General features: G+C 72.6%; 388 protein-coding genes, 3 tRNA genes, 2 rRNA genes, 1 other RNA gene, 5 pseudogenes and 2 riboswitches (2 of these 401 only partly in view). Of the genes and pseudogenes, 168 read left to right on the forward strand and 231 right to left on the reverse strand.

Annotated features, from left to right (window positions below; translation table 11 throughout):
- Together O7634_RS01105 and O7634_RS01110 are read left to right on the forward strand one after the other, a co-directional pair.
- A protein-coding gene (locus O7634_RS01105; RefSeq protein ID WP_278148313.1) for a DUF4397 domain-containing protein crosses the window boundary here: on the forward strand, positions 1-828 show its 3' portion. Its footprint begins 33 nt before the window's first position; only the last 828 of its 861 coding nucleotides appear in the window; the start codon falls outside the window, past its left edge; it ends in the stop codon at positions 826-828.
- Complete coding sequence (locus O7634_RS01110) at positions 825-1,529, forward strand: class F sortase (RefSeq protein ID WP_278148314.1); 705 nt, start codon at positions 825-827, stop codon at positions 1,527-1,529. Before O7634_RS01105 ends, O7634_RS01110 begins: the two co-directional genes overlap by 4 nt.
- A gap of 456 nt (positions 1,530-1,985) precedes the next feature.
- Here the strand turns inward: O7634_RS01110 and O7634_RS01115 are convergent, their stop codons facing one another.
- The 5 genes from O7634_RS01115 to O7634_RS01135 all read right to left on the reverse strand — a co-directional run bounded on the left by O7634_RS01115 (position 1,986) and on the right by O7634_RS01135 (position 5,565).
- Positions 1,986-2,336, reverse strand: a complete 351-nt coding sequence (locus O7634_RS01115; protein WP_278148315.1) for a DUF2203 domain-containing protein — start codon at positions 2,334-2,336, stop codon at positions 1,986-1,988.
- A 69-nt stretch (positions 2,337-2,405) separates the two neighbouring features.
- Positions 2,406-3,224, reverse strand: coding sequence for a pyrroline-5-carboxylate reductase (proC, locus tag O7634_RS01120; protein ID WP_278148316.1), 819 nt, complete (start codon positions 3,222-3,224; stop codon positions 2,406-2,408).
- 72 nt (positions 3,225-3,296) lie between these two features.
- On the reverse strand, positions 3,297-4,325 hold the full coding sequence (locus O7634_RS01125; RefSeq protein WP_278153822.1) for a 6-phosphofructokinase: 1,029 nt from the start codon (positions 4,323-4,325) through the stop codon (positions 3,297-3,299).
- Positions 4,326-4,486: 161 nt separating this feature from the next.
- Positions 4,487-4,990: a pyridoxamine 5'-phosphate oxidase family protein gene (locus tag O7634_RS01130; protein WP_278148317.1), complete on the reverse strand. Its 504-nt coding sequence runs from the start codon at positions 4,988-4,990 to the stop codon at positions 4,487-4,489.
- Between the two features lie 77 nt (positions 4,991-5,067).
- Positions 5,068-5,565 carry a polyadenylate-specific 3'-exoribonuclease AS gene (locus tag O7634_RS01135; protein ID WP_278153823.1) on the reverse strand — a complete coding sequence of 166 codons (498 nt, stop codon included), beginning with the start codon at positions 5,563-5,565 and terminating at the stop codon, positions 5,068-5,070.
- Between the two features lie 250 nt (positions 5,566-5,815).
- Here O7634_RS01135 and O7634_RS01140 point away from each other — a divergent pair, with 250 nt between their 5' ends.
- Entirely contained in the window at positions 5,816-6,508 is a 693-nt protein-coding gene (locus O7634_RS01140; protein WP_030337710.1) for a Crp/Fnr family transcriptional regulator, read from the forward strand.
- A gap of 250 nt (positions 6,509-6,758) precedes the next feature.
- Here O7634_RS01140 and O7634_RS01145 read toward each other — a convergent pair whose 3' ends face one another.
- Positions 6,759-6,905 (reverse strand): hypothetical protein, encoded by a 147-nt coding sequence (locus tag O7634_RS01145; protein ID WP_278148318.1) that lies wholly within the window; start codon positions 6,903-6,905, stop codon positions 6,759-6,761.
- 201 nt (positions 6,906-7,106) lie between these two features.
- Between O7634_RS01145 and O7634_RS01150 the strand changes: the two genes are divergently transcribed.
- Complete coding sequence (locus O7634_RS01150) at positions 7,107-8,327, forward strand: MFS transporter (RefSeq protein ID WP_278148319.1); 1,221 nt, start codon at positions 7,107-7,109, stop codon at positions 8,325-8,327.
- A gap of 60 nt (positions 8,328-8,387) precedes the next feature.
- Here O7634_RS01150 and O7634_RS01155 read toward each other — a convergent pair whose 3' ends face one another.
- Positions 8,388-8,645: a hypothetical protein gene (locus O7634_RS01155; RefSeq protein ID WP_278148320.1), complete on the reverse strand. Its 258-nt coding sequence runs from the start codon at positions 8,643-8,645 to the stop codon at positions 8,388-8,390.
- 137 nt (positions 8,646-8,782) lie between these two features.
- Between O7634_RS01155 and O7634_RS01160 the strand changes: the two genes are divergently transcribed.
- Positions 8,783-12,253: an adenylate/guanylate cyclase domain-containing protein gene (locus O7634_RS01160; protein WP_278153824.1), complete on the forward strand. Its 3,471-nt coding sequence runs from the start codon at positions 8,783-8,785 to the stop codon at positions 12,251-12,253.
- A 28-nt stretch (positions 12,254-12,281) separates the two neighbouring features.
- Here O7634_RS01160 and O7634_RS01165 read toward each other — a convergent pair whose 3' ends face one another.
- Positions 12,282-12,974, reverse strand: a complete 693-nt coding sequence (locus tag O7634_RS01165) for a lysophospholipid acyltransferase family protein (protein WP_278153825.1) — start codon at positions 12,972-12,974, stop codon at positions 12,282-12,284.
- A gap of 262 nt (positions 12,975-13,236) precedes the next feature.
- On the opposite strand from O7634_RS01165, the gene O7634_RS01170 reads away from it, so the two are divergent.
- Positions 13,237-14,085, forward strand: a complete 849-nt coding sequence (locus O7634_RS01170; protein ID WP_278148321.1) for a DUF308 domain-containing protein — start codon at positions 13,237-13,239, stop codon at positions 14,083-14,085.
- A 158-nt stretch (positions 14,086-14,243) separates the two neighbouring features.
- A complete protein-coding gene (locus tag O7634_RS01175) occupies positions 14,244-15,740 on the forward strand; it encodes a trehalose-6-phosphate synthase (RefSeq protein ID WP_278148322.1) in 1,497 nt (498 codons plus the stop codon).
- 18 nt (positions 15,741-15,758) lie between these two features.
- On the opposite strand, the gene O7634_RS01180 is transcribed toward O7634_RS01175, so the two are convergent.
- The 6 genes from O7634_RS01180 to O7634_RS01205 all read right to left on the reverse strand — a co-directional run bounded on the left by O7634_RS01180 (position 15,759) and on the right by O7634_RS01205 (position 21,010).
- Positions 15,759-16,580, reverse strand: a complete 822-nt coding sequence (locus O7634_RS01180; protein ID WP_278148323.1) for an alpha/beta fold hydrolase — start codon at positions 16,578-16,580, stop codon at positions 15,759-15,761.
- Positions 16,577-17,980 carry an NAD(P)-binding domain-containing protein gene (locus O7634_RS01185; protein WP_278148324.1) on the reverse strand — a complete coding sequence of 468 codons (1,404 nt, stop codon included), beginning with the start codon at positions 17,978-17,980 and terminating at the stop codon, positions 16,577-16,579. Before O7634_RS01185 ends, O7634_RS01180 begins: the two co-directional genes overlap by 4 nt.
- Before the next feature lie 113 nt (positions 17,981-18,093).
- Positions 18,094-18,780 carry an endonuclease/exonuclease/phosphatase family protein gene (locus tag O7634_RS01190; protein WP_278153826.1) on the reverse strand — a complete coding sequence of 229 codons (687 nt, stop codon included), beginning with the start codon at positions 18,778-18,780 and terminating at the stop codon, positions 18,094-18,096.
- Positions 18,781-18,796: 16 nt separating this feature from the next.
- The gene (locus O7634_RS01195) at positions 18,797-19,744 is read right to left on the reverse strand and encodes an ROK family glucokinase (RefSeq protein ID WP_278148325.1); all 948 of its coding nucleotides are present in this window, start codon (positions 19,742-19,744) and stop codon (positions 18,797-18,799) included.
- A gap of 76 nt (positions 19,745-19,820) precedes the next feature.
- The gene (locus O7634_RS01200; protein ID WP_278148326.1) at positions 19,821-20,522 is read right to left on the reverse strand and encodes a hypothetical protein; all 702 of its coding nucleotides are present in this window, start codon (positions 20,520-20,522) and stop codon (positions 19,821-19,823) included.
- Between the two features lie 32 nt (positions 20,523-20,554).
- Positions 20,555-21,010 carry an SRPBCC family protein gene (locus O7634_RS01205; protein ID WP_278148327.1) on the reverse strand — a complete coding sequence of 152 codons (456 nt, stop codon included), beginning with the start codon at positions 21,008-21,010 and terminating at the stop codon, positions 20,555-20,557.
- A 182-nt stretch (positions 21,011-21,192) separates the two neighbouring features.
- Between O7634_RS01205 and O7634_RS01210 the strand changes: the two genes are divergently transcribed.
- From O7634_RS01210 to O7634_RS01240, 7 genes are all read left to right on the forward strand, one after another.
- Entirely contained in the window at positions 21,193-23,007 is a 1,815-nt protein-coding gene (locus O7634_RS01210; protein WP_278148328.1) for a long-chain fatty acid--CoA ligase, read from the forward strand.
- Between the two features lie 14 nt (positions 23,008-23,021).
- Positions 23,022-24,713 (forward strand): GAF domain-containing sensor histidine kinase, encoded by a 1,692-nt coding sequence (locus O7634_RS01215; protein ID WP_278148329.1) that lies wholly within the window; start codon positions 23,022-23,024, stop codon positions 24,711-24,713.
- Between the two features lie 7 nt (positions 24,714-24,720).
- The gene (locus tag O7634_RS01220) at positions 24,721-25,389 is read left to right on the forward strand and encodes a response regulator transcription factor (protein ID WP_030337723.1); all 669 of its coding nucleotides are present in this window, start codon (positions 24,721-24,723) and stop codon (positions 25,387-25,389) included.
- 187 nt (positions 25,390-25,576) lie between these two features.
- Positions 25,577-26,386, forward strand: a complete 810-nt coding sequence (locus O7634_RS01225; RefSeq protein WP_278148330.1) for an SAM-dependent methyltransferase — start codon at positions 25,577-25,579, stop codon at positions 26,384-26,386.
- A gap of 82 nt (positions 26,387-26,468) precedes the next feature.
- On the forward strand, positions 26,469-28,127 hold the full coding sequence (locus O7634_RS01230; RefSeq protein WP_278153827.1) for a bifunctional diguanylate cyclase/phosphodiesterase: 1,659 nt from the start codon (positions 26,469-26,471) through the stop codon (positions 28,125-28,127).
- Positions 28,128-28,311: 184 nt separating this feature from the next.
- Positions 28,312-28,896 carry a TetR/AcrR family transcriptional regulator gene (locus O7634_RS01235; protein WP_278148331.1) on the forward strand — a complete coding sequence of 195 codons (585 nt, stop codon included), beginning with the start codon at positions 28,312-28,314 and terminating at the stop codon, positions 28,894-28,896.
- A gap of 22 nt (positions 28,897-28,918) precedes the next feature.
- On the forward strand, positions 28,919-29,581 hold the full coding sequence (locus tag O7634_RS01240; RefSeq protein ID WP_278148332.1) for a lysophospholipid acyltransferase family protein: 663 nt from the start codon (positions 28,919-28,921) through the stop codon (positions 29,579-29,581).
- 13 nt (positions 29,582-29,594) lie between these two features.
- On the opposite strand, the gene O7634_RS01245 is transcribed toward O7634_RS01240, so the two are convergent.
- The 5 genes from O7634_RS01245 to O7634_RS01265 all read right to left on the reverse strand — a co-directional run bounded on the left by O7634_RS01245 (position 29,595) and on the right by O7634_RS01265 (position 35,006).
- The gene (locus tag O7634_RS01245) at positions 29,595-30,719 is read right to left on the reverse strand and encodes a glycosyltransferase family 4 protein (RefSeq protein ID WP_278148333.1); all 1,125 of its coding nucleotides are present in this window, start codon (positions 30,717-30,719) and stop codon (positions 29,595-29,597) included.
- Positions 30,716-31,975, reverse strand: coding sequence for a M48 family metallopeptidase (locus O7634_RS01250; protein WP_278148334.1), 1,260 nt, complete (start codon positions 31,973-31,975; stop codon positions 30,716-30,718). Before O7634_RS01250 ends, O7634_RS01245 begins: the two co-directional genes overlap by 4 nt.
- A gap of 159 nt (positions 31,976-32,134) precedes the next feature.
- Positions 32,135-32,353: a hypothetical protein gene (locus O7634_RS01255; RefSeq protein WP_278148335.1), complete on the reverse strand. Its 219-nt coding sequence runs from the start codon at positions 32,351-32,353 to the stop codon at positions 32,135-32,137.
- Between the two features lie 263 nt (positions 32,354-32,616).
- Positions 32,617-33,336 (reverse strand): DinB family protein, encoded by a 720-nt coding sequence (locus tag O7634_RS01260; RefSeq protein WP_278148336.1) that lies wholly within the window; start codon positions 33,334-33,336, stop codon positions 32,617-32,619.
- 221 nt (positions 33,337-33,557) lie between these two features.
- A complete protein-coding gene (locus tag O7634_RS01265) occupies positions 33,558-35,006 on the reverse strand; it encodes an NYN domain-containing protein (protein ID WP_278148337.1) in 1,449 nt (482 codons plus the stop codon).
- A 128-nt stretch (positions 35,007-35,134) separates the two neighbouring features.
- On the opposite strand from O7634_RS01265, the gene O7634_RS01270 reads away from it, so the two are divergent.
- From O7634_RS01270 to O7634_RS01290, 5 genes are all read left to right on the forward strand, one after another.
- Positions 35,135-36,889, forward strand: a complete 1,755-nt coding sequence (locus O7634_RS01270; protein WP_278148338.1) for a DEDD exonuclease domain-containing protein — start codon at positions 35,135-35,137, stop codon at positions 36,887-36,889.
- Between the two features lie 127 nt (positions 36,890-37,016).
- A complete protein-coding gene (locus tag O7634_RS01275; protein WP_278153828.1) occupies positions 37,017-38,810 on the forward strand; it encodes an HD domain-containing protein in 1,794 nt (597 codons plus the stop codon).
- A gap of 52 nt (positions 38,811-38,862) precedes the next feature.
- Positions 38,863-39,405 carry an NUDIX domain-containing protein gene (locus O7634_RS01280; protein ID WP_278148339.1) on the forward strand — a complete coding sequence of 181 codons (543 nt, stop codon included), beginning with the start codon at positions 38,863-38,865 and terminating at the stop codon, positions 39,403-39,405.
- The gene (locus O7634_RS01285) at positions 39,402-40,271 is read left to right on the forward strand and encodes a sugar phosphate nucleotidyltransferase (RefSeq protein ID WP_278148340.1); all 870 of its coding nucleotides are present in this window, start codon (positions 39,402-39,404) and stop codon (positions 40,269-40,271) included. The genes O7634_RS01280 and O7634_RS01285 overlap by 4 nt, the downstream gene beginning before the upstream one ends.
- Before the next feature lie 79 nt (positions 40,272-40,350).
- On the forward strand, positions 40,351-40,638 hold the full coding sequence (locus tag O7634_RS01290) for an Lrp/AsnC ligand binding domain-containing protein (protein ID WP_278148341.1): 288 nt from the start codon (positions 40,351-40,353) through the stop codon (positions 40,636-40,638).
- A 64-nt stretch (positions 40,639-40,702) separates the two neighbouring features.
- On the opposite strand, the gene O7634_RS01295 is transcribed toward O7634_RS01290, so the two are convergent.
- From O7634_RS01295 to O7634_RS01315, 5 genes are all read right to left on the reverse strand, one after another.
- Positions 40,703-41,392 (reverse strand): DUF4142 domain-containing protein, encoded by a 690-nt coding sequence (locus tag O7634_RS01295; protein WP_278148342.1) that lies wholly within the window; start codon positions 41,390-41,392, stop codon positions 40,703-40,705.
- Positions 41,393-41,587: 195 nt separating this feature from the next.
- Positions 41,588-43,219 carry a ubiquinol-cytochrome c reductase cytochrome b subunit gene (locus O7634_RS01300; protein WP_278148343.1) on the reverse strand — a complete coding sequence of 544 codons (1,632 nt, stop codon included), beginning with the start codon at positions 43,217-43,219 and terminating at the stop codon, positions 41,588-41,590.
- On the reverse strand, positions 43,216-44,310 hold the full coding sequence (locus O7634_RS01305; protein WP_278148344.1) for a Rieske 2Fe-2S domain-containing protein: 1,095 nt from the start codon (positions 44,308-44,310) through the stop codon (positions 43,216-43,218). The genes O7634_RS01300 and O7634_RS01305 overlap by 4 nt, the downstream gene beginning before the upstream one ends.
- 64 nt (positions 44,311-44,374) lie before the next feature.
- The gene (locus O7634_RS01310) at positions 44,375-45,211 is read right to left on the reverse strand and encodes a cytochrome c (protein WP_091407516.1); all 837 of its coding nucleotides are present in this window, start codon (positions 45,209-45,211) and stop codon (positions 44,375-44,377) included.
- Positions 45,212-45,281: 70 nt separating this feature from the next.
- A complete protein-coding gene (locus O7634_RS01315; protein WP_278148345.1) occupies positions 45,282-45,881 on the reverse strand; it encodes a heme-copper oxidase subunit III in 600 nt (199 codons plus the stop codon).
- A gap of 99 nt (positions 45,882-45,980) precedes the next feature.
- Between O7634_RS01315 and O7634_RS01320 the strand changes: the two genes are divergently transcribed.
- From O7634_RS01320 to O7634_RS01335, 4 genes are all read left to right on the forward strand, one after another.
- Entirely contained in the window at positions 45,981-46,910 is a 930-nt protein-coding gene (locus O7634_RS01320; protein ID WP_278153829.1) for a cytochrome c oxidase assembly protein, read from the forward strand.
- Positions 46,911-47,016: 106 nt separating this feature from the next.
- A complete protein-coding gene (locus O7634_RS01325) occupies positions 47,017-47,412 on the forward strand; it encodes a hypothetical protein (RefSeq protein ID WP_278148346.1) in 396 nt (131 codons plus the stop codon).
- Between the two features lie 79 nt (positions 47,413-47,491).
- The gene (trpD, locus tag O7634_RS01330; protein WP_278148347.1) at positions 47,492-48,538 is read left to right on the forward strand and encodes an anthranilate phosphoribosyltransferase; all 1,047 of its coding nucleotides are present in this window, start codon (positions 47,492-47,494) and stop codon (positions 48,536-48,538) included.
- 271 nt (positions 48,539-48,809) lie between these two features.
- Complete coding sequence (locus tag O7634_RS01335; protein WP_278148348.1) at positions 48,810-49,013, forward strand: hypothetical protein; 204 nt, start codon at positions 48,810-48,812, stop codon at positions 49,011-49,013.
- A 148-nt stretch (positions 49,014-49,161) separates the two neighbouring features.
- On the opposite strand, the gene O7634_RS01340 is transcribed toward O7634_RS01335, so the two are convergent.
- On the reverse strand, positions 49,162-49,587 hold the full coding sequence (locus O7634_RS01340; protein WP_278148349.1) for a cytochrome c oxidase subunit 4: 426 nt from the start codon (positions 49,585-49,587) through the stop codon (positions 49,162-49,164).
- Positions 49,588-49,596: 9 nt separating this feature from the next.
- Positions 49,597-50,568: a cytochrome c oxidase subunit II gene (gene coxB / locus O7634_RS01345; protein WP_278148350.1), complete on the reverse strand. Its 972-nt coding sequence runs from the start codon at positions 50,566-50,568 to the stop codon at positions 49,597-49,599.
- A 171-nt stretch (positions 50,569-50,739) separates the two neighbouring features.
- Between coxB and O7634_RS01350 the strand changes: the two genes are divergently transcribed.
- A complete protein-coding gene (locus O7634_RS01350) occupies positions 50,740-51,891 on the forward strand; it encodes an aminotransferase class V-fold PLP-dependent enzyme (protein WP_278148351.1) in 1,152 nt (383 codons plus the stop codon).
- Complete coding sequence (locus O7634_RS01355; RefSeq protein WP_278148352.1) at positions 51,888-52,121, forward strand: sulfurtransferase TusA family protein; 234 nt, start codon at positions 51,888-51,890, stop codon at positions 52,119-52,121. Before O7634_RS01350 ends, O7634_RS01355 begins: the two co-directional genes overlap by 4 nt.
- A 237-nt stretch (positions 52,122-52,358) precedes the next feature.
- Here the strand turns inward: O7634_RS01355 and O7634_RS01360 are convergent, their stop codons facing one another.
- The 3 genes from O7634_RS01360 to O7634_RS01370 all read right to left on the reverse strand — a co-directional run bounded on the left by O7634_RS01360 (position 52,359) and on the right by O7634_RS01370 (position 55,205).
- On the reverse strand, positions 52,359-53,336 hold the full coding sequence (locus O7634_RS01360; RefSeq protein WP_278148353.1) for a carbohydrate kinase family protein: 978 nt from the start codon (positions 53,334-53,336) through the stop codon (positions 52,359-52,361).
- 181 nt (positions 53,337-53,517) lie between these two features.
- Positions 53,518-53,889 (reverse strand): iron-sulfur cluster insertion protein ErpA, encoded by a 372-nt coding sequence (gene erpA / locus O7634_RS01365; protein ID WP_278148354.1) that lies wholly within the window; start codon positions 53,887-53,889, stop codon positions 53,518-53,520.
- Positions 53,890-54,068: 179 nt separating this feature from the next.
- Positions 54,069-55,205, reverse strand: coding sequence for a glycerate kinase (locus O7634_RS01370; RefSeq protein ID WP_278148355.1), 1,137 nt, complete (start codon positions 55,203-55,205; stop codon positions 54,069-54,071).
- Between the two features lie 68 nt (positions 55,206-55,273).
- On the opposite strand from O7634_RS01370, the gene nadA reads away from it, so the two are divergent.
- The 6 genes from nadA (at position 55,274) to O7634_RS01400 (ending at position 65,421) form a co-directional block, all read left to right on the forward strand.
- A complete protein-coding gene (nadA, locus tag O7634_RS01375; protein WP_278148356.1) occupies positions 55,274-56,473 on the forward strand; it encodes a quinolinate synthase NadA in 1,200 nt (399 codons plus the stop codon).
- A 211-nt stretch (positions 56,474-56,684) separates the two neighbouring features.
- On the forward strand, positions 56,685-58,040 hold the full coding sequence (gene murA, locus O7634_RS01380) for a UDP-N-acetylglucosamine 1-carboxyvinyltransferase (protein WP_347404234.1): 1,356 nt from the start codon (positions 56,685-56,687) through the stop codon (positions 58,038-58,040).
- Positions 58,041-58,144: 104 nt separating this feature from the next.
- Positions 58,145-58,738 (forward strand): DUF3043 domain-containing protein, encoded by a 594-nt coding sequence (locus O7634_RS01385; protein WP_278148357.1) that lies wholly within the window; start codon positions 58,145-58,147, stop codon positions 58,736-58,738.
- 123 nt (positions 58,739-58,861) lie between these two features.
- Positions 58,862-59,422, forward strand: coding sequence for an XRE family transcriptional regulator (locus O7634_RS01390; protein ID WP_278148358.1), 561 nt, complete (start codon positions 58,862-58,864; stop codon positions 59,420-59,422).
- Between the two features lie 432 nt (positions 59,423-59,854).
- Positions 59,855-64,378 carry a WG repeat-containing protein gene (locus O7634_RS01395; RefSeq protein ID WP_278148359.1) on the forward strand — a complete coding sequence of 1,508 codons (4,524 nt, stop codon included), beginning with the start codon at positions 59,855-59,857 and terminating at the stop codon, positions 64,376-64,378.
- Positions 64,379-64,422: 44 nt separating this feature from the next.
- Positions 64,423-65,421 carry an aldo/keto reductase family protein gene (locus tag O7634_RS01400; protein WP_278148360.1) on the forward strand — a complete coding sequence of 333 codons (999 nt, stop codon included), beginning with the start codon at positions 64,423-64,425 and terminating at the stop codon, positions 65,419-65,421.
- A 48-nt stretch (positions 65,422-65,469) separates the two neighbouring features.
- Here the strand turns inward: O7634_RS01400 and O7634_RS01405 are convergent, their stop codons facing one another.
- Both O7634_RS01405 and O7634_RS01410 read right to left on the reverse strand, forming a co-directional pair.
- Positions 65,470-66,267, reverse strand: coding sequence for a site-2 protease family protein (locus tag O7634_RS01405; RefSeq protein ID WP_278148361.1), 798 nt, complete (start codon positions 66,265-66,267; stop codon positions 65,470-65,472).
- Positions 66,267-66,467 carry a hypothetical protein gene (locus O7634_RS01410; protein ID WP_278148362.1) on the reverse strand — a complete coding sequence of 67 codons (201 nt, stop codon included), beginning with the start codon at positions 66,465-66,467 and terminating at the stop codon, positions 66,267-66,269. The genes O7634_RS01405 and O7634_RS01410 overlap by 1 nt, the downstream gene beginning before the upstream one ends.
- A gap of 171 nt (positions 66,468-66,638) precedes the next feature.
- On the opposite strand from O7634_RS01410, the gene O7634_RS01415 reads away from it, so the two are divergent.
- The 3 genes from O7634_RS01415 to O7634_RS01425 all read left to right on the forward strand — a co-directional run bounded on the left by O7634_RS01415 (position 66,639) and on the right by O7634_RS01425 (position 70,717).
- Entirely contained in the window at positions 66,639-68,585 is a 1,947-nt protein-coding gene (locus tag O7634_RS01415) for a bifunctional adenosylcobinamide kinase/adenosylcobinamide-phosphate guanylyltransferase (RefSeq protein WP_278148363.1), read from the forward strand.
- The gene (locus tag O7634_RS01420; RefSeq protein WP_278148364.1) at positions 68,575-69,348 is read left to right on the forward strand and encodes an adenosylcobinamide-GDP ribazoletransferase; all 774 of its coding nucleotides are present in this window, start codon (positions 68,575-68,577) and stop codon (positions 69,346-69,348) included. The genes O7634_RS01415 and O7634_RS01420 overlap by 11 nt, the downstream gene beginning before the upstream one ends.
- Before the next feature lie 67 nt (positions 69,349-69,415).
- Positions 69,416-70,717 carry a DUF2314 domain-containing protein gene (locus O7634_RS01425; protein ID WP_278148365.1) on the forward strand — a complete coding sequence of 434 codons (1,302 nt, stop codon included), beginning with the start codon at positions 69,416-69,418 and terminating at the stop codon, positions 70,715-70,717.
- Between the two features lie 111 nt (positions 70,718-70,828).
- Here O7634_RS01425 and gcvT read toward each other — a convergent pair whose 3' ends face one another.
- Entirely contained in the window at positions 70,829-71,959 is a 1,131-nt protein-coding gene (gcvT, locus tag O7634_RS01430) for a glycine cleavage system aminomethyltransferase GcvT (RefSeq protein ID WP_278148366.1), read from the reverse strand.
- 162 nt (positions 71,960-72,121) lie between these two features.
- Here gcvT and O7634_RS01435 point away from each other — a divergent pair, with 162 nt between their 5' ends.
- The gene (locus O7634_RS01435; RefSeq protein ID WP_278148367.1) at positions 72,122-73,696 is read left to right on the forward strand and encodes a leucyl aminopeptidase; all 1,575 of its coding nucleotides are present in this window, start codon (positions 72,122-72,124) and stop codon (positions 73,694-73,696) included.
- A gap of 45 nt (positions 73,697-73,741) precedes the next feature.
- Here the strand turns inward: O7634_RS01435 and O7634_RS01440 are convergent, their stop codons facing one another.
- Positions 73,742-74,071: a hypothetical protein gene (locus tag O7634_RS01440; RefSeq protein WP_278148368.1), complete on the reverse strand. Its 330-nt coding sequence runs from the start codon at positions 74,069-74,071 to the stop codon at positions 73,742-73,744.
- 178 nt (positions 74,072-74,249) lie between these two features.
- Between O7634_RS01440 and lpdA the strand changes: the two genes are divergently transcribed.
- Both lpdA and sucB read left to right on the forward strand, forming a co-directional pair.
- Positions 74,250-75,641, forward strand: coding sequence for a dihydrolipoyl dehydrogenase (lpdA, locus tag O7634_RS01445; protein ID WP_278148369.1), 1,392 nt, complete (start codon positions 74,250-74,252; stop codon positions 75,639-75,641).
- Between the two features lie 66 nt (positions 75,642-75,707).
- Positions 75,708-77,549, forward strand: a complete 1,842-nt coding sequence (gene sucB, locus O7634_RS01450) for a 2-oxoglutarate dehydrogenase, E2 component, dihydrolipoamide succinyltransferase (RefSeq protein WP_278148370.1) — start codon at positions 75,708-75,710, stop codon at positions 77,547-77,549.
- A 92-nt stretch (positions 77,550-77,641) separates the two neighbouring features.
- Here sucB and O7634_RS01455 read toward each other — a convergent pair whose 3' ends face one another.
- On the reverse strand, positions 77,642-78,577 hold the full coding sequence (locus O7634_RS01455; RefSeq protein ID WP_278148371.1) for an SDR family NAD(P)-dependent oxidoreductase: 936 nt from the start codon (positions 78,575-78,577) through the stop codon (positions 77,642-77,644).
- A 140-nt stretch (positions 78,578-78,717) separates the two neighbouring features.
- On the opposite strand from O7634_RS01455, the gene O7634_RS01460 reads away from it, so the two are divergent.
- Together O7634_RS01460 and O7634_RS01465 are read left to right on the forward strand one after the other, a co-directional pair.
- Entirely contained in the window at positions 78,718-80,055 is a 1,338-nt protein-coding gene (locus O7634_RS01460; protein WP_278148372.1) for a low temperature requirement protein A, read from the forward strand.
- A gap of 129 nt (positions 80,056-80,184) precedes the next feature.
- Positions 80,185-80,682, forward strand: coding sequence for a hemerythrin domain-containing protein (locus tag O7634_RS01465; RefSeq protein ID WP_278148373.1), 498 nt, complete (start codon positions 80,185-80,187; stop codon positions 80,680-80,682).
- Positions 80,683-80,821: 139 nt separating this feature from the next.
- Here O7634_RS01465 and O7634_RS01470 read toward each other — a convergent pair whose 3' ends face one another.
- A complete protein-coding gene (locus tag O7634_RS01470) occupies positions 80,822-81,202 on the reverse strand; it encodes a MerR family transcriptional regulator (RefSeq protein ID WP_278148374.1) in 381 nt (126 codons plus the stop codon).
- A gap of 56 nt (positions 81,203-81,258) precedes the next feature.
- On the opposite strand from O7634_RS01470, the gene O7634_RS01475 reads away from it, so the two are divergent.
- Complete coding sequence (locus O7634_RS01475) at positions 81,259-82,248, forward strand: aldo/keto reductase (protein ID WP_278148375.1); 990 nt, start codon at positions 81,259-81,261, stop codon at positions 82,246-82,248.
- Positions 82,249-82,441: 193 nt separating this feature from the next.
- Positions 82,442-83,341 carry a TIGR01777 family oxidoreductase gene (locus O7634_RS01480; protein ID WP_278148376.1) on the forward strand — a complete coding sequence of 300 codons (900 nt, stop codon included), beginning with the start codon at positions 82,442-82,444 and terminating at the stop codon, positions 83,339-83,341.
- Positions 83,342-83,494: 153 nt separating this feature from the next.
- Here O7634_RS01480 and O7634_RS01485 read toward each other — a convergent pair whose 3' ends face one another.
- Positions 83,495-84,718: a PHB depolymerase family esterase gene (locus O7634_RS01485; protein ID WP_278148377.1), complete on the reverse strand. Its 1,224-nt coding sequence runs from the start codon at positions 84,716-84,718 to the stop codon at positions 83,495-83,497.
- Between the two features lie 210 nt (positions 84,719-84,928).
- On the opposite strand from O7634_RS01485, the gene O7634_RS01490 reads away from it, so the two are divergent.
- The 4 genes from O7634_RS01490 (at position 84,929) to O7634_RS01505 (ending at position 89,298) form a co-directional block, all read left to right on the forward strand.
- On the forward strand, positions 84,929-86,761 hold the full coding sequence (locus O7634_RS01490) for a DUF2079 domain-containing protein (RefSeq protein WP_278148378.1): 1,833 nt from the start codon (positions 84,929-84,931) through the stop codon (positions 86,759-86,761).
- 88 nt (positions 86,762-86,849) lie between these two features.
- Positions 86,850-88,142 carry a hypothetical protein gene (locus tag O7634_RS01495; RefSeq protein ID WP_278148379.1) on the forward strand — a complete coding sequence of 431 codons (1,293 nt, stop codon included), beginning with the start codon at positions 86,850-86,852 and terminating at the stop codon, positions 88,140-88,142.
- Between the two features lie 69 nt (positions 88,143-88,211).
- The gene (gene lipB, locus O7634_RS01500) at positions 88,212-88,853 is read left to right on the forward strand and encodes a lipoyl(octanoyl) transferase LipB (RefSeq protein ID WP_278148380.1); all 642 of its coding nucleotides are present in this window, start codon (positions 88,212-88,214) and stop codon (positions 88,851-88,853) included.
- Positions 88,854-88,905: 52 nt separating this feature from the next.
- On the forward strand, positions 88,906-89,298 hold the full coding sequence (locus tag O7634_RS01505; protein WP_278148381.1) for a VOC family protein: 393 nt from the start codon (positions 88,906-88,908) through the stop codon (positions 89,296-89,298).
- Between the two features lie 45 nt (positions 89,299-89,343).
- Here O7634_RS01505 and aspS read toward each other — a convergent pair whose 3' ends face one another.
- Positions 89,344-90,630: an aspartate--tRNA(Asn) ligase gene (aspS, locus tag O7634_RS01510; RefSeq protein WP_278148382.1), complete on the reverse strand. Its 1,287-nt coding sequence runs from the start codon at positions 90,628-90,630 to the stop codon at positions 89,344-89,346.
- A 442-nt stretch (positions 90,631-91,072) separates the two neighbouring features.
- Here aspS and lipA point away from each other — a divergent pair, with 442 nt between their 5' ends.
- A complete protein-coding gene (gene lipA / locus O7634_RS01515; protein WP_278148383.1) occupies positions 91,073-92,068 on the forward strand; it encodes a lipoyl synthase in 996 nt (331 codons plus the stop codon).
- Positions 92,069-92,124: 56 nt separating this feature from the next.
- Complete coding sequence (locus O7634_RS01520; protein WP_278148384.1) at positions 92,125-93,822, forward strand: hypothetical protein; 1,698 nt, start codon at positions 92,125-92,127, stop codon at positions 93,820-93,822.
- A 60-nt stretch (positions 93,823-93,882) separates the two neighbouring features.
- Here O7634_RS01520 and O7634_RS01525 read toward each other — a convergent pair whose 3' ends face one another.
- Positions 93,883-96,774, reverse strand: a complete 2,892-nt coding sequence (locus O7634_RS01525) for a helix-turn-helix transcriptional regulator (RefSeq protein WP_278148385.1) — start codon at positions 96,772-96,774, stop codon at positions 93,883-93,885.
- Positions 96,775-96,932: 158 nt separating this feature from the next.
- On the reverse strand, positions 96,933-97,103 hold the full coding sequence (locus tag O7634_RS01530) for a hypothetical protein (protein ID WP_278148386.1): 171 nt from the start codon (positions 97,101-97,103) through the stop codon (positions 96,933-96,935).
- A gap of 206 nt (positions 97,104-97,309) precedes the next feature.
- On the opposite strand from O7634_RS01530, the gene O7634_RS01535 reads away from it, so the two are divergent.
- Positions 97,310-97,996, forward strand: coding sequence for a DUF4191 domain-containing protein (locus O7634_RS01535; protein ID WP_278148387.1), 687 nt, complete (start codon positions 97,310-97,312; stop codon positions 97,994-97,996).
- A gap of 282 nt (positions 97,997-98,278) precedes the next feature.
- Here the strand turns inward: O7634_RS01535 and O7634_RS01540 are convergent, their stop codons facing one another.
- A complete protein-coding gene (locus O7634_RS01540; RefSeq protein WP_278148388.1) occupies positions 98,279-98,677 on the reverse strand; it encodes an RDD family protein in 399 nt (132 codons plus the stop codon).
- Positions 98,678-98,940: 263 nt separating this feature from the next.
- Between O7634_RS01540 and glnA (O7634_RS01545) the strand changes: the two genes are divergently transcribed.
- The 3 genes from glnA (O7634_RS01545) to O7634_RS01555 all read left to right on the forward strand — a co-directional run bounded on the left by glnA (O7634_RS01545) (position 98,941) and on the right by O7634_RS01555 (position 101,866).
- On the forward strand, positions 98,941-100,365 hold the full coding sequence (glnA, locus tag O7634_RS01545) for a type I glutamate--ammonia ligase (RefSeq protein WP_278148389.1): 1,425 nt from the start codon (positions 98,941-98,943) through the stop codon (positions 100,363-100,365).
- Between the two features lie 131 nt (positions 100,366-100,496).
- The gene (locus O7634_RS01550; RefSeq protein WP_278148390.1) at positions 100,497-100,862 is read left to right on the forward strand and encodes a PadR family transcriptional regulator; all 366 of its coding nucleotides are present in this window, start codon (positions 100,497-100,499) and stop codon (positions 100,860-100,862) included.
- On the forward strand, positions 100,859-101,866 hold the full coding sequence (locus tag O7634_RS01555) for a hypothetical protein (RefSeq protein ID WP_278148391.1): 1,008 nt from the start codon (positions 100,859-100,861) through the stop codon (positions 101,864-101,866). Before O7634_RS01550 ends, O7634_RS01555 begins: the two co-directional genes overlap by 4 nt.
- Before the next feature lie 53 nt (positions 101,867-101,919).
- Here O7634_RS01555 and mptB (O7634_RS01560) read toward each other — a convergent pair whose 3' ends face one another.
- Genes mptB (O7634_RS01560) through O7634_RS01580 form a run of 5 tightly spaced genes read right to left on the reverse strand, consistent with a single transcriptional unit; the run spans position 101,920 to position 110,190 of the window.
- Positions 101,920-103,323, reverse strand: coding sequence for a polyprenol phosphomannose-dependent alpha 1,6 mannosyltransferase MptB (mptB, locus tag O7634_RS01560; RefSeq protein ID WP_278148392.1), 1,404 nt, complete (start codon positions 103,321-103,323; stop codon positions 101,920-101,922).
- A gap of 19 nt (positions 103,324-103,342) precedes the next feature.
- On the reverse strand, positions 103,343-104,743 hold the full coding sequence (gene mptB, locus O7634_RS01565) for a polyprenol phosphomannose-dependent alpha 1,6 mannosyltransferase MptB (RefSeq protein WP_278148393.1): 1,401 nt from the start codon (positions 104,741-104,743) through the stop codon (positions 103,343-103,345).
- A gap of 47 nt (positions 104,744-104,790) precedes the next feature.
- A complete protein-coding gene (locus tag O7634_RS01570; RefSeq protein ID WP_278148394.1) occupies positions 104,791-106,392 on the reverse strand; it encodes a hypothetical protein in 1,602 nt (533 codons plus the stop codon).
- Positions 106,385-109,423 carry a bifunctional [glutamine synthetase] adenylyltransferase/[glutamine synthetase]-adenylyl-L-tyrosine phosphorylase gene (locus O7634_RS01575; RefSeq protein WP_278148395.1) on the reverse strand — a complete coding sequence of 1,013 codons (3,039 nt, stop codon included), beginning with the start codon at positions 109,421-109,423 and terminating at the stop codon, positions 106,385-106,387. Before O7634_RS01575 ends, O7634_RS01570 begins: the two co-directional genes overlap by 8 nt.
- Positions 109,423-110,190: a type 1 glutamine amidotransferase gene (locus tag O7634_RS01580; RefSeq protein WP_278148396.1), complete on the reverse strand. Its 768-nt coding sequence runs from the start codon at positions 110,188-110,190 to the stop codon at positions 109,423-109,425. The genes O7634_RS01575 and O7634_RS01580 overlap by 1 nt, the downstream gene beginning before the upstream one ends.
- Positions 110,191-110,291: 101 nt before the next feature.
- On the opposite strand from O7634_RS01580, the gene O7634_RS01585 reads away from it, so the two are divergent.
- Together O7634_RS01585 and O7634_RS01590 are read left to right on the forward strand one after the other, a co-directional pair.
- Entirely contained in the window at positions 110,292-111,227 is a 936-nt protein-coding gene (locus O7634_RS01585; protein ID WP_278148397.1) for an LD-carboxypeptidase, read from the forward strand.
- Between the two features lie 259 nt (positions 111,228-111,486).
- Entirely contained in the window at positions 111,487-112,452 is a 966-nt protein-coding gene (locus O7634_RS01590) for an IS30 family transposase (RefSeq protein WP_347404235.1), read from the forward strand.
- Positions 112,453-112,565: 113 nt separating this feature from the next.
- On the opposite strand, the gene O7634_RS01595 is transcribed toward O7634_RS01590, so the two are convergent.
- On the reverse strand, positions 112,566-113,450 hold the full coding sequence (locus O7634_RS01595) for a virginiamycin B lyase (protein ID WP_278148399.1): 885 nt from the start codon (positions 113,448-113,450) through the stop codon (positions 112,566-112,568).
- Positions 113,451-113,625: 175 nt separating this feature from the next.
- Here O7634_RS01595 and O7634_RS01600 point away from each other — a divergent pair, with 175 nt between their 5' ends.
- The gene (locus O7634_RS01600) at positions 113,626-114,087 is read left to right on the forward strand and encodes a hypothetical protein (RefSeq protein ID WP_278148400.1); all 462 of its coding nucleotides are present in this window, start codon (positions 113,626-113,628) and stop codon (positions 114,085-114,087) included.
- A 207-nt stretch (positions 114,088-114,294) separates the two neighbouring features.
- Here O7634_RS01600 and O7634_RS01605 read toward each other — a convergent pair whose 3' ends face one another.
- From O7634_RS01605 to glnA (O7634_RS01620), 4 genes are all read right to left on the reverse strand, one after another.
- Positions 114,295-114,672, reverse strand: coding sequence for a VOC family protein (locus O7634_RS01605; RefSeq protein ID WP_278148401.1), 378 nt, complete (start codon positions 114,670-114,672; stop codon positions 114,295-114,297).
- Positions 114,673-114,805: 133 nt separating this feature from the next.
- Positions 114,806-115,498, reverse strand: coding sequence for a WYL domain-containing protein (locus O7634_RS01610; RefSeq protein WP_278148402.1), 693 nt, complete (start codon positions 115,496-115,498; stop codon positions 114,806-114,808).
- Between the two features lie 71 nt (positions 115,499-115,569).
- Positions 115,570-115,995, reverse strand: a complete 426-nt coding sequence (locus O7634_RS01615) for a DUF350 domain-containing protein (protein WP_278148403.1) — start codon at positions 115,993-115,995, stop codon at positions 115,570-115,572.
- An 88-nt stretch (positions 115,996-116,083) separates the two neighbouring features.
- Positions 116,084-117,433, reverse strand: a complete 1,350-nt coding sequence (glnA, locus tag O7634_RS01620) for a type I glutamate--ammonia ligase (protein ID WP_278148404.1) — start codon at positions 117,431-117,433, stop codon at positions 116,084-116,086.
- Positions 117,434-117,666: 233 nt separating this feature from the next.
- Here glnA (O7634_RS01620) and O7634_RS01625 point away from each other — a divergent pair, with 233 nt between their 5' ends.
- Together O7634_RS01625 and panB are read left to right on the forward strand one after the other, a co-directional pair.
- Positions 117,667-119,424 carry an NAD+ synthase gene (locus tag O7634_RS01625; RefSeq protein ID WP_278148405.1) on the forward strand — a complete coding sequence of 586 codons (1,758 nt, stop codon included), beginning with the start codon at positions 117,667-117,669 and terminating at the stop codon, positions 119,422-119,424.
- Positions 119,425-119,612: 188 nt separating this feature from the next.
- Positions 119,613-120,458, forward strand: a complete 846-nt coding sequence (gene panB, locus O7634_RS01630; RefSeq protein ID WP_278148406.1) for a 3-methyl-2-oxobutanoate hydroxymethyltransferase — start codon at positions 119,613-119,615, stop codon at positions 120,456-120,458.
- A 61-nt stretch (positions 120,459-120,519) separates the two neighbouring features.
- Here the strand turns inward: panB and O7634_RS01635 are convergent, their stop codons facing one another.
- The 5 genes from O7634_RS01635 to O7634_RS01655 all read right to left on the reverse strand — a co-directional run bounded on the left by O7634_RS01635 (position 120,520) and on the right by O7634_RS01655 (position 124,585).
- Positions 120,520-120,762 carry a hypothetical protein gene (locus O7634_RS01635; RefSeq protein WP_278148407.1) on the reverse strand — a complete coding sequence of 81 codons (243 nt, stop codon included), beginning with the start codon at positions 120,760-120,762 and terminating at the stop codon, positions 120,520-120,522.
- Positions 120,763-120,816: 54 nt separating this feature from the next.
- On the reverse strand, positions 120,817-121,509 hold the full coding sequence (gene npdG, locus O7634_RS01640; RefSeq protein WP_278148408.1) for an NADPH-dependent F420 reductase: 693 nt from the start codon (positions 121,507-121,509) through the stop codon (positions 120,817-120,819).
- A gap of 397 nt (positions 121,510-121,906) precedes the next feature.
- Positions 121,907-123,337 carry an RNB domain-containing ribonuclease gene (locus O7634_RS01645; protein ID WP_278148409.1) on the reverse strand — a complete coding sequence of 477 codons (1,431 nt, stop codon included), beginning with the start codon at positions 123,335-123,337 and terminating at the stop codon, positions 121,907-121,909.
- 80 nt (positions 123,338-123,417) lie between these two features.
- Positions 123,418-124,299: a histone gene (locus O7634_RS01650; protein ID WP_278148410.1), complete on the reverse strand. Its 882-nt coding sequence runs from the start codon at positions 124,297-124,299 to the stop codon at positions 123,418-123,420.
- 82 nt (positions 124,300-124,381) lie between these two features.
- On the reverse strand, positions 124,382-124,585 hold the full coding sequence (locus O7634_RS01655; protein ID WP_130403226.1) for a hypothetical protein: 204 nt from the start codon (positions 124,583-124,585) through the stop codon (positions 124,382-124,384).
- A 198-nt stretch (positions 124,586-124,783) separates the two neighbouring features.
- Here O7634_RS01655 and O7634_RS01660 point away from each other — a divergent pair, with 198 nt between their 5' ends.
- Complete coding sequence (locus O7634_RS01660; RefSeq protein WP_278148411.1) at positions 124,784-126,058, forward strand: M48 family metallopeptidase; 1,275 nt, start codon at positions 124,784-124,786, stop codon at positions 126,056-126,058.
- Between the two features lie 47 nt (positions 126,059-126,105).
- Positions 126,106-126,603: an NUDIX domain-containing protein gene (locus O7634_RS01665; protein WP_278148412.1), complete on the forward strand. Its 498-nt coding sequence runs from the start codon at positions 126,106-126,108 to the stop codon at positions 126,601-126,603.
- A gap of 4 nt (positions 126,604-126,607) precedes the next feature.
- Here the strand turns inward: O7634_RS01665 and O7634_RS01670 are convergent, their stop codons facing one another.
- From O7634_RS01670 to O7634_RS01685, 4 genes are all read right to left on the reverse strand, one after another.
- Complete coding sequence (locus O7634_RS01670) at positions 126,608-127,474, reverse strand: AraC family transcriptional regulator (RefSeq protein ID WP_278148413.1); 867 nt, start codon at positions 127,472-127,474, stop codon at positions 126,608-126,610.
- Between the two features lie 98 nt (positions 127,475-127,572).
- Entirely contained in the window at positions 127,573-128,514 is a 942-nt protein-coding gene (locus O7634_RS01675) for a redoxin family protein (RefSeq protein ID WP_278148414.1), read from the reverse strand.
- Positions 128,515-129,741 carry an epoxide hydrolase family protein gene (locus O7634_RS01680; RefSeq protein ID WP_278148415.1) on the reverse strand — a complete coding sequence of 409 codons (1,227 nt, stop codon included), beginning with the start codon at positions 129,739-129,741 and terminating at the stop codon, positions 128,515-128,517.
- A 135-nt stretch (positions 129,742-129,876) separates the two neighbouring features.
- A complete protein-coding gene (locus O7634_RS01685; RefSeq protein WP_278148416.1) occupies positions 129,877-130,713 on the reverse strand; it encodes an SDR family oxidoreductase in 837 nt (278 codons plus the stop codon).
- A 118-nt stretch (positions 130,714-130,831) separates the two neighbouring features.
- Here O7634_RS01685 and O7634_RS01690 point away from each other — a divergent pair, with 118 nt between their 5' ends.
- The 3 genes from O7634_RS01690 (at position 130,832) to O7634_RS01700 (ending at position 132,920) form a co-directional block, all read left to right on the forward strand.
- The gene (locus O7634_RS01690; RefSeq protein ID WP_278148417.1) at positions 130,832-131,434 is read left to right on the forward strand and encodes a TetR/AcrR family transcriptional regulator; all 603 of its coding nucleotides are present in this window, start codon (positions 130,832-130,834) and stop codon (positions 131,432-131,434) included.
- Positions 131,435-131,489: 55 nt separating this feature from the next.
- Positions 131,490-132,389: an expansin EXLX1 family cellulose-binding protein gene (locus O7634_RS01695; RefSeq protein WP_278148418.1), complete on the forward strand. Its 900-nt coding sequence runs from the start codon at positions 131,490-131,492 to the stop codon at positions 132,387-132,389.
- Positions 132,390-132,563: 174 nt separating this feature from the next.
- Entirely contained in the window at positions 132,564-132,920 is a 357-nt protein-coding gene (locus O7634_RS01700) for a hypothetical protein (protein ID WP_278148419.1), read from the forward strand.
- A 29-nt stretch (positions 132,921-132,949) separates the two neighbouring features.
- Here O7634_RS01700 and O7634_RS01705 read toward each other — a convergent pair whose 3' ends face one another.
- From O7634_RS01705 to O7634_RS01715, 3 genes are all read right to left on the reverse strand, one after another.
- Positions 132,950-133,765, reverse strand: coding sequence for a hypothetical protein (locus O7634_RS01705; RefSeq protein ID WP_278148420.1), 816 nt, complete (start codon positions 133,763-133,765; stop codon positions 132,950-132,952).
- Positions 133,766-133,829: 64 nt separating this feature from the next.
- Positions 133,830-133,979 carry a hypothetical protein gene (locus O7634_RS01710; protein WP_278148421.1) on the reverse strand — a complete coding sequence of 50 codons (150 nt, stop codon included), beginning with the start codon at positions 133,977-133,979 and terminating at the stop codon, positions 133,830-133,832.
- Between the two features lie 31 nt (positions 133,980-134,010).
- Complete coding sequence (locus tag O7634_RS01715; protein ID WP_278153831.1) at positions 134,011-134,256, reverse strand: hypothetical protein; 246 nt, start codon at positions 134,254-134,256, stop codon at positions 134,011-134,013.
- 268 nt (positions 134,257-134,524) lie between these two features.
- Between O7634_RS01715 and O7634_RS01720 the strand changes: the two genes are divergently transcribed.
- The 4 genes from O7634_RS01720 to O7634_RS01735 all read left to right on the forward strand — a co-directional run bounded on the left by O7634_RS01720 (position 134,525) and on the right by O7634_RS01735 (position 137,215).
- Positions 134,525-135,331: a helix-turn-helix transcriptional regulator gene (locus tag O7634_RS01720; RefSeq protein ID WP_278148422.1), complete on the forward strand. Its 807-nt coding sequence runs from the start codon at positions 134,525-134,527 to the stop codon at positions 135,329-135,331.
- A complete protein-coding gene (locus O7634_RS01725) occupies positions 135,318-135,509 on the forward strand; it encodes a DUF397 domain-containing protein (protein ID WP_278148423.1) in 192 nt (63 codons plus the stop codon). The genes O7634_RS01720 and O7634_RS01725 overlap by 14 nt, the downstream gene beginning before the upstream one ends.
- 620 nt (positions 135,510-136,129) lie before the next feature.
- Complete coding sequence (locus O7634_RS01730; RefSeq protein ID WP_278148424.1) at positions 136,130-136,498, forward strand: hypothetical protein; 369 nt, start codon at positions 136,130-136,132, stop codon at positions 136,496-136,498.
- 150 nt (positions 136,499-136,648) lie between these two features.
- Positions 136,649-137,215, forward strand: coding sequence for a hypothetical protein (locus tag O7634_RS01735; protein ID WP_278148425.1), 567 nt, complete (start codon positions 136,649-136,651; stop codon positions 137,213-137,215).
- Between the two features lie 70 nt (positions 137,216-137,285).
- On the opposite strand, the gene rnpB is transcribed toward O7634_RS01735, so the two are convergent.
- Positions 137,286-137,703: RNase P RNA component class A (rnpB, locus tag O7634_RS01740), an RNA gene on the reverse strand.
- A 127-nt stretch (positions 137,704-137,830) separates the two neighbouring features.
- Here rnpB and O7634_RS01745 point away from each other — a divergent pair.
- Positions 137,831-138,592, forward strand: a complete 762-nt coding sequence (locus O7634_RS01745) for a sulfite exporter TauE/SafE family protein (RefSeq protein ID WP_278148426.1) — start codon at positions 137,831-137,833, stop codon at positions 138,590-138,592.
- Between the two features lie 137 nt (positions 138,593-138,729).
- On the opposite strand, the gene O7634_RS01750 is transcribed toward O7634_RS01745, so the two are convergent.
- On the reverse strand, positions 138,730-139,962 hold the full coding sequence (locus tag O7634_RS01750) for an MFS transporter (RefSeq protein WP_278148427.1): 1,233 nt from the start codon (positions 139,960-139,962) through the stop codon (positions 138,730-138,732).
- A gap of 54 nt (positions 139,963-140,016) precedes the next feature.
- Here O7634_RS01750 and O7634_RS01755 point away from each other — a divergent pair, with 54 nt between their 5' ends.
- The gene (locus tag O7634_RS01755; RefSeq protein ID WP_278148428.1) at positions 140,017-140,475 is read left to right on the forward strand and encodes a MarR family transcriptional regulator; all 459 of its coding nucleotides are present in this window, start codon (positions 140,017-140,019) and stop codon (positions 140,473-140,475) included.
- A 175-nt stretch (positions 140,476-140,650) separates the two neighbouring features.
- Here the strand turns inward: O7634_RS01755 and O7634_RS01760 are convergent, their stop codons facing one another.
- Entirely contained in the window at positions 140,651-141,541 is an 891-nt protein-coding gene (locus O7634_RS01760) for an NmrA/HSCARG family protein (RefSeq protein ID WP_278148429.1), read from the reverse strand.
- Between the two features lie 89 nt (positions 141,542-141,630).
- On the opposite strand from O7634_RS01760, the gene O7634_RS01765 reads away from it, so the two are divergent.
- Positions 141,631-142,212: a TetR/AcrR family transcriptional regulator gene (locus O7634_RS01765; RefSeq protein WP_278148430.1), complete on the forward strand. Its 582-nt coding sequence runs from the start codon at positions 141,631-141,633 to the stop codon at positions 142,210-142,212.
- A 157-nt stretch (positions 142,213-142,369) separates the two neighbouring features.
- Here the strand turns inward: O7634_RS01765 and O7634_RS01770 are convergent, their stop codons facing one another.
- From O7634_RS01770 to O7634_RS01800, 7 genes are all read right to left on the reverse strand, one after another.
- Positions 142,370-144,019 carry a sodium:solute symporter gene (locus tag O7634_RS01770; protein WP_278148431.1) on the reverse strand — a complete coding sequence of 550 codons (1,650 nt, stop codon included), beginning with the start codon at positions 144,017-144,019 and terminating at the stop codon, positions 142,370-142,372.
- A complete protein-coding gene (locus O7634_RS01775) occupies positions 144,019-144,261 on the reverse strand; it encodes a DUF3311 domain-containing protein (protein WP_278148432.1) in 243 nt (80 codons plus the stop codon). The genes O7634_RS01770 and O7634_RS01775 overlap by 1 nt, the downstream gene beginning before the upstream one ends.
- Positions 144,262-144,425: 164 nt before the next feature.
- Positions 144,426-145,568, reverse strand: a complete 1,143-nt coding sequence (locus O7634_RS01780) for a bifunctional RNase H/acid phosphatase (protein ID WP_278148433.1) — start codon at positions 145,566-145,568, stop codon at positions 144,426-144,428.
- Between the two features lie 3 nt (positions 145,569-145,571).
- A complete protein-coding gene (locus O7634_RS01785; RefSeq protein ID WP_278148434.1) occupies positions 145,572-146,309 on the reverse strand; it encodes a C4-type zinc ribbon domain-containing protein in 738 nt (245 codons plus the stop codon).
- Entirely contained in the window at positions 146,306-147,136 is an 831-nt protein-coding gene (locus O7634_RS01790) for a Nif3-like dinuclear metal center hexameric protein (protein WP_278153832.1), read from the reverse strand. The genes O7634_RS01785 and O7634_RS01790 overlap by 4 nt, the downstream gene beginning before the upstream one ends.
- A 172-nt stretch (positions 147,137-147,308) precedes the next feature.
- Positions 147,309-147,881, reverse strand: a complete 573-nt coding sequence (locus O7634_RS01795) for a flavoprotein (RefSeq protein ID WP_278148435.1) — start codon at positions 147,879-147,881, stop codon at positions 147,309-147,311.
- Positions 147,882-147,897: 16 nt separating this feature from the next.
- Entirely contained in the window at positions 147,898-149,127 is a 1,230-nt protein-coding gene (locus tag O7634_RS01800; protein WP_278148436.1) for a helix-turn-helix domain-containing protein, read from the reverse strand.
- A gap of 248 nt (positions 149,128-149,375) precedes the next feature.
- Between O7634_RS01800 and O7634_RS01805 the strand changes: the two genes are divergently transcribed.
- On the forward strand, positions 149,376-150,047 hold the full coding sequence (locus O7634_RS01805) for a bifunctional DNA primase/polymerase (protein ID WP_278148437.1): 672 nt from the start codon (positions 149,376-149,378) through the stop codon (positions 150,045-150,047).
- A 595-nt stretch (positions 150,048-150,642) separates the two neighbouring features.
- On the opposite strand, the gene O7634_RS01810 is transcribed toward O7634_RS01805, so the two are convergent.
- The 5 genes from O7634_RS01810 to O7634_RS01830 all read right to left on the reverse strand — a co-directional run bounded on the left by O7634_RS01810 (position 150,643) and on the right by O7634_RS01830 (position 157,068).
- A complete protein-coding gene (locus tag O7634_RS01810) occupies positions 150,643-151,365 on the reverse strand; it encodes an FAD:protein FMN transferase (protein ID WP_278153833.1) in 723 nt (240 codons plus the stop codon).
- Between the two features lie 211 nt (positions 151,366-151,576).
- A complete protein-coding gene (locus O7634_RS01815) occupies positions 151,577-152,179 on the reverse strand; it encodes an FMN-binding protein (RefSeq protein WP_278148438.1) in 603 nt (200 codons plus the stop codon).
- A gap of 13 nt (positions 152,180-152,192) precedes the next feature.
- Positions 152,193-153,611, reverse strand: coding sequence for a ferredoxin reductase family protein (locus O7634_RS01820; RefSeq protein WP_278148439.1), 1,419 nt, complete (start codon positions 153,609-153,611; stop codon positions 152,193-152,195).
- Entirely contained in the window at positions 153,608-154,990 is a 1,383-nt protein-coding gene (locus tag O7634_RS01825) for a DUF1501 domain-containing protein (RefSeq protein WP_278148440.1), read from the reverse strand. Before O7634_RS01825 ends, O7634_RS01820 begins: the two co-directional genes overlap by 4 nt.
- Positions 154,991-154,998: 8 nt before the next feature.
- A complete protein-coding gene (locus O7634_RS01830) occupies positions 154,999-157,068 on the reverse strand; it encodes a DUF1800 domain-containing protein (protein WP_278148441.1) in 2,070 nt (689 codons plus the stop codon).
- A gap of 433 nt (positions 157,069-157,501) precedes the next feature.
- Here O7634_RS01830 and O7634_RS01835 point away from each other — a divergent pair, with 433 nt between their 5' ends.
- The gene (locus O7634_RS01835) at positions 157,502-157,759 is read left to right on the forward strand and encodes a DUF3040 domain-containing protein (RefSeq protein ID WP_278148442.1); all 258 of its coding nucleotides are present in this window, start codon (positions 157,502-157,504) and stop codon (positions 157,757-157,759) included.
- An 18-nt stretch (positions 157,760-157,777) separates the two neighbouring features.
- Here the strand turns inward: O7634_RS01835 and O7634_RS01840 are convergent, their stop codons facing one another.
- The 3 genes from O7634_RS01840 to O7634_RS01850 all read right to left on the reverse strand — a co-directional run bounded on the left by O7634_RS01840 (position 157,778) and on the right by O7634_RS01850 (position 162,535).
- Positions 157,778-158,680 (reverse strand): SWIM zinc finger family protein, encoded by a 903-nt coding sequence (locus O7634_RS01840; protein ID WP_278148443.1) that lies wholly within the window; start codon positions 158,678-158,680, stop codon positions 157,778-157,780.
- Positions 158,677-161,880 (reverse strand): DEAD/DEAH box helicase, encoded by a 3,204-nt coding sequence (locus tag O7634_RS01845; RefSeq protein ID WP_278153834.1) that lies wholly within the window; start codon positions 161,878-161,880, stop codon positions 158,677-158,679. Before O7634_RS01845 ends, O7634_RS01840 begins: the two co-directional genes overlap by 4 nt.
- Positions 161,881-162,049: 169 nt before the next feature.
- The gene (locus tag O7634_RS01850; RefSeq protein ID WP_278153835.1) at positions 162,050-162,535 is read right to left on the reverse strand and encodes a DinB family protein; all 486 of its coding nucleotides are present in this window, start codon (positions 162,533-162,535) and stop codon (positions 162,050-162,052) included.
- 115 nt (positions 162,536-162,650) lie between these two features.
- Between O7634_RS01850 and O7634_RS01855 the strand changes: the two genes are divergently transcribed.
- Positions 162,651-162,857 carry a hypothetical protein gene (locus O7634_RS01855; RefSeq protein WP_278148444.1) on the forward strand — a complete coding sequence of 69 codons (207 nt, stop codon included), beginning with the start codon at positions 162,651-162,653 and terminating at the stop codon, positions 162,855-162,857.
- A gap of 72 nt (positions 162,858-162,929) precedes the next feature.
- Here O7634_RS01855 and O7634_RS01860 read toward each other — a convergent pair whose 3' ends face one another.
- The 3 genes from O7634_RS01860 to O7634_RS01870 form a co-directional block, all read right to left on the reverse strand.
- Positions 162,930-164,072 (reverse strand): polysaccharide pyruvyl transferase family protein, encoded by a 1,143-nt coding sequence (locus O7634_RS01860; RefSeq protein ID WP_278148445.1) that lies wholly within the window; start codon positions 164,070-164,072, stop codon positions 162,930-162,932.
- A gap of 79 nt (positions 164,073-164,151) precedes the next feature.
- Entirely contained in the window at positions 164,152-164,682 is a 531-nt protein-coding gene (locus O7634_RS01865; protein ID WP_278148446.1) for a GNAT family N-acetyltransferase, read from the reverse strand.
- Between the two features lie 17 nt (positions 164,683-164,699).
- Entirely contained in the window at positions 164,700-165,329 is a 630-nt protein-coding gene (locus O7634_RS01870) for an HAD-IA family hydrolase (protein WP_278153836.1), read from the reverse strand.
- A gap of 161 nt (positions 165,330-165,490) precedes the next feature.
- On the opposite strand from O7634_RS01870, the gene O7634_RS01875 reads away from it, so the two are divergent.
- Positions 165,491-166,234 (forward strand): SDR family oxidoreductase, encoded by a 744-nt coding sequence (locus O7634_RS01875; protein WP_278148447.1) that lies wholly within the window; start codon positions 165,491-165,493, stop codon positions 166,232-166,234.
- Between the two features lie 90 nt (positions 166,235-166,324).
- Positions 166,325-166,454 (forward strand): annotated as a pseudogene (locus O7634_RS01880) (sigma factor); the annotation flags it as partial.
- Here the strand turns inward: O7634_RS01880 and O7634_RS01885 are convergent.
- From O7634_RS01885 to O7634_RS01915, 7 genes are all read right to left on the reverse strand, one after another.
- Positions 166,448-166,996 carry a hypothetical protein gene (locus O7634_RS01885; RefSeq protein WP_278148448.1) on the reverse strand — a complete coding sequence of 183 codons (549 nt, stop codon included), beginning with the start codon at positions 166,994-166,996 and terminating at the stop codon, positions 166,448-166,450. The pseudogene O7634_RS01880 and the gene O7634_RS01885 sit on opposite strands and share 7 nt — an antisense overlap.
- A gap of 193 nt (positions 166,997-167,189) precedes the next feature.
- Positions 167,190-167,264: transfer RNA gene (locus O7634_RS01890), tRNA-Val, on the reverse strand.
- 77 nt (positions 167,265-167,341) lie between these two features.
- Positions 167,342-167,806, reverse strand: a complete 465-nt coding sequence (locus O7634_RS01895; RefSeq protein ID WP_278148449.1) for a peroxiredoxin — start codon at positions 167,804-167,806, stop codon at positions 167,342-167,344.
- A 103-nt stretch (positions 167,807-167,909) separates the two neighbouring features.
- The gene (locus O7634_RS01900) at positions 167,910-168,347 is read right to left on the reverse strand and encodes a DUF3052 domain-containing protein (protein ID WP_132237238.1); all 438 of its coding nucleotides are present in this window, start codon (positions 168,345-168,347) and stop codon (positions 167,910-167,912) included.
- Between the two features lie 112 nt (positions 168,348-168,459).
- Positions 168,460-170,952 carry a thiamine pyrophosphate-dependent enzyme gene (locus tag O7634_RS01905; protein ID WP_278153837.1) on the reverse strand — a complete coding sequence of 831 codons (2,493 nt, stop codon included), beginning with the start codon at positions 170,950-170,952 and terminating at the stop codon, positions 168,460-168,462.
- Between the two features lie 428 nt (positions 170,953-171,380).
- Positions 171,381-171,785: a secondary thiamine-phosphate synthase enzyme YjbQ gene (locus tag O7634_RS01910; RefSeq protein WP_278148450.1), complete on the reverse strand. Its 405-nt coding sequence runs from the start codon at positions 171,783-171,785 to the stop codon at positions 171,381-171,383.
- A 26-nt stretch (positions 171,786-171,811) separates the two neighbouring features.
- Positions 171,812-172,195, reverse strand: coding sequence for a hypothetical protein (locus tag O7634_RS01915; RefSeq protein WP_278148451.1), 384 nt, complete (start codon positions 172,193-172,195; stop codon positions 171,812-171,814).
- A 178-nt stretch (positions 172,196-172,373) separates the two neighbouring features.
- Between O7634_RS01915 and aceE the strand changes: the two genes are divergently transcribed.
- A complete protein-coding gene (gene aceE, locus O7634_RS01920; RefSeq protein ID WP_347404236.1) occupies positions 172,374-175,112 on the forward strand; it encodes a pyruvate dehydrogenase (acetyl-transferring), homodimeric type in 2,739 nt (912 codons plus the stop codon).
- A 282-nt stretch (positions 175,113-175,394) separates the two neighbouring features.
- Here aceE and O7634_RS01925 read toward each other — a convergent pair whose 3' ends face one another.
- Positions 175,395-175,841, reverse strand: a complete 447-nt coding sequence (locus O7634_RS01925) for an SRPBCC domain-containing protein (protein WP_278148452.1) — start codon at positions 175,839-175,841, stop codon at positions 175,395-175,397.
- Positions 175,842-176,029: 188 nt separating this feature from the next.
- On the opposite strand from O7634_RS01925, the gene O7634_RS01930 reads away from it, so the two are divergent.
- Genes O7634_RS01930 through gltX form a run of 3 tightly spaced genes read left to right on the forward strand, consistent with a single transcriptional unit; the run spans position 176,030 to position 180,102 of the window.
- Positions 176,030-177,379 (forward strand): GH1 family beta-glucosidase, encoded by a 1,350-nt coding sequence (locus O7634_RS01930; RefSeq protein WP_278148453.1) that lies wholly within the window; start codon positions 176,030-176,032, stop codon positions 177,377-177,379.
- Entirely contained in the window at positions 177,376-178,641 is a 1,266-nt protein-coding gene (locus tag O7634_RS01935) for an MFS transporter (RefSeq protein ID WP_278148454.1), read from the forward strand. Before O7634_RS01930 ends, O7634_RS01935 begins: the two co-directional genes overlap by 4 nt.
- Positions 178,642-178,692: 51 nt before the next feature.
- On the forward strand, positions 178,693-180,102 hold the full coding sequence (gene gltX / locus O7634_RS01940) for a glutamate--tRNA ligase (RefSeq protein ID WP_278148455.1): 1,410 nt from the start codon (positions 178,693-178,695) through the stop codon (positions 180,100-180,102).
- 214 nt (positions 180,103-180,316) lie between these two features.
- Here the strand turns inward: gltX and O7634_RS01945 are convergent, their stop codons facing one another.
- Positions 180,317-180,934 (reverse strand): copper resistance protein CopC, encoded by a 618-nt coding sequence (locus O7634_RS01945; protein WP_278148456.1) that lies wholly within the window; start codon positions 180,932-180,934, stop codon positions 180,317-180,319.
- Between the two features lie 243 nt (positions 180,935-181,177).
- Here O7634_RS01945 and O7634_RS01950 point away from each other — a divergent pair, with 243 nt between their 5' ends.
- Positions 181,178-181,828: a hypothetical protein gene (locus tag O7634_RS01950; protein ID WP_278148457.1), complete on the forward strand. Its 651-nt coding sequence runs from the start codon at positions 181,178-181,180 to the stop codon at positions 181,826-181,828.
- Positions 181,829-181,949: 121 nt separating this feature from the next.
- Here O7634_RS01950 and O7634_RS01955 read toward each other — a convergent pair whose 3' ends face one another.
- Positions 181,950-182,282 carry a hypothetical protein gene (locus O7634_RS01955; RefSeq protein ID WP_278148458.1) on the reverse strand — a complete coding sequence of 111 codons (333 nt, stop codon included), beginning with the start codon at positions 182,280-182,282 and terminating at the stop codon, positions 181,950-181,952.
- A gap of 296 nt (positions 182,283-182,578) precedes the next feature.
- Between O7634_RS01955 and O7634_RS01960 the strand changes: the two genes are divergently transcribed.
- The 7 genes and pseudogenes from O7634_RS01960 (at position 182,579) to fabF (ending at position 189,308) form a co-directional block, all read left to right on the forward strand.
- A complete protein-coding gene (locus tag O7634_RS01960; protein WP_278148460.1) occupies positions 182,579-183,775 on the forward strand; it encodes a histidine kinase in 1,197 nt (398 codons plus the stop codon).
- Complete coding sequence (locus O7634_RS01965; RefSeq protein WP_278148461.1) at positions 183,772-184,473, forward strand: response regulator transcription factor; 702 nt, start codon at positions 183,772-183,774, stop codon at positions 184,471-184,473. Before O7634_RS01960 ends, O7634_RS01965 begins: the two co-directional genes overlap by 4 nt.
- Positions 184,470-185,807, forward strand: a complete 1,338-nt coding sequence (locus O7634_RS01970; protein WP_278148462.1) for a helix-turn-helix domain-containing protein — start codon at positions 184,470-184,472, stop codon at positions 185,805-185,807. The genes O7634_RS01965 and O7634_RS01970 overlap by 4 nt, the downstream gene beginning before the upstream one ends.
- A gap of 78 nt (positions 185,808-185,885) precedes the next feature.
- Positions 185,886-186,794, forward strand: a pseudogene (locus O7634_RS01975) (ACP S-malonyltransferase); the annotation flags it as partial.
- Positions 186,795-186,808: 14 nt separating this feature from the next.
- A complete protein-coding gene (locus O7634_RS01980; protein WP_278148463.1) occupies positions 186,809-187,753 on the forward strand; it encodes a beta-ketoacyl-ACP synthase III in 945 nt (314 codons plus the stop codon).
- 86 nt (positions 187,754-187,839) lie between these two features.
- Positions 187,840-188,079, forward strand: coding sequence for an acyl carrier protein (locus tag O7634_RS01985; RefSeq protein ID WP_030330276.1), 240 nt, complete (start codon positions 187,840-187,842; stop codon positions 188,077-188,079).
- 2 nt (positions 188,080-188,081) lie between these two features.
- Positions 188,082-189,308, forward strand: a complete 1,227-nt coding sequence (gene fabF, locus O7634_RS01990; protein ID WP_278148464.1) for a beta-ketoacyl-ACP synthase II — start codon at positions 188,082-188,084, stop codon at positions 189,306-189,308.
- A gap of 89 nt (positions 189,309-189,397) precedes the next feature.
- On the opposite strand, the gene O7634_RS01995 is transcribed toward fabF, so the two are convergent.
- Entirely contained in the window at positions 189,398-191,122 is a 1,725-nt protein-coding gene (locus O7634_RS01995; protein ID WP_278148465.1) for a glycoside hydrolase family 3 N-terminal domain-containing protein, read from the reverse strand.
- 104 nt (positions 191,123-191,226) lie between these two features.
- On the reverse strand, positions 191,227-191,718 hold the full coding sequence (locus O7634_RS02000; protein WP_278148466.1) for a DUF3145 domain-containing protein: 492 nt from the start codon (positions 191,716-191,718) through the stop codon (positions 191,227-191,229).
- A gap of 312 nt (positions 191,719-192,030) precedes the next feature.
- Here O7634_RS02000 and O7634_RS02005 point away from each other — a divergent pair, with 312 nt between their 5' ends.
- Entirely contained in the window at positions 192,031-192,360 is a 330-nt protein-coding gene (locus O7634_RS02005; RefSeq protein ID WP_278148467.1) for a hypothetical protein, read from the forward strand.
- A gap of 75 nt (positions 192,361-192,435) precedes the next feature.
- Here the strand turns inward: O7634_RS02005 and O7634_RS02010 are convergent, their stop codons facing one another.
- Complete coding sequence (locus O7634_RS02010) at positions 192,436-193,083, reverse strand: carbonic anhydrase (protein ID WP_278148468.1); 648 nt, start codon at positions 193,081-193,083, stop codon at positions 192,436-192,438.
- Between the two features lie 149 nt (positions 193,084-193,232).
- On the opposite strand from O7634_RS02010, the gene O7634_RS02015 reads away from it, so the two are divergent.
- The 5 genes from O7634_RS02015 to O7634_RS02035 all read left to right on the forward strand — a co-directional run bounded on the left by O7634_RS02015 (position 193,233) and on the right by O7634_RS02035 (position 199,369).
- Complete coding sequence (locus O7634_RS02015; protein ID WP_278148469.1) at positions 193,233-194,180, forward strand: alpha/beta hydrolase; 948 nt, start codon at positions 193,233-193,235, stop codon at positions 194,178-194,180.
- A 108-nt stretch (positions 194,181-194,288) separates the two neighbouring features.
- Positions 194,289-196,406 carry an AAA family ATPase gene (locus tag O7634_RS02020; protein WP_278148470.1) on the forward strand — a complete coding sequence of 706 codons (2,118 nt, stop codon included), beginning with the start codon at positions 194,289-194,291 and terminating at the stop codon, positions 196,404-196,406.
- Positions 196,407-196,509: 103 nt separating this feature from the next.
- Entirely contained in the window at positions 196,510-197,427 is a 918-nt protein-coding gene (locus O7634_RS02025; protein WP_278148471.1) for a cation diffusion facilitator family transporter, read from the forward strand.
- 113 nt (positions 197,428-197,540) lie between these two features.
- Positions 197,541-197,672, forward strand: a riboswitch (cyclic di-AMP (ydaO/yuaA leader).
- Between the two features lie 56 nt (positions 197,673-197,728).
- The gene (locus tag O7634_RS02030) at positions 197,729-198,742 is read left to right on the forward strand and encodes a hypothetical protein (protein ID WP_278153839.1); all 1,014 of its coding nucleotides are present in this window, start codon (positions 197,729-197,731) and stop codon (positions 198,740-198,742) included.
- 129 nt (positions 198,743-198,871) lie between these two features.
- Positions 198,872-199,369, forward strand: coding sequence for a hypothetical protein (locus O7634_RS02035; protein ID WP_278148472.1), 498 nt, complete (start codon positions 198,872-198,874; stop codon positions 199,367-199,369).
- Between the two features lie 232 nt (positions 199,370-199,601).
- Here the strand turns inward: O7634_RS02035 and O7634_RS02040 are convergent, their stop codons facing one another.
- Both O7634_RS02040 and O7634_RS02045 read right to left on the reverse strand, forming a co-directional pair.
- The gene (locus O7634_RS02040; RefSeq protein ID WP_278148473.1) at positions 199,602-200,045 is read right to left on the reverse strand and encodes an SRPBCC family protein; all 444 of its coding nucleotides are present in this window, start codon (positions 200,043-200,045) and stop codon (positions 199,602-199,604) included.
- Positions 200,046-200,178: 133 nt separating this feature from the next.
- Positions 200,179-200,541 carry an STAS domain-containing protein gene (locus O7634_RS02045; protein WP_278148474.1) on the reverse strand — a complete coding sequence of 121 codons (363 nt, stop codon included), beginning with the start codon at positions 200,539-200,541 and terminating at the stop codon, positions 200,179-200,181.
- A gap of 416 nt (positions 200,542-200,957) precedes the next feature.
- Here O7634_RS02045 and O7634_RS02050 point away from each other — a divergent pair, with 416 nt between their 5' ends.
- The 5 genes from O7634_RS02050 to O7634_RS02070 all read left to right on the forward strand — a co-directional run bounded on the left by O7634_RS02050 (position 200,958) and on the right by O7634_RS02070 (position 204,033).
- A complete protein-coding gene (locus tag O7634_RS02050) occupies positions 200,958-201,101 on the forward strand; it encodes a hypothetical protein (RefSeq protein WP_278148475.1) in 144 nt (47 codons plus the stop codon).
- Between the two features lie 135 nt (positions 201,102-201,236).
- Positions 201,237-201,647: a hypothetical protein gene (locus tag O7634_RS02055; protein ID WP_278148476.1), complete on the forward strand. Its 411-nt coding sequence runs from the start codon at positions 201,237-201,239 to the stop codon at positions 201,645-201,647.
- Positions 201,648-202,211: 564 nt separating this feature from the next.
- Positions 202,212-202,898 carry a BON domain-containing protein gene (locus O7634_RS02060; RefSeq protein ID WP_278148477.1) on the forward strand — a complete coding sequence of 229 codons (687 nt, stop codon included), beginning with the start codon at positions 202,212-202,214 and terminating at the stop codon, positions 202,896-202,898.
- A 92-nt stretch (positions 202,899-202,990) separates the two neighbouring features.
- A complete protein-coding gene (locus O7634_RS02065) occupies positions 202,991-203,485 on the forward strand; it encodes a redoxin domain-containing protein (protein ID WP_278148478.1) in 495 nt (164 codons plus the stop codon).
- Complete coding sequence (locus tag O7634_RS02070) at positions 203,485-204,033, forward strand: thioredoxin domain-containing protein (protein ID WP_278148479.1); 549 nt, start codon at positions 203,485-203,487, stop codon at positions 204,031-204,033. Before O7634_RS02065 ends, O7634_RS02070 begins: the two co-directional genes overlap by 1 nt.
- Positions 204,034-204,047: 14 nt before the next feature.
- Here O7634_RS02070 and O7634_RS02075 read toward each other — a convergent pair whose 3' ends face one another.
- Positions 204,048-206,870, reverse strand: coding sequence for a LuxR C-terminal-related transcriptional regulator (locus tag O7634_RS02075; protein WP_278148480.1), 2,823 nt, complete (start codon positions 206,868-206,870; stop codon positions 204,048-204,050).
- A 136-nt stretch (positions 206,871-207,006) separates the two neighbouring features.
- On the opposite strand from O7634_RS02075, the gene O7634_RS02080 reads away from it, so the two are divergent.
- The 5 genes from O7634_RS02080 (at position 207,007) to serS (ending at position 212,316) form a co-directional block, all read left to right on the forward strand.
- Positions 207,007-207,444 carry a hypothetical protein gene (locus tag O7634_RS02080; protein WP_278153840.1) on the forward strand — a complete coding sequence of 146 codons (438 nt, stop codon included), beginning with the start codon at positions 207,007-207,009 and terminating at the stop codon, positions 207,442-207,444.
- A complete protein-coding gene (locus O7634_RS02085) occupies positions 207,441-208,577 on the forward strand; it encodes an alcohol dehydrogenase catalytic domain-containing protein (protein ID WP_278148481.1) in 1,137 nt (378 codons plus the stop codon). The genes O7634_RS02080 and O7634_RS02085 overlap by 4 nt, the downstream gene beginning before the upstream one ends.
- A 70-nt stretch (positions 208,578-208,647) precedes the next feature.
- Complete coding sequence (locus O7634_RS02090; protein ID WP_278148482.1) at positions 208,648-209,829, forward strand: saccharopine dehydrogenase NADP-binding domain-containing protein; 1,182 nt, start codon at positions 208,648-208,650, stop codon at positions 209,827-209,829.
- Between the two features lie 25 nt (positions 209,830-209,854).
- Complete coding sequence (locus O7634_RS02095; protein WP_278148483.1) at positions 209,855-210,937, forward strand: MerR family transcriptional regulator; 1,083 nt, start codon at positions 209,855-209,857, stop codon at positions 210,935-210,937.
- Between the two features lie 95 nt (positions 210,938-211,032).
- Positions 211,033-212,316 carry a serine--tRNA ligase gene (gene serS, locus O7634_RS02100; RefSeq protein ID WP_278153841.1) on the forward strand — a complete coding sequence of 428 codons (1,284 nt, stop codon included), beginning with the start codon at positions 211,033-211,035 and terminating at the stop codon, positions 212,314-212,316.
- Between the two features lie 103 nt (positions 212,317-212,419).
- Here serS and O7634_RS02105 read toward each other — a convergent pair whose 3' ends face one another.
- Genes O7634_RS02105 through O7634_RS02120 form a run of 4 tightly spaced genes read right to left on the reverse strand, consistent with a single transcriptional unit; the run spans position 212,420 to position 217,012 of the window.
- The gene (locus O7634_RS02105) at positions 212,420-213,295 is read right to left on the reverse strand and encodes a cytochrome c biogenesis protein CcdA (protein WP_278148484.1); all 876 of its coding nucleotides are present in this window, start codon (positions 213,293-213,295) and stop codon (positions 212,420-212,422) included.
- Positions 213,292-213,915 carry a redoxin family protein gene (locus O7634_RS02110; RefSeq protein ID WP_278148485.1) on the reverse strand — a complete coding sequence of 208 codons (624 nt, stop codon included), beginning with the start codon at positions 213,913-213,915 and terminating at the stop codon, positions 213,292-213,294. The genes O7634_RS02105 and O7634_RS02110 overlap by 4 nt, the downstream gene beginning before the upstream one ends.
- A gap of 20 nt (positions 213,916-213,935) precedes the next feature.
- Positions 213,936-215,399 carry an NADH-quinone oxidoreductase subunit NuoF family protein gene (locus O7634_RS02115; RefSeq protein ID WP_278148486.1) on the reverse strand — a complete coding sequence of 488 codons (1,464 nt, stop codon included), beginning with the start codon at positions 215,397-215,399 and terminating at the stop codon, positions 213,936-213,938.
- Positions 215,399-217,012: a ferric reductase-like transmembrane domain-containing protein gene (locus O7634_RS02120; protein ID WP_278148487.1), complete on the reverse strand. Its 1,614-nt coding sequence runs from the start codon at positions 217,010-217,012 to the stop codon at positions 215,399-215,401. The genes O7634_RS02115 and O7634_RS02120 overlap by 1 nt, the downstream gene beginning before the upstream one ends.
- A gap of 273 nt (positions 217,013-217,285) precedes the next feature.
- Here O7634_RS02120 and O7634_RS02125 point away from each other — a divergent pair, with 273 nt between their 5' ends.
- On the forward strand, positions 217,286-218,731 hold the full coding sequence (locus O7634_RS02125) for an alpha-amylase family protein (protein WP_278148488.1): 1,446 nt from the start codon (positions 217,286-217,288) through the stop codon (positions 218,729-218,731).
- Between the two features lie 76 nt (positions 218,732-218,807).
- A complete protein-coding gene (locus O7634_RS02130; protein ID WP_278148489.1) occupies positions 218,808-219,716 on the forward strand; it encodes a L,D-transpeptidase in 909 nt (302 codons plus the stop codon).
- A gap of 7 nt (positions 219,717-219,723) precedes the next feature.
- Here the strand turns inward: O7634_RS02130 and O7634_RS02135 are convergent, their stop codons facing one another.
- Genes O7634_RS02135 through O7634_RS02150 form a run of 4 tightly spaced genes read right to left on the reverse strand, consistent with a single transcriptional unit; the run spans position 219,724 to position 223,209 of the window.
- Entirely contained in the window at positions 219,724-220,350 is a 627-nt protein-coding gene (locus tag O7634_RS02135; protein WP_278148490.1) for a response regulator transcription factor, read from the reverse strand.
- Complete coding sequence (locus O7634_RS02140; RefSeq protein ID WP_278148491.1) at positions 220,347-221,477, reverse strand: histidine kinase; 1,131 nt, start codon at positions 221,475-221,477, stop codon at positions 220,347-220,349. Before O7634_RS02140 ends, O7634_RS02135 begins: the two co-directional genes overlap by 4 nt.
- Before the next feature lie 26 nt (positions 221,478-221,503).
- A complete protein-coding gene (locus tag O7634_RS02145; protein WP_278148492.1) occupies positions 221,504-222,298 on the reverse strand; it encodes an ABC transporter permease in 795 nt (264 codons plus the stop codon).
- Between the two features lie 5 nt (positions 222,299-222,303).
- Positions 222,304-223,209, reverse strand: coding sequence for an ABC transporter ATP-binding protein (locus O7634_RS02150; RefSeq protein WP_278148493.1), 906 nt, complete (start codon positions 223,207-223,209; stop codon positions 222,304-222,306).
- A 179-nt stretch (positions 223,210-223,388) separates the two neighbouring features.
- Between O7634_RS02150 and O7634_RS02155 the strand changes: the two genes are divergently transcribed.
- Together O7634_RS02155 and O7634_RS02160 are read left to right on the forward strand one after the other, a co-directional pair.
- Positions 223,389-224,243, forward strand: coding sequence for an alpha/beta hydrolase (locus tag O7634_RS02155; protein ID WP_278148494.1), 855 nt, complete (start codon positions 223,389-223,391; stop codon positions 224,241-224,243).
- A gap of 221 nt (positions 224,244-224,464) precedes the next feature.
- Complete coding sequence (locus tag O7634_RS02160) at positions 224,465-225,631, forward strand: site-2 protease family protein (RefSeq protein ID WP_278148495.1); 1,167 nt, start codon at positions 224,465-224,467, stop codon at positions 225,629-225,631.
- 201 nt (positions 225,632-225,832) lie between these two features.
- Here O7634_RS02160 and O7634_RS02165 read toward each other — a convergent pair whose 3' ends face one another.
- A complete protein-coding gene (locus tag O7634_RS02165; RefSeq protein ID WP_278148496.1) occupies positions 225,833-227,116 on the reverse strand; it encodes an FAD-binding protein in 1,284 nt (427 codons plus the stop codon).
- Positions 227,116-227,916 carry a hypothetical protein gene (locus O7634_RS02170; RefSeq protein ID WP_278148497.1) on the reverse strand — a complete coding sequence of 267 codons (801 nt, stop codon included), beginning with the start codon at positions 227,914-227,916 and terminating at the stop codon, positions 227,116-227,118. The genes O7634_RS02165 and O7634_RS02170 overlap by 1 nt, the downstream gene beginning before the upstream one ends.
- Before the next feature lie 68 nt (positions 227,917-227,984).
- Between O7634_RS02170 and O7634_RS02175 the strand changes: the two genes are divergently transcribed.
- Positions 227,985-228,413 carry a hypothetical protein gene (locus tag O7634_RS02175; protein WP_278148498.1) on the forward strand — a complete coding sequence of 143 codons (429 nt, stop codon included), beginning with the start codon at positions 227,985-227,987 and terminating at the stop codon, positions 228,411-228,413.
- Positions 228,414-228,508: 95 nt separating this feature from the next.
- Here O7634_RS02175 and O7634_RS02180 read toward each other — a convergent pair whose 3' ends face one another.
- Positions 228,509-229,438 (reverse strand): LLM class F420-dependent oxidoreductase, encoded by a 930-nt coding sequence (locus O7634_RS02180; protein WP_278148499.1) that lies wholly within the window; start codon positions 229,436-229,438, stop codon positions 228,509-228,511.
- A 101-nt stretch (positions 229,439-229,539) separates the two neighbouring features.
- Between O7634_RS02180 and O7634_RS02185 the strand changes: the two genes are divergently transcribed.
- Both O7634_RS02185 and O7634_RS02190 read left to right on the forward strand, forming a co-directional pair.
- Positions 229,540-229,851: a metalloregulator ArsR/SmtB family transcription factor gene (locus tag O7634_RS02185; protein ID WP_278148500.1), complete on the forward strand. Its 312-nt coding sequence runs from the start codon at positions 229,540-229,542 to the stop codon at positions 229,849-229,851.
- Between the two features lies 1 nt (position 229,852).
- On the forward strand, positions 229,853-230,371 hold the full coding sequence (locus O7634_RS02190; RefSeq protein ID WP_278148501.1) for an SRPBCC family protein: 519 nt from the start codon (positions 229,853-229,855) through the stop codon (positions 230,369-230,371).
- A gap of 45 nt (positions 230,372-230,416) precedes the next feature.
- Here O7634_RS02190 and O7634_RS02195 read toward each other — a convergent pair whose 3' ends face one another.
- From O7634_RS02195 to O7634_RS02210, 4 genes are all read right to left on the reverse strand, one after another.
- Complete coding sequence (locus O7634_RS02195) at positions 230,417-231,460, reverse strand: hypothetical protein (RefSeq protein WP_278148502.1); 1,044 nt, start codon at positions 231,458-231,460, stop codon at positions 230,417-230,419.
- The gene (locus O7634_RS02200) at positions 231,460-231,729 is read right to left on the reverse strand and encodes a hypothetical protein (RefSeq protein ID WP_278148503.1); all 270 of its coding nucleotides are present in this window, start codon (positions 231,727-231,729) and stop codon (positions 231,460-231,462) included. Before O7634_RS02200 ends, O7634_RS02195 begins: the two co-directional genes overlap by 1 nt.
- Before the next feature lie 471 nt (positions 231,730-232,200).
- Positions 232,201-232,755, reverse strand: a complete 555-nt coding sequence (locus O7634_RS02205; RefSeq protein WP_278148504.1) for a Uma2 family endonuclease — start codon at positions 232,753-232,755, stop codon at positions 232,201-232,203.
- A gap of 80 nt (positions 232,756-232,835) precedes the next feature.
- Complete coding sequence (locus O7634_RS02210) at positions 232,836-233,858, reverse strand: aldo/keto reductase (RefSeq protein ID WP_278148505.1); 1,023 nt, start codon at positions 233,856-233,858, stop codon at positions 232,836-232,838.
- Between the two features lie 144 nt (positions 233,859-234,002).
- On the opposite strand from O7634_RS02210, the gene O7634_RS02215 reads away from it, so the two are divergent.
- The 4 genes from O7634_RS02215 to O7634_RS02230 all read left to right on the forward strand — a co-directional run bounded on the left by O7634_RS02215 (position 234,003) and on the right by O7634_RS02230 (position 236,992).
- The gene (locus O7634_RS02215; RefSeq protein ID WP_278148506.1) at positions 234,003-234,605 is read left to right on the forward strand and encodes a TetR/AcrR family transcriptional regulator; all 603 of its coding nucleotides are present in this window, start codon (positions 234,003-234,005) and stop codon (positions 234,603-234,605) included.
- Between the two features lie 9 nt (positions 234,606-234,614).
- The gene (locus O7634_RS02220; protein WP_278148507.1) at positions 234,615-235,088 is read left to right on the forward strand and encodes a GNAT family N-acetyltransferase; all 474 of its coding nucleotides are present in this window, start codon (positions 234,615-234,617) and stop codon (positions 235,086-235,088) included.
- A 97-nt stretch (positions 235,089-235,185) separates the two neighbouring features.
- Positions 235,186-235,665: a hypothetical protein gene (locus O7634_RS02225; RefSeq protein ID WP_278148508.1), complete on the forward strand. Its 480-nt coding sequence runs from the start codon at positions 235,186-235,188 to the stop codon at positions 235,663-235,665.
- A 76-nt stretch (positions 235,666-235,741) separates the two neighbouring features.
- Positions 235,742-236,992, forward strand: coding sequence for an MFS transporter (locus tag O7634_RS02230; RefSeq protein ID WP_278148509.1), 1,251 nt, complete (start codon positions 235,742-235,744; stop codon positions 236,990-236,992).
- On the opposite strand, the pseudogene O7634_RS02235 reads toward O7634_RS02230, so the two are convergent.
- Positions 236,886-237,470 (reverse strand): annotated as a pseudogene (locus O7634_RS02235) (HD domain-containing protein); the annotation flags it as partial. The gene O7634_RS02230 and the pseudogene O7634_RS02235 sit on opposite strands and share 107 nt — an antisense overlap.
- Before the next feature lie 72 nt (positions 237,471-237,542).
- On the opposite strand from O7634_RS02235, the gene O7634_RS02240 reads away from it, so the two are divergent.
- From O7634_RS02240 to O7634_RS02275, 8 genes are all read left to right on the forward strand, one after another.
- The gene (locus O7634_RS02240) at positions 237,543-238,487 is read left to right on the forward strand and encodes an RNA polymerase sigma-70 factor (protein WP_278148510.1); all 945 of its coding nucleotides are present in this window, start codon (positions 237,543-237,545) and stop codon (positions 238,485-238,487) included.
- A gap of 81 nt (positions 238,488-238,568) precedes the next feature.
- Positions 238,569-239,756, forward strand: coding sequence for an FAD-dependent oxidoreductase (locus O7634_RS02245; protein WP_278148511.1), 1,188 nt, complete (start codon positions 238,569-238,571; stop codon positions 239,754-239,756).
- Positions 239,757-240,027: 271 nt separating this feature from the next.
- Positions 240,028-240,579: a sigma-70 family RNA polymerase sigma factor gene (locus O7634_RS02250; protein WP_278148512.1), complete on the forward strand. Its 552-nt coding sequence runs from the start codon at positions 240,028-240,030 to the stop codon at positions 240,577-240,579.
- A complete protein-coding gene (locus tag O7634_RS02255; RefSeq protein ID WP_278148513.1) occupies positions 240,576-241,382 on the forward strand; it encodes a zf-HC2 domain-containing protein in 807 nt (268 codons plus the stop codon). The genes O7634_RS02250 and O7634_RS02255 overlap by 4 nt, the downstream gene beginning before the upstream one ends.
- A gap of 11 nt (positions 241,383-241,393) precedes the next feature.
- Complete coding sequence (locus O7634_RS02260; RefSeq protein ID WP_278148514.1) at positions 241,394-242,194, forward strand: ATP-binding cassette domain-containing protein; 801 nt, start codon at positions 241,394-241,396, stop codon at positions 242,192-242,194.
- Positions 242,191-243,513, forward strand: a complete 1,323-nt coding sequence (locus tag O7634_RS02265; RefSeq protein ID WP_278148515.1) for a hypothetical protein — start codon at positions 242,191-242,193, stop codon at positions 243,511-243,513. The genes O7634_RS02260 and O7634_RS02265 overlap by 4 nt, the downstream gene beginning before the upstream one ends.
- A complete protein-coding gene (locus O7634_RS02270; protein ID WP_278148516.1) occupies positions 243,510-244,082 on the forward strand; it encodes a hypothetical protein in 573 nt (190 codons plus the stop codon). Before O7634_RS02265 ends, O7634_RS02270 begins: the two co-directional genes overlap by 4 nt.
- 68 nt (positions 244,083-244,150) lie before the next feature.
- Positions 244,151-244,864, forward strand: a complete 714-nt coding sequence (locus O7634_RS02275; protein WP_278148517.1) for a hypothetical protein — start codon at positions 244,151-244,153, stop codon at positions 244,862-244,864.
- Here O7634_RS02275 and O7634_RS02280 read toward each other — a convergent pair.
- Positions 244,854-248,426, reverse strand: a complete 3,573-nt coding sequence (locus O7634_RS02280; protein ID WP_278148518.1) for a protein kinase — start codon at positions 248,424-248,426, stop codon at positions 244,854-244,856. The genes O7634_RS02275 and O7634_RS02280 overlap by 11 nt on opposite strands.
- Positions 248,427-248,520: 94 nt before the next feature.
- Between O7634_RS02280 and O7634_RS02285 the strand changes: the two genes are divergently transcribed.
- Positions 248,521-249,213, forward strand: a complete 693-nt coding sequence (locus tag O7634_RS02285) for an SAVMC3_10250 family protein (protein ID WP_278148519.1) — start codon at positions 248,521-248,523, stop codon at positions 249,211-249,213.
- Between the two features lie 5 nt (positions 249,214-249,218).
- Positions 249,219-250,478 (forward strand): FHA domain-containing serine/threonine-protein kinase, encoded by a 1,260-nt coding sequence (locus tag O7634_RS02290; protein WP_278148520.1) that lies wholly within the window; start codon positions 249,219-249,221, stop codon positions 250,476-250,478.
- A 227-nt stretch (positions 250,479-250,705) separates the two neighbouring features.
- Here the strand turns inward: O7634_RS02290 and O7634_RS02295 are convergent, their stop codons facing one another.
- Genes O7634_RS02295 through O7634_RS02305 form a run of 3 tightly spaced genes read right to left on the reverse strand, consistent with a single transcriptional unit; the run spans position 250,706 to position 252,679 of the window.
- A complete protein-coding gene (locus tag O7634_RS02295; RefSeq protein ID WP_278148521.1) occupies positions 250,706-251,701 on the reverse strand; it encodes a DUF6461 domain-containing protein in 996 nt (331 codons plus the stop codon).
- Positions 251,702-251,759: 58 nt separating this feature from the next.
- Positions 251,760-252,290, reverse strand: a complete 531-nt coding sequence (locus tag O7634_RS02300; RefSeq protein WP_278148522.1) for a DUF6036 family nucleotidyltransferase — start codon at positions 252,288-252,290, stop codon at positions 251,760-251,762.
- The gene (locus O7634_RS02305; protein ID WP_278148523.1) at positions 252,287-252,679 is read right to left on the reverse strand and encodes a hypothetical protein; all 393 of its coding nucleotides are present in this window, start codon (positions 252,677-252,679) and stop codon (positions 252,287-252,289) included. Before O7634_RS02305 ends, O7634_RS02300 begins: the two co-directional genes overlap by 4 nt.
- A 113-nt stretch (positions 252,680-252,792) precedes the next feature.
- Between O7634_RS02305 and O7634_RS02310 the strand changes: the two genes are divergently transcribed.
- Positions 252,793-253,593: a hypothetical protein gene (locus O7634_RS02310; RefSeq protein ID WP_278148524.1), complete on the forward strand. Its 801-nt coding sequence runs from the start codon at positions 252,793-252,795 to the stop codon at positions 253,591-253,593.
- 269 nt (positions 253,594-253,862) lie between these two features.
- Here the strand turns inward: O7634_RS02310 and O7634_RS02315 are convergent, their stop codons facing one another.
- On the reverse strand, positions 253,863-254,537 hold the full coding sequence (locus tag O7634_RS02315) for an AAA family ATPase (protein WP_278153842.1): 675 nt from the start codon (positions 254,535-254,537) through the stop codon (positions 253,863-253,865).
- Positions 254,538-254,793: 256 nt separating this feature from the next.
- Here O7634_RS02315 and O7634_RS02320 point away from each other — a divergent pair, with 256 nt between their 5' ends.
- Positions 254,794-255,225 carry a hypothetical protein gene (locus O7634_RS02320; RefSeq protein WP_278148525.1) on the forward strand — a complete coding sequence of 144 codons (432 nt, stop codon included), beginning with the start codon at positions 254,794-254,796 and terminating at the stop codon, positions 255,223-255,225.
- 25 nt (positions 255,226-255,250) lie between these two features.
- Here the strand turns inward: O7634_RS02320 and O7634_RS02325 are convergent, their stop codons facing one another.
- The 3 genes from O7634_RS02325 to O7634_RS02335 all read right to left on the reverse strand — a co-directional run bounded on the left by O7634_RS02325 (position 255,251) and on the right by O7634_RS02335 (position 257,517).
- Positions 255,251-255,529, reverse strand: coding sequence for a hypothetical protein (locus tag O7634_RS02325; RefSeq protein WP_278148526.1), 279 nt, complete (start codon positions 255,527-255,529; stop codon positions 255,251-255,253).
- A 119-nt stretch (positions 255,530-255,648) separates the two neighbouring features.
- Positions 255,649-256,545, reverse strand: coding sequence for an NAD(P)-binding domain-containing protein (locus O7634_RS02330; protein ID WP_278148527.1), 897 nt, complete (start codon positions 256,543-256,545; stop codon positions 255,649-255,651).
- A gap of 87 nt (positions 256,546-256,632) precedes the next feature.
- Positions 256,633-257,517: an NAD(P)-binding domain-containing protein gene (locus O7634_RS02335; RefSeq protein ID WP_278148528.1), complete on the reverse strand. Its 885-nt coding sequence runs from the start codon at positions 257,515-257,517 to the stop codon at positions 256,633-256,635.
- A gap of 120 nt (positions 257,518-257,637) precedes the next feature.
- On the opposite strand from O7634_RS02335, the gene O7634_RS02340 reads away from it, so the two are divergent.
- Positions 257,638-258,057 carry a helix-turn-helix domain-containing protein gene (locus O7634_RS02340; RefSeq protein ID WP_278148529.1) on the forward strand — a complete coding sequence of 140 codons (420 nt, stop codon included), beginning with the start codon at positions 257,638-257,640 and terminating at the stop codon, positions 258,055-258,057.
- A 225-nt stretch (positions 258,058-258,282) separates the two neighbouring features.
- On the opposite strand, the gene O7634_RS02345 is transcribed toward O7634_RS02340, so the two are convergent.
- The 8 genes from O7634_RS02345 to O7634_RS02380 all read right to left on the reverse strand — a co-directional run bounded on the left by O7634_RS02345 (position 258,283) and on the right by O7634_RS02380 (position 265,545).
- Positions 258,283-258,570: a type II toxin-antitoxin system RelE/ParE family toxin gene (locus tag O7634_RS02345; RefSeq protein ID WP_278148530.1), complete on the reverse strand. Its 288-nt coding sequence runs from the start codon at positions 258,568-258,570 to the stop codon at positions 258,283-258,285.
- A complete protein-coding gene (locus O7634_RS02350; protein ID WP_091614758.1) occupies positions 258,567-258,851 on the reverse strand; it encodes a type II toxin-antitoxin system Phd/YefM family antitoxin in 285 nt (94 codons plus the stop codon). The genes O7634_RS02345 and O7634_RS02350 overlap by 4 nt, the downstream gene beginning before the upstream one ends.
- 113 nt (positions 258,852-258,964) lie before the next feature.
- Positions 258,965-259,038, reverse strand: a tRNA-Ile gene (locus O7634_RS02355).
- A gap of 67 nt (positions 259,039-259,105) precedes the next feature.
- Positions 259,106-260,791: an insulinase family protein gene (locus tag O7634_RS02360; protein WP_278148531.1), complete on the reverse strand. Its 1,686-nt coding sequence runs from the start codon at positions 260,789-260,791 to the stop codon at positions 259,106-259,108.
- On the reverse strand, positions 260,788-261,735 hold the full coding sequence (locus tag O7634_RS02365) for a hypothetical protein (protein ID WP_278148532.1): 948 nt from the start codon (positions 261,733-261,735) through the stop codon (positions 260,788-260,790). Before O7634_RS02365 ends, O7634_RS02360 begins: the two co-directional genes overlap by 4 nt.
- 65 nt (positions 261,736-261,800) lie before the next feature.
- The gene (locus O7634_RS02370) at positions 261,801-263,039 is read right to left on the reverse strand and encodes an NAD(P)/FAD-dependent oxidoreductase (RefSeq protein ID WP_278148533.1); all 1,239 of its coding nucleotides are present in this window, start codon (positions 263,037-263,039) and stop codon (positions 261,801-261,803) included.
- On the reverse strand, positions 263,029-265,146 hold the full coding sequence (locus tag O7634_RS02375; RefSeq protein WP_278148534.1) for an MMPL family transporter: 2,118 nt from the start codon (positions 265,144-265,146) through the stop codon (positions 263,029-263,031). The genes O7634_RS02370 and O7634_RS02375 overlap by 11 nt, the downstream gene beginning before the upstream one ends.
- Positions 265,147-265,472: 326 nt before the next feature.
- Positions 265,473-265,545: transfer RNA gene (locus tag O7634_RS02380), tRNA-Asn, on the reverse strand.
- A 293-nt stretch (positions 265,546-265,838) separates the two neighbouring features.
- Between O7634_RS02380 and O7634_RS02385 the strand changes: the two genes are divergently transcribed.
- On the forward strand, positions 265,839-266,243 hold the full coding sequence (locus O7634_RS02385; protein WP_278148535.1) for a hypothetical protein: 405 nt from the start codon (positions 265,839-265,841) through the stop codon (positions 266,241-266,243).
- A gap of 64 nt (positions 266,244-266,307) precedes the next feature.
- Here the strand turns inward: O7634_RS02385 and O7634_RS02390 are convergent, their stop codons facing one another.
- The 23 genes from O7634_RS02390 to O7634_RS02500 form a co-directional block, all read right to left on the reverse strand.
- Positions 266,308-267,315: a sugar phosphate isomerase/epimerase family protein gene (locus tag O7634_RS02390; protein WP_278148536.1), complete on the reverse strand. Its 1,008-nt coding sequence runs from the start codon at positions 267,313-267,315 to the stop codon at positions 266,308-266,310.
- Between the two features lie 209 nt (positions 267,316-267,524).
- Complete coding sequence (locus O7634_RS02395) at positions 267,525-268,016, reverse strand: ATP-binding protein (protein ID WP_278148537.1); 492 nt, start codon at positions 268,014-268,016, stop codon at positions 267,525-267,527.
- A gap of 278 nt (positions 268,017-268,294) precedes the next feature.
- A complete protein-coding gene (locus O7634_RS02400; protein ID WP_278148538.1) occupies positions 268,295-270,412 on the reverse strand; it encodes a ThuA domain-containing protein in 2,118 nt (705 codons plus the stop codon).
- 77 nt (positions 270,413-270,489) lie between these two features.
- Complete coding sequence (locus tag O7634_RS02405; RefSeq protein WP_278148539.1) at positions 270,490-273,351, reverse strand: PQQ-dependent sugar dehydrogenase; 2,862 nt, start codon at positions 273,349-273,351, stop codon at positions 270,490-270,492.
- A 221-nt stretch (positions 273,352-273,572) separates the two neighbouring features.
- Positions 273,573-274,640 (reverse strand): polyprenyl synthetase family protein, encoded by a 1,068-nt coding sequence (locus O7634_RS02410; protein WP_278148540.1) that lies wholly within the window; start codon positions 274,638-274,640, stop codon positions 273,573-273,575.
- Entirely contained in the window at positions 274,637-276,052 is a 1,416-nt protein-coding gene (locus O7634_RS02415; RefSeq protein WP_278148541.1) for a nucleotide pyrophosphatase/phosphodiesterase family protein, read from the reverse strand. Before O7634_RS02415 ends, O7634_RS02410 begins: the two co-directional genes overlap by 4 nt.
- Positions 276,049-277,248 (reverse strand): metabolite traffic protein EboE, encoded by a 1,200-nt coding sequence (eboE, locus tag O7634_RS02420; protein WP_278148542.1) that lies wholly within the window; start codon positions 277,246-277,248, stop codon positions 276,049-276,051. The genes O7634_RS02415 and eboE overlap by 4 nt, the downstream gene beginning before the upstream one ends.
- Positions 277,248-278,105, reverse strand: a complete 858-nt coding sequence (locus O7634_RS02425; protein ID WP_278148543.1) for a TatD family hydrolase — start codon at positions 278,103-278,105, stop codon at positions 277,248-277,250. Before O7634_RS02425 ends, eboE begins: the two co-directional genes overlap by 1 nt.
- Positions 278,106-278,714, reverse strand: a complete 609-nt coding sequence (locus O7634_RS02430) for an EboA domain-containing protein (RefSeq protein ID WP_278148544.1) — start codon at positions 278,712-278,714, stop codon at positions 278,106-278,108. It abuts the gene before it with no gap.
- A gap of 62 nt (positions 278,715-278,776) precedes the next feature.
- Positions 278,777-279,793, reverse strand: coding sequence for a sugar phosphate isomerase/epimerase family protein (locus O7634_RS02435; RefSeq protein WP_278148545.1), 1,017 nt, complete (start codon positions 279,791-279,793; stop codon positions 278,777-278,779).
- A complete protein-coding gene (locus tag O7634_RS02440; protein WP_278148546.1) occupies positions 279,790-280,734 on the reverse strand; it encodes an SCO3242 family prenyltransferase in 945 nt (314 codons plus the stop codon). Before O7634_RS02440 ends, O7634_RS02435 begins: the two co-directional genes overlap by 4 nt.
- Entirely contained in the window at positions 280,718-281,884 is a 1,167-nt protein-coding gene (locus O7634_RS02445; protein WP_278148547.1) for an inositol-3-phosphate synthase, read from the reverse strand. Before O7634_RS02445 ends, O7634_RS02440 begins: the two co-directional genes overlap by 17 nt.
- Positions 281,885-282,189: 305 nt before the next feature.
- The gene (locus O7634_RS02450) at positions 282,190-282,366 is read right to left on the reverse strand and encodes a hypothetical protein (protein ID WP_278148548.1); all 177 of its coding nucleotides are present in this window, start codon (positions 282,364-282,366) and stop codon (positions 282,190-282,192) included.
- 95 nt (positions 282,367-282,461) lie between these two features.
- Positions 282,462-283,670, reverse strand: coding sequence for a Gfo/Idh/MocA family oxidoreductase (locus tag O7634_RS02455; RefSeq protein WP_278148549.1), 1,209 nt, complete (start codon positions 283,668-283,670; stop codon positions 282,462-282,464).
- 21 nt (positions 283,671-283,691) lie between these two features.
- The gene (locus O7634_RS02460) at positions 283,692-284,744 is read right to left on the reverse strand and encodes a substrate-binding domain-containing protein (RefSeq protein WP_278148550.1); all 1,053 of its coding nucleotides are present in this window, start codon (positions 284,742-284,744) and stop codon (positions 283,692-283,694) included.
- A gap of 98 nt (positions 284,745-284,842) precedes the next feature.
- The gene (locus O7634_RS02465; RefSeq protein ID WP_278148551.1) at positions 284,843-285,967 is read right to left on the reverse strand and encodes an ABC transporter permease; all 1,125 of its coding nucleotides are present in this window, start codon (positions 285,965-285,967) and stop codon (positions 284,843-284,845) included.
- Positions 285,964-287,472 (reverse strand): sugar ABC transporter ATP-binding protein, encoded by a 1,509-nt coding sequence (locus tag O7634_RS02470; RefSeq protein WP_278153843.1) that lies wholly within the window; start codon positions 287,470-287,472, stop codon positions 285,964-285,966. Before O7634_RS02470 ends, O7634_RS02465 begins: the two co-directional genes overlap by 4 nt.
- A gap of 147 nt (positions 287,473-287,619) precedes the next feature.
- A complete protein-coding gene (locus O7634_RS02475) occupies positions 287,620-288,798 on the reverse strand; it encodes an ROK family protein (RefSeq protein WP_278148552.1) in 1,179 nt (392 codons plus the stop codon).
- A 265-nt stretch (positions 288,799-289,063) separates the two neighbouring features.
- On the reverse strand, positions 289,064-290,095 hold the full coding sequence (locus O7634_RS02480) for a YihY/virulence factor BrkB family protein (RefSeq protein ID WP_278148553.1): 1,032 nt from the start codon (positions 290,093-290,095) through the stop codon (positions 289,064-289,066).
- 64 nt (positions 290,096-290,159) lie between these two features.
- Positions 290,160-290,969: an ABC transporter permease gene (locus O7634_RS02485; RefSeq protein ID WP_278148554.1), complete on the reverse strand. Its 810-nt coding sequence runs from the start codon at positions 290,967-290,969 to the stop codon at positions 290,160-290,162.
- 8 nt (positions 290,970-290,977) lie between these two features.
- A complete protein-coding gene (locus O7634_RS02490) occupies positions 290,978-291,778 on the reverse strand; it encodes an ABC transporter permease (RefSeq protein WP_278153844.1) in 801 nt (266 codons plus the stop codon).
- 361 nt (positions 291,779-292,139) lie between these two features.
- Positions 292,140-292,331: a DUF397 domain-containing protein gene (locus O7634_RS02495; RefSeq protein ID WP_278148555.1), complete on the reverse strand. Its 192-nt coding sequence runs from the start codon at positions 292,329-292,331 to the stop codon at positions 292,140-292,142.
- Positions 292,322-293,110, reverse strand: a complete 789-nt coding sequence (locus O7634_RS02500; protein WP_278148556.1) for a helix-turn-helix transcriptional regulator — start codon at positions 293,108-293,110, stop codon at positions 292,322-292,324. Before O7634_RS02500 ends, O7634_RS02495 begins: the two co-directional genes overlap by 10 nt.
- A 248-nt stretch (positions 293,111-293,358) precedes the next feature.
- On the opposite strand from O7634_RS02500, the gene O7634_RS02505 reads away from it, so the two are divergent.
- Entirely contained in the window at positions 293,359-293,586 is a 228-nt protein-coding gene (locus O7634_RS02505) for a flavin reductase (protein ID WP_278148557.1), read from the forward strand.
- A 142-nt stretch (positions 293,587-293,728) separates the two neighbouring features.
- On the opposite strand, the gene O7634_RS02510 is transcribed toward O7634_RS02505, so the two are convergent.
- Positions 293,729-294,661, reverse strand: a complete 933-nt coding sequence (locus O7634_RS02510) for an ABC transporter ATP-binding protein (protein WP_278148558.1) — start codon at positions 294,659-294,661, stop codon at positions 293,729-293,731.
- A gap of 911 nt (positions 294,662-295,572) precedes the next feature.
- On the opposite strand from O7634_RS02510, the pseudogene O7634_RS02515 reads away from it, so the two are divergent.
- A pseudogene (locus O7634_RS02515) lies at positions 295,573-297,149 on the forward strand (TRAP transporter fused permease subunit).
- The gene (locus O7634_RS02520) at positions 297,146-298,165 is read left to right on the forward strand and encodes a TAXI family TRAP transporter solute-binding subunit (protein WP_278148559.1); all 1,020 of its coding nucleotides are present in this window, start codon (positions 297,146-297,148) and stop codon (positions 298,163-298,165) included. The pseudogene O7634_RS02515 and the gene O7634_RS02520 overlap by 4 nt, the downstream one beginning before the upstream one ends.
- 9 nt (positions 298,166-298,174) lie before the next feature.
- On the opposite strand, the gene O7634_RS02525 is transcribed toward O7634_RS02520, so the two are convergent.
- Together O7634_RS02525 and dnaG are read right to left on the reverse strand one after the other, a co-directional pair.
- Complete coding sequence (locus O7634_RS02525) at positions 298,175-298,711, reverse strand: hypothetical protein (RefSeq protein WP_278148560.1); 537 nt, start codon at positions 298,709-298,711, stop codon at positions 298,175-298,177.
- A pseudogene (dnaG, locus tag O7634_RS02530) lies at positions 298,712-300,614 on the reverse strand (DNA primase).
- A gap of 113 nt (positions 300,615-300,727) precedes the next feature.
- Here dnaG and O7634_RS02535 point away from each other — a divergent pair.
- Entirely contained in the window at positions 300,728-301,933 is a 1,206-nt protein-coding gene (locus O7634_RS02535; RefSeq protein WP_278148561.1) for a low temperature requirement protein A, read from the forward strand.
- A 7-nt stretch (positions 301,934-301,940) separates the two neighbouring features.
- On the opposite strand, the gene O7634_RS02540 is transcribed toward O7634_RS02535, so the two are convergent.
- From O7634_RS02540 to ppdK, 4 genes are all read right to left on the reverse strand, one after another.
- Positions 301,941-302,786 carry a siderophore-interacting protein gene (locus tag O7634_RS02540; RefSeq protein ID WP_278148562.1) on the reverse strand — a complete coding sequence of 282 codons (846 nt, stop codon included), beginning with the start codon at positions 302,784-302,786 and terminating at the stop codon, positions 301,941-301,943.
- A 15-nt stretch (positions 302,787-302,801) separates the two neighbouring features.
- Positions 302,802-304,058, reverse strand: coding sequence for a deoxyguanosinetriphosphate triphosphohydrolase (locus tag O7634_RS02545; RefSeq protein ID WP_278148563.1), 1,257 nt, complete (start codon positions 304,056-304,058; stop codon positions 302,802-302,804).
- Positions 304,059-304,160: 102 nt separating this feature from the next.
- Positions 304,161-304,520 (reverse strand): VOC family protein, encoded by a 360-nt coding sequence (locus O7634_RS02550; protein ID WP_278148564.1) that lies wholly within the window; start codon positions 304,518-304,520, stop codon positions 304,161-304,163.
- Positions 304,521-304,709: 189 nt separating this feature from the next.
- Positions 304,710-307,472: a pyruvate, phosphate dikinase gene (gene ppdK, locus O7634_RS02555; protein ID WP_278148565.1), complete on the reverse strand. Its 2,763-nt coding sequence runs from the start codon at positions 307,470-307,472 to the stop codon at positions 304,710-304,712.
- A gap of 313 nt (positions 307,473-307,785) precedes the next feature.
- On the opposite strand from ppdK, the gene O7634_RS02560 reads away from it, so the two are divergent.
- The gene (locus O7634_RS02560; RefSeq protein WP_278148566.1) at positions 307,786-309,546 is read left to right on the forward strand and encodes a beta-N-acetylhexosaminidase; all 1,761 of its coding nucleotides are present in this window, start codon (positions 307,786-307,788) and stop codon (positions 309,544-309,546) included.
- A 657-nt stretch (positions 309,547-310,203) separates the two neighbouring features.
- On the forward strand, positions 310,204-310,863 hold the full coding sequence (locus tag O7634_RS02565; RefSeq protein WP_278148567.1) for a C39 family peptidase: 660 nt from the start codon (positions 310,204-310,206) through the stop codon (positions 310,861-310,863).
- Positions 310,864-311,047: 184 nt separating this feature from the next.
- On the opposite strand, the gene dusB is transcribed toward O7634_RS02565, so the two are convergent.
- The 4 genes from dusB to O7634_RS02585 all read right to left on the reverse strand — a co-directional run bounded on the left by dusB (position 311,048) and on the right by O7634_RS02585 (position 314,624).
- Complete coding sequence (gene dusB, locus O7634_RS02570) at positions 311,048-312,220, reverse strand: tRNA dihydrouridine synthase DusB (protein ID WP_278148568.1); 1,173 nt, start codon at positions 312,218-312,220, stop codon at positions 311,048-311,050.
- A gap of 64 nt (positions 312,221-312,284) precedes the next feature.
- Positions 312,285-313,664, reverse strand: a complete 1,380-nt coding sequence (locus tag O7634_RS02575) for a glycine--tRNA ligase (RefSeq protein ID WP_278148569.1) — start codon at positions 313,662-313,664, stop codon at positions 312,285-312,287.
- Positions 313,665-313,778: 114 nt separating this feature from the next.
- Positions 313,779-314,258 carry a hypothetical protein gene (locus O7634_RS02580; protein ID WP_278148570.1) on the reverse strand — a complete coding sequence of 160 codons (480 nt, stop codon included), beginning with the start codon at positions 314,256-314,258 and terminating at the stop codon, positions 313,779-313,781.
- A gap of 24 nt (positions 314,259-314,282) precedes the next feature.
- Positions 314,283-314,624: an antibiotic biosynthesis monooxygenase gene (locus O7634_RS02585; protein ID WP_278148571.1), complete on the reverse strand. Its 342-nt coding sequence runs from the start codon at positions 314,622-314,624 to the stop codon at positions 314,283-314,285.
- 29 nt (positions 314,625-314,653) lie between these two features.
- Between O7634_RS02585 and O7634_RS02590 the strand changes: the two genes are divergently transcribed.
- From O7634_RS02590 to O7634_RS02625, 8 genes are all read left to right on the forward strand, one after another.
- On the forward strand, positions 314,654-314,911 hold the full coding sequence (locus O7634_RS02590) for a hypothetical protein (protein ID WP_278148572.1): 258 nt from the start codon (positions 314,654-314,656) through the stop codon (positions 314,909-314,911).
- 54 nt (positions 314,912-314,965) lie between these two features.
- A complete protein-coding gene (locus tag O7634_RS02595) occupies positions 314,966-315,910 on the forward strand; it encodes a metal ABC transporter substrate-binding protein (protein WP_278148573.1) in 945 nt (314 codons plus the stop codon).
- Positions 315,907-316,668 (forward strand): metal ABC transporter ATP-binding protein, encoded by a 762-nt coding sequence (locus tag O7634_RS02600; RefSeq protein ID WP_278148574.1) that lies wholly within the window; start codon positions 315,907-315,909, stop codon positions 316,666-316,668. Before O7634_RS02595 ends, O7634_RS02600 begins: the two co-directional genes overlap by 4 nt.
- A gap of 3 nt (positions 316,669-316,671) precedes the next feature.
- Complete coding sequence (locus O7634_RS02605; RefSeq protein WP_278148575.1) at positions 316,672-317,538, forward strand: metal ABC transporter permease; 867 nt, start codon at positions 316,672-316,674, stop codon at positions 317,536-317,538.
- A 43-nt stretch (positions 317,539-317,581) separates the two neighbouring features.
- Positions 317,582-317,881, forward strand: coding sequence for a metalloregulator ArsR/SmtB family transcription factor (locus O7634_RS02610; protein ID WP_278148576.1), 300 nt, complete (start codon positions 317,582-317,584; stop codon positions 317,879-317,881).
- Complete coding sequence (locus O7634_RS02615; protein WP_278148577.1) at positions 317,878-318,276, forward strand: Fur family transcriptional regulator; 399 nt, start codon at positions 317,878-317,880, stop codon at positions 318,274-318,276. The genes O7634_RS02610 and O7634_RS02615 overlap by 4 nt, the downstream gene beginning before the upstream one ends.
- A gap of 54 nt (positions 318,277-318,330) precedes the next feature.
- Positions 318,331-318,939 carry a hypothetical protein gene (locus O7634_RS02620; RefSeq protein WP_278148578.1) on the forward strand — a complete coding sequence of 203 codons (609 nt, stop codon included), beginning with the start codon at positions 318,331-318,333 and terminating at the stop codon, positions 318,937-318,939.
- 228 nt (positions 318,940-319,167) lie between these two features.
- Entirely contained in the window at positions 319,168-319,335 is a 168-nt protein-coding gene (locus O7634_RS02625; protein ID WP_278148579.1) for a hypothetical protein, read from the forward strand.
- A 76-nt stretch (positions 319,336-319,411) separates the two neighbouring features.
- Here O7634_RS02625 and O7634_RS02630 read toward each other — a convergent pair whose 3' ends face one another.
- The 4 genes from O7634_RS02630 to O7634_RS02645 all read right to left on the reverse strand — a co-directional run bounded on the left by O7634_RS02630 (position 319,412) and on the right by O7634_RS02645 (position 323,878).
- Entirely contained in the window at positions 319,412-321,334 is a 1,923-nt protein-coding gene (locus tag O7634_RS02630) for an acyl-CoA dehydrogenase family protein (RefSeq protein WP_278153845.1), read from the reverse strand.
- A gap of 182 nt (positions 321,335-321,516) precedes the next feature.
- A complete protein-coding gene (locus O7634_RS02635) occupies positions 321,517-322,020 on the reverse strand; it encodes a DUF6328 family protein (protein ID WP_278148580.1) in 504 nt (167 codons plus the stop codon).
- 150 nt (positions 322,021-322,170) lie between these two features.
- Positions 322,171-322,920: an SIS domain-containing protein gene (locus tag O7634_RS02640; RefSeq protein ID WP_278148581.1), complete on the reverse strand. Its 750-nt coding sequence runs from the start codon at positions 322,918-322,920 to the stop codon at positions 322,171-322,173.
- A gap of 127 nt (positions 322,921-323,047) precedes the next feature.
- A complete protein-coding gene (locus O7634_RS02645; protein ID WP_278148582.1) occupies positions 323,048-323,878 on the reverse strand; it encodes an alpha/beta fold hydrolase in 831 nt (276 codons plus the stop codon).
- 106 nt (positions 323,879-323,984) lie between these two features.
- Positions 323,985-324,089, forward strand: a riboswitch (TPP riboswitch).
- A 74-nt stretch (positions 324,090-324,163) separates the two neighbouring features.
- Between O7634_RS02645 and O7634_RS02650 the strand changes: the two genes are divergently transcribed.
- The 3 genes from O7634_RS02650 to O7634_RS02660 are packed head-to-tail and all read left to right on the forward strand — an operon-like array spanning position 324,164 to position 327,014.
- Complete coding sequence (locus O7634_RS02650; RefSeq protein ID WP_278148583.1) at positions 324,164-324,757, forward strand: ECF transporter S component; 594 nt, start codon at positions 324,164-324,166, stop codon at positions 324,755-324,757.
- Positions 324,758-324,789: 32 nt separating this feature from the next.
- Positions 324,790-326,217, forward strand: coding sequence for an ABC transporter ATP-binding protein (locus O7634_RS02655; RefSeq protein WP_278148584.1), 1,428 nt, complete (start codon positions 324,790-324,792; stop codon positions 326,215-326,217).
- Entirely contained in the window at positions 326,214-327,014 is an 801-nt protein-coding gene (locus O7634_RS02660) for an energy-coupling factor transporter transmembrane component T (protein WP_278148585.1), read from the forward strand. The genes O7634_RS02655 and O7634_RS02660 overlap by 4 nt, the downstream gene beginning before the upstream one ends.
- Positions 327,015-327,414: 400 nt before the next feature.
- On the opposite strand, the gene O7634_RS02665 is transcribed toward O7634_RS02660, so the two are convergent.
- Positions 327,415-327,711 carry a hypothetical protein gene (locus O7634_RS02665; RefSeq protein ID WP_278148586.1) on the reverse strand — a complete coding sequence of 99 codons (297 nt, stop codon included), beginning with the start codon at positions 327,709-327,711 and terminating at the stop codon, positions 327,415-327,417.
- Positions 327,712-328,000: 289 nt separating this feature from the next.
- Here O7634_RS02665 and O7634_RS02670 point away from each other — a divergent pair, with 289 nt between their 5' ends.
- The gene (locus O7634_RS02670; protein ID WP_278148587.1) at positions 328,001-328,297 is read left to right on the forward strand and encodes an MTH1187 family thiamine-binding protein; all 297 of its coding nucleotides are present in this window, start codon (positions 328,001-328,003) and stop codon (positions 328,295-328,297) included.
- A gap of 124 nt (positions 328,298-328,421) precedes the next feature.
- Positions 328,422-329,864, forward strand: a complete 1,443-nt coding sequence (gene gndA / locus O7634_RS02675; RefSeq protein WP_278148588.1) for an NADP-dependent phosphogluconate dehydrogenase — start codon at positions 328,422-328,424, stop codon at positions 329,862-329,864.
- Positions 329,865-330,143: 279 nt separating this feature from the next.
- Here the strand turns inward: gndA and O7634_RS02680 are convergent, their stop codons facing one another.
- From O7634_RS02680 to recO, 5 genes are all read right to left on the reverse strand, one after another.
- Positions 330,144-330,905, reverse strand: a complete 762-nt coding sequence (locus O7634_RS02680) for a pirin-like bicupin family protein (protein WP_278148589.1) — start codon at positions 330,903-330,905, stop codon at positions 330,144-330,146.
- The gene (locus O7634_RS02685; protein WP_278148590.1) at positions 330,902-331,159 is read right to left on the reverse strand and encodes a thioredoxin reductase; all 258 of its coding nucleotides are present in this window, start codon (positions 331,157-331,159) and stop codon (positions 330,902-330,904) included. The genes O7634_RS02680 and O7634_RS02685 overlap by 4 nt, the downstream gene beginning before the upstream one ends.
- Positions 331,160-331,419: 260 nt before the next feature.
- Positions 331,420-331,605: a hypothetical protein gene (locus O7634_RS02690; protein WP_278148591.1), complete on the reverse strand. Its 186-nt coding sequence runs from the start codon at positions 331,603-331,605 to the stop codon at positions 331,420-331,422.
- Positions 331,606-331,676: 71 nt separating this feature from the next.
- The gene (locus tag O7634_RS02695; RefSeq protein WP_278148592.1) at positions 331,677-332,489 is read right to left on the reverse strand and encodes an isoprenyl transferase; all 813 of its coding nucleotides are present in this window, start codon (positions 332,487-332,489) and stop codon (positions 331,677-331,679) included.
- A gap of 4 nt (positions 332,490-332,493) precedes the next feature.
- Positions 332,494-333,357 (reverse strand): DNA repair protein RecO, encoded by an 864-nt coding sequence (gene recO, locus O7634_RS02700; RefSeq protein ID WP_278148593.1) that lies wholly within the window; start codon positions 333,355-333,357, stop codon positions 332,494-332,496.
- A 102-nt stretch (positions 333,358-333,459) separates the two neighbouring features.
- Between recO and O7634_RS02705 the strand changes: the two genes are divergently transcribed.
- Positions 333,460-334,269, forward strand: a complete 810-nt coding sequence (locus O7634_RS02705) for a DUF4097 family beta strand repeat-containing protein (protein WP_278148594.1) — start codon at positions 333,460-333,462, stop codon at positions 334,267-334,269.
- On the opposite strand, the gene O7634_RS02710 is transcribed toward O7634_RS02705, so the two are convergent.
- From O7634_RS02710 to O7634_RS02745, 8 genes are all read right to left on the reverse strand, one after another.
- Positions 334,256-335,386, reverse strand: coding sequence for an acyltransferase (locus O7634_RS02710; RefSeq protein ID WP_278148595.1), 1,131 nt, complete (start codon positions 335,384-335,386; stop codon positions 334,256-334,258). The genes O7634_RS02705 and O7634_RS02710 overlap by 14 nt on opposite strands.
- Before the next feature lie 138 nt (positions 335,387-335,524).
- On the reverse strand, positions 335,525-336,430 hold the full coding sequence (era, locus tag O7634_RS02715) for a GTPase Era (protein WP_278148596.1): 906 nt from the start codon (positions 336,428-336,430) through the stop codon (positions 335,525-335,527).
- Positions 336,427-336,804: a cytidine deaminase gene (locus O7634_RS02720; protein ID WP_278148597.1), complete on the reverse strand. Its 378-nt coding sequence runs from the start codon at positions 336,802-336,804 to the stop codon at positions 336,427-336,429. The genes era and O7634_RS02720 overlap by 4 nt, the downstream gene beginning before the upstream one ends.
- Positions 336,797-338,221, reverse strand: a complete 1,425-nt coding sequence (locus tag O7634_RS02725) for a hemolysin family protein (RefSeq protein ID WP_278153846.1) — start codon at positions 338,219-338,221, stop codon at positions 336,797-336,799. The genes O7634_RS02720 and O7634_RS02725 overlap by 8 nt, the downstream gene beginning before the upstream one ends.
- The gene (gene ybeY / locus O7634_RS02730; RefSeq protein WP_278148598.1) at positions 338,197-338,670 is read right to left on the reverse strand and encodes an rRNA maturation RNase YbeY; all 474 of its coding nucleotides are present in this window, start codon (positions 338,668-338,670) and stop codon (positions 338,197-338,199) included. Before ybeY ends, O7634_RS02725 begins: the two co-directional genes overlap by 25 nt.
- Positions 338,671-338,685: 15 nt before the next feature.
- A complete protein-coding gene (locus tag O7634_RS02735) occupies positions 338,686-339,744 on the reverse strand; it encodes a PhoH family protein (protein ID WP_278148599.1) in 1,059 nt (352 codons plus the stop codon).
- A gap of 133 nt (positions 339,745-339,877) precedes the next feature.
- Positions 339,878-341,245 (reverse strand): serine hydrolase domain-containing protein, encoded by a 1,368-nt coding sequence (locus tag O7634_RS02740; RefSeq protein WP_278148600.1) that lies wholly within the window; start codon positions 341,243-341,245, stop codon positions 339,878-339,880.
- Positions 341,242-341,601 carry a histidine triad nucleotide-binding protein gene (locus O7634_RS02745; protein WP_124774517.1) on the reverse strand — a complete coding sequence of 120 codons (360 nt, stop codon included), beginning with the start codon at positions 341,599-341,601 and terminating at the stop codon, positions 341,242-341,244. The genes O7634_RS02740 and O7634_RS02745 overlap by 4 nt, the downstream gene beginning before the upstream one ends.
- A 46-nt stretch (positions 341,602-341,647) precedes the next feature.
- On the opposite strand from O7634_RS02745, the gene O7634_RS02750 reads away from it, so the two are divergent.
- Together O7634_RS02750 and ppk2 are read left to right on the forward strand one after the other, a co-directional pair.
- On the forward strand, positions 341,648-342,409 hold the full coding sequence (locus O7634_RS02750; RefSeq protein ID WP_278148601.1) for an SDR family NAD(P)-dependent oxidoreductase: 762 nt from the start codon (positions 341,648-341,650) through the stop codon (positions 342,407-342,409).
- 73 nt (positions 342,410-342,482) lie between these two features.
- Positions 342,483-343,394 carry a polyphosphate kinase 2 gene (gene ppk2, locus O7634_RS02755; protein ID WP_278148602.1) on the forward strand — a complete coding sequence of 304 codons (912 nt, stop codon included), beginning with the start codon at positions 342,483-342,485 and terminating at the stop codon, positions 343,392-343,394.
- A 16-nt stretch (positions 343,395-343,410) separates the two neighbouring features.
- Here the strand turns inward: ppk2 and O7634_RS02760 are convergent, their stop codons facing one another.
- The 3 genes from O7634_RS02760 to hrcA all read right to left on the reverse strand — a co-directional run bounded on the left by O7634_RS02760 (position 343,411) and on the right by hrcA (position 346,386).
- Positions 343,411-344,145, reverse strand: coding sequence for a 16S rRNA (uracil(1498)-N(3))-methyltransferase (locus O7634_RS02760; RefSeq protein ID WP_278148603.1), 735 nt, complete (start codon positions 344,143-344,145; stop codon positions 343,411-343,413).
- Positions 344,146-345,291 carry a molecular chaperone DnaJ gene (dnaJ, locus tag O7634_RS02765; RefSeq protein WP_278153847.1) on the reverse strand — a complete coding sequence of 382 codons (1,146 nt, stop codon included), beginning with the start codon at positions 345,289-345,291 and terminating at the stop codon, positions 344,146-344,148.
- 72 nt (positions 345,292-345,363) lie between these two features.
- On the reverse strand, positions 345,364-346,386 hold the full coding sequence (hrcA, locus tag O7634_RS02770; RefSeq protein WP_278148604.1) for a heat-inducible transcriptional repressor HrcA: 1,023 nt from the start codon (positions 346,384-346,386) through the stop codon (positions 345,364-345,366).
- A 176-nt stretch (positions 346,387-346,562) separates the two neighbouring features.
- Between hrcA and O7634_RS02775 the strand changes: the two genes are divergently transcribed.
- Positions 346,563-347,210, forward strand: coding sequence for a DUF4870 domain-containing protein (locus O7634_RS02775; RefSeq protein ID WP_278148605.1), 648 nt, complete (start codon positions 346,563-346,565; stop codon positions 347,208-347,210).
- A gap of 64 nt (positions 347,211-347,274) precedes the next feature.
- Here O7634_RS02775 and hemW read toward each other — a convergent pair whose 3' ends face one another.
- On the reverse strand, positions 347,275-348,498 hold the full coding sequence (gene hemW, locus O7634_RS02780) for a radical SAM family heme chaperone HemW (RefSeq protein ID WP_278153848.1): 1,224 nt from the start codon (positions 348,496-348,498) through the stop codon (positions 347,275-347,277).
- A gap of 19 nt (positions 348,499-348,517) precedes the next feature.
- Here hemW and O7634_RS02785 point away from each other — a divergent pair, with 19 nt between their 5' ends.
- Positions 348,518-349,327 (forward strand): enoyl-CoA hydratase-related protein, encoded by an 810-nt coding sequence (locus O7634_RS02785; RefSeq protein WP_278148606.1) that lies wholly within the window; start codon positions 348,518-348,520, stop codon positions 349,325-349,327.
- 104 nt (positions 349,328-349,431) lie between these two features.
- Here the strand turns inward: O7634_RS02785 and O7634_RS02790 are convergent, their stop codons facing one another.
- The gene (locus O7634_RS02790) at positions 349,432-350,196 is read right to left on the reverse strand and encodes an SDR family NAD(P)-dependent oxidoreductase (RefSeq protein ID WP_278148607.1); all 765 of its coding nucleotides are present in this window, start codon (positions 350,194-350,196) and stop codon (positions 349,432-349,434) included.
- A gap of 246 nt (positions 350,197-350,442) precedes the next feature.
- Between O7634_RS02790 and O7634_RS02795 the strand changes: the two genes are divergently transcribed.
- Positions 350,443-351,303, forward strand: a complete 861-nt coding sequence (locus tag O7634_RS02795; RefSeq protein WP_278148608.1) for a hypothetical protein — start codon at positions 350,443-350,445, stop codon at positions 351,301-351,303.
- Between the two features lie 221 nt (positions 351,304-351,524).
- Positions 351,525-352,427, forward strand: a complete 903-nt coding sequence (locus O7634_RS02800) for a phytanoyl-CoA dioxygenase family protein (protein WP_203149028.1) — start codon at positions 351,525-351,527, stop codon at positions 352,425-352,427.
- Positions 352,428-352,493: 66 nt separating this feature from the next.
- Here O7634_RS02800 and O7634_RS02805 read toward each other — a convergent pair whose 3' ends face one another.
- From O7634_RS02805 to O7634_RS02840, 8 genes are all read right to left on the reverse strand, one after another.
- Positions 352,494-353,135, reverse strand: coding sequence for an MOSC domain-containing protein (locus O7634_RS02805; protein WP_278148609.1), 642 nt, complete (start codon positions 353,133-353,135; stop codon positions 352,494-352,496).
- Positions 353,136-353,180: 45 nt separating this feature from the next.
- Positions 353,181-354,011 (reverse strand): carbohydrate ABC transporter permease, encoded by an 831-nt coding sequence (locus O7634_RS02810; protein ID WP_278148610.1) that lies wholly within the window; start codon positions 354,009-354,011, stop codon positions 353,181-353,183.
- Positions 354,008-354,994, reverse strand: a complete 987-nt coding sequence (locus O7634_RS02815; protein WP_278148611.1) for a sugar ABC transporter permease — start codon at positions 354,992-354,994, stop codon at positions 354,008-354,010. The genes O7634_RS02810 and O7634_RS02815 overlap by 4 nt, the downstream gene beginning before the upstream one ends.
- Positions 354,991-356,280, reverse strand: coding sequence for a sugar ABC transporter substrate-binding protein (locus tag O7634_RS02820; protein WP_278148612.1), 1,290 nt, complete (start codon positions 356,278-356,280; stop codon positions 354,991-354,993). Before O7634_RS02820 ends, O7634_RS02815 begins: the two co-directional genes overlap by 4 nt.
- A 248-nt stretch (positions 356,281-356,528) precedes the next feature.
- A complete protein-coding gene (locus O7634_RS02825; RefSeq protein WP_278148613.1) occupies positions 356,529-356,813 on the reverse strand; it encodes a GlsB/YeaQ/YmgE family stress response membrane protein in 285 nt (94 codons plus the stop codon).
- 525 nt (positions 356,814-357,338) lie between these two features.
- Positions 357,339-357,623: a GlsB/YeaQ/YmgE family stress response membrane protein gene (locus O7634_RS02830; RefSeq protein WP_278148614.1), complete on the reverse strand. Its 285-nt coding sequence runs from the start codon at positions 357,621-357,623 to the stop codon at positions 357,339-357,341.
- Between the two features lie 346 nt (positions 357,624-357,969).
- Positions 357,970-359,847 carry a translation elongation factor 4 gene (lepA, locus tag O7634_RS02835; protein ID WP_278148615.1) on the reverse strand — a complete coding sequence of 626 codons (1,878 nt, stop codon included), beginning with the start codon at positions 359,845-359,847 and terminating at the stop codon, positions 357,970-357,972.
- Between the two features lie 116 nt (positions 359,848-359,963).
- Complete coding sequence (locus tag O7634_RS02840) at positions 359,964-360,500, reverse strand: DUF4240 domain-containing protein (protein ID WP_278148616.1); 537 nt, start codon at positions 360,498-360,500, stop codon at positions 359,964-359,966.
- A 61-nt stretch (positions 360,501-360,561) separates the two neighbouring features.
- Here O7634_RS02840 and O7634_RS02845 point away from each other — a divergent pair, with 61 nt between their 5' ends.
- Together O7634_RS02845 and rpsT are read left to right on the forward strand one after the other, a co-directional pair.
- Positions 360,562-361,551, forward strand: coding sequence for a phosphotransferase (locus O7634_RS02845; RefSeq protein ID WP_278148617.1), 990 nt, complete (start codon positions 360,562-360,564; stop codon positions 361,549-361,551).
- Positions 361,552-362,135: 584 nt separating this feature from the next.
- A complete protein-coding gene (gene rpsT / locus O7634_RS02850) occupies positions 362,136-362,402 on the forward strand; it encodes a 30S ribosomal protein S20 (RefSeq protein ID WP_278148618.1) in 267 nt (88 codons plus the stop codon).
- Positions 362,403-362,623: 221 nt separating this feature from the next.
- Here rpsT and O7634_RS02855 read toward each other — a convergent pair whose 3' ends face one another.
- The 6 genes from O7634_RS02855 to O7634_RS02880 form a co-directional block, all read right to left on the reverse strand.
- Positions 362,624-363,046 carry a hypothetical protein gene (locus O7634_RS02855; protein ID WP_278148619.1) on the reverse strand — a complete coding sequence of 141 codons (423 nt, stop codon included), beginning with the start codon at positions 363,044-363,046 and terminating at the stop codon, positions 362,624-362,626.
- A complete protein-coding gene (gene holA / locus O7634_RS02860; RefSeq protein ID WP_278148620.1) occupies positions 363,043-364,023 on the reverse strand; it encodes a DNA polymerase III subunit delta in 981 nt (326 codons plus the stop codon). The genes O7634_RS02855 and holA overlap by 4 nt, the downstream gene beginning before the upstream one ends.
- Positions 364,024-364,360: 337 nt before the next feature.
- Positions 364,361-366,739: a ComEC/Rec2 family competence protein gene (locus O7634_RS02865; RefSeq protein WP_278148621.1), complete on the reverse strand. Its 2,379-nt coding sequence runs from the start codon at positions 366,737-366,739 to the stop codon at positions 364,361-364,363.
- 179 nt (positions 366,740-366,918) lie between these two features.
- Positions 366,919-367,683, reverse strand: coding sequence for a ComEA family DNA-binding protein (locus O7634_RS02870; RefSeq protein WP_278153849.1), 765 nt, complete (start codon positions 367,681-367,683; stop codon positions 366,919-366,921).
- A 525-nt stretch (positions 367,684-368,208) separates the two neighbouring features.
- A complete protein-coding gene (locus O7634_RS02875; protein ID WP_278148622.1) occupies positions 368,209-368,583 on the reverse strand; it encodes a VOC family protein in 375 nt (124 codons plus the stop codon).
- 226 nt (positions 368,584-368,809) lie between these two features.
- A complete protein-coding gene (locus O7634_RS02880; RefSeq protein ID WP_278148623.1) occupies positions 368,810-369,013 on the reverse strand; it encodes a hypothetical protein in 204 nt (67 codons plus the stop codon).
- 273 nt (positions 369,014-369,286) lie between these two features.
- Here O7634_RS02880 and O7634_RS02885 point away from each other — a divergent pair, with 273 nt between their 5' ends.
- Positions 369,287-369,478 carry a GntR family transcriptional regulator gene (locus tag O7634_RS02885; protein WP_278148624.1) on the forward strand — a complete coding sequence of 64 codons (192 nt, stop codon included), beginning with the start codon at positions 369,287-369,289 and terminating at the stop codon, positions 369,476-369,478.
- A gap of 68 nt (positions 369,479-369,546) precedes the next feature.
- Here O7634_RS02885 and O7634_RS02890 read toward each other — a convergent pair whose 3' ends face one another.
- From O7634_RS02890 to nadD, 5 genes are all read right to left on the reverse strand, one after another.
- On the reverse strand, positions 369,547-370,317 hold the full coding sequence (locus O7634_RS02890; protein WP_278148625.1) for an SDR family oxidoreductase: 771 nt from the start codon (positions 370,315-370,317) through the stop codon (positions 369,547-369,549).
- A gap of 3 nt (positions 370,318-370,320) precedes the next feature.
- Positions 370,321-371,175: a DegV family protein gene (locus tag O7634_RS02895; protein ID WP_278148626.1), complete on the reverse strand. Its 855-nt coding sequence runs from the start codon at positions 371,173-371,175 to the stop codon at positions 370,321-370,323.
- Between the two features lie 48 nt (positions 371,176-371,223).
- Positions 371,224-371,853 (reverse strand): histidine phosphatase family protein, encoded by a 630-nt coding sequence (locus tag O7634_RS02900; RefSeq protein ID WP_278148627.1) that lies wholly within the window; start codon positions 371,851-371,853, stop codon positions 371,224-371,226.
- Positions 371,850-372,260 carry a ribosome silencing factor gene (rsfS, locus tag O7634_RS02905; RefSeq protein WP_278148628.1) on the reverse strand — a complete coding sequence of 137 codons (411 nt, stop codon included), beginning with the start codon at positions 372,258-372,260 and terminating at the stop codon, positions 371,850-371,852. The genes O7634_RS02900 and rsfS overlap by 4 nt, the downstream gene beginning before the upstream one ends.
- 109 nt (positions 372,261-372,369) lie before the next feature.
- Positions 372,370-372,966 (reverse strand): nicotinate-nucleotide adenylyltransferase, encoded by a 597-nt coding sequence (nadD, locus tag O7634_RS02910; RefSeq protein WP_278148629.1) that lies wholly within the window; start codon positions 372,964-372,966, stop codon positions 372,370-372,372.
- Positions 372,967-373,069: 103 nt separating this feature from the next.
- Between nadD and O7634_RS02915 the strand changes: the two genes are divergently transcribed.
- Entirely contained in the window at positions 373,070-373,729 is a 660-nt protein-coding gene (locus tag O7634_RS02915; RefSeq protein ID WP_278148630.1) for a PadR family transcriptional regulator, read from the forward strand.
- A 158-nt stretch (positions 373,730-373,887) separates the two neighbouring features.
- The gene (locus O7634_RS02920) at positions 373,888-375,102 is read left to right on the forward strand and encodes an NAD(P)/FAD-dependent oxidoreductase (protein WP_278148631.1); all 1,215 of its coding nucleotides are present in this window, start codon (positions 373,888-373,890) and stop codon (positions 375,100-375,102) included.
- 47 nt (positions 375,103-375,149) lie between these two features.
- Here O7634_RS02920 and pepN read toward each other — a convergent pair whose 3' ends face one another.
- Positions 375,150-377,666 (reverse strand): aminopeptidase N, encoded by a 2,517-nt coding sequence (gene pepN / locus O7634_RS02925; protein ID WP_278148632.1) that lies wholly within the window; start codon positions 377,664-377,666, stop codon positions 375,150-375,152.
- 69 nt (positions 377,667-377,735) lie between these two features.
- Here pepN and O7634_RS02930 point away from each other — a divergent pair, with 69 nt between their 5' ends.
- Positions 377,736-377,954: a DUF397 domain-containing protein gene (locus O7634_RS02930; RefSeq protein ID WP_030336536.1), complete on the forward strand. Its 219-nt coding sequence runs from the start codon at positions 377,736-377,738 to the stop codon at positions 377,952-377,954.
- 84 nt (positions 377,955-378,038) lie between these two features.
- Here the strand turns inward: O7634_RS02930 and O7634_RS02935 are convergent, their stop codons facing one another.
- Positions 378,039-378,578, reverse strand: coding sequence for a hypothetical protein (locus O7634_RS02935; RefSeq protein ID WP_278148633.1), 540 nt, complete (start codon positions 378,576-378,578; stop codon positions 378,039-378,041).
- Between the two features lie 149 nt (positions 378,579-378,727).
- Here O7634_RS02935 and O7634_RS02940 point away from each other — a divergent pair, with 149 nt between their 5' ends.
- The gene (locus O7634_RS02940; protein WP_278148634.1) at positions 378,728-379,975 is read left to right on the forward strand and encodes a cytochrome P450; all 1,248 of its coding nucleotides are present in this window, start codon (positions 378,728-378,730) and stop codon (positions 379,973-379,975) included.
- 204 nt (positions 379,976-380,179) lie between these two features.
- Positions 380,180-381,310, forward strand: a complete 1,131-nt coding sequence (locus O7634_RS02945; RefSeq protein WP_278148635.1) for a glycosyltransferase — start codon at positions 380,180-380,182, stop codon at positions 381,308-381,310.
- A gap of 446 nt (positions 381,311-381,756) precedes the next feature.
- On the opposite strand, the gene O7634_RS02950 is transcribed toward O7634_RS02945, so the two are convergent.
- Genes O7634_RS02950 through O7634_RS02960 form a run of 3 tightly spaced genes read right to left on the reverse strand, consistent with a single transcriptional unit; the run spans position 381,757 to position 383,751 of the window.
- Complete coding sequence (locus O7634_RS02950; protein ID WP_278148636.1) at positions 381,757-382,407, reverse strand: DUF3618 domain-containing protein; 651 nt, start codon at positions 382,405-382,407, stop codon at positions 381,757-381,759.
- Positions 382,404-382,871, reverse strand: coding sequence for a phage holin family protein (locus O7634_RS02955; RefSeq protein ID WP_278148637.1), 468 nt, complete (start codon positions 382,869-382,871; stop codon positions 382,404-382,406). Before O7634_RS02955 ends, O7634_RS02950 begins: the two co-directional genes overlap by 4 nt.
- A 31-nt stretch (positions 382,872-382,902) precedes the next feature.
- The gene (locus tag O7634_RS02960) at positions 382,903-383,751 is read right to left on the reverse strand and encodes a hypothetical protein (protein WP_278148638.1); all 849 of its coding nucleotides are present in this window, start codon (positions 383,749-383,751) and stop codon (positions 382,903-382,905) included.
- Between the two features lie 231 nt (positions 383,752-383,982).
- Here O7634_RS02960 and O7634_RS02965 point away from each other — a divergent pair, with 231 nt between their 5' ends.
- Together O7634_RS02965 and O7634_RS02970 are read left to right on the forward strand one after the other, a co-directional pair.
- Entirely contained in the window at positions 383,983-384,474 is a 492-nt protein-coding gene (locus O7634_RS02965; RefSeq protein WP_278148639.1) for a DUF4383 domain-containing protein, read from the forward strand.
- 64 nt (positions 384,475-384,538) lie between these two features.
- Entirely contained in the window at positions 384,539-385,198 is a 660-nt protein-coding gene (locus O7634_RS02970; protein WP_278148640.1) for a DUF6766 family protein, read from the forward strand.
- A gap of 33 nt (positions 385,199-385,231) precedes the next feature.
- Here O7634_RS02970 and O7634_RS02975 read toward each other — a convergent pair whose 3' ends face one another.
- From O7634_RS02975 to O7634_RS03025, 11 genes are all read right to left on the reverse strand, one after another.
- Positions 385,232-385,681, reverse strand: coding sequence for a GNAT family N-acetyltransferase (locus O7634_RS02975; protein ID WP_278148641.1), 450 nt, complete (start codon positions 385,679-385,681; stop codon positions 385,232-385,234).
- Positions 385,682-385,751: 70 nt separating this feature from the next.
- Positions 385,752-387,212 (reverse strand): GTPase ObgE, encoded by a 1,461-nt coding sequence (obgE, locus tag O7634_RS02980; protein WP_278148642.1) that lies wholly within the window; start codon positions 387,210-387,212, stop codon positions 385,752-385,754.
- Positions 387,213-387,306: 94 nt separating this feature from the next.
- Positions 387,307-387,561: a 50S ribosomal protein L27 gene (gene rpmA, locus O7634_RS02985; protein WP_043966727.1), complete on the reverse strand. Its 255-nt coding sequence runs from the start codon at positions 387,559-387,561 to the stop codon at positions 387,307-387,309.
- Between the two features lie 11 nt (positions 387,562-387,572).
- Entirely contained in the window at positions 387,573-387,887 is a 315-nt protein-coding gene (gene rplU / locus O7634_RS02990) for a 50S ribosomal protein L21 (protein WP_088982529.1), read from the reverse strand.
- Positions 387,888-388,053: 166 nt separating this feature from the next.
- Positions 388,054-388,530, reverse strand: coding sequence for a hypothetical protein (locus O7634_RS02995; protein ID WP_278148643.1), 477 nt, complete (start codon positions 388,528-388,530; stop codon positions 388,054-388,056).
- 88 nt (positions 388,531-388,618) lie between these two features.
- Positions 388,619-391,792: an Rne/Rng family ribonuclease gene (locus O7634_RS03000; RefSeq protein WP_278148644.1), complete on the reverse strand. Its 3,174-nt coding sequence runs from the start codon at positions 391,790-391,792 to the stop codon at positions 388,619-388,621.
- Between the two features lie 131 nt (positions 391,793-391,923).
- The gene (locus O7634_RS03005) at positions 391,924-392,643 is read right to left on the reverse strand and encodes a TIGR03936 family radical SAM-associated protein (RefSeq protein WP_278153850.1); all 720 of its coding nucleotides are present in this window, start codon (positions 392,641-392,643) and stop codon (positions 391,924-391,926) included.
- 247 nt (positions 392,644-392,890) lie between these two features.
- Entirely contained in the window at positions 392,891-394,243 is a 1,353-nt protein-coding gene (gene mycP, locus O7634_RS03010; RefSeq protein ID WP_278148645.1) for a type VII secretion-associated serine protease mycosin, read from the reverse strand.
- Between the two features lie 10 nt (positions 394,244-394,253).
- Entirely contained in the window at positions 394,254-395,750 is a 1,497-nt protein-coding gene (locus O7634_RS03015; RefSeq protein WP_278148646.1) for a hypothetical protein, read from the reverse strand.
- A gap of 10 nt (positions 395,751-395,760) precedes the next feature.
- Positions 395,761-396,201 carry a hypothetical protein gene (locus tag O7634_RS03020; RefSeq protein WP_278148647.1) on the reverse strand — a complete coding sequence of 147 codons (441 nt, stop codon included), beginning with the start codon at positions 396,199-396,201 and terminating at the stop codon, positions 395,761-395,763.
- Positions 396,202-396,517: 316 nt separating this feature from the next.
- The gene (locus tag O7634_RS03025; protein ID WP_278148648.1) at positions 396,518-398,500 is read right to left on the reverse strand and encodes a TIGR03960 family B12-binding radical SAM protein; all 1,983 of its coding nucleotides are present in this window, start codon (positions 398,498-398,500) and stop codon (positions 396,518-396,520) included.
- 107 nt (positions 398,501-398,607) lie between these two features.
- On the opposite strand from O7634_RS03025, the gene O7634_RS03030 reads away from it, so the two are divergent.
- Entirely contained in the window at positions 398,608-399,765 is a 1,158-nt protein-coding gene (locus tag O7634_RS03030; RefSeq protein WP_278148649.1) for a hypothetical protein, read from the forward strand.
- Positions 399,766-399,931: 166 nt separating this feature from the next.
- Here O7634_RS03030 and O7634_RS03035 read toward each other — a convergent pair whose 3' ends face one another.
- Both O7634_RS03035 and ileS read right to left on the reverse strand, forming a co-directional pair.
- Positions 399,932-400,621, reverse strand: coding sequence for a lysophospholipid acyltransferase family protein (locus O7634_RS03035; protein WP_278148650.1), 690 nt, complete (start codon positions 400,619-400,621; stop codon positions 399,932-399,934).
- A gap of 96 nt (positions 400,622-400,717) precedes the next feature.
- Positions 400,718-403,864 (reverse strand): isoleucine--tRNA ligase, encoded by a 3,147-nt coding sequence (gene ileS / locus O7634_RS03040; protein WP_278148651.1) that lies wholly within the window; start codon positions 403,862-403,864, stop codon positions 400,718-400,720.
- Between the two features lie 339 nt (positions 403,865-404,203).
- On the opposite strand from ileS, the gene O7634_RS03045 reads away from it, so the two are divergent.
- The 3 genes from O7634_RS03045 (at position 404,204) to sigJ (ending at position 406,806) form a co-directional block, all read left to right on the forward strand.
- Positions 404,204-405,367, forward strand: a complete 1,164-nt coding sequence (locus O7634_RS03045; RefSeq protein ID WP_278148652.1) for an acyltransferase — start codon at positions 404,204-404,206, stop codon at positions 405,365-405,367.
- A gap of 126 nt (positions 405,368-405,493) precedes the next feature.
- The gene (locus tag O7634_RS03050) at positions 405,494-405,934 is read left to right on the forward strand and encodes a carboxymuconolactone decarboxylase family protein (protein WP_278148653.1); all 441 of its coding nucleotides are present in this window, start codon (positions 405,494-405,496) and stop codon (positions 405,932-405,934) included.
- Positions 405,931-406,806, forward strand: coding sequence for an RNA polymerase sigma factor SigJ (sigJ, locus tag O7634_RS03055; protein ID WP_278148654.1), 876 nt, complete (start codon positions 405,931-405,933; stop codon positions 406,804-406,806). Before O7634_RS03050 ends, sigJ begins: the two co-directional genes overlap by 4 nt.
- A gap of 24 nt (positions 406,807-406,830) precedes the next feature.
- On the opposite strand, the gene ndk is transcribed toward sigJ, so the two are convergent.
- A complete protein-coding gene (gene ndk / locus O7634_RS03060; protein WP_278148655.1) occupies positions 406,831-407,253 on the reverse strand; it encodes a nucleoside-diphosphate kinase in 423 nt (140 codons plus the stop codon).
- Between the two features lie 142 nt (positions 407,254-407,395).
- On the opposite strand from ndk, the gene O7634_RS03065 reads away from it, so the two are divergent.
- A complete protein-coding gene (locus O7634_RS03065; RefSeq protein ID WP_278148656.1) occupies positions 407,396-408,829 on the forward strand; it encodes a VOC family protein in 1,434 nt (477 codons plus the stop codon).
- A gap of 26 nt (positions 408,830-408,855) precedes the next feature.
- Here the strand turns inward: O7634_RS03065 and O7634_RS03070 are convergent, their stop codons facing one another.
- From O7634_RS03070 to O7634_RS03080, 3 genes are read right to left on the reverse strand one after another with little or no spacing between them, the layout of a single operon-like run.
- Positions 408,856-409,266, reverse strand: a complete 411-nt coding sequence (locus O7634_RS03070) for a DUF4233 domain-containing protein (protein WP_278148657.1) — start codon at positions 409,264-409,266, stop codon at positions 408,856-408,858.
- Positions 409,263-410,597 carry a folylpolyglutamate synthase/dihydrofolate synthase family protein gene (locus tag O7634_RS03075; protein ID WP_278148658.1) on the reverse strand — a complete coding sequence of 445 codons (1,335 nt, stop codon included), beginning with the start codon at positions 410,595-410,597 and terminating at the stop codon, positions 409,263-409,265. The genes O7634_RS03070 and O7634_RS03075 overlap by 4 nt, the downstream gene beginning before the upstream one ends.
- A complete protein-coding gene (locus O7634_RS03080) occupies positions 410,594-413,212 on the reverse strand; it encodes a valine--tRNA ligase (protein WP_278148659.1) in 2,619 nt (872 codons plus the stop codon). The genes O7634_RS03075 and O7634_RS03080 overlap by 4 nt, the downstream gene beginning before the upstream one ends.
- Positions 413,213-413,281: 69 nt before the next feature.
- Between O7634_RS03080 and O7634_RS03085 the strand changes: the two genes are divergently transcribed.
- The gene (locus O7634_RS03085; protein ID WP_278148660.1) at positions 413,282-413,968 is read left to right on the forward strand and encodes a hypothetical protein; all 687 of its coding nucleotides are present in this window, start codon (positions 413,282-413,284) and stop codon (positions 413,966-413,968) included.
- Between the two features lie 781 nt (positions 413,969-414,749).
- On the opposite strand, the gene rrf is transcribed toward O7634_RS03085, so the two are convergent.
- A 5S ribosomal RNA gene (gene rrf / locus O7634_RS03090) occupies positions 414,750-414,866 on the reverse strand.
- An 86-nt stretch (positions 414,867-414,952) separates the two neighbouring features.
- A 23S ribosomal RNA gene (locus O7634_RS03095) occupies positions 414,953-416,814 on the reverse strand (it continues 1,251 nt past the right edge of the window).

Here is a 416,814-nt window from a genome sequence, read left to right on the forward strand (position 1 = left end):
CTGGCCGGCGTCGGCACGCTCCTGCTCGGCGCCGCCCTCGGGGCCGCCGGCACGCCCGCGCCGGCCGGCGCCGCGGACACCGTCGGCTACGTCCGGCTCGCCCACCTCTCCCCCGACACCCCGGCGGTCGACGTCTACCTGGCCGCGCCGGGCAACGCGAAGCCGCAGGTCTTCCCAGGGGTCGGGTACGGCGTGGTCTCCGACTACCTCGAACTCGCGCCGGGCCGGTACGCGGTGGCCATGCGCGAGGCCGGCGCACCGGCCAGCGATCCGCCGGTGCTCACCACCGAGGTCGCGGTGACCAGCGGGGGCGCCTACACGGTGGCCGGCGTCGGCCGGTACGCCGACCTGGGGCTGCGGGTGCTCAACGACGATCTGAGCGCGCCCACCGACGGCCGCGCCAAGGTGCGGGTCGTGCAGGCGTCGGTGCGGACCCCGGTGCTGGACGTCGCGGCCGCCGACGGCCCGATGATCGCCGACGGGGTGCAGTTCGCCACCACCACCGAGTACCAGCAGGTCGAGCCGGGCAACTGGCGGCTGCGGCTGACCGGGGCCGGCGGTCCGAGCACCGACGCCGAGGTGCGGCTCACCGGTGGCGCGGTCTACTCGCTGCTGGTGCTCGACGCCAAGCGGGGCGGGCTCACCGCCGAGCTGCGCCGCGACGCCCAGGGCGGCACCGTCGTCCCGGCCGGCGGGGTGGACACCGGCGCCGGTGGCACCGCCGGAGGCGGGCTCGACGCGTACCCGATGATCGCCGGCGGGCTGGCCACGGCGGCCGCCGTGCTGGCGGTGCTGCTCTGGCGCCGACGGCGGCGCACGACCTGGTGAGCGCCGGGCCGGAGCTGTCCATCCGGCGGCACCGCGACCGCCGGGTGCCGCTGGCCGCGCTGGTCGCGGCCGGCACGGCGGTCTGCCTGGCCGCCGGCACCGGGGTCGGGCTGGCCACCACCGGTCCGCCCCCGCCGACGGCGAGCTGGCACCCCGGCGCCGGCCTCGGACTGGCCACCACCGCTCCGCCCCCGCCGACGGCGAGCTGGCACCCCGGCTGCGGCGACACCTGCCCGTCCGGGGCCGCCACGCCCGCCGCGTCGGAGCCACCCACACGGGTACGCGTGCCGCGCATCGACGTCGACACGGCCCTCACGGTGTTGGGCCTGGACCGCGCCGGAGCGCTGGTCCCGCCGCGCGACTTCGCCACCGCCGGCTGGTACGGCGGTGGCCCGGCACCTGGCGACACCGGCCCGGCGGTGCTCGCCGGTCACCTGGACTCACGACGCGGCCCGGCGGTCTTCGCCCGGCTCGGCGAGCTGCGGCCCGGCGACCGGGTGGAGGTGTGGCGCGGCGGACAGCTGTTGTCGTTCCGGGTCACCGGGTCGCTGCGGACCCGCAAGGACAGCTTCCCGACGGCGCTGGTGTACGGGCCGACGCCGGGCGCGGAGCTGCGCCTGGTCACCTGCGGGGGCGACTTCGACAGGCGGCGCGGGCACTACCGGGACAACGTGGTGGTGTTCGCGGTCCGCGACTCGTGATCCACTCGGCGTCCCAGGGTGTCGGGGCCACCAGCCACGTGATCCACTCGCCGTCCCGGGATGTCGGGGCCACCAGCCACGTGATCCACTCGCCGTCCCGGCATGTCGGGGCCACCAGCCACGTGATCCACTCGCCGTCCCGGCATGTCGGGGCCACCAGCCACGTGATCCACTCGCCGTCCCGGGATGTCGGGGCCACCAGCCATATGATCCACTCGACATACCGGCATTTCGGGGCCACCAGCCGCATGATCCACTCGGCATACCGGGATAGCGCGGCCTCCGGCCACCTTCGAAGGCGCGGTTTTGCGGGAAGTCGAGTGGATCAACGGTTTCTCCGGCGTCGCCGTCGGGGAGCGCGCGCCGGCCGGCGGACGGGACCGCGTCACGGCGGGCACCGTCAGAGAGGGCGGGCACCGTCAGAGAGGGCGGGCACCGTCAGAGAGGGCGTCGCCGTCAGAGAGGGCGTCGGCCGGCGAAGCCACACTCGGCGCGGTGGTACCAGCGCACGTCGGAGTCGCCCTCCAACCAGCACCACAGCACGGCGCGGCCGGCCCGCTCGCCCGGGAAGTCGAGCAGCACCGGCGCGATGCCCTTGATCTGGATGTCGTGCTGGTGCAGCTCGTCGACGACGGCGTGCAGGCGGGCCTCCAGACCCTTGACCTCGGCCAGCCCGCCGAGCGCGCTCACCCCGTGGTCGGCCAGGTCGGCGCGCAACTCGGCAAGGTCGGCCCGAACCCGGATCAGCTCGTCGACGCGCGGTCGCAGGGTGGCCACCAGGTGCCGGGCCTGGGCGAGTGTGAACACCGGGCCAGTATGCGCCACGCTCCGCCCGGCGGTGTGCCCGCGCACCCGGCGCGTGCCCGGCCTGGCGGGTCAGTCGGCCTGGGCGGCCAGCTCGCGGGCGCGGTCGCGGGCGGCCTCCAGCGCGGCCAGCAGCGCGGCACGTACACCGTGCCTCTCCAGCTCCCGGATCGCGGAGATGGTGGTGCCGGCCGGGGAGGTGACCGCCTCGCGCAGCTTGACCGGGTGCTCGCCGGAGTCGCGCAACATGACCGCCGAACCGATCGCCGTCTGCACGATCAACTCGTGCGCCACCTGGCGCGGCAGCCCGAGCAGGATCCCCGCGTCGATCATGGCCTCGACCAGCAGGTAGAAGTAGGCGGGACCGGAGCCGGAGAGCGCGGTGACCGCGTCCTGCTGGGACTCGGGGACCCGGATGGTCCGGCCGAGCGGCGTGAACATCTCCTCGGCCAGCGCGAGGTGCGCCCCGGTGGCGTACGCCCCGGCCGAGATCGCGCTCATCGCCTCGTCGACGAGCGCCGGGGTGTTGGTCATCACCCGGACCACCGGGGTGCCCTCCGGCAGCCGGCGGCTGAAGAAGGTGGTGGGCAGGCCGGCGCAGAGCGAGATGACGAGCTTGTCGGCCGGCACCTTGGGCCCGATCTCGTCGAGCAGCGCCCCGGCGTCCTGCGGCTTGACCGAGATCGCGAGCACCGCCGCCTCGTCGACGGCGGTCAGGTTGTCGACCACCCGGACGCCGTAGCGGGCCGTCAACTCCTCGGCGCGGGCGGGTCGACGGGCGGTGGCGAGCAGCCGGTCCACCGGCCATCCCGAGCGCAGCAGCCCGGAGAGCATCAGCTCCCCGATCTTGCCCGCGCCGATCACCGCGACGGTGTGCACGTCGGTGGACATGGCGGCCGTACCCCCTCGGGTCGGGTGGCGGCACGGTGCGCCCGCGAGCCCACCGTGCCGCCGACCGGTCGATCAGCTGCCGAAGAAGACCTCGGCCTCGGCGTACCGCTCCAGCGGCACGGTCTTCAGCTCGCGGGTGGCGTCGGCGAGGGGCACCCGGACGATGTCGGTGCTCTGCATCGCGACCATCTTGCCCCAGTCACCGTCGTTGACCGCGTCGATCGCCTGCAGGCCCAGCCGGGTGGCGAGGACCCGGTCGAAGGCCGTCGGGGTGCCACCGCGCTGGATGTGGCCGAGCACCACGGTGCGGGCCTCCTTGCCGGTCTTGGCCTCCAGCTGCTCGGCGAGCCACTGACCGATGCCACCCAGGCGGACGTGGCCGAACGCGTCCAGCTCCTGGTTGTGCAGCACCATCTGGCCGTCGAGCGGCTGGGCGCCCTCGGCGACGACGACGATCGGGGCGTACTGGTGCTGGAAGCGCTTCTCGACGTAACCGGCGACCTGCTCGACGTCGAACTGCCGCTCCGGCAGCAGGATCACGTTGGCGCCGCCGGCCAGGCCGGCGTGCAGGGCGATCCAGCCGGCGTGCCGGCCCATGACCTCGACGACCAGGGTGCGGTGGTGGCTCTCCGCGGTGGTGTGCAGGCGGTCGATGGCCTCCATCGCGATGTTCACAGCGGTGTCGAAGCCGAAGGTGTAGTCGGTGGCGCCGAGGTCGTTGTCGATCGTCTTCGGCACGCCGACCACCTGCACGCCCAGCTCGTAGAGCTTGGTCGCGACACCGAGGGTGTCCTCGCCGCCGATCGCGATCAGCGCGTCCACGCCCTGCTCGGCGAGGTTGTTCTTGATCCGCTCGACGCCGTTTTCGATCTTGAACGGGTTGGTCCGGGACGAGCCGAGGATGGTGCCGCCGCGAGGCAGGATGCCGCGCACGTCGGCGATGCCGAGCGGCCGGGTCAGACCCTCGAGCGGGCCCTTCCAACCATCCCGGAAGCCCACGAACTCGTGACCGTAGGTGGCGACGCCCTTGCGGACCACCGCCCGGATGACCGCGTTGAGACCCGGGCAGTCGCCGCCGCCGGTGAGCACGCCGATACGCATGATCCGCTCATCCTCCTGGAGCATCAGGTAAAGCCCGATTTGCCCCAGGGTATGTGTCAGGTCAGACCATCGGCGCCGTTGCCGGCCCGGGGCGGGCCGTCACTGCGCACTGTAGTCGCCCCGCCAGTACGGCGACAGCGCGCCCCGGTCGCCGATTCCGGTCAGTAGGAGACCTCGTGGTTCTCGCCGGGCTTCGGCGGCTGGCCGGTGAGCGCGGCCTTCGCGTAGCCGAACAGGTTGACGACGGTGCTGTTCGGCGAGTCCCAGTACTCGGCGGAGCTGCTGTGCACCTTGATCAGGGTGAGCCCGGGGGTGTCCACCCCGTCGGGGAACCACGCCTTGAGCATGGGGTTCCACAGCTGCTCGGCCCGGGCCCTGTCGAACCCCTCGGTGGCGGTGCCGGAGATCGACACCCACGCGTGGTGCTTCTGGTCGGAGAAGGCGACGTTGACCTCCGGGTTCACCCGGATCTGGCGGATCTTGGCGGAGTCGGCGTGGGCGAAGAACCACAGGTCCCCGTCGAACTCGGCCTCCTGGAGCCCCATCGGCCGGCTCACCTGCCGCCCGTCCACGGCGGTCGTGGTGAGCATGCAGATCCGCGCGGCCCGGGCCAACTCGGTGACCCGGGCGCGCGCCTCGGCGGCGGTGGACGGCTCGTTGTTCATGGCGACACTCCCTCGGCTCGGCTGACGAACCGTTGCCCGGGACAGAACCGGTCAAACCTCCGACTGTCCGACCACCCTCAGCGGGCCGTCATCGCCCGCCACCGGGCCAGATTGTGCCGGGCGTCGACGAGGGCGTCGTGCCGGGCCGCGTCCGCGTCCGGCAGGGTCGGCCGACCCCTGTCGTCCCAGAGCTGCCGCAGCTCTTTGGTGTATCGGGGGATCTCCCGCGGCAGCGCCGGCATGGCGCCCCAGAGCTGCGCGAGCACCACGTGGTCGTACGCGGCGTACCAGGCCCACAGCTCCAACTGCTCCCCCGGCCGGTCCCGGATCGGCTCGACCAGGAAGTCGTACAGGTCGTCACGGATGCGCGCCCGGGAGCGCCAGGCCCGGTCCGCCGGCGACGGCAGCTTGTCCAGCACGTTGCGGCGGACCCACGGCACGGCGCGGGAGTCGTCGAACTCGGTGGAGACCGCGTAAAACTCGCGGCCGTACTCGTCGACGACACCGATCGAGACGAGGTCGACGACGGTGCCGTCCTCGATGAACTCGCAGTCGTAGAAGTAGCGGTAGACCATTCCGGCCATCCTCGCCCACCGCGGCCGGGGAGCGTCCGGCGGGGGCCGGACCGGCACCCGGGGAAACGGGACGGCACCGTTCGTGACGGTCACGGAAGTGCTTCGAGGGGTGTACAGCAAGCGACCGGACCGTCATGATCTGATGTGTACCGCTACCGGACGCCGAATCGGTGTCAGTTCATCCTGTCGGGGCCCATCAGGTTCGCCCGGTGAGCGAGTTGTGGTCCATGACCGGGGGAGGGGTTGGGCCGTGGAGGTTCGCCTGCCAGAGCCGGGTGACGCGCTCACGGGTGTCGAGATGTTCGCTGGGCTGGAGCCCGAGGTCCGGCAGCGGGTCATCGCCGCCGCCGTTCCGCGTACCTATCGCAAGGGCCAACTGCTCTTCGTAGAGAACGACCCCGGCGAGTCACTGATCGTGCTGCGACGTGGCGCGGTGGCCGTCTTCCGCACCGCGCCCACCGGCGAACGGGCCGTGCTGTCGGTTATCCGTCCACCGGACGTGCTCGGCGAGGTCTCGCTGCTGGACGCGTCGACCCGGTCCGCGTCGGCGGAGGCCATCGAGGACTGCGCGGCCCTCGCGCTCTCCCGGGGCGCGTTCATGGAGCTGGTGCACTCCAACCCCCGCATCCTGGACGCGGTGATGCGCTCGCTCGGCGGGCTGATCCGCCGGCTCACCGAGCAGAACGCCGACCACGTCTTCCTCGACCTGCCCGGCCGGGTCGCCAAGACGCTGGTCCGACTGGCCGGCGAGAGCCAGGCGCCGATGATCACGATCGAGCTCAACCAGAGCCAGCTGGCCGAGATGGCCGGCGGGTCGCGGCAGAGCGTCAACCAGGCCATCGGCTCGTTCGCGAGCCGCGGTTGGCTGCGCACCGAGGGGCGCCGCATCGTGGTGACCGACGTGGCCGCGCTGCGCCGCCGCGCCGGCATGAACGACCGCTGACCGTCCGCCCCGACGGCATCGTCGGCTTGTACGACCGCTGACCGTCCGCCCCGACGGCATCGTCGGCATGTACGACCGCTGACCGTCCGCACCGACGGCATCGTCGGCGACCGCGGCCTCCGGGCGCGGACGCCCACCGCCCCTTCCCGCGGCACCCGTCAACCACCCGCTGCGGCGACCCGCACGCACGGCTGCGCCGGCTGCCACTGGCAGCCGGCGTCACCGTCTGTCGCGAATCGACGCGTCGGGTTCAGCGGGTCGGGCCCAGCCAGCGGGTCGCACCCGGCCAGCGGGTCGCGGACGCCTGGTAACCGGGGCCCGCCCAGAAACCCGGCCCGGCCCAGAAGCCCGGTCCGGCCCAGCCGGTCGCCGTCGTGGTGGTCGTGGTCGTCGCCATGTCGTCTCCTCGGTCGAAGCGAAGTGCCTGTCTGCCGAGAACGTTATGACGTGGAGCCGTGGAACAAAATAGGACAAATCGACACTAATCACTGGCTGAAGAGCGGTTGTCGGCTCCCCCTCCCCGTTGACAAGGTTGCCGCGCCCCACCTGTTCGAGGGCCCCCGGCCGACAAACCAGCAGCAGTGAGGAGCCACCGGTCATGTCACTACTCCGCGGCAATGTCGCCTTTGGTCGGTACTGGTCCGCGCGCCTGGTGTCGTACACCGGTGACCAGTTGGCCCGCACGGCCCTGCTGATCGCGGTCTACGACCGGCACGGCGGCGGCGCCGTCGCCCTGCTGCTTCTCGCGTCGACGCTCCCCCGGCTGCTCGGTCCGCTGCTCGGCGCCCTGGCCGACAGGTTCGACCAGCGCCGGCTGATGATCGGTTGCGACACCGCGCAGGCGCTGACGTACCTCGCCGTGGCGCTGCTCGCGCCACCTCTGCCCGTGCTGCTGGCGCTGATCACCGCGGCCACCACCGCCGCCACCGCGTTCACGCCCGCCGGACGCAGCCTGCTGCCCCGCCTGGTCGAGCGCGAGCACCTACCGGCGGCGAACGCGCAGCTCGCGACCGGTGTCAACGTTGGACTTGCGGCCGGTCCGGCGCTCGGCGGCCTGCTGCTGGCCACCATCGGCCTGACCGCCACGCTGCTCGTGGACGTGGCGACCTTCGTGCTCTCCGCGCTGCTGATCGGCGGTGTCCGTACGCTCTCGACGACCGGGGCCACCCGCCGTCAGGAGACCCTGCCCACAGTGCTGCGCGAAGGGCTACGGGTGGTCCGGGGACACCGCGTGGTCCGCGCGGTCTCGGTCGGGTTCCTGGTGATGGTGGCGTTCGCCGCGCTGGACAATCTCGCGATCGTCCCCCTCGGACGCGCCGAGCTGGGCGCCAGCGAGGTGCTGATCGGCCTGCTGGGAACCGCCTACGGCGTCGGGATGGTGCTCGGGCCGCTGTGCCTCGCCAGGACCGGCGTACCCGTTCGGATGGACCTGGTCCTCTACGGCGCGCTGCTCGCCCTCGGCATCGGCACGCTGGCCACCGGCCTCAGCCCGGTGATCGCGTTCGCCCTCGCCGGTCAGGCGGTGGCCGGTGTCGGCGCGGGCTGGCACAACGTCGCCGCGGACACCCTCATCCAGCAGAACGTGCCGGCCGACCGGCTCGGCGTGGTCTTCGGCACCGTCTACATGTTCCCGTACGCGGCGGAGGGGCTGGCCTACGCCGTCGGCGCGCCGCTGCTGGCGCTGGCGGGGCCACGCTGGGTGCTGGTCGTCTCGGGGTTGGGCGTCCTGGCCACCCTGGGGCTGATCGCTCCGCTGCTCACCCGGGCCCTGGGGCTACGGCTGCCGGCCCTGGGGAGGCTGGTGCCGAGCAACGGGTGAGGGAAACCCCTGAAGAGTGCGGCCGGCGGACCGTGGGTCCGCCGGCCGTCACCCGTCTGATCAGTCCCCCGTGCTGTCGGCCGGCGGCGCGCCCGGACCGGGGCCGATCTTCTTCGGATCGACCGGCTTAACGGGCGTGGGCGTGCTCGACGAGGTGGTCGTGGTCTCCCCCGACCCGCTCGACTGACCCTCAGGCTCTTCCACCATGCCCTGCTCCTCCAGTTCGGCGAGAGTCACCGCGTCGACGTCGACTGTGTCGCCCGCAGCCCACAGCTTGCCTCCCGAATCGGTCCACGAGGCGGACAATCGCACCTGCACGGCACTCTCCCTGACATGAAACTTCCTGGTACGGAACACTAACCCCGTCCGATCGACGCCGTTGCCCGCCCGCACGTCGGGTACCCGACTGGCAGGGTGGGACGAGATACTGACCTCTTTCGCCCACGGAGCTGACCATCGACCTCAAGTGTGGACACTGCGCACGGGCGGCCGGGCCGGACGACCGCTTCTGCGGCGGGTGCGGCCAACCGCTCGCGGTCACCTGTGCGCACTGCGGCCATGCCAACAGCACCGAGGCCAACTTCTGCACCGGCTGCGGGCAGCCGTTGCGGGACCACGTCGTCGTCGTGCAGGAGGACCGGCGCCAGGTCAGCGTGCTCTTCATCGACATCGTCGACTTCACCCGCTACGCGGAGCAGGCCGACCCGGAGCAGGCCCGCAGCCTCCAGCAGGGCTATTTCGCGACGGTGCGGCGGATCGTGCACCAGTACGGCGGTGTGGTCGAGAAATACATCGGCGACGCGGTGATGGCGCTGTTCGGCGCGCCGGTGGCCACCGACAACGACGCGTTGCGGTGCGTCCGCGCCGGCCTGGAGCTGCAACGGAGTCTTGCCCGCCAGCCCGCCGGCCCGCAGCCGCCGCTCGGTTTCCGGGTCGGCATCGCGACCGGTGAGGCGCTGGTCGACCTCTCCGCCACCCGCGACGGCGGGCAGGCGTTCGTCACCGGCGACGTGGTCAACACGGCGTCCCGGTTGCAGAGTTTCGCCCCGCCGGGCGGTGTCGTCGTCGACGAGAGCACCTGGTCGGCCACCCGCCACGAGATGGAGTACGACGACCAGCCTCCGGTGACCCTGCGTGGCCGGACCGCCGTGAGCCGGATCTGGTTGGCCGTCCAGGTACGACCGCACCGGGACCCGGCCGGCGCCGAGCTGACCCCGATGGTGGACCGGGAGCACGAGCGTGGCCTGCTGGTCAACGCGCTGCACCGGATGGTGACCGAACGGACCTCCCAGCTGGTGACGGTGTTCGGGCCCGCCGGGGTGGGCAAGAGCCGGCTGCTGCGCGAGCTGGCCCGGCACGCCGACAGCCTGCCCGGTCCGTCGATCACCTGGCTCGTCGGGCAGTGTCCGCCGTTCGGCGAGAACGTCACCTGGGCCGCGTTGTCGGACATCGTGAAGGCGTGGCTGGGTGTGCCGGAGGCGGACGACCCGACCACGCTGCGGGAACGGCTGCGGACCCGGCTGGGGCAGCTCGCCGACCCGCACGCGACCCGACTGGCCGAGGCGCTCGGGCCGCTGATCGGCGTACCCGGTGAACGACTCACCCCGGGCGAGACGGAGGCCGGCTGGCGGCGCTTCCTGCTCTGCGTCGCCGGCGCCGGACCCACGGTGCTGGTCTTCGAGGACATGCACTGGGCCGACCAGGCGATGCTCGCCTTCGTCGAGCAGTTGGGCGCGTCGGCCCGACAGGTTCCGCTGCTGGTCGTCGCGACCGCCCGTCCGGAGCTGCGGGAACGGCATCCGGCGTGGACCGGCACGATCAGCGGCGCGATGTCCATCTCGGTGCCGCCCATGCACGACACCGACATCGACACCCTCTACTCGCTGCTTCTCGGGCAGTCGACGCTGCCCACCAGCGCGCGTACCCCGCTGATCGAGTTCGCCGACGGCAACCCGCTCTACGCACAGGAGTACGCCCGGATGCTGCTCGACGGCGGCCTGCTCGACGCGGTCGGCTCGGCCGTCCACCTCGACCCGGGTGGCGGCGCGGAGATGCCCCGCACGGTGCAGGCCGTCATCGCCAACCGGCTGGACCTGCTCGACCCGGCGGACCGGGCGGTGCTCCAGGCCGCCGCGGTGGTCGGCATGCAGTTCTGGGCCGCCCCGGTGGCCACGGCGCTGGGCCGGCCGGTGGAGTGGGTGGAGCGCGCGCTGGACCGGCTGCAACGTCGCGACCTGGTATACGAGCAGAGCACCTCGACGATGCCCGGCCAGTCCGAGTACCGGTTCCGGCACATCCTGGTGCGGGACGTCTGCTACCAGCGGTTGCCCCGGGCCGAGCGGGTGGTACGCCACCAACGCACCGCCGACTGGATGGCGCAGCTCACCGACGGTCGGCAGCACGACCTGGCGGAGGTGCTGGCCAACCACCGCTGGGCGGCGCACGAGATCGCCCGCACCGTCGGTCTGGACACCGCTCCGTACGCCCCGGAGGCGCGGGCCGCGCTGCACCGTGCGGCCCGCCGGGCGTACGAGCTGCACGCGCTGGACACCGCGGCGGCGCTGGTGGGGCGGGCCCTGGCCCTGGACGTCGGACCGGACCCGGCGCTGGAGTTGTTCGACGCCGAGCTGGCGTTCTACCGCGACGGTGACGCCTTCCTGGTGGCCGGCGGCACGGACACCGTCAGCCGGTTGGCCGACCGGCTCACCGAGAGCGGCGACCGGACCGGCGCGGCGCGCGCCTGGACGCTGCTCGCGACCGCCGCGTGGAGTCGCGCCGACCGATCGGCGACCCTGCGCTGCCTGGACCAGGCGATCGGCATCTACAGCGAGCTGCCGGACAGCCAGGAGAAGGCGGGGGCGCTGCTGGAGCTGGCCCGGGTGCACATGCTGAACGCGGAGACCGATCCGGCGTGCGCCGCCGCCCGGGCTGCGGAGTCCCTCGCCGAGCGGCTCCAGCTACGGGAGGTCCAGGCCAACGCCCAGATCACCCTCGCCGTGGCGCGGTACCTGGCCGGGTCGGCCTCGGCGTACGCGGAGCTGGCCGAGGTCACCGAGCACTGCCGGGTGGAGCGGCTGACCAGCCGACGGCGGGCGGTGCAGAACCTGGCCTGGGCGTTGCAGGAGGAGGGTGACCTGGCCGGCTCGGCCCAGTTGGTCGACGAACAGCTCACCCTCGACCCGGGCGGCGAGCACAGCCTCGCCACCAGCTTCGCCGACCAGTGGGCCCGGGCGTACTACGCCGGTGACTGGACGGCCGCGCAGGCGATGGCGGCGGAGTCGACCCGGCGGCCCACCGCGGAGTGGGATCTGCACATCGTGGCGGTCTCCGGCTGGATGCGCGGGCTGGCCGGCGAGCGGGACGGGTCGGCGGACGCGGACGAGGCGGGCCCGGATCTGGTCGAGCGGGCGCTGGTCGCGGCGCGCCGCAGCGGGTTCCACCGGGTGCTGCGCTCCACCCTGGCGCACGCCGCCCTCTGCCGCGCGGTGCAGGGCCGCCGGGACGATGCGATGGCGCTGCTGACCGAGTTGGACGAGGACTGGCGGCGGACCCGGATGATTCCGTTCGCGGAGTGGGTGCCGGCCGTCGGGCACGTCGCCGGGGTGCTCGGCACGGACGCGGCCCGGCTGGTCCGGGAGATGCTCGACCGGGCGCCCCGGATGACCCCGTGGGCGCGCGCCGCCCGCCAGGTCGCCGACGCGACGCTGGCGCGGCACGCCGGGGACCTGCCGACCGCCACGGACCTGCTGGGCTCGGCGGCGGCGAGCTACGCCCGGATGGCCGACGTGACCGACGAGATCATCACGACGGCGCTGGCGATCGGCCCGTTGGGCGAGACCGACCCGCCGGCCGCCTCGGTGGCCCGCGCCCGGCTGCACGAGTTCGCCACCCGCCACCACGCCCCCACCCTGCTCCACCTGGCCTGACCACTGCCCGGGTCGACCCGGGCAGTGGTCAGGCGGCCAGCGGCGTCGCGGCGGGCTGCTTGAGCTTCTGGGCGTAGATGTCGACGTACTCCCGACCGGAGAGTTCCATCAACTCGTACATGATCTCGTCGGTGACCGCGCGCTCGACGAACCGGTCGCCGGCCAGGCCGGCGTAGCGGGAGAAGTCCAGGGGCGCCCCGAAGCGGATCCGGACCCGGTCGATCCTGGGGATGATCTTGCCCGGCGGCTGGATCTCGTCGGCGTTGAGCATCGCCACCGGCACCACCACCGCGCCGCTCTCCAGGGCGAGCCGGGCCACCCCGGTCTTGCCCCGGTAGAGCCGCCCGTCCGGGGAGCGGGTGCCCTCCGGGTAGATGCCGGCCACTCCCCCGGCGCGCAGCACCCGCAACTGGGTGTCCAGCGCGGCGCGGGCGGCCTGACCGCCGGAGCGGTCCACCGGGATGGTGCCGGTGCCGACGAAGAACATCTTCGTCAACCAGCCCTTGAGGCCCTTGCCGGTGAAGTACTCGGCCTTCGCCACGAAGGTGACCTTCCGGGGGATGATCAGCGGCGTGAAGATCGAGTCGGAGAAGGATAGGTGGTTGCTGGCCAGGATCACCGGACCGGTCGCCGGCACGTGGCGCAGGCCCTCCACCTGCGGACGGAAGATCAGCTTGAGTAGCGGACCGAGGAGGACGTACTTCAGCAGCCAGTAGAGCACCGGCATCCCTTCCGTGGGGGGCAACGACAGCGCGGGGCTGAGACATCGAACCATGCGACGATCGTCGAGATCGCACGTGTCGCGCAAGAACGGACAAAGGAGGCCCGCCACGACCTGCGGCGGCGGCCGTGACTTTGGAAGACGCGACACAACGCACTCCCGGAACCATGCCCTGACGTGTCACGATTCAGAGCACGGCGTACCGACCAGACGCCGGGGCAGGGTGCGCCGCGCCGGAAGGCGCGTTAAGGGGGATGTCCGGGTGTCAGCGGGTGGAGCCCGCCGGGGACGGCGGGACAACGGGCTCGACGCGAACGAGTACGCCGTCGTCGGCGACGTCGATCCGCGCGTCGGTGAGCACCTGCTCGACGTGCTGGCCGCCGGTGGGATCGCCGCCTACCTGCAACCCTCCGCCGACCTCAACCCGGTCACCCGCACCACGACAGTGCCGGCCCGACCGGTCGACCGGCTCTACGTCGACCGCTCGCACCTGAGCACCGCCCGCGACTACCTGACCCAGCTCGCCGACGAGTCCACCCCGGAGCAGTCGCCGGCCCGCGACGAGCCGGACATCGACGCCGAGTGGGCGCGGATCGTCGCCGGATTCCACACCACCTCCGCCGGTGAGCACCCGTGGCCCGCGGCCGAGGACGTCGACGAGCGCGACACCCGGGACGAACCGACCGCCGGTCCGATGGCCCGTTCCGCGGGCGACGAGCCGAGCCCGACCGCCACCGACGTGCGCCGGCTGCCGTCCGCGACAGACATCTCCGGCATCTCCGTCGGGCGTGGCACCCGGCCGGACGAGCCCTCGCTCCTGGACGGGCTGGACACCTTCGGCGCCGACCTGCCCGACGAGGACGACGACGAGACCTACCACCCGCCTCCGCCGCCGCCGCTGCCCCGGGTCAGCAAGTACGCGGTGATCGGCGTGCTCGGTGTGGTCGTCGGGTTCGTGCTCTTCCTCTTCCCCTGGCTGCTCCCGGTGGATCGTTCCGCGGTCACCCTGTTCGGCTTCACCGGCATCCTGGCCGGCTTCGTCACGTTGATCTGGCGGCTGCGCCCCGGCGACGAGGACGAGGACGACCCGGACAACGGCGCCGTGGTCTGAGCACCGGCCCGCATCCCGGGACGGCAGCGCCCTGCCGGTGGCGTAACAGTGGTGTAACTTACTGTCAGTAGGAATACCGCTGTACGTCACTTCCCCCGCTGACTGACCGGTTTTCCTTTATCGCGGCGGTCAGTCCTCTGCCGATCGGAATGCCCGAGATGCGACAGAGTTCCCTCGTTGTGGTGGCCAACCGCCTCCCCATCGACGACAGTCAGGCGCCCGACGGGGCCTGCGAGTGGCGCCGCAGCCCCGGTGGGCTGGTCAGCGCGCTGCACCCGCTCCTGCGGCACACCCCGGCGACCTGGGTCGGCTGGGCCGGCGGCACCGGAGCGGCCCCCTCCCTACCCGACGTGGACGGCGTCCGGATGCACACCGTCCCGCTCAGCCCCGAAGACCTGCGCGACCACTACGAGGGGTTCGCCAACGCGACCCTCTGGCCGCTCTACCACGACGCGGTGGAGCAGCCGCAGCACCACCGCCGGTGGTGGGAGGCGTACCAGCGGGTCAACCAGCGCTTCGCCGAGGCGACGGCCGAGGTGGCCGAGCCGGGTGGGATGGTCTGGGTGCAGGATTACCACCTGCAACTGGTCCCCGGTCAGCTCCGCGCGCTCCGGCCGGACCTGCGCATCGGCTTCTTCCTGCACGTGCCGTTCCCGCCACCGGAACTCTTCATGCAACTGCCCCGCCGGGCCGAGTTGCTGCGCGGCATGCTCGGCGCCGACCTGGTCGGCTTCCAACGCGTCCAGGCGGCGCACAACTTCGCCCAGTTGGTGACCCGGGTGCTGGATCTGCCCGCCACCGACCGGCGGATCGGCATCGACGACCGGGTCGTCCGCATCGGCGCGTTCCCGGTCTCCATCGACACCGCCGAGATGGCCGCGCTCGCCGCCCGCCCGGACGTGGCCGCCCGCGCCCGCCGGCTCCGTCTGGACCTGGGCGACCCCCGACAGGTCATCCTCAGCGTGGACCGGATGGACTACACCAAGGGCATCGAGCAGCGCCTCAAGGCGTACAGCGAGCTGCTCGCCGCCGGCGACGTCAAGGTCCGTGACACGGTGCTGGTGCAGGTCGCCATGCCGAGCCGGGAGCGCGTCGGCCAGTACCAGATCCTGCGGGAGCGGATCGAACGCGAGGTGGGCCGGATCAACGGCGAGTTCGGCCGGGTCGGCGAGCCGGCGATCCACTACCTCACCCAGCCCTTCGACCGGGCCGAGCTGGCCGCGCTCTACCGGGTCGCCGACGTGATGGCGGTGACCCCGCTGCGCGACGGGATGAACCTGGTCGCCAAGGAGTACGTGGCCGCCCGGGTCGATGACACCGGCGCGCTGCTGCTCAGCGAGTTCGCCGGCACCGCGGCCGAGCTGTCCCAGGCGTACCTGGTCAACCCGCACGACCTGGAGGGGCTCAAGCAGGGCCTGCGCGCGGCGTTGCGGGCCAGCCCGGCCGACACCACCGAGCGGATGCGGGCCATGCGGGCGTACCTGCACCAGCACGACATCCGGGCCTGGGCCCGCTCCTACCTGCGGGCGCTCGACGAGGGTGGCGTGCTGGTCAGTCGCCTGACCAGCACCGACGGCGGTCCGGACGGCGCCGTCCGGGTGCCCCGGCCCAGCACCGCGCCCAGCGGCCCCGCCGTTCACCAGGCCCGCGGCTGACCGCCGCGGGCCGGCCGTTCAGCGCGCCGCGGGCTCCTTCTCCAGCCAGTCGAGGATCGCGTCGATCGGCTCCGCCCACCGCGCGTCGAGCATCAGGTCGTGACCCATCTCGGGGAAGAGCAGCGGCGCCGAGCCGTACCGGCGGGCCACCCGGGTCAACGTCGACGCCGGCACCACCCGGTCGTCCGGGCTGCCCAGCACCAGCACCGGCGGCGCGCCCACGGCCGGCTCGGCCTCCCGCGCGCCCAGCAGGGCCCACTGCGCCCGCCGGCCCGCCCGCCCGAGCCGCCCGACGTACCGGCGGGCGTCCTCCTCCGGCAGCTCCGGGCTGAACAACTGCCCCCGGTTGAGCCGCAGCGGGCCCCCGAACACCGCCGGCAGCGTGCCGGAAGGATTGCGGCGCAGCGCCGCGCCCAGCAGCCCCCAACCGCCGAAGACCGGCGCCACCAGCACCGCGCCCCGCGCCGGGTAGCGGGCCAGGGCGTGCGACACCACCAGGGCCCCGGCGCCGTGCCCCACCAGCACCGCCTGTCGCGGCAGGCTCGCCGCCACCTGGACCACATCATGGGCGTACGCCCGCAGCGTCGCCTCCGGCGCCGGCTCACTGCCACCGTGCCCGCGCAGGCTCACCGCGTACGCCGGAAAGCCCCGCGCCGCCGTGTGCCCCAGCCAGTGCTCGGCGAACGCCCACGCGCCGTGCCCGAACCCGGGTACGAAGAGCAACGGCGGACGCCCCTGCTCCACGTCGGGAACCGCGCTGAGCACCTCCCGCCGGGCCGGTCGGACCGGACGGGACCACTCCCGGCCCCGCATGATCCGCAGGTCGCTCCCGGCGCTCATTTACCCTCCAGCTCCACGAGGGCGCGCTCGACGGCGCGCAGGTAGTCGGCGTGACCGACCTCGAACCAGTGCCGGCTGCTCTCCTTGACCTGCCCGGAGTACCGTTCGCCGGCCCGGTCGCGGACCCGCTGCGCGAACGCCGCGGCACGCTCCGGCCGGTCCCGGCGGGCCCGCAGCAGGCGGGCGAAGAGCACCATCTGCCAGTGCGACAGCGTGAACAGCCCGGAGTCCGGCTGCACCAGACCGGCGACCGCCAGCGTCGGATGCCCGGGGGTGAACGCGTTGAGCCACAGCGTGGGTCGACCCGCACCCGCGCTGTCGCCGAAGACCGACGCGTCGAGGAACTCGAAGCGCGGCAGGTAGCCGGTGGCGAAGACGACCACCTCGGGATCGATCTCGCGCCCGTCGGCCAGCTCCACGGCGTACGGGTGGAACCGGGCGAGGTCCGGCACCGGGCCGATGGCGCCGTGCCCCACGTAGTAGACGAGCTGACTGTTCGCGATGGGGTGCGTCTCGTACACCCGGTGGTCGGGTTTGGGCAGCCCGAAGCGGGTCAGGTCACCGACCGTCAGCCGCAGCGTCCAGTGGTAGAGCCACTGCCGCACGCGCAGCGGCACCCGCAGCGCCAGCAGGGTGTCGTTGACCTGGTCGGCGGGACGGCCGAGCACGTACTTCGGGGCGTACCAGTACCCGCGGCGGGTGGAGTGCCAGCAGCGGGACGCCTGCTGGGCGGCCTCGACGGCGATGTCGCAGCCGGTGTTGCCGGCGCCGACCACCAGCACCCGCTTGCCGCGTAGCTGCGCCGGGTCCTTGTAGGACGAGGCGTGCATGATCTCGCCCCGGAACTGCTCCAGGCCCTCGTAGCGGGGCAGCTTCGGCGACCAGTTGTGCCCGTTGGCGATCACCACGGCGGCGTACCGGGAGGTCCGCTCGGGGCCGTACCCGCCGGTGGAGCGGGTGGTGACGTCCCAGCGTTCGCCCTCGGCGGGCTCGACCCGGATCACCTCGGTGCCGAACCAGATGTGCGAGCGCAGGTCGAAGTGGTCGGCGTAGCGCTCGAAGTAGGACAGCAACTGGCTGTGGTGCGGGTAGTCCGGCCAGGAGTCCGGCATCGGGAAGTCCGGGAACTGGGTGAACGGCTTCGAGGAGATGAGGTGGGTGCTGGCGTACACGGGGCTGCGGTCGTGCCGCCAGTTCCAGGCGCCGCCGACGCCGGTCTCCCGTTCGTAGCAGTCCACGCCGAACCCGTGCTCGCGCAGGTTCTTGATGGCCGTCAGGCCGCTGGCCCCGGCCCCGATGACGCAGACGGTGTCGCCCCGGTCGGAGACCGGGCGGCCGCCGCCCGACGCGGGCGGGGCCGCCTCCGGGTCGGGCCGGCCGTGGTCGGTGGAGGTGGACACCGGAAACTCTCCTTTTGTACGGCACGGGTGCCGGTCGCCGCGAAATCCTCTCCACAACGGAGCCGGATGTCCAGCCCCGACGCGGGACACGTCGGCGCCGGGCCGGGATCGGGTCAGTCGGCGGTGGGCAGGAGCAGGTCGACGAGGACCGGGAAGTGGTCGCTGGCCCGGCGGGTCTGCGGGGTGTCCACCACGTCGTAGTCGACGACGGTGATCCGCGGGTCGACGAAGAGCGCGTCGATACGCCGGCGCGGGTCGGCGCAGGAGTAGGTGAGCCGCTCCGCCCGGTCGGCCGCCACGGCGGCGTCGGTCAGCCCGCGCGCCACCGTCGCCCAGGCCGGCCCGTCCGGCCCCTCGTTCAGGTCCGCCCCGGCGACCACCGGGCTGGTCGCCGCGTCCAGCTCCCGCTTGAGCTCGGCGGCCTGCGCCGGACGTTCGGCCGGGTCGGTGGACAGGTGCGAGCCGGCGAGGGTGAACCGGGCGTCGCCGACCCGGCAGTCGGCGTACGCCGCGCCGCGCAGGTGCCGGCCGGGGGTCAGCGGGAAGCGCTGGCAGCGGGTGGCGCGGACCTGGACCCGCAGGCTGGTCAGCAGCAGGTTGCCCAGCGCGGGCAGCCCACCCGCGGCCACCACCAGCCCGAACGACTCGGCCAGCGTGGCGGACTTCTGCCGCCACCGGAACCGGCGCGGCCCCTCCTGCACGATCACCACGTCCGGTCGCGCGGCCCGGACCACCGCCGCCAACGCGGCGGTGTCGTCGCGCTGGCTGTGGATGTTGTACGACACCACACGCAGCGGCACGCCCACGCCGGCCGCCTCAGATCCGACGGGCCAGGTCGGCGGCGCCGATGACACCGGCCCTGTTGCCCAGCTCGGCAGGGAGCACCTCGGCGACCGGCAGGCGACCACGCTGGGCGAGCGCGTCGGCGTACGACCGGCGGGTCGGACCGAGCAGCAGGTCACCGGCGTCGATCACGCCGCCGCCGACCACCAGCGCCTGCGGGTCGAGGATCTGCGCCATGTCGGCGAGGCTGGTGCCCAGCCAGCGACCGATCTGGGCGAACGCCTCGGCGGACACCGGGTCGCCGCCCTGCGCGGCGGCGGTCACCATCGGCCCGGTGATCGCCTCGGCCTCACCGCCGGCCAGGTCCAGCAGCGCGGCGGCACGGTGCGGCTCCTGGCGGGCGCCGGCCCGGGCGAAGCGCACCAGGGCGCTGCCGCTGGCGTACTGCTCGATGCAACCGAGCCGGCCGCAACCGCACTGGTGCCCGTCGGGCACGGCGAGCATGTGCCCCAGCTCGGCGGCGATGCCGTGCGCGCCGCGCATCAGGTCGCCGCCGAGGACGATGCCGCCACCGACGCCGGTGCCGATGGTGAACATGATCATCGAGTCGTCGGCGGCGCGGGCCGCGCCGTGGCGGAACTCGGCCCAGGCGGCGACGTTCCCGTCGTTCTCCACGATCACGGGCAGGCCGACGGCCTTGCTCACGTACTCGCGCAGCGGCTCGTCGCGCCAGGCGAGGTTCGGGGCGAAGAGCACCGTCGAGCGGCCGGCGTCGATCCACCCGGCCGCGCCGATGCCGACGGCCTCGATCGTCCGCCCGGCGGCCAGCTCGGCGACCAGCTCGATGATGACGTCACGGGTCTTGGCGACGTCATCGGCGGGAGTGTCCCGTCGGGCCTGCGCCAGGACCGTGCCGGTGTCGTCCACGACACCGCCGGCCACCTTGGTGCCACCGACGTCGACTCCGATGGTCAGCGTCACCGCTGCCGCCTCCCTCTGCTGTGCTGTCCGACCCGCGTCCCGGCCCGCTGCCGGTCCGGGTCGGAATGTCCCGCGCTCAGGCGCCGTCGCCCGATGCCTCCGCGCCGGTGTGCTCGGGCACCCGCGAGGCGGGCACCACGGGACGGGTGGTCGGTGCCGGTGCGGTCGCCGGCCCGGCCTCGTCGACGGGCGGTGCGGCGACCGGGGCGAGTGGGTCCGCCGTCCGGGTGGCGACCGACCAGACATCCCGCTCCGGCGCCGGTTGGGAATCATGCCCGGTGCGGGTGGCATCGCGCCACACGTGGTCGTCGCCGGCGGCCCCGGCGGGGTCGTCACCGGCGGGGCCGTCGGACGCGTCGTCGCCGGTGGGGGCGGGCGCGGGCGAGGGCGGGGAGGACGCCGTGGCGCCCGGCTCGGTGGGGCGCGCCGCGGGCTGCTCGGCCGGGGCGAACGCCCGCAGCAGGCTCGCGACGCCCGCGGCGAGGTCACCGGCGCCGGTGGCGAGGCGTTCGGCGAACTCCGGACTCGGGTCCCGCAACGCGGCGATCCCCCGACAGACCGGGCAGACGCAGCATTCCGCCGAACCGGTGGCGAAGCCGGCAGGGGCCGAGCGCCCGTCCGGGCCGGTGCTGTGACCGAGGACACCGGACAGCATCCCGCCCAACGGGCCGAACGCCCCGCCCGGCGAGCCGGCGGCGGCCAGGCGTGCCCCCGCGAGCAGGGTGGCGACCAGCCGCTCCGCCTCTTCCCGGGCCGAACCCGGATCCGTTGCGCCCATTCGTCGGCTCCTCTACCGTGCCACCGGACCGGTCACTGCGCCGCACCGGGTGCTTCTACCCGGCGCTTGAGCTGCTTCAACGCGGTGTCCATGATCATCTTCTCGGCCTTGCGCCGAAACATCCCGAGCATCCCGACCGACAGGTCGACCTCCAGCGTGTAGGTCACCGTCGTGCCGCCGTCCGGATTGCCCACCAGGTCGTACGAGCCGCGCTGGGACTTCTGCATCTTCGAGGGAGCGACCAGGTGCCACTCGATCCGGGACAGGTCCTCGGCGTACTCGTAGGCAAGCACGTACTCGTCGGCCATCACCCCGGCGTCGATGGTGAAACGCACCTGGCTGGCGTAGCCGTCCTCGTACTCCTCGACCACCTCGGCGCGACGCACCGCGTCGGTCCACTCCGGGTAGCTCGCGAAATCGCAGATGACCGCCGCGACCCGGTCCGGTGCGGCGCCGATGATGATCGACTGGGTGGAGGAGTCCGCCATGGGGGGAGGCTACCCGGCGGGCACCGCCGGTACGCCGCGCCGCCCCCGCGCGTGACCAGCGGCGGCACCTCGGACATCGCCAGGCGTTGACAGGGTGCTCCTGGTCACCGGGTAGGTTTCGACACAGCCGACGCCCACCGTCGGCCGCCCGGCCCAGGCAGTGCGAGCACGAAGGAGTGCAGGTGCGCGAGTTCTCCGTCCCGCCGATCGTCACCGTTGGCGATGCGGCCAACCTCACCGATCCGGTCTGGGACAACGCCGAGATCGCGCCCGACACGGTCCAGTTCGCGCGTCCCGTCCCGGGCGCCGACGGCTCGATCACCGCCTGGACCGACGTGACCTGCCTCCAGTTCCGCGACGAGGTCGCCGCCGTCGCCCGTGGGCTGATCGCCGCCGGCATCGAGCCGGGGGTCCGGGTCGGTCTGATGAGCCGCACCCGCTACGAGTGGACGCTGCTGGACTACGCCATCTGGGCGGCCGGCGCGGTCACCGTGCCCATCTACGAGACGTCCAGCGCCGAGCAGGCCGCCTGGATCCTGGAGGACTCCAACGCGGTGGCCGTCGTGGTGGAGACCGAGGCGCACGCCGACCTGGTCGCCGGCGTCCGGCACCGGCTGCCCGAGCTCTCCCACGTCTGGCAGATCGACCGGGGCGGGGTCGACGAGCTGGTCACGGCGGGCGCCGCCGTCGACCCGGCCGAGGTCGAGCGACGGCGTCGGGCGGTCCAGGCCGGCGACCTGGCGACGATCATCTACACCAGTGGCACCACCGGCCGACCCAAGGGCTGCGTGCTCACCCACCGCAACATGTACGCCGACATCGCGAACGCGGTGCCGGTGCTGCCGAACCTGTTCAACGCCGGCGCGACCACCCTGCTGTTCCTTCCGCTGGCGCACGCCTTCGCCCGGCTCATCCAGATCGGCGTCGTGCAGGCCCGGGCCACCATGGCGCACTGCGCCGACACCAAGAACCTGGTCGCCGAGTTGCAGACGTTCCGGCCGACCTTCGTGCTCTCCGTACCCCGGGTGTTCGAGAAGGTCTACAACGCCGCCAAGCAGAAGGCCGAGGCGGACGGCAAGGGCGGCGTCTTCGCCCGCGCGGAGCAGGTCGCCATCGCGTACAGCGAGGCGCTGGACTCCCCGGGCGGGCCCGGACTGGCGCTGCGGGCCCAGCACGTGGTCTTCGACCGGTTGGTCTACCGCAAGCTGCGCGCCGCGCTCGGCGGCCGGTGCCGGGACGCGATCTCCGGCGGCGCGCCGCTCGGCGCCCGGCTCGGCCACTTCTTCCGGGGCATCGGCGTGACGGTCCTGGAGGGCTACGGCCTGACCGAGACCTCCCCCGCCGCCGCGGTGAACCTGCCCGGCGGGACCCGGATCGGCAGCGTCGGCCGCCCGCTGCCCGGCGTGACCGTCCGGATCGAGGACGACGGGGAGATCCTGATCTCCGGTGAGCTGGTCTTCCAGGGCTACTGGCGCAACGAGGCGGCGACCGCCGAGGCGGTCGGCGCCGACGGGTGGTTCCGCACCGGCGACCTGGGGCAGCTCGACGCGGACGGCTACCTGAGCATCACCGGTCGCAAGAAGGAGCTGATCGTCACCGCCGGCGGCAAGAACGTCGCCCCGGCGGTGCTGGAGGACCTGGTCCGGGCGCACCCGCTGGTCAGCCAGTGCGTGGTGGTCGGTGACCGCGCGCCGTTCATCGCGGCGCTGGTCACCGTCGACGAGGAGGCGTTTCCGGCCTGGCTGGAGAAGGCCGGGATGCCCGCCGACACCACCGTCGAGCAGCTCCGCGAGCACGAGGGCCTGCGCACGGAGATCCAGGCCGCGATCGACACCGCCAACCAGGCCGTGTCCAAGGCCGAGGCGATCAAGGTGTTCCGGGTCCTGCCCCGTGACTTCACCGAGGCGACCGGTGAGCTGACCCCGTCGCTCAAGGTCAAGCGGCAGGTTGTCCAGAAGACGTACGCGGCGGAGATCGCCGACATCTACCGGGGCTGACTACCATCCGTCACGTGCCCGCATCCACAGCCACCGCACCGCACCCGCATCCCCTCGCCGCGGCAGCCCGCCTGGTGATGCTGGCGCTGGTCGCCATCCTGACCCTGTTCGCCACCCGGGACGTCGCCCAGCTGTCGTGGATCGCGCTGCTGGGGGTGGCCGGGCTGCCGTCGCTGCTGGCCCCCCAGCACCGGCTGGTCGGCCCGCTGAGCCGGGTGGCCGAGGTGGTGGTGCTGGGTCTGGCCGCGAGCCACCTCGCCGCCGTCGCGTCCATCGGCGGCACCGTCGACGGCCTGGGCGCGTCGGCGGTGCTGCCCTACCTGGCGGTGCCGGTGACCGTCACCGCGCTGCGTCGCCGTTTCGCCGAGGGCGCCGCCCTGCTCGCCGTCACCGCTGTCACCCTGCTGGTCAGCGGCGCGCTGACCACCGTCGGGGGCGAGCCGCAGCTCGGCCAGCCGGGCTACCTCGCGGTCTGCGCCCAGTGGCTGATCCTGGCGGCCCTCGGGCTCTACGCCGCCGGCACCCTGCACCGGGTCATGGCGGTGCGCGGTGAGGGCAAACCCCAGCCGTACGCCGAGGCCACCCGCCTGCTGACCCAGCTGCGCACGGTGGCCCGGCAGTTGCCCGGGGCCACCCTCGACCCGGGCGGCATCTCCGAACACCTGTTGGAGGAGTTGCGCACCGTGGCCCGGGCCGACCGGGGCGCGGTGCTGTCGGCCAGCGGCGGAGGTCGGCTGGTGGTGCTCGCCCAGGCCGGCGTCGACCGGGTGGACTGGGAGACGACGCTGGACGCGGACTCGGCGATCGCCGACGCGTGGGCCAGCCAGCAGGCCACCACCTCCGCCCGGTCGCAGTCGCGCTCCCACCGTGGCGGGGAGGTGTCCGCGCTGATCGTCCCGCTGGTCGCCGGGGTGCGTACGGTGGGGCTCGTGGTGCTGGAGGCCGATGCCGCGCACGCGTACCCGCCGCCCGTGGTGTCCCGGGTGACCGCGCTGACCCGTCCGGCCGCGCTGCGGCTGGAGGCGGCGCTGCTCTTCGACGAGGTGCGCTCGCTGGCCACCAACGAGGAGCGGCAGCGGTTGGCCCGGGAGATCCACGACGGGGTGGCGCAGGAGCTGGTGATGGTCGGCTACGGCATCGACAACGCCATGGCAACCGTCTTCGACGACGCCGACGAGACCGCCGAGGCCCTGCGTACGCTGCGCGCCGAGGTGACCCGGGTGATCCAGGAGCTACGGCTGAGCCTCTTCGAGCTGCGCAGCGAGGTGGACCGGCAGGGTGGGCTGGCCGCGGCGATCGCCGAGTACGCACGCACCGTGGGCGCGTCCGGTGGGCTGCGGGTGCACCTCTCCCTCGACGAGTCCACCGCCCGGCTGCCGGCCGCCACCGAGGCCGAGTTGCTGCGCATCGCCCAGGAGGCGGTGACCAACGCCCGCAAGCACGCCGGCGCCTCGAATCTGTGGGTCACGTGTGAGGTCGACCCCCCGTACGCGCAAATAGAAGTGTCGGATGACGGTCAGGGGATGGCTGACCAGCGCCCCGACGGGCGGTACGGTCTTGCGATCATGGCCGAGAGGGCGGAACGTATCCGGGGCCGGTTGGAGATCAGGCCGCGACAGCCCAGCGGCACGACCGTGGCGGTGGTTCTCGGCACCTCGTCCCGGCGCGATACCGTGCGCGGCAGCTCAGCACCAGAAGGGGAGTAACCCGAGGATGACCACAAGCCCGATACCGGCCACCCGCACCAAGGTCCTCCTTGTCGACGATCATGACCTGATTCGCAAGGGCCTGCGGCACGCCTTCGAGCGCGATCGCCAGTTCGAGGTCGTCGGCGAGGCGGCCACCGCGGCGGAGGGCGTACGCCAGGCCGGCGCCCTGCAGCCGGACGTGGTGATCATGGATCTGCGGCTGCCCGACGGCAGCGGCCTGGAGGCCACCCGCGCGCTGCGCAAGTCGAGCGCGTCGATGGGCATCGTGGTGCTGACCATGTACGCCGGCGACGACCAGCTCTTCGGCGCGCTGGAGGCCGGCGCGAGCGCCTTCGTGCCGAAGACCGCGCCGGCCGACGAGGTGGTGGCCGCCGCGCGGCACGCCGCCTCCTCCCCCAGCGCGTTCACCGCCGCCGACCTGGCCGAGGCGATGAAGCGGCGGCTCGCCCCGTCCGGCCCGCAGTTGTCGCCCCGGGAGGGCCAGGTGCTGCGGCTGCTCGCCGACGGCATGAGCGTGGCGGGCATCGCCAAGCAGCTGTTCGTCAGCGAGTCCACGGCGAAGACGCACATCTCGAAGCTCTACGAGAAGCTCGGCGCGGCCAACCGGGCCCAGGCCCTGATGACCGCGCTCCGGCTCGGCCTGCTCGAGGCACCGGACGCGCCGAAGTTCTGACCTGCCCCCACTCGTCGGGCAGGATTTCGCTACCGACGGTCCGCGCCGGCTTCCGCCGGCACGGACCGTCGCGCATCGACCGACGTCGGCGGGCAACCTCGGGCGCGCTATGGTCTGGCGTGCGTGGCGGGTGCACAATACCCGCGCGGGCGACGGCGCCCGCGTCGCGGACTCAAGGGGTGAACGCATGCAGCGGCCGGACTGGGCACCCGAGACGATCGACATCGAGCGCCCGAGCGTCGCGCGGATGTACGACTACTACCTCGGCGGCTCGCACAACTTCGCCGCCGACCGCGCCGCCGCGCAGGCGATGGTCGCGGCGGTGCCCGAGGCGCCGCTGATGGCCCAGGCCAACCGGGCGTTCCTGCGGCGGGCCGTGCACCACCTCGCCGGGGCCGGCATCCGGCAGTTCCTGGACATCGGCTCGGGCATCCCGACGGTCGGCAACGTGCACGAGATCGCCCAGCGGCTCGACCCACGGTCGCGAGTGGTCTATGTGGACGTCGACCCGGTCGCGGTGGCCCACAGCCGGGAGATCCTGGCCGACAACGAGCAGGCGGTGGTGGTGCAGGAGGACCTGCGCCGGCCGGAGGCGATCCTGGGCCACCCGGACGTGCGCAAGCTGCTCGACTTCAGCCAACCGATCGCCGTGATGGTCGTGGCCGTGCTGCACTTCGTCTCCGACGACGACCAGCCGGCGCGACTGCTGCGGACGCTGCGCGACGCCCTGGCCCCCGGCAGCTACCTGGTGCTGTCGCAGGCCAGCGACGACGGGCGCAGCAGGGACGAGCGCGCCGAGGCGGAACGGGTGTACCAACGCACCGACAGTCCGCTGTGGATTCGCAGCCGCACAGAGCTGACCGCGCTCTTCGACGGGTTCGAGCTGCTCGAACCGGGCGTGGTCTGGGTGCCCGAGTGGCGACCGGACACTCCGGAGAGCGCGGAGGACGCCGAGCGCGCGGTCTTCATGGGCGGCGTGGGGCGCCTCGGTGGCTGAGCTGCCCGCGCAGGCGACCCCCTGCCCGGGTACGTTCGCCCGGGCCTGGGCGAAGGCGGTGTCCGGCACCAGCTACCTACCGATGACCCAGGCCCAGTTGGAAGCCCTGCTGGACCGCCTCACCGGGGAGTTGGCCGGCGCGCTGCGCACCGAACCGTTCGACCTGCGCGCCGGGCACCGGGTGGGCGCCGAGTTGGTCGCCGCGCACATCGCCTCCGCGGAGGGTCTGGGTCGTACCGTCGAGGTCATCCAGCTCCGGTTGATCCGCGACCTGGGGTTGGTGGCCGAGGAGGTCGAGGACCGGATGGCCCGGCTGCTGGCGGCGGTGGCCACCGGCTACGCCCGCGCGCTGCGGGACCGGACGCTCGACGAGCAGGAGTCGATCCGCCGCGCCGCGATGCGGGCCCGCACGCAGGCCGAGCGGGCGTTGCGGGCCAGCGAGGCCCGGTTTCGTCACCAGGCCACCCATGACCCGCTCACCGGCCTGCCCAACCGGACGCTGTTCACCGAGCGGCTCGCCGCCGCGCTCAACGAGCCGGGTCGGGGCGCGCAACGCGTCGGCGTGTGCTTCCTGGACCTGGACCGCTTCAAGGTCGTCAACGACACCCTCGGGCACCAGATCGGTGACCTGCTGCTGGCGACGGTGGCCGAACGGTTGCGCAAGGCCATGGGCGAGCACCTGGTGGCCCGCCTCGGCGGCGACGAGTTCGTCATCCTGGTGGAGCGCACCGGCGGCACCGACGACATGGTCACCGTCGCCGAGACCGCGCTGGCCGCGGTCGGGGCGCCGGCGCTCGTCGACGGGCACGAGCTACAGATCTCGGCGAGCATCGGGATCGTCGAGCGCCAGGTGGCCGGCGCCAACCCGACCGACCTGATGCGGGCCGCCGACAGCACACTGCACTGGGCGAAGTCCGCCGGTGGGGCGCGGTGGGCGCTCTACGACGCCGAGCGCAACCAGCGGGAACTGGCCCGCTACGCCCTCTCCGCGGCCATCCCGGCCGCGTTGGACCGGGGCGAGTTCTACCTCGACTACCAGCCACTGACGTCGCTGCGCGACGGCAGCATCGTCGGCGTGGAGGCGCTGGTCCGTTGGCGTCACCCGGAGCTGGGGGTGCTGCGACCGGACAGCTTCATCGGGCTGGCCGAGGAGACCGGCCTGATCGTCCAGTTGGGCGGGTGGGTGCTGGCCGAGGCGTGCCGCGAGGCGGAGGCGTGGTCGACCGGGGCCGCCGCCGCGCCGTTCGTCAGCGTCAACCTGGCGGTCCGCCAGGTACGCCGGCCCGGACTCGTGCAGGAGGTCCGCGCGCTCCTCCGGCAGACCGGCCTACCGCCGGAACGACTCCAACTGGAGATCACCGAGAGCACGATGATGAGCACCGCCGAGGAGCCGGTTCGCGCCCTACGGGTGCTGGCCGACCTCGGGGTACGCATCGCCATCGACGATTTCGGCACCGGCTACAGCAACCTGGCGTACCTGCGCGACCTGCCCGTGACCGAGCTGAAGGTGGCCGGCGAGTTCGTGGCCGGCCTGCGCTCACCGTCGGTGGGCCGCACCGACGAACGCATCCTGGCCTCGCTGGTCTCGCTCGCGCACGCGCTGGACCTGACGGTGACCGCCGAGGGGGTGGAGACCGCCGGGCAGGCCGAGCGGCTCCGCGCGATCGGCTGCGACGCCGCGCAGGGCTGGCACTTCGGCCGGCCGGCCCCGGCCGACCGCATCCTCGCCCGCATCCGCTGAGCCGCGCCGCGCGCGCCTTCCCCCGCGCGCCGCGCGCGCAGGCCCGCAGCCTCATGCCGGGCGCGGGTTCACGGAAACCGGGCCATCCCGCTCGACGGAAGCCCTAATTCCAGGTAAATCCGCCACCGCCAAACCGCAGCCGGGCCGAGTAGACACCGTCTACGCCGGGTGGTAGACAGTGTCTATGAGCGCCGAGGAGAGGGGTCTGCGGGCCCGACTGGTGGCCGCCGGAGTGGACCTGGTGCTGCGCGAAGGCCAGTCGGCGGTGTCGCTGCGGGAGATCGCCCGCCGGGCCGGCGTCTCACACGGCGCGCCACGGCGCTACTTCCCCACCCACGTCGACCTGCTCTCCGCCATCGCCCGGGAGGGCTTCACCGACCTCACCGCCCGCGTCGAGGCCACCCTGCGCGATGTCGGGCCTGATCCCCGTACCCGACTGACCGCCCTGGCCCGGACGTACCTGGACTTCGCGGCGGCCCACCGCGGCATGTTCGAGCTGATGTTCCGACACGACCTGCTGAACAGCGGCCGGTTGCGGCTGCGCGAGACCAGCCTGCCGCTCTTCGCCGTCCTGACCGACCTGGTGGCGCAGGCGCGCCGGCCGACGGCCGCGCCCGCGCCGGTGGTCGCCGGGGCGCTCTGGGCCAACGTGCACGGCATCGCCCAGCTCTGGGCCTGGGGCAGCCTGCCGCTGGCGACCGGGGCCACCGACGACGACGCCCTGCTGCGCGCCACGCTCGACGCCCACCTCGGCCCGACACCCGGCTGAGACCCCGAGCCTCGGAGGACACGTGCCACTGCTCTACGACCTCACCAAGCTGACCGTCGGCGGCGCGCTGCGGTGGGGCTGGCGGCCCCGCGTGGAGGGCCTGGAACACCTGCCCCGACAGGGCGGCGCGATCCTCGCCGGCAACCACCTGTCGGTGGCCGACGAGATGTTCCTCGCCAGCGTGACGCCCCGGCACGTCACCTTCTGGGCGAAGGTCGAATATTTCACCGGACGTGGTCCGGGCGGCTGGCTCAGCCGGCGGATCGTCGCCGGCATGGGCGCCATCCCGGTCGACCGGGCCGGCGGCCGGGCCGCGGTGCGTGCTCTCGACGCCGCCATCCCGGTGCTGCGCGCCGGCGGCCTGGTGGCCATCTATCCCGAGGGCACCCGCTCCCCCGACGGGCGGCTCTACCGGGGTCGGACCGGGATGACCCGGCTGGCCCGCGACGCCGGTGTGCCGATCGTCCCGGTCGGCGTGCTCGGCACCGCCGAGGTGCTGCCGGTCGGCGCGCGGCTGCCCCGCCGACACCCTGTCACGCTGCGGTTCGGGCCGCCGATCCCGGTCGCCGACCGGATCACCGGGCCCCGGGACATCCGGACGGTCACCGACGAGGTGATGGCCGCGATCCAGAAACTCACCGACCAGGAGTACGTGCCGCACCACGCCCCGCCCCGGGGCAGCTGAACGGGGGCGCGGCTCAGCCCGCGAGGAGCCTCGCCATCCGCTCCGCCTGCGCCTCCCAGCGCCACTCCCGCTCGACCCACGCCCGGCCCGCCGCGCCCAGTTGACGGGCCAGGTCACGGTCGGTGAGCAGCCGGGCGACCCGGTCGGTCAACTGGGCGATGTCCCGCCCGCGCACGACGTACCCGGTCTCGCCCTCGCGGACCGCGTCCGGCGCGCCCCCGGAGTCACCGGCCACCACCGGCAGACCGGCCGCTGACGCCTCCAGATAGACGATGCCCAGCCCTTCGACGTCCAGGCCACGGTTGCGGGTGCGGCACGGCATCGCGTAGACGTCACCGGCCGCGTAGTGCGCCGGCAACTCGCCCGCCGGCACCGAGCCGGTGAACACCACGTCCCGTTCCACGCCGGACTGTCGGGCCAGCTTCTCCAGGCTCGCCCGGTACGGCCCGCCGCCGACGATCAGCAACGCCGCGTCGGGCACCCGGCGGCGAATCTCCGGCAGGGCCCGGATCAGCAGGTCCTGACCCTTGCGCGGCACCAGCCGGGACACACAGACCACCACCGGCCGGTCGGTCAGCCCGAGCCGGGCCCGGACCTGTTCGCCGTCCACGTCCGGGTGGTAGGTGTCCACGTCGACACCCGGCGCGAGCTGGCGCAACTCGGTCACCCCGTCCAGCACGCGGGCCAGCCGGCTGCGGGTGTACTCGCCGAGGTAGGTGGTGACGTCCACGCCCCGACCGATGCGCCGCAGCAACGGTCGGGCGGCCGGCACCGCGGCCCACCCGATCTCGTGCCCGTGGGTCTGCGCCACGACACGGCGGATGCCGGCCCGCCGGCGTAGACCGGCGGCCAGCAGCCCCAGCGGGGCCGCCGCGCCGAACCACACGGTGTCGCAGTCGTACGCCCGCGCCAGGCGGGCCGCCCTGCGGGCGATCAGCGGGGTGGGCAACAGCACCCGGGTCCGTTCCCGGACCACCTCGAACGGCTGGTCGGCGTCGAACTTCGCGGCCCCGTGCCAGCTCGACGCGTAGACGATCACCGAGCCGGCGGGTTGACGCAGCGCCAGGTTGTGGACGAAGGACTGGATGCCACCCGGACGGGGCGGGAAGTCGTTGGTGATCAGCAGGGTGCGGGTCATCGGCCGGCCTCCCGGGCGTACGCGCGGGCGGCGGCCATCCGCTCCACTGTGGATGGGTGCGTGGCCGAGTAGAGGTATTCCCAGCGGGGCGGGTCGGGGTCGCCGAGATTGACCGAGCCGAGTCGACGCTGCATCGACTCGAACGACGCGGGGTCGCCGGTGAGCGCGAGCGCGTGCGCGTCGGCCCGCGCCTCCACCCGCCGCGACATCAGCGCCTGCACCGGCGTGGCCACCAGGCCGGCCACCGCGACCAGGGCCACCAGCAGCGGGAACGCGCGCGGTTGGGCCACCGAGTCGACACCCGCCAACCGCAGCAGCGGCCCCCACGAGCCGAGCAGGTAGAGCGCCACCACGGCGGCTGCGGCGCCCAGCGCCCCGGTCAGCGTGCCGACCGCGACGTCGGAATCCTTCGCGTGCCCCAACTCGTGCGCCACCACGGCGGTCACCTCGGCGGGTGTCGCCTCCCGCAGCAGCGTGTCGTAGACCACCACCCGCCGCGTCGGCCCGAGCCCGGAGACGTACGCGTTGACCGCCCTGGTGCGCCGCGACGCGTCGGCGACCAGCACGTCGCGCACCGGCACACCGTCACGGGCGGCCATGCTCATCAGCTCGGTGCGCAGCGGACCCTGCTCCATCGGGGTGAACCTGTTGAACACCGGCTCCACCAGCACCGGCAGGACGAACGACAGCAGCACCACCAGCAGCGCGGCGCCGGCCGCACCCAACGCCCACCACCAGCGCGGCGCGAGCCGGATGACCGCGTAGAAGCCGAGCAGCGCCACCGCGCCGATCACCGCGCTGACCGCGTACGACTTGAGCAGGTCGACCGCCCAACCGCTCCAGCCGTTCGTGCTCAGCCCGTAGCGGGTGAGCACGCTCTGCCGCCAGGCGGCGAACGGAAGCGTCACCAGGTCGGCGACGAGCACCACGGCCAGCCCGCCGAGCACCGCCTGCGCGGCCCAGTGCCCGCCGAAGGGCCGGCCCACCAGCTCGACCAGGCGACCGCCCAGCGGGGTCAGCCCGAGCGCCAGGGCGATCAGCAGCCCGACGGCGAGCGCGGCGTAGCCGCCGGGACGCAGCGCGGCGCGGAACTCCCGGCCCCTGGCCACCTGCTCGGCCGGCAGGTCACGCAGCGCGGCGAGCTGGTCGGCCCGCGGCGCCGGCGGTCGGTGCCACGGGATGAGCAGCACGGCCACCAGGACCAGCGCGACGGTCAGCCCGGCCAGAGCCACCAGCGCCCAGCCGCGCGGAGTCACCGCGTCACCAGCCGGCCGGCCGGCTCGCCGCCACCGAACCCAGCGCCACCGGCGAGCCCGCCGCCATCCCGCCGCACCTCGCACATCGCGCCGCTCCTCCCGCCGTGACCGCTCATCCTATGGCCCGCGAGGAGCCCGCTTCCGGGCGCGGTGTGACGCTCAGGCGACCCGGCGGGTGGAACGGCGGCGGGCGACCTCCGGGCGTGCGGGCGCGGCCAGCACCTCCACGTCGAAGCCGGCCCGCGCGAACACCTCGATGGCCTCGACCTCGGCGGCGACCAGCCCGGCCGCCGGGGACGTCTCGTCGAACAGGGCGGTCAGCGGGCATCCGGAACAGCCGTCGGCCCGTTTCGCGCACCCGTCGCAGTCGATGAGCATCACGCCTCCTGATCGGCTCGCGGCGCTCGGCCGATGCCCGGTCGTCGCCGACCGAGCACCGTCGGTCACATCGACGCTAACCACCGGGTACGACAGAAACCCGTCCGACCGGGCGTTCGAGGGCTAGATCCACTCCGATTCCATGAAATCGGGCCAACCCGTCCGACCGGACACCCCGCCTCCAAGAAACCCGTGAGGATCTCGCCGACCGCCGGCCGCGCGCACCCCGGACGCCGGGCACCCGGCATCCCGGACGCGGGCGGTCAGGTCTGCGCGTCCAGGTCACGCAGTGCGAAGCGGAGGTGCTGCCACTCCTCGCCCAGGATCACCTGGAGGCAGTGCAGGACGGTCACCTCGTGGTCGGGCCACCAGGCGCTCGGCCGACGCTCGGCCAGCAGGTCCGGCGTGACGGTCGCGAGGAAGTCGCGCACCATGGCCTGCCGCTCGGCGCGAGCCTGGAGGACCTCCTCGAAGGTTGGCTGCTCCGTGGTGAAGACCGACATATCGAAGCCGTCGGTCTCGTACTCGACGTGCGACTGACCGAGCCTGTGGAACGGCTGCGGCAGGCGCAAGATCGCCTTGCCCAACCAGACGTCGGCCGCGAACACGAGGTGACGCACAGTCTGCGCGAACGACCACTCACCGTCGACCGACACGTCGACAGCGCCCTCGGGCATGGTTAGCACCCGGTCGACCGCCCCCGCCCAGGCCCGCTCGGCCGCCGCCCACGCCGCCCGGAGATCGTCGGGTTCGCTGGCGTGCCGGAGGGCCCGGCCGGGGAACCTCCGGTCGAGCTCGGCCTCGACAAGTGGCACCACGTCGACGCCGTTGACCAGGAACGTGCCCTCTGCCAGCCACGGCGCGTCGATGTCCAGAGCATCCACATCGACGCCGCGCATCACCGCACCGGCAAGCGTCGACCTGTTGAACCGGGCACCCCGCAGATCCCGATCGACGAAGTCCTTGACGTCGTCCTGTGCCATGGCGACCCCCTCCCGTCGGCGACAGCGGCAACGCTAGACCTCGCATACGACAGAGGTGCCGACCGACCGCTTGAGCGAGATCGACTCCGGTTCAATGAAGACGGGCCATCCCAAGCGGCCGGACACCCCAACTTCACGGAACTCGTGTCGATCACGGCGCTGGCGGCGGGCCGAAGCTGCCCACCGAGGTGCGGATGGGGAACCAGCGTGTCGTGTAGACGTCAGGAGCGGGCGAGCCGCCGCAGCAACGAGTCCGCGCCCAGCGGATAGGCCCCGTGCCGGCGTACCCCGTCGGCGACCTCGCGGTCCGACGAGACCACGACCACCGGACGGCCCGCCGGCTCGGCGCGGACCAGCCGTCGGATCAGCTCGTCGGCGGTCTCCCCCTTGCGGGAGAAGAGCACCCGTACGCCACGCGGCGCGGGCGGCAACCCGTGCATCCGCTCGGCCCCGTCGAAGACGACGGTGACCTCGTCGCCGGTCTGCGCGGCGATCCCGCCCAGCCCGGTGATCAGGCGTTTGCGCTGCTGTTCCAGGGACATCTCGCCGAAGCCGCGCTTGGTGACGTTGTAGCCGTCCACCACCAGGTGCGCCCGGGGCAGGGCGAGCAACTGGTCGAGTCGGGCCGGGTCGTCGCTGTCCCGGGCGCGGGCGGCGGGGCCGGCCGGGGTGGCGCCGGCCTGTTCGGCGAACGCGTCGGCGACGAAGTCGGCGGGGAGCTTGTCCACCGGGTCGAGCGCCAGCTCCCGGCGCAACCCGACGGCGGCCTGGCCGATGGTCTCCAGCAGCAGCCAGAGTCGGGCGTCGTCGACCGAACGCGCCTCCTTGGCGCTCGCCCGGGCCACCCCGGCGGCGGCCTCGGCCTCGGCCAGCCGGGCCCGGGCGCGGCGCAGCTCGGCGTCCACGTCGGCGCTGGCCCGCGCGGCCCGACCCCGCTCGGTGGCCAGCAGCTCGGTGGCCTTGCGTTCCCGGGCCTGGGTCTCCCGCAGGGTACGGGCCAGCTGCCGGGACTCCTCGCGGAGCTGGCCCAGCTCCTCCCGGACGCGGGCCAGCTCGTCACGGAGCTTCTCCGCCTCCACCCGGGCGACCGCGCGGTCGTGCTCGGCCCGGGTGGCCCGTTGTTCGGCCTCGCGGACCAGCTCGGCGACGACAGCGCTGTCCGCCTCGGCACGGACCGCGGCGCCGCTGGCGTCGATCAGCTCCCGCCAGCCGCGCGGCCGGGCCAGGTAGGCCAGCGCGGCGACCTCGACCGGGTCGGCGGCGGCGGGCGCGGTGCCCTCGACCACGGCGGCGCCGAGATCACCCGCGTCGGCCAGGACCCGGGCGGTGACCCGCTGCCGGAAGAGCGGGTCGGCGGTGAGCTGGGCGGCGATGGCCGGCGCGCCGAGCCGGGCGCGCCGGTTGGGGGCGAACTTGGCGACCCGGCGCAGCGGCACCGGCACCTCGTCGGCGGGCAGGGTGGGCAGCACGGCGGCGGTGAGCGCCACGATGCGCTGGCGGACCGGCTCGGGCAGGGTCGGCTCGGGCTCCGCACCCGTGCCGTCCCCGTTCGGGTCGTCTGCGTCGGTCGTGCCCGTGACTACGTTGTCGTCCGGGTTACCCTCGACACCGTCGCGCGCGACCGGGTCCTCCTGCGGGAGGTGGTCGTCGTGCGGCTCGGTGAGGGGCATGTGGCAAGTCTCCCACCGCGACCGGGCCCACCGCCCGGTGAGTGAGCCGATCTCTCATCCTAGCCCTCATGGTGGCGCGTGGGACGACTGCGACGGGAGTGTCGGACGGGGGCGCTAACGTGCCGCCGATGGCACAGGCGGAGTACGTCCAGGAGGCACTGGCCGGTCTCGACCCGGCGGTGGGCGGGGTGGACCCGGCGCTGCCGCTCTACGCGACCACCTTCGTGGTGGTCGACCTCGAGACCACCGGCGGCGCGCCGGACGGCGGCGGCATCACCGAGATCGGGGCGGTCAAGGTGCGCGGCGGCGAGCATCTGGGGGTGCTGGCGACCCTGGTCAACCCGGGGCAGCCGATCCCGCCGTTCATCACCGTGCTGACCGGCATCACCCAGGCCATGCTGGTGCCGGCGCCACCGATCGAGCAGGTGCTGCCGAGCTTCCTGGAGTTCATCGACGACGCGGTGCTGGTGGCGCACAACGCGCCGTACGACGTGGGCTTCCTCAAGGCCGCCTGCGCGAGGCACGGCTACCGCTGGCCCAACCCCCGGGTGCTGGACACCGCCGCGCTGGCCCGGCGGGTGCTGACCCGCGACGAGGTGCCCAACCGCAAGCTCGGCACCCTGGCCGCCTACTTCCGCACCGCCACCCAACCCACCCACCGGGCCCTCGACGACGCGAAGGCCACCGTCGACGTGCTGCACGGGCTGATCGGCCGGCTCGGCGGGCACCGGGTGGACACCGTCGGCGACGCGATCGAGTTCGCCCGCGCGGTCACCCCGACCCAGCGGCGCAAGCGGCACCTCGCCGAGGGCCTGCCCAAGGTCCCCGGGGTCTACATCTTCCGGGCCGCCGACGACCGGCCGCTCTACGTGGGCACCTCCGTCGACATCGCCACAAGGGTCCGCAGCTACTTCACCGCCGCGGAGAAACGGGCCCGGATCTCCGAGATGCTCGCCGCGGCCGAACGGGTCGAGGCGGTGGAGTGCGCGCACTCGCTGGAGGCGGAGGTCCGCGAGCTGCGGCTGATCGCCGCGCACGCCCCGCCGTACAACAGACGCTCCAAATACCCGGAGCGGATGCTCTGGCTCAAGCTGACCGACGGTCCGTACCCTCGCCTGTCGATCGTCCGCGACCTCTCCCCCACCGACACCGCATACCTGGGGCCGTTCACCTCACGGCGGGCCGCCGAGCTGGCCGCCGCCGGTTTCCACGACGCCGTGCCGCTGCGTCAGTGCACGCACCGGCTCTCGCTGCGCACCGTCACGCCGGCCTGCGCGCTGGCCGAGCTGGGCCGCTGCCCGGCACCCTGCGAACACCTGATCACCCCCGAGGAGTACGACCGCCGCGCCGCCGCGCCCTTCCGCACCGCCACCGCCGACGACCCCCAGTCGGTGGTGGACGCCCTGCTCACCCGGATCGACACGCTCGCCCGCGACCAGCGCTACGAGGAGGCGGCGGTGGTGCGGTCCCGGCTGGCCGCGGTGCTGCGCGCCGCCGTACGGATGCAGCGGTTGGCATCGCTGACCGGGATCGTCGAGCTGGCGGCGGCCCGACCGGCCGCGCGCGGTGGCTGGGAGTTGGCGCTGGTCCGGCACGGCCGGCTGGCCGGCGCGGGGGTGTCCCCACCGGGTGTGCACCCGCGCCCGACGCTGAACGCCATCCGGGCCACCGCCGAGACGGTGTCCGGCGGGCACGGCCCGGTGCCGGCGGCCACGGCCGAGGAGTCCGAGCGGATCCTGTCCTGGTTGGAGCGACCGGAGACCCGACTGGTCGAGATGTCCTCCGGCTGGTCCTCACCGGCGGGTGGCGCGGGGCGGTTCCGTGACCTGCTGGCGAAGGCCGAGAACGGCGCGTCCCACCAACTCTCGACCGAACGCTCATGACCAACTGACCGATCGGATGACGTCGACTCGCTTAGGCTGTTAGAGAAGTGCAGTCCTGCCCGTTTCGTGGGCCTGCTCCCGCCGCCGGCTTCCGGTGGTGCGGGGCCGGGGTGAGGAGGTGTCCCTCGTGGACGTCGACGCCGGACACGGCGCCGCCCTGGGGGGCGCCCTGCCGACACAGCCAGGTGAGCTGCCGCTCGCCCGCCGGTTACGGTCACTGCTCAGCTGGCCGACCACCGACTCCGACCCGGTCACCCACCTGGTGCGCACCCATCGCGGCATCCACGCCGGCACCGACCCCGCGGTGCTGCGTCGTGCCTACACGATCGCGGAGAACATGCACCGCGGGCAGTTCCGCAAGAGCGGGGAGCCGTACATCACCCATCCCCTGGCGGTGGCGCAGATCTGCGCCGAGCTGGGCATGGACACCACCACGCTGGTCGCGGCGCTGCTGCACGACACGGTGGAGGACACCCACTACACCCTGCAGGCGCTCGCCGAGGACTTCGGCGGCGAGGTGGCCCACCTGGTCGACGGTGTGACCAAGTTCGACAAGGCGTTCTACGGCAAGGCCGCCGAGGCGGAGACCATCCGCAAGATGATCGTCGCGGCCGCCAAGGACGTCCGGGTGCTCATCATCAAGCTGGCCGACCGGCTGCACAACATGCGCACCCTCGGGGTGCGCTCCGCGGCGTCGCGGGAACGGATCGCCCGCAAGACCCAGGAGGTGCTGGTTCCGCTCTGCGACCGGCTGGGCATCCAGACCCTCAAGCGCGAGTTGGACGACGTGGTGCTGCTGCACCTCGAACCCGACGAGCACGCCCGGCTGGCCCGGCACGTGCACGACCGCCCGGGTTGGGACAACTACCTCAACTCGGTGGTCAACAAGGCCCGGGTGGCCCTGCGGCGCGGCCGGGTCGACGCCGAGGTGAGCCCTCGTCCCCGGCACCTCTACTCGATCTGGAAGGACACCGTCGCCGGCGGCCACACCGCTCCATACGACTTGCCCCGCATCGTGGTGGTGGTCGACGGTCCGGCGACCGACTGTTACGCCGCGTTGGGCGCGATCCACGGCACCTGGCGACCGGTGCCGGGCCGTTTCAAGGACTTCATCGCCTCACCGAAGAACAACCTCTACCGCTCGCTGCACACCAGCGTCTGCGGCCCGTTGAACCGGACCGTCGAGGTGCTGATCCGCACCGAGGAGATGCACCGCTCGGCCGAGTACGGCATCGCCGCCGGCTTCCGCTTCCCCCGCTCGGGTGGCAACAGCGCGGCGGTCCGCGCCGAGCAGTTGGACTGGCTGCGTCGGGTGCTCGACTGGGAGCCGGCCGCCGCCGACCCGGCGCAGTTCCTCGAGTCGTTGCGGTGCGACCTCGCCGAGAGTCAGATCCAGGTCTTCGCCGACGGGCGACAGGTCGTGCTGCCGGCCGGGGCCACGCCTGTCGACCTGGCGTACGAGCTGGGCAGCGAGCGGGGTGACCACTGCCTCGCCGCGCGGATCAACGGCCGCCTGGCCCCGCTCAGCTCCGAGCTGGACGAGGGCGACGTGGTGGAGATCTTCACCGAGAGCGACGGCGACAACGGCTTCACGGCCAGCGAGGCGCCGCGCGGCCCGCGCCGGGAGTGGCTGAGCTTCGTCAAGTCACCGCACGCGCAGATGCAGATCAACAAGTGGTTCGCCGAGCACACCGAGCCGGGCATCACGATCAGCGACAAGGTCCGCCTCGGTCGGGCCACCATCGGGCTCGCCCTGCGCCAGCACAATCGAGGGCTCGCCAGCGACCTGCCGCTGCTGCGGCTCTCCGAGGAGCTGGGTTACCCGGACCTGGAGACACTGTTGGTGGCGGTCTTCGACCGGGTCATCGAGCCGGACACCGTCGTCCGCCAGCTCATCGACCTGGTCGACCATCGACAGTGAGCGGTCGGCACCAGCGCGTCCGAACGACTTTCGCGACCACTAGCCTGGAGTCATGATCCCCCGTTCCCGCGTCACCGGTCGGGCCGTTTTCTACCAGACCTTCTACCGACTGCCGCTACCGGTGCGCCGGCGTCTGGTCCGACTGGCCGTGCCCAAGTACATCGTCGGCGCGGTCACCCTGGTCCGCGACGCGGAGGCGACCGGCGCGGGGCGGCTGCTGATGCTGCGTCAGCCGCCGGGAAAGGGCTGGTCCCTCCCCGCCGGCCTGCTCAACCGGGGCGAGGCCCCGGTGGTGGGCGCGGCGCGGGAGCTGTTCGAGGAGTCCGGCATCCGGCTCCGCCCGTCGCGGCTGCGCCCGGCGGTGCCGAACGCGATAGTGCACGCCAAGGGTTGGGTGGACATGGTGTTCGAGACGGAGGTGCCGGCCTCCACCACCACGTTGACCGTGGACGGCGGCGAGGTCTTCGAGGCCGCCTGGCACCCCCTCGACGACCTGCCCAGGCTGACCTGGCCGACCGCCCGCCTGCTCGCCTACTACGACATCGGGCCGCTGGCCGGGCAGTTCCCGCCACCGGTGCCCGACGAGGCCCCGTGAGCGACGCGGCCGGCGCGGTGGCGGGGCTGTGCGCCGTGGTGCTGGCGGCCGGCGAGGGCACGCGGCTCCGTCCCCTCACCGAACGGGTGCCCAAGGCGCTCTGCCCGGTGGGCAACGTGCCCCTGCTGGACAGGGCGTTGGCCCGGCTGGCCGGGCTCGGCCTGACCGGCCCCGACCGGGTCGCGGTGAACGCCTGCTACCTCGGCGACCAGGTGGTCGCGCACGTCGGTGACCGCGCGCACCTGTCGGTCGAGCCGGGCGACCCGCTGGGCACCGCGGGCGGGGTGGCCAACCTGCGGGACTGGATCGACGGCCGACCGGTGCTGGTCGGCAACGCCGACGCGTACCTCGCCGACCCGGCGACTCCCCCGGGCCCGGACGTGGCCGCCCTGCTCGACGGCTGGGACGGGCACTCCGTACGCCTGCTCGGTCAGCCGGCCGCGGACCCGGCGGCTGCCGGCACCTTCTCCGGGCACTGCTTCACCGGCTTCTCGCTGCTGCCCTGGCGGCTGGTCCGTGACCTGCCGGTCGTCTTCTCCGACCTGGTCCGGGCCGTGTGGCGCCCGGCCGAGGCGGCGGGCGCGCTGGAGGTGGTCACCTACCCGGGCACCTTCATCGACACCGGCACCCCGGCCGACTACCTGGCGGCCAACCTGCACGCGGCCGGCGGCGGCAGTCTCGTGGACGGGTCCGCGACGGTGACCGGCCGGTGTGTGGAGTCGGTGGTCGGCGCGGGGGCGCGGGTGGACGGCGACGTGTGCCGCTGCGTGGTGTGGCCGGGCGCGGTCGTGGGTCCCGACGAGCGGCTGCGCGAGGCTGTCCGCGCCGGCGACGGCCACACCGTCCCGGCCGCCGCGCGCGGCTGAGCGCGGGCGACTCCCACCTCCGGCCCCGCGGAGAAACCTCTAGCATGAGCGACGACGCCGACGAACGGAGAAATGCCCCGTGATCACCGCGATCGTGCTGATCGACTGCGCCACCGACGCGATTCCCGAGGTGGCGGAGACCCTGGCCAACCTTCCCGGTGTCAGCGAGGTCTACTCGGTGGCCGGGCACGTCGACCTCATTGCCGTCGTCCGGGTCCGCGAGTTCGACCAGATCGCCCAGGTGATCGCGGGCAGCATCTCCAAGACGCCGGGGGTGCTCAACACCGAGTCGCACATCGCGTTCCGCGCGTACTCCCAGCACGACCTGGAGGAGGCGTTCGCGATCGGCCTCGCCGGCGCCGACTGACCGGCGCCGGGCGCAGGGCGGCCGGCCCACCACCCGGGTGGACCGGCCGTCTGCTGTCGCTACGTCAGCTCACGCCGGGAGCCGGCGTCTCGGTGGTGCCGCCGCCCGGAGCCGGCGACTCGGTGCCGGTGCCCGGAGCCGGCGACTCGGTGCCGGTGCCGCCGGGAGCCGGCGACTCGGTGCCGGTGCCGCCCGGGCTGGGCGTGCCGCTGGCGCTGGTCTGCGGGACCGGGATGCCCAGCTCGTTGGCGAGCTGCACCAGCTCGTCGTAGTGCGCCTGCAGCGTCGGCAGGGCGGTCTGCGCCAACTGGACCACCGACGGCTCGGAGCCCTGCGAGATCTCCGTCTGGGTGGCCTGGATGGCCTGGACGTGACCGGCCAGCTCACTCGTCACCCAGAGCCTGTCGAACTCCGCACCGCTGGCGTTGTTCAGCTGGTCGATGACCGCCTGCTGGTCGGCGCTGGGCTCGTTCGGCAGTTCCACACCGAGCTGGGACGCGGTCTGCTGCACCGTCTGGTCCAGCTGGGTGTGATCGGCCTTGAACATCGCGCCCAGGTCCTTCACCCCCTGGTTCTGGCCCTTCTGCTGGGCCAGGTCGCCGGCGGTGATCTCGAACAGGTTGACCTGGTGAACCGCCTGCAGGTACTGGGTGTCCTGGGTCGACGGCTGTGCCGCGGCCTGCGCGGCCGCGGCCGGCGCGACACCCACCAGCACCAGCGCGGCCAACAGGCCGAGGCGTTTGATACCCAACATGCTTCCCCCCCTTGAGACGTTGGACCGCACGGATACCCGGCTCACCGGGGTTATTCCTGCGATCACCCGCCGTGCGGGGGGTCGACCGGTCCCGCAGTGGCCGTCCACCTCATGGTCGGATGGGCGGCGGGTGCGGATACGACGTGGCGCCCGCCGGAAAACCGGCGGGCGCCACGTGACGGTGCGATCAGGCGGTCAGCGGCGGCTCTCGCCGCTGGTGACCTCCTCGCGCTCCGGTCGGGGCTCGACCGGCGGGTGGCCCGGCGAGACCGGCGCCTCGACCGGACGCTCGATCGGGTAGAAGAAGCCCCGGATGGCCGGACCGAGGGCCCCCAGGCGGTTCATCTTCTTCGGCACGACCCAGCCGACGTACTCCAGCTCACCGTGACCGTCCGCGTGCCCGTTGGACGCGCTGAGCGGCTGGTGCACCTCGACGAACCGACCGTCCGGCAGGCGTCGGATGATGCCGGTCTCCACGCCGTGCGCGAGCACCTCCCGGTCGTGTTGCTGCAGACCGAGGCAGAGCCGGTACGTGACGTAGTACGCCAGCGGCGGGAGCACCAGCAGGCCGACCCGACCCGCCCAGGTCATCGCGTTCAGGCTGATCTGGAACTTGTCGGCGATCACGTCGTTGGCCCCGGAGAGCGTCAGCACGACGTAGAACGCGACGGCCATGGCGCCGACGGCGGTACGGGCCGGCGCGTCCCGGGGACGCTGGAGCAGGTTGTGGCTCTTGCGGTCCTTGAGCTGCCGGGCCTCCAGGAACGGATACATCGTCGAGAGACCCACCAGGATGCCGGGCAGCACGACGGTCGGCCAGAACAGCGGCGGAATCACGTACCCGTCGCCGATCGGGATGTTGATCTCCCAGGCCGGCATGAGTCGGGTCGAGCCGTCGAGGAACATGACATACCAGTCGGGCTGGCTGGCGGCCGAGACCACCCACGCCTCGTACGGGCCGAACAGCCAGATCGGGTTGATCTGGAACAGACCGCCCATCAGCGCGATGACGCCGAAGACGACCATGAAGAAGCCGCCCTGCTTCAGCGCGTAGCGCGGGAACATCCGCTCGCCGACCACGTTGCCGTTGGTCCGGCCGGGGCCGGGCCACTGGGTGTGCTTCTGCTTGAAGACCAGGCCCAGGTGGACGCTGATCAGGGCGACCAGCAGACCCGGGATGAGCAGCACGTGGGCGATGAAGAACCGGCTGATGATGATCGTGCCGGGGAACTCGCCACCGAAGATCGACGAGGTGACCCAGGAGCCGATCACCGGGATGGACAGCATGATCGCCGAGGCGATCCGCAGGCCGGTGCCGGACAGGCCGTCGTCCGGCAGCGAGTAACCGGTGAAGCCGGCCAGGAAGCCAACCCAGAACAGCAGCGAACCGATGATCCAGTTGGCCTCACGCGGCTTGCGGAACGCGCCGGTGAAGAAGACCCGCAGCATGTGCACGACGATCGCGGCCATGAACAGCAGCGCCGCCCAGTGGTGCATCTGCCGCATCACCAGACCGCCCCGGACGTCGAACGAGATGTCCAGGCTGGAGGCGTACGCGGCGGACATCGGCGTGCCCTGCAACGGCGCGTAGCTGCCGTCGTAGACCACCTCGGTCATCGCCGGCTCGAAGAAGAAGGTGAGGAACACACCGGTCAGCAGCAGCACGACGAACGAGAACAGCGCGATCTCGCCGAGCAGGAAGGACCAGTGGTCCGGGAAGACCTTGTTCAGCAGCTTGCGCAGCGGGGTGGCCACTTGGAAGCGGTCGTCCACTTCCTCCGCGGCCTTGCCCGGCATCGCCGCAAGGTCAAGCTTTCGACGCTTCATGGCCGCTCCCAGAAGTCAGGCCCGACGGTCTCGGTGTAGTCGGACTTCGCCACGAAGAAGCCCTCGGAGTCCACCTCGATCGGCAGCTGCGGCAGCCGCCGGCTGGCGGGGCCGAAGACAGGCCGGGCGTTGTCGGTGATCAGGAACTGGGACTGGTGGCACGGGCAGAGCAGCCGGTTGGTCTGCTGCTCGTACAGGCTCGCCGGGCAACCGGCGTGCGTGCAGATCTTGGAGAACGCCGCGTAGTTGCCCCACATGTAGTCGCCGTGGCCGACGTCGGGGCGCGAGTTGGCCTCGCGGGACTTCTGGGCGTCCGAGTCGCGCAGGTGGATCAGCAGCGTCGGCGAGTCGGCGTGCAGGTTGCTCACGCCGTGGTCGATGCCCGGGAAGACAGTGAGCTGGCCACCGGCACTGATGTCCGCCGGGCGAACCGGACGGCCGTCCTCGCGGACCAGGCGGATCTTCTGCCCACCCTCGGCCGGGGCGAACCCGGTGGTGAACATCTGGTTGTTCTTGTGCGGCTGCGAGATCAGCCCACCGACCAGCGGGGCCGCGGCGACGGCGGCGACCGGCGCGAGACCGGCCAGCAGCGAGATGCCGAGCAGCGGGCGACGCTTCACGCCCAGCTCGTCCGCCATGTAGAGCATGGTCTGGCCGGTGATGGTGCGGCCGTCGGCATCCACCGCGCCCTCGTGCCGGTCCTGGATCGAGACCTCCTTGGGCAGCAACTTCTTGCCCCAGGTCAGGATGCCGAAGCCGACGGCGAGCAGCGCCACGCCGAGGGTGAGGCCGAGCAGCGGGGTGTAGAACTTGTCGCCGCCGCGACCCGCCTCGTACTTCCACGGCCACCAGATGTAGATGGCCAGGAAGGCGGTCGCGGCCAGGCCGGTGATCAGGAAGAAGCCGGCGACCACCCGGGTCAGCCGACGCTCCGCCTTGGTGCCCGGCAGCACCTGCGGCTCGTAGTGGACGATCTCGATGTCGTCCCGACGCGCGCCTTCCCGAACGATGTCGAACCGGGTCAGCCTGGGGTCGTTCACGTCGAGCGGCTCCTGGCCCTGCGGGGCCTGGTGCTCGGTGTGGGTGCTCATGCCGTCACCTCGCTACGGGTGGCGCCGAGCGGCACCACGGCACTGATTCGGATGCTCCGCTCGGTCACGACTTACCCGCAATCCACAGGCTAGCGAAGACGAGCGCCACAATGCCAACCAGGAAGATCGCCAGGCCCTCGGTGGAGGGGCCGTACCGACCCAGGTTGAAGCCGCCCGGGTCCTGGTCGTGCTTCAGCGTCTCCTGGATGTAGGCGATGATGTCGGCCTTCTGCTCCGGCCGGAGCTGGTTGTCGCCGAACACCGGCATGTTCTGCGGGCCGCTCAGCATCGCCGCGTAGATCTGACGGTCGGTCGCGGGGTGCAGGCTCGGGGCGAACTTGCCCGAGGAGAGCGCGCCGCCGCCACCGCCGAACGCGTGGCACTGCGAGCAGTTGATCCGGAACAGCTCGCCGCCGGCGGCGATGTTGCCATCCTCACGGAGGTCGTCGCCCTCGGGCACGACCGGACCGCCGCCAAGCTCCTGGATGTACTGGGCCAGCTGACGGGTCTGCTCGTCGGTGAAGACCGGCGGCTTGCGGTGGGCCTGGGCCTCCTGGCGGGCCAGCGGCATCCGCCCGGAGCTGACCTGGAACTCGACAGAGGCCGCGCCGACGCCGATCAGGCTCGGCCCGCGACCCTCGACGCCCTGGGCGTTGCGGCCGTGACAGGTCACACAGCTCACGTCGAACAGCGCCTTGCCCTCGGCGGCGGCACCGGTCAGCTGCGGATTGTCCTGCGCCTGGGCACCGGGGGCGAAGACGGTGTAAGCACCGCCGGCGAGCATCAGCGCGGCGATCAGCCGGACCGCGGCGCCCAGCCGGCGGCGGCCCCTGCTGCGCGCGGCGGGCCGCTCACGCAACCGCGCGAGCAGACCGCGTCGGCGGTCGTTGTCAGAAGTCATGAGCGGTGTCCTTAACCGGTTGGACCTGTCTCAGGGGACGGAGCAGCAGCGCGGGGTGTGACGCGCAAGATCACTGAAGCCAGTAGATCATGGCGTACAGCCCGATCCACACGACGTCGACGAAGTGCCAGTAGTACGACACGACGATCGCCGACGTCGCCTGCGCCGGGGTGAACCGGCCCATGGTCGTGCGGACCATGAAGATGATGAAGGCGATCAGACCGCCGGTCACGTGCAGACCGTGGAAGCCGGTGGTCAGGTAGAACACCGACCCGTAACCGTCTTCGTTGATCTTGATGCCGTCCTCGACCAGGTGCCGGTACTCGTTCAGCTGGCCGAGGACGAAGATCAGGCCCATCACGAAGGTGACGGTGAACCAGCGCCGCAGCGCGTGCACGTCACCCCGCTCCGCCGCGAAGACGCCGTACTGGCACGTGACCGAGGACAGCACCAGGATCACCGTGAAGGTGGTCGCGTACGGGATGTTCAGCGCCTCGGTGTGCTTCTCCCACTGCTCCGGCGCTGCCGCGCGGATCGAGAAGTACATCGCGAACAGCGCCGCGAAGAACATGAGTTCGCTGGAGAGCCACACGATCGTCCCGACGCTGACCATGTTGGGTCGGGTCAGGGAGTGGATCCGGCTCTTGTCAATGGCTGGGGCCGCAGTCACGCCGTCATTATTGCCCCTGACCGGGGCCGGCGATCAGCGGGGTGGCAAACCTGCGCCTTCCGTGGCCCGAGCGTCAGGGTCCGCTTCGCCTGGCCTAGCCTGAAAAGCGTGCTGCACGTCGATCCGATCCTCGCCGCCACCTCGGCGCCGCCACCGTTCACCGTCGGCGCGGTGCTCACCGAGACCCGGCTGGACAGCTGGCTGGCCCTCGGCCTGGTGCTCGCCGCCGGTGTCTACCTCTACGGGGTGCACCGGCTGCGGTTGCGCGGCGACCGCTGGCCGGTCCTGCGTACGGTGTTCTTCCTCGGCCCCGGGTTGGGCGGCATCGCGCTGGTCACGGTGAGCGGACTGCACGCGTACGACACCGCTCTGCTGTCCGTGCACATGATCCAGCACATGGTGCTCTCCATGGTCTCGCCGATCTTCCTGGCGCTGGGCGCGCCGATGACGCTGGCGCTGCGGGCGCTGCCGGTCTGGCCGCGCAAGCGCCTGCTGGCGATCGTGCACAGCCGCCTCGCCCGGATCTACACCTTCCCGCTGGTGGCGTTCGCCATCTTCGTGGTCAACCCGTTCGTGCTCTATTTCAGTGACCTGTACCGCTTCACCCTGGAGCACGCCTGGGCACACGAGTTGGTGCACGCGCACTTCATCATGACCGGCTGCGTGTTCTTCTGGCCGCTGCTCGGCCTCGACCCGCTGCCCGGACGCTGGCCGTACCCGGCGCGGGCGCTGCTGATGCTGCTCTCCGTGCCGTTCCACACCGTGCTCGGTCTCACCATCATGCAGAGCAGCACGCTCTTCGGCGGCGACTGGTACCCGTCGCTCAACCTCGGCTGGGTCGACCCGTGGGAGGACCAGGTGGTCGCCGGCGGCATCCTCTGGGCCGGCGGCGAGTTCGTCAGTGTGACGATGCTCGCGGTGCTGGTGGTGCAGTGGGTCCGGCAGTCCGAGCGGGAGGCCCGCCGGGTGGACCGCGAGCTGGACCGCCAGGAGGCCCGCCAGCGCGCCGCCGACGCCGCGCCCGCGTGAGCTGCGCGGACGTACGCCACGACGACCGCCGACGGGCGGGATGTCGGCTACGTCACGCCGACCGGTACGATCTGCGGGCAGCTACGAGGTGGAAGCGGAGTGCCGCATGAGTGAGCGTCTTTGCACCGTCCTGCTCTACAGCGACGACCCGCAGGTCCGTGACCGGATGCGGCTGGCCATCGGCACCCGTCCCGCGCCCGGCCTGCGGATCGAGTTCGTCGACGCGTCGACCTACGCGGAGACGATCCGGCTGGTCGACGACTACGAGATCGACCTGCTGCTGCTCGACGGCGAGGCGAGCCCGGGCGGCGGCATCGGCATCGCCCGGCAGATCAAGGACGACCGCGACGACGCTCCCCCGACCTGCGTGGTGATCGCCCGCGCCGCCGACCGGTGGCTCGCCGCGTACGCCGAGGTCGACGCGACGTTGGTGCACCCGCTCGACCCGGTGACCACCGGCAGCACGGTGGCCGAGCTGCTGCGGGCGCACGCGCCCGCCTGACGTCCCCGTCTCCGGCTCATCGACGCGCCGGACGGGTCGGCTCCAGTCCACCCCACCTCGCACGCTCGGGAGGCCCGCCATGGGCGATCGGACCTGGCCGCACCTGCTCACCGCGCTGCTGCGCGGCGAGGAGCTGACCACCGCCGACACCGCCTGGGCGATGGACGAGATCATGGCCGGCTCGGCGAGCGCGGCACAGATCGCGGCCTTCGCCGTGGCGCTGCGGGCCAAGGGCGAGACCCCGTCCGAGGTGGCCGGGCTGGTGCAGGCGATGCTGGGCCGGTCGGTCCCGGTGGTGCTCTCCGAGGAGCTGCGGAACACCGCGCTGGACGTGGTCGGCACGGGCGGTGACCTCGCCCACACCGTCAACATCTCCACCATGGCGGCGCTCGTGGTGGCCGGCGCCGGCGTCCGCGTCGTCAAGCACGGCAACCGGGCTGCCTCCTCGCTGTGCGGCACCGCCGACCTGCTGGAGTTCCTCGGCATCCCGCTGGACCTCGGCCCGGAGCAGGTGGCCCGCTGTGTCGAGAAGGCGGGCATCGGGTTCTGCTTCGCGGCCCGGTTCCACCCGGGCATGCGGCACGCCGGCCCGGTCCGGCGGGAGGTGGGGGTGCCCACCTTCTTCAACTTCCTCGGCCCGCTGACCAACCCCGCCCGCCCCCGGGCCGGAGCGGTCGGCTGCTTCGACGCCCGGATGGCGCCGGTGATGGCGAGCGTGTTCGCGGCCCGGGGCGACTCGGTGATCGTGATGCGCGGCGAGGACGGGCTGGACGAGTTCACCACGGCCGCGCCGACCCGGGTCTGGGTGGCGCAGTCCGGCACCGTACGGGAGGCCGTGCTGGACGCGACGGACCTGGGGGTACCCCGGTCCACCCTCGCGGACCTGCGCGGCGGTGACGCCGCGTACAACGCCGCTGTGGCCCGTCGCCTGCTGGCCGGCGAGAAGGGACCGGTCCGGGACGCGGTGCTGGTGAACGCGGCGGCGGCGCTGGCCACCCAGGGCCCGCTCGACGGTGACCTGACCGAGGCGCTGCGGGCGGGGCTGACCCGGGCCGCCGAGTCGATCGACTCCGGCGCGGCCGCCGCGACCCTCGACCGCTGGATCGAGACCGCCACCTCCGTCTGACCAGCCACACCTCCCCCGGCGTCACGGCGATTGATCGACGCGGGTTCCGTGAAGCCGCGGTGTCGGCAGGCTGGGACACCGCGTCATCAGGAAGGCCGGGTGGATCATCCGTCCTGAGCTGCGGTGTGGCCCGCTCGGCAACCGACGCGGGACCTCCGGGCGGAGATTTGTCGGACCCGCGTGGAAAACTACAGGCGAGTAGTTCTCCGCTCCCGTCCGTGCGGTGTTGTCGCGTCCGGGGGCGGTTCGCCTGAGGTGAGAGGGGACGACGGTGTCGCACCGCGAGCTCTACTGCGACGTCTGCGAGGGCGTGGCACTGTTCGAGGTGCCGCCCTGCGTCGACGGTCACGGCATCGACTGTCCCGAGCTGATCTGCACCGGCTGCGGCGCCGCCGTGGTGATCGCCACCTTCCCGATTCCGGTCCCCTGGTCGGCCGAGGGCCGACGCCACCGGCCCGCGCACCGCGCCGCCTGACCCGTTCACCGGTCCGTCGGCCGCACCTCGCCGATCCGGCGTCGATCATCCAGCGGGACGGCACGGCAGCGCCCGGCACGACGAAGGCCCGCTCCCTCGACGGGGGGCGGGCCTTCGTGGCGTCGGTGGGGCGACGGCGACCTGTCGATCAGTGCTCGGCGGTGCGCCGGGTGCCGCTGTAGTACTCGAACAGGAGCCCGCAGGCCGCGAAGACGACGGCGAGCAGGCCGGCGCCGATCAGCCAGTACTGCCAGAACACCATGCCGAGCGCGGCGATCGCGGCGGCCAGGGCCAGGCCGAACGGCCAGTAGCTGCCCGGGCTGAAGAAGCCGACCTCGCCGGCGCCGTCGGCGATCTCGGCGTCCGCGCGGTCCTCCGGGCGCAGGTCGATCCGGCGGGAGACGAACCAGAAGAAGCCACCGCACATCGAGCAGAGCAGGAACGACAGCAGCAGGGCGACGGTGCCGACCCACTCCACGCGGCCCGTCTCACCGTTCGTCCAGGCACCGTAGAGGATGGTGGCGCCGAAGAGGAAAACGGCGATGATCAGGAAGATACGCCACTCGGTCTTCATGCCGCTGCCTCAGCTTCCCGTGCGGGCCGGAACGTCGTCCGGGTTGAAGTTGTCCTGCGTCCGCCGGGTCTCGAACGGCTGCGTGGTCTCCGCGTACGGCTGCTCGCCGATCTCGGACAGCGCGTCCTGGGTCGACTTGCCGCTCTGCTTGGCCGCCAGGAACTGGTCGTACTTCTCCGGCGAGACCACCCGCAGCTCGAAGTTCATGAACGCGTGGTAGCTGCCGCACAGCTCGGCGCAGCGGCCGACGTAGGCGCCCTCGGCGTCCAGGCTGGAGACCTCGAACACGTTGCGGATGTTGCCCGGCATGACGTCCCGCTTGAACAGCAGCTCCGGCACCCAGAACGAGTGGATGACGTCGCGGCTGGTCTCCTCGAACCGGATGGACCGGTTGGTCGGCAGCACCAGCACCGGGATGACCTCACTGGTGCCCAGCGTCGAGGCGGTGGTGCGGGCGTCCGGGCCCTGACCGTCGCGGTAGTTGAACTGCCAGTTCCACTTGAAGGCGACGACCTCGACAGTGACGTCCGGGTTCTTCGACAGCTTGTCCACGTCGGTCTGCACGATCGCCGTGTAGTAGAAGAGCACGGAGACGATCAAGATCGGCGCGATGGTGTAGAGGAACTCCATCGGCAGGTTGTAGCGGGTCTGCACCGGCAGGGTGTTGCCACGCTTGCGGTAGCGCACGACACACCAGAAGATCAGGCCCCACACGAACACACCGACCGCGAGCGCGGCGACGCAGGAGGCGATCCACAGGTCGTACATCCGCTTGGACTCCGGCGTGATGCCACCCTGCGGCCAACCGAAGCCGTCAAAGGTCTGACCCACGTCACAGCCCGTGAGCAGGACCAGCAGCGCCACGCCACCGAGACCGAGCCCGGCCAAGCGACCAGCACCACGCCCCCGGCGTCCACCAACCCCCGGGGAAGCGCTGTGCCGTACGGCCGACGGCCGTACCTCCGAACTCCTTGCGACCACCTGGTCCTGCCTCCCTAGCGCGCCGCGGTGCGTCTTTCCTCAGCACCGACGGCAAAGGCGTCACCGACGGTCGCAGATTACTCGACCATGACGGACTCGGCCGTGGTGGGGTCACTGTCCGCCCCCCATCGGGGGGATCATCGGCATACCGCCGGGATAGCGTAGTGATCTGTGAGCGCATCCCCGGTCTACCTGGACGCGGCGACCGCCGCGCCGATGCATCCGGTCGCGCGGCAGGCGCTGCTGGCCGCGCTCGAGGACGGCTGGGCCGATCCGGGCAAGCTCTACAGCCAGGCCCGGCGCGCCCGGCAACTGCTCGACGCCGCCCGCGAGGCCACCGCGCTGACGCTCGGCGTCCGCGCCGACGAGGTGTCCTTCACCCCCAGTGGTACGACGGCAGCGCACGGCGCGGTCCTCGGCGGGCTGGCGGGGCGGCAACGGGTCGGGTCGACGCTCGTGCACTCGGCGATCGAGCACTCGGCCGTGTTGCACGCCGCCGAGCGGCACGTCGCCGGGGGTGGCACGGCCGTCGGCGTGCCGGTCGACCGGTCGGGCCGGTTGGATCTGGGCGCGTGGTCGAGCGCCGTTGGCGCGCCGGGAGTGGCGTTGGCCTCCCTGATCACGGCCAGTCACGAGGTGGGGACCGTGCAGCCGGTCGCCGAGGCTGCCGCGGCGTGCGCCGACGCGGGAGTGCCGCTGTATGTCGACGCCGCCCAGTCGGTCGGTCGGGTTCCGGTGCCGTCGGGCTGGGCGGTGCTCAGCGCCAGCGCCCACAAGTGGGGCGGGCCACCCGGGGTGGGGGTGCTGGCGGTCCGCAAGGGCACCCGCTGGGAGTCGCCCTGGCCGGCCGACGAGCGGGAGAACGGGCGTACCCCCGGGGTGGTCAACCTGCCCGCGGTGGTGGCGGCGGCGGCGAGCCTGCGCGCGGCGGCGGCCGACGCGGCGGCCGAGGCGACCCGGCTGGCCGCGCTCGTGGACCGGATCCGGGCGCGGGTGGCGGCGGAGGTGCCGGACGTGGAGGTGGTGGGCGACCCGGTGCTCCGGCTGCCCCACCTGGTGACCTTCTCCTGCCTGTACGTCGACGGCGAGACGCTGCTGCACGCGCTGGACCGGCGGGGCTTCGCCGTGTCGTCCGGCTCGTCCTGCACCTCGTCGACGCTGCGCCCGTCGCACGTGCTGGAGGCGATGGGGGTGCTCTCGCACGGCAACGTGCGGGTCAGCCTGCATCGGGACACGACGGAGGCGGACGTCGAGCGCTTCCTGGACGAGCTGCCCGGGATCGTCGCCGGGCTGCGCGCCGACGCCGGGGTGGTGGGGCTGTGACGATGCCGGACGAGGTGATCGACTGTCGGGGGCAACGCTGCCCACTGCCGGTGATCGCGGCGGCCCGACGGATGCCCGAGGTGCCGGTCGGCACCGTCGTCCGGGTGCTGGCCGACGACCCGGCGGCGGCGGTGGACATCCCCGCCTGGTGCCGGATGCGGGGCCAGGAGTTCCTCGGCTCGCTCAACGGCCCCGACGGCCCCGCCTACGACGTCCGCCGCACCCACTAACCCCGCCCCGTCACCCACCCCGCGCCCCCGCCCCCGCCCCGCCCCCGCGCCCCGCCCCCGCCCCGCCCCCGCACCCCCCGCCCTCGTCGATCTTGCGCTTTCTGCGTGGACAAAAGCGCACACAAGCCGCATAAGGGCGACAGAAAGTGCAAGATCGCGCGGGCAGGGGGCGCGGGCGCGGGGCGCGGGCAGGGGGCGCGGGCGCGGGGTGGGGGCGCGGGGTGGGGGTGGGGCGGGTTACGGGAGGAGGTGGGGGCGGATCTCGTCGGCTGTGGCGTCGCCGTAGGACTCGGCCAGGCGCTTGACGAACAGGTCGGGGCGGACCTCGTACTCCTGGGTGCCGACGGTCTCCAGGACCAGGGTGGCCAGCAGGGAGCCGACCTGGGCGGCCCGTTCGAGGTCGACGCCCCAGGAGAGCGCGGTGAAGAACCCGGCCCGGAAGCCGTCGCCGACACCGGTCGGGTCGACAGCCCGGATCTCCCGCGCGATCGGCACGTGGATCGGGTCGATGCCCCGCCCGACGATCTCCACACCGTGCTTGCCCAGCGTGGTGACCCGCACCTTGACCAGGTCCAGCAGTTGGTCGTCGGTCAGCTGCGCCTTGCTCTGCAGCAGCGACTTCTCGTAGTCGTTCGTCATCAGGTACTCGGCGCCCTCGATCAGCGCCACCACGTCCTCGCCGCCCATCCGGGCGAGCTGCTGCGACGGGTCGGCGGCGAAGGCGTACCCCCGGTCGCGGCACTCGGCCGAGTGGCGCAGCATCGCCTCGGGGTCGTTGGCGCCGACCAGCACCAGGTCCAGACCACCGACGCGGGCGGCGACCGGCGCCAGCTCGATGTTGCGGGCCTCGCTCATCGCGCCGGCGTAGAACGACGCGATCTGGCACATGTCGGTGTCGGTGGTGCAGACGAAGCGGGCGGTGTGCGCCACCTCGCTGACGTGCACCGAGTCGCAGTCCACGCCGTGCCGCTCCAGCCAGGAGCGGTAGTCGGCGAAGTCCGCCCCCACCGCGCCGAGCAGCACCGGGCGCAGCCCGAGCTGACCCATGCCGAAGGCGATGTTCGCCGCGACGCCGCCGCGACGGAGCACGAGGTCGTCGACCAGGAAGGAGAGGGACACCTTGTGCAGCTGATCGGCGATGAGCTGGTCGGCGAAGCGGCCGGGAAAGCTCATCAGGTGATCGGTGGCGATCGAGCCGGTCACGGCGATCTTCATGTCAACCCTCGGGGTCGGGAGCGGGGCGCGGTCAGCCTACCGGCACCGCAACCCCACGGTCACCCGTCGGTCGAACAACCGAAACCGGCCTGCCACGACCGCGCCTGGGAGCGCTTCCCGAGAGGTACGACAATGGGGCCGTCGGGGAGGACGGCCCCATTGTCGTCGGTGTCCGTGCGACTCAGTTGAACGAGTCGCCGCAGGCGCAGGAGTTGCCCGCGTTGGGGTTGTCGATGGTGAAGCCCTGGGCGTCGATCCGGTCGGCGAAGTCGATCGTCGCGCCGGCGAGGTAGGGGGCGCTCATCCGGTCGACGACGACCCCGACACCGTCGAAGTCGGTGACGACGTCACCGTCGAGCGAACGCTCGTCGAAGAAGAGCTGGTACCGCAGGCCGGAGCAGCCGCCCGGCTGCACGGCGACGCGGAGCCGCAGGTCGTCGCGGCCCTCCTGCTCGATCAGGGCCTTGACCTTCTGCGCCGCGACGTCGGTGAGGACGACGGAAGTAGGGGCCTTGGCCTCGGTCGACTCGGTCTGCTGCGCTGGCGTGGTCACGTGGAAGTCTCCCTGCGCGGTTTGGGTCCGGACGCACTGGCCAACGCCGCGCGCCGTCCAGTCATTCCCGGTGTGGTCCTGCACCGATCGTACGCCGCCCCGGCCGGGCACACCCGCGTGGCGTGACCGCCGCCGCAGGTCGGCCCGGCCCCGGGCGGCAGCCCGGCGGACCTGTCTGCTCAGCGGCTCCACTGCCGGGCCAGGCGCGCGCCCAGCTCGCGCAGCCCCTCCGCCGGCCGGTCCAGCGCGGCGTCGAGCCCGCCGTTCTCCTCGCCGCCGAAGTGCTCGACCAGGCTGTACGCGTCGGTGACCCCGGCCGAGGCGGCCTCCCGGCGGCCGGTGCTCACCTGCCCGGCCAGCACCACGCACGGCACTCCCCGGTCCCGGGCGGCGCCGGCCACCCCGGCCACGACCTTGCCGCGCAACGACTGGTGGTCGAACGACCCCTCCCCGGTGACCACCAGATCGGCGGTGTCCAGGGCGGCGTCGAGCCCGGTGGCCCGGGTGACGAGGCCGATCCCCGACTCGATGCCGCCGCCGAGGGCGAGCAGCGCCGCGCCGATGCCGCCGGCGGCGCCGCCCCCGGGCAGCGTGCCCAGCCCGGCCGGGCAGCCGGTCAGGTCCCGTTCCAGCACCGAGGCGAACCGTTCCAGCGCCGCGTCGAGCAGCAGCACGTCGGCGCGGTCGGCGCCCTTCTGCGGACCGAACACGTTGCTCGCGCCGTGCAGGCCGAGCAGAGGGTTGTCCACGTCGGTGGCGGCGACCAGCCGGACGTCCCGCAGCCGGGGCGCGCCGTCCAGCGCGTCGACGGCGGCCAGCGCGGCCCCGCCGTACGGGAGCGCGGCCCCGCTCGCGTCGAGCGCTGTCACGCCCAGCGCGGCGAGCATGCCGGCGCCGGCGTCGTTGGTGCCGGAGCCGCCGAGCCCGACGACGACCGTCCGGGCACCGCTCTCCACGGCGGCGGCGACCAGCAGGCCCAGCCCGTACGAGGTGGTGGTCTTCGGATCGCGTTCGGCCGCGGAGAGCAGGTGCAGGCCACACGCCTGCGCACTCTCCAGGTAGGCCACGCCGTCGGCGGTGAGCAGGATCTCACCGGCCGCCGGACGGCCCAGCGGGTCGACTGTCGTCACCGGCAGCCGCCGGCCGCCGAGGGCGTCGGCGAGGACCTCCACGAAGCCCGGACCGCCGTCGGCGAGCGGTCGGATCAGCAGGTCGTCGCCGTCGGTGACGGTGCGCCAACCGGCGGCCACCGCGGCGGCCACCTCCGGCGCGGACAGGGTGCCGGCGAACTTGTCCGGGCAGAGGAGCACGCGCATGCCGAGCAGTGTGGCAGCCCACACCGAGCGGAGCTGCGCCGCGCTCGCGCTGTGCGACCATGGGCTACGTGACTTCGACCTGGGTGGAACCCTCCAACACGGCGACGGCTCTGCTGCTGCTCGGCCGGGGCAGCGACCCCGACACCGAGCGCGGCGTCGAGTGTCCGGGCGACCTGCCGGCGCCGAGCGACCCGGATCTGGTGGCCCGTGCCACGGCCGCGAAGGCGGCGCTGGGGAGCAGGGTCTTCGTGCTGGGGCACCACTACCAGCGCGACGAGGTGATCCAGTTCGCCGACGTGACCGGCGACTCGTTCAAGCTGGCCCGGGAGGCCGCGGCCCGCCCGGACGCGGAGTACATCGTCTTCTGCGGCGTGCACTTCATGGCCGAGAGCGCCGACATCCTCACCACCGACTCCCAGCGGGTGATCCTCCCCGACCTGGCGGCGGGGTGCTCGATGGCGGACATGGCGGTCCTCGGCCAGGTCGAGGCCGCCTGGGACACGCTGACCGAGCTGGGCATCGCCGGTGACACCGTCCCGGTGACGTACATGAACTCCTCCGCCGACATCAAGGGCTTCGTCGGCCGCAACGGCGGCGTGGTCTGCACCTCGTCGAACGCCAAGCGGGCCCTGGACTGGGCTTTCGCGCAGGGCTCGAAGGTGCTCTTCCTGCCCGACCAGCACCTGGGCCGCAACACCGCGGTGCTGGAGATGGGCCTGTCGCTCGACGACTGTGTGCTCTACGACCCGCACAAGCCCGGCGGCGGTCTCACCCCGGAGCAGCTGCGCGACGCCAAGATGATCCTCTGGCGGGGGCACTGCTCGGTGCACGGCCGGTTCACGCTGGACAGCGTCAACGACGTCCGCGAGCGGGTTCCCGGGGTCAACGTCCTGGTCCACCCGGAGTGCCGGCACGAGGTGGTCACCGCCGCCGATTACGTCGGCTCCACCGAATACATCATCAAGACGATCGAGGCGGCGCCGGCCGGCTCGGCGTGGGCGGTCGGCACGGAGCTGAACCTGGTCCGCCGTCTCGCGCTGGCGCATCCGGACAAGCAGATCATGTTCCTGGACAAGGCGGTCTGCTACTGCTCCACGATGAACCGCATCGACCTGCCGCACCTGGTCTGGGCGCTCGAGGAGCTGGTCGCCGGCCGGGTGGCCAACCAGATCACGGTGGACCCCGACACCGCGCACCACGCCCGCGTCGCGCTGGACCAGATGCTCGCGCTGCCCGGCGCCGACACTCCTCCGCCGGCGGCCACCTGATCACGATGCGTAGCGCTCTTGGTACGCAAAAGTGCCGGATCACCGATTAATGCCACACACGCCGATCTGACCGAGTCCTTTTTCGTCACCGAGGGCTATGCTGCCGGAGCGACGACACACGCGGGCCGTTTCGAGATGGCCGCATCCGGGGTAGCGACACGTTCGGGCTCCCCACCAACAACACGGCAGCACCGACGCGCTGGAGGTTGCGTTGACCGACGACGTCCTGGTTGTGCACGGCGGCACTCCGCTCGAGGGGCGGATCCGCGTGCGCGGCGCGAAGAACCTGGTATCGAAGGCGATGGTCGCCGCGCTGCTCGGCGACAGCCCGAGCCGGCTGTTCGACGTGCCGAAGATCCGCGACGTCGAGGTGGTCCGGGGTCTGCTCGGCCTGCACGGCGTCAAGGTCACCGACGGCGCCGAGGACGGCGAGCTCGTCTTCGACCCGGCGAACGTGGAGAGCGCGAGCACCGACCAGATCAACGTGCACGCCGGCTCCAGCCGCATCCCGATCCTGTTCTGCGGTCCGCTGCTGCACCGGCTCGGGCACGCGTTCATTCCGGATCTGGGCGGCTGCCACATCGGCCCGCGCCCGATCGACTTCCACCTCCAGGCGCTGCGGGAGTTCGGCGCCACCGTCGACAAGCGGCCGGAGGGTCTGCACCTGTCCGCGCCGAACGGGTTGCACGGCACCAAGTTCGCCCTGCCGTACCCGAGCGTCGGCGCCACCGAGCAGGTGCTGCTGACGGCGGTCATGGCCGAGGGCGTCACCGAGCTGCGCAACGCGGCGGTGGAGCCGGAGATCATCGACCTGATCTGCATCCTGCAGAAGATGGGCGCGATCATCAAGGTCCACACCGACCGGGTGATCGAGATCCAGGGCGTCCCGAAGCTGCACGGCTACACCCACCGGCCGATCCCGGACCGGATCGAGGCGGCGAGCTGGGCGGCTGCCGCCCTGGCCACCCGTGGTCACGTCGAGGTGCTCGGCGCGCAGCAGGCCGACATGATGACCTTCCTGAACATCTTCCGCTCGGTCGGCGGCGAGTACGAGGTCACCGACGCCCGCGCGCCGAAGCTGGGCGACCCGGGCCAGGAGGGCGGCATCCGTTTCTGGCACCCGGGCGGCGAGCTGAACGCGGTGGCGCTGGAGACCGACGTGCACCCCGGCTTCATGACCGACTGGCAGCAGCCGCTGGTCGTGGCGCTCACCCAGGCCCGGGGCCTGTCGATCGTCCACGAGACGGTCTACGAGCAGCGGTTGGGCTACACCGACGCGCTCAACTCGATGGGCGCGAACATCCAGGTCTACCGGGACTGCCTCGGCGGCACCCCGTGCCGTTTCGGCCGGCGCAACTTCAAGCACTCCGCGGTGATCGCCGGGCCGAGCAAGCTGCACGCCGCCGACCTGGTCATCCCGGACCTGCGGGCAGGGTTCAGCCACCTGATCGCGGCGCTCGCGGCCGAGGGCACCTCCCGGGTGTACGGCGTCGACCTGATCAACCGGGGCTACGAGGACTTCGAGGCGAAGCTCGCCGACCTGGGCGCGCACGCCGAGCGCCCGTAACACCGACCCTTTCGTCCGCTGCGACGGCTCCAGCTCGACCTGGAGCCGTCGGCCCGGCGCACCGCGATGTGCGCCGGGCGCGGCCCGTTGGCTACCCTTGCCGCGTGCCGTCGCTCTTTCGCCGCAAGTCCACCGACCTCGTCGACGAGGCCGTCACCTCGGTGACCCCCGAGGAGACCACCGAACGACCCCGGGCCTACACCCCGGCGAAGGGGCGCGAGACGCCGAAGCGGCCGACAGTGGGTCGTCGCCCGGCCGGCCCCAGCCGCCCCCTCACCAAGGAGGAGGATCGGGAGCGTCGCCGCCGACTGCGCGCCGAGGCCGCTGCGGAGTTCCGCCGTGAGGGCGGCCCCCGCGACCGTGGCCCGGAGCGGCTGTTGGCCCGCAACGTGGTCGATTCCCGGCGTACCGTCGGCACCTGGTTCTTCGGCGGCGCGCTGATCGTGCTGATCGGGTCGAACGCGGCCATGCCGGCGCCGGTCCGGCTGATCTCCAACCTGCTCTGGGGCGCGCTGGCGCTGGGTGTGGTCGTCGACTCGGTGCTGATCTGCCGCAAGATCGGCAAGCTGGTCCGGGAGCGCTTCCCGAAGACCGACCAGCGGATGGGTTCGCTCTACCTCTACGCCGTCATGCGGTCGATCACCTTCCGGCGCATGCGCGCCCCGGCCCCCCAGGTCAAGCTCGGCGACAAGGTCTGACCCGGGCGGGCGCGGATCGCGCGAAGCGTCCAGGCGGGGACAGCCGTTCGTTGTAGCGTACGGGTGGTTCACCGCGCTGAACGACACCGTCGGCACGACCGCTCGATCCGCTGGAGCCGCCGCATGCCTCCGGAACCGGCCGCTCCGCTGGCCACCATCGCCGCCGCGCTGCGCCGGGAGCGGGAACGGGTCGGCATCTCGCTGGCCGAGCTGGCCCGCCGGGCCGGGGTGGCGAAGTCCACCCTCTCGCACCTGGAGTCGGGCACCGGCAACCCGAGTGTGGAGACGCTCTGGGCGTTGGGCGTCGCGCTCGGTGTGCCGTTCAGCCGGCTGGTGGAGCCCGTCGACAACGGCGTACGGGTGGTCCGCGCGGGGGACGGCTCCGCGGTCCGCTCCGAGGAGGCCGACTTCTCCGGGACACTGCTCAGCGCCGGCCCCGCGCACGTGCGCCGGGACGTCTACCTGATCAGGCTGGAACCGGGTGCGGTCCGGACCGGGGAGGGGCACGCGCCCCGCAGCGTCGAGCACGTGGTGGTCGCCGCCGGCCGACTGCGGGTGGGCCCCGAGACGGCGCCGGTCGAGCTGAACCCCGGTGACTACGCGATGTTTCCCGGCGACGCGCCGCACCACTACGAGGCGCTCGCTCGGGGCACCTTCGCCGTCCTCATCATGGAACATCCCTGACCGGGCGTGATCCCGCGCGGTCCGGACGATCGCGGGGTGCGGTAGGGTCCGAGGATCAGATTCGGTTATAGGACCAAATGTCCGAAACCAATGGGATAACGTTTGCGCCGGTGGGCGGCGCGACAGTGGCGGTGAGCGAGCCCACGCCGTTACCCTCCATCCGCAGCCACAGCCTGCCGGATCGACACTGTGACCGGCACGTGCGGCCCCCGCGCGACAATTTGCAACGAGGTGACAACGCGTGAGCGAGCGGACGCGAGCCGGCCACCGGGGCGTGGCAGGCGGCGACCGGACGCCCGGTGGTCACCCGCCGAGGGCCGCGAACGACACACCGCCGGCGACAGTCGGCCCAGCGGCCGGGTACGGCGACGGGCCCGGCCGATGAACGGCCGCTACGCCGACCCGTGGCCAGACCCAAACGAACCGTCCTGGATGGTCGAGCCGACCGGCGAGTGGCAGCCGCAGTTCCCCGGCCAGCGCTACCCGGGCGACATCGGCGTGCTCCACCAGCCGCCGCCCCGCGGCCGGGCGACGGTGACCGGTCGTGCCGAGGTCCCGCCGCTCGCGCCCACCCGTCCCGACGGCACCTACCTCGGCCGGTCCTGGGCCGACGAGCCGCCGACCGACGCCGGGTCGCAGGGCCGGTCCTGGGTGGACGACGAACAGGTCGGGGCGCCGACCTACGGCCGGCCCGACTCCGGCCACTACGACCACGAGCCGTACCGCCGGCCGCTACCCGAGCCGCCCCGCCGCGAGGACCGTCGTTCCCCCGAGTCGGACCGGCGTACCGCCTGGTCCGACCGTCGCTCCGCGGACGAGCGGGGGCCGGCGCGCGAGGCCGCCTGGCACCGGGACTCCGGCACCTCCGACCGGTACGACGGGCGTCGCGCACGGCAGGAGCCCAGCGAGCGGGACCGCGGTTACCGGAGCACGCCGCCGATCTCCCCCGCCCCCGCCGTTGAGCCCGGGTGGATGCCGGAACCGGACGACGGGCCACGGCGGCGCGGCCCGCAGGAGCGACCGGCCGCCGCTCACGAGCGGCACGACGGATACAACGGGCATGACGGACGACCCACGCGCGACCGCGATCCCCGGACCGTCGACGGGACCGACCGGTGGGCGGCCGGGGACGGCCGCCCACCGTACCGCGCCGACGGGTACCCGGAGCGGCCCGCCGACGACCTCCGCCGTCCGGAGCCGCGTTACCGGGCGGACGACGCCGCGGCACCGTCGCCGAACGGTGCACGACGCCGTCGTCCCGAACCGGGGTTGCCCGACCAACCCCGCCTCGACGACGAGCGGCGGCGACCCGACCCGGTTCCGCACCGGCAGCAGCCCCGCGAGGCGGCGGCCCGCGCCGAGACGTACCCGGATCGGCGGCCCCGCGAGCGGGGCCGACCGGACGCCTACCGGGACAGCGGGTACCGGGAGGACGCGCCGCGCGAGGACGGTCACCGTGAGCCCCGACCCGGCCAGCGGCCGGACGGCGCCCTGCCCTGGCCCCCGCCGGGTCCCGTGCGCCAGGACCGCACCCGGGAGCCGGGCCACCGCCCCGCCGACCCGCACCGCCCCGCCGACCCGCACCGCCCCGCCGAGCCGTACCGCCCCGCCGACCCGCACCGACCCGCCGAGCCGTACCGGGCCGCCGAGCCGTACCGCAGGGCCGAGCCGGAGCCCGCGCCGCGGCCGGCTGCCCGGCCGGACCGGCCCCCGGCCACCCCGTCGCGGCACGACGAGCGGCCGGCACGTCCGGCAGCGCCGGCACCGGCCGCGTCGAGCCGTACCGTGCCGGCTCGCCCGGAACGACCGGTGTCGCCCGCACCGGTGTCCCCCGCCGCGCCGATCTCCCCCGCCGCGCCCGGCCGGGACCGACCGGTGTCGGCCTCCCCGGTCTCACCCGCCGCCGATCCGCCGGTCTCCGGGCCACCCGCCGCTCGACTCCGGCTGGAGTACCTGCCCGCGCCGGTCGACCCACCACGCCCGGAGGAGCAGCCGGTCACCCCACCGCCTCGGTACGCCGGCCCGAACGCCGAGGACCGGGTGCCGACGGAGCAGCGGCGGGGCGAGACGCCGCGCCCCGACCCGCGTCGGGTCGGCGATCCACCGGCCGGGGACGTCGCCGCCAGCCGCCGTCCCGTCTCGCCGGACCACCAGGTCGTGCCGCCGCACCCGTACGCGCCGCAACGAGCGGTCCCGACAGCGGACGCCCGCCCGCCGGTCGCCCCGCCACCCACCTGGCAGGTACCGAACCCACCGGAGACCCGCCCCGCCCCGACGCCCGCGTCTCCTCCGGCTCCGGCTGCCCCGCCACCCTCGGTGCCGGCGGCCCCGGCACCGGACGCTGACCCCGCGCCGGCGCTGCCGCTGGCTCCCGGCACGCCACGTCGCTACATCCCTCCCCCGCCCTCGGACGAGCCGGTGGCACCCACCCGCGAGCCGGACGACGCCCCAAGCACCCGTGGTCCGGACGCGTGGTTCAGCCCCGCCCAGCCGGTCGGGCCCGCACCTGATGACCAGGCGACGGACCTGCCGCTCGACCGGGTCGACGAATCGACGGTCCACGACGACTCGGTAGCGGTTGCCGAACCGGGCCCACTGCCGTCGACACCACCAACGGACCTCCACCATGATGAGAGCCGGGCATCGACGCCGCTCGACGCCGCCGAGCCCGTCTCCGCGCCGCCGGCGAGCCCGGTCTCCGGCGTCCCGGGCGGGTGGACCGTCGACCCGACCGACGAGGTGGCGGCACCCGAGCCGCCGAGCACCACGGACGGCCTGACCCGCGAGCCACTGGATGATCCGCGCCCCGACGAGTGGTCGCTCGACGCCCCGTCGGCCGCCTCGCCGTCCGCCGAGGACGCCGACCCGCTCACCCCCACGGTCGCGGCGGACCCCGCGCCGGTATCGGCGCCACCCGCACCGCCGCCGCCCGTGGCCGTACCCGTCTCCGCGCCGCCCGCGTCCGCCACCGCACCACCGACCGCCGCCGCGCCCGAGCCAACGCCGCCAGCCGCGACACCCGCCTCCGCACCGCCGTTCGCCACCTCCGCGCCGCTCGACACCGTCCCGGAAGCGCCCGACGTCGCGCCGCTCGACACCGCCCCGGAAACGCCCGCCCTCGCCCCGCCCGACGCCGACCCGGAAACGCCCGCCCTCGCCCCGGAAGCGCCGGCGTCGCCATCCGCCGAGACACCGGTCTCCGCACCACCCGCGCCCACACCGCTGCCACCCGCCGCACCCGAGCCGCTCAACACCGCACCGGAAGCGCCGCTCCCGCCATCCCCCGAGACAGCGACCTCCGCGCCGGCGCACCCGGCCACGCCGGTGTCCGCGCCACCCGCGCCGACGCCACCCTCACCCGCCACGCCGGTGTCTACGCCACCCGCGCCGACGCCACCCTCACCCGCCACGCCGGTCTCCGCGCCACCCACAGCGGCACCGGCCGCCGCTGCCGCGCCCGTCTCCGCGCCGCCCGCACCCGTCTCCGCGCCGCCCGCGCCCGTCTCCGCGCCGCCGGCCGCTGCCGTTCCCGGGCCGAGGATCGGCGGGGACGAGCAGAACGCGCCGGTCTCCGCGCCGCCGGAGGACACCCCGCCGGAGGACACCCCGCCGGAGGACACTTCGCCGGAGGACACCCCGCCGGTGGCGACCCGGCCGTCGCTGGCCGACCCGGGTGATCCGGAGCAGGTTCTGGCCGCGTACCGCTGGCGGTTGGATCCGGTGGCCCTGCGTGAGGATCTGACCGAGCCGGACAACCTCCGGGCCATCCGACGCCGCCTGACCGAGAAGCTGGGCTCGGCGGTCGACAACCGTGCGCGCGCCCGGCTGCTGAGTCTGCGGGCGGTGACCTCCCGGATTCTCGGCGAGCTGGACGACGCGTTGGCCGACGGGCGGCTCGCGCTCACCTACGCCGAGGCGACCGGCGAGCTGCGCCGGACCGCGTTGGCCCAGGCACGGCTGGCGCACGTGCTGCGGTGGCGTGGCGACTTCGCCGAGGCGGACCTCCTCTTCGCCCAGGCCAACTCGCCGGAGTTGCCCGACCGGTTGCGGGCCGCGCTGCACGAGCACGCCGGGCGGTCGTGTTACGACCAGGGACGACTCATGGAGGCCTGCGCGCACTTCGAGAAGGCGCTCGACCTGCGTGGCGCCGGCGACGCCGACCTGCTCGACCGGGTGCGGGTGGCCCTCGACGCGGTGACCGCGCGGGCCTCGACGGGCGGCTTCGGACCGTACCCCCGTAGTCGGGACGAGATCCTCGACCGGGACCGGCCCCCGCTGCCGGAGCGGGACGGGACGCTGTGGGGTTACGCCAGCACGGACGGCGAGCTGGTCATTCCCGCCCGGTACGCCGAGGCGCAGCCGTTCCACGACGGGTTGGCCTGGGTCCGGCGGCCGGACACCGACCACTGGTCGCTGATCAATCTGCTCGGTACGACGGTGATCCCGCCGTCCTTCCCGACCGCGCAACCGTTCAGCGACGGCCTGGCCTGGGTGGTCGGCGAGGGCGGTTGGACGGCTATCGACGCGACCGGCGCGGTGCAGGTTCGGCCCAACTTCGCCGAGGTACGGCCGTTCCGTCGTGGGTTGGCGGCGGTGCGGCGGGAGGGGTGGGGTGCTGTCGATCGGACCGGCCGGATCGTGGTGCCCACCCGCTTCCACGCCTTCGTGACCGAGTTGGCCGACGGCAGGCAGGTCGACGGTTTCACCGACGAGGGCCTCGCCGTGGTGGACGTGGGCGGTCGACGCGGTGTGGTGGACCGCACCGGAGCGGTGCTGGTGCCACCGACGCATCCGGTGCTCGTCATCCACCCGGTGGCGTTCCTGATCGGCACCGGCGGCAGGTGGGGCGCGCTGGACCGCAAGGGCCTGCCGCTCATCGACCCGGTGCACCGCGACCGGGCAGAGGTGCTGGCGGAGATCGACCGGCTCCTCATCGACGCCAATCCCGTGCTCTGACACGCCGTTCTGCGGTGCTGATCTAGCGGAGTTAGGGTCGACGGATGGAATTCCGACACCTGGGCCGCTCCGGCCTGCTGGTCAGTGAGATCTCGTACGGCAACTGGATCACCCACGGTTCGCAGGTCGAGGAGGACGCCGCCTTCGCCTGCGTCCGGGCCGCGCTCGACGCGGGCATCACCACCTTCGACACCGCCGACGTGTACGCCGGCACCCGGGCCGAGGACGTGCTCGGCCGGGCGTTGCAGAACGAGCGCCGCGAGGGCCTGGAGATCTTCACGAAGGTCTACTGGCCGACCGGTCCCGGCCGCAACGACCGTGGCCTGTCCCGCAAGCACATCATGGAGTCGATCAACGGCTCGCTGCGCCGCCTACGGACCGACTACGTGGACCTCTACCAGGCCCACCGGTACGACTACAGCACCCCGCTGGAAGAGACGATGGAGGCGTTCGCCGACGTCGTGCACTCCGGCAAGGCGCACTACATCGGCGTTTCCGAGTGGACCGCCGACCAGCTCCGCGCCGCCCACCCGCTCGCCCGGGAGCTGCACATCCCGCTGGTCTCCAACCAGCCGCAGTACTCGCTGCTGTGGCGGGTCATCGAGGCCGAGGTCGTACCGGCCAGCGAGGAGCTGGGTATCGGGCAGATCGTCTGGTCGCCGATGGCCCAGGGCGTGCTCTCCGGCAAGTACCTGCCGGGTCAGCCGCCGCCGGCCGGTTCCCGCGCCACCGACGAGAAGTCCGGCGCGAACTTCATCGCCCGGTTCATGAACGACGACGTGCTCACCCGGGTGCAGCAGCTCAAGCCCCTCGCCGAGCAGGCCGGGCTGAGCATGGCCCAGCTCGCCGTGGCGTGGGTCCTGCAGAACCCGAACGTGTCGTCGGCCATCATCGGGGCGTCCCGCCCCGAGCAGGTGCACGACAACGTGAAGGCAGCCGGTGTGAAGCTCGACGCCGACCTGCTCAAGGCGATCGACGACGTCGTCGCCCCGGTGGTGGAGCGGGACCCGGCGAAGACCGAGTCCCCCGCGCAGCGTCCCTGACGCCACCTTCCCGGCCGGCGCGAGGAGTTCGCGCCGGCCGGGCTCGGCTCAGCCCTGCCAGAAGCGGATCAGGTCCAGGCCGGTGGCGTAGAGCCAGCTGGGCAGGCCGAGCAGGTCACCCACCCAGAAGACCGCGTCGAAGAACCATCCGCCGATGCGGGGGTTCCACAGCAGCGCGAAGAGCAGGATGAAGCCGTACGGGGCGAAGAGGTCGTACATCCTGCGCCACTGCGGGTTGAGCCACGGCTGGATCATGTTGCCGCCGTCCAGGCCCGGCACCGGCAGCAGGTTCAGCACACTGGCGGTGAGCTGGAGGAACGCGAGCAGCGCCACCCCCGCCCAGAACTCCACCGGGCCGCCCGACCCGGCGCCCAGGCGTACGGCGGCCACCAGCACCAGCGTGAACAGCACGTTCGTCGCCGGGCCGGCGAGGCTCACCAACGTGTGCCGCAGCCGACCCGGGATGGCGTGCCGGTCCACCCACACCGCGCCGCCGGGCAGGCCGATGCCGCCGAGCAGCACCACCACCACCGGCAGCACGATCGACAGCAGCGGGTGGGTGTACTTGAACGGGTTGAGCGTCAGGTAACCCCGGTGGGCGATGTCCCGGTCACCGGCCCGGTAGGCCACCACCGCGTGGGCGTACTCGTGCAGGCAGAGCGACACCAGCCAGCCGGACACCACGAACAGGAAGACGTTGAAGCGGGCGTTGCCGTACCCGTTCCAGGCCAACACCCCGCCGACCGCGAACAGGGCGACCAGGCCGAGGAAGACCGGGCTGGGCCGGAACGCCGCCCTCGGCACGCCGAGAACCAGCCCGTCGCCGCCCGGCCGTTCGTGGGTCATCACTCGGCCGTGGGCAGCAGGCTCATCCGATACTCCACCCGGTCGTCCTCGACGAGCGCGACCGAGGTGACGCCGGACGCCGCGAGCTCCCGCCAGGTCTGACCGATCCAGGATTCGGCGTCGGCCTGGCTGCCGAACGACTCCGCCGGTCCCTCGACCGCCTGGCCGTCCGTGCCCTCGTACCGCCAGCTCCACGCCATGCCGCGTCTCCCCTCGCCGCTGAAGTCCCGGTGGGACGAACCTCCGCCAGCGTAGTCGGCCCGGCGCGCGAACGGCCGCTCGCTCGCCTCCGCGGGAACCCACGGGTGGATCAGCCCGGTCGGCGCCGGCCCGGCAGGCACCGCGACCCCGGGCGGCCTTAAGGTACGGGCATGTCCGTAGACGGGTGGAACACGGTCCTGGTGCTCGGCGGGATCCGGTCCGGCAAGTCCGAGTTCGCCGAGTCCCTGGTCACCGACGCGCCGGTGGTCCGTTACGTCGCCACCGCGCCCGAGGGTGACCCGGAGGACACCGAGTGGGCCACCCGGCTGGGCGCGCACCGGGCCCGGCGTCCGGGCAGCTGGACGACCGAGGAGACCGCGGCGGAGCCGCGGCGGCTGGCCGACGTGCTGGCGTCCGCCGAGCCCAACGAGACGCTGCTCGTCGACGATCTGGGCGGCTGGGTGACGGTGCTGCTCGACCCGGAGCACCAACCCGCCGACGACGTGGCGACGATCGCCGAGCTGGCCGAGGCGATCAGCGGCTGCGCGGCGCGGGTGGTGCTGGTCAGCCCCGAGGTGGGGCTGTCGCTGGTGCCGACCACTCCGCTGGGGCGGGCGTTCACCGACGCGTTGGGCGCGGCCAACCGCGCGGTCGCCGACGCCTGTGACGCGGTGGTGCTCGTCGTCGCCGGCCAGCCGGTGTGGCTGAAGTCGACCGCCGCCGGGACCGAGCCGGCCGCCGCACCCGCCGCCAGCGCCAGCGCATCCGACGCCGCACCCGTGGCCGCCACCGCACCGCCCGCCACGGCCACCGCCCTCGCGCCCGTCGTCACGGCCCTGGGCGACAACGAGCCCACCCCCGAGGTGCAGCTTCCCGAGGTGCTGACCCACACGCCACCCCCCGCGCCCAGCCCTGATCAGGGCAACTCGTGGGCGGCCCCGACGATGGCGTTGCCGATGGTGGCGACCGGGCTGGTCATCCAGCCCGGCATGGAGCTGCCGATGCCGGACGAGTACGCGGGGCCGCAGGCGGTGGACCGGCTGGCCACACTGGACATCCCCGGCGCCGGGTTGGGTGTGCTCGACCGGGTGGTCGGTTTCGCCGCCGCGACCCAGGGCACCACGACCCCCGTCGCCTGGGGCTCGGTGCGGGTGCTGCTGCTGCACGGCGACCATGCCGGCGGAGCCGCCGCCGGCACCGTCGCCGGCGAGTCGGCGCGGCGCGCCGCGCAGGCCCGCGCCGGCCAGGGCGTGCTGGCGCGGCTGGCCGCCGAGAGCGGGGCCAGCCTCCAGGTGGTGGACACCCCGGCGTCCGCGCCGATCGAGGACGAGCCGGCGCTGGCGCCGGAGCAGGTGGAGTCGGCGCTGCGCTACGGCTGGCGGTTGGCCGAGCAGGCCGCCGACGCCGGCGTACGGCTGCTGGTGTTGGGCGCGTGCGGCGCTGGCACGGAGGCGGCGGCCGCGGCGGTGCTCGCGGCGACGGCGGGCGCGGAGCCGCCGTCGGTCCTGGGGCGCGTGATCACCGACTCCGGCGAGATCGACGACGCCGCGTGGATGATCCGCTGCGCCGCGGTCCGCGACGCGCTGCACCGCACCCGCCGCTCGTCGCGCGGCGCCAAGGACATCCTGGCCGAGCTGGGCGGCGGCGACGTGGCGGTGGCCACCGGCGTGCTGCTCGGCGCGACCGCCCGTCGGGTGCCGGTGCTGTTGGACGGGCCGGTCGGGGTGGCCGCCGGCATGGTGAGCCGGGACCTGGCCGGGCAGGCCCGGCACTGGTGCCTGCTGGCCGACCACGGCGGGCACCCGGCGGTGCGACTCGCCGCCGACGTGCTGGGCCTCACTCCGCTGCTCGACCTGCGGCTGGATCTCGGCGAGGGCGCGAACGCGCTCGTCGCGCTGCCGCTGCTGCGCTCGGTGTTGGCGCTCTCCGCCGCGCTGCCGGTGCACCCGTCGCTCGGCGGCGACGCGGAGCCCGACCCGGCCGCCGGCACCCCCGGGCCCACCGACCCGGGTGTCGACGAGCCGGAGCCGGACTTCGCCGAGCCGGAGCCGGCCGGTCCCGGCCCGGCCAGCACCGGGGCCGACGAGCAGCCGGCGTCCGGCTGGCGTGCCGGCTGAGTCGCGGCTCCTCGCGGGAGCCCGGCTGGCGGTCACCACGTTCACCACGCTGCCGGTGCTGGCCGGTCGGATCGACCGTCCGGTCGCGGGCGTCGCGATGGCGCTCGCCCCGGCGGTCGGCGCGCTGCTCGGCGCGCTGCTCGGCGGTGTGCTGCTGCTGACCGGGGCTGTCGCTCCCCCGCTGGTGGCGGCCGGCGTGACGGTGGCCGCCACCGCGCTGCTGACCCGGGGGCTGCACCTGGACGGGTTGGCCGACACCGTGGACGCGCTCGGCTCGTACCGGCGTGGCGCGGCCGCCCTGGAGATCATGAAGAAGCCGGACGTCGGCCCGTTCGGGGTGGTGGCCCTCGTGGTCGTCCTGCTGGTGCAGGCGGCGGCGCTGGCCGACCTGGCGGGGCGCTCCTGGCCGTCGTGTCTCGCGGCGGTGGTCGCCGCGACAGCGGCCGGGCGGCTCGGCGTCACCGTGGCCTGCCGGCGGGGAGTGCCGCCGGCCCGGCCGGACGGCCTGGGGGCGCTGGTGGCCGGCACTGTCAGCCCCGCGGCGGTGGCCGTCGGCGCCGTCGCCGTCGTGCTGCTGGCGGCACCCGCCGTGCCGGGCCGTCCGTGGCAGGGGCCGCTGGCCGTCGTCGCCGCCCTCGCCGTCGCGGTCCCGCTGCTCACCCACGTGGTACGACGCCTCGGCGGGATCACCGGCGACGTCCTCGGCGCTACCGTCGAGGTCGTCACCACGCTGGTCTACCTGGGTCTGGTGCTGTCCGGCTGAACCGGGCGTGCTGCGCCGGGTAGCGTTCGGCTCGACAACACCGGCGCGGCCACCGGGGGAACCCAGCATGCTCATCACGGACGACTTCCTGCCCGTACCGGTGCCGGAGTCGCTCAGCGCGACCTACCTGGTGCCGATGGCGGGCCTGCCCAAGGTCAGCGCGAAGACGGCGGTGGAGGCCCTGACCGGCCGGCTGGCCGAGCCGGTGTACGGGCTCGCCCGACAGATGCTCGACAGCCCGCTGATGAGCGTCGACACCCGGCCGATCGCCGAGTTTCCCGAGCTGCCGCCGGACCTGCTCACCGCGTTCGGCGCCACCGAGGAGCAGTTGGCCCGACTGGCGGCGGCGACGCACCTGGTGGTGGTCCAGGCCGAGTACCGTCCCGGCTGGCCGCCGGCGCACGAGTGGGCCGCCCGTGCGGTCGCCGCGGCGGTGGCCGAGTCCGTCTCCGGCGACGTGGTGGACGTCTTCGGCCTCCAGTTCCTGGACCCGGCGACCGCGCTGCGCTCGCTGCCCGACGAGCACGGCCGGATCCGGCTGGTCGACTGGGTGCTGGTGCCGTACTCCTCCGACACGGAGGGGCTGTGGTTCACCACCAAGGGGCTGCGCCGCTTCGGGCTGCTGGAGTTGCAGACCCAGGGCGTTCCGGACCACCTCACCCGGGCGTGGGGCGCGGTGATGACCGGCGCGGCACGCCGACTGCTGCGGGACTGGACCGACGGGCTCACCGGCGAGGAGGTGCCGGCGTTCGTGCAGCTACCGGTGTTGGCCACGGTCACCGGGCACGACATCGCGGTGGCGTACGGCAACCCGGAACAGCACGGCGCGACCGCCCCGGTGCTGCTGCGCCTGGAACTGGACCCGGCGACCGACCCGGAGGCCGACTCGTTCCTCAGCCTGCGCCCGCCGGCCGGGCACCCCGGCCCGGACGGCCGTTACTACGCGGCCGCCTGCGCGACGCTGTTCTCCGGCATCCAGCCGGACGTGCGGTACGCCCGCTCCGGTGACGCGATGAGTCGTGCCGTCGCCACCGCCCGCGCCGCCCTGGGTGACGCGCGGGCCCGGTTCGTCGCCGGCCGGTTCCCGGCCGAGTCGCAACTGGTGGTCAAGTATGGCCTGCCCGGCGACGACGGCCCGGAGTACGTCTGGGCGGGCGTCACCTCGTGGGAGACCCCGGAGCGGATCGTCGGCGTGAGCGCCAGCGACGCCGCCACCGACCCGAACGTACGGATCGGCGCCCCGGTCGTGGTGGAGGTAACCGACGTCGTCGACTGGGCCATCCTGGACGGCACCGGTGTCCTGGAGGGCGGCTGGACCCAGGCCGTCCTGGACTCCGGCGAACCCCCCGGCCCCCCCTTCTCCCGTTGATCATGAAGTTATTGCCAGGACACGCCGACGCGGGTGGCCATAACTTCATGATCAACCGGGCGCAACCGGGGGCGGCCGGGGGGCGCGTGGGGGTGGGGGTGGGGGTGGGGGTTAGCGGACGGAGGGGGTTACGAAGGGGGGTTTGGTTACCGTCAGGGGGGCTCGGCGGCCTCGGATGTCGATCTCCACCTCGGCGCCGTCCGGCAGGTCGGCGTCGGTGTCGAGCAGGGCAAGGGCGATGCCCTGCTTGCGGGTCGGCGAGAAGGTGCCACTGGTCACCGTGCCGACCTGGACGTCACCGACGTGCACAGTCATCCCGGGGCGCGGGATGGCCCGCTCCACGGCCACCAGACCGCGCAGCGTACGCCGGGGGCCGGCGGCCCTCTCGGCGAGCAGCGCGTCGCGGCCCCAGAACGCCGGCTTGTCCCAGCCGACCGCCCAGCCGGAGCGGGCCTGCACCGGGCTGATGTCCAGGGAGAGGTCCTGCCCGTGCAGCGGGTAGCCCATCTCGGTGCGCAGCGTGTCCCGGGCGGCCAGCCCGCAGGCGCGCAGCTCGAACGCCGCGCCGGCGGCGAGGAGCGCGTCCCACACGGCGACCGCGTGCTCCGCCGGCACCACCAGCTCGTAGCCCAGCTCACCCGTGTAGCCGGTCCGGCAGACGGTCAACTCCACCCCGGCCAGCCCGGCGGCGGAAAAGCTCATGTAGCCGTGCTCGGTGGGCAGGCCCAGGGCCGTCAGCAGCTCGGCCGAGCGCGGGCCCTGCACGGCCAGCACGGCGTACGCCTCGTGCTCGTCGGTGACTATCACCTCATCGGGCGCGGCGGCGCGCAACCGGCGCACCACCTCGGCGGTGTTCGCGGCGTTGGGGATCAGGAAGACGTGGTCGTCGGCGTACAGGTAGGCGATGATGTCGTCCACCACGCCGCCGGTGGCGTCGTCGCAGCAGAGCGTGTACTGCGCCCGGCCGGGGCCGATCCGGCCCAGGTCGTTGCTGAGGCAGGAGTTGACGAAGTCGGCGGCGCCCGGGCCGCTCACCCGCGCCTTGCCCAGGTGCGACACGTCGAAGACCCCGACCGCCGTCCGCACCGCGGCGTGCTCCTTGAGCACGCCGCCGCCGGCGTACTCCAGCGGCATCTCCCAGCCCCCGAAGGGGGCGAACTTGGCGCCGGCGGCGAGGTGCCGCTCGTGCAGCGGGGAACGACGCAGCCGGGTCTCGGCGGCGTCGTGGGTCACGTCGGTCATGGGTGGCAACTTACCGGGGGCAACGTCGCTGGTTAGCATCGGCGGGAGCCCGCTGGCGCCGTCGGCGGGACAGCCATGACGTTCGGCGGGTACGTTCCGCCGGAGACCTCCAACGCTGGTACGCGACGACGCGACCGGCCCGGCCCGCCCGGAGTAGCTTCAGTGACAGCACCCCGCACCACCAACCTGAGCCTGGTCGACACCGATCCGGCCGAGCTCGCCGTCGACGCGATCGTGATCGGCGTGCACAGCCAGACCGGAGAGCAGGGCGCCACGAGCGGCCTCGCCGGCGCCCTGCTCCTCGCCAGTGGCGCGGAGAGCATCGCCGCTGCCTTCGACGGCAGGCTGACCGAGACCCTGGCGCTGCTCGGCGCGACCGGCGGGCCGGGTGAGGTCATCAAGCTGGCGACGTTGGGCACCGTGACCGCGCCGCTGGTCGCCGCGGTCGGGCTCGGCCCGGAGCCGGCGGGCGCCGCCCCGGCCCCGGAGACCCTGCGTCGGGCCGCCGGTGCGGCGATCCGGGCCCTGGCCGGCGCGTCCACCGTCGCGCTGGCCCTGCCGCTGCCGGACGACGCCGACGCGACGGCGGAGCTGCGGGCGGTCGCCGAGGGCGCGCTGCTCGGTGGCTACCGCTTCGCCGGTTACAAGACCCGTCCCCAGCCGACCCGTCGCGAGCCGGTGGCCGAGGTGCTCGTCGCGGTGCCGGACGCCGGCGACGCGGGCGCCCAGGCCGAGGTCACCCGGGCCCTCGCGGTGACCAGCGCGGTCCGGATCAGCCGGGACTGGGTGAACACCCCGCCGAATGAGCTGCGCCCGCCGTCGTTCGCGGACGCGGTCGCGGACGCCGCCCGGGAGGCCGGGCTCGGCGTCGAGGTGCTGGACGAGGCGGCGCTGGCCGCCGGTGGGTACGGCGGCATCGTCGCCGTCGGGCAGGGCTCGGAGGCCCCGCCGCGCCTGGTGAAGCTGACCTACACCCCGCAGGGGAGCGGCAACGGCAAGCGGGTGGCGCTGGTCGGCAAGGGCATCACCTTCGACACCGGCGGCATCTCGATCAAGCCGGCGCAGGGCATGTGGGAGATGAAGTCCGACATGGGCGGCGCCGCCGCGGTGGCGGCGACCATGCTGGCGGTGGCCGCGCTGAAGCCGAGCGTGGCGGTGAGCGCGTACCTGCCGATGGCGGAGAACATGCCGTCGGGCAGCAGCTACCGACCGGGCGACGTGATCACCATGTTCAACGGCAAGCGGGTCGAGGTGCTCAACACCGACGCCGAGGGCCGGATGATCCTGGGCGACGCCATGGCCCGTGCCTGCGCCGACGGCACCGACTATCTGTTCGAGACCTCCACGCTGACCGGCGGCCAGGTCGTCGCGCTGGGCAAGCGGGTGGCCGGCGTGATGGGCACCCCGGAGCTGTGCGAGCGGGTCCGGACGGTCGGCGACGCGGTCGGCGAGCCGGCCTGGCCGATGCCGCTCCCCGACGACGTGCGCAAGGGCATGGAGTCGGACGTGGCGGACATCTCCCAGGTCAACGCCGGGATGGACCGGGCGGGTCACATGCTGCAGGGCGGGGTGTTCCTGCGCGAGTTCGTGACCGACGAGGTGGCGTGGGCGCACATCGACATCGCCGGCCCGAGCTACCACTCCGGCGAGCCGACCGGCTACTGGACCAAGGGCGGCACCGGCGTCCCGGTCCGTACCCTCGTCCAGCTCGTCGAGGACGTCGCTGCCAACGGCTGACGGGACGCGGAGCGTGCGGGCCCCCGGCGTCGGCCGGGGGCCCGCTCAGTATCGCTCCGGGCGACGCTTGCGGCGCTCGTTGAAGTCCCGCATCCGCTGCGGGTAGCCCATCAGCCGCACGTCGTAGACCGGGATGCCCATCCGGTACGCGAAGCGCCGGGCGCCGTCCGGCCCGTCGATGCGGCGGCGGGTCCACTCCCCGTCGTCGGCGATCAGGATGACAGTCGTCTCCGTCACCGTCGTGCGGGGCTCGATGTACGCCTCGACGCCGCGCCGACTGCGGATGAAGTTCTCCAGATGGTCCAGGTCGCCACGATCTGCCGCCCGGTCATGGCTCGGCACGGCCGTCGGTTTGCGGCGCCGGAACAACCCCACCGGTTCTCTCCCCCATGCTGCGTCATCGACATCGGTGCCAAGGGTACGTGTCGATGACGTGTCGTTGGGCACCTCACTACGCAGCCCGTGCCCGGTGGTGACAAGATGACCGAGGTGGGGTGTGTCCGTGTTACATCCCCGTGACCCCCGATGCAGCGACGCGACCTGGGAGTTGGACGTGAGCGAGCCGAACGAAGCGACCTTCGACATCGTCATTCTCGGAGGTGGCAGCGGCGGTTACGCGACCGCGCTGCGCGCCGTCCAGCTCGGCCTGACGGTCGCGCTGGTCGAGAAGGGCAAGCTCGGCGGCACCTGCCTGCACAACGGCTGCATCCCGACGAAGGCCCTGCTGCACGCCGCCGAGATCGCCGACCAGACCCGTGAGTCGGAGCAGTTCGGTGTCAAGGCCGAGCTGGTCGGCATCGACATGGCCGGGGTCAACTCGTACAAGGACGGCGTGATCGCCCGCCTGTACAAGGGCCTCCAGGGCATGCTGAAGAGCAACAAGTCGATCACCATCGTCGAGGGCCACGGCAGGCTGGTCGGCAAGAACGTGGTCGAGGTGGACGGCAAGCGCTACACCGGCCGCAACATCGTGCTGGCCTCCGGCTCGTACGCGAAGAGCCTGCCCGGCCTGGACGTCGACGGCGAGCGGATCATCACCAGCGACCACGCGCTCGTCATGGACCGGGTGCCGTCGTCGGTGATCGTGCTCGGTGGCGGCGTGATCGGCGTCGAGTTCGCCAGCGTGTGGAAGTCCTTCGGTGTGGACGTGACGATCGTCGAGGCGCTGCCCCGACTGGTCGCCGCCGAGGACGAGGAGTCGTCGAAGGCGCTGGAGCGGGCCTTCCGCAAGCGCAAGATCAACTTCAAGGTCGGCAAGCCGTTCGAGAAGGTCGAGAAGACCGACAGCGGCGTCAAGCTCACCATCCAGGGCGGCGAGACCATCGAGGCGGAGCTGCTTCTGGTCGCCGTCGGTCGCGGCCCGAACACCGCCGACCTCGGGTACGAGGAGCAGGGCGTCAAGATGGACCGCGGCTACGTGCTGACCGACGAGCGGCTGCGCACCAGCGTGCCGAACGTCTACGCGGTCGGCGACATCGTGCCCGGCCTCCAGCTCGCGCACCGGGGCTTCCAGCAGGGCATCTTCGTGGCCGAGGAGATCGCCGGGCAGACCCCCGCCGTGATCGACGAGGTCGGCATCCCGCGGGTCACCTACTGCGACCCGGAGCTGGCGTCGGTGGGCCTGACCGAGGCGAAGGCCAAGGAGCAGTACGGCGCCGACAAGGTCAAGACGTACAACTACAACCTGGGTGGCAACGGCAAGAGCCAGATCCTCAAGACCACCGGCTTCGTGAAGCTGGTCCGGGTGGACGACGGCCCGGTGGTCGGCGTCCACATGGTCGGCGCCCGGGTGGGCGAGCTGATCGGCGAGGCGCAGCTCATCTACAACTGGGAGGCGTACCCGGCCGAGGTCGCCCAGCTCGTGCACGCCCACCCGACCCAGAACGAGGCATTGGGCGAGGCGCACCTGGCCCTCGCCGGCAAGCCGCTGCACGCGCACGCCTGATCACCCAAACCGCGGCGTCCGGCGACGGGCGAAGATCCCCCAGGGGAATGAAGGAGTCTGGAGAACATGCCGGTATCGGTCACCATGCCCCGGCTCGGCGAGAGCGTCACCGAGGGCACCGTCACGCGCTGGCTCAAGCAGGAGGGCGACACTGTCGAGGTCGACGAGCCCCTGCTCGAGGTCTCGACCGACAAGGTCGACACCGAGATCCCGTCGCCCGCGGCGGGCGTGCTGAGCCGGATCGTGGTCGGCGAGGACGAGACCGCCGAGGTGGGCAGCGAGCTGGCCGTCATCGCCGGTGAGGGCGAGTCGACCGGCGGTGGCGAGGCCGCCGGGCAGGAGCAGGCCCCGGCCGAGTCGGTCGAGCCGGCCGCCGAGCCGACGGCCGCCGCCGAGGGCACCGCCGACGAGGTGGCCCAGGACGAGGCCCCGGCCGAGACGCCGGCTCCGGCCGCCGCCTCGTCGGGCGAGGGCACCGCGGTGAAGATGCCGGCCCTGGGCGAGAGCGTCACCGAGGGTACGGTGACCCGCTGGCTGAAGCAGGTCGGCGACACCGTCGAGGTGGACGAGGCGCTGCTGGAGGTCTCCACCGACAAGGTCGACACCGAGATCCCGTCGCCGGTCGCCGGCACGGTCCTCGAGATCAAGGTCGCCGAGGACGAGACCGCCGCGGTCGGCGCCGACCTGGCGATCATCGGTGCGGCCGGTGGCGCCCCCGCGCAGGCCGAGCCGGAGCCGCAGCCCGAGCCGAAGGCGGAGGCCGCCCCGACCCCGAAGGCCGAGCCGACGCCCGCGCCGAAGGTCGAGGAGCCGACGCCGGGCATGTCCTACAACGAGCCCGCCGCGGAGACCGAGAGCTCGGCGCAGCCGGCGAAGACCGAGCAGGCCGCGCAGCCGGCCGCGCCGGCCTCGACGCCGCCGCGCCCGTCGGCCCCGGCGCAGGGTGGCGGCGAGGAGGGTGCCGGCTACGTCACCCCGCTGGTGCGCAAGCTGGCCGCCGAGCACGGTGTCGACCTGTCCACGCTCAACGGCACCGGCGTGGGTGGCCGGATCCGCAAGCAGGACGTGCTGGAGGCCGCCGAGAAGGCGCAGTCAGCCGCCGCCGCTCCCGCCGCGCCGCAGCAGGCCGCCGCGCCGTCGGCGCCCACTGCCGCGCCGGCCGCGAAGCCGCAGCCGAGCGGCAAGCGGGGCACCACCGAGAAGCTGCCGCGCATCCGCAAGGCCATCGCCACCCGGCTGCACGAGTCGCTGCACGAGATGGCGCAGCTCACCACCGTGGTCGAGGTGGACGTCACCCGGATCGCCAAGCTGCGGGCGCAGGCGAAGGACTCCTTCCTCCAGCGGCACGGCGTGAAGCTGTCCTTCCTGCCGTTCTTCGCGCTCGCGGCGATCGAGGCGCTCCAGACCTACCCGGTCGTGAACGCCCGGATGGACCTCGAGGGCGGGACGATCACCTACCCGGAGGCCGAGCACCTCGGCATCGCCGTGGACACCGAGCGTGGGCTGTTGACGCCGGTCATCCACAACGCCGGTGACCTCAACCTGGGCGGCATCGCCAAGCGGGTCGCCGACCTGGCCGAGCGGACCCGGACCAACAAGATCAGCCCGGACGAGATCGCCGGGGCGACGTTCACGCTGACCAACACCGGCAGCCGGGGCGCGCTCTTCGACACCCCGATCGTGCCGTCGCCGCAGTCGGCGATGCTCGGCACGGGCGCCGTGGTCAAGCGGCCGGTCGTGGTCAACGACCCGAACCTGGGCGAGGTCGTCGCGGTCCGGTCGATGGTCTACCTGGCCCTCTCCTACGACCACCGGCTGATCGACGGTGCCGACGCGGCCCGCTTCCTCACCGCGGTGAAGGAGCGGCTGGAGGCCGGCAACTTCGAGTCGGAGCTGGGCCTGGCCTGATCCCCCGCACCCGCGAGACGGGCGCCCCGGTCGACGACCGGGGCGCCCGTTTTGCGTTCCACGGGTGTCAGCCGGCACGGCGTCCTCGGGTGTCAGCCCTTGAGCAGGGCGGTGGACACCTGCCAGAGCCGCTCGGCGGCCTCCGGGTCCAACGCGTACTCCGCGACGCCGGTCCGCCCGCCGGGTCGGGCCGGGGCGGCCTGCTGGCAGTCCTCGAAGTACCGTCCACCCACCCCGTCGAGCAACGGCGAGGCGGCGACCAGCACCGACGTGGCCGCACCCTGCTCGACGGTCTTCCAGGCCGCCGCGTTGCCGGCCCGCATCCGGTTCAGCTCCTCCTCGCTGACGTAGCGCTGGAGGTTGGTCTGGATCGCCCCCGGCATCAGCGAGTTGGTGAAGATGCCGTCGTCGGCCCAGCGCCGGGTCGCCTCCACGGCGAACAGCACGTTCGCCGTCTTGGACTGCCCGTACGCCTGCCACGGGTCGTACTCCCTGCGGTCGTACTGGATGTCCTCGAAGACCACCGGGGAGCGCAGGTGGGCGGCGGAGCTGACCGAGACGATCCGCGCCCCGTCCCCGGCCGCGAGGGCCGGGCGCAACCCGGTGGCGAGGGCGAAATGCCCCAGATGGTTGGTGGCGAACTGCATCTCCCAGCCCTGCGGGGTACGCGACAGCGGCGCGGCCATGATGCCGGCGTTGTTGACCAGGATGTGCAGCGGGCCGTCCCAGTTGGCGACGAAGTCGGCGACCGAGCCCTGGTCGGCAAGGTCGAGCGGGGCGACCAGCACCCGGTCGTCACCGGTGCTGGCGGTGATGTCGTCGGCCGCCCGGTGACCGGCGTCGGGGTTACGGACGGCCAGCGTCACCTGCGCGCCGGCGCTGGCCAACGCGCGGGCGGTCTCCACGCCGATGCCGGACGAGCCACCGGTGACGATCGCGCGCTTGCCGACGAGATCCACGCCCCGGATCACGTCCATGCCTGTCGATTCGTGCGTGAAGGGTGTGCTGATCGGGTCGCTCGTCGTCATCGTCAGTCCTTCGTCCGGATAGGGTGCCACCGCAGGCGGTGCTGTCTCGCCTTTCCCGGCTCGGGCGGAAGGTAACGCGGGAGCCCTCCGCCATCGCCGTTCGGGCCTCCGAGCAGGCCGGACACTGCCAGAGTGGGGTCGTGGGCGGCTACCGCAGGGGTAAGCAACTGGGACCGGCCGTCCCGATCGCCCCCGGCGCCCGGGTCGACAAGTTCGAGGTCTTCTTCGACCTGGTCTTCGTCTTCTCGTTCTTCATCATCACCCGGGCGACCGCCGCGAACATCACCGGTCGGCAACTGCTGCACGCCGCTCTGGTGCTCGCCGTGCTGTGGTGGATCTGGGTGGTGCACAGCCTGGTCGCCACCCGGGTCCGGCTCGGCGAGGGCTACGTGCCGGTGCTCATGGTGATCGCGATGGTCGCGCTGTTCGCGTTCGCGCTGGCCCTGCCGCAGGCGTTCGCCGACCCGAAGGGCAGCGCCGCCGGTCCGATGCTGGTGGCCATCAGCTACGTCGTGGTTCGGGCCGTACACATGATCCTGTACCAGCACGTGGTGCGCGACAGCCCGCAGCAGCGGCGGCAGCTACGCCGCTTCGCCCCGGAGCTGGCGGTGAGCATCGCGCTGCTGCTGGCCGCCGCGCTGATCCCCCCGCGGATCGCCGACCCGGACGACGCCGCCCTGGTTCGCGACGGGCTGTGGATCGCCGTGGTGGTGGTGCAGTACGCCACCGGGTTCATCGTCGGCACCTGGGGCTGGGGGGTGACCAGCGCGGAGCACTGGACCGAGCGGTACGACCTCATCCTGATCATCGCGCTGGGCGAGTCGGTGATCTCCACGGGCGTGGGCGGCAACCTGCTCGGCAAACCGGTCACCTGGCCGGCGGTGGCCGCCGCCGCGCTCGGCATCGTGATCACCGCCGCCCTCTGGTGGGCGCACTTCGACTTCATCGGTCCGGCCGCCCGGATCGCCCTGCACGCGGCGGAGGGCGCGCCCCGGGTGGCGATGGCGCGCGACGCGTACGCGTACGCGTACCTGCCGATGATCGCCGGGATCATCCTGTTCTCGATCGGCAACGAGGAGATCCTGCACGAGATCACCGACCCGGCCGGCGGGATCGCCGAGAAGATGGAGGGGCCGGCGGTGCCGATGCTCTTCGGCGGTCTGATCTGCTACTTCGCGGTCAACCTGCTGTTCCAGCTCCGCACCCTGCGCACCGTCAGCTGGACCAGGATCGGCGTCATCGTCGCGCTCACGGTGGCCCTTCCGATCGGTGCGCACCTGCCGGCGCTGGGCGTGCTCACCCTCGCCGCCGTGATCTGTGTGAGCCTGGTGGCAGTGGAGGTGGTGGTGATGTCCGGTTCCCGGCACGCGCTCCGGGCCGCCGTCTTCCACGAGCGGACCACCCACGAGGCCCACGAGGCCGCCTGGCGGGCCCGCTGGCACGACGTCCAGGAGACGGACGAGCCGACCACGCCGTGAGGCCGACAGGTCCGCGCGGCGGGGCCTCACCGGCCGGTCCGGTCCGGATAGACTTCGGCGCAGCGTCGCGGTGTACCCGGCTCGAAGGCCGCCGTGGGCATGGAGGCGCGGGGACCACATGGGACGCACGTGCACCCGACCAACACGCCGACCGGGCGGCTCGCCGCAGTCGGCAATCAGATGATCGAGATCCACCTCTGGCTCAGCACGGCGCTGGCCCGCATCCGGGCGCGCCTGGACAGCCCGAACCCCCCGGACGGCGCCCGGCCCTCCCGCGACCTGCGGGCGCACTGCCTCGCCTTCTGCGCCGCCCTGGGCCGGCACCACACCGGCGAGGACGCGGGCGCGTTCCGGCTGCTGGCCGAGGAAATTCCCGAGCTGCGCCCGGTCATCGACAACCTGATCGCCGACCACGAGGTGGTGGCGGGGATCCTGCGGCGGGTCGAGACGGTGCTGACCGGCGACCCGGCGGTACCGCCGAGCCGGGTGCGCGCCGAGTTGGACGGGTTGGCCGCCATCCTCGAGACGCACTTCCGGTACGAGGAGAAGCGGCTCGTCACCGCGCTGAACGCGCTCACCGGCCGCGCCGGGACAGCCGAGGAACTCCTCGGCCTGCCCCGGCCCTAGTCTGCGCGGCCTTCCCCGGCCCTGACCTGCGCGGCCCGCCCCGGCCCTGGGCTGCTCGGCCTCCGGCGCCGGGCCGCGTCACCCAGCCCCGGGCCACCCGGTCGCCGGGCTACTCGGCACTGGGCTACTCGGCACTGGGCTACTCGGCACTGGGCGCGACGCCGGGCTGCCGCTCGTAGAAGCGGATCTTCTCCCGCAGGTGGGCGTACTGGCGCTGGAGCAGCGCCATCTGCTCCTCGACCCCGACCGCGTGGTGGCGCAGCAGCGCGCACCGCTCGGCAGCGGTCTGCTCACCCTCGCGGGCCAGCTGCGCGTAGCGGCGCATCTGCGCGATCGGCATCCCGGTGTCCCGCAGGCACCGGAACAGCTCCAGCCAGCCGAGGTCGTCGTCGGTGAAGACCCGCTGCCCACCAGCCGTGCGCTCCACGTCGGCGAGCAGGCCGATCCTCTCGTAGTACCGCAGCGTGTCCAGGCTGAAGCCGCTGCGACGGGCGGCCTCGGAGGGGGCGTAACCGCTCATGTCGCGAGATGCTACTGCTTGACCTGGAGCGCGCTCCAGGTTGGAAAGTGGCGGCCATGACGATGACACGGACACTGGGCCGCAGCGGTATCACGGTGAGCGCGATCGGGATGGGCTGCTGGGCCATCGGCGGCCCGCTCTGGGGTGCCGAGGGGCAGCCGTTCGGCTGGGGCGACGTGGACGACGACGAGTCGATCCGCACCATCCGCCGTGCGCTCGACCTCGGGGTGACCCTCTTCGACACGGCCAGCAACTACGGCGCGGGGCACAGCGAACGCGTCCTCGGTCGGGCGCTGGCGGGCAGACGCGACAGCGTGGTGATCGCCACCAAGTTCGGCAACGTCAGCGAGGAGGCCACCCGGCGGGCCCTCGGCACCGACGCCAGCCCGGCCTTCGCGGTCCGCAGCCTGGACGACTCGCTGCGCCGACTCGGCACCGACTACGTCGACCTCTACCAACTGCACATCAACGCGCTGCCGGTGCCCGCCGCGCTCGACCTGGTCGACACCCTGGAGGACCTGGTCCACCAGGGCAAGATCCGGTCGTACGGCTGGAGCACCGACGACCCGGCCTCGGCGGAGGCGTTCGCGGCGGCCGGCCCGCACTGCGTCGCCATCCAGCACGACCAGTCGGTGCTGCGCGACAACGCGGCGGTGCTGGCGGTCTGCGACAAGCACGACCTGGCCAGCCTCAACCGTGGACCGCTGGCGATGGGGCTGCTCACCGGGTCGACTCGGGCGGTGGGGGCGGACGACGTACGCGGGCGGGCGCCGGATTGGCTCGAGTGGTTCACCGACGGCCGGCCGACGCCGCGCTGGGCGGCCCGTGTCGAGCAGGTTCGCGCGGCGCTCACCGCCGACGGGCGCACCCTGGCGCAGGGCGCGCTGGGGTGGCTGCTGACCCGCAGCCCGCGTACCGTCCCGATCCCCGGCCTGCGCACCGTGGCCCAGGCCGAGGAGAACCTGGCGACCCTGGCGCTCGGCCCCCTGAGCGCGGAGTCCCACGCCGAGGTGGAGCGACTCCTGAAAGACCTACGCACCCCCTAAACCCTCCCGCCCCCGCTCCCGCCCCCGCTCCCGCCCCCGCTCCCGCTCCCGCTCCCGCTCCCGTCGATCTTGCACTCGCTGTTGTCGTTTTGCCCCTCTGATGCCGTTGTGTCGCGACAGTATGTGCAAGATCGGCGGGAGCGGGAGCGGCGGGGGCGCGTCCACGGACGGCACTGTGGACGAAGATGGGGGTATGCGGATTCTTCTGGCCGGCGCGTCCGGCTTCCTCGGCACCCGGCTCGCCGACCGGTTGAGGACGGACGGTCACGAGGTCGTCCGGCTCGTCCGTCGAGGGCCGCGCACCCCCGACGAGCGGCAGTGGGACCCGGCCGCCGGGCAGCTCGACCCGAGCGTGGTCGCCGAGGCGGACGCGGTGGTCAACCTGGCCGGCGCGGGCGTCGGCGACAAGCGCTGGGACGACGACTACCGGCGGCTGATCCGGACCAGCCGGGTGGACAGCACCACCACCCTGGCCACCACCATCGCCGCCCTCCCCGTCGCCGACCGGCCCCGGGCGCTGCTCAACTCCTCGGCCGTCGGGTGGTACGGCAACACCGGCGACCGGGCGGTCGAGGAGGACGCGCCGGCCGGCGAGGGCTTCCTGGCCGACGTCTGCCGGGTGTGGGAGGCCGCGACCCGGCCGGCGGAGGACGCCGGGGTACGCGTGGTTCGACTGCGTACCGGCCTGCCGCTGCACCGTGACGGCGGGCTGCTCAAGCCGCAGTTGCTGCCGTTCAAGCTGGGCATCGCCGGTCGACTGGGCAGCGGGCGACAGTGGCTGCCGTGGATCTCGATGGCGGACTGGCTGGACGCGACGGTGTTCCTGCTGACCCGCGACGACATCGCCGGCCCGGTCAACGTGGTCGGCCCGAACCCGGTCACGAACGCCGAGTTCACCCGCGAGCTGGCCCGCCAGCTACACCGACCGGCGATCATCCCGATCCCCGCCCTGGCGCTGAAGGTGGTCCTCGGCGGCTTCGCCCACGAGGCCCTGACGAGCACAAGGGTCCTCCCCGGCGTGCTGACCAGAGCCGCCTACCCCTACCACCACCAGCACCTCCCCGAGGCCCTCCAAGCAGCCCTAACCACCTGACCCCCCGCACTCCACCCCATCCAGGCCCCCACCCCCAGATAGCCCCGTTGATCATGAAGTTATCGCCACTCGCCTCGGCGTGTCGTGTCGATAACTTCATGATCAACGAGGTCAGGGCAGGGGGGCAGGGGGGCAGGGGGGCGGGGTAGGGGGTTAGCAGCCTAGTACCCAGGTGTTGGGGGCGGTTTGCTTGAGGGTGCTGGTGTAGAAGGTGTTGTACAGGCCCATCCGCTGGTTCGAGCCGTTGGCGTAGGCGTACCCGCCGGACTGGTACGCCCGACCGGCCGCCACGTGCGCGTAGTTGCTGGCGGTCACGCAGGTCGGCGGCGTGGTCGGGGTCGGGGTCGGCGTGGGGGTGGGGGTGGCCGTCGGGGTCGGCGTCGGGGTCGGGTTGCCGCCGCCGCCGTTCAGGCCGAAGAAGAGCGCGTCCCGGTACGTCGAGCAGATGGTGTCCAGGAAGTAGGCGGTGGCCGTACCGCACTGGTCGGCGCCGGAGCCCGGGTCGACGGGGGTGCCGTGGCCCATGCCGGAGATCCGGTAGAGCCGGACGACGTCGTTGCCGTAGACCTCCAGCCTGGTGTTGCCGGGCAGCGACGAGGTGCTGGTCGGGGTCTGCGACACGCCCCGCACGTTGGTCCACTGGTCGCGGGACTCGGTGCCGTTGAGCGGGGTGACGGTGGTGTCCGAGGTGCCGTGCCAGATGGCCACCCGGGGCCGGGGTCCGGTGTAGCCGGGGTACGCCCCGCGCACCAGGTCGCCCCAGGCGGCCGGGGTCTTGTCCGCGCCCGGGTTCATGCAGCTGAACGCGTTGACCATGCTGGTGGCGCAGCGGTACGGGATGCCGGCGATGATCGATCCGGCGGCGAACACGTCCGGGTAGGTGGCGAGCATGACGGCGCTCATCGCCCCGCCAGCGGAGAGACCGCTGACGAAGACCCGGGAGCCGTCGACGGCGAAGTTCGCCTTGGCGTGGTCGACCATCTGCTTGATCGACAACGCCTCGCCCTGGCCGCGGGTGGTGTCCCCGGACTCGAAGAAGTTGAAGCAGGAGTTGGCGTTGTTGCCGGAGGGCTGCTGGGCGACGATCAGGGCGAACTTCCACTGGTCGGCGTACTTCTGCCAGCCCGAGTTGGCGAAGTAGCCGGACGCGTTCTGCACGCAGCCGTGCAGCAGGACGACGGCCGGCGAGTTCGCCGGCAGACCGTCCGGACGGTAGGCGTACATGGCGAGGTTGCCCGGGTTGGAGCCGAACCCGGTGACCTGGGTGAGCGTGGCGGCCTGCGCGGGCGCGGCGACGGCGACCACGCCCGCTGCGGCGAGGACGAGGCCGGCGACCGCACCGATCAGCCGGGTGAGGATGGACGAGGAGCGGCGCACGGCGGCCTCCTGAGGGGGACTGTGAACTGGGTCACTGTCGAGTTGCCGAGACGTTACGACGATGTGTCGCCGTCATGACATGGGGCGATCTCACACATTCACGGCAGCCGTTGTGTACGCCAGACCGTCGACCAGCGGTGCGGGAAGGGGCACCCGGAACAACCGCCGGTCTGACCGGCCTGTCCAGGTCCGGTTGGTAACGTCCGCTGCGTGCCATCCTCGCCGTCGCTGGCCACCGGGCCCGCCCCCGCGTCACCTCCGCGCGCCGTCCGGGATCGCCGGGCCGACCTGATCGTCGTGCTGGTGGCGCTCGCGCTCGCCGTCTGGGTGACCAGTGGGCTGTGGCGGGACCCGAACGCCCGCACCATCACCGTCAACTCCAGTGACCAGGCGCTCTTCGAGTGGCTGCTGGCCTTCGGCGGGCACGCTGTCACCCACGGCGACAACCCGCTCTTCACCAGCCTGATCAACGTCCCGGACGGCGTGAACCTCGCGGTCAACACCTCGATCACGGTGTACGCGGTGGTCTTCGCCCCGCTCACGTACCTGATCGGGCCGCCGGCGACGTTCCTGGTCATCCTCACCCTGAACCTGTTCGCCACGGCGCTGGCCTGGTACTGGCTGCTCTCCCGGCAGCTTGTCCGCAGCCGGCTGGCAGCCGGGGTCGGGGCACTGTTCATCGCCTACTCCCCCGGCATGGTGTCGCACGCCAACGCGCACCTGAACTGGACCGCCGGCTGGTTGGTCCCGCTGCTGATCTGGCGGCTGTTCGCGCTGCGCCGACCGGGGCACTGGCTGCGCGACGGGGTGATCCTCGGCGTGCTGGTCGCGGTGGCCTTCTCGATCGCCGCCGAGGGGCTGTTCTTCACCGCGCTGGCCCTCGGCGTGTTCGTCGCCGTCTGGGCGGCGCACCCGACGAACCGGGTCGAGGCGCGTGCCGTGTTGCCCACCTTCCTGCGCGGGCTCGGGGTGACCGCGGTCGTCGCCGGCGTGCTGCTGTCGTACCCGCTGTGGCTGCACTTCGCCGGGCCGCAACGGTTCCACGGCACCGGCTTCGACCCGGTGATCCATTCTGAGGACATCGCGGCGTTCGGCGCGTTCCCGCGCCGATCGCTCGCCGGCGAGGCGGGGCTGGGCACGTCACTGGCGCCGAACCCGACCGAGGAGAACTCGTTCTTCGGCATCCCGTTGCTGGTGCTCGCTGTCGTCTGCTTCGTCGCGCTCTGGCGGCGGGCCGACCCCGCCCGGCGGGCCACGCTCTGGGCGCTGGGCGTCCTCGCGGTGGTCTTCACAGTGCTCTCCTTCGGCCCGGTGGCCAAGGTCGACGGGCGACGGACCGACCTGCCCATGCCGTTCGACCTGCTGGGGCAACTGCCGGTGGTGAACGCCGCGCTACCGGCCCGGCTGGCGCTCGTTGTCGCGCCGGTGATCGGGCTGCTGCTGGCGTACGCCGTCGACCAGTTGCGCGCCGCACCACCTCGGCACCGCTCCACCGAACTGGCGTGGCTGCTCGGGTTCGCGGTGGCCCTGGTGCCGCTGCTGCCCACCCCGCTGCTGACCGACGAGCGGGAGCCGATTCCCCGCTTCATCACCTCCGGGACGTGGCGGGACTACGTCTCGCCGGACGGGGTGCTCACCCCGGTGCCACTGACGGTGGACATCTACCCGGACGGTCAACGGTGGCAGGCGTACGCGTTGTCGCACCGGCAGGGCGAGTTCGAGATCCCCGGCGGCTTCTTCCTCGGCCCCGGCGGGCCGGACGGGCGGGGCCGGATCGGCCCGGTGCCGCGCACCCTCAGTGCGTTGATGGACCAGGCCGGCCGTACCGGGCTGGTGCCGATCATCACCGACGGGACGATCCAGGAGGTCCAGTCGGACCTGCGGCACTGGCGGATCGAGACGGTGGTGCTCGCCGACCAGGTGCACGGCGCGAAGTTCGAGGTCGACGAGGAGGCCCTGCGGCGTACCGCCACCAGCCTGTTCGGCGAACCGGAACGGGTCGACGACGTCTGGCTCTGGCGCATCCCACCGGCCGACAGGTAGACCACCGGCCGACAGGTGCACCGCCAGCCGACAGGTGCGCCGCCCGCCGGGGCATCCTGATCGGCGCACCGTCGCGTCTAATGGTGCGATGGGGACGACGGGCGGGCGACCGCGGCGCGGGGCAACCATCGGGGTCGCGCTGGCGGTGCTGGCGCTCAGCGCGCCCGCGGCAACGGCAACGGCGGCGAGTCACCCGTCCACCACGGCGGCCGACCGCACGGCAGCCGCGTCGGTGCCGACCGCCGCGCACAACCCGTGGTTGTGGCAGGCCACCGTCGGGCAGCGCCCGGCCGGGCCCGCCGCGCTGGTCTTCTTCACCCCCCGGACCCGCTACTTCGAGTCGACAGGTGTGCTGGTGGGCCGCGACGGCGGCTACCGGCTCATTCCGTTGCGCGTCGGCGAGGGGCACGGGCTGGTCTCCCCCGACGGGCGGCACTACCTGCGACCGCAGACCGGCGAGTTGCTGGACCTCACCACCGGCCGCCAGCGCCGGGCCATGACCGACGGGGTGAGCCTCTTCGACTGGTCGCCGGACGGGCGACGGGTGCTCGGCACCCGCAGCAACGACGACGACGTGATCAGCTTCGGGCCGGACAACCAGCAGCTCAACGACCCGGAGAAGCCCGACGACCTGCTCGTCGTCGATCCGTACCGGGGAACCGAGCAGGTGGTCGCCGCCGGCGTCTTCGCCGCGCACCACGGTGCGGCCTGGTCGTCGACCGGCGACCTGGTCGCGGTGGCCGGTCCGCCCGACGAGCCCGCGTTGCTCGCCGAGCGCCAGCGCCTGGTGGTGGTCGACCCGAACGGCGGCGGCCCCCGCTGGCACCTCGACCTGGGCGACCGCCGGATGCTCGCCGGGCCGGCCGCCTGGCACCCCGACAACGGGCGGATCGCGTTGCTCGCCTTCGACGGCTGCGCCGGCCCGCGCTGCGCCGTGGAGCAGATCGAAGCACGCCGCTGGCGGATCGAGTTCGTCGACGCCACCTCCGGCCGCGCCGTCGGTCAGCCGCTTCCGCTCGCCGCCGGCGTCAACAGCATCGTCGGCTGGCGCGGCGCCGACCCGGTGGTGCGGCACGTGAGCGGGACCGAGGCCGACACGGACCGCCGGGCCACGCTCGCCGTGCTGTCTGACGGAGGGGCCCGGGAGGTGCTGGTGACCGGCCCGCCCGGGTCGACCGACCTGGCGGTGCCGGGGGACCTGCTGCGCCGGTACGCCTTCGGTGGGCCGGAGCGCCGACCGTCGCCGTTCGCCGCGCCGCTCTGGTGCTACCTGGCGCTGGCCGCGCCGGTCCTGCTCGCCGTCGTCCTGGTCCTGCGCCGCGTCCGCCGTCGCCGGGGTTCGGCGACGACACCGACCACCACCCCGGCACCCTGGACCTGACGCGTGACCAGGCCACTGGTGAGGCGACTCACCAGGGCTGGTCACCGCCGACCGGACTACCCTGGGGACGTGACGACGACGACCCCCGGCCTGACGGCCGTCCGTGCCGGCCTGCTCGACTACCAGGCCGCCTGGGACGAGCAGCGGCGCCTGCACGAGTCGGTGGTGGCCGGCGAGCGCGGCGACACAGTGCTGCTGCTGGAGCATCCGAGCGTCTACACGGCCGGTAAGCGCACCGAGCCGTGGGATCGGCCGATGGACGGCACCCCGGTCGTCGACGTGGACCGCGGCGGCAAGATCACCTGGCATGGGCCGGGGCAGCTCGTCGGTTACCCGATCCTGCGCCTGCCCGACCCGGTGGACGTGGTCGCCTACGTGCGCCGCACCGAGGAGCTGCTCATCGACGTGTGCGCCGAGTTCGGGTTGACCGCCGGCCGGGTCGAGGGGCGCAGCGGGGTCTGGGTGCCCGCTGACGACCGGGGGCCGGCCCGCAAGGTGGCCGCCATCGGCATCCGGGTGGCCCGGGGCGTCACCCTGCACGGCTTCTCGATCAACTGCGACTGCGACCTCACCCACTTCGACCGCATCGTGCCGTGCGGCATCCGGGACGCCGGCGTCACCTCGCTCACCGCCGAGCTGGGCCGCCCGATCAGCGTCGCCGACGTGCTCCCGGTGGTCGAGCGACGCCTCGCCACCCTCGTCACGCTCTGAGCGGATCCGGCCGCGTGCCGGGGTGACCGCGGGTCGGCCTACCCTCGGTGCAATGCACATCGACCTCATCACCGTTGTCGTCACCGAGTACGACCCGGCCATCGCCTTCTTCACCGAGGCGCTCGGCTTCGAGTTGGCCGAGGACTCGCCGTCGCTGACCAACGACGGGCGGCCGAAGCGCTGGGTGGTGGTCCGCCCGCCGGGCGGTGGCACCGGGTTGCTGCTGGCCCGCGCCGACGGCGAGCGGCAGCAGGCCGCGGTGGGCGACCAGACCCACGGCCGCGTCGGGTTCTTCCTCCAGGTCGACGACTTCGACGCCGCGTACCGCCGGATGGTCGAGACGCACGTCGAGTTCGTCAAGCCGCCACGCACCGAGCCGTACGGCCGGGTCGCTGTCTTCCGCGACATCGCCGGCAACCTCTGGGACCTGCTCGGCCCCGCCTGAGCCCGCTGCCGGCCCACCCCGTCGGGTGGGCCGGCAGGGCGGGCCCTACGGCGTCAGCCGGTGCAGGTCGCGCGGGAACGCGGTGACCTCCCGGATGTTGGTCGCGCCGACCAGCCGGGCCACGAACCGTTCCAGGCCGATGGCGAAGCCGCCGTGCGGCGGCATGCCGTGCCGGAACGCGTCCAGGTAACCGGCGTACGGCTCGGGCGACTCGCCCCGGGCCGCCAACGCCGCCAGGTAGTCGGCGTGCCGGTGCAGCCGCTGCCCGCCGGTGACCAGCTCCAGACCACGAAAGAGCAGGTCAAACCCGTTCGAGTACGCGGGCCGCGCCGGGTCCGGGTGGGTGTAGAACGGGCGTTTCGCCATCGGGTAGCCGGTGACGAAGACGAAGTCCGAGCCGTGCTCGCGACGGGCCCACTCGCCCAGCGCCCGTTCGTGGGCGGGCGCGAGGTCCGGCTCGTCGGCGGGCGCGCCGGCGATCGTCAGCGCCTCGGTGAAGTGCACCGCCGGAATCTCCGCCGGCACCGCCGGTGGCGTGACGCCGAGCGTGGCCAGTGCCCCGCCGGCCCGCTCGCCGACCGCGTCCAGCATTCCGGCCACCGTGTCGCGCAGCACCCGCATGACGTCCCGGTGGTCGGCGACGAAACCCACCTCCGCGTCGAGCGACGTGTACTGCGCGAGGTGACGGACGGTGTCGTGCGGCTCGGCCCGGAAGACCGGCCCCACCTCGTAGACGCGTTCGAAGACACCGACCATCAACTGCTTGTAGAACTGCGGCGACTGGGCCAGGTACGCGGGCCGACCGAACCAGTCCAGGGCGAACACGTTCGCCCCGCTCTCGGTGCTGGAGCTGACCACCTTCGGGGTGTGCACCTCCACGAAGGCGAGCGCGTCGAGCGCGGCCCGGAAGCCGCCCACCGCCGCCGCCGAGATCCGTAGCGCGGCCGACCGGGTGGGGTGTCGCAACGCGGCGGGCGCGTGGTCCAGCTGGGTGGGCAGGCTCGCGGTGAGCACCGGCCGGTACAGGTCGAACGGGGGCGGCACGGCGGGTGGCCCGAGTGGACGTACCGTCGGAGCGGTCAGCTCGACCCCGGCGGGCGCCGTGGTGTTCGGCGTGGCCGTGCCGACCACCTCGACGACCGTCTCCTCGGTCAGTTTCTCCAGCTCGGCGCGGACGGTCGGGTCGGTCACGACCACCTGGGCCAGGCCGGCGGCGTCGCGCACGATCAGGAAGGCCACCGACTTGAGCAGTCGGCGTCGGTGCACCCAGCCGGCGATGCGCACCGTCGAGCCGACGTGGTCGGCCAGGTGGTGGGACAGGATTCGTTGCATGGCGGACTCCTCGGTCGATCGCCACGCCGTCGCCGCCCGGGGGAGGCGATGCGTCGCGTCAGCCCCAGGGAGGTGTGGGCGAGCGGGAACCTCGCGGTGCCACCACACCTTCGCCCCCGCCGGAGCGGGGACCTCGTTCGTCGCCTGATGACCGGGGCCAACCGGGCGGGATCTACTGGGCGTCTCCGCCGTTCTTCCCGCAGCTCGGGAGGGTCTTCGCACCCCGGCGCCAGACCGCCTCTCAGCACCGGCGGCTCTCTGCTCTGGCGGGGTTGGGGGCTACTCGGCTCCGTCGTCGCTGTTGGCGGGGACGTTAACACGAGACGACCACGCGTGTGACGCCATTTTTCGACGGGCCGGTGTCCGGCGTCACAAGGTTTGCGGCGTGACGCCGGTCGCCCGACGCACATAGACGCCCGCCGTCCGGCGTAGGCTCGTTTTCGTGACGATCGAGCACTCCGCGCCGACGACCGGCCAGGCAGCGCGTACCGCAACGGCGGCCCCCGAGGGGCGGCGTCTGCTGCGGATCGAGGCGCGCAACGCCGAGACGCCGATCGAGCGCAAACCGCCGTGGATCAAGGTCAAGGCCAAGATGGGCCCGGAGTACACCCAGCTTCGCGGGCTCGTCACCCGGGAAGGGCTGCACACCGTCTGCCAGGAGGCCGGCTGCCCCAACATCTACGAGTGTTGGGAGGACCGCGAGGCGACCTTCCTCATCGGCGGTGACCAGTGCACCCGACGCTGTGACTTCTGCCAGATCGACACCGGCAAGCCGGCCGAGTTCGACGCCGACGAGCCGCGGCGCGTCGCCGAGTCGGTCGTCTCGATGGGGCTGCGCTACGCCACCATCACCGGCGTCGCCCGGGACGACCTGCCCGACGGCGGCGCCTGGCTGTACGCCGAGACCGTCCGCCAGATCCACGCGCTCCAGCCCGGCTGCGGCGTCGAGCTGCTGATCCCGGACTTCAACGCGGTTCCCGAGCAGTTGGCCGAGGTGTTCGGCTCCCGCCCGGAGGTGCTGGCCCACAACGTGGAGACGGTGCCGCGCATCTTCAAGCGGATCCGGCCGGCGTTCCGCTACGAGCGCTCCCTCGACGTGATCCGGCAGGCGCGCGCCGACGGCCTGGTCACCAAGAGCAACCTCATCCTGGGCATGGGCGAGGAACGGGCCGAGGTCTCGCAGGCGCTGCGCGACCTGCACGAGGCCGGCTGTGAGCTGATCACCATCACGCAGTACCTGCGCCCCTCGCCCCGGCACCACCCGGTGACCCGCTGGGTCAAGCCGGAGGAGTTCGTGGAGCTGCGCGAGGAGGCCGAGGAGATCGGCTTCGCCGGGGTGATGAGCGGGCCGCTGGTCCGCTCGTCGTACCGCGCCGGCCGGCTCTACCAGCAGGCCATCGACGCCCGCGCCGCCGCCTCGGTGGTCACCGCCGGCTGACGACCGCCCCGGCGGCGTCGCGCGGCCGCCCGACGTCCGGGTGTCATGATCGTGCGATGACCCTCGGGGTACGCCAGCAGCCGCGCGGCGCGGACGCGCCGCGCCCCGGCACGCCCGCCGGCCTGGTCGGTTGGCTCACCGGACTGGCCGTCCTCGCCGGGGTGGGTTACCGGCTCTGGCTGCTGGCGTACGCCACCCCACCGACGAACAGCGACGAGGCCACCATGGGGTTGGCCGCGCTGCACATCGCCAGGGGCGAGGACTTCCCGGTCTGGTTCTACGGCCAGCAGTACATGGGCACGCTCGAGGCGTACCTGGCCGCGCCGGTGTTCGCCGTGACCGGTGGGCCTTCGCTGCTCGGCCTACGGCTGCCCACCCTGGCGCTGTACGCGGTGTTCCTGTTGTTGACCTGGCGACTGACGCTGCGGCTGACCGGGGACCGGTGGTTCGGGCTGCTGGTGGTGGCGCTGCTCGCCCTCGGCTCGGACCGGGTGGTCAAGAACCAGCTGATCGCCGGCGGCGGCTACCCCGAGATGAACGCCGCCGGGGCGGCGCTGGCCGTGCTCGCCGTGGACCTGGCCACCGGCCGGTCGCGGTGGCGGCTGGCGCGCTGGGCGGCATGGGGGTCGCTGGCCGGGCTGATGCTCTGGGTCGACCCGCTCGTGCTGCCGTACGTCGTGGCGACCGGGGCGGTGCTCGTCGGGTTCTGCCGTCGCGAGCTGCGCGGAGCGGCCGGTGCGGTGCTCGGGGCGACGGCCGTGCTGGGGGCCGCGCCGCTGCTGCTGCACAGCCTGCTCAACGGGCGGAACCCGCTGACCGCCGTGCTCGCCGCCAGCGGCGCGAACGCCGCCGCCGGCTGGGCGGACCGGCTGTACGGCGGTCTGCTCCTCGGCCCCAGCCTGGGCCTGGGCTTCTGCGCTCCCGGTCGGTGCGCCACCTGGCAACTGTGGTGGTCGCTGGCGCTGCCGCTGCTGCTGGTCGCCGCGGCCGTCACCGCCTGGCGGGCGCTGCGCCGCCCCGCCGTACCCGCCGGCCCTGCCGCGCCCGCCAGCCCCGCCGGCCCTGACGGCCCTGACGGCGCTGAGGGCGCTGACGGCGTCGGCAGGGTGTCGCCCCGGGTGGCGGGCGCGGTCCGGCTGGCGCTGACGGTGGCCGCGGTGGGCACCCTCGGGGCGTACACGGTGAGCAGCTCCGCCGGGCTCACCCCGGTGGAGAGTGCCCGCTACCTGTCCTGCCTGCTCCTCTCCCTGCCGGCGCTGCTCTGGCCGGTGTGGACGGTGGCCCGTGCCGCCCTGCCCCGGCCAGCGTCCGCACCGCGCGCCCTCGGGGCCCGGCTGGTCCGTACGGCCGCGTGGGCGGTGCTCGCCGCCACGCTGGGCACCGCCGCGCACGCCACCTGGCGCGCCGCGGAGACCGCGCCCGCGACCCGGGCCGCCGAGGCACGGCACGCCGAGTTGGTGCGCACCCTGCGTCAGCTCGGCGTACGCCACGTGCGCGCGGGTTACTGGACCTGCAACCGGCTCACCTTCGCCAGCGCCGAGCGGGTGGTCTGCGCCGTCGTCGACGACGGGCTGCGCCCCGGTTTCGACCGCTACCCCGGCTACCGCCGTGAGGTGGACCGCGCCGCCGCGCCCGCCTGGGTCGCGCCGACCGGTTCGCCGCTGGCCGCCGCGCTCGACGCACGCCACGGCCCCGGGCCGGCCGACCTCGACCTGGTCACCATCGACGGTTGGCGGATCTACCTGCCGCGCTGACCCCCGCGTCCCTCCCCCACGCCGCGCGCCGGCCCGGCCGACGGCACCGTCAGCCGGCGGTCAGCCCGGCCCGCTGGGGTCGGCGAGCAGGCCGAGGCGGTGGGCCACGGCGGCGGCCTCCACCCGGTTGGTCACGCCGAGCTTGGCGATGATCCGGGACACGTGCACGCTCGCCGTCTTCGGTGAGATGAACAGCCGCTCGGCGATCCGGCTGTTGCTGTGCCCCTCGGCGACCAACCGCAGCACCTCCCGCTCGCGGGCGGTCAGCAGATCGGAGCCCGCGCCGCCCCCGTCGGTGCCGCGCAGGCCGACGCGTCGGGCCAGGGTGCGGGCCCCCTCCAGCAGCGGCGCCGCGCCCAGACGCCGGGCGATCTCAATGGCCTCGGTGACCGCCGCCGCCGTCTCGTCGCGCTCCCCGGCCGCGGCGCTCGCCTCGGCCAGGGCCAGCAACGCGCGGCCCAACGGGTACGGCTGCCCGTCGGCCCGCCACGCCTCGACCGCCGTACGCCAGGTGCACAGCACCCGGTCGCCGGCCGCGAGCAGCGCGGTGACCTGGGCGGCGTGCGCCCGGGCCGCGGGGTGCCGGGCGGGCAGGTCGGCGGCGAGCGCCGCGACCGAGCCGGCCAGTTCCCGGTCGGCCACCCGGTTCGCGGTACGCGCGGCGGCGCTGAGCACCGGCCACCCCTCCCGGGGCAACCGCGGGAGGCGCTCGTCGGCCACCGCGACGCGGGCCGCGCGGACCGCCTCGACCTTGTCGTCGGTGGCCAGCGCCGCCTCGATCGCCAGCTCGCGCAGGGGCAGGCGGTGGTTCGGCCACAGGTAGGGCCGGCCGAGGAAGGCGAGCGCCCGGTCGACGAGCTCGTCCGCGCCCGGGTGGCCGCGGGCCAATCGCAGACCGGCGCCCAGTTGGAGCCAGTGCAGTCCGGTGACGCCGGGCAGGTCGATCCGGGCGGCCTCCGCGAGGACCGCCTCGGCGTCGTCCCACCGCCCCAGCGCGATCAGCGCCTCCGCCCGGTTGGAGAGCAGGTACGCCCCGGTGGAGCGGCTGATGCCCACCCGCCGCGCCTCCGCGACGCCGGCCTCGGCGGCCTGCGCGGACTCGGCGTAGCGACCCAGCTCGCAGAGCACGTCGGACTGGAACACCTTGGCCAGCACGAGCGCCGACGTGTCGCCGGACGCGCGGGCGACGGCCTCGGCCCGGTCGAGCTCGGCCAGCCCGTGCTCCTGCCACTCCTGGTGGCAGAGCAGGGCGATCCGCGTCGGCAGCAGGATCAGCTCCTCGCCGATCGCCTCCGCGTCCGCCGTCGCCTCGGCGGCCACCCGGGCCGCCTCCGCCGGATCTATCTTGACCAGGTGGGTGGCGATGTCGGCGAGCAGCCGCACCCGCTCCACTCCGGGCGGGCCGCCGGACGCCAACCGGTACGCCTCGTCCAACTCCTTCCGGCCGTCGCTCTTGCCGAGCAGGGCCAGCAGGCGACCCCGCTGGTCCAGCAGGCGGGCGGCGCGCAGCGGCGCGGCGTCGGCGTCCACCTCGGCCAGTCCGGCCCGGGTCAGGGTGATGGCCCGGCTGAAGTCGCCGGCGATGACGGCGGCGTCCAGGGTCTGCTCCAGCAGCGCCAGGTGGTCCATGCCGAGCAGGGCGGCGGCGTCGGGCACCAGCTCCCACAGCTCCAGCGCCCGCTCCAGCAGCCGGCGCTGCTCGGCGTACGCGTACCGCTCGGCGGCGGCGCAGGCCGCGACCCGGGCGGCGACGAGGGCCCGGGGGTGGTCGTGCGCGGCGTGCCAGTGATGGGCGATCTCGGTCGGGGCCAGGCCGGCGGCGACCAGGTGCGGCTGGGCCTCGATGGCGGCGGCGAAGCGGGCGTGCAGCCGGGCGTGCTCGCCGGGCAGCAGCTCGTCGTGCACGGCCTCGCGGACCAGCGCGTGCCGGAACTCGTAGTCACCGTCCCGGTCGGCCACGACCAGTTGGGCGGCGACGGCGGCGCGCAACGCGTCCTCCAGCTCGGCCTCGGGCAGGCCGGCCACCTCGGCGAGCAGGTCGTGGGCGAAACGGGTGCCGCCGGCGGCCGCGATCCGCAGGACCCGCTGGCTCGGCTCGGGCAGCTTGTCCACCCGGGCCAGCAACAGGTCGCGCAGCGTCTCGGGAATCGCCACGCAGCCGATCGGGTCACCGGCGGCGGCCAACTCCTCGATGAAGAACGGGTTGCCCTGGGTGCGCTCGTGCACGTCGTCGACCGCGCGGGCCGGCGGTTCGGCGCCGAACAGGTCGGCGAGGATCGCGCCGGTGCCGTCGCGGTCCAGTCGCCCCAGCTCCACCCGCTGCACACCGCGGGCCCGGTCCAGCTCGGCGAGGAACGGGCGCAACGGGTGTCCCCGCTGCAACTCGTCGGTGCGGTAGGTGCAGACCAGCAGCAGCCGCGCCGGCCGCGCCGCCCGCACCAGGAACCCGATCAGGTCCCGGGTGGACCGGTCGGCCCAGTGCAGGTCCTCGATGACGAGCACCAACGGGCGGGCGTCGGCCAACCGCTGGAACAGCTCGGCAACCAGGTCGAACAGGTAGCCGCGCGGGGCGTCGCTGAGCGGGACCGTACGACGGGTGACGGCCGCCGAGGCCCGACCCAGCTCCGGCAGCAACGGCGCGAACTCCGCCTCGTAGCCGGCGAAGACCTCGGGACCGTCGGCGCGCAGCACCGCCCGTAACGCGGCGGCGAACGGGGCGAACGGCAGGCCCGCCTCGCCCAACTCCAGGCACTGACCGACGAGCACCCGCGCCCCGCCACCGGTCGCGCCACCGGCGAACTCCTCCAGCAGGCGCGTCTTGCCCACGCCCGCCTCGCCGCCGACCAGCACCGTCGTCGGCTCCCCCGCCCGCACCCGGCCCAGCGCCTCGCGCAGCGCGGCGATCTCGCGGTGCCGCCCGACGAGGACGGAGCTGGCGGCTCGTACTGTCACGTGTTCGAGCATGCCATGACGGGCCCCGCCGCCGGCCCCGCCGCTCGCCCCGTGGTCGGGCGGCGGGGCCGGCACGGGCCGACCCGACGGCATGGCAGCTGCCGTACGGGCGGCGTCCGCCGCGGCGGTGGCTCGTGCGGTTGCCGTGGCCGGCGCGGTCACCGGCGGGCGTCGCCGGTGCGACCGGTCGGCCTGCGCCGACCCAGCCAGCCGCGGCCACCGGAGCGGGGCAGCGACCGGGCGAGTCGGTCGGCGGCCACCTCGGCGCGCAGCTCGGCGGCGTGGGTACGGTGCAGCGTGAGCAGGAATTCCGCGTCGTTGCCGAACATGTCAGGCCCCTTCGTCGCGTCGTCGTCTTCTGCTGATGACTCTTCGCGTGAAGGCCCCGACCGGGCATGGGGACAGCGCCTCATCTTCCCCGGCGGCACCCTCCTTACCCGCGCCGGCCGGACGCCCGCGGCGGCGTAAGGTACTCAGCCGGCCGGCACCCGGACGCGGATCAACGGGGCGTGCGACGACCACTAGACTCTGCGACATGGCAAAGCCCCAGGAGAAGGTCTCGTTCGGCCAACGGCTGAAGCAGATCGGGATGGTGTTCCAGTTCACCGCCAAGCAGGACCGGTGGTTCGCGCCGCTGCTCGCCGGCGCGGTGCTCATCCCGCTCGCCCTCACCGTGGTCGCGGTCATCCTCTGGAGCTGGATCTGGCTGCCGCTGGGCATCCTGTTCACCCTGCTCGCGGTGCTGATCGTGCTCAACCTGCGGTCCAACAAGGCGATGATGAACGCCGCCGAGGGGCAACCCGGCGCGGCGGCGCAGATCATGGAGAACATGCGCGGTGACTGGCGGGTGACCCCGGCGGTCAGCTCGACCACCCAGATGGACATGGTCCACCTGGTGATCGGCCGTCCGGGCGTGATCCTGCTGGCCGAGGGGAACCCGCAGCGGGTGCGCGGCCTGCTCGGCCAGGAGAAGCGGCGGCTGTCGAAGGTGATCGGCTCCGCTCCCCTGCACGACTACGTGATCGGGCAGGAGGAGGGCGAGCTGCCGATCCGCAAGCTCCGCACGACGCTGCTGCGCCTGCCCCGCGCGCTCTCCGGCAAGGACGTCAACTCGTTGGACAAGCGTCTCAAGGCGCTCACCGCCCGTCCGCAGATGCCCAAGGGCGCGATCCCGAAGAACATGCGGCCGCCAGGCGCCTTCCGCCAGTCGCGGGGCCGCTGACCCCCCAGGTGTACGACCACGAGAGCCGGACCCCTCAGGTCCGGCTCTCGTCGTAACACCCCGCCGCGCCCCGCCGCACCCCCGCGATCTTGCGCCGCACCCCCGCGATCTTGCACTTTCTGTCCCGACAAAGGGGGTGCATCTGCTCATAGCGACAACAGAAACCGCAAGATCGGCGCGGTTCTCCCCGCAGCGCGGTTCTCCCCGCAGCGCGGTTCTCCCCGCAGCGCGGTTCTCCCCGCAGCGCGGTTCTCTCCGCAGCGCGGGCGCGGGCGGGGCGGTTCAGCCTCGGGGCGCGTCGACGATGACCGAGTCGGCGAGCTTGTCGTGCAGGCCGCGGCGGTGCTCGTCCATGATCAGCGCGGGGACGACGAGGGCCAGCAGCAGGCCCCGGATCAACCCCCGGAGCACACCGATCCGGCCACCGTCGTGCCAGTTGAGGCAGCGGATCTTGGTGATGTACATGCCCGGCGTCTGGGCGAACAGGCCGAGGAAGACGCCGTACACCAGGACCAGCACCAGCACCGGCGCCCATCCGTCGCGGACCGGGTCGGCGAAGAAGTTGGACACCAGCAGGCAGAGCACCCAGTCGACGATCAGCGCTCCGAACCGCCGGCCGAGGCTCGGCGGGGTGAAGGTCGGGTCGGTGGCCGGGGCTGCCGGGGCGTACGGATTGGTCACAGCGGTCAAGGGTATCCGCGCGGCGGCGAGAGGTCGTCCGGCACCACCGCCGCTGTGTGCCGATTCAGGCTAAAGGCATCAGATGTCATTAGACTGGCCCAGTCGGTACGCCGCTCGTGGCGAGCCGGAGGCGTGGACAGGAGCGTCGCCGACGCTCCGCGAGGGACGTAACACGGCAGAAACAACGGAGACACGGCTGGGCAACCCCCCGGCCATAGCGTCGCCAGAAGCCTAGCCACCCCGTGGACGTGCCAGGAGGATGTGTGTTCGCCAATCCCGAGGAACTGCTGCGCTACCTCAAGAACGAGGACGTGAAGTTCGTCGACGTGCGTTTCTGTGACCTGCCCGGCGTGATGCAGCACTTCAACCTGCCGGTCGAGTCCGTCAACGACGACCTCTTCACCGACGGCCTCGCGTTCGACGGCTCGTCGATCCGCGGCTTCCAGGCGATCCACGAGTCGGACATGCTCCTGCTCCCGGACGTCGCCACCGCGTTCATCGACCCGTTCCGCGCGCAGAAGACCCTCGCGCTCAACTTCTTCATCCACGACCCGTTCACGCGTGAGGCCTACACCCGCGACCCGCGCAACGTGGCGAAGAAGGCCGAGGCGTACCTCGCGGCCAGCGGCATCGCCGACACCGCCTACTTCGGCGCCGAGGCGGAGTTCTACATCTTCGACTCGATCCGCCACGAGACCTCCGCGCACCAGTCGTTCTACTACATCGACTCGATCGAGGGCGCCTGGAACACCGGCCGCGAGGAGGCCGGTGGCAACCGCGGCTACAAGACCGCGTACAAGGGCGGCTACTTCCCGGTCCCGCCGGTCGACCACTACGCCGACCTGCGCGACTCGATCGTGCGCCGGCTCGTCGACACCGGGTTCACCGTGGAGCGTTCGCACCACGAGGTGGGCACCGCCGGCCAGTCCGAGATCAACTACAAGTTCTCCACGCTGCTGCACGCCGCCGACCAGCTCCAGCTCTTCAAGTACATCGTGAAGAACGAGGCCTGGGCCAACGGCAAGACCGCCACGTTCATGCCCAAGCCGCTCTTCGGCGACAACGGCTCCGGCATGCACACCCACCAGAGCCTCTGGCTCAACGGCGAGCCGCTGTTCTACGACGAGACCGGTTACGCCGGCCTGTCCGACACCGCCCGCTGGTACATCGGTGGCCTGCTGCACCACGCGCCGTCGCTGCTGGCCTTCACCAACCCGACGGTCAACTCGTACCGCCGCCTGGTGCCGGGCTTCGAGGCGCCGGTCAACCTGGTCTACTCGCAGCGCAACCGCTCCGCGTGCACCCGCATCCCGGTCACCGGCAGCAACCCGAAGGCCAAGCGCGTCGAGTTCCGCGTGCCCGACCCGTCGGCGAACGTCTACCTCGCCTTCTCCGCGATGATGATGGCCGGCCTGGACGGCATCAAGAGCAAGATCGAGCCGCCGACGCCGATCGACAAGGACCTCTACGACCTCCCGCCGGAGGAGTGGGGCGACGTCAAGCAGGTCCCCGGCTCGCTGCCGGCCGTGCTCGACTCCCTCGAGGCCGACCACGACTACCTGCTCGACGGCGGCGTCTTCACCCCCGACCTGATCTCCACCTGGGTCGACTGGAAGCGCGCCAACGAGGTCGACCCGGTCCGCCTGCGTCCGACCCCGCACGAGTTCGCCATGTACTTCGACTGCTGAGCAGTCAGACGCAGGACGACTGCCGAGCAGTCACCGCACCACCGGCCGGGCCGGCTTCGCGATCGCGGAGCCGGCCCGGCTCACTGTGCGCCGCCCCCCGGTATACCTTCGCGTCCGATACATTGCTCCGTGTGGACACACCTCTACGCGAACCGACCTTCCTGATCCTCACCGCGCTGGCCGCCCAGCCGATGCACGGCTACGGGCTGATCGGTGAGGTCGCCGCCCTCTCCGACAACCGCGTGTCGCTACGCCCCGGGACGCTCTACGGGGCGCTCGACCGACTCGTCGACGCAGGCCTCGTCGAGGTCGACCGGGAAGAGGTGGTGGACGGCCGACTGCGCCGCTACTACCGCCTCTCCACCAGCGGTGAGACCACGTTGAGCAGCGAGACCGAGCGGCTGCGCCGCAACGTCGAAGCCGCCACGAGCCGGTTGTCCAAGCGGACTCGTGTCACTCTCCGGACCATCCCGCGCGCGGCCGGAGGGCTGGCATGAACGAGCTGGAACGCCGTTACCTCCGGCTGCTGCGCGCGTACCCCGCCGACTACCGGCGCGCCCGCGGCGCAGAAATCGTCGGCACCTACCTCGACCTGGCCACCCCTGACCAACGTTGGCCGACGCCGGCGGCCGCCGCGGACCTGGTGCGCGGCGGCCTCCGCCAGCGGCTGCGGGCCGCGGGCGTCACCGGGCTGATCCCGGGGGTACGCCTCGCGGCGCTGCTGGCTCTGGTCACCGCGAGCGCTCTCGCCGGCGTCTGGGGTACGGCAGAGCTGCATCCGCCGCCTGCCGAGTGGGGCGTCCCCCACGTCGGCCCGTTCGTCTCGATCGGTGTCGTCACGTGGGCGGCATGGCTGCTGACGGCGATGGTGATCGCCGTCGCGCCGAGCCGGGTCGCCCGGTGGGCCATCACCCTCGCGCTCCTGCTCACGATGGCGCTGCCACCGGTGGCCGCAGCGCTCGACGCATTCCGACCACCGCTGATGGTGCTGCTGCCGCAAATGGTCCTGGGCCTGCTGGGGCTCGCCCTGCCCGACCGACCCTGCCGGGCGATCCGTCTCGCGCCGGCGCTGTCCGCACTGTCGGCGGTGATGGCGACGGAATTCCTGGTGGGCTTGGATGCGGTCGGCACCTACTACGGCGCCACCCTGGAGATCTTTTTGCCCACCGTCGGCGGACTGTTGCTGGTCGTCGGGGCTCTGCTGGCCATGGGTCTGGCACTGGGCGGGGACACCCGCGGCGGCTGGGCGCTCGTCACCCTGCTCACCCCCGCCGGCTTCCTGGCGGTGCCCGGCCTGGCCGACAGCTTCGGCCCGGCGTACGGCGCCATCACCTTCGCAGAACTGGCCGTGACCTCTCTCGCTGTCGCCGTCGCCGGTCCGGCCGCGCTGTTCCTGACCGTTCTGTTCCGCTCCCGCCGGACCTCCACGCCCCAGCTTTCCGAACAACAGTGCCCCACCTGCGGCGCGCGAGCGAGCACGAGCGTGACCCCACGACCCTGACGATCATGAGGTTGGCGAGGTTCCCGTCCGGGTTGTCCCCGTCAACCTCATGATCAATGAGGCCGGCGGCGGGTGACGCGGAGGAGGACGGTCAGAAGCAGCGCGGTCATCGCCAGCGCGCCGGGGGCCTTGGTGAAGCGGGCCAGGTTCGTGCCGTCCGGCAGGGCGAGGAAGGCCGCCACGGCGGCCGGGACCGCGTACCACGTCGTCCGTAGAGCGGTCAGCGCGACCAGCGCGAGGGGCCAGGTGGCGTACCAGGGGTGGAAGACCGGGGACAGGACGACGGTGGCGACCAGCGCCAGCGCCGCGCCGCGCAATACCACCCGGGCGTCGTCAAGTCGGCGCAGTGCCCGCCACGTTCGGTACCAGAGCACCACCAGCACACCGGCGAGCAGGAGCAGGGCGACCGCGCGGATCACCGGTACCGCCTGCGGGTCCCGACCGACCAGCGCGCCGACGTAGTCCACCACGAACCCGACGGCGGTGGGTGGCGACGTCCACTGCTCCGAGTCACCGCTGTGGGTGAGCGCGCCCACCCAGCCGAAGCCGAGCCTGGACAGCGCCGAGGTGACCAGCACCGCGCCGACGAGCCCTCCGGCCAGCCAACCTCCGCCGCACACCAGTGCCCGCACCGTGTACGCGCGTCGCACCCCGGCCAGCACGGCGAACGGCACCACCACCACGGCGGTGGCCTTCACCGTGACCGCCAGCCCGAGCAGCGCCCCGGCCAGCAGCAACGCCGGAGGCTGACCCGGTCGGCGGACCGCCACCAGCAGCCCGCACAGCAGCAGGCCCAGCATCACCGCGTCGTTGTGCGCCCCGGCGACCAGGTGTACGCCGACCAGCGGCCCGGCCAGCGCCAGCCAGGCGGCTCGCCGGGTCGGCACCCGGGCGGCGCGGGCCAGAGCGGGCAGGCAGGCTGCGGCCAGCACCAACCCCGCCACGGCGATCACCCGCAGCAGCACCAGCGTGCCGGTGAGCCCGCCGCCGAACGTGACGGCGAGCGCCGCGAGCAGCACGAACACCGGTCCGTACGGCGCCGGGGTGTCCCGCCAGATCGGCGCGACGGTGTCCAACCACGGGCAGCCCGCCGCCGCCACCCCCACCGCGTACGGGTCGACGCCGTGCGCGTAGGTCCAGCCCTGGCAGGCGTACGAGTAGACGTCCCGGCTGCCCAGCGGCGGCGCGACCAGCAGCGGCAGCGCCCACAGGCCGGCGGTGAGGTACGCCCACCGGGTCGACGGGGTGCCGTCGCGCAGCGACCACCACGCCCCGACCAGCAGGGCGGTGCCGACCAGCCAGCAGGTCAGCGTCGCCGGGCCGCCCGGGGCGCGCCAGATCGACTGCGGTGTCGCGCCGAACGGGGCGTCGGGCAGAGCCCCGCCGAGATACCCGGCCACGGCGAGCAGGACCGCACCGACCAGCCCGACCCACCGAACAACGCCAGCCCACCCCACAAGACCGGCGCACCGTCCCTCAGTCGGCGGCGACCGCCTGACGGGTCGCCCGAGCCGACCGTACCAACCGGATGACCAGCACGATCACCAACAGCGTCATCAGTGGCGCACCGACCGTCTTGGTGTACCGGGGCAGCCCGGTCCCGTCCGGCAGCACCAGGAACGACGCGACCACCGCGACCACGATGAACCATCTGGTCCGCTGGGCGGTGGCCGCGAGCACGAACAACGGCCAGGTCCAGTACCAGGGGTGCACCACGGGGGCGAGCGCGACGGTGAGGGCGAGCGCCAGACCGGCGTGGTACAGCGGGTCGCGGGTGCGGGCCCGCCACCAGAGCCAGACCAACAGCACGGCCAGCAGGACCACGGCGATCCCCCGGGTCACCGGCAATGCGTCGATGTGCGCGCCGAACGGGGCCGCCAGGTAGCCGATGGTCTGGCCGACGGCCGTCGACGGGGAGGTCCAGGCGACGGCCGCCCCGCCCTGGGACAACCCGCCGATCCAGCCGAAGTCCAGCCCGCCGGCGACGGTCACCCCGACGACGGCGACGAGGGTGCCGCCGACCACCCAGCCGCCGTCGCGGATCAGCGTCCTGATCCGGTACGGGCCGGCGGTCGCGGCCAGCGCGGCGAACGGCACCACCACCACGGCGGTCACCTTGATCGCCACCGCGAGTCCGAGGAGCAACCCACCGAGCAGCAGCATTCCGCGCCGGCCCGGGTGGGCCGCCACCACGGCCAGCCCGCCGACCACCGCGGCGAGCATCAGCACGTCGTTGTGCGGGCCGCCGATCAGGTGCGCGGCGACGAGCGGGGAGCCGAGCGCCAGCCACACCGCCCGGCGCGGCGGCACACCGGCCCGGCGCGCCAGCGCCGGCAGGGCCCACGCGGCGCAGAGCACGCCGGCCAGCGACAGCGCCCGGAACAGCACGATGCTGGCGGTCAGCGAGCCGGTCGCCTCGACCACCGCGCCCGCCAGCAGCACGAACAGCGGCCCGTACGGCGCTGGGGTGTCCCGCCAGATGACCGACACCGAGTCCAGCCAGGGGCAGGGCAGCGCGGAGACGCCGTGCTCGTACGGGCTGAGCCCGCCGACGAAGCTGGCCCCCTGGCAGGCGTACGCGTAGACGTCCCGGCTGCCGAACGGCGGCGCGACGAGCAGCGGCAGCAGCCAGAGTCCCACGGTGACCAGCGCCCAGCGTGTGGACGGTCCGCCGTCGCGCAGCGCCCACCAGGCGTACGCGAGCAGGCCGGTGCCGACCGCCCAGGCGGCCAGGATCAGCGGACCGTGCGGTCCCTGCCAGATGCTGACCGGGGTGCTGCGCAACGGGCCGCCGGGGAACGCCCCGCCGAGGAAGGCGGAGAGCGCGAGCAGCGTCGAGCCGGCCAGGCCGGTCCAGCGCGCGAGGTGGGAAGGCACGCCCGACATGCTGCCAGCACGCGTTCGTGGGGCCGACGGCAGCACCGTCAGCAGTGCCCCTCGGGTCGCAGGGCGCTGGAGATGGCGTAGTCGCCGGCGGCGCGGACGCGTGCCTCGGTCCACCCGTCCGCGTCGGGCCGCAGGCAGCCGTCCGGGCCGCTCAGCGTCAACCAGCGGGACCAGCGCACCCGGACCGGCACGTCCCCGGGTTCGGCGGTGAGCCGGACCGCGCCCCGGTCGGCGGCCACGAGGCGACCCGGGGCTCCGACCAGCGGGGTCGGGTCGGCCACCTCGTACAGCCGCCAGGTCGGGTCCCGCCAGACCTCCCGCAGGTACGGCAGGCCGGCGCGGATCAGCGCGGCCTCGTCGCGCCCCCACCGGTCGGCGGGGGCGTCCGGGGCGAGCGCCACGTGGGTCACCGCCTCGCGGCGCAGCCACCGCTCGTACGTCTGCGCGGTCAGGCTGCCGTCGTAGAACAGCGCGTTGCGGTCGCTGTCGACCTGGCGTTCCCAACCGCGCGCCAGCGGCACCGTCGGCGGCAGGTACGCGGACTCCCAGTGGTCGCGCAGCGGCACCACCTCGATCCGGCCGGTCGGCGGCAGCCTGTCGAGTTCCGCGACGAGCGGCCGGTAGAACGTCTCGGCGCTCTCCGGCGAGCCGGCCCGGGTCACGTCACTGGTCATCACCGGGGACTGCCACCAGACGGTGGCGGCGAGCAGCCCGGCGAGCCACGGCGCGGGCAGCGGCGCGTACCCGGCGAGCACGGGCAGCGCGAAGAGCAGCGGCAGGCGCAAGGCGTTGGACCCGATCGGGCTGGGCAGGTAGTACGCCCCGACCAGGAGCAGCACGGTGAGCGCCGCGCCGACGCGCAGCACCCGGCGGCGGCGTGGCAGCACGACCGCCACCAGCACCGCGAGGGCCACGTTGATGCGCATGGACTCGGCCGAGTACGGCTGGGTGCCGCCGTTGCCGAAGAGGGCCGCTATCGGGGCCAGCGTGACGGCGGGCGCCACGGCCAGGACGAACCCCTCCCCCAGCGGTCGCTCCGCGCGCCATCCGCCGGGCAGCGGGCGACCCGGCCCGTCGCCGGTCCGCAGCGCGGACAGCAGCACCGCCGCGCCGGCCAGCCCGGTGAACAGGCCGGCGACCGGGCTCGCCGCCGTCGCCAGGGCCGCGCAGAGGGCGGCGAGCGCCAGCCGGACCCCGCGCGGCGGGCGTTCCGCGCTGACCGCGCAGAGCGCCAGCAGCCCGAACGCCAGCCCGACGGCGAAGGTGACGCGACCGCTGGCCAGGTTGCCGACCAGCACCACAGCGCCGAGGACCCCGGCCAGCAGCGGTCGACGGGCCCGGTTGCGGGCGAACAGCCACCCCAGCGCCGCCGCGCCGACGACGGCGGCGACCGCCCCCAGCGGCCGCACCCCGATCAGCGCGCCCCACCGGGCCGTGAACAGGCTGTAGCCGTACTGGTTGACGCCGCCGTACCAGCCGAAGTCGATCGGCGCGGCCCCGTACCGTTCGGTGAATTCGGCGCGGGCAACCTGGGCGGCGAGGTCGGTGCCCATCGGCGGCGCGAGCAGGAACGCGACGGCGAGCAGCAGCGCCGCCCCGGTCGCCGCCGCCCCGGCGACGCGGGGCGACGCGTTAGGCATCGAGGACCCGTTCGGTAGCGGCGCGGGAGCGGCGGCCGACGCGCAGGAACTCGTCCAGGAACTCCCCCGGGTCGTCCCGCCCGAGCAGCCGGACCACGCCGGCCAACTCCACCCCGTGCCGCGGCAACTGGTCGCCGGCCCGGCCCCGGACCAGCATCAACGCGTTGCGGACCTGGGCGGCCAGGGACCACCCGGCGGCCATCTCCGCGGCGTCCGCCGGGTCGATCAGGCCGGCCCGCTCGGCCGCCGCGAGGGCATCGAGGGTACGCGTGCCGCGCAGCGTCGGGATCGCGCCCGCGTGCCGCAGTTGGACGAGCTGCACCGCCCACTCCACGTCGGCCAGCCGGCCGCGACCGAGCTTCGTGTTGGTGGCCGGGTCGGCGCCCCGGGGCAGCCGCTCGGTCTCCACCCGCGCCTTGATCCGTCGGATCTCGACGATCTGCTCACGGGTCAGCCCGGCGGCCGGGTAGCGGACCGGCTCGATCATCTTCTCGAACTCGGCACCCAGGTCGGCGTCGCCGCAGACGAACCGGGCGCGCAGCAGCGCCTGGGCCTCCCACACCCGCGACCAGCGCGCGTAGTACTGCGCGTACGCGGCGAGGCTGCGGACCAGCGGACCCTGCCGGCCCTCCGGGCGCAGGTCGGCGTCGACGCCCAGCGGCGGGTCGGCGGCGGGTACGCCGAGCAGCCGGCGCAGCTCCTCCGCGATCGCGTGCGCGGCGGCGCTGGCGGCGCTCTCGCTGACCCCGGCGGGCGGGTCGTAGACGAAGAGCACGTCGGCGTCGGAGAGGTAGTTCGACTCGTACCCGCCGAGCCGGCCCATGCCGATCACCGCGAACCGCAGACCCTCCGGCGCCGGCTGGCTGGCCCGGGCGGCGCGCAGCGCGGCGGCGAGTGTGGCGTCGGTGACGTCGGCGAGCGCCGTGCCGACGGCGGTGACGTCGGCCAGGCCGGGGGCGGGCCGACTCGTGCCGTCCGGACGGCTGGGGGTGGGGGCGAGCGCGCCCGCCCGGCAGAGCACGTCGGCGCAGGCCACCCGGAACAGTTCGCGGCGGCGCAGCGCCCGCACCGCGCGGGTCGCCTCGACCGGGTCGGTGTGCCGGGCCGCCGCCGCCAGGAATCCCTCCCGGAGGACCTCGCGCGGGCGCGGCGCCAGCTCGTTCTCCTCGGCCAGCAGCCGCAGCGCCTCCGGGTCGCTGGCCAGCAGGTCGGCGACGTACCGGGACAGCGCGAGGACGCGGGCGAGCCGGCGGGCTACCGGGCCGCCGTCGCGCAGCAGCCGCAGATACCACGGGGTGCTGCCGAGTTTGTCGGACACCGTGCGGTAGTTCAGCAGCCCCCGGTCCGGCTCCGGCGCGTCGGCGAACTCGTCGAGCAGCACCGGCAGCAACGTGCGCTGGATGGCGGCGGTGCGGCTCACTCCGCCGGTCAGCGCCTGGAGGTGCCGCAGCGCCCCGGCCGGGTCGGCGAAGCCCAGGATCTCCAACCGGTTGCGGGCGGCCTCCGGGGTGAGCCGCAGCCCGTCCGCCGGCACCCGGGCCACCGACTCCAGCAGCGGCCGGTAGAGCAGTTTGGCGTGCAGTCGTCGTACCTCGGTGGCGTGGGTGACCCACTCGGCCCGGAAGCTCTCCACGGCGCTGCGCCCCGGCGTGGCGGTGAAGCCCAGCGCGGCGGCGAGCCAGCGCAGCGCGCCCGTCTCGGCGGGCACCGTGTGCGTGCGCCGCAGGCCCTGGAGCTGGAGCCGGTGCTCGACGGTGCGCAGGAAGCGGTAGCCGCGCAGCAGCGCCTCGCCGTCGGCCCGCCCGACGTAGCCGCCCGCGACGAGCGCGCGCAGCGCCGGGATCGTGCCGGGTGGTCGCAGCGTCTCGTCGACCCGGCCGTGCACGAGTTGCAGCAGTTGGACGGCGAACTCGATGTCCCGCAGCCCGCCGGGACCGCGTTTGATCTCGCGCTCCAGCTCCTTCGGCGGGATGTTGTCGATGATCCGGCGGCGCATCGCGCGGACGTCCTCGACCGCCTCGGGCCGCTCGGCGGCCCGCCAGACCAGCGGCGCGAGCTGGTCGATCCACTCCTGGCCCAGCGGCAGGTCGCCGGCGGCCGGCCGGGCCTTGAGCAGCGCCTGGAACTCCCAGGTCCGGGCCCACCTCCGGTAGTACGCCAGGTGGCTGGCGAGGGTCCGGACCAGCGGGCCCCGGCTGCCCTCGGGACGCAGCGCGGCGTCCACCGGCCAGGCGACCAGCCCGCAGACCTGGATCAGCCGGGTGGCCACCACCGTCGCGGCGGGCAGGTCGGCGTCCTCGGCGGCCACGAAGATGACGTCCACATCGGAGACGTAGTTCAGCTCGCCACCGCCGCACTTGCCCATCGCGACGACGGCGAGCCGGGGCCGCTCGGTGCCCTCCGCCAGCTCCCCGACGGCGATCTCGTACGCGGTGGTCAGCGTCGCGTCGGCCAGCGCGGAGAGCGCGGCCATCGTCTGCTCCAGGCCGCGCCCGCCGGTGAGGTCGGCCGCCGCGATCCGCAACAGCGCCATCCGGTACGCGATCCGCAGCGCCGCCACCGGGTTGACGCCGTCGACAGGGTTGACGCCGTCGACCGGCTCCAGCCGGCCCTCGGCGGCCGGTGGCAGGCCGTCGGCCGCGGTGGCCAGTGTCCGACAGTGCTCCGGGTGCGCCACCAGGTGGTCGCCGAGCGCCGACGAGGCGCCGAGCACCGCCACCAGCCGTCGCCGCAGCCCGGGGTCGCCATGCAGCTCCGCGAGGAGCGGCGCCCGGCCGCCGCCGTCGGTCGTCCGGCCCTCGGCCTCGACGATGCGGTGCAGTTGGCGCAGCGCCAGGTCCGGGTCGGCGGCCCGGGACAGCGCGGCGAGCAGTTCGGCGGCCGGTTCGTCGACCGGCTCCTGCTCGGCCGGCCCCCACAGCCCCAGCCCGTCCGGGCCGAGCAGGTCCGCGGCTCGCGCGCCGCCGTCGCCCTCGGCGGTGCCGAATCCGTACCGGGCGAGCCGGCCCGGTGCCCTGGTCGGCCGGCTCATCAGTGCCCGAGCAACGGCAGGCCGCGCCGCGTGGCGCTGTCGTCCAACTCGCCGAGGGCCAGCGCGGCGAACCGGGCGGCGAACGGCTGCCACACCTCCTCGACGTCGGCCAGCACCGCGGCGCAGGCCGCCACCACCAGCTCCGGGTCGTAGCCCAGCTCGGCGAGCTGGGCCGAATCGGTGGCCCAGCCCGCGATCATCTCGGCGTCGCACTCGATGTGGAACTGCAAACCCCAGGCCCGGTCACCGAGGCGGAACGCCTGGTGCGGGTAGCGGGTGGACGCGGCCAGCAGGGTGGCGCCCCGGGGCAGCTCGGTGATCTCGTCGGCGTGCCACTGGAGGACGTCCGGGATCAGCGGCACGTACCGGAACAGCGGATCATGCTCGGCGGCGTCGCGCCGGCCGACGACGCTGGGGCCGATCTCCGGCCCGGACGGGCTGCGCTCGACGAGCCCGGCGTGCGCGGTGGCGAGCAGCTGCGCGCCCAGGCAGACGGCCAGGGTGGGCACCCGGTGCCGGACCGCCTTGCGCAGCAGGCCCTCCACGGCGGGAAACCAGGGGGCGCCGGGCGAGCCGTCCGGCAGCGGGTACGCCTGTTGGTCACCACCGAGCACCACGAGCGCCGCGTAACCCTCCAGGTCGGCGGGGAGTTCATCGCCGGCGTGCGGGCGGACCACCCACAGCTCCAGCCCAGCCTCGGTCAGCCACTCACCCAACCGGCGCGCGTCGTCCGTCGGGTCGTTCTCGATCACCAGCGCGGTTGCCACAGGTCGAGGCTAGCCGGTGCGTCGGACACCGCCTCGCCCCGCCACGGGTCCGTGCCGCTCGCTGGGCGCCCGCGCGGGCGTCGTGGTTAGGCTCTACGGTTGTGATCAGCGAGGACACCGCCGTCGTCCGCCCACCCGTGCTGCGACCGGGTGACACGGTGATGCTGGTGTCACCGTCCGGGCCGACGTCGGCGGAACGGGTGGCCCGGGGCATCGAGTTGCTCACCGGGTGGGGCCTGCGGCCGGTGCCGGCACCGAACGCGTACGCCCGGCACGGCTACCTCGCCGGCACCGACGAGCTGCGCGCCGCCGACCTGAACGCCGCGTTCGCCGACCCCGGGGTACGCGGGATCATCTGCACCCGGGGCGGGTACGGCGCACAGCGGATCGTGGACGCCATCGACATGGCCGCCGTCCGCCGCGACCCGAAGGTGGTGGCCGGCTTCTCCGACATCACCGCGTTGCAGCTCGCCCTCTGGCGGGGCGCCCGGTTGACCGGGGTGCACGGCCCGGGGGCCGCCTGGCGGGACGAGCGGACCCCGCTGCGCTCCGCGGAGTCCCTGCACCACGCGCTGATGACCACCGAACCGGTGTCGATCAGCGCGGTGCCCACCGAGGAGACCTACGACGTACGCGTCCCGGGCCAGGCCAGCGGCACCCTGCTCGGCGGCAACCTGTGCCTGATCGCCGCGTCTATCGGCACCCCGGACCTGCCCGACCTGACCGGCGCGGTGCTGCTGATCGAGGACGTGCAGGAGCCCCCGTACAAGGTCGACCGGATGCTCACCCACCTGCGCCGGGCCGGTGCCCTGGACGGGCTGGCCGGCGTGGCGGTCGGGCAGTTCACCGACTGCGGCGACGGGTGGGACACCACGATCGTCGACGTCCTCACCGACCGCCTCGGCGACCTGGGCGTACCCGTCCTGGGCGGCCTCCCCATCGGCCACGGCCCCCACCAACTGACGGTCCCGATCGGCACCGAAGCAACCCTCAACACCGAAACCCAAACCCTCACGGTCCCCCCCGCAGTCCAGTAACCCCACCCTCCCGCCCCGCCCCCGCCCCTGTCCCCCGCCCCGCCCCACCCCGCCCCGCCCCACCCCGCCCCGTTGATCATGAAGTTATGGCCCTTCGGCACGGGGTGGTTTCTAGGCTTCAGTGCAACTGATCTTGGTTGGGCTGGGGGTGCTGGTGGCGAGGCCGGGTGTGGTGACGTTTGGGCATCGGCAGGTGTTGGAGCATCTGTGGGGGGCAGGGCGGACGATTTCGCAGATCGCGGGTGTGCTCGGGGTGTCGGTGAGCACGGTCTCGCGGGAGGTGGGCCGGTATCACAGTGCCCGGCATGGGACGAAGAACCCGTTGGGGCGGTCGTTGCCGTCGGGGCGGGCTCGGGCGCCGTATCGGTGGGGGTATCAGGCGCAGTGGGCGCAGCGGCGTGCTGACGCGGCGCGGCGTCGGCCGAAGGCGACGAAGTTGGGGGCCGGGACGCGGCTGCGGCAGGTGGTGCGGGGCAGACTGGCGCGTAGGTGGTCTCCGACGCAGATCGCCGCGTGGCTGCGGGCCATGTTCGCTGACCGGCCGGAGTTGCAGGTGTCTCACGAGACGATCTACCAGGCGATCTACGTTCAGTCGCGGGGCAGCCTGCGGGAGGAGTTGACTCGGCAGGTCGCTCTGCGCTCGGGACGCGCCGACCGGCGTGCCCAGTCGCGGCTGGCGGCAGCGGATCGGGGCCGCCGCCCCTGGATCGGGGACCTGCACATCAGTAACCGGCCCGCCGAGGCCACCGACCGGGCCGTGCCGGGTCACTGGGAAGGTGATCTGGTCATCGGCAAGGGCGGCCGCTCGGCGATCGTGACACTGGTCGAACGCGCCACCCGCTACGTGATGCTCGGCGCGCTGCCGCACGGGCGTGACACCGAAGCCGTCATCGGCGTGCTCACCGACCTCACCGCCCGACTACCGACGCACCTACGCCGCTCACTGACCTGGGACCAAGGCAGCGAGATGGCCGCCCACGCGGTCTTCACCGTCGCCACCGGCTGCCCGGTCTACTTCTGCGACCCCCACAGCCCCTGGCAACGCGGCAGCAACGAGAACACCAACGGCCTGCTACGCCAGTACTTCCCCAAAGGCAGCTACGACTTCCGCAGCATCAACCAGAGCGGCCTCGACGAGATCGCCCACGAACTGAACACCCGCCCCCGCCAAACACTCGACTGGGCAACCCCAGCCGAACGCCTAGACCACCTCATCGCCGCCTAACGATTGCACTCACCCCTTGACCCCAAGCGGCGTGTCACGGCGATAACTTCATGATCAACGGGGCGAGACCGGCGGGCTGGGGCCGGGCCGGGTGGGTGGGTGGGTGGGTGGGGTTAGGGGGTGGGTAGGACGGCTAGGGCGCCGGTTTCCAGGGCCGCCCAGACGCCGGTGGGGGTGTGGGTGAGGCCGTGCGGTTCGGCACCGGGGGTGGGTAGGTCGTGGTGGGTGAAGCGGCCGTCGGCGTCGAGATGGCCGATGCGGTTGGCGGCCCACTCGGTGAACCAGACTCCGCCGGCCGGGTCGGCCACGATCCCGTGCGGACGGGCCGTGCGGTCCGGCAGCGGGATCTCGACGATCCGGCCGTCCGGGGTGATCCGGCCGAGCTGACCGGCGGTGATCTCGACGAACCAGACGGCACCGTCCGGGCCGAGGGTGATGCCGACCGGGCCGGCGTCCGGGGTTGGTAGCGGGTGGAGGGTCACGGCGCCGTCGAGGTCGATCCGGCCGATCGCGTTCGCACGGTTGAGCGTGAACCACAGCGCCCGGTCCGCGCCGGCGGTGATCATCGAGGCGAAGCCGCCGGTCACCGGCAACGGGACCGTGGTGACGGCACCGTCGGTGTCCACCCGTCCGATCGAGTCGGAGGTCATCCCGGCGTACCAGAGCGCGCCGTCGGGGCCGGCGGCGATGCCGCCCGGCCCGGTGCCGGCCGGCAGGGTGATCGTGCGCTGCGCACCGTCGACGCTGATCCGGCCGATCCGGTCGTCCCCCGAGCGGGTGAACCAGAGCGCGTCGTCCGGGCCCGCCGTGATGATCAACGGGCGACCACCGGGCGGGTCCAGCGGGTAGGTCCGGACGTCGCCGTCGACCCCCAGACGGGCGATCGCGCCGGCATGGACCAGCGTCAGCCACAGCGCGCCGTCGGAGCCGGCCGTGATGCCGTACGGTCCCGCGCCCGGCTCGACGAGCGGAATCTCCCGAATGTCGACAGTCGTCACGAGCGGTGTCCTTCCGTGGGCGATTCGCCACAGTGACCGGCGGGCCGGTGCCGACACAACCGTTTTATACGCCAGGACTGTCAGCCCGCTGACAGGATCGCCACGGCTCGCACCCAGGCTTCCCGGCCACTGTCGGTGACGACATCGCAGGACTACCGAGTCTCTGGAGGAGAGCATGTCCCGCACCATCCGTAGGAAGCACCTGCTGGCCGGTCTGGCCACCGCCGGCGTCCTCGGCGTCGGGATCGCGGCCCCGACGATCGCGTTCGCCGCCGACACCCCGACGCCGACGCCGAACGCCACCAGCGCCCCGGCGCCCGGCGCGAAGGCCGACCGGCAGAACCAGTTCGCCGAGGAGCTCGCCAAGGAGTTGGGTGTGCCCACCGACAAGGTGACCGCCGCGCTGGAGAAGATCCGCGGGCAGCACCGGCCGGCGGACCGCCCCGATCGGCCCTCCGCAGCGGACCGGCAGGCCGCGCTCAAGGAGCGGCTGGACCAGGCGGTCAAGGACGGCAAGCTCACCCAGGAGCAGGCCGACGCCATCACGAAGGCCGTCGAGGCCGGCGTCTTCCCGGGCCCTGGCGGCCACCGCTGGGCCGGCGGTCACGGCGGCCCGGCCGGCCACGGCCCCGCTTGATCCACTCGCCCTTCCTGAAGTCGGGGTGTCCGGGACCGTCGGACACCCCGACTTCCTTGAACCCGAGTTGATCACCGCCTAGAGCCCGGGTGAGCGAGGTCCGACCGCGCCGGGCCAGGCCACGCCGGCCGGGCCGCGCCGACCAGGCTGCACCCGGATGGGGGAAGGCCCCGCCCGGGCGGGGCCAGATCGCGCGCGGGCCGGGGGTCAGCCCTGCTGGGGCGGGGAGGTGAAGACGCCGACCCGGTTCCCGGCCGGGTCGACAAGGTGGGCCAGGGTGAGCCCGGTCGGCGTGGTCCGGGCCGGCACCAGCACCCGGCCACCGGCCGCCTCGGCCCGCCGGCAGGTCTCCGCGACGTCGGTGACCTCGGCGTAGAAGATCGCGTAGTTCGGCGTGGACCCGTCGGTCGCCCGGACTCCCCCGCCGATCCCGGTGTCGCCACCGGCGCCGGTCACCCGGTAGGAACCGCCGTCGGCAGCGCCCTCCTCGGCGAAGGTCCAGCCGAACAGGTCACCGTAGAAGCGTTCCGTCTCCTCCGGTCGGTCGGTGCCGATCTCGAACCACGTGATGGGCGTCGCGGACATCTGTTGCCTCCAGGGTCTTCCGTGCCGGCCGTTCGGCCGTCGTCGGAAGCAGTCTCGGAGCCGTCCGCGACAACGTCCTGTCGGTGTTTCCGGATCACCCCGGTGGAGTACGCCGGCAACCACCGGACGGCCCTCAGACCAGGCTCAGCGGGCGAACCCGTTCGTGCGGGATGTCGAGGTCGTCCGGGCGCAACTCCCGGACCACCACGTCGGGCAGCGCGTGCACGCTGCGGATCCGGTCGGTACGGAAGCACCGCAGCTCGGCGCGGAGGCGGCACCAGGCCAACAGGTACCAGTGTCGGCTGTTGCCGAGGTACCCCAACGGCTCGACGTCCCGGGTCGAGTCGCTGCCGGCACGGTCGGCGTACCGGATGCGCAGCACCCGCCGCGCGGCGACCGCGTCGGCGACGATGGCCGGGACGGGCGTGGCCGGCCCGTCGCCGACCAGGTGCACCCGGGCGGCGAGCCGGTGCGCCTCGGCGGCGTCGGCGGCCGGCAGCACCGCCACCAGCTTCCGCAGCGCGGTGGCGCCCGGCCCGGCGAACGGCGTGCCGGCGAGCCGGTGCAGCGCCACGGCCATCGCGACCGCCTCGGCGGCGGTCAGGTTGACCGGCGGCAGGGTGTGGGCGCGATCCAGCACGTACCCGCCGGTGCGCCCGGCCTCCGCCCAGATCGGCACCCCGGCCTGCTGGAGCGCGCCGATGTCGCGCTCGATGGTCCGGCTGCTGACCTCGAAACGCACCGCCAACCACCGTGCGCTGCGCGGCCGTGGCGACACCGCCCGCAGCTCCTCGACCAGGGCGTAGAGGCGATCCGTGCGGTTCATACCCGGCACGCTACGACCGGGGTACGACGACCGCCCGCGCCCCGAGACGCGCGCCTCGACTGCGGGCGGGCTCAGGCGATGCAGGCGCAGACGATCAGCGCGGCCCCGAAGTGGGTGGCGGCGCTGACCCGGGCCGCCGGGTGCGGCTCGGCGGAGCAGATGACCTCACCGAGCTTGCCCGGGGTGAGCAGGTCCAGCACGACGAAGGCCAACGCCATGATGGCCAGCCCGACCAGCCCGAAGACCACGGTGGAGGCGAGCCCCTTACCGAAGTCGCTGTAGCTGGTCAGGATCGCGGTGAACACGATCCCGGCGATGCCCAGCTGGTTGGCGGCGAGCAGCAGCCCCGCGTTGGTGTTGCGGTCGACCCAGATCAGGTCGCGCAGCCGGCCCGGGGTCAGCAGGTCGACCAGGCCGAAGCCGGCCGCCATCAGCCCGACGCCGACGATCCCGAACACGACGCTCTGCCAGGCACCGCTGAGCAGGTCCTCCAGCACCGACTGCCTCCCGACTCTCCGCCCGGAGGGGTACCGGCGCGGTGATCGAGACGATAGCGGCAGCGCGCAAGGGCGTCAGCCCCTGTGCCTACAGCGCCAGGTAGCGCTGCCGCTCGTACGGGGTGACCTCGCGACGGTACTGCTCCCACTCGGCCCGCTTGTTGCGCAGGAAGAAGTCGAAGACGTGCTCACCGAGCACCTCGGCGACCAGCTCGGACTCGGCCATCACGTCGATCGCCTCGGCCAGGTTCTCCGGCAGCGCCTCGTAGCCCATGGCCCGCCGCTCCGCGCTGGTCAGCGACCAGACGTCGTCCTCGGCGCCCGGCGGCAGCTCGTACCCCTCCTCGATGCCCTTGAGGCCGGCGCCGAGCAGCACCGCGAAGGCGAGGTACGGGTTGGTCGCCGAGTCCAGCGAGCGGACCTCGACCCGGGCCGAGTTGGGCTTGCCGTACGCGGGCACCCGGACCAGCGCGGACCGGTTGAGGTGACCCCAGCAGACGTACGCGGGGCTCTCGGTGATCCGGTCGGGCAGGTGCTGCGGGAAGAGCCGCTTGTACGAGTTGACCCACTGGTTGGTGACCGCCGTGTATTCCCGGGCGTGCACCAGCAGACCGGCGATGAACGACTTCGCCACCTTGGACAGCTTCATCGGGTCGCCGGAGTCGTGGAAGGCGTTGCGCTCCCCCTCGAACAGCGACAGGTGGGTGTGCATGCCGCTGCCCGGCTGGTCGGTGAACGGCTTCGGCATGAAGCTGGCCTGCACGCCGGTGGAGAGCGCGACCTCCTTGACCACGTGCCGGAAGGTCATGATGTTGTCGGCGGTGGTCAGCGCGTCGGCGTAGCGCAGGTCGATCTCCTGCTGGCCGGGCGCGACCTCGTGGTGGCTGAACTCCACCGAGATGCCGATCCGCTCCAGCGCCAGCACCGCCTGGCGGCGGAAGTCGCGGGCCACCGCGTGGGTGGTGTGCTCGAAGTAGCCGCCGGTGTCGACCGGGGTGGGCAGCGAGCCGTCCTGCAGGCCGTTCTCCAGCAGGAAGAACTCGATCTCGGGGTGGGTGTAGAAGGTGAAGCCCTTCTCGGCGGCCTTGGACAACGCGCGGCGCAGCACGTGCCGGGGGTCGGCCCAGGAGGGCCCGCCGTCGGGCAGCAGGATGTCGCAGAACATCCGGGCGCTCTCGCCGCTGACCCCGCCCTCGAACGGGAAGACCTGGAACGTGGTCGGGTCGGGCATGGCCACCATGTCCGATTCGAAGACCCGCGCGAAGCCCTCGATCGCCGAGCCGTCGAAGCCGATGCCCTCCTCGAAGGCCGACTCCAGCTCGGCGGGCGCCACCGAGACGCTCTTGAGCGTGCCCAGCACGTCGGTGAACCACAGCCGGACGAACCGGATGTCCCGCTCTTCCAGCGTTCGGAGGACGAACTCCTGCTGACGGTCCACTTCCCCAACCCCTCGCGACGCTCTGCTCCGCCTCGGCCGGGCTGCGCCCGACCTGATCGCCCAGTGTTCCCGGGCCTGGTTACGCAGACGTTACGCGAACTGCCGCCCGGCGTCCCCTCGTGTCCCGCCCGGCGAGCGGCCGACACCGCCCGGGTGCGGGTGCCGCCGCAGCGTGGCGGCCGTCTCCTCCGAGGGTGGGGATTGTGCCGAGCGGGCTGGGGCAAGATGAGGACATGCCCACCCTGCGTCTCGCCCTGTCCCAGGTCAACCCGAGCGTCGGCGACCTCGCCGGCAACGCCGACCTGGTCCGCGCCTGGACCCGCCGGGCCGCCGATGCCGGCGCCCAACTGGTGCTCTTCCCGGAGATGATGCTGACCGGCTACCCGGTCGAGGACCTGGTCTTCCGGCGCTCCTTCGTCGCCGCGTCCCGGGCCGCCGTGCGGCGGCTCGCCGCCGACCTGGCCGCCGACGGCCTCGGCGACCTTCCGGTCGTGGTCGGCTATCTGGACGCGGACGGGCCGCCGCAGGTCAGCGGGGACGCCGAGGCGGGCCGGGGAGCCCGCAACGCGGCCGCGCTGCTGCACCGGGGCGAGGTGGTCGCCCGCTACTTCAAGCACCACCTGCCCAACTACGGGGTCTTCGACGAGGACCGCTACTTCGTCTCCGGGGACGAACTGACCGTCGTGCGGATCGGCGGGGTGGACGTCGCGCTGACCATCTGCGAGGACCTGTGGCAGGCCGGCGGTCCGTTCGCCGCCGCCCGGCAGGCCGGCGTCGGCCTGGTGGTCAACATCAACGGCTCGCCGTACGAGCTGAACAAGGACGACATCCGGCTGCCGCTGGTCCGCCGCCGGGCCGCCGAGGCGGGCGCCACCATCGCGTACGTCAACATGATCGGCGGGCAGGACGAGCTGGTCTTCGAGGGCGACTCGATGATCGTGGGCGCCGACGGGGAACTGCTCACCCGGGCTCCGCAGTTCGTCGAGCACCTGCTCGTACACGACGTGGAGCTGCCGGCCGCGAGCGCCGCGCCGGACGCGGAGACCGTGGCGGACGGCATGCGGATCACGCACCACACGCTGGAGGTCGTGCCGCCCGCGCCGTCCGGCCCGGCGGTCACCGGCGGGCTCATCGAGCCGGTGGCCGACGAGGCCGAGGTGTGGCAGGCGCTGGTGCTGGGCCTGCGGGACTACGTCAACAAGAACCGGTTCCCGTCGGTGATCCTGGGCCTCTCCGGCGGCATCGACTCGGCGGTGGTGGCCGCGCTCGCCGTCGACGCCCTCGGACCGGAGCGGGTGGTCGGGGTGTCGCTGCCCAGCCAGCACTCCTCCGAGCACTCCCGGGAGGACGCCGCCGACCTGGCCAAGCGCACCGGGCTCGACTACCGCGTCGAGCCGATCCAGCCGATGGTGGACGGTTTCCTGGCCAACCTGTCACTGTCCGGGGTGGCGGTGGAGAACCTCCAGGCCCGGGTCCGTGGCGTGATCCTGATGGCGCTGTCGAACCAGGAGGGCCACCTGGTGCTGACCACCGGCAACAAGAGCGAGCTGGCGGTCGGCTACTCCACCCTCTACGGCGACTCGGTGGGCGGCTTCAACCCGGTGAAGGACGTCTGGAAGACGCTGATCTGGCGACTGGCGAAGTGGCGCAACACCGACGCGAAGCGGCGTGGGGAGACCGCGCCGATCCCGGAGAACTCGATCGGCAAGCCGCCGAGCGCCGAGCTGAGCCCGGGGCAGCTCGACAGCGACAGCCTGCCCGACTACGACGTGCTGGACCCGATCCTCATCGGCTACGTCGACGGCGACCTGGGCCGCGACGGGTTGATCGAGTCGGGCCACGACCCGGCGGTGGTGGACAAGGTGCTGCGGCTGGTGGATACCGCCGAGTACAAGCGCCGGCAGTCCGCGCCGGGCACGAAGATCTCCATGAAGGCGTTCGGCCGGGACCGCCGGCTGCCGATCACCAACCGGTGGCGCGAGCGCGGCTGACCTCGTACACCCGTTGGGGTTGCCGGGCCCGGTGACGCGGCCCGGCGACCTTACGGCAGGCTCGCCGCCCGGCGAGCGCGGTCGGCGGAGTGACATCTCGCACTGCGCCCTGCCGCCGCCCCACCTCGCGGTGCGACGATCGGCGGAGCCCGGGGACCGCGCAGGCGGCCTCGAGGAAGGAGACAGTCATGATCGAGTCCACTCCGCACGAGGTGACCGCGCTGTACGGCGGACCGGCCACCCGTCGGGTCCGCACCCGCGACCTGATCGCCGCCAAGGAGCGCGGCGAACGGTGGCCGATGCTCACCTCGTACGACCAGTACACGGCGGGGATCTTCGACCGCGCCGGCGTACCGGTGCTGCTGGTCGGCGACTCGGCGGCGAACAACGTGTTCGGCTACGAGACGACCCTGCCGGTCACCACCGACGACCTGTTGCCGCTGGTCCGGGCGGTGGTGCGGGCGACGAAGCAGTCCCTCGTCGTCGGTGACCTGCCGTTCGGCTCCTACGAGGAGGGGCCGACCCAGGCGCTGCGTACCGCCGTCCGGTTCATGAAGGAGGGCGGCTGTCACGCGGTGAAGCTGGAGGGCGGCCGACGCTGCGCCGCGCAGATCGCCGCGATCGTCGGCGCCGGCATCCCGGTGATGGCGCACATCGGCTTCACCCCGCAGAGCGAGCACACCCTGGGCGGCTACCGGGTGCAGGGCCGGGGTGACACCGCCGACGAGGTGCTGGCCGACGCGCGGGCGGTGGCCGAGGCGGGCGCGTTCGCGGTGGTGCTGGAGATGGTGCCGGGCGCGGTCGCCAAGCAGATCACCCACGAGCTGCCGATCCCCACCGTCGGCATCGGCGCCGGCCCGGACACCGACGCCCAGGTGCTCGTCTGGCAGGACATGGCCGGCCTGCGCACCGGCAAGGCGCCGCGCTTCGTGAAACGCTACGCCGACCTCGCGGACGTCCTCACCGACGCCACCCGCCGCTTCGCCGACGAGGTACGCGGCGGCGAGTTCCCCGCCGCCGAGCACACCTTCTAGACCGGTCGACGGGCCGGTCGCGGGACGGCCGGCCCGTCGACGGGTCGTGGACCGGCGGCGATCACCAACCCTTGTGGAACATCGTCCAGGCCGCCCCCGCCGTGACCAGCAGACCCATGACCGCCGCGACGGCGATGGACCCTGATCCGAAGTCGGAGGACCTGCCGATGCCGGAGTGGTGGACGAACGCGCCGAACGCCAGGCCGGTCGCCAGACCGATCACGATGGCCAGGGCCGGCCGCCGCGCTCCCCGCGGTCGTGACGGTGTCCGTGCCCCACCGCCCGACTCCGCATCGATGGACATGGTCGGTCTGATGCCCCGGTCGGCTCGGCGGCAAACCGGTGCCCGCTCAGTTGATCACAGGTCGGTGACGCGGATGCCGGCGTGGGCCTTGTAGCGCTTGTTGATGGCGATGAGGTTGGCGGTGAACGCCTCGATCTGGTGGGCGTTGCGCAGCCGGCCGGCGTAGATGCCGCGCATCCCGGGGATGCGCGCGGCGAGCGCCGCCACCACACCGACCAGCTCCCGGTCCTCGGTGCAGATCAGCACGTCCAGGTCGATCCGCTCGATCTCCGGGTCGGCCAGCAGCGGCGCGCTGACGTGGTTGAACGCCGCGCACACCCGGCTGTCCGGCAGCAACGCGGCAGCCTGCTGCACGGCGCTGCCCTCGGCGACGGGCAGCGCGTACGGCCCCTGCTTGTCGAAGCCGAGCGGGTTGACGCAGTCGACGACGATCCGGCCGGCCAACGGCTCGGCGAGGGCGGCGACGGTGGCGGCGTGCCCGTCCCACGGCACCGCGATGATCACCACGTCGCTGCGGCGGGCCACCTCGTCGTTGGCCGCCCCCGTGACGCTGCCGCCGGCCCCGGGCAGGGCGGCGATCTCGGCGGCGGACTCGGCGGCGCGCCCGGCGGACCGGGAGCCGATCAGCACCGTCTGACCGGCCCGGGCGAACCGGTAGGCGAGGCCCCGCCCCTGGTCACCGGTGCCACCGATGATGCCGACCGTCAACCCGGAAACGTCCGGCAGCGTGCTCGCGTCGTATGCCATGCGCTCATCCTTGCAAACCGCCCGGCCGGGCAGCCACGCCCCGCGTCGGGACGATGTCCCCGGTCACGGCCGCCGAGGCCGACGTCGACGACCGAACGCCGACCGCCGCCGGGCCGGCAGCCGCGCCGCCCTGCCCGCCCCGTGCCCGCGCGGCGCCGCGCCCGGCGGTCCCCGCCGGGGAGCGCCGCGCCCGGCGGGGCGTTGCCCGTAGATCTTGGACAGTTTCCGTTCCGCCGGATCGGAAACTGTCCAAGATCTCGTGGCGCGCTGGTCGTGTGCTCGCTCGGGCGGCGGTGGCACGAGCGCGGCGCAGGCGCGGGGCACAGCGCAGCGCGGGGCGGGGCACAGCGCGGGGCGGGGCGGGGCGGGGCGGGGCACAGCGCAGCGCGGGGCGGGGTCAGGTCAGCTCGAACAGGACGGTACGGGCGGCGGGGTCGGCGGTGACGAGGCGAACCCGGACCCGTTCGCCGAGGGGAAGCTGGCCGAGGCAGCGGGCGCGGACCGGCGGGGCGTCCAGCGCGACGACGCCACCCGGGGGTCGGGGGCGGGACTTGCCGTTGGGTGGGGCGTCGACGTCCAGCACCGCCGCGTCGAACACCTCGCCCACCCGGTGTTCCAGCACCGCCGCCTCGGCCAGGTCGAGGGCGCCCCGGGCCGCCGCCGAGGCGGTCCGGTCGGTGCTCGCCATCACCTCGGGCAGCCGGGGCAGCGCGGCGCGGGCCCAGTCGGGCACCTCCCGGCCCGCGTGCAGGGCCAGGCAGACCTCGGTGGCGTACCGGTCGGCCAGTCGCCGCAAGGGCGCCGTGACATGGGCGTACGCGGCGGCGACCCCGCCGTGCTCCGGCTGCTCCGGCACCGTCCCGTCGAAGGCGGTGTACGCGGCGCCGCGCATCAACTCGGCCGCCTGGTCGATGAACGCGGCGGCGCGCGGCTGGGCCGGGTCCAGGGCGGCGATCACCTGACCCGGGCCGAGGTCGTCCGGCCACCGCACGCCCAGCGGGGCGGCGGCCGCCCGCAGCCGCTGCACCGCCTCGGGTTTCGGCGACGGCATGGTCCGCAGCAGGCCCACCCGACCGGCCAGCATGATGTCGGCGGCGGCCATCCCGGTCAGCAGGGAGATCTGCGCGTTGTGCTCCTCCATGGGTGCCGGCGCGCGCAGCACCAGCCGCCAGCCCGCGCCGTCGGGCTCCAGATCCTGTTCGGGCAGCGGCAGGTTGATCGCGCCGCGACCCAGCCCCCGGGCGGTCAGCCGGTCGCCGATCTCGGGCAGGAGGGCGATCGGGTCGGGGAGCGTCCCGGCGTCGGCCGCCGCCTGTACGCCGTCGTAGTCGAGTTTCGCCCGGCTGCGGACCAGGGCGCGCTCCAGTTCGACGGCCAGGGTGCCACCGTCGGCGTCCAGGTCGATGGTCCAGACCACGGCGGCCCGGTCGTCGTCGGGCAGCAGGCTGGCGGCGCCCTCGCTGAGGGTGTGCGGGTGCAGTGGCACGTTTCCGTCGGGCAGGTAGATGGTCTGCCCTCGCCGCCAGGTCTCCGCCTCCAGCGCGCCACCCGGAGCGACGTGCGCGGCGACGTCGGCTATCGCGTACCGCACCCGGTAGCCGCCACCGGGACGGCGGGCGAGGTGCATCGCCTGGTCCAGGTCGCGGGAGGTGGCCGGGTCGACGGTGACGAACGGTACGTCGGTGCGGTCGACCGGCGGCCGCGGCGGTGCCGCGGCCGCCTCGTCGGCCTCACGCTGGGCGTCGGCCGGGAACTCCTCGGGCAGGCCGAGCTCACGGCGCAGCGCGCCGAAGTCGATGCGGGGCGCGAGTACGCGTCGGATGACCACGGGTCAATCCTGACAGCGCGACGGAAGATCCGCTTCCGGTGACCGGTCGGGAAATCCACCCGGCGAGGGATGGCCCGCGCTCAGCCGGTCGCCTTGCGCGTGGTGGCGCGCGTACCCCTCGGGGTGGTGGTTCGCGCGGCGGCCGGGCGGGCCGCCGACGTGCCGGCGGTCACCGTGCGGGTCGACGTCCTGGCCGCAGTGGTCTTCTTCGCCGGGGCCTTCTTCGCCGCCGCCTTGCGCGCGGTGGTCGAGGAGGTGCCCGTCGCCTTCGCGGCGGGGGCCTTCCTGGCCGGCGCCTTGCGGGCGCCGCCGCTGGGACGGGTCGCCGCGGTCTTCTTCGCGGGCGCCTTCTTCGCGGCCGTCTTCGTGACGGCGGACGCCTTCGTCGCGGCCTTGCGCGCCGGGGCCTTCGCCGCCGTGGTCGTCTTCCGGGCCGACGCCTTCGCCGCCGTGGTCGTCTTGCGGGCCGACGCCTTCGCCGCCGTGGTCGTCTTCCGGGCCGAGGCCTTCGCCGCGGTGGTGGTCTTCCGGGCCGGGGCCTTGGCCGCCGCGGTGGTCTTCTTCGCCGCCGAGCTGCCGGTCTTCGTGGCCGCGCTCGTCGTCTTCCTCGCCGTGCCGGTGGTCTTCCTCGCGGCGGTGGTGGTCTTGCGCGCCGCCGACGCGGGGGTGCGCTTGGCGGTGGCTGTCGTCTTGCGGGCGGCGGTCGCGGTCTTCGCCGGCGCCTTCTTGGCCGCCGCGCTCGCCGTGGTGGTCGTCTTCTTCGCCGCCGTGCTGGTCTTCCTGGCGGGGGCACGTCCCGCGCCACCGGCGGCCTTGCGGGCCGGGGCCTTCGCGGCGCCCGTGGTGGACTTGCGTACGGGGGTGGTGCGGCTCGCGGCGGTGTTCCGCTCCGCCGCGGCGGTCTTCTTCGCGGTGGTGCGCCGGGCGGCCGGCCGGGTGGTGGCCTGCTGTGCTTCGGCCATCGTGGTTCCCTCCTCGGGGACGTGCTCTCGCGTGCGTCCTCGCGGAGCACGAAATGCCTCGGCGCGAGCCGTCCCGCGCCGCCTATCTGTCCTCCCCGGCCCAACGGGCGTCCTCGGCGTCCCACGCCTCGTTGCGCTCCTGCACCCGTTGCAGGGCGTTCTCCGCGTCGGCCGCCGAGTCGTACGGGCCGAGAACATGCTTCGCCGGACACACGTTCGCGTCCGTCTCGACCCGGTGGTGCCGGGTGCACCAGTAGAACTGCCCACCACGTCCGCTGTCGCTCATGGGAATCACTGTGCACCGCGAACCGGCCGGCCGCCACCGGATCGCACAAGTCGCCGACCCTCTCCACAGTAGATATGCCTGCCGTTTCCCGGGTCGAAATGGCGAAAGAAGACCAGGTGGGGACGCATCTCTCTGTCATCGGGGCAGTCGGCCGAACGGCCGGTTCCGGCGTACGAGGGCCTGCGGCAGGATCGTCCGGTGATCAACACGGTGACCGACGCAGGGGTGTGCCCGGAATGTCAGGCCACGACGGAGACGGTCCGGGACGCGGTGCCCTGGTGTCCTCGCTGCGAGTGGAATCTGGACACGTACGACCCGGCGCGGCGGGCGCGCGAGTTCGGCTGGAACTGGGTCGACAGGTGGACCCACCGGGTGGCGTCGCGGATGACCAGGCAGCAGTTCACCCACCTGGCCGGGAGACCGCTGGGCGGCAAAGGGTCGAACCGCGTCCGGTTGCTGACGACGGTGGTGTCGCTGCTGCTTCTCGCGATGGTGCTCGCGCTCGCGATCGCCGGCGGCTGGCTGATCGTGGCGTTCCCGTTCCCCAACCTGGCGATCCTGCCGGGTGTCGCGATGATCGGCCTGGCGGTCGCGCTGCGCCCCCGGTTCGGTCGACTCGACCCGGAGATGGAGGTGCTCTCCCGACACCGGGCGCCGGAGCTGTTCGCCCTGATCGACGAGGTGGCCGCCGCGATCGACGCACCAATGCCGGACGTGGTCGGCGTCGACAACGACATCAACGCGTACGCGACGACCGTCGGCCTGCGACGCCGTACGGTGCTCTGCCTCGGGCTGCCGTTGTGGGGTTCGCTCTCCGCCGGTGAGCGGGTGGCGTTGCTGGGCCACGAACTCGGCCACTTCGTGAACGGCGACCCCCGCCGCGGCCTGCTCACCCAGCCGGCGCTCATCATGCTCGGCTCCGCCGCCGACCTGTTCCGGCCGGTACGCACCACTGTCGGCGGCGGGCTGGTGGAGATGATCGGCGACGCGCTGGGCCGGGCGTTCCAGTGGACGGTGTCCCGGATCCTGTTCGTCGCCCATCTGCTGTTGGTGGTGGTGGCGTTGCGGGACAGCCAGCGCGCCGAGTACCTCGCCGACGAACTCGCCGCCGGGGTGGCCGGCACGACTGCCACGAGCGACCTGCTCGACGCCCTGCTCGCCGCCGAGTCGATGGCGCTCGTGGTGGGGCGGGAGACCCGTGCGGGCCACGGCGCCGACCGGTGGCGTTCGGCGTTCGCGGAGTCGCGTGCCGCCAACGCCGCGCGCCTGCCACTGCTGCGTCAACTGTCGGTGCGCGACGGGACCTCGCTGTTCTCCACGCATCCGCCGATCGGACTGCGCCGCCGGATGCTCACCGACCGACCGTGGCGGGACTCCTCGGTGGTGCTCACCGAGGCCAGCAACGAGCGGATCGACACCGAGCTCGCCAAGGAGTACGAGCGTTTCCGCCGTACCGTCAGCTGGTCGGCCTGAGACCGGTGACGGGTCGACGCGGGCCGGCACCCACATATGATCATCGGATGGGGACTCCGGACTACATCCTGGGGATGCGCGAGCACGTCGGGCACGACCTGCTGTGGTTGCCGAGCGTCAGCGCCGTCATCCGCAACGACGCCGGTGAGCTGCTGCTCGGGCAGCGCGCCGACGACGGTCGCTGGTCGGTGGTCAGCGGTTTCGTCGAGCCGGGCGAGCAGCCGGCCACCGCGTTGGTCCGGGAGGTACGGGAGGAGACCGGCCTGGACGTCGCGCCGGTACGACTGTCCAGCGCCGTCTCCCACCCGCACACCTATCCCAACGGGGACCGCTGCGAGTACCTGAACCTGGGCTTCCTGTGCCGGGTGGTGGGCGGCACCGCGCGGGTCAACGACGACGAGTCGCTGGCCGTACGGTGGTTCCCGGTGGACCGGCTGCCCGAGCTGGACAAGCACGCGCTGCTGGTGCTGGCCTACGCCCTGCGCGAGAAGCAGGTGGCCGGTTACCTGGAGCCGGGCACGACGTGGGACGACGTGCCCGAGTAGGGGGTCACGCCGGGACCCGTTCGACGGGGATCCACAACTCGGCGTCCGCCTCGGCGCCGTCCGCTGACACCCGCACCCGGGAGATCTCCGGTCCGGGCCGGCTGCGGTACGGGTTGGACGGGAACCACTGGGTGAACACGTCGCGCCACAGGTACTGCACCGCCTGCGGGAACGCGCCCGACGTGGTGAACACCGCCCACGACCCGGCCCGCACCGGCAGCGCGTCCAGGTCCTCCGGCGGGGTGGCGCCGGTCACCACCCCGTGCCAGTAGTCCAGCTCGGTGCCCTCCTCCCGGCTGCCGGCGAGGTTGTCGCTGACGTTGACGATGCCGGCCGGTTCCTGGTCGGAGAGCGCCTCGATCCGTTCGGTCGTCTCCGCGCCGATGCCCTTGACGAACGCGACGATCGCCGGGTTCATCCCCTCGTGCACGAGCGGAACCCGTGCCTTGCGCCCCACCAGGGTGAACGCGTCCTTGTCGACGATCCGGTACTCCATGCTGCCGCTCCCTTCCACTGTGAGTCGGAAGGACATCCGGGGCTGGGCGCGCAGCGTCGCACCCGTACGCCGGGCCTCTCCCGGGGCCACGCCGTGCACGGCGTGGAACGCCCGGGAGAACGCCTCGGCGGAGCTGTAGCCGTATCGCACGGCGATGTCGAGCAACGTCCGCTCCCCCGCCAGCACGTCCGCGCCGGCGACGGTGAGCCGACGCCGACGGATGTACTCCGACAGGGGGATGCCGGCCAGCGCGGAGAACAGCCGCCGGAAGTGGTATTCCGACGTCAGCGCGATCCGCGCCAGCTCGGTGACCTCGATGCGTTCGTCGAGGTGCCGCTCGATGTACGCCATGGCCTCGTTGAGCCGATCCAGCACCCGGGTCTCCTTCCCTTTCGGGAAGTCACGCTAGGCGGCGGAGCGGGCGGGCCACCCGACATCCGGTGCCCGCAAGGGTCAGGCGCGGCCGACCCCGCCTACCCGAAGGTGAACGCGTACGCCTCGGCGGCGGGCTCGCCGAACATGACCTCCAGGGTCCGCTCCTCGATCGGGCCGTCCTGCCGCACGAGCTGGTAGAGGCGGGCGTCCTGGAGCACGCCGTTGCCCTCGGCGTCGACGTCGACGCCGTGCGCCGGGCCGGGCGCCGCGCCGTCGAGCAGCACCCGGAACGGGATCGAGCGCCCGGCCCCGGGAGCCAGCACGAGATGCGCGTCGCGGGCGTGGAAGCGGAACACGATGCTGCTGCCGGCCCGGCCGGCGACGACGTTCCCCGCCCCGACGGTCCACTCCCCCGACAGGGCCCACTGGTTGAGGCCCAGGTACTCCGGCACCCGGTAGGCGCGGCGTTCGTCCACCGCCGGGTCGTCCGGCGACGCGAAGTGGTCGCCCCTGTCGAAACCGAGGTACGTCTCGGGCGTCCGCAGGTTGTCCCAGTCGGCCTCCGCCTCCGGTCCGGCGCCGGTGACGGGTACGGGCGCACGCTCGATGCCGAGCAGGTGCTGGAGCATCCGTTCGGACTGCTCGTATCGTCCCTCGCCGAAGTGCTCGTCGCGCAGGACGCCGTCGGTGTCGACGAAGTAGAGCGCCGGCCAGTAGTGGTTGTCGAAGGCACGCCAGATCGCGTAGTCGTTGTCGACGGCGACCGGGTAGTCGATCGACCGGGCGGCGACCGCCCGGCGCACCCACTCCACGTCGTGTTCGAAGCCGAACTCGGGCGTGTGCACCCCGACGACGACCAACCCGTCGTCGCGGTACGCCTGCGACCAGGCCCGCACGTACGGCTCCTGGCGTAGCCAGTTGATGCAGGTCAACGTCCAGAAGTTGACCAGGACGACGCGCCCGCGCAGGTCGGCGGGGCCGAGCGGCGCGGAGTTGAGCCACCCGGCCGCCCCGTCGAACGGGGGCATCCGCACGGCCATCTACCGCAGCGACCGGAAGGCGGTCCGAAGCTCCTCGGAGAAGATCTTCGGCTGTTCCCAGGCCGCGAAGTGCCCGCCGACGTCGAGCTTGTTGTAGTAGACGAGGTTCGGGTACGCCTGCTCGGCCCAGCTCTGCGGGGCCTCGTACAGCTCGTCCGGGAAGACGCTCACCGCGACCGGGACGTTCACGCCCTTGGTGGCGAAGAACGAGAGCTTGTTCTCCGCGTACAGCCGGGACGCGGAGACCGCCGTGTTGGTCAACCAGTAGAGCGAGATGTTGTCCAGGATGTCGTCGCGGGTGAGGCCCGCCTTGGCCCCCTCGAAGACCTGCCCGATCAGGGCGAGACTCTTCGCGTCGTGGTCGAGCAGGAAGGACGCCATGCCGACCGGCGAATCCGCCAGGGCGGTGAGGGTCTGCGGGCGCGTCGCCATCATGAGGGCGTACGCGACGTGCTTCCAGACGTAGTCCAGTTCGGTGGCCGCGCGCATCTCGTCGTCGGACAGCCCGGAGGGCAGCGAGCCCATGGCGTTGTTGGCGGCGGTGGTGTCGCCCTGGAACAGGTTGTCGATGGCGGGCGGGACCGCGCCCGGCATGTTGGTGTGGATGCCGAGCAGTTCCGGCGGCGCCTGCACGCCCATCTGGTCCACGACGACAGCGCCCCAGTCGCCGCCCTGCGCGACGAAGCGCGTGTAGCCGAGACGCTTCATCAGCTCGGTCCAGGCGCTGGCGATCTTCTGCGGGTTCCACCCCGGCTCGGTCGGCTTGCCGGAGAAGCCGTGGCCGGGCAGCGACGGGATGACCAGGTGGAAGGCGTCCGACGCGCTGGCACCGTGCGCGGTGGGGTCGGTCAACGGCTCGATGATCTTCATTTGCTCGATCACCGAACCGGGCCAGCCGTGGGTGACGATGAGCGGCAGCGCGTCCTCGTGCTTCGAGCGCACGTGGATGAAGTGGATGTCCACCCCGTCGATGGTCGTCATGAACTGCGGTAGCGCGTTCAGTCGCGCCTCGACCGTGCGCCAGTCGTACTCCTTCTCCCAGTAGCGCGCGACGGCCTGGATCATCCCGAGTGGCACGCCCTGCGACTGGTCGTCCACCGTTTCCCTGTCCGGCCAGCGGGTGGCCTGGATGCGCCTCTTCAGGTCATCCAGGTCGGCCTGGGGGATGTCGACCGAGAACGGCCGGATCTCCGTGGTGCCGGGACGGGTCTTGGTTTTGACAGCCATGCCTGGTTCCTCTCCGTCTAGGTTCGCGCCCTGCGAGGAGAACTGATGGCCGGTGCGCCGTGTCGACATGGGCAGGCCGCCGCCATCTCTCGGAGCGTAGAACGGCGCGCGCCGGGCTCGTGGCGATACGGCAGGTCAGCGCGGCTGCCCGGGGGCCGCTACGGCCCGCTCGGCGGCGCGGCTCACCGCCTCCCAGCCCGCCCAGGTGTCCATCCGTCGGCGGGAGATGTCGAACGCCAGGTCGTACACCATGCTGCCGAGCAGGAGCCGCAGCGGCGGGTCGTCGCTGTCGACCAGGCGCAGCAACGCCTCGGCGGCCAGTCGGGGTTCGCTGTCGATCGACCCCTCTGCCCACTGCCGCTCCAGCTCGGCGCGCAGCGGCGCGTAGGCGTCCATCGGGGTGGTGGCGCTGACGCTCGTGTAGAGGTCGGTCCAGTACCCGCCCGGCTGCACGATGCTCAGCTTCACGCCGAAGGCCGCCGCCTCCATCGCCAGCGCCTCGCTCAGGCCCTCCAGGGCGAACTTGCTCGCGCTGTACAGGCCGGTGCTGGGGAAGCCACCGAGCGCGGCGATGCTGGAGACCTGCACGATGTGGCCGGATCGCTGGGCGCGCAGGTGCGGCAGCACGGCCTGACTGACCCAGAGCGCGCCGAAGAGGTTCACCTCGAACTGGGCCCGCGCCTCGGCCTCGGTGAACTCCTCGACCATGCCCATGGACAGGGTGCCGGCGTTGTTGACCACGATGTCGAGCCGTCCGACGTGCGCGACGGCGGTCGCCACGGCGTCGTGGACCGCCGCCCGGTCGGTCACGTCGAGCGGCAGCGCCAGCAGGCGGTCGGCGTGCCGCTCGTCGAAGTCGGTCTGGGCGATCGTCCGGGAGGCGGCGACCACCCGGTCGCCACGGTCGAGCGCCGCGTCCGCGAAGGCACGGCCCAGGCCGCGGCTGGCACCGGTGATGAACCAGGTACGCATGACATCTCCTCGCTGCGAGACGAGACGGTTCGTCTCGCTAGGCGGTGAACACTAGGCGGCGCATGTCGCCGCCGTCAAGACGAGACGGTTCGTCTCGCCGCTGCTACTGTCGTGCGTCATGACGCCCAACACGGCCCGCCGCAGCGAGACGTCGCGGCGCGCCATCCTCACCGCGGCCTTCGACCTGCTCCAGGAGATCGGGTACGCGAAGCTCAGCATCGAGGGCATCGCCACCCGCGCCGGCGTCGGCAAACAGACCATCTACCGCTGGTGGCCGTCCAAGGGCGCTGTCATCTTCGACGCGTTCCTCCTGCTCAGCGAGGGCGCCGACGGCGGACCGCCGACGCTGCCGGACACCGGCGACCTGGCGGCCGACCTCACCGCGGTGCTGCGCGCCACCGTCGAGGAGATGAACGACCCCCGCTACGAGCAGCCGATGCGCGCGCTGGCCACCGAGATCACGCTCGACCCGGAGCTGGCGGCGGCGTACGCCGAACGGTTGGACGGGCCGCTGCGGGAGGCCAAGCGGCAGCGCCTGCGCAGCGCCCAGGAGGCCGGCCAGCTCGCCGACGACGTCGACCTGGACGTGGCGGTGGACCTGATCTGGGGGCCCATCCTGAACCGGTGGCTCCACCGCACCGGTCCGCTCACCGCCGACTACGCCGACCGGGTCGTCACCACCGCGCTCGACGGTCTGCGCCCCCGCCGATCCGGCGGGTAACTGTCGGCTTGCCGGCTTTGCGTCGTCACGGCCTCGTGCGGCAACATCAGGCGCCGTGACGGCACCAGCAGGCGCGGAACCACAAAACGACAGCCCGCGGTCGCGTGGACGGCTTCGGCACTGGCTGGCCGGGGCCGGGGTCGCCACTCTCGCGGCCGTCCTCGGCATCACCCTCGCCGTCCGCGGCGGCGCCACCCCGGCCTGCGCCGCGCCGCCCTCGGGAAACACCGTCCACAAGGGCAAGGCCAGCTTCTACGACGCGGGCCGCTCGGGCGGCAACTGCTCGTTCCCCGGCCCGCCGGCCGACCGGCTCTACGTGGCCCTCGGCGCCTCCCAGTACGCCGGCTCGGCGGCCTGCGGCAGCTACCTCCAGGTCACCGGCCCGAAGGGCACGGTCCGCGTCATGGTCATGGACCATTGCGGCGGCTGCGGAACCAGCAAGATCGACCTCTCCACCGAGGCGTTCACCAAGATCGCCGACCGGTCCCAGGGCATCGCGTCCGTGACGTACCGGGCCGTGGTGAACCCGCCGCTCACCGGCGGGCTCACCTTCCGGCTCAAGGGCGGCGCCTCGCGGTACTGGTTCGCGGTGCAGGTCGGCAACCACGGCAACCCCCTGCGCTCGGTCGAGGCGAAGGGCGCCAGCGGCGGGTTCCGCAAGGCCGCCCGGCAGAGCGACAACTACTGGACCATCGACGGCGGCATCGGCCCCGGACCGTTCACCATCACTGTCACCGACGGGTACGGACACCAGGCGACCGCCACCGGCATCAAGCTGGTCACCAAGCAGGTGCAGCGCACGTCGGTCCCGCTGGTCAGCCCGGCCACGCCCAGCAGCTCGCCGTCTCCCCCGGCCCCGCCGTCGCCCTCGGTCTCCCCCTCGGCCTCGCCCGCGCCGACGGCCACCGTCGAAGCGCTCGCCGGACCCGCGCCGCTCGGCAGCCCGCGCTGCTGAGCACCAAGCCCTCGGACAGGCCCCCGCGCCCCCAGCGGCCGCACCGACCCGAGCAGATCTTGGACAGTTTCCGTTCTGACGTAACGGAAACTGTCCAAGATTGCCAGTCGCGGGTGCGTTCGGCGGGCCGGCCACCCGAGGAACCTGATGGAACGCTCGCCCTACGATCCGACGATGACATCGAGTGCCTTTCACACGCGCGGCGGGCTGACCTACGTCGACCGTCTCGACTTCACCCGAGGCGCTCCGCTGAGGGCTGTCCGTCGCATGGCCTGGCCGACGGTGAGGCTGCACGCCGACGACAGCACCGTGACCCTGTCGTCGCGTACCGGCTCGGACACCCTGCGGCACTTCCAGGTGGAGGCGCTGCCGCACCGGCCTCTGTACGGACGGTTCCCGCTGCCGGCGACCGCCGTCTCCTTCCAGGTCGAGGGACGCGACCAGGTTTTGCTCTTCTGGACTCCGCGCGTCGGCGCGGTCCTGCGTCAGCTCGCCGAACTCGGTTGGGACGCCGAAGACCCAGGGTCTTGAGCCTCGCCCCGTACTGCGGTCGGGGTCGATCAGCACTCGTCCTTGCCAAGGCGGGCAAACTCCTCCATCGACACACTTCTCCGCACATCGTCGTTTTCCACGATCTCGGTGATCAGGACCGTTCCGGGCGTCAGGTCCTCCAGCTCGGCGAGCCGGAAGGTCACCGAGTGCGTGGTGAAGCTGCTGTCGCTGGCGACTCCGTACATCCGGAAAGCCGGGTACGGGCGCGGGGCCGGGTCCGGCAGGAAGCCCGTGAGGCGCACCGTGGTCGGCGAGGTCGCGGCGCGCGGCACGGCGTAGTCCCGCCCCGGCCAGTAGGGCCAATCCGCCGAGGTCGACACGTCGGACGGGGAGGGCGAGATCGAGTCCCGTTCCGCGAAGAACCGCACCGTGCCGGGCGGCCGGTCCGCGCACCAGGCGAGAACCGCGAGAGGCTGACCAGCGGCGTCCACAGTCGCCCCGGTGCGGCCCTTGATCACCGGAGTGCACGCGGTCAGCCCGGCCGACACGAGCATGGCAGCGGCCAGCGAGGCGGAGATCCGTCCTGCCTTCGTGAACGTCCGAGCGGCCATGCCCCGACGGTCGCAGCGCAGCGTCAACCCGCGACCCCGATCGGGTAACAGGATGATGGAGAACGCGATCGGCCGCCTGACCCGCACAGATCGAGTCGTCCGTTCGTCCATCAGCGCCGTGCGAAGGTCGACACGGGCATCCAGTACGGTCTGGACAGGTATAGCCAGCTTTGGATGCCGACCTGGGAAGGGCCCGACGTGGCAGAAGTTCTCCGGACGGAAGACTGGCTGGGACTGTTGGCGCAGCCGGCGGTGACCGTCGGTAGCCTCCATCGGGGCGGACGCGACAGTGAGCGGTATACCTCAGCGGTATGAATATGACTCTGCGGCATACCGCTCAGAACCGATGCGACCCGCGATGCCGACGGGCCAGGAACAACCAGTCGAGGAAACGGGTGTGGAGCGCGGTCAGATCGGGACGCAACCCCAGGCTGTACGCGTCGTCGATGCGTGGCCACACGGCCAGGGCGCGGCGCAGTTCCGGCACCGCCACACCGGGCGCATCGGCAGGTGCGGCCTCATCCGACCCGCACCGGAACTCGGTCTTTCGCTGGCAACGCGTGTCTCCGCACGCCCGCTCGTCGCACGTACAGCTCGCGCCGCGCCACGGCGTCGCCCGCCGCGTTGAGCTGGTACCCCTCGATCCAGACCCATCCGTCGTACGTGTGCCGCTCGGGCAGCTCGCGGATGACGCGTACGACGATCGGCCGCAGGAACTGCACGCTCGCGGCGGTGGTCAGGTGGACGAGATCGCCCGCCGTCATCGGCTTCTCGTGCTCGTCGTCAGGCACGGTCTCCCCCTGGTGGCGTGGAAAAGGGGCCGCTCCCGGGAGTGCTCGCCCGCCGGAAGCGGCCCCGCTGCGAACGCGACCGCCGGTTTCGTGGTCCCTGACAGCCGCGCCGCCTGGTGACACTCTGCTGTCCAGGTCACTACGCTCGGAAGGTGTTCCAGGTCGCCGGGCCGGAGCTGGCAGAGCAGGCTCCCGGCGTGTGGCGCCTCGGGTAGTCGATCTCCGAGTTGAGGAGCCGTGAATGGCTGACGTGCCGAGTCCGTTGGCGGACTTCATCGTGGGCGAGATCCGCCGCGCTCGTGGAGCGTCCGGGATGACGCAGGAGGCGTTCGGCCGGGCGGCGGGCTTCAGCGCCTCACACGTCAGCGCCGTGGAGAGCGGCACCCGCGCGCTGACTATGGACTTCATCAAGGGCGCGGACCGGGCGGTACACAACGGCGGGCTCTTCGAGCGCCTGGCGACGAAGTTCGGCGCACCGTCGTGGTTTTTGCCCTGGCTGGACGCTGAGCGCGAGGCGACACAGCTTCGCTACTTCGAGCCGAACCTGATTCCCGGGCTGCTACAGGTGGAGCACTACGCCCGCACCGTTCTGCGCACAGTCGAAAGCCTCACCGATGACGAGGTTGAGCAGCGCGTGCAGGGGCGTATGAGCAGGCAAGCGATCCTGACCGGCGAGCGCCGGCCACAGTTCGTCGCCCTGCTGGACGAAGCCGCCATCCGGCGAACGGGTGACGGGCTCGGAGGGATCATGGCGCAGCAGGTCGCCCACCTCGTCGCGATGGCCGAGCTTCCGCACGTCCACGTGCACGTCATCCCGATCGCGAGTGGCCTGCACATCGGACTGTCCGGACCGTTCGCGCTGGCCCGGTCCAGTGATGGCAGGTGGGTTGGTCACCTCGAAAACCAGCTTGGCGGGGACGTCATCGACAAGGACGATGATGTGGCTACGCTTCAGGCAAGGTGGGAGAGCGTTCGAAACGAGGCGCTACCTCGCCGGCAGTCCATCGACCTGCTCAAGGAAGTGGAGAGCCATCATGGACCTCAGTAACGCCAGGTGGCGCAAGTCCATCCGCAGCGGCGCCAGCGGCGGCAACTGTGTCGAGGTCGCGGACAACCTGCCCGGCGTTGTCGGCATCCGGGACAGCAAGGACCCGACAGGCCCGGCGCTGACCTTCGAACCGGCGGCTTGGCGGGCGTTCGTCGCCCAGGTCGCGCGGCGGCCGTAACCGGTGACGCGCGCCGCCCGTACCCGATGGATGGCTGACCCCGCTCGGACCGGACGCGCCCGGCGGGCGTCGCACCGTTGTTGAACCCTGTGTCGCGGCGATGGTCAACCGAGACCGAGCCGGTGCAGCGCGAGCGCCACGAACCCGCGTACCGAACGGTCCCAGCCGGGCACTTCGGCGTCGAAGTCCGAGGTACGGGCGTCGGTGAGGACGTCGAGGGCCAGATCGGGTAGCCGAGCACCACCGACCGGAGCAGATCGGCCACCGCCGCCCGGTCCGAGGTGGCCGGATCGTCGGCCAGCGCTACCAGGAACGGCACCACATGACAGCTCGCGCCCCACCGCGTGCCCTGGTGACAGACGGTGCCAAACAGCTCCGACAACGCGCGCCGCCGGACCGACAGGTCCGTCGAGCGCAACGCCCGCAACTGATCCGGTACGTCGACGGCCGGCCCGTACGCGTGATGCAACGACGACCACGGCAGCTCGTCGAGCCCGTCCAGCGGATCGGTCCGTCGCGTCATCCGACAGTTCTACCCGACGGTCGCGCCAAGGACCTCGGGGCTCCGCCCCGGACCCCGGCACTCCTCAGAAGTCCGCCAGCACTGGCACACTGCCCGCATGAGTTACGACCTGGCGGTGTGGGAGGGCGACATGCCCGCCGACGACGAAGCGGCCGGCGAGGTGTACGAAGCTCTCTATCAGCAGTACTTCGAGAGCGAGGAACAGCCGCCGACGCCGCGCATCCGGGCGTACGCCGATGCTGTGGCGGCCCGATGGCCCGACCTGTACGGCCACGACGCCGACGTCCACCCCCTGTCGAATGGCCTCATCGACGAGGCGTCCGGCCCCATGGTCTACTTCACCATTCCCTTCGGCAGATCCGACGAGGTCTCCTCCGAGGCCGCGCGGTTGGCCGCCGAACACGGGCTCGTCTGCTACGACCCGCAGTGGGAACACCTTCGCCCGCCTGCCGGTCACGACGAATGAACCAGCTCAGAGCCATGATCACGGCTCCGAGCCGGTGAACGACGGGATGGGTCTCCGGCCTGCCCCGGCAAGAGCATGCGCAAGTCTGATCAACGATGTGATGGGGGACCGCTAGTGGGACAGCGGCACGTGCGGAAGATGTTGCGGAAGATGGCCGGCGGGCAGCCGGTGGAGGTCGAGCAGGTGGCCACGTTGCGCTCACTCGCCTTCATGGCCGCTGTTGCCGAGCAATTCGGTTACGCGTACACGGACACACGGCAGCGACACCGCAGCGGACCGCAGCTGTTCTTCGTACCCGACCCCCGTCCGCAGGCCCGGGAAAGGGCCGAGCGGAACCGGGCGCAGTACCCGGATGCTTCCACCGGGGGTCCACTGCCCCCCGTGCCTGCCGACGTGCTGGAGCTGTTCAAGGCCCGTATCAGCTACGACCTCGAGGGCTGGAACGACGACAAGCAGCGAACGTGGCTCCTCTATGTCAGCCTCACCGTGCTGTGCGCGATCCTCGGCGTGCGGCTCGGGCTGGGAGACACGTCCCCCATCGCCGCCGCGGCTGTCGCCGCCGTCGCCTGGGCGGCGCTGATGTCTGTCACCCTGTTTCTGGTCTCCATTCGTCGACGCAGACGGGCCAGGTTCGCCGCGATCCTGGAGGCGGCCGGGTTCACGCAGACGACTGAGCAGAGCGGCCGGGAGCGGTATCTGCCGCTGACGCACCAGTAGGCCGCACAACCTCGGCGATACCGAACGGTGCGGCGTGACCATCTACCAGTTCGTTGGCTGCGGTGGGCGACGGACGAGTCGACCTGTACGCCGGATTCTGTGCACGACGCGTACCCCCGAAGGGTTCCGCGTCGGCGGCGGCCATCCATCTCGGCCTGCCGTCGCCGGCAGGCTCCAGCGGCCTACCCGCAGACATCGGGCGGGCAGCCCTCGAGCGTCTGCGCCGGGTCGTCATCTTGCGGTGACGGCCCTTGCTTGGCCTTGCTCCGGGTGGGGTTTACCGAGCCACCCCGGTCACCCGGGGTGCTGGTGGGCTCTTACCCCACCGTTTCACCCTTACCGTCCCCGTTGGGGTCGGCGGTCTGTTTTCTGTGGCACTGTCCCGCGGGTCGCCCCGGGTTGCCGTTAACAACCACCCTGCCCTGTGGAGTCCGGACGTTCCTCGGCGGCGGGCCGGAGCCCGCCGACGCGACCGCCCGGTCGACTCGTCCGTCGCGCTCTCATCCTAACGACGTGCCCGGCTGCGGTATTGCCGCCCCGTCTCGGCAAGGCCACGCAGCTCACGGGCGATCCGACGCGGGCGTTCCGGAGGACGGCGACTAGCCTCGTGGGCCTATGGATCTCTCCCACGCCGCGCTGCTGCTCGCCGCCGGTCTCGCCGCGGGCACCGTCAACGCGGTGGCCGGTGGTGGTTCGCTGATCACGTTCCCGGCGATGATCGCGGTCGGTTTGCCGCCGGTGCCGGCCAACGTCAGCAACTCCGTCGCGGTCTTTCCCGGCTATGTGGCCAGCGTGGCGGGCAGCCGGACCGACCTGCCGCGCCCCCGCGCGCTGGCCACGCTGGTGCCCACCACGATCGTCGGCACGATCCTCGGGGCGCTGCTGCTGCTGGCGACCCCGGCCCGCGCGTTCGAGCTGGTCGTACCCTTCCTGGTTCTCGGCGCGACAGCGGTCCTGGCCTTCCAGGACCCGCTGCGCCGCCTGGTCGGCCACCCCCGCGACGTGTCGCCGCGCCGCCGCACGGTCGCGGTGCAGACGATGGTCGCGCTCGGTTCGGTGTACGGCGGTTACTTCGGCGCGGCCCTCGGCGTGATGCTGGTCGCCGGGCTGGCCCTGGTGCTGGACGCGACCCTGGCGCGGGTGAGCGCGATCAAGAATCTGCTCTCCGCGGTGGTGGGGTTGACCACGCTCGTGGTGTTCGCCCTGTTCGGCCCGGTGAACTGGGCGGCGGTCGCGGTGGTCGCGCCCGCCACCCTCATTGGGGGGTACGCGGGCGCGCGGCTCGTCCGCCGGCTGCCGCCGGTGGTGCTCAAGACGACGATCGTGGTCTTCGGTACGGCGATCGGCCTTTACCTGCTGTGGCGCGCGCTGGGCTGACAGGCCCGGACGCCCGCCCCGCCCGAGCGTCGCGCGACTTCAGGGAAACTGCTGCCTCAGGCAGGCGCGGAAGCAGCAGTTTCCCGGAAAGTGCGCGGATCATGGCGCCAGGCCGCGCCGGGCCGGGCCGACCCGCCTCAGTACGTCTCGCCCACCGGCTCCTCGGTGGCGTTCTCCGCCGCGGCGGCGGCGCGGTTCCAGCGGGACCAGAGGACCCGCTCGCCGTAGCCGGCGGCCATCAGGTGCGCGCTGGCCAGGTAGCCGACCACCCCGACGGCGAGCACCCCGAAGCCGACCCAGAACGGCAGCGCCAGCGAGTGCTCGGCGAGCTTGCCGGAGATGATCGGGGCCGGCGCGGCGGCGCCCCAGCGGACCAGGTTGAACGCGCCGGTGGCGACGCGTCGGTCGGTGGAGCCGAGGCCGAGCGCCAGGTCGGTGAGGTTGGCGTTGGCCAGCCCCATGCAGAGCCCGGCGAGCACCAGCACCACGAGGGACTCGACGGTGCTGCCGGAGGTGGCGAAGAGGACCATGCAGACCAGCAGCCCGGCGATGGCCACGCCGACGGTCTGCACCGCGCCGATCCGGTGGGCCAGCCGGTGACCGATCACCAGGATGCCGGTGGCCAGGCCGAGTCCCCAGCCGGTGAACGCCAACCCCAGCGGGATGATGTCCAGCTTGAGGAAGAGCGGGGTGTAGCCGAGCACCACGAAGAACACGAAGTTGTACGCGGCGGTGACCCCGCAGAGCGCGATGAACGCCGGTCGGCGGTAGGTCGCGAGGATCTGGCCGACCCGTACCGGGGCCTGGCGGTGGGTGGGCTCGCGGAGCTTGCGGGAGGCCACGGCGAGGGCGAGCACCATGAACACGCCGCAGACGAAGAACGGCAGCCGCCAGCTGACCTCGCCGAGCAGGCCGCCGATCAGCGGTCCGACGGCGAAGCCGAGGCCCAGCGCGGTCTCGAAGAGGCCGACCACCCACTCCCGGTCGACGGCGAGGTTGACCAGCACCACCATGGCGGTGGCGAAGAACATCGCGTTGCCCAGTCCCCAGACGCCGCGCAGCACGGAGAGCTGCACGATGTTGTCGCTGAACGAGGCGAGGATCGCGGCGACGCCGACCACCGAGACGCCGGTGACGAGCACCGGTTTGAAGCCGAACCGGCCGCTGGCCAGCGTCGCCGGGATCATGCCCACGGCCATCACCGCGATGTACGCGGTGAACAGCAGCTCGACCTGCCAGGCGGTCACGCCGATCGCCGCACCGATGGCGGGCAGGATCGGGTCGACGACGGCGATGCCGGCGATGGCGAGGAAGGCCACCAGCGTGGTGGCGTAGATGGCACTGCGGTTCGGTTCGGAACGCCGATCCACTCCGACTCCTCAACTAGCTGTATCGTACAGTTACTTATTCTGTATCATACAGCTATGAGTGATGACCACGAGCGCACCCTCGGTCGCATCGAGACCGAGGTGGCCCTGCTGATGCGCTTCGGCGAGGCCACCCGGCGGGCCACCGGCACCGCCGAGCACCGGGTGCTCGACCGGGCCGCGTACGTGATCCTGCGACACCTGGACGACGCCGGCCCGCAGAACGTCTCCGCGCTCGCCGCCCAGCTCAACCTGGACGGCTCGACAGTGACCCGGCAGGTGTCCGCGCTCCAGCGGGACGGCCTCATCGTCCGTGCCCCGGACCCGACGGACGGCCGGGGCACCGTCATCTCCCCCACGCCGGCCGGCCTGCAACGGATGGCCGCCGTGCAGAGCGCCCGCACCCGGCTCTACGGCGACATGCTCGCGGACTGGAGCGCCGAGGACCGCGCCACGCTGGCAGCCCTCTTGGGTCGCCTCAACCAGGCCCTCGGGTCACGCAACCGTCGCCGCTGACCGCCCGCCAGGACCAGAGCACCGCGAAGATCGCGCAACATCCTGGTTTCAGTGGCCTTCCGCGCGGCCCGACACCACTACGACATGGATCGAGCACGATCTTGGCGGGCCCCCGTGGAGCCCAGCGGGCCGCGCGGCCCCCATCGGGCCGCGCGGACTCCGCCGGGCCGTGGTTCTAGACGAACGTTCGGCGCGCCCAGGTGCGGAAGTCGGTGGTGGGCAGGCCGAGGGCGCGGGCCAGCTCCGGACGGGCCGGGCTGCCGTTCTCGTTGATCTGCTCGACCGCCCTGACCACGGCGGGCAGCAGGCCACGTTCGACGGCCTGCTGCGGGGTGAGCACGGGCGCGGCGATCTCCCGGCCGGTGACCTCGCTCAGGATGGCAGCGACCTCGGTCATGGTGAGCAGGTCGCCGGCGAGTTCGACGTCCAGGCCGTCCAGCCTCCCGGGCTCGGTGAACGCGATCGCCGCGGTTTCGCCGATGTCGTCGACGGTGACCCACGGAAGGCGCGTGTCGGCGGCGAAGCCGGTGATGATCGTGCCGCTGGACCAGTCACCGAAGAGGTAGGAATAGCCGACGAGGTTCTCCATGAAGGTCGGGGGCTTGAGGATGGTCCAGTGCGCGAAGCCACCGGCGCGCACCGCCTCGTCGATTGTCGCCTTGCTCTCCCAGTAGTGCCTGTCCCACCGCCCCTCGGCCCATCCGGGCTGGTTGCGGTGGAAGTCGCCGGCGCCCGAGACGCTGCTGTGCACGACGTGTGACACGCCGGCCCGTCGCGCCGCCTCGACGACGTTGCGACCGCGGGTCACCTCGGCGTCGCCCTGCAGGTCCGTCAGGTCCGGGTACGGGATGGAGAAGAGGCCGTCCATCCCGTCCGCGGCGGCGACCAGCGACGCCGGGTCGTCCAGGTCGCCGGTGACCAGTTCGACGCCGCGATCCCGCAGCGCCTGCGCGGCGGCGGTGCCGGGATCACGGACCAGGGCACGGACCGGGACGCCACGGTCGAGCAGCGCTCGGGCCGTGGCCCCGCCCTGCTTGCCCGTCGCGCCGATGACGAGTACAGCCATGATGCCTCCCCCAGAAGTGAAAGTGGGGTGTCCCCCCACTTCTCGTCGACTACGATATGGGGGGCCACCCCACTTCTGCAAGGCGGACCATGAGAGCTGACGCACAGCGCAACTACGACCTGATCGTCAGGGCGGCCGCCGAGGCCATCGCCCGCGACGGCGCGTACGCCTCACTGGAGGAGATCGCCCGAGCCGCCGGGGTCGGCTCGGCGACCCTGCACCGGCGCTTCCCCACCCGCTGGTCGCTGCTCGAGGCGGTGTTCCGCGACTGTGTTCGTAACCTGGCGGCGCGCGCCGGAGACCTGCGCGCCGAGCCGGACGCGCTCGACGCGCTCACCACCTGGCTGCACGAGGTCACCGCGTACGCCACGACGACCCGTGGTCTGGCGGACGCGCTGCTGAACGGGCCCGCCGAGGAGAACGACGCGTGCGCCGCGACGCTCGTCACCGCCGGTGAGCCGCTGCTACGCCGCGCCATCGACGAGGGTTCGGTACGCCCCGACATCACCATGGCCGACCTGATGATCCTCGCCAACGGCATCTCCCTCGCGGCGCAGCCGATGGGCGCGGCCAAGGCTGAGCAGCTGCTGACCCTCGCCCTGCGGGGAATCGGGTCAGCGGGCCGGCCGCGGCCGCATACCGCAGAAGCGCCGCCGTCCCCGGCGGCCTGACGCGCTGTCGGAGGGCGCCTGATCCGTCTGCGACATCAGCTCCGAAGGATCAAAAGAACCTCGGTGCCCCGCGAGGACGTTCCCCACGGCGGGGCAGACGCGCGGGGCTACGCCCGGGCGCCGACTCCGCGTCGGCACCCGGGCGTACCTCGGTAGGTCAGGCGACCGGTTCGCGGGCCGAGTCGGCGTCGCGGTCGGTGCCCGGGGTGACCCGGGGATCGCCCTCGTCGGCGAAGTAGTCGTCGGGCGTGGTGCCGTCGACCCCCTCGGCCACCTTCGCGGCCCGCACGGCGAGCGTCACCAGCGCCGCGACGGCCAGGTTGACCAGCACCGCCACGATGCCGACGTAGATCGTCTTGGTGGTGTCGAACCCGAACTCGGACAGCGGGAACGCCGAGCCGCCGAAGTGCTTCCGGGTCGGGCTGGCCACCTGGTAGAGCATCCACATGCCCAGTCCCATGCCGACCGCCCAGCCGGCGATCAGGCCGGCCCGGTGGAACCACCGGGTGTAGAGGCCCAGCGCCACCGCCGGCAGCGTCTGGAGGATGATCACGCCGCCGATCAACTGGAGGTCGATGGAGAACTGCGGGTCGAGGAAGACGATGCAGGCGACCGCCCCGACCTTCACCACCAGTGAGGTGATCTTCGAGACGTTGGCCTCCTGGGCCGGGGAGGCGTCCCGCTTCAGGTACTCCTTGTAGATGTTGCGGGTGAACAGGTTCGCCGCCGCGATGGACATGATCGCCGCCGGCACCAGCGCGCCGATGCCGATCGCCGCGTACGCGACACCGGCGAACCAGTCCGGGAACTGCTGGTCGAAGAGCAGGGGAACGATCGTGTTGTTGTCCACCGACCCGGCCGAGTTGCCCGGCAGCGGCTTCACCCCGGCCGCGATGGCCATGTAACCGAGCAGCGCGATCAGCCCCAGCAGCAGGCTGTACGCGGGCAGCGCCGACATGTTCCGCTTGATCACGTCGCGGTTCCGGCTGGCCAGCACACCGGTGATGCTGTGCGGGTAGAGGAACAGCGCCAACGCCGACCCGAACGCCAGCGTCACGTACTGGAGCTGGTTGTTGCCGTTGAGCAGGATGCCGTCGTTCGGGTTGGGCGAGGCGTCGAACTTGGCGTCCGCGGCGGCGAAGATGTCCCCCCAACCGCCCAGCTTGTACGGCAGGTAGATGACCGCCACCAGGATCACGACATAGATCAGGCTGTCCTTGACGAACGCGATGAGCGCCGGCGCGCGCAACCCGGACTGGTACGTGTACGCGGCCAGGATGGCGAACGCGATGATGATCGGCAGGTGCCGGGCCAGCGCGTTGTCGCCGGTGACGCCCATCGTCTTGAGCACCGCCTCGATGCCGACGAGCTGCAACGCGATGTAGGGCATCGTCGCGACGATGCCGGTGATCGCGATCAGCAGCGCCAGCACCGGCGAGTCGAACCGCCTGCGGACGAAGTCCGCGGGAGTGACGAACCCGTGCCGGTGCGACACCGACCAGAGCCGGACCAGCACCAGGAAGACCATCGGGTAGATGACGATCGTGTACGGCACGGCGAAGAACCCGGCCGCGCCCGCGCCGAACATCAGCGCCGGCACCGCCACGAAGGTGTACGCGGTGTAGAGGTCACCCCCGACCAGGAACCAGGTGATCCAGCCGCCGAAGCTGCGCCCGCCCAGGCCCCACTCGTCCAGGTGCGCCATGTCCCTGGGCGCCCGCCACCGGGCGGCCACGAAACCCATCGCGCTCACCAGCAGGAACAGGAGCGTGAAGACGATGATCTCGGTGAGGTGGTCCCGCCACATCAGGAGTCACCCCGCCTCTTCGTCATCTGGTACACCAGCGTCGTGGTGCCGACGCCGAGCAGGATGAACGCCAGTTGCAGCCAGTAGAAGCGCGGAAACCCGAAGACCCGCGGTGAGTCGCCGTTGAAGAAGGCCGGGACCAGCGGCACCACGATGGGGATGAAAAGCAACCAGTTCCAGGGGCTGTGGTCCTTCGCCCTGGCCGGCGCCGTGGTCGGCGCCTCCGGTTCGGGTGCAGCCATCTGACACACCTCCGGGGAGTCGAGGCTCTCGATGTAACGGCCGGAGGGTACGACTCTGTGACGGCCGTCACGTCGATCACGCCGAAGGCGCTGCGCCGAACGGCCGGCCGGCTGCGCCGAACGGCGCGACCGACCGGCTGGGAGGGTGGGTCAGGTACGCCGGCTCAGAGCGCGGCGAGGTGGGCGGTGTCGTTGACGGTGCGGACCGCGACGCCGCCGTCGGGCCACATGTCCACCACCGAGATGCCGGCCGCGTCCAGGAAGAGCCGGTGCAGGAAGCCGTCGCCGGCCGCGAGGGCGTCGCGCAGCACCAGCTTGATCGGCGAGACGTGCGAGACGACCACCACCGTCTCCCCGGGGTACGCGGTGGGCAGCCCGGAGATGACGCGCTGCGCGCGTTCGGCGACCTGGGTGAACGACTCCCCGTCCGGCGGGGCGACCCGGGGCGAGGCGAGCCAGGCGTCCATCTCCCCGGGCCAGCGCTCGCGCACCTCGGCGAAGGTGCGCCCCTCCCACTGGCCGAAGTCGCACTCGATCAGGTCGTCCTCGGTACGCACCGGCACGTCGCCGTCGAGCGCGTCGGCGATCGACGCCGCGGTGGCCGTACACCTCGACAACGGTGAGCTGAGCACGGCCGCGACGGACGGGGCCAGCTCGGCCACCCGGGCGGCGGTGGCCCGGACCTGGGCCCGGCCACGCTCGGACAGCGGCACGTCGCCGCGACCGGAGTAGCGGCGCTGCTCGGTGTACGGGGTCTCGCCGTGCCGCACCAGGACCAGGCGGGTGGCGGTGAAGCTCGGCCGGGGCTCCCAGGACGCCGGGGCGGTCGCCGGGTCGCTGCCGGTGACGGGCGTCGACGGCCGCTGTGCGGTGGTCGACGTCGGCGGCTGGCGACCCGCTGCGGCGTCCATGGCGGCGTTGGCGAGGGCGTCGGCGTGCCGGTTCTGGTCGCGCGGAATCCAGCTGAACCGGACCGCGTCGAAGCGGCCCACCAGGGTGGCCGCCTGGGCGGCGAGCGGACGCAGGCCGGGGTGCTTGATCTGCCACCGGCCGCACATCTGCTCGACCACCAGCTTGGAGTCCATCCGGACGTCCACCTCGGCGGCGCCCAACTCGGCGGCGGCGGTCAGCCCGGCGATCAGGCCCTGGTACTCGGCGACGTTGTTCGTCGTGGTGCCCAGCGACTCCGAGCGCTCCGCGAGCACCTCGCCGGTCTGCGGGTCGCGCACCACAGCGCCGTAGCCGGCCGGGCCGGGGTTGCCCCGGGACCCGCCGTCGGCCTCGACCGAGACCACCCGTGGCGCCACGACCTACAGGCCCGACTCGTTGGTACGGACCATGATCCGGCGGCAGTCCTCGCAGCGGACCACGTCGTCCGGGGCCGCCTCGCGGATGCGGGCCAGGTCGGCGCCGGACAGCTCCAACCGGCAGCCGCCGCAGCGGCCCGCGGTGAGCAGCGCGGCGCCCAGCCCGGTGTCCTCGCGGATCTTGTCGTACAGCTTGACCAGGTCGCCCGGGAGGTCGGCGGCGAGCGGCTGGCGGGCCCCCCGCTTGAACTCCTCCTCCTTGGCGATCTCGGCCAGCGCGTCGTCGCGGCGCTGCTCGGTCACGGCCCGCTTGTCCCGGGCCTCGGCCAGCCGCCGCTCCACGCCGTCCAGCACGCCCTGCGCGGTCTCCCGCTGCTCCATCAGCTCCAGCTCGGCGTCCTCCAGGTCGCTCTGCCGCCGGTTGAGCGACACCAACTCGTGCTGGAGGGCCTCCAGCTCCCGGGCCGGCCCGGTGCCGGCGGCGAGCCGGTTCTCGTCCTTCTCCTTGCGGGCACGGACCTGCTCGACGTCCTTCTCCATCCGGGCGATGTCCCGGTCGAGGTCGTCGACCGCCACCTGGGCGCGCACCCGCTCGTCCTCCAGCGACGACAGCTCCCGGGCCAGCGCCTCCAGCTCGGCCCGTTCGGGCAGCGAACGTCGCCGGTGGGCGAGCTGGGCGAGGTTGGTGTCGATCGCCTGGAGGTCGAGCAGGCGGCGCTGCACCTGAGGGTCAGCCTTCACGGTCGGGGCTCCTTGTCGTCCACAACGGGTGCGGCGGCGTGCACTGTCCACGGGTCGGTGTCCAGGTCGGACACCAGCGTCTCGACGTCCAGCGCCCCCCGCAGCAGGGCGGCCAGGTCGTCCAGCCACGGTCGTTCGGTCGCCCAGTGCGCCGCGTCGAGCAGGGCGGGACCATCGGCGGCGAGGTGCTCGCCGGCCGGGTGGTGCCGCAGGTCGGCGGTGAGGAACGCGTCCACCCCGGCGGCGGTCGCGGCGCCGAGGAAACTGTCCCCCGACCCGCCGCTGACAGCGAGGGTACGAACCATACGCCGGGGGTCCCCCGCCGCGCGAACTCCCCAGGACGTGACGGGAAGCACGGCGGCGGCGTGCCGGGTCAGCTCGGCGAGGGTCATCGGCTCCGGCAACTCGCCGATCCGGCCGAAACCACGCTCGTCGCCGTGCGCGGGCGAGCCGGGCGCGGGCCGTTGCAGCGGGCGCAGCCCGGTCAGCCCGAAACGGGCGGCGAGGGCGTCGGAGACACCCGGGGCGGCGACGTCGGCGTTGGTGTGCGCCGCGTAGAGCGCCACCCCGGCCCGGATCAGCTGGTGGATGATCCGCCCCTTGAAGGTGGTCGGGGCGACCGACGACACCCCGCGCAGCAGCAGCGGGTGGTGCGAGACGATCATGTCGGCCTCGGCGGCCAGCGCTTCGGCGACCGTCTCGGGCACCACGTCGACAACGCAGAGCACCCGGCGGACGGGGGCGGCCGGTTCGCCGAGCACCAGGCCCACCCGGTCCCACTCCTCGGCCCAGACCGGCGGATAGTGGCGCTCCAGCTCGGCCACCACGTCGCTCACCGTCGGGCCGGATCGGCTTGTGCTCACGGCGGGCCAGCTTACCGGCGCGGAGGCCGCCGGACGGTGACACCCGGCCGGGCCGCGTCCCGGGGACGCGGGTGCCGGCCCGGCCGCGACGGTCGGGCATCAGGTGCCGGCGACGGTGGGTGCGCTCGGTGGGACGCTAGGCGGCGCTGTGACGCACCGGACGCAGCGCCGCCAGCGGCATCGCCCAGGGGAAGGCGTGCAGGTGCTGCTCCCCCGTTCCGGGCGGGTGCAGGGCGATCACGTCGTCGCCGAAGAGCACCGTGATCCCCCACTCGGCCAGCCGGGCCACACCGGCCCGGAACGCCGGGTGGGCGGCCATCGCGGCGTTGGTGAACGGCACCGCCACGATGGGTGTGCCCTTGCCCTGCGCCTCGACCAGCAGCCCGAGCGCGAGGGTGTCGGCGATCCCGGCGGCCCACTTGTTGACCGTGTTGACGGTGGCCGGGCAGACGATCATCGCGTCGGCCGGCGGCAGCACGTCCGGGTCGGTGGGGTTCTTGTAGTGCGTACGCACCGGGTGACCGGTCTGTCGGATCAGGGCCGGCTTGTCGACGAACTTGGCGCCGTCCGGCGTGGTGACCACGCAGACGTCCCAGCCGCCCTGCTGGGCGAGGTCGACGAGCCGGCCGACGTTTCGGGCCAGCGGCGAGCCGCAGGCGATGACGTAGAGCACCTCGCGGTGCCCGCTGGTGGGCGCCGGGCCGGCCATCAGACCGGCTCCGCGCTCATACCCCAACTCCCATGTGCTCAGCCAACTCCGCTACCGGAGAAGGCGGCGCACCACGTGTGCGACGCAGGATGTCCGACATCACCTCGTGCGCGATCGGCCGGCAGCGGATCTCCGACGGGGCGAGCCGATCGCCGAGCAGCAGCATCTCGCCCGCGTTGGCCACGTCACCCATCTGGGCGTACCCCCGGGCGATGTCGAGCAGGTGGTGCGCGCGGCGTTCGGGCAGCAGCGCGTTGAAGGCGGGCTCCGCGATGCGGAGCTGGTGCACCTCCACGGCCCGGCCGCCGTCGCCCAGCTCGACGGCGGCGGCGGCCCGGTGCAGCTCGACGTTCGTCGGGCCGAACGACGTCCAGTAGTGGTTGTGGTCGCCGCCGAGCAGGTTCGCGGCCTCCTGGGCGCAGTTGATCAGATCGTCCACACTGGCCGAGTCGCCGATGCGGGACGCCGCCATCGCGCCCTGGAGCAGCAGCATCCCGTAGACCGACAGCCGGGCCGGGGATATCTGGTTGCTGCCGCCCGGCGCCAGCCGGTTGGCGATCTGGACGTTCAGCTCCAGCGCCGGTCGGGCCCGGCCCATCGCGACCAGGGCGTTGCACACACGGGTGGTGGCGATCCCGGCCAGCAGTGGGTCGTCGGCCCGCTGCGCCACCGCCATCGACCTGTCGGCCGCCAACCAGGCCAGCTCGCACTCGCCGAGCTTGCGCAGCACCGAGGAGGCGATCTGGTAGACCTGCCCGAGCAGGTGGGCGGCCTCGGCCGCCTGCCCCCCGCCGTACGCGGCGTCGGCCGCCTGGGCGTCGCGCAGCAGCTTGGGCAGCGCGCGGGTGAGCATGCCGTAGCGCCCGTACTGGTAGGTCAGCCAGGCGTGGTTGACGGCCTTGCGCATGTCGTCGAGCGGCGGCGGGTGCGGCGCCGCGTCGAAGTACGCGCTCATCGAGTCGTACCGTTCCAGCGCCGCCCGGATCTCCTGCACCTCGACCTGGTCGATGCAGTTCAACGCGTCGGTGCGGCGTTCCGGATCTCTGCCCATGAGGAGTTGCACGTCCATCTGGAGGATGTCGGCGATCTCGTAGAGGACGGAGAACTTGTCCAGCCGGCGGACCCCCCGCTCGACCTTGTCCACCCAGCTCTTGGACTTGCCGAGCCGGTCCGCGAAGACCTGCTGGGACATCTTGCGCCGCCCCCGCCAGTACGCCACTCGCCGTCCTATGGGTAGCTCGTCCATCTGCCCATCCTCCCCTGCCGCCACGGCCCATCGAGCCGGGGCGATCTCCCGCGGGTGCGGCGACCGTCTCTCGTCTTCACATTTTGGCTGGTCGCACACGATGTACGTCAGCCGTAAAGCCAGTCCTCGTACTTTTCGTGCAAGTTGCACGAGCCGTTCGTCAACCTCAACGATCGGGGGTTACGGCAGTGACGGTGCTCGACATCCGACCTGGCGACCGCCGGGCTCGACGAGGGGAAGTGGCACACATGTGGGGGAACGTCGGACCGCGCGTCGCCGAGCTGTCGCCACTGGAACGGGTCCGGCTGCGCCGGGTCGCGATCCGGTACGCGGCGCACGGGTGGGAGGTGACCCCGGGCGCCTGCCTGGCCCGCAGCCGCTTCGTCTGCGGTCGGGCCGGCTGCCCCACGGTGGGCTGCCACCCGGCCCTGGAAAACTGGGAACTGGCCGCCAGCGCCGACCCGGCCCGGGTGGCCACCTGGTGGCGACACCGTCCACACGGGGTGCTGCTGCCCACCGGCCGCCGCTTCGACGTGCTGGAGGTGCCCGCCCACCTCGGCCGGCACGTGCTCGACGCGGTGCAGACCCACCCGGCCGGCACCGGCGTACGCGGACCGGTGCTGGTCACCCCCACCGGACGGTGGATGTTCCTGGTCCGCCCCGGCGACCCGCTCCGGCCGGAGTTGGAGCACTGTTTCCACGTGGTCCGGCACGGGCCGGGCTCCTGGATTCCCGCGCCGCCGACCCGGCTGCCGGAGGGTACGGTCCGCTGGGCCGTCGCCCCGGAACAGGCCCGCTGGCAGCTTCCGGATTCCTACCTCGTGCAGAACACGGTGATCGGGGCGCTGCGCGCCGCCGGGGTGAACCTCGTCCCCGACCTGCTCCCCGGCCACCTCCCACTGCCCCGACGAGGCATGTGAGACGAGTCGATCCGGTGCCCGACAGCGTCGCCGGGCCGCCGGTCCTCGTTGACAGGGTGACGGCGCGACGCGCGCCACGAACGGGGGAAACAATGCCCAGGAACGACAGAGCGCCGCACCCCGGCGGCCGGCGCGGCCAGCCACGCTACCGCTGGGCCGGCACCCGACCGTCCGGCTCCCGACCGGGCCGCCCACGCCCCACCGGCTCCCGCCCCGCCAGCACCCACCGCCCACCCCGCTAACAAAACCACCCACCCCACCCCGCGCGGGTCCCCAGCCCCAGCCCCAGCCCCAGCTCCCGCTCCCGCTCCCGCTCCCGCTCCCGCTCCCGCTCCCGCTCCCGCGATCTTGCACTTCCTGTCCCGACAATCTCCACTAATCCGGACTAAAAGACGTCAGAAAGTGCAAGATCGCGGGGAGGCTGCGCCCCGGCCCTCGCGATCTTGCACTTTCTGTCCCGGCAATCTTCGCTGATCCGGACCAAAGGACGTCCGAATGTGCAAGATCGCGGGGAAGCTGCGGCGCGGGGAAGCTGCGCCGGGAAGGACAGCGCGGGAGAGGGACAGCGCGGAGAGGGACAGGGCGGGGAGGCGGGTTAGTCCGTCAGGGGGAGGTTTGGGGAGTGGTGCTGGCGGGCGTTGTCGGTGATGGCGGCGTAGGGGTAGCCGTCGCGCCGGGCCAGCCAGTTGAGACCTCCGGTGCCCATAGCCAGGGCGGCGGTGGCGTACGCGTCGGCCACACCCAGGTCGCTGCCGACCACGGTGACCGACCGCAGCCCGCTCGCCGGGGCGCCCCGCCGGGGGTCCAACACGTGCCGACCCCGCTCGTAGACCCCGGACGTCGCCACGGCCAGGTCGGTGGCGGCGAGCACCAGGCAGGTCGCCGTCGGGTCCCAGGGGTGCCGGATGCCGATCCGCCACGGCTCCCCGGACGGCGACAGGCCCCGCACCCGTACGTCGCCGCCGGCGTTCACGCAGTGGTTGGCGGCACCGGCGGCGAGCAGGCGATCCGAGGCGACCTGGGCCGCCCAGCCCTTGACGAAACCGGACGGGTCGAACCGTCCGGTGGCGTACGCGTCGAAGAACCCGTCGGTGGCGCCCCACAGGTCGGCGCAGGATTCCAGCACGAACCGCAGGTCCGCGGACGCCTCGGAGAGCAGCACCTCGCCCCGGTCGAAGCGGCACACCTCGCTGTCCGGCTTGTACGTGCTGAACCGCGCGTCCACCTCGCGCATCCAGGCGAAGACCTGGTCGGCCAGCTCAGCGGCGCGGGCCGCCGGCAGGTCGTCGGCGAGGTCCACGGTGATCGCCGTACCCATGATCTGCTCGACCCGGCACAGTCCGGGCCGGGTCGGCGCGGCCCGCACGCCAGAAGCCTGCCCGACCTCAAAAGCCTGCCCGACCTCAGAAGCCTGCCCGACCGCGGCCCGCACCCCGAAAGCCTGCCCCACCTCAGAAGCCTGCCCCACCGCGGCCCGCACCCCGAAAGCCTGCCCCACCTCAGAAGTCTGCCCGACCGCGGCCCGCACCTCAGAACGCCTGCTCGATAGCGGACCGCAGCGACTGCTTGTAGGAGTTGCTGGTCTCGGTGGCCCCGGAGACGGTGTTCAGGTTGGCGTTCTGCTTCTGCACCACCTCGCCGCCGCTGCCGTCGTACCGGCTGCGGACGTCGCCACTGTGGATGTCGGATTCGCCCCCGCTGGGCAGCGACAGCGCGACGGCGTCGACGATCCGGTTGCCGGAGACGACGATCTGCACCTGCACGTACCCGTACTCGTTCTCGAAGCCGTTGCCGGTGACCCGGCGGTTGCTCGGCGGGGCCGCCTTGGTGGTACGCGGGGCGCTGGGGGCCTTCGTGGTGGTCTTGGTGCCCGACGGGCGGGCGGTGGTCTTGCCGGGCTTCGGCGACGCCGGCGGGCCGGCGGTCTTCGACGGCGTCGGCGCGCCGGCCGCCGGGTCGGCGCCGGGCGCGGCCGGGTCGACGCTCGGGTCGACGCCCGGCGCGGTGGGGTTGACCGGCTGGGCGGTCGGCAGGTTCTGGGCGACCTGGGTGGTGCCCGGCGAGCCCTTGAGCACCACCAGGGCGGTGGTGCTGGCGGCCAGACCGGTGATCGCGAGCAACGCGCGACGCATGGGGATGCCCTTCCTACAGCTCGAAGGTGGCCAGGTGGATCTGCCGTCGGGGTACGCCGGCCTGGCGCAGGGCGCGCACCGACTGCTCCACCAGCCCGGGTGGCCCGCACAGGTAGACGTCGCGGCGGGTCACGTCGGGCACCAGCTGGCGTAACCCGTCCGGGCTGATCAGCTGGCGGGGGCCCGGGTCGTCGCGGGAGCCGATGACGTACCAGACGGAGGTGTCCCGCTCCTGGGCCAGCCAGTCCAGCTCGCGACTGAGCAGCACGTCGGCCGGTGTGCTCGCGCGGTAGATCAGCGCGGCGCCGGGCGGCAGCTCCTCCAGCATCGCCCGTAGCGGCGTGATGCCGCTGCCGCCGGCGATCAGCAGGGCCCGCTCGCGGACCCGGTGCGCGGAGGTGAAGGTGCCCGACGGGCCCACCGCCCAGACCCGGGTGCCCGGGTCCAGGTCCCGCAGGTCGGCGGTGTGCGTGCCGACCACCTTGACGGTGAGTCGCAGCCAGCGGCCGTTGGCGGCGGCGGAGACGGAGAACGGGTGTGACTGCCACCAACTGCCCCGGGCGAGGAAGCGCCAGCGGAAGTACTGCCCGCCGAGCATCTCCAGCCGTCCGAGCCGCTCGCCCGTGAGGTAGATGGAGATGGTGTCGGCGCTCTCGGCCACCACGTCGGCGACCCGGAGTTTGTAGCGCAGGTTGAACGCCAGCGGCGCGATCACCCGACCCCACAGCACTGCGGCGATCACCAGCAGGTAGAGCGCGATCCAGCCGGTGCGTACCGGGCCGGGCTTGTAGAGCTGCGCGCCGTGGGCGAACTGGTGGCCGTAGCCGAACAGCAGGATCAGGTAGCTGGACCGGTGCAGCAGGTGCCACAGCTCGTAGGGCAGCGCCCGCCGGATCGCCCGGATGCTGCTGAACCCGACCAGCATCATGATGCCGGTGGCGCCGAACGCCGAGATCATGTCCTCGTAGTCGCCGAGCAGCGTGCCGACCTCGGCGACGATCGACTGGTTGCGCAGGTCCGCGTAGCCGACCACGATCAGCGACATGTGCGCCAGCACGGTGACCAGGAGGGTGGCGCCGATGTCGCGGTGCCAGCGGCCGATCTGCTCGCCGCCGATCCACCGCTCCAGCACCGGCAGCCGGCTCATCATCAGCACCTGCACCAGCAGCAGGTAGCCGGCGACCAGGCCGGTGATCCGGCCGGCCGCGGTGACCGTCGCGGCGGTGCTGCGCAGCGAGCCGGCGGGGGTGCCCCACCACCAGGGCAGCACGCTGGCGAGCAGGCCGACGAGGAGCAGCACGGCCAGCAGCCGCCGGCCGCCGGGCCCGCGCCGCGCCGGCACCTGCGGGGGTACGGGCGCAGCCGACCGGCCGCCGCGCCGGGACGAGGTCCCGGTACGACGGCCGGCGGCGTGGGTGTGCGGGTACGTCACGCGTACAGCTTCATGGGGGTGTATTTCTGGCGCGGGAAGACCTTGCCGACCTCGGCGTTGGTGAGCCCGAACCGGCCCTGGGCCACCGAGCCGTAGACGTTGAACATGTTGTTGTACTCCGGCACGTCACCGGAGTCCAGCTTGTCCAGGCCGTTCCAGGTGCCGAGCAGCGAGCCGGCCAGCTTCTTGCCGGAGAGCACGGTGATGACGCCACCGTGCCCGTGGTCGGTGCCGTTGTTGTTGGAGCCGACCCGGCGGCCGAACTCGCTGGACACCATGATCGTCACGTCGGCGGCCTGCGGGCCGAGGTCGGTGAAGAAGGCGGCCATCGCGCTGGCCAGCTCGTTCAACCGGCGGTAGAGCTGACCGCCCTCGCGGGTGCCCTGGTTCTCGTGGGTGTCGTAGCCGCCCATCCCGACGGTGGCGACCCGGACGTTGGCGCCGCCCTTGATGAGCTGGGCGAGTTGCCGGAACGCGTTGCCGACGCCCTCGTACGTGACGCCCTCGGCCGGCTGGTACGGCTTCGCGGCGAGCCGCTGGGCGGTGGCCAGCGCGCCCATGCCCTCCTGCACGGCCTCCTCCACCGGGTGGTTGATCCCGGTGAACAGCCCCTTGATGGCCTTCTCGGTGGCGGCGCGGAACCGCTCGTCACCGTTGAGCCGCAGCGAGCCGACGTTGTTCAGCGACAGCGCGCCGTTGGTGCCGACGAGCGAGCGCGGCAGGGTGCTGCCGATGCCGACGCTGCGGAACGCGGTGCCCTTGCCGAGGTGGTCCACCAGACCGTCGAGCCAGCCCCGGCCGCCGGTCTCGTTGGGCAGCCCGCCCAGGTTGCAGGCGTCGGCGGCCTGGAAGTGGCTGCGCGACAGCCGCTCGTCGGAGACGCCCGGGATGAAGCCGAGCTGACCGGCGGTGAGCCACTTCTCCAGCGGCTTGAACGCGCCGGTCAGCTTGAAGCCCCGGCCCAGGGCCAGCGAGTCGTTGCCGAGCAGCAGGTCCGGGCGGGCCTTGTTGAGCACCGCGTCGTTGTCCGGCGCGACGAGGCTCAGCCCGTCCAGACCGCCGTAGAGGAAGACGTGGATCAGGGTGCCGGTCTTGGTCGCCGCGAACGACGCCGACGTGGTGACGAACTGGGCGGTGGCCAGCGCGGTGGCGGTCGCCGCGGCACCGGCGACGAAGGTCCGCCGGGTGACGCCGCGACCGTCCTGCTGGGCCTCCTCCAGGTTCTCCAGCGTGCGGTAGCGGTCGTACTCGGCGGCGTTCTCGGCGGCGACGATGTCCGCCTCGGCGCGCAGCAACGCCTCGGCCGGGTTGTCGGCCAGCCGCCGCACGTCGGGGCATTCGGGGTGCAGGGGGAAAGAGTTGTACACAGTCTTCTCCATCGGGTGCCTCACCGGAGGTGGTGCTGGGGGGAAGCGAGGATCGCCCGCGCGACGGCGGTGATGGCCCCGTTGAACGTGGCGTCGACCTTGGCGCTCGCCGACGCACCGGCCACGCCGAGGATGAGGTTCTTCTCCCGCGTGCTCAGCTTCTGGCCCACCAGCCGCAGGGACAGCGCGTCCACGTACGCCCCGGCGGTCGCCGGCGCCTTGGCGACCAGCTTCTCCGGCGCGGTGTACGTGAAGGCGGTGCGGTAGCCGGCGATGATCTCGCCCGCCTCGTTCCAGCCGTTGACCATGGTGCCGGCCGAGGTCCAGGCGACGTAGACGTCCGGGTAGCCGTCCGGGGTCGGGTGACCCATCGGGAACTGGCCCAGCTCGCGGAGCTTGTCGTGGATCTGCCGCAGGCCCCGGGCGTACGGGGTGCGCTTGTTGTCGCCGTTGTTGTGCTTCGGCGACGCCTCCGGCGAGACGCCCAGGGTGCGGTACGTGGCGACCAGGTACTCCATCGGCCGGCGCACCTTCTGGCCCACCCCGGCCCAGAACTCCGAGGAGCAGAAGAGCGTCATCAGGACCGGCTTGATCATGCCCTTGTTGGCGGTGTACGACTTGGCCAGCCGGTCCACCAGGGACTTCGGCGGGGTGTCCGAGACGAACCGGGTCGCCAGGCTCTGCGCCACGTACTTCGCGGTCGACGGGTGCGTCGCGATGTAGCTGATGTACGCGTCGATGGCGGCCTCGGCCTTCTTCGGGTCGGCCGAGTTGTTCGCGTGGCTGAAGCCGAGGATCTTGACCTTGCCGACGTAGTGCTGCTCCGGGCGGAAGACGTACTTGCCCTTGTCGTCGACGCCACGGCCGGTCTGCAACATGGCCGCCTGCCGGACGTCCGGCTCCTTGTAGCCGCCGTCGACGCCGACCGAGTACAGCTCGAGGTTCTCCCGGGCGAGGTTCTCGTTGATCGCGTCCTTGCGGGAGTCCTTCTGGTTCAGGTAGATCAGCAGCGCGGGGTGCTTGTTGGCGGCGATCAGCATCTCCGGGTAGCTGCCCAGCGCGTGCTTGCGCACCACGTCCTGGTCGAACGAGTTGCGGTACACCTCGCCGCCGTCGAAGTCGGCCGCGACGTGCAGGAAGTCGTTCCAGAAGTCGACCATCACCTCGAAGAGCTGGCGCTTGGACCAGATCTGCCGGGCGATGGTGGCGTCGATCATCTCCCGCTCCGGCTGGGCGCCCTGCTCGTTGAGGGCGTCCCGCTGGTCGCGCAACTGCTGCACGTTGAGCTTCAGGGTGGGCAGCTCGGCGAGCTTCAGCTCGGCCTTGCTCGGCTCCAGCTTCTCCGGCTCCAACTGGGCGCGGATCCAGGCGTCGATGCCCTGCTTCTTGATGTCGGCGACCAGCGCGGGCGTCACACCGAAGGTAGCGCGCCGGGCCAGGTGCAGGATCGGGTCCTTGGCCAACACGGTCTTCACGGTGACCTGGGTCGCCGCCGCCGCGGCGGCCGGGCCGGAGTAGCTGCGCCCGCCGGCCGGCGCGTTCTTCTTCAGCGCCTCACCGGCCCGGGAGCCCATGTAGCTCTCGTTCTGCTCGGTGTAGGTGCGCACCGTGCTGGGCTGCTGGCCGCTGGGGCGCGCCGCGGTGCCGTCGGTCACGGTGGCGCCGGTCGCGTCACCCGCCACCGCCTCGTCACCGAAGAGGCCACGGAACTGCGGGGTCATGGCGAGCGCGGCGCCACCGGCGACGACCGCGGCGGTGCCGCCGATGGCCACCATCGCCTTGCGGCGACCGACGGTGCGGCCGGGCTCGCCGTCATCGTCCAGGGTGGGCAGTCCAGCCGAGCGTGCCGGGGCCGGGGCGCCCAGACCTTCCGGGCCGACCCACTGCGGGCCACGTCCGGCGGGCTGCGCGGCGTACTGCTCGCGCGGGTCGGCCTGGGCGGGGTAGCCGGCCTGGTAGCTGTGGGGCGTGTCGTATCCGTAGGGCGCGGCCGCGTTGGGGTCGCCGTAGCCGTCCGCGTGGTGGTGCTGACGTCCGTCCCAACCACGGTCGTCCCGCGGTCGACGTGGTGGCACATTCTGGTCGGCCATGTACCAATCCCGATTTCTGAAGAGCGCCGAAAGCTGCGACCGGGCAGGTGCGGCAGGTGCGGCGACAGTTGCCTGAGGGGGTTGCTACGGCAAGGTAACCAAGCCCCCAGGACGCTTCAAGGCGGCCCGAACGCGCCCGTGCGGGCACTTAAGACAGCGTTCAGTGCGTACCCGGCGGCGGGCGGCGGTACCGGATCGCCCGCCGACCTTCCCAGCAGGGCGTAAGGCGCGGTAGCCGACCACGGACCGGGTTATCCGACCACACGCGCCACGTCCGGCCGCGTTCGACACCAAAGGCAAACTTAAGGTTCAGGTAAGCCGGACCTGAGACGGCCTCGCGTGCAGGCAAAAGTAGCAGCAGCGGGCGAGCGTGAGCCGCCGTCGCAGCGGGTATGCCGCCGAACCGCTGAACGCGTGAGGGGAAGGCAGCGCCATGCTCAGCAAAGAGGATCAGCGCAGATTCGACCAGATCACCCGTCAGCTCCGGGAGAGCGACCCGGCCTTTTTCGCCCGGTTGGACACTCGGGTGCGGGCCCGCAGGGGCCGTTACCTGATGTTGTTGACCATCGTGTTGTGGGCGTCGCTGCCGGCGATCGCCGTGTTCGCCGGCCGGATGACCGGCGCGATCTGCGCGGTGGTGCTGGTGGCCAACGCCGCCGTCATGTGGCGGTTTCGCCGCCGCTGGACGTAACACCTCGCTCGCGGGCGCTCACTGGTCGGCCGGACCGAAGGCCCGGTAGGCGCGCCGCAACCGCTCCAGCAGGCCCGGCCCGCCGATGGCCGCGGCCGGCGCGCCGAGCTGACGCAGCAGCAGGTCGGTGCCGGTCACCAGTCGGGGCGGCCGATCGGGCAACGGCACCGGCGACGCCCAGAACCGGTCCACCGTCTCCGGCAACGGGGTCACCGACAGCCCGGCCAGCGCCCGAGCGGCGCCGACCGGGGCTGGCGACACGACCGTGTCCACCTCGGACGGTCGGTCCGGCTCGGTCGGCTCGGCGGTGCCGGTGGCCGCGATCCGGCGGGCGCGCAGCGCATCGAGCAGTTGCGCGCGGGACCGGCCGCGCCAGTGCAGCAGCTCGAACGGGTCCGCGTCGAACGCCTCGGCCAGCAGGTAGAACGTCGCCGCGAGGTGCTTGCACGGCACGGCGAAGTCGGGGCAGTTGCAGCGCTGGGTCAGCTCGTCGAGGCCGGCCGGGAAGAGCGGCGCCCCGGCTGCGGCGAACAGCTCCTCCAGCTCGCCGGGCAGGTCTCCGGCGAGCAGGCGGGCGCTGAAGAACGCCTGCCCGGTCAGCTCGTCCTCGATTTGGGACCAGAGCGCGGCCGGAAACGGCGCCAGCGCTATCGACACCTGGTACGGCTTCGGCCGGGAGCCCTGCACGACGGCGCTGACCCGGCCGGGCGCGACGTCCAGCGAGAGCACCTGACCGGCCCGCGCGTACGACCGGCCCCGGGTCAACCGGGTGCCCAGCGCGAAGGACTCCAGCACCTCCAGGAACCGCCGCGACCACCAGGACTGGCCGATCGCGCCCCGGGCGCTGCGCGCCCGTAGACCCCCGTCGACCCGGCGGGGGCGTCCGTAGTCGGCGAACCGACCGGCCTCGGGCTGGCTCACTCCACCACCGCCCCGGCCTCCAGGGCGAACAGCTCCCGCAGCTGACCGGTGGACAACTCGGTGATCCACTGTTCGCCGGTGCCGACCACCCGCTCGGCGAGGCTGCGCTTGTCGGCGATCAGCGCGGCCACCTTCTCCTCCACGGTGCCGGCGCAGACGAACTTGCGGACCTGCACCCGTCGCCGCTGGCCGATCCGGAACGCCCGGTCGGTGGCCTGGTCCTCCACCGCCGGGTTCCACCACCGGTCCACGTGCACCACGTGGTTGGCGGCGGTCAGGGTGAGTCCGGTGCCACCGGCCTTGAGGGAGAGCACGAACAGCGGCGGACCGTCCGCCGACTGGAAGCGCTGCACCATCGCGTCCCGCTCGGCCTTGCCGAGGCCACCGTGCAGGAACAGCACCTCCCGACCGAACCGCGCCGACAGGTGACCGCGCAACATCGCCCCGAACTCGGCGTACTGGGTGAACAGCAGCGCCCGCTCCCCCGCCGCCAGCACCTCCTCCAGGATCTCGGTCAACCGGGCCAGCTTGCCGGAGCGACCGTCCAACGGGGAGCCGTCGCGCAGCAGCTGGGCGGGGTGGTTGCAGACCTGCTTGAGCCGGGTCATGGTGGCCAGCACCAGGCCGCGCCGCTCGATGCCGTCGCTGGTCTCGATCCGGGCCAGCATGTCGTCGACCACCACCTGGTAGAGCGCCGCCTGCTCGGCGGTGAGGTTGCAGAGCACCTCCATCTCCAACTTCTCCGGCAGGTCCGAGATGATCGACGAGTCGGTCTTGAGCCGGCGCAGCACGAACGGGCCGGTGATCCGGCGCAGCCGCTCGGCGGCCTCGACGTCGCCGTTGCGCTCGATCGGCTCGGCGAACCGCTTGCGGAACGTCGCCGCCGGCCCGAGCAGCCCCGGGTTGGCGAACTGCATGATCGACCAGAGGTCGGCGAGCCGGTTCTCCACCGGCGTGCCGGTCACCGCCACCCGCTGCCGGGCCGGCAGCGCGCGCACCGCCTCGGCCTGCCGGGTGGACGCGTTCTTGATCGCCTGCGCCTCGTCCACCACCACCCGGTGCCAGTCGATGCCGGCCAGGTCCACGGCGTCGCGTGCCGCCACCGAGTAGGTGGTGAGGACCAGGTCCGCACCGTGCGCGGCCGCCGTGAACTCCGCCCCCCGCGCGCGCTCCGCGCCGTGGTGTACGTGCACCCGCAGGCCCGGGGTGAACCGGGCCGCCTCCCGCTGCCAGTTGCCGACCAGCGACATCGGACAGACCAGCAGGGTCGGCCCCGCCTCCGGCGGGTCCCCGGCGAGCAACGCGAGCAGTTGCACGGTCTTGCCCAGCCCCATGTCGTCGGCGAGCACGCCACCCAGGCCGAGCGACCGGAGGAAGGCCAACCAGGCCAGCCCGCGCTGCTGGTACGGGCGCAGCGTCCCCCGGAAGCCCGGCGGCGGCTCCAACGGGGTGAGCCGTCGCTCGACCGCACCGGCGAGCAGGTCGCCGAGCGCCCCGTCGGCGCTGACCTCCAGCACCGGCAACGCGCCGGTGGCCTCGCCGTCGGCCAGGCCGAGTCGGAGCAGGTCGGCGACGGTCAACTCACCGGTGGAGCGGAGCAGGCGCAGACCGGCGGCGAGCCGTCCCGGGTCCAGCTCCACCCACCGCCCGCGCAGCCGCACGAGCGGCGTCTTCGTCTCGGCCAGCGCCGCCAACTCCTCGGCGGACAACGGCTGGTCACCGAGCGCGATCTCCCAGCGGTAGTCGACGAGCGCGTCCAGCCCAACCCCGGCCTCGGTGCCGCTCACGGTGCCCGGCGCGGTACGGCCACGGGCCCGCAGCCGGGCGCCCAGTCGTGCCGACGGACGCTGCCACCAGGACGGCAGCAGCACCCCGAACCCGGCCGCGTGCAGCACCGGAGCGCCCGCGCTGAGGAACCGGTGTGCGCCGTCGACGTCGAGGTCCATCGCCTCCGGGGCGGCGGTCCGCAGCGCGACGTCCAGATCCGGCCAGAGGCGACTGGCCCGGCCCAGTTCGGCCAGCAGCGTCTCCTGCGGGCTGGCCGTACGACCGGCCAGGCCACCGAGGGCGTGCGGCTCCCGCCAGACCTGCCCGGCGTCGACGTGCAGGCCGGGCTCGTCGGCGGCCTGCAACCCGAACTCCAACCGCCACCGCCCGCCACCGGTGGCCTCGACGGGCGCGGCGCCGGTCGCCCCGGCGGACGCGGCGTGGGTGGCCTCGACGGGCGCGGCGCCGGTCAGCTCGGCGGGCGCGGCGTGGGTGGCGGCCGGGCGGGTGGCCAGGATCGGCTCGGTGACCTCGTCGGGGGCCGGCTCCACCAGGCGGAAACTCGCCCGCACCGGGCCACCGGCCGCGTCGCGCTGCCAGCGGTCCAGCTCGGCGCGGAGGGAGGCCAGCGCCGCCGGGTCGAGTGTGAACTCCCGCTGCGGGCCGGCGAGCGCGGCCAGCCAGGCCGGTGCCGGACCACCCGGCCGCAGACCCCGGGCCAGCGCCGTGGTCGCCAGCGAGGCCCGCGCCGCGGCGTCGGTCAGCCCGTCCAGCGCGTCCGCGACGAGAGCCGCGGGATCGGCGGACACCCCGGCGCGGGCGGCGGGTGGGAGGGCCAGCGCCAGTGCTCGGGCCCAGGCGGCGTCGGTGCCGGTCAGCAGCGGACGCCAGACCGCCCGCGCCAGCACCTGTTCGCCAGCGCCAGCCGAGGCTGGCGTCACTGTCGGATCGCCCGTCCCCGTGCGTACGCCGGGCAGGACGCGACCACGGCTCACCAGATCGGCGGCGAAGTCGGCGAGCTCGGCGAGGTGGCGCGCCGTCGCCCCGGGCACCGCCGGGAGGTCGTCCAGGGCGCGCAGTAGTGCCAGGGCGTTGTCCGGGGCGTACACCAGGGTGGGGACCCGCCACCCGGCCAGGGCGAGCCGGCCGCGGGTGGTGGGTGCGACGGTGGTCCGGATCAGCTCGGGTGAGTCGGTCGGCACGCCCGCCCGGGTGGGCAGGGTGAGCAGCGCGGTGTCCGCCCCTGTCGGCTCGGCGGCGTCGGCGAGGACGGCGGCCAGCTCGGCGTGCCCGGCGGCGAAGGGGTGCGGACGCTCCCGGGGCGGCCGACCGGGGCGGGTCGGCGGCGGTGGCGCGGCGCTGTCCTCCGCCCAGATGGCGAGGCCGCCGGTCGAGTCGTCGCCGGGCCGCCACAGCCCGTGGATGACCAGCACGTACTCCCCCTCGTCGCCGACCGCGCCCAGAATATGCGCCCCCCGTGATCCCCCCTCCCCCACCTGCGCGATCTTGCAGTTCCTGTCGCCATTACGCGGAGATTGCCCAATTTCGTCGCCACAGAAACTGCAAGATCGCCGGGAGCGGGGGCGGGGAGCGGGGGGCGGGTTAGAGGGCGCCGGTTTTGCCGTCGGTCAGCTCGCGGAGGATGTCGGCGTGGCCGACGTGTCGGGCCGTCTCCTCGATCAGGTGCACCAGGATCCAGCGCAGCGACACCTCACCGAGCTGCGGGTGCGGCACCACGTGGTCGAGGTCGAAACGCGCGGCGACCGCCCGGGACCGGGCGCACGCCCGCTCGTACGCCTCGATCAGGCCGACGATCGTGTCCTGGTCGGTGAGGGTGAAGCTGGCCACAGCGTCCTCCTCGGAGGTGAGGTAGACGTCGCCGGGCTCGGGCGCCAACAGGGTCGGGAACCAGTTCCGCTCGACCAGTGTCAGGTGCTTGACCAGCCCGACGAGCGTGGTCGCCGAGGGCACCAGCCGGCGTCGGGCGTCGGCGTCGGAGAGGTCGCGCAGCTTGCGCAGCAGCACGCCACGGTGGAAGTCGAGGAACGACTCCAGCACGGCACGCTCGTCGCCGGTGCGGGCGAGCACCGGACCGAGCGTCGGATCGATCGTCTGCCCCATCCGCCGACCCTAGCCACTGACGGCCCACTCGGCTGCCCCGCTATCCGCTGCGGTCCGGCGGTCCGGCGGGCAGGATGGGCGCATGGCTTCCTCCGTGCAGATCCTGCTCGTCGGCGGTACGGCGGACGGGCAGACGATCACCGTCGAGTTGGACCCCAACGGTCGCCCGCCGCTGACCCACCACCACCTCGGGACGGGTGGGCTGGCCGACGCGCACATCTACGAGCTGGAGAACGTCCAGGAGGACGCCCAGGAGTGGCGCTACCGGTGGACCGGCCCGGCGGTGTGACCGCCCGCCGAGGCCCGCGACGCGGACCGACGCACCCGGGCGGCGGCGTCGGCGCACCGCGCCCCGGCCTGCTCAGACCCGGGTGAGGGCCTTGCCGCGCAGGCTCTCCAGCACGCCGCGGGTGACCTCCGAGGTGCCGCGCGCCTGGTCGCACACCTCCGCCACCCTCCGCGCGGTGGCCGGGGCACGTTGCTCGCGCTCGTCCCAGAGCCGGTCGACCTCGGCCAGCAGCGGCCCCTCCACCTCCCGCTCCACGCCGCGCAGCGCCGGCACCCCGAGCCGTTGGGCCAGGTCGAAGACCTTGCCGGCGTACGGCAGGGGCAGGAACGGCGTGCCGACCATCGCGGCGAAGATGAGGAAGTGCAGGCGCATGCCGACGGCCAGGTCGAAGTGGCGCATCAGCCCGAGCACCTGCTGCGGCGAGTAGGTGCCGTGCAGGATGCGGCCCCGCTCGGCGGCGACCATGTGCGACAGCACCCCGTGCGAGTGCCGGATGTCGTCCCGCTCCATCGGCACGAACAGCACGTACGCGTCGATCCGGTGCACCAGGAAGTCGCCGATCTGCGCCAACAGCCGGTGGTAGCCGTCCACGTCGAGGCGTTCGGCGGCCCGCCCCGGCTCCCGTACGCTGATCCCGACCAGGCGCTTGCCGACCGGCACACCCTCCTCGGCCAGCAGGTGGCTCGGGAACTCCTCCGGTTCCAGCAGGAACGCCGGGTCGGCGGTCACGGTGATCGGGTTGAGCAGGCCCGCCTCCTCCAGCACCATCCGGGATTCCTGGTCCCGGACGGTCACCTGGGTCGCGCTGGACAGCGTCTCCCGGACCATCCCGGTGTCCACCGTGTCGGCGAGCGGCCCGACCCCCACCGCGTACGTGATCAGCGGCAGACCCCGCTCCTGGGCGACCCGGACCACCCGCAGGTAACGGCGGGCCTCCCGGTCGTAGAGGATGCCACCACCGCCCAGGATGAGCAGGTCGAGCTGGGCCAGGACCAGGGCGGAGTCGGTACGGCTGACGCCCTCCCAGGGCACCGCCTCGACATCCGGGTGGGCGGCCCGGGTGTGCGCGGGGTTGCGGGAGAAGACGATGATCCGGGCGTTGGGCTCCTGCATGCGCAGGTCGGTGAGCAGGCCGGTGAGGATCGCCTCGTCGCCGAGGTTCCGCCCGCCGTACGAGCCGAGCACACCGATGGTCAGTCCGGCGCCGTGCGTCATCCGTCGCTCCTCCCCAGGTGCGGTCCGCTCGGGTTTCCCGCTGGGCGGGCGAACAGTCCTGCCGCTGGGACCCGCGCCGTCAGCGCGCCGGGTCTATCCGTTTGGCCATCTGCTGGGCGCTGACCTCGAAGCCCAGGCTCCGGTAGAGCCCGATCGCCACGGTGTTCGTCCCGAAGACGTTCAGACCCAGCTCCGGTACGCCGAGTTGGGCCAGTTCGGCCTCGATGAGCTGGATGATCCGCCGTGCGTGACCCTGTCCCCGGTACGCCGGATCGACCTCGACGTTGTAGATCCAGGCCCGCGACTCGCCCGGCTTCGGCATCGCCACCCAGATCCAACCGACCTGGGTGTCACCGACCCGGGCCAGGCGCAGCAGCGCCCCCTCGGTGGCCACGCCCGCCGGCAGCGACTCCCGGATCTGGTCGGCTGACTGCTGCCGGGCCGACTCCAGGGTCACGCCCCGGTGCACTGCCAGATCATTCGCGTACCCCTCCTGCAGCGGCACCAGCAGGCGGGCCAGGTCCGCCGCCGTCATCGGCGTCAACGTCAACTCCACCGCAATCTCCCTCCCCCTGACCAGCGGGTAGTGCAGCACGAGGCAGCCTGCCACGGCCACCGCATTGTGGATCAGGACACGGCGAACGCCGACTCCAACCGGCGGGCCAGCAGTGTCAGATCGTCCAGGCGCAGGTCGCCGTCGAGCCCTTTCAGCGCGGCGGTCAGCGCGCCGGCCGCCCGCCCGGCTCGCACCCCGACCTCGGCGTCCTCCACCACCAGACACCGCCGCACGGGTACGCCCAGCAACTCGGCCGCCCGCAGGTAGCCCTCCGGATCGGGCTTGCCGACGCGGACGTCCTCCACCGTGACGAGCACCGGCGGCGTGATGCCGGCGGCACCGAGCCGGGCGGTGGCCAGCCGGGCATCGGCGCTGGTCACCACCGCCCAGGGCAGTCCCAGCCGGGTCACAGTGCGCAGCAGGTCGTGCGCCCCGGGGGTGGCCGTCACGTCGGACAGGTCGTCGTACTGCAACGCCAGCTGCCGGGCCGCCGCGGTCGCGACGGCGGTGTCGTCGAGCGCGGGCAACAACCGGCGGACGGTCCGGTCGGCGGGGCTGCCGTGCGCGATCGCCAGGGCGGCGGCCGGGTCGACGGCGTACTCGGCGGCCCACCGCTGCCAGGCCCGCTCCACCGCCGCATCGGAGTCGACGAGGGTGCCGTCCATGTCGAACAGCAGCGCGCGGACGCTCGCCAGCTCCATGATCACTCACACTCCCCGGGTCGCGGATCAGGGCCGCCCCACCCTCCCATGATCGCGGTGAGATGGCAGGTCGGAGGGTCGCGGGTATCGGACCTGGCGGTGGTAACGACGGGTCCGATAGCCGCCAGACACAGGGTTCGACGCGACACATGATCGTTTCCATGACGACGACACGCAACGACAGGGTGGCCCTGGTGACGGGCGGCTCCCGGGGCATCGGGGCCGGCATCGCGCTGCGCCTGGCCCAGGACGGGGCCGACGTGGCGCTGACCTACCGGCAGGACGCCGAGCGGGCCGCGACGGTGGTGAAACAGATCGAGGCGCTGGGCCGCAGCGGGCTGGCGATCCAGGCGGACGGCGCCGACCCGGCGGCGGTGCGGAACGCCGTCGACCGGACCGCCGCCGAACTGGGTCGGCTGGACATCCTGGTGAACAACGCGGCGGTGTTCCCGGTCGGCAGCATCGGCGAACTCGGCACGGCGGAGGTGGAGCAGACGATCGCGGTGAACGTCCGCGCCCCGTACGTCGCGGTGCGGGCGGCGCTGCGGCACCTGGGCGAGGGTGGGCGGATCATCAGCATCGGCAGCAACATCGGTGAGCGGGCGGTCTTTCCGGGGCTGGCGCTCTACGCGATGAGCAAGACCGCGCTGGTCGGCCTGACCCGGGGCCTGGCCCGCGAGCTGGGTCCCCGGGCGATCACCGTCAACCTGGTCAACCCCGGCCCGACCGACACCGACGCCAACCCGGCGCACGGGCCGAACGCGGCGGCGATAGCGGGATTCACCGCCGTCGGCCACTACGCTCGTCCCGCCGACATCGCGGCCACCGTCGCGCACCTGGCCAGCCCGGAGGCCGGGTTCGTGACCGGCGCGGTGGTCAACGTGGACGGCGGCTTCACCAGTTGAGCTGCCCCGGGCGGCGTCGCACATCCCGGCGCCGCCCGGCCTCAACCATCTCCTCGGCGGGAGGCGTTTCTCCTCAGCGAGGGGGTGGGCATGGTCGAGTCGTTCCACGAGTTCGTGGTGCACCGTTCTCCGGCGCTGTGCCGGACCGCGTACCTGCTCACCGGTGATCACCAGCTCGCCGAGGATCTGGTCCAGGCCGCCCCTGGCCCGGACCTACCGGTCGTGACCCAACACCGGCCGTACCGCCTCGACGAACGCGAGCCGCCGTCTTGTCCGCACCTCGATCGCTGCCAGCCACCGCTCCCGGTGCCGGTCGCGCAGCGGCGCGCTCCCGTCGCCCGGCTCGTCACCGAGCCGGCGCTGGTCGGCGTGCTCGGCGGTGACGCTGGCCAGCACGGCCCGAGCGGCCGACTCGACCTCCGCCGGACCTTCCAGCAACACCAGGTTGTACGCCTCGTCCCCGGCGCGCAGCGCCGCGTACGCCTCGTCGTAGCCGGGCGTCGGCCCGCCCCCGCCGGGTTCGAGCCACCGCCGGTCCAGGTGCCGGTACGCCTGGTCACAGGCGCTCAGGAACCCGACGTACGCGTCCCGGCGCAGCTCGTCGCGACGGGTGTTCCGCCGCTCGACGCTGTCCTGCGCGGCGACGGCGAGTTGGTGCGCCAGTTGCCTGCGGGTGCCACGCGCGCCGACCAGACCGGTCAGGGCGGCGGCGGCCAACGTGGACAGCGAGGTGATCAGCGCGACGGCAATGGTGTCCTGCACCAGGACATCATGACGATGCCCGCCACGGCGATTCGAGGCGAGGCACGCTCGCGACGAATCGGCGTCGACACTCAGGTAACGGCCCGAAGGCACGCCAGATCCATGATCAACACGACATCCTTGATGTCGGGGTGTCCACGAACCTGGGATGCCCCGACATCCAAGAACCCGAGTCGATCAAGCCGAACCCGGGTGGTGGGCGCGGCAGGTTTCGAACCTGCGACCCCTCGCTTGTAAGGCGAGTGCTCTCCCACTGAGCTACGCGCCCGGAACGCCCGTACGGCGGGCCGGTGGCTGGCTAGCTTACCCTGCCCGCCGCCGACCCGGGCGCGAGGCGTACCCCGGTCAGACCGTCGCCTCGGCGAGCGCCTTGCGCCAGCCCTGCTGGTCGCGTGCCTCGCCCGGACCGTTCATCTCGGCGAAGCGCACCACGCCCGCCCTGTCGATGACGAAGGTGCCCCGGTTGGCGAAGCCGGCCACCTCGTTGAAGACCCCGTACGCCTGAGCGACGCCACCGTGCGGCCAGAAGTCCGCCAGCAGGGGGAACTGGTAGCCCTCCCGGTCGGCCCAGACCTTGTGGCTGTACGCCGAGTCGACGCTCACCGTCAACACCTGGACGTCGTCGTTCACGTACTCGTCGAGGTCGTCCCGGATCTCGTGCAGCTCGCCCTGGCAGGTGCCGGTGAAGGCGAGCGGGTAGAAGACCAGCAGCACGACCCGCCGGCCCCGGAAGTCCGAGAGCCGGACCTCCTGGTTGTTCTGGTCCTTCAGCACGAAGTCCGGCGCCTCGGCGCCAACCTCGATGGGCATGTGGCTCTCCTCGGGTCGAGTCGGCGGAACGTCGATTTCGGTGCGACGCGCCAGCCTGCCACCCGGCGGCGGGCGGACCGCCGGGCGGGCGAAGCGGCGTCGGCTACTTCTTGCCCTTGGCCCCTCGGCGCAGCACCAGGCGGGCGCCGCTCCAGTCCCGGCCGGCGTTGACGGTCGAGGTCTGCTGGAGGCCGGCGGTGGGCGCGGACTCCGCGACCTCGCTCGGCTCGACGTGCCCCTCCCGCCCCGCCTTCGGGGTGAGCAGCCACACGACCCCGTTGTCGGCCAGCGGGCCGAGGGCATCGACGAGCAGTTCGAAGAGGTCACCGTCGCCGTCCCGGTACCACACCAGCACCGCGTCGACCACCTCATCGGTGTCCTCGTCGACCAGATCTCCACAGCGGTCGGTCAGGGCGTCCCGGAGATCCTGGTCGACGTCGTCGTCGTACCCCATCTCCATGACGACCATCCCCGGTTCGATCCCGAACCGGTCCGCCAGGCTGCGTACCCCGTCGGCGGCCTGACCAGCGGTCGCGCTCACTGTCGCGTGCCTCCTCAACTCGTCCCTGCTCGCGGCGTCGGTGCGACGCCGTCAGGCAAAGTCCACACACTTGTACGTCCCCGCGCAAGTGGCGCACCGGGTGGAACGGAATTTACCGTGCCAGCAGCGTACGGGCACCGTCGGTAATGGCTTCCGCGGAGACCAGAACATGACGGGCTGCCGGACCTAATGGTACAAACGAGTCAACTCCGGCCACCCGCCGCGCGGCACCCACATATCCGGCGTCGACCAGCGCGGCGATCACGCCCTCGCCGACCCCGCCGGAACGGCGCGTCTCGTCCACCACCAGCACCCGACCGGTCGCCGAGGACTCCCGGATGATGTCCGCCACCGGCAGTGGGGCCAGCCAGCGCAGGTCCACCACCCGGGTGCCCACCCCCTCCTCGGCGAGGGTCGCCGCCGCCCGCAGCGACATCCGCACCCCGTTACCGAAGGTGAGGATGGTCAGGTCGTCCGCCGAACCGACCCGGTAGACCCGGGCCCGGCCGATCGGCACGTGCCCGGCCACCCACTCGCCCGGCTCCGGATAGCCGGCCAGCCACTCCCCGTCACCGTCGGCGTACAGGTCGCGGGTGTGGTACAGCGCGATCGGCTCCAGGAACACGCAGACGCTGCCGTCCACCGCCGCGCTCGCCAGACAGGTCCGCAGCATGGGCGCGGCGTCGTCCGGCCGCGCCGGCACCGCGACCACCAGACCGGGCACATCCCGGAGTACGGCCACCGAGTTGTCGTTGTGGAAGTGCCCGCCGAACCCCTCCTGGTACGCCAGCCCCGCCACCCGCACCACCATCGGGTTGCGGAACGCCCCCTGCGAGAAGAACCGCATGGTGGCCGCCTCACCGCGGAGCTGGTCCTCGGCGTTGTGCAGGTACGCCAGGTACTGGATCTCCGGCACCGGCAGCATCCCGGCCAACCCGGCGCCGAGGCCCAGCCCGAGCACCGACGTCTCGTCGAGCAGGGTGTCGAAGACCCGGGCCGGCCCGAACCGGTCCCGCAACCCCTTCGTCACCCCGTACACGCCGCCCTTGGCGGCCACGTCCTCGCCGAAGACCGCCATCTGCGGGTGGTCGAGCATCCCGTCCGCGAGCGCCGCGTTGATGCTCTGCGCCAGGGTCAGCGGGCCGGCCAACTCCGGTGGCTTCCCGCCGAACGCCTCCGCCCGGGCGGCCGCGCCGGGCCCGCTGGCGCGCGCCGCGGCGTCCGCCACCGCCCGCGCCACCCGCACCGGGCGGCGTGGGGCCAGCGTCGACACCACGTCGGCCGCGGACGCCAACTTCGGCTCGACCAGCACCTCCTCGGCCAGCCGGCGGACCTGCCAGCCGGTCTCGTCGTACCGGGCCAGCAACTCCTCGCCGGTCGCCACCCCGGCCTCGGCCAGCAGCCGCGCGGTGGCAACCACCGGGTCCCGGGCCAGGTCGTCAGCCAGCTCGGCCGGGCTCCGGTACGCGGACTCGGCGTCCGCACCGGCGTGCCCCATCAGCCGTACGGTGCGCAGGTGCAGCACCGCGGGACGCCGGTTGCGCCGCACCCAGGCCGCCGCCTCGGCCGCCACGGTGTACGTCCGCACCGGGTCGGTACCGTCCGCGTCGAAGTACCGGATGCCCGGCTTGGCCCGCAGCGTCGCCTCGACCCAGCCCTCCGGCGAACGGACGCTGATGCCCAGCCCGTTGTCCTCGCAGACGAAGAGCACCGGGATGCGCAGCCCGGCGTGGTCGTACCACCCCGCGGTGTTGAAGGCGGCGGTGGCGCTGGCGTGGTTGACCGAGGCGTCGCCGAAGGAGCAGACGACTATCGCGTCCGGCGGCCACGGGGCGTGTGCGGCGCCCGCGCCGCTGCCCACCCGTACCCCGGTCCCGGCACGCCGTCCGGCGCTGTCCAGCCGGCGCAGCCGCTCCACCGCCAGCCCCATCCCGACCGCGCGGGGCAGGTGCGAGGCGATGGTGGAGGTGGTCGGCACGACGGCCAGATCGGCGCGTCCGAACACCTTGTGCCGGCCACCGGCGATCGGCTCCTGACTGGACGCGACCAGACCGCGCAGCACGTCCCGCGCCGCGTCCGCGTACGCCGAGAAGCCGCCACCGTCGGCGGCCTCGACGGACGGCTCGGAGTCGAACCCCTGGCCGGCGGCCGGGTCCGCCGCCGGGGTCGGCACCGGGCCGCTGTCGGGATCGGTGGCCGGCGCGGAGGCAGAGCGGCTGGCGGCCCGCGCGGGGTCGGTGCTCGGGGCGCTGTCGTCGGCGCGGCCGGCGGCCCGCGCGGGCTCGGCGGTGACCTGGGCAGGGTGGTCGGCTCGCGAACGGCTGGCGGCCCGGGCGGGATCGGCGGTCGGGGCGCTGTCGTCGGCGGGGTCGGCGGCACGCGCGGGATCAGCGGTGGGGGCGCTGTCGTCGGCGCGGCCGGCGGCACGCGCGGGATCGGCGGCGGCCTGGGCGGCACGGACGCAGTAGAACGCGCCGGAGCGGTAGTGCAGCAACGCGGGATCGGTGGGTCGGAGCGCGGCGGCGACCGCCGCGTTGCTCTCGTGGCCGGCCGAGCTGATGGTGTAGAAACCCTCGCCGAAGCTGCGCAACCAGCGACCGGCCAGGTCGAGCTGGCGGCTCGTCACCTGCGCGTCGAACAGGTCGAGCAGCTGTGCGCCGGTCAGCGGGGCGTCGTCGGTGACCGGGTCGGCGGGGTCGCGCCGCCGTTGCGGGGCGGGCAGCGCCGCCAGCGTCTCCCGGAACCGGTCATCGAGATCTTGCGGGGTGCTCACGTCGACAGCATTACCGACGGGAGCCACCCTCGCCCAGCGGGACACGGTCCGCGCCGGTCGACCTGCGCCGGCCTACTCACGTGATCCACTCAGGTTCTTGGAGGTCGGGCCTTCCGGTTTGCAGGATGGCGCAGTTTCCCGGGAAGCCGGGGAGGATCACCGCCGTCTGTGCGGGCGGTTCGTGTCCGGGCGCTCGAGCACGATCTTGACGCCACGGGGCACGGGCGCCGGTGCGGCGCGGGCGAGGCCCGAGTGCGCGGTCAGCCCGGCAGGAACGAGAAGCGGACCTGGCGGATGGGATTGTCCCCGTTCGTGTCGACGAGGCAGATCGACTGCCAGGTGCCGAGCGCCAGCCGTCCGTCGACCACAGGCACCGTGGCGTACGGCGGGACGAACGCCGGGAGCACGTGATCCCGGCCGTGGCCGGGCGAGCCGTGCCGGTGTCGCCAACGGTTGTCGGTGGGCAGCAGCGCGTCGATCGCGGTGAGCAGGTCGTCGTCGGAACCCGAGCCGGTCTCGATGATCGCCAGGCCGGCGGTGGCGTGTGGCACGAAGACGTGCAGGAGACCGTCGCCCGCGTCGGAGACGAACTGCTGGGCCTCGGCGGTGATGTCCCGGACGGCCGGTCGGGTCCCGGTCTGGACGGTGATCACGTCACTGCGCATGGATCGCATTCTGCCGCAGGACGGGGTCAGGAACCGCCACCACCGCCACCAGAGTCACCGCCGCCGGACCAACCGCCACCGGAGTCACCACCAGACCAACCGCCGCCAGAGTCACCGCCGGACCAGCCACCGCCGGAGTCACCGCCGGACCAGCCGCCGCCGGAGGCGTCTCCGCTGGGCCACGGCGGGTGGTAGCCGTCGGCGCCCCGGCGCTGTCGTCGGGCGGAGCCGGCCGTCGCGCGGGCCGCGTCCCGCAGCAGGAGTACGCCGAGCACCACCACCAGGGCGCTGAGGGCCACCACACCCACCAGCGTGGCGTCGCCTGCGGCGACGGCTGTCGCGGCGGTCACCAGGCCCGCGACTCCGGCAACGATCATGATCAGGGCGACCGCGACATGACCCCTCTTCATGGCGGAGACGGTAGGAGTGGCGGGCAAACCGCTCAGGACTCCGGCGGTCGTCGCGCTAAGTTACCGACGAGTACCTGTGTTCAGCATCGCGTCGGGGGCACCTAGACGTGACGACAGGTGCCACCAGGGGGCAGGATGGCGCTAGAGACCTATCCCACACACAACCGAGGGAACGCCTGTGGCTACGGAACGCAAGCGCCCGGTGATCAGCGACGGCCTGCCGAGCCAGCTTCCGGACATCGACCCTGACGAAACGAGCGAATGGGTCGAGTCGCTTGACGGTGTCATCGACGAACGCGGTGCCAAGCGCGCCCGCTACGTCATGCTGCGCCTGCTGGAGCGGGCCCGTGAGCGCCAGGTCGGGGTTCCGCCCCTGACCACCACCGACTACATCAACACCATCACGCCGGAGCGCGAACCCTGGTTCCCGGGTGACGAGCACGTCGAGCGGCGCATCCGGGCGTACGTCCGGTGGAACGCCGCGATGCTCGTGCACCGGGCGCAGCGTCCGGAGATCGGCGTCGGCGGGCACATCTCCACCTTCGCCAGCTCGGCGTCGCTCTACGAGGTGGGCTTCAACCACTTCTTCCGGGGCAAGAACCACCCGGGCGGCGGCGACCAGATCTTCTACCAGGGTCACGCCTCCCCCGGCATGTACGCGCGAGCGTTCCTGGAGGGGCGGCTCAGCGAGCACCAGCTCGACGGGTTCCGCCAGGAGCTGTCCCACCCGGGCGGCGGGTTGCCCTCGTACCCGCACCCGCGGCTGATGCCGGACTTCTGGGAGTTCCCCACCGTCTCGATGGGTCTCGGTGGCCTGAACGCGATCTACCAGGCGCGGTTCAACCGCTACCTGCAGCACCGTGGCATCAAGGACACCTCGCAGCAGCACGTCTGGGCGTTCCTCGGCGACGGCGAGATGGACGAGCCGGAGACGCTCGGCGCGATCGGCGTGGCCGCCCGCGAGGAGCTGGACAACCTCACCTTCGTGATCAACTGCAACCTCCAGCGGCTGGACGGCCCGGTCCGGGGCAACGGCAAGGTCATGCAGGAGCTGGAGGCGTTCTTCCGGGGTGCCGGCTGGAACGTGATCAAGGTTGTCTGGGGCCGTGAGTGGGACCCGCTGCTCGCCGCGGACACCGACGGCGCGCTGGTCAACCTGATGAACACCACGACCGACGGCGACTACCAGACCTACAAGGCGGAGTCGGGCGCGTACGTCCGCGAGCACTTCTTCGGCCGGGACGCCCGGACCCGCAAGATGGTCGAGTCGCTCAGCGACGACGAGATCTGGAACCTCAAGCGGGGTGGGCACGACTACCGCAAGCTCTACGCGGCCTACAAGGCGGCCACCGAGCACACCGGTCAGCCAACGGTCATCCTCGCGAAGACGATCAAGGGCTGGACGCTCGGCTCGCACTTCGAGGGCCGCAACGCGACCCACCAGATGAAGAAGCTGACGCTGGAGGACCTGAAGACCTTCCGCGACCGCCTCTACCTGGACATCCCCGACAAGGCGCTGGAGGAGAACCCCTACCTGCCGCCGTACTACCACCCGGGCGAGAAGTCCGAGGAGCTGGCGTACCTGAAGGAGCGCCGCGAGCAGCTCGGCGGCTACCTGCCGAGCCGGCGCACCAGCACCAAGCGGCTGACCATCCCCGGTCCGGAGCGGTTCGCCGACGTCAAGCGCGGCTCGGGCAAGCAGAAGGTGGCCACCACGATGGCCTTCGTCCGCCTGCTCAAGGACATCATGAAGGACAAGGAGTTCGGCAAGCGCTGGGTGCCGATCATCCCGGACGAGGCCCGTACCTTCGGTCTCGACTCGATCTTCCCGACCGCAAAGATCTACTCGCCGCACGGCCAGCGCTACACCTCCGTCGACCGGGAGCTGTTCCTGTCGTACAAGGAGTCGACGACCGGGCAGATCCTGCACGAGGGGATCAACGAGGCCGGCTCGGTCGCCTCGTTCACCGCCGCGGGCTCGGCGTACGCCACGCACGACGAGCCGATGATCCCGATGTACATCTTCTACTCGATGTTCGGGTTCCAGCGGACCGCCGACGGGCTGTGGGCAGCGGCCGACCAGATGGCGCGGGGCTTCCTGCTCGGCGCGACCGCCGGGCGGACCACGCTCAACGGTGAGGGCCTCCAGCACGAGGACGGCCACTCGCTGCTGCTCGCCGCCACCAACCCGGCGGTGGTCGCGTACGACCCGGCGTTCTCCTTCGAGATCGCGCACATCATGGAGCAGGGCCTGCACCGGATGTACGGGGACGCGCAGGAGAACGTCTTCTACTACCTGACGGTCTACAACGAGCCGATCCTCCAGCCGGCCGAGCCGGAGGGCGTCGACGTCGAGGGCCTGCTCAAGGGCATCTACCGTTACTCGCCGGCGCCGCAGGTGGACGGCCCGAAGGCCAACGTGCTCGCCTCCGGCACCGGCATGCAGTGGGCGCTCAAGGCCCAGCAGCTGCTCGCCCAGGACTGGGGGGTGGCCGCCGACGTCTGGTCGGTGACCTCGTGGACCGAGCTGCGCCGCGACGCGGTGCAGGCCGAGGAGCACAACCTTCTCAACCCGGGCAGCGAGGCGAAGGTCCCGTACATCACCCAGAAGCTGGCCGACGCGGACGGGCCGAAGGTCGCGGTCAGCGACTGGATGCGCGCGGTACCGGACCTGATCGCGCGCTGGGTGCCGGGCGACTACACGTCACTGGGCACCGACGGCTTCGGCATGTCGGACACCCGGCACGCGCTGCGCCGGCACTTCCACGTCGACGCGGAGTCGATCGTGGTCGCCACGCTGCGGCAGCTCGCTCGCAGCGGCGCGGTCGACGCCGCGGTGCCGGCCGAGGCCGCCAAGAAGTACGCGATCGACGACGTCAACGCCGCCCCGGTCGGGGAGACCGGCGGCGACAGCTGACCGTTGCGAAACGAGGGGCCCGGCACGCAACCGCGTGCCGGGCCCCTCGCCTGTCGGTACGTTCCCCCGCCCCCCGCCCCCTCCCCCCTCCGCCCCCTCCGGCGTCGATCATGAAGTTGTGGTGGGGACAAAGCGGTCAGACCACTGCGAACCAGGCACCATAGTTCATGATCGACGCTGGCGGGGGCGGGGCGGGGGGCCGGGGGCGGCGGTGGGCCGGCGTTCCTGGTGGGGACGCCGGCCCACCGCCGTCGCGGGTGACGCCGGGAGGATGGGCGCTCGTCAGCCGACGGCGGCCAGGTCGGTGAGCCGGGCCAGCGAGTCCTCCAGGTCGGCGCCGACCCGCCGCAGTCCGAGGCGCAGCAGGGCCGCCTTGACCGGGCCGGCCGGCCAGCGGACCACGATGAGCCGCACGATCGTCCCGCCCTCCTCCTCGTCGGGAGTGAGCTGGACGTAGATCTCGGTGCGCGCCTCCGCTCGCGACCCGGCGCCCTTCGCCCGCTCCCGCCAGCCGATCAGCGTCGGCTCCTGGTAGGCGATCACCTCGGCCTCATGCGCCGAGCCGCGCCCCGCCTGGACGAGTTGTCGCCGCCCGAAGCCCTCTCCGGAGAGCACTTCGGCCGCGCGGACCCCCGCCAGCCAGGCCGGCAACTGCTCGGCCCGCTGGACGACATCCCAGACCACTTCGATTGGCGCCGCCACGTGCGCACTGCGTTCCACGAGGATCATTTCCGTCTTTCCTCCGGTGAGGACATCACACGATATCGGCACTCTATGCGCTAAATCGGACTTACCTGGACGGGTTTGGAAAAAGACACGCCGATCAACCATTGCGGAACGCGCCAGGCCGGCCTATGGCGCATTCATCAAGAGCGCTCTAAAGTCCCGAACACGTTTCACGTTGACCGGGAGGGCGCATGTCGACAGCACCGATGCCCGAGTTCCCCACCGGCTTCCGCTGGGGCGTCTCCACGTCCGCCCACCAGATCGAGGGCGGCGCCGAGGCCGACGGGCGCGGTCCGTCCATCTGGGACACCTTCGCCCGCGAGCCGGGACGGATCAGCGACGGCAGCAGCGGCGCGGTGGCCTGCGACCACTACCACCGGCACACCGAGGACGTCGCGCTGCTGGCCGGGTTGGGCGTCTCCGCCTACCGCTTCTCGATCGCCTGGCCCCGGATCCAACCCACCGGCACCGGTCCGGCGAACCCCGCCGGCCTCGACTTCTACGACCGGCTGGTGGACGACCTGCTGGGCGCGGGCGTCGACCCGGTGGCCACCCTCTACCACTGGGATCTGCCCCAGCCCCTGGAGGACGACGGCGGCTGGCTGCGCCGCGACACCGCCGCCAGGTTCGCCGGGTACGCCGAGCTGGTCGCCGACCGACTCGGCGACCGGGTCCGGCTCTGGATCACCCTCAACGAACCGTTCATCCACATGAGCCTCGGGTACGGCATGGGCGCCCACGCCCCCGGCCGGGCGCTGCTCTTCGACGCCTTCCCGGTCGCCCACCACCAACTGCTCGGGCACGGGCTCGCGGTGCGGGCGCTACGGGCGCACACCGCCAGCCCGGTGGCGATCGCCAACAACTACTCGCCGGTGCGGATACTCGGCGACAGCGACGCCGACCGCGCCGCCGGGGCCGCGTACCAGGCGCTGCACAACCGGCTCTTCACCGACCCGCTGCTCGGCCGCGGCTACCCGGAGCTGCCCGGCTTCGACCCGGGCGTCGTCCACCCCGGCGACCTCGACACCATCGCCGCGCCGATCGACGTGCTGGGGGTCAACTACTACAACCCCACCGGTGTACGGGCGGCGGAGGAGGGTTCACCCCTGCCGTTCGACCTCGTGCCGCTCGACGGTTACCCGCGTACCGCCTTCGACTGGCCGGTGGCCCCGGACGGGCTGCGCGACCTGCTCGGTTGGCTCCGTGACACCTACGGCGACGCGCTGCCACCGATCGAGATCACCGAGGGCGGCTGCGCGTACGACGACGTGCCGGACGCGGACGGGCGGGTGGCGGACCCGGAGCGGATCGCGTACCTCGACGGGCACCTGCGGGCGGTCGCCGCCGCCATCGACGACGGGGTGGACGTCCGCGGCTACTTCGTCTGGTCGCTGCTGGACAACTGGGAGTGGGCCGAGGGGTTCACCAAGCGCTTCGGTCTGGTGCACGTCGACTACGCCACCCAGACCCGTACGCCGAAGTCGTCGTACACCTGGTTCCGGGACGTGATCGCGGCCGGCCGGCCGGGGTCGGAGCGGTGACCACTGTCGACCCGACCCCGGCGGCGCTCGCCGAACCGACGGTGCCGGTCCGGCGCGGCTGGATCGGCCTGATCTTCGCCGCGAACCTCGGCGTCTGGATGGCGTTCTTCACCCCCATCCAGGTGCTGCTGCCGCAGCAGATCGAACAGATCGCGCCCGGCGACAAGGAGAACATGCTGGCCGTGGTGACCGGGCTCGGCGCGCTGGCCGCCGTGCTGGCCAACCCCCTGGCGGGCGCGCTGTCGGACCGGACCTGCCTGCGGGTGGCCGGCCGCGACCTCGGTCGCCGGCACGTCTGGACCGCCGGCGGGGCGGTGCTCGGCGCGGCGGCCCTGCTGCTGCTGGCCCAGCAACGGACCATCCTCGGGGTCGCCCTCGGCTGGGTCGCCGCACAGGTCTGCTTCAACGCGATGCTGGCCAGCCTGACCGCCGCCATCCCGGACCGGGTCCCGGTCACCCAGCGCGGCGGCGTCTCCGGCTGGGTGGGCATCCCACAGGCGCTCGGGTTGGTGCTCGGCGCGGTGCTGGTCACCGCCGTGGTCACCGGCAACGCCGCCGGCTACCTGGCCATCGCCGTGGCGATCCTACTGCTGTCGCTGCCGTTCGCGCTGCTCACCCCCGACGAACCGCTGCCGCGTACGCATCGGCCGGCGCTGCGGGCGCGGGCGCTGCTCGCCTCGATGTGGATCAACCCGCGGCGGCACCCGGACTTCGCCTGGGCCTGGATCACCCGGTTCCTGGTCCAGTTGGGCAACGCGCTGGGCACGCTCTATTTGCTGTACTTCCTCACCGACGGGGTCCGCTACCCGGACCCCGAGGGCGGGCTGCTGGTGCTGATCCTGCTCTACACGCTCGGCATGATGCTGACCGCCGTGGTCGCCGGACGGCTGTCCGACCGGTCCGGCCGTCGCAAGGTCTACGTCATCGCCTCCGGGTTGATCATGGCGGTGGCGGCGCTGTTGCTGGCGGTCGCGCCGGTCTGGCCGATGGCCGTCGTCGCGGCGCTGCTGCTCGGCGCCGGTTACGGCGTCTACCTGTCGGTGGACGCCGCGTTGATCACCCAGGTGCTGCCCCGGGCCACCGACCGGGCCAAGGACCTGGGCGTCATCAACATCGCCAACTCGGCGCCGCAGGTGCTCGGGCCGGCGCTCTCCGCCCCGCTCGTGGTGCACCTGGGCGGCTACCCCACGCTCTACGCGGTAACCGCCGCCGTCACGGTGGTCGGCAGCGCGCTGGTGGTCAAGATCCGTTCGGTCCGCTGAGTCAGGGGGCCGTGGCCAAAAGCGCTCGCCGCCCGCCGTAGGCTGGAGGACGTGACGGTACGTGTGCGCTTCGCCCCCTCCCCGACCGGTATGTTCCACGTCGGCGGCGCCCGCTCGGCGCTGCAGAACTGGATCTTCGCCAAGCAGCAGGGCGGCGTGTTCGTGCTGCGCGTCGAGGACACCGACGCGGCGCGCAACAAGCCCGAGTGGACCGAGGGCATCCTCTCCGCGCTGGACTGGATCGGCATCTCCCGGGGCAGCTACGAGGGCCCGTACTTCCAGTCGCAGAACGCCGGCGAGCACCGGGCCGCCGCCGCCCGCCTCTACGAGTCGGGCCGCGCCTACTACTGCGACTGCACCCGCGAGGACGTGCAGGCCCGCACCGGCTCGCAGTACCAGGGCTACGACGGCTACCACCGCGACCGTGGCCTCGGCCCCGGCCCGGGGCACGCGCTGCGCTTCCGTACGCCGGACGAGGGCGCGACGGTGGTGGTCGACCTGATCCGCGGGGAGCCCACCTTCGAGAACCGCCTCATCGAGGACTTCGTGATCGCCCGCGGCGACGGCTCGCCGGTCTTCCTGCTGGCCAACGTCGTCGACGACATGACCATGGGGATCACCCACGTGATCCGGGCCGAGGAGCACCTTCCGAACACCCCCAAGCAGCAGCTGCTCTGGGACGCCCTCGGGGTCAAGCCGCCGGTCTGGGCGCACGTGCCGGTCGTGGTCAACGAGAAGCGGCAGAAGCTCTCCAAGCGGCGGGACAAGGTCGCCCTGGAGGCGTACCGCGAGGAGGGGTACCTCGCCGACGCCATGCGCAACTACCTGATGCTGCTCGGCTGGGCGCCCTCCGGCGACCGGGAGATCGTCCCCTGGTCGGTGATCGAGGAGGAGTTCCGGCTGGACGAGGTCAACCCCTCCCCGGCGTTCTTCGACGAGAAGAAGCTGCGGGCGTTCAACGGCGAGTACATTCGCGCGCTGCCGGTGGCCGAGTTCGTCGACGCCTGCCAGCCGTGGCTGACCGGCACCGAGACCATCGCGCCGCCGCCGTGGCAGCCGGAGGAGTTCGACGCCGACGCGTTCGCCGCCGTGGCGCCGCTGGCCCAGACCCGGATCGCGGTGCTCAGCGAGATCGTGCCGAACGTCGACTTCCTCTTCCTCGCCTCGCCGCTGATCGACGAGGCGGCCTGGGCGAAGACGATGAAGGACGGCTCCGGCGAGCTGCTGGACGACGCCGTCGCGGCGTTCGAGGCGCTGGAGTCCTGGGACGCCGAGTCGCTGAAGTCGACGCTGGAGGCGGTCGGCGCCGAGCGCGGTCTCAAGCTCGGCAAGACCCAGGCGCCGGTCCGGGTCGCGGTCACCGGCCGCACCGTGGGCCTGCCGCTCTTCGAGTCACTGGAGGTGCTCGGCCGCGAGCGCACCCTGACCCGAATCCGCGCCGCCCGCCTCCGCCTTCCCTAACCCCCTCCCCCCTCCCCCCTCCCCCCTCCCCCATCCCCCCGCCCACGCCCACGCCCCACGTCCGCGCCCCACGCCCCACGTCCGCGTCGATCTTGCAGTTTCGGTCGCCGGTAAGAGTGGATTGCCCCTTATTGTCCGGGCAGAAAGTGCAAGATCGCGTGGGGCGGGGCGGGGCGGGGCCGGGGCGGGGGGGTCCGGGGCGGGGGGGGTGGGGTTAGCGGGTGCGGCGGCGGAGGATCAGGCCGGCGCCGAGGGCGGCGAGCAGCACCAGGCCGCCGAGCGCCCAGATCCACCAACGACCACCGGAGTCGGATTCTTCTGACGCTGCCGGCACCGTGGACGGCGTCGGGCTGCCCGGTGTCGCCGTCACCGGCCCGGCGGACGGCGAGCCGGCGGGCGACGCGTCAGCCGAGGGGGAGGCGGCCGGGCCGGTTCCGGCGGCGGACGGCGTGGCGGACGGGTCGGCGGCGGTGCCGGTCGTCAGCGTGAACCGCACCTCGCCCTTGACCGGGTGCCCGTCGGCGGACGCGAGTTGGTAGCCGACGATGTAGAGCCCGGCGGCGGCCGGTGTGAACGGCACCCGCACCCGGCTGCCGTCGAAGACCGGTGGGCCGCCGGCGACCACGTTGTCGGGCCCGGTTACTGTGATCTTCGTCGTAGCCGGCGTCGGCTTGGCGAGGAACCGCAGCTCGATCCGGGCGGGTGCGGTCGCCACGCGGGCGCCGTCGCGAGGATTGCTGCCGGTCAGCTCGTTGTGAGCGGCAGCCGGCGTGGCTGGCGCCAGCAAAGACACACCGAACGCCACGCCGAGCACCACTGGCACGATCCGCACCGCACGTGTAACCCTGCCCCCCATGAACCCCTCCGTAAGGGTACGATCCGCCCGCTGATCAAACGGCTCCTCATTAGTCGAGCAGAGATCGCAGATAGTTCCAAATACTGTTCCGGAAGCTGCAATTCATCGACGTTCTGCGGAGTCTGTAGGGGTGGGTCCGACCATCTGGTCGATCTCACGTCAGCAGGCTGGTTCGGACGTCACAGCCAAGCCATCCATCGAACGGGGCGAGGAGGCGGGATGGTCCGACAGATGAGGCGGTTCGCCGTCATGCTGGCGGGCGCGCTGACGACGGCTCTGCTGTCGCTCGGCACCGCCGGTCCGGCATCGGCGGCGCCGAAGCCACCACCCGCCGGAGTGGACATCAGCGGCGTCGGGCTGCCCGCGCCGTTGCGGTTGCGGGCGGACACCAATCCCGCCGGGGTGATCGCGGTCATCGACCAGGTCAACTTCCTCGCCCGCAACGGCATGACGACCGGCCCGAAGGCGGCCGACCTCGGTCCGAAGTACACGGTCGTGGTGCTCGTCGGTGACACCGCGAAGCAGACCTACGACCTCTACCCGAAGGCGGCCGGCGGCCCCCGGGTCTACCGGCCGGCGAAGCAGCCGGACGGCCACAAGACCAGCGCCGGCTGGTTCCTGGGGCGGCTCAGCATGTCCGAGACCCTGCGCACCGTCGGTGTGCCCCTGGAACGGCAGTTCGACACTGTCAGCGGCGGCGTGGGCGGCGGCGAGCGCGTGCTCCCGGAGGACACTCTCGACCCGGCGAGGGACCTTGACGAGGCGCTCGGGGACCTGCAACGACTGCTGCTGCTCAACGTCGGGGTGGTGCTGACCATCACGGTCGGGCTCGCCGGGATCGCCCTACTGATCCGCCGCCGCACCCGCTGACCCCCACCGGCCGCGCCGCCAGCGGCGCGGCACAGCGCCAAACGCGGCAGCACCGGCGACGCGGTCAGCACCGGCAACGCGGGTCAGCACCAGCAACGCGGGGCAGCACCAGCAACGCGGGTCAGCACCAGCGGCGCGGGGGGCGCTCCCGACGAATGGTCCGCGGCCGGGGTCGGACCGGGCCGTGCCGGTGCGCCCCGGCCCAACCGGGAAGTTCGCTGAGGCAACCACTCGGATCGTCGGAGTCGGGGACGGCGAGGCCGCCGGGTTCGGCGGAGCGCTGCCGTGGCAGCACGGGCTCGTCGTCCGGGCGGCCGGCGAGCGGGTCGACCGGGTGGGCGGCTGACGGGCCACCGACCGGCCGGCGCTGCTTGCCGGTCGCCTGCGGGTCATGGTGCCCCGGCCGGCTGGGCTCGCCCTGGGCGCAGCCGTACTCGGCCTCCCCGTGCGCCATCCCGGCCTCCTCACGCTCGTCCCGCCCCGGGTGCTCCCCCGACGTGCCCTGTCACCGTACTGGCCGCGACCGACAGGCCGCGCACGGCGTACCCGGGGGCGGGGCCGGCAGGTGCTGGCAGACGACCCGTACGCGGGGAGCGTGCACGCCGTTCACCGCTTCTTCCCGCACCGTTCACCACGCGGCTCGCGACGGTGGGGATGGCTGCGCGCGTACCCCTTTTGGCGCATGTCGGTGCCGCCCAGGTCCTCCTCCGGTCGGAGCCTGCGGGCCGGCGGCTGTGGTGGGATCGGGGGATGCGACAGCCACGGTGGCTCGGTTCCGGCGCCCTCGGCCGCGACCTCGCGCTCGCCGGCGCGTCGCTGGCCGGCGGCCTGGTGCTGTACGCCCTGGGTTGGCAGCCGCAGGTCCGTCCGGACGCGGACGTGCCGTCGGCGCTGTTCCTGCCGCCGCTGGTGGCGGTCTGCGTCGCCGTCGCCCTGCGGCGGGCGGCGCCCCGCGCGAGCCTGACCGTGGGGACCGCCGCGCTGGTGGTGGACACCGCGCTGGGTAACTCGCTGGGCACGATCCTGGTCTACACGCAGGTGCTCTACGACGCCTGCGTGTACGGCCCGCCCCGGCTGTGGCGGTGGTTGCTGCGGGTGACGGTGGCGGTGAGCCTGCTCGGCGTGGTCGCCGGCGTGGTGGCGACCGGTAGCTGGCGCGGGGCGGCGATCGGCGTGCTGGTGGTGCTCGTCGGGGTGTTGCCGGTCCTGACCGGGATCAGCGTGCGGCAGTACCGCGACCAGGCCGCCGCCGAGCGGGCGCGCGCCGAGCAGACCGCCCGGCTGGTCGAGTTGGACCGTCGGCAGGCGGTGAGCGCCGAGCGCGCCCGGATGGCCCGGGAACTGCACGACGTGGTGGCGAACCATCTCAGCGCGGTGGCCATCCACGCCACCGCCGCGCTCTCCGTGCCGGGGCTGGATCGCGGCCAGGTCACCTCGGCGCTGCGGGTGATCCGGGAGAGCAGTGTGCAGGGCCTGGCGGAGATGCGGCAGATGATCGAGGTGCTGCGTGAGCCGGGCGCCAGCGGTGGGTCGGCGGACGGCCCGGCGAGCCCGGACGTGGCCTCGGCCCGCCTGGCGGAGACGGACGGGCTGGTCGAGCGGATTCGGGCGGCCGGCCTCGCGGTGCGGGTCCGCACCGATGGCACGCCGGGCCCGCTGCCGGTGGGGGTCGACCTCGCCGCGTACCGGATCGTGCAGGAGTCCCTGACCAACGCCCTGAAGCACGGCACCGGCGAGGCAGAGCTGACGATCGCGTACCGGCCGGCGGAGGTGGTGTTGACAGTGGAGAACCCGGTGCGCCGGGGCGGGGCGGGGTTGCCGGGCGCCGGGGCGGGGCTGATCGGCATGCGCGAGCGGGCCACGCTGCTGGCCGGCCGGTTCACCGCCGGGCCGTCCGACGGCCGCTGGCGGGTGCGGGCCGCCCTACCGACCGGGGAGGCCAGGTGACCGGGGCGGCGCGGCCACCGCGCGACGCCGACGCGGCGACGGTACGGGTGGTGCTCGCCGACGACCAACCGGCGGTACGCGCCGGGCTGGCCCTGATCCTGGGCGGCTCGCCGGGTATCGCCGTGGTCGGTGAGGCGGCCGACGGCGACGCGGCGGTGCGGCTGTGCCGGGAGACGCGTCCGGACGTGGCGGTGCTGGACGTGCGGATGCCCCGCCGGGACGGCATCGCCGCGACCCGGGCCATCGTCGGCGAGGGGCTCGCCGACGTGCTGGTGCTCACGACCTTCGACCTGGACGAGTACGTCTTCGGCGCGTTGCGGGCCGGCGCGGCCGGTTTTCTGCTCAAGGACACCGACGCCGACGGCCTGGTGAGCGCGGTGCGGACCGTCGCGCGGGGTGACGGATTCATCGCGCCAGCGGTGACCCGCCGGCTGATCACCGCCTTCGCGGCCACCGCGCCGAGCGCGTCGGCGGGTGTCCGCGACGCGCTGGGCACGCTGACCCCGCGCGAGCGTGACGTGCTGGCCTGCCTCGGGCTGGGCCTGTCCAACCAGCAGATCGCCGACCGGTTGGCGCTGGCGGAGAGCACCACCAAGACGCACGTGAGCCGGATTCTCGCCAAGCTGGACCTGCGCAGCCGGGTACAGGCCGCGATCCTGGCGCAGGAGGTGGGGCTGCCCGCTCCCCCGCAGACGTGAGCCACGCCCCGGCCGCAAGGGCCGGTGCCGGCGTGGATGGCCTGCTCACGGCATGTCAGGCTAGGGCGGTGAGCACGCCGGGCGGTGGGGATCTGTCGGCCACGCTGCGCCGGATCGAACGATCCGCGGGGGCGTTGGCCACCTCCAGCGTGGCCCGGATGGACGAGACGCTGCCGTGGTTCCGGGCGCTGCCGGCCGACCAGCGCTCCTGGGTGATGCTCGTCGCCCAGGCCGGCGCCCGCTCGCTCGTGCAGTGGCTGCGCGACGGCGGCGGCACGGCGGACAGCACCCAGGAGGTCTCGGACGAGGTCTTCGCCGCCGCCCCGCAGGCGCTGGCCCGGTCGATCACCCTGCAGCAGACCGTCGCGTTGATCAAGGTGACCATCGACGTGGTCGAGGAGCAGGTGTCGCACCTGGCCGCCGAGGGCGAGGAGCAGCGACTGCGCGAGGCGGTGCTGCGCTTCTCCCGGGAGATCGCGTTCTCCGCCGCCCGGGTGTACGCGCGCGCCGCCGAGTCGCGCGGCGCGTGGGACGCCCGGTTGCAGGCCCTGCTCGTCGACGCGCTGCTGCGCGGTGACTCGCCGGACGTCCTGGCCAGTCGGGCCGCGGCGCTCGGCTGGGCGGACGCGCCGCCGGTGGCGGTGGCGGTCGGCCGGTCACCCGGCGGGGAGGTCTCCGCGGTGCTGCACGTGGTCTACCGGCAGGCCCGCCGGATCGGGGTCGAGGTGATCGGCGGGGTGCACGGCGACCGACTGGTGATCGTGCTGGGTGGCGCACCGGATCCGATGACCGCCACCGGGAAGCTGCTGGGCGCGTTCGGGGACGGTCCGGTCGTTGTCGGTCCCGCCGTGCCGAGCCTGGACGAGGCGACCGAGTCCGCGCGGGCGGCCCTGGCCGGCTTCCGGGCCGCGCCGGCCTGGCCCGGCGCCCCCCGGCCGGTCCCGGCCGCGGATCTGCTGCCCGAGCGTGCCCTGGCCGGGGACGCGGAGGCCCGTCGGCGGCTGCGCCACGACGTGTACGCGACGCTGGTGCGCGCCGGCGGCGAGTTGCTGGCCACCCTGGACGCCTTCCTGGCCGCCGGAGGCACGCTGGAGAGCGCGGCGCGGGCGCTGTTCGTGCACCCGAACACGGTGCGTTACCGGTTGCGGAGGATCGCCGAGGTAACCGGGTTCTCGCCGCTGTCGCCCCGGGACGCGTTCGCCCTCCAGGTCGCGCTGACCGTCGGTCGGCTGGACCCGGTCGTCCCGGTCATCTCACCAGTCCCGAGTCAGACAATGACCCCCGCCAACCAGAAATCACCGCAAACAGAGGGTGATCGCCGCCGATCTTTGTAGGAACCTTCCAAAGGTTCTAGTGTGGTTTGGTCGAGGGCGGCACAGCGTTACCCGCCCATATCCGGGAGAGTCATAGACGTGCTCGCCGTACTAAGTCCCGGCCAGGGTTCTCAGAAACCCGGCTTCCTGACCCCCTGGCTCGACCTGACCGGCACCGAGGCGCGGCTGCGCGAGTGGTCGGAGTTGGCCGGGGTCGACCTGCTGCACCTGGGCACCACCGCCGACGCGGACGAGATCAAGGACACCGCCCGCACCCAGCCGTTGCTGGTCGCCGCCGCGTTGCTCGCCGCCGAGCACCTGCCGTTGGAGGGCGTCGCGGTCACCGCCGGGCACAGCGTCGGCGAGCTGGGCGCCGCCGCCCTGGCCGGGGTGCTGTCGGCAGACGCCGCCATCACCCTCGCCGGCGTACGCGGTCGGGAGATGGCCGCGGCGTGCGCGCTGGAGCCGACCGGCATGGCCGCGGTGCTCGGTGGTGATCCCGACGAGGTGATCGCCGCGATCGAGGCGAACGGGTTGTACCCGGCCAACCGCAACGGCGCGGGGCAGATCGTCGCCGCCGGCTCCCTGGAGGGGCTCGACAAGCTCGTCGCCACGCCGCCGACCAAGGCCAAGATCATCCGGATTCCGGTGGCCGGCGCGTTCCACACCCCGTACATGGCGCCCGCCGAGACCGCGCTCGCCGCCGTCGCCGCCGGGATCACCCCCGCCGACCCGGTCCGCACCCTGCTGTCAAACCTCGATGGCAACGCTGTCGACAACGGCCCCGAGCTGGTGCGGCGCCTCGTCCGTCAGGTCACCGCCCCGGTCCGGTGGGACCTCTGCATGCGCACGCTCGCCGATCTCGGCGTCACCGGCGTGATCGAGCTGCCCCCCGCCGGCACCCTCGCCGGGCTGGTCAAGCGGGAACTCAAGGGCGATGGCGCCCCGGAGATCGTCACCCTGAAAACCCCGGACGACCTGCCGGCCGCACGGGATCTGATCGCCCGCATCGGAGGTCGTTCATGACTGGCAGTCGCATCGTCTCGATGGGGCACTACCAACCCTCCCGGGTGGTGACCAACGACGACATCGCCCAGCTCGTCGACACCAACGACGAGTGGATCCGGGACCGGGTCGGCATCGTCAGCCGGCGGATCGCCGACAGCGAGACGGTGGCCGACATGGCCGCCGCCGCCGCCGACAAGGCACTCGCCAACTCGGGCCTCAGCGCCGCCGACATCGACCTGGTCGTGGTCGCCACCTGCACCTCCATCGACCGCAGCCCCAACGTGGCCTGCCGGGTCGCCGCCAAGCTGGGCATCACCGCGCCGGGCGCGTACGACCTCAACACCGCGTGCTCGGGCTTCGCCTACGCGCTGGGCACCGTCGACCACGCCATCCGGGCCGGGGCGTCGCGCAACGCGATCGTCATCGGCGCGGAGAAGCTCTCCGACTTCACCGACTGGACCGACCGCTCCACCTGCATCATCTTCGCCGACGGCGCGGGCGCCGCGGTGGTCACCGCCACCGCCGACGACGAGCCGGCCGGCATCGGCCCGGTGGTCTGGGGTTCGGTGCCGGACAAGAGCGACGCGGTCCGCATCGAGGGCTGGCGCCCGTACGTCCAGCAGGAGGGGCAGGCGGTCTTCCGCTGGGCCACCACCGCGCTGGCGCCGCTCGCGTTGCAGGCGTGCGAGCGGGCCGGGGTCGACCCGTCGGAGCTGGCCGCGTTCGTGCCACACCAGGCCAACGCACGGATCATCGACGGCATCGCCAAGCGCCTCAACATCCCCGACGCGATCATCGCGAAGGACATCGTCGAGTCCGGCAACACGTCCGCCGCGAGCGTTCCGCTGGCCCTGTCCAAGCTGGTCGAGCGCCGGGAGGTGCCCTCGGGCGCGCCCGTGCTGCTGTTCGGCTTCGGTGGCGGCCTGACCTACGCCGGTCAGGTCGTCCGCTGCCCCTGATGACCCCCTCGGGCGCTGACGCGTCCAGGAGTGGCGGCCGGCGACGCCGATCCGCCGGGAAACCCCGATGAAAGGAACCAACCGCAATGACCCGTGACGAGATCACCACCGGCCTCGCCGAGATCCTCGAAGAGGTTGCCGGGGTGAACCCGGACGACGTTGCCGAGGGGAAGTCCTTCACCGACGACCTCGATGTCGACTCGCTCTCCATGGTGGAGGTCGTGGTGGCCGCCGAGGAGAAGTTCGGCGTCAAGATCCCGGACAACGAGGTGCAGAACCTCAAGACCGTCGGTGACGCTGTCAGCTACATCGCGGCCCAGTCCTGATCATGAGTCGTCCCGACGTCGTCGTCACCGGGCTCGGCGCGACGACCCCGCTTGGCGGGGACGTCGCGTCGACCTGGGACGCCATGCTCGCCGGCCGCTCCGGGGTGAGTGCTCTCACCCAGGAGTGGGCCGAGCAACTGCCGGTCCGCATCGCCGCCCAGTTGGCGGTGGAGCCGTCCGAGGTGCTGGACCGGGTCCGCCTGCGCCGCCTGGACCGTTCCGAGGCGATCGCGATCATCGCGGCGCAGCAGGCCTGGGCGGACGCCGGCCTCGCCGGCTCCGACCTCGACGGGGAGCGGTTGGCCGTCAGCGTCGGCTCCGGCATCGGCGGTGCCACCACTCTGCTCGCCCAGGACGACATCCTGGAGGCCTCCGGGCCGCGGCGGGTCTCCCCGCACACCATCCCGATGCTGATGCCGAACGGTCCGGCTGCCTGGGTGGGCCTGGAGTTGGGCGCGAAGGCCGGCGTGCACTCGGTGGCCAGCGCCTGCGCCACCGGCGCCGAGGCGATCTCGCTGGGCCTGGACATCATCCGCTCCGGCCGGGCCGACGTGGTGGTGGCCGGCGGCACCGAGGCGGTCATCCACGCGCTGCCGATCGCCGGCTTCAGCTCGATGCGGGCGATGTCGACCCGCAACGACGACCCGGAGCGCGCCTCCCGCCCGTGGGACCGGGGTCGGGACGGTTTCGTCCTCGGTGAGGGCGCCGGCATTCTGGTGTTGGAGCGGGCCGAGCACGCCGCGGCCCGGGGCGCCCGGGTGTACGCGCGCCTCGCCGGTGCCGGCATCACCTCCGACGCGTACGACATCGTGCAGCCGCACGCCGAGGGCGAGGGCGCCATCCGGGCCATCGCCAAGGCGATCGCCGACGCGGACATCGCCAAGCGGGACATCGTGCACGTCAACGCGCACGCCACCTCGACCCCGGTCGGGGACATGCTGGAGATCGGCGGGCTGCACAAGGCGCTCGGCGACCACCCGGTGCTGTCCGCGACGAAGTCGATGACCGGTCACCTGCTCGGCGCGGCCGGCGCGCTGGAGTCGATCGCCACCATCCTGGCGATCCGCGACAGCGTCGTCCCGCCGACGATCAACCTGGACGACCCGGAGCCCGGCCTCACCCTGGACGTCGCCGCGCACAAGGCCCGCCCCATGGAGATCCCGGCCGCGTTGAACAACGCGTTCGGCTTCGGCGGCCACAACGTGGCGCTCGTCTTCGCGCGACCGTGACCGACGGGCCGCCACGGCGGCACGGAACGGGCCCCCAGCCACCGCCGGACGGTGGGTGAGGGCCCGTTCTCCGTTCCGCTCGGCCGGGATCAGCTACCGGGACAGGTCGTCGCGGGCAGGCCGGAAACGGCCACCGGGGACCTGCCGCCCGGCCGGGCCTTGCCGGCGAGCACCGCGGCCAGCGCGGTCATCGACGCCCTGCTGGAGGAGTACGTGGCCAGCAGTGTCGGCGACTTGGCGGTAGCCAGCACGTAGGGGGTGTCCATCGCGACGGTGACCGCCGCGTCCGGACGCAGGTCACCGGCCCCGTCGCCGTAGCCCACCAGGTGCACGATCGTGCCGCCGCTGGGCTTGACCGACACCCCGGCGGCGGTCAGCGCGGCGGTGAGGGCGTTGCGGGTGCCGTCCCGGCCACCGGAGGCGGTGACGGTGACCGGCCCGGGGATCGCCCCTCCGCACTTACCCCGCAGCACGGTGACGGCGGCGGCGGCCAGCGCGTCGGCAGCCGCCCGGTGTCCCGGGGTGTTGAGCGTGGACATCGGCCCGGCCGGTCGCTCGGCGAGCCGGAACTTCATCGTCAGCACCCGGGTGACCGCCTCGACCAGCCGGGGCCGGGGCAGGGACCCACCGCGCAGCGCGGCGAGCAGCCCGTCGTACGCCTGTCCGACGTTCGGGGTCATCAGGATGAGGTCGTTGCCGGCGTTGAGCGCGCGGACCGCCGCCTCGCCGGGCGCCCAGCGCTTCGCGGGCGGCATGTTCATCCCGTCGGTGATCACCACGCCCTGGAAGCCGAGTTGGCCGCGCAGCACGTCGGTGAGCAGCTTGTGCGAGAAGGTCGCCGGGGTCCCCGGGTCGATCGCGCGGGCGTCCAGGTGACCGGACATCACCGCCATCGCGCCGGCCTCCATGCCGGCGGTGAACGGCGGCCAGGCGCCGCTGCGCAGCGCGGCGGCGGACTGGGTGAGCACCGGCAGGTCCTGGTGCGAGTCGTCAGCGCTGTGGCCGTGCCCGGGAAAGTGCTTCAGGGTGGCCGCGACCCCGGCCGCCTGGAGGCCACGGACGGCCCCACCCACCTGCGCGGCGGCCTGCTGCGGGTCGGCGCCGTAGGACCGCGAGCCGATCACCGTGCTGCGGGTGGCCAGCACGTCGGCCACCGGGGCGAAGTCGACGTTGATGCCCATCGCGGCCAGCTCGGTGCCGGCGACCTTCCAGGCGGCCTCGGTGAGCTTCGGATCACCGGCCGCGCCCGCCGCGAGGGCGCTGGGCAGCATCGTGACGCCGTCGGTCACCCGGGTGACGACGCCGTACTCCTGGTCGGTGCCGATCAGCAGCGGCGCGGGGCCGGCGGCGAGCTTGCCGGCGGCGGCGCGCAGCCCGGTGGTGAGGTCGTGCACCTGCTTCGGGTTGTCGACGTTGGTGGTCTCCTGGTTGCCCTTGGTCGGGTCGTCGGCGCTGAAGCCGACCAGGATCAGGCCACCCAGCCGGTACTTGCTGATCATCTCGGCGGGGGTGTCGACGCCGGCCAGGGCCTGGTTGCCGGCCGCCGAGCCGGGCGACACCTTCGTCGCCGCGTCGCCGTAGGCGTAGGGCATCAGGACCTGCCCGACCAGGTCCTCGTCGGAGAGCGTGGCCACCAGCGCGGCGGCCCGGCCGGCGGGGTCGGTGGCCGGCGGCGGAGCGCTCGGGGCGGCGGACGTCCCCGTCGTGCTGCGCGTCGGCGTGGGGCGGTCCGGGTCGTTCCCCGAGCAGCCGGAGGCGAGCAGGGCGGTCAGGGCGACGACTGCGACGCCGCCGCGCCACGGGCGATTCGACACGCCGCCTATCCCACCAGTTCCCCCTTATCGGGGCAACTTGACCTTACCGCCCGCAGCCGTCACCGACGGTACGCGCGCAGGTGGCCCCGCTCCGCGCCGCCCGGTCAGCCGACCCTGGTGAGCAACGTCACCGGTGCGCCGTCGCCGGCGTACCGGTAGGGCTCCAGGTCCGCGTCCCACGCCGTGCCGAGAGCCTTGTCCAGGGCGTGGGCCAGCGCCTCCGGCGCCCGGGAGGCGGCCATCAACGCCCGGAGCCGATCCTCGCCCAGTTGGATGTCGCCGGCCACGCCGACGGTGGCGCGGAACAGACCGCGGGCCGGCACGTACATGAAGCGCTCACCGTCGACGCCGGCGCTCGGCTCCTCGGTGACCTCGAAACGGATCATGGGCCACTGCCGGAGGGCAGCGGCCAGCTCGGCGCCCGTCCCCGGACGGCCGGTCCACCCGCACTCGGCCCGGCGGGCGCCGGGATCGACGGGCTGAGCCGTCCACTGCAGGTTGACCGGCGCGGCTAGGACGCGCGCGATCGCCCACTCGACGTGCGAGCACACGGCGAGCGGGGTCGAGTGGACGTATACGACGCCACGCGTTGGCACGGTGGACCTCCCGGAGAGCGAGGTGCGTCTTCCCCTACGACCTCGGCCACCCAGGTGGTTCGTGCAACACATGATGACTCCTGTGACGCGTGGTGCGCCAGGGAATCGGAAAAAACGCCGGCCGGAATAGCCGGACGGGTGGTCGCCGTTGCCCCTCAGGACACCGCGACGACCAGCATGATGTCGTGGTCCTGTACAGTTCCACCGGCGGCTTATGCCGCGTTACACCTCCGCGGGCCGACGGCACCCCGACGACCCGCACACAGCCCCCGGACGTCCCGTCCTCCCGTACGTCTTGCAAGGAGTACCTCCGTGGCGAGCAACACCTCTAAGACCGCGCGCGCGTCCGTCCGGGCCGGCCAGGCTGGCCAGGGTGGCGCCCTCAGCGTGCTGGGCGAGTTCAAGTACCTCATCCCGCTCAACGGCGGCAAGCACGCCTACGTGCGGAACCTGACCAACGGCAAGACCGCGCACCTGCGCACGGACTCCGACGCCTTCGTCGAGGAGATCCGCGCCCTGGCCGCCGCCGGCCACGCCGCCAAGATCCGGGCAGAGATCAACAACCTGGCCGCCGCCCACCCGGGTGACGGCTGGGAGGCCACCGAGAAGCGCCTGGTCGCGGCCGGCGTCTTCGAGGGCTGACCTCTCCCCCACCGCAACACCTCGAACCGCCCGCCGGGATGTCCCGGCGGGCGGTTTCGTCTGCACGGGCCGAGGTCAGCCCGGCTCGATCACCGCCACCTCGCCGGTGGCCAGGTCGTACAGGCCACCGACCACCGCCACCCGCCCCGCGTCGACCGGCCCGGCGAGCAGGTCGTCGACCCGTAACGCGGCCACCGTGCGCCGGACGTGCTGGCGGATGGCCGACGCGAGCACCGCGGGGTCGGTCAGCCCCACCTCCAGCACCGCCGGGGCGATCTCGTCGACCAGGTGGGCCAGCGAGCCCGCCGGACGCGCGCCGGCACGCAGCGCGTCCACCGTCGCGGCCACCGCACCGCACCGTTCGTGGCCCAGGACCAGGACCAGGGGTACGCCGAGCTGTCCGACCACGTACTCGATCGAGCCGCGCACCGCGCTGTCGAGCACGTGCCCACCGGTGCGGATCACGCAGATCGCGCCGAAGGTCTGGTCGAAGATCGCCTCCAGCGGCACCCGCGAGTCGATGCAGCCGAGCACCACGGCGTACGGCTGCTGGTCGCCGGAGGCGGCGGCTGCGGCGGCGGTGACGTCGTGCCCGTGGATGGGCTGACCGCTGAGGAACCGCCGGTTACCGGCGAGCAGGTCGGCGAGCGCGGCGCGGGGTGTGCCTCCGGCCTGCCGCCGCCGCGCGGACGCCGCGCCCATCGGCGCTCCGGACGACCCCATGCGTCCAGCTTGGTCCGCCGCCGACCGGCGTGGGCGCACTCGGGAATGTTCGCGCCCGCGTGATTGGTGTGCCGTCCTGGCGGGTAGCCGGTGTTACCGCCGGGTATGCGAGGTGCTGATGGTGCCGGGGCGGCAGTGGGGAGGTGGCGATGCCGGAGCGGTTCGAGGTCGGCCTGCCGGACGGCGTCCGGCTCAACGTGGCGGCGACGGGTCCGACGGACGCGCCGGTCACCGCCGTCCTGCTGCACGGTTGGACGCTCGACGGGCGGGCCTGGCACCGGCAGGTCGAGGCGCTTTCCGCAGCGCCGTTCGGCGAGTCGGTGCGGGTGGTGACCTACGACGCGCGGGGGCACGGGCGGTCCAGCTGCATGACACTGCCCACCGCCACCCTGGCGCAGCTCGGCGACGACCTGGCGACGGTGCTCGACACGGTGGCGCCGCACGGTCCGGTGGTCCTGGTCGGGCACTCCATGGGCGGAATGACGATCATGGAGTACGCGCACCGCCACCCGGAGCACTTCGCCGCCCGTACGGCCGGGCTGGTCTTCGTCTCGACCACCGCCGAGGGGCACACGCACACCGTCTACGGGCTCTCGCCGCGGATCGCCCGGTTGATAAGGCTGGCCGAGACGACCGGCGCCGGGGTGCTGGCCCGGTGTGGCTCGTGGCGGCCACCCCGGGCGCTGCTGAACGCCCTGCGACCGAGCATCCGGTGGATGCTCTTCGGTGACCGCTGCGATCCGGCGGACATCCGCCTGGTGACCTCGGCCGTGGCGCGCGCGTCACTGCGTTCGATCGGTGGTTTCCGCGCCTCGATCGGCACCCAGCACCGGCTGGACACGCTCGCGGCGCTGGCGCGACTGCCGGCCGCCGCCCTGGTCGGCGACCGGGACCGGCTGACCCCGCCGCCGTGCGCCGAGTCGATCGCCGCGGCGCTGCCCGCCACCGAGCTGACCATCTGCCCGGGCGCCGGGCACATGCTGATGATGGAACGCCCGGACGAGGTCAACGCCGCGCTCACCGGCGTGCTGCGCCGGGTGCTCGCCGCGACGCCGGCCGCCGAGCGCGTCGCGACGTGCGCCGTGGCGGGGGCCTGAGCACGTTCCCGCACCTCGCGCGTGGCGGGTCGGGCCCGGGGCCGTACCCTTCTGCGGTTGGCCCGCGCGGTTCCCGCCGCCTGCCGGCGACAGTCGAAGGAGCGTGCGTTGACCGACCAGACCGGCCTGGAGCAGGAGATCGCCGTCGAGCAACGACACCTCGACCGGGTGTACGCCCGCCTGGCCGAGCTGCGGCGCTCGGCGGTGCGGGCCGAGCGGGACGGCTACCGGATGGCCCGGGTCGGCACGTTCGGCGCGCTCGTCGAGCGCGACGCGATGGTCTTCCACGCGGCGCAGCGCCGGCACACGCTCGACGCCGAGCACGAGGGGCTGGTCTTCGGCCGGCTGGACCTGCGGGACCGTCAGGTGCTGCACGTCGGACGACTCGGCATCCGGGACGAGGACGCCACCACGCTCGTCGTCGACTGGCGCGCGCCGGCCGCCGCCGCCTTCTACCAGGCCACCCCGGCGCAGCCACTCGGGGTGGTACGCCGGCGCACCATCCAGACCCGGGCCGAGCGGGTCACCCGGATCGAGGACGACCTGCTGGACCCGACCGGGGCGCCGGAGGGCATGACCGTCGTCGGGGACGGCGCGTTGCTGGCCTCGCTGTCCAAGGCCACCGGCCGGGGAATGCGCGACATCGTCGCCACCATCCAGCGGGAGCAGGACGAGGCGATCCGCTCGCCCGGCTCGGGCGTGACGATCGTCGCGGGCGGCCCCGGCACCGGCAAGACCGCCGTCGCCCTGCACCGGGCCGCGTACCTGCTCTATTCCGACCGCAGCCGCTACGCCGGCGGCGGCATCCTCGTGGTCGGCCCGTCGTCGGTGTTCGTCGAGTACATCGGCTCGGTGCTGCCGTCGCTCGGCGAGGACACCGCGACACTGCACTCGCTGGGCTCCCTCTTCCCGGGGATGACCGCCACCCGCACCGATCCGCCCGAGGTGGCGGCGGTGAAGGGTTCCCTGCGGATGCGCCGGGTGCTGGAGCGGGCGGCCCGCGACGCGGTGCCGGGCGGCCCGGGTGAGCTGCGGCTGCTCTACCGGGGCACGCTGCTGCGGCTGGACCGGACCACCCTGGACCGGATCCGGGAGCGGGCGCTGCCCCGGGGTGCCCGGCGCAACGAGGTGCGGCGAGCCGGCTTCGACGGGGTGTTCGCCGCGCTCTGGGCGCAGGCCCGCGAGGTGGGCGTTCCTCGCCTGCCGGAGCAGCCGGCCTTCGAGGCGGAGATCGCCGAGCGGCCGGAGTTCCGGGAGTTCCTCAAGGCGTGGTGGCCCCGCCTGCACCCCCGGCACGTGCTCGGTTGGCTGGCGCGACCGGACCGACTGCGCCGGTACGCCGGCGGCGTCCTCTCCGGCGCGGAGATCCGGTTGCTCACCGCCGCGTACCGGGAGCTGGATTCGGCCGGGCTGACCGTCGCCGACGTGGCGCTGCTGGACGAGTTGGACGCGCTGCTCGGCAAGCCGGTGCGGCCGGCCCGGGCGCGACGCGACCCGTTCCAGCTCGCCGGCGGGGTACGCGAGCTGAGCACCCTCGGCGAACGGCAGCGGGCCGCCCGTGCGGCGGCCCGGGAGCGCCCGGAGGACTACCGGGACTACGCGCACGTGGTGGTGGACGAGGCGCAGGACGTCTCGCCGATGCAGTGGCGGATGATCGGTCGACGGGGCCGGCTGGCCTCCTGGACCATCGTCGGCGACCCCGCGCAGACCGCGTGGACCGGCGACCCGGAGGAGCTGGACCGGGCCCGCGACCAGGCGTTGGGCCGGCGCAAGCGACACGAGTTCACGCTCACCACCAACTACCGCAACTCGGCGGAGATCTTCGCGGTGGCGGCGGCGGAGATCCGCCGGCTCTACCCCGACCTACCGCTGCCGAGCGCGGTACGGTCCACCGGGGTCGCGCCGGTCGCGCTGGTGGTGCCGCCGGCCGGGTTGGAGACCGCGACGGTGGAGGCGACCACCGGCCTGCTGACCGAGGTGGAGGGCACGGTCGGGGTGATCACGCCGGTGCCGCGCCGGGAGGAGGTCGCCGGTTGGCTCGGCGCGCTCGGCGTGCCGCGGTTGCAGGTGGTCACCAGCCTGGAGGCCAAGGGCATGGAGTACGACGGGGTGGTGCTTGTCGCGCCGAGCGAGATCCGGGCGGATCAGGGCGCCGGGGTGCGCACCCTGTACGTGGCGCTCTCCCGGGCCACCCAGCGGCTCACCACCATCGACCCGACCGGCTGACGAACCCGGGCGGCCGCCTGGAGACGCCACCCGAACAGTTGCACACATAGCGATGTGAACATACATTGGACCGGGTCCGGGACGGCGGCGGAAGGTTAGTCACGTGGGCGCAGGTCACGACCACCATCACGGGTCCGTCGCCAATGCCGCACACCGGCACCGGGGACGACTCTGGGGCGCGTTCGGGCTGCTCGCCACCCTGATGGTGATCGAGGCGGTGGTCGCCCTGCGCACCGGCTCGCTCGCCCTGCTCTCCGACGCCGGGCACATGTTCACCGACGTGCTCGGCATCGGGATGGCGCTCGCCGCCATCACCGCGACCCGGCGGGCCACCGGCGACCCCCAGCGCACGTTCGGGCTCTACCGCCTCGAGGTGCTCGCCGCGCTCGCCAACGCCGTGCTGCTCTCCGGCGTCGCCGTGTACGTGGTGATCGAGGCGATCCGTCGCTTCGGCGACCCGCACGAGATCACCGCCGGGCCGGTGCTCGCGGTGGCCGTGCTCGGCCTGCTCGCCAACATCGTCGCCTTCACCCTGCTGCGTGCCGGCGCCCGGGAGAGCATCAACCTCCAGGGCGCCTACCTGGAGGTGCTCGGCGACCTGCTCGGCTCGCTCGGCGTCATCGGCGCGGCGTCGCTCATCGCCGTCACCGACTGGTGGTGGGCCGACCCGCTGGTCGCGGTCGCCATCGGCGCGTTCATCCTGCCCCGCACCTGGCGGTTGGCGCGCGCCGCCATCCGCATCCTCGTGCAGGCCGCCCCGGAACACCTCCAGGTCACCGCCGTGCACGACCGGCTGGCCGCCGTGCCCGGCGTGGTCGAGGTGCACGACCTGCACGTCTGGACGCTCACCTCCGGCATGGAGGTGGCCTCCGCGCACCTGACCACGGCACCCGGCGCGGAGGTCGCCGCGGTGCTCACCGCGGCGCGTACGGCCCTGCACGAAGACTTCCGCATCGAGCACGCGACGCTACAGATCGAGCCCGGCGCGGCCACCGGCGCCTGCGGCTCGATCGAGTGGTGACCGTCGTTCTCCGTGGTGACGCACGCACCGTCCGTCACATCGGCTGCACACGTCCCACCGGCACCGGTAAGCTCGGTCCCGGCCTCCACCAGGCGGCGCCTTCCCGGCGCCGGTGGCGGTCGCCGCCTAATCGCCCGCGAGGGCGAACCGGGGAACCACGTTCCTGGGGTGCATCCGCGTCAGCGGTAGGGATCTTCCGTCCCGAACCCGTCAGCTAACCCGGTCGGCGGCTGACGGAAGGACATGCGTAGTGGCACCAGCACGCCCACCCGCCGCCCGACTGGCGGCGCTGATCGTCGCGATGCTCGCCCTCGGCGTCGCGCTCCCGGCCGGCACCGTCTCGGCCGCTCCCCCGACCGGCCGGCAGGCCGCCGCACCCGACTCCGACGAGGAGGGCGGCACTCCCGCGCTGCGCGCCCAACTGGAGGCCGCCAGCAAGGGCTACCTGGACGCGAAGCGCGCCCTGGACGCCTCCGTACGACGGCAGCAACAGCTCGCCACCAAACTCAAGGAGATCGAGGTCGAGCTGGCCCACCGCGACGAGAAGGTCGGCGAGATCGCCGTCGTGGCGTACCGCAGCGGCCGGCTCGGCGCGGTGTCGGCGCTGCTCAACAGCAACAACCCGGAGGGCTTCATGGACCGGGCCGCCGCGCTGGAGGCGGTGGCCGCCAACGAGGACCGGGTGCTCCAGGACCTGCTCGACACCAGGGACCAGGCCAACCGCACCCGGGTCGCGCTGGACGGCGAGATCAACGAACAGCGCAAGCAGGTGGCGGTGATGGCCAAGCGCAAGGAGCAGGCCGAACGCGCCCTGACCGTGGCCACCACCCCCAGGCCGCAGACCACCGCCGACAGCGGCTCCAACCGGGGCACCTCCTCCGCCAACGCCACCGCCGCGCCGCGTAACTCCGACGGCTCCTGGCCCTCGGAGTCGTGCAGCGTCAACGACCCCACCCCGGCCAACGGGTGCATCACCCCCCGCACGTTGCACGCGCTCAACCAGGCCAAGGCCGCCGGCTTCACCCGGTACGTCTCCTGCCACCGTTCCGGCGGCTCGGGTGAGCACCCGAAGGGGCGGGCCTGCGACTTCGCGGCGCAGAAGAACGGCTTCGGCGGGAACGCCACGGGCGGCGACAAGACGTACGGCAACAACCTGGCGGCGTACTTCATCCGCAACGCGGACCGGCTCGCCGTGCTCTACGTGATCTGGTACAGGCAGATCTGGCTGCCCAGCAGCGGGTGGAAGTCGTACAGCGGGGCGAACGGCACCCCGTCCACCGACCACACCAACCACGTACACCTGTCGGTCTACTGACCGGGGCGCGCTGCCGGGGGGTCCGGCCCGCCGGCAGCGCGGCCCCGGTGTCGGCTACGTCGGCGGGCGTACCCCGGATGACGCCGGCTGTCGGACGACGCGGCCGGCGCCGGCGGCGAGCATCGCGGTATGGCTCGGATCCCACCGCCCGCGCGCAAGGCGCTGCTCACACTGCACCTGGTCACCGCACTCGGCTGGCTCGGCGCCGACCTGGCGCTTCTCACGCTCGGCATCGCCGCGCAGCGTGGTGCCGTCGACCCGGCGGTGGCGTACCCGGCGGCGGCGCTCGTCGGCACCGTGCTGTTCGCGCCGCTGAGCGTCCTGGTCTGGCTGATCGGTGTCGCCAGTTCGTTGCTCACCCCGTGGGGCCTGGTGCGGTACCACTGGGTGCTGGTCAAGCTCGTGGTCACCACTGTGCTGGTCGGGCTGGTGCTGTTCCTGCTCACCCCGAACCTGCGGCACGCCGCAGAGCTGGGGTCCGCCCTCCCGGCACGGGACCGTGCCGACCTGGTGATCGCGCCCGCGGTGTCGACAACCCTGATGATCGTGGTGACGGTGCTGTCCACCTACAAGCCCTGGGGCCGCCGACCCCCGGCCCGCCAAGCCCGAGCAGCAACCCCAAGATAGACAAAGCCCCCGCCCCGCCCGCCCCGCCCCGCCCCGCCCCGGCGATCTTGCACTTACTGTGCCGATATAAGGGGCATGGCACCCATAACGACAACCGGAACTGCAAGATCGGCGAGGTCAGGGGGTGCGGGGAAGGGGCGGGGTTCAGGGGTTCAGGGGTTCAGGGGTTCAGGGGTTCAGGGGTTCAGGGGTTCAGGGGTTCAGGGGTTCAGGGGTTCAGGGGTTCAGGGGTTCAGGGGTTCAGGGCTGCGGCCAGGCGGGCGGCCAGGGCCAGGTGGGCGGCTTGGGCCTGGCGGAACGCGTACCGGAACAGCGGGCTCGGCGCGGTCAGGGTGATCTCCACGTCGATGCGGACCAGCCCGTCCGGCTCGGACCGCAGCCGGGTGTGGTTGCGCACCGTGGTCGCCGGCCACTGCCTGGCCACCATCACGATCTCGTCGTCCTCGACGACCAGCACGTCCGCGTGGTACGTGGTCCGGAAGCGCAGCGGACCCGCCGCCAACCGGTCGTTGATCGTGTAACTGGCCTGCGCGCCCGGCCGGGCCGGCACCTGACGGACCTGGACGATCAGCGGATGCAGCTCGCCGTGCCGGGTCAGGTCGCTGAGCAACGCCGCCGCCTCGGCGAGCGAGCACCGCGCCTGGACGGTGTAGCTGAAGGTATCGCTGCTGGGCACACCGTCTCCCGCCATCGCTGGTCGCCCGATCGTCCCGTACCGATGTCCGACTGGCAACATCGTGACGCGCCCGGGGGCGCGGGGACCCGAAACGGATTGGACGAGCAGCCGCTGACGGGGTGCCCCGGCGCCGTCAGGCGCCGGGCAGCACCTCGGGGGTGGCGACGCCGGCGAAGTAGGGCTCCGGGGCGCCGAAGAGACCGAGCAGGCCGGTCACCCAGAGCTGCCGGTGCACGAACCGGCTCGGCTGGGTGACCACCAGCTTGACGTCGCTGACCTCGGCGGTCTGGAAGCCGGCGACCATGGCGCTGATGCCCACGGAGTCGATGAAGGTGACCAGCCTCATGTTGAGCTCGATGCGCAGCGGTCGGCTCTTGGCCAGCACCTCCGCGATCGCCTCGCGCACCTCGTACGCCGTGTCGACGTCGATCTCGCCTCGCGGCGCGATCTCCACGACTCCACCGGACAGAACAGACTTCACGATCGACAGGCTCACGCGAGCACCTCCACCCGCCCGTCCCCCGGGCGCCTCATCAGTACGCGGGCCGCGACCGAGAGTATTCCTCCGATGGCCTCGGTCGCCACCCCTCGGGATGAGCAATTCGCGGACCCGGACCCACAAAAGCCGACCATATCCGTACTTTTCAGTATCTGATTACTCAAGACTTTTTGTTATCTGGGCACCGCCGATCGGTCGCGACCGGCCGCCGACGTCGTCGACCAGCCCGGTCACCACGCCGCCGACAAGGGTAGCGGTCCGGACCCGACGCGCCCGACAACCAGCCCACGGGGTACGCCCAGCCCGTGCCGCACCGGCGTGTCGCCGGCAGTCGTCCGATCCGTGCCCGTCCACCGTTGCCGACCCGCCCTAGCATCGGTCCGACAGACGGACAGCGACAGAGAGGATCTTCGATGATCAAGCGACTGGCGGGGCTGGCCGGTGTCGGCGTCCTGCTCGCCGTGGTGTTGGCCTGCGGTTTCGGTGGCGGGGACGACGATGGTGGTGATGATGACGACGACTTCGCTCGCGGCGTGACGGTGTCCGTCCCGCGCTGATCCAGCGATCCCCCGGCGCCCGGGTTTGCGCCCGGCCGGCGCGGGGCACTGCGGGATAGGCGAGATCGTGACGCGCTGGACAGACGCCGAAGTCCGAAGTGGCCGGCGGCTACGGCACCCGAGGAGGTAACCACGATGTTCGGAACGAACCTGCTGGACCGCCGCAGCAAGCCGGAGCGGATCGCGGACCAGGCCTGGGAGCACCTGGTCTCCGCCGTCAGCTCCGCCGGCGACAGCGTGCGCGACAGTGTGCGCGACACCGCCCGGTCGGCCCGGCGCAGCGGCAGCGACTTCGCCGACGGGGCGGGCGACCTGGTGGGCTCCGCCGCCGAGGAGGCGCGGCGGCGCGCCGCCCTGGCCTTCGACGCGCTCGCCGGTCGCCAGCCGGCGCTGCCCTGGACGCTCCTGATCGGCGCCGCGCTGGTCGGCGCCGCGGTCGGCTGGGCGGTCGGCTCAGCCGCACGGGCCGCGGGCAGCCGCGACGATCGGTCGGTCGACGACGTGGAGTTCGTCGACGTCGACCGACCCAACTCCCCGGCGGTCTAGACCGCAGCGGCGAACCGGCGGCCCCGCTCGACGTCGATCGAGCGGGGCCGCCGTCATGCCGCCACCGGACCGGTCCGCCGGGTGCCGGACCCCTCAGGCAGCCCGGCGGACCGGTGTTCGGGTAGTGACCCAGTGCCCCGCCCGGGTCAGCTGTACAGCGGCCCGTGCGGATGGTGGTGGCAGAAGCCGTCCTGGTGGCGGTGGGATGGGGCCACCGTGACGGCCATGGGCGGGTCGAACCCGGGGGACGGATCTCGACCGGTGCTGACGCCGCGACCGGGGGACGGGCACGACGACGGCGACGGGAGAGCTGCCCGGGACTCTCCGCAACCCGATGCGACGGCTCTCGCTATCGAGCAACGCCATTACCGTAACCGAAAACAGCTCACTATGGAAGCGCTCCCACCACCGGTGTTCCGGCCGCGCCCATCACCCGCCGGGTGCCGGCCTCACCCTGCCCGGGCGAGGCCGGGTCACCCCGGACGGTGGCACCATCGGCGCAGGGGCGGACCTCCGGCCACAACCGCCATTCGGTCTGCCGTCGGCACAGCGGAGGAGGGACAGATGGCCATCGCGGAGATCAACCGCACCGACCAGGATATCCAGTCCGCCGTCCTCGACGAGCTGACCTGGGAGCCGCGGGTGCAGCCGCACGAGATCGGCGTGACGGTCGTCGAGGGCGTCGTCACCCTGACCGGTCGCGTGGACAGCTACGCCAAGAAGTGGGCCGCGGAACGGGCCACCCATCGGGTCGCCTCGGTCCGGGCGGTCGCCAACGACGTGGCGGTGCGGCTGACCAGCGTGACGGAACGCGCCGACACCGACCTGGCCGCCGCCGCCAGCCACACGCTGGAGTGGGACGCCTTCGTGCCCATCGAGAAGCTCCAGGTCACCGTCGCCGCCGGGTGGGTGACGCTGCACGGCGACGTCGAATGGGAGTACCAGCGGCGGGCGGCCGAGAACGCGGTCTCCCGGCTGACCGGGGTGCGCGGCGTGAGCAACGGCATCACCGTCCGGCCGGCCACCGCTCCGGACGGGCGGAACCTGGCCGACCGGATCGTCGACGCCCTCGCCCGCGCCGGCGCGACCGAGGCCGAGCGGATCAGCGTCCGGGTGCACGGCGACACCGCCATCCTCGCCGGACTGGTGCACTCCATGCCCGAACGGGCCGAGGTGGAGCAGATCGCCTGGTCCGCGCCGGGTATCCGGGAGGTGCAGAACCACATCGCGGTCGCCCCGGTGCTGCGCTGAGCGCGCGCGGATCGGCCGCCCGCCCGGAGGCGTACGGAAACCACCCCGGGCGGGTGAGTCCGCCTCACCCGCCCCGGGAGCAGGCTGGTGGCATGACTGATCCGAACGGGCTGATCCAACCGGGGCGTGCCGCACCCGGGTTCACGCTGCCGGCCACTCCGGACGGGCGCCTGACCGGGCCCGAGCAGTTCCGCGGCCGGCCGGTCGTGCTCGTCTTCTACCCCGCCGACTGGAGCCCCGTGTGTGGCGACCAGATGTCGCTCTACCAGTCGGCGGCACCCGTCTTCGCCCAGTACCAGGCGGTGGTGCTCGGCATCTCGGTGGACAGCATCTGGTCGCACCGGGCCTTCGCCGAGAGCCGGGGCATCGAGTTCCCCCTGCTGGCGGATTTCGAGCCCAAGGGCGAGGTGGCTCGCCGGTACGGCGCGTACCTTCCCCGGGGCGAGGCGGCCCGGGCGCTGGTGGTACTCGACCCGGCGGGGACGGTGAGCTGGAGCCACCTGTCGCCGCCCGACGTCAACCCCGGCGCGGACGGCATCTTCGACGCCCTGGACCGAATGGCAGCCGATCGGAAGGTGAGCGCCTGATGAGCACGCCCCTGCAGGTCACCGCCCGGCTCCGCGACCCGGTGACCGACGCGGACCACATCCGCGGGCCGGCGGACGCGGCGGTGACGATCGTCGAGTACGGCGATTTCCAGTGCCAGTTCTGTGGCGCCGCGTACCCGAACCTGCACGAGTTGCTGCGGCAGCGCGCCGACACCGTCCGGCTGGTCTACCGCTACTTTCCCATCGCCAACGTGCACCCGTACGCCGAGCGCGCCGCCGAGACGGCCGAGGCCGCCGGGGTACGGGGACGGTTCTGGGAGATGCACGACTGGCTCTACGAGCACCAGGACCAACTCGACCCGGTGCACCTCTCCCTCGGCGTCGAACAGGTCGGGTTGCCGCCGGACGAGTTGAACGCCGAGGTGGAGAACCGTACGCACGCGGACCGGGTGCGCCGGGACTTCGTGGGCGGCATCCGCAGCGGGGTGAACGGCACCCCCACCCTGTTCGTCAACGGCGTCCGGCACGACGGCGGCTACGACCTGCCGGACCTGCTGGCGGCCACCGACGCCGCCGCCGACGCCTGAACGACGAAGCCCGCTCAGATCAGCCGCAACTCGCGCGCCCGCCGGACCGCCTCGCGCCGGCGGGTCGCGTCGAGCTTGCGGTAGATGTTGCGGACGTGGGTCTTGACGGTGTTGACCGAGAGGGACAACTCGCTGGCGATCTCCACGTTGGACAGGATGCTCTGCAGGTAGCGCAGGATGGTCAACTCCCGCTCGGTGAGCGGTTCGTCGAGACCGCCCCGGGGCCCGGCGGCCGACCCGGTGACGTTCTCGCCGGCATCCTGCACCATCTCGCGCACCAGCGCGAAGTGCGCGGTGCCCGCGTCCAGGTGGGCCGCCAACAGGTCCCGGACCGGCGGCTCGGCGCGGGTGAAGGCCCGCCGGCAGCCCGGCGGACCGGCCAGGTCGAGCACCTGTTCCAGCAGCCGTCCCGCCCGCCGCCCGTCGCCGGCGCGCTCGGCCAGCACCGCGTCCAGCAGACCCGCGTTCAGGCGTACCGGCAGGGGCCAGGACGTGGCCGTCTCCGGCTGCCAGTCCGGCAGGGCCCGCTCGGCGGCGGCGGCGTCGCCGGCCAGCAGTTCCACCTTCGCCAGCGCCACCGCGAGCGCTGGATCGGCGCCCTCGACGCTCACCAGGTCACGGGCGGCGTCCAGGTCGCCCCGCTCGGCGCGCAGCTCGGCCTCGGCGGCCCGCAGCGCAGCGGTCAGTTCGCCGGCGGACGGCCGGTCGGCGAGCGCGTCCCGGGCCCGGACGAGCAGCCGCTGACCCGCCGCCGGGTCGCCGGCGTCCCGGTGCAGCCACGCCCGGCAGAGCGCGGCCACCGCCGCCGCCACCGGTTCCCCGTCCAGGGCGGTCCGGGCGTCGCCGTCCTCCGGGACGCCACCCCAGCCGTCGGCGACGGACGCCGGGAGGGCGAGGGAGAGGTTCGCCGTGGCCTCCTCGGGCTGGTCCCGCAGCAGCGCCACCACGGCCAGGGCCAGGTACGCGTACGCGCAGTCGAGCCGACAGGACCAGCCCCGACCGGCCGGCATGGCCAGCGCGTCGCGGGCCGTCCGCTCGGCCGTGGACAGCTCACCGCGGACCGCGAGCAGCACCGCGGCGCGGCTGGCCGCGACCATTTCGGTACGCGGACGACCGGCCTCCCGGGCCGCCGCGTGGGCCCGGACGAACCGGCCGGTCGGCAACCCGCCGTCGGCCAGCTCGACAAGCCCCAGCGCGGTGCCGGTGAAGGCGCGCAGGTCCAGGTCGTCCGCCGCGCCGCCGCCACCCGCCGTGGGAGCGGAGCGTGCCGCGGAGGTCGGCGGGACGTCGGGCGGCCGGGTGCGCAGCAGCCGCGCGGCGGTGGAGCGGGCCGCGGCGTGGTCGCCCGCGAGCCGGGCCAGCGTCAGCTCCAGCGCGGTGACCAACCGGAGGAACCGGTCGCGACGCGGCACCGGCAGGTTGGTGGCCCACCCGGCGGCGGCGTGCAGGTGGCCGGTCGCAGCCGGCAGGTCCCCGGCGTACGCCCGCTCGGCGGCGCAGGCCAACACCACCTCCGGGTCGGCGCGGAGCACGAGGTCCGGCGGGGGCGTCGGCGCCGGGACGGGCACCGACGCGGCGTCGTACCGGGTCAGCTCCGGCCAGTGTGCGACCAGCAGGTCGCCGGCCAGGTCCCACCGGCCGGCGGTCAGCGCGTGCCGCAGGCCGTCGGCGGGGCGGCCGTTGCCGGCGTACCAGTCGGCGGCGCGGACGTGCAGCTCACGGACCTCGTCGGGAGGCAGCCGCTCCAGGTCCGCGCGGAGCAGGTCGGCGAGCAGCGCCTCGCAGCGGTACCACGGCGGCCGGGTGTCCTCCCGGCGCAGCAGGCCACCGGTCCCGGCCAGGTCGGCCAGCGCCTGGCCGGCGTCGACGCGACCGGTCAGCGCCTCGGCCAGGGCGGCGCAGACACTGTCCACCACAGCGGTACGACGCAACAGGTCCAGCGCGGACGGGTCGACAGCGACGAGCACCTCCTCGCGCAGGTAACCCGCGACCTCCGGTTGGTCGCCGCCGAACTGCCCCACCCACCGCTCCGGGTCGGGCTGTCCGCGTACACCGAGGGCGGCGATGCGCAGCGCGGCCGGCCAGCCGCCGGTGCGCCCACGCAGCCGGCGCACGGCGGTCGCCGGTAGCGCGGCGGCGTGCGCGGTGAGCAGGTCGGCGACCTCGTCGTCGGTGAACGCCAGCTCGTCCCGCCCGATCTCGGTCAGCTCGCCCGCGAGGCGGAGCCGGTGCAGCGGCAGGTGCACGCCGGCCCGCGCCCCGACCACCAGGCGCAGCCGCTGGTCGGCGTGGCGCAGCAGGAACTCCAGGCCGGCCAACGGCGCCGGGTCGGCGACCCGGTGCAGGTCGTCCAGGATCAGCAGCACCGGACGGTCCGCGACGGCCAGCGTCGCCGCCAACGCCTCCAACTGGTCGGGGCGCGGTGGGCGGTCGGGCACCAGGCCGTCCTCGGCCGACCCGGTCGCCGAGCGCAGCGCCGCCGCGAGGTACGCCCACAGACGGTCCCCGTCGTCCCCGGCCTCCACCGACACCCACGCCGGGACCGGCTCGTCCACCGCCGCCACCGACAGGTCACCCGAGTCGGGCACGACGGTCCCCGGCTCGGCCTCCGGCGTGCCGCCGGACAGCCGTACCCACGAGGCGAGCAACGTCGTCTTGCCCCAGCCCGCCGGGGCGGCGACAAGCGTGACCGCTCCGGTGCTGCCCTCGTCCAGCCGGCGCAGCAGCCGGGGCCGGGCCACCACCGGCTCCGGCGGCACGGCCGGGGTCAGTCGAGACGCCAGCAGCGGCGGTCCGGGCGCCGTCTCGGCCCGTACGGGATTCTGCTGTCGCGGCACCCGGCCCCACCCCCACCACGCGTTCCGCCCCCGGTCGGCGAGCGGTTACCCGGAGTGGGCCGGTTCACCCCTTCCGGGCGAGCACGCTTCACCCGCCGCCGACCGACGATCGCAGGACGTGAACCCGGAAGGACCGGTGGTGCCGATGGGACGGCTGGGACGGGTCGGACGGCTGGCGCTCGGCGCGGCGGCGCGCGTGCTGCGCGTACCCCGGTGGCCTGGACGGTTCGCGACGGACCGTGACCCGGCCGCGCCGGAGCGCTGGGAGGTGGTGACCGTCGACCGGCCGCCGGAGCAGGTCCTTCCCGGCGGGCGCTGGCCCGAGCCGCTGCGCCGCCTGGACGGCGCGATCGAGGTGCGGACGCGCCGGGCGCCCGGTGACCGGGGCACCGAGCTGGCCGCCCGGCGCCTGGCCGGCGGGGCCCCGCCCCGGGGGCTGGCCGCGCACCTGGTCGGTGACGACCCCCGGCTGCTGCTCCGCCGCACCCTGCGACAGGTGAAGCAGCGGGCGGAGGCCGGTGAGGTGCTGCGCGCGGACCGGTCCCCGCTGGACCGTCCCGAGGTCCGCCGGTGAGGGCGCTGTGCTGGGTGGGCGCCGACGAGCTGGCGGTACGCGAGGTGCCCGACCCGGAGCTGCGCAACGAGCGGGACGTCATCGTCCGGGTACGCCGCAGCGCCACCTGCGGCGGTGACCTGCCACTGCTGGCCGGCCGGCATCCGTTGCTGCGCCCCGGCGACGTGCTCGGCGCGGAGTTCCTCGGCGAGGTGGTCGAGGTCGGCCCCGGTGTGCGCCGGCACCGTCCCGGCGACCGGGTGGTCGTCGGCACGAGCGTCGCCTGCGGCGGCTGCTGGTACTGCCGTCACGGCCTGCACTCCTGCTGCGACAACGGCAGCGCCGACCCGGCGAGCGTCGATCCCGACTGGACGCACGGGGACGCGGGCTGCTTCGGCCGACCCCGGGCGGCGGGCGGGTTCGCGGGCGGCCACGCCGAGTACGTGCGGGTGCCGTACGCCGACGTCGGCGCGTTCGCGGTGCCGGACGCGGTGGACGACGACCGGGCGGTGTTCGCCGCCGACGCGGCGCCGACCGGGTGGCTGGCCGCCGAGGCGGGTGGGGTACGCCCCGGCGACGTGGTGGCCGTCTGGGGCGCCGGGGCGGTGGGCCAGTTGAGCGCCAGCGCCGCGGTGCTGTCGGGCGCCGAGCGGGTGCTCGTCGTGGACCGGCACGCGGACCGGTTGCGGATGGCCGAGCGGTACTGCGGGGCGGAGCCGCTGGACTACCGGCGTACCGACGTCGCGGCGGAGCTCCGCGAGCGCAGCGGCGGACGCGGGCCGGACGTCTGCGTGGTGGCGGTGGGCTCGCCGCCGGCGGACCGCCTTCTCCGTCGGCGGGCGGACCGGCCGGACGCGCTCCGCGAGGCCGTGTACGCCTGCCGTAAGGGCGGTGTGGTGGTGGTGCTCGACGGGACGGACGGGTTCGTCGACGCGTTTCCCCTGGGCACGGTGACCGAGCGGCGGCTCACGCTGCGCGGTGTGCGTCGCGCGGAGGTGCGCGACGTGCCGATGCTGCTGGACCGGATGGCTCGCGACGAGCTGCGCACCGAACACCTCGCCACCCACCGGCTGCCCCTGCGCCAGGGTCCGCACGGGTACGCGCTGTTCCGGGACCGGGCCGACGGCTGCGTACGAGCGGTGTTCACGCCGTGACGCCCTGCTCGCCGGTGCGCGCGCCCTGCTCGCCGGTGCGCGTCGGGGCGGCGGGTGACAGACTCCGGGGATGACCGGGGAGCGGACGTACGACGTGGTGCTGTTCGGCGCGACCGGGTTCACCGGTGGACTGACCGCCGAGTACCTGGCCCGGCACGCGCCCGCCGGGCTGCGCTGGGCGCTGGCCGGGCGCAGCCCGGAACGCCTCGCCGCCGTCCGGGGCCGGCTCGTCGCGATCGACGGGGCGCTCGCCGAGCTGCCGCTACTCACGGCCGACGTGACCGACGCCGGATCGCTGCGGGCGGTGGCGGGAAGCGCCCGGGTGGTCGCCAGCACCGTCGGTCCGTTCATCCGGCACGGAGAGCCGCTCGTCGCGGCCTGCGCGCGGGCCGGCACCGACTACCTGGACATCACCGGCGAGCCGGAGTTCGTCGACCGGATGTACCTGCGCCACCACGCCGAGGCGACGCGCACCGGGGCCCGGCTGGTGCACGCCTGCGGGTTCGACTCGATCCCGCACGACCTGGGCGCCTGGTTCACCGTCAAGCAGTTGCCCACCGACGTCCCGATCAGTGTGGACGGTTACGTGCGCGCCGGTGGCCGGTTCTCCGCCGGCACCTACCACTCGGCGCTCACCGCGTTCTCCCGGTCCGGGCAGGCCAGCCAGGCCGCCCGGGAGCGTCGGGCGGTCGAACCCCGCCCCACCGACCGCCGGGTGCGGGCGGTGCCCGGTCGGCTCGCCCGCTCGGCGGAGCTGGGCGTCTGGACCGTGCCGCTGCCGACCATCGACCCGCAGGTGGTCCGCCGTTCGGCGGCGGCCCGTCCGGAGTACGGTCCGGACTTCCGCTACCGGCACTTCGCCGCCGTCAAGCGGCTGCCGACAGTGCTGGCCGGCGCGGTCGGGCTCGGCGCGCTGATCGGGCTGGTGAAGCTCCCGCCGAGCCGGCGTTGGCTGCTCAACCGGCTCGCCTCCGGGCAGGGGCCCACCGCGCGGCAGCGGGCCTCGTCCTGGTTCCGGGTCCGGTTCGTCGGCACCGGCGGCGGCCAGCGGGTGGTCACCGAGGTGTCCGGCGGTGACCCCGGTTACGACGAGACGGCGAAGATGCTCGCCGAGGCGGCGCTCTGCCTGGCGCTGGACGACCTCCCGCCGACCGCCGGCCAGCTCACCCCGGTCGCGGCGATGGGTGACGCGCTGCTCGACCGGCTGACCCGGGCCGGCCTCACCTTCCGGGTGCTGGACCGTTCGGCTTGACCCTCGACCGGGTCGAGGGGGCAGGATGCCGCACGTGAGCGACCTGCACAGCATCGGTGAGCTGGCCCGAGCCAGCGGCCTGACCGTCAGCGCGCTGCGCTTCTACGACTCGGCCGGGGTGCTGGAGCCGGCCCTGGTCGACCCGGTGACCGGTTACCGCTGGTACGCCGAGGAGCAGATCGCCCCGGCCCGGCTGGTGGCCGGGCTGCGTCGGATCGGCATGCCGGTGCCGGAGATCGCCGCGGCGGTCCGCGCGGAGCCGAAGGTGGTGCACGACCTGCTCGACACGCACCTGCGCCGGCTGGCCGACGGGCTCGCCGACGCCCGTCGTGAGGTGGCCCGGCTCCGGGCGCTGGTCAGCCCGACCGGGACGGCCACCACCACCCTGCTGCTCTCCCCCGCCGACCTGGCCGCCGCGCTGGACGCGGTGCGCTTCGCCGTCGGCGTCGACAGGGAGCTGCCGATGCTCTCCGGCGTGCTGTTCGACGTGGAGTCCGACGGCGTCCGGCTGGTCGCCACCGACCGCTACCGGCTGGCGCTGGCACGGGCCACGGCCGACGTCGACGGTCCGCCGGCACGGGTGTTCGTTCCGGTCGCTCTCGTCGACGCGGTGCGACCGCTGCTCGACGTCGCCGACACCTGGCCGGTGCGGCTGACCGTGGCGGGCGGGCAGCTACGGCTGCGGGTGGCCGACCGCACGTTGACCGGGGACGCCCTGCCGTACGACTTCCCGGACTACCGACGGCTGCTGCGCACGTCGGTGGGCGAGCGACCCACCGCCCGCCGGGTCCGGGTGGACGTGGCCACGCTGCGCGCCGCGCTGGCCGACCCGGCGGCCCCCACCGTCGCCGTCGTCCACGACGGCACGCCCCGGGAGGTCACCGTGCTCGGTGTCGACGACGACGGCGGCCTGCGCCTGCTCCCCGACACCGACCTGGGCGCCGACGTGCTGCGGGTCGGGGTGGACGGTGGCTACCTGCTGGACGCGCTGGACGCGGCGGGCGCCCCGCAACTGGTGCTGGAGCTGGACGGGCCGATCGCCCCGCTGGCCGTACGTCGGCCGGACGACGCGGACACCTACTCGGTGCTGATGCCGATCCGGCTCTGAGCGCGGGCCCGCAGTCCCCGTCCCGGATGCGCTGGCCCGCGACGGTAGCATCGGGTGGTTCACCTGTGACCCCGGACGGAGGCGTACGGAGCAGCATGCTCGACATGGAGTTGATCCGGAAGGATCGCGAGGCGGTGGCGACCGCGCTGGCGAAGCGACTGGATCCCGCCGAGGTCACCCGGTCCCTGGACGAGATCCAGCGACTCGACCAGGAACGCCGCGCCCTGATCACGGAGATCGACGCCGAGCGGCAGCGCCGCAAGGCCGAGGCACGGGCGTACGCGCAGGCCAAGCGCGCCGGCGAGGAGCCGCAGGTCGCCGCGCCGGACGCCGAGCGCAGGCAGCTCGCCGACCTGGAGTCCCAGCTCGACGGCGTGCAGGCCCGGTTGCGCGACGCGATGAGCGAGTTGCCCAACCTGCCCAGCGACGACGTCGTGGCCGGCGGCAAGGAGGCCAACCGGGTCGTCAAGACCTTCGGCGAGCCGCCGGTGATCGAGAAGGTCCGCGACCACGTGGAGCTGAGCCGCGCGCTGGGGCTGGTCGACTACGAGCGGGGGGTCAAGCTCGGCGGTTCCGGCTTCTGGATCTACACCGGCATCGGCGCCCGGCTGGAGTGGGCGCTGCTCAACTACTTCGTCGACCAGCACATCCGGGCCGGCTACGAGTTCCTGCTGCCGCCGCACCTGCTGCTCGACTCGGCCGGCTTCGCCGCCGGCCAGTTCCCCAAGTTCTACGACGACGTCTACCACCTGGACCGGGAGTCCGCGCCACGTGGGCAGTTCCTGCTGCCGACGTCGGAGACGGCGATCCTGGGCGCGTACCAGGACGAGATCCTGGAGACGGCGAAGCTGCCGCTGCGGGCGTTCGCGTACACCCCGTGCTACCGGCGGGAGTCGGCGGGCTCACACTCGGACGAGCGCGGCACGGTGCGCGGGCACCAGTTCAACAAGGTGGAGATCTTCCAGTTCACCCTGCCGGAGCAGGCCGACGCGGCACTGGAGGAGATGCTCGCCCACGCCGAGAGCCTGGTCGAGGGTCTGGGCCTGCACTACCAGCGCACGCTGCTCTCGGCCGGTGACGCCAGCGCCTCGATGAAGAAGACCCTCGACATCGAGGTGTGGATGCCGAGCACCGGCAAGTACAAGGAGGTGTCGTCGGTCTCCTGGGCCGGCGACTACCAGGCCCGCCGGGCGGCCATCCGCTACCGGGAGCCGGGTGGCAAGCAGACCCGGTTCGTGCACACCCTCAACGGCTCCGCCCTGGCCACCAGCCGCCTCTTCCCGGCCATCCTGGAGCAGTACCAGCAGGCCGACGGCAGCGTCCTGGTCCCCAAGGTCCTCCAGGACCGCCTAGGCACCGACCGCCTAACCCCCCGCTGACCCCCCACCCCCCACCCCACCCACCCCACCCACCCCCGCCCGCACCGGTTGATCATGAAGTTATTGCCCTACGCCTCGGCGTGTCCTGGTCATAACTTCATGATCAACCGGGTCGAGAACCGGGGTGGGGTGGGTGGGTTGGGGGGTGGGTTGGGGGGCGGCGGGGGCGGAGGAGTGCCGTGAGGAGCAGGGCGGCCAGGGCCACCGGGAGCGCTGTGGGGCCGATCGCGTCCAGGGCGTCGGCCAGGCCGTGTTGGAGCCGGGACGCCGCCCTGATCACCGGGTCGTCGAAGGCGTCACGGCGACCGGCGGCCAGGCGGATCTCGTACCAGCCGTACCAGGCGACATAGCCACCGCTGAGCAGCAGCACCAGGCCGCTGAGCCGGGGCACCACCGCGCCGGCGACCCGCAGCCGGGCCACCAGCCCGTCGCGCACCAGCGCCACGCCGAGCGCGGCTACAGCGACCACCAGGCCCATCCCGAGGGCGTACGCGCCGAACAGCGCCAACCCGCTGCCGGTCGAGCCGGCCTGGAGGCTGGTCACCACGATGGCCAGGAACGGCGCGATGGCGCAGCCGAGCGACGCCAGCGCGTACGCCGCGCCGAACAGCGCCATCGACGGCCAGGACCGGGTGAGCCGGGGCGCCCGCGCGGACCAGCCCGGGGCGGGCAGCCGTTGGCCGGCGAGCAGCCAACAGCCGACCAGCACCAGCAGCGCGCCGAGCGCCACGGTCACCCACGGCAGCCGGGGCCGCAGCCAACCGGCCAGCGGCGCGAGGGCCAGGCCGAACGCGCCGAAGACCAGCACGTACCCCACGGTGAGCCCGGCCGCCGCGGTCAGCGCGCGGCCGACCGCGCCGCGGGTGTCCGACCTCCCCGCGACCAACAGCGAGAGGTACGCGGGCAGCAGGGCGAAGCCGCACGGGTTGACCGCGCCGAGCATGCCGGCGGTCAGCGCGAGCAGCAGTGGCGCGGTCACGCCCCGGCCAGCGCGGCGACCCGGGCGGTGAGCGCCTCGCCGTCCAGGAAGCCCTGGTGCGCGATCCTGCCGTCGCGGTCGATGATCACGAAGATGCTCTGCTCGGTGACCTTGAACCGGCGCCACAGGGCGCCCTTCTGGTCGTTGAGCTGTCGGGTCGCGCCGAGGTCGAACTCGGTGACGAACTCCCGCATCGCGCGCGGCTCGCCCAGCCCGGCGACGCCGATGATCGGCACCGTGTCGCGGTAGCGGGGCTCGACCTCGGCCACCGTCCAGGCCTGGCTGGCGCAGGTGGCGCACCAGGGCGCCCAGAACCACAGCACCACCGGCCTGCCGGCGAACTGCGCGGCGTCGAACGCGGCCCCGCCGAGGGTGGTCCCACTGAAGCGCAGCACGTCCGGCACCCGGGCCGGCGCGGCACCCACCGCCCCGGTCGGCGCACCGGTCGGGGTGGCCGCGACGGTGACCGGGGCGCCGGCCGGGGCCGTACCGGCGGTGGCCGGCCCGCCCGGCGCGGTGCCGGTGCACGCGGCGACGCCGGACAGGGCCGCGACGAGCGCCCCGACGGTGGCGGCGCGGCGCAGTCGCCCGGCCGTTCCGCCCGACCTGACCATCCGCATCCGCGTCTCCGTTCTGGTGATCAGTCGGCCTTGGCGAGTCGGAGCGCCAGCTCCGGGCAGACCTTGACCGCCTTCAGCGCGCCCTCCCGCAGCCAGGTCGGCACGGGGGTGGCCGGGAAGGCGGGGAACCCGTTCGCGTCCAGCCTGATGAAGTCCGGTACGACGTGGGCGCACAGACCGTGACCGTCGCAGCGGGACCAGTCCAGGGTCAGCTTCTGCGGGTTGAGGTCGGGTGCCCCGGGCAGCCCCATCACACCCTTGACCCGCCGGCCGCAGCCGTCGCCGGTGCTGTGCATGCGCAGGTCCTCGGCGAAGACCTCGATGGCGGAGAGGGCGAAGCGGGCGGTGCCGTCCGGGTGGCTGCACGCGCCCCGGCCCTTCACCTCACCGGCGGCGGCGCGAACCACGTCCGCCGGTTGGCTGCCGGCCACCGCCAGGTCCACCGCGCGGGCCAGGTCCGGCAAACCCATCTTGCACGGCCCGCACTGGCCGGCGGACTCACCGGCCAGATAGCGCACCACCTGGGCGGCCTCACCGAGCGGGCAGGTGTCCAGGCCGATCGGGATGATGATGCCCGCGCCGAGGGTGCCGCCGACCGCGGCGAGGCCCTTGCGGGACACCTCGGCCTTCTCCGCCGCCTCCGGGGTGATCCACTTGCCGTGGTAGCCGCCCATCAGGATGCCCTGACCGTCCGGCACCTCGCACAGGTCGAGGACGTCGCGCAGCGGCATGCCGGCGGTGCACTCGACCACCGCCGGTCGGGCCGCCGAGCCGGTCACGGTGAGCAGCACGGTGCCCGGCTCGTCGTCGGTGCCCAGCGCCGCGTACTCGTACGGGCCCAGTCGCGCGCCGACGGCCAACTGGGCGAACGTCTCGGCGTTGGACAGCAGGGTGGGCAGGCCGCTGACACCGGAGTCGCTGGCACGCTTCTTGGTGCCCGACGGGATGTGCGGCAGGCCGTTGATGCCGTTGACGAGCGCGCCGCCCTCGCCGGAGATGAACCGGTGCGGCACCGTGACGATGGTGGTCGGCACCGGCATCCGGCGCTCGTTCAGCGCCTCCATCAACGAGTCCCGGCCGATGCCGTCGTCGGCCACGCCGATCACGATCTCGTCGGCGTCCAGCGCGTACGCGGCCAGCGCCGCCCCGTCCAGGATCAGGTGCGGGGCGCGGGTCAGCAGCACCTTGTCCTTCCAACTGGCCGGCTCCCCCTCGGTGGCGTTGACCACCACCACGGCGGAGAGGTCCTGCCGTTCGCAGGACTCCAGCACCGCGCGGAGTTTGCGGGCGAACGGGAAACCCGCCCCGCCCTTGCCCTTGAGCTGCATGCCCTCGGCGAGCCGGAGCAACTGCGCCGGCTCCATCGGGCCGATCGGTCCGTGCACCTCCTCGTGGGCGAGCAGGTCCAGCCGGCCGTACTCGGCGAAGCCGGCGGTGAGCCGGGGCTCCCCCACGCAGGCGACCGGTGGTACGGCGGTCCGCATCACTTGGCCTCACCCCGCAGCCCGGCCCAGTACGCCCCGTCCACCGCGTCCGCGCTGGCCTTGCGCCGCTTGGACCGGCTCTCGCCGGCAGCCCGCTTGGCCCGCCGCGACGCCAGGTCGACAAGGGTCGGAGTGTCGTCGACCGGCGCCTCGTCCGGCACGTACCGGGCCGGCGGGCGCCAGTAGTCCGGCTCCTCCGGCAGGTCGTCCTCGGCGCTGTGCCGACCGCTGCCGCTGCGCGGCGCCGCCGAGATCGGGTTGCTGGAGACCGGGCCCGCCGAGATCGGCTCCGCGGAGACCGGCCCGGCCGAGATCGGCTCGACGGTCTCCCACCGGCGCGGGCTGTCCCACGGCTCCTCGGGCTCCTGGATCCGGGGCGGCGCGGAGTAGCGGCTGCCGTCGTCCTCGCTGCGCGAGCGGCGGCGGGACCGCTCGGTGGTCGGCTCCGTCGCGCGGTCCTCGGCACGCCGACGCCCGGCCGGAGCGTCCTCGTCCCGGGTACGCGAGCCACGCCGCCGGGCCACCGGCTCCAACTCCTCCTCGGCACCGCGGCGGGTCGACCGACGGGTCTCCGGCTCCTCGACGCGCCGGCTGCGCGAGGACTCCCGGCGGGCCGCCGGGACCTCCTCCTCCGTACGCCGACGTCGGCTGGGCCGGGTCGGTTCGACGAGGGAGCCGGGCTCGGGCACCACCGGGACGGTGAACCGCTCCGGGTCGCGCTGCGCCGCCGGGGCGGCCCAGGTGGCGGTGGTGCTCGTCGCCCAGGCGGGCCGTTTGCTCACGTCGGCGCCCTTGCGGCGGGTCAGCCCGGCCAGCAGCGAACGGCCCCGGCTGACCTCGCCGCCGATCATCGCCGCGTTGAGGGCCGCCGCCTGGTACTGCTCGCGGCTGCGCCGGCTGATGGTGGCCAGGAGGCGGGCCACCAGGGCGCCCACCACCAGCAGGAGGCAGCCGATGTAGCTGAGCACCACCCAGGTCGCCGCGGCCCGACCGGCGTTGAGGCCGTGCACGATGGCGAACGGCCAGGCCACGTACGAGGTGGAGTGCAGCGTGCGCCACAGCCACTTCGGACCGACGCCGGCGAAGCGGGCCCGGATGATGCCCGTCCAGATGACACTGACCATGAGCAGGGCGGCCACCGTGCCGAGTCCCACGTAGAGCCCTCGGCCGCCGACGAACGGCAGCACCGCGTCGGTCGCCGACGCCCGCCCGGTGACGACCTTGGTGAGCACGTGGAAGCCGAGCCCGGCCACGCCCAGCACGCCGGTGGCCCGGTGCGCCGACTGCAACAGCACCCGGTGCGAGATCTTCAGCACCAACCGGTCGGTGGCGAGCACGCCGAACATCACGGTGGTGCTCAACGCGACCAGGGCGACCACCCCGGCGAAGAACTCGGTGAAGAAGAAGCCGTACGCGTACGCCTTCTGCCCCGCGCCGGTCAGCATGATCGCCGCCCAGAACGCGGTCAGCAGCGACGCGATCAGCACCGCGGCCGCCGACCGGGAGGGAGTACGCACCCCCCGACTGCTCGCGCTGGTCCGGACGGTCGCCGCCTTCTTGTCCTGCTCTGCCCGGGCCATCTGCTCCTCGATCGTCTCGCGGCGGCGTACCACCGGCCGACCCCTGCTCCCCCATCCAGTACGGACGGGTAGGGCGCGCGGATCACCCGCCGGCAAAATTTCTGGCCGGAATCGAACCAACAGTGGCGGGTGTGCGTTGCGTCGGTTCCGGCCGCGCGGTCCGGCCGCCGATGCATTGACAGTCATCGCAACACGCTTGTAACCTTTCAGAAAATTTCAGTCCTGGTTGCAAGATTCCGTCAACCGGACGCGTCTCCCGCCGCACCACCGCCGTACCACCACCCCCGGTCCCGGTCAGGAGTCCCCATGCACCGACGTCGACGCGGTTCGTCAGTCCTCGCCCTCAGCCTGGTCGCCGGCCTGCTCCTTCCGGCCAGCGTTCCGGCACCCCCGGCCGCCGCCAGCCCGTCCGGCGGCAAGAAGGTCATCGTCCAGCTCTTCGAGTGGAACTGGCCCTCCGTGGCCAACGAGTGCCAGAGCACCCTCGGCCCGAAGGGCTACGGCTTCGTCCAGGTCTCTCCCCCGCAGGAACACGTGCGGGGCAACCAGTGGTACGTGGCGTACCAGCCGGTCAGCTACCGGATCGAGTCCCGCAAGGGCACCCGCGCCCAGTTCCAGTCGATGGTGAACACCTGCCACGCGGCCGGGGTCAAGGTGCTCGTCGACGCCGTCGTCAATCACATGTCCGGGCAGGCCAACGGCGGCGTCGGCTGGGCCGGCTCGCCCTACTCGCACTACGACTACCCGGGCATCTACCAGACCCAGGACTTCCACCACTGTGGGCGCAACGGCACCGACGACATCGTCAACTACGGCGACCGGTACGAGGTGCAGAACTGCGAGCTGGTCAACCTCTCGGACCTGAGGACGGAGTCCGACTACGTCCGCACGAAGCTCGCCGCGTACCTCAACGACCTGCTCTCGCTCGGCGTCGACGGCTTCCGGATGGACGCCAGCAAACACATGCCGGCCGCCGACATCGCCGCGATCCGGAGCAGACTGTCCCGCCCGGCGTACCTGGTGCAGGAGGTCATCTACGGCGCCGGCGAGCCGATCCAGCCGACCGAGTACACCGGCAACGGCGACGTGCACGAGTTCCGCTACGGCAAGGACCTGGCCCGGGTGTTCCGCTCCGAGCGGTTGGCGTACCTGCGCAACTTCGGCGAGGGATGGGGTCACCTGCCCAGCGGCTCGGCGTCGGTGTTCGTCGACAACCACGACACCCAGCGCGACAGCGGCGGCGTCCTGACCTACCGGGACCGGGGCATCTACGCCCTCGCCAACGCCTTCATGCTGGCCTGGCCGTACGGGTCGCCCACCGTCATGTCCAGCTACACCTTCGGCGACCGGGACGCGGGCCCGCCGTCGGACAGCGCCAACAAGACCCTGAACACCACCTGCTACTCGGGCTGGGAGTGCGAACACCGCTGGCCGGTGATCGCCAACATGGTCGGCTTCCGCAACGCCACCGAGGGCGCCGGCGTGGCCAACTGGTACGACAACGGCAACAACCACATCGCGTTCAGCCGCACCGGCAAGGGCTTCCTCACCGTCAACGACGAGGACTCCGCGGTGAACGGTCGCTCCTACTACACCGGGCTGCCCGCCGGCCGGTACTGCGACGTCATCCACGGCACGTACGCGGGCGGCACGTGCAGTGGGCCGGTGATCACGGTGGACGGCAACGGCTGGTTCGCGGCGAACGTACCGGCGCACGACGCCGTGGCCATCCACGTCGGCGCGCGACTCTGAGTCGGTCGGGGCCTCCGGCCGGCGGGTCTCGCCGAAACCGGAGGCCCCGAGACATCCGCCACCATAGAGTGGTTTCGTGCCGTTTGACCGAAAGTCTCCGTACCGTCGACGTGGCGTCTGGGTGGCCGCCGCCCTCGGCGTACCCACGTTGCTGGTGACCGCGCTGCTGGTCGGCCAGGCACTCACCCCGACCGCGACGGCCCCCGAGAAGCGCGACCCGGTGGCGGCCGACCCGACCCCGAGCAGTGTGGATCAGCCGGAGGAGTCGATCCCACCGGCGGCGCCCGCCCCGGCCGGGCTGCCGGTGGTCGACTACGACCCCGCGCCGCGCGGGTTCCCTCCCGATCCGGCCACGATGGACACCACAGCACTGACCGAGGGCGCGCACCCGACCAGACGGATAGCGGCGTACGACGCGCCCGGCGGTCGCCCGCGCGCCTTCCTCGAACCGACGATCCGCGGCGTCGACCTGACCATGCCGATCGCGCAACGGCGTGCCGGCTGGATCGCCGTGCTGCTGCCCTCGGCCAACCGACGGCTCGCCTGGCTGCCTCCCGGCGGGTTCGACACCGTGCCGCTGCGCGACCAGATCGTGGTGGAACGCAAGGTCCACCGGCTCACCTGGTACCGCGCGGGCAGAGCGGTGCGCTCCTGGAAGGTCAGCCTGGGCCAGCCGGGGCAGGAGACCCCGCTCGGGCGGACCTTCGTGCTGGGCCGCACCCCGCCGCCGGAGGAGGTCTACGGCGGGGTGGACATCTACGCCCTCGGCTCGGTGCCGGACGACCCGGAGTCGGTGCCGGCCGGGCTGCGCGGCGCGCACATCGGCGTACACACCTGGTACCACGACGACGAGCTGGGCCAGAACACCACGAACGGCTGCATCCGGTTGACCCGCAGTGGTCAGCGCGAACTGCTCGCCGAGGTACGCCCCGGCAGCAGCCTGGTCGTGGTCGACCGACTGCCCACCCCACCACCGACCGCCTGAGCGGCGCTCACCCGCCGAGCAGCCAGCCGTTGCGCTCGGCGACCCGGATCGCGTCGGCCCGGTTACGGGCGCCGGTCTTGCCGATCGCCGCTGACAGGTGGTTGCGCACCGTCCCCTCGGACAGGTGCAGCGCACGGGCCAGATCGGCCACCGTGCCACCGCCCCGGGCGGTGCGGAGCACCTCGGTCTCCCGCTCGGTCAGCGGGCTGACCCCGGTCGCCAGCGTCTCCGCGGCCAACGTCGGGTCGACCACCCGCAGACCGGCGTGCACCCGGCGGACCGCGTCGGCCAACTGCCGGGCCGGGGTGTCCTTGACCACGAAACCGCTCGCGCCGGCCTCCATCGCCCGACGCAGGTAGCCCGGCCGGCCGAACGTGGTCACCACCAGCACCCGGCAGGCCGGCACCGCGGCCCGCAGCGCCGCCGTGGCGGCGATCCCGTCCAGGCCGGGCATCTCCACGTCCAGCAACGCGACGTCGGGGGTGCTGCAGCGGGCCTCGGGCACCACCTCGTCACCCCGGCCGACCTCGGCGACCACAGTCAGGTCCTCCTCCAGCGAGAGCAGCGCGGCCAACGCGCCCCGGACCAGCGCCTGGTCGTCGGCGAGCAGCAACCGGATCGGCGCGGCGCTCACCGGGCCCGCTCCGGCACGTGCACCCGCAGCAGGAAGCCGTCGCCCTCCGGCCGGCGACCGACGGTCACCACGGCGTCCAGCCGGCGCGCCCGCTCCCGCAGCCCGGCCAGCCCGTACCCACCGCCGTCCGGGCTGGACGGACCCCGGCCGTCGTCACCCACCTCGACCCGGTCCGGCCGTACCCGGATCACGCAGCACCGCGCCCCGCTGTGCCGGACCACGTTCGTCACCCCCTCGCGCACCGCCCACCCGAACAACCGGTCCCACTCCGGCGGCAGCTCCGGCACCTCGGCCGGCAGGTCCGCCGCGATGCCCGCCGCGGCCAGCGCGGAGCGGGCGCCGGCCAGCTCCGCGCCGAGGCTGACCTCCCGGTACGCCCCGACCGTCTGCCGTACGTCGGCCAGCGCCGAACGGGCCAGCGCCTCCACCTCGGCGATCTCGGCGGCCGCCCGGTCGGTGTCCACGGCGATCAGTCGCCCGGCCAGCTCGGCCTTGATCGCCACCACGGTCAGCGAGTGCCCGAGGATGTCGTGCAGGTCGCGGGCGGCGCGGGCCCGCTCCTCGGCGACCGCGAGCCGGCCGATCTCCTGCTGCGCGGCCCGCAGCTCGCTGTTGCGCTGGGCCAACTGGGCGACCCCGAACATGGCGAACGAGGCCAGCAGCACCGCGAAGACGATGCCGCTCTCCGCGTCCCAGCCCGGCACCAGCCAGGAGGCCAGCACGGGCGTCGCCGCGCAGAGCGCCACCACCGCCAACGCCTCCCACGACGGCAGCAGGAACACCGCCGCCGCCGCGACGTAGACAAGGGTGGCCAGCCAGTCCCCGGCGGTGCCCGGCAGGCTCGCCAGACCCACCACCAGCAGCAGCGCCAGCCCGGCCCGCGCCCGGCCCACCGGGATCGGCCGCAGGGCCTGCCGCAGCCCCCGGGCCCACTGGAAGAGCAGCACGTAGCCGACGCTGAAGGCGACCAGCGCCGTCACACCGACCACCCGCCGCCACGGCTGCGGCTGGTGTAGCGCGGTGGCCAGCGGCACGTTCAGGAAGAACAGCCAGACGGCGGCCAGCAGCCAGCCGGTGATCCGCCAGTGGCGGCTCACCGGCAGGGGCTTCCCGGGCGCGAGGTCCATCGGGATCACGCTAGCGGCCCCGGCGCTCAGACCCGCGCGGTGTCCCGGCGGAACAGCCGGGCCGCGCCGACGCCGAAGACCAGCGCCCAGAAGAGTACGTTCGCCACCCCGGCCGCGCTGACCCCGTCGCCGGTCAGCGGGGCGCGGGCCAGCACGCCCACGCCGTACACCGGGGTGAACGTCGCGACGCGCTGGAGCACGTCCGGCAGCACCTCGACCGGGACGAACAGCCCGCCGAACATGGCCAGCACGGCCAGCATCGGGCCGATGATCTGCATGACGTTCTCGGCCGGCACCAGGTAGCCGACGAACAGGCCGAACGCCGCGAAGACCAGCGAGCCGACCCAGGCGGCGAGCCCGGACAGCAGCCACACGTACGCCGGGACGCGCACACCGGCCGCCGCGCCCACCAGGAACTCGACGGCGACCGCGAGCAGGCCGAGGGCCATCGCGGTGGCGAGCTTCGTGGCCACGTACGCGGTCGGGCGCAGCGGGGTGAGCCGCAGCTGCCGGCTCCAGCCCAGCGCCCGCTCGGTGGCCACCGCGCCGCCGACGCTCGTGGTCGCCACCATCGCCGCGTACACCGCCAGGCTGATCATGATGTACGCCGTCACCGGTCGCCCGTTGCCCAGCCTCTGCCCGCCCTGCGGCAGTCCGAAGATGAGGAAGAAGACCCCCGGCATGATCAGCGTGAACGCCAGGGTACGGCGGTTGCGCAGCACCCGGCGCAGCTCGATGCGCAGGACGCCGAGGGAGAACCCGCCCAGGGCGGGCAGCCGCCGATCAGGGTGGACGGTGGAGGTGGCGGGGGTGGCGGGCATCGTGGTCATTCTCCGGCTCCGGTCTGCGCTGTGGTCAGGGCGAGGAAGGCATCCTCGAGATTGCGCGAGGTGATCTCGACGTCCCGGGCGGCGGTCCGGGTCAGCAGGTGCCGGGCGAGCGCGTCCGAGTCACCGGTTCGCACCAGCACCGTGTCGCCGCGTACCTCCACGGCGTCCACGCCCGGCAGCGCGGCGAGCGCGGCCTGGTCGGCGCCGGGCAGGGTGGCCCGCACGGTACGGCCGGCGGCCAGGTTCTTGATCTCCGCCGTGGTGCCGTCGGCCACGACGCGCCCCTGCCGCACCAGCACGATCCGGTCGGCGTACGCGTCCGCCTCGTCCAGGTAGTGGGTGGCGAAGATGACGGTCCGTCCGGTCCGGGCGTCCCGGCGCAACGCCTGCCAGAAGTCCCGCCGGCCCTCGACATCCATGCCGGTGGTCGGCTCGTCGAGCACCATCAGGTCCGGGTCGGGCAGCAGGGCCAGCGCGAACCGCAGCCGCTGCTGCTGGCCACCGGAGCAGCGCCCGACCACCCGCCCGGCGATGCCGGCGATGCCGGCGCGCTCCAGCACCTCGGCCACCGGGCGGGTGTGCCGGTAGAAGTGCCGGGTCAGCTCGACCGTCTCGCCCACGGTGAGGTCCTTGAGCAGCCCGCCGGTCTGCAGGACGGCGGCGACCCGCCCCTGGGCCACCGCGTCGTGCGGCGTGCCGCCGAGGACGCGTACGGCGCCGGCGTCCGGGCGGGCCAGCCCGAGCAGCATGTCGATGGTGGTGGTCTTGCCCGCGCCGTTTGGGCCGAGGAAGGCCACCACCTCGCCGGGCCGCACGCGCAGGCTCAGCCCGTCGACAGCGGTGAGCGCGCCGAAGGACTTGGTGAGGCCGTCCAACTCGACGGCGGGATGCGTACTCGTCATGCCACTCATGCTCCGGCGGGGCGTACCCCGGGACCCGGAGCGGTCGTCACGTCCCCGCCGTGACATTTGTCAGGGCCGTTTCGGGTCGGGTCGGGCCGGGCCGGGTCGAGCTGGGCGGGCATTCCGGGCGCGACAACGGGTAACCGCCCGGCCGGACGCCGTCACACCGGGAGGACGCGATGGGAGCCACGCCGAACGGCCAGGTCGACACAGTGGTGCTGATCCACGGCCTGTGGATGACTCCGCGCAGCTGGGAGGGGTGGGCCGCGCGGTACACCGCGCGCGGCATGCACGTCATCTCCCCCGCGTGGCCGGGGATGGACCGGTCCGTGGAGCAGTTGCGCGACGACCCCGCCCCGATCGCCGAGCAGAGCATGGCCACCATCGTCGCCCACTACGACCGGATCATCCGGGCGCTGCCCCGACCGCCGATCATCATGGGGCACTCGTTCGGTGGCCTGTTCGCCCAGGTCCTCGCCGACCGAGGGCTCGGCGCGGCGGTGGTGGGGGTGCACCCGGCGGCGATCAAGGGAGTGCTCAAGGTGCCGCTCAGCCAGCTGCGCTCCGGCTTCCCGATCCTGCGCAGCCCGGCCAACCGGAGCAGGGCCGTCCCGTTCACCCCTGACGACTTCGCCTACACGTTCGGCAACGCCATGAGCCGCGAGGACTCCGACCGGGCCTGGGAGCGCTACGCGGTGCCCGGCGCCGGGCGGGTGTTCTTCGAGGGCGCGTTCGCCAACGTCGACCCGCGCTCGCCCGCCCGCGTCGACGTGGGGCGCAACAACCGCGCCCCGCTGCTGCTGATGGCCGGCGGCGTCGACCACGTGGTGCCGGCGTCGGTGGTGCGGACGAACGCGGGGCTCTACCAGAAGTCCCGGGCCCTCACCGCGTACCAGGAGTTCCCCGGCCGCTCACACTTCACGGTGGGGCAGGACGGCTGGGAGGAGATCGCCGACTACGCGCTGGACTGGGCGCTGCGCGCGGCGGCGCTACCCCGCGAGGCGACCATAGCCAGCGAAACCCCCCGCCGCTGAACGGTCCCCGCCCCGGCCTGGCCCCGCCCCGGCCCGGCCCGGCCTGGCCCCGCCCCGCCTCGGCCCCGCCTCGGCCCCGCCTCGGCCCCGCCTCGGCCGCCATGATCGGGTGATGAGGAGTAGTCGGTAGGGGCGTTCCCGAACTACTCCTCATCATGTGATCTTCAAGAAGCGCGCCGGTTGTCCGGCATGTCGGCGAGCCGCCGGGGTACCCCGGTGTGATGAGGGCCAGTTTCCGGCTCGGCCGGGTCGCGGGAGTGCCGGTCAGCGTCAACTGGAGTGTCCTGGTCATCTTCGCGCTGATCGCGTGGGGGCTGGCCGGCAACCAGTTCCCGCGCTCGTACCCGGATCGCTCGCCCGTGGCGTACACCGTTGCCGGGCTGGTGGCGGCGGTGGTCTTCTTCCTCGGTCTGCTCGCCCACGAGGTGTCGCACGCGGTGGTCGCCAAGCGTAACGGCCTGGCTGTCGACGGCATCACGCTCTGGTTGTTCGGTGGGGTGGCCGAGTTGCGGGGCGAGCCGCGCGACCCGGGCGCGGAGCTGCGGATCTCGGGCGTCGGCCCGTTGGTCAGCCTGCTGCTCGGCGCGTTCTTCGGTATCGTCGCGGCGCTGCTCGCGCTGGCCGGGCAGGGTGGGCTGCTGCTCGGGGCGGTGGCCTGGCTGGCCGGTATCAACGTGCTGCTGGCCGTCTTCAACGTGCTGCCGGCCGCGCCCCTGGACGGTGGACGGCTACTGCGCGCCGCCGTGTGGAAGGCCACCGGTGACCGGACCCGGGCGTCGGTGGTGGCCGCCCGGGCGGGCTGGGTGCTCGGTGTGCTGTTGATCGGTCTCGGGTTGTGGCAGTTCCTGTCCGGGGTCGGCTTCGGTGGGCTCTGGTTGGCGCTGATCGGCTGGTTCCTGATCGGCGCCGCCGCGACGGAGGAGCGCCAGGCCCGTACCGGCAGCGCGTTGCGCGGAATCCGGGTGGGCGACGTGATGACCCCGCAACCCCAGACCGTGTCGGCGGAGCTGACGGTGGCGGATTTCGTCGACCTTTATCTGTTCGCGTACCGGCACTCGGCGCTGCCACTGACCGAGGACGGCCGGCCGACCGGCCTGGTCACCGTCGACCGGGTACGCGGCGTGCCGGCGGAGCGACGGGCCTCCACCACGCTCGCGGAGGTGGCCTGCCGCGCCGACGATCTGGTGCTCACCCGGCCTGGCGAAGAGCTCAACGACCTGCTCCCCCGGCTCAGCGAATGCGCCGACGGCCGCGCCCTGGTGGTGACCGACGACGGTCGGCTGACCGGCATCGTCTCCCCCAGCGACATCAGCCGCGCCGTCCAGCGCACCACCCTGGCACCCAGCAGACCCACCCGGCCGGACCACCCCGCCAACCCGCCCCGTTGATCCACCCCGCCGACCCGCCCCGCCGACCCGCCCCGCCGACCCGCCCCGCCGACCCGCCCCGTTGATCATGAAGTTAGTGACGCGACACGCCGACATCCGTGACCATAACTTCATGATCAACGAGGGCGGGGGCGGGGGCAGGGGCGAGGGCGGGGGCGAGGGCGGGGGCGAGGGCGAGGGCGGGGGCGGGGGGGCAGGACGTCAGCGGGGGAAGTAGTTGTCCAGCAGGGGGGTTTGGAACTTTGCGGTTGGGTCCAGGCGCTTCAGCAGGGCGGTGAAGTCGGCGTGGCGCGGGTAGCGCGCGGCCAGCTCGGCCGGGTCGGTGACGAACACCTTGCCCCAGTGCGGGCGGGGCGCGAACGGCGCCAGGCGCTCCTCCACCGCGGCCACCACCGGCAGTACCGCCTCGGTGTCCTCGACCCACGTGAAGTGCACCAGGAAGCTGTCCCGCTGGTGGTTCGGGCTGAGCCACAGGTCGTCCGCCGCCACCGTACGCAGCTCGCACACCAGCAGCACCGGGGCGATCAGGTGCGCCACGTCGTCGAGCGCGGCGAGCGCGTCGGCCGCCGCGGCGCGCGGCAGGTGGTATTCGGACTGCAACTCGTCGCCGCTGCTCGGGGTGAAGCCGAGCTTGAAGTGCGGCAGCCGCTCGTGCCACGGGCCGGGCACGCCGAGCTGCGGGGTGCAGTTCTCCGGCGGCATCCCGAGCACCGGGTGCCGGGGCTGGTCGGCGGCGGTGGTGCCGAGCCAGTCCGCCGGGGGCGGCGCCTGGTCCGTCGTCTGCTTGCGCCACACCTCGCGCAGCCGGGGCGTACGCCAGTCGGTGAAGACGCTCACGCTGTACGCCGAGCCGAGCGCCTCGTCCAGCGCCTCCCGGTCGAGGTCGAGGTACACGTACTGGCGCAGGTCGTAGGTCGGCACCACGTCCAGGGTGACGGTGGTGACCAGGCCGAGCGCGCCGAGCCCGACCACCATGCCGGCGAACGTGTCGCCGTCGGTGGCCCGGTCCACCCGGAGCAGGTCGCCGTCTGCGGTGACCAGTTCCAGGCCGGCGACCGCGCTGGCCAGGTTGCCGTGGGTCTGCCCGGAGCCGTGGGTGGCGGTGGCCACCGCGCCGGCCACCGAGATGTGTGGCAGCGAGGCGAGGTTGGCCAGCGCGTACCCCTGGGTGTGCAGCCGCTGGGCGACGTCGCCGTAGCGCAGCGCGCCGCTCACGGTGACCTGCCCACGCTCGGGGTCCACCTCGACGATCGGCGGCAGCCCGGCGAGGCTGACCAGGTCGCCGTCGGTGTCACCGAGGCGGTTGAAGGAGTGCCCGCTGCCCACCGCCCGGACCCGGGCGCTGCCGGCGACGAGTCGGCGCAGTTCGTCGAGGGAGGTGGGGCGGTGGAAGGCGCGCGCGGTGTACCGCACGTTGCCGGCCCAGTTACGGCGTGGGACGTCGGCCCCGGTGGTCGACGTGGCGTGCGGTCCCTGCGCGGTCATCAGGCGGTCTCCCGATCGGTGGTCTGGTGGTCGGCCAACGCGGCGACGAGGGCGTTCAGAACGGTATCCGTCTGCGGCCGGCCGTACCCACGCCGGGCAACCGGCAGGCCCGCCGAGCAGGCGCGTTCGATCTCTCCCCGGGCCGCCCGCCGGGCCTGCGGGTCACCTGACACCAACGCGTCCTGGCCGCGCCGGATGATCTGGTCCACCCGGTCCATCTGGTAGCCGCGCAGGCCGGCGGGGAGGTTCGGGTCGGCGAACGTGGCGCGACGCAGGGCGGGAAGGTCGACGAAACGATCGCCGGCGTGGCGGGTGAGCACGTCGGCGACCTGCTCGGGCTGCTCCCGGACCTGGTCGAGGACGAGCAGTTCGAGGGCGGGCCGACCGTCGAGCGGGTGGCGGGCGGTCACCGGCTCCATCAGCACCCCGGGCGCGGGCACCAGCAGCAGCCTCGGCGGCGACGGACGGCCGTCGCGGCGCGGCGGCTCGTCGAGGACCAGCGCGTCGATCTCCGCCCACGGGACCACCCGGCGCAGGCCGGGCCGCCGGATGGTCAACCCCTCCGGGTCGATCCGGAACCGGAACGGTCGCAGCGCGCTGACCAGCGCCACCGCGCCGAGCGCGATGGCACCCACCGCGATGATCGTCCGGAGCAGGGCGCCGTCGGGCGGCAGCGCCACCAACACCACCCCACCGAGTACGCAGACCAGGGCGAGCACCAGGGCGCCCCGACTCCGGCGCAGCTCCACGCTCGGACCCCCGTTCTTGACCGTGGCGTCGGTCCCAGCATCTTCTGCCACACCGGGCACCGAGGACACCGGTCGATCGGGCACGGTTGTTCTCGCCATCGTCGGGGAACCCTACGCCCATGAGCAGCTACCGTGATCCGGCCCCACGGGGCGACGTCTTCCCCTCCGAGGAGGAGCTGGACCCCACCGGCACCGCTGTCGAGCCGGCCAGCGCGCCGCCCGCCGCCGGGCTGCCGGGCCACCCGTCGCCGACGCCCGGCCCTCGGCCCACACCGGCGCCCGCGCCCGCGCCGACGCCGGTGCCGGCGCCCGGTCCGCCGCCGCGCGCATCCACGGTGGGGGCACAGTCGATCGTGACCCGGCACCTGGACGGCTCGGTGGAGGTGGTCACCGACCTCGACGGGGACGGCGTGGCGGACGTCGTCCAGATCGATGTGGACGGTGACGGGATTCCGGACATCACCTACGTGGACAGCGATCGGGACGGGCGGTTGGACACCGTGCTGGGCGACCCGGACGCGGCCGGGGCGGGCGTCCACCGCGCCTGATCGGCAGGCATCCGCCCGGTGTCCCCCGGGACAGCATCGCCAGGCCGCCGCCCGGCTGGCCGGACGACCACCCGGGCGGGCAGCCGCGCCCGGGCTCAGAGCTTCGCCAGCACCTCGCTGGCGACCAGTTCCAGGTGCGCCAGGTCATCGAGGTCCAACACCTGGAGGTAGAGCCGCTGACTGCCGATCTCGGCGTACCTGCCGATGGTGTCCAGCACCTCGGCGGGCGTCCCGGCCAGGCCGTTGGCGCGCAGCTCGTCCGGTTCGCGGCCGATGGCGGCGGCCCGCCGGGCCACCTCCGCGTCGTTGCGGCCGCAGCAGAGCACCAGCGCGTTGGACCAGACCATCCCGTTCGGGTCCCGGCCGATGTCGACGCAGGCCGCGCGGACCCTGTCGAACTGCGCGGCCGTGTCCGGCACCGAGGCGAACGGCAGGTTGAACTCGTCGGCGTAGCGGGCCGCCAGCCGAGGGGTACGCTTCGGACCGGTTCCGCCGAGCAGGATCGGTGGGCGCGGCTGCTGCACCGGCTTGGGCAGGGCCGGTGAGTCGCGCACCGGGTAGTAACGGCCGTCGTGGTCGAACCGCTTCCCCGGCGGCGTCGACCAGAGCCCGGTGATGACCGCCAGTTGCTCCTCCAGCCTGTCGAACCGCTCGGCCAGCGGAGGGAACGGGATGCCGTAGGCGGTGTGCTCCTCGGCGTACCAGCCGGTGCCGATGCCCAACTCCACCCGGCCGCCGCTCATCTGGTCGACCTGCGCGACGGTGATCGCCAGCGGGCCGGGCAGCCGGAAGGTGGCGGCGGTCATCAACGTGCCGAGCCGGATCCGGCTGGTGTCCCGGGCCAGACCGGCCAGCGTCGTCCAGGCGTCGGTGGGGCCGGGCTCGCCGGTCACGTCGCCCATCATCAGGTAGTGGTCGGACCGGAAGAACGCGCCGTAGCCGGCGTCCTCGGCGCAGCGGGCGACGGCGAGCAACTGGTCGTAGCTGGCGCCCTGCTGGGGCTCGGTGAAGATCCGCAGTTCCATGATCCTGAGAATAGGGAGCCGACCGGCCGTCGTGTGCCGCGACGGCACGGCAACCGTCATATACTTTGACGGACATATGAATCGGGTGGCATATTAGGCGGGTGCCCGTCGACGTCTTCACCGTGCTCGCCGAACCCACCAGACGCCGGATCCTCGACCAGCTCCGCCGTGACGAACGCAGCGTCGGCGAGCTGGTCGACGGCCTCGGGATCAGTCAACCGGCCGCCTCCAAGCACCTGCGGGTGCTCCGCGACGCCGGCTTCGTCACCGTCCGCACGGCCGCCCGACAGCGGATCTACCGCCTCGACCCGGGCCCCCTGCGAACCGTCGACGACTGGCTGGACCCGTACCGCCGACTCTGGACCCGCCACCTGGACGCCCTGGAACGGCACCTCGACAGTCAGGAGCAGTGAGATGGATCGCGACGCGTTCGAGCCGAGCCCACCCGCCGAGGTGCGCGCCGACGACACCACCCTGGTCTTCGTCCGCGACCTGCGGCACCCGCCGACCACGGTCTGGGCGGCGCTCACCGACCCGAGCCAGCTCGCCCAGTGGGCGCCGTTCCTCGCCGATCGTGATCTGGGCGATCCCGGGGCCGCGACGCTCACCCTCGTCGACGGCGACACGACGACGGAACAGCCGGCGACGGTACGACGGGCCGAGCCGCCCCACCTGCTGGAGTACACCTGGGGCGACGACCTGCTCCGTTGGGAGCTGACCGCGCTGGGCGCCGGCACCCGACTCACCCTGCGGCACACCGTCGCCGACCGGGGCCTGCTGCCGATGGTCGCCGCCGGCTGGCACCTCTGCCTCGACGTGGCCGACCGGCTGCTCGACGGCGACCCGGTCGGCCCCATCCGTGGCGCGGAGGCCAACGAGTTCGGCTGGTCCGACCTGCGCGACTCGTACGCCCGACGGCTCGGCGAGGAGTGAACGGCGTGGCCGGCGGCTCCGGCAGCCCGGAGCCGCCGGGACCGCTCAGACGTACGGCCGCTTGGCGTACGCCTCGCGGAGCGCCGCCAACCCGGTCGCCTTCGGCGTCAGCGTGCCCCACCCGGAGTTGAAGTAGTTGGTGCGCACGATGCGTGGTCCCCGCTCGGCGTTGAGCTGGGCGATCGCCGCCGGGACGGTGGCGATCCAGGCTGCCTGGTCGGGGATCTCGGCGACCCTGACCCCCCACTCGGCGATGATCACGGGCCGGGACAGCGCGACCGGGCCGAGGTCGGCCACGGCCCAGTCCTTGGTACGCCGGAAGCGGGCCAGCGCGGTGTGGCTGGCGTGCGTGCCGTACGCGTTCCACTGCAGGTAGTCGAGCCGCGCCATCAGCGACTCCGGGTGGGTGCGCTGGTAGCAGGCCCGGTCGAAGCCGGCGAGCCCCACCGAGAAGGTGGTGTTGGCGGGCAGCGACCGCGCCTTGAACCAGGTGAGGATGTAGTTGACCGCCTGCACCGCCCGAGCGTCCGACTCGGCCCAGGTGTACGCCTTGCCGTCCTCGGTGGTGCCGAACTCGTGGTCGGTGTCCAACTCGGAGGCGAGTTGGATGTTCACCCCGAAGCCGAGCGAGCGGTACTGCGACAGGGCGCGGGCGAACAACCCGTCGCACTTCCCGCTGAGCACCTGGCCGTAGCCGTACGCCCGGGGGAAGGTGGTGCCGGGTCGCTGCTGGATGGTCATCGACGGCGCCGGCACCGTGTAGGCGACGCCGTCCACGGTGAAGCTCTGCGGCCCCTGGTTCGGGGCGCCGTAGTGCTTCAACTCCAGCACCATGTTCATCTGCACCCCGGCCTTGCCCAGGTTGACCAGCCACGGTCGGTTGTAGCCGGGGAAGGTGTAGCCGTCGGCGAAGCTGCGGTACTGGGTGAGCGACCGGAAGTTGCCGCCGGTCATGTCGGCGGTCGGGTCCGCGCCGCCGGACAGGTAGTAACCGCCGAGCACGGGCTGCTGTTGGGCCAGGCTGTAGTCGACGCCGGCCGTCGCGGTGTTCCCGGCGGCGTCGCGGACCTGGACGGTTACCCGGGGCATCACGCCACCGACCGATACACGGCAACGGAGCCGTTGTCGGACACCCGGGTCCAGGTACGCCCGGAGTTGTCGGTGACGGTCACCGTGAGCGGGTCGATGACCGCGGTGACCTTGACCGGCGCGCTGCTGTTGCCCTGCGCGTCGGTGACCACGATGGTGACGGTCAGCGGTCTCGTGTCGGCGTCCGAGTAGGTCACGGTCAGCAGCATCTGGTCACCCGGCGCGAAGACCGAGGCGTTCAGGGCTGCGGTTGCGGTGGGAGCGGCCATGTCGGGCCCTTTCTGGCTTGGTCGCCGGCCCCGGCACGCGGTCGAGCGACGCCGGACCGACGAGGTCCACGATGCGTTAGGCCGGCGGGGCACGGGGACGGCAGGCACGGCCGGTGGCTGGTGCCGCCCTGGTGCCGGCGATGCTGACGTCCCTGTCCCGATGGGCTGAGGCACCGCTGCGGGCGCCCGCAGGGGTGTCGGTGGCAGCCGCGGCCTGTCGTACCCGCGATCGGCACGGCTTCTGTGCCGTGACCACCACGGCCTCAAGGCCGGGCTGGGTGAGGGCGACACCGGCGCGGACCATGCTGTCCCCGCCGGGCCGGAAGATCGGGATGTGGCCCGCCACCCGTCTACCTCCACCTGCCCCAAGGGTGCTCTACCAGGGGCTTTACCGTCTTGTCCGGTTTGCGACAGCCCGTTTCGACAGGATTTGACGGCCTACCGGGATGTGGTTGCCCCGGCGGGCGGGGGTCAGTCGAGGTGATCGGCAGGTACGGTCTGGAGTAGCCAGGACAGCGGCATCCGAGCCCGCGCCGCGTAGGCGCCGCTCCCATCGAGTCGGTGCAGCATGACCGTCTGCGCGCCATCCCGGTCGACCACCCAGTACTGCGGAATCCCGGCCGACGCGTACTCGCGGACCTTTGTCACCGAGTCCATCGCCTCCGAGCCGGGCGAGACGATCTCCACAACGAGCACGATGTCGGCGGCCGCAGCCCAGACACTGCGGATCGGCGGCTTACGCCACACGCTGAGGTCGGGAATCCGGCCACCGTCACCGTCCGGCCCCGAGATGCGCACGCCGGCCGCTTGGAGCACCTGCTCGGCCGGCCACCCGGCCATGATCAGCCAGGCGAAGAGACGACTGGCGATCATGGCGTGTTCCGAATCGGGCGGCGGCATGACCGACAGGACCCCCTCGGGGCTGGTCTCGTAGCGGTGACCGTTCGGATCGGCCGCGTTCATGGCCGCCAGGTCGTCGAGCGTGACAACGGCGGGCATGTGCATGCCGACGGCCTCAGCGCTCATGGACCCCATCCTAGGCGACCAGCGACGACGACCCAGCGCAGGCGACAACCGTGATCGCGTGTCTCCGCGTCCACATCGGCTCAGCGACGCCGCCGCCGGCTCGGGTCGAGCAGAGCGGGCGGGGTGTCGAACTTCTCGTGCGCGGCGAGGTCGACGCCGGGCGCCACGATCGCGTCGATCGCGTCGAGGACGTCGGCGGAAAGCACAGTGTCCGCGGCGGCGAGCTGGGCGCGCAGGTGCTCGATGGTGCGGGGGCCGATGATCGCGCTGGTCACGGCGGGGTGCGCGGTGACGAACCCGAGCGCGAGCTGGATCAAGGTCAGCCCGGCCTCGTCGGCGACAGTGGCCAACCGCTCGACGGCGTCGAGCCGGGCCTGGTTGGCCGGGTTGCCGAGGTCGAAGCGCTCGGGCAGGAGCGCCGACCGGCTGGTCGTGATCTGCTGGCCGGCACGGACCGCGCCGGACAGCCAGCCCGAGGCGAGCGGGCTCCAGGCGAGCACGCCGAGCCCGTACTGCTCGGTGACCGGCAGCACGTGGGCCTCGATCCCCCGTTGCAGGATCGAGTAGCTGGGCTGCTCGGTGACGTAACGGCCGAGACGGTGCTCCCGCGCCGCCCACTCGGCCTGCACCAGCCGGTACGCGGGGAAGGTCGAGGAGCCGAAGTAGCGGATCTTCCCCGCCCGTTGCAGGTCGGTGAGCGCCGACAGGGTCTCCTCGTCGCTGGTGGTCGGGTCCCACCGGTGGATCTGGTACAGGTCGACGTGGTCGACGCCGAGGCGACGCAGGCTGCTGTCCAGCTCGGTGACCAGCCAGCGGCGCGAAGCGCCCCGGTGGTTGCGCTCGTCGCCCATCGGCATGCCGGCCTTCGTGGCCAGCACGATGTCGTCGCGACGACCGGCGATGGCCCTGCCGACCAACTCCTCCGACTCGCCCTGGCTGTACATGTCGGCGGTGTCGATCAGGTTGATGCCGGCCTCCAAGGCGGCGTCGACGATCGCCGTCGCCTCCTCCTGGGTGGTGCGCCCCAGTTTGCCGAAGTTCATCGCGCCGAGCACCAACGTGCTCACCTGCACTCCGGTGCGACCCAACATGCGGTACTGCATGACTGTCCTCCACGGAACGGTTAGGGGTTGCTGTGGCCGCGGCCCACCCGCTCTGGCAAACTGAGCAAGTGGAACCACGTTCCGCTATGAACGATACGGAACACCGTTCCGTTTGCCCAGTCGAGTGATGGAGGTAACGCCGCGGTGGCCGACACCGAGCACGGGTCAACAGGGTCGACGCCACGCAAGCGGGCCGACGCGCGGCGGAACGAGGCGACACTCCTGGAGGCGGCCGCCGCGACCTTCGTCAGCTCCGGCGTGCACGCGCCGGTGCGGGACATCGCCAACCGGGCCGGGGTCGGCGTGGGCACCATCTACCGCCACTTTCCGACCCGGGCCGACCTCGTCGTCGCCGTCTACCGGCATCAGGTCGAGGCGTGCGCGGAGGCCGGCCCCATCCTGCTGGCCGAGAGCGCCACGCCGTACGCCGCCCTCGCCCGGTGGGTCGACCTGTTCGTCGACTTCCTGGTCACCAAGCACGGCCTCGCCGAGGCGTTGCAGTCCGACGACGCGACCTTCGAGACGCTGCACGCCTACTTCGTGGACCGCCTGGTGCCGGTGTGCGCGCAGTTGCTGGACGCCGCCGCCACGGCGGGCGAGATCCGGCCCGACGTGACCGCCTTCGAGGTGCTGCGCGGCGTCGGCAATCTCTGCATCGGCGCCGGCGATCCCCGCTACGACGCGCGCCGCCTGGTCGGGCTGCTCATCGCCGGGCTGGGCCAATCGCGGACCGCCGGGCCGCGATAGTTTCCGATCATGGCGGACTGGAGCATCAGGGCGGCGTCGATGGCGGACGTGGCGGCCGTGGCCGAGCTACGGGCGGAGGTGCTGCGGGCCGATCTGGAACGCCTCGGGCGCTACGACGCACAACGGGTCCGGCAGCGCCTGCGCGATGGTTTCGTTCCGGCGTACACCTGGATCGTCGAGGTGGGTGGGGTGTTCGCCGGTTGCGTGGCGCTCCGGCCGGCCGCCGACGCGCACTGGCTGGAGCACTTCTACCTGGCCCCGCACCTGCAGGGCAGCGGGATCGGGACGGCCGTGCTGCGCAAGCTGCTCGAACGGTGCGACAGTGACGGCACCCTGGTCCGGCTGAACGTGCTGCGGGGCAGCCCGGCCCGACGGCTCTACGAGCGGCACGGTTTCACGCTCGAGAGCGAGGACCCGGTCGACGTCTTCCTGGTCCGAGCCCCAGCCGATCCAGCAGCAGGCCGGTTCCCCCCCGTCGGTTGATCATGAAGTTGTTGCCAAGACACGCCGAGGCGGTTGGCCATAACTTCATGATCAACGGGGCAAGGGAGGGCGGGGGGTGTCAATGTAGCGTTGACTTGTGGGGTTGGAGTTGGAGCGGTTGGGTGGGCTGCGGGTGAGCCGTGCTCGCCTTGACGAGCAGGAGTTGGAGCTCATCGACCGGGCCCGCTACGGGGGCGCCACCTGGGCTGAGATCGCGACCGCACTCGGCCTCGGTAGCCGGCAGGCCGCGGAGCAGCGACGCCAGCGCCTGGCGGCGGCCCGGTGGTCGCGTCGACAGCAGCTCGACAGTCGCGTCGCGCCGCAGCTCGTGGCGCTGCGCGAGGCTGTGGCCGAGCTGGGGCGGTGGATCGACGCCGATCGCCGGTGGGACAGCCGTTTCGTCCGGGCGGCACTCGTCCGGAGCACGGTGCGGGCCGCCCTGGACGCCGCGCCGGGCTCGCTGTACGCGCTGGCACTGCACCTCGCCACGGATCTCGCCGACGCCGGCGAGCCGTTGCCGGCGCCGGTCCGGACCGCGGCGGCCAAGCTCGACAAGGCTCTGTCAACCAATCATTGACACGCTCGGTAGGCATTGCCTGCGCCAGACTCAACACCAAGGATGTGAGTCACCCCGACTCACCTCTGGAGGCGTCATGCGCCGCAACGCCGCGCTGTTCGTGGCGATCTCCCTGCTGTCCGGCTTCGGCGGCAGCGCCATGTCCCTGGTGGCCGGCATCTGGATCCTCGACCTCACCGACTCCACCAGTCTCGCGGCGCTCGCCGGGCTCTGCGTGTACGCGCCGGTGCTCGTCGGCCCGTGGCTGGGCGGCCTGCTCGACCGTGTGCCCCGGCGACCCCTGGTGATCGTGGTCAACCTGCTGCTGGCCGCCACCCTGCTGACGCTGCTCGCGGTGCGTGGGGCCGGGCAGACCTGGCTCATCTTCGTCGTCTCGGCCGCCTACGGCGTCAGCTACGTGCTGATCGACGCCGGCGAATCGGCGCTGCTGCCGTCCGCGCTGGTTCCGGCGCAGCTCGGCATCGTCAACGGGTGGCGCTCCAGCGCGCAGGAGGGCATGAAGCTCGTCGCCCCGCTGGCCGGCGCCGGCCTGTACGCCTGGCACGGCGGTCACGCGGTGGTCGTGCTCAGCGCTGTCATGCCGGTCCTGGTCGCCAGCCTGTACGCGGTGCTCCGCCTGCGCCGGACACCTCCCGGGCGGGCCGAACCCGGCGAGGGCGACCTGAGCACCGGACTGACGGTCCTCTTCGGGCAGCGGGCGACGCGACTGCCGGTGGCGTTGGCCGCCGTGTCGATCGCCATGTCCGGCCTCACCACGGCGGCGGTCTACGCGATGGTCGTCACGGAGTTGCGGCTGCCGACGACCTTCCTCGGTGTGCTGGCCAGCGCGCAGGGCGCCGGCTCCGTCGTCGGTGGGTTGATCGTCGGCCGGCGCCTCGCCCGGAACGGTCCCGTCGCGGTCGGCGTCGCCGGGACGGTGTTGTTCGCGCTCGGTTGCCTGGCGCGGGTTCTGCCGTGGTGGCCGGTCACTGTGGTCGGCGCGCTGGTCGCCGGGGTCGGCCTGCCCTGGACCCTGGTCGCGGCCGTCACCGCCGTGCAGACGCGCACCCCGTCGGCGCTGCTGGGCCGGGTCTCCGCCACCGCCAACACCGCGATGTTCGGGCCGCTGGTCGTGGCGATTCCCCTCGGCTCCGCGGCCGTCCACCTCGGCGCCCGACCGCCGCTGGTCGCCGCCGCGGCGCTCTGCCTGGCGGCCGCGGCCGTCACGTCCGCTCGTCGCGTACCGGATGGGTCGCCTGGAAGGCGAGCCGACGGTCCGCGTCGGCGGCGATCCGATCCAGGATGTCGTCCAGGTCCAGGAACACCGACCACCGTTCACGGCCGGTGACGTCGGCCAGGCGGTCCACGAGCAACCCTTCCAGGTCGGTGACCCGCTTCCCCTTCCACACCTTGTCGGCCACGCTGACCAGCAGGTCGTCGACCTCGATGCCAGCGCGCCGCCAGGACGCGTGGTCACGCGCGAACCGGGCCCACGACTCGGTGACACCATGCTGTCTCAGCAGGTCGTACCCCGCGGCCTCGTGGGCGGAGCCGGGTCCGGACAACTCCTCCGGGTGCCGCACCTTGCCGATGTCATGGGTGGCGGCGCCGAAGAGCACCGCCGCACGGTCGAATGGGAGCTGCGGAAACATGTGCGCCAGCGCGTCGGTGAGTTGTGCGGCCACGTCGTGCACGGCGCGCAGGTGCGCGGCGAGGCGCGGCGGTGCGTGCAGGGCCTCCAGCAGGGCGACAACATTGTCGGGAAGGGGCCGGAGCGGCGGGTCGCCGGCCGCCGTGAGAGCGCGGCGCAGGGTGTCGGAGGTCACCCCGGCAAGGGTACGAGCGGCCCGCTCGGATCACCCGGCCCGCGCCGTCTGCTCGTGTGGATACTGATGGTCATGCCGCTCAGTCGGGACGAGGTCGAGCTGTTCGAGCGCTCCAGGGGTCGCCTGGAGGCGATCGCCTACCGCCTGCTGGGCTCGGCCAGCGACGCGGAGGACGCCGTGCAGGACACCTTCCTGCGCTGGCAGGCGGCCGACCGGGAGCACGTCGAGACGCCCGAGGCGTGGCTGACGAAGGCGCTCACCAACGTGTGCCTCAACCAGCTCACCTCCGCGCGGTCCCGGCGCGAGACGTACGTGGGCAGGTGGCTGCCGGAACCCGTCCTCGCCGGCGATCGGATGCTCGGGCCACTCGACACCGCCGAGCAGCGCGAGTCGGTCTCGATGGCGGTGCTGACCCTGCTGGAGCGGCTGTCGCCCACCGAGCGCGCGGTGTACGTGCTGCGCGAGGCGTTCGGCTACCCGCACGGCGAGATCGCCGAGATCCTGGGCATCACCGAGTCGAACTGCCAGCAGACCTTCCGGCGGGCCAAGCAGCACGTCGCAGCGGAGCGGACCCGCGCCGAGGTCGACCGGGACGCCGCTCGACGGATCGTCGCGGCGTTCCTCACCGCCGCCAACAACGGCGACATCGGGCGGCTGGTCGAACTGCTCACCGACGACGTGACGAGCGTCGCCGACGGTGGCGGCAAGATCCCGGCCCGGTCCGCCCCGATCATCGGCGCGCTGGCGGTGGCGAAGTTCCTGCGCGGCCTGTTCAAGCCCGCCGACGTCAAGCGGGACCTGGTCGGGGGCACACCCACCGTGCACGTCGCGACGGCGAACGGCGGCCCGGCCGCGCTGGTCGTGATCGACGAGCGGATCGTCGGGGTCATGACGCTGGTGGTGACGCCCGACGGTGTCGCGGCCCTGCACAACCAGGTCAACCCCGACAAGCTCGTCCGCGCCACCCGGCAGTGGTCCGCCGGCGTACGGGAAGAACCTCTCTTCCGCGCCTGGTGATCCAGCTCATAGCCGATCCCTGTCAGGAATCGCGTCGCCGCCCGGTTCAAGGGGCGACATCACCGAGACAGGAGCGTCGCCATGAGACACCGCATCGTCGTCCTCGGAGCCGGTTACAGCGGAGCCACCGCCGCGGGGCGCCTCGCCAAGCGGCTGCACCCCGACGACGTCGAGATCACCGTCGTCAACGCGGACGCCGACTTCGTCGAGCGGGTCCGTATGCACCAGCTCGCCACCGGGCAGAACCTGGCACGCCGTCCGCTGCGCGACATCTACGCGGGCACCGGTGTCGCGCTGCGACTGGCGCGGGCCACCGCCGTCGACGTCGAGCGGAAGACCGTCGCCCTCGTCGACGACCAGGGCGTCGCCGAGATCGCGTACGACACCCTCGTCTACGCCCTCGGCAGCACCGCCGCCGACCACGGCGTCCCCGGCGTCGCGGAGCACGCGTACGACATCGCCGGAAGGCCGGCGGCGCTGCGGTTGCGCGACCGCCTCGCCGAGCTCGGAGCCGGCGCGACGGTGCTCGTCGTCGGCGGGGGCCTCACCGGGCTGGAGGCGGTCACCGAGATCGCCGAGGCGCGACCCGATCTCGACGTCGCGCTCGCCGCCCGGGGCGGCCTGGGCGACTGGCTCAACGACACGGCGCGGCGACACCTGCGTGGTGTCTGCGACCGGCTGGGCATCACCGTGCACGAGCACACCGACGTCACGCGGGTCGACGCGTCGGGCGTCACCACCGGCGCCGGTCGCCTGATCCCGGCGCAGGTGACCGTCTGGACGACCGGCTTCGCCGTCCACCCGATCGCCGCCGCCACCACCCTGACCGTCGCGGAGACCGGACAGATCGTCGTCGACGGCACCATGCGGTCGGTCTCGCATCCCGACGTGTACGTCGTCGGCGACGCCGGTCTCGCCGCCGGGCCGGGCGGCAAGCCACTGCGGATGTCCTGCGCCTCGGGCGTCCCGATGGCCTGGCAGGCCGCCGACGCCATCGCCGCGCGCCTCACCGGTCAGACGAAGATCCCGAAGGCGCCGCTGCGCTACTTCAACCAGTGCGTCAGCCTCGGTCGCAACGACGGCATCATCCAGTTCGTGACGGCCGACGACCAGGCCCGGCCCGCCCAGCTCACGGGGCGGCTGGCGGCCCGCTACAAGGAGATCGTCTGCAAGGGGGCGGCCTGGGGCATCGCCCACCCGGTCCTGTATCCGGTGCGCCGCCGCCGGCTGACCGCGACCCGGCCGCAGGCGCTCACCACCGCGCCCTGACCGGCAGTCGGGGCGGGCCGGTTCCCGTCAAAACCGGCCCGCCCGCGCCCGCCCCGTTTCGCGGATCAGCGTAGGGACGGCGGGGCGCGGTGGCCACCGTCTCCGTCCGTTGCGCCCACGCCGTCGCCTGTCCGGGCTGCTCGGCGGCGTGTTCGAGGTTGTCCGAACCTGTTCGCGGGGTGCCGGGGCGGACCGCCACCGGACCGCCGGCAGTGACGGCCGTCACATCGGGCCGAGACCCGATACCGTACGGGGCATCGTCTTACCCGGTGTGAGACGACGACTGGACACCGCCGACGAGCAGGAGCTGGTGCGCCGCGTGGCCCGCGGTGACCGGCGGGCCTTCGACGAGCTGTACCGGCGTACCGCCCCCTGGTTGGAGGTGCGGCTGCGCCGGCGGTGCGCCGACCCGGACGTGGTCGCCGACGTGCTCCAGGAGACCTACCTGGCGGTCTGGCGGGCCGCCGGCAGCTTCGCCGGTGACCAGGTGAAGGGCAGCGCCGTCGGTTGGTTGTGGACCATCGCCGCGCACCGCCTTGTCGACGCGTTCCGACGCCGCGCCCGGCAGGCCCAGCTACCACCGGTGCACCCCACCGACACCGTCGTGCCCGCCGCCGAGGACGAGGTGCTCGCCGGCCGCGTCGGGCAGGAGCTGGAACGCGCCCTGGCCGTCCTGCCGCCCGAGGTCCGCGAGGCGCTGCGCGCCACGGTCCTCGACGGTTTCTCCATCCGCGAGACGTCGGTGCTGCTGGGCGTTCCCGAGAACACCGTCAAGTCCCGGGTACGCCGCGCTCGGATCGCCCTGCGGGAGGCCCTGTCATGACCACGCACCCCACCTGGAACGAGATCGACGGCTACGCCCACGGCGACCCCGCCCTGGACGAGGTGACCGTCTGGTCGGTCGAGATGCACCTCGAAGGCTGCGCCGACTGCAGGGCCCGCCTGGCCGGCAGCACCACAGCGGCGTCCCGCGCCCTGGTCACCACGGTGGCGGTCGCCGTCGACCGCGAGATCGCCGCCGGCCCCGCGCCGACCCGACGGCCCCGCTTCGGTACGCCGGTGCGACGTCGGTGGTTCGTCGGGGCGCTGCTGCCCTGGGTCGGCATGACGGCCGCCGTGCTCGGCGCCGCCGCGCTGCTCACCCACCTTCTGCCGGAGCTGCCGTCGCTGGTGCTGCTGCTCGCGCCGCTGGCGCCGCTGCCGGGGGTCGCGGCAGCCTGGAGCAGGCGCGTCGACCCGGCCTGGGAGCTGATCGCCGGCACCCCGTCGGCCGGTCTGACGATGCTGCTGCGGCGCACCGCCGTGGTGCTGGTCCTCGTCATCCCGGTGCTCGCCGCGTTCACCACCGTCGGCGGCAGCCGGGTCAACCCGGCGCTGCTGCTGCTGCCGTCCCTGGCCTTCACCGCCGCCACACTGCTGCTGGGCTCCGTCGTCGGCGTGCACCGCGCCGCGATCGGCCTGATGGCGGTCTGGGCCGCCGTCGTCATCGCCCCCAGCCTCGTCACCGCCGACCTGCCCGTGGTGCTCGAACCCGCCGCCACCGGCGGGTGGGCCCTGGGCACTGCCGCGCTGGCCGTCCTGACCCTGCTCCGTGCCGGCAGTTTCCGGCGCCTCGTCACGTACTGAGAGGATCCGCCATGCGAGCGGTGAGCACGGCCGAGACGGCCGCCACCACCCACCCCTGGGCCGTCCACGCCGAGGCGCTGAGGGTACGCGCCGGCCGCCACCTCGCGGTCGACGGGCTCGACCTGCGCCTGGGCACCGGCGTGCACGGTCTGCTGGGGCCCAACGGCGCGGGCAAGACGACCCTGATGCGTGCCCTCGCCACCGTGCTCAAGCCGGCCGGCGGTGGGCTGACACTGCTCGGCAGCCCGGTCGACGGCCGCGCCGACCTGCGCGCGGCCCGACGGGCGCTCGGTTACCTGCCGCAGCACTTCGGCTACTACCCACGCTTCACAGTGCGGGAGTTCGTGTCGTATCTGGCCTGGTTGAAGGAGATGCCCAAGTCCGCCATCCCGGCGGCCACGCAACGCGCGATCGACCGGGTCGGGCTGAGCGCCAAGGCCGACGCCCGGCTCCGGACGCTCTCCGGCGGCATGCTGCGCCGCGCCGGCGTCGCCCAGGCCATCGTCAACGACCCGCAGGTGCTGCTGCTGGACGAACCGACAGTCGGCCTCGACCCCGAGCAACGCCTCGACCTGCGCGAACTGCTGCGGGACCTGGGCACCGACGCCTGCGTGCTGGTCTCCACCCACCTGGTCGAGGACGTGGTCGCCGCCTGCACCGCCGTGGTGCTCGTGAACGAGGGTCGGCTGGTGTGGCAGGGCACGCCCGCCGAGCTGGCAGCGCACGGCGACGACGGCCACGCGGGTGACAGCCCCGCCGAACGTGGCTACTCGGCCCTGCTGCGCCGGCACCGGGCCGAGGTGGCACGATGAGCGTCCTCGGCATCGAGCTGCGCCGCTCCGCCGCGATCGGCGCCGCCCTGCTCGCGCTGGTGGTCGGTGTCGCCGCTCTCTACCTCGCCCCCGGACGCTGGTCGCAGGGCTGGATGTCGCTCACCCTGACCACCAAGGAATACCTGCTCCTGCTCTGGCCGCTCGCCCTGGCCGCCGGCGCCTGGCAGGGCCGCCGCGAGCACCGGGCCCGGGTCGGCGAGCTGTTCGACACCACCCCCCGGTCCCCGCTACGCCGGATGCTGCCGGTCCTCGTCGCGATGGGTGCCACCGTCGGGCTCTCCTACCTGCTCGTGGTCGTCGCGGGCGGCGTACGGGTCGCCCCGATCGCCGCGTACTTTCCACCGGACGTCGTCGCCATCGTGCTGGTCGACGCGTTCTCGCTGAGCGCTGCCTGCTGCCTCGGCCTGGGCCTCGGTCGACTGCTACCCGCCCTGGTCACCGCCCCGGCGCTCGCCGTGACCGGTGTGCTGCTGGTCTTCTTCACCGCGGTCATGCGGCCGGACTGGCTGGGCGCGGTGCTGTCCCCGGCCTACGGGAGCAGCCAGTTCTACCCGTTCCAGACCGTCGATCCCCGGGTGACCGGCGCGCTCGCCATCTGGATGGGCGCGCTCGGGCTGACGGGCGTGCTGCTGCTGGTCACCCGCGGCCGGTTCGCGCGGGCGACAGCCGTGCTGCCGGCGCTGCTCGGCCTCGGTGTCGCCGCGGCGATAGTCCCCCGTGACGAGGGCACGCTGATCGCGCCGGTCGACCCGGTCGCCCGCGAACTCGTCTGCACCGACGACGCGCCGAGGGTCTGCGTCACCCGGGTCAACGCGAACGTGCTGGACACGTTGGCCCCGCTCGCCCGCGACGGGCTGGGCGTGCTCGCGAAGCTGCCGGGCACGCCGACGCAGGTGCACGAGGACCGGCAGGTCTGGGCGGAATCCGACAACCTGCCCGTCCCGGACGACGACATCCTGACCATCACAGTGGGCATCGACGAGCACGGCGGCCTCGCCCACCCGGCCTCGGTGGCGACCCGGATCGTCCTCAGCCTGGGTGTCGACGGCACCGCCGAGTGCCCGCGCAACGGCGCTGTCGAACGGGCCGCCGCCTACTACCTGCTCGGTCGCGAGCCGGTCTCGGACGTCGGCGTCATCCCCGGCATGATCTCCGAGGAGCCGGAGATGAACGCCGAGGCCGTGGCGCTCTGGCGGGGTCTGCGCGACCTGCCGGCCGCGGCGGCGACGTCCCGCGTCGCCGCGGTGCGCGCGGCGATCCTGCAGTGCCGGGACAGCACCGGGCTGCTGGACCGGTGAGCGGCTACCTGCGCGCCCGCCGCGTACCCCTGGCCCTGGCCGCGTCGGTCGGCGCCGCCACTGTGGTCTGGGCCCTGTGGCTGGTCTTCTCCGACGAGCGTGACCCGGGCGGGCTGGTCGTCGTGCTGACCGTCGTCCTCATGGTGTCGGTGCTGTCGACCACGCTGGCCGCCCCCGACGAGGACCTGGAGCGCACGGCCGCGCTGCGGTGGCCGTGGCGGCGGGCAGCGCACCTGCTGGCCGCGCTGGCCGTCGTCCTCGTCGTGCTGCTCGCCACGGCGCCCACCGGCGCCCGCTTCGGCCCGGCCGCGCTGGTGCTGCGCGACGCCGCCGGTCTGCTGGGTCTGACCGCGCTGTGCGCGACCGTGGTCGGCGCGGCCCGCGCCTGGTTCCTGCCGCTCGGCTGGGCTGTGGTCGCCGCCCTGTTCCCCCAGTCGAGCGCCTGGGGAGCCCTCGCCACCTGGCCGGGTCAGCCGCACGACAGCCGTCCGGCGGCGGCGGTCGCGGCCGTCCTGGCCGTCGGGGGTCTCCTGGTGTACGCAGTGCGCGGGGCCGCCCGACGCGACTGACAGTCGTCAATGCCGGGTGTGCTGCTGTGCGAGACTGATGCCGTCGAACCCAGAGTGGACGGTGGATGATGTCGGCTGTTTCGCAACCATCGACGCTGATCGACGCGGTTGTCCGGCTCATGCGGGACCTGGCGATACACCCACTGGCGCTGGAGATCGACCAGGCCGGGGCACGGGTCCTGGCCGCCATGCCGGCCCACGCGCTGCGCCGGCGCAGCCGCGGCCCGTACACCGAGAACAACCTGCCGCCCGAGGCCACCGCGTTGATCGACTGGCTCGGGCTGCGGCTGTCCGTGCGCCGCGAGCCGGCCGACGTGACGATCGAGGGTGGCGGTCAGTGGCCCCGACTGCTGGTGGAGCTGCCGGTGACGCGCCTGACGGTGCGCTACGTGGTGCCGGAGGACGCCCCACCGGGCTACCAACCGGAGCCGAACAACGTCACCCTGTCCGGCGACGTCAACATCGCCCTGGAATTCCTCGCCACCTCGCTGCGCGCCCTGGGCGGGCGGCTGCGCGGCGAGCCGCCGATCACTGTCACGCTGACCTACCCGGACGATCCGAACTACGAGCGCAACGTCGCCGACGTGCCGGAGGACTTCCGGCGACTCATCCCCCCGGTCGTGGCCGACCTCGCGGTGGACCGCCGCCGGTTCTCGGCCAAGCAGCGCGCGGCCCACGACGAGGCGCTGCGCGCGGCGGCGTACGACGACCAGCCGCTGGAGCAGGCGGGCGGTTGGCTCACCACCCGGCTCGGATCGGCGCGGCTGCGCCTCAGCTCGTGACGTCGTAGTCCCAGTCCAACTCCCACAGCCGGATCGCCGGCCGGTCGTCGACCGACACCAGGTTGCGGCCGTCCTCGGTGAAGGTCACCGACGAGACGGGCTCCGGATGACCGTCGCACTCGTGCACGCGCCGCCCGGTCCGCGTGTCCCAGATGCGCAGCACCCGGTCCCGGTCGGCGGTCACCACGTACCGCCCGTCCGGGCTGACGTCGAACACGTCGGAGTCCGACGCGATGTCGCACAGCGTCCGACCGGTCGCCGTCTCCCACGCCGACAGCACCCGTCCGTGTTCCGTCGAGAGGACGGCGACCGCTGCGACCCGGCCGTCCCGACTCACCGCGAGGGCGTCGCCCCAGCTCTCCCGCTCGTACCGTCGCCGGCCGGTGAACACGTCCCAGACGGTCAGCTTGCCGGTGGAGTTGACCAGCAGGTGCCGGTTGTCCGGGGTGAACCGCAGCGCCACCGGTCCGATCCCCACCGGGACCGTGAGCAGCGGGCTGCCGGTGCCGGTCCGCCAGAGACGGCAGGTCCGGTCCTCCGCGCCGGCCGAGGCCGCGAAGCGACCGTCGTCGCTGAGCCGCACCGACCCCACCCGCCCCTGGTGCGCCACCATCGTGCGGACCAGGTGGACCGAGCGCGCCCGCCACAGGCACAGTGCCCCGTCGTCGTCACCGACGATCGCGTACTCACCCGCGCGGGCCAGGTCGGCGGCGCGCACCGCGCCCTGGTCGCCGTGCAACTCGGCCCGTCGCTTCCCGGCCGGCAGGTCCCACAGGTGTGCGGTGCCGCCCCAGTCCGCGGTGAGGGCGAGCCGCGCGTCCGCGGCGAGCACCACAGTGTGCGCCTTGCCCGCCCGCTCGGGGAAGGTGAGCAGTTGCCGGCCGGTCTGCAACTCCCACACCCGGACCAGGCCGTCGACACCGCCGGTGACCGCCAGCTCGCCGTCGGCGCCGAGCGCGGGGCGCAGCCCCGGCACGAAGGTGAAGGTGCCGCCGCGCAGCTCGTACCGCTGCCAGATGCCGAGCAGGTCGGACCGCTGCCCCGCCGTCCGGCCCAACTGCTCCCACCGCGCGCGCAGCTCCGGGTGACGCTCGAACCCGACGACCTCGCGGGCCGACCGAAGCTCCTCGGCCGCGCGCACCGGCATGCCCTGCCGCACGAACTCCTCGGCCCGCCCGATCCGGTCCCGGACCTGCGCCTCGCTCGACAACACCGTCCGCGCCGCCAACGGTCGCTCGTAACTCCAGGGCGCGCGCAGGGCGGGTCGGGGCAGCCGGTACGGGTGCAGGCCCCCGTACTCGTCACCGACGACGGTCACCCCGCCGTCCGCGCTGACCGCCACGCAGGTGAGGGAGAAGAGGTCGGCCAACTCCACCGGCAGCCCGTCGTGACGGGGAGCGATGGTCCGCAGGCAGCGGCCGGATGCCGTCTCCCAGACGCGTACCGGTCGGTCGATGCCGCCGGACCCGACGGAGACCGCTGTGTCGCCGTCACCGCTGAGCGCCAGCCGGGCATGCCGGTTCATGCTGTTCGGCACCGGCCCCCGTTGCCGGTTGGGTCGGGTCTCCCACACGTGCGCACGGCCTGACTGGTGGCCGATCAGCAACGCGTGTTCGCCGGACGGACTGAGCGCCACCTGGTCGACACCTGTCATTCGCATGTCCGCCGACTTGACCAGACGGTGCAGCCACCGTCCCGTGTCGACCTCCCAGACCACCACGCTGCCGTCCGAAGGGGCGGCCGACACCGCGACCTCGCCGTCCTCGCTCAGGCCCAGCCTGGTGACCGCCGCGGGACTCTCGTGGACGGTCGGCAGAATCCGGCCCGCCGAATCCAACCGCTGATAGGTGTGCGGCGGGTGCTCCAGCCGACGTCGCAGCCGCCCCCGACGGGTGTCCCACACCTCGATCCGGCCGTCCTCGTACCCGATGGCGGCGCCCGACCCGCTCAGCGTGACAGCGGTGGCTGTCGCGTGCCGGCGGCCCATCTCCCGCACGACCGCGCCCCGGTCCAGGTCCCACAGCTCGACGCGGCCGGCGTCCCAAACGACGAGGGCCGCACGGCCGTCCGGGGCGACCGCGAGCGCGCTGACCGCCGTGGCGTCGGTCCTGGTCGGCGTCAGTTCCCGCACGCAGCGCCCCTCGGCCAGCGACCAGATCCGCAGGCACCCGTCCTTACCGCCGCTGACCGCCGTCCGACCACCCCGCGCGACGGCCACGGCGGTGATGGCCCCGCGGTGGCCGGGCAGACGCCCCGGGTCCGGCTCCGTCCGGCGAGCGGCCAGGGCGCTGGCGGCGGCAGCCACGTCCGGGCTCGCCGACGTGCCGGCCAGCAACTGCCGGGCCGCCTCGTCGTCGCCCCGTTCGGCGTGCACGAACCCGAGCAGGTGGTCCGCCTGCCAGCGGTCACCGGCGACCTCCTGCGCCGTCCGCAACTCGGCCAGGACCTGCTGGTCGGTGATCGACCCGTGGCGCCACCGGTAGACCGCCCAGTTGTAGACCGCGGAGGCGTGGTGCGGGTCGATGTCGATGGCGTCCCGCCACAGCTGTGCCGACTCGCGGTCGCGACCGAGGTCGAGGAGGGAGAGCGCCTGGTTGGACAGGCTGCCGGCGAGCAGGCTCGCCGCCGGTGGCGGCACCCGGGGGTACGGCGTGCCGACGCTGTCGGCGTACGTCTCGGTGATCGTGGTGGCCACCTCGGCGAGGTCGCGCGGCCGATCCGACGGGTCGACGGCGAAGCACCGCCACAGCAGGTCGACGATCGGCTGTGGCATCGGCTGCGCGTCGGGCCAGCTCGCGCCCCCGGCGAGGAAGTCGGCGAACACCTCCCGGGCCGTCTGGCCGTAGCGGCAGGGCCGACGGCCGGCGAACATCTCCAGGACGCAGAGCGCCCACGACCACACGTCGGTGGCGCGGGTCAGCGTGGTCCGCGCCCCGGCCGCGGCCTCCGCCTGCTCGGGCGAGCAGTACGCCGGGGTCATCCCCCCGAAGCTGGCCGCCAGACTGGCCTCCGGTCCGCTGCCGGCGGCCGCCTCGACCGCTGCCCGAGCGCCGGCCAACCCGAAGTCGGTGACCTTCGCGGTCCAGTCGTCGCCCACGTCCACCATGATGTTGGCGGGTTTCACGTCCTGGTGGATGAGACCCTGCCGGTGGGCGTGGTCGATGCCCCAGGCGGACTGCACCGCCAGGTCGAGCGCCCGGGCGAGGAACCCGGTGCCCGGCTCGTCCGCGCCCGGACGCAGCCGCCCGGCCCGCACCACGTGCTCCAGCGATCCACCGGCGACCCACTCGGCGAACACACAGGGCAACGCGTCGACCCGACGCACGTACGCGCAGCTGACCACGTGCGGGTGCAGCCCGAGACCGACCCAGGTGCCCGCCTCGGTCTCGAAGCGACCGCGTCTGTGCTCGGTGGTGAGCTGCTCGGGGCGCGGCACCTTGACCGCGAGGTCGGTGCCCCAGCCGTGGTGCCGAACCCGGTAGACCAGGCCCATGCCGCCTTCGAGGGGCGGGTCCAGCACCTCGTACAGGTCCAGAACGAGCTCCCCCGGGCGCCACCGCATGGTGGCAGCCTGGCAGCCGGCCGGGCGCGGGACAACTGTCTGTCGATGGCTGACGGTAATCTCGGACGGCGACCGGCGACGACGAGGGAGTGCCGTGAGTTTCCGTTACTACCTCTACATCAGCGACACCAAGGTCGACATGCTGCTGTCGCAGATCGACCCCGGCTACCGCCGTGCGGGAACCGCCGAGTTCAGCCTGAAACTTCCCTTCGTGGGCGCCAAGCGCAACGTCGAGAGTCCCGCCGCCGACCAGGTGGGCCGGCTGGAACGGGTGACGCGCTACCTGGACGAGCACGGCGACGTCGGCTCGGTGGACGAGCCCGGGCAGTTCTTCCGAGGGCTGCTGCCGATGCAGTGGGGTCTGCTACCGACCGACGGCGGCCAGGTGATGGTCTACTTCGGCGGTCGTACCGAGAACACCATCGTCGGCCTCGGCGGGTCGTCGTTCCACGTGCTCGGCGGTGGGCCGCCGGCCGCACAGCCTCCTCCGCACGTGTTCGGGGGAATGTCCAACATGCCCTCGCTGCTCAGCGGCCTCGTCGACGCCGTCGACGCCGACGAGGCCGACCGGACGCCGCTGACGGCCGGGGCGAGCCTGGACGCGGCCGACACGCAGGCGCTGGCGTCGGTGCATCGGGCCGGCGGTCGCCTGCGCGGGCCGGCACAGAATGTCGAGTTCCTGGCCAAGAGACTGCTCAGCGGGCCCAGCCCGTACCCGGAGCTGGACGGCCGCCCCGGCATGACGGTGCTGCTCGGCTCCCCGCTGTACGTGGCGCTCGTCGATTGAACCCGGTGCCCGCGTCCCCGACCGTCACGGTCGTCGTGCGGCTCGGGTCGCACACCGAGTCGTACGCGTTCGACCGGCGCGCGCGGATCGTGGTGGGTCGTGCACCCGACTGCGGCATCCACGTCGACGACGGACGACGCCGGATCTCCCGCCACCACTGCCTGCTCGACGTCGACCCGCCGACGGTGCGGGTACGCGACCTCGACAGTCGCAACGGCACACTGGTCAACGGTCGTCGGATCGACGACGAACACGAGCTGTTCCCCGCCGACCAGGTCCACGTCGGGGGCGCCGTCCTGCGCGTCACCGTGGAGCACCCTCATCCGCCGGAGGCGACCAGGCCGGACCCGGATCGGGCCCTGCCGGCGCTGCGGGCGGCCGTGGCGGACGGCGCTCCCGGTCTGCGCGAGTTCGCCGACCACCAGGTGCTCGACGAGATCGGTCGCGGCGGCCACGGTGTGGTCTACCTGGCCCGCCACCGACCGACCGGCGAACTCGTCGCCCTCAAGACGCTCCTCGCCGACCACGTCGTCGACCCGTCCGCCCGGGACATCTTCCTGCGGGAGATCGCCTGCACCCGGCAGCTGCGCCACCAGAACGTCGTCGCCCTGCGCCACGCCGGGGCGGCCGGGGAGGCGTTCTACTTCACCTGCGAATACTGCCCCGACGGCAACGTGGCCCAGCTCGTCGCCCGGCGTGGTGGCCGGCTCGCCGTCGACGAGGCCGTACCGATAGTCCTGGACGCGCTGGACGGCCTGGCGCACGCCCACCGGGCGGAACTGCCGGTCGTGCTCGCCGACGGACGGACGGCGCTCGCCCACGGCCTGGTGCACCGGGACGTCACGCCGCAGAACCTCCTGCTCGCCGCCGGTCCGGTCACCAAGGTGGCCGACTTCGGGTTGGCCAAGGCCTTCGACCAGGCCGGGCTGTCCGGGCACACCCGCACCGGCGCCACCGGCGGCAGCGTCGGCTTCCAGTCCCGGGCCCAACTGGTCGACTACAAGTACGCCCGGCCGGAGGTCGACCTGTGGGCGGTCACCGCCTGCCTCTACTGGATGCTCACCGGGGCGACCCCCCGCGACTTCCCGCCCGGGGCCGACCCGATCGCCGTGGTCCTGCGCACGTCGGTGGTGCCGGTGCGGCACCGCCTCGGGTCCGTTCCGCGCCGGCTGGCGAACGTGATCGACGAGATGCTCGTGGACAACCCCCGGGTACCCGAGGCGACGGCGACGGAGCTGGCCGACGCTCTCCGGCAGGCCCTCTGACACCTCAGGCCGGCGGCTCCTGCTCGATCAGGCGCACCAACAGCAGTGCCGTGCGCCCGTCGGGCTCGACGTGGGCGAGTACGGTCCGGCAGGTCAACTACCGCGTGCTGCCGTCGACGGGTGCCTGACGGAGCACGGCTTGGGGTGACAGCGTGATCGACTCGGGTTCCTGGACGTCGGGCTATCAACGGCGCGTTGAGGCCGCGCTTTCCAGGAACCCGAGTTGATCAAACCGGGCGCGAGTCGACGGTGGCCTCCCTTACCAGGCGGAACAGGTCCCGGCGTACCGCCGGCCAGTGCTCGGTGAGCGCGTGCCGGGCGGCGCCCACCGCGTCGACGGCGGCCACGCCGGCGCCCAGCGCCGCGTGCAGGGCGTGCACGGCATCGGCGCACGCCCGCACGTCCGCGCCCTGCGCGGTCAGGCGGACGACCCGCCACCGGGTCTCCTCGTCGACTGTCAACCCGCGCTCGACGGCCTCCACCGCCTGCCCCACCAGGTCGTCGTCGCTGAACCGGAACCGCGCCGTCACCGCCCGCACGGCGAGCGCCAGCGCCTCCCGCCGTACCCGCTCGGGCGCGGCCCGCAGCCGCGCGTCCAGATCGGGCTCGTAGTGCCCGAAGTTCGACGGCGGCCTCGGGTCGGACGGGATCGCGCCCAACCGCACCGTCACCCACGGTCCGGCCTCCGGGTCGGCCCCCTCGTCGCTCATCCACTCCGCCGGCAGCCGCACGCCGGTCCGCCGCTCCACGAACGCCATCGCCGCCGGCCGCGCCTGCTCGGTGCCCCGCGCGGCACGTACGTCGTCCAGGTCTTCGGCGAACGCGGACGGGTCGTCGCCGTGCCGCCGCTCCGGATCGTTCAGGTCCATCCAGGTGAGCACCCTGCCGTACACCGCATACGTCAGGCCGCCGTTGCCGTTGATGGTCCACTCGACGGTGTGCACCCGCGTGCCGTCACTGAGCCAACGCAGCACCTCGGGCCGGCTCAACGCGCAGCCGTTGTCCTGGAACACGGTCACGTCCGGGCCGATCTGGACCAGGTCGGCGAACTCGCCCGACCGGTCGTCACCCGGCTGGACCCGCCGGGCCCGCAGCCGTTCGATGACCCCGTCCACAGTGGCTGCGGCACTGGCCGGCTGCACCACGGCCCAACTCAGCCCTTCGGCGAGCCAGTCCCGCTCGGCCAGGAATTCGTCGTAGTACCGCACCGCGTCCGACACCATCGGCACACGGTACGACGATCACCGCCGCCGGTGGTGCCGCCGCTCGGTCTTGCCTGATCTATCGACCGTCGAATACGTCATCGAGCACCAGCCTCGCCCTGGCAGGCACCTCTTCGTCGGGAAATATCTCCGCACACAGACCGACAACTTGTTCCGCGCTGGTCAATCCAAGGCGCTCGACCAAGAAGCGGATGTCCTCAGCGTCTCTTCGCCGCGCGGCGAGCACCTTCATAGCCAACATGTGCTCTGGGGACGCCGCTGCCACCCGCAGGCCAGGATGGTCGAAGACGCGAGGGGCCGTCGCATCGCCGCCTGGAGCCACGTAGGCGCTTGCCTGCTCGTTGAGCCACCAGTCTGGAAGACCGATTTCGCGAGCAACAGCCCTTGCTTCGTCGAGCACGACACCGTGCGGTTGAAAGACGGCATCGATGTCCCGGGTCGCCCGGCGAGCGTCATAGGCCAGGGCCATCGCGGCCCCGCCGAAAATGTAGATATCTGCGACCACGCCTCGCTTCGCCAGCCGATCGCCCAGCCGACGGAAGGCGTCTTCAATCGATGCGCGATCCAGCAGTGGGTCGTCTGCGCTCACGCGACGTTCAACTCCTGTGCCGCTACATAGACCCCGCGCCGCCTGAACGCCGCTGGCGCGTGCACCACGGCATCGACACGAGCAGCCGGAGTGTTGAAGGGGAACCAAAATTGTCGCAGCGTCCGCGTCGCGACCCACGATGGCGCGCCGCGGCCGTCCTTTGCCGCCAAGTGCTCCGCCAGCGCAGCAAGGAAGACATCCCATCGCTCATCACCGGTTGGCGGGGGTTCCTCCTCCAGCAGCCTTGGTCGGACCTCGGCCGGCTCCCACCGATACTCCTCCAGAAACTCCGCCACCAGCCGCCATCGTCGCGTCTCGTCAGCCCCGGCGAGGAGATAAGCCAGTCGCTCAACCGTCAGCGGCTCGTAGGCCGCAGCGCGATCCTTCACAGCCACGACGGTAGTACACGGGCAGGCAGATCCAGACGTTCCAGGGCTGCTGGACCGAACACCCTGCGCTACCTATACTGACCTGGTCCTGTCCGGTCAGAAATGAGCCATCGATGCCTCCCCGCACCACGCCAGGAAATACGGCGCTGGCGACCGCCATACGCGAACGGCGAGTTGCTCTCAACCTCAGCATCGAGGAGGCAGCCGCCAAGGCTGGAGTCGGAGCGAAGTCTTGGGGCCGTTACGAGTCAGCGGGGGCTATACGCCACGACAAAGTTCGCGGCGTTTGCCGAGCCCTGGGTTGGAGCAAGCTGCCAGGCGACGAGCAGGGCTCCGACAACACGGACGACGACTGGCTCCGCAATATCGACCACGGCCATGAGGCGTGGTCGCAAGCACTCAGCGACCTTTACGGCCGAGCGTGCGCAACGACGTTCGCGGCAGGCAGCGGCCTCATCCACGATCATCTCGCCGACGATCTCAGAGCCTTGGCTGAGCACCCTCGAGGTACTCACCTAGGCCAACTCGCGGCATCGTGGTTCGACGGTGAACTGCCACCTCAGTTCCTACCACGCTACGACTACGAGTTCATCTACGAGCTCAAGGCCGCGGTGATCCGCCTTCGCCGGCGGTTCGCTCACGGGGACCTCGTCGCCCACACCGTGCTGGAGGAACTCGCGCTCTACTTGATCTTCGGAGAGGCTGAACTTCTTGCCGACATGAGCCCAGCCCTCTTCGATGGGGAGAACGACGATTGGCGTGAGTGGCTGACCGGGATTCTCGGTGACACGGATATCGAGCTCCTTCTGTTCACACCCGACTGGGCCCTGACCCCCGACTTCAACTACCACTTCGATCATTGGAACAAGAAACAGTTCAATACCAGCGAAAGTGGCAAGATCTCAACTGGTTAGGAGCCTGCTACGACGTGACCGGCCCTTGACCATGCAGCTCAGGGCAGCTTCGGCAGCACGTCCTCGTGCGGCAGAACCTCGGCGAGCACCATTGTCAGGTCGGCAGCGGAGCTGCGCGTGCAGTACGGCCTCTGCTCCGGGTCCCGCACCTCCAACCCGACCGGGGCACCGAGCAGGCCCGGGCGTTCGCGAGCCGACCCTGGAGCTGGAGATCCTGGTACGCCGGCTCCCACCACACCGCGAACGCGTGCTTCAGGTCGGCACCCCGGTCAGCGCGTCCGGGTCTCCCACACCGGCCGCTGGGGCTCGTCGTTGTGGACGACGATGTCGGCGTGCTGGGTCGGTCGGACCGCGGCGAAGTAGAGCTGCTGCGAGGGGATGTAACGCTCACGCCAGCGCCGTTCGACGTCGGCCCGAGTCGACACCCGGCGTTCCCGGATCACCGCACGATCGACGGTCTTCCTCAGCGTCGTCGACACGAAGACGCGCAGGTCCCACCGGTCGATCAGTTCCGGGCGCATCAGGAAGACGCCGTCGAAGACGAGCACGGCGTCGGCCGGGGCGGTCGTGACCCGCGGAGACAGCACGGCATCGGCGACGGGGTGGTAGACCGCGTGCTGGAAGCGCCGATCTCCGAGCGGACCGAGCGGATCGAGCAGAACCCGATTCAGCACGCTGTGGTCGTGGGCGTCGTGGTAACAGCCTTCGGCCGAGTACTCGCCGCGTCGATAGCGCTGCGACCGAGGGGCGAGGAAATCGTCGATGGAGGCGCGGATGACGTGACGGCCCTCTCTCCGCAGGACGGCGGCCAACTCGTCGGCGAGGGTGGTCTTGCCAGCGGCAGGCGGCCCGTCGATGGCGACCCGCGTCGGGTGGGCCACGGCCACGGAACCGACGGCCTCAGCCAGGCGGTCGAGCAGGTCGTCGCGGGTGCCGTGCATCAGCTGAACGTCCGGCCTACCGGAACTGCCCGTTGCTGCCGGAACGGCTCGACGTGCGCCAGGCGTTACGTTCCATGCTCGCTCAGCTCCCTGATGAACGTGACCGACTCGGCGGGCGACATCGCCAGCATCCTCAGCTTGTCGTACGCCATCGACAGCCGCGCCCCCGGGTGCGCGGCCTGTCGACCGAGGAGGTCGGCTGAACAGCGAATCGAATTCGTTGTCGGCCTTCGGTGGGCGGAACATCGACAGTCGTAGGATGCCCGCCGTGGGATACTCGGTGTGGCCTTCCGGTCGTCTGCACCTGCCAGAATCGGACGACGCCGCCGCGACAGCCGCCGCCAAGGCCGCCATGGCCGAGCAGGGTGGGGGGTACCAGCCCGACGCCGACGCGAACGAGACGCTCGTCGACATCGCGTGCGAGGCCAGAGCCTCGATCATCCGCGACGGGGACTGGGTCGAGTTCGATCACGACGACGAGGGCGACCCCAAGTGGTCGAACCAGGCGACAGCCTTCTACGTCGCCATCGCGCCGTTCGTCCGCTCCGGCGTCGTGCAGATCGAGGGCGAGGACGGCGCCCGCTGGTCCTACACGTACGCCGACGGGAGGGTGACCCAACAGGGTTGGAACGGCTGGGACGGATCGATCGAGCCGTTCGGTGACTACGTGGATCTCCCCTCGCCGGACTAGGGCGTCGCACCACCGACTCTCGCGCTCAGTCGGCTCGAATCACCTCATCCGGCCCTGTCTCATTCTGAGACGCGCGCTGCCGTTGCCGCAGCAGCGCAGCGGACACCGTGTGGCCGACACCACCGAGCGCCCACAACGCGGCAAATACCCATCGCCACGGCTCGGGGTTGCGGACGGCCAGGGTCAGCCACCCGGCGGCGATGAACAGCCAGACGCCTCCCGCGATGAAACCCCGCTTCGGCGTCTTCTCCGTCTGCCACCACGGATTCCTGGCCGGCTCCATATGGGCGATCATCGCACCCACCGAAGCATTGAGCCATTAGCGGAGAACCCGCTTGACGACCGCAGAGATGACCGGTGGCGCGGGTCAACCTGTCACCGGTGGGCGATGGCGTTCCTACGATCACGTCCATTCGGGTCCGGTCAGTGCTGCGGCCGGAGCACCTCGTACAGCGCTGTCCAGTTCCTGGTCCCCAGACCGGCGGCGATCGCGCGGTCGTAGTGTGACTTGACCGCCTTCGGCAGCTCGGGATCGACGCCGGCGGCCTCGCTGGTGCGCAGGATGTGCTCGGCGGTGGCCCCCATCATGAGGGCCGTGCTGAGGTCGCCGGGGTGTTCGCCCGCCGTGAGCTCGCCGGCGAGGGTCGCTCCGTCGCCGACCATCGCCGGGATGTCGGTCAGTGTCCGCAACGCGTCGGGAAGAAACTCTGCCGGGTCGACACCGGCCGAGGCGACGAGCGCGGTGGCGTGCAGCAGGCTGGACAGGCAGGTCAGGAACACGTCGAGGTGCGCCTGGTAGAACAGCTGCGCCAGGCCCGAGTCTTCGCCGAGGTACTTCGGCGTGCCGATCACGCGCAGCGCCGGCTCGTGCCGGTCGTAGGCGTCTCGTGGCCCGCTGTAGTACACGTAGGCGTCCGGGGTGCCGACGACGGGCGCGGGAACCATGACGCCGCCGGTGACGAAGTCCGCGCCGTACCTACTCGCCCAGTCAGCGGCCTCCCGTGAGGCTGTGGGCGTGTCCGAGCTGAGGTTGACGACGGTTCGGCCGGCCAGCGCACCCTCCCGCGCCGCACCGTCGAGGATCGCGTACATCGCCGGGTAGTCGGTGAGGCTGACGACGGTCACCGGACTCGCGGCGACCGCGTCGGCAGGCGTGGTGGCCACTGTGGCGCCGGCGGCGGCGAGCTGGTCCGCGCGGCCGCGCGTTCGGTTCCAGACGGTGAGCGGATGCCCGGCGCGCAGCAGCGCGGCGGACATGGCTCGCCCCATGGGGCCGAGCCCGATGACGGTGACCCGCTGGGGTGGGTCGATGGCATTCATGGGTATCCCTTCGCTCGCGGCGGCCGGGTGGCTGGGCGTCACCAGCGGCGGCACCCGTGGTCGGGGCGTTCGCGCCGCTCGTGTGGGTCAGCGAGCTGCGGTCTCCGACGATCGCAGGCTCTCGTAGATGCGGGCGAACCCCTCCGCGCCTCTGCCCGCGTCGATCTGCCGCCGGATGAGCTGTTGCACCATCGCGACGGCAGCCGGGTCGACCCCTTGCGCGACGCTCGCGTCGATGATGTCGCCGAGGTCGGAGAAGGTCAGACTCTGCTGGCCGGGGACGGTGTAGTCGCCGCCCTCGACGACTTCGGCGTAGCCGTCGAACGCGGCAGTCATCGCGGTCAGCCAGGGTGCGGAGAGCGCGGCGAACCGGCGCGCCGGGATGCCGGCCGGGGCGACCATCGCCGCGCCGTGCAGGAACCCCGCGAACATGACGTACATGCCAGCGAGCAGGGCCAGGTCGACCAGCGAGGCGAGACCAGCGTCCGGCCCCTGGAAGTCGCTCTCGCCCCAGTGGTCGAGCACGTGCCGGTGCCGGTCGAAGGCGTCGCGGGGGCCGCTGAACAGCACCAGCGAGCCGGGGCCGCCGATCATCTCCGGCACTGCCATGATCCCGCCGTCCAGGTAGCGGGCGTTCCGGTCCGCTGACCATCCAGCCAGTTCCCGCGCCTGCTCCGGGGTGGTCGTGGTGACGTTGACGATGGTCCGGCCGGCGAGGTCGGTGGCGACCGGATCAAGGACCTCGTGGACCGAGGCGTGGTCGAGCAGGCACACCACCACCAGTTCGGCCGCCCGTACCGCCTCGGCCGCGGCGCCGACCTCGGTCGCGCCCGCCGCGATGAGGGCGTCGGCGCGGCCCGCGGTGCGGTTCCACACGGTCGTCGGGTGCCCGGCCTTGACGACGGCCGCTGCCAGCGCGCCGCCCATCGCGCCCAGGCCGAGTACGCTGACGCGCTCCGGGTGAATGTGCATGGTGTGCTCCTCGCCGTGCTTGTCCTGGTTCGATCCTTGCCCTGTTCGGTAGCGTGGACCAGTACCGACTTCAGAGTGCGGTACTTACCTTTTCGTAAGTACCAGAGGAGGCTGGCATCCATGGCAACAGTTGACCGTCGCGGCCCGTACATCTGCGGCATCGACGCGGCGATGGACGTCGTCACCGGCAAGTGGAAGTCGCTGATCCTGTGGGAGTTGCACAGTCACGGCACCCGGCGCTTCGCCGAGCTGCGCCGAGGGCTGCCCGGCGTCAGCGAGAAGATGCTGATCCAGCACCTGCGCGAGATGGAGCAGGACGAGCTCGTGCACCGGGAGGTCTACCGTGAGGTGCCACCCAAGGTCGAATACTCGCTGACCGAGCACGGCATCTCACTCAACGCCGCGCTCGAGGCACTCGGCGACTGGGGCGTCGAGCGGATCCGTCGCATCGGTGCCGACACCGTCCACATCGACGCCGCCCGGGACACCACCACCGCGAAGACGCGCTCCGGCAACCGGGCTCCGTCATCCCGGCGTTGAGGCCGCCGCATTCCCAGGAGCAGCGAGAACGGTTGGTGGGCCGGAGGTACCACCATGCGAACCAGGCAGCGGCCGTCGCCGGTGATCCGTTGCCGCTGCGGATGTGCAGGTCAGGAGCGTGGCGCGGCGGCCCTCGATGGCCGCAGCCTCGTCAGCCACACTCATCGACACGACACCTACCGTACTCAATGCCTCGACGCCAACGGGCACGGAGAGCCAGGGGCGTCAGGAGCGGTACACATCCCTTCGATGATCGATGTCCACAACAGTTACGGTGCGGTTGTCGTCGTCGACGCGGTAGATGATCCGGTAGGTGCCTCGTCGGGCGCTCAACCGATCCGACAAAGGCGGCAACAAACGCTTTCCGACCCGGTAGGGCTCTCGCACCAACGGCCCGGTCATGAACTCGTACGCGGCGACAGCGACGGCCTCCGGCGACCGTTCGGCGAGCGCTCGACGGACGGTCGGCGTGGTGCGCAGCGTGTACGGATCTTCTGGCAGCCGGGGGCTCACGCGGCCGAGGCGCGACGGGCGCGAATGGTCTCCGCAAGCTGGTCGGCGGACACCTCTTCACCGCGGGCCAGTTCCGCGTCGGAGTCGGCCAGCCGCCGCAGGGTGCCCGCGTCCCCGAGAACCGCGACGGTTTCCTCCAGGCGCTCCAAGTCCTCCACCGACACCAGCACGGCGGACGGCCGACCATGCACGGTCACGGTCACCCGCTCGTGGTGGTCGTGCACCCGCCCCACCAGCTCAGAGAGCCGAGTCTTCACTTCCCCCAACGGCAAGGTCGTCATGGTCACAAGTATGACCAGAATCCGCTGGGGCGTCCACCGTTCCTCCAGACACCACGTCGATGGATCGCATGGTGAACACACGTCGCCACGAAGCGACAGGTCAGAAAGATGCGTGGGGCGGGCGGGACTCGAACCCGCGACCGAGGGATTATGAGTCCCCTGCTCTAACCGGCTGAGCTACCGCCCCGAAACACCGCGCCGGATCTTATCCCGACCGGTGGATCACGGGCCAGCAGCGATCTGACCCCACCTCATCACCGCCGTCGCCGCTTCAGCAGCACGATGGGCAACGCGAGGATAACAGTGAGCACCCAGCCGACCGCGATGACGCCCCAGAACCAGGCGTCGTCCTCGGAACTCTCCTCGGCGGCGAACATGCCGATGGTGAGTAGCAGGCAGAAGCCGCCCATGAGCAGGGTGCCGATTCCGCTGAGCACCATGACCGGGATCTCCCACCAGGAACGTCTGGAGGGGTCGGCCTCGCTGACGACGGGCTTCGGCTGCGGGATCTGGTCCGGGGTACGGGCCGGCATGGCGATGTGCCGGTCGGCCGGCACCGCGGCGTCGATGGCCGCCAGCGTCGGCGCGGGCACGTCGAGCATTGTCGGCTCGATGTGCAGCACGATGGCGTCCGCGCCGACCATTTGCCGCGCGCCGTCCGGCCAGGCGAGCATGACAGAGCAGTCGTCGTAGCGGACGGTCAGTGGCCCCTCCGGCCGCAGGTACGTCACCCCGTCGGCGCCGACACGGATGCCGCCGGCGCCCTGCTTCGCACGGTACGTGGTGCCGTCGACGGTGTCTGCGGAGTGGGTGGGCGCGGCGACGAAGCCGGCCCAGTCGGCGGAGTGGCCCCCGGGCACCATGAGCAACGCCGACCCCATCACCTCGCCTGCCACCTCGTGCAGGTCGGCGAGGGTCACCGCCTTCAGCTCGGCCCGGTGCTCGTCGATCGTGAGGTTCGGCTGCCCGGTCAGCAGGTTGACGGCGTACGACGGCAGCCGTGCGGCGTCCACCTCCCCGGTGGCCAGGAAGTCCTCGCGCTTCGCGACGGTGGCGTCGAGGTCCGCCTGTTCGATGCGCCCCACCCGCATCTTCGCGAGGACGTCGACGAATCCGCCGAGCACGGCGTCCTGTTTCTCCGCCAGCGCGTCGGCGAGCGCCCGCAGCGTGGCGTACCCGTCGCCGCGCGGCTCGTACCCCGTGGTGGTGGTGTAGGACAGGCCGGCGTCCTGGCGCAGTGACCGGTACAGCTCGCGCTCGAGGACCCCGGCGAAGGTGCTGGCGGCGGCGCTGCGTCGCACCACCGAGTCGAGCACGACGGCGCGGGCGCCGCTGACGAAGTACGCCGGGGTCCGTGGCAGCGCCGACGAGGCCGCCGGTACGGGTTGCCGGACCCCACCGGGCAGGGCGAGCCGCAGCCCGGCGGGCACGCGGGAACCGGCGATCCACAGCACGGCGTTCTCCCGGGTGAACCAGCGGGCGGTCCACTCCCGCAGGTCGTCGGCGGTGAGCCCGCCCAGGCCCCACTCGGGGTAGCTGCTCAGGCCGAAGTCGCGGGAGCCGTAGCGCCACAGCGGGATGTCGTCGACGGCGGCGGAGCCCCGGCTGCTCCATTCGGTGCGCAGGATCTCCTTCTCGACGTCCAGCCGCCCGACCGGCAGGTCGGAGAGGTGCCCGCAGACGGCGGTGAGGAAGGCCGCGATGTCCGCCTCGGAGCCCTGCGTGTGGAAGGTGGTGAACACCGGGGCGGTCGCGCCGTTGACGTGGTAGTCGGTGAGACCGAGCGGCGCGAGCGCGAGGTGTTCGATGAGGTGGGTGATGCCGGCTCGGGCAAGGGTCTCGTCGGCGGTGCCGACCCGGAAGGTCAACCCGGCGTGCATCGGCCCGCCGGTGGGGGCGAGCAGCGTGGGCACCCCGTCCACGTCCAGGTGCTGGATCATGACTGGCCACCCTTCGCGTACGCCTTGTCGCGGTACTTCGTGAAACCCTCGGCGTCGTCGACGTAGGCCCAGGGCAGTGAGGTGCCACGGTTGCCGAGCGCCCGGAACTGGCTGGCGGCGGCCGACCACTGCTCGGTGAGGCTGAACATCAGCGCGAACGACGAGCGGACCCAGACCCACCCGGGCCGGTCGACGAAGTCCGGGTGCAGCACTGATCGCTGCCCGGCGCGCATGATCTCGTTCACCACCGCTTCGCTGCGCAGGTAGGCCGACTGCTCCCGTGCGGTGTCGAAGTCGAGCCAGCGTTCCAGATGCGCCTCCGCGACGACGACGGCGTTCAGCGACCCGTCGGGCGCGGCGTCCGCGCACTCACGGGCGAAGCCGAACGCCCGGTCCCAGTTCCCGCTCCACTTCGGGCAGAACTGCTGGAGCAGGCTCGCCTGGGCGGGGGCATGGTGCGGGTGGTGCTGGGCGAGCCGGTCGTAGCGGCGGCGGGCCTCGTTCTGGCCCAGTTGTAGGCCGCGGGCGAGGGTGATCCGCTGGGTCCACGCTGCCGCGTCGTCCGGGTGGCGTGCGGTGACGTCGATGAGAACCTGCTCGGCGCGGCGCAGGTGGTCGTGGAACTGGTCGAACTGCGACCGACTGACGTGCTCCGCTCGGGCGCCGCTACGGATCCGCCAACCCGCGCAGATGAGGTGCGTGCCGAGCAGGGTGCCCGCGAGCTGGTCGGTGGGGTCCTCGTCGTGGACGCGGCGCAGGAACGCGTCGGTGGTGCAGTGGTCGCCGGCCTCCCGGACGAGCAGGGTACGGCCGTCGTGGTCACGGTCGGCGAACAGTGCGCGGACAGCGGGCCAGTCGGCCGCGTCGAGCGCCTTCCGGAGGTCGTTGACCTCGGGGTACGCGGCACCGGCGTCGAAGGTGGGTGCCGGTAGAGGGGCGGGCATGGCGGCGATCATAGGTGATCAACTACGCCGCCGATGTCCCGTTTACCGGCCCGTCCGCAGCCCGTTCACGTCGCGCGCAGCTCGTCCAGCACCGCCCCGGCGGCCCGCCAGCCGCTGGTCAGAGCGCCCTGGATCGATGGGCTGTCCCGGTGGTCACCGGCCACGAACAGGCCCTTCCCCAGCGCGACGGGCTTGCGCAGCCGACCCTGCGGCGGCGGCGCGGCGGGCAGCGCCTGCGGTACGGCGACGGTGGTGAGGTGGGTCCAGTCGGCGGTGGACCGGCCGTACAGCCGGGTCAACTCGGCCCGGATGGTCGGCTCGGGTGGGGCGGTCGGGCCGACCACCGAGGTGGCCACGAGGTGCCGGCCGGCCGGGGCGTAGGTCGGTGCCGCGTTGCTGAGCACCACCGTGTTCGCCACGATCTCCCGCCGCTCGCCGTCGACGAGCAGGATGGGCTCGCTCAGCGGCGGCTCGGGAGCGCTGTGGTAGTAGGTGGTGTAGCTGTGCATCCGTACCGTCGTCAGGGCCGGTAGCAGCGCGGACGCGGCGGGTGGGTCGACGGCGACCACGACGGCCCGGCAGCGGATCTCGCCGGCCTGGGTGCGGACCCGGCCGGGGACGACCTCGGCGACCGGGGTGTCCAGGTCGAGCAGGTCGGCGGGGAGCGGGTCGGCGATGGCCCGGGGCAGCGCGGCCATGCCCTCGGCGGGCAGGCCGATCCGGCCGCGGGCGAAGGAGCGCAGCACCATCGCGAACACGTGACTGGAGGTGGACAGCTCCCGGTCGATGAAGACGCCGGACAGGAACGGCCGCAGCAGCTCCTCGATGATGGCGTCGGAGAGGCCGGCCCGGCGCAGCGCCGTCTCGGTGGTGGTCTCCGGCGCGGCGAGCAGTCGGGCCGGCGGCAGCGTGGCGCAGCCCGTGGCGAGCGTGGCGAAGCGCAGACGGTCGAGCAGGGTGCCGACCCCGGCGAGCGCGGTGCGGGGGCCGCCGGTCGGCTCGCGCAGCGGGTTGACCAGCCGGAGCAGGTCGTCGCCCTTGCGCACTAGCACCCCGGAGGTGAAGTAGCCGAGCCGCAGCCGGTCGGTGTCGAGCAGCGTGCCGAGCCGGGGGTAGGCGGTGTTGAGCACCTGGAAACCCCTGTCGATGCGGTAGCCGTCGACCACGTCGGTGGCGACCCGGCCGCCGAGCCGGCCGCCGGCCTCCAGCAGCCGCCAGGGCACGCCGGCGCGGTGCAGCCGGCGGGCGGCGGCGAGGCCGGCCAGGCCGCCGCCGACGATGACCACATCGGTTTCAGCCAGCACCGCGCGCCTCCCGCTCACCGTTCGTCCGGGACAACCGGCCCGGCCACCAGATCTTCGGCCCGATGTCGTACGCGAGTGCGGGCACCAGCAACGACCGGACGATGATGGTGTCGATCAGTACCCCGATGGCGACCGCGCTACCCAGCTCGACGAGCACGACGAGGGGCAGCACGGCGAGAGCGGAGAAGGTGGCCGCGAGCACGATGCCGGCGGAGGTGATCACCCCGCCGGTGACGGCGAGGCCGGCGAGCACACCGGCGCGGGTGCCCCGCCGGACCGACTCCTCGCGTACCCGGCTCATCAGGAAGATGTTGTAGTCGATCCCGAGCGCGACCAGGAAGACGAAGGCGAACAGCGGGAACGAGGAGTCCACGCCGGGAAAGTCGAAGACGTGCCGGAACAGCAGCGCGCACAGCCCGAGGGTCGCGGCGAAGCTGAGCAGCACCGTGGCGATCAGCAGCAGCGGGGCGAGCAGGGCCCGCAGCAGCAGGGCGAGGATCACCAGGATGACCAGCAGCACCACCGGGATGATGACGTTCTGGTCGCGCTTCGCGGCGTCCGAGGTGTCCACGTTGATCGCGGTGAAGCCGCCGACCACGGCGTCCGCGCCGGGCACCCGGTGGACGGCGACCCGCAGCTCGCGGATGGTCCGCTCGGCGCCGTCGCTGTCCGGCGGGTCGGTCAGCGTCGCCTCCAGTTGCACCCGCCCGTCGACGACCTTCGGCGCGGCGCCGGGGTCGGGTGGGCCGGCCTGCGGGCCGGCGGTGAGCGGGCGGACGTCGGCGACGCCGGGCACGTCCTGCGCCACCTGGGCGACCTGCCGGGCGGCCCGCTCGGTGGTGAAGATGCTGGCCGGGCTTCCGGTGCCTCCCGGGTAGTGCCGGGCGATCACCTCCTGCCCGTCCACCGAGTCGGTGCGCTGGGTGAACAGGTCGGACTGGCCGAGGGTGGTGGCGCCGAGCTGGGTGAGGCCGAGCGTGAGCACCGCCAGCACCACGGCGGTGCTCAACCAGATCGGCCGGGCGTGCCGGGCCACGAAGCCGGCCACCCGGCTCCAGATGCCGTGCTCGACCCGGGGGTCGGCCTGGTCGGCCCGGGGCCTGCGGGGCCAGAACGCCCACCGGCCGCCGAGCACCAGCAGCGCGGGCAGGAAGGTGAGCATGACCAGCAGGGTGGCGGCGATGCCGATGGCCGCGACCGGACCCAGCGCCCGGTTCGAGTTGAGGCTGGACAGCAGCAGGCAGAGGAGGCTGACGATGACCGTGCCGCCGGAGGCGATGATGGCCGGCGCGGCACCCTTCCAGGCGGCGCGCATCGCGTCCCAGGGCCGGCCGTGCCGGTGCAACTCCTCCCGGTAGCGGGCGATGAGCAGCAGCGCGTAGTCGGTGCCGGCGCCGAAGACCAGCACGGTGAGGATGCCCTGGGCCTGCCCGTTGAGCTTGAGCACGTCGGCGTCCGCGAGCAGGTAGACGAAGACCGCGGCGAGGGCGTACGACATCCCGGCGGCGAGCAGCGGAAAGATCCAGAGCACCGGGCTGCGGTAGACGACCAACAGGATGATCAGCACCACGACCAGGGTGACCAGCAGCAGCGGCCCGTCGATGGCGGAGAACACCTCGATCAGGTCGGCCAGCAGCCCGGCCGGTCCGGCGACGTCCACGCTCAGCCCGTCCCGGTCACCGCCGGCGCTGTCGCGCAGGTCTTCGACGACACGGCCGATCTGCTCGCCCTCGGCGTCGTCCACCGGCACGATGACCTGGACCGCCTGACCGTCCTCGCTCGGGATGGGCGGGGGCAGCGGGGTGACCACTCCGGGGATCTGGGCGAACCGGGCGGCGTCGGCGCGTACCCGTTGCCGGTCGGCGTCGGTGATCCCGGTGGGCCGCTCGTAGACGACGAGGGCCGGGATGGTCTGCCGGTCGACGAAGTCGTCGGCCAGATCCTGGGCCCGGGTCGCCTCCGCGTCGGTGGGCAGGAAGGCGGCATTGTCGTTGGTGGCGACCTCGCTGAGCCGCCCCGAGTACGGACCGGCGACGGCGCCGACCACCAGCCAGGCCAGCACGATCGCCACCGCGATCAGCGTGACCCGGCCGCCTCGTCCGGACATCCGCACTCACCCCATGGATCGACGCGTGAGTCGACGTGGCGGAAGCCTCGGTCGACAGCGACCATCCTGCCGGGCACACGAGCGCCAAGCGGTCCAAACCTCGCATTCTGCCCCGTGCCCCGTGCCCCGTGCCCCGTGCCCCGTGCCCCGTGCCCCGTGCCCCGTGCCCGAGATTGTGCTCGAACCAGGAAGTAGTGGCCTCCCGACGCACCGACACCACTACAACAATGTTCGAGCGCGATCTCGGGCGCCCGAAACCAACCGGTGCGTGTTGGGCACGGAAAACGCCCGCCGGCATGCGGGCCGACGGGCGCGGGATGGAGAAGCTCCCCCGATTGGACTCGAACCAATAACCTGCCGGTTAACAGCCGGCTGCTCTGCCAATTGAGCTACAGGGGACCGTGCACCGCGCGACACCGGATCTCCCCGACGCCGTGCGACGGGACAAGAGTACAGGACATTCCCCGGTGGTGGTCCAGCGGGTTCCGCCCCGACTCGCGAAGATCAAGAAGCGCAGGTCACCGGCGGGACGTATCGACAATCGGTGTAAATCGCCATCCCGGCACAAGCATGCTTGAGCGGGGAGCAGGATGGGTAGTTAGCTGCGGACAGAGGACGCAGGCGCGAACAGGTCGCCTTCCGACGGGGCAACCCGCCGGGGTGACGGCGCGTCAGGTACGGAAGGAGCCGCCATGCGCGGAAAGATCATGTTTCTTGGCGGGCTGGCTGCGGGATTCGTCCTGGGCGCCCGTGCCGGCCGGGAGAAGTACGAGGAGCTGGTGGTCCGGGGCCGCAAGGTGCTCGACCACCCGACCGTCCAGGAGGCGGCCGGGGTCGCGCAGGCCCAGGCCAACAAGCTCTACAGCGAGGGTAAGGACAAGCTCGGCCACACCAGGCTGGGCGAGAAGCTGGGCACCGGCAACGGCAGCTCCGGCAAGCAGGAGCTGACCGCCGCCGACGACGCGTTCGCCGGCACGCCCGCCACCGTGGGCGCCAAGGCGGGCAACAGCCCGGTCGGCACGACCTCCGGGTCGCCGTCGTCCACGAACCCCCGCACCAAGCCGTCCGGCACGGGCACGAACGCCAGCACGCTCTGATCCACCGCACCTCGACGGGCCGGTCGCCGCAGGGCGACCGGCCCGTGGTACGTCCGGGGTGCGCTCAGTCCTTGCTGCTGAACGCCGCGTCGAAGGCGGCGCTCGGGGCGTCGAAGGCGAGCCGGCGGACGAACTGCAACGCCTCCGGGGCACCGACCAGGCGGTCCATCCCGGCGTCCTCCCACTCGATCGAGATCGGGCCGTCGTAGCCGATCGCGTTCAGGGCGCGGAAGCAGTCCTCCCAGGGCACGTCGCCGTGCCCGGTGGAGACGAAGTCCCACCCGCGGCGCAGGTCCGCCCAGGGCAGGTGCGAGGCGAGCCGGCCGCGTCGGCCGTCGCCGGTACGCACCTTGGCGTCCTTGCAGTCCACGTGGTAGATCCGGTCGGCGAAGTCGAAGATGAAGTTCACCGGGTCCAGCTCCTGCCAGACGAAGTGCGACGGGTCCCAGTTGAGCCCGAACGCCGGCCGGTTGCCGATCGCCTCCAACGTCCGCTTCGTCGTCCAGTAGTCGTACGCGATCTCGCTCGGGTGCACCTCGTGCGCGAACCGCACCCCCACCTCGTCGAACACGTCGAGGATCGGGTTCCACCGGTCGGCGAAGTCCTGGTAGCCGCGCTCGATCATCGACGGCGGCACCGGCGGGAACATCGCGAGGGTGTGCCAGATCGACGAGCCGGTGAAACCGACGACGGTGTTCACACCAAGCTTCGCCGCCGCCCGCGCGGTGTCCTTGATCTCCTCGGCGGCCCGCTGACGGACGCCCTCGGGCTCCCCGTCACCCCAGATGCGACCGGGCAGGATGTCCTGGTGCCGCTCGTCGATCGGGTGGTCGCAGACCGCCTGACCGACAAGGTGGTTGGAGATCGTGAAGACCTGGAGGTTGTGCTTCGCGAGGGTCTCCTTCTTACGCTCGACGTACGAGTCGTCGGCGAGCGCCTTGTCGACCTCGAAGTGGTCGCCCCAGCAGGCGAGCTCCAGACCGTCGTAGCCCCACTCGGAGGCGAGCCGGCAGACCTCCTCGAACGGAAGGTCGGCCCACTGGCCCGTGAAGAGCGTGATGGGTCGCGCCATTGTCCTTCTCCCCTGTTGTGATGGGGATTCCCTGTGCGGACCGGGGCGAGGGTGACCGGACGTACGCGGCGAGGGACGGCCACCGGTGGGTGTGCTGCACACCTGGGCCCGGCGGGTTGCGCCTCCCACCGGGTCACCGGCCACCGTACGGTCGCCGACCCCACCCTATTTGCGCCGCACCCCATCACGGAAGTCCCAGCGCCGGCCAATCATCCGACCACCTCCTCCGGAGCGGGCAGAACCGCCCGGACGGTGAACCCACCACCGGCGCGTGGCCCGGCGGAGAACGTGCCGCCGAGCCGCTCGGCGCGCCTGCGTACCCCGAGCAGACCTTGACCGGCACCCCGGGTGGGCGCGCGAACGGCGCCCTCGTCGCGGACCTCGATCGTGATGCCGGTGGCGTCGTAGCGCAGGCGGACCGCCACCGGCGCGCCCGGGGCGTGCCGGCACGCGTTGGTCAGCGCCTCCTCGATGACCCGGTACGCCACCAGGTCGACCGGACCGGGCAGCGGCCGGGGCTGACCCGCCATGGTCCACCGCACCGGCTGACCGGCGGCGAAGCCCTCGACCAGCGCGTCGAGACGGTTCAGGCTGGCCGTCGACGTCGACGTGTCGTCGGGCTCCGCCGCCCGGCCCAGCGCGCCGCGCAGTTGGTGACCTCGCGCCAGCAGCATCCCGCGCCACTGCGCGAACCGACCCATGCCCCCCAAACTACGCCCCCACCCACCCCCACCCACCCCCACCCCGCGCCCCCACCCCGCACCCCCACCCCGCCACACGCCCCGCCACACGCCCCGCCACACGCCCCGCCACACGCCCCGCCGATCTTGCACTTTGTGCTGCCGAAATGCCGGTATTGATGGCATTGGTCGCGACAGGAAGTGCAAGATCGACGGGGCGTTGGGGCGGGGGCGTTGGGGCGGGGGCGTTGGGGCGGGGGCGGGGGTGGGGACGGCGTTGGGGCGGGGGCGGGGTGGGGTTAGGGCAGGGTCCACTTCTGGTTGGCGGCGTTGCTGATGCAGCTCCACAGGTGGACCACTGTGCTGTCGGCGGAGTTGTTGCCGGAGACGTCCAGGCACTTGCCCGACGACGGGTTGCGCAGGGTGCCGTCGGACTGCGCAGCCCAGTTCTGGGCGCCGCTGCCGTTGCAGGTCCAGAGCTGGATCTTGGTGCCGTTGGCGGTACCGCTGCCGTTGACGTCCAGGCACTTGCCGAGCGCCCTGATCGTCGGGGTCTGCGTCACGGTCCAGGTCTGCGCCGCGCTGCCGTTGCAGGTGTAGATCTGGACCTGGGTGCCGTCGGCGGTGCCGCCGTTGCGGACGTCCAGGCACTTGCCGGCCAGGCCCTTGATCGGGCCCACCCCGTTCGTGCCGCCGGTGCCCTTGACCAGTGTGAAGTCGTCGACGTCGAAGAGCCCGGTGCCGCTACCGGTGAAGGTGAGGTAGAGGTTCTGGGTGCCGGACGGGACGTTCGACAGCGTGGTGCTCACGTTCGCGTAGGTGTCCCAGCTGCCGGTGTTGGGCACCGCGACAGTGCCGAGCACCGGGCCGGTGGCCGAGCCGGTGCGCACCTGGATGCTGCCGCCCGCGCCGCCCGAGACGACCCGGGTCGTGAACGAGGTGACACCGGTCAGGTTGACGCCGTTGTACGCGGCCCAGTCACCCGGCTCGATGTAGCCGAGCGTCTGCCCACCGTTGGCGCCCGCCTTGGTGAACGCGGAGACACCGTTCGCCGAGCTGAACGCCTCGGCCTGGATCGTGGTGTTGCCGGTCGGCGGGGGCGTGCCGCCCAGCTCCTTGATCCGGATGTTGCGGAACGCGACGTCGTCACCGGTGCCGTGGTTCTGGATGCCGATGTGGCCGGCCAGTGAGCGGACCGGGTTGGTGTTGGTGAAGTCGTTGATCTTCACGCCGTTGAGGAAGACCTGCAACCGCTCACCCTCGACCAACAGCTCGTACGTGTTCCACTCCCCCGGCGCGTTCAGCGCCGCGTCGCGGGCGGCGATGTCGGCGGCCTTGTACGTGTAGACCGCGCCGGTGGTGCGGTCGACCGCGTCGGTGGCGTCGATCTGGACCTCGTAGCCGTTGTCGATCGCCGACTGCGGGCTACTCGACGGCGGGAAGCCGATGAAGATGCCGGAGTTGTCGTCACCGGCCATCTTCCAGTCCAGCTTGAGCGAGTAGTTGGTGAACTGCTTGGCGCTGTACCAGTACAGGCCCATGCCGCCGACCGAGGTCAGCGTGGCGTCGGAGTTGGTGAAGCTGCCCGGACCGGCCTGCGACCACCCGGTCGTCGAGCCGTTGTACAGCGGGGTGTAGCCGGTCTCGGGCCGGCAGTCGGCCTTGCTCCGGCCGGAGGCGTACCGGATGCCGCCGAGCAGGTGGTTGCGGAACGCCGGCTCCGCGTACGACGCCTGGGTGTGCCCGGCGCCGGTGTAGAAGGACCGGCCGCCGTTGTAGCTCTTGCACCAGCTCAGCGGGTGGTCCGCGCCCATCCCGCCACCGGAGTACGACGACTCGTCGAGGGTGGCCAGCACGTGCGCCGTGGACCGGGGGTTGGTCCGGTAGTTGTACCACTCGTCGGTGCGGGTCCAGGTCTGCGGCAGGTGTGCGGTCGCCGCGTGCCCCCGGTCCTCCACCTTGATGGTGGCCTGCTGGATGGCCGGGTGCGAGTTGAACCACGCGCCCACCAGGTTGCCGTAGAACGGCCAGTCGTACTCGGTGTCGGCGGCGGCGTGCACGCCGACGTAGCCGCGCCCGGAGGCGATGTACGACTCGAAGGCGGTCTGCTGGGTGGCGTTGAGCACGTCGCCGGTGGTGTTGAGGAAGACCACCGCCTCGTACTGGTTGAGGTTGCTGGTGGTGAAGGCGGCGGCGTCCTCGGTGGCGGTGACGGTGAAGTTGTTCGCCGCGCCGAGGTCGCGGATGGTCTGGATGCCGACCGGGATCGCGTCGTGCCGGAAACCGGCGGTCTTGGAGAAGACCAGCACGTCGTAGGGGGCGTCGGCGGCGCTGGCCGGGGTGGCGGGTGTCGTACAGGCGAGGACGGCGAGGGCGGCCATGGCCGCACCGAGGACGGGTCGCAGGCGTCTGCGCATATCGCTCTCCTAATCGCGGGTTAGGAGGGGCCCCTCGGCAACCACTCTAGGCGCTGCCGAGGGGGCCTCTCCTCAGCTCAGGGCAGGGTCCACTTCTGGTTTGCGGCACCGCTGACGCAGGTCCACAGGTGGACCACGGTGCTGTCGGCGGAGTTGTTGCCGGAGACGTCCAGGCACTTGCCGGACGCCGCGCTGCGCAGCGTGCCGTCGGCCTGGGCCGTCCAGTTCTGCGCGGCCGTACCGTTGCAGGTCCAGAGCTGGATCTTGGTGCCGTCCGCGGTCCCGGCGCCGGAGACGTCCAGGCACTTGCCCAACGATTTGATCGTGGAGTTGGGGGTGACCGCCCAGGTCTGCGCCGCGCTGCCGTTGCAGGTGTAGATCTGGATCTGCGTGCCGTCGGCGGTGGCCGCGTTGCGGACGTCCAGGCACTTGCCGCCCAGACCCTTGATCGGGCCGGTCCCGCCACCACCGGTGGAGGTGCCGGTGACGAAGGTGAAGGCGTCCAGGTCGAAGAGCGCCCCGGTGCCCGAGCCGGCGAACGTCAGGTAGAGCGTGGTGGTGCCGGTCGGCGGGTTGCTGATCGTCCCGGTGACGGTGGTGAAGGTTTCCCAGCCGCCGGTCACCGGGACCGGGGCCGAGCCGAGCACCGTGCCGGTGGCCGAGCCGGCCCGGACCTGGAGGGTGCCGCCGGCGCCCGCCGAGGAGACCCGGGCGGTGAACGACGTCACGTTGCCCAACCGGTACGGCTGGAACGCGATCCAGTCACCGTTGTTGATGTCGCCGACGGTCTTGCCACCCTCGGCCGGGGTCTTGCTGAACACGTTGATCCCGGACGAGGTGCCGTAGAACTCGGCCTGCCGGTGGCGCGGCGGCAGCGTGTGCTGGGTGTGCGTGGTCAGCCCGCCGGCGTCGGTGTACTCCGCGTCGAAGATCGCGAAGATGTTCGCCGCGTCGTCGTGCTCGCCGTCGACCGGGATGGTGATCGAGCCCGAGCAGCCGGTCTTCGAGGTGATCTGGTGTCCGTGCTGGTCGTGGCCGAGCACGTAGGTCATCTTGACCTTCGTGCAGTCGATGGTGCCGTCCTCCGGGTCGGTCACCGTGATGCTGTACGGCACCGTGTCGCCGAAGCCGAAGAGCTGGCCGTTGCCCGGGTTGTTGATCGTGACCGTGGGCGCGGTGTTGCCGACGTTGATCCGTACGCTGCTGCTGCCGGTGGCCCCCTGCGGGTCGCGGACCGTCAGCGTGGCCGTGTAGGTGCCGTTCGAGGTGTACGTCTTCGTCGGGTTGGCCGCCGTCGAGGTGGTCCCGTCGCCGAAGGCCCACGAGTAGGTCAGCGTGCCGCCCTCGGGGTCGGACGAGCCGGCCGAGGAGAAGGTGACCGCGAGCGGGGCCGCCCCCGAGGTGCGGTTGGCGCTGGCCACCGCGGTGGGCGCCCGGTTGCCGCCACCGACGTAGTCGAAGCGGTAGAGCGCCGAGTTGGCGTCACCGTTGAAGTAGCCGGTGCCGTAGTCGAGCACGTAGTAGGCGCCGTCCGGGCCGAACGCCGAGTCCATCACCTGCTTGCCGACCCAGGGGAAGGTGTCGATGGCGCCCCGGGAGCCGTCGGAGTTGACGTGGATCGGCTTGATCCAACCCCGGCCGAACTCGGTGGCGAAGAACTGGCCGTCGAAGGACTGCGGGAACTTCGTGGTGGAGGTCGACGAGGCGTTGTACCGGTAGACCGGGCCGCCCATCGGCGACTCGGAGCCGCCGCCGAACTCGGTCGGGGTGCCGGCGTCACCGGCGTACCGGATCCAGGCCGGTTGGGCCGGCGGCAGGGTGGTCCGGCCGGTGTTGCGGAACGAGTTGTTGGTCGGCCCGCCGGTGCAGTTGTACTTCGCCCCGCTGGTGTTGGTGGCGAAGTCCCACTCGTTGTACGTCTCGGTGGTGGTGTTGGTGCCGGTGCAGTACGGCCAGCCGTAGTTGCCCGGCGCGGCGACCCTGTTGAACTCCACCTGGCCGGACGGCCCGCGGGTGGAGCTGGTGGAGCCGGCGTCCGGCCCGTAGTCGCCGACGTAGACGACACCGGTGGCCTTGTCCACGCTGATCCGGAACGGGTTGCGGAAGCCCATCGCGTAGATCTCCGGGCGCGTCTGGGCGGTGCCGGGGGCGAACAGGTTGCCGGACGGGATGGAGTACGTCCCGTTCGCGTTCACCTTGATCCGCAGGATCTTGCCGCGCAGGTCGTTGGTGTTGCCGGCGCTGCGCTGGGCGTCGTACGCCGGGTTGCGGTTGGTCCGCTCGTCCAGCGGCGAGTAGCCGGCGGACTCGAACGGGTTGGTGTCGTCACCGGTCGACAGGTAGAGGTTGCCGGCGGCGTCGAAGTCGATGTCCCCACCGACGTGGCAGCACATGCCCCGGTTGGCCGGGACGTCGAGCACGTCGACCTTGCTGGACTGGTTGAGCGTGAAGTCGGAGTTCAGCGTGAACCGGGAGAGGCGGTTCACCCCGTTCCAGGCGGAGAAGTCGGTGCCGGTGGCGGGCGCGTCGCCGCTGGGTGTGGAGAGCGGCGGGGCGTAGTAGAGGTAGATCTGCCGGTTGCTGGCGAAGCCGGGGTCGACCCCGACGCCCTGCAACCCCTCCTCGTCGTGCGTGTAGACCGGGAGGGTGCCGATCACCGAGGTGGTGCCGCCCGCGTCGGTACGACGCAGGGTGCCGTTGCGGGCGGTGTGCAGGACCGACCGGTCCGGCAGCACCGCCAACGACATCGGCTCACCCATGTCGTTGACGCCGCGGGCCAGCTCGACCTGCTGGAAGTCGCTGGCGACGATGGTGTGCGCCTGCGCGGGCGCCGAGCCGGCGGCCAGCGCGACGCTGCCGGCGGTGACCGCCAGCAGCAGCGCTGATCCGGCTGAGGACCACCTTCGGGATCGACGCGTGGGAGCGTCCTTCATGGACATCTGTGCTGCCCCTTCCTGACGATGGACTGCCAGGCCGGGCGCGCGCCGTCGCGCCGGATGCCGTAGCGGTGGGTGGTGGGGGTCGATGGGTTACCGCGCCGCCGGTTCACCTCGACGAAACAATGTCGTGTTGGTCACGACACTAAATAACGAGTGTCGATGTGTCCATACCTTCCGGCGACCCAGCATCAACTTTCGTCGATTTGATCGAAAGTCGCCGGTCAGGCGCGGCGGTCGATGGCCTGTTCGGCCAGCGCGACAAGCGCCGCGCGCGCCTCGTCGGCCACCGCCGCGTTCTTCAGCGCGGCGAGCGCGGCCTCGGTCCGGACCCTGATCATCTGTTCGATCCGCTCCCGGGCGCCGGTCGCGTCGATGATCCCGCGCAGTTCCGCGGCGCCCTCGGCGTCCAACGCCGGGTTGCCGAACAGCTCCCGCAGCCGGATCGTCTGCGGCCGGTCGGCGGCGCTGCGGGCCAGCGCCATCATCACCGTGGGCTTGCCCTCCCGCAGGTCGTCGAGGATCGACTTGCCGGTGACCGCCGGGTCGCCGAAGACGCCCAGCACGTCGTCGCGGAGCTGGAACGCGTCGCCCAGCGGGTCACCGAACTCGCCGAGCGCGTCTATCAGCTCCGGCTCCGCGCCGGCCAGGGCCGCGCCGATCTGCAACGGTCGGGTGACCGTGTACCGGGCCGCCTTCATCCGGATCACGGTGAGCGCGCTCGCCACCGAACCGTCGCCCACACCGGAGACCAGGTCCAGGTACTCCCCCGCGATCACCTCGGTGCGCATCAGGGCGAACACGCTGTATCCCCGGTGCACCTCCTCGGTGCTCAGCCCGCACTCGTGGAACATCTGGTCCGACCAGGCGGCGCAGAGGTCGCCGCAGAGCAGCGCGGTGTTGCGGCCGTACGCCTCGGGGTCGCCCCGCCAGGACGAGCGGGTGTGCAGGTCGGCGAAGAGCCGGTGCACCGACGGCTCGCCCCGGCGGCGGTCGCTGCCGTCCAGGATGTCGTCGTGGATCAGCGCGAACGCGTGGAACAGCTCCAGCGCCGCGGCGGCCACCACGATCGGGGTGCCGTCGGCCGCTCCCGCGCCGCGCCAGCCCCAGTAGCAGAACAGCGGCCGGATCCGCTTGCCACCGGCCAGCACGAACCGCTGCAACGCGGTGAACACCCCGCGCGGCGCGCCGTCCGGCCAGTCCGGGCCCTGCCGGTCGAGGAACCCGGCCAGCTCGGCGTCGAAGCGCGCCCGCAGCTCACTCGCGTCGGTCGCCGCGACGGTGAGCGTCATCCCCGCTCCCCCGAGCCGTCCGCACCACCGGCGCCCAGGCCGGCCAGCTCCAGCAGCAGGGCCTTGACCTCGGTTGCCGCGATCCGGTCCCGGGCCGCCGTCGGGTCGGAGCAGAGCAGCACCGGTGCGTCCGCCGGGTCGTCCGGCAGCCGGCCGTGCGAGCCCCGCACCGCCCGCGCGCCGGCGTCCAGGCCGACAGCGCTCATCAGGTACCGCATGCCCAGCTTCTTGCGGGCCAGCGCCACACCGGCACGAGTCTTCGCCGCACCGGGGTTGGCCGGATCGAAGAACAGCTCGGCGGGGTCGTAACCCGGCTTCCGATGAATCTCCACGAGTCGGGCGAAGTCCGGTGCCCGGTCGTCGTCCAGCCAGTAGTAGTAGGTGAACCAGGCGTCCGGCTCGGCCACCAGCACCAGTTCACCGGCGCGCGGGTGGTCCAATCCGTGCGCGGCCTTGCCGTCGGCGTCGAGCACCTCGGCCACCCCGGGCAGGCCGGCGCAGAGCTTCGCCACCGCCGGCACGTCGGCCGGGTCCCTGACGTAGACGTGCGCGACCTGGTGGTCGGCGACGGCGAACGCCTTCGACGTCCACGGGTCGAGGTATTCCATACCGGCCTGGGTGTGCACCCGCAACAGCCCCTCGGAGCGCAGCAACCGGTTGACGTCCACCGGCCGGGACACGTCGGTGATGCCGTACTCGGAGAGCACCACCACAGTGGCGTCCCGGGCCCGGGCGGCGTCCAGCAGCGGACCGAGCACCGCGTCCAGCTCGGCCGCCGCGGCTGCGGCCTGGGGTGACGACGGGCCGAACCGTTGCAGGTCGTAGTCGAGGTGCGGGACGTAGACAAGGGTCAGGTCCGGTGACACGTCCGCCAGTAGCTGCTCGGCCGCCTGACAGATCCACTTCGACGACGGCAGACCGGCGGTCGGCCCCCAGTAGGTGAACAGCGGGAACGTGCCGAGCCGCCCGGTCAGGGCGTCGTGCAGCTCCGGCGGGTCGGTGTAGCAGTCGGGCTCCTTGCGGCCGTCGGCGTAGTACACCGGGCGGGGGGTGACGGTCCAGTTGACGTCCGCGCCCATCGCGTACCACCAGCAGACGTTCGCCACCGTGTAGCCCGGCTCGGCCCGGCGGGCCGCGTGCCAGAGCTTGTCCCCGCCGACGAGCGCGTTGTGCTGCCGCCACAGCAGCACCTCGCCCAACTCCCGGAAATACCACCCGTTACCGACGATGCCGTGCCCGCTGGGCGGCTCACCGGTGAGGAAGGTGGACTGCACCGAGCAGGTCACCGCCGGCAGCACCGTGCCCAGCTCGGCCCGGAAACCGCCGTCGGCGACGCCGCGCAGTCGGGGCATGTGCTTCAGCAGTCGCGGGGTCAACCCCACCACGTCGAGGACCACCAGTCGCCGGCTCATCGCGTCACCCCCATGCTCACGGTTCGGTCAACGGTCAGCCCGAGGCCGACCAGTTCGTCGCGCGCGAAGGCCAGCTCGGCGGCGATGCCGGCGGCCAGCTCCGCGTCGGTGCCGGGCCGCCGTGCGGCCGGCAGCACCCCCCAGGTGTACGTCTCGACGTCGAGGTGGTCGCAGCCCGCGTCCGGCCCGTCGAAGAGCGCTCTCAGAGCCGCGCGGAGCACCGGTAGTGTCGAGCCGAGCGGTTCCTCGGGTGGCGCGTGCAGCGGCACGTGGTAGTGCACCCGCCACGGTCCGGGCAGGGCCCGGTCCAGCGCCTCGTCCAGGTCGTCGGCGGCGTACGCCGGGTCGGCCGGGTCACCCGGACCGGCACAGCCGGCGCCCCGGGTCTGGTGCAGGAAGCGCGGCTCCACCCAACGGCGCAACGCCTCCGCCCCGCCCGCCGGGTCGGCGGCCTCCACCGCGGCGGAGACCTGCACCTTCACCACCGGCAGCCCGGCCGCCCGCAGTCGGCCCAGCGCCTCGGCCGGGTCCTCCCACGCGCACGCCAGGTGGGCCAGGTCGAGACAGATCCCCAGCCGGTCGGTGTCCATCCCGGACAGCAACGCGGCCGCCTGGCTGCTGCTCTCCACCACACACCCGGGCTCCGGCTCGAAGGCCACCCGCACCTCGCGGCCGGTGTCCCGCCGCACCCCGGCGAGACCGGCGGCGAGCTGGTCCAGCCGGCGGCGGGCCGCGTCCGCCATGTCGGCGTCCCACGGCTGCCGCCAGGCCAGCGGCAGGGTGGAGATGGAGCCCCGGGCGGCGTCGTCGGGCAGCAGGTCGGCGAGCACCCGGGCCAGATCCAGGGTGTACGTCAGGCGCTGCTCGGTGGTCCAGTCCGGGTGGTACACGTCCTGCTTGACCACCGGGGCCTGGAAGGCCGCGTACGGGAAGCCGTTGAGGGTGACCACCTCCAGACCGCGCGCGTCCAGCTCGGCGCGCAGCCGGCGGCGCAGCGTCGCGTCGGCGGCCAGCTCGGCGGCGACCGGGGCGGCCAGCCACAGCCCCAGCCCGAGCAGGTCGCTGCCGAGCGCCGCGCGGACCGGCACGGCGTAGGTGTCCAGTTGCCGCAGGATGCCGGCGAGGTCCTCGGCCGGGTGCACGTTCGTGCAGTAGCCGAGGTGGACGGTCTCGCCGCCGGCATGCCGCAGCCGCATCAGCTACCGCCGCGCAGGATCGAGTTGCCGGTCTGCGGGTCCACCGCTGCGGGGTCCTCCAGGTCGCTGAGGTCGAGCCGCCCGGACTGCCCGTAGAACTCCACCGGGTTGCGCCACAGCACGGTGTCGACGTCGTCGTTACTGAAGCCGGCCGCCAGCATCGCCTCGCCGGTGGCCCGGGTCAGCAGCGGGTCCGAGCGCCCCCAGTCGGCCGCCGAGTTGACGAGCATCCGCTCGGTGCCGTACTCGCGCAGCAGCTCGACCATCCGCTGCGGCGTCATCTTGGTGTCCGGGTAGATGGAGAAGCCCATCCAGCAGCCGCTGTCCTTGACGAGCTTGACGGTCACCTCGTTGAGGTGGTCGACCACCACGCGGCCCGCGTCGATGCCGGACTCGGCGACCACGGCGAGGGTGCGCTCGCAGCCGCGCGCCTTGTCCCGGTGCGGGGTGTGCACCAGCGCCGGCAGGTCGTACGCCACGGCGAGGGCGAGCTGCGCGGCGAACGCCTCGTCCTCCTCCGGCGTCATCGAGTCGTACCCGATCTCGCCGACCGCCACGACCGCGTCCTTGTCCAGGTAGCGGGGCAGCAGGTCCAGCACCGGCCGGCAGCGCGGGTCGTTGGCCTCCTTCGGGTTGAGCGCGATGGTGGCGAAGTGGCGCACCCCGAACTGCCCGGCCCGGAACGGCTCCCAGCCGATCAGCGAGTCGAAGTAGTCGACGAACGACGCGGCGCTGGTGCGCGGCTGCCCCAACCAGAACGCCGGCTCCACCAGCGCGCGTACGCCGGCGGCGGCCATCCGTTCGTAGTCGTCGGTGGTGCGCGAGGTCATGTGGATGTGGGGGTCGAAGATGCGCATTCACGCCTCCCGGGGCGATGCGGCGGTGAGCCGGTGGAGCAGGGCGGTGGCGTCGGCGGGCAGGTCCCGGCCGGCGGCGTGTCGTTCGGCGGCCAACGCGGCGAGCATGGTGGCCAGTTCCCCGTCGGCCCGGGTGTCCAGGTCGGCCACCGCGGCGAGCGGGACGCCGCTGAACACGCACTTGAGCACCGCCTGCCGCCAGGCGGCCGGGTCGAGGTGTTCCGCGTAGGGGCCGAGCGCGGCCGCGACCAGCCGGGTGTCGTTGGTCCGGATCGCGTCGTGCAGCAGCGGCACCGCCTCGGCGCCGATCGGCAGCAGCGGCAGGGCCCGCAGCACGGCGCGCTTCTCGGCCGCGTCCCCGTGCTGGTAGAGGTTCTGGGCGTACTCGGCGTGGTCGCCGGGCAGGCTGGTCAGCAGCAGCACCCGGGCGGCGTCGTCGGCGGTCCAGCCGGGGGCGTCGGGCAGCGCGGCCCGACCGCACTTCCGGCCGGCGGCGGGAAAGAGCCGGGTGATCGCCGTGGGCTCGGTCGCGACCCGGCGCACTGCCGTGTCCAGCCAGTCGGGATCGGGTACGCCTCGCAGCGCGGCCCGTAGTGAATCCGGTGTCATCCCGTCTCCTCCCCTTGTGCGTGCTGCTCGCGGTGGCCAGCCACCCGCCCTTTGCTCTGCACCTACATGTGCGCCGGGGTCCCGTCGGCGGCCGGCGCGCCGGCGGGCGGCGCGCCGGCGGGCGGCGTGTGGGCCGCGGACGCATCGGCGGCCGGCGCATCGGCGGCCGGCGCATCGGTGGGTGCAGAGCAAAGGGTGTGGTCACTGCGGCCGGCGGTGGCTGCGGCGGCACGCAGGAACTCGATCGACCGGGCGGCCACGGCCGGCGCGGCGTGCGAGTCGCGGGGCAGCTCCACCGCGACCAGCCCCCGGTAGCCGGCGGTCGCCAGGGCGGCCAGCACCGGCGGGAAGTCGATCTCGCCGACGCCGAACTCCAGGTGCTCGTGCACGCCCCGGCGCATGTCGTCGATCTGGACGTTGACCAGGTGCTCGGCAACCTCGGCGACGCACTGCGGCACCGGCCACGGCTCCAGGCAGCGGCAGTGGCCGATGTCGAGGGTGATGCCGAAGCGCGCCGGAGCGTCCAGGGCGGCGTACAGCCGACGCCAGTCCGCGATGTCCTGCACGAGCATGCCCGGCTCCGGTTCGAAGCCGACAGTGACGCCGGCGGCGTCGGCCGCGTCGACGACGGTGGCGCAGCCGGCCACCAGCCGGTCCCAGGCACACTGCGGGGACACCGTCTCGGGTCGGACGCCGGCCCAGAAGGAGACCGCCTCCGCGCCCAGTTCGGCGCCGATGCGCACGGCCCGGCGCAGGAACTCGATCCGCCGGGTCGGGTCGTCGTGCAGCAGCGTCGGCGCGTGCTTCTGCCACGGGTCGAGCAGGTAGCGGGCCCCGGTCTCGATCACCACGGCGAGGCCCAGCTCGCTCAGCCGGCGACCCACAGCGGCGACCCGGCGGGTCAGCCCGGGGGCGAACGGGTCCAGGTGGTCGTGGTCCAGGGTGAGCGCCACCCCGTCGTAGCCGAGGTCGGCCAGGACGGCGAGCGCGTCGTCGAGACGGTGGTTGGCGAAGCCGTTGGTGCCGTACCCGAGGCGCAGCGTCGCGGCGTCGGCGGCGCGGGGCGCGGGGACGCTCATGTCGGGGAGACTTTCCGGGCCAGCCGCCGGCCCAGCGGCGCGGCGGCCGCGACGGCCAACCCGAGCAGACCGGCGCCGCCGCGTGCGGTGAGCGCTCCCTGGAGGGCGGGCAGCCCGGTGATGCCGGCGCCGACGGCGGCGCGGACCCGACCGGCGGACGGGTCCCGGACCACCTCCGCCTGCGCCGCGCCGTAGCGGGCGGCGTACCAACCGGCCAGCACGGCCGGCAGCACCGTCGCGATCCCGGCGGACCTCGTCGCGTGCCCACCGACCCCGTCGACGGCCCCGGCCCGGTCGGTGCCGCCGGCACGCTCGGCCGCCACGCGCCGGGCGCGCGGCACGGCGACGGCGGCGCTGGCGGCGACCACCACGGTGCCGGCGAGGGTGCGCTTCGGCAGGGTGGTGTCGGCCCCACTGACCTCGCGCCGGGACAGCGCGGTGACCGTCCAGGTGTGCGCGGCGACGGTGGCCGCCGCCGGCAACGCCCTGGCCCACCGGCCACCGGACGCGCCGAGCAGCACGTCCAGCCCTCGACAGGCCGCCATCACGGCCGGGCCGGCAGCGGTGTTCTTGGCCAGCAGGTCGTACCCCCAGATGCTGGCGGCCAGCGGCACGGCGAGCGCGGCGGCGCGGCGACCGCCCACGGCGGTGGCCAGGCCCACGCCGGCGGCCGTGAGCCCCGCCGCCAGGCCGACGGCGGCGGCCGGGCTGATCCGACCGCTGGGGATCGGCCGCTCCGGCCGCTCCACGGCGTCCAGCCGCCGGTCGGACCAGTCGTTGGCGGCCATGCCGGCCCAGTAGAGCAGCACCGACGCGCCGGCCAGGGCGGGGGTACGGGGACCGAGCGCACCGGCAGCCGCCGCCCCGGCGATCACGTCGCCGGGGACGGAGAGCGCGGCCGGAGCCCGGACCAGCTCGGCGACGTCAGCCAGCGTGGCCATCGGCACCGTCCCGGCCCTCGTGCAGTTGCCGGGCGAACGCGGTCAGCCGCGCCCACTGCTCGCCCAGCGAGTGGGTGGGCGAGCCGAGCGGGTCCTTGAAGAAGAAGCCGAGGTCGGCGAGCGGCCCCACCCGCCCGGCCGCGTGCGCGGCGGCGGTGAGCCGGGCCAGGTCGAGCACCAGCGGCGCGGCCAGCGCGGAGTCGCAGCCGTGCCAGGTGAACTCCATCCGCATGCCGGTGCCGAGGAAGCCGGAGAAGGTGATCAAATCCCAGGCGGTCTTGAAGTCGCCCAGCTCCTCGACGAACTCGATGCGGGTGCCGCCCTGCGGGACGTAGCCCAGCGTCTCGCCGAGCACCCGCTGCTTGCTCTGCACCTTCGCCGCGTTGGCGGCCGGGTCGGCGAGCGTGGCGCCGTCGCCACCACCGAGCAGGTTGACCCCGGACCAGGAGCCCACGGTCAGGTTGCGCATCGCGAACATCGGCGCGAGCACCGACTTGACCAGGGTCTCCCCGGTCTTGCCGTCGTGCCCGGCGTACGGCAGGCGGGCCTCCTCGGCCAGCGCGGCCAGCGCCGGCAGCCGCAGCCCGGTGGACGGGGTGAAGTCGACGTACGGGCAGCCGGCCAGCAGAGCCGCATAGGCGTAGAGGGAGCTGACCGGCAGCACCTCGTCCGGCCCGTCGAGGGCGGCGCGCAGCGCGGCCGGGTCGGCGTGCCCGGGGTGCGGTAGCGGGGCGGGCTCGGTGGCGGAGACGTTCACCACCACCACCCGGTCCAGCCCGTGCCGCTCGCGGAAGCTGGTGAGGTCGCGGACCACGGCGGCGGCCCGGTCGGCCTGGGTGACGCCGGTCGGCGCGGGCCGCAGCTCCTGGTCGACGGTGACCAGCTCGTCCCGGAGCGCGGCGACCAGTCGCCAGGGGATGACACCCGCGTCGGCAAGCGCCTCGGCGCGCTTGCACAGCGGGGTGGTGGCCAGGTCGTGCCCGCCGAAGACCAGGTCGGCGAAGGCCGGTAGCGCGGGGCCGCGCAGCTCGGGCAGCTCGGTGACGCAGCCGGTGGGCCCGGCCAGGCCGGCTCGCAACGCGAGCCCCCCGACGATGCTGGTGGTCGCGACGGAACCGCGCGCCCCTACCAGCCAGACACCTGTTCGCATGGTGCTCCTTCCCCGTTCACGAGGAACCGTCGGTACCGCCAAATATAGGAATATCAGAATATGTTTCGGAAAGATACGGCCTGGTTTCGGAAACACAGGCCGGGTGGATAGGCCCCGTCCGCCCGTCCGTACCGGAACGGCACCGGGTTCCGACGTCGGCGTCGGCGGCGACGACGCCGGACCGATCCCCGGTACGGGTGTGGGCAGACGGGGCTGGTAGGCAGGGTCGGGTCGGCGTCTCGACCCTGCCTCCCCCGCATCCGACCAGCCGGGGCGTTGGGGCTGCCCCGACCGGGCGTCTCAGGTCACCGCGCCACGGCGAGCGGTGCCGTCAGTCTTTCGGTGTCCACCGGTTGGTGGCGGTCCTCCGGTGCGGCCGGGGAATCCCGGTCCGGTCGCACCGGACGACCGTCCTGCTCGTGCGCCACCGGGCCGTACGGCCCGGCCGCACGCTCTCCGACGCCGACCTCTGTCCCGGCCACGGGGCGCAATCCGTGGTCGGTCCCTCGCCGGTCGGCTCCGGGAAGCTGGTCGGGCGGCGGCGGTTCGGACACCGCCGTCGCGGATGGTCAGAAGGTCAGGCGACCGCCGCGCTCAGCGCCGGTTCCACCTCGGCCCAGGAAGAGCCGAGCTCCGCCGAGCGGGCCACCGCGTCCAGCACCAGCTGGACCTGCAACGCGTCGGCGAACGACGGAGTCGGGTCGACGCCGGTGGCGACCGCCTCGATGAAGTCGCGCATCTCGTGCGTGAACGAGTGCTCGTAGCCGATGATGTGGCCCGGCGGCCACCACGCCGACATGTACGGGTGCTCGCCCTCGGTCACCAGGATGCGACTGAAGCCCTGCTCGGCCGCCGGTCGGGTGGCGTCGTAGAACTCCAGCTCGTTGAGGCGCTCGAGGTCGAAGACCACGCTGCCCAGCGAGCCGTTGATCTCGACACGCAGGCCGTTCTTCCGGCCGGTGGCGAACCGGCTCGCCTCGTACGTGGCCAGCGCGCCACCGTCCAGCCGGGCCACGAAGACCGCGGCGTCGTCGACGGTGACCGGCCCGGTGGGGGCGCTGCCGCCGTCCACCGTCGCCGCCAGACCGCTCGACTCGGCCGGCAACGGCCGCTCCTTGACGAAGGTCTCGGTGATCGCGCTGACCCCGCTGATCCGCTGGCCGGTGACGTACTGGGTCAGATCGATGATGTGGGCACCGATGTCACCGAGCGCGCCGGAGCCCGCCCTGTCCTTCTGGAGGCGCCAGACCAGCGGGAACTGCGGGTCCACGATCCAATCCTGGAGGTACGTCGCACGGACGTGTCGAATCACCCCGAGTCGTCCGTCGGCCACCAACTGGCGCATCATCGTGACCGCGGGGACCCGGCGGTAGTTGAACCCGCACATCGACCGGACTCCGGCGGCCCGGGCGGCGTCCGCCGCGGCGGTCATCGCCCGAGCCTCCTCCACAGTGTTTGCCAGCGGCTTCTCACACAGGACGTGCTTGCCGGCGGCCAACGCGGCGAGGGCGATCTCGGCGTGACTGTCGCCCGGGGTGCAGATGTCGACAACGTCGATGTCGTCCCGGTTGATCAGGTCACGCCAGTCCGTGGTGTACGCGTCCCAGCCGAGCGTGTCGGCGGCCTCGGCCACCTTCGCGGTGTCTCGGCCGCAGATCAGCGCCATCCGGGCCCGCGCCGGCACGTCGAACACGCGGTTCACGGTGCGCCACGCCTGCGAGTGCGCGGCGCCCATGAACGCGTAGCCGACCATGCCGATCCGCAGTTCTTTGTCTGTCGTGGACAAGGTGGGTCTCCCCCCGGTATGTCAGAACCCGAGCTTGTCGTAGCTGCTCGCGTTCTCCTTGGTGATCGTCTCCGAGGCCAGGGTCACTTCCTTGGGCACCTGGAGCTCCGTCAGGTCGCCCAGGCCCCGACCCTGCGCGATGAGCCGCGCGAGCGAGATCGCCGAGGAGGCCATCGACGGGTTGTAGGTGACCGTCGCCTTGAGCACGCTGTTGTCTGCCTTGATCGCGTCGATCGCGAGCTTGGAGCCCGCGCCGCCGACCATGAAGAACTCCGACCGGTTGGCCTGCTTGATGGCGGCCAGCACGCCGATGCCCTGGTCGTCGTCGTGGTTCCAGATGGCGTCGATCTTCGGCAGCGCCTGGAGGAGCTGCGCCGCCTCGCGCTGGCCGCTGTCCGAGGTGAACTCGGCCGAACGCCGGTTGGCCACCTTGAACCCGTACGTCGCCAGGGCGGCGTTGAAGCCAGTGGTGCGCTCGACGGTCAGCGGGATCTCCAGACCGGCGATCTCACCGATGACCGGGTTGGTGACGCCCTTGTCCTTGAGCATCTTGCCGATGAAGTGGCCGGCGGCGACGCCCATGCCGTAGTTGTCACCCTTGATCACCAGCCGAGAGGCCAGCGCGTCCGGGAAGACCCGGTCGAGGTTGACGATCGGGATGCCCGCCTGCATCGCCTGGAGGGCAACCGCGTTGACCTCCTTGCCGTCGTGCGGCAGCACGACGATGATGTCCGGCTTCTGGGCGATCAGCGTGCCGAGCGTGGAGCGCTGGGCCTCGGAGCTCGAGCCACCGTCGACCTCCTTGAACTCCACGTCCGAGTAGGCGGCGGCCTGCGCCTTGGCGTTGGCGTGGATGGCGCCCATCCAGCCGTGGTCGGCGGCCGGGGCGGAGAAGCCGATGACGACCTTCTTGCCCGGGGCGTTGTTGCCCTCGCCGCCGCCCGCGGCCTTGGTCTGGGTGCTGGCGGCCGGAGTCTCGTTGCTGGTGCAGGCGGTCAGCAGGGTGGCGGCGCCAACTGCGGCTCCACCGAAGAGCAACCGGCGGCGCGACACGTCGCGACTGTGCTGGGTCATGAACGACCTCCTGGGAGCGGTATCTGTCTGAATGAGGGTGTGCGGGGCCCTGCCCACGTCGAAAGTCTCGACGTGGCCAGGGACATCGGTGCGGTGCGTCAGGCGGTGGTGACCCTGTTCCGCGCGAGGAGCCGAGTGACGGACTTGTACTGGAACTGCTGGATCAGGACGGCGGCGACGATGATGCCGCCCTTGACCATGTTCTGCGCCTCGATGGAGAGGCCGTTGATGGCGAAGAGGTTCGTGATCGTGGCGAAGATGATGACGCCGAGCAGCGAGCCGACGATCGTGCCCCGACCACCGCTGAGCAGCGTCCCGCCGATGATCGCGGCGGCGATCGCGTCCAACTCGTACAGGTTGGCCATCGCCGCCTGGGCCGAGGTGGCCTGCGAGGTGAGCATGATGGCCGCGATGCCGCAGCAGAGGCCGGAGAGCGCGTAGAGCAGCATGGTGTGCCGCTTGACATTGATGCCGGCCAGCCGCGCCGCCTCCGGGTTGCCGCCGACGGCGATGGTGCGGCGGCCGAAGGTCGTCCGGTTGAGCATGATCCAGCCGGCCAGCACCACAGCGCCGAGGATGTAGACGAGGATCGGAATCCCCAGCACCTTGCGGGCCGCGATGTCGTTGATGAACGTGCTGGTGGAGACCTGGGTCTGCTTGTTCGAGATCGAGGCCGCGAGGCCGCGGGCGGCCACCAGCATCGCGAGCGTCGCGATGAACGGCACCAACCTGCCGTACGAGATGAGCACGCCGTTGACCAGGCCGACGCAGAGACCGACAGCGAGGGCGGTGAAGATCATGCCGCCGGCGCCGTAGCTCTGGGTGGCGACGGTGGTGCACCAGACGCCGGCCAGCGCGACGATCGCCCCGACCGACAGGTCGATGCCGCCCCCGATGATCACGAAGGTCATCCCGACGGTGACCACGCCGACGACCGAGGCGAGTTGAAGGATGGCCAGGACGTTGTTCCAGACCCAGTTCGGGTCGCCGTACAGGTCGGGCTTGGTGATCGCGCCGACCACGACGAGCGCGGCGAGCACCCCGATCAGGCCGAGGTTTCGCTTCGCGCCGTCGCCGCCGTCGCCCCGCCACCAGGAGAGCCGGCCCGCGCCCGCCGCCTTGTCGCTGGCAGCCGCCGTCTCCGCCGGGTCCACCGGCGGTGACTGCGGCGGAAGCTGCGGGCGCTCCGGTGTCGCGGTGGGAGTGGGAGTCGCGTCGCTCATGCCGGTGCGCCTTCCATCAAGGACCCCGCCATCACGAGGTCAAGCACAGTGTTCTCATCGAGTTCGCCGGCCGCGGCCTCGCGGACGACCCGCCCTTCCCGCATCACCAGCACCCGGTCGGCCAGGCCCAGCACCTCGGGCACCTCGCTGGAGACCAGCAGCACCCCGACGCCCTGGGCGGCCAACGAGCGGATGACCTGGTAAAGCTCGGCCCGCGCGCCCACGTCCACACCGCGGGTGGGCTCGTCGAGCAGCAACAACTTGGTGCCGCCGAGCAGCCAGCGCCCGACCACCACCTTCTGCTGGTTTCCGCCGGACAGGGTGCGTACCGGCCGGTCGACGTCCCGGGGACGCAGCTCCAGGGTCTCGGCGATCCGGTCCGCCTCGGCGCGTTCCTTGGCGGCGTCGGTGAAGCCGAGCCGCGCGTACCGGCCGAAGGTGGCCAGCGTGACGTTGCGGTAGATCGGCTCGCCGAGCAGCAACGCCTGGCTCTTGCGCTCCTCCGGGGCCATGCCCATGCCGGCCCGGACCGCCGCGCCGACGCCGGGCCGCAGCACCTTGCCGTCCATCCGGACCGTGCCGGCCTCCGGCAGTCGGGCGCCGTAGATGGTCTCCAGCAGCTCGGAACGGCCCGAGCCGACCAGACCCGCGATGCCGACGATCTCCCCGGCCCGCACGGTCAGCGAGACGTCGGCGAACTCGCCGGTCCGGGTCAGCCCCTCGACCTGGAGCAGATCGGCGCCCGCGGTGTCGTCGGCCGGACGGTCCGGGAAGACGTACTCGATGGTCCGGCCGGTCATCCGGCTGACCAGGTCGCGGGTCGGGGTGTCGCGCGCCGGCAGGTTCGCCGCCGTGGTCCGGCCGTCCTTGAGTACGGTGACCCGGTCGCCGATCTCGCGGATCTCCTCGAGTCGGTGCGAGATGTAGATGACGGCGATGCCCTGCGCGGTCAGCTCCCGGATGATCCGGAACAGGTTCTCGACCTCGTCGTGGGCCAGCACCGCGCTCGGCTCGTCCATGATGATCAGTCGCGCCTCGTGCGACAGCGCGCGGGCCATGCTGACGATCTGCTTGCCGGCCGCCGGCAGCGAGCGGACCATCCGACCCGGCGGGATCTCACCGTGGCCGAGCCGACCGAGGATCTGCCGGGTGTGCCGCGCCATGCTGCCGCGCCGGACGAACCCGAAGCGGCGGTACTCGTGACCGAGGAAGGCGTTCTCCGCCACCGACAGGTCCTCGACGAGGTCCAACTCCTGGTAGATGGTGGCGATGCCGGCCCTCATCGCGGCCTGCGGGTTGGCAAAGGTGGCCGGCTCGCCGCACCACTCCACCAGCCCGGAGTCCGGTTGGTGCACCCCGGCGAGCACCTTGATCAGGGTGGACTTGCCGGCGCCGTTCTGCCCGAGCAGGCAGTGCACCTCGCCGGCACGCACCTCCAACTGCACGCCGTCGAGCGCGCGTACACCGGGGAAGGTCTTGACCACATCGGTGAGGCGCAGGACCACCTCGCCCGCGACGGTGTCGGCGGGAGCCTCGACCAGCGGTGCCTCGGCGACGGCCTCGGCCGACGCGGTGGCGGGGTCATCCTCGGGCAGAGCCACAGTCTCCTCCTCGCTCACGACGGATCTCGGTCAGCCGCACGACGGCCCCACTCATGACGCCTCCCCGAAGGCGACGTCGCTGGCGAGCACGGCGGCGCCGGCGACACCGGCCCGGCCACCCAGTTCGGACAGCACCACGGGCAGGTTGCCGGTGGCCAGGGGTAGCGACCGGCGGTAGACCACACTGCGGATCTCGGCGAGCAGGATGTGCCCCAGTTGGGCCAGCCCGCCGCCGATCACGATCATCGACGGGTTGGTGAAGCTGACCAGGCCGGCGAGCACCCCGCCGACCCGCCGTCCGCCGTCGCGGATCAGCTGGATGCAGGTCACGTCGCCCTCGACGGCGCCCTCGGCGACGTCCTGGGCGGTCACCGCGCCGCGCACTGCCAGCCGCTCGGCGAGCGCCGGCGACGCCCCGCTGCGCGCGGCGGCGAGCGCGTCCTTGGCCAGCGCGGCGCCGCTGAACAACGCCTCCAGGCAGCCGATGTTGCCGCAGGAGCACATCGGACCGTGCGAGTCGACCTGGATGTGGCCGATGTCGCCGGCGCAGCCGTCGGTGCCCCGGTAGACCTCGCCGGTGAGGTAGATGCCGCACCCGATGCCGGTGCCGATCTTCACGAAGAGGAAGTCGTCCACCGAGTGGGCGACCCCACCGTGCCGCTCACCGATCGCCATGATGTTGACGTCGTTGTCGACCACCGCCGGGCAGCCGTGCTCACGGCTGAGCAGCTCGCGCACGGGGAACCGGTCCCACCCCGGCATGATCGGCGGCGAGACCGGGACGCCGTCGCGGAAGCTGACCGGTCCGGGCACGCCGATGCCGACCGCGTCCAGTCGCTCGTACGCGCCGTCGACGCGGGCCTTGTGCAGCAACTCGTTGACCCGTTGCAGGGTCACCTTGGGTCCGTTGCGGATGTCGGCGGCCTCGGCGTAGTAGGCGACCGGCTCCAGCCGGCCGTTGACCACCTCGACGTCGATCGAGCTGGCGCCGAGGTCGACTGCGGCGAAGCGGAGCTGCGGGTTCAGCTCGACGAGCGTCGAGCGTCGCCCGCCCCGGGACGCGGCGAGCCCGGCCTCGGCGACATAGCCCAGCGCGACCAGACGATCAAGCTCGGCCAGCATCCGGGGGCGCGGCATCTGGAGACGGTCGCCCAGCTCGGCGCGGGACACGGCGCCCTCGTCGCGGAGCAGCCGCAGCAGTCGCACGTGCAGGGGGTCGACCGTCCGCACCGGAGCCCCCTCTGAATTGGCATCGTTCACATCGACGCAATGCCGATGTGTTGTGTCCGACACAGTAGAAGCGCTCCACGGCACCTGTCCAGAGCTTCGACCGTTCCGAGGCCAACTTTTGTCCGAAAGAACAAAAGCTACTAGTTGATCAAGGAAAGGTTCACTGGCTGCCCGCGCGCGCTCGCGAGCAGTTTCATCGACGGACGCGAAAAACGCCCCACCAGCGGAGACCGTCCGGTGGGGCGTTTCGGGTGCGGTGCCGCGGTCAGCGGCGAGCGGCGGAGTTGCGCTTCTTGCGGAGCTTGCGGTCGTCGCGCAGCTCGACGTACGGCTCGTCGTCCGCCGGGTGGCCGGCCGAGATCGCGCGACTGCGCTCCAACTCCGCGTCGAACTCGGCGCCGAGCAGGATCGCGATGTTGCTCAGCCAGAGCCAGATCAGGAAGATGATGACGCCGGCCAGCGTCCCGTACGTCTTGTTGTACGAGCCGAAGTTGCTCACGTAGAACGCGAACAGGCCGGAGATCACCAGCCAGATCACCACGGCCAGCACGCCGCCGGGGCTGACCCAGCGGAAGCCGCCGTGTCGCGCGTTCGGCGACGCCCAGTAGAGGATCGCGAACATCAGGCTGACCAGGACCAGCAGCACCGGCCACTTCGCGACGTCCCACACCGCCACCGCCGTCGAGCCGACGCCGATCACGTCGCCGACCGATTCGGCGAGACGACCGGTGAACACCACGATCACCGCGCTGGCCAGCAGCAGCACCCCGATCACGGCGGTCACGCCGAGGCGGATCGGCAGGGTCTTCCAGATCGGCCGCCCCTCCGGCACGTCGTAGATCGTGTTCGAGGCACGCATGAACGCACCGACGTAGCCGGACGCGGACCAGAACGCCGCGACCAGACCGAGGATCGCGGCGATGCTCGCCAGGCCGCCGTTGCGGTCCGCGGTGTCGATCGCGTCGGTGATGATCTGCCGGATGTTGCCCTCCGGGACCGCCTGGTTGACGGTGTCCGTCACGCCCTGGGTGGCGCTCTCCCCGAGCAGGCCGAGCAGGGAGATCAGCACCAGCACGCCGGGGAAGATGGAGAGCACCCCGTAGTAGGTGAGCGCCGCCGCCCAGTCGGTCAGACTGTCGTCCTGGAATTCGGTGACCGTCCGGCGCAGCGCCGCCTTCCAACCACTGCCGGGCAGGTCGGTGGGGCTGTCCGGCCCCGCGTCCGGCCCGACCGGGCCGACCGCGCCGGCCTGGTCACGCTCACGCTCCCGCTGGGCGGAAGACTCGTCCGAGGCCATCGCCCCTCCTCATCGTCGGCGGTGTCACCTGCGGACATGCCCCGTCGACGGGCCCGGATAACCCCTACGTGTAGAGCAACCTGCCCATCCGGCGGGAGGCCACCAGCAGACCGACCGCCATCATCGCCAGCAGGTAGAGCACGTCGAGCAGCCAGAGCCAGCCGCCGGCGCCCAACGTGACCCCGCGGATCAGGTGCACCGACCGGTACAGCGGGGTGACCTCGACCAGCCAGTGCAGCACCGCCGGGTACGCCTGGGCCGGCACGAACGTGCCGGAGAAGAAGAAGAGGGTGAACTGGGCCGACCCCACCAGGTCGAAGTCCTGCCACGAGCGCATGACGGTGGCCACCGCCATGCCGAGCGCGCCGAACGAGAAGCCGACGAGCACCGCCGCCGGAAGCGCGGCCAGGGCCCGTGGCACGGTGGTCAGGTCGAGCGCGATCATCACGGCGAGGAACGCCGCCGAGTACGCGCTGCCGCGCAGCATCGCCCAGCCCAACTCACCCAGGGCGATCTCGATCGGCCGGACGGGGGTGGCGATCATCCCGTCGTACAGCTTCATGTACTTCATCTTGCCGAAGAAATTGAACGTGGTCTCCGAGATCGCCCCGGTCATCGCCGACGACGCCAGCATCGCCGGGGCCACGAACTCGGCGTACGGGACCAGCCGCCCGTCGGGCAGCGGCAGCTCACCGACGAGCGCGCCGACGCCCACCCCGATGGAGAGGAGATAGAGCAGCGGCTCCACGAAGCCGGAGAGCAGCAACAGCCAGTAGACCGACTTCAACGCCGTGACGTTGCGCTCCAGCACCGACGCCGATCGGCGGGACGCGCCGGAGACGTCGACCAGCCGGGGTAGCAGCAGCGTGACCACGCGATCTCCTAGACGACGAGCTTGCGACGGAAGGCGCGCAGCGCCAGCAGCCACCCGGCGACCGCCCAGGCCGCCAGGTAGAGCAGGTGCCCGACGATCGACCACTGCGGGGCGACCCCGAGCGTGGCAGCCCGGCACAGGTCGACGGCGTGCCACAGCGGCGTCGCATAGGCCAGCCAACGCAACCCTTCGGGCAACGACTCGACCGGGAAGAACACCCCGGCGAACAGGCTCATCGGGATGACCGCGAAGCGGAACAGCATGGCCAGCCAGTTGTCACTGGGCACCGACGCCGCGTACGCGAAGGTCGGCGCACCGACGGCCAGCCCGAGCAACGCCACCACCGGCAGGGTCAACACCGCCCAGGGCGACGCCAGCGCCCCGAACAACCCGGTGACCAGCAGGAACACCGCGATCGTGGTGAGCACCCGGAACAGCACGAAGGCCAGGTGCCCGGCCAGGATGTCGCCGACCCGCAACGGCGACGCGGTCTGCGCGAAGTAGGTCTTGACCCACTGGAAGTTGCTGAACACCGGCCAGGTCGAGTCACCCACGGTCACCTGGAGAGCGGTCGAGGCGATCAACCCCGGGACCAGCCACTGGAGATAGGGCACCCCGTCGACACCCTGGTCGATGTAACCCCCGACACCCACGCCGAACCCGAGCACCGTCAGCACCGGCAGCAGGAACGACGAGAAGACCCCCGCCCGCCAGGTGCGCCGCAGCCCGACCAGGTAGTGCTCGAACACCGCCCACGCCGGCAGCCACGGCGACCCGGGCCGCTCCCGGCTCCGGGCCGCTCCCACCACGCTCACGCGCGACCACCTCCGCCCGACCGTCCGACCACGACCTGTCTACCCCTGAGGTACGACAGCCGCGACCCGGTTTCGGCCGCGCCCGCCGTGATCAACTCGGTTTTCCGGGAAGTCGGGGTATCAACCGCTGACGGATGCCCCAACTTCCTGCACGTCGAGTGGATCACCCGCTGGCGGCGCTCTCGGCGGACCGGCGCAGGGCCGCGCGGGTCCGTCGAGTCGCGCACTGCCGCCAGATCAACTCGGCTTTCCGGAAACCGGGGTGTCCCGGTCCCGCAGACACCCCGGTTTGCAGGAAGCCGAGTGGACCTTGGCGCGCTGGCCGAGGGGTCCGACCGTGCGACCGACCGGCCACCTAACCGGCACCGGCACCGAGCCTGACGAACGCGCGCCACGCCTCGGGCGCGAAGACCAGCACCGGACCGTCCGGGTCCTTCGAGTCACGAACGGCCACCACTCCCGGGAGGTTGTCGGCAACCTCCACACAGTTGCCACCGTCCGGACCGCTACGACTGCTCCTGCGCCACCGGGCGCCGATCAGATCCATGTCTCTGCCACTTCCGCCATCAGATCGAGGGACTGTCCGTGCGATAGTGCCTCACCCCGGATCGACTCCCATACCTCGACCATCTGCCGGACGTACTCGGCCCGGTCGATGACCTGCCCGTGTCGCTGGCCAGCGAGGTAGACCAGGTCCTCCCCCGGTGGCGACGTCGCGATCACGAAGGGTCCTCCGAGCCCGGCGTAAGCACCGGCAGAGGTCGGCACCACCTGGATTCGCACCCGCGGAAACACCGAACCGAGTTTCACGAGATGCTGAACCTGCTCGCGCATCACCTCCGGCCCACCGACATCACGGCGCAGCACGTGCTCGTCGATCACGGCGGTGATCAGCGGCGGCCGCTCGCGGGCGAGCAGTGTCTGCCGGTCCAGCCTGGTCGCCACATGTTGCTCGACTTCGTCCGGCGCGAACAACCCGCCACCGGTCAACAGTGCGCGGGCGTAGCCTTCGGTCTGCACCAGACCTGGCACACACAGCGGCTCGAACCAACGCAGGGCTGTGCTCTCCTGCTCGATGCCGGCCCAGTCGCGGAACCACGGCACTACTGCCTCGCGGCTGATCCGCCGTTGGATGCGTTCGAACCGGCCGTCGGCACCGAACACCACGTCACACCGGCGCGCGAAGTCCAGGCTCGGCCGACGCTCGGAGGTCTCCACCTTGGCGACCAGCGCACCCGAGTAGCTCAACGCCTCGGCGAGCGCCGCCTGTGACATGCCACTGGCGGCACGGGCGAGCCGTAGTTCCTCGGCGAAGTGCTCCAGCATGGACGAACTCTCCACGGACAACCTCCGTACATCGTCGTACCGTGCCGGGCCGACCGCCGGACGCGCTGGTCGTCGGCGTGCGGGACCTCCCACCGTAGTCGGATCATCAGCAGACTGTCACGCAGCGGAACCGCTCACGGGATCGGACGACGGGCGGAACCAGGCCGGGAGCGCCCCGTGACCCCCGATCCGGGGCGCTCCCCATCCAATCCGCCCGGCCCGCCGACTGGCAGCAATGGGAGGTGTCCATGCCCCGCTACCGCCCGCACGTGGCGGCGCGCCCGTCGTGGCGCTGCCGGGTCTGCGGGGCCGCCTGGCCGTGCTCGCCGGCTCGCCTGGCGCTGCTCGGCGAGTACCGGGAGAACCGGACCGGCCTGCTCGTCTACCTCGCCACGCTGCTCGACGAGGCGACCGGGGACCTCCCCGGCGTCGACCCGCTGACCGACCGCTTCCTCACCTGGGCCAGAACCCGATGAGCGCCGACGAGTCGCTGCGACACAAGGAGATCTTGGACAGTTTCCGTCACGTGATGACGGAAACTGTCCAAGATCTCGAGATCGTGCGAGGACGGGGGGGCCGGACCGCGTCGTTGGCTGGATCGGCCGCGTCGGGGCCGTATCAGTCGACCAGGGTTCGGCCGGTCAGGTGCAGGAAGACATCCTCCAGGCTGCTGCGCCGCACCAGGACGTTCGCCGGCTGCAACCCCAGGGCGGCCACCTGCGCGACCGCCACGTCGCCATCGGCCACGTAGAGCAGGACCCGGTCGGGCAGCACCTCGACCCGCTCCCCCAGACCGTCGAGCTTGGCGGCGAACGGCTCCTGCGACTCGGCGGCGAACCGTAGCTCGACCACCTCGCGGGTGGAGTGCCGCTCGATCAGCGCTCGGGGGGAGCCCTCCGCGACGATCCGCCCGCCGTCCATCACCACCAGCCGGTCGCAGAGCTGCTCGGCCTCGTCCATGTAGTGCGTGGTGAGCACCAGTGTGACGCCCTGCTGCTTCAGTCGGAACAGCCGCTCCCACACCAGGTGCCGGGCCTGCGGATCGAGCCCGGTGGTCGGCTCGTCGAGCAGCACGATCTCCGGGTCGTTGACCAGGGCGCGGGCGATGGTCAGCCGGCGCTTCATGCCGCCGGAGAGCGGGTCGACCTTGCTGTTGGCCCGCTCGCTGAGCTGGACGAAGTCGAGCAGCTCGTCGGCGCGTGCCCGCGCCGCCCGGCGCGGAATGCCGAAGTAGCGGGCGTAGACGGTCAGATTCTCCCGGACGGTCAGCTCCGGGTCGAGGTTGTCGAGCTGCGGGCAGACCCCGAGGCGGGCCCGGATCGCCGGCCCGTCGGCCACCGGGTCCAGGCCGAGGATGCGCAGCTCACCGGCGGTGGGTGGGGAGATGCAGCCGACCATCCGCATGGTGGAGGACTTGCCCGCGCCGTTCGGCCCGAGGAAACCGAACGCCTCACCCGCCCGCACCTCGACGTCGATGCCGTCCACGGCGGTGAAGTCATCGAAGCGCTTCACCAGCCCGCGCGCCTGAATCAGTGCTCGCCCCGCAGTCATCGCCCGACAGTAGACGCCGGATACGACACAACTCCACGTGAATACCCGACCGGCCGACCACCCGTCGACAGCGGCGTCGACGAGGAAACACCGGCCGGTGCCACGTCCATCCGCCGATCGACAGGTATCGTCCCCTTGTGTCGCCCATCAGCTCACCCGATGGTCCGCCGCCACCCGCCCGACCAGCCAACTCTCCCCCCGACGGGCCGCACACCGGCACCGCCGACGACACCCCCACGCGCGCCACCGGCGCACCCGCCACGCACGCCAACGACAGCCCACCCCGACCGCGCGTGCCCGCCGAGCCGGCCAGAACAGCCGCGCCAACCAACACCGCCGAGCCAACCAACGCCGCCGAGCCAACCAACACCGCCGCGCCAACCAACACCGCCGCGCCAACCAACACCGCCGAGCCGGCCACCCGGGACCTGGCCGCCCGGTTCGAGGACGAGAAGCCCGGCCGGGCGCTGACCGGACCGGCGGGCCTGCTGCTCGGCGCGGCGGCGCTGGCGGTCGGCGCGCTCGCCCTCTGGCAGGTGTTCCGCCCACTGTCGCAGGGCAGCAAGTACTACCTGATCATCTTCCTGGCCGGCATACTCCCGCTCGTCTTCCTCGCCTACCCGGCCGACCTGCCGCGCTGGACCCGACGACGCCCGCCGCGACAGAACGGCGAGAGCGTCCGGGCGACGGCGTCGACCCGACCCACCGTCACCGACTGGGCGCTGGCCGGCCTGACCCTGGTGGCCTGCCTCTACCCCGTCCTGCCGATCACGATCGGTGCCGGTGGTGGCGGCTACGACGCGTTCCTGGACCGGCAGGGCCTGCTCGCGCCGGCGGACCTGGTGCTGGGCACCGTGCTGCTGCTCCTGCTGCTGGAGGCGTGCCGGCGTACGACAGGGTGGGTTCTGCCCGTGGTCTGCCTGCTGTTCCTCGGGTACGGCTACTACGGCGGACTGCTGCCGCAGTCCTGGCCGGTCGCGCACGCCGGGCTCGACTTCGGTCAACTGGTGGACGCGTTCTACAACTCCGACAGCGGTTTCTACGGCACCCCGCTGGACGTGGCCGCCACGTACATCGTGCTGTTCACCATCTACGGCGCGGTGCTGGAGGTGTCCGGGGCCGGGCGGTTCTTCGTCGACCTGTCCGCCGCCGCGTTCCGGCGCTCGCGTACCGCCGCCGGTCGGACGGCGGTGGCCTCCGGCTTCCTGCTCGGCACCGTCTCCGGCTCGGGTGCGGCGACGACGGTGAGCATCGGCGCGGTCACCTGGCCGTTGCTGCGCCGCGCCGGCTATCCGCCGGAGCGTGCCGGCGGCATGTTGGCGGCGGCCGGGGTGGGCGCGATCCTCTCCCGCCCACCCTGGGGGCGGCGGCGTTCATCATCGCGGAATACCTGGGCGTCTCCTACCTTCAGGTGCTGGGCTGGGCGACGGTGCCGACGGTCCTCTACTACCTGGGCATCCTGCTCTCCGTGGAGATCGACGCCCGCCGGTCCGGGATACGCCCGGTCGTGCTCGACGTCGGCTCGCCGTGGCGGCTGCTGGGCCGATTCGGCTACCACTTCGCCTCGTTGATCGCGATCATCGTGTTCCTCGCGGTCGGTGTCTCCGCGACGAGGGCTGTGGTGTTCGCCATCGTCCTCACCGTCGCGCTGTCCTACCTGGACCGGGGGCACCGACTCACCCCGGCCCGGCTGGTGACAGCGCTCGTCACCGGCGTACGCGGGGTGCTGGCGGTCACCGCGGTGTGCGCCGCCGCCGGCATCATCACCGCGACCACCACCAAGACCGGCCTCGGGCCGCAGGCGGCGGCGCTGCTGGTCGGCGGGGCACAGGCGGTCACCTCGGACCCGACGCTGGTCCTGCTGCTCACGGCCCTGCTCGCCGCCGTCGCGCTCAGCCTGCTGGGGCTGGCCGTGCCGGTCACCGCCTCGTTCGTGATCGGGTGGGTGATCATCGGCCCGGCCCTGTTCGACCTGGGCGTGAGCCCGCCCGCCGTGGCGATGTTCGTCTTCTACTTCGCCGTACTCTCCGAGGTGTCGCCGCCGACCGCGCTCGCCGCGGTGGCCGCCGCCGCCGTCACCGGCGGCCGGCTGGTGCCGACCATGTGGCAGACCCTGCGGTACGCGCTGCCGGCCTACCTGACCCCGATCGCGTTCGTCGTGACGCCCGCCGGGCTCGGCCTGCTCGGCATCGGCGGTGTGCGACGGATCGCCGTCGCCGCCGTGGTCACCGCGCTCAGCGTGGCGGTCCTCGCCGTCGCCGCCGGTGGCTGGCTGCCCGGGGTGGGGCCGGCCGGCGTCCCGGAGCGGGTGCTCGGCGCGCTCGGCGGCGTCACGTTGCTCTGGCTCGAACCCGTTCCGGTCGCCGTCGGCGCGACGCTCGCCGCCGTCGCGGCGGCGGGCGTCCTCCTGCGACGGGCCCGCCGACCGTCGCCCCGACCACCGACCGAACCCGGATCACCAGCCGAACCCGTAAAGGAGCACCAGTGAGACGAATCGACGTACGGCTCGCGGCGGGCCTGAGCGCGCTCGCCCTGATCACGGCGGGCGCCACCGGCTGCGGCGGTCGGCAGGGCGGCGCGGCCACCGACGACACGGCCAGCGAGGTCACCTGCGAGGTGACCCGGGAGACCCGGGTGGGCATCGCCACCGGCAACGCCACCGGCGTCTACTACGTGGTCGGCAACGCCCTGGCCGGGCAGCTGTCCGGGGCCACCGGCGGCAAGCTCACCGGCACCGCCGCCGAGACCGGCGCCTCGGTGCAGAACGTCGAGCAGTTGGTCGGCGGGCAGTACGACGTGGCGTTCTCGCTGTTCGACACCGCTGTCAACGCGGTCGAGGGCAAGGGCAGCTTCACCGCGCCGCAACCGGTGCAGGCGCTGGCCCGCATCTACGACAACTACACGCAGGTGGTGGTCCGTAAGGACTCCGGCATCACCTCGGTGGCCGGGATGCGCGGCAAGCGGATCTCCACCGGTTCCCCGAAGTCCGGCACCGAGGTGATCGCGAACCGGCTGCTGGAGGCCGCCGGCCTCGATCCGGCGAAGGACGTCCGGGCGCAGCGGCTCGACCTCACCAAGACCGTCGAGGGCGTCAAGGACGGCAGCATCGACGGGTTCTTCTGGTCCGGTGGCCTGCCCACCGGCGGTCTGACGGATCTGTTCACCACCGCCGGCGACACCGTGACGTTCGTCGACATCGCGTCGCTGCTGCCGAAGATGACCGAGTTGAGCCCCGCCTACCAGGCCGGGACGATCGGCCGGGACGCGTACCGGACGGCGACCGACACGCCGACCATCGTCGTACCCAACGTGTTGTTGGTCCGTCGCGACCTGGACGCCAACGTGGCGTGCGCGATCACCCGGACGGTGTTCGACAAGCGGGACACGCTGGCCCAGGCGAACCCGGCGGCCCGCGGCATCTCGCTGGAGACGGCCCGCCGGACCGAGCCGGTGCCGTTGCACCGCGGCGCGGAGAAGGCGCTGCGGGACCTGGGCGCGAAGTGACCCGGTCGGTCAGGCGTCGGCCGGCGCGGTGGCGGCGCGGGCCGCGCTGACCAGGGCGTCGATCTCGACGAGAAGAGCCTCGTCGTCCGCCGGCGTGCCGGGGTCGAGTCGGACCGTCCAGGTCAGACCGTCGACTCCGGCCACCCGGCGGGCCGCGACGCGCCCCGCGCCGCCGGGGACCGGGTGGTGTTGGGTGTACGCGACCGAGCGGGTCACCCGCGCCCGCACCTGGTGCGGCAGCTCGCCCGGGTCGAGCAGGAGGTAGGTCTCGGCCGGACCGTCGGCGACCACCGCGTAGCCGTCCCGCTCGACGACGGGTTCGGCGGGCGTGACCGTCAACTCCCGGCCGGACCAGACCGCCTTGAGGATGCTGTGCCAGCCGATCCGGTGGCCCCGGCCGGGCAGCCACAGCCCGAGGTTGGTGGCGACCACCACCCCGTCGCCCTCGCCGTTGCCGGCCGCCGCCCACGCCAGCACCCGCTCGTCGGCGGCGAGTGGCGGCCGGTCGGCCGGCGGCAGCTTCGGCTTGCGACTGAACAGTCCCATCTAGAGCCCTCCCGCGGCCTGCTCGCGCAGCGCCCGGGCGTGCTGCTCCAGGGACAGCAGCTCGCCGAAGGCGGCGAAGTAGTCGTCCTTGTTGTTGACCGGGTTGATCCGCTGGATGCGGGACTTGAGGTCGCGGATGCGGGCCGTGACCGAGCCGAACTGCACCCGCGCCATGGTGATCGACACGTAGCGGGGGTCCGGTTCGCCGTCGATCCGCAGCGGTTCGACCGCCAGCTCACCGACGAGCGCCGCCGCGGCCAGGTCGGCGCAGGCGTCGCGGACCGACTCGATCCAGACCGCGCCGCCGGTCGCCGACACCGCGCCACCGGCCGCCGCGATGGCCGTACGCACCGCGACGTGCACCGGGTGGCGGTATTCGGTGGCCTCGACGGCGTCGAACATCGGCCCGGCCAGGACCGGCTGTTGGAGGGCGAGCTTCAGCGCCTCCCGCTCGACCATGGACTGCGGGCTGTCCACCGCCGGTTCGGGTTGGGCCGGGGCGGGCCGGGCGGCGGGTGGCGCGTCACGGCCGGCGGACGGCGGGGTGTTGGCGGCGGCGAGCACCGCCCGCTGCACCGGCTCGATCTCCATCCCGAGGTCCATGGCGAGCTTGCGGACGTACTCCGGGCGCTTCTCCCGGTCCTTGAGTCGCGCGACGAGGGGCGCGGCGTGCCGCATGGCCTCCACCCGACCGTCCACCGTGTCCAGGTCGAAGCGGCTGATCACGTGGCGGAGAGCGAAGTCGACGAGCGGTTCGCGGCGCGCGACCAGGTCACGCACCGCCAGGTCGCCCTTGGCCAGCCGCAGGTCGCACGGGTCCATGTTGTCCGGGCTGACCGCGATGAACGTGCGGCCGACGAAGCGCTGGTCGTCCTCGAAGGCGCGCAGCGCGGCCTTCTGCCCGGCGGCGTCGCCGTCGAAGGTAAAAATGATCTCGCCGGCCACCTCGTCGCTGTCGAACAGCAGCCGGCGCAGGACGGCGATGTGGTCGGCGGCGAAGGCGGTGCCGCAGGTCGCCACGGCCGTGGTCACCCCGGCCAGGTGGCAGGCCATCACGTCGGTGTAGCCCTCGACGATCACCGCCCGCCCCTGCTTGGCGATGTCCCGCTTGGCCTGGTCGATGCCGTAGAGCACCTGGGACTTCTTGTAGATCGGCGTCTCGGGTGTGTTCAGGTATTTCGGGCCGTCGTCGTCGTCGAAGAGCTTGCGGGCGCCGAAGCCGATCACGTCGCCGGCCAGGTCGCGGATCGGCCAGAGCAGGCGGCGGCGGAACCTGTCGATCAGGCTGCCGGAACGGGCCTCCCGGGACAGCCCGGCGGTGACCAGCTCCTGGTGGGTGAAGCCCTGCTGGCGCAGGTGCTTGGTGAGCAGGTCCCAGCCGTCGGGCGCGAAGCCGCAGCCGTAGCGTTCGGCGGCGGCCCGGTCGAAGCCGCGTCGGGCCAGGAACTCCCGGGCCGGCCGGGCGCCGGCGGTGCCGAGCTGCGCCCGGTAGAACTCGACAGCCGCGGCGTGCGCGGCCACCAACCGCTGGCGTTGCCCCTGCTGGGGGCGGGCACGCGGGGCGCCCCGGTCGTCCTCGACGTAGCGCAGTTGGATGCCGGCGCGAGCGGCCAGCCGCTCGACGGACTCCACGAAGCTGAGGTGGTCGGCGTCCATCAGGAACTTGATGGCGTCGCCGCCGGCCCCGCAGCCGAAGCAATACCACACGTTGCGGGCCGGCGAGACGTTGAACGACGGGCTCTTCTCGTCGTGGAACGGGCACAGCCCCTTGAGGTTGCCGCCGCCGGCGGACTTCAGGGTGACCGTCTCGGAGATCACATCCCCGATCGAGGTGCGTTCCCGGACCAGTGCGATGTCCTCGTCCCGGATCCGCCCAGCCATGCGCCACCCCCTCGCCGTACATCCTGCCCTGCCGGACCGACGACACGCCGGCCGGGGGACGCCGGTGTGGCGACCGCCGCTGCCGGCTACGCGGTTCCGGCCCGCCGGTCCGCGCCGTCCGGGGACCATGACCACATGCGCAGGGTACGAACCGCGGCCCCCCACCTGCCGAGATGGCTGGCGGGCTGGTTCGGGCTGCGCGGCCAGGCCCCGCAGGCGGACGAGGCCGGCCACCGGCACGCCACCTGGCTGGAGCTCTTCCTCGACCTCATCTTCGTGTACGCCCTGGCGGCGGTGGTGCGCCGGCTGGGCGACGACGTGACCCCGTCGCCGAGCGCCGTGCTGACCGTGATCGGGCTCTTCGTGGTGGTGCAGTGGGCGTGGCTGGGGCAGGTCTTCTACGACACCCGGTTCGACCCGGACGACGCGGTGCAGCGCCTGCTGGTCCTGGCCGCGTTGGTCGGCGCGGGCGCGATCACGCTTGGGGTCGACGAGGTTCCGGAGAGCGTGCTGCTGCCGGTCGGGTACCTGATCGTGCGGGGGGTGCTGCTCCTGCTGTACGTCCGGGCCCGGCCGACCAGCCCGATGGCCCGGGTGGTGACAACTGTCTACCTGATCGGCTTCGGGTCGGGTTGGCTGATCTGGCTGGCGTCGCTGACCGCACCCGCCGAGCTGCGCCCGGCGCTGTGGATCGCCGCGATGACCATCGAGCTGGCCACCCCCTGGGTCGGCGTCCGCTGGCTGAACCGCTGGCCGGTGGACAACCGGCACCTGCCGGAACGGATCGGGCAGTTCACCATCATCGTGCTGGGCAGCGCGCTGGCCAACCTGCTCTTCGCCGTACCGGACCACCCGCCGCCGCACATGATCCTCACCGCCGCGTTGGCCTTCCTGATTCCGGCCGCCGTCTGGTGGATCTACACCACCTTCGTCACCACCCGCCTGTTGCAGCGTCGGCTGCGTGGCGGGCAGGCCTACACCTACCTGCACATTCCGCTCGGTGGCGCGCTGTTGCTGCTCGGCTGGGCGCTCGGGCAGACGGTCCGGCTGATCGACGCGGACGCGCCCCGACTGCCGCTGGAGCTGCGGCTGCTGCTGGGCGCGTCGATTGTGATCTGGACGGTGTGCGGCCTGGCGCTGTACTGGCTGTGGACCCGGCCGAGCGCCGTGCGGTTGGCGATCGCCGGCTACGGGGTGGTCTCGGCCTGCGTGATCACCACGACGGTGCACCAACCGAGGCTGATGCTGTCGCTGCTGGCCGCGGCGGTCGTCGGGTACGCGGTGCTGCTCAACCGACGACTCACCCAAGCCGGCGCGGAGCACCGACCCCCGGCGGGATGAGGGGACCTCAGGCGGCCAGCGCCCCCGCGCTGCTCTCCTCCTCGGCCGCCACCTGCCGGTTCCAGTCCGCCTTGGTGGAGCGCCACCCCTCGTCGTCCATGCCCCGCCGCCAGTAGCCGGAGATGGAGAGCTGGTCCATCGGTACGCCCCGCTCCCCGCGCAGCAGCCGGCGCAGGTCCCGGACGAAGGCGGCCTCGCCGTGCACGAAGGCGTGCACCCGACCGGCCGGGAACTCCAGCGCGCGCACCGCCTCGACGAGCGCCTCGCCCACCGGCCGGTCGCCACGGTGCAGCCAGGTCAGCGTGACCGCCGCCGGGCTGAGCAGCTTCTGCTCGTCCGCCGGGTCGGCGATCTCGACGAAGACGTGCGCCGGTGCGCCGAGCGGCAGCCGCTCCACCGCGGCGGCGATCGCCGGCAGAGCGCTCTCGTCGCCGACCAGCAGGTGCCAGTCCGCCTCCGGGTTCGGGGCGTACGCCCCGCCGGGGCCGACGAAGCGCACCGGGTCGCCGGGGCGCAGGGCGGCGGCCCACGGGCCGGCCAACCCCTCGTCGCCGTGGTGCACCACGTCCACCGTCAGCTCCCCGGCCAGCGGGTCCCAGCGTCGCACCGTGTACGCGCGCAGCCGGGGCCACTGCTCGCGCGGCAGGTCCCGGCGGATGGCCGCGAGGTCCATCGGCTGCGGGTACGCGACGCCGGGCTGCGGGAACACCACCTTGATGTAGTGGTCGGTGAACTCGCCCACCGGCAGGTCGGCCAGCTCGTCGCCGCCGAGGATGAGCCGGATCAGGTGCGGGGTGGGCCGCTCGGTGCGCAGCACCCGGGCCGAGGTGACGTTCCTGGGACGTTCCGTCATACCAGTTAGGCTAGCCTAAGCTGACTCATCGACGATCGGCGGTGCAACTTTCCCGATGAGGCGGGTGTGCCAGGTCACGGCCGCCGGATCGGTGAGCGAGGCGACCTGGTCGATCACCACCCGCAGCCGGCCCGCGTCGTCCGGCGCTGCCCGCCAGAGCGCGGCGTAGATCGGGTCGAGCCCGTCCGGGGCCCGTCGGACCAGCGCGGCGACCAACTCGGCCAGGATCGTCCGCTGCCGCTCGTAGCGGCCCCGGAAGCCGCTGCGGCGCATCACGTACCGCAGCGCGATGCCCTTCAGCAGGGCGCACTGCGCCCGGACCAGGCGGGGCACCACCAGATCGGCACCGTAGCGGCGGTGCGGACCGGGACCGAACCGCTCCTCCGTGGCGGCCACCGCCGCCGACACGAACCGCCCGGTCACCTGGCTGGTGGTGGCCTTCAACGCGACCTGCGCGCGGTGACTGCCGTCGTACCCGGCGAGCGGGGCGAGCAGGGGACCGGCCAGCAGCTCGACGAGCACCTCGGCCAGGTCGTCGGCGGACTCCCCGGAGTAGGCGGCGGCCACGTCGGCGCAGAGCGCGGCACGCTCGTCGGCGTCCACGAGCAGCGGCCGCAACGTGACGTAGCCGCCGTGGATGCCGTCCTCCACGTCGTGCACCGAGTACGCGACGTCGTCGGCCCAGTCCATCACCTGCGCCTCCAGGCACCGCCGCTCGCCGGGCGCGTCGGCGCGGATCCACGTGAACACCGCCGCGTCGTCGGCGTACACCCCGAACTTGCGCTCCCCCGGCCGGCGCGGCCAGGGGTACTTGCCGATCGCGTCGAGCGACGCCCGGGTCAGGTTCAGGCCGGCGGACGACCCGTCCGGGGCGAGCACCTTCGCCTCCAGCCGGGTCAGCACCCGCAGCGTCTGCGCGTTGCCCTCGAAGCCCCCGCAGGGCGTGGCGAGCAGGTCCAGAGCGGCCTCACCGTTGTGCCCGAACGGTGGGTGGCCGAGGTCGTGAGCGAGCCCCGCCACGTCCACCACGTCCGGGTCGCACCCGAGCCGGGAACCCATCTCCCTGGCGATCTGGGCAACCTCCAGCGAGTGGGTGAGCCGGGTACGCAGGAAGTCGTCGGTGCCGGCGGTGTGCACCTGGGTCTTGGCGGCCAGTCGGCGGAACGCCGCCGAGTGCAGCACCCGGGCGCGGTCGCGCTCGTACGGTGAGCGACGGTGACCGGTGTCCTTGGGCGGCTCCTCGACCAGCCGAGCCTCCGGGTCACTCCTCACGCAGCCGCCACTGCTCGCGACCGCGGGGCTCGCACGACCGGCTCACTCCTCGCGCTCGCCTGAGCCGCCGTCGCTCGCGACTGCGGGGCTCGCAAAACCGGCTCACTCCTCGCGCTCGCGCTCGCGGAGCACGCAGAACTCGTTGCCCTCCGGGTCGGCGAGCACCGTCCACTCGACGTCGCCCTGGCCGATGTCGACGTGCCGGGCGCCCATGTCGACGAGCCGTTCGACCTCGGCCTCCCGGTCGGCCGGACGCAGGTCGAGGTGCAGGCGGTTCTTGCGCTCCTTGCCGTCGGCCACCGGCACGAACACCAGGCCGGGCAGACGGTCGGGGGACTGACGGATCTCCACCTCGTCCGGTCGCTCGGTGACCACCTGATAGCCGAGCGCCTCGGCCCACCACCGCGCCAGCCGGGCCGGATCGCGGGCATCGACAGTCAGGCTCTCCCAGACGCTTGTCATGCAGTCACCCTTCCCGTTCGACGGCGTACGCAATCGGCCGTGTGCGAGCGAGCCAAGATTACGCCCGCCACCGCCGCCCGGCCCGCCGACGACGCATCGACGATCGGCCACTCATCCCGGCCCACCTGGCCTGGCCCGCCGATCCGAGCACCGGCGGCGGCCGGGTGACCGGGCCGCCGCCGGTTCGCGTCACCTGCTGTCCGACCCGTCGGTCTCCACCGCGGCGCGCCCGGCCTCCAACCGGGCCACCGGCACCCGGAACGGCGAGCAGGACACGTAGTCCAGGCCGACGGAGTGGAAGAAGTGCACCGAGTCCGGGTCACCCCCGTGCTCGCCGCAGACGCCGAGCTTCAGTCCGGGTCGCGCGGCCCTGCCCTCCTCGGCGGCGATGCGCACCAGCCGGCCGACGCCGTCCCGGTCGATCGACTCGAACGGCGAGATGCCGAAGATGCCCAGCTCCAGGTAACGCCAGAAGAACGCGCCCTCGACGTCGTCGCGGGAGAAGCCCCAGCCCATCTGGGTCAGATCGTTGGTGCCGAAGGAGAAGAACTCGGCCGCCTCGGCGATCTGCCCGGCGGTCAGCGCCGCCCGGGGCACCTCGATCATCGTGCCGATCAGCACCTCGACCCCGCTGTCCCCGACCACGTCCGCGATGATCCGCTCGGCCTCGGCGCGGACCGTCTCCAACTCCTGCACCGCACCGACCAGCGGCACCATGATCTCCGGACAGGCGGCGCCGCCGGCGCGGGTGACCGCGACCGCCGCCTCGGCGATGGCCCGGACCTGCATCGCGAACAGGCCGGGGATGACCAGGCCGAGACGGACGCCACGCAACCCGAGCATCGGGTTCTCCTCGTGCATACGCCGGACGGCGGCGAGCAGGGCCTCCTCCTTGGCGACGTCCTCACCGCGTTCCTGAGCGACAGCGACGTTGACGGCGAGCTGCTCCAACGGTGGCAGGAACTCGTGCAGCGGCGGGTCGATCAGCCGGACGGTGACCGGCAGGCCGTCCATCTCCCGGAAGATCTCCTCGAAGTCGGCGCGCTGCAACGGCAGCAGCGCCGCCAGCGCCGCCTCCCGCTCACCCTCCGCCCGCGCCAGGATCAGCCGTTCGACCAGCTCCCGCCGGTCACCGAGGAACATGTGCTCGGTGCGGCACAGCCCGATGCCCTCGGCGCCGAAGCGCCGGGCCCGCGCCGCGTCCGCGCCGGTGTCGGCGTTCGTGCGGACCGCCAGCCGCCGCTTCCCGTCGGCGTGCGTCATGATCCGGTGTACGGCCCGGACCAGCGCGTCGTCGACGCGCTCGGGGTCGAGGCTGCCCTCGAAGTACTGCACCACCTCCGACGGCGTGACCGGCACCTCGCCGAGGTAGACCTTGCCGGTGGTGCCGTCGATGGAGACGACGTCGCCCTCGTTGACTGTCTGCCCGGCCACCGCGAACCGCTTCGCCGGGACGTTGACGTCGATCTCGTCGGCGCCGGAGACGCAGGTCTTGCCCATCCCCCGGGCCACCACGGCGGCGTGGCTGGTCTTGCCGCCCCGCGAGGTGAGGATGCCCTTCGCCGCGATCATGCCGTTCAGGTCGTCGGGGTTGGTCTCCCGGCGGACCAGGATCACCGACTCGCCCTCGGCGGCCAGCTCGACGGCCCGCGCCGAGGTGAAGACGACCTTCCCGGACGCCGCGCCCGGCGACGCGCCGATGCCCGTGGCGACCGGCTCGAACTCGTGGTCGAGCTGGAAGCGGGGGAACATCAGCTGCGCCAGTTGGGCGCCGTTGACCCGGTGCAGCGCCTCGTCCAGGTCGATCAGCCCTTCGTCGACGAGTTGCCCGGCGATGACGAACGCGGCGGCGGCGGTGCGCTTGCCGACCCGGGTCTGCAACATCCACAGCTTGCCGCGTTCGATGGTGAACTCGATGTCGCAGAGGTCCCGGTAGTGCTCCTCCAGCCGGGCCATGATGCCGAGCAGCTCGTCGTAGGAGGTCTTGTCGAGCCGCTCCAACTCCTGCAACGGCACCGTGTTACGGATGCCGGCGACGACGTCCTCACCCTGGGCGTTGGCCAGGTAGTCGCCGTAGATGCCCTGGGCGCCACTGGCCGGGTCGCGGGTGAACGCGACGCCGGTGCCGGAGTCGGGCCCGAGGTTGCCGAAGACCATGCTCACCACGTTGACAGCGGTGCCGAGGTCGGCCGGAATCCGCTCCTGGCGCCGGTAGAGCACCGCCCGCTCGGCGTTCCACGAGTCGAAGACGGCACGGATGGCCAGGTGGAGTTGCTCGCGCGGTTCCTGCGGAAACTCCCGGCCGGTGTGCTTCGAGAAGATCTTCTTGTACGCGTCGACGAGCCCCCGTAGGTCGTCAGCGTCCAGATCCAGGTCGTTGTGGGTGCCCTTGGCGTTCTTGACCTCGTCGAGCGCGTGCTCGAACTCCTCGCCGGGCACCTCGCAGACGGTCTTGCCGAACATCTGGATGAGCCGGCGGTAGGAGTCCCAGGCGAACCTGTCGTTGCCGCCGGAGGCGGCCGGGTCGGCGGAGCCGCCGGAGGCGGCCGGGTCGGCGGAGCCGCCGGCCTGCGCGGCGAGCCCGATCACGCTCTGGTCGTTGAGACCGACGTTGAGGACGGTCTCCATCATGCCGGGCATGGAGAACTTGGCGCCGGAGCGGACGGACACCAGCAGGGGGTCCCGCGGGTCGCCGAGCCGCCTGCCCATCGCGCGCTCCAGTGCTTCCAGGTGCGCCTCGATCTGGGCGGCGAGTCCGTCCGGCTCCCGTCCGGTCGCGAGGTACGCCTGGCAGGCCTCGGTGGTGATGGTGAAGCCCGGCGGTACGGGCAGGCCGAGGTTCGTCATCTCGGCGAGGTTGGCTCCCTTGCCGCCGAGCAGGTCCTTGAGGTCCTTGTTGCCTTCGGAGAAGTCATAGACGTACTTGTGATCGACGGTCTCTTGCGCTGCCACCAGAGCCTCCACAACACGCGCCGGACGGAAACTTAACGAAGGTTCAGTTTTCTTCTTCCCCGAGGTGGACCGCCGGTAATCCCGGGGTCGACGCTGATCGGTGGGCGAAGGTTAAGCGACCATCGAGCGACCTGGGACCGTTCGGTGACAATTGGCACAGCTATCACGACTATCCGTGTTCGTACCGGTTTTTGGGAACGCTTCCACGCGCACCATCACGCACCCCCGCCCACCGTCGTACGCTTGACGGCACGCCAGCCGGTGAACCTCGCTTTTGCCATAACCCACGCGAATACACCCCGGAGTCGCCACCGTGTCGACCATCCCCTCCCCCAGCTCCGCCGCCGTTCCGGCGCGGGAGCCGGCAGCGGCCGCGCTGGCCCAGGCCGCCGAGCGGACCGCCGGCGACCTGCTCACCCCACCCGCCCCGCACCGCCTGGACGAGGTGGTGCCCGCCCCGCGGCAGGTCGAGCTCGGGCCGGCCGGGGCATGGGTGCTGCCACCGGACGCGATCATCGCGGTCAGCGCCGACCCGGCCGCGCTCGCGGTCGCCGAGCAGCTCGCCGGGCTGCTGCGCCCCGCCACCGGCTACCCGCTACCGGTCACCGACGCCATCACCCCGGAGCCCGCCGGCGGCATCGCCCTGGTGCTCAACAGCAGCGCCGACCTCGGCGCAGGGCACGACAGCGCCGACCCCGGCGCAGGGCACGACAGCGCCGACCCCGGCGCAGGGCACGACAGCGCCGACCTCGGCGCGGAGGGCTATCGGCTCGACATCACCACCGACGGGGTCCGCCTCACCGCGGCCACCGCCGCCGGCCTCTTCTACGGCGTGCAGACGCTGCGCCAACTACTGCCGGCGGCGATCGAGAGTCCGGTCCCGGTCACCGAACGCTGGGCGCTTCCCCGCGGCACGATCACCGACGCGCCCCGGTTCCCGTACCGGGGAGCGATGCTCGACGTCGCCCGCCACTTCTTCGGCGTCGAGGACGTGCTGCGGGTCATCGACCACCTGGCCCGTTACAAGCTCAACCACCTGCACCTGCACCTCACCGACGACCAGGGCTGGCGGATCACCGTCGACTCGTGGCCGGAGCTGACCACTGTCGGCGCCGCCACCGAGGTCGGCGGCGGCCCCGGTGGGCACTACACGAAGGCCGACTACGCCCGGATCGTCGCCTACGCGACCGCCCGCCACATCACCGTCGTCCCGGAGATCGACCTTCCCGGGCACACCAACTCGGCGCTCGTCGCGTACCCGCACCTGGCACCGGACAAGATCGCGCCACCGCCGTACACCGGCACCGAGGTCGGCTTCAGCTACGTCGACCCATCCGACGAGCGGACGTACGACTTCGTCGCCGACGTCCTGGGCGAGGTGGCCGCGCTGACCCCCGGACCGTGGCTGCACGTCGGCGGTGACGAGGCGTTCAAGGTCAAGGGCGCTGTCTACACCGGTTTCGTCGAGCGGGTCCAGCGCATCGTGGCCGACCTCGGCAAGAGCGTCGTCGGGTGGCACCAGCTCGCGCCGGCCGCCCACAGCGACGGACGCGTCCTGCAGTGGTGGGGCACCAACGGCGAAGACCCCACCACCGCCGACGCCGTACGCCGGGGCGCCCGGCTGGTCCTCTCCCCCGGTAACCACGCATACCTGGACATGAAGTACGCCCCGGACACCCCGATCGGGCACGACTGGGCCGGCCTGATCGACGTCCACACGGCGTACGACTGGGACCCGGGCAGCCACGTCGCCGACGTGCCCGCGACTGCCGTCCTCGGCGTGGAGGCCCCGCTCTGGACCGAATCGGTCACCTCGCTGACCGACATCGAGTTCCTGCTCCTGCCCCGTCTCCCCGCGATCGCCGAGCTGGGCTGGTCCCCACGCCACACCCACGACTGGGCCAACTTCCGTGACCGCCTGGCCGGGCAGGGCCCCCGCTGGACAGCCGCCGGCATCACCTTCCACCGCGCGCCCGAGATCCCCTGGCCGAGCGCCCGGGGCATCCCCGGCCAGCGCCCCGCACCCGAGGCCGACACCGCCGCATCCCGCCCGGACGGGAGCAACCAGTCGTGATCGGGTGATCGACTCGGCTTCCGTGAAACCGGGCCATCCCACACAGCCGGAAGGCCCGACTTCCAGCAAGCCGAGTGGATCACTCGGATGGGCGGTGGCGGCGGACCGCCCGAATCCGGTGGTCATCCGGCGGACCGCCCGCTGGGTGTTCGCGGCAGACCGGTCCCGTGGGTGTTCGTGCGGCAGACCGCCCGATGGGCCATTCGTCCGGTTTGCCGCCTCGCGTCCCGTGGGCGGGGCCACTCTGACGGCGGAATCCCCGCCGGGGTGAGGCCGTTATACCTGGCACGCCGCCGCGACTGTCAGCTGGCGGCGCAGGGCAGCCGCCGGGAACACCGGCCGGGCCGGTCGAGTTGGACACCGCAACACCCGCGAGCCCCGGCCCCGACGCCACACCGGCCTCGCCCGTCGCGATCGTGGCCCCGGCCCTCAAGCCTCGGCCCGAGCCGGGAACACCGGCCGGCGCCGCCCGGTTACACCTCCGGGCCGCACCTGTCGCGGGTCCCCGGGGCCCGGGAATGAGCCCCGGTCGGGTGTCGTTACACCCGGTCCCGATGCCGACCCCACCGCAGGGCCGCCGGGCACCCCGATCTTCCCCGCACGAACACACCCCCCATCGTGTGGGTCTATCCCCCGAATGCAGAGGAGCACGCCATCATGCGTACCGATCTGATTCGCAAGACCGCTCTGACCGCCGCCGGCCTCGCCTTCACCGGTGGCGCCATCGCAGGCCCCGTCACCGCGGCCTACGCCATGGCCGACGCCAAGCCCACCACCCAGACGGTCACCGACCGCAAGGGTCACGGTGAGCGGGAACTCGGCGTGCGCTACGAGGCCCAGCCGAACTTCTACTACTGCGGCCCCGCCGCCACCCGCAACGCCCTGTCCGTCCAGGGCAAGAACATCAACGTCGACGACATGGCCAAGGAGATGGGCACCACCGAGGCCGGCACCAACTCCATCAACGACATCACCCCCGTGCTGAACAAGGAGACCGGCAAGGCCAACGCCTACCGCTCCGTGGAGATCAGCACCCCGGACGCCAACACCGCGCAGACCGACCAGCTCCGCGCCGACATCGTCAAGACCATCGACGACGGCCGCGCCGTGGTCGCCAACATCGCCGGCACCAGCACCGACACCGACGGCAACACCCACTCCTACGAGGGCGGGCACTACATCAGCGTCACCGGCTACCGCGACAACGGCAACGTCGTCACGATCGCCGACTCCGCCAACCCCGACACCGCCTCCTACCAGATCACCGTCGAGCACCTCGCCGACTGGATCGCCACCCGCGGCTACGCCGCCAGCTGACCCAACTACAGGCACTCACGAAGGGCCGGACCCCACCCGGGGCCCGGCCCTTCACCATCTCCGCACCCGGGCCGTCCGCAGGACGCGCACCGGAGGTCACCCGGGCGTCCGCAGCGACGCGCACCGGAGGTCGGACCCGGCGCCCGGCAACGGCGCGCCCGACCACCCGACAACAGCCCGACCGTCAGCCGCCGGAGTCGTCCATCTCGGCGCCCTCGGGCACCGTGTCGTCGTCGCGGTCGACCAGCCAGCCGTCGGGCAGGGCGACCTTGCCCGGCGCGTTGGTGCGCCCGCGCGGCTGCCCCAGGGCGGTGACCGGGAACGGCTCCGCCGGGTCGAGCTTGCCGAGCAGGTCGTCGAGCTGGGCCAGGCTCTCGATCATCGCGAGCGAGCGGCGCAGTTCGCCGCCGACCGGGAAGCCCTTGAGGTACCAGGCGACGTGCTTGCGGAAGTCGGTGCAGCCGTCGCGTTCGCCCCGCGCCGGGTTGCGGGCGCCGGCCGAGAACTGGTCGACGAGCAGTTCGGCGTGCCGGCGCATGGTCACCGCCACCTCGCCGAGGGTGGGCAGCCGCCGCTCCGGCCGGCCGTTGAAGGCGGCCTCCAGGTCGGCGAAGAGCCACGGCCGACCGAGGCAGCCGCGCCCGACCACCACGCCGTCGACGCCGGTGTGCGCGACCATCCGCAGCGCGTCGTCGGCCTCCCAGATGTCGCCGTTGCCGAGCACCGGCACGTCGAGGGCCTGCTTCAACGTGGCGATCGCGTCCCAGTCGGCGGTGCCCGAGTAACGCTGCGCGGCCGTCCGCCCGTGCAGGGCCACAGCGGCCACGCCGGCTTCCTGGGCGGCCAGCCCCGCTTCGACGTACGTCAGGTGGTCGTCGTCGATGCCCTTGCGCATCTTGACCGTGACGGGCACCCCGGCCGGCGCCGCGGCGGCCACCGCGGCCCGGACCAGCCGTGCGAAGAGCCGGCGGCGCCAGGGCAGCGCCGCGCCGCCGCCACGCCGGGTGACCTTGGGTACGGGGCAGCCGAAGTTGAGGTCGATGTGATCGGCCAGGTCGCGTTCGACGACGATACGCACGGCGGCGGCGGTGATCTCCGGATCGGTGCCGTAGAGCTGGAGGCTGCGGGGCTTCTCGTCGTCACCGAACGCGATCATGCGCAGCGTCTTCGGGTTGCGTTCGACCAACGCCCTGGTGGTGATCATCTCGCAGACGTAGATGCCGCCGCCCTGCTCACGGCAGAGCCGGCGGAACCCCACGTTCGTGATGCCGGCCATCGGCGCGAGCACCACCGGCGGCCACACCTGGTGCGGCCCGAGGGTCAACGGGCGCGGCGTGGACACGGTCGAGGCAGTCACCGGACAAGTGTACGGGGCCCCGACCGGCGCTTTTCGCGTCGGCCGAGGCCCCGTGCGCGGCGTCTCAGCAGCCGGGGAGTCGCTCGATCAGGTAGCGCTCCACCTGGTCGAGGGAGACCCGCTCCTGGGCCATGGTGTCCCGGTTACGGACCGTCACGGCGTTGTCGTCCAGCGTGTCGAAGTCGACTGTGACGCAGAACGGGGTGCCGATCTCGTCCTGCCGGCGGTAGCGGCGGCCGATCGCCTGCGAGTCGTCGAACTCCACCACCCAGCGCTTGCGCAGCAGCGTGGCGAGGTCCTTGGCCTTCGGCGACAGCGCCTCGTTGCGGGACAGCGGCAGCACCGCCACCTTGACCGGGGCGAGCCGCGGGTCGAAGCGCATCACGGTGCGCTTGTCCACGCCGCCCTTGGTGTTCGGCGCCTCGTCCTCGTCGTACGCCTCCAGCAGGAAGGCGAGCACCGCGCGGGTCAGACCCGCGGCCGGCTCGATGACGTACGGCATCCAGCGCTCACTCTTGCTCTGGTCGAAGTACGACAGGTCGACGCCGGAGTGCTTGCTGTGCGTGGAGAGGTCGAAGTCGGTGCGGTTGGCGACACCCTCCAGCTCGGCGAACTCGCTGCCGCCGAACTGGAAGCGGTACTCGATGTCCACGGTCCGCTTCGAGTAGTGCGACAGCTTCTCCTTGGGGTGCTCGTAGAGGCGCAGGTTGTCCGCCGACAGGCCGAGGTCGAGGTACCAGTTCCAGCGCTCCTGGAGCCAGTACTCGTGCCACTGCTCGTCGGTGCCCGGCTCGACGAAGAACTCCATCTCCATCTGCTCGAACTCACGGGTACGGAAGATGAAGTTGCCCGGGGTGATCTCGTTGCGGAACGACTTGCCGGTCTGCGCGATGCCGAACGGCGGCTTCTTGCGGGCGACCGTCTCGACGTTCTTGTAGTTGACGAAGATGCCCTGCGCGGTCTCCGGGCGCAGGTAGTGCAGCCCTTCGTCGCTCTCCACCGGGCCCAGGTAGGTCTTCATCAGGCCGTTGAACATCTTCGGCTCGGTGAAGGTGCCCTTGTTGCCGCAGTTGGGGCAGTTCAGCTCCGACAGCGAGGTGAGCGGCTTGCCGTGCTTCTCGGCGTACGCCTCCTCCAGGTGGTCGGCCCGGAACCGCTTGTGGCAGAACTGGCACTCGGTGAGCGGGTCGACGAACTCGGCGATGTGGCCGGACGCCTCCCACACCTTGCGGGCCAGGATCACCGCGGAGTCGAGACCGACGACGTCGTCGCGCTGCTGGACCATGGTCTTCCACCACTGCCGGCGGACGTTCTCCTTCAGCTCCACGCCGAGCGGGCCGTAGTCCCACGCCGATCGGGTGCCTCCGTAGATCTCGCTGGAGGGGAAGACGAAGCCTCGGCGCTTGGCGAGGCTGACGACGGCGTCGATACGGTCGGCTGGCATGTTTCCTCCTACGCCGGCTGGCGGTCGGCGGGGGCGAGATGTGGATGGAACGGTCGGTCCGGGACAACGGTACGACCACCGCCGCCCCGAGCCCAGCAGAATACCGCTGGCGGGTCAGCTGACCCCGCAGACCTCCACGCCACCGGTCTGCCCGTCCTGACCGAGGCTGACCTGCTGCTGATCCCGGTCGCCACCGGCGAGCGTCACGTCGACCGGCACGGTCAGGTTGGTGGTGTCCACCTCGCCCACCCGGAACGCGGTGACCTGAGGTTCGGCAGAGGCGCGCCGCTCGAACTCGGGCCGGGACTCCCGCCGCTGCGCGTCGTCGCAGAGCTGGTCGTACGCCCGCCCGTAGTCGCGCTCGACGAGCGCCTGATAGTAGTCGCCGGTCACGGTGCGGGCCTGCTCGCGGATCGCCTGCACGCCGGTGACGGCCAGGCCGACGACGGCGGTGCCACCCCCGCCGCAGCAGAGCGCCACGGCGAGCGCGCCGACGCCGAGGCCGATCCAGAGCCGGGTCCGGCGGCCCTCGGTGGGCGGCGCGGCGAACGGCGGCGCCACCCCGGGACCGGGTGGCGGGGCGGGTGCGGTCATAGGAGCAGCGTAGTGTCCAGCGGCTCAGCGGTAAGGACCCGCAGCCCGATCACTCTCGGCGACCACCACGGCCCCGCCGGGGGCGGCGGTGGCCAGCGCCTCGTACGCGGAGGGCTCGTCGACCGACTCGGCGAGCAGCGGGACGGCGCTGACCTTGACCTCGAAGGCGCCCAGGGCCCGCCGGTAGGTGCCGACCGACTCCCACTCGGTGACCAGCGACCAGTACCGCGGGGCGTCGAGCGCGCGGACCAGTTGACCCCGCAGGTAGCCGGGGCGGGCGGCCAGCGCGGTGAGGGCGGCGTGCGCCCGCTCGGTGAAGTCGTCGGCGGCGTCGACGTCGACCACGAACCGGTTGGTCACCAGCAACGGGGGTGCCTCCTCGTAGAGTCTGTGGGATGCAGCGTACGCAGCGCCCTCTGCTCGCCCGGTTGGCCGGGGCGAACCCGACGTCGGTGTTCCTGCTCACCCTGGTGGTGGTGCTGGTGGCGTTCTTCACGCCGGGGGTGGTCGGCGCCCTGCTGACGCTCGCGCTCGCCGGGGTGTTGATCGCCCTGTTGGCGACGACCTGGGCGGTTCAGACGCCGCAGACCCGGCTGGTGCGACTGCTGATGCTGACCCTGCTGGTGGCGGTCGGCCTCGCGAAGCTGCTCTGACATGCAATCATGCGTTTTTGACAATCATTATCGTTGCCACGGACAGTTGAGGACATGACCAACCGCGCCACGTACCGTGTCCTCGCCGCCGCCGCGACCGCCCTGCTCACAGTGGGCGCCGGGGCCGGCTGCTCCACCGACGGCGCCGGCGCCGACCCGCAGCGAGTCGACGTGGTGGCCGCGTTCTACCCCCTCCAGTTCCTGGCCGAGCGGGTCGGCGGCGACGCCGTCCGGGTGACGAACCTGGCCAAGCCCGGCGCCGAGCCGCACGACCTGGAGCTCAACCCGAGCCAGGTCGGCCAGGTGTCCGAGGCGGAGTTGATCGTCTACCTCAAGGGTTTCCAGCCCGCCGTGGACGACGCCGTCGCGCAGAACGGCGGCGACCGGGCGTTCGACGTGACGAGCGTGCAGCCGCTGCTGGACGCGTCCGCCGGTGGGCACGACCACGAGGGTGAGGAGGGGCACACCGAGGAGGGCGGCGGCAAGGACCCGCACGTCTGGCTCGACCCGACGCGACTGGCCGGCATCGGCGACCAGCTCGCCCAGCGGCTCGGCACCGCCGACGCGGAACACGCCGCCGACTACACCGCCCGCGCCGCGGCGCTGCGCGCCGACCTGGAGACCCTGGACGGCGAGTTCCGCACCGGTCTCGCGACCTGCCAGCGGCGGGAGATCGTGACCAGCCACGCCGCGTTCGGTTACCTGGCCGACCGCTACCAGCTCGACCAGGTCGGCATCACCGGGCTGAGCCCGGACGTCGAGCCCTCCCCGCAGCGGCTGGCGCACGTGATCGAGGAGGCCAAGGAGCACCGGGCCACCACGATCTTCTTCGAGACGCTGGTCAGCCCGAAGGTCGCCGAGACCATCGCCGGTCAGGTCGGCGCGAGGACCGCGGTGCTGGACCCGATCGAAGGACTCGCCGCGGGCAGCGACGGGGACTACCTTTCCGTCATGCGTACCAACCTGCGGACCCTACAGACGGCCCTGGGCTGCTCGTGACCGCACCTGTCATCACCGTCGAGCACGGGGTGGTCGGCTACGACGGCCGCCCCGTGCTCCGGGACGTCTCGTTCACGGTGACCGCCGGCGAGGTGGTAGCGGTGCTCGGCGCCAACGGCTCCGGCAAGTCGACGCTGATCCGCGCCGTGCTCGGGCTGGTGCCGATCAGCGCCGGCTCGGTCACCCTCTTCGACCGGCCGGTGCGGCGCTTCCGGCAGTGGGCCCGCATCGGGTACGTCCCGCAGCGGCTGGGCGCCGGCGGCGGCGTACCGGCCACCGTCCGCGAGGTGGTGGCCTCCGGCCGGCTGGCCCGCCGGGGAGTGCTGCGGCCCCCCGGTCGCGCCGACCGGGCCGCCGTCGACGCCGCCCTGCTCGCTGTCGGGCTCGCCGACCGGGCCGGCGACCCGGTGTCCACGCTCTCCGGCGGCCAGCAGCAGCGCACCCTGATCGCCCGGGCACTGGCCGGCGAGCCGGAGCTGCTGGTGCTCGACGAGCCCACCGCCGGTGTGGACGCGGTCAGCCAGGAGGCGTTCGCCGACGCGCTGCGCGACTTCGTGGCCGGCGGCGGGACGGTGCTGCTCGTCGCGCACGAGCTGGGTCCGCTGCGGCCGGTGATCAGCCGGGCTGTCGTCGTACACGAGGGTCGCATCGCCCACGACGGCGCGGTGCCGGACCCGGCCGGGCATCACGCGGAGCCCGGCCACGACCACGTGCATCCGCACTGCTACGACGAGCCCGCCGGGCTGTGGAGCAACTGACCCATGGAACTCTTCCAGTACCCCTACATGCAGCGCGCCCTGATCGGCGCGTTGGTGATCGGCCTGGCCGCGCCGGCGCTCGGCATCTACCTGGTGCAGCGCCGGTTGGCGCTGATCGGCGACGGTGTCGGGCACGTGGCGTTGACCGGCGTCGGGGCCGGCCTGCTCCTCAACCGCTCCCCGGTGCTGGTCGCGGTGATCGCCGCCACCATCGGCGCGATCGCCATCGAGGTGGTCCGCGCCCGCGGGCGTACCTCCGGTGACCTGGCCCTGGCCCTGCTCTTCTACGGGGGCATCGCGGGCGGTGTGCTGCTGGTCGGCCTCTCCGACGCGACCAGCGCGAACCTCAACGCCTACCTGTTCGGGTCGCTGACCACCATCTCCCCCGCCGACCTGCTCACCATCGGGGTGCTCGGCGCGGCCATCCTGGTCACGATGATCGCGCTGCGGCCGGCCCTCTTCGCGGTCAGCCACGACGAGGAGTACGCCCGGGTCTCCGGCCTGCCGGTCCGGACCCTGAACCTGCTCATCGCGGTCGCCACGGCGGTCACCGTGACCATCGCGATGCGGGCCGTCGGCGTGCTGCTGATCAGCGCCCTGATGGTGGTGCCGGTCGCCACCGCCCAACAGGTCACCCGGGGGTTCCGGAGCACGATGGCCGCCGCGATGGCGCTCGGGTTGTTCGCCGCCGGCTCGGGTGTGTGGATCGCGGCCACCGCCGACACCGCTCCGGGCGCCTCGGTGGTCCTGGTGGCGATCGCGTCCTTCCTGGTCGTGGCCGTGGCCGGTGGCGTCTGGCGGACGCTGCGCCGCCGGGCGACACCGGCCGCCACGCCGGTGCCGGAGCCGCACGAGGTGGTGCTGAGCTGATCCTCAGCGGCAGGACCTCAGTGGTATTGGTTACCGTTGCCTGATGACCAGCGCGACGGGCTATGACGGGTTCGACGGGGCCAGCGAGTTGCTCCGTGCCCTGTCCGCACCCATCCGGCTGGCCATCGTCAGCGAGCTGTCCGGCGGCGAACGGTGCGTCCACGAGCTGGTGGAGAAGCTCGGGGCCGCGCAGCCACTCGTCTCCCAGCACCTGCGGGTGCTGCGTGGGGCGGGTGTGGTGCGCGGCTCCCGCCGTGGCCGGGAGATCGCGTACAGCCTGGTCGACGAGCATGTCGCACACATCGTGGCGGACGCGGTCAGCCACGCCGGGGAGGGGTCATGAGCGAGAGCGGCGCCGCGGTGCGCAACACCCGGCAGCGCTCGGCGGTGAGCGCGCTGTTGGGCGAGATGGAGGGCTTCCACAGCGCCCAGGACCTGCACGCCATGCTGCGCCAGCGCGGCGAGCGGGTCGGCCTGACCACCGTCTACCGCACCCTTCAGGGGCTGGCCGACGCGGGCGAGATCGACGTGATGCGCCCGCCGGGTGGCGAGCACCTCTACCGCCGGTGCAGCGAGGGGCACCACCACCACCTGGTCTGCCGGGCCTGCGGGCGTACCGTCGAGGTGGCCGGCCCGGCGGTGGAGAGCTGGGCCGACCGGGTCGCCACCCAGCACGGCTACGCCGACGTCAGCCACACCCTGGAGATCTTCGGCACCTGCCCGGCCTGCCTCCGCTGACCAGGCCGATCCGACGGGTGCCGGTCCCGACGGGTTCGTGACACGCTGACCGGCGTGAAAATCTACGCCGATCGGTTTCCGACCGCCGCCCGTCAGTTGATCACCGACCTGCTCGTCGTCGCCTGGGTGTACGCGGCTATCCGCGGCGCGCTGTGGCTGCACGACCTGGTGCAGAAGCTCGCCGTACCCGGACAGAAGCTGGAGGGCGCGGGCAGCGGCCTCGCCGACAACCTGGCCGACGCCGGCGGCAAGGTCCGTCGGGTGCCGCTGGTCGGCGACGAGTTGACAGCGCCCTTCCGGCAGGCGGCCGACGCCGCCCGGGGGCTCGCCGACGCCGGCCGCGACCAGCAGCACCTGGTCGACCAACTCGCGCTCGCCCTCGCCGTCGCGGTGCTGATCTTCCCGCTCGGGCTGGTGCTCTTCGGCTGGCTGCCGCTGCGCATCCGGTGGATGCGTCGGGCCGGGTCGGCGGCGAGACTGGCCGTCGGGCCGGCCGGCCGGGACCTGCTCGCCCTACGCGCCCTGGCCACCCAGCCGCTGGGTCGGCTGAGCCGGATCGGCCCGGACGTCGCCGAGGCGTGGCGACGCGGCGACGACGCCACCGTCGACGCGCTGGCCGCGCTGGAGCTACGCCACCTCGGCCTGCGTGGCCGAGACCGCTGAGCCGTCGCCCGCACAGGCCCGCGCCCCTGCGCCCCTGCGCCCCCGTGCCCCCGTGCCCCCGTGCTTCCGCCTGGCGCCTCGATCAAGTGATGAGGAGTAGTTCCGCACGCGGCTTCTGAGCTACTCCTCATCACTTGATCAAGGGAAAGCCGCGGCGGCGACGTTTCGGGCGACCGGCGTGCGCAGCGCCAACTCGGTCTGCGTGGGCGGGGCCGCTAAGGTCGTCGGGTGTTCTACTTCCTCGTCGTCATCGCCGTCCTGCTGCTCGGCTATGCCGCTGTCCTGGTCTCCTTCGTCCGCCGGGGCAAGCGGATCCCGCCCGCGGCGTACCTGACCCTGGCCGGGCTCAACGGCCTGATCCTGGCGGGGGTGCTGGCCTGGGCCGTCGCCCGCTGACCGGCCGGCGGCGCGACGCGACACAGCCGGGCAGCGCGACACAGCCGGGCAGCGCGACACCGCTGACCGGGCACGGTCAGGGCTTGGGTGGGATGCGGCGGCGGACGTCGTCGGCGGTGGACGGGCCGGGCGCCCAGCGGGCCACCCAGGGCAGCTCGGTGGGCGGGGTGATGACACCCTCCTCCAGAGCCGCGTACCGGCCGGCGAGGATCCGCTTCGCGGCGGTGGTGTCGACCGCGTCGGTGTTGTCCCACAGCGCGGCGAAGAGGGCGTCCACCCGCACCCGGGCCTGCCGGCAGAACAGGTCGGCCAGTTCGACGTTCTCCGGGCGGTCGTCGCGTTCGGTCCAGGCGCGGACGCACACCGCCGACATCGCGAACAACTCGGCGCCGATGTCGACCACCCGGCCGAGGAACGCCTGCTTGCGCTCCATCTTTCCCTGCCAGCGGGACATCGCGTAGAACGTCGACCGGGCCAGCTTGCGCGAGGACCGCTCGACCTGGCGCAGGTGGGCGGCGAGCGGCCCGAACTCGGCGTACGCCGATGGGGTCTGCCCCCGACCCACGGCCAGGGTGGGCAGCCACCTCGCGTAGAAGACGCCGGCGCGGGCGCCGGCGCGGGCCTTGCGGCCCAGCCCGGCGTCCGGGTCGATGATGTCGCCGGCCACCGACAGGTGGGCGTCGACCGCCTCCCGGGCGATCAGCAGGTGCATGATCTCGGTCGAGCCCTCGAAGATGCGGTTGATGCGCAGGTCGCGCATCATCTGCTCGACGGCCGCCGCGCGTTCACCCCGGGCGGCGAGCGAGTCGGCCGTCTCGTAGCCGCGCCCGCCCCGGATCTGGATCAGCTCGTCGGCGATCTTCCAGGCCATCTCGCTGGCGTACAGCTTGACCAGCGCCGCCTCGATGCGGATGTCGTTGCGGTCGTCGTCGGCGAGCAGGCAGCACAGGTCGAGCATCGTCTCCATGCCGTAGGTGGTGGCGGCGATGAAGGAGAGCTTCTGCGCCACCGCCTGGTGCTCGCCCACCGGCCGACCCCACTGGACCCGGTCGGCGGCCCACTCCCGGGCCACGTGCAACGCCCACTTGCCGGCGCCCACGCACATCGCCGGCAGCGAGAGCCGGCCGGTGTTCAGGGTGGTCAGGGCGATCCTCAGGCCCTTGCCCTCGCCGCCGATGACGTTCTCGGCGGGCACCAACACGTCGTGGAAGCGGGTGAGGCTGTTCTCCAGGCCGCGCAGGCCGACGAACTCGTTACGCCGCTCGACGGTGATGCCCGCGCTGTCGCCCTCCACCACGAACGCGGTGATCCCGCCGCGCCGTCCCGGCGCCGCCGGCACCCGGGCCATCACCACCAGCAGGGTGGCCACCGTGCCGTTGGTGGCCCACAGCTTCACCCCGTTGAGCCGGTAGCCGGCGCCGTCCTCGGTGGGCTCGGCGACGGTGGCCAGCCGGGCCGGGTCGGAGCCGACGTCCGGTTCGGTGAGCAGGAACGCGGACACCTCACCGGCGGCGAGCCGGGGCAGGAACCGCTGTTTCTGCTCGGCGGTGCCGAACATCTTCAGCGGCTGCGGCACACCGATCGACTGGTGCGCGGAGAGCAGGGCGCCGATGGCCGGGCTGACCGAGCCGGCGAGCATCAGCGCCCGGCAGTAGTGCAGGTTGCTCAGCCCGAGCCCGCCGTACCTCCGGTCGATCTTCATGCCGAACGCGCCGAGGTCGGCCAGGCCGTGGAACACCCGGTCCGGAATGGAGGCGTCCCGCTCGATGGCCGCGCCGTCCACCTCGGAGGTGAGGAAGGCGCGGAACCGGCCGAGGAAATCCTCGGCGCGGGTCGCCTCCTCCGGGTCGGAGCGGGGCCACGGGTCGATCAGGTCGAGTCGGAACCGGCCGAGGAACAGCTCCTTGCCGAAGCTGGGGCGGTCCCAGGTGGACTCGCGGGCCGCCTCGGCGACCTGCCGGGCCTCCTTCTCGGAGACCTGCCCGGCCTCCGCCGGCAGGGGGGCGGCGACGCCCGGCGGGGTGGCCTCCGGCTCGCGGTCGTCCGGTGCCGGTCGGCTGTCCTGCGTCGTGCTCACGGCTGCCCCCTCGAACCTCGATGCGGCTGCGTCGACGTGCGCGACTACCACAACGCTACCCCCGGGTATTACCCGGGGGTAGCGTCGCGTGGTGTCCGGTCCTGTCAGCGCCCGATCGTCGTCTCCGGGTCGTCGTCGTCATCGTCGATGTCGTCCTCGCCCCAGTTGCGACGGGCGAACGGGAGGATCATCCAGAACGTCAGGAACCAGACTCCGGTCAGCGCGCTGAGCAGGAAGGCGATCGGCCGGGCCAGCACGAAGTCGGTGATCAGCAGCACCGCGCTGACCATCGCGATCAGCATGAAGGCGAGACCGCCGCTGGCCATCCGGTGCGCGAAGCGGACCAGTTCCGGCTTGCGCCCCTGCCGGAACAACGCCCTGTGGAACGCCACCGGCGAGATGATCATGGCGGTGGCCGCGGCCGCCGCGAGCAGAGCGACGATGTAGACGTCCCGCTGGAACTCGCTGGTGCGGGTGAACCCGTTGCTGAAGGGCAGGGTGAGCAGGAAGGCGAAGAGGATCTGCACTCCGGTTTGTGCGACCCGCAACTCCTGCAACAGGTCGGCGAAGTTGCGCTGCCAACGCTGCTTCTCGGTCTCCTTGGACACGCGCTACCTCCGGTGCGACGCTACTGCCGGCGGTCCCGGCCGCCGGCAGCAACGCCAATGCCCCACCCGGCCGAGCGCGAAACAGCTTCACGACATCCCGCGTTCATCTCGGAGACGCACCTCGGCCACGTATGCCGACCGGACCGGGCGTCAGGCGCCCCGCCGGATGCGGCCCGCGTACCGGGCCTCCCACTCCGTGTTGTGCGCGTCGCCGTCGGGGATGTTCGCCGACAGGTAGACCGGCGGCCGCTCCCCCGCCGCCAGCAACCGCGCCACCACCTCCACGGTGATCTGCTGGGCCAGCAGCGCGGCGGTGATCGAGGAGACCGCGCCGACCGCGCCGCCACCGGGCAGCGGCAGCGTCGCGTCACCGTACGGGGCGCCGTTGTCGAGCACCACGTCGGCGAGGTCGCTCAGCCTCCGCCCGGACGGGTGCCGGGAGGCCATCCGGTCGGAGTGCTGCGCCGAGGTGATCGCCACCAGCGGGTGACCGTGCTCCTTCACCAGCGTGGCGAACTCCACCATCGCGCCGTTGACCCCGGAGTTCGAGGCGAGCACGAAGACGTCGGTGGGTCGCACCGGCGCCAGCTCGTACAGGCGGTGCGCGACCGACGGGTCCCGTTCCAGAAACGGACCGAGCCGGTCGGCCGGTTCGCCGCCCAGCAGCACCAGGTCCCGTAGCGCGATCCGGTTGGTCGGCACCAGCCCACCGGCCCGACCGGCGATCTCCATGGCCAGGGCCTCCGAGTGCCCCGTGCCGAACGCGTGCACCACACCGTCGGCGCGGACCGCCTCGGCGATCAGGTCGGCGGCCCGCCCCACCGCCTCCCGTTGGCTGGCGGCCACCCGGCCGATCGTCTCGGTCACCACAGCCAGATAGGCCTCGGCGCTCACCGTCATGCGTCCTCCAATGTCCGATTGCCGCCCAGTCGACTCACCGCGAGGTCGACCGCCGCCCGTCGGCGCGTCAACCTGCTGATTCCGGACCGGCGCGAACCGCCCCCGGCCGGTGGTGGCGGCCCGCCACTCAGGCCGTCCCACCGGCGCGGGCCAGGATCGCCTCGGCGAGCGGGCCGGGCGCGACGTCCGGAATCCAGTGGCTCACCCCGGGGATCGGCACGAAGCGGTAGTCCCCGGTGACGTTCGCCGCGCAGGCCTCGGCCGCGGTCCGGCCGATGGCGACGTCCCGGTCGCTCCAGACGTACGTGGTGGGCACCGCGACCGGGCCGACGCCGGCCAGGTCGGCGCGCGACATCGCCCGGTACCAGTTCAGCGCGGCCGTGAGCGCCCCCGGCGCGCGCATCGGGTCGGCGTACCGGTTCACCCGGGCCGCGTCGCCCACCCCGCCGAGCAGCTTGCGCAGTGCGGTGGCGTGCCAGGCCAGCAGCACCCTCTCCGCCTTCTCCGGTTTGCGGAACAGCGCGATGTACGACGAGCGGGCCTTCTGCTGGGCGTCGGTGGCCAGCGCGTGCGCCATCGCGGCCGGATGCGGCACGGACACCGCGGTCAGCGTGCGGACCCGCTCGGGGTGCCGGGCCGCGACCGCCCAGGCCACCACCGCGCCCCAGTCGTGGCCGACCAGGTGCACGGCGTCCAGTCCGAGGGCGTCGAGCACCGCTACCGCGTCGGCGACAAGCTCGGGGATCCGGTAGTCGGCCACCGCCGTGGGCCGGGCCCCGGGCGAGTAGCCGCGCTGGTCCAGCGCGTACGTGCGCAGGCCCCCCGCGTGCAGCGCCGGCACCACGTCGTCCCACTCGCCGCTGTGCTGGGGAAAACCGTGCAACAACAGAACGGGTACGCCGTCCGGCGGACCGTCGACGGTCACCTCGAACGTGAAGCCTCGCGCGTCAACCCGCATGATCGACAGCGTACCCAGTCGGCGGCGGACGGATCGCCGCCGCAGGTCAGGCGGATGCCCGCTGGGCCGGCGGCCCGGGTCGGTGTTAGCGTCAGCGAGACAACTTCATATCCGACAGGGGAGCGCACAGCGCTGAGAGTGCGGGCACGCCCGCAGACCCTCGAACCTGATCTGGGTAATGCCAGCGCAGGGAGTTCGGTCGACCTCCAGCCGCGCCGTGGTCCGGCGCCACCGGGCACGGCGTGCGTCTTCTCCTGGTTCTCTTCACTTGAACTGGGAGCAAACATGACATCCACCAGCGACACCAACCGTTGGCGCACCATCGACATCGTGGTCGCCTCGGTGATCGCTGTCGCCTTCGGCGTCATCTTCTGGGCCTGGGGTCTGGTCTGGAGCGCCACCGAGGGCGCGTTCGCCTTCTTCCCACCGGCGCAGACGCTGCTCTACGGCGTCTGGCTGATGCCGGCAGTGCTCGGCGGGCTGGTCATCCGCAAGCCCGGCGCCGCGCTGTACTGCGAGACGGTGGCGGCGGTCCTCTCGGCGCTGCTGGGCAGCCAGTGGGCCGGCACGGTGATCCCGCAGGGCTTGGTGCAGGGCATCGGCGCCGAGTTGGCGTTCGCCGCCTTCCGGTACCGGTCGTTCCGGCTGCCGACCGCGGTGCTGGCCGGCGCGTTGACCGGTCTGAGCGCCGCGCTGTTCGACTTCTTCGTCTGGAACGTCGACTACGCGCTGGGCGACTACCGCATCCCGTACGCGCTGCTCACCATCGTCAGCGCCACCGTCATCGCCGGCGCGGGCAGCTGGCTGCTCACCCGGGCGCTGGCCAACACCGGCGTGCTGGACCGCTTTCCCGCGGGCCGCGACCGCGCCCTGATCTGACCGCCCGGACGGGCACCGCAGAGGGGGGTCTGGTGGGCGGGGTACTGCTGCGCGGGTTCGGCTGGCGGCACGCCGGCCGGCGGGCCTGGGCGCTGCGCGGGGTGGACCTGCGGGTCGAGGCCGGGGAACGGGTGCTGCTGCTCGGGCCGTCGGGGGCCGGCAAGAGCACGCTGCTCAGCGCCCTCGCCGGGCTGCTCCCGGAGGACTCCGGCGAACAGGAGGGCACCGTCGAGATCGACGGCCTCGACCCGCGCAAGGGGCGGGAACGGGTCGGCGTCGTCTTCCAGGACCCGGAGACCCAACTGGTGATGGCGCGCTGCGGCGACGACGTCGCGTTCGGGTTGGAGAACCGGGGCGTACCGACCGACGAGATCTGGCCCCGGGTCGACGCGGCGCTGCGCCGGGTCGGTTTCCGCTATCCCCGCGACCGCGCCACCGCCGCGCTCTCCGGCGGCGAACAGCAGCGCCTCGCCCTGGCCGGCGCGCTGGCCCTGCGCCCCGGCCTGCTCCTGCTCGACGAGCCGACGGCCAACCTCGACCCGGTCGGCGCCGAGCTGGTCCGGCACGCGGTGGCCGGCGCCCTGGACGCCGACACCACACTGATCCTGGTCGAGCACCGGGTCGCCGAGGCGCTGCCGCTCGTCGACCGGGTGGTCGTACTGGAGCCCGGCGGCGGCGTCCGCGCGGACGGCGCCCCCGACGCGGTCTTCGCGGCGCACGGCGCGGCCCTGGCCGCCGAGGGGGTCTGGGTGCCCGGTCACCCCATCGCGCCCCGACCGGCCACCGCCGGGCCCGGGGAGGTGTTGCTCACCGCCGACCGGCTCGGCCTGCCGCCCCGGCTGGGCTCCACCGATCTTTCGGTACGCGCCGGTGAGGCGCTCGCCGTACGCGGACCCAACGGCGCCGGCAAGTCGACACTGGCGCTGCTGCTCGGCGGGCTGCTCCGGCCGGGCGCCGGGCGGGTCACCGCGTCCGCCGAGCTGGCCGGCGCGGACCACCGCACTCCCCCGCACCGCTGGCGTGCGCCCGCGTTGGCCCGGCGGATCGGGTCGGTCTTCCAGGACCCGGAGCACCAGTTCGTCACCAGCACCGTCTTCGACGAGCTGGCGCTCGGTCCGCGCCGGACGGGTCAGCCCGAGCCGGTGGTCAGCCAAACGGTGGCCGGGCTGCTCGACCGGTTGCGGCTGGCCACGCTCGCCGCCGCCAACCCGTACACCCTCTCGGGTGGCGAGGCGCGGAGGCTGAGCGTGGCGACCGCCCTGGCCACCGCGCCCCGCCTGCTGGTCTGCGACGAACCCACCTTCGGCCAGGACCGGCGGACCTGGCGGGAGCTCGTCGACCTCTTCGCCGACCTGCGCGACGCCGGCCACGGTGTCGTCGCGGTCACCCACGACGCGGACTTCGTCGCCGCGCTCGCCGACCGCACCGTCACCCTGCCGGCGTCGGACCGCGAGCGATGATCAGCATCGAGCCGGTCGCCGCGCCCGACGCTCCGCTGGCCCGCCGCAACCCGGTGGCGAAGGTCGCCGCCGCGATGGTCTTCTCGTTCACCCTGCTGGCGACCCTGGACCCGCTGGCGCCGGCCATCGCCATCGCCATCGAACTCGCCGTGCTGCCGCTGTTCGGCATCCGCTACCGGGTGCTGGCCCGCCGGGCCTGGCCGCTGCTGCTCAGCGCCGCCGGCATCCTGGTCACCCTGGTGCTCTTCGCCGCCGACCGGTCCGGCCAGGTCCTGCTGGACGCCGGTCCGGTGCTGGTCAGCACCGGTGTGCTGCTCACCGCCCTCGGCCTGGTGCTCAGGGTGTTCGCGGTGGCGCTGCCCGGCGTGATCGTCTTCGCGACCACCGATCCCACCGACCTTGCCGACGCGTTGATCCAGAACGTCCGGGCGCCGGCCCGGTTCGCCATCGGGGCGCTGGCCGCGTTCCGGCTGGTGCCGCTCCTCGGCCAGGAGTGGCAGATGATCAGCATGGCGCGACGCGCGCGGGGCGTCGACGCGGGCCACAATCCGGTGGCGAAGCTGCGGCTCTTCGCCTCCACCGCGTTCGCGCTGCTGGTCGGCGCGATCCGCCGGGGCACCCGGCTGGCGGTCGCGATGGACGCCCGCGGCTTCGACGCCGGCACCCCCCGTACCGTCGCCCGCCGCCAGCGGTTCACCCGCGCCGACGCCCTCCTCGTCGCCGGCGCCCTCACGCTGGCCGCGGCGACCCTGACCACGAGCGTCCTGGCCGGCACCTTCCGCCCCCTACTCAGCTAACCCCACCCGCCTCGCGCCCGCGCCCGCCGCACCCGGGCCCCCCGCCCCCAGCCCTCGCGCCCCGCGCCCCGCGCCCGCCGATCTTGCAGTTCCTGTTGCCGATATTTGGCCACTCGCGGCTTTTGCGACAGCAGAAAGTGCAAGATCGATCAGGGCCGACGCCCGCACACCGCTCCCGCCTCCCCGCCTCCCCGCCTCCCCGCCTCCGTCGATCTTGCAGTTCCTGTTGCCGATACGTGGTGTTTTGCGGCTTATAGGACGACAGAAAGTGCAAGATCGACGGAGGCGGAGGGCTGAGGGCGGAGGGCTGAGGGGCGGAGGGCTGAGGGCTGAGCGAGGGGCGGGGGCTGCGGGGCTGGCGCGGGCTAAGGGCGGGGCGGGGCGGGGCGGGGCGGGGGGTTTAGCTTCGGCGGAAGGCGTAGCGGCGGGGTTGGCCCGCCTGTTGGCTCTTGCCGCCGGCGGGGTGGGCGGCGGTGGCCTGGGGCGGGCCAGCCTTCGGTGCCGCCGACTGTGGCTTGATCAGCGCGGGTGGGGACTGCACCACCAGGCGCACGTCGACCACCAGCGGCACCTCGGGCGCCGGCACGGCGAGCGGATCGGCCACGGCGGCGAACGGGCCGTCGCCGGCCGCCGGGCCGGTGCCGGGCGGCGTCATCTTCGGGGTACGGGACTTTTTCGGGTTACGCCTGGCGGGCATCCGGGCCTCCTTCGGTGCCGACCGACACGGCCGGTCCCGCGCAGCGGCGGTCGGTCGGTTCGGCTGGTGACCGTCGCGGCGCGACGATCGAGGGGGACTGACTGCTCACCGGGTCGGGCACGGCCGACGCCGCCACACGGCAGGACGAGAGATGCGGGACGCCCGGGAGCGCACGGACCGCGACGCGGGACAGCGGGCCGGCTCGGAGGAGGGGGCGTCAGTTACGCATGCCCGTACCCTAGCCACCGCCCGCCCGCACGCGCACCCCAATTACTGGCACGATCGGCGCATGCTGATCGCGTTCTCGGTCACCCCGCTCGGCGGTGACGACTCAGTGGGCGACCTGGTCGCCGAAGCGGTGCGGGTGGTCCGCGAGTCCGGCCTACCCAACCGGACCGATGCCATGTTCACCACCATCGAGGGCGAGTGGGACGAGGTGATGGCCGTGGTCAAGCGGGCGGTCGACGTGGTCGCCGCGCACGCGCCCCGGGTGAGTGTGGTGCTCAAGGCCGACGTCCGGCCCGGTGTCACCGACGCGCTGACCGGCAAGGTCGCGCGGATAGACGCACGTCTCGCCGAGGGCTGACCCGCCACTGGTCGTCCCCGCCGGTCCCACTCCTTGTGACGCGCGCCTGATCGCTGGTCCCTGTCGGGGCGTGTCACGGTAAGTTTCCAGACGCCAATAGTGGTGACGAGAGGTGGCGGCACGGATGGCTGAGCAGGCGAGGGCACAGATCGGTGTGACCGGGCTGGCGGTGATGGGTCGGAATCTGGCCCGCAACCTGGCCCGTAACGGCTTCACGGTGGCGGTGCACAACCGCTCTCCGGAGCGCACCCGCAGCCTGGTGGCCGAGCACGGCGACGAGGGCACGTTCATCCCGGGCGAGACGATGGCCGACTTCGTGGCGTCTCTGGAACGCCCCCGCGCGGTCATCGTCATGGTCAAGGCCGGCGCGCCCACCGATGCGGTGATCGACGAGTTGGTGCCGCTGCTCGACGAGGGCGACATCATCGTCGACTGCGGCAACGCCCACTTCGCCGACACCCGTCGGCGTGAGGAGGCGCTGCGCGCGCAGGGGCTGCACTTCAGCGGCACCGGTGTCTCCGGTGGCGAGGAGGGCGCGCTGCTCGGGCCGAGCATCATGCCGGGCGGCTCCGCCGAGTCGTACGCCAAGCTCGGGCCGATGTTCGAGAAGATCGCCGCCCAGGTGGACGGGGTGCCGTGCTGCACGCATGTCGGGCCGGACGGCGCCGGGCACTTCGTCAAGATGGTGCACAACGGCATCGAGTACGCCGACATGCAGCTCATCGCCGAGGCGTACGACCTGTTGCGGGCCGGCCTGGACGCGACGCCGGCCGAGATCGCGGAGATTTTCCGGGAGTGGAACAACGGCGAGCTGGAGTCGTTCCTGATCGAGATCACCGCCGATGTGCTCGCGCACACCGACGCCGCGACCGGCCGGGCGTTCGTCGACATCGTGCAGGACCGGGCCGAGCAGAAGGGCACCGGCCGCTGGACCGTGCAGAGCGCGCTCGACCTGGGCATCCCGATCACCGGGATCGCCGAGGCGACCTTCGCCCGCTCGCTCTCCGGGCACGTCGACCAGCGCGAGGCCGCCCGCCGCGCGTTCCCCGACGCGGGTGAGAAGTGGCAGGTCACCGACCGGGAGGCGTTCGTCGAGGACGTCCGCCGCGCGCTGCTCGCCTCGAAGATCGTCGCGTACGCACAGGGCTTCGACCACATCCGCGCCGGTAGCCAGGAATACAACTGGGACATCGACCTCGGCGGCACCGCCACCATCTGGCGGGGTGGCTGCATCATCCGCGCCCGCTTCCTCGACCGCATCCGGGAGGCGTACGACGAGCAGCCGGACCTGCCGACGCTGCTGGTGGCGCCGTACTTCGCCGAGGCGGTCAGCGCCGGCGTGCCGAGCTGGCGGCGGGTGGTGGGCGACGCGACCCGGGCCGGGGTGCCGACGCCCGCGTTCTCGTCCTCGTTGGCGTACTTCGACGCGCTGCGCGCGGAGCGGCTACCCGCCGCGCTGATCCAGGGCCTGCGGGACAACTTCGGTGCGCACACCTATCAGCGGGTCGACCGCGCGGGCTCGTTCCACACCACCTGGGCCGGCGACCGCACCGAGTCCCCGGCGTAGCGCCCCGCGCCGCAGGGCACTACGCGCGGCGCAGAGCGACCCCGCACCGCACACAGCTCCCGACCCGGCACGGGTGCACGGGCCCGCATGTGGCATTCGGCCCGGGGCCCGGACGCGGCCCGGACCGGGGCCGGGACATGATCACGCACGATCCACGATGTAGTGGCCTTTCTCGAACGGGGAGGCCACTACATCCATGTTCGAGCGCGACCATGGACGCCTGACGGGCACTCCCGGCGGCGCAGTGCGGCGGACGCCTCCCGCTGCGCGGAGCGGCGGTCAGGCGACGGTGGCGTGCATCTCCCAGACCAGGATCTCGGCCGGCTCGTCGGCGGTGACCCGCCGGCCGCCGGTCATGGTGAGTCGGGCCGCGTCGCCGGTGCCGAGCGGGCCGCTGCCCTCCAGGGTCACGGTGCCGTTGGGCACGTAGAGGTGCACGTAGGGCGCGTCGGGGATGGTCACCTCGGCGCCGGGGGCGAGACGGGCGGCGTGCAGGGTCGCGTACCGGTTGCGGATCCGGATCGCGGACGCGTCGGCGTAGCGGTCCATCCCGGAGGCGACCGGCACCAGGCCGCCGCGCAGCAGCTCGTCCTCGACCTCCAGTTGCTCGTAGCCGGGGTCGACACCCTGCTCGTCGGGGAGCACCCACATCTGCACGAAGTGCACCGGATCGGAGTGCGGCTCCTGGTTGTCGAGTCGCCAGGCGTCGTTCTTCTCCGAGTGCAGGATGCCGGTGCCGGCGCTCATCCGCTGCGCCAGGCCGGGGTAGATCACCCCGGAGTGCCCGGTGGAGTCCTGGTGCACCAGGGACCCGCGCAGCACCCAGGTGACGATCTCCATGTCCTGATGGGGGTGCGTCTCGAAACCGGCACCCGGGCGTACGACGTCGTCGTTGTTGACGAGCAACAGGCCGTGATGGGTGTTGACCGGGTCGTAGTGCCGGGAGAACGAGAACGAGTGCCTGGAATCCAACCAGGAGATCCGGGTGGCGAACCGGTCCTCGGCGCGGCGGACGTCGACAGCGGGAGCGGACGTGGTCACCAGGCACGCTGCCCGGTGTCGGGCGTCGACGGCGCCCAGGTCAGTGCCGGCTCGCCGGTGGCCAGCTCGGCGATCTCACCGGTACGCACCTGTGGCGTGTGGCCGAACTCGGCGCAGTGCTGCTCGGCGATCTCGGCGCAGATCTCGGCCACCTGCTCGCAGATCGGGTCGCCCAGATCGGCCGCGTTCAACGCCATGATCATTTTGAACCGGAGATCCCGCACACCCACCCCCACCCCGACAGGCCCCACCACCTCCGGACCCTACCCGGCCCCACCGCGCCAAACCCCGCAATCTCCCACCCCCGACCAAGCCCATCACGCCCCCGCTCCGCACCACAGCGTCCCCACATCCGGCGATCTTGCACTTACCGTGGTCGCAAAAGGAGTGGAATCCGGCTTATCGACCACCATAACTGCAAGATCGCCGAGGAAAGGCGGGGCGCAGCGCGGCAGCGCGGCGGGGCGCAGCGCGGCGCCGCCCGCACGGGTGCGGGCGGCGCCGGAGATCGGGGTCAGAAGAAGCGGCGGCGCTTGGCCTTCTGCGGGCGGAGCAGGTCCGCGCCCTTGGTCAGCAGCCGGGTCGCACCGGAGGGACCACGCCGGGCCTCCAGGGTGTGGCTGAGCCGGCGAGCGCCGGCAGCCGCCAGTGGCACTGCTACCGCCATCACCGCCCACTGGGCAATGCGCTTCTGGATCATGTGGGTTCACCTCCGTCAGTGACTTCTGACGTCTGTGATACCCAGGGTGACGTGCGGGTAAGCGCGTCTGTTCAGAGAACGGGGGCGACCGGGTTGGGCAGCGCGCCGCCGAAGCGCCGGTCGCGCTGCGCGTACAGCTCGCAGGCGTACCAGAGGTGGCGGCGGTCGAAGTCGGGCCAGAGCGTGTCCAGGAAGATCAGCTCGGCGTACGCGGTCTGCCAGAGCAGGAAGTTGGAGATCCGCTCCTCGCCGGAGGGGCGCAGGAACAGGTCGACCTCCGGAATCTCCGGGTGGTAGAGGTATTTCGCCACGGTCTTCTCGGTGACCTTCGCCGGGTCGAGCTTGCCGGCGGCCACGTCCCGGGCGATCGCTGCGGCGGCGTCACCGATCTCGGCGTGCCCGCCGTAGTTGACGCAGAACTGCAGGGTCAACGTCGAGTTGTCGCGGGACATCTCCTCGGCGGTCTGCAGCTCGGAGATGACGCTCTTCCACAGCCGCCCGGGGCGGCCCGACCACACCACGCGTACGCCGAGGTCGACCAACTGGTCGCGGCGGCGACGGATCACGTCCCGGTTGAACCCCATGAGGAACCGGACCTCGTCCGGCGAGCGCCGCCAGTTCTCGGTGGAGAACGCGTACGCGGACAGGTAGGGGATGCCCATCTCGATGGCGCCCTCGATGGTGTCGAAGAGGCTGTGCTCCCCCGCCTCGTGCCCCTTGGTGCGGGGCAGGCCGCGGTCCTTGGCCCAGCGCCCGTTGCCGTCCATCACCACTGCCACGTGCCTCGGGACCGCCTCGGAGGGCAGCGCCGGCGGCCGGGCGCCGGACGGGTGTGGGGTCGGTGGCGTCGGCTGGCGCCGGCCGGCCTTCTTCGATCGGATCACTCGGTTACTCCCTGTTCGCGCCGTCCGCCCCGGCCTCGATGTCGCGTGGCCGGGGCACCACGGCCCCGGTGCCCTCCGGCGGTGAGGCCGCGCCGGCCGCCGGTGCACCCCGGTCAACCAGCGGCAGCGAGCGTAGCGCGCGCTCCAGGTGCCACTGCAGGTGAGCCGCGACCAGTCCGCTGCACTCTCGGCGTACGGCGGAATCGGTGGCGTCGGCGACCACCCAGTCACCGTTGGTGAGCGCGGACATCAGGTCGATGGTGGCCGGGGCGGGATGGGCGGCCCCGGGTGGCCGGCAGTCCGGACAGACCGCGCCGCCGGCCGGCACGGAGAACGCCCGGTGCCGGCCCGGCGTGCCGCAGACCGCGCAGGCGACCAGCGCCGGCGCCCAGCCGGCGAGGGACATCCCACGCAACAGGTACGCGTCGAGCACCAGGGTGGTGGCGTGCTCGCCCCGGGACAGCGCCTTCAGCGCGCCCACGGTGAGCTGGAACAGTCGCAGCGACGGCTCCCGCTCCACCGGGGTGAGCCGCTCGGCGGTCTCGGCGATCGCGCTCGCCGCGGTGTAACGCGGATAGTCCCCGAGGAACCGCTTGCCGTACAGGTCGATGCCCTCGACCTGGCTCACGGTGTGCAGGGCGCTGCCCTGGTTGCCCTTCGGGTCGCCGGCGAGTTGGAGGTCGACGTGGCCGAACGGCTCCAGCCGGGCGCCGAATTTGCTGGTGGTGCGCCGGACCCCGCGGGCCACCGCGCGCAGCCGACCGTGCCGGCGGGTGAGCAGGGTGATGATCCGGTCGGACTCGCCGAGCTTCTGCACACGCAGCACCACCGCGTCGTCGCGGTAGAGCTGTCGGCGGTACCCGGCCATCGGGCCATTCTCCCTCGGGGTGTGAAATCAGGGTCGGCTCGGGGTGGATGCTCGGCCGAACCCCGATGCGCCGGCCTCGTCACCGGTCGTAGCGTGCTGGCCATGGCACTGCACCGCACCATCAGCCCGCGCTTCCGGCGCGTCGTCACCCCCGTCGCGCTGGGCCTCGCCACCACGCTCATCGTCCTCTCCGGGTGCGACAATCTGGCGTTCCGTCGACTCGACTACGACAACACCGAGGCGGTCCGGATCACCACCGTGCGGGTGTCGGGTGGCGCGGGCGACGTGGTGATTCGCGGCACCGGCCCGGCCTCCGAGGCGAGGATCAAGCGGGTGGTGCGCTACCAGGGCAGCGAGCCCGACGACGCCCGCTACGAGATCAAGGGCAGCGAACTGCTGCTGGACACCGACTGCGGCTCGCGGTGCGCCATCTCCTACGAGGTGACGGTGCCGGAGGGCGTGACGGTGCGGGGCGAGACCAGTTCCGGCAACGTCGAGCTGAGCCGGGTCGGCGCCGTGGATCTGCAGGTCAGCTCGGGCGACGTGCGGGTCTCCGGAGCGTCCGGCGCGCTCGGGGTGGAGACGCGTTCCGGCAACATCGAGGTGAGCGAGGCCAGCGCCGAGGTGCGGCTGCGGGCGTCGTCCGGCGACATCACCGCCCGCCGGCTCGGCGGCACTGTCGACGCCGAGGCCAGCTCCGGCAACGTCAACGTCGAGCTGGACAAGCCCGCCTCGGCCCGGGTCCACGCCTCCAGCGGCGACGTCACGCTGCTGGTGCCCGAGGGCAGCTACCAGGTCCGGTCCAGCGCCGACTCCGGCGACAAGACGGTCACCGTCGCCGACAACCCGGCGGCGACCCTGGTGCTGGACGGCTCGGCCAACAGCGGCAACCTCACCATCAGCGAGCGTTGAGTTCCACGGTGGCCCCCTCCCCGGACCGCCGCTGGGCCGGCACCACCGGGCGGTCAACGACCGCCCCGGTCGCGTCCGCCGATTCACCGGTCGGCCGGGGCACCGGCTCGGCGTCGACCGGGCGGCGCCCGGGGATCAGCTCCGGTCGGCGACGGGCGGCGACGTCCTCGACCCACCCCACGGCGAGGGTCACCAGCCCCACCAGTACGAAGACCAGCAGCACCCGGACGGCCAGGCCCACCGGGTCCTGGTGGGACCAGCCCACCACGTCGACGAGCGGGGTGAGTGCCACCACGAACGGCATGTGCCAGAGATAGATGGTGAGCGCCCGGCGGTTGACCACTGTCACCACCCGGTCGGCCAGCCGGCTCCGTCCCAGCCAGGCCAGCCCGGAGGGCGCCCGCCCCAGCACGATCAGGATGAACGCTGCCGACCAGAGGGCGTTGCCGAGGTGGTTGTCGTTCAGGTCGTACCCGCGCGGGCCGGGATGCCCGACGATCCAGACGCCGCCGCCCACGGCGAGCGCCAGCGCCACCGGGTACAGCACCCGACCGGCGAGCCGGCGCAGCATCCCGGCGTGGTGGGCGAAGCCGAGCAGCCACGCGCCGAAGTAGAGCCCGAACTCACGCACCACCGACGGCGCCGGGTAGATCCCCACCTCGATCGTCACCAGCAGGAGGTACGGGGCGAGCACCGTGGGCAGCGGGGCGCGCCGGAACAGCCAGTACGCGACCGGCGAGGCGAGCACGAACCAGAGGTAGTCACGCAAATACCAGATGATGCTCAGCGCCAGGGCGCCCCAGTGGTTGGCCGGCGGGTCGGCGACCGGGAACAGCCACAGCAGCACCCGAGGGCTCAACGGCAGCCCGGTGAGCAGCATGGCCGGCACGAAGACCGCCGCGAGCACCCACAGTGACGGCAGCAGCCGGCGCAGTCGCCGACCGACCGCCGCCGGCCCGGAACGGGTCAGCGACGCGGCCATCAGGGAGCCCGCCAGCGCGAACATCACGGACATGGCGGGGAAGACGAGAGTGAGGGTCGCCCATCCGGTGACGTGGTAGACCACGACTCGGACGATGGCCAGGAAACGGAGCAGGTCGAGGTACCGGTTGCGCATCAGCCTGCCTGGGTCGGGAGCGCGGGCGTCACTTCCCTACCCCGCACGCTGCCGGCCCGAAACAGCCGGCGCCCGAACCGGAGGTGAACATTCCCGCCCGGCGACGGTGACACCCTCCGGCGTCGGCCCGACGGGCGGTCAGAAACCCAGCTTGCGCAGTTGCCTCGGATCGCGCTGCCAGTCCTTCGCGACCCGCACGTGCAGGTCGAGATAGACCCGGCCGCCCAGCAACTCCTCGATCTGCTTGCGGGCGGTGGTGCCGACCTCCTTGAGCCGGCTCGCCCGGTGGCCGAGCACGATGGCCTTCTGGCTGGGCCGCTCCACGTACAGGTCGGCGTAGATCTTCATGACCTGACCCTCGGGGATCATCTCCTCCACCACCACGGCGATGGAGTGCGGCAGCTCGTCGCGGACGCCCTCCAGGGCGGCCTCCCGGATCAGCTCCGCGACGAGCACCTGCTCGGGGTCGTCGGTGAGCATGTCGTCCGGGTAGAGCTGCGGCGACGCCGGCAGATAGTTGGTCATCACGTCGACGAGAGTGTCCACCTGGTGCCCGGACACCGCGCTCACCGGCACGATCTCCGCGAAGTCGCCCAACTCGCTGACCGCGAGCAACTGCTCCGCCAACCGGCGCTTGTCGACCAGGTCGGTCTTGGTGACCACCGCCAGCACTGTCGCCTTCAGCTCGGCCAACTCGCCGGAGATGAACCGGTCACCGCGCCCGACCGGCTCGTCGGCCGGGATGCAGAGACCGATCACGTCGACCTCCGTCCAGGTGGATCGGACCAGGTCGTTGAGGCGTTCGCCGAGCAGCGTACGGGGGCGGTGCAGGCCCGGCGTGTCGACGAGGACCAGTTGTGACTCCGGCCGGTGCAGGACCGCCCGGATGACGTGCCGGGTGGTCTGCGGCTTGTTCGAGGTGATCGCGATCTTGGTGCCGACGATGGCGTTGGTGAGCGTCGACTTGCCGGCGTTGGGCCGACCGACGAAACAGCCGAACCCGGCCCGGTACGGTCGCGCCTGCGGGTCCTGGACCGGGCTCACTCGGTCACCGTGCCGAGAACCGTCCCGTCCGGGGCGGCGACGTGGATCGGCGCGTCCGCGGCGAGGTCACGCACCGCCGCGTGCCCCGCCCCGTCGAGCGTCGACGCCTCGGTCACCACCACCGCCGCCTCCAGCCGGCTCGCCCCGGCCGCCACCGCCGACGCGACAGCCAGCTGCAACGCGGTGAGGGTCAGCGAGGGCAGCGCCACGCTCGCCGCCGCGTACGTCCGCCCGTCCTGGTCGCGTACCGCGGCGCCCTCCACGGCGCCGACCCGCGCGCGGGCGCCCCGGGCCAGTACGACGAGCTTGCCGTCCTCCGCGCTCAAGGCAGTCGGAGCGGGCCGGGCGGCGGGCACGGCGGGTGTGTCAGGCATCGGCGGGTTGCCTCTCGTCGTCTCGGTAGTTGTCGGTGTCGTTGCCGGCGCCGGCGTGCTCCGGCCGGCCCGCGGAGTCCTGCTCGTGGCCCGGCTCCACCCGGCTGACCAGCACGGTGTCGATCCGGTTGCGCCGGCCGGTGGTGCCCTCGGCGACCAGCCGCAGCCCGGCCACCTCGGCCTCGGCGCCCGGGATCGGCACCCGCCCGAGCGCCTGGGCGAGCAGGCCACCGACCGTCTCCACCTCGTCGGTGGGCAGGTCGGTGTCGAAGAGTTCGCCCAGGTTCTCCACCGGCAGTCGGGCGGTCACCCGGACCGAGGAGTCCGCCAGGCGTTCGATCGGCGGGCGCTCGACATCGTACTCGTCGGTGATCTCACCGACGATCTCCTCCAGGATGTCCTCGATGGTGACCAGGCCGCCCGTGCCGCCGTACTCGTCGACGACGATGACCAGGTGGTTGCGCGCGGCCTGCATCTCCGACAGCAGGTCGTCGACGGGCTTCGACTCCGGTACGAAGGTCGCCGGTCGCATCAGCTCGGCCACCGGCAACTGCTCCGCCCCCGGGTCGCCGCCGCGGGACCGCCGGATGAGGTCCTTCAGGTAGAGCACGCCCAGCACGTCGTCGACGCTCTCACCGATCACCGGGATGCGGGAGAAGCCGGAGCGCAGGAAGAGCGCCAGCGCCTGCGCGAGGGTCTTGCCCTCCTCGATCCACACCATCTCGGTGCGGGGCACCATCACCTCGCGGGCGATGGTGTCGCCGAGCGCGAACACCGAATGGATCATTTGACGCTCGCCGTGCTCAACCACGCCACGCTGCTCGGCCAGGTCGACCAGCTCACGCAACTCCACCTGGGTGGCGAACGGCCCCTCCCGGAAGCCGCGCCCCGGAGTGACAGCGTTGCCGATCAGGATCAGCAGCGAGGCGAGCGGATTCAGCGCCCGGCCCAGCCAGCGGACCAGCGGCGCCACCGCGCGACCCACCGCGTACGCGTGCTGCCGGCCGATGGTGCGCGGCGCGACGCCGACCACCACGAAACTGACAACCGTCATCGCGCCGGCGGTCACCAGCGCGGCCCGCCAGCCGGCGCCGAAGCTGTCCACCGCGACGAGCGCCACGAGCGTCGTGGCGGTCAGCTCGGCGAGCAGCCGCAGCAGCAGGAGCAGGTTGAGGTGCCGGACGACGTCGCCGGCGACGACCTGGAGCGTCCGGGCGCCGCGTACGCCGTCGCGGGCCAGCTCGGCGGCGCGGGCCGGGGACACCGCGGCGAGCGCCGCCTCGGTCATCGCGATCAGACCGGCGAGGACCACCAGGCCGGCCGCGAAGACGATCAGTTGCAGGTCGGGGAGGCCGGCGGTGGCGCCGGCGGCCAGTAACGGAGGAGTGGACATCACTGGGTACGGGTCGACCGCCAGCTGGCCAGCAGGCGAGCCTGGAGGCCGAACATCTCCCGCTCCTCCTCCGGCTCGGCGTGGTCGTAGCCGAGCAGGTGCAGCACACCGTGCACGGTGAGCAGGTGCAGCTCGTCGGCGGGCGCGTGCCCGGCGGTCGCCGCCTGCTTGGCCGCGACCTCCGGGCAGAGCACGATGTCGCCGAGCAGGGCGGGCTCGCCGCCGGCCGGCGCGGACTCGCCCGGCCCGTGGTCGACGCTGCCCTCGTCCATGGGGAACGCGAGCACATCGGTCGGACCGTCGCCGCCCATCCAGCGGTGGTTCAGCTCGGTCATGTAGTCGATGTCGACGAGCAGCACCGACAGCTCGGCGAGGGGGTTGACCCCCATCTCGTCGAGGGCGTGCCGGGCGACGGCGAGCACGGCGTCGGTGTCGACGTCGACACCGGACTCGTTGGCGATCTCGATGGACAACTGCTTTCCTCTGCTTTAGCGGCGGCGGCCGGCCCGGCCGCCCTGGGCGGGTCGCCCCGGCACGGCGTGCACGCCCTGCGCCTGCTGGTTCTCCCGCTCGGCGTCCCAGCGGGCGTACGCGTCGACGATCTCCCCGACCAGCCGGTGCCGGACCACGTCGGAGCTGGACAACTGGGAGAAGTGCACGTCCTCCACGTTGCCCAGGATCTCCCGGACGACCCGCAGCCCGCTGCTCGTCCCGCCGGGAAGGTCCACCTGGGTGATGTCACCGGTCACGACGATCTTGGAGTTGAAGCCGAGCCGGGTGAGGAACATCTTCATCTGCTCGGGCGTCGTGTTCTGCGCCTCGTCCAGGATGATGAACGCGTCATTAAGGGTTCTGCCCCGCATGTAGGCCAGCGGGGCGACCTCGATCGTCCCGGCGGCCATCAGCTTCGGGATCGTCTCCGGGTCGAGCATGTCGTGCAGCGCGTCGTAGAGCGGGCGCAGGTAGGGGTCGATCTTCTCGTTCAGCGTGCCGGGCAGGAAGCCCAGCCGCTCGCCCGCCTCGACCGCCGGTCGGGTCAGGATGATCCGGTTGACCTGCTTGGCCTGCAACGCCTGGACGGCCTTCGCCATCGCCAGGTAGGTCTTCCCGGTGCCGGCCGGGCCGATGCCGAAGACGATGGTGTGGGTGTCGATCGCGTCGACGTACCGCTTCTGACCGAGCGTCTTGGGACGGATGGTGCGACCGCGCCGGGAGAGGATGTTGAGCGTCAGAACCTCGGCGGGCCGCTCGGCGCTGCCCTGCTCGAGCATGCCGACGGTACGCCGGACGGCGTCAGTGGTCAGGGTCTCGCCTTTCTCGATGAGCTCGAGCAGCTCACTGAAGACCCGCTCGGCGAGGGCGTTGTCCGCGGGGTCGCCGGTGATGGTGATCTCGTTGCCCCGGACGTGCACGTCACTGCTGACCGAGCGTTCGACGAGTCGGAGGATCTCGTCGCCAGCGCCGAGCAGGTTGACCATGATCTTCGGGTCGGGCACGGTGATCCTGGTCTGCACCCGGGGCGGGCCGGGAGGTGGGGTGCCGGTCATAGGTCGGGCCGAAGGGCCCTGCGCCACCTGCTCTCGATCTCGGCGCCGGCCGGTCGGCCTGGCGTACGGACGTTATCCCCATCGTATCGGTTCAACGCGGGCGGCATCGCGCCCATTTCCGCTGGCCGCGCGATCAACTCCCGGTCCGGAAGTCGTACCCGTCGAAGGTCTCCTGGTGACGGGTGAACCGGTACGTCGCCCAGTGCATCCGGACCACCGCGCCGGTCTCGTCCCGGGTCAGCCGCAGCAGCTCACCGACCTCCCGCCCGGAGACCGTGCGGAACACGTCCGGCTGGTCGGGCAGGGCCGCGAAGACCGCCGGCGGACGTCCGGCCCGGTCGTCGACGGCGCGCGCCCGCAGTGCGCCGCCGTGCCAGGAGAAGACGTACGCCGAGCCCTCGCCCCACCAGTGGCCGAGGGCCCCCCGCAGGGCCGCCGGCGCGGGCGCGCCGGGCCGCCAGGGCTCGATCTCGGCCGGGTCGTGCTCCACCGCCGCGGCGAGCAGCCGGTGCGGCAGGTCGAAGACGTCGGTGGCGGTGCCGGAGGAGCCGAGCACGGCGACGCCCAGCGCGCCCGGCGTGCCGTCGCCGCCCCGCCGGCCGTAGACCCCGGCGAGGAACCCGGGCATCGCCCCGTCGTGCCCCACGTGCACGATCCGCTCCCCCTGCGGCAGCAGGATCAGTCCGAGCCCGAAGCCCGCACCCCAGAGGGTCTCGTCGGTGGTGGTGACCGGCCAGCGCATCTCGTCCAGCGTCGCCGGGGCGAGCACCGCGCCCGCCGGGTCCAGCGCCGCCGGATCGGCCAGGAACGCCGCCCAGCGGGCCATGTCGGTGGCGGTGCTCCAGAGCTGGGCGGCCGGACCGACGGCGCCGAGGTCGGTCGGCGGCTCCGGACGCGCCTCGTCGGAGTACGCGTCGACCAGGAATCCGGTGGCGGCCGTCGGCCGGGGCGTCACGGTGGTGTCGGTGAGCCCCAGCGGCGTCAGGACCCGCTCGGTGAGCGCCTGCGCCCAGGTCCCGCCGCGCAACCGGGCGACGAGCTGGCCGAGCACCGCCATGCCCAGGTTGGAGTAGTGGAACCGGCGGCCGGTGGGCAGCACCCGCTCGGCCCGGTCCAGCTCGGCGACCAGTTGGTCCGCGTCCGGCGCGCGCAGGGTGTCCCACACGTCGCCGAACGGCTCGCGTTGCAGGCCGGCGGTGTGCGACAGCAGCCGGCGCACCGTCAGCTCGCCGTGCGCCGGGAGGTCGAGGTGCCGCCCCACCGGATCGTCCAGGTCCAGCAGGCCCTCGTCGCGGCACTGGAGGACCAGCACCGCGGTGAAGGTCTTGGTGACCGAGCCGATCCGGAACTGGGTCTCCGGCCCCAGCGGGCTGTCCGTGCCGGTCTGGCCGACGGTGCAGCTCCAGAGCGGTCGGTCGGCCCGGTGCAGCGCCGCCGACACCGCCGGTATCCGGCCGTCGGCCTGCGTCCGCCGGACCATCCGGTCGAGGTGCTCGGTCATGCCAGGTTCCGGGCGAGCATGGGCCCGAGCGGCGCGCCACCGAGCAGGTGCGCGTGCACGTGGAACACCTCCTGCCCGCCGTACGCCCCGGTGTTGAACATCAGCCGGAAACCGTCGCCGAGCAGCCCCTCGTCCTCGGCCACGGCGGCGGACGTGGCCAGCACATCCGCCGCCAGCGCCGGGTCGCCCTGGGCGAGCGTGGCGACGTCGGCGTAGTGCTCCTTCGGGATGACCAGCACGTGCACCGGCGCCTTCGGGTCGATGTCCCGGAAGGCGAGCGTGGTGTCGGTCTCCCGGACGACGGTGGCCGGGATCTCCCCGGCGACGATGCGGCAGAACAGGCAGTCGGATCCCATCGGGGCAGTGTAGAGAGCCGACGACGGCTCGGGCAGGATGGCCGCCATGACGGATCGAGCGGTTCTGGTGACCGGGGCCTCGCGCGGGATCGGCCGGGCGGTGGCGATGGCGTTCGCGGCCGGCGGCGACCGGGTGGCGATCCACCACCGCGACTCCGCCGAGGCGGCCGAGGAGCTGCGGGAGCGGTTGCCCGGCGCGGGGCACGTCGTGGTCCGCGCCGACCTCACCGACCCGGAGCAGATCCGGGTCATGGTCGACCGGGCCGCCGAGCTGCTCGGCGGCCTGGACGTGCTGGTCAACAACGCCGGGACGTACGGCGACCGGGACGACCCGCACCCGGTCTTCGGCGCCTCGTACGAGCAGTGGCAGGCGCGGTGGCGGCAGGTGGTGGAGACCAACCTCACCGGTGCCGGCAACGTCATCTGGTGCGCCGCCCAGCACCTGCGCCAGCGCGGTGGGCGGATCGTCAACGTCTCGTCCCGGGGCGCGTTCCGGGGCGAGCCGCACCAGCCGGCGTACGGGGCCAGCAAGGCGGGGCTGAACGCGCTGGGCCAGTCCCTCGCCGTCGCCCTCGCCCCGTACGGCATCACCGTCGCCACCGTCGCGCCGGGCTTCGTGGCGACCGACATGGTGACCGCGTATCTCGACGGCGAGCAGGGCGCGGCGATCCGGGCGCAGAGCCCGTTCGACCGGGTGGGTCGGCCGGAGGAGATCGCCGCGGCGGTGCACTGGCTCGCCTCGCCCGGGGCCGAGTGGGCCTCGGGCACGATCGTCGACCTGAACGGGGCGTCCTACCTGCGCAGTTAAGGAGTGACACGGCAGGCACCTCACCCGGTCGGGTAGGTGGTTGACGGTTCCCGGGCGGGTAAGTCTCCTCGACATGGCCGACTCCGCGCTGCTGGACCTGACCGCCGACTACCGGGTGGCCGACGGCCACGACGACGACCCTGTCCTGCTCCGCCCCGACGGCACGCCCGTCGACACCTGGCGTGAGGACTACCCGTACGACGAGCGGATGGACCGCGACGAGTACGACCGGGACAAGCGACTGCTCCAGATCGAGCTGCTGAAGCTCCAGGACTGGATCAAGGAGTCCGGCGAGCGACTGCTGATCCTCTTCGAGGGGCGGGACGCGGCCGGCAAGGGCGGCACCATCAAACGGTTCATGGAGCACCTGAACCCGCGGGGCGCCTCGGTGGTGGCGCTCGCCAAGCCGGACGAGCGGGAAGCCAGCCAGTGGTACTTCCAGCGGTGGTTGGCGCACCTGCCGGCGGCCGGTGAGATCGTGCTGTTCGACAGGTCCTGGTACAACAGGGCCGGCGTGGAACGGGTGATGGGCTTCTGCAGCCGCAAGGAGTACCTGGAGTTCCTCCGGCAGGCCCCGGAGCTGGAACGGATGCTGGTGCGCTCCGGCATCCGGCTGGTCAAGTTCTGGTTCTCCGTCTCCCAGAACGAGCAGCGCACCAGGTTCGCCATCCGCCAGGTCGACCCGGTGCGGCAGTGGAAGCTCTCTCCGATGGACATCGCCTCGCTGGACCGGTGGGACGAGTACACCGAGGCGAAGGAGGCGATGTTCTTCTGGACCGACACCGCCGACGCGCCGTGGACGGTGGTGAAGAGCAACGACAAGAAGCGGGCCCGGCTGGAGGCGATGCGGCACGTTCTGCACCGCTTCGACTACACCGACAAGAATCCCGAGGTGGTCGGCGCACCGGACCCGCAGATCATCGGCAACGCCGGGCTGGACCTGGGGCCGGAAGAGGAGGTCGTGCCGGTGTTCCCCCGCCCGTGAACGGGCGACCGGACGGTCACCAGCGGCCGAGACGGGTGGCGAGCACGCTGAGCGCCGCCACCCCGGCGGTGGAGGTGCGCAGGACCGCCGGCCCGAGGCGTACGGGTCGGCCGCCGGCCTCGGCGAAGGCGGTCAGCTCGGCCGGGGCGATGCCGCCCTCCGGGCCGACGACCAGGACGATCTCACCGGCGGCCGGCAGGTCGGCGGTGGTGAGCCGATCCTCGGCCTCCTCGTGCAGCACGAACGCGGCGGCGGCGCCCGCGATCCGCCGGGCCACCGTCGCGGTGGGCTCGTCCGGCGCGCCGGCCACCACCGGCAGCCACGGCCGGCGGGCCTGCTTGGCCGCCTCCCGGGCGGTGGCCACCCACTTGTCCCGGGCGCGTACGCCCCGCTCGCCGCGCCACTGGGTCACCGAGCGCGACGCCGCCCAGGGGACGATCTCGTCCACCCCGACCTCGGTCATCGCCTGCACGGCCAACTCGCCCCGGTCGCCCTTGGCGATGCCCTGCGCCACCACCAGGCGGGGCACCGGCGCGTCCGCGTACCCCCGGGAGGTGACGGTGACGTCCAGGCTGCCCCGGCCGACGGCGGTGACCACGGCGGTGGCCGTGCCGCCCCGGCCGTCGGCGAGCAGCAGCTCCTCGCCGACGCGCAACCGCTGCACGGTGGCGGCGTGGTGCCCCTCCGGACCGGTCAGGGTCAGCGTGTCGCCGGTGGGCAGCGCCTCGACCAGGAACAGCGGCGCGGACACTCAGGCGTGCCCGTTGAACGCGTCGCGCATCCGGGAGAAGAAGCCGCCCTGCTTGGACAGCTCGGCGACCTCCTCGCCCCGGGTCTTGGCGAAGTCGCGCAGCATCTTCTCCTGGTCCGGGTCGAGCTTGGTCGGGGTGCGCACGTCCAGGTGCACGTAGAGGTCGCCGCGACCGGTGCCGCGCAGGTGCGGCACGCCCCGGGCGCGCAGCCGCAGCGTGCTGGCCGGCTGGGTGCCGGCCTTGACGTCGACGGTCTCCTCGCTGTCCAGCGTCTTGATGGTCAACCGGGTGCCGAGCGCCGCCGCCGTCATCGGGACCGTCACGCGGCAGTGCAGGTCGTCGCCCTTGCGGGAGTAGACGTCGTGCGGGCGCTCGTGGATCTCCACGTAGAGGTCGCCGGCGGTGCCGCCGCCGGGGCCCACCTCGCCCTGCTGGGCGAGCCGGATCCGCATGCCGTCCTCGACGCCGGCCGGGATCTTGACGGTCAGCGAGCGCCGGGTCCGCACCCGGCCGTCGCCGGCACAGGTGGGGCACGGGTGCGGGATGGTGGTGCCGTAGCCCTGGCACACGGTGCAGGGCCGGGCGGACACCACCTGGCCGAGGAAGGTGCGCTGGACCGACTGCACCTCACCGCGCCCGGCGCACGCCTCGCAGGTCGCCAGGTGCGTGCCGGCGGCTGTGCCGGCGCCGGAGCAGGTGGTGCAGAGCACCGCCGTGTCGACGGTGATCGGGGCCTCCACGCCGAAGGCCGTCTCGTGCAGGTCGAGTTCGAGCCGCAGGATCGCGTCGGCGCCCGGCCGGGTGCGCGGACGGGGACCACGGGCGTTGCCACCCGCACCGCCGAAGAAGGCGTCCATGATGTCCTGGAACCCGACGAACGGGCCCGCGCCGCTGGGGCCACCCGGGCCACCCGGACCGCCGCCGCCCGGAGCGAGCGGGTCGCCACCCAGGTCGACGATCTGCCGCTTGCGGTCGTCCGAAAGGACCTCGTACGCGGCGTTGATGTCCTTGAACTTCTCCTGTGCCTCCGGGTCCGGATTGACATCCGGGTGGAACTGGCGCGCCAACTTCCGGTAGGCGCGCTTGATCTCGTCATCGGAGGCTTCCCGGCTCACGCCGAGAATGCCGTAGTAGTCCCTGGCCACTGCGTTCCGTGTCCTCATGTTCGTCTCGCGTTGCGCCGCCGGCGGCCGCAGCCGGCCGTCGGCCCTGACTGGTCAGTTCTGGGCCAGCAGCTCGCCCACGTAGCGTGCCACGGCGCGCACCGTGGCGATGTTGCCGGGGTAGTCCATCCGGGTGGGCCCCAGCACTCCCAGACCGCCGACGATGGTGGTGCCCGGGCCGTACCCCGTGCTGACCACCGACGCCGCGCGCAGGTTGTCGAACTCGTTCTCGTCGCCGATCAACACCCGGGTCGTGCTCGGCTCGGTCTCGCCGATGAGTTTGAGCAGCACGACCTCCTCCTCCAGCGCCTCGAGGATCGGCCGGAGCGAGCCCTGGAAGTCGAGCAGGCCGCCCCGGGTGAGGTTGGCGGTGCCGGCCAGCGCGATGCGTTCCTCGTGTCGCTCGACGAGCGTCTCCAGCAGGACCGTGGAGAGCGTGGTCATCGCCGGGCGCAGCTCGCCCGGCGCCTCCTCGACGAGCGCCTGCACCAGCGGCGGCGTCTCGGACAGCCGGATGCCGGCGAGCTTCTCGTTGACCAGCCGACGGAGGTCGGTGACGTCGTCGGCGGGCACCGGCCCGGGCAACTCGACGAGCCGCTGCTCCACCCGCCCGGTATCGGCGATCATGACGAGCATCAGCCGGGTGGTGGAGATCGGCACCAGCTCCAGGTGCCGCACCGAGGAGCGGGCCAGCGACGGGTACTGCACGACGGCGACCTGCCGGGTCAGTTGGGCGAGCAGCCGGACCGTGCGGTGCACCACGTCGTCGAGGTCGACGGCGCCGACGAGGAAGCGCTCGATGGCCCGGCGCTCGGCCGGGCTGAGCGGCTTGACCCGGGACAACCGGTCGACGAAGAGGCGGTAGCCGCGGTCGGTGGGCACGCGGCCGGCGCTGGTGTGCGGCTGCCGGATGTAGCCCTCCTCCTCCAGCACCGCCATGTCGTTGCGGACCGTCGCCGGGGACACCCCGAGCTGGTGGCGCTCGACGAGCGCCTTGCTGCCGACCGGCTCCTGCGTGGAGACGTAGTCCTCGACGATGGCGCGGAGCACGGCGAGTTTCCGGTCGTCGAGACCCATCCTCCGCACCTCCTGTCGCACGTCGGCCGCCGGCCGCGTGGGCCGGCCGGGCCGTTCCTGGCACTCGACTGTAGCGAGTGCCAGTCTACGTCGGGGTACCCGCCAGCGCGATGATCAACGACAGTGGCCGGTGTCGAACTGGTGCCGCGTTGCCGCTGACCCCTACCGTGACAGCCATGACAGAACCTCCTCGCCCTCCCGGAGCCGGTGACCCCGGCCACAACCCTCCGGAGCCGACCTCGCCCGGCCCGTACTCGTCGGCCGAGCCACCCACCGCACCACTGTCCGGGGCACCCGACCCGGGCGGCTATCCCCCGGCCGGTGGCTATCCGCCGCCCACCGGTGACCAACCGCCGTCAGGCGGTTACCCCCCGCCCGGCGGTTACCCCCCGCCCGGCGGCTATCCCCCGCCCGGCGGCTATCCCCCGCCCGGCGGCTACCCACCACCCGGTGGGGCCTACGGCGCCCCCGGCGGCGGCTACGCCAGCAACGAGGACAAGACCTGGGCCCTCGTCGCGCACTTCGGCGGCGCGCTCGGCGCGCTGGTCAGCTTCGGTCCGCTGGGCTTCGTCGCCCCGCTCATCGCCTTCCTGGCCCGGGGCAACCAGTCGCCGACCGTCCGGGCGCACGCCGTGGCCGCGCTGAACTTCCAGATCCTCTGGTCGATCATCGCGTTCGTGCTGCTCTTCGTGAGCTGGTGCCTGCTCTTCCTGCCCAGCATCGCGGTCGTGGTGATCCAGATCCTGTTCGGGATCATCGCCGGCATGAAGGCCAACGAGGGCAGCGCCTACCGCTACCCGATGTCCACCACCTTCATCAAGTGAGCCCTGCCGGCCGCTCCCCCGGCCGGCACGGCTCACCGCCGCCCCGTCCGGGCCGCGGGACCGCTCAGGGCAGCAGGTCGCGCACCACAGCGTCGGCGAGCAGCCGGCCGCGCAGCGTGAGCACCGCCCGACCGGCCGCGTACCGGTCGGCGTCCAGCAGGCCGTCGGCCCGCGCCCGCTCGGCGCCGGCCCGGCCCGCGGCGTCGAGCACCGCCAGCGGCAGACCGCTGGCCAGCCGCAGCCGCAGCATCACGTCCTCCATGTGCGCCTCGTCGACGGTGAGCACCTCCCGGGCCAGGCCGGGCGAGACGCCCTCGGCCAGCCTCTTCGCGTACGCCGAGGGGTGCTTGACGTTCCACCAGCGCACCCCGCCGACGTGGCTGTGCGCCCCGGGCCCCAGGCCCCACCAGTCCGCGCCGGCCCAGTAGAGCAGGTTGTGCCGACACCGGGCCTCGTCGCCGCGCGCCCAGTTGGAGACCTCGTACCAGGACATGCCAGCCGCGTCGAGGGCGGCCTCCGCGGCCAGATAGCGGTCCGCGGCCACGTCGTCACTGGGGTACGCCAGCTCGCCGCGCCGCATCCGGGCGGCGAGCCGGGTGCCGTCCTCGACGATCAGGGCGTACGCGCTGACATGGTCCACCCCGGCGGCGACGACCTGCTCCAGCGAGGCGGCGAAGTCCTCGGCCCGCTCCCCCGGGGTGCCGTAGATCAGGTCCAGGTTGACGTGCGCGAACCCGGCGTCGCGGGCCTCCAGCGCGGCGGCCGTGGCCCGACCCGCGCTGTGCCTGCGGTCCAGGATCGCCAGCACTCCCGGGGAGGCCGACTGCATGCCCAGCGAGATCCGGGTGTAGCCGGCCGCCCGCAGCCGCGCCAACGACTCCGGGGTGACCGACTCGGGGTTGGCCTCGGTGGTCACCTCCGCGTCGGCGGCCAGCCCCCAGGTGCTGTCGATGCCCTCCAGGATGCGGGCCAGGTCGTCGGCGGGCAGCAGGGTGGGTGTGCCGCCCCCGACGAAGACGGTGTCGACCCGGGGCGGCGGGGTGTCGCCGAGCACCCGGGCGGCGAGCTTCAGCTCGGCCAGGACGGTGTCGGCGTACCCCTCGCGGCTGGCGCCGCCGCCCAGCTCGGCGGCGGTGTAGGTGTTGAAGTCGCAGTAGCCGCACCGGCTGGCGCAGAACGGGACGTGCACGTACACGCCGAAGCCGCGCGCGCCGACCGCGGTGGTGGCGGTGGCGGGCAACGATCCGTCGACGGGGACGGTCTCACCATCTGGAAGGACGCCGGGCATGGCCACTAGTGTGCCCGGCATGACCTCTCCCGACGTGCTCGTGCGGGTCGCCACGGCCCGTGGGGTGACCACGCTCACCCTGGACAGCCCGCACAACCGCAACGCGCTCTCCACCGCCCTGATGACCCAGTTGCTGGCCGGGCTGGCGGAGGCGGTCGCCGACGAGACGGTGCGGGTGATCGTGCTCGACCACACCGGCCCGGTCTTCTGCTCGGGCGCGGACCTGAAGGAGACCGCCGCGGCGTACGCCAGCGGGACGGTCCCGGCCGGCATGCTGGGTGACGTGCTCGCGGCGCTCTGGGAGTGCCCGAAGCCGGTGCTGGCCCGGGTCGCCGGGCCGGCGCGGGCCGGCGGGCTCGGCCTGATCGCCGCGGCCGACCTGGCGGTCTGCGCCGACGAGGCGACGTTCGCGTTCACCGAGGTCCGCATCGGGGTGATCCCGGCGGTGATATCGGCGACCGTGCTGCCCCGGCTGCACCCCCGCGCCGCCGCCGAGCTGTACCTGACCGGGGACACCTTCGACGGGCGGCGCGCGGCGCGGGTCGGACTGGTCACCGCCTCGGTGCCGGCTGCGGAGCTGGACGACGCGGTACGGGGCTACTGCGACTCGCTGGTCCGCGGCGCGCCCGGCGCGCTGGCCGGCACCAAGGAACTGCTGCGCCGGCCGGGCACCGCCGAGCTGCGCGGCGACCTGGCCCGGCTGTCCGCCCTCTCGACCGGCTACTTTCTCTCCGAGGAGGGACGCGAAGGGGTCACCGCGTTCCGCGAGAAGCGATTGACTCGATGGGTGGCCGCTCTGGACGGTGGTTCCGCTGAGGGCGCCGGGTAGGACCGGGCGTTCCGGCAGTTGATGGCGACGGGGGCGGTGGCGGCACGGGCTGGGCTGGGTGACCGTCGGGGCGCCGCCGGGAGCGGCGGCGCCCCGAACACCGGTCACCACGCCGTCGCGCCGCCGTCGACCGGGTAGTTGGCGCCGGTGATGTACGACGCCCGGTCGGAGGCGAGGAAGACCACCAGCTCGGCGACCTCCTCCGGCTGCGCGAACCGCTTCAACAGCGTCTTGCCGGTGATCGCGTCCCGGGCCGCCTGGTCGTCACCCAGGTCGCGCTCGCTGGCCGGGCTGATGATCGGCCCCGGACTGACCGCCACCGCCCGGATGCCGTGCGGCGCGCCCTCGAGAGCGAGCTGTCGGGTCAGGCCGATGACGCCGGCGTTGGCCGCTGTGTGACCGACCATCGGGGGGACGTGACCGGCGATCATCCCCGCCATGGAGGCGGCGTTGATGATCGCGCCACCGCCGCGCCGCACCAGGTGCGGCCAGGCGAACTTCGACACGAAGTACGGGATGTCCAGCTCTCCGGTGATCGTGTAGCGCCAGTCCTGCACCGAGAAGTCGGGCACCGGACCGAAGCGGAGCGCCGCCGCGTTGTTGTAGACCGCGTCGAGCCCGCCGTAGGTCGCCGCGGCGTCGTCGACGAACCGCCGGACCTGCTCCGGGTCGGTGAGGTCGACCGGGGCGAACCCGGTCATCTCGCCGCCGGCCCGGCGCACCAGCTCGACGGTCTCGTTGTTGCCGTCGACCTGGAGGTCGGCGCCGACGACCTTCGCCCCCTCGCGGGCGAAGGTCAGCGCCGCGACCCGACCGAGACCACCGCCGGTGCCGGTGATCAGTACGACCTTGCCCTCCATCGTTCCCATGGAACCTCTCCTTGAGCTGGTGATTGACATGTCAACTGGGTTAAGGCCACGACGGCCTGTCGCCTTCCCGCCAGGGGCGGTTCGAAAGGCAGGTGAGATCACGGCCACAGCGGGAACGTCGCCATTCGGCACTGATCGCGACGCCGGGACCGAACCGGTCAGAATCGGATGGGCCGGGCCGGAAACGCTCGGACGGCCCGGCACGGGCGCGCGGGGACGTACGCTTGTCGAACTGTCGATCTGGGGGTGTGGGTGCGAACTCGGGCAACCGTGGCGGGTGGGGTCGTGCTGATCCTCGTCGCCGTGATCGCGATCTGGCTCGTCGTCCGCCAGGTGGGTGACGACCTCCGGTTGCCACTGCTGGCACGCAAGTGCACGGTGCAGGCCGACGGCCGGGTCGCACTGGACGCCGACCAGATGGCGAACGCCGCCACCATCGCGGCGATCGGGGCGAAGCGGGGGATGCCCGAGCGGGCGGTGGTGGTCGCCCTCGCCACCGCGTACCAGGAGTCCGGGCTGCGCAACCTGGCCGACGGCGACCGCGACTCGGTGGGCCTCTTCCAGCAGCGACCGAGTCAGGGCTGGGGCACCCCGGCGCAGATCCGCGACCCGCGCTACGCGGCCAACCGGTTCTACGCCGCGCTCAAGAAGGTGCGCGGCTGGGAGAAGATGCGCGTCACCGACGCCGCCCAGCGGGTGCAGCGCTCGGCCTTCCCCGAGGCCTACCAGAAGTGGGCCGACGACTCCGAGGTGCTCACCCGGGCGCTGCTCGGCGACGCCAGCGGCGCGGTCACCTGCACGGTGGGGCGTACCCCGGCGATGCAGGGCGCGGCGGCAGCCGCGCAGCTGACCCGCAACCTGGTGTTGGACTGGGGTCTGAAGGGCACCGAACCGGCCGACGGGACCCGCCTGGCGGTGACCCCGAGCGACCAGCGCGACGGGTGGCGGTACGCGCACTGGCTGGTGTCGCACGCCCAGGACCACGGGGTGAAGCGGGTCCGCTTCGGCGAACTGGAATGGACCGCGCGGGGTGGCGCCTGGGGTCGGGTGGACGGGCAGCGGGACCCGGCCGGCCAGGTGGTGGCCGAGGTGTTCAACGAGGGCTGACCGACCCGGATCTCCTAACCGGCAGTCACCGCACAATCGGACAAAATGCCCGGTAAGGCATCGTGGATCACAGAATTCTCACCGAGCGCAGTTTCGCCGCTGCGTGCGGTCGGATCGCCGTCCAATCCCGAGCCGGGTCCTCCCCGCCGCCGATGCCGTCGCGTTACGATCGGCGGCCTGTGCCAGAAAAGGTTTCACCTCATGGGGAGGGGTACGACGCGGTGTTCGATTACGGCGACCGGACCGGTTACGAACCGATCAGCGACACTGACCGCAAGGAGTTCCACGAGCAGGGCTTCCTCCTGCTGCGTAACGTCCTGACGGAGGACCACCGGGCGGCGCTGGAGGCGGCTGTCGACCGCGTCTACGCGGAGGAGCAGGCCAAGGGCACCACCAAGAAGGACGGCACCCTGCACCTGCTGGGCTTCCTGGAGCGCGACGAGCTCTTCGGCGAGCTGCTCACCCACCCGATCGCCTTCCCGTACATGTGGGGGCTGGCCGGCTGGAACATCTACACCCACCACAACCACCTGGACGTCACCCCGCCGGCCGCCGAGCCGGAGAAGCCCTACTGGGGCTGGCACCAGGACGGGTACCGGCAGAACTCCGACCCGGAGACGATGGACCCGAACCTGCCCCGGCCGATGTTCTCCCTGAAGGTCGCGTACGTCCTGTCGGACCTGTCCGAGACCGGTCGCGGCGCCACCAAGGTCATCCCGGGCAGCCACCTGTGGAACTCGCTGGACCGGCCCAAGGACCTCAGCGTGCACAACCCGGACCCGGAGGGCACTGTCGAGATCACCGCCAACCCGGGTGACGCCTTCATCTTCGACCGTCGGCAGTGGCACTCGCGGTCGACGAACCTGTCGACCATCACCCGCAAGATGCTCTTCGTCGGCTACACCTACCGGTGGATCCGTCCGCTGGACGAGCTGCACCCCGACGTGAACGGCGAGTGGTACCGCAACCGCACCCCGGTGCAGCGCCAGCTGATCGGTGAGGGCACGCACACCGCCAACTACTGGGGCATCAACTGGGACGGGTACGTCGACGACGAGATCCCGCTGCGCAAGGAGCTGAAGGAGCGCGGTCTGCTCGACCGCAGCATCCCCTGGCTGCGCTGACGCACCGATCGGGAGCCCCTGCCGTCCCCAGATGGCAAGGGCTCCCGCACGTCGGCAGGGCGTTCGTCAGCCGCGGCTGGCGAGGCGGCGGCGGGCCTTCTCCCGGATCGCCACCGGCAGGTCCTCCGCGTCGAGCAGCCGGGGCAGCAGCTCCGGCTCCAGGCTGGTGGCGCGGAACACCTCGCCAATGGTCACGCCGTGCGCCGGACGTTCCACCACCTCGACCGGGTCACCCGGACCGATCTCCCCCTCGCGCAGCACCCGCAGGTACGCCCCCGGAGTGGCACGGACGGTGAAGCGCCGGATCAGGTCCGGCACACCCCAGTAGCCGGCGAAGGTGGTACAGGGTGTCCGTGGCTTGGTGACCTGGAGCAGGACGGCACCGATCTGCCACCGCTCGCCGATCACGGCGCCCGTCACGTCGACCGCGTAGGTGGTCAGGTTCTCCCCGAAACCGCCGGGTCGGATCGGGCGGCCCAGCTCGGCCGCCCACCAGGCGGCGTCCTCCTCGGCGTAGGCGTAGACCGCCTGCTCCGGGCCACCGTGGTGGGTGCGCTCGCCGATGAAGTCACCGACCACCCCGTCGACGCGTACCGGCACCGGACCGTCGACCGGCCGCTTGTCGATGCCGCTGCGCCCGCTCGCGTCGCCGGCCCACTCCGCCTCGGTCACGACGCCGAGGTTCACCGCTGCCACCCTGCCCGTCATGGCCGTCAGCCTAGTGGCGGGCAGGCTGGCCGCCTTCCGGCCTGGTCAACCCTTGACCGCGCCGGCCACCAGACCGGAGACCATCCGCCGCTGCACCAGCAGGAAGAAGATGATGACCGGCAGCGTGAACAGGGTGGACGCGGCCATCACCGGACCCCAGTTGGTGTCGTCGCGGCCGAAGAAGAAGGTCATCGCCACCGGCAGCGTGTAGCTGCCCTGGTCGTTGATGAACGTCAACGCGAAGATCAGCTCGTTCCACGCGGTGATGAAGGAGAAGATGCTGGTCGCCACCAGGCCGGGCGCGACCAGCGGGAACAGCACCCGGCGGAAGGTCTGGGCCCGGCTGGCCCCGTCGATCGCCGCCGCCTCCTCCAACTCCTTGGGTACGGCCGCCACGAAGCCGCGCAGCATCCAGACCGCGAACGGCAGGGAGAAGCCCAGGTACGTGAGGATCAGGCTGGGCAGGGTGTTGTAGAGCCCGAGCCGCTGGATCATCAGGAACAGCGGGATGACCAGCGCCTCCAGCGGGATCATCTGCACGATCAGCAGCATGATCAGGAAGCTGGTACGCAGCTTGAAGCGGAACCGGGCCACCGCGGTGGCGGCCAGCAGCGCGACCAGGCCGCTGAGCACCACAGTGGAGACCGCGACCAGCGCGCTGTTGAGGAAGAAGTCGAGGAAAGTGACGCCGGGGATCAGGTTGCCGGTCAATATCTCCCGGTAGTGCGCCAGCGTCGGGTGGGTCGGCACCGGCTGCGGGGTGGCCGAGAAGATCTCGTTGCTCGGCTTCAGCGAGGTGGAGATCATCCAGTAGACCGGGAACGCCGCGAAGAGCGCGACGAGCAGCCCGGCGGCGTTGAGGGCGACCTTCTTCACGACTCGTCCTCCTGCCTGAGCACCATCCGTACGTAGAAGCCGGTGACCACGAGCAGGATCAGCGTGAGGATCACCGCGATGGCCGCGCCGAGCCCGTACTTCGGCGGCGGCGAGAACGCCTCGGCGTACGAGTAGATGGCGAGCATGAACGTCGGCCGGTCCTGGGTGCCTCCGGCCAGCACGAACTGCTGCGTGAAAACCTTGAAGTCCCAGATGGTGGAGAGCACGATCAGGATCCCGAAGACCGGGCGCAGCAGCGGGAAGGTGATCGTCCAGAAGACCCGCCACGGGCTGGCGCCGTCCACCCGGGCCGCTTCGTGCAGCTCGCTCGGCACGCTCTTGAGGCCGGCCAGCACGCTCACCGCGATGAACGGGAACGAGTGCCACACGACTACCAGCGTCAGGATGGCGAAGAACAGCAGCGGCGAGTTGAACCAGCCGTAGCCGGTCCAGTCGCTGCGACCGAACAGGCCGTTCGAGAGGCCGTCCGGCAACGCGTTGAACAGCCAGGTGACCAGGCCGCTCGTGTCGTCGAAGATCCATTTCCAGACGATCGTGCCGGTCAGCGCCGGGGTGGCCCAGGCGAGCATCACGCAACTCGCCACGAAGGTCGCCATCTTGCGACCCAGTCGGTTGAGCAGCAGCCCGACCAGGGTGCCCAGCACCATCGTGAGCAGCACGTTGGCCGCCGCGAACAGCACCGTGTTGCGCAGCACGGTGAGGAAGAAAGGGTCGGAGAGGATGTCGGCGTAGTTGCCGAGCCCCACCCACGGCCACTCCCGGTCCCCGCGCAGCTGCCGAACGCTGTTCAGCCGGTAGAAGGACATCACCACCACCTGGCCGAGCGGCCAGAGCAGCAGCACCCCGATGATGAAGAGCGCGGGCAGCAGCAGCAGGTAGGGCAGGCGGTCGACCCGGCGACGCCGCCGCGCGGGGGTCTCCCGCGCGGCGGACGTCTCCGGCACCTCGGTCAGCGTGGTCACTTGGCGTTGAGGATGCTTTCCATCTCACCGGCCGCGTCGGCGGTAGCCTTCTCGACCGTCTTCTGACCCTTCATGACCGAGCTGTTCATCGCCTGGGTCACCGTCTTCGTCCGGCTGACCTCCACCCACTTCGGGGTGAGCGGCGTGAGCTTGGTGTTCTGCATGGTGGTGGCGAACGCCGCCATCACCTTGTCGTTGGCGTACGTGTCGCCGGCGACGAGGTCCTGGTAGACGGGGAAGAACCCGAGGCTGCTCGCGAAGCTCTGCGCGTTCTTCTTGTTCAGCAGCACGGTCAGGTAGTCCCAGGCCAGGTCCTGCCGCTCACTGTCCTTCCAGATCGCCACGTCCGAACCGCCCGCGAAACCGGGCGCGGGCTTGCCGTCCGGGCCGGGGATCGGGAACGTACCCCAGACCTTCTCGATCTCGGGGTTGTCCTTCTTGATGGCGCCCTGCTGCCAGCTACCGGCGAACGCCATCGCGGCCTTGCCGGTGGCGAACTGCGTCCGCGCGTCGATCTCGTTCCAGCCGGCGGCGGCCGGCGGGGCGACCTTGTGCACGGTGACCAGGTCGGTCCAGTACTTGACGGCCCGCTGCGCCTCGGGGGTGGTGTAGCCGGACTTCCAGGCGCCGCCCTGGTTGGTGGCGATCTCGCCGCCCGCGCCCCAGAGGAAGGAGTAGAACGGCAGCTCCGAGTTGCCCGGCAGCGCGATGCCGTAGGTGCCCTTCTTCTTCGCCTGCACGGCCTTAGCCACGGTGACCAGGTCGTCCCAGGTCTTCGGCGGCTGCACGCCGGCCTCGGCGAACCAGTCGGTGCGGTAGTAGATCGCCCGCACGCCCGCGTACCAGGGCACGCCGTACTGCTTGCCGTCGAGCTGCGCGTTCTTCACGAGGTCCGGCAGCAGGTCCTTGCCGTCGGCCCAGCCGCCCATCCGGCTGCTCACGTCGGCGAGCGCCTCCTGGGCCGCCCAGCCCTGGGTCTCGGTGTTGCCCAGCTCGGTGATGTCCGGTCCCTCGCCGCCGGCGAGCGCGGCCTGGAACTTCTTGGGCGCCTCGAGCCAGGGAACGTACTGCACCACCACGTCGGTGTCGGGGTGCTTCTGGCGGAACTCCGTCTCGACGGTGTCGAGGAAGGCGTTCTGCGCGTCCCCGCCCTCGCCCATCATCCAGACCGTCAGCTTGCTGTCGTCGGCCGCGTCGTCGCCGGAGCCGCTCCCACAACCGGTCAGCACCATCGCGGCCGAGGCCACCATGGCGGTGACCGGGGCCAGCCGCTTCCACCTGTTCACGCCAGTTCTCCCCTCACGCCGCCTGGAACTAACCTTCTCCGCCGCACCCTAGTACGTAGGATTCCTTTACGACAGTGGGCGGGTCCGGCCGAGGCGTGGCGACCGTACCGCAGCGGCCCGGGCTACGGCGGACGGCGATCGGGGCGAACTCGGGCACTTGGCCACGAAAGAGCGCCCGGCCGTCGGCCGGGCGCTCTTTCGTTGTGCTGTACAGCCGCTATACGGTCTGACCAGGTGTTGCCAGGTCGTTATCGGGTGACGCGGCGGCGGCCACCCACACCGGCCACCAGAGCGACAGCGATGGCGGCCACCACGACCTGCACCAGCAGCTCGCCCCAGTCCACGCCAGCCGTCTCCGTCGCGATGCCCATCGCCCGCGCCAGCACGGTGCCCAGCAGGGCCGCGCCGACACCGATCAGCAGGTGCAGCCAGATCGGCATGTTCTGCCGGCCCGGGACGACCAGACGGCCGAGCGCCCCGACGATGAGACCAACAACGATGGCGGTGATGATGCCCCACACGGTGAGCTCCACGGTCGCCCTCCTCCAAAGAATGTTCGACACACGGTGTGTGCTTCCTGTCGTGACCTCTTGGTTCCCGGCCCGCAGAAATTCCAAACCGACCAGAACGACCAGACGGTCACGTTCGGATCGACAGGAACACGTTCCACGGTGGGCCGCCCGACGACGGCGAGACGACCGAGACGAGGTCCGCGCCACGACCGGGACGAGGTCCGCGCCACGACCGGGACGAGGTCGTGGAGAGACCGCCGCAACCGGCGGAGGCGGGAGGCGTCGTCCACACCCCGCGCCGACCAGAGATCTTGGACAGTTTCCGTTCTGCGCGAACGGGAACTGTCCAAGATCTCGCCATGTCATGGCGCGGCGCGGCGAAGCGCGACACCGCGCAAGGCTGCGCGGCACGGCCGGCTGCGCGGCACGGCCGGCACGGCGAAGCCCGGCACGGCACGGCGGAGGGCCGACGGAGGGAGCAGTCGCGGAAAACACCGATGGGCGCCCGGCCTGTCGGCCGGGCGCCCATCGGAGGTGTCGTGGTGGTTATCGGGTGACGCGGCGGCGGCCACCCACACCGGCCACCAGAGCGACAGCGATCGCGGCCACCACGACCTGCACCAGCAGCTCGCCCCAGTCCACGCCAGCCGTCTCCGTCGCGATGCCCATCGCCCGCGCCAGCACGGTGCCCAGCAGGGCCGCGCCGACACCGATCAGCAGGTGCAGCCAGATCGGCATGTTCTGCCGGCCCGGGACGACCAGACGGCCGAGCGCCCCGACGATGAGACCAACAACGATGGCGGTGATGATGCCCCACACGGTGAACTCCACGGTCGCCCTCCTCCAAAGAATGTTCGACACACGGTGTGTGCTTCCTGTCGTGACCGCTAAGTGCCCGACCGGCAGAAATCCCAAACCGACTCACGACGAACGGAAACGGCGAACATCGATGCTTGAGGGGTGCGTCGGTTGATCCCGGGGGTGCCTCCACACAGGTGGGAGCCCATCTCGCCGACCCGACGACCCGGCGACGACACCAGAAAAATTTTCCACGACCGGCGGCACGAGACGCCCGGACGCACGAGACGCCCGAGACGTCCGGGCGCGGAGAGCGGCGGCACGAGACGCCCCGGCGCGCGAAGCGCCCGGACGCACGAGACGCCCGGACGCGGTGGCGCTACTTCTTACCGGCGGCCTTCGTGTCGCCGGATTCGGACGAGAGCGCCGCGATGAATGCCTCCTGTGGCACCTCGACGCGGCCGACCATCTTCATCCGCTTCTTGCCCTCCTTCTGCTTCTCCAGCAGCTTGCGCTTCCGGCTGATGTCACCGCCGTAGCACTTGGCGAGCACGTCCTTGCGGATCGCCCGGATGGTTTCCCGGGCGATGACCCGGCTGCCGATGGCCGCCTGGATCGGCACCTCGAACTGCTGGCGCGGGATCAGCGTACGGAGCTTGGCGGCGATGGTGACGCCGTAGTTGTACGCCTTGTCCTTGTGCACGATGGCGCTGAACGCGTCCACCGGCTCGCCGTGCAGCAGGATGTCCACCTTCACCAGGTCGGACGCCTGCTCGCCGGAGGGCTCGTAGTCCAGCGAGGCGTACCCCTTGGTGCGGCTCTTGAGCTGGTCGAAGAAGTCGTAGATGATCTCCGCGAGGGGCAGCGTGTAGCGCAGCTCCACCCGGTCGGCGGAGAGGTAGTCCATGCCCAGCAGGGTGCCGCGCCGGCCCTGGCACAGCTCCATCACCGCGCCCACGTAGTCGTTCGGCGTCAGCACGGTGGCCCGGACCACCGGCTCGTACACCTCGGCGATCTTGCCGGTGGGGTACTCGCTGGGGTTGGTCACCACGATCTCCGCGCCGTCGTCGGTGATGGCCCGGTAGACGACGTTCGGGGCGGTGGAGATCAGGTCGAGGTTGTACTCGCGCTCCAGCCGCTCTCGGATGATCTCCAGGTGGAGCAGGCCGAGGAAGCCGCAGCGGAAACCGAAGCCGAGCGCGCCGGAGGTCTCCGGCTCGTAGTCCAGCGCGGCGTCGTTGAGCTTGAGCTTGTCCAACGCCTCGCGCAGGTTCGGGTAGTCGGACCCGTCGATCGGGTAGAGCCCGGAGTAGACCATCGGCTTCGGGTCCTTGTAACCACCGAGCGGCTCGGCGGCCGGTCGGCTGTTGATGGTGACGGTGTCACCGACCCGGGACTGGCGCACGTCCTTCACACCGGTGATCAGGTAACCGACCTCGCCGACGCCGAGCCCGTCGGCCTTGACCATCTCGGGGGAGATGACGCCGATCTCCAGCAGCTCGTGCACCGCGCCGGTGGACATCATCTTGATCCGCTCGCGGGCGCTGATCCGCCCGTCGACGACCCGGACGTAGGTGACGACGCCGCGGTACACGTCGTACACCGAATCGAAGATCATCGCCCGGGCGGACGCCTCGGCGTCGCCGACCGGCGGAACGAACTGCCTGACGATCTCGTCGAGCAGGTGCGGGACGCCCTCACCGGTCTTGCCGGAGACCCGGATGCAGTCCTCGGGGTCACCGCCGATCAGGTGGGCCAGCTCCTCGGCGTACTTCTCCGGCTGGGCGGCCGGCAGGTCGATCTTGTTGAGCACCGGGATGATGCGCAGGTCGTTCTCGAGCGCCAGATAGAGGTTGGCCAGGGTCTGCGCCTCGATGCCCTGCGCGGCGTCCACCAGCAGCACGGCGCCCTCGCAGGCGGCCAGCGACCGGGACACCTCGTAGGTGAAGTCGACGTGCCCCGGGGTGTCGATCATGTTGAGCACTGCCTGCTCACCGGCCCGGTCACCCTCGCGGATGGTCCACGGCATGCGGACGGCCTGGCTCTTGATGGTGATGCCGCGCTCGCGCTCGATGTCCATCCGGTCCAGGTACTGCGCGCGCATCTGCCGGGGGTCGACCACACCGGTGAGCTGCAACATCCGGTCGGCCAGGGTCGACTTCCCGTGGTCGATGTGAGCGATGATGCCGAAGTTCCGGATGCGACCGGGGTCGGTGGCACCAGGAGCGTTCGCGCCGGGATCGAGCTTCGGTGGCACAGCGGTCCGTTCTGGTCGGCTGACGTGAACAGGCCGGCGCGCCGCCGACCCCCTCTATGTTCCCACGCCGCCGGGGTGTGCCCACCGCACGGGCGACGCATCGGTCCGCGGGCGCCTCACTCCGGCGGCGGCTCGACGAAGAGCGCGGCCAGCCGGGGCAACCGCCGACGCGCCTCGTCCTCGTCGTCGAAGTCCCAGAAGTCGTTGAGGTCCGGCGTCCGCACCGGGTCCCGGTCCGCGGGCAGTTCGCTCGCGGTGGCCCTGCGGTACGCGTCCCACGGCACCGACAGCATCGGCTCGGCGGCGAACTCCTCCCCGCTGAGCGAGGCGGCCCGCACCTGGGGCAGTTCGGCCAGCGAGTCCGGTTCGGCGACCGCACGGGCGAAGACCGCCCGCCCCTGGGTCATCAGCCAGCCCCGGAAGTGCTCGAAGCCGTCCGCCGAAGCGCCACCGTTGATCAGGTACGCCGCGCCCCACAGGTCCGCCTTGTGCGAGGCCGCGAGCACCCGCGCCTGGTGCCGGGCGTACCCGATGATGTCCTCCGGGTCACGCTCGGCGAGCAGCGCGACGGCCCGCGCGGCGACCGGGCCGGGTTCACCCCCGCCACCGGCCCGCGCCTGGTCGATCAACTGCCAGAAGTCCTCGGTCCTCATGGCTTGGCAGTCTGGCAGTGTCGCCGTGCGTCCCGCACGTACCCCGGGGCAGCATGGTGGGATGTCCTCCGCTCCCCCGCTGCCGCCGGTGCCCTACCACGCGAGCGCCCGACGACCGCCCTGGTCGGCGCTGCCGGCGGCGCTGCGGGCCGCGGTCGCCGAACGGCTCGGCGCGCCGGTGGTCACCGCCCGGGTCGCGGGCGCCGGCTTCACCCGGGGTTTCGCGGCGGTGCTGCACACCGCCGACGGCGGTCGGGCCTTCGTCAAGGCGGCACCCGCCGCCGAGCAACCGCACCTCGTCGACTGGTACGCCCGGGAGGCCGCGATCCTGGACCGGCTGCCGGCGGACCTGCCGGCGCCCCGCGTGCGGTGGACCCTCGCCGACGCGGGCTGGTTCGTGCTCTGCACCGACGCCGTCGACGGGCACACACCGCGCCTGCCCTGGGCGCCCGCCGAGCTGGAGGCCACCCTCGCCGGGTACGCGCGGGTCGCCGCCGCCCTCGCCGACCCACCGGCCGACCTGACCGCACTCGGCCTGCCGCACCTCGCCGACCTGGCCCGCTCGGACATCCTCTGGTGGGAGGAGGTCGCCGCCGGCCGCGAGCCGGTCCCGCCGCTGCCCCCGTGGGCCCGGGACCGGCTGCCCGAACTCGTCGCGCTGGAGTCCCTCCTCCCCGGGTACGCCGCCAGCGCGCCCGGCCTGATCCACGGTGACCTGCGGGTCGACAACGTGCTGATCGACGCCGACGGTCGGGCCTGGTTCTGCGACTGGACCTGGGTCTGCGCCGGGCCGGCCTGGTTCGACCTGGTCAACCTGCTGCTCACCGCGTACGCCAGCGGCCTCGACGCGGACCGCCTCTTCGCCACCCACCCGGCGACCGCCGCCGCTCCCCCGGACGCGCTGGACGCGACCCTGGCCGCGCTGGCCGGCTACTACCTCACCGGCGCGGCGGCCACACCCCCGACGGCCTCCCCGCACCTCCCCACCCACCAGCGGTGGAGCGGAGAGGTGTCCCTGGACTGGCTGGCCCGCCGCCAAGGCTGGCGCTGACCACCCAAGCCAGGCCGGGCCGGGCCGGAGGCAGGGCCGGGCCGGGCCGGAGGCAGGGCCGGGCCGGGCCGGAGGCAGGGCCGGGCCGGGCCGGAGGCAGGGCCGGGCCGGGGCCGGGACCGGGGGCCGGGCCGGGACCGGGGGCCGGGACCGGGACCAGGCTGTGATCGACTCGGGTTCCTTGAAGTCGGGCTGTCGACCGCGCGCGAATACCCCGACTTTCAGCAAGCCGAGTCGATCAAGTGACAGCAAGCCGAGTCGATCAAGTGACCGCCACCTCGCGCCAACCCGCAACCCCGGACGACAGCCTCCCGATCCACACCCCACCCAACCCCCGTGATCCACTCGGATTCCTGAAACCCGGGCCATCCACGCCACGCGAATACCCCGACTTTCAGCAAGCCGAGTCGATCAAGCGGCGGACGGTCCGGTGAGGGCCGCGAGCCCGTGGGGACGCGTTTCGGTCGAGCCGTTTTGGCTCGTCCCGGGCGACCTGGTAACCTGGCTCTTCGCGCAGCGATGACGCATGTTCGTCATCCCGCGCTTAAGCTGACCAACCCGAGCTATCAAGACGAGGCTGTCGCGTGGCGAACATCAAGTCCCAGATCAAGCGCAACCGGCAGAACGAGAAGGCCCGGCTGCGCAACAAGTCGGTCAAGTCGTCGCTGAAGACCGCCGTCCGGAAGTTCCACGAGGCTGCCGAGGCCGGTGACGTCGAGAAGGCCACCGCGCTGATGCTGGAGGCTTCGCGCAAGCTGGACAAGGCCGTCAGCAAGGGCGTGATCCACTCCAACCAGGCTGCGAACCGCAAGTCCGCGATCGCCAAGCGCGTGGTGGCTCTCTCCGCCTGACGACCGCACGTCAGACTGATTCGGCAAGCCCCGGGCTCCGGTCCGGGGCTTCCGTGTGTCCGGAGATCGGGTAGCGGCGCGTGTCGGTCGAGTGAGCCGTGTGCCATCGGATGACCGGCCGGCGTCGACCAGACCGACTCCACGGATAGGCCGACCGACCGCGCAGATGGCCCGGCCGTCCGTGTCCGGCGACGCCAGTGTGGCCGCGAGGCGGGTCGGCGTCAGTCTGACGGATTGGCCCGTCGGGGAGGCGGCACCGGGTCGGCGGTGATCACGACGCCGGTGACGGTGTGCGAGATCCATTCCACCCGGGCTCGGCCCACGACCGGTTCCATCTGCCGGCGGAACCGGTCCCGCTCCTGTTCGGGCACGAGCGCCGCGGAGCGGACCACCACCGCCGCCACCATGTCGTTGAGCTTGACCATGGCCGCGACCACGACGGGCAGCACCAGCACCGCCCACCAGGTGACCAACTCGGCGAGAGCGAGCAGCACCGCCAGGGCGATCGCACCCTCGAAGAACAGGAAGCACAGCACGCCGCCGGGGTTGACGAACCGCAGGCGGAGGAGCCGGGCGTAGAGCGGCCGGTACCGCTCCTCGTCCACCGGGATGGTGGCCCAGCCCGGACGGCTCGTTCCCGTCACCTGACGCTGCCCTGCCGGGCCGCCGCGACCGAGAAGACCGCCCGCTCCAGGGCGTACGCCCGGTCGTCGGAGCCACCCTTGACGGCCGCGTTGCACTCGGCGGCGACCTGCATGGCCCGGACCAGTCCCTCCGGCGTCCACCCACGCCCCTGCCGCTGCGCCCGCTCGACCTTCCACGGAGGCATGCCGAGGCTGCTGGCGAGTTGGTACGGGTTGCCGCGCCCGGCCGACGCGACCCGGGCCACAGTGCGTACCCCGTCGGCCAGGGCGTCGGCGATGGGCACCGGGTCGACCCCGACGTGCAGGGCCCAGCGCAGCGCCTCCAGCGCGGCCGGCACATCGCCGACCATCGTGGCGTCGGCCACCGTGAAGCCGGTCACCTCGACCCGCCCACGGTAGTAGCGGGAAACGGTGTCGGCGCTGATCCGCCCGTCGGTGTCGGCGATCAGTTGGGAGCAGGCGGCGGCCAACTCGCGGAGGTCGTTGCCGACCGCCGCGATGAGCGCCTCGGCGGCGTCATCGGTGCACTTTCCACCGGCGCGGCGGATCTCGTCGCGGACGAAGGCCACCCGGTCACGGTGCCCCTTCAGCTTTGCGGCCGGGACCACCGTCGCGCCGGCCGCCCGCAGTCCGTCCGCGAACGCCTTTCCCTTGGCCGCGCCCAGGTGCAGCACCAACAGTTGGACGTCCGGATCGGGGTTCTTCGCGTACGCAAGCAGCGCGGTCGCCAGGTCCTTGCGGGCGTCCTGGCCCGCGCGCAGGATCAGCAGCCGCCGCCCGCCGAACAGCGAAGGGCTCAACATCTCGGCGATCTCGCCGACGGTGAGCGAGCCGGCCTGGTACTCGCGGACGTCCACCTCAGGGTCGGCGGCGCGGGCCTTTTCGACAGCTTCGGTGACCGCGCGCGTGGCGAGCAGCTCCTCGTCACCGAGGACGAGCAGAATGGGGGCGAGGCTGGCCGGGGTCACGCCGCCCATATTCGCACGCCCCGCCACGGGATCGTGCCTGCTCATCCGCGGCCCGGTCGGCGCAGCCCGCACTCAGCGCAAATCCAGACATCTATCTCAATATCCGATGGATTGCGCAATTCACCCGCGTAGGAGACGTCGACTCGCCCGGGATCAGGGAAAACGCGGTATCGGATCATGTTCCCGCCACCCCCGTCCCCGGTCCTGATGCCGCCGCCCAGGGCGGCCACCCCGGTCCTGACGCCGCCCGGGGCCACCATCCAATCGTGACGCCGCCACACTGGGCGGCCACCCAGTCCTCACGCCGGCCACCCAATCCTCACGCCGCCGCCCTGGGCCACCCTGGTCAGGACTGGCGGCCCGGTGGCACCCCCCTCCGCGCCACGGCCAGGCCGGCCCCCGTCCGGACCGCCGCCACGTCGCCGTCGGTGTCGGTGCGCAACACCCGGGCGCCGCCCCTGCTCAGGCGGGCGAGCAACCCCGGGTTCGGGTGCCCGTAGGTGTTGCCGGCACCGACCGGCACCAGCGCGACCGCCGGTCGCACCGCGTCCAGGAAGCCCAGGTCCTGGTACGCCGAACCGTGGTGCGCGACCTTCAACACGTCAGCCCGGAGGTCCGTCGGCGCCACCCGCGTCAGCATCGCGTGCTGCTCCTCGCTCTCCGCGTCGCCGGCCAGCAGGATCCGCACCCCGGCCACTGTGGCTCGCAGCACCAGCGAGTTGTTGTTCGGGTCGGATCGGGTGCCGGCCAGCGGGTACGGCGGACCGAGCACCACCAGGTCGACCCCACCCACCGGATGACGCGCGCCGGCCACTGTGGTCAGCAGCGCGGCACGCCCGCCGGTGGCCGCCGCCCGAACCAGGTCCCGGCCGCTCTCCGGCTCCGCCGACGACGGCGTCAGCACGGCACCCACCCGCCGCCCCCGGAACACTCCGGCCACCCCACCCACGTGGTCGGCGTGGAAGTGACTGATCACCAGCAGGGGCACCTCGCGTACGCCGAGTCGACGCAGGCAACCGTCCACCGCTGCCGGCTCCGGACCGGCGTCCACCACCACCGCGCGCCCGGCGGCGACCGGCAGCACCACCGCGTCCCCCTGGCCGACGGCACAGGCCACCACCACCCAGCCGTGGGGTGGCCAGCCGGCGGCCACCAGCCGCACCGGCAGGGCACCCAGCACGGCGGCGACCCCCACCACCGCCACCAGTCGGCGTACGAGCGGCCGGCGCACCGCGATGAGCAGCGCAACGGTCAGCCCGGTCAGCAGCAGGGCGCCGACCACGCCGCCCGGCCACGGCAGGGTGCCGCCCGGCAGTCGGGCGCCCTGCCGCGCGATGAGCACCAACCACCAGGCTGGCCAGCTCGCCAGCCAGGCGACGAACTCGGCACCGGCAGGCCAGATCGACGACAGCACGGCGGCCAGCACCCCCAGCACCGTCGCGGGCGCGATGGCCGGCACCGCCAGCAGGTTGGCCGGCACCGCCACCAGACTCACCGTTCCGGAGATCCCGGCGACGACCGGGCCGCAGGCGAGTTGGGCGGCCGCCGGCACCGCCAGCGCCTCGGCCAGCCCCACCGGTACGCCCCGGTGCCGCAGACCGTCCCGCCAGCGCGGCGCGAGCAGCAGCAGACCACCGGTGGCCAGCACGGAGAGCGCGAACCCGGGGTCCCCGGCCAGCTCGGGGTCGACGAGCACCAGCACGGTGACGGCGGCGGCCAACGCCGGCAGCGCCACCCGAGGACGGCCGGCGGCGAGGGCGGCGAGCCCGATCGCTCCCATCGTGGCGGCGCGTACGACGCTCGGCGACGGGCGTACCAGGATGACGAACCCCACCAGCGCCACGGCACAGAGCCCGGCGGCGAGCCACGGGCCGGCCCTCGCCCACCGGGCCAGCAGCAACACCGCACCCACCACGATCGCGACGTTGGAGCCGGAGACCGCGTTGAGGTGGGTCATCCCGGTCGCCCGAAAATCCTCCTCGACGGCGGGTGGCAGCCGACTGGTGTCGCCCACCACCAGACCGGGCAGCAGGCCGCCGGGGTCGTCGGGCAGCGGCGCGCAGGCGCGTTGCAGGCCGGCCCGCAGCGTCCCCGCTGCCCGCTGCGCCCAGGACGGCGCGCCGCGCCGATCGGGTGGGCGGTCGGTGCTGAGCACAGCCGCGGTGAGGTCGCCACCACGTGGTACGCCGAGCCGGCCCGCCGCGGTGAGGCGCTGCCCGGGCAGCAGGCCCCGCCAGGCCGGGTCGGTCGCCAGGACGAGCAGCCGCACCGACGCGTGGACCCGCTGGTCGTCCGGTCCGGTGAGCCGGACCAACCGGGTCGACACCAGCAGCATGCCGGGTCGCCCCGCGCTCCGGACCGGGCGTGGGTCGTCCCGGACGACCAGGTCGGCGGTGACTCCCGCACGTTGCTCGGCGAGAGCGCGGATCGCCGGGGCGTCGCGGACGGCGAGCCGGGCAGCGGTGGCCGCCCCCGCGCAGACCACGCCCAGGCCGACCGCCACGGCGACCCAGCCGTAGCGCCGCGCCACGGCTCGGGGACGGCCGAGACGGCCGAGCAGATGGAGAGTGCCGACGGCGGCCAGCCCCGCCGCCGCGCAGGCCACCGTCACCGTGGCACGGCTGCCGAGGTGCAGCCCGGCGAGCGCGGTGAGCCACGCCGCCACGGCGAGCCCGGCCAGCCGCAGGTCCGGCGGCTCCGGCCGGACCGGGTCGCCCGGCGACACGGGCGGCGGCTGCCGACCCGGCGACCCCGGCGCGACCCCGCCGAGCGGCGACACGGGCGACGATCGCCGACCCGGCGACCCCGGCGCGACCCTGCCGAGCGGCGACACGGGCGACGATCGCCGACCCAGCGACCCCGGCGGAAGCCCGCCGGGCGGCGGTGGAACGGCGGCTGACCCACTCACACCGTCACCAGGTCCTTGAGCTGCTCGTAGCGGGCGTCGCCGATGCCGTCGACCTGGCGCAGGTCGCCGACGGACCGGAACCCACCCTGTTGCTCGCGATGGGTGAGGATGCGCTGGGCGAGCACCGGACCGACTCCGGGCAGCGCGTCGAGCTGTGCCAGGGTCGCGGTGTTGAGGTTCAGCGGACCGGTGGCGGGTGCCGCGCCACCCACGGCGGGTCCGGCCGCGCCGCCCGGTGCGGGCGGTGGCGTCACCCCGACCGCTATCAGCTCACCGTCGGTGACCTTCCGGGCGGGATTGAGCAACGCCACGTCGACGCCGGGCAACGCGCCGCCGGCAGCCTGCAACGCGTCGGCGAGACGCGCCCCGGCGGGCAACCGCACCAGCCCCGGCCGACGGACCTTGCCGGCGACCGCCACCACCAGGTCGCCCGACCCGGAAGCGCTGGGGTCGCTCGCCGGGGCAGCCGACACCGCGTCGCTGCCCACCACGGGTGTGACCGGCTCCGACTTCGGTCGGGCCTGCCAGGCCCACCCGGCTGCGCCCAACACCACCACCACGGCGACCACCGCCAACGCCCGCACACCCCGCCGCCCGGGGTCGAACGCCCCCGGCCCCGGCAACCGCGACTCGGACGAGACCGCCAGCCCGTCCAACCCCGGCTCCGCGATCGGCGCGACGTCCCGGGCGGACGCACCGTCCAGAGGCAGCCGATCGACCGGACCGACCGCCGCGTCCGCACGCGCCACAGCGGCGCGCACAGACGCCACGTCCGCACCCATGCCAGCGGCACGCACAGACGCCACATCCGCACCCATGCCAGCGGCACGCACAGACGCCACGTCCGCACCCATGCCAGCGGCACGCACAGACGCCACATTCGCAGGTGCCGCAGCGTCCGGTCCGAGCGCCACGTCCGCAGACGGCGCGGCGGCCCCACCGGACGCCACACCCCCAGACACCGTGGCAGCCCGAGCGGACCCCACGTCGGTGGCCGGTCCGACGGCCCGCGTAGACGCCACATCCGCCGACAGCGCGTCGACCAGGAACGACGGGGGTACGCCCGCGAGCGGCGCCTGCGAGCGGGGTGGCGGAACGGCAACCGCCTCCGTCAACCGGCGTAGGCGCTGACGTACCTCTGTCTCCTCGTCGTGCGACACGGCGCGACGCTATGGCGGCGGCCGGGACGGTGGGGGTTGCCGATCCCCGTCCTGTGGACAACCGGCGCCACTGTGGACAACGCCCTGATCATGCCCCCCATGTGTTATGCGCGGACGCCGCTGGGGCTACAGGTACGGCCTGGTGATGATCTCGATCGCGTGGCCCGCCGGGTCGAAGAAGTAGAAGCCGCGTCCACCGTGCTCGGTGTTGGTCTCCCCCTCCCGCTTGAGCTGCGGGTCGGCCCAGTACGTGATGCCCCGCCCCGCGACGAACGCCAGGCACCGCTCGAACGATTCGTCGTCGACCAGGAACGCGTAGTGCTGCATCTGGATGTCCACCGGCGGCTCGGCGAACTGGAGCAGCACACCCTCGTCCAACCGGACGTTGACGAACGGGCCCCACGAGGGTGCCTCCGGCAGCTCGAACAGCTCCCGGTAGAACGCGGCCGACGCGCTCTTGTCGGTGCTGGCGATGATGGTGTGGTTGAACGTGACAGTCATGCGTACGTCCGCTCTCGGTCGATCGGAAGACCCGACCGCAGGCCCGCAGCGTTCACCCAGCCACACCGACCACGAAGCCCCGAGGGCGCCGACGCCCCGGATCCCGCACGAGAGACGCGCGCATCGCGTCGATCTCGGCGTGGTGGCTGAAGTAGCCAGAACCTCCGGGGGGTAGGCCCATCTGGGGCGCGACCGCAGACTAACACGACCACTCGGGCGGGATAGTTCATCCCTTCTGAAACATGATCGAGGCGACCTCCGCCATGAGCGCCAACGCCCAGTCGAGCTGTCGGCAGTCGCCCCGCCCGCGACACTCCAGGCATCCGCCTGCCCGCCACGGTCGGTCGAGCGCCCGCGTCCAATGAACCTCCAGTACGCGTTTGGCCACGAACAACTCCGTCGCCGCGGACACCGGTTCATCGATCGGCATGGTCGGCACCTCCGCAGATCCGAAGCAGCCGCCCCGAGGGGCCAGCCGTGGCACCCCCTCAGGGCAAGGAGACCGGGCAACTCAGGAGTGCTGAAGTCCAGGAGCACCGGCCACTGTCTCACTGTATTCACTGTCTCAGCGTAGTCAAGTTCTCACTATCTCCACTTTGTCGTGTTGGCTTCCTTGTCTCGATCAGCGCCCGGCTGGAAACATGATCTCCGCTGAAGTCCAGGAGAATCGATCATGCCAACCAGGCCACCGCACTACCGCCGCGTGGCGGATGACATCGAACGGAAGATTCGCTCAGGCGAATACTCGCCTGGCCAACAACTGCCATCGGTGTCCGAGATCGGCGAGCTGTACAACGTCGCACGCTCCACGGCCTACCGCGCCGTCAAAGAGCTGCACGAACGGAACCTGATCTACGGGCAGCAGGGTCAGGGCGTCTTCGTCGCCGACAGCTGATGGCCGACAGGACAGCTAGCAGCCGACAGGACATTTAGCAGCCGGCACAGCACATCGCCGGACGGCGGTCAGCGGGCCTCGGGGTCGAGGCCGAGCACGGCCCGTCCGCCGTCCACCGGCACCGTCGCCCCGTTGACGAAGCTCGCCGCGGGCGACAGCAGGTACGCGACCGCCTCGGCCACCTCCTCGACCCGCCCGACGCGGCCCGCCGGGTGCAGTCGGGCCAGCTCCGCGTCGATCCATTGGGCCCGCTCGGGCTCCTGGGTGGCCAGGAACTCGGTGTGCCGCTCGGTGGCGATCGAGCCGAGCGCCACCGCGTTGGCGCGGATGCCGTGCCTGCCGTACTCGACGGCCAACGCACGGGTCAGTCCCTCCACGGCGGCCTTCGCTGTCGCGTACGGCAGGGCGCCGGGCACCGGTCGACGGGCCTGGTGGGACGAGACGTTGACGATCGCGCCGCCGGCGGCGCGGGCCAGGAACCGGCGGACGGCGACCGCGGCGCCCACCACGGCGGGGCGCAGGTTCAACCCGATCAGGTCCAGCACCGTGTCGGCGGACGCGGTGTGCAGCGCGGCGTCGCGGAACACCGCCGCGTTGTTCACCCAGCCGGCCAGGGGCGCGGCGCGTTCGGCCAGCTCGGCGGCGTGCTCGGCCACCTGCTCGTCGGCGGCGTCACCGACGACAGCGACGAGCCGGTCGGCGTCCGGATGGCCGGCCAGCCAGTCGACAGCGTCGGTGTCGTGTTCGAGGACGACGACCGTGCCGCCGCTCGTGAGCAGCCGCCGCACCACGGCCCGGCCGACCCCACGACCGCCGCCGGTGACCACGTAGGACGGCACCGTTCAGCCCTTCGGCCGGCGGTGGACGACAACGCAGGCGAGGCCGGGGCCGGCGTGCGCGGCGACGACGGCGCCCGCCTCGGAGACGTACGTGTCGTGCAGCCGGTCACCGAGGCGCTCGCTGAGGGCGGCGCGCAACGCCTCGGCCCGCTGTGGCGCGGCCAGGTGATGCACTCCGAGATCCACGTCGTCGTCGCCGGCCGCCTCGACGGCCAGGTCCACGAGTCGGGCCACTCCCCGGCTGGCGGTGCGGACCTTCTCGCGCAGCACGATCGCGCCGTCCGGCATGTGCATGATCGGCTTGACGGACAGGGCGGTTCCGAGCAGCGCCTCGGCCGCGTTGATCCGACCGCCCCGGCGGAGGAATTCCAGCGTGTCGACGTAGAACCAGACGGTGGTGCGGGCGACGGCGGCGAGCGCCGCGTCGCGTACCCCGGAGAGGTCGGCACCGCCCTCGGCGGCGGTGGCGGCGGCGACGGCCGGGAAGCCCAGCCCCATCCCCGTCGAGCGGCTGTCCACGACCTCGACCCGGCCGGGCAGGTCGGCGGCGGCCAGGCGGGCCGCCTCGACGGTGCCGGACAGCGCGGCGGAGAGGTGTACCGAGACGATCCCGTCCGCGCCGGCGTCGAGCAACTGCCGGTACGTCCGCGCGAACTGCTCGGGCGCCGGGCGGGAGGTGGTCGCCGTGACCCGGCGGGCGCTCAGTGCCCGGGTCGCGTCGGCCGGCTGGGTCTCCACCCCCTCCAGCCCTTCCGCGCCGTTGAGCACGACTGTCAGCGGGACGACGGTGAGCCGGTGCGCCTGCGCCAGCTCGGGCGGAAGGTAGGCGGTGGAGTCGATGACGACCGCGACGGGCATGCCCGGCACGCTAGCCGATCGAGGGGTCGAACGCCGAGGCGCGGATGCTCAGATCGCGTCGACAGCGACCGGGGCGGTGATCAGACCGACATTGTGCGCCCGCAACTGCCAGCCCCGCCTGTCGTCGTGGCGCAGCTCGCTCCAGTGGCAGTTGGCGAGCGAGCCGATGGTGCGCAGCACGGTGGTGTCCCAGCCGAGCAGGTGACCGATGCCCTGTCGGGAGGCGCCGCCGTGGGTGGCGAGCACGACGGTGCCGCCCGGCGCCGCGTCGGCTGCCTCCTGGAGCGCGGCGCCGACCCGTTCGCCCAGGTCACGCAGGGGTTCCAGGTCGGTGCCCGGGTCCGGGTCGCCGGCCCGCCAACGCGCGTACTCCTCGGGGAAACGCTCGGCGACCTCGGTGAGGTGCAGGCCCTGCCACTGGCCGAAGTGCCGCTCGCGCAGCCGGGCGTCCGCGTGCACCGGAAGCCCGGTCAGCGCGGCGAGCGCGGCGGCGGTCTCCGCGGCGCGGCTCAGGTCGCTGGCCACGATGGCGTCCGGCCGCAGTGCCGCGAGCAGCGGGGCGGCGGCGCGGGCCTGGTCGCGGCCACGCTCGTTGAGGGGTACGTCGGTCTGACCCTGGACGCGGTTGGCGGCGTTCCAGTCGGTGTTGCCGTGCCGCCAGACGATCAGTCGGGTCATTCGGCGGCGGCGGGAGACCCGCTGGCGTCGGCCTCGACCAGGTCACGATCGACGAACGGGATGGTGGGGCAGTCCTTCCAGAGGCGGTCGAGCGCGTAGAACTCACGCTCCTCGGTGTGTTGGACGTGCACCACGACGTCGACGTAGTCGAGCAGCACCCACCGGCCGCCACGCTCACCCTCGCGCCGCACCGGCTTGGCCTTCTCCGGCAGCTCGAGCAGGCTCTCCTCGATGGCGTCGACGATGGCCTGCACCTGACGCTCGTTGGGAGCGGCGGCCAGCACGAACGCGTCGGTGATGGCGAGCTGGTCGCCGACGTCGATGATCGTGATGCCCTGCGCCTTCTTGTCGGCGGCGGCCTGGGCAGCCGCGATAGCCAGCTCGTGAGCGCGTTCGGAAATCGTCACCGTTCTCCTTCGTTCAAGCGTGCGATCCTCCAAGCGTCTCATACCCGGCGACGCCCCGATCGTTCAGTTCTGGTGGGTTAAGCCCACGAACCGGGCATAACGCTGGCGTTCAGTCCTGGTAGAGGCCCCGCTTGGCGATGTACTGCACCACACCGTCCGGGACCAGGTACCAGACCGGCTCACCCCGGGCCACCCGGGCGCGGCAGTCGGTCGACGAGATGGACATCGCGGGCACCTGGATCAGGCTGACGGTGTCGGCCGGGAGGTGCTTGTCGGTGAGCGCGAAACCGGGCCGGGTCACGCCGATGAAGTGCGCCAACTCGAAGATCTCGTCCAGGTCCTTCCAGGACAGGATCCGTTGCAGGGCGTCCGCGCCGGTGATGAAGAAGAGCTGCACCTTGGGGCCGTACTCGGCGTGCAGGTCGCGGAGGGTGTCGACGGTGTAGGTCGGCCCACTGCGGTCGATGTCGACCCGGCTGACCTGGAAACGGGGGTTGGAGGCGGTGGCGATGACCGTCATCAGGTAGCGGTCCTCGGCCGGGCTGACCGGCTCGTCCGCCTTCTGCCACGGCTGCCCGGTGGGGACGAAGACCACCTCGTCCAGGCCGAACCGGTCCGCCACCTCGCTGGCCGCGACCAGGTGCCCGTGGTGGATCGGGTCGAAGGTGCCACCCATGATCCCGATCCGCCGGATATCTTCCTCCACCCCGTGATCGTAAGCCGGGCGCGGGAACCGACCGATCCGGCCCGGACGAGGTTATACTCGTAGGCGAGTAATTGGGAACGAGCATAAGTTCGGGGTGAGTGCCATGCCGAAGCGGCGCCGGGTGGGCAACCTGCTGGCGCTGGCCGTGCTGTCCGCCCTGGTCCAACGGCCGATGCACCCGTACGAGATGGCCACGACCCTGCGCGCCTGGGGCAAGGACCAGGACATGGAGTTCAAGTGGGGCTCCTTCTACACGGTCATTCGCAACATGGACAAACACCACCTGATCGAGGCGGTGGAGAGCCTGCGCGAGGGCCGCCGCCCGGAACGCACCGTCTACCGGATCACCGACGCGGGGCGGGCGGAGCTCGTCGACTGGGCGCGCGAGCTGGTCTCCACCCCGATGCCGGAGCTTCCCCGCTTCCGCGCCGGGCTGTCGGTGCTCGCCGCGCTGCACCCCGACGAGGCCACCGACCTGCTCCGGCAGCGGCTGAACCGCCTGGACGAGGCGCTGCGCCGCGACCGCGAGACGCTCGACGCCCACCTGCGGGAGATTCCGCGCCTGTTCCTGGTGGAAACCGAGTACGACCTGGCCATCAGGGGCGCGGAGGCGACCTGGCTACGGGGTCTGCTGGCCGAGCTGACCTCCGGCGCCTACCCCGGCCTGGACAGCTGGCGGGCCTTCCACGAGACCGGCGAGATGCCGGCCGAGCTGACCGAGCTGGCGGAGAGGACCAGCCGAGGCACCGACACCACCGACTGACGGACGGCCCCGGCGGGGTGCGCCAACACCCCGCCGGAGCCCTTACCCCGAACCGACGACCTGGGAAGGCGCCCGGCCCGAAGCGGCAACCACGAGGATAACCGGGCTCCCTCCCCGGTCCGCGCGTGCGCGCGGACCACGACACCCAGGGAGAGAGCATGACCACGGTACGAACCGCGATCGTCATCGGCGGCGGCATCGCCGGTCCGGTGACGGCGCTGGCGCTCAACCGCGCCGGCATCACCGCCACCGTCCACGAGGCGTACCCGGCCACCGCCAGCGGGGTCGGCGGCATCGGTGGCACCCTCGCGCTCGCGCCCAACGGCGTGGCGGCCCTGCGCGCCGTCGGCGCGGACGAGCCGGTGACGGCGATCGCCACCCCGATCCACCGCAACACGCTCGCCATCGGCCGCCGCCGCATCGACCTGCCCACGCTGGCCGGGGCGCCACCGCTGCGGGTGGTGCACCGGGCCGAGCTGAACCGGGTGTTACACGACCGGGCGGTCGCCGAGGGCGTCGGCTACGCGTACGGCAAACGGCTCGTCGACGCCGCGCGGACCGGCAGCGGCGTGACCGCCCGCTTCGACGACGGCAGCACGGCCACCGCCGACGTCCTGGTCGGGGCGGACGGCATCCGGTCCACGGTCCGTGGGCTCATCGACCCGGCGGCACCCGGCCCCCGGTTCACCGGCCTGCTCGGCTTCGAGGCGGTCGCCCGGCACGAGGTGGACGCCGAGCCGGGCACGATGACGTTCTCGTTCGGGCGGCGCGGCTACTACCTGTACTGGCCGGAGCCCGGCGGCGGCACCCGGTGGGGCGTCAACCTGCCGCGGCAGCGGCCGATGAGCCTCGTCGAGGCCCGCGCGGTGCCGACGCGGCAGTGGCTGGACACGCTGCGCGACACCTACGGCGACGACGAGCCGGGCCGGGAGCTGATGGCGACGAGCGACGCCGACGAGCTTCAGGTGGTCGGCTCGTTGCAGATCATGCCGCCCGTCCCGCACTGGCACCGGGACCGGATGGTGCTGGTCGGCGACGCCGCCCACGCCCCGTCGAACAGCTCCGGTCAGGGCGCGTCGCTGGCGATCGAGAGCGGCGTGCAGCTCGCCCGCTGCCTGCGCGATCTGCCGGACGTGACCTCGGCGTTCGACGCGTACGTGCGGTTGCGTCGCGCCCGGGTGGAGAAGGTCGCCGCCCGCGCGGCCCGGATCAACCACGCCAAGGCGCCCGGACCGGTCGCCCGGGCGCTGATGCCGGTGCTGATGCCGCTGATGGTGCGCACCGTGCTCGACCCGGAGAGGACCATCGCCGACGAGCAGCGCCACGTCATCGACTTCGACGCGCCGGTCACCGCGGAGCCGGCGCTGCGCTGAACGTCGGGCGCGGGGTGGCCGGCGCCACCCCGCGCCCCGCCCCGGCGTCAGGCCGACGCGGCGGCCACGGCGGTGCGGGCGACGAGCGCCCGACGCAGGTCGTCGTCGGCGTCGGTGACCACCCGGCGCAGGCCCGGGGTCAGGTCGTCACGGGCCAGCAGCGCCGCGGCCGCCTCCCGGGTCGGCTGCGCCACGGCGTAGCGGGGAAACGCCAGGGTCGCCACCCGGTCGGCCGTCCACGGGGTACGCCGGCGCGCGGCGGCCGGCATCTCCGCGAAGTACCGCTCGACGTACCCGGCGGTCAGCTCGGCCTGCTCAGGTTGCCAGAAGCCCTCGGCGGTCGCCTCCAGCAGCCGGTTGGACAGCTCGGTGTCCTCCACGATGATCTCCCAGGCCGCCTGCTTGGCCGCCGGGTCGGGCAGCGCCGCCCGGCAGCGGGCGGCCCGTTCCGCGCCGGTGGCGCTGTTGTCGGCGACCGCCTCGACGGCGATCTCCGATTCACCGGCCACGCCGAGCACCACCAGCCGGCGCAGCACCGCCCAGCGCAGCTCGGCGTCGACCTTAAGACCGGCCGGGACGTCGCGGCCGGCGAGCCAACCGACGAGGAGGTCCGCGTCGGTGGTGGCGGCGATCCAGCCCCGCGCGGCGGCGAGCTGCAACGACTCCCCCGCGGGCGCGTCGTCGAGGAGCCGTCGACACGCCACGGCGACCCGGGCCAGCGCCGCCGACCGGGTCGGCGGGTCGAGATAGCGGTCGATCAGCGACCGACTGAGCGTCAGCACGTCCTCCGCGATGATCACCTCGGTCTCGGTGGGCAGCGCGGCGGCCATCAGGTCGACCAGACCGGCGACCGGCCGCTCCCCGTCGGTCGCCGCGTCCAGCGCCTCGCCCCAGAGCACCGCCCTGGTGAGCGGCTCGGTCAGTCCGGGCAGCACCAGCGGGACCGCCTCGGCCGACGCCGGGTCGAGACGCACCTTGGCGAAGGTGAGGTCACCGTCGTTGAGCAGCAACAGCCGGGCCGCCGGCGAGCCGGTCAGCTGGCCCAGCACGGTCCGGCCACCGTCGGCGGCCGGGTCGATGTCCACCTCGTCGCGCTGCACGGTGCCGTCCGCCGCGTAGCGGCCCACGCCGATCCGGTGCGGTCGCAGCACCGGGTGCGACTCGGGCGCGGTCTGCACCACCGCCACCTCGGCGTAGCGGCCGTCGTCGTCCACGGCGACCTCGGCGCGCAGGGTGTTGACCTGCGGCCGGCGCAACCACAGCTCGGCCCAGCCGGACAGGTCCCGCCCGCTCGCGGTGGAGAGGCCGGCCAGCAGGTCGGCGAGGGTGGCGTTGCCGAAGCGGTGCGCGGCGAAGTGCGCGTTCAGGCCGGCGAGAAACGCCTCGTCGCCGAGCCACGCGACGAGCTGGCGCAGCACGCCGGCACCCTTGGCGTACGAGATGCCGTCGAAGTTGAGCAGACCCTCGTCGGTGTCGGCGACCTCGGTCGGGGCGATCGGGTGGGTGGATGGGCGCTGGTCGGCGGCGTAGCCCCAAGCCTTGCGGCGCATCGCGAAGGTCGTCCACGCCTGGCCGAAACGGGTCGCCTCGGCGGTCACCCGGGTGCCGAGGTACTCCGCGAAGGACTCGTTCAACCACAGGTCGTCCCACCAGCGCATGGTGACCAGGTCGCCGAACCACATGTGGGCCATCTCGTGGGCGATGGTGGTGGCCCGCAGCTCCCGCTGGCTGTCGGTGACCGCCGAGCGGAAGACGTAGTCGTCGCGGAAGGTGACGACGCCCGGGTTCTCCATCGCGCCGGCGTTGAACTCGGGCACGAACGCCTGGTCGTACTTGCCGAACGGGTAGCGCTCGGTGAAGAGCTGATGGAAGCGGTCCAGGCACTGCCGGGTGATGGTGAAGATCTCGTCGGCGTCGACGTCCAGGTGCGCGGCGAGCGACCGGCGGCAGTAGAGGCCCAGCGGCACCCCGTCGTGCTCGGTCCGCAGCACGTGCCACGGCCCGGCGATCAGCGAGAAGAAGTACGTGGCCAGGGGCGCGGTCGGGGCGAACTCCCAGCGGCCGGGGGCCGGATTGGCGGCCACCGCGCCGTTGCCGCAGACCGTCCACTCCGGCGGGGCGGTGACCGAGAGGACGAACGGCGCCTTCAGGTCGGGTTGGTCGAACGCGGCGAAGATGCGCTGCACATTGTCCAGGAACGTCACCGCGTAGAGGTAGGTCTCGCCGTCGGCCGGGTCGACGAAGCGGTGCATCCCCTCGCCCGTCCGGGAGTACGCCATCTCCGCGTCGACGACGAGCGTGTTCTCCGTGGCGAGGTCAGCCAGCGGGAGCCGGTTGTCGGTCAGCAGACCGGGGTCGAGATCACGGTCGTTGAGGCGTACCGCCAGCAGTTTGGCGGGCTTGACCTCGGCGAAGGTCGCGGCGCCGGGGGTCGCCCGGAACCGGATCTCGACCCGGGAGCGGAACAGCTCACCGTCGCCGGTCAGGTCGAGGTCCACCTGATAGGACTCGACAGTAATCGCCGCGCCACGCGCGGTCGCCTCTACACGGGTCAGGCTCGGCATCCGCTTATCCTGCCCGATGGGGATCGGCACCCGGTCACCACACGACCCTCGGCACTGGAGGAAAGAACCATGGCGCAGCACCCCAAGGGCGACTTCGACCTCTCTCGGGCGGTCTGGCAGCGGGCCGAGGGGGACACCTCCGACAGCGCCGTCGAGGTCGCCTTCGTCGACGACCTGATCGGGATGCGCAACTCGGCCGAGCCGGATGGGCCGGTGCTGGTCTTCACCCAGGCCGAGTGGGACGCGTTCGTGGCGGGCGCGCAGGACGGTGAGTTCGACCTGGACTGAGCACGGCCGCCGGCTCGACTGTCTCGGGTCGCCGTGCCGGCCCCCGTGTTCCGGGTGCCGGCACGGCGCGTCGGGCAGCCCACGTCAACGGCCAGCGGGGCCAGCGCCGCCGACGGGGCCGTCGCGCTCAGCGGGGCCAGCGCCGCCGACGGGGCCGTCGCGCTCAGCGGGGCCAGCGCCGCCGACGGGGCCGTCGCGCTCGGCGGGGCCGTCGCCGTCGAGCGGGCCGTCGCCGTCGAGCGGGCCGTCGCCGTCGCCCCAGCCGAGACCGCCGGGGCCGGGAGCGTGGTGGAAGCCGGGATGACCGGCCACGTCGACGCAGCGCTCCCCGTCCGGGCCGACCGCCCCGCAGAACAGCCGCTCGGCCCGCTGCCAGGCGTCGGCCGGCGACAGGGCCGCCGCGCCGAGCGCCACCTCCGGACGGAGCAGGCTCAACGCCTCCGCGTACGCCACGGCCAGCTCGCGGGCCTCGACCCCGCTCGGTGCGGTGAAGCCCAGGTGCACGGTGAAGAACCGGCGGGGACGGGTGGGCCGCCGGGGCGGCCCGATCAGGGCCGGCGTGTCGCGGCCCTCCCCGGGCGTCCCCCGCCGCTGCCGCCAGTGCGGTGATCTGTTGTCGCGCATCGGCCCTCCCCGTGGTCGCTCCACCACCAGCCAACCAGGTTCCGCCGCCCCTGGGAGGGGCCAGCCGGCGCGCAGGATTCAGCCGCGGCGGCGGGGGTACACGCAGCCGGTCGGCGGCGAACGGCCGCACCCACGCGTGAGGAGACCCGATGGCGACCATGCCGGTCGACCGCAGCCCGGACAGCACCCTCGCGCTGCTCCGAGCCGGCTACCGGTTCATCGGTGAACGCTGTGAACGGTACGGCAGCGACGTCTTCCAGACCCGAATCCTGCTCGCACCGACCATCTGCCTGCGGGGCCGGTCGGCGGCGGAGCTGTTCTACGACACCGAGCGCTTCGACCGGGCGACCGCGATGCCGCTGCGGGTGCAGCGGACCCTCACCGGTCGGGGTGGGGTGCAGGGGCTGGACGGTGCGGAGCACACCGACCGCAAGGCCATGTTCATGTCGATCATGACGCCGACCGCCATCGAGCGGCTGGGCCAGCTCTTCGACAGGGAGTGGCAGAACCGGCTCGCCGCCTGGGAGGGCGCCGGACCGGTACGGCTCTACGACGAGCTGGGCCGCCTGTTGACCCGGGTGGTCTTCGACTGGGCCGGGCTACCGCTACCCGCGTCGCAGGTCGAGCGCCGCGCGGTCGACCTGCACGCCATGATCGAGGCGCCGGCGGTGGTCGGCCCCCGGCACTGGCGGGGACGGCTCGCCCGGAACCGCGCCGAACGGTGGCTCGGCGCGATCATCGAACGGACCCGGACCGGCACCGCGCCGGCACCGCCCGGCAGCCCGCTGGCCGTGATCGCCGAACACCGCGACGGGCGCGGCAACCTCCTCCCCCGGCGGATCGCGGCGGTGGAACTGCTCAACGTGCTCCGACCGGTGGTCGCCGTCGACCAGTACATCGCCTTCGCCGCGCTCGCCCTGCACGACCACCCCGCCTGGCGGGACCGGGTGCGCCACGACGACCAGGTCACCGAAGCCTTCGTCCAGGAGGTCCGCCGCTACTACCCGTTCTTCCCGACCGCGGCGGCCCGCGTCCGACGATCCTTCGACTGGCGGGGGCACCACTTCCCCCGGGGCCGACGGGTGCTGCTCGACCTGTACGGCACCAACCACGACCGGACGCTCTGGCCCGAGCCGGAGCTGTTCCGCCCGGAGCGGTTCGCCGGCCGTCGGGTGGACCCGTTCGAGTTGGTCCCGCAGGGCGGCGGCAACCACTGGGCCGGGCACCGCTGCGCGGGCGAGTGGATCACCATCGACCTGATGAAGCGGGCGGTCACCAACCTGACCACCACCATGCGGTACGACGTCCCCGCCCAGAACCTGGCCCTGGACCTGCACCGGATGCCCGCGCTGCCGCGCCTCGGCCTGACCCTCAGCAACATCCGCCGGACCGCCTGACCCCGCCCCGCCGGCCCTGTCGGGGACCGGCGGGACGTACTGGTCGGTCAGGGATGCAGGACGCTGCGAAGGCAGCCGTCCTCTTCTTCTCGAAGCGCTACCCGGGGTCGGACGGCCGACCGGTTTGATCGGTGGAAATGCGGGCAGGTGCCGCAGACCGTCGCCGCCCGGCGACCGGCCGGTCCGGCCCGATCAGGAGGCGCCATGCCCTCGTCCCGTCCCAGCGGTGGCCTCCAACCCGAGTCGCGCCGAGGAGAGGCGGACGACGCGGCGCCAGCGCGCCTGCCGGTGACCTACGTGCTGCCGCTGCGTTGGCACACCGACACCGGCCTGGCCGAACTGACCGACTACCTACGTTGGCTGGCGGCCCGGGTGGACGTGGTGGTGGTCGACGGCTCACCCCCGGACCTCTTCGCCCGGCACGGCGAGGCGTGGCGGGGCCTGGTCCGGCACCGTCCGCCCGACCCGGACCGGCAGGGGCTCAACGGCAAGGTCGTCGGCGTTCACACCGGCATCGACGCGGCCCGGCACGAGCAGGTGGTGATCGCCGACGACGACGTCCGGTACGACGAGGCCGGGCTGCACGCCGTGCACCGGCTGTTGGATCGGGTCGACCTGGTCCGGCCGCAGAACTACTTCTACCCGCTACCGTGGCACGCCTGGTGGGACACCGGCCGGACGCTGCTCAACCGGGCGCTCGGCGACGACTACCCGGGCACCCTGGCGATCCGGCGCAGCACCTTCCTCGCCATGGGTGGGTACGACGCGGACGTGCTCTTCGAGAACCTGGAGCTGATCCGCACCGTGCGCGCGTACGGTGGAGTCGAGGCCGCGCCGGCCTGGCTCTACGTCCGCCGGCTGCCACCGGACGCGGCGCACTTCCGGGGCCAACGGGTCCGCCAGGCATACGATGACCTGGCCCAGCCGGTCCGCCTGCTGACCGCGCTCGCGGTCCTACCGACGATGGCGGTCGCCTCCCGCCGGCCCCGGCTCCTGCTCGGCCTGACGTTGACGGTCGTCGCCCTGGCCGAGACCGGCCGCCGCCGCGCCGCCGGCAACGCCGTGTTCCCCGCGAGCACAGCGCTGGCCGCCCCGCTCTGGCTGCTCGAACGGGGCGTGTGCAGCTGGTTGGCGGTCGCCCAGCGCGTCCTGCTCGGCGGCGTCCGCTACCACCACACCCGCATCCGCCAACCCGCCCACCGCCCCACCCCAACCCGCACAACCCCAACCCCCACACCCCCAACCCCCACAACCCCAACCCCCACAACCCCAGCCCGCACGACCCCAGCCCGCACGACCCCAGCCCGCGCGATCTTGCACTTTCTGCGGGGATAAAAGCCCACAAAAACAACAAAAGAGCAACCCAAACTGCAAGATCGCGGGGGGACACCACGCGGGAGCGCGGACACCGCGCGGGAGCGCGGACACCGCGCGGGAGCGCGGACACCGCGCGGGAGCGCGGACACCGCGCGGGAGCGCGGACACCGCGCGGGAGCGCGGACACCGCGCGGGAGCGCGGACACCGCGCGGGAGCGCGGACACCGCGCGGGAGCGCGGACACCGCGCGGGAGCGCGGACACCGCGCGGGAGCGCGGACACCGCGCGGGAGCGCGGACACCGCGCGGGAGCGCGGACACCGCGCGGGAGCGCGGGCACCGCGCGGGAGCGCGGGCACCGCGCGGGAGCGCGGGCACCGCGCGGGAGCGCGGGCACAGTGACAGCTCGCGGTCACCCAGTGGGTGGGGTGACCGCGAGCTGTCGTGATCTTGTGGGGCTGGTCGTCAGGGGCTGACCTGGTGGCGGGCCTGCTGGGCCTGGTCCTTGACGTCGTGCGCGGCGGACCTGGTGTCGTCCTTGACGGCGTGCACCGCGTCCTGTGCGGTGGACTTCACCGACTCGGCAGCCTGCTGGGCCGGCGCACGCAGCTCTTCCCTGAGCTCGCTGGCGACGGTGCCCAGCTTTTCCGTCACCGCACCGCTGTGCTCGCTGACCTTGGCCTTGACCTGGGCCGCGGCCTCCTGCTCGCGCCGGGAGGCCGGGATCAGCGACGAGGCGAGCCAACCGACCCCGAACGCGATCAGGCCGGCGGCGAGCGGGTTGCCCTGCGACTTCTGCCGGATCACCCGGGGAGCGCTGTGCGCGGCGTCGCTCACCGTGGCCGCCGCCGAGTGGGCGGCGTCGCCGACGCCGGAGGCCGCCGACGAGGCGCGGTCGCCCACCGAGTGAACGGCGTGGCCGGTGCCGTGGCCGAGGTCAGACGCGGTACCCATGACCTTGTCCCTCACATTCTGCAGAGCGGAGCGGGCCCGCTGCTTACGGTCGTCGACGATGCGGCTCGGGCTGACCTTGTACGCCAACGCGTCCACATCGGAGCTGAGGTTGTTTCGGGTGGCTTCGATCTCCCGGCGGATCTGGTCGGGATCGGTGCTCATCGGGTGACTCCCTCCGGGTGTGGCTTGAGCGCGTCGGGGATCCGCTGCACGCTGTCGTTGGTCTGCTTGAGTCCGCGTACGTGCTGGGCGTTCTTCTTGGCCTTCGAGTAGAGGACGGCGGCGACCACGGCCCAGATCACGGCCACGATCAGCGCGGCCAGACCGGAGTCCATGACGTTGTCCAGGAACTGCCAGACGGCGATCGACACGAAGAGCGCCACCATATAGCCACCGAAGCCGGCGCCGCCGAAGAGCCCGGCGGCCTTGCCGGCCTTCTTGCCCTCCTGGCGGATCTCGGCCTTCGCCAGCTCGACCTCCTGACGCATCAGCGTCGAGAGGTCGGTGGTGACCTGGCGCATCAGGTCACCCAGCGAGCTGTTCTTCACCTCCGCCGCGGTGTGCGGGGCGCCCGCGTCGGGGTGGTATCCGGAGTCCAACCCGGACCCCTGCGTCGGCATGCTCATGCCGTCGTCTCCCTTCGGATGACTCGGCGGCTCACGGGCGCGGGCTGCCGCTGGACGGCACGCCGGGCAGCGGGTCGGTCTGGGTCACCGGCGGCAGCGGCTGGCCGGTGCCGGAGTAGTCCGCCTGGTCGCCCCGGGTGGGCTGGGCGTAGCCGCCGTCGACCGGCTCGGCGGGGTAACCACCGGGCGTCGGCGCCGCGTAGCCACCGGACGTCGGCGGGGTGTGCGTGCCGGGCGTCGGGTCGAGGTAGCCGCCCGGCGGGACGGCGTCCGGCACCGCGCGGGGGGCCGGCGGCGGCGTCGGGATCACGGCGGTCTGCTCCGGGTCGTACGCACCGTTGCCCCGGTAGGTCGGGGAGCCGTTGCCGGAGTCGTCGCTGGCGGCGGAGATGCCCCGGGTCAGCCGACCGGCGAGTACGCCGAGGACCGCCGCGCCGACCAGGAAGGTGCCCGGGTTGCGCCGGGCGTAGTCACGTACCTCGGTGATCAGGTCGCCGGGCTCGCGCGCCTCGAGCCACCCGGCGACACCGTGCACCCGGTCGGCCGCCTGGCGGGCCAGCTCGGTCACCGGGCCGGCCTGGCCGCCCTGCTCAGCCATCGAGCGCATCTCGTCGGCCAGCGAGCGCAGCCCGCCGGCGGCCTTGCGCTGCTGCTCACCGGTCTGGCTGGCGAGTTGGGTGCGAGCCTCGCCGTACAGGTTGCGGGCCTGCCGGGCGGCCTCCCTGCCGACCTCGGCGCCCTGCTCCTTGGCGGTCTGCGCGACCGCACCGCCGGCGTGGGCGGCCTCGGCGCCGACCTGGCGGGCCTGGTCGCGAACGCCGCTGCCGTTGGTCGACTCCTGCCCGTACGTCGAAGACGTGGTCGAAGGATCGTAAGTCATGATGTCCCTTCCGCTCGGAAAGTCGTCGCGGTGTGTGTTGGGGGGATGCGGCTCACGTCACCACGGCCGCTGACCTTTGACCTACCCTGCGTTCTGGCTTCCATACCTCTTCGTGCATTTCTCTGCGAAGCCCGTCGGACGAACTTCAAAATGGAGGATCGTCGGGCTGCGTCATGTCGCCGCCGCGGACAGTGCTGGTCGCGAGGGCGGGCATCCACGAGAGGGGCAGCGATGGCACGAGCTACGCGAGACGGGCGAACGACCGGCGCCCGACCCCGGGTCCAACTGGCCGCACTGGTCGTGGCCGGGGTCTTCCTGCTGATCGGCGTCCTTGGCTTCGTCCCCGGCATCACCACCGATTACGGCCACCTCCGGTTCGCCGGACACCACTCCGAGGCGAAGTTGCTGGGGCTGTTCCAGGTGTCGATCCTGCACAACGTGGTGCACCTGCTGTTCGGGCTGGCCGGCCTGGTGCTGGCCCGCAGCGTCGCCGGCGCCCGGGTCTTCCTCGCCGGTGGCGGGGCGGTCTACCTCGCGCTCTGGCTCTACGGCCTGGTGATCGAAGCGATCAACCCGGCGGGCGGGGCGAACATCCTGCCGGTCAACGACGCGGACAACTGGCTGCACCTCGCGCTCGGCTTCGGGATGCTCGCGCTCGGGCTGCTGCTGTCGGACCGGGCCGGCACCGGCGGACGCCTGGACAATCCTGCCGCACGGCTTTGACCTGCCGTTACGGGGTTTCGCGGTCACCCGTAGCGGGGTAGGAGACGCGGTGAGGGGGTGCCGCATGCCTCGCTGGCTCCGTAACAACGCGCTCGCCGTCGCCATGCTGGGCGCGTTCCTGGTCTTCCTGCTGTTGCAGAGCGTCTTCGGTTGGCAGACCCACAACGAGGAGCTGACCGAGTTCGGTGCCGCGCCGCTGAGCTGGCCTGCGTACCTGACCAGCGGGCACTTCGCCGAGTCGGTGTTCGAGAACTGGGAGTCGGAGTTCCTCCAGATGGGTGGCTACGTGCTGCTCACCGCGTACCTGGTGCAGCGGGGCTCGGCCGAGTCGAAACCGCTGGACGAGACGGACCGGCCGGAGGACGACGAGCGCCGGGCCACCCCGCGGTCGCCGTGGCCGGCGCGCGTCGGCGGTCTGCCGCTGGTGGTCTACCGCAACAGCCTCTCCATCGCCCTACTGCTGATCTTCGCCGGTTCGTTCGTCGGTCACCTGCTCGGCGGCACCGCCGCGTACAACCAGGAGCAGGCCCTACAGAGCGGGGCGCCGCCGATCGGGGTGTGGGAGTTCCTCGGCACCAGCGAGCTCTGGTTCCAGTCCATGCAGAACTGGCAGAGCGAGTTCCTCGCCGTCGGCGCGCTGATCCTGCTGAGCATCGTCCTGCGCCAGCACGCCTCGCCGGAGTCGAAGCCGGTGACCGTCGAGCACGTCAGCACCGGCGCCTGAGCGCCGGCCGTTCCAGCCCGCGAGCGCCGGTCCTCAGGCCGCGACCGGGAGTCGCTTGGCGAAACAGACGCTGTACGGGTTGCCCACGTACTCCCCGTAGACCGGGACCCGGTCGTAACCGCACGAGGTGTACAACGCGATCGCGGCCGGCAGGTAGGTGCCGGTCTCCAGGCAGACAACTGTGTGCCTCTGCCGGAACGCGCACTCCTCCAGCGCGGCGAGCAACTGCCGGGCGATGCCCCGCCCCCGGTACGCCGGGCGGACGTACATCCGCTTCACCTCGCCGGCTTCGGCGTCGAGCGACTGGAGCCCACCGCAGGCGACGGCCCGACCGTTGACCACCACCGCCAGGTAGCGGACATCGTCGTGCGGGACGAAGACCTGCCCGTCCAGCCCGCCATCGGCTTCGCGCAGCTCACGCTGCTGCGCGACGAGCATGGCGGCGATCTCCGGATCAGTGGCAGGCCGGGACTCGATCAGCATCACCCCACGCTAGGAGGCGTGGATTTCGCGAAGGTTTCCGGCAGTCAACCCGATCACGGAGCGCAACGAACTACTCGGCGTCGTCCTCGTCGATGTCGTCGCCCGACTGCGCCTCCACCTCGTCCGCCGGCCGCACCCGGCGTGCCTTGCGGGCGGCGAGCCGTTCCGCCGCGGACGCCCGGTTCGACTTCTCCTCCAGCCGGACGTCGGTGCCCCGGTTCCCGGGTACGAAGTCCACGCCGGCGTAGAGCGTCGGCTGCCAGTCGAACTCGCGCTCCCCGATCCGCACCAGGTCACCTGGCTGCGCGCCGGCCTTGGCCAGCTTGTCCTCGACCCCGAGCCGGGCTAACCGGTCGGCCAGGTAACCGACCGCCTCGTCGTTGTCGAAGTTGGTCTGCTTGACCCAGCGCTCCGGCCGTCCGCCACGAACGGTGAACGAGCCGTCCGGCTCCGCCTCGATGGTGAAGCCGGCGTCGTCGACGGCCAACGGGCGGATCACGATCCGGGTCGGCTCGGCGGGCGGGGCGGCCTTACGCTCCGCCTCGACCAGTTCGGCCATCGCGTAGGTCAGCTCCTTGAGCCCTTCCCGGGTGGCCGCGGAGACCTCGAACACCCGGTAACCGCGCTCCTCCAGATCGGGGCGCACGATCTCGGCGAGGTCCCGGCCGTCCGGCACGTCCACCTTGTTGACGGCCACCAGCCTCGGGCGGTCGGCCAGGCCGCCGTACTGGCTCAGCTCGGCCTCGATGGCGTCGATGTCGGCCACCGGGTCCCGGCCGGGCTCCAGCGTCGCGGAGTCGATGACGTGCACCAGCACCGCGCAGCGTTCGATGTGCCGCAGGAACTCCAGGCCCAGCCCCTTCCCGGTGGCCGCGCCGGGGATCAGGCCGGGCACGTCCGCGACGGTGAAGGTGTGGTTGTCCACCCGGACCACGCCGAGGTTGGGCACCAGTGTCGTGAACGGGTAGTCGGCGATCTTCGGCTTCGCGGCGGAGATGACCGAGATCAGCGACGACTTACCGGCCGACGGGAAGCCCACCAGGCCCACGTCGGCGACGCTCTTCAGCTCCAGCACGATGTCCAGTTGCTCGCCGGGCTCGCCCAGCTCGGCGAAGCCGGGGGCCTTGCGCCGCGCGTTGGCCAGCGAGGCGTTGCCCCGACCGCCGCGCCCGCCCCGGGCGACCTCGAAGGTGGTGCCGGCGCCGACCATGTCCGCGAGCACCGTGCCGTCGGTGGTCTGCACCACAGTGCCGTTGGGGACCTTGAGCACCAGGTGGCGACCGTTGGCCCCGTCCCGGTTCGACCCGGCGCCACCCTTGCCGTTGTCGGCCTTGACGTGGGGGTGGAAGTGGAAGTCGAGCAGCGTGGTCACCTGCGGGTCGACCACCAGCGACACGCTGCCTCCGTGCCCGCCGTTGCCGCCGTCCGGCCCACCGAAGGGTTTGAACTTCTCCCGGTGGATCGAGACACAACCGTGCCCACCATCGCCGGCCTGCAGGTGCAAGACGACCCGGTCAACGAACGTCGCCACGGCGTCAATCCTTCCAGCGAGGCAGGACCCCGCACTACGAAAAAGCTAAGCGGGCCGGGACCCGGAGGTCCGCGGCCCGCTTGAGCGAAGAGAACTACTGCTGCGGAACGATGCTGACGGTCTTGCGACCGCGCTTCGTGCCGAACAGGACCGAGCCGGCGGCCAGGGCGAACAGCGTGTCGTCGCCGCCACGGCCGACCAGGTCACCGGGGTGGAACTTGGTGCCACGCTGCCGGATGAGGATCTCACCGGCGCTGACGACCTGACCACCGAAGCGCTTCACGCCGAGTCGCTGGGCCGCGGAGTCACGACCGTTACGCGAGCTGGACGCACCCTTTTTGTGAGCCATTGGAGGACGACCTACTTCCCGCTGGAGATGCCGGTCACCTTGACCTGGGTCAACGGCTGGCGGTGACCCTGGCGCTTGTGGTAGCCGGTCTTGTTCTTGAACTTGTGGATCCGGATCTTCGGGCCCTTGGTGTGCGCGGCGATCTCGCCGGACACCGCGACCTCGGCAAGCTTCGCCGCGTCGGTCACCAGGTCGTCACCGTCGACGAGGAGCACCGCGGTGAGCTTCACCGCGTCACCGGGGGCGCCGGCGAGCTTCTCGACCTCGATCACGTCGCCCTCGGCGACCTTGTACTGCTTGCCGCCGGTCTTGACGATCGCGTACATCGGAGGCGCACTCCCTGTCGTTGAGTCTGCTGGCGGTCGTCCCCGCGGCGGCTCGCCGGGTAGCAGTGCACGGCGGCGCGGGCACACGGGAACTCGGCACACCAAAAGTGCGCCGCAGGCAAGAGTACGCCATGGCCGGTCCGTACCCCAAACCGGGCCGCCCTGGTCAGCGCGCGCAGAGCTGGTCCAGGCGCTGCTGGAGTCGGTCGAGTTCGGTCTCGTCGATCGACCCGACGTCGACACCGAGTGCGGACACCTCGGCGCCGAGGTCGGTGAGAAGGGTCTTGAGCTGCGGATCGGTGGTCCGCTCCGACTGTTCCCGCAGCGCGGCCCGCCAGCCGGTCAGCGCCGCCTCGGCCCGTCCCCGGGCAGCCTCGGCCGTGCGGCTGTCCCCGGCGCCCGCCGCCGCGAGCGACCGACCCAGCTCCGCCACGTACGTCCGGACCGCCGTGGTGCTGGCCTGCTGCGCGGCGGCGCAGACCTGGCCGGCGGCACCGCCCGCCGCGCCGCTGGCCGGCGGTTCGGTTGGTGCGGGCGGGGTGCCACCAGCCGCCGAGCCGGCGGCCGGACCCGGGCCACCGCCCGTGGCGCATCCGGCAGCGAGCATGGTGAGCACCGCGGTGACGGCGAGCAGACGACGCATCCTCATCTCCTGACCCGGGACGACGAAGCCCCTCCCCCGTCACTTTGCCGGGAAAGGGACCTCGTCAAACACCTGGCCGGTCAGGAGTTCAGGGTCGGGTCCTCCGCCGGGCGCCACCCCGACGCGACCGGCGACGACCGGCGCCCGCCTCGGCGCTCTCCTCGTCGCCCTCACCGTCGCCGAGCGCGTCCGGGTCGTCCGCCGCGGCCAGCCGGGCCGACTCACCCTGCTGGCTGTCGGAGATCGCCGGTGCGGCCGCGGTGTCCGACTCGTAGCGGGACAGGTCGTAACCCATGGTGTCGGTGTAGTCGTCCGGTTCGGTGGTGGTGGTGTCGGTGTCGGTGTCGACCACCTCGACCACGGTCCGCTCGGCCGACGCGTTCTTGCGGGCCCGGCGGCGGGACGAGGAGCCGCCCTGCTCGGCGGCCGGGGCGGCCACCGACGAGGCGACCGCCTTGACCTTCTCCCCCGCACCGGCCGCGCGCGGCTTCTCCGGCACCGGCTCGGTGTGGATGATGACGCCCCGACCCTTGCAGCACTCGCAGGTCTCGCTGAACGCCTCCAGCAGCCCCGCGCCGATCCGCTTCCGGGTCATCTGCACCAGACCGAGCGAGGTGATCTCGGTGACCTGGTGCTTGGTGCGGTCCCGGCCCAGGCACTCGGTGAGTCGACGCAGCACCAGCTCACGGTTCGACTCCAGCACCATGTCGATGAAGTCGATCACCACGATGCCGCCGATGTCGCGCAGCCGGAGTTGGCGGACGATCTCCTCCGCCGCCTCCAGGTTGTTGCGGGTGACGGTCTCCTCCAGGTTGCCCCCGGAACCGGTGTACTTGCCGGTGTTGACGTCGACCACCGTCATCGCCTCGGTCCGGTCGATCACCAGCGAGCCACCGGAGGGCAGGAAGACCTTGCGGTCCAGGCCCTTGATGATCTGCTCGTCGATCCGGTACTCGGCGAAGACGTCGCTCGTGCCGACGTGCCGACGCACCCTGTCGACCAGGTCCGGGGAGACGTGCGACAGGTACGACTCGACCATGTCGTACGCCTGCTCGCCCTCGATCACCAGCTCGCGGAAGTCCTCGTTGAAGAGGTCCCGGACCACCCGGATGACCAGGTCGGGCTCGCCGTAGAGCAGCACCGGGGCACCACCCTCGGCGGCCTTGGCCTGGATGTCCTCCCACTGCGCCTGCAGCCGCTTGACGTCCCGGGCCAGCTCGTCCTCGGTGGCGCCCTCGGCGGCCGTCCGGACGATCACGCCGGCGCCGTCCGGAACCAGCTTCTTGAGGACGTCCCGCAGCCGCTTGCGCTCGTTGTCCGGCAGCTTGCGGCTGATCCCCGAGGCGTTGCCGTTGGGCACGTAGACCAGGTGCCGCCCGGAGAGCGCGATGTGGCTGGTCAACCGGGCGCCCTTGTGCCCGATCGGGTCCTTGGTGACCTGGACCAGCACCGAGTCGCCGGAGCGCAGCGCCTGCTCGATCGAACGGGCCCGCCCCTCCAGGCCGGTGGTGTCCCAGTTGACCTCGCCGGCGTAGAGCACCGCGTTGCGGCCCCGACCGACGTCGACGAACGCCGCCTCCATGCTGGGGAGCACGTTCTGCACCTTGCCCAGGTACACGTTGCCGGCCATGGTCCCGGCGGAGTTGCGGGTCACGTAGTGCTCGACCAGCACGCCGTCCTCCAGGACGGCGATCTGGGTGCGGTCGCCGCGCTGCCGTACGGCCATCACCCGGTCGACGGCCTCCCGCCGCGCCAGGAACTCCGACTCGCTGAGGATCGGCGGACGGGTACGCCGCTGCTCCCGACCGTCCCGGCGGCGCTGGCGCTTGGCCTCCAGCCGGGTCGAGCCGGACACACCCTGCACCTCGTCCACGGTCCGACGCGGCTCGCGGATCTTGACCACGGTCGGCACACCGTCGTCGGCGGCGCCCTCGGTGTCACCGGAGCCCCGGCGACGACGACGGCGACGGCGACGGGTCAAACCGTCCCCGCCCTCGGACTCCTCGTCCTCGTCACCCTCCGCCTCGGCGGTTTCCTCCTCGTCGGCCTGCGCGGCCTCCTCGGACTCCTCGTCCTCGGCGTCGTCGGCGCCGCCCTTGCCCCGGCCCCGGCCGCGGCGACCACGCCGGCGGCGGCGACGCGCGGCGGCGCTGTCCTCGTCGTCCTCGTCCGTCTCGGCGGCCTCGTCGGCCTCCTCGGTCGGCTCCTCCTCGGCCTCGACCGCCTCGACGGGCTCCGCCGGCTCGGCGTCCCGGCGCGCGCGCCGACGGCGGCGGGACGGCTCGGCGACCTCCTCGGCGGCCGGCTCCTCGGCCACCGGGGCCGGCTCGGCCGGTCGGGTCACCGGCACGGCGTCCGGCTGGGGCGCCATGAACAGCACGGTGGGGGCGGAGAGCGCGGCCCGCCGACGACGGGTACGCGGCTGCTCCGGCTCGACCTCGGCCGGCTCGTTCGGCTCATCCGTCACACCGGGTACCGACACACCCGGCGGCACCTCTCCGGAGCTCCCCCGCGCGCCGCTGCTCCACCCGGGGTCGGGGGCCGTCGCGCTCGGCGCGGTGTCCGTACCGGTCGCCTCGGCCTCGGCCTCGCGTAGGTCGGAGGCCGCCGGCTCCTCGACCGCGGCTGGCTCCTCGACCGCGGCCACCTCCTCGGCGGCGGGCGGCTCCTCGACGACCGGCGGGGTGGCCTTCTTGCGTCGGGTACGCGTCACCTTGACCGGCGGAACCACCTCGGCCGAGGCCGGCTCGGCGGAGGCCGCGACCAGCGGCTCCTCGGCGGTCGTCTCGACGGCGGCGGCCTTGCGGCGACGCCGGGGGGTCTTCGGGGGAGCTTCCAGGTCACCCGAGATCGGGGCGAAGACCTCCGCCTGCGGCGACTCGGCACTGCCGGCGCTCCCGGTGGACGCCTCGACCGGCGCCTCGGTCTGTTCCGGCTTGATGAGCGGGGCCGCGCGACGTCGGGTCGCCCGGGTACGCCGCACCGGCGCGGCCGGCTCGGCGGCCTCCGCGCCAGCGGCACCCTCCGCCCCAGCGGCACCCTCCGGGCCAGCGGCACCCTCCGCCCCAGCGGCACCCTCCGGGCCAGCGGCACCCTCCGGGCCAGCGGCGCCCTCCGCGCCAGCCGGCTCCAGCGGAGCCGAACCGGCAGCCGTGGTGGGAGGCGTACCGGTGGTGCTGTCAGCCGTGCTGCTCTGGTCGGCGGTCTCGCCGGCCGGCTGTGAACCGGTCCGTTCGCCGCCCTCGGGCTCGTTCTCGAGCATGGACGTTCTCCAGTTCTGGCTGCCCCGGGCGCGGGTGAGCGCTGCCACGCAGGGTCGCCGCAAAAGTGTTTCCGCCGGGCGCGCGTGGTGCGCGACCGCCGAAGTCTGCCTGCCAGAGCACCGACCGTCGGTCAGTGCCCAACGATGGCTGCCCCGCCGCGGTCCGCATCCAACGGATCCACGATCGCACCCTGCGCGGTCAACGTGCCCTGAGCCAGCCGGGTCACCCTCGGCGCAACCGGCGGCTCCAGGTCGGCCACCACGCGGAGGCCGGAAAGGACGTCATCGGGCCGTACGGACGGGGTGACCTGCCGCACGACCAGTTCGAGTATCGCACACGGTACGACCGGCGCCCCGGAAGGCGTCGGCGCAGGCGCCGACACATCGATCGATATCACTGCTGCACGGGCGTCGAAGGTCCGTCGGCCCTGCTTGGTCATCCGCTCGACCAACACCTCGTCGGCCGCCACGAACGCGTCCACGGCGGCGCGCGCCACGGCCGGGTCGACCTCCGGCAACTCGATGTGCCAGTGCGACGCCTCGATCCGGTCCGGCAGACTGCCCCCCTCGGCGATCACCGCGTCCAGCACGTCCAGCCCGGGCGAGAGCGCGGCGTCCAACGCGGCACGCAGCGCCTCCGGGTCGACCGGCGACTGAAGACCGATCTCCAGGTATTCCGCCTCGCTCGCCACCCCGGTGGGTGCGGCGCTGGCGTAGGAGATCTTCGGGTGCGGGGTGAAACCCTGGGAGAAGGCGATCGGCACAGCGGCCCGGCGCAGCGCGCGCTCGAACGCCCGGGCGAAGTCCCGGTGCGAGGTGAATCGCAGCGGGCCGCGCTTGGCGTACCGGATGCGGACGCGCTGGACGACCGGCGCCTGGCCGCCCTCGGGTTGAGGCTTTCTGGCGATCGTGGGCTCCTCGACGTGTGCCTGCGTGTCCGCCCATCCTGACGCAGGGCCGACGAGGACGGGCAGCCGGGGCTGTCGATTCTCCCCGACAGAAGGGCACGAACCGGTCGACGAGGTCGCCATCGCCACTGTCCGGGTCGCCGGCCGGCCGGCGACCCGAAGGTTACCGGCCGACCGCACACACGACCGGTTACCGCTCCCGTGGCGGGGCGGGCGGCGGACCACCCTGCGGCCCGTACCCGGGAGGCGGCCCATACCCGGGAGGCGGGGCGTAGCCGGAGGGCGGGGCGTAGCCCGATGGCGGCGCGTACGACGGGTGGGCGTCGGAGGTCGCCTGATCGAGAAGATGGTCCGGCACGTCTGCGGCGCGGGCCGCCTCCCGCCGGTACCGACGGCGGTTCCAGATCAGGAAGACCGCCAGACCCAGCAGCAACACCAGCACCACGGCGACACCGATGACCACGACCATGACCTGCTGGTCGGTCGGACCGCCGCGATCACCGTGCTGGGTGACGTCGAACTCCTCGTCCGCGCCCCCGGTACGGGCCGGGCCCGGCTCGGTCGCCGCGGTCGCGTCGAGCAGCGGGTTGACAGTGACCGCCGGCACGTTGGCGGTGAGCGCCCGTACCGGGTCGATCACCCCGAAGCCGTACTGCGGGTCCCGGCCGGCAGGGCCGGCGTCCCGTGCGGTCCGGATGATCCGGTTGATCACGCCCGGAGCGTTGAGATCCGGATACTTCGCCCGGATCAGCGCGGCGAGACCGGAGACGATAGCGGTGGAGTCGGAGGTGCCGTCGCCCCAGCCGTAGCCCTTCTCGTTGGTGATGTTGTAGATGCCGTCACCGGGAGCGGCGACCACCGCCTCCGGCCCTCGGGCCGATCCGGACCAGAACGAGCCGCCCCTGGTCGTCCCGGTCACCGCGATCACCCCGGGTGTGTTGGCCGGGCTGACGACGGCGACGTCACCGTCGGCCGTGTTGCCGGCCGAGGCGACCAGGACGACGTCACGGTCCAGTGCGTACGCGATCGCGCTCGCCTCGTCCGGGCTGGTGGGGCCCTTGCTCCCGACGGACATGTTGATCACCTTGGCGCCGCCGTCGACAGCCATCCGGATGCCGAGCGCCACCGCCGCGTCGCTGTGCGGCTCGCTGCCCTTGCGCAGCTTGATGGGCAGGATCTTCGCCCCGGGAGCGATGCCGTCCACCCCGTCCCGGCTCGCCTTCGCCGCGATGATGCCGGCCATGTGCGTGCCGTGCCCGTTCTCGTCGGAGCGGCCGTCACCGGACGCGCCGTAGCTGCGCCCACCCGCCAGCACCTGACCACGCAGGTCAGGGTGGGTGGCCTCGACGCCGGTGTCGAGCACGGCGACGACCACACCCCGCCCGGTGGAGATCTCGTGCGCCTGGTCGATCCGCAGCTCGTCCAGATACCACTGCTCGGCGCGCCGGGGCGCGGCAGCCGCCGGTTGGGCGGCCCCGACCACCAGGAAGCCGGCCAGCAGGCAGGCGACCACCGGCCGGAGCGTTCCGACGTTCACCCTCATTCGTCCATCCTCATCGAAGGACACCGGGGGACGCACCGTCACCAGGGCCCCACGGATCGTCGTCCTCAGTCAACCACGACGAGTGCTCCGAGCCGCCGCCACCACCGTGCCCGGCAGCGCCCGCGCCGCCCATCATGCCGCCGCCCATCACCCCGGCGCCGCCGAGTCCCGCACCACCACGCGCGCCGCCGGCCACTCCGGCGCCGCCCGCCATCCCGGCGCCGCCAGCGCCGGCGGCGGTACGCAGCGCGTTCGCCGCGCTCGTCATCGGTGGCAGCTTCCCGTTGCCGCCGCCCACCATGCCGGGGATGCCGCCGACGCCGATCCCGCCGCCCGCGCCCAGGCCACCGCCCGCGCCGATCCCGCCGGCCGAGCCCACTCCCGCACCGCCGCCGAAACCGCCGCCGGCGCCACCGAGACCGGCGCTGCCGACCCCGCCGCCGCCGATGCCGCCACCCAGGCCGCCCACGCCGGTCGGGCCGGCGCCGGCCAGGCCGCTGCTGTAGCCGTCGTCGATGCCCGGGTAGCCGGCACCGGTCGACGGGGGCGTCAGCTGACCGGTGTCACCGGCGGAGTAGCCGTCGTCGAGGCCACCGGGCCCGGTCGGGGAGAACGGGCCGCCGGTCGACGTCGGGCCACCACCGGTGTCGCCGATACCCGGTGGCGTGCTGCCGATCGACGGGCCCCCGCCACCGATGTCGGACTTCCCGCCGAAGTCACCGCCACCGATGTCGGGCCGACCCGTCGGCGGGACCCGGGGGTCGCGTTCGAAATCGTCCATGATCCCGCCGTCGTTCGGGCCGGTGACGGTGAGCTTGGGACGCTCGGTGTAGACCGCCTGGGGCAACGGCGCCATCGCCGTGTTCGCGGCCTGCTGATTGTCCCGGTACCAGTTGTCCAGGTGGGCCTGGGTGTCCCACCAGCCGCCGCGCTTCTGGTCGCCGGCCTGACCGTCGACCTTCATCGTCGCTTCCAGGTCGTCGGCCTTGTCGCGGAACGCGCCGTCGGCGTACGACGCCGGGTTGTTCTGGTAGTCCTGACGCAGCGCGGCGAGGAAGCCGGTCGAGCTCTCGCCGTCCCGGGCGTCGTCCAGCTCGGTGCCGTTGGGCAGGCTCCACTCGTTGATGCCGAAGTCGTCCATCAGCGGGATCGGGATCGTGGCGACCGTCTTGCGGATGTCGCCCTCGATCCGCGTCAACGCGCCACTGACATTGGTCGCGTCGGTGATCAGATCCTCGATCTGCTTGCCGATCGTGCCCAGGTGCTCGCGGTACGCGTCACCACCGCTGCCCTTCCAGCCGGCGAGCATCCCGGGCAGGCCACCGACGTGCGGGCGTTCCTGGCCGGTCGCGATCGGACCGACGAACGAGCGGCCGACGAGCGCGTCCCGTAGCTGTTGCAGACCGCTGGAGAGGTTGCTCCAACCCGCTCCGACCGATCCGACGGTGTCCGGGTCCGCGGAGAGCGTCACCTCGCGCACGCACCGCTCCCAGGTTCCTCCAGCCATGACGTCCCCCTCAGGCCGTGTATGGATAGGTGGGCGCGCCGCCGGCGGTGGGCGGCGGGGCCGCCGACTCCAGCAGCCGTTCGATCTCCTTGCCGTTGGCGCCGTTGCGCGCCTCGGTGTCGCGGAACGCCTTGGCGATGTCCTCGGTGCCCTCCTTCAGCGCGGCGAGCTTCTGGGAGAGCGTCGTGAGGTGCGCTTCCATGTTCGCCGTGGACGTCTCCAGGGCCCGCCACTGCATGCGGGCGTCCTCGTACGCGCCGAAGGGGGTGCCGTTCGGGACGGTCTGGGCGTTGTTGCTGTCGCCCTTCATCCGCTCCTTGATGCGCTCCATCTCGTACTTGAGCGTGTCGTCGATGTACTGCTTCAGCCGCTCGACGTACGTGGCGGCGGCGTCCAGGTCCTCGACTGTGACGTGCAGATCGCCGATGTTCGGCGGCGGGATGCTCCCCATGCGCTTGCTCCCCCGTCCCCCGGCCGGCCGGGTCGGTCCATGTCAGACGCAGCGTATCGAGTCCCACCTAGTCGAGGCAGCCCCACTGCCACCAGTTGACAGCGATGACGATCGATCAATTGCCGTGCACCGCGACGGCGGCCGTATGTCGGGGGCCCAACCAGCGCCAACGGGTCCGCGAGACGCGGACCCGTTGGGCGACATGTCGGATGTGGAGGGTGGCGGGCACCACCAGGCCGAAGAGGCACCACCAGGCCGAAGAGGCACCACCAGGCCGAACAGGCACCGCCGCGCGGAGAAGGCGGCGGCCGACCGGTCAGGCGGACGGCACCTTCATGCCGTTGCCGCCGAGCGGGGTGAGTGGCAGCAGCTTCCTGCCGGTGGGGCCGATCTGGATCTCGGTGTCCATCGAGGGGCAGACGCCGCAGTCGAAGCAGGGCGTCCACCGGCAGTCGTCCTGCTCGAATTCGCTCATCGAGTCCTGCCAGTCCTGCCAGAGCCAGTCCTTGTCGAGGCCCGAGTCGAGGTGGTCCCAGGGCAGGACCTCCAGCTCGTCGCGCTCCCGGGTGGTGAACCAGTCGAGGTCCACCCCGAACGCGGGCAGCGTCTCGGCCGCCGCGTCGACCCACCGCTGGTAGGAGAAGTGCTCGCTCCAGCCGTCGAACCGGCCGCCGTTCTCCCACACCCTGCGGATCACCGCGCCGATCCGACGATCACCCCGGGAGAGCAGTCCCTCGATGAGCGAGGGCTCGCCGTCGTGGTAGCGGTAGCCGATGGCCCGACCCAGCGAACGGTCCGAGTTGATGGCCTGCTTGAGGAGCTTGAGTCGGTGGTCGATGACCTCCGGACGATCCATCGCGGCCCACTGGAACGGGGTGTGCGGCTTCGGCACGAACCCGCCGATGGAGACCGTGCAGCGGATGTCCTTGGAGCCGGTGGCGGCCCGGCCGGCGCGAATCACCTCGTGGGCCATCTCCGCGATCTCGAGGACGTCCTCGTCGGTCTCGGTGGGCAGGCCACACATGAAGTAGAGCTTCACCTGCCGCCAGCCGTTGGTGTACGCGGTGACGACGGTGCGGATCAGGTCTTCCTTCGACACCATCTTGTTGATGACCTTGCGGATCCGCTCCGACCCGCCCTCCGGGGCGAAGGTCAGGCCGGTGCGCCGACCGTTACGGGACAGCTCCTGGGCGAGGTCGATGTTGAAGGCGTCCACCCGGGTCGACGGCAGCGACAGCGAGACGTTGGTGCCCTCGTACTGCTGGGCCAGGCCCGAGCACATGTCACCGATCTCCGAGTGGTCGGCCGACGAGAGCGACAGCAGACCGACCTCGGAGAACCCCGAGAACTCCAGGCCCTCGCGGACCATCTGCCCGACCGTGGTGATCGACCGCTCCCGCACCGGGCGAGTGATCATGCCCGCCTGGCAGAACCGGCAACCCCGGGTGCAGCCCCGGAAGATCTCCACCGCGTACCGCTCGTGGACCGTCTCGGCCAGCGGCACCAGGGGCTTCTTCGGGTACGGCCAGGCGTCCAGGTCCATCGTCGTGCGCTTGTGCACCCGGAACGGCACGTCCGCCCGGTTCGGCACGACCCGCTGGATCCGCCCGTCCGGCAGGTAGTCGACGTCGTAGAAGCGCGGCACGTAGACGCTCTCGGTGCGGGCCAGCCGCAGCAGCAGCTCGTCGCGGCCCCCCGGCGAGCCCTCGGCCTTCCACTCCCGGACGATGGCGGTGATCTCGAGGACCGCCTCCTCGCCGTCGCCGAGCACCGCCGCGTCGATGAAGTCCGCGATCGGCTCCGGGTTGAACGCGGCGTGCCCACCGGCCACGATCACCGGGTCGGCGTCGGTGCGGTCGACGGCCAGCATCGGGATGCCGGCCAGGTCGATCGCGGTGAGCATGTTGGTGTAGCCCAGCTCGGTGGAGAAGGAGATGCCGAACACGTCGAACCCGCGGACCGCCCGGTGCGCGTCGACGGTGAACTGCGGCACGCCGTGCGTGCGCATCAGCTGCTCCAGGTCCGGCCAGACCGCGTACGTCCGCTCGGCGAGCGTGTCGGGCAGCTCGTTGAGCACCTCGTAGAGGATCTGCACGCCCTGGTTGGGCAGCCCGACCTCGTAGGCGTCCGGGTACATCAGCGCCCACCGCACGGTCGCCGAGTCCCAGTCCTTCGTCACCGCGCCCAGCTCGCCCCCGACGTACTGGATGGGCTTGGAGACCTGGGGCAGCAGCGGCTCGAGCTGGGACCACACGGAATGGGTCACGGGCACGCTCGACGTCGGGGACAGGGCACTCATAATGCCCAAGGGTACGCGCCCGCCCGGCGGGTACCGCGCGCACGCCCGGTCGGCGGTGGTGGCGACGCGGTACTAACCTCGGACCGGCGCGAGAGGAGATTGCCGCGATGCCGGAGCCCCAGCCGGGAGCACGGCCGGCCGACGGGAACAGCCCGGACCAGCCGGATCCCCCCGGCCAGCCGGAAACCTCGGACCAGCCAGAATCCTCCGACCAGTCGGAAGGCGCCGCCACCGCGGAGACCCCGACGCCGAGGTGGAGCGGCTCGGCCCCGGTGCCGCCCCCGCTGCCCCGCCGACCGGCGTGGGGCGAGTCGGCCGAGCCGACCCCGACGCCACCCGTGCCCGTCGGGCCACCGGAACACCAGACGCCTGTCGACCCGTGGGCCGGCGTGGACACCGGCGGGTGGGACCTGCCCTCGGCGGAGCTGCCGCCGCTGCCGCCGACGCTCTCCTACCCGAGGCCGCCGGACACCCGGCAGTGGTCCGGGCCGCCGCCCGCTCCCCCGGCCGGTCCCGCATACCCGGCGCCGCCGCCGGTCAGCCCCGCGCACCCGGCGCCGCCACCGATCGGTCCCGCGCAGCCGCCGCCGAGCCGGCCGATGCCGCCGCCGGCCCCGGTCAAGGTGCCGAAGCAACGCCGCAGCAAGCGCTCCGCGCCGCCGGCGGGTCCGCCGCCGGGCTGGCAGGCCCCCAAGGGGTACGTGCCGGTCCGTCGCCGACGCCGCTGGCCGTGGCTCCTGCTGCTCACCCTGGCCTGCTGCTGCGGCTGCCCCGCGTACTACGGGTTCCCGATCTCGGCCCAGTACCCGGCCCGTGCGGCGCTGCCCGACCAGATCGAGGACCTCAGCCTCCGCCGTGACGACCGCAGCACGCAGACCGCCCGGGAGTTGGAGGGCGAGGTACGCAAGGAGCACTGGCTGGCCGAGGACACCTTCGCCGGTGTCTACTCCACCAGCGGCGGCAAGCGGGTGACGGTCTTCGGTGGCACCGGCTTCCGGCTGACCCCGGAGTCGGACGCGGAGGCGGAGCTGAGTCGGCTCACCGACCGGTACGCGCTGGCCACCCCGGAGAGCGTGGACACCGGGGTCCGTGGCAGGTACGAGCGCTGCGCGGTGGGTCAGGCGGACGGCGGCGACGTGGTGGTCTGCACGTCGGTCGACCACGGCAGCATCGCCACCGGCGTGTTCACCAGGCTGTCCGTCGCCGACAGCGCCGACCTGCTGGCCACCCTGCGCGCCCAGATCGTCCAGCCGGAGCGCGGCTGACCCGCCACCGGCGTGGCGCGGCCGCCAGCACGCGCGCGACCAATCCGGTCACGCTGCGTCACGTGACGGAGGTCGGCAAGGTGTGCAGACGGGTATACCTGTGAGTCATAGAAATGACTCACAGGTATACCCGTTGGAAGGGGAGGATGCCGCTGGCGCGGCCACCTCAGGCGTCGCGGGTCGGGTCCGGGTGGGCGCGGGGCGGCGCGTAGCGGGGCACGTACTCCTGACCGGTGAGCTTCTGGATCTCACTCATCAGCTCGTCGGTCATCTGCCGCAGCGAGGTCCGGTCGTCCGGCCGCCCGCTGAAGTCCAGCGGCTTGCCGAACCGAACAGTGATCTTCGCGGTGCCCGGCCGGGGCACCCGGGCGCCGATCGGCTGCGCCTTGTCCGTTCCGATCATGCCGACCGGGATGATCGGCACCCCGGCGGCGATCGCCAGCCGGGCCGCGCCGGTGCGCCCGCGGTACAGCCTGCCGTCCGGGGAGCGGGTGCCCTCCGGGTAGACCACCACCAGGTCACCGCCCTTGAGCGCCGGGATCGCCGCGTCGAACGCGGACAGCGCGGCCCGCCCACCGGCCCGCTCGACCGGAATCGCGCCCAGCCCGGTGAGGACGAACTTGGAGATCGCGCCCTTCACGCCGGTGCCCTTGAAATACTCCGACTTCGCCCAGAACGCCAGGTGTCGGGGCACCACGGTGCCGAGGAACAGCTCGTCGGCCACCGAGAGGTGGTTGCCGGCGAAGATCGCGCCGCCGGTCTCCGGCACGTGTTCCAGACCCTCCACGGTCGGGCGGAACGCCACCCGCAGCGTGGGCGCCACGGTCAGCTTGCCGATGGTGTAGAGCAGGGGCACTGGTCCTCCGGCAGATGAGGTGCGAGCAGGCGGTGTCACGGTAGCGGACGCCGCCACACCCCGCAGACGGAGGTGCGACGGCGTCCGCCCCGCGTGCTACGACCGGCGGACGGTGACCGTCACCCGCTCGCCCTCGCCCACCTCGCCGGCGAAGCCGTCGAGGCCGTCGGCGAAGTCCACCGAGTCGGCGAGCACCTCGCGGGAGACGAAGTCCGCGAACGCGTTCACCGCCGCACGCACCTCCTCGGAGGCGGAGACCGACACCACGATCCGGTCCGAGACGTCGAGGTCGGCGTCCCGGCGGGCCTGCTGCACCACCCGCACCACGTCACGGGCCAGCCCTTCGGCCGCCAGCTCCGGGGTGACGTCCGTGTCCAGCACCACCACGCCCTCACCGCCGGGCAGCGGCGCGGAGTGCTCGGCGTCGGCGGCGACCAGGCGCAGCTCGTACTCCCCCTCGGCGAGGGTGACGCCGGCGGCCACCGGGGCGCCGTCGACCAGCTCCCAGTCACCCGCCTTGACCGCCTTGATCACCTGCTGCACCTGCTTGCCGACCCGGGGGCCGAGCACCCGGGGCACCACAGTCAACACCTGCTCGCAGTACGCCGACAGCTCCGCGCTGAACTCCACGGCCTTCACGTTGACCTCGTCGGCGACCAGGTCGGCGAACGGCCGCAGCTGCTCCGCCGCCGGTGAGGCCACTGTCAGCGTCGACAGCGGCAGGCGCACCCGCAGCCCCTTGGCCTTGCGCAGCGACAGCGCCGCCGAGGCGACCGCCCGCACGTTGTCCATCGCGGCCACGAGATCGTGGTCGGCGGGGAACTCCTCCGCCGAGGGCCAGTCGGTCAGGTGCACCGACCGCTCCCCCGTGAGCCCGCGCCAGATCTCCTCGGCGGTCAGCGGCGCCAGCGGCGCCACCACCCGGCAGAGCGTCTCCAGCACCGTCGACAACGTGTCGAACGCGTCGACGTCACCGGACCAGAACCGGTCCCGGGACCGGCGGACGTACCAGTTGGTCAGCGCGTCCAGGTAGGAACGGACCGTGGCACAGGCGCCCGAGATGTCGTACGCGTCCATCTGCGCGCCGACAGTCGACACCAGCTCGTTCGTCTTGGCCAGCACGTACCTGTCGAGCAGGTGCGTCGAGTCCGTCCGACGCCGCGCCTGGTAGCCGTCGGCGTTGGCGTAGAGCGTGAAGAAGTACCAGACGTTCCACAGCGGCAGCAGCACCTGCCGGACCGCGTCGCGGATCAGCGTCTCGGTGACCGCCATGTCGCCCCCGCGCAGCACCGGCGAGGACATCAGCATCCAGCGCATCGCGTCCGACCCGTACGAGTCGAAGACGTGGTAGACGTCCGGGTAGTTGCGCAGGCTCTTGGACATCTTGCGCCCGTCCGAGCCGAGCAGGATGCCGTGGCTCAGGCAGTTGCGGAACGCCGGCCTGTCGAACAGCGCGGTGGCCAGCACGTGCATGGTGTAGAACCAGCCGCGGGTCTGCCCGATGTACTCGACGATGAAGTCACCCGGGTAGTGGTGCTCGAACCAGTCGGCGTTCTCGAACGGGTAGTGCACCTGGGCGAACGGCATCGACCCGGACTCGAACCAGCAGTCCAGCACCTCTGGCACCCGACGCATCATCGACCGACCGGTGGGGTCGTCCGGGTTGGGGCGGACAAGGTCGTCCACCGCCGGCCGGTGCAGGTCCGTCAGGCGTACCCCGAAGTCCCGCTCGATGTCGGCGAGCGAGCCGTAGACGTCCAGGCGCGGGTAGTTCGGGTCGTCGGACTTCCACACCGGGATCGGCGAGCCCCAGAACCGGTTCCGGCTGATCGACCAGTCCCGGGCGTTCGCGAGCCACTTGCCGAACGAGCCGTCCTTGATGTGGCCGGGAGTCCAGTTGATCTCCTGGTTCAGCTCGACCATCCGGTCCCGGAACTGGGTCACCGCGACGAACCACGACGACACCGCCTTGTAGACCAGTGGGGTGTCGCAGCGCCAGCAGTGCGGGTACGAGTGGGTGTAGGTGTCCTGCCGCAGCACCACCCCCCGCTCCTTCAGCTCCCTGATCACCGGCTTGTTGACGTCGAAGACCTGCTCACCCTGGTACGGCGGGACCAGCGCGGTGAACCGGGTGTGGTCGTCCACGGTGACGATGGTGGGGATCCCGGCGGCGTTGCAGACGTTCTGGTCGTCCTCGCCGAAGGCCGGGGCGAGGTGCACGATCCCGGTGCCGTCCTCGGTGGTGACGAACTCCGCGCCGAGCACCTGGTACGCGTTCTCGCCGGCCTGCTCGACCAGGAAGTCGAACAGTGGCGTGTAGCGGCGTCCGACCAGGTCCCGGCCGTACACGGTGCCGAGAAGCTCGTACCCCTCCAGCTCCTTGGCGTACGCGCCGAGTCGCGCGGCGCCCACGACGAACCGCTCCCCGTCCCGGTCGAGCACCGCGTACTCGATGTCCGGGCCGACGGCGAGCGCCAGGTTCGACGGCAGCGTCCACGGCGTGGTCGTCCAGACGCCGAGCCGGACCGGCCCGCGCACCAGCTCCGGCGCGGACTCGTCGGCGGTCAGCCCGAACCACACGGTCAGCGTCGGGTCGTGCCGGTCCCGGTAGACGTCGTCCATCCGGGTCTCGGTGTTCGACAGCGGCGTCTCACACCGCCAGCAGTACGCCAGCACCCGGAAGCCCTCGTAGATCAGACCCTTGTCGTGCAGGGTCTTGAAGGCCCACATGACGCTTTCCATGTAGTCCAGGTCGAGGGTCTTGTAGTCGTTGGTGAAGTCGACCCAGCGGGCCTGCCGGTTGATGTACCGCTCCCAGTCCTGGGTGAACTCCAGCACCGACGTACGGCAGGCCTCGTTGAACCGGGCCACGCCCAGGTCGATGATCTCCGCCTTGCTGGTGATGCCGAGCTGCTTCTCGGCCACCACCTCGGCGGGCAGGCCGTGGCAGTCCCACCCGAAGCGCCGCTCGACGTGCCGCCCGCGCATGGTCTGGTAGCGCGGCACCACGTCCTTGACGTACCCGGTGAAGAGGTGGCCGTAGTGCGGCAGGCCGTTGGCGAACGGCGGGCCGTCGTAGAAGACGTACTCGTTCTTGCCGTCGGTGCCGGCGGGACGGGCCTCGACGCTGGCCTCGAAGGTCTTGTCGGCCGTCCAGTGCTCCAGCACCCGGCGCTCGACCGCGGGCAGGTCCGGGCTCGCCGGCACGCCGGCGGCGGTCGGGTCGTGCAACGGATAGGCCATCGCCTGTCGCTCTCCTCGCAACTCACTCGATGTGGGTCTGCGAGGACGAACCGTCCGGGTACGCCGACGACGGCGCTCCCGGGGGCCCGCGGTACCACCCCGCTTGGCGGTCAGGATCGACCGCCCGCTCATTTGCCGGCTGTGACGGGCCGCACCCGTCCGGTTCTACTGGGCCGGTCGCCCGGCTGTTCTTCCGGAGGCTCACCGGTGATGGCCGGGTCATCGCCTTACGGCTATCCACGATACAAGACCCACCGGCCGGCCCGCCGCCGAGTAATCCGTCACCGGCCCGCGCGCCGCTGGCTTGACCCTGTTGCCGCGCTCGCGCAAACTTCGCCGGTGCGTTCGCTTCGGTACGACGATTTCCAGGCAATGCGTCGATTCCCCGCCCTGGACGGGCTGCGGGCACTTGCCGCTGTCATGGTCATCGCCTTCCACTACGGTGGCCCGTCCTGGAAATGGCTGACCGGCTGGATCGGCGTACACCTGTTCTTCGTGCTCTCCGGCTTCCTGATCACGACGCTGCTGCTGCGCGAGGAGCACCGCTACGGCAAGGTCTCGCTCCGCGCCTTCTACCTGCGGCGGTTCTTCCGGATTCTGCCGGTCTACTTCCTGGTGCTCCTCCTCTACTGGGTGTTGGCCCGGATCAACGGCACCGCCGAGTCGATCGAGCGGGGCATGAAGTACTACCTGCTGTTCCTCAACGAGCTGCTGGCCCCGAACGCGCCCTTCCTGCACTCCTGGACGATCGGCATCGAGCAGAAGTTCTACCTGTTCTGGCCGGCCATCGCCTTCGTGGCGGTCGCCGCCGTGTTCCGCCGCCGCCTGCTCGTGACGCTCTGCCTGCTGGTGCTCTTCATCGCGATGATCCCGCCGGACATCGCCTGGTTGAGCTGGCCGATCCACTACGTGGCGATCCTGCTCGGCTGCCTGACCGCGGTCGTCATGCACAACCCGCGGGGCTTCGCCCTGGTCCGGCCACTGACCCACCCGGTGGTCGCCACCGTCGTGATCCTGGGGTTCGTCGTGGTCCAGGTGTGTGTGCAGTTCTGGCCCACCCGCTTCGGCCAGGAGGCGTTGATCGGCAGTTACGCCGCCGCGACGGCGGTGCTGCTGCCGGCCCTGCTCTCCCGCAGCCCACTCGCCCGTGGGCTGGGGCTGCGGCCACTGGTCTTCGTCGGCGAACGCTCGTACTCGCTCTATCTGATCCAGTCCCTGGCGGCGCGGGCGGCGGCCGGGCTGGTGCCCGGGGCCGGACGTCGCAGTACCGCGCTCTTCCTGGTCACCACTGTGCTCGGCCTGATCATCGCGGACGTGTTCTACCGGTGGATCGAGCTGCCCATGATCGAGGTGGGTCGCCGGCTGGCCGCCCGGGTGAGCCGCCCCGGCCCGCGCGACGGCGACCGGACAACACCGGCCCCGGCGGAGGCGCCCGTCGAGGACGTGCAGATCCCCCGTCCCCGCGAGGTGCTGCCGGACACCGTGCCGGCCGCCCGCGGCTGAGCCCTCCCACCCGACCGGGCTCATCCGCTCCCGCCCCGACGGCATGAGCGGGGTCACACCCGCGACTGTCACGGTGCGCCCCGGCCGAACCGTCGTGACGGTGTCGGACCGATCAGGGAGGTTGTCGTGCAGAGGATGAACCCGACGGAGGTCGTACCGCAGGCGTACCAGGCCGTCCTGGGGCTGGAGAAGTACGTCCGCGCGAATGTCGACCACACGGTGCTGGAGCTGGTGAAGCTCCGGGCGTCGATGATCAACGGGTGCGCGTACTGCGTGGACATGCACAGTCGGGAGGCCCTCGCCGACGGCGAGCAGAGCCGGCGGCTGTTCGCCGTCTCCGCCTGGCAGGAGGCGCCGTTCTTCGACGAGCGCGAGCGGGCCGCGCTGGCCCTCACCGACGCGGTCACCCGGCTGGGTGAGCACGGGGTCCCGGACGAGGTGTGGGACGCGGCCGCAAAGGTCTGGTCGGAGCGGGAGCTGGCCGACCTCGTCATCGCTATCGCCACAATCAACGTGTGGAATCGGATCGGCGTGACGATGCGGCTGGAGCCTCCGGCGCAGGCGTGACCACCGGGGCGGCAGAGGCGGCCGGTGCGCTCCAGGCGCACCGGCCGATGCTGCTCGGGCTCGCGTACCGCCTGCTCGGCAGCCGACACGACGCGGAGGACGTGCTCCAGGAGGCGTACCTGCGCTGGCTCGGCGTGGACCGCGCGGCGGTCGGCGAGCCGCGCCGCTACCTGTCCCGGATCGTCACCCGCCTGGCCCTGGACCGGTTACGCGCCCGGCAGGCGGCCCGCGAGACGTACGTCGGCACGTGGCTCCCCGAGCCGGTGCCGACCGAGCCCTCGCCGTTCGGACCGCTGGACCGCGTGGAGCTGCGCGACTCGCTCTCCACCGCGCTGCTGCACGTCCTGGAGCGGCTGACCCCACCGGAGCGCGCGGTGTACGTCCTGCACACCGCCTTCGACCTGCCGTACGCGGAGATCGCCGACATCCTGGGTCGCTCCGCCGACGACTGCCGGCAACTACACCACCGGGCCACCGAGCGGGTACGGCGGGAGCAGCGCCGGTTCACCGCGACCCGGCCGGAGCGGGAACGGCTGCTGAAGGCGTTCCTCGCCGCCGCCCGCGACGGTGACCTGGCGACGCTCACCGGCCTGGTCGCCGCCGACGCCGTCGCGTGGAACGACGGTGGCGGTCGGGTCCGGGCCGCGATCAACCCGGTCACCGGCCCGGATCGGATCGCCCGGTTCTACGCCGGCGTCTACGGCCCCCGCCACCGGGTGACGATTGATCCGATCGAGCTGAACGGGGAACCCGGCGTGGTGATCACCCGGGCCAACGGCAGCCCGTACACGCTGACCATCGCCGCGGCGGACGGACGGATCACCGGGATCTACGTGGTCGGCAACCCGGCGAAGCTGCCGCCGCTCGACTGAAACCCGCGCGCCGGCCCGGGTCGGTCAGCCCAGCTCGGGGAACCAGAGCGCGATCTCGCGCTTGGCGCTGTCCGTCGAGTCGGAGGCGTGCACCAGGTTCTCCCGGTTCGACAGCGACAGGTCACCCCGGATGGTGCCGGCGGCGGCCCGGCGGCCGTCGGTCGCGCCGACCAACCCACGGACCACGTCGATGGCCTGGTCGCCGGAGAGCACCAGGGCGACCAGCGGACCGCCGGTCATGAAGTCCTTCAGCGGCGGGTAGAACGCCTTGTCGACGTGCTCGGCGTAGTGCGCGTCGGCGAGCGCGGCGTCCATCGTCCGGTGCGCCATCGCGTCGATCCGCAGCCCCTTGCGCTCGAAGCGGGAGAGGACCTCGCCGACCAGGCCGCGGCGAACCGCGTCGGGCTTGATCAGAACGAGGCTGCGCTCGTCCGGGCTGTTGGACACGCTGGGTTCCTCCTGTACGCGCTGGACGCTCGGGATCGGTACCGTCAGCCTAGCGACCCGGTCCCGGCGCCGGCGCGGCGGCCGGTCTTTCCCCCGGTGGCCGATCCGGCCTAGCCTGGCCCTGACCCCCGGGAGGTCCACTGTGGCGAATGGCGGGAACCGGCCCATCGCGCCGGTACGCAAGCTGATCGGCACGGTGCTGGGCACCGTCGCCACGTTCGTCGTCCTGTTCGGTCTGGGCATGACCAGTTGGGCCATCGTCGCCCTCGGAGTCGCCCTGCTGGTGCTGGCCATCGCGCTGGCGACCGTACGCGGCGGCGGTCGCACGTGGGTCGTCGGCGTCGGGCACGTGCACAGCGCCTCCGAACCGCCCACCCAGTACGCTTTCGGCCGCTGCGAGCTGCAACTGGTGATCGACGCGCCCGGCCTGCCGCCGCGGTCCAAGAAGATCATCGAGCCCCGGGTGCCGGTCTCCAAGTGGCCGTCGCTGGGCCAGACCCTGCCGATCCGGGTCGCGTTGGACGACCAGCGGCACGTCAAGGTCCTCTGGGACGAGGTGCCGACGCACGCCGAGACCGCCGCCGCCGTCGCCGACCTGCCACCCGAGTTCGCCGACGCCGACGCCATGGACGAGCTGCTGATTCAGCAGGACGCGCCACCGTGGGCCGACCGCGCCCCCGACGACGACTTCCGGGACCCGGTCGGTGACCCGTTCCGGGACCCGCTCAGCCCCGACCCCGCACGCGCCGACCCGCTGCGCGACGACCCGGGTGTGCCGCCGGAGGAGCGCGAACCGGTGGTGCTGCACCAGAGCCCGGGTGGTCCGGTCGTGTTGGAGGGCGTCGTCGTCGAACAGCAGCAGGGCGCCGGGCTGCCCCGGCGGGCCACCCCGGCGCCGCGTCCGGCCGCCGAGGAGCGCTTCGACGAGACCTCCGCCGATCGGTACGACAGGCCGGCGGAGGACCCGCTGCGCGCCACCGCGACGCCCACCACGCCCCCCGTCGACGCGCCCGCCGGGTCGCGGGCCGAAACACCACCGGCGCAGCGCACCGGCCCGGTCGCCGAGGACCCGGCGGACCCCCTCGACCTTCCGCTGGACGACCCCTCCACCACCGGGCCGGCCCGGGAGACGGTGACCGACGAGGAGCTGGACGAGGCGATCTTCGGATTCGAGGGCCGCGCGGCCACGGACCCGACCGGGCCGATCAGCGGGGTGGGCCTGACCCTGCTGGTGACCGACCTGTCGAGGTCGCTCGACTTCTACCGGGACGTGCTCGGCTTCACCGAGGTCGACCAGGGCGCCCACAACGCCGTACTCGCCTTCGGGGCGACCCGACTCGTCCTGCGCGAGGTGACCGGGGCGGCGCCCATCAGCCGCCGGTTGGTGCACGTCAACCTCGAGGTGAGCGACATCGAGGCCGCGTACGAGCGGCTTCGCGGCTCCGGGGTGCGGTTCACGTACGCCCCCCGGGTGGTCAACCGGGGCACCAAGCTGGAGGTGTGGGCGGCGGCGTTCCGCGACCCGGACGGCCACGGCGTGGCCCTCACCCAGTGGCGCGAACGCGCCGAAGCCTGAGCCGCCCGCCGGAACGGGGCCGGACGTCAGCCCAGGATGACCCGGCGGACGTGCAACGCGTACGCCCAGACCAGGGCGAAGATGATGCCCAACCCCAGCAACGACCAGTGCAGGAGGCCGCCCAGCAGCAGCAGGCCCTGGAGTACGGTGCCGGCGTGCCACGCCCATTGACGGCGCATCAGGCCGGCGAGGACGACCGCGGCCACGGCCAGCGCCACCACGGCGCCGATCGCCGCGCCGCCGAGGTCACCGCCGACAACCCGGATCGGCTGGATCGCCAGCAGCAGCACCAACGCCTCCAGGCCGAGGGTGCCGGCGCCCAGGCCGCGTACGGCCCGCTCCGGGTCGCGCAGCCCGGAGCGGCGCGGCTGCCCGGCGGTGGGTTCCTCCTCCGCCGGTTGCCCGGCCGGGTGCGGGTCCTGCTCCGGGCCGGTCATCGCTTCAGCAGCCGGCGGGCGTCGGCGACCGTCACCACCGAACCCGTGACCAGCACCCCCACCCCGCTCAGCTCACCGGGGACGTCCTCCTCGGCCAGCGCCACCGCCAGCTCGATCGCGTCCGGCATCTCCTCGGCCGACTCCACCCGGTCCTCGCCGAAGATCTCGACGGCGAGCGCGGCGAGGTCCGCCGTCGCCATCGCCCGGGGCGAGCTGTTGCGGGTGACCACGATCTGGTCGACCACCGGCTCCAGCAACTCCAGCAGGCTCGTCGCGTCCTTGTCGGCGAGGACGCCGAGCACCGCCACCAACTTGCTGAACGCGAACTCCTCCTGGAGGGCGGTAACGGTGGCGGCCATGCCGTGCGGGTTGTGCGCGCCGTCCAGCAGGACGGTCGGCGCGGTACGGACCCGCTCCAGACGACCCGGCGAACTGGCCGACGCGAAGCCCTCCCGGACCGCCTCGATGTCGAGTTGCCGGCGGGCCCCCGCACCCAGGAACGCCTCGACGGCGGCGAGCGCCACAGCGGCGTTCTGCGCCTGGTGGGCGCCGTGCAGCGGAACGAACACGTCGTCGTAGACACCGCCCAGTCCCTGGAGGCTGAGCACCTGACCGCCGACCGCGACCGCCCGGCGCAGCACGCCGAACTCGGCGCCCTCGCGGGCGATGGTGGCGCCGACCTCGGCGCAGCGCTCGAGGATCGGACGCGCGGCCTCCTCCTCCTGCGCCGCCGCGATCACCGTGGCGCCGCTGTGGATGATGCCCGCCTTGGCCAACGCGATGTCCTGGAGGGTGTCACCGAGCCACTCGGTGTGGTCCAGTCCGATCGGGGTGATCACGCAGACCCCGGCCTGGATCACGTTCGTGGCGTCCTCGGCCCCACCGAGGCCGACCTCGACCACGGCGATGTCGACAGGCGCGTCGGCGAACGTGGCGAACGCCAGCGCGGTGGTCATGTCGAAGTACGTCAGTGGCTCGTCCGATCGCGCGTCGACCAGCTCGGCGAGCGGCTTCACCTCCTGGTACACCGCGGCGAACCGCTCCTCGCTCACCGGTTCCCCGTCCAGGCTGATCCGTTCCCGCACGGTCTCCAGGTGCGGGCTGGTGTACCGGCCGGTGTGCAGCCCGAACGCCCGCAACAGCGAGTCGATCATCCGCGCCGTCGAGGTCTTGCCGTTGGTGCCGGTCAGGTGGATCGAGGGGTACGCGCGCTGCGGGCTGCCGAGCAGATCGAGCAGCGACTCGATCCGGTCCAGCTCGAAGACCATGCGGGTGAACCCACGAGCGGCCAGTTCGGCCTCGACGGCGGCGAAATCGGTACGGTCGGTCACGAGGACAGTGTCTCCAGAGCGGCGTCGATCCGGACCAGGTCGGCCTCGGCGGTGGCGAGCCGGTCGCGGATCTTCGCGACCACCGGCTCGGGGGCCTTGCCGATGAAGGCCGGGTTGTCGAGCTTCGCCCGCGCCTGCGCGGCCTCCTTCTCGGCCGCCGCGCGGTCCTTGGTCAGCCGGGCCCGCTCGGCGGCCACGTCGATCGACCCCCGGGTGTCCAACGCGACACCCACCGCGCCGGGCATGGCCAGCGTGGCGCTGGCCTGGAAGTCGTCACCCGCCGGGTCCAGCCGGACCAGCGAACGGATCAGCGGCTCGTGGGCGGCGATGCCCGCGCCGGCCAGCCCGTCCAGGCGCGCGGCCACCCGCTGCGTCGGGCGCAGGCCCTGGTCCGAACGGAACCGACGGATCTCGGTGACCACCCGCTGAAGCGCGACCAGCTCCGCCTCGGCGGCGTCGTCGACGAACGACCGGTCGGCCACCGGCCACGAGGCCGTCTGCACCGTCTCGCCGCCGGTCAGGGCCAGCCACAGCTCCTCGGTGACGAACGGGATGACCGGGTGCAGCAGCCGCAGCAACTGCTCGAGCACGTGCCCGAGCACCCGTCGGCTGGTCTCCGCCCGTTCCCCACCCTCGATCAGCACCGGCTTGCTCAGCTCGACGTACCAGTCGCAGACGTCGTCCCAGGCGAAGTGGTACAGCAGGTCGCAGACCTTGGCGAACTCGTACGCCTCGAACTGCTCGTCGACCTCGGCGGTGACGTGCGCCAGCCGGGACAGGATCCACCTGTCGACGGTGGAGAGCCGCTCGACCGGGGGCAGCTCACCGGTGGTGTGCGCGCCGTTCATCAGGGCGAACCGGGTGGCGTTCCAGAGCTTGTTGCAGAAGTTGCGCGAGCCCTGGCACCACTCCTCGCTGACCGGGACGTCCTGGCCCGGGTTGGCGCCGCGCGCCAGGGTGAACCGGGTGGCGTCGGCGCCGTAGCGGTCGATCCAGTCCAGCGGGTCGACCACGTTGCCGAACGACTTCGACATCTTCTTGCCGAACTGGTCGCGCACCATGCCGTGCAGCGCCACCACGTCGAACGGCGGCCGGCCGTCCATCGCGTAGAGGCCGAACATCATCATCCGGGCCACCCAGAAGAACAGGATGTCGTAGCCCGTGACCAGGACGCTGGTCGGGTAGAACTTCGCCAGGTCCGGGGTCTGCTCCGGCCAGCCGAGGGTGGAGAACGGCCACAGGCCGCTGGAGAACCAGGTGTCCAGGACGTCCTCGTCCTGGTGCCAGCCCGCACCGGTGGGCGGCGTCTCGTCCGGGCCGACGCAGACGATCTCGCCCGCCGGGCCGTACCAGACCGGGATGCGGTGCCCCCACCAGAGCTGGCGGGAGATGCACCAGTCGTGCATGTTGTCGACCCAGGCGAAGTAGCGCTTGGCCAACTCGGCCGGCTCGATGCGGACCCGACCGTCACGCACCGCGTCACCGGCGGCCTGCGCCAGCGGGGCGGTGTTGACGAACCACTGCAACGACAGCCGCGGCTCCACAGTCGTCTTGCAGCGCGAGCAGTGCCCGACCGCGTGCACGTACGGGCGCTTTTCGGCGACGATCCGGCCCTGCTCACGCAGCGCGGCCACGATCGCGGGCCGAGCCTCGAAGCGGTCCAGCCCTTCGAACGGGCCGGGCACGGTGATCACGCCGCGCTCGTCCATCACGGTCAGCGCGGGCAGGTCGTGCCGCTGACCGATCTCGAAGTCGTTCGGGTCGTGGGCGGGCGTCACCTTGACCATGCCGGTGCCGAAGGACGGGTCGACGTGCGCGTCAGCGACGATCGGGATCCGCCGGCCGGTGAGCGGCAGCTCGACCTCGGTGCCGATCAGGTGCTGGTAACGCTCGTCGTCCGGGTGGACCGCCACCGCCGTGTCGCCGAGCATCGTCTCGGCCCGCGTGGTGGCCACCACGACCTCGTCGCTGTAGCGGATGGAAACCAGCTCACCGTCGTCGTCGGTGTGCTCGACCTCGATGTCGGAAAGGGCCGTCAGGCAACGCGGGCACCAGTTGATGATCCGGTTGGCGCGGTAGATCAGGCCGTCGTCGAAGAGCTTCTTGAAGATCGTCTGGACGGCGCGGGTCAACCCCTCGTCCATGGTGAAGCGCTCACGGTCCCAGTCGACGGAGTCGCCGAGCCGGCGCATCTGGCCGAGGATGGCGCCGCCGGACTCGGACTTCCACTGCCAGACCCGCTCGACGAACTTCTCCCGACCGAGGTCGTGCCGGGACAACCCCTCGGCGGCGAGCTGGCGCTCGACCAGGTTCTGGGTGGCGATGCCGGCGTGGTCCATGCCCGGCAGCCACAGCGCCTCGAAGCCCTGCATCCGCTTACGCCGGGTCAACGCGTCCATGAGGGTGTGCTCGAACGCGTGGCCCATGTGCAGCGAGCCGGTGACGTTCGGCGGCGGGATGACGATGGTGAAGGGGGCCTTCTCGCTGTCGGCGGAGGCCCGGAAGTGCCCAGCGGCTACCCACTGCTCGTACCGTCGCTGCTCTACCTCGCCGGGCTGATACTGGCCGGCCAGGGTCGGGGCGTCGGGGCGTCGGGTATCCAGTCTCTCGGTCACCCGACAAGTCTACGAAGGGCTTCCGCGGACCTGACGTGCGCCACCTCTCGTTCGCGTACGGTGTCGGCTATGTCCGACGCACATCTCACCGAGCGGTCGCCGCACGGCGGTCGCGAGCCGGTCGAGCTGACCGAAGAGCCGATCCAGCTGAGCACCCGGGACTCCGGGGGCGATTCCGACGAGCAGTCGGCCGGCTGGTCCCGGCGACGCAAGATCGGTTGGACGGTCGCGCTGGTGGTCGGCCTGGCCGGCGCCGCGGTGCTGGGCGTCGGCGGCTGGCGGGTCGCCCAGCAGAAGGACACCGAGCTGACCTCGCCCGAGCAGGTCGCGGGGCTGACCAGGGACGACAGCGAGCGGGCGAAGAGCACTGCCGACTACCTGCGCAGCGGCCTGGCGGCGAACATCGAGTTGGACCGGAGCTTCGGCACCGTCTACCGCGACCCGGCCGACGACAAACGCTCGGTGCTCATCTTCGGCGGCACCACACTGCTCTGGCAGCCGGAGCGCGACCTGGACAGCCTCTTCCGTCTCATGTCGGACGAGACCGGTGCGGTGAACGGCCTCCGCGAGCTGCCCGCGGGCGACCTCGGCGGCGTGCTGAAGTGCGGCAACACCAGCGGCGAGGGCGGTGACTTCGCGGTGTGCGGCTGGGCCGACCACGGCAGCGTGGTCATGGCGATGTTCCCGGGCCGGTCCCTCGACGACGCCGGCGGCCTGCTCCGCAACCTTCGCGACGGCATGCAGACCCGAGGCTGACCCTGCTCTCCCTGCTCTGACACGTGTCCCGGTCCCCACGACCCCGGCAGCCGACCCAGGTCCCCGCGATATCGGGGCAACCCGGCACCCGGGTAAGGCCGACATTCGGCCACGCCCGTTGATCGACTCGGACTTCATGAACTCGGGGCATCTCGGCACCCGGGTAGGGCCGACGTCCGGGCACGGCCCCGCTGATCGACTCGGGTTTCGTGAACTCGGGTCATCCCGGTGCTCGGGTAGGGCCGACATTCGGCCACGCCCCCGTTGATCGACTCGGACTTCATGAACTCGGGGCATCCCGGCGCTCGGGTAGGGCCGACATCCGCGCAGCCCGAGGTTGGCCACGCGGGTTTCGTGAACTCGGGGCGTCCCGGTGCTCGGGTAGGGCTGACTTCCGGCCAGGCCCCGGTGATCGACTCGGGTTTCGTGAACTTGGGGCATCCCGATGGCCGGGTAGGGCCGACGTCCGGGCACACCCCCTGGTGATCGACTCGGGTTTTGTGAAGTCGGGGCATTCCGGGGCTTGGGTAGGGCCAACCTGCGGGTACGCCTGCGTTGAATCGGCCCCCGGTTACCGGGCTGCCGGCATATCGGGGCTACCCACCGACCGGATACCCCCGATAGCACGAAACCCGGGGGTCGATCACCGCCCCTCAACCCCCGCCAGCCGTCAAGGCAGCCCTTCAGTAGCCGCGGTGCGGCCTACAAGGCAGCCCCGCAGGGGGGTCGGGAAACGCGAATAAGCCCACCCCGTTTACGGGGTGGGCTTATTCGGAAGATTGTCCGGCGGCGTCCTACTCTCCCACACCCTCACAAGTGCAGTACCATCGGCGCTGGAGGGCTTAGCTTCCGGGTTCGGAATGTAACCGGGCGTTTCCCCTCCGCCATGACCGCCGTAACACTATGAACATATCAAACAACCCACGGCATGATCACACGGGTGTTCGCTCGTTCAGAGTTGCACAGTGGACGCGTAGCAGCTTAGTAGTCAAGTCCTCGGCCTATTAGTACCGGTCAACTGAACCCGTTACCGGGCTTACATTTCCGGCCTATCAACCCAGTCGTCTAGCTGGGGGCCTTACCCCACCAAAAGTGGGTGGGATACCTCATCTTGAAGCAGGCTTCCCGCTTAGATGCTTTCAGCGGTTATCCCTTCCGAACGTAGCTAACCAGCCGTGCCCTTGGCAGAACAACTGGCACACCAGAGGTTCGTCCGTCCCGGTCCTCTCGTACTAGGGACAGCCCTTCTCAAGTATCCTACGCGCACGGCGGATAGGGACCGAACTGTCTCACGACGTTCTAAACCCAGCTCGCGTACCGCTTTAATGGGCGAACAGCCCAACCCTTGGGACCTGCTACAGCCCCAGGATGCGACGAGCCGACATCGAGGTGCCAAACCATCCCGTCGATATGGACTCTTGGGGAAGATCAGCCTGTTATCCCCGGGGTACCTTTTATCCGTTGAGCGACACCGCTTCCACTCGCAAGTGCCGGATCACTAGTCCCGACTTTCGTCCCTGCTCGACCTGTCAGTCTCACAGTCAAGCTCCCTTGTGTACTTGCACTCAACACCTGATTGCCAACCAGGCTGAGGGAACCTTTGGGCGCCTCCGTTACCCTTTAGGAGGCAACCGCCCCAGTTAAACTACCCACCAGACACTGTCCCTGAACCGGATAACGGTCCGAAGTTAGATACCCAAATCAACCAGAGTGGTATTTCAAGATTGCCTCCACCCATACTGGCGTATGAGCTTCACCGGCTCCCACCTATCCTACACAAGCTAACTCAAGTACCAATGTCAAGCTATAGTAAAGGTCCCGGGGTCTTTCCGTCCTGCCGCGCGTAACGAGCATCTTTACTCGTACTGCAATTTCGCCGGGCCTGTGGTTGAGACAGTGGGGAAGTCGTTACGCCATTCGTGCAGGTCGGAACTTACCCGACAAGGAATTTCGCTACCTTAGGATGGTTATAGTTACCACCGCCGTTTACTGGCGCTTAAGTTCTCCGCTTCGCCCCCAAAGGAGCTAACAGGTCCCCTTAACGTTCCAGCACCGGGCAGGCGTCAGTCCATATACATCGAATTACTTCTTCGCATGGACCTGTGTTTTTAGTAAACAGTCGCTTCCCCCTGCTCTCTGCGGCCATACAACGCTCCACCCGCGCGGGGCTTCACGTCTCCGGCCCCCCTTCTCCCTAAGTTACGGGGGCAATTTGCCGAGTTCCTTAACCACAGTTCGCCCGATCGCCTCGGTATTCTCTACCTGACCACCTGTGTCGGTTTGGGGTACGGGCCGCTCAGAACTCGCTAGAGGCTTTTCTCGGCAGCATAGGATCACTGACTTCACCTGAATCGGCTCGGCATCACGTCTCAGCCTTCATGTGTTGCGGATTTGCCTACAACACGGCCTACACGCTTACCCCGGCACAACCACCGGCCGGGCTCAGCTACCTTCCTGCGTCACCCCATCGCTTGACTACTACCCGCCAGGTTCCCACGCTCCCCAACATCAACCCGAAGGTATCCGTCAGTTTGGGTGGTTAGCACAACGAGGTTCATCAGGGACGCTCTTTCGCGGGTACGGGAATATCAACCCGTTGTCCATCGACTACGCCTCTCGGCCTCGCCTTAGGTCCCGACTCACCCAGGGCGGATTAGCCTGGCCCTGGAACCCTTGGTCATCCGGCGGAAGGGTTTCTCACCCTTCTTTCGCTACTCATGCCTGCATTCTCACTCGTGCCGCGTCCACAACTGGGTCACCCCGCTGCTTCACCCCCGGCACGACGCTCCCCTACCCATCCACACACCTGCACGCACCATCAAGGGCACGCGAAGTTAAAATGTGAA

The sequence above is a fragment of the Micromonospora sp. WMMD1120 genome, assembly GCF_029626235.1.
GTDB lineage: Bacteria > Actinomycetota > Actinomycetes > Mycobacteriales > Micromonosporaceae > Micromonospora.

What these genes read in the sequence shown, in the direction of transcription:
- proC (WP_278148316.1), bottom strand. Translation starts at nt 3,224, where the DNA reads ATGTCCACCGACGTGCACACCGTCGCGGTGATCGGCGCGGGCAAGATC.
- O7634_RS01125 (WP_278153822.1), bottom strand. Translation starts at nt 4,325, where the DNA reads ATGCGTATCGGCGTGCTCACCGGCGGCGGCGACTGCCCGGGTCTCAAC.
- O7634_RS01130 (WP_278148317.1), bottom strand. Translation starts at nt 4,990, where the DNA reads ATGAACAACGAGCCGTCCACCGCCGCCGAGGCGCGCGCCCGGGTCACC.
- O7634_RS01135 (WP_278153823.1), bottom strand. Translation starts at nt 5,565, where the DNA reads ATGGTCTACCGCTACTTCTACGACTGCGAGTTCATCGAGGACGGCACC.
- O7634_RS01145 (WP_278148318.1), bottom strand. Translation starts at nt 6,905, where the DNA reads ATGGCGACGACCACGACCACCACGACGGCGACCGGCTGGGCCGGACCG.
- O7634_RS01150 (WP_278148319.1), top strand. Translation starts at nt 7,107, where the DNA reads ATGTCACTACTCCGCGGCAATGTCGCCTTTGGTCGGTACTGGTCCGCG.
- O7634_RS01175 (WP_278148322.1), top strand. Translation starts at nt 14,244, where the DNA reads ATGCGACAGAGTTCCCTCGTTGTGGTGGCCAACCGCCTCCCCATCGAC.
- O7634_RS01180 (WP_278148323.1), bottom strand. Translation starts at nt 16,580, where the DNA reads ATGAGCGCCGGGAGCGACCTGCGGATCATGCGGGGCCGGGAGTGGTCC.
- O7634_RS01200 (WP_278148326.1), bottom strand. Translation starts at nt 20,522, where the DNA reads ATGGGCGCAACGGATCCGGGTTCGGCCCGGGAAGAGGCGGAGCGGCTG.
- O7634_RS01205 (WP_278148327.1), bottom strand. Translation starts at nt 21,010, where the DNA reads ATGGCGGACTCCTCCACCCAGTCGATCATCATCGGCGCCGCACCGGAC.
- O7634_RS01220 (WP_030337723.1), top strand. Translation starts at nt 24,721, where the DNA reads ATGACCACAAGCCCGATACCGGCCACCCGCACCAAGGTCCTCCTTGTC.
- O7634_RS01225 (WP_278148330.1), top strand. Translation starts at nt 25,577, where the DNA reads ATGCAGCGGCCGGACTGGGCACCCGAGACGATCGACATCGAGCGCCCG.
- O7634_RS01230 (WP_278153827.1), top strand. Translation starts at nt 26,469, where the DNA reads ATGACCCAGGCCCAGTTGGAAGCCCTGCTGGACCGCCTCACCGGGGAG.
- O7634_RS01235 (WP_278148331.1), top strand. Translation starts at nt 28,312, where the DNA reads ATGAGCGCCGAGGAGAGGGGTCTGCGGGCCCGACTGGTGGCCGCCGGA.
- O7634_RS01245 (WP_278148333.1), bottom strand. Translation starts at nt 30,719, where the DNA reads ATGACCCGCACCCTGCTGATCACCAACGACTTCCCGCCCCGTCCGGGT.
- O7634_RS01255 (WP_278148335.1), bottom strand. Translation starts at nt 32,353, where the DNA reads ATGCTCATCGACTGCGACGGGTGCGCGAAACGGGCCGACGGCTGTTCC.
- O7634_RS01260 (WP_278148336.1), bottom strand. Translation starts at nt 33,336, where the DNA reads ATGGCACAGGACGACGTCAAGGACTTCGTCGATCGGGATCTGCGGGGT.
- O7634_RS01265 (WP_278148337.1), bottom strand. Translation starts at nt 35,006, where the DNA reads ATGCCCCTCACCGAGCCGCACGACGACCACCTCCCGCAGGAGGACCCG.
- O7634_RS01270 (WP_278148338.1), top strand. Translation starts at nt 35,135, where the DNA reads ATGGCACAGGCGGAGTACGTCCAGGAGGCACTGGCCGGTCTCGACCCG.
- O7634_RS01280 (WP_278148339.1), top strand. Translation starts at nt 38,863, where the DNA reads ATGATCCCCCGTTCCCGCGTCACCGGTCGGGCCGTTTTCTACCAGACC.
- O7634_RS01295 (WP_278148342.1), bottom strand. Translation starts at nt 41,392, where the DNA reads ATGTTGGGTATCAAACGCCTCGGCCTGTTGGCCGCGCTGGTGCTGGTG.
- O7634_RS01300 (WP_278148343.1), bottom strand. Translation starts at nt 43,219, where the DNA reads ATGAAGCGTCGAAAGCTTGACCTTGCGGCGATGCCGGGCAAGGCCGCG.
- O7634_RS01305 (WP_278148344.1), bottom strand. Translation starts at nt 44,310, where the DNA reads ATGAGCACCCACACCGAGCACCAGGCCCCGCAGGGCCAGGAGCCGCTC.
- O7634_RS01310 (WP_091407516.1), bottom strand. Translation starts at nt 45,211, where the DNA reads ATGACTTCTGACAACGACCGCCGACGCGGTCTGCTCGCGCGGTTGCGT.
- O7634_RS01325 (WP_278148346.1), top strand. Translation starts at nt 47,017, where the DNA reads ATGAGTGAGCGTCTTTGCACCGTCCTGCTCTACAGCGACGACCCGCAG.
- trpD (WP_278148347.1), top strand. Translation starts at nt 47,492, where the DNA reads ATGGGCGATCGGACCTGGCCGCACCTGCTCACCGCGCTGCTGCGCGGC.
- O7634_RS01340 (WP_278148349.1), bottom strand. Translation starts at nt 49,587, where the DNA reads ATGAAGACCGAGTGGCGTATCTTCCTGATCATCGCCGTTTTCCTCTTC.
- O7634_RS01360 (WP_278148353.1), bottom strand. Translation starts at nt 53,336, where the DNA reads ATGAAGATCGCCGTGACCGGCTCGATCGCCACCGATCACCTGATGAGC.
- O7634_RS01370 (WP_278148355.1), bottom strand. Translation starts at nt 55,205, where the DNA reads ATGCGCGTGCTCCTCTGCCCGGACAAGTTCGCCGGCACCCTGTCCGCG.
- O7634_RS01390 (WP_278148358.1), top strand. Translation starts at nt 58,862, where the DNA reads ATGCCTCCGGAACCGGCCGCTCCGCTGGCCACCATCGCCGCCGCGCTG.
- O7634_RS01395 (WP_278148359.1), top strand. Translation starts at nt 59,855, where the DNA reads ATGGTCGAGCCGACCGGCGAGTGGCAGCCGCAGTTCCCCGGCCAGCGC.
- O7634_RS01400 (WP_278148360.1), top strand. Translation starts at nt 64,423, where the DNA reads ATGGAATTCCGACACCTGGGCCGCTCCGGCCTGCTGGTCAGTGAGATC.
- O7634_RS01405 (WP_278148361.1), bottom strand. Translation starts at nt 66,267, where the DNA reads ATGACCCACGAACGGCCGGGCGGCGACGGGCTGGTTCTCGGCGTGCCG.
- O7634_RS01410 (WP_278148362.1), bottom strand. Translation starts at nt 66,467, where the DNA reads ATGGCGTGGAGCTGGCGGTACGAGGGCACGGACGGCCAGGCGGTCGAG.
- O7634_RS01415 (WP_278148363.1), top strand. Translation starts at nt 66,639, where the DNA reads ATGTCCGTAGACGGGTGGAACACGGTCCTGGTGCTCGGCGGGATCCGG.
- O7634_RS01425 (WP_278148365.1), top strand. Translation starts at nt 69,416, where the DNA reads ATGCTCATCACGGACGACTTCCTGCCCGTACCGGTGCCGGAGTCGCTC.
- gcvT (WP_278148366.1), bottom strand. Translation starts at nt 71,959, where the DNA reads ATGACCGACGTGACCCACGACGCCGCCGAGACCCGGCTGCGTCGTTCC.
- sucB (WP_278148370.1), top strand. Translation starts at nt 75,708, where the DNA reads ATGCCGGTATCGGTCACCATGCCCCGGCTCGGCGAGAGCGTCACCGAG.
- O7634_RS01455 (WP_278148371.1), bottom strand. Translation starts at nt 78,577, where the DNA reads ATGACGACGAGCGACCCGATCAGCACACCCTTCACGCACGAATCGACA.
- O7634_RS01470 (WP_278148374.1), bottom strand. Translation starts at nt 81,202, where the DNA reads ATGAGCGGTTACGCCCCCTCCGAGGCCGCCCGTCGCAGCGGCTTCAGC.
- O7634_RS01475 (WP_278148375.1), top strand. Translation starts at nt 81,259, where the DNA reads ATGACGATGACACGGACACTGGGCCGCAGCGGTATCACGGTGAGCGCG.
- O7634_RS01480 (WP_278148376.1), top strand. Translation starts at nt 82,442, where the DNA reads ATGCGGATTCTTCTGGCCGGCGCGTCCGGCTTCCTCGGCACCCGGCTC.
- O7634_RS01495 (WP_278148379.1), top strand. Translation starts at nt 86,850, where the DNA reads ATGGGGACGACGGGCGGGCGACCGCGGCGCGGGGCAACCATCGGGGTC.
- O7634_RS01505 (WP_278148381.1), top strand. Translation starts at nt 88,906, where the DNA reads ATGCACATCGACCTCATCACCGTTGTCGTCACCGAGTACGACCCGGCC.
- aspS (WP_278148382.1), bottom strand. Translation starts at nt 90,630, where the DNA reads ATGCAACGAATCCTGTCCCACCACCTGGCCGACCACGTCGGCTCGACG.
- O7634_RS01520 (WP_278148384.1), top strand. Translation starts at nt 92,125, where the DNA reads ATGACCCTCGGGGTACGCCAGCAGCCGCGCGGCGCGGACGCGCCGCGC.
- O7634_RS01530 (WP_278148386.1), bottom strand. Translation starts at nt 97,103, where the DNA reads ATGTTCGGCAACGACGCGGAATTCCTGCTCACGCTGCACCGTACCCAC.
- O7634_RS01535 (WP_278148387.1), top strand. Translation starts at nt 97,310, where the DNA reads ATGGCAAAGCCCCAGGAGAAGGTCTCGTTCGGCCAACGGCTGAAGCAG.
- O7634_RS01555 (WP_278148391.1), top strand. Translation starts at nt 100,859, where the DNA reads ATGAACGAGCTGGAACGCCGTTACCTCCGGCTGCTGCGCGCGTACCCC.
- O7634_RS01570 (WP_278148394.1), bottom strand. Translation starts at nt 106,392, where the DNA reads ATGCCTAACGCGTCGCCCCGCGTCGCCGGGGCGGCGGCGACCGGGGCG.
- O7634_RS01575 (WP_278148395.1), bottom strand. Translation starts at nt 109,423, where the DNA reads ATGAGCCGGCCGACCAGGGCACCGGGCCGGCTCGCCCGGTACGGATTC.
- O7634_RS01600 (WP_278148400.1), top strand. Translation starts at nt 113,626, where the DNA reads ATGTCCCGCACCATCCGTAGGAAGCACCTGCTGGCCGGTCTGGCCACC.
- O7634_RS01605 (WP_278148401.1), bottom strand. Translation starts at nt 114,672, where the DNA reads ATGTCCGCGACGCCCATCACGTGGTTCGAGATCGGCACCGACCGACCG.
- O7634_RS01610 (WP_278148402.1), bottom strand. Translation starts at nt 115,498, where the DNA reads ATGAACCGCACGGATCGCCTCTACGCCCTGGTCGAGGAGCTGCGGGCG.
- O7634_RS01625 (WP_278148405.1), top strand. Translation starts at nt 117,667, where the DNA reads ATGCCCACCCTGCGTCTCGCCCTGTCCCAGGTCAACCCGAGCGTCGGC.
- panB (WP_278148406.1), top strand. Translation starts at nt 119,613, where the DNA reads ATGATCGAGTCCACTCCGCACGAGGTGACCGCGCTGTACGGCGGACCG.
- O7634_RS01635 (WP_278148407.1), bottom strand. Translation starts at nt 120,762, where the DNA reads ATGTCCATCGATGCGGAGTCGGGCGGTGGGGCACGGACACCGTCACGA.
- npdG (WP_278148408.1), bottom strand. Translation starts at nt 121,509, where the DNA reads ATGGCATACGACGCGAGCACGCTGCCGGACGTTTCCGGGTTGACGGTC.
- O7634_RS01650 (WP_278148410.1), bottom strand. Translation starts at nt 124,299, where the DNA reads ATGGCCGAAGCACAGCAGGCCACCACCCGGCCGGCCGCCCGGCGCACC.
- O7634_RS01655 (WP_130403226.1), bottom strand. Translation starts at nt 124,585, where the DNA reads ATGAGCGACAGCGGACGTGGTGGGCAGTTCTACTGGTGCACCCGGCAC.
- O7634_RS01665 (WP_278148412.1), top strand. Translation starts at nt 126,106, where the DNA reads ATGGGGACTCCGGACTACATCCTGGGGATGCGCGAGCACGTCGGGCAC.
- O7634_RS01675 (WP_278148414.1), bottom strand. Translation starts at nt 128,514, where the DNA reads ATGGCCGTGCGGATGCCCCCGTTCGACGGGGCGGCCGGGTGGCTCAAC.
- O7634_RS01680 (WP_278148415.1), bottom strand. Translation starts at nt 129,741, where the DNA reads ATGGCTGTCAAAACCAAGACCCGTCCCGGCACCACGGAGATCCGGCCG.
- O7634_RS01685 (WP_278148416.1), bottom strand. Translation starts at nt 130,713, where the DNA reads ATGCGTACCTGGTTCATCACCGGTGCCAGCCGCGGCCTGGGCCGTGCC.
- O7634_RS01690 (WP_278148417.1), top strand. Translation starts at nt 130,832, where the DNA reads ATGACGCCCAACACGGCCCGCCGCAGCGAGACGTCGCGGCGCGCCATC.
- O7634_RS01700 (WP_278148419.1), top strand. Translation starts at nt 132,564, where the DNA reads ATGACATCGAGTGCCTTTCACACGCGCGGCGGGCTGACCTACGTCGAC.
- O7634_RS01705 (WP_278148420.1), bottom strand. Translation starts at nt 133,765, where the DNA reads ATGGAGGCTACCGACGGTCACCGCCGGCTGCGCCAACAGTCCCAGCCA.
- O7634_RS01715 (WP_278153831.1), bottom strand. Translation starts at nt 134,256, where the DNA reads ATGACGGCGGGCGATCTCGTCCACCTGACCACCGCCGCGAGCGTGCAG.
- O7634_RS01720 (WP_278148422.1), top strand. Translation starts at nt 134,525, where the DNA reads ATGGCTGACGTGCCGAGTCCGTTGGCGGACTTCATCGTGGGCGAGATC.
- O7634_RS01725 (WP_278148423.1), top strand. Translation starts at nt 135,318, where the DNA reads ATGGACCTCAGTAACGCCAGGTGGCGCAAGTCCATCCGCAGCGGCGCC.
- O7634_RS01730 (WP_278148424.1), top strand. Translation starts at nt 136,130, where the DNA reads ATGAGTTACGACCTGGCGGTGTGGGAGGGCGACATGCCCGCCGACGAC.
- O7634_RS01735 (WP_278148425.1), top strand. Translation starts at nt 136,649, where the DNA reads ATGGCCGGCGGGCAGCCGGTGGAGGTCGAGCAGGTGGCCACGTTGCGC.
- O7634_RS01745 (WP_278148426.1), top strand. Translation starts at nt 137,831, where the DNA reads ATGGATCTCTCCCACGCCGCGCTGCTGCTCGCCGCCGGTCTCGCCGCG.
- O7634_RS01755 (WP_278148428.1), top strand. Translation starts at nt 140,017, where the DNA reads ATGAGTGATGACCACGAGCGCACCCTCGGTCGCATCGAGACCGAGGTG.
- O7634_RS01760 (WP_278148429.1), bottom strand. Translation starts at nt 141,541, where the DNA reads ATGGCTGTACTCGTCATCGGCGCGACGGGCAAGCAGGGCGGGGCCACG.
- O7634_RS01765 (WP_278148430.1), top strand. Translation starts at nt 141,631, where the DNA reads ATGAGAGCTGACGCACAGCGCAACTACGACCTGATCGTCAGGGCGGCC.
- O7634_RS01770 (WP_278148431.1), bottom strand. Translation starts at nt 144,019, where the DNA reads ATGTGGCGGGACCACCTCACCGAGATCATCGTCTTCACGCTCCTGTTC.
- O7634_RS01775 (WP_278148432.1), bottom strand. Translation starts at nt 144,261, where the DNA reads ATGGCTGCACCCGAACCGGAGGCGCCGACCACGGCGCCGGCCAGGGCG.
- O7634_RS01795 (WP_278148435.1), bottom strand. Translation starts at nt 147,881, where the DNA reads ATGGCCGGCCCGGCGCCCACCAGCGGGCACCGCGAGGTGCTCTACGTC.
- O7634_RS01800 (WP_278148436.1), bottom strand. Translation starts at nt 149,127, where the DNA reads ATGGACGAGCTACCCATAGGACGGCGAGTGGCGTACTGGCGGGGGCGG.
- O7634_RS01805 (WP_278148437.1), top strand. Translation starts at nt 149,376, where the DNA reads ATGTGGGGGAACGTCGGACCGCGCGTCGCCGAGCTGTCGCCACTGGAA.
- O7634_RS01810 (WP_278153833.1), bottom strand. Translation starts at nt 151,365, where the DNA reads ATGGGTACGGCGATCACCGTGGACCTCGCCGACGACCTGCCGGCGGCC.
- O7634_RS01815 (WP_278148438.1), bottom strand. Translation starts at nt 152,179, where the DNA reads ATGCGTCGCGCGTTGCTCGCGATCACCGGTCTGGCCGCCAGCACCACC.
- O7634_RS01825 (WP_278148440.1), bottom strand. Translation starts at nt 154,990, where the DNA reads ATGGAGAAGACTGTGTACAACTCTTTCCCCCTGCACCCCGAATGCCCC.
- O7634_RS01830 (WP_278148441.1), bottom strand. Translation starts at nt 157,068, where the DNA reads ATGGCCGACCAGAATGTGCCACCACGTCGACCGCGGGACGACCGTGGT.
- O7634_RS01835 (WP_278148442.1), top strand. Translation starts at nt 157,502, where the DNA reads ATGCTCAGCAAAGAGGATCAGCGCAGATTCGACCAGATCACCCGTCAG.
- O7634_RS01855 (WP_278148444.1), top strand. Translation starts at nt 162,651, where the DNA reads ATGGCTTCCTCCGTGCAGATCCTGCTCGTCGGCGGTACGGCGGACGGG.
- O7634_RS01860 (WP_278148445.1), bottom strand. Translation starts at nt 164,072, where the DNA reads ATGACGCACGGCGCCGGACTGACCATCGGTGTGCTCGGCTCGTACGGC.
- O7634_RS01870 (WP_278153836.1), bottom strand. Translation starts at nt 165,329, where the DNA reads ATGGAGCTGGCGAGCGTCCGCGCGCTGCTGTTCGACATGGACGGCACC.
- O7634_RS01875 (WP_278148447.1), top strand. Translation starts at nt 165,491, where the DNA reads ATGACGACGACACGCAACGACAGGGTGGCCCTGGTGACGGGCGGCTCC.
- O7634_RS01895 (WP_278148449.1), bottom strand. Translation starts at nt 167,806, where the DNA reads ATGCCCATCGAGGTTGGCGCCGAGGCGCCGGACTTCGTGCTGAAGGAC.
- O7634_RS01910 (WP_278148450.1), bottom strand. Translation starts at nt 171,785, where the DNA reads ATGCGCAGTGACGTGATCACCGTCCAGACCGGGACCCGACCGGCCGTC.
- O7634_RS01915 (WP_278148451.1), bottom strand. Translation starts at nt 172,195, where the DNA reads ATGAAGAGGGGTCATGTCGCGGTCGCCCTGATCATGATCGTTGCCGGA.
- O7634_RS01925 (WP_278148452.1), bottom strand. Translation starts at nt 175,841, where the DNA reads ATGATCCTCGTGGAACGCAGTGCGCACGTGGCGGCGCCAATCGAAGTG.
- O7634_RS01930 (WP_278148453.1), top strand. Translation starts at nt 176,030, where the DNA reads ATGTCGACAGCACCGATGCCCGAGTTCCCCACCGGCTTCCGCTGGGGC.
- O7634_RS01950 (WP_278148457.1), top strand. Translation starts at nt 181,178, where the DNA reads ATGGTCCGACAGATGAGGCGGTTCGCCGTCATGCTGGCGGGCGCGCTG.
- O7634_RS01955 (WP_278148458.1), bottom strand. Translation starts at nt 182,282, where the DNA reads ATGGCGCACGGGGAGGCCGAGTACGGCTGCGCCCAGGGCGAGCCCAGC.
- O7634_RS01960 (WP_278148460.1), top strand. Translation starts at nt 182,579, where the DNA reads ATGCGACAGCCACGGTGGCTCGGTTCCGGCGCCCTCGGCCGCGACCTC.
- O7634_RS01980 (WP_278148463.1), top strand. Translation starts at nt 186,809, where the DNA reads ATGACTGGCAGTCGCATCGTCTCGATGGGGCACTACCAACCCTCCCGG.
- O7634_RS01985 (WP_030330276.1), top strand. Translation starts at nt 187,840, where the DNA reads ATGACCCGTGACGAGATCACCACCGGCCTCGCCGAGATCCTCGAAGAG.
- fabF (WP_278148464.1), top strand. Translation starts at nt 188,082, where the DNA reads ATGAGTCGTCCCGACGTCGTCGTCACCGGGCTCGGCGCGACGACCCCG.
- O7634_RS02010 (WP_278148468.1), bottom strand. Translation starts at nt 193,083, where the DNA reads ATGGGGTCGTCCGGAGCGCCGATGGGCGCGGCGTCCGCGCGGCGGCGG.
- O7634_RS02015 (WP_278148469.1), top strand. Translation starts at nt 193,233, where the DNA reads ATGCCGGAGCGGTTCGAGGTCGGCCTGCCGGACGGCGTCCGGCTCAAC.
- O7634_RS02030 (WP_278153839.1), top strand. Translation starts at nt 197,729, where the DNA reads ATGCTCGCCCTCGGCGTCGCGCTCCCGGCCGGCACCGTCTCGGCCGCT.
- O7634_RS02035 (WP_278148472.1), top strand. Translation starts at nt 198,872, where the DNA reads ATGGCTCGGATCCCACCGCCCGCGCGCAAGGCGCTGCTCACACTGCAC.
- O7634_RS02050 (WP_278148475.1), top strand. Translation starts at nt 200,958, where the DNA reads ATGATCAAGCGACTGGCGGGGCTGGCCGGTGTCGGCGTCCTGCTCGCC.
- O7634_RS02055 (WP_278148476.1), top strand. Translation starts at nt 201,237, where the DNA reads ATGTTCGGAACGAACCTGCTGGACCGCCGCAGCAAGCCGGAGCGGATC.
- O7634_RS02060 (WP_278148477.1), top strand. Translation starts at nt 202,212, where the DNA reads ATGGCCATCGCGGAGATCAACCGCACCGACCAGGATATCCAGTCCGCC.
- O7634_RS02065 (WP_278148478.1), top strand. Translation starts at nt 202,991, where the DNA reads ATGACTGATCCGAACGGGCTGATCCAACCGGGGCGTGCCGCACCCGGG.
- O7634_RS02070 (WP_278148479.1), top strand. Translation starts at nt 203,485, where the DNA reads ATGAGCACGCCCCTGCAGGTCACCGCCCGGCTCCGCGACCCGGTGACC.
- O7634_RS02090 (WP_278148482.1), top strand. Translation starts at nt 208,648, where the DNA reads ATGACCGGGGAGCGGACGTACGACGTGGTGCTGTTCGGCGCGACCGGG.
- O7634_RS02095 (WP_278148483.1), top strand. Translation starts at nt 209,855, where the DNA reads ATGCCGCACGTGAGCGACCTGCACAGCATCGGTGAGCTGGCCCGAGCC.
- serS (WP_278153841.1), top strand. Translation starts at nt 211,033, where the DNA reads ATGCTCGACATGGAGTTGATCCGGAAGGATCGCGAGGCGGTGGCGACC.
- O7634_RS02110 (WP_278148485.1), bottom strand. Translation starts at nt 213,915, where the DNA reads ATGCGGATGGTCAGGTCGGGCGGAACGGCCGGGCGACTGCGCCGCGCC.
- O7634_RS02115 (WP_278148486.1), bottom strand. Translation starts at nt 215,399, where the DNA reads ATGCGGACCGCCGTACCACCGGTCGCCTGCGTGGGGGAGCCCCGGCTC.
- O7634_RS02125 (WP_278148488.1), top strand. Translation starts at nt 217,286, where the DNA reads ATGCACCGACGTCGACGCGGTTCGTCAGTCCTCGCCCTCAGCCTGGTC.
- O7634_RS02140 (WP_278148491.1), bottom strand. Translation starts at nt 221,477, where the DNA reads ATGGACCTCGCGCCCGGGAAGCCCCTGCCGGTGAGCCGCCACTGGCGG.
- O7634_RS02145 (WP_278148492.1), bottom strand. Translation starts at nt 222,298, where the DNA reads ATGCCCGCCACCCCCGCCACCTCCACCGTCCACCCTGATCGGCGGCTG.
- O7634_RS02150 (WP_278148493.1), bottom strand. Translation starts at nt 223,209, where the DNA reads ATGACGAGTACGCATCCCGCCGTCGAGTTGGACGGCCTCACCAAGTCC.
- O7634_RS02155 (WP_278148494.1), top strand. Translation starts at nt 223,389, where the DNA reads ATGGGAGCCACGCCGAACGGCCAGGTCGACACAGTGGTGCTGATCCAC.
- O7634_RS02160 (WP_278148495.1), top strand. Translation starts at nt 224,465, where the DNA reads ATGAGGGCCAGTTTCCGGCTCGGCCGGGTCGCGGGAGTGCCGGTCAGC.
- O7634_RS02165 (WP_278148496.1), bottom strand. Translation starts at nt 227,116, where the DNA reads ATGACCGCGCAGGGACCGCACGCCACGTCGACCACCGGGGCCGACGTC.
- O7634_RS02175 (WP_278148498.1), top strand. Translation starts at nt 227,985, where the DNA reads ATGAGCAGCTACCGTGATCCGGCCCCACGGGGCGACGTCTTCCCCTCC.
- O7634_RS02180 (WP_278148499.1), bottom strand. Translation starts at nt 229,438, where the DNA reads ATGGAACTGCGGATCTTCACCGAGCCCCAGCAGGGCGCCAGCTACGAC.
- O7634_RS02190 (WP_278148501.1), top strand. Translation starts at nt 229,853, where the DNA reads ATGGATCGCGACGCGTTCGAGCCGAGCCCACCCGCCGAGGTGCGCGCC.
- O7634_RS02195 (WP_278148502.1), bottom strand. Translation starts at nt 231,460, where the DNA reads ATGCCCCGGGTAACCGTCCAGGTCCGCGACGCCGCCGGGAACACCGCG.
- O7634_RS02200 (WP_278148503.1), bottom strand. Translation starts at nt 231,729, where the DNA reads ATGGCCGCTCCCACCGCAACCGCAGCCCTGAACGCCTCGGTCTTCGCG.
- O7634_RS02205 (WP_278148504.1), bottom strand. Translation starts at nt 232,755, where the DNA reads ATGAGCGCTGAGGCCGTCGGCATGCACATGCCCGCCGTTGTCACGCTC.
- O7634_RS02210 (WP_278148505.1), bottom strand. Translation starts at nt 233,858, where the DNA reads ATGCAGTACCGCATGTTGGGTCGCACCGGAGTGCAGGTGAGCACGTTG.
- O7634_RS02220 (WP_278148507.1), top strand. Translation starts at nt 234,615, where the DNA reads ATGGCGGACTGGAGCATCAGGGCGGCGTCGATGGCGGACGTGGCGGCC.
- O7634_RS02230 (WP_278148509.1), top strand. Translation starts at nt 235,742, where the DNA reads ATGCGCCGCAACGCCGCGCTGTTCGTGGCGATCTCCCTGCTGTCCGGC.
- O7634_RS02240 (WP_278148510.1), top strand. Translation starts at nt 237,543, where the DNA reads ATGCCGCTCAGTCGGGACGAGGTCGAGCTGTTCGAGCGCTCCAGGGGT.
- O7634_RS02245 (WP_278148511.1), top strand. Translation starts at nt 238,569, where the DNA reads ATGAGACACCGCATCGTCGTCCTCGGAGCCGGTTACAGCGGAGCCACC.
- O7634_RS02255 (WP_278148513.1), top strand. Translation starts at nt 240,576, where the DNA reads ATGACCACGCACCCCACCTGGAACGAGATCGACGGCTACGCCCACGGC.
- O7634_RS02260 (WP_278148514.1), top strand. Translation starts at nt 241,394, where the DNA reads ATGCGAGCGGTGAGCACGGCCGAGACGGCCGCCACCACCCACCCCTGG.
- O7634_RS02265 (WP_278148515.1), top strand. Translation starts at nt 242,191, where the DNA reads ATGAGCGTCCTCGGCATCGAGCTGCGCCGCTCCGCCGCGATCGGCGCC.
- O7634_RS02275 (WP_278148517.1), top strand. Translation starts at nt 244,151, where the DNA reads ATGTCGGCTGTTTCGCAACCATCGACGCTGATCGACGCGGTTGTCCGG.
- O7634_RS02280 (WP_278148518.1), bottom strand. Translation starts at nt 248,426, where the DNA reads ATGCGGTGGCGCCCGGGGGAGCTCGTTCTGGACCTGTACGAGGTGCTG.
- O7634_RS02295 (WP_278148521.1), bottom strand. Translation starts at nt 251,701, where the DNA reads ATGGTGTCGGACGCGGTGCGGTACTACGACGAATTCCTGGCCGAGCGG.
- O7634_RS02310 (WP_278148524.1), top strand. Translation starts at nt 252,793, where the DNA reads ATGCCTCCCCGCACCACGCCAGGAAATACGGCGCTGGCGACCGCCATA.
- O7634_RS02320 (WP_278148525.1), top strand. Translation starts at nt 254,794, where the DNA reads ATGCCCGCCGTGGGATACTCGGTGTGGCCTTCCGGTCGTCTGCACCTG.
- O7634_RS02330 (WP_278148527.1), bottom strand. Translation starts at nt 256,545, where the DNA reads ATGAATGCCATCGACCCACCCCAGCGGGTCACCGTCATCGGGCTCGGC.
- O7634_RS02335 (WP_278148528.1), bottom strand. Translation starts at nt 257,517, where the DNA reads ATGCACATTCACCCGGAGCGCGTCAGCGTACTCGGCCTGGGCGCGATG.
- O7634_RS02340 (WP_278148529.1), top strand. Translation starts at nt 257,638, where the DNA reads ATGGCAACAGTTGACCGTCGCGGCCCGTACATCTGCGGCATCGACGCG.
- O7634_RS02350 (WP_091614758.1), bottom strand. Translation starts at nt 258,851, where the DNA reads ATGACGACCTTGCCGTTGGGGGAAGTGAAGACTCGGCTCTCTGAGCTG.
- O7634_RS02360 (WP_278148531.1), bottom strand. Translation starts at nt 260,791, where the DNA reads ATGATCCAGCACCTGGACGTGGACGGGGTGCCCACGCTGCTCGCCCCC.
- O7634_RS02365 (WP_278148532.1), bottom strand. Translation starts at nt 261,735, where the DNA reads ATGCCCGCCCCTCTACCGGCACCCACCTTCGACGCCGGTGCCGCGTAC.
- O7634_RS02375 (WP_278148534.1), bottom strand. Translation starts at nt 265,146, where the DNA reads ATGTCCGGACGAGGCGGCCGGGTCACGCTGATCGCGGTGGCGATCGTG.
- O7634_RS02385 (WP_278148535.1), top strand. Translation starts at nt 265,839, where the DNA reads ATGCGCGGAAAGATCATGTTTCTTGGCGGGCTGGCTGCGGGATTCGTC.
- O7634_RS02390 (WP_278148536.1), bottom strand. Translation starts at nt 267,315, where the DNA reads ATGGCGCGACCCATCACGCTCTTCACGGGCCAGTGGGCCGACCTTCCG.
- O7634_RS02395 (WP_278148537.1), bottom strand. Translation starts at nt 268,016, where the DNA reads ATGGGTCGGTTCGCGCAGTGGCGCGGGATGCTGCTGGCGCGAGGTCAC.
- O7634_RS02400 (WP_278148538.1), bottom strand. Translation starts at nt 270,412, where the DNA reads ATGCGCAGACGCCTGCGACCCGTCCTCGGTGCGGCCATGGCCGCCCTC.
- O7634_RS02405 (WP_278148539.1), bottom strand. Translation starts at nt 273,351, where the DNA reads ATGTCCATGAAGGACGCTCCCACGCGTCGATCCCGAAGGTGGTCCTCA.
- O7634_RS02410 (WP_278148540.1), bottom strand. Translation starts at nt 274,640, where the DNA reads ATGACGCTCACCGTCGCGGCGACCGACGCGAGTGAGCTGCGGGCGCGC.
- O7634_RS02415 (WP_278148541.1), bottom strand. Translation starts at nt 276,052, where the DNA reads ATGAGCCGGCGACTGGTGGTCCTCGACGTGGTGGGGTTGACCCCGCGA.
- eboE (WP_278148542.1), bottom strand. Translation starts at nt 277,248, where the DNA reads ATGCGGCTGCGGCATGCCGGCGGCGAGACCGTCCACCTCGGCTACTGC.
- O7634_RS02425 (WP_278148543.1), bottom strand. Translation starts at nt 278,105, where the DNA reads ATGCGCATCTTCGACCCCCACATCCACATGACCTCGCGCACCACCGAC.
- O7634_RS02430 (WP_278148544.1), bottom strand. Translation starts at nt 278,714, where the DNA reads ATGACACCGGATTCACTACGGGCCGCGCTGCGAGGCGTACCCGATCCC.
- O7634_RS02435 (WP_278148545.1), bottom strand. Translation starts at nt 279,793, where the DNA reads ATGAGCGTCCCCGCGCCCCGCGCCGCCGACGCCGCGACGCTGCGCCTC.
- O7634_RS02440 (WP_278148546.1), bottom strand. Translation starts at nt 280,734, where the DNA reads ATGGCCACGCTGGCTGACGTCGCCGAGCTGGTCCGGGCTCCGGCCGCG.
- O7634_RS02445 (WP_278148547.1), bottom strand. Translation starts at nt 281,884, where the DNA reads ATGCGAACAGGTGTCTGGCTGGTAGGGGCGCGCGGTTCCGTCGCGACC.
- O7634_RS02460 (WP_278148550.1), bottom strand. Translation starts at nt 284,744, where the DNA reads ATGACCCAGCACAGTCGCGACGTGTCGCGCCGCCGGTTGCTCTTCGGT.
- O7634_RS02465 (WP_278148551.1), bottom strand. Translation starts at nt 285,967, where the DNA reads ATGAGCGACGCGACTCCCACTCCCACCGCGACACCGGAGCGCCCGCAG.
- O7634_RS02480 (WP_278148553.1), bottom strand. Translation starts at nt 290,095, where the DNA reads ATGGCCTCGGACGAGTCTTCCGCCCAGCGGGAGCGTGAGCGTGACCAG.
- O7634_RS02495 (WP_278148555.1), bottom strand. Translation starts at nt 292,331, where the DNA reads ATGGATCTGATCGGCGCCCGGTGGCGCAGGAGCAGTCGTAGCGGTCCG.
- O7634_RS02500 (WP_278148556.1), bottom strand. Translation starts at nt 293,110, where the DNA reads ATGCTGGAGCACTTCGCCGAGGAACTACGGCTCGCCCGTGCCGCCAGT.
- O7634_RS02505 (WP_278148557.1), top strand. Translation starts at nt 293,359, where the DNA reads ATGCCCCGCTACCGCCCGCACGTGGCGGCGCGCCCGTCGTGGCGCTGC.
- O7634_RS02510 (WP_278148558.1), bottom strand. Translation starts at nt 294,661, where the DNA reads ATGACTGCGGGGCGAGCACTGATTCAGGCGCGCGGGCTGGTGAAGCGC.
- O7634_RS02525 (WP_278148560.1), bottom strand. Translation starts at nt 298,711, where the DNA reads ATGGGACTGTTCAGTCGCAAGCCGAAGCTGCCGCCGGCCGACCGGCCG.
- O7634_RS02535 (WP_278148561.1), top strand. Translation starts at nt 300,728, where the DNA reads ATGCGCAGGGTACGAACCGCGGCCCCCCACCTGCCGAGATGGCTGGCG.
- O7634_RS02540 (WP_278148562.1), bottom strand. Translation starts at nt 302,786, where the DNA reads ATGACGGAACGTCCCAGGAACGTCACCTCGGCCCGGGTGCTGCGCACC.
- O7634_RS02550 (WP_278148564.1), bottom strand. Translation starts at nt 304,520, where the DNA reads ATGACAAGCGTCTGGGAGAGCCTGACTGTCGATGCCCGCGATCCGGCC.
- O7634_RS02565 (WP_278148567.1), top strand. Translation starts at nt 310,204, where the DNA reads ATGCGTACCGATCTGATTCGCAAGACCGCTCTGACCGCCGCCGGCCTC.
- O7634_RS02575 (WP_278148569.1), bottom strand. Translation starts at nt 313,664, where the DNA reads ATGCCAGCCGACCGTATCGACGCCGTCGTCAGCCTCGCCAAGCGCCGA.
- O7634_RS02580 (WP_278148570.1), bottom strand. Translation starts at nt 314,258, where the DNA reads ATGACCGCACCCGCCCCGCCACCCGGTCCCGGGGTGGCGCCGCCGTTC.
- O7634_RS02590 (WP_278148572.1), top strand. Translation starts at nt 314,654, where the DNA reads ATGCAGCGTACGCAGCGCCCTCTGCTCGCCCGGTTGGCCGGGGCGAAC.
- O7634_RS02595 (WP_278148573.1), top strand. Translation starts at nt 314,966, where the DNA reads ATGACCAACCGCGCCACGTACCGTGTCCTCGCCGCCGCCGCGACCGCC.
- O7634_RS02605 (WP_278148575.1), top strand. Translation starts at nt 316,672, where the DNA reads ATGGAACTCTTCCAGTACCCCTACATGCAGCGCGCCCTGATCGGCGCG.
- O7634_RS02610 (WP_278148576.1), top strand. Translation starts at nt 317,582, where the DNA reads ATGACCAGCGCGACGGGCTATGACGGGTTCGACGGGGCCAGCGAGTTG.
- O7634_RS02615 (WP_278148577.1), top strand. Translation starts at nt 317,878, where the DNA reads ATGAGCGAGAGCGGCGCCGCGGTGCGCAACACCCGGCAGCGCTCGGCG.
- O7634_RS02640 (WP_278148581.1), bottom strand. Translation starts at nt 322,920, where the DNA reads ATGACGGTGAGCGCCGAGGCCTATCTGGCTGTGGTGACCGAGACGATC.
- O7634_RS02645 (WP_278148582.1), bottom strand. Translation starts at nt 323,878, where the DNA reads ATGCGGGTTGACGCGCGAGGCTTCACGTTCGAGGTGACCGTCGACGGT.
- O7634_RS02650 (WP_278148583.1), top strand. Translation starts at nt 324,164, where the DNA reads ATGACATCCACCAGCGACACCAACCGTTGGCGCACCATCGACATCGTG.
- O7634_RS02660 (WP_278148585.1), top strand. Translation starts at nt 326,214, where the DNA reads ATGATCAGCATCGAGCCGGTCGCCGCGCCCGACGCTCCGCTGGCCCGC.
- O7634_RS02665 (WP_278148586.1), bottom strand. Translation starts at nt 327,711, where the DNA reads ATGCCCGCCAGGCGTAACCCGAAAAAGTCCCGTACCCCGAAGATGACG.
- O7634_RS02670 (WP_278148587.1), top strand. Translation starts at nt 328,001, where the DNA reads ATGCTGATCGCGTTCTCGGTCACCCCGCTCGGCGGTGACGACTCAGTG.
- gndA (WP_278148588.1), top strand. Translation starts at nt 328,422, where the DNA reads ATGGCTGAGCAGGCGAGGGCACAGATCGGTGTGACCGGGCTGGCGGTG.
- O7634_RS02690 (WP_278148591.1), bottom strand. Translation starts at nt 331,605, where the DNA reads ATGATCCAGAAGCGCATTGCCCAGTGGGCGGTGATGGCGGTAGCAGTG.
- recO (WP_278148593.1), bottom strand. Translation starts at nt 333,357, where the DNA reads ATGGCCGGGTACCGCCGACAGCTCTACCGCGACGACGCGGTGGTGCTG.
- O7634_RS02705 (WP_278148594.1), top strand. Translation starts at nt 333,460, where the DNA reads ATGGCACTGCACCGCACCATCAGCCCGCGCTTCCGGCGCGTCGTCACC.
- O7634_RS02710 (WP_278148595.1), bottom strand. Translation starts at nt 335,386, where the DNA reads ATGCGCAACCGGTACCTCGACCTGCTCCGTTTCCTGGCCATCGTCCGA.
- O7634_RS02720 (WP_278148597.1), bottom strand. Translation starts at nt 336,804, where the DNA reads ATGCCTGACACACCCGCCGTGCCCGCCGCCCGGCCCGCTCCGACTGCC.
- O7634_RS02735 (WP_278148599.1), bottom strand. Translation starts at nt 339,744, where the DNA reads ATGACCGGCACCCCACCTCCCGGCCCGCCCCGGGTGCAGACCAGGATC.
- O7634_RS02740 (WP_278148600.1), bottom strand. Translation starts at nt 341,245, where the DNA reads ATGACCGAGCACCTCGACCGGATGGTCCGGCGGACGCAGGCCGACGGC.
- O7634_RS02745 (WP_124774517.1), bottom strand. Translation starts at nt 341,601, where the DNA reads ATGGGATCCGACTGCCTGTTCTGCCGCATCGTCGCCGGGGAGATCCCG.
- O7634_RS02750 (WP_278148601.1), top strand. Translation starts at nt 341,648, where the DNA reads ATGACGGATCGAGCGGTTCTGGTGACCGGGGCCTCGCGCGGGATCGGC.
- ppk2 (WP_278148602.1), top strand. Translation starts at nt 342,483, where the DNA reads ATGGCCGACTCCGCGCTGCTGGACCTGACCGCCGACTACCGGGTGGCC.
- hrcA (WP_278148604.1), bottom strand. Translation starts at nt 346,386, where the DNA reads ATGGGTCTCGACGACCGGAAACTCGCCGTGCTCCGCGCCATCGTCGAG.
- O7634_RS02775 (WP_278148605.1), top strand. Translation starts at nt 346,563, where the DNA reads ATGACAGAACCTCCTCGCCCTCCCGGAGCCGGTGACCCCGGCCACAAC.
- hemW (WP_278153848.1), bottom strand. Translation starts at nt 348,498, where the DNA reads ATGCCCGGCGTCCTTCCAGATGGTGAGACCGTCCCCGTCGACGGATCG.
- O7634_RS02785 (WP_278148606.1), top strand. Translation starts at nt 348,518, where the DNA reads ATGACCTCTCCCGACGTGCTCGTGCGGGTCGCCACGGCCCGTGGGGTG.
- O7634_RS02790 (WP_278148607.1), bottom strand. Translation starts at nt 350,196, where the DNA reads ATGGGAACGATGGAGGGCAAGGTCGTACTGATCACCGGCACCGGCGGT.
- O7634_RS02805 (WP_278148609.1), bottom strand. Translation starts at nt 353,135, where the DNA reads ATGACGGGCAGGGTGGCAGCGGTGAACCTCGGCGTCGTGACCGAGGCG.
- O7634_RS02840 (WP_278148616.1), bottom strand. Translation starts at nt 360,500, where the DNA reads ATGAGGACCGAGGACTTCTGGCAGTTGATCGACCAGGCGCGGGCCGGT.
- O7634_RS02845 (WP_278148617.1), top strand. Translation starts at nt 360,562, where the DNA reads ATGTCCTCCGCTCCCCCGCTGCCGCCGGTGCCCTACCACGCGAGCGCC.
- holA (WP_278148620.1), bottom strand. Translation starts at nt 364,023, where the DNA reads ATGGGCGGCGTGACCCCGGCCAGCCTCGCCCCCATTCTGCTCGTCCTC.
- O7634_RS02875 (WP_278148622.1), bottom strand. Translation starts at nt 368,583, where the DNA reads ATGACTGTCACGTTCAACCACACCATCATCGCCAGCACCGACAAGAGC.
- O7634_RS02880 (WP_278148623.1), bottom strand. Translation starts at nt 369,013, where the DNA reads ATGCCGATCGATGAACCGGTGTCCGCGGCGACGGAGTTGTTCGTGGCC.
- O7634_RS02895 (WP_278148626.1), bottom strand. Translation starts at nt 371,175, where the DNA reads ATGCCCGTCGCGGTCGTCATCGACTCCACCGCCTACCTTCCGCCCGAG.
- O7634_RS02900 (WP_278148627.1), bottom strand. Translation starts at nt 371,853, where the DNA reads ATGACCCGACTGATCGTCTGGCGGCACGGCAACACCGACTGGAACGCC.
- O7634_RS02915 (WP_278148630.1), top strand. Translation starts at nt 373,070, where the DNA reads ATGCCGAAGCGGCGCCGGGTGGGCAACCTGCTGGCGCTGGCCGTGCTG.
- O7634_RS02920 (WP_278148631.1), top strand. Translation starts at nt 373,888, where the DNA reads ATGACCACGGTACGAACCGCGATCGTCATCGGCGGCGGCATCGCCGGT.
- pepN (WP_278148632.1), bottom strand. Translation starts at nt 377,666, where the DNA reads ATGCCGAGCCTGACCCGTGTAGAGGCGACCGCGCGTGGCGCGGCGATT.
- O7634_RS02930 (WP_030336536.1), top strand. Translation starts at nt 377,736, where the DNA reads ATGGCGCAGCACCCCAAGGGCGACTTCGACCTCTCTCGGGCGGTCTGG.
- O7634_RS02935 (WP_278148633.1), bottom strand. Translation starts at nt 378,578, where the DNA reads ATGCGCGACAACAGATCACCGCACTGGCGGCAGCGGCGGGGGACGCCC.
- O7634_RS02940 (WP_278148634.1), top strand. Translation starts at nt 378,728, where the DNA reads ATGGCGACCATGCCGGTCGACCGCAGCCCGGACAGCACCCTCGCGCTG.
- O7634_RS02945 (WP_278148635.1), top strand. Translation starts at nt 380,180, where the DNA reads ATGCCCTCGTCCCGTCCCAGCGGTGGCCTCCAACCCGAGTCGCGCCGA.
- O7634_RS02950 (WP_278148636.1), bottom strand. Translation starts at nt 382,407, where the DNA reads ATGAGCACCGATCCCGACCAGATCCGCCGGGAGATCGAAGCCACCCGA.
- O7634_RS02955 (WP_278148637.1), bottom strand. Translation starts at nt 382,871, where the DNA reads ATGAGCATGCCGACGCAGGGGTCCGGGTTGGACTCCGGATACCACCCC.
- O7634_RS02960 (WP_278148638.1), bottom strand. Translation starts at nt 383,751, where the DNA reads ATGACTTACGATCCTTCGACCACGTCTTCGACGTACGGGCAGGAGTCG.
- O7634_RS02965 (WP_278148639.1), top strand. Translation starts at nt 383,983, where the DNA reads ATGGCACGAGCTACGCGAGACGGGCGAACGACCGGCGCCCGACCCCGG.
- O7634_RS02970 (WP_278148640.1), top strand. Translation starts at nt 384,539, where the DNA reads ATGCCTCGCTGGCTCCGTAACAACGCGCTCGCCGTCGCCATGCTGGGC.
- O7634_RS02975 (WP_278148641.1), bottom strand. Translation starts at nt 385,681, where the DNA reads ATGCTGATCGAGTCCCGGCCTGCCACTGATCCGGAGATCGCCGCCATG.
- rpmA (WP_043966727.1), bottom strand. Translation starts at nt 387,561, where the DNA reads ATGGCTCACAAAAAGGGTGCGTCCAGCTCGCGTAACGGTCGTGACTCC.
- rplU (WP_088982529.1), bottom strand. Translation starts at nt 387,887, where the DNA reads ATGTACGCGATCGTCAAGACCGGCGGCAAGCAGTACAAGGTCGCCGAG.
- O7634_RS02995 (WP_278148643.1), bottom strand. Translation starts at nt 388,530, where the DNA reads ATGCGTCGTCTGCTCGCCGTCACCGCGGTGCTCACCATGCTCGCTGCC.
- O7634_RS03000 (WP_278148644.1), bottom strand. Translation starts at nt 391,792, where the DNA reads ATGCTCGAGAACGAGCCCGAGGGCGGCGAACGGACCGGTTCACAGCCG.
- mycP (WP_278148645.1), bottom strand. Translation starts at nt 394,243, where the DNA reads ATGAGGGTGAACGTCGGAACGCTCCGGCCGGTGGTCGCCTGCCTGCTG.
- O7634_RS03015 (WP_278148646.1), bottom strand. Translation starts at nt 395,750, where the DNA reads ATGGCTGGAGGAACCTGGGAGCGGTGCGTGCGCGAGGTGACGCTCTCC.
- O7634_RS03020 (WP_278148647.1), bottom strand. Translation starts at nt 396,201, where the DNA reads ATGGGGAGCATCCCGCCGCCGAACATCGGCGATCTGCACGTCACAGTC.
- O7634_RS03025 (WP_278148648.1), bottom strand. Translation starts at nt 398,500, where the DNA reads ATGAGTGCCCTGTCCCCGACGTCGAGCGTGCCCGTGACCCATTCCGTG.
- O7634_RS03030 (WP_278148649.1), top strand. Translation starts at nt 398,608, where the DNA reads ATGCCGGAGCCCCAGCCGGGAGCACGGCCGGCCGACGGGAACAGCCCG.
- ileS (WP_278148651.1), bottom strand. Translation starts at nt 403,864, where the DNA reads ATGGCCTATCCGTTGCACGACCCGACCGCCGCCGGCGTGCCGGCGAGC.
- O7634_RS03070 (WP_278148657.1), bottom strand. Translation starts at nt 409,266, where the DNA reads ATGACCGGCCCGGAGCAGGACCCGCACCCGGCCGGGCAACCGGCGGAG.
- O7634_RS03085 (WP_278148660.1), top strand. Translation starts at nt 413,282, where the DNA reads ATGTCCGACGCACATCTCACCGAGCGGTCGCCGCACGGCGGTCGCGAG.